This is a genomic window from Paenibacillus sp. DMB20, from assembly GCF_000987955.1.
Taxonomy (GTDB): Bacteria; Bacillota; Bacilli; order Paenibacillales; family Paenibacillaceae; genus Paenibacillus_AQ.
The window spans coordinates 1-461373 of sequence record NZ_LAZU01000037.1 but is presented as its reverse complement, the minus strand read 5'-3'; the positions used below and the strand labels follow the sequence as shown (position 1 = coordinate 461373).

428 protein-coding genes, 2 tRNA genes, 50 pseudogenes, 2 riboswitches and 1 other annotated feature are annotated in these 461373 nt (G+C 51.4%); of the genes and pseudogenes, 405 read left to right on the top strand and 75 right to left on the bottom strand.

Going from position 1 to position 461373, the window contains the following annotated elements:
* Nucleotides 1-626: 626 nt before the first annotated feature.
* The 10 genes and pseudogenes from XI25_RS22815 (at nucleotide 627) to XI25_RS22775 (ending at nucleotide 5532) form a co-directional block, all read left to right on the top strand.
* On the top strand, nucleotides 627-1037 hold the full coding sequence (locus XI25_RS22815; RefSeq protein WP_046680357.1) for a YjdF family protein: 411 nt from the start codon (nucleotides 627-629) through the stop codon (nucleotides 1035-1037).
* A gap of 390 nt (nucleotides 1038-1427) precedes the next feature.
* Nucleotides 1428-1631, top strand: coding sequence for a hypothetical protein (locus XI25_RS22810; RefSeq protein WP_046680460.1), 204 nt, complete (start codon nucleotides 1428-1430; stop codon nucleotides 1629-1631).
* The gene (locus tag XI25_RS22805; RefSeq protein ID WP_046680356.1) at nucleotides 1621-1914 is read left to right on the top strand and encodes a hypothetical protein; all 294 of its coding nucleotides are present in this window, start codon (nucleotides 1621-1623) and stop codon (nucleotides 1912-1914) included. The genes XI25_RS22810 and XI25_RS22805 overlap by 11 nt, the downstream gene beginning before the upstream one ends.
* Before the next feature lie 562 nt (nucleotides 1915-2476).
* A complete protein-coding gene (locus tag XI25_RS22800; RefSeq protein WP_235440083.1) occupies nucleotides 2477-2926 on the top strand; it encodes a hypothetical protein in 450 nt (149 codons plus the stop codon).
* Nucleotides 2916-3086 (top strand): hypothetical protein, encoded by a 171-nt coding sequence (locus XI25_RS35150; protein WP_235440082.1) that lies wholly within the window; start codon nucleotides 2916-2918, stop codon nucleotides 3084-3086. The genes XI25_RS22800 and XI25_RS35150 overlap by 11 nt, the downstream gene beginning before the upstream one ends.
* Nucleotides 3087-3339: 253 nt before the next feature.
* Nucleotides 3340-3657, top strand: a complete 318-nt coding sequence (locus XI25_RS22795; RefSeq protein ID WP_046680355.1) for a DMT family transporter — start codon at nucleotides 3340-3342, stop codon at nucleotides 3655-3657.
* Nucleotides 3658-3669: 12 nt separating this feature from the next.
* Nucleotides 3670-4018, top strand: a pseudogene (locus XI25_RS22790) (DMT family transporter).
* Between the two features lie 169 nt (nucleotides 4019-4187).
* Nucleotides 4188-4273, top strand: a tRNA-Leu gene (locus tag XI25_RS22785).
* 155 nt (nucleotides 4274-4428) lie between these two features.
* A complete protein-coding gene (gene ung, locus XI25_RS22780) occupies nucleotides 4429-5112 on the top strand; it encodes a uracil-DNA glycosylase (protein WP_046680354.1) in 684 nt (227 codons plus the stop codon).
* A 24-nt stretch (nucleotides 5113-5136) separates the two neighbouring features.
* Nucleotides 5137-5532, top strand: coding sequence for a hypothetical protein (locus XI25_RS22775; RefSeq protein ID WP_046680353.1), 396 nt, complete (start codon nucleotides 5137-5139; stop codon nucleotides 5530-5532).
* Between the two features lie 176 nt (nucleotides 5533-5708).
* On the opposite strand, the pseudogene XI25_RS22770 reads toward XI25_RS22775, so the two are convergent.
* Nucleotides 5709-6786 (bottom strand): annotated as a pseudogene (locus XI25_RS22770) (AI-2E family transporter).
* A 118-nt stretch (nucleotides 6787-6904) separates the two neighbouring features.
* A complete protein-coding gene (locus XI25_RS22765) occupies nucleotides 6905-7243 on the bottom strand; it encodes a L,D-transpeptidase (protein ID WP_046680352.1) in 339 nt (112 codons plus the stop codon).
* Nucleotides 7244-7428: 185 nt separating this feature from the next.
* Between XI25_RS22765 and XI25_RS33490 the strand changes: the two genes are divergently transcribed.
* From XI25_RS33490 to XI25_RS22685, 17 genes and pseudogenes are all read left to right on the top strand, one after another.
* Nucleotides 7429-7578, top strand: a complete 150-nt coding sequence (locus XI25_RS33490) for a hypothetical protein (RefSeq protein ID WP_160308947.1) — start codon at nucleotides 7429-7431, stop codon at nucleotides 7576-7578.
* A gap of 167 nt (nucleotides 7579-7745) precedes the next feature.
* Nucleotides 7746-9569: a cache domain-containing sensor histidine kinase gene (locus tag XI25_RS22760; protein ID WP_327204844.1), complete on the top strand. Its 1824-nt coding sequence runs from the start codon at nucleotides 7746-7748 to the stop codon at nucleotides 9567-9569.
* Complete coding sequence (locus XI25_RS22755; RefSeq protein ID WP_046680351.1) at nucleotides 9562-11073, top strand: response regulator transcription factor; 1512 nt, start codon at nucleotides 9562-9564, stop codon at nucleotides 11071-11073. Before XI25_RS22760 ends, XI25_RS22755 begins: the two co-directional genes overlap by 8 nt.
* A 134-nt stretch (nucleotides 11074-11207) precedes the next feature.
* Nucleotides 11208-12696 (top strand): annotated as a pseudogene (locus XI25_RS22750) (ABC transporter substrate-binding protein).
* 194 nt (nucleotides 12697-12890) lie between these two features.
* Nucleotides 12891-13820, top strand: a complete 930-nt coding sequence (locus XI25_RS22745; RefSeq protein WP_200901474.1) for an ABC transporter permease — start codon at nucleotides 12891-12893, stop codon at nucleotides 13818-13820.
* A 31-nt stretch (nucleotides 13821-13851) separates the two neighbouring features.
* Nucleotides 13852-14772, top strand: coding sequence for a carbohydrate ABC transporter permease (locus tag XI25_RS22740; RefSeq protein ID WP_046680350.1), 921 nt, complete (start codon nucleotides 13852-13854; stop codon nucleotides 14770-14772).
* Nucleotides 14773-14980: 208 nt separating this feature from the next.
* On the top strand, nucleotides 14981-17281 hold the full coding sequence (locus XI25_RS22735; RefSeq protein ID WP_046680349.1) for a glycoside hydrolase family 3 N-terminal domain-containing protein: 2301 nt from the start codon (nucleotides 14981-14983) through the stop codon (nucleotides 17279-17281).
* A gap of 5 nt (nucleotides 17282-17286) precedes the next feature.
* Nucleotides 17287-20394 carry an alpha-mannosidase gene (locus XI25_RS22730; protein WP_046680348.1) on the top strand — a complete coding sequence of 1036 codons (3108 nt, stop codon included), beginning with the start codon at nucleotides 17287-17289 and terminating at the stop codon, nucleotides 20392-20394.
* A 114-nt stretch (nucleotides 20395-20508) separates the two neighbouring features.
* A complete protein-coding gene (locus XI25_RS22725) occupies nucleotides 20509-21828 on the top strand; it encodes a glycoside hydrolase family 125 protein (RefSeq protein WP_046680347.1) in 1320 nt (439 codons plus the stop codon).
* 62 nt (nucleotides 21829-21890) lie between these two features.
* Nucleotides 21891-22878, top strand: a pseudogene (locus XI25_RS22720) (glycoside hydrolase family 130 protein).
* A 132-nt stretch (nucleotides 22879-23010) separates the two neighbouring features.
* A pseudogene (locus tag XI25_RS22715) lies at nucleotides 23011-25736 on the top strand (alpha-mannosidase).
* A 221-nt stretch (nucleotides 25737-25957) separates the two neighbouring features.
* Nucleotides 25958-27133 carry a Gfo/Idh/MocA family protein gene (locus tag XI25_RS22710; protein WP_046680346.1) on the top strand — a complete coding sequence of 392 codons (1176 nt, stop codon included), beginning with the start codon at nucleotides 25958-25960 and terminating at the stop codon, nucleotides 27131-27133.
* A 54-nt stretch (nucleotides 27134-27187) separates the two neighbouring features.
* Nucleotides 27188-28237 (top strand): SIS domain-containing protein, encoded by a 1050-nt coding sequence (locus tag XI25_RS22705; RefSeq protein WP_046680345.1) that lies wholly within the window; start codon nucleotides 27188-27190, stop codon nucleotides 28235-28237.
* Between the two features lie 85 nt (nucleotides 28238-28322).
* Nucleotides 28323-29114 carry a DeoR/GlpR family DNA-binding transcription regulator gene (locus tag XI25_RS22700; RefSeq protein ID WP_046680457.1) on the top strand — a complete coding sequence of 264 codons (792 nt, stop codon included), beginning with the start codon at nucleotides 28323-28325 and terminating at the stop codon, nucleotides 29112-29114.
* 11 nt (nucleotides 29115-29125) lie between these two features.
* Nucleotides 29126-30097 (top strand): ROK family protein, encoded by a 972-nt coding sequence (locus tag XI25_RS22695; protein ID WP_046680344.1) that lies wholly within the window; start codon nucleotides 29126-29128, stop codon nucleotides 30095-30097.
* Between the two features lie 19 nt (nucleotides 30098-30116).
* Entirely contained in the window at nucleotides 30117-30986 is an 870-nt protein-coding gene (locus XI25_RS22690) for a class II fructose-bisphosphate aldolase (RefSeq protein ID WP_046680343.1), read from the top strand.
* Nucleotides 30983-31963, top strand: a complete 981-nt coding sequence (locus tag XI25_RS22685; RefSeq protein WP_046680342.1) for a 1-phosphofructokinase family hexose kinase — start codon at nucleotides 30983-30985, stop codon at nucleotides 31961-31963. The genes XI25_RS22690 and XI25_RS22685 overlap by 4 nt, the downstream gene beginning before the upstream one ends.
* Nucleotides 31964-32301: 338 nt before the next feature.
* On the opposite strand, the gene XI25_RS22680 is transcribed toward XI25_RS22685, so the two are convergent.
* Both XI25_RS22680 and XI25_RS33790 read right to left on the bottom strand, forming a co-directional pair.
* Nucleotides 32302-32856: a L,D-transpeptidase gene (locus XI25_RS22680; protein WP_235440080.1), complete on the bottom strand. Its 555-nt coding sequence runs from the start codon at nucleotides 32854-32856 to the stop codon at nucleotides 32302-32304.
* A gap of 278 nt (nucleotides 32857-33134) precedes the next feature.
* Complete coding sequence (locus XI25_RS33790) at nucleotides 33135-33290, bottom strand: hypothetical protein (RefSeq protein ID WP_200901465.1); 156 nt, start codon at nucleotides 33288-33290, stop codon at nucleotides 33135-33137.
* Nucleotides 33291-33828: 538 nt separating this feature from the next.
* Here XI25_RS33790 and XI25_RS33485 point away from each other — a divergent pair.
* On the top strand, nucleotides 33829-33999 hold the full coding sequence (locus tag XI25_RS33485) for a hypothetical protein (RefSeq protein ID WP_160308946.1): 171 nt from the start codon (nucleotides 33829-33831) through the stop codon (nucleotides 33997-33999).
* A 250-nt stretch (nucleotides 34000-34249) separates the two neighbouring features.
* A complete protein-coding gene (locus tag XI25_RS22675; RefSeq protein ID WP_046680341.1) occupies nucleotides 34250-34957 on the top strand; it encodes a diphthine--ammonia ligase in 708 nt (235 codons plus the stop codon).
* Nucleotides 34958-35148: 191 nt separating this feature from the next.
* Here the strand turns inward: XI25_RS22675 and XI25_RS22670 are convergent, their stop codons facing one another.
* The gene (locus XI25_RS22670; RefSeq protein WP_046680340.1) at nucleotides 35149-35574 is read right to left on the bottom strand and encodes a VOC family protein; all 426 of its coding nucleotides are present in this window, start codon (nucleotides 35572-35574) and stop codon (nucleotides 35149-35151) included.
* 194 nt (nucleotides 35575-35768) lie between these two features.
* Here XI25_RS22670 and XI25_RS22665 point away from each other — a divergent pair, with 194 nt between their 5' ends.
* Entirely contained in the window at nucleotides 35769-36101 is a 333-nt protein-coding gene (locus XI25_RS22665) for a hypothetical protein (RefSeq protein ID WP_046680339.1), read from the top strand.
* Between the two features lie 69 nt (nucleotides 36102-36170).
* Here XI25_RS22665 and XI25_RS22660 read toward each other — a convergent pair.
* The 3 genes and pseudogenes from XI25_RS22660 to XI25_RS22655 form a co-directional block, all read right to left on the bottom strand.
* Nucleotides 36171-36933: pseudogene (locus XI25_RS22660) on the bottom strand (DUF2935 domain-containing protein).
* 278 nt (nucleotides 36934-37211) lie between these two features.
* Nucleotides 37212-37316, bottom strand: coding sequence for a sporulation protein YjcZ (locus XI25_RS32410; RefSeq protein WP_082112470.1), 105 nt, complete (start codon nucleotides 37314-37316; stop codon nucleotides 37212-37214).
* Nucleotides 37317-37844: 528 nt separating this feature from the next.
* Nucleotides 37845-37917 (bottom strand) — tRNA-Val (locus tag XI25_RS22655).
* 138 nt (nucleotides 37918-38055) lie between these two features.
* On the opposite strand from XI25_RS22655, the gene XI25_RS22650 reads away from it, so the two are divergent.
* A complete protein-coding gene (locus tag XI25_RS22650) occupies nucleotides 38056-38316 on the top strand; it encodes a hypothetical protein (protein ID WP_152669196.1) in 261 nt (86 codons plus the stop codon).
* Between the two features lie 332 nt (nucleotides 38317-38648).
* On the top strand, nucleotides 38649-39107 hold the full coding sequence (locus tag XI25_RS22645) for a GNAT family N-acetyltransferase (RefSeq protein ID WP_046680337.1): 459 nt from the start codon (nucleotides 38649-38651) through the stop codon (nucleotides 39105-39107).
* A gap of 216 nt (nucleotides 39108-39323) precedes the next feature.
* Here XI25_RS22645 and XI25_RS32405 read toward each other — a convergent pair.
* Nucleotides 39324-39564: pseudogene (locus tag XI25_RS32405) on the bottom strand (DUF3892 domain-containing protein).
* Between the two features lie 82 nt (nucleotides 39565-39646).
* A complete protein-coding gene (locus tag XI25_RS22635; protein WP_046680335.1) occupies nucleotides 39647-40384 on the bottom strand; it encodes an MBL fold metallo-hydrolase in 738 nt (245 codons plus the stop codon).
* Nucleotides 40385-40579: 195 nt separating this feature from the next.
* Between XI25_RS22635 and XI25_RS22630 the strand changes: the two genes are divergently transcribed.
* Complete coding sequence (locus XI25_RS22630; RefSeq protein ID WP_046680456.1) at nucleotides 40580-41137, top strand: copper amine oxidase; 558 nt, start codon at nucleotides 40580-40582, stop codon at nucleotides 41135-41137.
* Nucleotides 41138-41226: 89 nt separating this feature from the next.
* Nucleotides 41227-41544: a DUF1292 domain-containing protein gene (locus XI25_RS22625; RefSeq protein WP_046680334.1), complete on the top strand. Its 318-nt coding sequence runs from the start codon at nucleotides 41227-41229 to the stop codon at nucleotides 41542-41544.
* A gap of 58 nt (nucleotides 41545-41602) precedes the next feature.
* Here the strand turns inward: XI25_RS22625 and XI25_RS22620 are convergent, their stop codons facing one another.
* Nucleotides 41603-43078, bottom strand: coding sequence for an aminotransferase class I/II-fold pyridoxal phosphate-dependent enzyme (locus XI25_RS22620; RefSeq protein ID WP_046680333.1), 1476 nt, complete (start codon nucleotides 43076-43078; stop codon nucleotides 41603-41605).
* Nucleotides 43079-43355: 277 nt separating this feature from the next.
* Here XI25_RS22620 and XI25_RS22615 point away from each other — a divergent pair, with 277 nt between their 5' ends.
* Nucleotides 43356-44561 (top strand): MFS transporter, encoded by a 1206-nt coding sequence (locus tag XI25_RS22615; RefSeq protein WP_235440078.1) that lies wholly within the window; start codon nucleotides 43356-43358, stop codon nucleotides 44559-44561.
* A gap of 185 nt (nucleotides 44562-44746) precedes the next feature.
* Here XI25_RS22615 and XI25_RS22605 read toward each other — a convergent pair whose 3' ends face one another.
* A complete protein-coding gene (locus tag XI25_RS22605) occupies nucleotides 44747-45370 on the bottom strand; it encodes a DUF1054 domain-containing protein (RefSeq protein ID WP_046680331.1) in 624 nt (207 codons plus the stop codon).
* Between the two features lie 271 nt (nucleotides 45371-45641).
* On the opposite strand from XI25_RS22605, the gene XI25_RS22600 reads away from it, so the two are divergent.
* Both XI25_RS22600 and gndA read left to right on the top strand, forming a co-directional pair.
* On the top strand, nucleotides 45642-46238 hold the full coding sequence (locus XI25_RS22600; RefSeq protein ID WP_046680330.1) for a hypothetical protein: 597 nt from the start codon (nucleotides 45642-45644) through the stop codon (nucleotides 46236-46238).
* A 200-nt stretch (nucleotides 46239-46438) separates the two neighbouring features.
* Nucleotides 46439-47849, top strand: a pseudogene (gene gndA, locus XI25_RS22595) (NADP-dependent phosphogluconate dehydrogenase).
* A 96-nt stretch (nucleotides 47850-47945) separates the two neighbouring features.
* Here gndA and XI25_RS22590 read toward each other — a convergent pair.
* Nucleotides 47946-48140, bottom strand: a complete 195-nt coding sequence (locus XI25_RS22590) for a hypothetical protein (RefSeq protein ID WP_052759715.1) — start codon at nucleotides 48138-48140, stop codon at nucleotides 47946-47948.
* A 244-nt stretch (nucleotides 48141-48384) separates the two neighbouring features.
* Here XI25_RS22590 and XI25_RS22585 point away from each other — a divergent pair, with 244 nt between their 5' ends.
* Nucleotides 48385-48900: a shikimate kinase gene (locus XI25_RS22585; protein WP_046680329.1), complete on the top strand. Its 516-nt coding sequence runs from the start codon at nucleotides 48385-48387 to the stop codon at nucleotides 48898-48900.
* Nucleotides 48901-48991: 91 nt separating this feature from the next.
* On the opposite strand, the gene XI25_RS22580 is transcribed toward XI25_RS22585, so the two are convergent.
* Nucleotides 48992-49303, bottom strand: a complete 312-nt coding sequence (locus XI25_RS22580; RefSeq protein WP_046680328.1) for a rhodanese-like domain-containing protein — start codon at nucleotides 49301-49303, stop codon at nucleotides 48992-48994.
* Between the two features lie 167 nt (nucleotides 49304-49470).
* On the opposite strand from XI25_RS22580, the gene aroA reads away from it, so the two are divergent.
* The 4 genes and pseudogenes from aroA (at nucleotide 49471) to ptsP (ending at nucleotide 55008) form a co-directional block, all read left to right on the top strand.
* Entirely contained in the window at nucleotides 49471-50763 is a 1293-nt protein-coding gene (aroA, locus tag XI25_RS22575) for a 3-phosphoshikimate 1-carboxyvinyltransferase (protein ID WP_046680327.1), read from the top strand.
* A 53-nt stretch (nucleotides 50764-50816) separates the two neighbouring features.
* Entirely contained in the window at nucleotides 50817-51239 is a 423-nt protein-coding gene (locus XI25_RS22570; RefSeq protein WP_046680326.1) for a CoA-binding protein, read from the top strand.
* Nucleotides 51240-51362: 123 nt separating this feature from the next.
* Nucleotides 51363-53248: pseudogene (locus XI25_RS22565) on the top strand (glucose PTS transporter subunit IIA).
* Entirely contained in the window at nucleotides 53245-55008 is a 1764-nt protein-coding gene (gene ptsP / locus XI25_RS22560; protein ID WP_046680325.1) for a phosphoenolpyruvate--protein phosphotransferase, read from the top strand. Before XI25_RS22565 ends, ptsP begins: the two are co-directional and overlap by 4 nt.
* Nucleotides 55009-55129: 121 nt before the next feature.
* On the opposite strand, the gene XI25_RS22555 is transcribed toward ptsP, so the two are convergent.
* Nucleotides 55130-55654, bottom strand: a complete 525-nt coding sequence (locus tag XI25_RS22555) for a type 1 glutamine amidotransferase domain-containing protein (protein WP_046680324.1) — start codon at nucleotides 55652-55654, stop codon at nucleotides 55130-55132.
* Between the two features lie 395 nt (nucleotides 55655-56049).
* Between XI25_RS22555 and XI25_RS22550 the strand changes: the two genes are divergently transcribed.
* From XI25_RS22550 to XI25_RS22535, 4 genes are all read left to right on the top strand, one after another.
* Nucleotides 56050-56373 (top strand): hypothetical protein, encoded by a 324-nt coding sequence (locus XI25_RS22550; protein ID WP_235440073.1) that lies wholly within the window; start codon nucleotides 56050-56052, stop codon nucleotides 56371-56373.
* A 94-nt stretch (nucleotides 56374-56467) separates the two neighbouring features.
* Nucleotides 56468-56815, top strand: a complete 348-nt coding sequence (gene ytxJ, locus XI25_RS22545) for a bacillithiol system redox-active protein YtxJ (protein WP_046680322.1) — start codon at nucleotides 56468-56470, stop codon at nucleotides 56813-56815.
* Nucleotides 56816-56914: 99 nt separating this feature from the next.
* The gene (gene ccpA / locus XI25_RS22540; protein ID WP_046680321.1) at nucleotides 56915-57925 is read left to right on the top strand and encodes a catabolite control protein A; all 1011 of its coding nucleotides are present in this window, start codon (nucleotides 56915-56917) and stop codon (nucleotides 57923-57925) included.
* Nucleotides 57926-58083: 158 nt separating this feature from the next.
* Nucleotides 58084-58785, top strand: a complete 702-nt coding sequence (locus tag XI25_RS22535) for a 5'-methylthioadenosine/adenosylhomocysteine nucleosidase (protein WP_046680320.1) — start codon at nucleotides 58084-58086, stop codon at nucleotides 58783-58785.
* 169 nt (nucleotides 58786-58954) lie between these two features.
* On the opposite strand, the gene XI25_RS22530 is transcribed toward XI25_RS22535, so the two are convergent.
* Nucleotides 58955-59587 (bottom strand): GNAT family N-acetyltransferase, encoded by a 633-nt coding sequence (locus tag XI25_RS22530; RefSeq protein ID WP_046680319.1) that lies wholly within the window; start codon nucleotides 59585-59587, stop codon nucleotides 58955-58957.
* Nucleotides 59588-59872: 285 nt separating this feature from the next.
* Between XI25_RS22530 and acsA the strand changes: the two genes are divergently transcribed.
* Complete coding sequence (gene acsA, locus XI25_RS22525) at nucleotides 59873-61597, top strand: acetate--CoA ligase (RefSeq protein WP_046680318.1); 1725 nt, start codon at nucleotides 59873-59875, stop codon at nucleotides 61595-61597.
* Between the two features lie 155 nt (nucleotides 61598-61752).
* Here the strand turns inward: acsA and XI25_RS22520 are convergent.
* Nucleotides 61753-64836 (bottom strand): annotated as a pseudogene (locus tag XI25_RS22520) (transglycosylase domain-containing protein).
* A 387-nt stretch (nucleotides 64837-65223) separates the two neighbouring features.
* Nucleotides 65224-65824: pseudogene (gene rpsD, locus XI25_RS22510) on the bottom strand (30S ribosomal protein S4).
* A gap of 533 nt (nucleotides 65825-66357) precedes the next feature.
* Between rpsD and XI25_RS22505 the strand changes: the two are divergent.
* From XI25_RS22505 to XI25_RS22485, 5 genes and pseudogenes are all read left to right on the top strand, one after another.
* Nucleotides 66358-68337, top strand: a complete 1980-nt coding sequence (locus XI25_RS22505; protein WP_046680315.1) for a sensor domain-containing diguanylate cyclase — start codon at nucleotides 66358-66360, stop codon at nucleotides 68335-68337.
* Between the two features lie 157 nt (nucleotides 68338-68494).
* The gene (locus XI25_RS22500) at nucleotides 68495-69334 is read left to right on the top strand and encodes a hypothetical protein (protein WP_052759713.1); all 840 of its coding nucleotides are present in this window, start codon (nucleotides 68495-68497) and stop codon (nucleotides 69332-69334) included.
* A gap of 122 nt (nucleotides 69335-69456) precedes the next feature.
* Nucleotides 69457-70573, top strand: a pseudogene (locus XI25_RS22495) (aminopeptidase).
* 92 nt (nucleotides 70574-70665) lie between these two features.
* Nucleotides 70666-70911 carry an HPr family phosphocarrier protein gene (locus XI25_RS22490; protein ID WP_046680314.1) on the top strand — a complete coding sequence of 82 codons (246 nt, stop codon included), beginning with the start codon at nucleotides 70666-70668 and terminating at the stop codon, nucleotides 70909-70911.
* 156 nt (nucleotides 70912-71067) lie between these two features.
* The gene (locus tag XI25_RS22485; RefSeq protein WP_046680313.1) at nucleotides 71068-71355 is read left to right on the top strand and encodes a YlaN family protein; all 288 of its coding nucleotides are present in this window, start codon (nucleotides 71068-71070) and stop codon (nucleotides 71353-71355) included.
* A gap of 263 nt (nucleotides 71356-71618) precedes the next feature.
* On the opposite strand, the gene cax is transcribed toward XI25_RS22485, so the two are convergent.
* On the bottom strand, nucleotides 71619-72689 hold the full coding sequence (gene cax, locus XI25_RS22480) for a calcium/proton exchanger (protein WP_046680454.1): 1071 nt from the start codon (nucleotides 72687-72689) through the stop codon (nucleotides 71619-71621).
* Nucleotides 72690-72955: 266 nt separating this feature from the next.
* Between cax and XI25_RS22475 the strand changes: the two are divergent.
* A pseudogene (locus XI25_RS22475) lies at nucleotides 72956-73343 on the top strand (Asp23/Gls24 family envelope stress response protein).
* Nucleotides 73344-73511: 168 nt separating this feature from the next.
* Here XI25_RS22475 and ftsW read toward each other — a convergent pair.
* Both ftsW and XI25_RS22465 read right to left on the bottom strand, forming a co-directional pair.
* Nucleotides 73512-74729 carry a putative lipid II flippase FtsW gene (gene ftsW, locus XI25_RS22470; RefSeq protein ID WP_082112469.1) on the bottom strand — a complete coding sequence of 406 codons (1218 nt, stop codon included), beginning with the start codon at nucleotides 74727-74729 and terminating at the stop codon, nucleotides 73512-73514.
* A 9-nt stretch (nucleotides 74730-74738) separates the two neighbouring features.
* Nucleotides 74739-75087: pseudogene (locus tag XI25_RS22465) on the bottom strand (YugN family protein).
* A 283-nt stretch (nucleotides 75088-75370) separates the two neighbouring features.
* Here XI25_RS22465 and XI25_RS22460 point away from each other — a divergent pair.
* The 8 genes and pseudogenes from XI25_RS22460 to XI25_RS22425 all read left to right on the top strand — a co-directional run bounded on the left by XI25_RS22460 (nucleotide 75371) and on the right by XI25_RS22425 (nucleotide 83465).
* Nucleotides 75371-75871 carry an NUDIX hydrolase gene (locus XI25_RS22460; protein WP_046680312.1) on the top strand — a complete coding sequence of 167 codons (501 nt, stop codon included), beginning with the start codon at nucleotides 75371-75373 and terminating at the stop codon, nucleotides 75869-75871.
* Nucleotides 75872-75899: 28 nt separating this feature from the next.
* Nucleotides 75900-77081 carry a M20 family metallopeptidase gene (locus XI25_RS22455; protein ID WP_046680311.1) on the top strand — a complete coding sequence of 394 codons (1182 nt, stop codon included), beginning with the start codon at nucleotides 75900-75902 and terminating at the stop codon, nucleotides 77079-77081.
* Between the two features lie 153 nt (nucleotides 77082-77234).
* Complete coding sequence (locus tag XI25_RS22450) at nucleotides 77235-78983, top strand: DNA repair helicase XPB (RefSeq protein ID WP_046680310.1); 1749 nt, start codon at nucleotides 77235-77237, stop codon at nucleotides 78981-78983.
* A complete protein-coding gene (locus tag XI25_RS22445) occupies nucleotides 78980-80878 on the top strand; it encodes a helicase-associated domain-containing protein (protein WP_052759712.1) in 1899 nt (632 codons plus the stop codon). Before XI25_RS22450 ends, XI25_RS22445 begins: the two co-directional genes overlap by 4 nt.
* 186 nt (nucleotides 80879-81064) lie before the next feature.
* A complete protein-coding gene (locus tag XI25_RS22440) occupies nucleotides 81065-81502 on the top strand; it encodes a YlbF family regulator (RefSeq protein WP_046680309.1) in 438 nt (145 codons plus the stop codon).
* A 44-nt stretch (nucleotides 81503-81546) separates the two neighbouring features.
* Nucleotides 81547-81801, top strand: a pseudogene (locus XI25_RS35145) (YlbG family protein); the annotation flags it as partial.
* A 214-nt stretch (nucleotides 81802-82015) separates the two neighbouring features.
* Nucleotides 82016-82454 (top strand): annotated as a pseudogene (locus XI25_RS22430) (hypothetical protein).
* A gap of 123 nt (nucleotides 82455-82577) precedes the next feature.
* The gene (locus XI25_RS22425) at nucleotides 82578-83465 is read left to right on the top strand and encodes a PHP domain-containing protein (RefSeq protein WP_046680308.1); all 888 of its coding nucleotides are present in this window, start codon (nucleotides 82578-82580) and stop codon (nucleotides 83463-83465) included.
* A 199-nt stretch (nucleotides 83466-83664) separates the two neighbouring features.
* Here XI25_RS22425 and XI25_RS22415 read toward each other — a convergent pair whose 3' ends face one another.
* Entirely contained in the window at nucleotides 83665-85425 is a 1761-nt protein-coding gene (locus tag XI25_RS22415) for an Rqc2 family fibronectin-binding protein (RefSeq protein WP_046680306.1), read from the bottom strand.
* A gap of 178 nt (nucleotides 85426-85603) precedes the next feature.
* Here XI25_RS22415 and XI25_RS22410 point away from each other — a divergent pair.
* From XI25_RS22410 to spoVM, 19 genes and pseudogenes are all read left to right on the top strand, one after another.
* Nucleotides 85604-88397: pseudogene (locus tag XI25_RS22410) on the top strand (calcium-translocating P-type ATPase, SERCA-type).
* Between the two features lie 126 nt (nucleotides 88398-88523).
* Nucleotides 88524-89363, top strand: a complete 840-nt coding sequence (dapF, locus tag XI25_RS22405) for a diaminopimelate epimerase (protein ID WP_046680305.1) — start codon at nucleotides 88524-88526, stop codon at nucleotides 89361-89363.
* Between the two features lie 187 nt (nucleotides 89364-89550).
* Nucleotides 89551-91425 carry a bifunctional homocysteine S-methyltransferase/methylenetetrahydrofolate reductase gene (locus XI25_RS22400; RefSeq protein WP_046680304.1) on the top strand — a complete coding sequence of 625 codons (1875 nt, stop codon included), beginning with the start codon at nucleotides 89551-89553 and terminating at the stop codon, nucleotides 91423-91425.
* Nucleotides 91426-91463: 38 nt separating this feature from the next.
* Nucleotides 91464-92348 (top strand): YicC/YloC family endoribonuclease, encoded by an 885-nt coding sequence (locus tag XI25_RS22395; RefSeq protein ID WP_046680303.1) that lies wholly within the window; start codon nucleotides 91464-91466, stop codon nucleotides 92346-92348.
* 52 nt (nucleotides 92349-92400) lie between these two features.
* Nucleotides 92401-92661 (top strand): extracellular matrix/biofilm regulator RemA, encoded by a 261-nt coding sequence (gene remA, locus XI25_RS22390; RefSeq protein WP_006209218.1) that lies wholly within the window; start codon nucleotides 92401-92403, stop codon nucleotides 92659-92661.
* 14 nt (nucleotides 92662-92675) lie between these two features.
* On the top strand, nucleotides 92676-93251 hold the full coding sequence (gene gmk / locus XI25_RS22385; RefSeq protein ID WP_046680302.1) for a guanylate kinase: 576 nt from the start codon (nucleotides 92676-92678) through the stop codon (nucleotides 93249-93251).
* A gap of 62 nt (nucleotides 93252-93313) precedes the next feature.
* Nucleotides 93314-93514, top strand: a complete 201-nt coding sequence (rpoZ, locus tag XI25_RS22380) for a DNA-directed RNA polymerase subunit omega (RefSeq protein WP_046680301.1) — start codon at nucleotides 93314-93316, stop codon at nucleotides 93512-93514.
* Between the two features lie 239 nt (nucleotides 93515-93753).
* Complete coding sequence (gene coaBC / locus XI25_RS22375) at nucleotides 93754-94998, top strand: bifunctional phosphopantothenoylcysteine decarboxylase/phosphopantothenate--cysteine ligase CoaBC (RefSeq protein ID WP_046680300.1); 1245 nt, start codon at nucleotides 93754-93756, stop codon at nucleotides 94996-94998.
* Nucleotides 94998-97028, top strand: coding sequence for a replication restart helicase PriA (priA, locus tag XI25_RS22370; protein ID WP_442950426.1), 2031 nt, complete (start codon nucleotides 94998-95000; stop codon nucleotides 97026-97028). The genes coaBC and priA overlap by 1 nt, the downstream gene beginning before the upstream one ends.
* A gap of 5 nt (nucleotides 97029-97033) precedes the next feature.
* Nucleotides 97034-97528: a hypothetical protein gene (locus XI25_RS37005; RefSeq protein WP_442950425.1), complete on the top strand. Its 495-nt coding sequence runs from the start codon at nucleotides 97034-97036 to the stop codon at nucleotides 97526-97528.
* Nucleotides 97529-97570: 42 nt separating this feature from the next.
* Nucleotides 97571-98068, top strand: a complete 498-nt coding sequence (gene def, locus XI25_RS22365) for a peptide deformylase (RefSeq protein ID WP_046680299.1) — start codon at nucleotides 97571-97573, stop codon at nucleotides 98066-98068.
* Nucleotides 98065-99008: pseudogene (gene fmt, locus XI25_RS22360) on the top strand (methionyl-tRNA formyltransferase). Before def ends, fmt begins: the two are co-directional and overlap by 4 nt.
* Before the next feature lie 53 nt (nucleotides 99009-99061).
* Nucleotides 99062-100388, top strand: a pseudogene (gene rsmB / locus XI25_RS22355) (16S rRNA (cytosine(967)-C(5))-methyltransferase RsmB).
* A 138-nt stretch (nucleotides 100389-100526) separates the two neighbouring features.
* A complete protein-coding gene (gene rlmN, locus XI25_RS22350) occupies nucleotides 100527-101567 on the top strand; it encodes a 23S rRNA (adenine(2503)-C(2))-methyltransferase RlmN (protein ID WP_046680451.1) in 1041 nt (346 codons plus the stop codon).
* A 7-nt stretch (nucleotides 101568-101574) separates the two neighbouring features.
* The gene (locus XI25_RS22345; protein WP_046680298.1) at nucleotides 101575-102360 is read left to right on the top strand and encodes a Stp1/IreP family PP2C-type Ser/Thr phosphatase; all 786 of its coding nucleotides are present in this window, start codon (nucleotides 101575-101577) and stop codon (nucleotides 102358-102360) included.
* A pseudogene (gene pknB / locus XI25_RS22340) lies at nucleotides 102347-104561 on the top strand (Stk1 family PASTA domain-containing Ser/Thr kinase). Before XI25_RS22345 ends, pknB begins: the two are co-directional and overlap by 14 nt.
* 46 nt (nucleotides 104562-104607) lie before the next feature.
* Complete coding sequence (gene rsgA, locus XI25_RS22335; RefSeq protein ID WP_046680297.1) at nucleotides 104608-105516, top strand: ribosome small subunit-dependent GTPase A; 909 nt, start codon at nucleotides 104608-104610, stop codon at nucleotides 105514-105516.
* 4 nt (nucleotides 105517-105520) lie between these two features.
* Nucleotides 105521-106180 (top strand): ribulose-phosphate 3-epimerase, encoded by a 660-nt coding sequence (gene rpe, locus XI25_RS22330; protein WP_046680296.1) that lies wholly within the window; start codon nucleotides 105521-105523, stop codon nucleotides 106178-106180.
* A gap of 382 nt (nucleotides 106181-106562) precedes the next feature.
* A complete protein-coding gene (gene spoVM / locus XI25_RS22325) occupies nucleotides 106563-106643 on the top strand; it encodes a stage V sporulation protein SpoVM (RefSeq protein WP_046680295.1) in 81 nt (26 codons plus the stop codon).
* 419 nt (nucleotides 106644-107062) lie between these two features.
* On the opposite strand, the gene rpmB is transcribed toward spoVM, so the two are convergent.
* Entirely contained in the window at nucleotides 107063-107251 is a 189-nt protein-coding gene (gene rpmB, locus XI25_RS22320) for a 50S ribosomal protein L28 (RefSeq protein ID WP_046680294.1), read from the bottom strand.
* Nucleotides 107252-107714: 463 nt separating this feature from the next.
* Between rpmB and XI25_RS22315 the strand changes: the two are divergent.
* The 4 genes and pseudogenes from XI25_RS22315 (at nucleotide 107715) to XI25_RS22300 (ending at nucleotide 112861) form a co-directional block, all read left to right on the top strand.
* A pseudogene (locus tag XI25_RS22315) lies at nucleotides 107715-109497 on the top strand (DAK2 domain-containing protein).
* Between the two features lie 31 nt (nucleotides 109498-109528).
* Nucleotides 109529-110386 carry a DegV family protein gene (locus XI25_RS22310; protein WP_046680293.1) on the top strand — a complete coding sequence of 286 codons (858 nt, stop codon included), beginning with the start codon at nucleotides 109529-109531 and terminating at the stop codon, nucleotides 110384-110386.
* 13 nt (nucleotides 110387-110399) lie between these two features.
* Nucleotides 110400-112451: an ATP-dependent DNA helicase RecG gene (gene recG / locus XI25_RS22305; RefSeq protein ID WP_046680292.1), complete on the top strand. Its 2052-nt coding sequence runs from the start codon at nucleotides 110400-110402 to the stop codon at nucleotides 112449-112451.
* 122 nt (nucleotides 112452-112573) lie between these two features.
* On the top strand, nucleotides 112574-112861 hold the full coding sequence (locus XI25_RS22300) for a stage VI sporulation protein F (protein WP_046680450.1): 288 nt from the start codon (nucleotides 112574-112576) through the stop codon (nucleotides 112859-112861).
* 221 nt (nucleotides 112862-113082) lie between these two features.
* On the opposite strand, the gene XI25_RS22295 is transcribed toward XI25_RS22300, so the two are convergent.
* Complete coding sequence (locus XI25_RS22295) at nucleotides 113083-113766, bottom strand: SOS response-associated peptidase (RefSeq protein WP_046680291.1); 684 nt, start codon at nucleotides 113764-113766, stop codon at nucleotides 113083-113085.
* A 195-nt stretch (nucleotides 113767-113961) separates the two neighbouring features.
* Between XI25_RS22295 and XI25_RS22290 the strand changes: the two are divergent.
* Nucleotides 113962-115285 (top strand): annotated as a pseudogene (locus tag XI25_RS22290) (NCS2 family permease).
* Between the two features lie 195 nt (nucleotides 115286-115480).
* Here XI25_RS22290 and XI25_RS22285 read toward each other — a convergent pair.
* The 5 genes and pseudogenes from XI25_RS22285 to XI25_RS35140 all read right to left on the bottom strand — a co-directional run.
* Complete coding sequence (locus XI25_RS22285; protein WP_046680449.1) at nucleotides 115481-115660, bottom strand: hypothetical protein; 180 nt, start codon at nucleotides 115658-115660, stop codon at nucleotides 115481-115483.
* Between the two features lie 164 nt (nucleotides 115661-115824).
* Nucleotides 115825-116106, bottom strand: a complete 282-nt coding sequence (locus XI25_RS22280) for a YolD-like family protein (protein WP_235440072.1) — start codon at nucleotides 116104-116106, stop codon at nucleotides 115825-115827.
* A 48-nt stretch (nucleotides 116107-116154) separates the two neighbouring features.
* Nucleotides 116155-117420 carry a DNA polymerase IV gene (locus XI25_RS22275; protein ID WP_046680290.1) on the bottom strand — a complete coding sequence of 422 codons (1266 nt, stop codon included), beginning with the start codon at nucleotides 117418-117420 and terminating at the stop codon, nucleotides 116155-116157.
* A gap of 13 nt (nucleotides 117421-117433) precedes the next feature.
* Entirely contained in the window at nucleotides 117434-117796 is a 363-nt protein-coding gene (locus XI25_RS22270) for a hypothetical protein (protein WP_046680289.1), read from the bottom strand.
* A 278-nt stretch (nucleotides 117797-118074) separates the two neighbouring features.
* Nucleotides 118075-118621: pseudogene (locus XI25_RS35140) on the bottom strand (MFS transporter); the annotation flags it as partial.
* 187 nt (nucleotides 118622-118808) lie between these two features.
* Here XI25_RS35140 and XI25_RS22260 point away from each other — a divergent pair.
* The 17 genes and pseudogenes from XI25_RS22260 (at nucleotide 118809) to XI25_RS22180 (ending at nucleotide 136399) form a co-directional block, all read left to right on the top strand.
* Nucleotides 118809-119777, top strand: a complete 969-nt coding sequence (locus XI25_RS22260; protein WP_046680288.1) for a Gfo/Idh/MocA family protein — start codon at nucleotides 118809-118811, stop codon at nucleotides 119775-119777.
* A gap of 238 nt (nucleotides 119778-120015) precedes the next feature.
* Nucleotides 120016-123691 (top strand): annotated as a pseudogene (locus tag XI25_RS36470) (nitrate reductase subunit alpha).
* Nucleotides 123681-125213, top strand: coding sequence for a nitrate reductase subunit beta (gene narH / locus XI25_RS22250; RefSeq protein ID WP_046680287.1), 1533 nt, complete (start codon nucleotides 123681-123683; stop codon nucleotides 125211-125213). Before XI25_RS36470 ends, narH begins: the two are co-directional and overlap by 11 nt.
* Nucleotides 125206-125780, top strand: a pseudogene (gene narJ, locus XI25_RS22245) (nitrate reductase molybdenum cofactor assembly chaperone). The gene narH and the pseudogene narJ overlap by 8 nt, the downstream one beginning before the upstream one ends.
* Nucleotides 125767-126459, top strand: coding sequence for a respiratory nitrate reductase subunit gamma (gene narI, locus XI25_RS22240; protein ID WP_046680286.1), 693 nt, complete (start codon nucleotides 125767-125769; stop codon nucleotides 126457-126459). The pseudogene narJ and the gene narI overlap by 14 nt, the downstream one beginning before the upstream one ends.
* Nucleotides 126460-126558: 99 nt before the next feature.
* Nucleotides 126559-127023: a GAF domain-containing protein gene (locus tag XI25_RS22235; protein ID WP_046680285.1), complete on the top strand. Its 465-nt coding sequence runs from the start codon at nucleotides 126559-126561 to the stop codon at nucleotides 127021-127023.
* Entirely contained in the window at nucleotides 127020-128099 is a 1080-nt protein-coding gene (locus XI25_RS22230) for a sensor histidine kinase (protein ID WP_046680284.1), read from the top strand. The genes XI25_RS22235 and XI25_RS22230 overlap by 4 nt, the downstream gene beginning before the upstream one ends.
* Nucleotides 128096-128743 carry a response regulator transcription factor gene (locus XI25_RS22225; RefSeq protein ID WP_046680283.1) on the top strand — a complete coding sequence of 216 codons (648 nt, stop codon included), beginning with the start codon at nucleotides 128096-128098 and terminating at the stop codon, nucleotides 128741-128743. The genes XI25_RS22230 and XI25_RS22225 overlap by 4 nt, the downstream gene beginning before the upstream one ends.
* A 150-nt stretch (nucleotides 128744-128893) precedes the next feature.
* Nucleotides 128894-130387 carry an MFS transporter gene (locus XI25_RS22220; RefSeq protein ID WP_046680282.1) on the top strand — a complete coding sequence of 498 codons (1494 nt, stop codon included), beginning with the start codon at nucleotides 128894-128896 and terminating at the stop codon, nucleotides 130385-130387.
* Between the two features lie 75 nt (nucleotides 130388-130462).
* A complete protein-coding gene (locus XI25_RS22215) occupies nucleotides 130463-131482 on the top strand; it encodes a ThiF family adenylyltransferase (protein ID WP_046680448.1) in 1020 nt (339 codons plus the stop codon).
* A 28-nt stretch (nucleotides 131483-131510) separates the two neighbouring features.
* Nucleotides 131511-132766: pseudogene (locus tag XI25_RS22210) on the top strand (molybdopterin molybdotransferase MoeA).
* Nucleotides 132754-133269: a molybdopterin-guanine dinucleotide biosynthesis protein B gene (mobB, locus tag XI25_RS22205; protein WP_052759710.1), complete on the top strand. Its 516-nt coding sequence runs from the start codon at nucleotides 132754-132756 to the stop codon at nucleotides 133267-133269. The pseudogene XI25_RS22210 and the gene mobB overlap by 13 nt, the downstream one beginning before the upstream one ends.
* 1 nt (nucleotide 133270) lies before the next feature.
* On the top strand, nucleotides 133271-133717 hold the full coding sequence (locus XI25_RS22200; protein WP_046680281.1) for a molybdenum cofactor biosynthesis protein MoaE: 447 nt from the start codon (nucleotides 133271-133273) through the stop codon (nucleotides 133715-133717).
* A complete protein-coding gene (moaD, locus tag XI25_RS22195) occupies nucleotides 133714-133947 on the top strand; it encodes a molybdopterin converting factor subunit 1 (protein ID WP_046680280.1) in 234 nt (77 codons plus the stop codon). The genes XI25_RS22200 and moaD overlap by 4 nt, the downstream gene beginning before the upstream one ends.
* Nucleotides 133947-134504 (top strand): molybdenum cofactor guanylyltransferase, encoded by a 558-nt coding sequence (locus tag XI25_RS22190; RefSeq protein ID WP_046680279.1) that lies wholly within the window; start codon nucleotides 133947-133949, stop codon nucleotides 134502-134504. Before moaD ends, XI25_RS22190 begins: the two co-directional genes overlap by 1 nt.
* A gap of 24 nt (nucleotides 134505-134528) precedes the next feature.
* Nucleotides 134529-135545: a GTP 3',8-cyclase MoaA gene (gene moaA / locus XI25_RS22185; protein WP_046680278.1), complete on the top strand. Its 1017-nt coding sequence runs from the start codon at nucleotides 134529-134531 to the stop codon at nucleotides 135543-135545.
* 26 nt (nucleotides 135546-135571) lie between these two features.
* Nucleotides 135572-136399 (top strand): YwiC-like family protein, encoded by an 828-nt coding sequence (locus XI25_RS22180; protein ID WP_327204841.1) that lies wholly within the window; start codon nucleotides 135572-135574, stop codon nucleotides 136397-136399.
* An 8-nt stretch (nucleotides 136400-136407) separates the two neighbouring features.
* On the opposite strand, the gene XI25_RS22175 is transcribed toward XI25_RS22180, so the two are convergent.
* Genes XI25_RS22175 through XI25_RS22170 form a run of 3 tightly spaced genes read right to left on the bottom strand, consistent with a single transcriptional unit; the run spans nucleotide 136408 to nucleotide 137928 of the window.
* On the bottom strand, nucleotides 136408-136983 hold the full coding sequence (locus XI25_RS22175; protein WP_235440071.1) for a transglutaminase-like domain-containing protein: 576 nt from the start codon (nucleotides 136981-136983) through the stop codon (nucleotides 136408-136410).
* A gap of 4 nt (nucleotides 136984-136987) precedes the next feature.
* Nucleotides 136988-137110, bottom strand: a complete 123-nt coding sequence (locus XI25_RS35885) for a hypothetical protein (protein WP_268794553.1) — start codon at nucleotides 137108-137110, stop codon at nucleotides 136988-136990.
* Nucleotides 137111-137154: 44 nt separating this feature from the next.
* Complete coding sequence (locus tag XI25_RS22170) at nucleotides 137155-137928, bottom strand: helix-turn-helix domain-containing protein (protein WP_046680277.1); 774 nt, start codon at nucleotides 137926-137928, stop codon at nucleotides 137155-137157.
* Between the two features lie 425 nt (nucleotides 137929-138353).
* On the opposite strand from XI25_RS22170, the gene XI25_RS22165 reads away from it, so the two are divergent.
* The 6 genes and pseudogenes from XI25_RS22165 to XI25_RS22140 all read left to right on the top strand — a co-directional run bounded on the left by XI25_RS22165 (nucleotide 138354) and on the right by XI25_RS22140 (nucleotide 144078).
* The gene (locus XI25_RS22165; protein ID WP_046680276.1) at nucleotides 138354-138671 is read left to right on the top strand and encodes a heavy metal-binding domain-containing protein; all 318 of its coding nucleotides are present in this window, start codon (nucleotides 138354-138356) and stop codon (nucleotides 138669-138671) included.
* A gap of 369 nt (nucleotides 138672-139040) precedes the next feature.
* On the top strand, nucleotides 139041-140027 hold the full coding sequence (locus XI25_RS22160) for a Gfo/Idh/MocA family protein (protein ID WP_046680446.1): 987 nt from the start codon (nucleotides 139041-139043) through the stop codon (nucleotides 140025-140027).
* A gap of 5 nt (nucleotides 140028-140032) precedes the next feature.
* Entirely contained in the window at nucleotides 140033-140995 is a 963-nt protein-coding gene (locus XI25_RS22155; RefSeq protein ID WP_046680275.1) for an AraC family transcriptional regulator, read from the top strand.
* A pseudogene (locus XI25_RS22150) lies at nucleotides 140988-142077 on the top strand (Gfo/Idh/MocA family protein). Before XI25_RS22155 ends, XI25_RS22150 begins: the two are co-directional and overlap by 8 nt.
* Before the next feature lie 152 nt (nucleotides 142078-142229).
* Nucleotides 142230-143303: a Gfo/Idh/MocA family oxidoreductase gene (locus XI25_RS22145; protein WP_046680274.1), complete on the top strand. Its 1074-nt coding sequence runs from the start codon at nucleotides 142230-142232 to the stop codon at nucleotides 143301-143303.
* A 255-nt stretch (nucleotides 143304-143558) separates the two neighbouring features.
* Nucleotides 143559-144078, top strand: a pseudogene (locus tag XI25_RS22140) (GNAT family N-acetyltransferase).
* Nucleotides 144079-144134: 56 nt separating this feature from the next.
* Here XI25_RS22140 and XI25_RS22135 read toward each other — a convergent pair.
* Both XI25_RS22135 and XI25_RS22130 read right to left on the bottom strand, forming a co-directional pair.
* Nucleotides 144135-145163, bottom strand: a complete 1029-nt coding sequence (locus XI25_RS22135) for an aldo/keto reductase (RefSeq protein WP_082112466.1) — start codon at nucleotides 145161-145163, stop codon at nucleotides 144135-144137.
* A 25-nt stretch (nucleotides 145164-145188) separates the two neighbouring features.
* A pseudogene (locus XI25_RS22130) lies at nucleotides 145189-146182 on the bottom strand (Gfo/Idh/MocA family protein).
* Between the two features lie 123 nt (nucleotides 146183-146305).
* On the opposite strand from XI25_RS22130, the gene XI25_RS22125 reads away from it, so the two are divergent.
* Both XI25_RS22125 and XI25_RS31555 read left to right on the top strand, forming a co-directional pair.
* On the top strand, nucleotides 146306-147142 hold the full coding sequence (locus tag XI25_RS22125; RefSeq protein WP_046680273.1) for an AraC family transcriptional regulator: 837 nt from the start codon (nucleotides 146306-146308) through the stop codon (nucleotides 147140-147142).
* 135 nt (nucleotides 147143-147277) lie between these two features.
* A complete protein-coding gene (locus tag XI25_RS31555; protein ID WP_052759709.1) occupies nucleotides 147278-148732 on the top strand; it encodes a stalk domain-containing protein in 1455 nt (484 codons plus the stop codon).
* A gap of 104 nt (nucleotides 148733-148836) precedes the next feature.
* Here the strand turns inward: XI25_RS31555 and XI25_RS22115 are convergent, their stop codons facing one another.
* Complete coding sequence (locus tag XI25_RS22115) at nucleotides 148837-149388, bottom strand: recombinase family protein (RefSeq protein WP_046680272.1); 552 nt, start codon at nucleotides 149386-149388, stop codon at nucleotides 148837-148839.
* 172 nt (nucleotides 149389-149560) lie between these two features.
* On the opposite strand from XI25_RS22115, the gene XI25_RS22110 reads away from it, so the two are divergent.
* Nucleotides 149561-151018 (top strand): SulP family inorganic anion transporter, encoded by a 1458-nt coding sequence (locus XI25_RS22110; RefSeq protein ID WP_235440069.1) that lies wholly within the window; start codon nucleotides 149561-149563, stop codon nucleotides 151016-151018.
* 215 nt (nucleotides 151019-151233) lie between these two features.
* On the opposite strand, the gene XI25_RS22105 is transcribed toward XI25_RS22110, so the two are convergent.
* Nucleotides 151234-152106, bottom strand: a complete 873-nt coding sequence (locus tag XI25_RS22105; protein WP_046680271.1) for an AraC family transcriptional regulator — start codon at nucleotides 152104-152106, stop codon at nucleotides 151234-151236.
* A 207-nt stretch (nucleotides 152107-152313) separates the two neighbouring features.
* On the opposite strand from XI25_RS22105, the gene XI25_RS22100 reads away from it, so the two are divergent.
* Together XI25_RS22100 and XI25_RS22095 are read left to right on the top strand one after the other, a co-directional pair.
* Nucleotides 152314-154080: a glycoside hydrolase family 35 protein gene (locus tag XI25_RS22100; RefSeq protein ID WP_046680270.1), complete on the top strand. Its 1767-nt coding sequence runs from the start codon at nucleotides 152314-152316 to the stop codon at nucleotides 154078-154080.
* A 55-nt stretch (nucleotides 154081-154135) separates the two neighbouring features.
* On the top strand, nucleotides 154136-155389 hold the full coding sequence (locus tag XI25_RS22095) for an alpha-L-fucosidase (RefSeq protein ID WP_046680269.1): 1254 nt from the start codon (nucleotides 154136-154138) through the stop codon (nucleotides 155387-155389).
* A gap of 234 nt (nucleotides 155390-155623) precedes the next feature.
* Here the strand turns inward: XI25_RS22095 and XI25_RS22090 are convergent, their stop codons facing one another.
* Both XI25_RS22090 and XI25_RS22085 read right to left on the bottom strand, forming a co-directional pair.
* The gene (locus XI25_RS22090) at nucleotides 155624-155875 is read right to left on the bottom strand and encodes a hypothetical protein (protein ID WP_046680268.1); all 252 of its coding nucleotides are present in this window, start codon (nucleotides 155873-155875) and stop codon (nucleotides 155624-155626) included.
* A 20-nt stretch (nucleotides 155876-155895) separates the two neighbouring features.
* Entirely contained in the window at nucleotides 155896-156336 is a 441-nt protein-coding gene (locus XI25_RS22085; RefSeq protein ID WP_046680267.1) for a DMP19 family protein, read from the bottom strand.
* Nucleotides 156337-157121: 785 nt separating this feature from the next.
* Between XI25_RS22085 and XI25_RS37000 the strand changes: the two are divergent.
* The 6 genes and pseudogenes from XI25_RS37000 to XI25_RS22050 all read left to right on the top strand — a co-directional run bounded on the left by XI25_RS37000 (nucleotide 157122) and on the right by XI25_RS22050 (nucleotide 165264).
* Nucleotides 157122-159391: pseudogene (locus tag XI25_RS37000) on the top strand (hypothetical protein).
* A 17-nt stretch (nucleotides 159392-159408) separates the two neighbouring features.
* On the top strand, nucleotides 159409-160602 hold the full coding sequence (locus XI25_RS22070) for a HEAT repeat domain-containing protein (protein WP_046680265.1): 1194 nt from the start codon (nucleotides 159409-159411) through the stop codon (nucleotides 160600-160602).
* Between the two features lie 43 nt (nucleotides 160603-160645).
* Nucleotides 160646-162013 carry a glycosyltransferase family 2 protein gene (locus XI25_RS22065; protein ID WP_235440068.1) on the top strand — a complete coding sequence of 456 codons (1368 nt, stop codon included), beginning with the start codon at nucleotides 160646-160648 and terminating at the stop codon, nucleotides 162011-162013.
* Nucleotides 162014-162073: 60 nt separating this feature from the next.
* Nucleotides 162074-162868 carry a response regulator transcription factor gene (locus XI25_RS22060; RefSeq protein ID WP_046680264.1) on the top strand — a complete coding sequence of 265 codons (795 nt, stop codon included), beginning with the start codon at nucleotides 162074-162076 and terminating at the stop codon, nucleotides 162866-162868.
* A 122-nt stretch (nucleotides 162869-162990) separates the two neighbouring features.
* A complete protein-coding gene (locus XI25_RS22055; RefSeq protein WP_046680263.1) occupies nucleotides 162991-164352 on the top strand; it encodes a nucleotide sugar dehydrogenase in 1362 nt (453 codons plus the stop codon).
* A gap of 27 nt (nucleotides 164353-164379) precedes the next feature.
* Nucleotides 164380-165264 (top strand): hypothetical protein, encoded by an 885-nt coding sequence (locus XI25_RS22050; RefSeq protein WP_235440067.1) that lies wholly within the window; start codon nucleotides 164380-164382, stop codon nucleotides 165262-165264.
* Nucleotides 165265-165321: 57 nt separating this feature from the next.
* Here the strand turns inward: XI25_RS22050 and XI25_RS22045 are convergent, their stop codons facing one another.
* Together XI25_RS22045 and XI25_RS22040 are read right to left on the bottom strand one after the other, a co-directional pair.
* Complete coding sequence (locus tag XI25_RS22045) at nucleotides 165322-167472, bottom strand: YhgE/Pip domain-containing protein (protein ID WP_046680261.1); 2151 nt, start codon at nucleotides 167470-167472, stop codon at nucleotides 165322-165324.
* Between the two features lie 31 nt (nucleotides 167473-167503).
* Entirely contained in the window at nucleotides 167504-167887 is a 384-nt protein-coding gene (locus XI25_RS22040; protein WP_046680260.1) for a hypothetical protein, read from the bottom strand.
* 255 nt (nucleotides 167888-168142) lie between these two features.
* Between XI25_RS22040 and XI25_RS22035 the strand changes: the two genes are divergently transcribed.
* A complete protein-coding gene (locus XI25_RS22035; protein ID WP_046680441.1) occupies nucleotides 168143-168637 on the top strand; it encodes a Crp/Fnr family transcriptional regulator in 495 nt (164 codons plus the stop codon).
* Nucleotides 168638-168887: 250 nt separating this feature from the next.
* On the opposite strand, the pseudogene hmpA reads toward XI25_RS22035, so the two are convergent.
* Nucleotides 168888-170101: pseudogene (gene hmpA / locus XI25_RS22030) on the bottom strand (NO-inducible flavohemoprotein).
* A 549-nt stretch (nucleotides 170102-170650) separates the two neighbouring features.
* Here hmpA and XI25_RS22025 point away from each other — a divergent pair.
* Nucleotides 170651-171328, top strand: a complete 678-nt coding sequence (locus tag XI25_RS22025) for a YitT family protein (RefSeq protein WP_046680259.1) — start codon at nucleotides 170651-170653, stop codon at nucleotides 171326-171328.
* Between the two features lie 72 nt (nucleotides 171329-171400).
* Here the strand turns inward: XI25_RS22025 and XI25_RS33030 are convergent, their stop codons facing one another.
* From XI25_RS33030 to XI25_RS22010, 4 genes are all read right to left on the bottom strand, one after another.
* Nucleotides 171401-171595 carry a hypothetical protein gene (locus tag XI25_RS33030; protein ID WP_152669194.1) on the bottom strand — a complete coding sequence of 65 codons (195 nt, stop codon included), beginning with the start codon at nucleotides 171593-171595 and terminating at the stop codon, nucleotides 171401-171403.
* On the bottom strand, nucleotides 171582-171767 hold the full coding sequence (locus XI25_RS22020) for a hypothetical protein (RefSeq protein ID WP_046680258.1): 186 nt from the start codon (nucleotides 171765-171767) through the stop codon (nucleotides 171582-171584). Before XI25_RS22020 ends, XI25_RS33030 begins: the two co-directional genes overlap by 14 nt.
* A gap of 161 nt (nucleotides 171768-171928) precedes the next feature.
* On the bottom strand, nucleotides 171929-172891 hold the full coding sequence (gene msrA, locus XI25_RS22015) for a peptide-methionine (S)-S-oxide reductase MsrA (protein ID WP_046680257.1): 963 nt from the start codon (nucleotides 172889-172891) through the stop codon (nucleotides 171929-171931).
* Between the two features lie 76 nt (nucleotides 172892-172967).
* Nucleotides 172968-173582 carry a TVP38/TMEM64 family protein gene (locus XI25_RS22010; protein ID WP_046680256.1) on the bottom strand — a complete coding sequence of 205 codons (615 nt, stop codon included), beginning with the start codon at nucleotides 173580-173582 and terminating at the stop codon, nucleotides 172968-172970.
* Nucleotides 173583-173818: 236 nt separating this feature from the next.
* Between XI25_RS22010 and XI25_RS33480 the strand changes: the two genes are divergently transcribed.
* The 3 genes from XI25_RS33480 (at nucleotide 173819) to XI25_RS22000 (ending at nucleotide 175415) form a co-directional block, all read left to right on the top strand.
* Nucleotides 173819-173995, top strand: coding sequence for a hypothetical protein (locus XI25_RS33480; RefSeq protein ID WP_160308945.1), 177 nt, complete (start codon nucleotides 173819-173821; stop codon nucleotides 173993-173995).
* 290 nt (nucleotides 173996-174285) lie between these two features.
* A complete protein-coding gene (locus XI25_RS22005; RefSeq protein ID WP_046680255.1) occupies nucleotides 174286-174987 on the top strand; it encodes a TerC family protein in 702 nt (233 codons plus the stop codon).
* 101 nt (nucleotides 174988-175088) lie between these two features.
* Complete coding sequence (locus tag XI25_RS22000) at nucleotides 175089-175415, top strand: hypothetical protein (protein ID WP_046680254.1); 327 nt, start codon at nucleotides 175089-175091, stop codon at nucleotides 175413-175415.
* A 131-nt stretch (nucleotides 175416-175546) separates the two neighbouring features.
* Here the strand turns inward: XI25_RS22000 and XI25_RS21995 are convergent, their stop codons facing one another.
* Nucleotides 175547-176365, bottom strand: a complete 819-nt coding sequence (locus tag XI25_RS21995) for an AraC family transcriptional regulator (RefSeq protein WP_046680253.1) — start codon at nucleotides 176363-176365, stop codon at nucleotides 175547-175549.
* A gap of 140 nt (nucleotides 176366-176505) precedes the next feature.
* On the opposite strand from XI25_RS21995, the gene XI25_RS21990 reads away from it, so the two are divergent.
* The 10 genes and pseudogenes from XI25_RS21990 to XI25_RS21945 all read left to right on the top strand — a co-directional run bounded on the left by XI25_RS21990 (nucleotide 176506) and on the right by XI25_RS21945 (nucleotide 187278).
* On the top strand, nucleotides 176506-177642 hold the full coding sequence (locus XI25_RS21990) for a Gfo/Idh/MocA family protein (protein WP_082112464.1): 1137 nt from the start codon (nucleotides 176506-176508) through the stop codon (nucleotides 177640-177642).
* Nucleotides 177643-177679: 37 nt separating this feature from the next.
* On the top strand, nucleotides 177680-178768 hold the full coding sequence (locus XI25_RS21985; RefSeq protein WP_046680252.1) for a Gfo/Idh/MocA family protein: 1089 nt from the start codon (nucleotides 177680-177682) through the stop codon (nucleotides 178766-178768).
* A gap of 52 nt (nucleotides 178769-178820) precedes the next feature.
* Nucleotides 178821-179788, top strand: a pseudogene (locus tag XI25_RS21980) (sugar phosphate isomerase/epimerase family protein).
* A gap of 43 nt (nucleotides 179789-179831) precedes the next feature.
* Entirely contained in the window at nucleotides 179832-180560 is a 729-nt protein-coding gene (locus XI25_RS21975; protein ID WP_046680251.1) for a ThuA domain-containing protein, read from the top strand.
* A gap of 447 nt (nucleotides 180561-181007) precedes the next feature.
* Entirely contained in the window at nucleotides 181008-181337 is a 330-nt protein-coding gene (locus XI25_RS21970; protein ID WP_046680250.1) for a winged helix-turn-helix transcriptional regulator, read from the top strand.
* A 136-nt stretch (nucleotides 181338-181473) separates the two neighbouring features.
* Nucleotides 181474-182214, top strand: coding sequence for a hypothetical protein (locus XI25_RS21965; protein ID WP_046680249.1), 741 nt, complete (start codon nucleotides 181474-181476; stop codon nucleotides 182212-182214).
* Nucleotides 182215-182526: 312 nt separating this feature from the next.
* Nucleotides 182527-183357: a glycerophosphodiester phosphodiesterase family protein gene (locus tag XI25_RS21960; protein WP_082112463.1), complete on the top strand. Its 831-nt coding sequence runs from the start codon at nucleotides 182527-182529 to the stop codon at nucleotides 183355-183357.
* A gap of 314 nt (nucleotides 183358-183671) precedes the next feature.
* A pseudogene (nirB, locus tag XI25_RS21955) lies at nucleotides 183672-186106 on the top strand (nitrite reductase large subunit NirB).
* A gap of 25 nt (nucleotides 186107-186131) precedes the next feature.
* Nucleotides 186132-186452 (top strand): nitrite reductase small subunit NirD, encoded by a 321-nt coding sequence (nirD, locus tag XI25_RS21950; RefSeq protein WP_046680248.1) that lies wholly within the window; start codon nucleotides 186132-186134, stop codon nucleotides 186450-186452.
* Between the two features lie 37 nt (nucleotides 186453-186489).
* The gene (locus tag XI25_RS21945) at nucleotides 186490-187278 is read left to right on the top strand and encodes a formate/nitrite transporter family protein (RefSeq protein WP_046680247.1); all 789 of its coding nucleotides are present in this window, start codon (nucleotides 186490-186492) and stop codon (nucleotides 187276-187278) included.
* Nucleotides 187279-187437: 159 nt separating this feature from the next.
* Here the strand turns inward: XI25_RS21945 and XI25_RS21940 are convergent, their stop codons facing one another.
* Nucleotides 187438-187596, bottom strand: coding sequence for a hypothetical protein (locus XI25_RS21940; protein WP_046680246.1), 159 nt, complete (start codon nucleotides 187594-187596; stop codon nucleotides 187438-187440).
* Between the two features lie 211 nt (nucleotides 187597-187807).
* Nucleotides 187808-188527, bottom strand: a complete 720-nt coding sequence (locus XI25_RS21935) for a Crp/Fnr family transcriptional regulator (protein ID WP_046680245.1) — start codon at nucleotides 188525-188527, stop codon at nucleotides 187808-187810.
* Nucleotides 188528-188842: 315 nt separating this feature from the next.
* Here XI25_RS21935 and adhE point away from each other — a divergent pair, with 315 nt between their 5' ends.
* The 21 genes and pseudogenes from adhE (at nucleotide 188843) to XI25_RS21835 (ending at nucleotide 222262) form a co-directional block, all read left to right on the top strand.
* Nucleotides 188843-191458 carry a bifunctional acetaldehyde-CoA/alcohol dehydrogenase gene (adhE, locus tag XI25_RS21930; protein WP_046680244.1) on the top strand — a complete coding sequence of 872 codons (2616 nt, stop codon included), beginning with the start codon at nucleotides 188843-188845 and terminating at the stop codon, nucleotides 191456-191458.
* Nucleotides 191459-191811: 353 nt separating this feature from the next.
* Nucleotides 191812-191898: riboswitch (cyclic di-GMP riboswitch) on the top strand.
* 210 nt (nucleotides 191899-192108) lie between these two features.
* Nucleotides 192109-198945 (top strand): non-ribosomal peptide synthetase, encoded by a 6837-nt coding sequence (locus tag XI25_RS21925; RefSeq protein WP_235440064.1) that lies wholly within the window; start codon nucleotides 192109-192111, stop codon nucleotides 198943-198945.
* 146 nt (nucleotides 198946-199091) lie between these two features.
* Nucleotides 199092-199436, top strand: a complete 345-nt coding sequence (locus tag XI25_RS21920; RefSeq protein ID WP_046680243.1) for a hypothetical protein — start codon at nucleotides 199092-199094, stop codon at nucleotides 199434-199436.
* A 321-nt stretch (nucleotides 199437-199757) separates the two neighbouring features.
* The gene (locus XI25_RS21915) at nucleotides 199758-201062 is read left to right on the top strand and encodes a methyl-accepting chemotaxis protein (RefSeq protein WP_082112462.1); all 1305 of its coding nucleotides are present in this window, start codon (nucleotides 199758-199760) and stop codon (nucleotides 201060-201062) included.
* Nucleotides 201063-201349: 287 nt separating this feature from the next.
* Nucleotides 201350-203608 (top strand): formate C-acetyltransferase, encoded by a 2259-nt coding sequence (pflB, locus tag XI25_RS21910; RefSeq protein ID WP_046680241.1) that lies wholly within the window; start codon nucleotides 201350-201352, stop codon nucleotides 203606-203608.
* A 78-nt stretch (nucleotides 203609-203686) separates the two neighbouring features.
* Complete coding sequence (pflA, locus tag XI25_RS21905) at nucleotides 203687-204424, top strand: pyruvate formate-lyase-activating protein (RefSeq protein ID WP_046680240.1); 738 nt, start codon at nucleotides 203687-203689, stop codon at nucleotides 204422-204424.
* Nucleotides 204425-204609: 185 nt separating this feature from the next.
* The gene (locus XI25_RS21900) at nucleotides 204610-205971 is read left to right on the top strand and encodes an ABC transporter substrate-binding protein (RefSeq protein ID WP_046680239.1); all 1362 of its coding nucleotides are present in this window, start codon (nucleotides 204610-204612) and stop codon (nucleotides 205969-205971) included.
* A gap of 94 nt (nucleotides 205972-206065) precedes the next feature.
* Nucleotides 206066-206950, top strand: a complete 885-nt coding sequence (locus tag XI25_RS21895; RefSeq protein WP_046680238.1) for a carbohydrate ABC transporter permease — start codon at nucleotides 206066-206068, stop codon at nucleotides 206948-206950.
* On the top strand, nucleotides 206950-207777 hold the full coding sequence (locus XI25_RS21890) for a carbohydrate ABC transporter permease (protein ID WP_046680237.1): 828 nt from the start codon (nucleotides 206950-206952) through the stop codon (nucleotides 207775-207777). Before XI25_RS21895 ends, XI25_RS21890 begins: the two co-directional genes overlap by 1 nt.
* Nucleotides 207778-207802: 25 nt before the next feature.
* Nucleotides 207803-209620, top strand: coding sequence for a cache domain-containing sensor histidine kinase (locus XI25_RS21885; protein ID WP_046680236.1), 1818 nt, complete (start codon nucleotides 207803-207805; stop codon nucleotides 209618-209620).
* Between the two features lie 10 nt (nucleotides 209621-209630).
* Entirely contained in the window at nucleotides 209631-210419 is a 789-nt protein-coding gene (locus XI25_RS21880) for a response regulator transcription factor (RefSeq protein ID WP_046680235.1), read from the top strand.
* A 48-nt stretch (nucleotides 210420-210467) separates the two neighbouring features.
* Entirely contained in the window at nucleotides 210468-212087 is a 1620-nt protein-coding gene (gene nagZ, locus XI25_RS21875) for a beta-N-acetylhexosaminidase (protein WP_046680234.1), read from the top strand.
* A 269-nt stretch (nucleotides 212088-212356) separates the two neighbouring features.
* A pseudogene (locus XI25_RS35135) lies at nucleotides 212357-213982 on the top strand (stalk domain-containing protein); the annotation flags it as partial.
* A gap of 41 nt (nucleotides 213983-214023) precedes the next feature.
* Nucleotides 214024-215187 carry a hypothetical protein gene (locus tag XI25_RS35130; RefSeq protein WP_235440058.1) on the top strand — a complete coding sequence of 388 codons (1164 nt, stop codon included), beginning with the start codon at nucleotides 214024-214026 and terminating at the stop codon, nucleotides 215185-215187.
* Between the two features lie 196 nt (nucleotides 215188-215383).
* Nucleotides 215384-215869 carry a Fur family transcriptional regulator gene (locus tag XI25_RS21865; protein ID WP_046680233.1) on the top strand — a complete coding sequence of 162 codons (486 nt, stop codon included), beginning with the start codon at nucleotides 215384-215386 and terminating at the stop codon, nucleotides 215867-215869.
* Complete coding sequence (gene yidD / locus XI25_RS21860; RefSeq protein WP_046680232.1) at nucleotides 215866-216144, top strand: membrane protein insertion efficiency factor YidD; 279 nt, start codon at nucleotides 215866-215868, stop codon at nucleotides 216142-216144. The genes XI25_RS21865 and yidD overlap by 4 nt, the downstream gene beginning before the upstream one ends.
* Before the next feature lie 397 nt (nucleotides 216145-216541).
* Nucleotides 216542-218520: pseudogene (metG, locus tag XI25_RS21855) on the top strand (methionine--tRNA ligase).
* Between the two features lie 297 nt (nucleotides 218521-218817).
* Nucleotides 218818-219849 carry a metal ABC transporter substrate-binding protein gene (locus XI25_RS21850; RefSeq protein ID WP_046680231.1) on the top strand — a complete coding sequence of 344 codons (1032 nt, stop codon included), beginning with the start codon at nucleotides 218818-218820 and terminating at the stop codon, nucleotides 219847-219849.
* Nucleotides 219850-219931: 82 nt separating this feature from the next.
* Nucleotides 219932-220681, top strand: coding sequence for a metal ABC transporter ATP-binding protein (locus tag XI25_RS21845; protein WP_046680230.1), 750 nt, complete (start codon nucleotides 219932-219934; stop codon nucleotides 220679-220681).
* Between the two features lie 24 nt (nucleotides 220682-220705).
* Nucleotides 220706-221536, top strand: a complete 831-nt coding sequence (locus XI25_RS21840; protein ID WP_200901463.1) for a metal ABC transporter permease — start codon at nucleotides 220706-220708, stop codon at nucleotides 221534-221536.
* A 12-nt stretch (nucleotides 221537-221548) separates the two neighbouring features.
* Nucleotides 221549-222262 (top strand): cytochrome c biogenesis CcdA family protein, encoded by a 714-nt coding sequence (locus tag XI25_RS21835; RefSeq protein ID WP_046680228.1) that lies wholly within the window; start codon nucleotides 221549-221551, stop codon nucleotides 222260-222262.
* Here the strand turns inward: XI25_RS21835 and splB are convergent.
* Nucleotides 222259-223329 carry a spore photoproduct lyase gene (gene splB / locus XI25_RS21830; RefSeq protein ID WP_442950424.1) on the bottom strand — a complete coding sequence of 357 codons (1071 nt, stop codon included), beginning with the start codon at nucleotides 223327-223329 and terminating at the stop codon, nucleotides 222259-222261. The genes XI25_RS21835 and splB overlap by 4 nt on opposite strands.
* A gap of 180 nt (nucleotides 223330-223509) precedes the next feature.
* Between splB and mntR the strand changes: the two genes are divergently transcribed.
* The 3 genes from mntR to XI25_RS21815 all read left to right on the top strand — a co-directional run bounded on the left by mntR (nucleotide 223510) and on the right by XI25_RS21815 (nucleotide 226777).
* On the top strand, nucleotides 223510-223935 hold the full coding sequence (gene mntR / locus XI25_RS21825) for a transcriptional regulator MntR (RefSeq protein WP_046680227.1): 426 nt from the start codon (nucleotides 223510-223512) through the stop codon (nucleotides 223933-223935).
* A 176-nt stretch (nucleotides 223936-224111) separates the two neighbouring features.
* The gene (locus XI25_RS21820) at nucleotides 224112-225728 is read left to right on the top strand and encodes a family 10 glycosylhydrolase (RefSeq protein ID WP_046680226.1); all 1617 of its coding nucleotides are present in this window, start codon (nucleotides 224112-224114) and stop codon (nucleotides 225726-225728) included.
* Between the two features lie 125 nt (nucleotides 225729-225853).
* The gene (locus XI25_RS21815; protein WP_046680225.1) at nucleotides 225854-226777 is read left to right on the top strand and encodes a patatin-like phospholipase family protein; all 924 of its coding nucleotides are present in this window, start codon (nucleotides 225854-225856) and stop codon (nucleotides 226775-226777) included.
* A 79-nt stretch (nucleotides 226778-226856) separates the two neighbouring features.
* Here the strand turns inward: XI25_RS21815 and XI25_RS21810 are convergent, their stop codons facing one another.
* Both XI25_RS21810 and XI25_RS21805 read right to left on the bottom strand, forming a co-directional pair.
* A complete protein-coding gene (locus tag XI25_RS21810; protein ID WP_046680224.1) occupies nucleotides 226857-227189 on the bottom strand; it encodes a hypothetical protein in 333 nt (110 codons plus the stop codon).
* A gap of 7 nt (nucleotides 227190-227196) precedes the next feature.
* Nucleotides 227197-228189: a DUF1385 domain-containing protein gene (locus XI25_RS21805; RefSeq protein ID WP_046680223.1), complete on the bottom strand. Its 993-nt coding sequence runs from the start codon at nucleotides 228187-228189 to the stop codon at nucleotides 227197-227199.
* Between the two features lie 198 nt (nucleotides 228190-228387).
* Here XI25_RS21805 and XI25_RS21800 point away from each other — a divergent pair, with 198 nt between their 5' ends.
* From XI25_RS21800 to XI25_RS21640, 33 genes and pseudogenes are all read left to right on the top strand, one after another.
* Complete coding sequence (locus tag XI25_RS21800; RefSeq protein WP_046680222.1) at nucleotides 228388-228885, top strand: YqhR family membrane protein; 498 nt, start codon at nucleotides 228388-228390, stop codon at nucleotides 228883-228885.
* Nucleotides 228886-228963: 78 nt separating this feature from the next.
* Nucleotides 228964-229410 (top strand): type II 3-dehydroquinate dehydratase, encoded by a 447-nt coding sequence (aroQ, locus tag XI25_RS21795; RefSeq protein WP_046680221.1) that lies wholly within the window; start codon nucleotides 228964-228966, stop codon nucleotides 229408-229410.
* Between the two features lie 34 nt (nucleotides 229411-229444).
* The gene (locus XI25_RS21790; protein WP_046680220.1) at nucleotides 229445-230515 is read left to right on the top strand and encodes a M24 family metallopeptidase; all 1071 of its coding nucleotides are present in this window, start codon (nucleotides 229445-229447) and stop codon (nucleotides 230513-230515) included.
* Between the two features lie 34 nt (nucleotides 230516-230549).
* Nucleotides 230550-231107 (top strand): elongation factor P, encoded by a 558-nt coding sequence (gene efp, locus XI25_RS21785; RefSeq protein ID WP_046680219.1) that lies wholly within the window; start codon nucleotides 230550-230552, stop codon nucleotides 231105-231107.
* A gap of 207 nt (nucleotides 231108-231314) precedes the next feature.
* Nucleotides 231315-232568, top strand: coding sequence for an aspartate kinase (locus XI25_RS21780; protein ID WP_046680218.1), 1254 nt, complete (start codon nucleotides 231315-231317; stop codon nucleotides 232566-232568).
* 165 nt (nucleotides 232569-232733) lie between these two features.
* Entirely contained in the window at nucleotides 232734-233000 is a 267-nt protein-coding gene (locus XI25_RS21775) for a YqhV family protein (RefSeq protein WP_046680217.1), read from the top strand.
* Between the two features lie 86 nt (nucleotides 233001-233086).
* Nucleotides 233087-234081: pseudogene (spoIIIAA, locus tag XI25_RS21770) on the top strand (stage III sporulation protein AA).
* Nucleotides 234074-234592, top strand: coding sequence for a stage III sporulation protein SpoIIIAB (gene spoIIIAB, locus XI25_RS21765; protein ID WP_046680436.1), 519 nt, complete (start codon nucleotides 234074-234076; stop codon nucleotides 234590-234592). Before spoIIIAA ends, spoIIIAB begins: the two are co-directional and overlap by 8 nt.
* 14 nt (nucleotides 234593-234606) lie before the next feature.
* Nucleotides 234607-234810, top strand: a complete 204-nt coding sequence (gene spoIIIAC / locus XI25_RS21760) for a stage III sporulation protein AC (RefSeq protein ID WP_046680216.1) — start codon at nucleotides 234607-234609, stop codon at nucleotides 234808-234810.
* Between the two features lie 8 nt (nucleotides 234811-234818).
* Entirely contained in the window at nucleotides 234819-235208 is a 390-nt protein-coding gene (gene spoIIIAD / locus XI25_RS21755; RefSeq protein ID WP_046680215.1) for a stage III sporulation protein AD, read from the top strand.
* An 18-nt stretch (nucleotides 235209-235226) separates the two neighbouring features.
* Nucleotides 235227-236423, top strand: coding sequence for a stage III sporulation protein AE (spoIIIAE, locus tag XI25_RS21750; protein ID WP_046680214.1), 1197 nt, complete (start codon nucleotides 235227-235229; stop codon nucleotides 236421-236423).
* Nucleotides 236424-236448: 25 nt separating this feature from the next.
* Entirely contained in the window at nucleotides 236449-237165 is a 717-nt protein-coding gene (gene spoIIIAF / locus XI25_RS21745; RefSeq protein ID WP_046680213.1) for a stage III sporulation protein AF, read from the top strand.
* A gap of 16 nt (nucleotides 237166-237181) precedes the next feature.
* Nucleotides 237182-237820: a stage III sporulation protein AG gene (gene spoIIIAG / locus XI25_RS21740; protein ID WP_046680212.1), complete on the top strand. Its 639-nt coding sequence runs from the start codon at nucleotides 237182-237184 to the stop codon at nucleotides 237818-237820.
* 59 nt (nucleotides 237821-237879) lie between these two features.
* A complete protein-coding gene (locus XI25_RS21735; RefSeq protein ID WP_046680211.1) occupies nucleotides 237880-238719 on the top strand; it encodes a SpoIIIAH-like family protein in 840 nt (279 codons plus the stop codon).
* Between the two features lie 176 nt (nucleotides 238720-238895).
* Nucleotides 238896-239393 carry an acetyl-CoA carboxylase biotin carboxyl carrier protein gene (accB, locus tag XI25_RS21730; RefSeq protein WP_046680210.1) on the top strand — a complete coding sequence of 166 codons (498 nt, stop codon included), beginning with the start codon at nucleotides 238896-238898 and terminating at the stop codon, nucleotides 239391-239393.
* Nucleotides 239394-239437: 44 nt separating this feature from the next.
* A complete protein-coding gene (accC, locus tag XI25_RS21725) occupies nucleotides 239438-240781 on the top strand; it encodes an acetyl-CoA carboxylase biotin carboxylase subunit (protein WP_046680209.1) in 1344 nt (447 codons plus the stop codon).
* Nucleotides 240782-240901: 120 nt separating this feature from the next.
* On the top strand, nucleotides 240902-241312 hold the full coding sequence (locus XI25_RS21720) for an Asp23/Gls24 family envelope stress response protein (RefSeq protein ID WP_046680435.1): 411 nt from the start codon (nucleotides 240902-240904) through the stop codon (nucleotides 241310-241312).
* 67 nt (nucleotides 241313-241379) lie between these two features.
* Entirely contained in the window at nucleotides 241380-241919 is a 540-nt protein-coding gene (amaP, locus tag XI25_RS21715; protein ID WP_046680208.1) for an alkaline shock response membrane anchor protein AmaP, read from the top strand.
* Nucleotides 241920-241934: 15 nt separating this feature from the next.
* A complete protein-coding gene (locus XI25_RS21710; RefSeq protein WP_046680207.1) occupies nucleotides 241935-242168 on the top strand; it encodes a DUF2273 domain-containing protein in 234 nt (77 codons plus the stop codon).
* 245 nt (nucleotides 242169-242413) lie between these two features.
* Nucleotides 242414-242878 (top strand): transcription antitermination factor NusB, encoded by a 465-nt coding sequence (nusB, locus tag XI25_RS21705; protein ID WP_046680206.1) that lies wholly within the window; start codon nucleotides 242414-242416, stop codon nucleotides 242876-242878.
* A gap of 82 nt (nucleotides 242879-242960) precedes the next feature.
* Nucleotides 242961-243818: a bifunctional methylenetetrahydrofolate dehydrogenase/methenyltetrahydrofolate cyclohydrolase FolD gene (gene folD, locus XI25_RS21700; RefSeq protein ID WP_046680205.1), complete on the top strand. Its 858-nt coding sequence runs from the start codon at nucleotides 242961-242963 to the stop codon at nucleotides 243816-243818.
* 1 nt (nucleotide 243819) lies between these two features.
* Nucleotides 243820-245190: an exodeoxyribonuclease VII large subunit gene (xseA, locus tag XI25_RS21695; protein ID WP_046680204.1), complete on the top strand. Its 1371-nt coding sequence runs from the start codon at nucleotides 243820-243822 to the stop codon at nucleotides 245188-245190.
* Entirely contained in the window at nucleotides 245180-245437 is a 258-nt protein-coding gene (gene xseB, locus XI25_RS21690; RefSeq protein ID WP_046680203.1) for an exodeoxyribonuclease VII small subunit, read from the top strand. The genes xseA and xseB overlap by 11 nt, the downstream gene beginning before the upstream one ends.
* The gene (locus XI25_RS21685) at nucleotides 245430-246335 is read left to right on the top strand and encodes a polyprenyl synthetase family protein (RefSeq protein ID WP_046680202.1); all 906 of its coding nucleotides are present in this window, start codon (nucleotides 245430-245432) and stop codon (nucleotides 246333-246335) included. Before xseB ends, XI25_RS21685 begins: the two co-directional genes overlap by 8 nt.
* A gap of 122 nt (nucleotides 246336-246457) precedes the next feature.
* Nucleotides 246458-248365 (top strand): 1-deoxy-D-xylulose-5-phosphate synthase, encoded by a 1908-nt coding sequence (gene dxs / locus XI25_RS21680; RefSeq protein ID WP_046680201.1) that lies wholly within the window; start codon nucleotides 246458-246460, stop codon nucleotides 248363-248365.
* A 20-nt stretch (nucleotides 248366-248385) separates the two neighbouring features.
* Complete coding sequence (locus tag XI25_RS21675; protein ID WP_046680200.1) at nucleotides 248386-249255, top strand: TlyA family RNA methyltransferase; 870 nt, start codon at nucleotides 248386-248388, stop codon at nucleotides 249253-249255.
* Nucleotides 249256-249325: 70 nt separating this feature from the next.
* A complete protein-coding gene (locus XI25_RS21670) occupies nucleotides 249326-249808 on the top strand; it encodes a hypothetical protein (RefSeq protein ID WP_046680199.1) in 483 nt (160 codons plus the stop codon).
* A 31-nt stretch (nucleotides 249809-249839) separates the two neighbouring features.
* Nucleotides 249840-250289, top strand: a complete 450-nt coding sequence (gene ahrC, locus XI25_RS21665) for a transcriptional regulator AhrC/ArgR (RefSeq protein ID WP_046680198.1) — start codon at nucleotides 249840-249842, stop codon at nucleotides 250287-250289.
* A 40-nt stretch (nucleotides 250290-250329) separates the two neighbouring features.
* Nucleotides 250330-252066 carry a DNA repair protein RecN gene (recN, locus tag XI25_RS21660; protein ID WP_046680197.1) on the top strand — a complete coding sequence of 579 codons (1737 nt, stop codon included), beginning with the start codon at nucleotides 250330-250332 and terminating at the stop codon, nucleotides 252064-252066.
* A gap of 105 nt (nucleotides 252067-252171) precedes the next feature.
* Entirely contained in the window at nucleotides 252172-253506 is a 1335-nt protein-coding gene (spoIVB, locus tag XI25_RS21655; RefSeq protein ID WP_046680196.1) for a SpoIVB peptidase, read from the top strand.
* A 192-nt stretch (nucleotides 253507-253698) separates the two neighbouring features.
* On the top strand, nucleotides 253699-254502 hold the full coding sequence (gene spo0A / locus XI25_RS21650; RefSeq protein ID WP_046680195.1) for a sporulation transcription factor Spo0A: 804 nt from the start codon (nucleotides 253699-253701) through the stop codon (nucleotides 254500-254502).
* 219 nt (nucleotides 254503-254721) lie between these two features.
* Nucleotides 254722-255621, top strand: a complete 900-nt coding sequence (locus XI25_RS21645; protein ID WP_046680194.1) for an NAD-dependent epimerase/dehydratase family protein — start codon at nucleotides 254722-254724, stop codon at nucleotides 255619-255621.
* Nucleotides 255622-255642: 21 nt separating this feature from the next.
* Complete coding sequence (locus tag XI25_RS21640; protein ID WP_046680193.1) at nucleotides 255643-255852, top strand: hypothetical protein; 210 nt, start codon at nucleotides 255643-255645, stop codon at nucleotides 255850-255852.
* A gap of 133 nt (nucleotides 255853-255985) precedes the next feature.
* Here XI25_RS21640 and XI25_RS21635 read toward each other — a convergent pair whose 3' ends face one another.
* Complete coding sequence (locus XI25_RS21635; protein ID WP_046680434.1) at nucleotides 255986-256291, bottom strand: DUF2627 family protein; 306 nt, start codon at nucleotides 256289-256291, stop codon at nucleotides 255986-255988.
* Between the two features lie 153 nt (nucleotides 256292-256444).
* Here XI25_RS21635 and lpdA point away from each other — a divergent pair, with 153 nt between their 5' ends.
* The 5 genes and pseudogenes from lpdA (at nucleotide 256445) to lipB (ending at nucleotide 262245) form a co-directional block, all read left to right on the top strand.
* Nucleotides 256445-257866: a dihydrolipoyl dehydrogenase gene (gene lpdA / locus XI25_RS21630; protein WP_046680192.1), complete on the top strand. Its 1422-nt coding sequence runs from the start codon at nucleotides 256445-256447 to the stop codon at nucleotides 257864-257866.
* Between the two features lie 190 nt (nucleotides 257867-258056).
* Nucleotides 258057-259081, top strand: a pseudogene (locus XI25_RS21625) (thiamine pyrophosphate-dependent dehydrogenase E1 component subunit alpha).
* 2 nt (nucleotides 259082-259083) lie between these two features.
* Nucleotides 259084-260070 (top strand): alpha-ketoacid dehydrogenase subunit beta, encoded by a 987-nt coding sequence (locus XI25_RS21620; protein WP_046680191.1) that lies wholly within the window; start codon nucleotides 259084-259086, stop codon nucleotides 260068-260070.
* Between the two features lie 19 nt (nucleotides 260071-260089).
* Nucleotides 260090-261484 carry a dihydrolipoamide acetyltransferase family protein gene (locus XI25_RS21615; protein ID WP_046680190.1) on the top strand — a complete coding sequence of 465 codons (1395 nt, stop codon included), beginning with the start codon at nucleotides 260090-260092 and terminating at the stop codon, nucleotides 261482-261484.
* 74 nt (nucleotides 261485-261558) lie between these two features.
* Entirely contained in the window at nucleotides 261559-262245 is a 687-nt protein-coding gene (lipB, locus tag XI25_RS21610) for a lipoyl(octanoyl) transferase LipB (RefSeq protein ID WP_046680189.1), read from the top strand.
* A 21-nt stretch (nucleotides 262246-262266) separates the two neighbouring features.
* On the opposite strand, the gene prli42 is transcribed toward lipB, so the two are convergent.
* Nucleotides 262267-262368, bottom strand: coding sequence for a stressosome-associated protein Prli42 (gene prli42, locus XI25_RS33025; protein WP_152669193.1), 102 nt, complete (start codon nucleotides 262366-262368; stop codon nucleotides 262267-262269).
* A gap of 150 nt (nucleotides 262369-262518) precedes the next feature.
* Between prli42 and XI25_RS21605 the strand changes: the two genes are divergently transcribed.
* On the top strand, nucleotides 262519-263646 hold the full coding sequence (locus tag XI25_RS21605; RefSeq protein ID WP_046680188.1) for a tripeptidase T: 1128 nt from the start codon (nucleotides 262519-262521) through the stop codon (nucleotides 263644-263646).
* 122 nt (nucleotides 263647-263768) lie between these two features.
* Here XI25_RS21605 and XI25_RS21600 read toward each other — a convergent pair whose 3' ends face one another.
* Nucleotides 263769-264977, bottom strand: coding sequence for a hypothetical protein (locus XI25_RS21600; RefSeq protein ID WP_046680187.1), 1209 nt, complete (start codon nucleotides 264975-264977; stop codon nucleotides 263769-263771).
* Nucleotides 264978-265087: 110 nt separating this feature from the next.
* A complete protein-coding gene (gene mciZ, locus XI25_RS32395; RefSeq protein WP_082112460.1) occupies nucleotides 265088-265240 on the bottom strand; it encodes a Z-ring formation inhibitor MciZ in 153 nt (50 codons plus the stop codon).
* A 136-nt stretch (nucleotides 265241-265376) separates the two neighbouring features.
* Here mciZ and XI25_RS21595 point away from each other — a divergent pair, with 136 nt between their 5' ends.
* The 39 genes and pseudogenes from XI25_RS21595 (at nucleotide 265377) to XI25_RS21405 (ending at nucleotide 301878) form a co-directional block, all read left to right on the top strand.
* Nucleotides 265377-265955, top strand: a complete 579-nt coding sequence (locus XI25_RS21595; protein WP_046680186.1) for an NUDIX hydrolase — start codon at nucleotides 265377-265379, stop codon at nucleotides 265953-265955.
* 2 nt (nucleotides 265956-265957) lie between these two features.
* Nucleotides 265958-267171: pseudogene (locus XI25_RS21590) on the top strand (endonuclease Q family protein).
* A gap of 81 nt (nucleotides 267172-267252) precedes the next feature.
* Entirely contained in the window at nucleotides 267253-267888 is a 636-nt protein-coding gene (spoIIM, locus tag XI25_RS21585; RefSeq protein WP_046680185.1) for a stage II sporulation protein M, read from the top strand.
* Nucleotides 267889-267985: 97 nt separating this feature from the next.
* Complete coding sequence (gene fur / locus XI25_RS21580; protein WP_046680184.1) at nucleotides 267986-268450, top strand: ferric iron uptake transcriptional regulator; 465 nt, start codon at nucleotides 267986-267988, stop codon at nucleotides 268448-268450.
* 258 nt (nucleotides 268451-268708) lie between these two features.
* Entirely contained in the window at nucleotides 268709-268942 is a 234-nt protein-coding gene (locus XI25_RS21575; RefSeq protein ID WP_046680183.1) for a DUF4227 family protein, read from the top strand.
* Between the two features lie 44 nt (nucleotides 268943-268986).
* Nucleotides 268987-269880, top strand: a complete 894-nt coding sequence (gene xerD / locus XI25_RS21570; protein WP_046680182.1) for a site-specific tyrosine recombinase XerD — start codon at nucleotides 268987-268989, stop codon at nucleotides 269878-269880.
* 98 nt (nucleotides 269881-269978) lie between these two features.
* Nucleotides 269979-271171: pseudogene (deoB, locus tag XI25_RS21565) on the top strand (phosphopentomutase).
* A gap of 29 nt (nucleotides 271172-271200) precedes the next feature.
* The gene (locus XI25_RS21560) at nucleotides 271201-272025 is read left to right on the top strand and encodes a purine-nucleoside phosphorylase (protein WP_046680181.1); all 825 of its coding nucleotides are present in this window, start codon (nucleotides 271201-271203) and stop codon (nucleotides 272023-272025) included.
* Between the two features lie 298 nt (nucleotides 272026-272323).
* A pseudogene (locus XI25_RS21555) lies at nucleotides 272324-273501 on the top strand (D-alanyl-D-alanine carboxypeptidase family protein).
* Between the two features lie 91 nt (nucleotides 273502-273592).
* The gene (spoIIAA, locus tag XI25_RS21550) at nucleotides 273593-273946 is read left to right on the top strand and encodes an anti-sigma F factor antagonist (protein ID WP_046680180.1); all 354 of its coding nucleotides are present in this window, start codon (nucleotides 273593-273595) and stop codon (nucleotides 273944-273946) included.
* The gene (gene spoIIAB / locus XI25_RS21545; RefSeq protein WP_046680179.1) at nucleotides 273943-274401 is read left to right on the top strand and encodes an anti-sigma F factor; all 459 of its coding nucleotides are present in this window, start codon (nucleotides 273943-273945) and stop codon (nucleotides 274399-274401) included. Before spoIIAA ends, spoIIAB begins: the two co-directional genes overlap by 4 nt.
* A gap of 11 nt (nucleotides 274402-274412) precedes the next feature.
* The gene (gene sigF, locus XI25_RS21540; protein ID WP_046680178.1) at nucleotides 274413-275168 is read left to right on the top strand and encodes an RNA polymerase sporulation sigma factor SigF; all 756 of its coding nucleotides are present in this window, start codon (nucleotides 274413-274415) and stop codon (nucleotides 275166-275168) included.
* 146 nt (nucleotides 275169-275314) lie between these two features.
* Nucleotides 275315-275964 (top strand): annotated as a pseudogene (locus XI25_RS21535) (stage V sporulation protein AA).
* Entirely contained in the window at nucleotides 275964-276386 is a 423-nt protein-coding gene (locus tag XI25_RS21530) for a stage V sporulation protein AB (protein WP_046680177.1), read from the top strand. Before XI25_RS21535 ends, XI25_RS21530 begins: the two are co-directional and overlap by 1 nt.
* Nucleotides 276387-276414: 28 nt before the next feature.
* Nucleotides 276415-278040, top strand: coding sequence for a spore germination protein (locus tag XI25_RS21525; protein WP_046680176.1), 1626 nt, complete (start codon nucleotides 276415-276417; stop codon nucleotides 278038-278040).
* Nucleotides 278041-278167: 127 nt separating this feature from the next.
* A complete protein-coding gene (gene lysA, locus XI25_RS21520; protein ID WP_046680175.1) occupies nucleotides 278168-279499 on the top strand; it encodes a diaminopimelate decarboxylase in 1332 nt (443 codons plus the stop codon).
* 206 nt (nucleotides 279500-279705) lie between these two features.
* The gene (locus tag XI25_RS21515) at nucleotides 279706-280140 is read left to right on the top strand and encodes a peptidylprolyl isomerase (protein ID WP_046680174.1); all 435 of its coding nucleotides are present in this window, start codon (nucleotides 279706-279708) and stop codon (nucleotides 280138-280140) included.
* Nucleotides 280141-281098: 958 nt separating this feature from the next.
* Nucleotides 281099-281656: a papain-like cysteine protease family protein gene (locus XI25_RS21510; RefSeq protein ID WP_052759708.1), complete on the top strand. Its 558-nt coding sequence runs from the start codon at nucleotides 281099-281101 to the stop codon at nucleotides 281654-281656.
* Between the two features lie 13 nt (nucleotides 281657-281669).
* Entirely contained in the window at nucleotides 281670-282437 is a 768-nt protein-coding gene (locus XI25_RS21505) for a hypothetical protein (RefSeq protein ID WP_046680173.1), read from the top strand.
* A gap of 180 nt (nucleotides 282438-282617) precedes the next feature.
* A riboswitch (FMN riboswitch) is annotated at nucleotides 282618-282788 on the top strand.
* Between the two features lie 296 nt (nucleotides 282789-283084).
* Complete coding sequence (gene ribD, locus XI25_RS21500; RefSeq protein ID WP_046680172.1) at nucleotides 283085-284248, top strand: bifunctional diaminohydroxyphosphoribosylaminopyrimidine deaminase/5-amino-6-(5-phosphoribosylamino)uracil reductase RibD; 1164 nt, start codon at nucleotides 283085-283087, stop codon at nucleotides 284246-284248.
* Nucleotides 284249-284263: 15 nt separating this feature from the next.
* Nucleotides 284264-284929, top strand: coding sequence for a riboflavin synthase (gene ribE, locus XI25_RS21495; protein WP_046680171.1), 666 nt, complete (start codon nucleotides 284264-284266; stop codon nucleotides 284927-284929).
* A gap of 40 nt (nucleotides 284930-284969) precedes the next feature.
* The gene (locus tag XI25_RS21490) at nucleotides 284970-286211 is read left to right on the top strand and encodes a bifunctional 3,4-dihydroxy-2-butanone-4-phosphate synthase/GTP cyclohydrolase II (protein ID WP_046680170.1); all 1242 of its coding nucleotides are present in this window, start codon (nucleotides 284970-284972) and stop codon (nucleotides 286209-286211) included.
* A gap of 61 nt (nucleotides 286212-286272) precedes the next feature.
* On the top strand, nucleotides 286273-286740 hold the full coding sequence (gene ribH, locus XI25_RS21485) for a 6,7-dimethyl-8-ribityllumazine synthase (RefSeq protein WP_046680169.1): 468 nt from the start codon (nucleotides 286273-286275) through the stop codon (nucleotides 286738-286740).
* A 66-nt stretch (nucleotides 286741-286806) separates the two neighbouring features.
* The gene (locus XI25_RS21480) at nucleotides 286807-287598 is read left to right on the top strand and encodes a segregation and condensation protein A (protein WP_046680168.1); all 792 of its coding nucleotides are present in this window, start codon (nucleotides 286807-286809) and stop codon (nucleotides 287596-287598) included.
* Entirely contained in the window at nucleotides 287567-288169 is a 603-nt protein-coding gene (gene scpB / locus XI25_RS21475; protein WP_046680167.1) for an SMC-Scp complex subunit ScpB, read from the top strand. Before XI25_RS21480 ends, scpB begins: the two co-directional genes overlap by 32 nt.
* 161 nt (nucleotides 288170-288330) lie before the next feature.
* A complete protein-coding gene (locus XI25_RS21470) occupies nucleotides 288331-289026 on the top strand; it encodes a DUF2953 domain-containing protein (RefSeq protein WP_046680166.1) in 696 nt (231 codons plus the stop codon).
* Between the two features lie 169 nt (nucleotides 289027-289195).
* Nucleotides 289196-289753, top strand: a complete 558-nt coding sequence (locus XI25_RS21465; RefSeq protein ID WP_046680165.1) for an RNA polymerase sigma factor — start codon at nucleotides 289196-289198, stop codon at nucleotides 289751-289753.
* On the top strand, nucleotides 289710-291383 hold the full coding sequence (locus XI25_RS31550) for a DUF4179 domain-containing protein (RefSeq protein ID WP_052759707.1): 1674 nt from the start codon (nucleotides 289710-289712) through the stop codon (nucleotides 291381-291383). Before XI25_RS21465 ends, XI25_RS31550 begins: the two co-directional genes overlap by 44 nt.
* 242 nt (nucleotides 291384-291625) lie before the next feature.
* Nucleotides 291626-292117, top strand: coding sequence for a GerW family sporulation protein (gene ytfJ / locus XI25_RS21455; RefSeq protein WP_046680164.1), 492 nt, complete (start codon nucleotides 291626-291628; stop codon nucleotides 292115-292117).
* A gap of 290 nt (nucleotides 292118-292407) precedes the next feature.
* Complete coding sequence (locus tag XI25_RS21450; RefSeq protein ID WP_235440097.1) at nucleotides 292408-293490, top strand: D-alanyl-D-alanine carboxypeptidase family protein; 1083 nt, start codon at nucleotides 292408-292410, stop codon at nucleotides 293488-293490.
* Between the two features lie 60 nt (nucleotides 293491-293550).
* Nucleotides 293551-294201: a nucleoside recognition domain-containing protein gene (locus tag XI25_RS21445; RefSeq protein ID WP_046680163.1), complete on the top strand. Its 651-nt coding sequence runs from the start codon at nucleotides 293551-293553 to the stop codon at nucleotides 294199-294201.
* Entirely contained in the window at nucleotides 294195-294728 is a 534-nt protein-coding gene (locus XI25_RS21440; protein ID WP_046680162.1) for a spore maturation protein, read from the top strand. The genes XI25_RS21445 and XI25_RS21440 overlap by 7 nt, the downstream gene beginning before the upstream one ends.
* Nucleotides 294729-294915: 187 nt before the next feature.
* A complete protein-coding gene (locus XI25_RS21435) occupies nucleotides 294916-295257 on the top strand; it encodes a hypothetical protein (protein WP_046680161.1) in 342 nt (113 codons plus the stop codon).
* Between the two features lie 20 nt (nucleotides 295258-295277).
* The gene (locus XI25_RS21430) at nucleotides 295278-296033 is read left to right on the top strand and encodes a pseudouridine synthase (protein ID WP_046680160.1); all 756 of its coding nucleotides are present in this window, start codon (nucleotides 295278-295280) and stop codon (nucleotides 296031-296033) included.
* A 126-nt stretch (nucleotides 296034-296159) separates the two neighbouring features.
* Nucleotides 296160-296687 (top strand): redoxin domain-containing protein, encoded by a 528-nt coding sequence (locus XI25_RS21425; RefSeq protein WP_046680159.1) that lies wholly within the window; start codon nucleotides 296160-296162, stop codon nucleotides 296685-296687.
* Nucleotides 296684-298374: pseudogene (resB, locus tag XI25_RS21420) on the top strand (cytochrome c biogenesis protein ResB). Before XI25_RS21425 ends, resB begins: the two are co-directional and overlap by 4 nt.
* Nucleotides 298371-299624 (top strand): c-type cytochrome biogenesis protein CcsB, encoded by a 1254-nt coding sequence (gene ccsB / locus XI25_RS21415; protein ID WP_046680158.1) that lies wholly within the window; start codon nucleotides 298371-298373, stop codon nucleotides 299622-299624. The pseudogene resB and the gene ccsB overlap by 4 nt, the downstream one beginning before the upstream one ends.
* Before the next feature lie 106 nt (nucleotides 299625-299730).
* A complete protein-coding gene (locus tag XI25_RS21410) occupies nucleotides 299731-300447 on the top strand; it encodes a response regulator transcription factor (protein WP_046680157.1) in 717 nt (238 codons plus the stop codon).
* The gene (locus tag XI25_RS21405; RefSeq protein WP_046680156.1) at nucleotides 300448-301878 is read left to right on the top strand and encodes an ATP-binding protein; all 1431 of its coding nucleotides are present in this window, start codon (nucleotides 300448-300450) and stop codon (nucleotides 301876-301878) included.
* 184 nt (nucleotides 301879-302062) lie between these two features.
* On the opposite strand, the pseudogene serA reads toward XI25_RS21405, so the two are convergent.
* Nucleotides 302063-303654 (bottom strand): annotated as a pseudogene (serA, locus tag XI25_RS21400) (phosphoglycerate dehydrogenase).
* Between the two features lie 161 nt (nucleotides 303655-303815).
* Nucleotides 303816-304042, bottom strand: a binding site (T-box leader).
* A 242-nt stretch (nucleotides 304043-304284) separates the two neighbouring features.
* On the opposite strand from serA, the gene XI25_RS21395 reads away from it, so the two are divergent.
* The 3 genes from XI25_RS21395 to XI25_RS21385 are packed head-to-tail and all read left to right on the top strand — an operon-like array spanning nucleotide 304285 to nucleotide 306090.
* Nucleotides 304285-304884: a CPBP family intramembrane glutamic endopeptidase gene (locus tag XI25_RS21395; RefSeq protein WP_046680155.1), complete on the top strand. Its 600-nt coding sequence runs from the start codon at nucleotides 304285-304287 to the stop codon at nucleotides 304882-304884.
* A complete protein-coding gene (locus XI25_RS21390; RefSeq protein WP_046680154.1) occupies nucleotides 304871-305281 on the top strand; it encodes a hypothetical protein in 411 nt (136 codons plus the stop codon). Before XI25_RS21395 ends, XI25_RS21390 begins: the two co-directional genes overlap by 14 nt.
* Nucleotides 305281-306090, top strand: a complete 810-nt coding sequence (locus XI25_RS21385; RefSeq protein ID WP_052759706.1) for a metallophosphoesterase — start codon at nucleotides 305281-305283, stop codon at nucleotides 306088-306090. Before XI25_RS21390 ends, XI25_RS21385 begins: the two co-directional genes overlap by 1 nt.
* 50 nt (nucleotides 306091-306140) lie before the next feature.
* On the opposite strand, the gene XI25_RS21380 is transcribed toward XI25_RS21385, so the two are convergent.
* Complete coding sequence (locus XI25_RS21380; RefSeq protein WP_046680153.1) at nucleotides 306141-307097, bottom strand: polysaccharide deacetylase family protein; 957 nt, start codon at nucleotides 307095-307097, stop codon at nucleotides 306141-306143.
* Nucleotides 307098-307190: 93 nt separating this feature from the next.
* On the opposite strand from XI25_RS21380, the gene XI25_RS21375 reads away from it, so the two are divergent.
* The 43 genes and pseudogenes from XI25_RS21375 to XI25_RS21180 all read left to right on the top strand — a co-directional run bounded on the left by XI25_RS21375 (nucleotide 307191) and on the right by XI25_RS21180 (nucleotide 342297).
* Nucleotides 307191-307553: a hypothetical protein gene (locus XI25_RS21375; protein ID WP_046680152.1), complete on the top strand. Its 363-nt coding sequence runs from the start codon at nucleotides 307191-307193 to the stop codon at nucleotides 307551-307553.
* Between the two features lie 194 nt (nucleotides 307554-307747).
* Nucleotides 307748-308359, top strand: coding sequence for a genetic competence negative regulator (locus tag XI25_RS21370; RefSeq protein WP_046680151.1), 612 nt, complete (start codon nucleotides 307748-307750; stop codon nucleotides 308357-308359).
* A gap of 60 nt (nucleotides 308360-308419) precedes the next feature.
* Complete coding sequence (prsW, locus tag XI25_RS21365; RefSeq protein ID WP_046680150.1) at nucleotides 308420-309115, top strand: glutamic-type intramembrane protease PrsW; 696 nt, start codon at nucleotides 308420-308422, stop codon at nucleotides 309113-309115.
* A 73-nt stretch (nucleotides 309116-309188) separates the two neighbouring features.
* Nucleotides 309189-309338, top strand: coding sequence for a hypothetical protein (locus XI25_RS33470; RefSeq protein WP_160308943.1), 150 nt, complete (start codon nucleotides 309189-309191; stop codon nucleotides 309336-309338).
* Nucleotides 309339-309432: 94 nt separating this feature from the next.
* Nucleotides 309433-310786, top strand: a pseudogene (gene ypeB, locus XI25_RS21360) (germination protein YpeB).
* Nucleotides 310776-310973, top strand: a complete 198-nt coding sequence (locus XI25_RS33020) for a hypothetical protein (protein WP_152669191.1) — start codon at nucleotides 310776-310778, stop codon at nucleotides 310971-310973. The pseudogene ypeB and the gene XI25_RS33020 overlap by 11 nt, the downstream one beginning before the upstream one ends.
* A complete protein-coding gene (locus XI25_RS21355; RefSeq protein ID WP_200901461.1) occupies nucleotides 310954-311607 on the top strand; it encodes a flagellar brake protein in 654 nt (217 codons plus the stop codon). The genes XI25_RS33020 and XI25_RS21355 overlap by 20 nt, the downstream gene beginning before the upstream one ends.
* Nucleotides 311608-311662: 55 nt before the next feature.
* Nucleotides 311663-311941, top strand: a complete 279-nt coding sequence (locus tag XI25_RS21350; RefSeq protein WP_052759705.1) for a hypothetical protein — start codon at nucleotides 311663-311665, stop codon at nucleotides 311939-311941.
* 171 nt (nucleotides 311942-312112) lie between these two features.
* A complete protein-coding gene (gene cmk / locus XI25_RS21345; RefSeq protein WP_046680149.1) occupies nucleotides 312113-312814 on the top strand; it encodes a (d)CMP kinase in 702 nt (233 codons plus the stop codon).
* 3 nt (nucleotides 312815-312817) lie between these two features.
* Nucleotides 312818-313408, top strand: a complete 591-nt coding sequence (locus XI25_RS21340; RefSeq protein WP_046680148.1) for a lysophospholipid acyltransferase family protein — start codon at nucleotides 312818-312820, stop codon at nucleotides 313406-313408.
* Nucleotides 313409-313532: 124 nt separating this feature from the next.
* Nucleotides 313533-314750: a 30S ribosomal protein S1 gene (gene rpsA, locus XI25_RS21335; protein ID WP_046680147.1), complete on the top strand. Its 1218-nt coding sequence runs from the start codon at nucleotides 313533-313535 to the stop codon at nucleotides 314748-314750.
* Nucleotides 314751-315057: 307 nt separating this feature from the next.
* On the top strand, nucleotides 315058-316380 hold the full coding sequence (gene der / locus XI25_RS21330; protein ID WP_046680146.1) for a ribosome biogenesis GTPase Der: 1323 nt from the start codon (nucleotides 315058-315060) through the stop codon (nucleotides 316378-316380).
* Between the two features lie 11 nt (nucleotides 316381-316391).
* Nucleotides 316392-317015 carry a glycerol-3-phosphate 1-O-acyltransferase PlsY gene (gene plsY / locus XI25_RS21325; RefSeq protein WP_046680145.1) on the top strand — a complete coding sequence of 208 codons (624 nt, stop codon included), beginning with the start codon at nucleotides 316392-316394 and terminating at the stop codon, nucleotides 317013-317015.
* The gene (locus tag XI25_RS21320; protein WP_046680144.1) at nucleotides 317008-318048 is read left to right on the top strand and encodes an NAD(P)H-dependent glycerol-3-phosphate dehydrogenase; all 1041 of its coding nucleotides are present in this window, start codon (nucleotides 317008-317010) and stop codon (nucleotides 318046-318048) included. The genes plsY and XI25_RS21320 overlap by 8 nt, the downstream gene beginning before the upstream one ends.
* 64 nt (nucleotides 318049-318112) lie before the next feature.
* Nucleotides 318113-318388, top strand: coding sequence for a stage VI sporulation protein F (locus XI25_RS21315; RefSeq protein ID WP_046680143.1), 276 nt, complete (start codon nucleotides 318113-318115; stop codon nucleotides 318386-318388).
* Between the two features lie 259 nt (nucleotides 318389-318647).
* A complete protein-coding gene (locus XI25_RS21310; protein WP_046680142.1) occupies nucleotides 318648-318827 on the top strand; it encodes a DUF2768 family protein in 180 nt (59 codons plus the stop codon).
* A gap of 48 nt (nucleotides 318828-318875) precedes the next feature.
* Complete coding sequence (locus XI25_RS21305) at nucleotides 318876-319469, top strand: hypothetical protein (protein ID WP_046680141.1); 594 nt, start codon at nucleotides 318876-318878, stop codon at nucleotides 319467-319469.
* 30 nt (nucleotides 319470-319499) lie between these two features.
* Nucleotides 319500-319856 (top strand): 2Fe-2S iron-sulfur cluster-binding protein, encoded by a 357-nt coding sequence (locus XI25_RS21300; RefSeq protein WP_046680140.1) that lies wholly within the window; start codon nucleotides 319500-319502, stop codon nucleotides 319854-319856.
* A gap of 23 nt (nucleotides 319857-319879) precedes the next feature.
* Complete coding sequence (locus XI25_RS21295; RefSeq protein WP_327204838.1) at nucleotides 319880-320638, top strand: hypothetical protein; 759 nt, start codon at nucleotides 319880-319882, stop codon at nucleotides 320636-320638.
* Nucleotides 320639-321037: 399 nt separating this feature from the next.
* A pseudogene (gene spoIVA, locus XI25_RS21290) lies at nucleotides 321038-322514 on the top strand (stage IV sporulation protein A).
* A gap of 253 nt (nucleotides 322515-322767) precedes the next feature.
* The gene (locus XI25_RS21285) at nucleotides 322768-323040 is read left to right on the top strand and encodes an HU family DNA-binding protein (protein ID WP_046680139.1); all 273 of its coding nucleotides are present in this window, start codon (nucleotides 322768-322770) and stop codon (nucleotides 323038-323040) included.
* An 88-nt stretch (nucleotides 323041-323128) separates the two neighbouring features.
* On the top strand, nucleotides 323129-323359 hold the full coding sequence (gene mtrB, locus XI25_RS21280) for a trp RNA-binding attenuation protein MtrB (RefSeq protein WP_046680426.1): 231 nt from the start codon (nucleotides 323129-323131) through the stop codon (nucleotides 323357-323359).
* A 129-nt stretch (nucleotides 323360-323488) separates the two neighbouring features.
* A complete protein-coding gene (locus XI25_RS21275; protein ID WP_046680138.1) occupies nucleotides 323489-324034 on the top strand; it encodes a hypothetical protein in 546 nt (181 codons plus the stop codon).
* Between the two features lie 110 nt (nucleotides 324035-324144).
* Entirely contained in the window at nucleotides 324145-325014 is an 870-nt protein-coding gene (locus XI25_RS21270; RefSeq protein WP_046680137.1) for a heptaprenyl diphosphate synthase component 1, read from the top strand.
* A gap of 9 nt (nucleotides 325015-325023) precedes the next feature.
* Entirely contained in the window at nucleotides 325024-325779 is a 756-nt protein-coding gene (locus tag XI25_RS21265; protein ID WP_046680136.1) for a demethylmenaquinone methyltransferase, read from the top strand.
* A complete protein-coding gene (locus XI25_RS21260) occupies nucleotides 325772-326644 on the top strand; it encodes a UbiA-like polyprenyltransferase (RefSeq protein ID WP_046680135.1) in 873 nt (290 codons plus the stop codon). The genes XI25_RS21265 and XI25_RS21260 overlap by 8 nt, the downstream gene beginning before the upstream one ends.
* Entirely contained in the window at nucleotides 326644-327258 is a 615-nt protein-coding gene (locus tag XI25_RS21255; protein WP_046680134.1) for a UbiX family flavin prenyltransferase, read from the top strand. The genes XI25_RS21260 and XI25_RS21255 overlap by 1 nt, the downstream gene beginning before the upstream one ends.
* A complete protein-coding gene (locus tag XI25_RS21250) occupies nucleotides 327245-328108 on the top strand; it encodes a menaquinone biosynthesis protein (RefSeq protein WP_046680133.1) in 864 nt (287 codons plus the stop codon). The genes XI25_RS21255 and XI25_RS21250 overlap by 14 nt, the downstream gene beginning before the upstream one ends.
* Nucleotides 328105-329079 (top strand): polyprenyl synthetase family protein, encoded by a 975-nt coding sequence (locus tag XI25_RS21245; RefSeq protein WP_046680132.1) that lies wholly within the window; start codon nucleotides 328105-328107, stop codon nucleotides 329077-329079. Before XI25_RS21250 ends, XI25_RS21245 begins: the two co-directional genes overlap by 4 nt.
* Nucleotides 329080-329164: 85 nt before the next feature.
* A complete protein-coding gene (gene ndk / locus XI25_RS21240) occupies nucleotides 329165-329608 on the top strand; it encodes a nucleoside-diphosphate kinase (protein ID WP_046680131.1) in 444 nt (147 codons plus the stop codon).
* Nucleotides 329609-329635: 27 nt separating this feature from the next.
* Complete coding sequence (locus tag XI25_RS21235) at nucleotides 329636-330442, top strand: CheR family methyltransferase (RefSeq protein WP_046680130.1); 807 nt, start codon at nucleotides 329636-329638, stop codon at nucleotides 330440-330442.
* 74 nt (nucleotides 330443-330516) lie between these two features.
* Complete coding sequence (locus XI25_RS33785) at nucleotides 330517-330681, top strand: hypothetical protein (protein WP_200901460.1); 165 nt, start codon at nucleotides 330517-330519, stop codon at nucleotides 330679-330681.
* Between the two features lie 152 nt (nucleotides 330682-330833).
* Nucleotides 330834-332003 (top strand): chorismate synthase, encoded by a 1170-nt coding sequence (aroC, locus tag XI25_RS21230; RefSeq protein ID WP_046680129.1) that lies wholly within the window; start codon nucleotides 330834-330836, stop codon nucleotides 332001-332003.
* Nucleotides 332004-332005: 2 nt separating this feature from the next.
* Nucleotides 332006-333100 (top strand): 3-dehydroquinate synthase, encoded by a 1095-nt coding sequence (gene aroB / locus XI25_RS21225; RefSeq protein ID WP_046680128.1) that lies wholly within the window; start codon nucleotides 332006-332008, stop codon nucleotides 333098-333100.
* A gap of 3 nt (nucleotides 333101-333103) precedes the next feature.
* Nucleotides 333104-333478 carry a chorismate mutase gene (gene aroH / locus XI25_RS21220; RefSeq protein ID WP_046680127.1) on the top strand — a complete coding sequence of 125 codons (375 nt, stop codon included), beginning with the start codon at nucleotides 333104-333106 and terminating at the stop codon, nucleotides 333476-333478.
* Between the two features lie 433 nt (nucleotides 333479-333911).
* Nucleotides 333912-335464: pseudogene (gene trpE / locus XI25_RS21215) on the top strand (anthranilate synthase component I).
* 24 nt (nucleotides 335465-335488) lie between these two features.
* Nucleotides 335489-336529 carry an anthranilate phosphoribosyltransferase gene (gene trpD / locus XI25_RS21210; RefSeq protein WP_046680126.1) on the top strand — a complete coding sequence of 347 codons (1041 nt, stop codon included), beginning with the start codon at nucleotides 335489-335491 and terminating at the stop codon, nucleotides 336527-336529.
* On the top strand, nucleotides 336519-337346 hold the full coding sequence (gene trpC / locus XI25_RS21205; protein ID WP_046680125.1) for an indole-3-glycerol phosphate synthase TrpC: 828 nt from the start codon (nucleotides 336519-336521) through the stop codon (nucleotides 337344-337346). The genes trpD and trpC overlap by 11 nt, the downstream gene beginning before the upstream one ends.
* On the top strand, nucleotides 337343-338014 hold the full coding sequence (locus tag XI25_RS21200) for a phosphoribosylanthranilate isomerase (protein ID WP_046680124.1): 672 nt from the start codon (nucleotides 337343-337345) through the stop codon (nucleotides 338012-338014). The genes trpC and XI25_RS21200 overlap by 4 nt, the downstream gene beginning before the upstream one ends.
* Nucleotides 338011-339207, top strand: a complete 1197-nt coding sequence (gene trpB / locus XI25_RS21195; RefSeq protein ID WP_046680123.1) for a tryptophan synthase subunit beta — start codon at nucleotides 338011-338013, stop codon at nucleotides 339205-339207. The genes XI25_RS21200 and trpB overlap by 4 nt, the downstream gene beginning before the upstream one ends.
* Entirely contained in the window at nucleotides 339204-340028 is an 825-nt protein-coding gene (trpA, locus tag XI25_RS21190) for a tryptophan synthase subunit alpha (RefSeq protein ID WP_046680122.1), read from the top strand. The genes trpB and trpA overlap by 4 nt, the downstream gene beginning before the upstream one ends.
* A 10-nt stretch (nucleotides 340029-340038) precedes the next feature.
* Entirely contained in the window at nucleotides 340039-341136 is a 1098-nt protein-coding gene (hisC, locus tag XI25_RS21185; RefSeq protein WP_046680121.1) for a histidinol-phosphate transaminase, read from the top strand.
* 30 nt (nucleotides 341137-341166) lie between these two features.
* The gene (locus XI25_RS21180) at nucleotides 341167-342297 is read left to right on the top strand and encodes a prephenate dehydrogenase (RefSeq protein WP_046680120.1); all 1131 of its coding nucleotides are present in this window, start codon (nucleotides 341167-341169) and stop codon (nucleotides 342295-342297) included.
* A 278-nt stretch (nucleotides 342298-342575) separates the two neighbouring features.
* Here XI25_RS21180 and XI25_RS21175 read toward each other — a convergent pair whose 3' ends face one another.
* Both XI25_RS21175 and XI25_RS31545 read right to left on the bottom strand, forming a co-directional pair.
* Nucleotides 342576-344075, bottom strand: coding sequence for a recombinase family protein (locus XI25_RS21175; protein ID WP_046680119.1), 1500 nt, complete (start codon nucleotides 344073-344075; stop codon nucleotides 342576-342578).
* 64 nt (nucleotides 344076-344139) lie between these two features.
* Nucleotides 344140-344865: a helix-turn-helix domain-containing protein gene (locus XI25_RS31545; protein WP_052759704.1), complete on the bottom strand. Its 726-nt coding sequence runs from the start codon at nucleotides 344863-344865 to the stop codon at nucleotides 344140-344142.
* A gap of 157 nt (nucleotides 344866-345022) precedes the next feature.
* Between XI25_RS31545 and XI25_RS21165 the strand changes: the two genes are divergently transcribed.
* From XI25_RS21165 to XI25_RS33455, 51 genes are all read left to right on the top strand, one after another.
* Complete coding sequence (locus XI25_RS21165; protein ID WP_046680118.1) at nucleotides 345023-345301, top strand: helix-turn-helix domain-containing protein; 279 nt, start codon at nucleotides 345023-345025, stop codon at nucleotides 345299-345301.
* 11 nt (nucleotides 345302-345312) lie between these two features.
* On the top strand, nucleotides 345313-345480 hold the full coding sequence (locus XI25_RS33465) for a hypothetical protein (protein ID WP_160308942.1): 168 nt from the start codon (nucleotides 345313-345315) through the stop codon (nucleotides 345478-345480).
* Between the two features lie 141 nt (nucleotides 345481-345621).
* On the top strand, nucleotides 345622-345918 hold the full coding sequence (locus tag XI25_RS21155; RefSeq protein ID WP_046680116.1) for a hypothetical protein: 297 nt from the start codon (nucleotides 345622-345624) through the stop codon (nucleotides 345916-345918).
* Between the two features lie 12 nt (nucleotides 345919-345930).
* Nucleotides 345931-346203, top strand: coding sequence for a hypothetical protein (locus tag XI25_RS21150; protein ID WP_046680115.1), 273 nt, complete (start codon nucleotides 345931-345933; stop codon nucleotides 346201-346203).
* Nucleotides 346200-346457 (top strand): hypothetical protein, encoded by a 258-nt coding sequence (locus XI25_RS21145; protein WP_046680114.1) that lies wholly within the window; start codon nucleotides 346200-346202, stop codon nucleotides 346455-346457. Before XI25_RS21150 ends, XI25_RS21145 begins: the two co-directional genes overlap by 4 nt.
* Nucleotides 346458-346648: 191 nt before the next feature.
* The gene (locus tag XI25_RS21140) at nucleotides 346649-346837 is read left to right on the top strand and encodes a hypothetical protein (protein WP_046680113.1); all 189 of its coding nucleotides are present in this window, start codon (nucleotides 346649-346651) and stop codon (nucleotides 346835-346837) included.
* A gap of 5 nt (nucleotides 346838-346842) precedes the next feature.
* On the top strand, nucleotides 346843-347223 hold the full coding sequence (locus XI25_RS21135) for a hypothetical protein (protein WP_082112456.1): 381 nt from the start codon (nucleotides 346843-346845) through the stop codon (nucleotides 347221-347223).
* 32 nt (nucleotides 347224-347255) lie between these two features.
* A complete protein-coding gene (locus XI25_RS21130) occupies nucleotides 347256-347963 on the top strand; it encodes a hypothetical protein (protein WP_046680112.1) in 708 nt (235 codons plus the stop codon).
* 60 nt (nucleotides 347964-348023) lie between these two features.
* Entirely contained in the window at nucleotides 348024-348344 is a 321-nt protein-coding gene (locus XI25_RS21125; RefSeq protein ID WP_046680111.1) for a hypothetical protein, read from the top strand.
* A 10-nt stretch (nucleotides 348345-348354) separates the two neighbouring features.
* Nucleotides 348355-349887 carry a PcfJ domain-containing protein gene (locus XI25_RS21120; RefSeq protein ID WP_046680110.1) on the top strand — a complete coding sequence of 511 codons (1533 nt, stop codon included), beginning with the start codon at nucleotides 348355-348357 and terminating at the stop codon, nucleotides 349885-349887.
* Nucleotides 349884-350951: a DUF3102 domain-containing protein gene (locus XI25_RS31540; RefSeq protein ID WP_052759703.1), complete on the top strand. Its 1068-nt coding sequence runs from the start codon at nucleotides 349884-349886 to the stop codon at nucleotides 350949-350951. Before XI25_RS21120 ends, XI25_RS31540 begins: the two co-directional genes overlap by 4 nt.
* A 305-nt stretch (nucleotides 350952-351256) precedes the next feature.
* Nucleotides 351257-351688: an ASCH domain-containing protein gene (locus XI25_RS21105; protein ID WP_046680108.1), complete on the top strand. Its 432-nt coding sequence runs from the start codon at nucleotides 351257-351259 to the stop codon at nucleotides 351686-351688.
* Nucleotides 351685-351834: a hypothetical protein gene (locus tag XI25_RS33460; RefSeq protein ID WP_160308941.1), complete on the top strand. Its 150-nt coding sequence runs from the start codon at nucleotides 351685-351687 to the stop codon at nucleotides 351832-351834. The genes XI25_RS21105 and XI25_RS33460 overlap by 4 nt, the downstream gene beginning before the upstream one ends.
* A complete protein-coding gene (locus XI25_RS35125; protein WP_235440055.1) occupies nucleotides 351831-352544 on the top strand; it encodes a hypothetical protein in 714 nt (237 codons plus the stop codon). The genes XI25_RS33460 and XI25_RS35125 overlap by 4 nt, the downstream gene beginning before the upstream one ends.
* 475 nt (nucleotides 352545-353019) lie before the next feature.
* The gene (locus XI25_RS31535; RefSeq protein WP_052759702.1) at nucleotides 353020-353769 is read left to right on the top strand and encodes a DnaD domain protein; all 750 of its coding nucleotides are present in this window, start codon (nucleotides 353020-353022) and stop codon (nucleotides 353767-353769) included.
* Entirely contained in the window at nucleotides 353759-354097 is a 339-nt protein-coding gene (locus tag XI25_RS21085) for a hypothetical protein (RefSeq protein ID WP_046680106.1), read from the top strand. Before XI25_RS31535 ends, XI25_RS21085 begins: the two co-directional genes overlap by 11 nt.
* Complete coding sequence (dnaB, locus tag XI25_RS21080; RefSeq protein ID WP_152669190.1) at nucleotides 354081-355433, top strand: replicative DNA helicase; 1353 nt, start codon at nucleotides 354081-354083, stop codon at nucleotides 355431-355433. The genes XI25_RS21085 and dnaB overlap by 17 nt, the downstream gene beginning before the upstream one ends.
* A gap of 2 nt (nucleotides 355434-355435) precedes the next feature.
* Nucleotides 355436-355813 (top strand): hypothetical protein, encoded by a 378-nt coding sequence (locus XI25_RS21075; protein WP_052759701.1) that lies wholly within the window; start codon nucleotides 355436-355438, stop codon nucleotides 355811-355813.
* Nucleotides 355803-356306, top strand: coding sequence for a sigma factor-like helix-turn-helix DNA-binding protein (locus XI25_RS21070; RefSeq protein ID WP_152669189.1), 504 nt, complete (start codon nucleotides 355803-355805; stop codon nucleotides 356304-356306). The genes XI25_RS21075 and XI25_RS21070 overlap by 11 nt, the downstream gene beginning before the upstream one ends.
* Nucleotides 356307-356442: 136 nt before the next feature.
* On the top strand, nucleotides 356443-356988 hold the full coding sequence (locus tag XI25_RS21065; protein WP_046680105.1) for a hypothetical protein: 546 nt from the start codon (nucleotides 356443-356445) through the stop codon (nucleotides 356986-356988).
* A 427-nt stretch (nucleotides 356989-357415) separates the two neighbouring features.
* On the top strand, nucleotides 357416-357913 hold the full coding sequence (locus XI25_RS21060; protein WP_046680104.1) for a hypothetical protein: 498 nt from the start codon (nucleotides 357416-357418) through the stop codon (nucleotides 357911-357913).
* 57 nt (nucleotides 357914-357970) lie between these two features.
* Nucleotides 357971-358516, top strand: a complete 546-nt coding sequence (locus XI25_RS21055; protein ID WP_046680103.1) for a tyrosine-type recombinase/integrase — start codon at nucleotides 357971-357973, stop codon at nucleotides 358514-358516.
* Nucleotides 358517-358829: 313 nt separating this feature from the next.
* Nucleotides 358830-359357, top strand: coding sequence for a hypothetical protein (locus tag XI25_RS35120; protein ID WP_046680102.1), 528 nt, complete (start codon nucleotides 358830-358832; stop codon nucleotides 359355-359357).
* The gene (locus XI25_RS21045) at nucleotides 359341-361197 is read left to right on the top strand and encodes a phage terminase large subunit family protein (RefSeq protein ID WP_046680101.1); all 1857 of its coding nucleotides are present in this window, start codon (nucleotides 359341-359343) and stop codon (nucleotides 361195-361197) included. The genes XI25_RS35120 and XI25_RS21045 overlap by 17 nt, the downstream gene beginning before the upstream one ends.
* Nucleotides 361160-361384, top strand: coding sequence for a hypothetical protein (locus XI25_RS21040; protein ID WP_046680100.1), 225 nt, complete (start codon nucleotides 361160-361162; stop codon nucleotides 361382-361384). The genes XI25_RS21045 and XI25_RS21040 overlap by 38 nt, the downstream gene beginning before the upstream one ends.
* Nucleotides 361384-362301 carry a phage portal protein gene (locus tag XI25_RS35880; protein WP_052759700.1) on the top strand — a complete coding sequence of 306 codons (918 nt, stop codon included), beginning with the start codon at nucleotides 361384-361386 and terminating at the stop codon, nucleotides 362299-362301. The genes XI25_RS21040 and XI25_RS35880 overlap by 1 nt, the downstream gene beginning before the upstream one ends.
* A gap of 14 nt (nucleotides 362302-362315) precedes the next feature.
* Nucleotides 362316-362891, top strand: a complete 576-nt coding sequence (locus XI25_RS35875; protein WP_268794552.1) for a phage portal protein — start codon at nucleotides 362316-362318, stop codon at nucleotides 362889-362891.
* On the top strand, nucleotides 362842-364866 hold the full coding sequence (locus XI25_RS21030; RefSeq protein WP_046680099.1) for a prohead protease/major capsid protein fusion protein: 2025 nt from the start codon (nucleotides 362842-362844) through the stop codon (nucleotides 364864-364866). Before XI25_RS35875 ends, XI25_RS21030 begins: the two co-directional genes overlap by 50 nt.
* Before the next feature lie 17 nt (nucleotides 364867-364883).
* Nucleotides 364884-365276 (top strand): hypothetical protein, encoded by a 393-nt coding sequence (locus XI25_RS21025; protein WP_046680098.1) that lies wholly within the window; start codon nucleotides 364884-364886, stop codon nucleotides 365274-365276.
* A 17-nt stretch (nucleotides 365277-365293) separates the two neighbouring features.
* Nucleotides 365294-365599: a hypothetical protein gene (locus tag XI25_RS21020; protein WP_235440053.1), complete on the top strand. Its 306-nt coding sequence runs from the start codon at nucleotides 365294-365296 to the stop codon at nucleotides 365597-365599.
* Nucleotides 365596-366147, top strand: coding sequence for a phage tail protein (locus XI25_RS21015; RefSeq protein ID WP_046680096.1), 552 nt, complete (start codon nucleotides 365596-365598; stop codon nucleotides 366145-366147). Before XI25_RS21020 ends, XI25_RS21015 begins: the two co-directional genes overlap by 4 nt.
* Nucleotides 366147-366620 carry a hypothetical protein gene (locus XI25_RS21010; protein ID WP_046680095.1) on the top strand — a complete coding sequence of 158 codons (474 nt, stop codon included), beginning with the start codon at nucleotides 366147-366149 and terminating at the stop codon, nucleotides 366618-366620. The genes XI25_RS21015 and XI25_RS21010 overlap by 1 nt, the downstream gene beginning before the upstream one ends.
* Entirely contained in the window at nucleotides 366613-366957 is a 345-nt protein-coding gene (locus tag XI25_RS21005) for a hypothetical protein (RefSeq protein WP_046680094.1), read from the top strand. The genes XI25_RS21010 and XI25_RS21005 overlap by 8 nt, the downstream gene beginning before the upstream one ends.
* Before the next feature lie 3 nt (nucleotides 366958-366960).
* Entirely contained in the window at nucleotides 366961-368403 is a 1443-nt protein-coding gene (locus tag XI25_RS21000) for a phage tail sheath family protein (RefSeq protein WP_046680093.1), read from the top strand.
* 11 nt (nucleotides 368404-368414) lie between these two features.
* Nucleotides 368415-368939 carry a phage major tail tube protein gene (locus XI25_RS20995; protein WP_046680092.1) on the top strand — a complete coding sequence of 175 codons (525 nt, stop codon included), beginning with the start codon at nucleotides 368415-368417 and terminating at the stop codon, nucleotides 368937-368939.
* A gap of 18 nt (nucleotides 368940-368957) precedes the next feature.
* Complete coding sequence (locus tag XI25_RS20990) at nucleotides 368958-369287, top strand: phage tail assembly protein (protein ID WP_046680091.1); 330 nt, start codon at nucleotides 368958-368960, stop codon at nucleotides 369285-369287.
* 208 nt (nucleotides 369288-369495) lie between these two features.
* Entirely contained in the window at nucleotides 369496-370281 is a 786-nt protein-coding gene (locus tag XI25_RS20985) for a phage tail tape measure protein (protein ID WP_046680090.1), read from the top strand.
* A gap of 123 nt (nucleotides 370282-370404) precedes the next feature.
* Entirely contained in the window at nucleotides 370405-372132 is a 1728-nt protein-coding gene (locus XI25_RS20980) for a hypothetical protein (protein ID WP_046680089.1), read from the top strand.
* Nucleotides 372129-372335, top strand: a complete 207-nt coding sequence (locus XI25_RS20975) for a tail protein X (protein ID WP_046680088.1) — start codon at nucleotides 372129-372131, stop codon at nucleotides 372333-372335. The genes XI25_RS20980 and XI25_RS20975 overlap by 4 nt, the downstream gene beginning before the upstream one ends.
* A gap of 7 nt (nucleotides 372336-372342) precedes the next feature.
* Nucleotides 372343-373374: a phage late control D family protein gene (locus XI25_RS20970; RefSeq protein ID WP_046680087.1), complete on the top strand. Its 1032-nt coding sequence runs from the start codon at nucleotides 372343-372345 to the stop codon at nucleotides 373372-373374.
* Between the two features lie 2 nt (nucleotides 373375-373376).
* Entirely contained in the window at nucleotides 373377-373841 is a 465-nt protein-coding gene (locus tag XI25_RS20965; RefSeq protein ID WP_046680086.1) for a phage baseplate assembly protein V, read from the top strand.
* A complete protein-coding gene (locus XI25_RS20960; RefSeq protein WP_009594536.1) occupies nucleotides 373838-374236 on the top strand; it encodes a phage tail protein in 399 nt (132 codons plus the stop codon). The genes XI25_RS20965 and XI25_RS20960 overlap by 4 nt, the downstream gene beginning before the upstream one ends.
* Nucleotides 374233-374574 (top strand): lysozyme, encoded by a 342-nt coding sequence (locus XI25_RS20955; RefSeq protein ID WP_046680085.1) that lies wholly within the window; start codon nucleotides 374233-374235, stop codon nucleotides 374572-374574. The genes XI25_RS20960 and XI25_RS20955 overlap by 4 nt, the downstream gene beginning before the upstream one ends.
* Nucleotides 374571-375683 carry a baseplate assembly protein gene (locus XI25_RS20950; protein WP_046680084.1) on the top strand — a complete coding sequence of 371 codons (1113 nt, stop codon included), beginning with the start codon at nucleotides 374571-374573 and terminating at the stop codon, nucleotides 375681-375683. The genes XI25_RS20955 and XI25_RS20950 overlap by 4 nt, the downstream gene beginning before the upstream one ends.
* The gene (locus tag XI25_RS20945) at nucleotides 375676-376236 is read left to right on the top strand and encodes a phage tail protein I (RefSeq protein ID WP_046680083.1); all 561 of its coding nucleotides are present in this window, start codon (nucleotides 375676-375678) and stop codon (nucleotides 376234-376236) included. Before XI25_RS20950 ends, XI25_RS20945 begins: the two co-directional genes overlap by 8 nt.
* Before the next feature lies 1 nt (nucleotide 376237).
* On the top strand, nucleotides 376238-377878 hold the full coding sequence (locus tag XI25_RS35115) for a phage tail-collar fiber domain-containing protein (RefSeq protein WP_052759698.1): 1641 nt from the start codon (nucleotides 376238-376240) through the stop codon (nucleotides 377876-377878).
* A 15-nt stretch (nucleotides 377879-377893) separates the two neighbouring features.
* On the top strand, nucleotides 377894-378274 hold the full coding sequence (locus XI25_RS20930) for a hypothetical protein (protein ID WP_046680082.1): 381 nt from the start codon (nucleotides 377894-377896) through the stop codon (nucleotides 378272-378274).
* Nucleotides 378275-378295: 21 nt separating this feature from the next.
* A complete protein-coding gene (locus XI25_RS33780) occupies nucleotides 378296-378436 on the top strand; it encodes a hypothetical protein (RefSeq protein WP_200901459.1) in 141 nt (46 codons plus the stop codon).
* Between the two features lie 80 nt (nucleotides 378437-378516).
* Nucleotides 378517-378948: a phage holin family protein gene (locus XI25_RS20925; RefSeq protein WP_046680081.1), complete on the top strand. Its 432-nt coding sequence runs from the start codon at nucleotides 378517-378519 to the stop codon at nucleotides 378946-378948.
* Complete coding sequence (locus XI25_RS35110) at nucleotides 378945-379565, top strand: glycoside hydrolase family protein (protein ID WP_082112475.1); 621 nt, start codon at nucleotides 378945-378947, stop codon at nucleotides 379563-379565. The genes XI25_RS20925 and XI25_RS35110 overlap by 4 nt, the downstream gene beginning before the upstream one ends.
* A gap of 206 nt (nucleotides 379566-379771) precedes the next feature.
* A complete protein-coding gene (locus XI25_RS33455; RefSeq protein WP_160308940.1) occupies nucleotides 379772-379927 on the top strand; it encodes a hypothetical protein in 156 nt (51 codons plus the stop codon).
* A gap of 22 nt (nucleotides 379928-379949) precedes the next feature.
* On the opposite strand, the gene XI25_RS20915 is transcribed toward XI25_RS33455, so the two are convergent.
* Nucleotides 379950-380162 (bottom strand): hypothetical protein, encoded by a 213-nt coding sequence (locus XI25_RS20915; protein ID WP_046680080.1) that lies wholly within the window; start codon nucleotides 380160-380162, stop codon nucleotides 379950-379952.
* Between the two features lie 131 nt (nucleotides 380163-380293).
* On the opposite strand from XI25_RS20915, the gene XI25_RS20910 reads away from it, so the two are divergent.
* Complete coding sequence (locus tag XI25_RS20910; RefSeq protein ID WP_046680079.1) at nucleotides 380294-380515, top strand: helix-turn-helix domain-containing protein; 222 nt, start codon at nucleotides 380294-380296, stop codon at nucleotides 380513-380515.
* Between the two features lie 419 nt (nucleotides 380516-380934).
* Here the strand turns inward: XI25_RS20910 and XI25_RS20900 are convergent, their stop codons facing one another.
* Nucleotides 380935-381132 carry a YqaE/Pmp3 family membrane protein gene (locus XI25_RS20900; protein ID WP_046680077.1) on the bottom strand — a complete coding sequence of 66 codons (198 nt, stop codon included), beginning with the start codon at nucleotides 381130-381132 and terminating at the stop codon, nucleotides 380935-380937.
* 285 nt (nucleotides 381133-381417) lie between these two features.
* Nucleotides 381418-381717, bottom strand: coding sequence for a helix-turn-helix domain-containing protein (locus XI25_RS32380; RefSeq protein ID WP_235440048.1), 300 nt, complete (start codon nucleotides 381715-381717; stop codon nucleotides 381418-381420).
* Between the two features lie 20 nt (nucleotides 381718-381737).
* On the opposite strand from XI25_RS32380, the gene XI25_RS20895 reads away from it, so the two are divergent.
* The 13 genes from XI25_RS20895 (at nucleotide 381738) to XI25_RS20835 (ending at nucleotide 390977) form a co-directional block, all read left to right on the top strand.
* Nucleotides 381738-382001, top strand: coding sequence for a hypothetical protein (locus XI25_RS20895; protein ID WP_046680076.1), 264 nt, complete (start codon nucleotides 381738-381740; stop codon nucleotides 381999-382001).
* Between the two features lie 348 nt (nucleotides 382002-382349).
* Complete coding sequence (locus XI25_RS20890) at nucleotides 382350-382943, top strand: RNA polymerase sigma factor (protein WP_046680075.1); 594 nt, start codon at nucleotides 382350-382352, stop codon at nucleotides 382941-382943.
* A complete protein-coding gene (locus tag XI25_RS20885) occupies nucleotides 382940-383551 on the top strand; it encodes an anti-sigma factor (protein WP_046680074.1) in 612 nt (203 codons plus the stop codon). The genes XI25_RS20890 and XI25_RS20885 overlap by 4 nt, the downstream gene beginning before the upstream one ends.
* Before the next feature lie 125 nt (nucleotides 383552-383676).
* Nucleotides 383677-384267 (top strand): histidine phosphatase family protein, encoded by a 591-nt coding sequence (locus tag XI25_RS20880; RefSeq protein ID WP_046680414.1) that lies wholly within the window; start codon nucleotides 383677-383679, stop codon nucleotides 384265-384267.
* A gap of 314 nt (nucleotides 384268-384581) precedes the next feature.
* Nucleotides 384582-385712, top strand: coding sequence for a hypothetical protein (locus XI25_RS20875; protein WP_046680073.1), 1131 nt, complete (start codon nucleotides 384582-384584; stop codon nucleotides 385710-385712).
* Between the two features lie 57 nt (nucleotides 385713-385769).
* Complete coding sequence (locus XI25_RS20870; RefSeq protein ID WP_046680072.1) at nucleotides 385770-386276, top strand: gamma carbonic anhydrase family protein; 507 nt, start codon at nucleotides 385770-385772, stop codon at nucleotides 386274-386276.
* 25 nt (nucleotides 386277-386301) lie between these two features.
* A complete protein-coding gene (locus XI25_RS20865) occupies nucleotides 386302-386481 on the top strand; it encodes an IDEAL domain-containing protein (RefSeq protein WP_046680071.1) in 180 nt (59 codons plus the stop codon).
* 98 nt (nucleotides 386482-386579) lie between these two features.
* Nucleotides 386580-387011, top strand: coding sequence for a DUF2487 family protein (locus XI25_RS20860; protein ID WP_046680070.1), 432 nt, complete (start codon nucleotides 386580-386582; stop codon nucleotides 387009-387011).
* Nucleotides 387012-387185: 174 nt separating this feature from the next.
* A complete protein-coding gene (locus XI25_RS20855; protein WP_046680069.1) occupies nucleotides 387186-387731 on the top strand; it encodes a QcrA and Rieske domain-containing protein in 546 nt (181 codons plus the stop codon).
* A gap of 15 nt (nucleotides 387732-387746) precedes the next feature.
* Entirely contained in the window at nucleotides 387747-388418 is a 672-nt protein-coding gene (gene qcrB / locus XI25_RS20850) for a menaquinol-cytochrome c reductase cytochrome b subunit (protein ID WP_046680068.1), read from the top strand.
* Between the two features lie 19 nt (nucleotides 388419-388437).
* Nucleotides 388438-389316, top strand: a complete 879-nt coding sequence (locus tag XI25_RS20845) for a menaquinol-cytochrome c reductase cytochrome b/c subunit (protein ID WP_046680067.1) — start codon at nucleotides 388438-388440, stop codon at nucleotides 389314-389316.
* Nucleotides 389317-389424: 108 nt separating this feature from the next.
* Nucleotides 389425-390063, top strand: coding sequence for a DUF1405 domain-containing protein (locus XI25_RS20840; protein ID WP_046680066.1), 639 nt, complete (start codon nucleotides 389425-389427; stop codon nucleotides 390061-390063).
* Between the two features lie 56 nt (nucleotides 390064-390119).
* On the top strand, nucleotides 390120-390977 hold the full coding sequence (locus XI25_RS20835; protein ID WP_046680065.1) for a sporulation protein YpjB: 858 nt from the start codon (nucleotides 390120-390122) through the stop codon (nucleotides 390975-390977).
* Nucleotides 390978-391021: 44 nt separating this feature from the next.
* On the opposite strand, the gene XI25_RS20830 is transcribed toward XI25_RS20835, so the two are convergent.
* Nucleotides 391022-391891 (bottom strand): YitT family protein, encoded by an 870-nt coding sequence (locus XI25_RS20830; RefSeq protein ID WP_046680064.1) that lies wholly within the window; start codon nucleotides 391889-391891, stop codon nucleotides 391022-391024.
* A gap of 280 nt (nucleotides 391892-392171) precedes the next feature.
* On the opposite strand from XI25_RS20830, the gene XI25_RS20825 reads away from it, so the two are divergent.
* The 22 genes from XI25_RS20825 (at nucleotide 392172) to XI25_RS20720 (ending at nucleotide 414048) form a co-directional block, all read left to right on the top strand.
* Nucleotides 392172-392501 (top strand): nucleotide pyrophosphohydrolase, encoded by a 330-nt coding sequence (locus XI25_RS20825; protein WP_046680063.1) that lies wholly within the window; start codon nucleotides 392172-392174, stop codon nucleotides 392499-392501.
* A 150-nt stretch (nucleotides 392502-392651) separates the two neighbouring features.
* Nucleotides 392652-393182 carry a tetratricopeptide repeat protein gene (locus XI25_RS20820; RefSeq protein ID WP_046680062.1) on the top strand — a complete coding sequence of 177 codons (531 nt, stop codon included), beginning with the start codon at nucleotides 392652-392654 and terminating at the stop codon, nucleotides 393180-393182.
* Nucleotides 393183-393216: 34 nt separating this feature from the next.
* Nucleotides 393217-394020: a 4-hydroxy-tetrahydrodipicolinate reductase gene (gene dapB / locus XI25_RS20815; RefSeq protein WP_046680061.1), complete on the top strand. Its 804-nt coding sequence runs from the start codon at nucleotides 393217-393219 to the stop codon at nucleotides 394018-394020.
* Nucleotides 394021-394037: 17 nt separating this feature from the next.
* A complete protein-coding gene (gene mgsA, locus XI25_RS20810) occupies nucleotides 394038-394460 on the top strand; it encodes a methylglyoxal synthase (protein ID WP_200901458.1) in 423 nt (140 codons plus the stop codon).
* A gap of 2 nt (nucleotides 394461-394462) precedes the next feature.
* A complete protein-coding gene (bshB1, locus tag XI25_RS20805; RefSeq protein WP_046680412.1) occupies nucleotides 394463-395170 on the top strand; it encodes a bacillithiol biosynthesis deacetylase BshB1 in 708 nt (235 codons plus the stop codon).
* A 52-nt stretch (nucleotides 395171-395222) separates the two neighbouring features.
* Nucleotides 395223-396386, top strand: a complete 1164-nt coding sequence (gene bshA / locus XI25_RS20800; RefSeq protein WP_046680060.1) for an N-acetyl-alpha-D-glucosaminyl L-malate synthase BshA — start codon at nucleotides 395223-395225, stop codon at nucleotides 396384-396386.
* A 54-nt stretch (nucleotides 396387-396440) separates the two neighbouring features.
* Nucleotides 396441-397733, top strand: a complete 1293-nt coding sequence (locus XI25_RS20795; RefSeq protein WP_046680059.1) for a CCA tRNA nucleotidyltransferase — start codon at nucleotides 396441-396443, stop codon at nucleotides 397731-397733.
* Complete coding sequence (locus XI25_RS20790) at nucleotides 397720-398715, top strand: biotin--[acetyl-CoA-carboxylase] ligase (protein ID WP_046680058.1); 996 nt, start codon at nucleotides 397720-397722, stop codon at nucleotides 398713-398715. The genes XI25_RS20795 and XI25_RS20790 overlap by 14 nt, the downstream gene beginning before the upstream one ends.
* A gap of 269 nt (nucleotides 398716-398984) precedes the next feature.
* Nucleotides 398985-399869, top strand: coding sequence for a 3-methyl-2-oxobutanoate hydroxymethyltransferase (gene panB, locus XI25_RS20785; RefSeq protein WP_046680057.1), 885 nt, complete (start codon nucleotides 398985-398987; stop codon nucleotides 399867-399869).
* The gene (gene panC, locus XI25_RS20780) at nucleotides 399866-400756 is read left to right on the top strand and encodes a pantoate--beta-alanine ligase (RefSeq protein ID WP_046680056.1); all 891 of its coding nucleotides are present in this window, start codon (nucleotides 399866-399868) and stop codon (nucleotides 400754-400756) included. The genes panB and panC overlap by 4 nt, the downstream gene beginning before the upstream one ends.
* Nucleotides 400749-401132, top strand: coding sequence for an aspartate 1-decarboxylase (panD, locus tag XI25_RS20775; RefSeq protein WP_046680055.1), 384 nt, complete (start codon nucleotides 400749-400751; stop codon nucleotides 401130-401132). Before panC ends, panD begins: the two co-directional genes overlap by 8 nt.
* A gap of 120 nt (nucleotides 401133-401252) precedes the next feature.
* Nucleotides 401253-401882, top strand: a complete 630-nt coding sequence (locus XI25_RS20770) for a tetratricopeptide repeat protein (protein WP_046680054.1) — start codon at nucleotides 401253-401255, stop codon at nucleotides 401880-401882.
* A 181-nt stretch (nucleotides 401883-402063) separates the two neighbouring features.
* The gene (dinG, locus tag XI25_RS20765) at nucleotides 402064-404931 is read left to right on the top strand and encodes an ATP-dependent DNA helicase DinG (protein WP_046680053.1); all 2868 of its coding nucleotides are present in this window, start codon (nucleotides 402064-402066) and stop codon (nucleotides 404929-404931) included.
* Nucleotides 404932-404972: 41 nt separating this feature from the next.
* The gene (locus XI25_RS20760) at nucleotides 404973-405638 is read left to right on the top strand and encodes a redox-sensing transcriptional repressor Rex (RefSeq protein WP_046680052.1); all 666 of its coding nucleotides are present in this window, start codon (nucleotides 404973-404975) and stop codon (nucleotides 405636-405638) included.
* Nucleotides 405613-406914, top strand: coding sequence for an amidohydrolase (locus XI25_RS20755; RefSeq protein ID WP_046680051.1), 1302 nt, complete (start codon nucleotides 405613-405615; stop codon nucleotides 406912-406914). The genes XI25_RS20760 and XI25_RS20755 overlap by 26 nt, the downstream gene beginning before the upstream one ends.
* A 51-nt stretch (nucleotides 406915-406965) precedes the next feature.
* A complete protein-coding gene (locus XI25_RS20750) occupies nucleotides 406966-407457 on the top strand; it encodes a cell wall elongation regulator TseB-like domain-containing protein (protein ID WP_235440046.1) in 492 nt (163 codons plus the stop codon).
* A 248-nt stretch (nucleotides 407458-407705) separates the two neighbouring features.
* Complete coding sequence (locus XI25_RS20745; protein WP_046680049.1) at nucleotides 407706-408239, top strand: hypothetical protein; 534 nt, start codon at nucleotides 407706-407708, stop codon at nucleotides 408237-408239.
* Entirely contained in the window at nucleotides 408232-409734 is a 1503-nt protein-coding gene (locus tag XI25_RS20740) for an AAA family ATPase (RefSeq protein WP_046680048.1), read from the top strand. Before XI25_RS20745 ends, XI25_RS20740 begins: the two co-directional genes overlap by 8 nt.
* Nucleotides 409735-409805: 71 nt before the next feature.
* Nucleotides 409806-410744 carry a 3-hydroxyacyl-CoA dehydrogenase family protein gene (locus XI25_RS20735; RefSeq protein WP_327204836.1) on the top strand — a complete coding sequence of 313 codons (939 nt, stop codon included), beginning with the start codon at nucleotides 409806-409808 and terminating at the stop codon, nucleotides 410742-410744.
* The gene (locus tag XI25_RS20730) at nucleotides 410741-411955 is read left to right on the top strand and encodes an acetate/propionate family kinase (RefSeq protein ID WP_046680046.1); all 1215 of its coding nucleotides are present in this window, start codon (nucleotides 410741-410743) and stop codon (nucleotides 411953-411955) included. The genes XI25_RS20735 and XI25_RS20730 overlap by 4 nt, the downstream gene beginning before the upstream one ends.
* A 20-nt stretch (nucleotides 411956-411975) precedes the next feature.
* Nucleotides 411976-413271, top strand: coding sequence for an asparagine--tRNA ligase (asnS, locus tag XI25_RS20725; protein WP_046680045.1), 1296 nt, complete (start codon nucleotides 411976-411978; stop codon nucleotides 413269-413271).
* Nucleotides 413272-413286: 15 nt separating this feature from the next.
* The gene (locus tag XI25_RS20720) at nucleotides 413287-414048 is read left to right on the top strand and encodes a DnaD domain-containing protein (protein WP_046680044.1); all 762 of its coding nucleotides are present in this window, start codon (nucleotides 413287-413289) and stop codon (nucleotides 414046-414048) included.
* A gap of 106 nt (nucleotides 414049-414154) precedes the next feature.
* Here XI25_RS20720 and XI25_RS20715 read toward each other — a convergent pair whose 3' ends face one another.
* On the bottom strand, nucleotides 414155-414712 hold the full coding sequence (locus XI25_RS20715) for a GyrI-like domain-containing protein (protein ID WP_235440045.1): 558 nt from the start codon (nucleotides 414710-414712) through the stop codon (nucleotides 414155-414157).
* 14 nt (nucleotides 414713-414726) lie between these two features.
* Nucleotides 414727-414975, bottom strand: coding sequence for a MerR family transcriptional regulator (locus tag XI25_RS35105; protein WP_235440040.1), 249 nt, complete (start codon nucleotides 414973-414975; stop codon nucleotides 414727-414729).
* Between the two features lie 199 nt (nucleotides 414976-415174).
* On the opposite strand from XI25_RS35105, the gene XI25_RS20710 reads away from it, so the two are divergent.
* From XI25_RS20710 to XI25_RS20615, 22 genes and pseudogenes are all read left to right on the top strand, one after another.
* A complete protein-coding gene (locus XI25_RS20710) occupies nucleotides 415175-415954 on the top strand; it encodes a MerR family transcriptional regulator (protein ID WP_046680043.1) in 780 nt (259 codons plus the stop codon).
* Nucleotides 415951-416607, top strand: coding sequence for a GAP family protein (locus XI25_RS20705; RefSeq protein ID WP_082112453.1), 657 nt, complete (start codon nucleotides 415951-415953; stop codon nucleotides 416605-416607). The genes XI25_RS20710 and XI25_RS20705 overlap by 4 nt, the downstream gene beginning before the upstream one ends.
* A gap of 159 nt (nucleotides 416608-416766) precedes the next feature.
* Nucleotides 416767-417096, top strand: a complete 330-nt coding sequence (locus tag XI25_RS20700) for a hypothetical protein (protein ID WP_052759697.1) — start codon at nucleotides 416767-416769, stop codon at nucleotides 417094-417096.
* A gap of 141 nt (nucleotides 417097-417237) precedes the next feature.
* Nucleotides 417238-417852: a DUF4367 domain-containing protein gene (locus tag XI25_RS20695; protein WP_046680041.1), complete on the top strand. Its 615-nt coding sequence runs from the start codon at nucleotides 417238-417240 to the stop codon at nucleotides 417850-417852.
* 100 nt (nucleotides 417853-417952) lie between these two features.
* Nucleotides 417953-418662 (top strand): annotated as a pseudogene (locus tag XI25_RS20690) (response regulator transcription factor).
* Nucleotides 418659-420017: a sensor histidine kinase gene (locus XI25_RS20685; RefSeq protein WP_046680040.1), complete on the top strand. Its 1359-nt coding sequence runs from the start codon at nucleotides 418659-418661 to the stop codon at nucleotides 420015-420017. Before XI25_RS20690 ends, XI25_RS20685 begins: the two are co-directional and overlap by 4 nt.
* Nucleotides 420018-420085: 68 nt before the next feature.
* A complete protein-coding gene (locus XI25_RS31515; protein WP_052759696.1) occupies nucleotides 420086-420829 on the top strand; it encodes a PepSY domain-containing protein in 744 nt (247 codons plus the stop codon).
* A gap of 155 nt (nucleotides 420830-420984) precedes the next feature.
* A complete protein-coding gene (locus tag XI25_RS20675; RefSeq protein WP_046680039.1) occupies nucleotides 420985-421608 on the top strand; it encodes a PepSY domain-containing protein in 624 nt (207 codons plus the stop codon).
* Between the two features lie 201 nt (nucleotides 421609-421809).
* The gene (locus XI25_RS35870) at nucleotides 421810-422313 is read left to right on the top strand and encodes an HAD family hydrolase (RefSeq protein WP_268794548.1); all 504 of its coding nucleotides are present in this window, start codon (nucleotides 421810-421812) and stop codon (nucleotides 422311-422313) included.
* Complete coding sequence (locus XI25_RS35865; protein ID WP_268794547.1) at nucleotides 422280-422471, top strand: HAD family hydrolase; 192 nt, start codon at nucleotides 422280-422282, stop codon at nucleotides 422469-422471. Before XI25_RS35870 ends, XI25_RS35865 begins: the two co-directional genes overlap by 34 nt.
* Nucleotides 422472-422555: 84 nt before the next feature.
* Nucleotides 422556-423356, top strand: coding sequence for a CPBP family intramembrane glutamic endopeptidase (locus XI25_RS20665; RefSeq protein WP_052759695.1), 801 nt, complete (start codon nucleotides 422556-422558; stop codon nucleotides 423354-423356).
* An 86-nt stretch (nucleotides 423357-423442) separates the two neighbouring features.
* Complete coding sequence (gene cysK / locus XI25_RS20660; RefSeq protein WP_046680038.1) at nucleotides 423443-424378, top strand: cysteine synthase A; 936 nt, start codon at nucleotides 423443-423445, stop codon at nucleotides 424376-424378.
* 599 nt (nucleotides 424379-424977) lie between these two features.
* A complete protein-coding gene (locus XI25_RS31510; protein ID WP_052759694.1) occupies nucleotides 424978-425877 on the top strand; it encodes a GGDEF domain-containing protein in 900 nt (299 codons plus the stop codon).
* A gap of 17 nt (nucleotides 425878-425894) precedes the next feature.
* A complete protein-coding gene (locus XI25_RS20650; protein ID WP_052759693.1) occupies nucleotides 425895-426797 on the top strand; it encodes a response regulator in 903 nt (300 codons plus the stop codon).
* On the top strand, nucleotides 426794-427810 hold the full coding sequence (locus XI25_RS20645) for a HEAT repeat domain-containing protein (RefSeq protein ID WP_046680037.1): 1017 nt from the start codon (nucleotides 426794-426796) through the stop codon (nucleotides 427808-427810). Before XI25_RS20650 ends, XI25_RS20645 begins: the two co-directional genes overlap by 4 nt.
* Nucleotides 427807-429232 (top strand): annotated as a pseudogene (locus XI25_RS20640) (glycosyltransferase family 2 protein). Before XI25_RS20645 ends, XI25_RS20640 begins: the two are co-directional and overlap by 4 nt.
* On the top strand, nucleotides 429229-429654 hold the full coding sequence (locus XI25_RS35100) for a hypothetical protein (protein ID WP_235440039.1): 426 nt from the start codon (nucleotides 429229-429231) through the stop codon (nucleotides 429652-429654). Before XI25_RS20640 ends, XI25_RS35100 begins: the two are co-directional and overlap by 4 nt.
* Before the next feature lie 27 nt (nucleotides 429655-429681).
* Nucleotides 429682-432423: a hypothetical protein gene (locus XI25_RS20635; protein ID WP_235440037.1), complete on the top strand. Its 2742-nt coding sequence runs from the start codon at nucleotides 429682-429684 to the stop codon at nucleotides 432421-432423.
* Nucleotides 432424-433005: 582 nt separating this feature from the next.
* Entirely contained in the window at nucleotides 433006-433494 is a 489-nt protein-coding gene (locus XI25_RS20630) for an RNA polymerase sigma factor (protein ID WP_046680036.1), read from the top strand.
* Nucleotides 433491-433949 (top strand): hypothetical protein, encoded by a 459-nt coding sequence (locus XI25_RS20625; RefSeq protein ID WP_046680035.1) that lies wholly within the window; start codon nucleotides 433491-433493, stop codon nucleotides 433947-433949. The genes XI25_RS20630 and XI25_RS20625 overlap by 4 nt, the downstream gene beginning before the upstream one ends.
* A gap of 26 nt (nucleotides 433950-433975) precedes the next feature.
* Complete coding sequence (locus XI25_RS20620; RefSeq protein ID WP_046680034.1) at nucleotides 433976-435073, top strand: hypothetical protein; 1098 nt, start codon at nucleotides 433976-433978, stop codon at nucleotides 435071-435073.
* Nucleotides 435073-435774, top strand: a complete 702-nt coding sequence (locus XI25_RS20615) for a hypothetical protein (protein WP_052759692.1) — start codon at nucleotides 435073-435075, stop codon at nucleotides 435772-435774. The genes XI25_RS20620 and XI25_RS20615 overlap by 1 nt, the downstream gene beginning before the upstream one ends.
* A gap of 83 nt (nucleotides 435775-435857) precedes the next feature.
* On the opposite strand, the gene XI25_RS20610 is transcribed toward XI25_RS20615, so the two are convergent.
* The 8 genes and pseudogenes from XI25_RS20610 to XI25_RS20575 all read right to left on the bottom strand — a co-directional run bounded on the left by XI25_RS20610 (nucleotide 435858) and on the right by XI25_RS20575 (nucleotide 443544).
* A complete protein-coding gene (locus XI25_RS20610; RefSeq protein ID WP_046680033.1) occupies nucleotides 435858-436151 on the bottom strand; it encodes an SdpI family protein in 294 nt (97 codons plus the stop codon).
* 38 nt (nucleotides 436152-436189) lie between these two features.
* Nucleotides 436190-436861 carry a methylthioribulose 1-phosphate dehydratase gene (gene mtnB / locus XI25_RS20605; protein WP_046680032.1) on the bottom strand — a complete coding sequence of 224 codons (672 nt, stop codon included), beginning with the start codon at nucleotides 436859-436861 and terminating at the stop codon, nucleotides 436190-436192.
* Nucleotides 436862-437536 (bottom strand): 2-hydroxy-3-keto-5-methylthiopentenyl-1-phosphate phosphatase, encoded by a 675-nt coding sequence (locus XI25_RS20600; RefSeq protein ID WP_046680031.1) that lies wholly within the window; start codon nucleotides 437534-437536, stop codon nucleotides 436862-436864.
* Nucleotides 437533-438752 (bottom strand): annotated as a pseudogene (locus XI25_RS20595) (2,3-diketo-5-methylthiopentyl-1-phosphate enolase). The gene XI25_RS20600 and the pseudogene XI25_RS20595 overlap by 4 nt, the downstream one beginning before the upstream one ends.
* Nucleotides 438749-439618 carry a pyrroline-5-carboxylate reductase gene (proC, locus tag XI25_RS20590; RefSeq protein WP_046680030.1) on the bottom strand — a complete coding sequence of 290 codons (870 nt, stop codon included), beginning with the start codon at nucleotides 439616-439618 and terminating at the stop codon, nucleotides 438749-438751. The pseudogene XI25_RS20595 and the gene proC overlap by 4 nt, the downstream one beginning before the upstream one ends.
* 22 nt (nucleotides 439619-439640) lie before the next feature.
* Nucleotides 439641-440888 carry a glutamate-5-semialdehyde dehydrogenase gene (locus XI25_RS20585; protein WP_046680405.1) on the bottom strand — a complete coding sequence of 416 codons (1248 nt, stop codon included), beginning with the start codon at nucleotides 440886-440888 and terminating at the stop codon, nucleotides 439641-439643.
* A gap of 17 nt (nucleotides 440889-440905) precedes the next feature.
* A pseudogene (gene proB, locus XI25_RS20580) lies at nucleotides 440906-442008 on the bottom strand (glutamate 5-kinase).
* A 342-nt stretch (nucleotides 442009-442350) separates the two neighbouring features.
* Nucleotides 442351-443544: a pyridoxal phosphate-dependent aminotransferase gene (locus XI25_RS20575; protein ID WP_046680029.1), complete on the bottom strand. Its 1194-nt coding sequence runs from the start codon at nucleotides 443542-443544 to the stop codon at nucleotides 442351-442353.
* Nucleotides 443545-443725: 181 nt separating this feature from the next.
* Between XI25_RS20575 and XI25_RS20570 the strand changes: the two genes are divergently transcribed.
* On the top strand, nucleotides 443726-444541 hold the full coding sequence (locus tag XI25_RS20570; protein ID WP_046680028.1) for a carbon-nitrogen family hydrolase: 816 nt from the start codon (nucleotides 443726-443728) through the stop codon (nucleotides 444539-444541).
* An 80-nt stretch (nucleotides 444542-444621) separates the two neighbouring features.
* Entirely contained in the window at nucleotides 444622-444810 is a 189-nt protein-coding gene (locus tag XI25_RS20565; RefSeq protein WP_046680027.1) for a hypothetical protein, read from the top strand.
* Between the two features lie 249 nt (nucleotides 444811-445059).
* On the opposite strand, the gene XI25_RS20560 is transcribed toward XI25_RS20565, so the two are convergent.
* Nucleotides 445060-445629 (bottom strand): sugar O-acetyltransferase, encoded by a 570-nt coding sequence (locus tag XI25_RS20560; RefSeq protein ID WP_046680026.1) that lies wholly within the window; start codon nucleotides 445627-445629, stop codon nucleotides 445060-445062.
* A 49-nt stretch (nucleotides 445630-445678) separates the two neighbouring features.
* Complete coding sequence (locus XI25_RS20555; RefSeq protein ID WP_046680025.1) at nucleotides 445679-446614, bottom strand: LysR family transcriptional regulator; 936 nt, start codon at nucleotides 446612-446614, stop codon at nucleotides 445679-445681.
* A 172-nt stretch (nucleotides 446615-446786) separates the two neighbouring features.
* Between XI25_RS20555 and ant(6) the strand changes: the two genes are divergently transcribed.
* From ant(6) to XI25_RS20495, 12 genes are all read left to right on the top strand, one after another.
* Nucleotides 446787-447644 carry an aminoglycoside 6-adenylyltransferase gene (gene ant(6) / locus XI25_RS20550; RefSeq protein WP_152669188.1) on the top strand — a complete coding sequence of 286 codons (858 nt, stop codon included), beginning with the start codon at nucleotides 446787-446789 and terminating at the stop codon, nucleotides 447642-447644.
* Nucleotides 447645-447938: 294 nt separating this feature from the next.
* Nucleotides 447939-449363: a 3-isopropylmalate dehydratase large subunit gene (gene leuC / locus XI25_RS20545; RefSeq protein WP_046680023.1), complete on the top strand. Its 1425-nt coding sequence runs from the start codon at nucleotides 447939-447941 to the stop codon at nucleotides 449361-449363.
* A gap of 19 nt (nucleotides 449364-449382) precedes the next feature.
* Complete coding sequence (leuD, locus tag XI25_RS20540) at nucleotides 449383-449985, top strand: 3-isopropylmalate dehydratase small subunit (protein ID WP_046680022.1); 603 nt, start codon at nucleotides 449383-449385, stop codon at nucleotides 449983-449985.
* A gap of 511 nt (nucleotides 449986-450496) precedes the next feature.
* Nucleotides 450497-451969, top strand: a complete 1473-nt coding sequence (locus tag XI25_RS20535) for an N-acetylmuramoyl-L-alanine amidase family protein (RefSeq protein WP_046680021.1) — start codon at nucleotides 450497-450499, stop codon at nucleotides 451967-451969.
* Nucleotides 451970-451992: 23 nt separating this feature from the next.
* Nucleotides 451993-452679: a GerMN domain-containing protein gene (locus XI25_RS20530; protein WP_046680404.1), complete on the top strand. Its 687-nt coding sequence runs from the start codon at nucleotides 451993-451995 to the stop codon at nucleotides 452677-452679.
* Between the two features lie 219 nt (nucleotides 452680-452898).
* Nucleotides 452899-454284: an N-acetylmuramoyl-L-alanine amidase family protein gene (locus tag XI25_RS20525; protein WP_046680020.1), complete on the top strand. Its 1386-nt coding sequence runs from the start codon at nucleotides 452899-452901 to the stop codon at nucleotides 454282-454284.
* A 29-nt stretch (nucleotides 454285-454313) separates the two neighbouring features.
* On the top strand, nucleotides 454314-455000 hold the full coding sequence (locus XI25_RS20520) for a GerMN domain-containing protein (RefSeq protein WP_046680019.1): 687 nt from the start codon (nucleotides 454314-454316) through the stop codon (nucleotides 454998-455000).
* Between the two features lie 79 nt (nucleotides 455001-455079).
* Nucleotides 455080-457803, top strand: a complete 2724-nt coding sequence (locus tag XI25_RS20515) for an S-layer homology domain-containing protein (protein WP_046680018.1) — start codon at nucleotides 455080-455082, stop codon at nucleotides 457801-457803.
* An 84-nt stretch (nucleotides 457804-457887) separates the two neighbouring features.
* A complete protein-coding gene (gene nth / locus XI25_RS20510; protein WP_046680017.1) occupies nucleotides 457888-458574 on the top strand; it encodes an endonuclease III in 687 nt (228 codons plus the stop codon).
* 26 nt (nucleotides 458575-458600) lie between these two features.
* Nucleotides 458601-458879 (top strand): hypothetical protein, encoded by a 279-nt coding sequence (locus tag XI25_RS20505; protein ID WP_046680016.1) that lies wholly within the window; start codon nucleotides 458601-458603, stop codon nucleotides 458877-458879.
* Between the two features lie 150 nt (nucleotides 458880-459029).
* Nucleotides 459030-459572 (top strand): GrpB family protein, encoded by a 543-nt coding sequence (locus XI25_RS20500; protein ID WP_046680015.1) that lies wholly within the window; start codon nucleotides 459030-459032, stop codon nucleotides 459570-459572.
* A gap of 283 nt (nucleotides 459573-459855) precedes the next feature.
* A partial coding sequence (locus XI25_RS20495; RefSeq protein ID WP_200901457.1) for a dynamin family protein occupies nucleotides 459856-461373 on the top strand: 1518 nt, incomplete at its 3' end.

The window sequence follows — 461373 nt, the reverse complement described above, 5'->3', positions numbered from 1 at the left end:
GAATAGATCATTTTTTTACTTAGAAGCTTAATGCAGTAGCGACATTTTTAAACCTTATCAAACGACGAACCATCGCCCTCATCCTTTTCCTTTTTTGTTGGTGAGATTGTAACAAACGAATTATCTTTTCGTCAAACACGCAGTTCGAATACAGACTGAATTTTTTGATCCTTAAATGAGCACAATCAGACTGTAACTTAAACCATAGTTTTAGCACCAACTTGATTATTTTTCCTCTTTCTGGATCAACGAATATTTCTGTAACCCAACTGTAATTTTCCTATTTTTGTATGAATGCAACTTGTTGCTGTTTTTCTTTCTATGGCCATAATTGTTGTTCCTTAAGCATAGATTCACCCTCATGTAGTACTTTGTCGGTTATGTAATCCTTGTAAAACTGAACTGGTTATGTCAAAACTGGTGTTGCATCTGAGATATCGATGTTTGTATGCAAACTTGCAGTTACATGAAAAAGGTCAGTGTTGTATAATTGAAATTATGGAGCAAAAAAAACACAGTCTGGTTGGTAGTCCAGACGCATCGAGTCTTTTGTGAGGAATTCGATGCCAGTAACCTTCCCCCCTCGGGATGTCCATTGCTCCAAGGTAAGATTAGAGGGGGATTTTATGAAGCTAACCGTATATCATGATGGTCAATTTTGGGTGGGTATTGTTGAGGAAGTTTATGAAGGAAAATTGAAAGCGGGCAGGTTCCTATTTGGTTCAGAGCCAAATGATTCTGAAATTATTGAGTTCATAACGAGTCAAATATTTGACATGACAAGCAGGATGTCTCAGGAAGTCAAAATAAAAACTCCTTATAAACCGAAAATAAACCCAAAGCGTTTGGCAAGACAAGTATCTGCCGAAATGAAAAACAAAGGAATATCTTCTCATGCCCAAGAAGCAATAAAATTGGATTATGAGAAAAGAAAAAAAGAAAAGCAAACTTTTACTCGTCAACAAAGGGAAGAAATGAAAGAACGAAAGCGAGAAATAAAACATCAAAAAGCGAAAGATAAACATCGTGGAAGGTAGTTTAAAATTTTTTTGCACGTATTTGTTTTTGTTTTTTTTATTTTGAAAGTGGCATTGATAGTTCAAGATCGCCTTATCTGCTAAGGCGGTCTTGTTTTTGTCTAACAAACAAAATCAATATAAATTGCAGGAAATATCCCGAAGTGCTGGTTTGGCATCTCTATGCCGTGCAGTATTCCCTTACGCTCTTGAGTGGTAGCTTACAGAGATCCTTGCCTTTGAATTATATCGAAAATCACGTACGTCACCGGCGACATTTCATTCCGTTGCCGGAGCGCTGCCACAGAAACGAAGGTAAGTTATGGTGTTGAATTCAGGATGAAATTTACATTGATAAAAGAACTGATGTTCGCATATAATACAAACAAATGTTCCTGTTTGGAGGCGAACATGGTGGATAAATACATCGGCGATATCATCGAAATTATCTACATTGACGGGAAAGGCAATATCACACAAAGGAAGATTGAAGTGATCGGGGTAAAGGATGGACGTGTCCGTGCCCGCTGCCTGCAGTCAGGAGCACCGCGGGTGTTCCGGATTGAGAACATCCTCGCCATGCGTCCTGCTGGAGGTGGGCGCTATGCTTCCTGACTTAGAACGCAAGTTGCACCGAATCTTGATCAATTATCCAATGCACAGGCTGGGCCGTATGCCGGACATTAAGCTATTGGAACATATGATCGGACGCCAAAAGGAAGACATCATGCAGGCACTGCAAAGTTTGGAAGGCAAAGGGTACATCCAATGGCGGATTAAGCCGGATACGGCAAGCATTGTCGTGATCAAGGATGAAGAGGATTCTTCGCCATTTTCGACCATAAAACAGGGCAGCGGCAGCGATTATTGGACGTTTTTATTAGGTGCTTTGAGTTGAGTGATATTTTAAAAAATCATGAGGGTATATGGTTCTCTTGTATTTGAGGCGGAAAATGGATTGGTTTAGTTTAAAAGTTTCATGATCAAACGAGGGAGATAGTAAATAACATCCGATCCTAGAGTGGTGATGTTCGAAAAGCGCTCTAACTGGGCCCGTTTAAATCTAAATTTTTTCATAATGATGTACCTCCTTTCGGGAAAGAATGTCAAGAAGAGTCTCCCTCTTTACTTAAGGAGCAAATGGAAAATTCAGAAACACGTACCTGACAAAAAAAGAAAGATCCGATGAACAATAAAATCAATCCTACGAGTATCGAAATGATGACCTTTTCAAAACGACTAAATTTTTTTCATCGGCGCACCTCAATGGGATTTCCTGAATTATACAACATTAACTCGTTCGATCTCAAACGAAATGCTCTTACATGGTAATGGGAAAAGCCCGAGGAAATAGCTGTACGCAGGTTTGGGGAGACTTGTTGCGTTTTTTTTAAGCATTAAAGGTAACGCAAGCACAAAATAAGCATTTTGCCTATACAATATTGAAAAAGGAGTTACCCATGATGTGTGCTTATTCCCCGGTTTATTGGCATTATGGTTTTCGGCAGGCTAGTCATTGGGCGTTGACGCCGTCAGCCGTAGAGTTGAACAGGAAGTTCAGGACTCTATTGGAGCAGCATGTGTACTGGACCAGATTGACGGTAAACAGTATCGTTGGAGACCTCCCGGATGTAAAGGAAACCACGGAAAGGCTCCTCCGAAATCCCGACGATTTTGCGGCTGTTCTTGCCCTTTATTACGGTTCGGACATCGCGGCTAGGTTCGCGAACTTATTCCGGAGTCATCTTACGATAGCGGCCGAACTTGTTGGGGCGCTGAAGTCGGGCAACGCCCAAGCGGCGGCGGACGCTCAGATGCGGTGGTACGCCAATGCGGATGCGATTTGCTCTTTTTCTTGGCAGGATCAATCCCTATTGGTCCCAGGCGGAATGGCAGCGCATGCTGCGTGAGCATCTGAGACTTCTCAGCGAAGAGGTCACCGCTCGTATTGCAGGCGATCATTCGAAAAATATCGCTTTAAACGACCTGATCGAACCGCAGGCACTTGAGATGGCCGACATGATGACAAGCGGTATCATCCAACAGTTTCCGTCAAGCTTTCTCAGATAAGCAACCTGGAAAACACGATCGGCGCTGGCGACCTCGTTTTCCGAATCGCGCTTGCGCCAAGCTGAAGCATCCCCAAAGGAAATCTTCCCCAGGGATGCTTTTTAGTCTGCCGAACGAAATGGTATAATGAGGCTCGGAAGAACAGGCGGAGGATGCAAACATTTTTCAGCTTCGCGTGTTTGCGGCCGTTTCGGATCGGGCCGATACGGGCCGTGGACGTACAGTTTGCGTTTTGCGTTAAGGAGGGTAACGAGTGGTTTTCTATTTGTTTTTGGCAGGGGCCATCGTATTCGAAGTATTCGGCTCCACGATGCTGAAGCTTTCGCATGGATTTACTAGATTTGTTCCCGTCCTCGGGGTCGTGGCAGGTTATATTGCGGCCTTTTACATGTTGTCCAAAGCGCTTCAGGTACTCCCGCTGGGGTTGTCATATGCAACATGGAGCGGAGTGGGGACGATCCTGACCGTCATTATCGGGGTATATCTATTTAAAGAGAAGATCAACCGTCAGGGGTTGCTTGGCATTGCCATACTTACCATAGGCATCGTATTGCTGAATCTTGCGAAATAAGGGGGAAGGTCGTTGGGAGGCGCAGTGTACTTAGGTCTTGCCATTTTGTTTGAGTCCTTCGGGTCGACCATGCTGAAGATATCGGAGGGTTTCACGGAGCTTTGGCCGTCTATCGGGGTCGTGGCGGGTTTTGTGGGATCTTTTTATATTTCTTTCTTTTGCGTTAAAAAGCATTTCATTATCATCGGCCTATGCAACCTGGTCGGGAATCGGCACGGCTTTAACGGCAATCATCGGCGTTATCGCTTTTAACGAGCACATGTCGTTCATGAAAGCGGCAGCGCTGATCCTGGTTATTGCCGGAATTGTCCTGCTGAACAAGTCGAAAACCGGGTCCGAGGAATCCGGCCAGGCCGGATAGAACGTTTTAATTCCATATCAAAATATATGTGTTTGCAGCTTGAACCCCGACTATTATGAGGGCAATAAAATAACCTAAAAAAAAATGGTTGATCTTACGACCAATTATGGATATAATACTATTCATGACGCTTTAACTTGGTTATTTGCTTGTAAATAGCCCCTAATATGCCGGGGTGGCGGAATTGGCAGACGCACAGGACTTAAAATCCTGCGGTAGGTGACTACCGTACCGGTTCGAGCCCGGTCCTCGGCATACATGAATGTCAAGCGTGATAAAAAAATAAACCGTTCGCTATCTCTAAGATAGAAGGCGGTTTATTTTTTTTTGGAAAAGTTGTAATATTTTCTTAAGTTGTATCTATGAATCTATCAACTCGCAAGAGAGGCATCTGCCAGAAGGAGGCAGCCGTGTTTAACAACGATTGGGATCATCTTCTGCAAGAAGAGATGGAGAAGCCGTACTTTAACCAGCTGCGCTACAAGCTGGCCGTGGAGTACAAGGAGTTTAACGTTTACCCGCCGAAAGAGGATATTTTTCGGGCGTTAAAGCAAACGCCGTATCGGGACGTGAAGGTTGTCATTCTGGGTCAGGATCCGTATCATGGCCGCGGTCAGGCTGAGGGATTAAGTTTTTCCGTCAGACCGGGTGTGAGAATACCGCCGTCATTACATAATATTCATAAAGAGCTTGCAGCGGATCTCGGCGTGCCCATTCCGAATCACGGTTCGTTGATGCATTGGGCCAACCAGGGCGTCCTGCTTCTTAATGCAGTGCTTACGGTAAGGGAAGGTGAGCCGAATTCCCACAAGGGACTCGGTTGGGAGCATTTTACGGACGCGGTTATTTCTTTGCTGAATGATCGCGAAATCCCGATGGTATTTATTTTATGGGGGAGCCATGCCCAGAAAAAAGGCGCATTTATCGACCGCAAGCGCCACAAGGTGTTGGAATCGACCCATCCGAGCCCGTTTGCGGCACATAAAGGATTTTTGGGCAGCCGGCCTTTTTCGGCTTCAAACTCTTTTCTGACGGAGCATGGCATTAAGCCGGTAGATTGGAGCATTCCCGATCTGCCGGGCAGCGGAAGGTGAATAGACCGGGGAGGTGCAAGGGCGTTGAAGCATTGGATTGGACGTCGTGTGGTCGTTCAGCGCCGCGACGGCGGGAAAGTCACGATGGAAGGAACCCTGAAAGCCTGGGACGGTATACAGGAGAGGATTGTGCTCGCACCCGGTGACATTTCCGTCCCGTTTCAAGCAATTGCAAAAATTGAGCAGGCGAATCATTCACCCGCTCTAAACTCGATCGGTTACATGGTCAATCACTCGATCCAGTTCGACAATGCGGTTTATTTCCGGTCGAGCGTCATGGTATGGAGAGGCGACACCCTGGCAGCCTACCAGGCCGTACTTACCGCCCATGATGCGGAAACCGTGACCCTGTCGAACGGCATGCGCCTTCGCAAAGACGAGCATCGTTTTGTTGTCCGCTCGCTGCGCGGGCGCTCGTAGATCGAACGTGGATCGCATGCAGGTCGTGTCCCCAGAAGAAAGCGCCTTGGAGTAACCGTCTATTGAACGAGTCTTTTTCAGACGATGGACCCAAGGACGCTTTTTTTTGCTTCTTTTTTTGTTTGAAGTTCTTCCGCATAGGGGGTGAGCCGGATTTGGTGAAAAGGTACCGCGTTTTAAGCGTCCTCCACCTTTTCGGCAAGGAAGAGCTCGTACACGCGGATAAATATGATTTTTATGACCATATATGCCGGTATGGCCAAAAGCACGCCGAGGATACCGTAAAAATCTCCTCCGACGAGAAGCAAAATGACGGTAGTCAGAGGGTGGATGTCCAACTGCTTGCCGTAAATGACCGGGGTCAAAATATTGTCTTGAAATTGCTGTGCGACGACAATGACAACGACGGACCAGATGGCAATGCCCGGAGACTCGATGAATCCGACGATGACGACCGGTATGGCGGCCAAAAAGGCCCCGACATAAGGAATGAAATTCAGCACGAATGATATAAGCGTCAGCAACAGCGAGTATGGCAGGCCGATGATAAGGAAGCCGATGTACATGAGCGCGCTGAGCACCAGATTCAGAATAACCTTGCCGATAATGAAATTGCTAAGGGCGTTGTCGATATCGCTCAGCACTTCCTGACCGTCTCGCCGGTATTTTCGCGGTAAAATGCCGAGCAGCTTGGGCGGCAGTTTCCCGCTCTCCTTCAGCATGTAATAGAGAATGATCGGGACGGTGGCGATAATGATGACGATGTTGGAAACGACTGCAATGAGATTGCTGATCGAGGTGCTGATCCAGGACATGGCCCGGTTCGCGTATTCCATCAGCCGGGTATACAGCTCGGACTCCGAAGGCATGAAACGTGCCCAAAACGGATTTTTCTGGAGATGGTCCATTTGTTTCTGAAGATCGTCCACGAGGTTTGGCGCATTCATAATAAAGTTTTCGATTTGCTCTTTCAGCGTCGGCCATACCAAAAAAAACGAACATGGCAAACAGGCCGGCGAATGCAAAATAAATCATCAAAACACCCAACGAACGCTTGATTTTCCGCTGCTCGAGGTAATCCACGATCGGCCGCAGCAAATAATAGAAGAAACCGGCCATCGCCATTGGAAATAACAGCATGTTGAAGATGGAGACGAAAGGCCGGAACATAAAGCTGATCTTGGAGCCGAGATAGATAATTAACAGCAGCGCGATAATGCCGAGGCATGTCCGAAAGTATTTGCTCTGCATCATGGAACGATCCCTCCAAGGTATGTATTGTACTTTAAGTAGCTTCTAATAGTTCTCATTAACCAATTGCGGGCTCTTTGAATGAACGTGGAGCTTGTACGCCCGGAAGCGGCTAAGGGCTTCAAGGGCGGATGGTCACCTGCGTATGAATGGGAACGAGAGAGGCGAGCTGGTTAACGTCTTCGTTGTACATCCGGATGCAGCCGCGGGATACGGCTCTCCCGATGGAAGAAGGATCATTCGTACCATGGATTCCGTAATGGGGTTTGGACAAGCCGAGCCAGTAAGAGCCGTAGGGACCTCCGGGATTAGGCTGTTTGTTCACAATCGTGTAATTGCCCCGAGGAGTCTGGGTGGCCATCTTCCCGACGGCGATCGGATAGGTGCGGATCACCCGATCCCCATCCAGCAGATGAAGCCGGAAATCCGACAAATCAACAATAATCCGGTACTTTGGCATAATCATCACTCCTTTTCATCAGGTTATGCGCGGAAAGCGGATGATGTCCCTATCCGTAACGGAAAGGGCTTGTTTTTATTTGGGTACCATTATATTCCAACCCCTGAGCTGCATCGGGCCCGAGGGCCAAAAGGACGGCCGGAGCCGGAATCGGCAGCGAAGGAGAGCACGGGCTGGCCATCAGTTTGATCGAGCTGGGCATTCCCGAAGAGGATGCCGGGTCATATGAACGGCAGATAGAGGTGGGCCGTACGCTGCTGCTGCTGGAATGCAAGGAAATGCAGCGGGAGCGGGTAATTGAAATTTTCGCCAAAAACGGCGCTTTAAACGTTTAGCTTTGACGTTCTGTATCTTCGAAGGTCCGGGGACGATGGGGACCTTCTTTTTTTTGCTGCCCGTTATCCATGGAACATACATCAAATAAATTTACGCGGTTCATGTTATAGTAGAGAGACGGACTTTTGCGTCCGCTTGACCTATCAGGAAGGGGAGATGGAGAACCTTGTCTCCTGTTAACTTTTACCGTGCCAATATCAAAAACAATATGTTCACCAAAATGCTGCTCCTGTTCGTCCTGATCACGGTAGTGACGATTGTCTCTTTGTCGTATCTGATGTATCATTTTCTGTCTCAATCCGCCATCCGGAGCGAGCTTGATAAACAGCATGAAGCGGTGGAGCGAGTGGAGCGGTATTTGAATCAGAAATACGAAACCGTTCATTCCTACTTAAATGATATTTACCGGAGCGCTTCATTAAGCGAGGATATTTCGTTTTTCCTGATGAATAACTTCAATGAATACATGGCTAAAAGAATCGAGCGGTTCACCAGTTCCGCTACCTCCAACTCGGAGAGCGTCCTAGCCTATTTCAAGAAGTATCTCGAGGATGATCCGGATATCCAAAACATCATTCTATATAGTGCCGAAAAACAATATGTGTACGTTTATAAGCAGGGGAGCATGAACAAGCTTTATCAGGCCAATTCCATACGTTCATACATTCCGGATGCCATGGCGCTTGAAACGCAGAGCGTTACATTGCCCAATAAATGGGTGCGAAAGCTGACCGGCGACGAAGAATTGCCGCTGTATTCGATCCGCAGCCCGATCAACAACATGCGGACCTATAAAAACCTCGGCCAGCTGCTCGTCTTCTTCCGAACCGAAGGCTTGCGCCAGGTGCTGCAGAGTTACGCCCCAAATATGAAAGGCTACCTTCTTGTGCTTACCGCTGACGGTCAGGTACTCTACGACTCTTCCGGCAAGTATAACGGCAAGCGCTATCCCTATGCGGAGGAACTGCTTAATCCGAAGCAGACGGTTGAACTTGAGGAAGAATCCTATATTACCTCATTGCCGCATAATCAAGGCGGCTTTACGGTTGTCGGAATCGCGCCCAAGGCCCAGGTGGCCGCCTCCTATCAAGGCCTGCGGGATACGATCATTTTGGTGGCGACCATATGCGTGCTGATTGCGGTTATTCTGCCGTCCTTATTGATCGTGAACTATTCCAAAAGAACGAACAACATCATCCGCTTTATGAAGAAGGTGGAAACGGGGGACTTCGTGGCGAGAATACAGGATCCGAAAGAAGATCAACTCGGCCAGATTTCCCATAGCTTTAACGAAATGCTGAATGAGTTGACGAGATATATCGATAAGGTATATAAGGCCGAAATCAATCAGAAGAACGCGGAGTTATCCGCCCTTCAGGCGAGGATCAATCCCCATTTTCTGTACAATACGCTGGAAGTGATCCGCATGAGGGCATTATCTCAGGGTGCGCGGGATGTGGGTGACATGATTTACAGCTTGTCCGTGCTGTTTAAGAACATGGTCCAGACGAAGGAACGCTATACGCTGAAAGACGAGCTGGAGGCGTGCCGGCTATATTTGGAGCTGTTTCGGATCCGGTATAAGGACAAGTTTACGTATGAGATCCACTGCGAGCCGGAGCTAAGAAACATTTCCATGATCAAAATGTCGCTGCAGCCGCTGATTGAAAATTATATCGTACACGGCTTGAAAGCCGACCGGTACGATAACCGGATCGTCATTTCGGCGGTCCGCGTAGGGGAACGGGTCCGCGTAGTCGTAAGCGACAACGGCAAGGGAATGACGACGGAACGGCTGGCGGACATTCGCGAGCGTCTGCTTGCGGTAGAGGCGACCGGCGAATCCTTCGGGCTGCGGAGCGTAAAGGAGCGGTTAAAGCTGACGTACGGCAATGATTACGACATGGACATCGAGAGCGATCCGGAGCTTGGGACGACGGTGTCGATCGGGTTTCTGGAGAGGGATAAGGAGTTGAATGGCGATGTATAAGGTGTTTATCGTGGACGACGAGCCCTTTATTATCGAGGGCTTGTATGATGCAGTGGATTGGCCGGGATTCGGACTCGAAATCGTCGGTCATGCCGAGAACGGGAAAGAGGCCCTGGACAAGCTAAAGAACGTGCCGGCCGATATTCTGATTACGGATATTTCCATGCCGGTGATGACCGGTCTTGAACTGATTGCGGCCGCAAGGCAGGTCCGCCCCGAACTGAAGGTGATCATTCTGAGCGGATTCGACGATTTTGCCTATTTGAAAGAAGCCATGAGGCTGGGGATCGAAAACTACCTGCTCAAGCCGATCAATCTGCAGGAGCTTGAGGAGACTTTGTCCGGGACCATTGGCAAGCTGAACGCCAAACGAGCCCATTACCTGCTGGATGAATACGATATATCCATTTTGAGAAGTAATATCCTATACCGGTGGCTGACCGGGAAAATCCAGCAGGAGGAATTGGCCGAACGGGCCTCCTTGCTCGATCTCCGGCTGAATCAGCCGTACGTGATGGCATCGGTTCTCCGTTCCCCGTCGGTTAAGCTGGAAGAGGTGCTGAAACAGCTGACCGAGCGTGAGGAAAACGTCCTTTATCTGATCGACTACGACGGCGATTATGTGGTTATTTTTACGATGGATGATCCCGAAACGGACAAGCCGCGGGCGATCCGGCTGTTGCAGGAGGTCCGGGAACAGTGTTTTGGGGAGGAGATCACCATATCGCTCGGCAGCATTGAGGATCTTCAGACCCATAATACGGACAGTTACCGGCATGCCAAAGAGGCTCAGGAGTATTTTCTTGTTCTCCAGCAGCCGTCCTATGTCGATTATATGGACATCCAGGAGCGCAAGGATAAAACCTCGAACACGTTTTCCTGGCATTGGCCGGAATACGCCAAAGGGATAGCCGCCCGCGACAAGAACGCGCTTTTCCTTAAAATTGACAGCGATTTTGAGGAACTGCGGGGAATGCCGGGAATGGCTCCGGGAGTATTGCAGAGCGCCGCCGTTGAACTGATTATCCGGTTCAAAATGGAACTGAGCGACATCCAGTACGGAGCCGCTCCGGATTTCGTGAAAAACACGCTGGAACGCATCATGGAATCCGTCTCGATCGAAGATCTGATTGCCGCCGTCAAAGACGGGATCGGCGGTCTGGTCGATGCCTTGAACAGCGACATCAAAAGCCCGGTCATCCAGCAAATGCTCCACCATATCCACCAGTCTTATGATGAAGACCTTTCCTTGAAGGCGCTCGGGGCGCAGTACCATATCCATCCGGTATATTTGGGCCATTTGTTCCACAAAGAGACCGGGGAGAGCTTCACGGAATATATCAACCGATACCGAATCGAAAAAGCGAAAGAGCTGCTGCGAACGACGCCGATGAAAGTACAGGATATTTCCAGAAAAGTAGGTTATTGGGAAACTGGATATTTTTATAAACAATTCAAAAAGTATGTCGGTCTTTCTCCCAGGGACTTTAGAGGACTGCTCTGATTTCAAAAATCGGAGCAGTTATTTCTTTATTTTCACCATAATAACTTTAATTTTTCGCCTATGTGAAAATGCTTTCATCCGGTAACCTTAAATGTGTAGAAAGCAAACCAGAGAAACAAAAGGGAGGACAAACAATGAGTAAGTCTAAAAAGAAATGGCTGGTGCCGCTGACGCTGCTGCTGTCCGCATCCATGCTCCTGTCTGCTTGCGGTGGCAAAAAAGATGAGGCAAATGAAAGCGCAAGCAACGGAGGAAGCGCCGCTAAACCGGTGGAGTTGATCTGGTATACGGTAGGTCCGCCGCAGAAGGACCTTGATAAGGTCGAAGCTGAAATCAATAAGTACACGGCCGAAAAAAATCGGCGTAACCGTGGACATGAAAATGATCGACTTCGGTGACTACTCTCAAAAAATGCAGGTTATGGCCGCTTCCGGCGAGCCGATGGATATCCTGTTCACAAGCTCCTGGGCGTTCGATTACGTGCAGAATGCCAGAAAAGGCGCATTCATGCAACTGGACGAGCTGATCGAGAAGCATGGACAAGGCATCAAGGAAGCCATTGACCCTGCATTCCTGGAAGGCTCCAAGGTGGACGGACATAACTACGCCATTCCAGCCAACAAAGAGCTCCCTGCTCAAGAAGCATGGCGTTTCAACAAAAACCTGCTCGATAAGTACAACCTGGACATTTCCAACGTAAGATCGCTGGAAAGCCTCGAACCGCTGCTCAAGACGATCAAGGAAAAAGAGCCGAATGTTGTCCCGCTCGCAATCAACAAAGACTTCGGCCCGCTGCTTCCGTTTGATTACGTGATCGAGAAGATGCCGATGGCTGTCCACTTGGACGATAAGGACGAGCTTAAAGTCGTGAACTTCCTGGAAGCCCCTGAAACCATGGAAGCGCTGAAAACGATGAACAAATTCTATAAAGCGGGATATATCTCCCCAGAGGCTGCTACAACAACCTCGACGCAAGACTTGTTCACATCGGGCAACTGGTTTTCAGACCGCGCCGCTACACAGCCTTTCGCAGACAACTCGTGGAGCGAGAGTTATGGCTATCCTGTAGTTTCCACGCCTGCCGGCGACCCAACGATCTTTAACTGGTCCGTAATGGGCTCGATGCAAGCGATCTCCGCGAACTCGGATCACCCTGAGGAAGCGATGAAATTCCTGAACCTGCTCAACACCGACAAATATCTCCGCAACCTGGTGGATTCCGGTATTGAAGGCGAACACTACAAAAAGGTTAGCGAAAATGTGATGGAGAACCTGCCTGCTTCCAAGAACTACGATATGCCTACGTTCTCGCTGGGTAACGTGATGCTTACTTACCTGACACCTAAAGATCCGGAGAACAAGTGGGAAGAGTTCAAGAAGTTCAACGAGTCCGGTAAACCGGCTCCGCTGCTTGGATTCAACTTCGACCCAACCAATGTTTCTTCCGAACTTGCAGCAGTCACCAACGTGAAGGAAGAATTCTGGGCTCCGTTGATGACCGGTACGGTCGATCCGGAACAATTCCTGCCTAAAGCGATTGAGAAATTGAACGCTGCCGGCCTGGACAAGATTATCGCGGAAGCGCAGAAACAGGTTGACGCTTGGAAGGCAAGCAACAAGTAATCTGAGGTACGGCATTAAATAGGAGGGGCGGCGGGTTACCACCGCCCTTCTTTATTCAGATATAAGAAAAGTATAGGAGTTTTTCATGCTTGGGCTTATATTTTCTCGGGAGAAGCGCCTTCGTCCTTTGCTTTTAAGAGGATGCGAAGCCGTTTTTGCTTGATTCATCAAGAGGAGGGATAGTAGTGAGAGCAATCGGACAATTTTTCAAGAACATCATGACCAACAAAGCCATGCTTCTCATGGTACTGCCGGGAGCCATTTGGTTTCTCTTTTTCTCATATTTGCCGATGCTGGGAACCGTTATCGCATTTAAGGAATACCGCTTCAGCAAAGAAGGGTTTCTGGCCAGCATCATCAACAGTGAATGGGTTGGACTGAAAAACTTTAAATTTTTGTTCAGTACCAACGATGCGTATATCATTACGAGAAACACGGTGTTGTATAATTTCGCCTTTATTATCCTGGGCCTGATCCTGTCTGTCGCCCTGGCCATTGTCTTGTCCGAAATCGCAAACAAACGACTGGCGAAAGTGTACCAGACCGGCATGTTTCTGCCCTATTTCTTGTCTTGGGTCATTGTCGGTTATTTCACGTTCAGCTTCCTGAGCATGGACAAAGGGATGTTGAACCAGATTCTCGGTTGGTTCGGAGCAGATCCGATACAGTGGTACTCGGAGACGAAATACTGGCCCTACATTCTGATTCTGGTCAGTCTGTGGAAGATTATCGGCTATAACAGCGTTGTGTATCTTGCAGCCATCATGGGTATCGATAAATCGCTGTATGAAGCGGCGATGATTGACGGTGCCAACAAATGGCAGCAGATCAAGGCAATTACGATACCGATGCTGAAGCCGCTGATGACCATTTTGACGCTGCTTGCGATCGGCAGAATTTTTTATGCAGACTTTGGCCTCTTCTATCAGGTGCCAAGAAACTCCGGAACTCTGTACTCCGTGACAAACGTTATCGATACGTATGTATACCGCGGGCTTAAGACGACCGGCGAAATCGGCATGAGTACGGCTGCAGGTTTGTATCAATCCGTTGTCGGCTTCATCCTGGTCATGACATCCAACTACATTGTGCGCAAATACGATAAGGACAACGCCTTGTTCTAAGCCGTGAATAACTTCAAAGGGGGTACGTGCCGTGACTAATAGCAAAACCAAATCGAAAGATTTTCATCGGCTCTCGACGGGCTGGAATATCGTGGCCAATCTGATTGCCGGGTTATTGTCTTTTATCTGCGTTTTTCCGTTCCTGTTTGTCATGATCATTTCTTTCACGGATGAAAAAACCTTGGCAACGAACGGCTATCGCATCATTCCGGAAAAATGGAGCCTTGAGGCTTATAAATACGTATTCGGTGAAACCGGGGAAATGCTTCTCCGCTCTTATGGGGTTACTATCTTCGTAACCGTGGTCGGGACCATCATCAGCTTGGTCGTCATCTCGCTGTATGCCTACGCCATTTCAAGAAAAAGTTTCAAATACCGCAATTTCTTTTCGTTCTTCGCTTTCTTTACGATGCTCTTCAACGGCGGATTGGTGCCGACTTATATCGTGGCTACCCAGCTGCTCGGGCTGAAAGATTCCATCTGGGCGCTCATTTGGCCGCTTGCGATGAATGCGTTCTACATTATGATCCTTCGTACGTTTTATAAAACAAGCGTGCCGGATGCGATCATCGAGTCGGGCAAGATCGACGGCGCGAGCGAATTCAAAATCTTTTATAAACTGGTGCTGCCGCTATCCCTTCCGGGCCTGGCTACCATCGGTTTGTTCAGTACCTTGGGTTACTGGAACGACTGGTTTAATGCGCTGCTGTATATCGAGGATCCCAACCTTGTTCCTCTCCAGTCCATGCTGATGCGGATCGAGACGAGCTTCCAATTTATTTTGCAAAACGCGCAGAACTCTTCGCTCAGCATGAGCGCGCTTCAATCCCTGCCGCAGGATACGTCCCGCATGGCCATGGTCGTGCTGGCGACGGGACCGATCATTCTGGCCTACCCGTTCTTCCAGCGTTACTTTATCCAAGGCCTGACCATCGGTGCGGTGAAAGAATAAGTCGGGTTTTGAACGAAAGACGACAGGAATCGAATCGACATCGACTCTATGAAATCGGCTATGATGTTTCATGCGGAAGCATCTGAAGCATTCGCGAAGGTTTTGTCCGGGCACCGCTCGTCAGGTCCCGGCTCGCCAACCTTCATGGTGCTGAAAACCCGATTAGGTTGAATGCGTATTTTATGTAACGATCGGAGGATGCGATAAAGTGAGCTATAAGGATCCGAGCAAATCGGTTACGGAACGGGTGGAGCATCTTTTAAGTCTGATGACGCTGGAAGAGAAGATCGGACAGCTGATTCAGCCGTTCGGCTGGAAAACCTACGAGTACAAGGATGGTCAGGTTCATCTGGCCGAAGACTTTAAGCATCAAGTTGAAAATGGCGGCGTCGGTTCGCTGTACGGCGTGCTGCGGGCGGATCCATGGACCGGCGTCACCCTGGAAACCGGCCTCTCGCCCGAGGAGGGGGCCCGCACGGTCAACGAGATCCAAAAATACGCGATCGAGCACTCCCGGCTCGGGATTCCGGTGCTGATCGGTGAAGAATGCTCGCATGGGCATATGGCGATCGGCGGCACGGTGTTCCCGGTGCCGATCTCGATCGGCAGCACATGGAATGTGGATTTGTACAAGGAGATGTGCAAAGCCGTCGCGCTGGAGACGCGCAGCCAAGGCGGCGCCGCCACTTATTCGCCGGTGCTGGACGTCGTCAGGGATCCCCGATGGGGACGGACCGAGGAATGCTTCGGAGAAGATCCTTACCTGATCAGCAAGCTGGCCGTAGCCTCGGTCGAGGGGCTGCAAGGAGAGTCGCTGAACGGGAGCGACAGCGTGGTCGCGACTTTAAAGCATTTCGTCGGCTACGGAAGCTCGGAAGGCGGCCGAAATGCCGGCCCAGTGCATATGGGACTCCGCGAGCTGCTGGAGGTCGATCTTCTGCCGTTCCGGAAAGCGGTGGAAGCCGGAGCGCAATCCATCATGCCCGCATACAACGAAATCGACGGCGTGCCTTGCACGGTCAATTCCGAGCTGCTTGACGATATTCTCCGCAAGGAATGGGGCTTTGACGGGATGGTCATCACGGACTGCGGGGCCATCAATATGCTGGCATCCGGACATGATACGGCGGAAGACGGGATGGATGCGGCCGTTCAGGCGATCCGTGCCGGCATTGATATGGAGATGTCCGGCGAGATGTTTGCCAAGTATCTGCTGGAGGCCGTACGGCTCGGGAAGCTTGAGACCGAGGTTCTCGACCGGGCAGCCCGCCGGGTGCTGAGCTTGAAATTCAAACTCGGATTATTCGACAAGCCTTATGTCGATCCCGAGCTTGCAGGGAAAGTCATAGGGAGCGGCGAACATATAGCTCTAGCCCGTCAGCTTGCCGCTGAGGGCATTGTTCTTTTGAAAAACGAGGAGGGAATGCTCCCGTTATCCAAAGAGTCCGCCGGCACCATTGCCGTGATCGGACCGAATGCGGACCATGGCTATAATCAGTTGGGCGATTACACTTCGCCGCAGCCCCCGGAACGCGTCGTTACCGTTTTGAAGGGAATCCGCCACAAACTGAAGGATGAGCCGCAGCGTGTGCTGTACGCGCCGGGATGCCGGATCAAGGATGACTCCAAAGAAGGTTTTGAGTTGGCGCTGTCCTGCGCAGAGCAGGCGGATACGGTCGTGATGGTGCTTGGCGGTTCCAGCGCCCGCGATTTCGGGGAAGGAACGATAGACCTTAGAACCGGGGCATCCAAGGTTACGGATAACGCATTGAGCGATATGGACTGCGGGGAAGGCATTGACCGCATGACCCTTCAGCTGTCGGGCGTCCAGCTTGAGCTTGCCCAAGAGATCCGCAAGCTTGGGAAGCGGCTTATCGTGGTATACATGAACGGGCGTCCGATTGCCGAACCTTGGATTGACGAGAACGCATCGGCGATTCTGGAGGCTTGGTATCCGGGTCAGGAAGGCGGACATGCCATTGCGGATATCCTGTTCGGCGACGTGAATCCGTCCGGCCGCCTGACCATTTCCATTCCGAAGCATGTCGGACAGCTTCCCGTGTACTATAACGGAAAACGTTCACGCGGCAAGCGGTATCTTGAAGAGGATTCCCAACCTCGCTATCCGTTCGGCTTCGGTCTAAGTTATACCGAATTCAGCTACAGCGACCTGAAGGTCTTGCCCGAGGTGATCGGGGCGGATCAACAGGCAACCGTCACGGTTAACGTAACCAATACCGGGCAGCGTTCCGGGGACGAAGTCGTCCAGCTGTACATTTCGGACGTGGCCAGCCGATATACGAGACCGGCGAAAGAGCTGAAAGGTTTCCAAAAGATCAGCCTGAAGCCGGGCGAAACCCGGAAGGTGGAATTCACCGTCGGCAAGGAAGAATTGCAGTATATCGGAAAAGATTATAAACCTGTCGTAGAGCCCGGCCTGTTCCGGATTATGGCCGGAAGACACGTTAACGACACGCTCAGCGCCGATTTAACGGTACGGGAGGATTGACGCACATGGAGAGAATTAGGCGATTCATCCGGGAACTGTCCGACCGCCAATGGTTGGAACAGTTAGGGCTGCGGGATTGGGACATCACCCGCAGCACCTACAAGCTCCCGGGACAGTATGAGGATACGGCGCCCTATCCCGAGGGCAAAGAGTTGGACCGGTTTCCGAGCCGGCAGGGTACGACGTATTTTTTCCGAAAAACCCTTGAGTTTCCCGCCGGATGGCTGGATGACCGGATCGGGTTATGGTTCGAATCGGGAGGAGAAGGGCTGCTGCGGATAAACGGCCGTTCTTATCAAGGCCTCGACCGGAACCACAAATTCGTCACCTTGGATCCCGAAATTACGGGAACGAAGATGGAGCTTGAAATCGAGCTCTTCGACCCGGTGCCCGAACCGGTTGACCCGTTAAACCGGCAGGCGGTGATCCAGCCGCCGATTACGGCGGTCCGGAGCATGCTCGTCCGCGTTAATCGTCCTGTCGAAAGCCTGATGTACACGGTTGTGATCATACGCGATTCCTTGATCCTGCTTCCCGAGCAAGACTTCCGCCGCGTACGGCTTATGGAGGCGCTTTACCGGGCGATGGACCGATTCGTTTCGCTGGATGAGCAGGCGATTCGCCTGGGAACGGCCGTCACGCGTCTGGAGCAGGAACTGGTCCGCGAGATCAAGGAGATCGGCGGAAACGCGGAAGGCACGGAGCATATGGTGGGGCAATCGCATATCGACATCGCCTGGCTGTGGCCGGTTCGCGAGACGGTTCGCAAAACCAGCCGGACCTTCTCGACGGTGGATGCTTTGATGAACGAATACCCCGACTACAAATACGCGCAAAGCCAACCCCTGCTGTTTCAGTTTCTCAAGGATAACGACCCCGAGCTATTCGAACGCGTGAAGCAAAGAATAGCGGAGGGACGTTGGGAGCTGGTCGGCGGGATGTGGGTGGAGCCCGATCTGAACATCCCGAGCGGAGAATCGCTCATGCGTCAGATGCTGTACGGTCAGCGCTTCTATAAGGAAGAGTTCGGGAAAACCTCGGATATCGAGTGGCTGCCCGATACATTCGGCTATTGCGCTTCCCTGCCGCAAATTTTGAAACATGGCGGAATCCGTTATTTCATGACGACGAAGCTGGGCTGGAACGATACCAATGTGTTTCCTTACGATTTATTTCACTGGATCGGCATTGACGGCACGCCGATATTGTCTTACCTTAACCATGGAGTGAATGAAAATACGCTACCGAAGGATGTGTCCGAGCATTGGCAGTCCTACCGGCAAAAGGATGTTCATAACGAGCAAATGCTGCTGTACGGCCATGGCGACGGAGGCGGCGGGGTAACCCGCGAAATGCTGGAATACATCGACCGTTCCGGGCTCATGGTGGGCCAGCCGGCCAGCCGCTACAGTACGGCTGCGGATTTCTTCGAGGGGATCCGGGAGCGGAGCCCGAAGCTTCCTGAATGGAGGGGGGACCTTTATCTGGAGCTGCATCGCGGCACGTACACGACGCACGGCCGCAACAAGCGCCATAACCGGAAAGCGGAAATCTTGTACCGCGAAGCAGAGGTTTGGAACACGCTGGCGGCTCCGGGCATGTCCGAAGCAGCGCAGCGCGAAGTCCGCGAAGGGTTGCATGACGGCTGGAAGCTGATTTTGCTGAATCAGTTCCACGACATTATCCCGGGATCGGCCATAACCGAATCGTACGTGACCTCGGAGAAAGAGTACGGCGAGGTTTTTGCAAAAGGTTCCGCCTCGCTTGGCATCGGCCTGAAAGCGCTGGCTTCCCGCATCCTTACGCAAGGGGAAGGCGAGCCTTACCTCGTCTTCAACAGCCTCGGCTGGGCAAGGGACGCCGTCATCCGCATACCGAAGAAACCAGGCGAGGGACGATGGGCGGCGCATGACGCGGACGGCAGCCTCTTGTCCTGTGATGTCGGCCAAGGCGAAACGGCAGGGGAGACGGTTTTGACGGTCCGGGTGCCTAACGTTCCGGCATTCGGGTATAAGACGATTTGGATCCGTACCGTTCCGGACGCCGGTCCGTCCTCCGAGCCGGTTCGAGCCTTGGGCGATGAATGGGAAACGGCGTATTACAAGATTCGTTTCAATCATCGCGGCGAAATCGTCAGCCTGTTCGATAAAGAGAACGGCCGTGAAGTGGTGAAGCCGGGGGAACGCGCGAATCGATTCCATTTCTTCCATGACCGTCCGGTGCTTTGGGATGCGTGGGATATCGATACGCGTTATGAGGAGCAGCCTGCCGGAGAAGCCGAACTGCTCGAGAAACAGGTCATTTTGGCCGGCAAGGTGATGGACGTGCTTCGTTTCCGCTGGCGGCTCAGTCAGTCCGAAATTACGCAGGACCTGATTCTGTACCACCTGGACCGCAGGATCGACTTTAAAACGTCAGTCCGCTGGAACGAATCCCACAAGCTGCTGAAGGTCGGATTCCCCGTGGACGTCGTAACCGAGAAAGCCACGTATGAAATACCGTTCGGGGCCATTGAGCGTCCGACGCACCGCAACACGAGCTGGGAGCAGGCGCAATATGAAGTATGCGGGCACCGTTTTGCGGACGTTTCGGAACGCGGCTACGGCGTCAGCCTCCTGAATGACTGCAAGTACGGCTACGACGTTCAGGGCAGCACGATCCGGCTGTCGCTGCTTAGAGCGCCGAAATGGCCGGACGCAACCGCCGACCTGGGCGAGCACGAATTTACGTATTCGCTGTATCCGCATGCCGGAAATTGGCCGTCGGCGCATACGGTACGCGCGGCGGCGGAGCTGAACCATGATCCCGCGGTGATCAGGACGGAAGCCCGCCAAGGCTCGCTGCCTCCGGTGCATTCGCTGATCGGCTTCACGGGCGAGCATGTGATGCTCGATACGGTTAAACCGGCTGAAGACGGCAGCGGCGTGATTGTGCGCCTCTATGAATCCTCCGGCGGCCGGGAACGCGTGGAGCTGAACTGGGGCGGGCCATGCAGCCAAACGTTCCTGTCCAATGCCTTGGAGCAGGAGCTGGAGCCGGTGAATGCCAAGGCGGGCCGGATCGAGTTGCATTTTGCCCCTTATGAGATCAAAACGTTGAAAATCATTAGCTAAAGTGCGCAGCGAGGGCGGCCCGCAACCCGCGGGTTGTCCGCCATCCCGTTATCTGGGTCATCCGCATTTTCATAACTACTCTATAACTGTACAGCTAAAGGAGCGACCGATCATATGGAACAATTTAGACTCCCTAAAATACCGATGCCGAAGCTAGAGCTTCCGAAGGCCGTGAAGGACGTGCTGGCCGAAGCCGAAACGAAGCTTGCCCACCGCCCCAAATTGCTGCAGCTGTTCAAGAACTGTTTTCCGAACACGCTGGAAACGACGACAAAGCTGATGGATGACGGCACGACCTTCGTCATTACCGGCGACATTCCGGCCTCCTGGCTGCGGGATTCGGTGGAGCAGGTGATTCATTACGTACCGCTTGCCAAACATGATGCCGACCTGCAGCGGATCATTAGCGGCTTGATCAAACGACATATTCAATACATTCATATCGATCCGTACGCCAACGCGTTTAATGAATCGGCCAATGACTGGCACTGGAATACGACGGACGTGACGGAGATGTCCCCATGGGTATGGGAGCGCAAGTTCGAAATCGATTCGTTGTGCTTCGTTATCCGTCTGGCGTATATGTACTGGAAAGAAACCGAGCAGACCGACATTTTCGATGCCGGCTTCAAATCGGCGATGCGGCGCATTTACGAGCTATTCAAAACCGAGCAGCATCACTTCGAGCAATCGCCTTACCGCTTTACGCGCAACAATGGGATTCCCGAAGACTCGCTGCGCAACGGCGGTCTCGGCATGCCGGTCAATTACACCGGGATGATCTGGTCGGGCTTCCGCTCCAGCGACGATGCATGCGACTTCCATTACAACATTCCGGGCAACATGTTCGCCGTCGTGGCGCTTCGCCAAATGCAGGAGTTTGCCGAGTGGGTATTCCGCGATCTTGACTTCCTGGCCGAGCTGAAAGAGCTGGAATTCGAGGTCGATCACGGCATTAAGCTGTACGGCATATACCGCCATCCGGAATTCGGTCCGATTTACGCTTATGAGACCGACGGCTTCGGCAATTACTGCCTGATGGACGATGCGGGAACGCCAGGGCTGATGTCCATTCCGTATCTCGGTTACGTGAGCGCGGATGACCCGATTTATCAAAATACGAGACGGTTTGCGCTAAGCAAGGAAAATCCGTTCTACTTTGAAGGCAAAGCGGCCAAAGGCATCGGCAGTCCGCACACGCCGAAGGATTACGTTTGGCATATGGCCTTGTCGATGCAGGGCATTACGGCGCAAACCAAAGAAGAGAAGCTGGAAATGATCGCGATGCTGGAAGCGACGGATGCGGATACCGGTTATATGCATGAAGGTTTCCATGTCGATGACCCGGCCATCTTCACGCGGAAATGGTTCGCCTGGTCGAACAGCCTTTTCTCGCAGCTCGTTTACCGGGCCATGAAAGAAGGCATTCTGTAAGTTTTTCGCTGCATCTTTAGCGTATACACGATAAACGTTCTTATAAAAAAGGAGACATGACAATGACCAGAATTATTGGCGAATCCCTGAAAAACATTCCTTGGCAGGACAAGCCGGAAGGCTACAATATGCCGGTTTGGCGCTATTCCGCCAACCCGATCATCGAGCGCCACGCCATCCCGAATTCCAACAGCGTATTCAACTCCGCCGTCGTACCGTTTGAAGGCGGATTCGCCGGCGTGTTCCGCTGCGACTCCAGATCCGTCAGCATGGATATTTTCGCCGGTTTCAGCGACGACGGCGTGAACTGGAACATCAATCACGATCCGATCGTGTTCGAAGGCGACGAGGAAATCACCAAACGGGAATACCGCTATGATCCGCGGGTCTGCAAAATCGGGGACCGTTATTACATCACCTGGTGCAACGGCTATCATGGCCCAACCATCGGGATTGCCTATACGACCGATTTCAAAACGTTCCACCAGCTGGAGAACGCGTTTCTGCCTTATAACCGCAACGGTGTGCTGTTCCCGCGCAAAATCGGGGATTATTACGCCATGGTCAGCCGTCCGAGCGATACGGGCCACACGCCGTTCGGGGATATTTTCTACAGCGTAAGCCCTGACCTTACCTTCTGGGGCAAGCACCGTTACGTGATGGGAACAATCGGCGGGGACGCTTCGGCTTGGCAGTCCAAAAAAAATCGGACCGGGACCTGTGCCGATCGAAACCGACCAAGGCTGGCTGCTGATTTATCATGGCGTCATCAATACCTGCAACGGGTTCGTATACCGCATGGGCGTCGCCCTGCTGGACATCGACGAGCCGTGGAAGGTGAAAGCCCGTTCCCGCAACTATATTTTGGGACCGGAAATGCCGTATGAATTAACGGGCGACGTGCCGAACGTTACTTTCCCATGCGCGGCATTGACGGATGCCGATACCGGCCGGATCGCCATTTACTACGGCTGTGCCGATACGGTGACGGGACTCGCGTTCACGACGGTAGATGAGCTGCTTAAGTACATGGAGGAGTATCCTCTGTAAGACAAAGCGTTGTCGTTAAAATCCGAGAACTGCCATTAGGGCAGGCATTCGCGTGAAACGGTCGGTTTGAGCGTCCGTTTCACGCGGCCGTCTTGCCCATCAATTTTTTTTATACAGCAGGAGGTTAAGGCAATGGGCAAGCAAAGAAAGGCGCATATCATTTCCCACACGCACTGGGACCGGGAATGGTATTTGCCGTATGAGAAGCACCATGTCCGGCTGATCGAGCTGATGGATACATTGCTTGAAACGATGGAAAAGGAACCGGAATACAAATACTTTTTCCTCGACGGACAGACGATCATCCTGGAAGATTACTTGCAGGTTCGTCCGGAGAAAAAGGAGCAGCTTGACGCGCTCATCCATGAAGGCCGGATCCGCATCGGCCCTTGGTATATTTTGCAGGACGCGTTCCTGACCAGCAGCGAAGCGAACGTGCGCAACATGCAGATCGGCCATCAGGACGCCGAGAAATACGGAACGGTATCGAAAATCGGCTATTTCCCCGATACCTTCGGCTTGGCGGGCCAAACGCCGCAGCTTATGGTCCAATCCGGGATCGACAATGCGTTCTTCGGGCGCGGCGTCAAGCGACGGGTTTTAACAACACCGTCTCGGATGGCGACTTCGAGTCCTCCTTCTCGGAGCTGACGTGGGAAGGACCGGACGGCTCAAAAGTGCTCGGCATCCTGTTTGCGAACTGGTACAGTAACGGCAACGAAGTACCGGCCGGCGAGGAAGAGGCGAAAGCTTACTGGGAAAGAAAGCTGGCCGACGCCGAGAAATACGCTTCCACCGGGGAACTGCTCTACATGAACGGCTGCGACCATCAGCCGATTCAGCGCGATCTGCCGGAAGCGATCCGGACCGCGAAAAAGCTCTATCCGGACACCGAATTCGTGCACTCGACCTTTACGGACTATTTGGACGATCTGAAAAAAAGCATGAAGCAGGACCTGTCCAAGGTGCAGGGCGAGCTTCGCAGCCAGCGGACGGACGGATGGGGAACTCTCGTTAATACGGCTTCCGCGCGCGTATACCTGAAACAGATGAACCAGACCGGGCAGAGCCTGCTGGAAAAAGTGGCCGAGCCTCTGGCTTCGCTGGCCAGCCTGGTCGGGAAGGAATACCCGCATCACCTGTTCACATACGCTTGGAAAACGCTGATGCAGAACCACCCGCATGACAGCATTTGCGGCTGCAGCGTGGACGAGGTGCACCGCGAGATGGTGACCCGGTTCGATAAGAGCCGCCATGTTGCCGAAAACATCGTGGAAGACAGCAAAAAGGCGATTGCCGAAGCGGTAGACACATCCGCTTTTGCCCGCTTTGGCGAGAGCGCCGTACCGTTCGTCGTGTTCAATACGACGGGCTGGAATCGCAGCGGCACGGTAACCGTGGAGTTGGACGCGGAGCGCCTGTATTTCCGCGACGGCTATTCCCTTGAGGAAACCAGCCGGCGGATGAAGGAAGCGGATATTTCCGAACGAATCGTGGTCGATTCCGAAGGAAATGCCGTAGCGTTTACGATGGAGGATTTGGGGCTGCAGTTCGGGTACGATCTGCCGGATGACCGGTTCCGCCAGCCGTACATGTGCCGGAGAGTGAAGGTTACCTTTGAAGCGAAGGACATTGAGGCCCTGGGTCTCCAAACGTTTGCCCTGGTGAAGTCGGATGCCTTGCCGAAGACGGCTGGCTCGCTGCTTGACGGAAATCGGATCTTGGAGAACGGAAACCTGAAGGTTCAGCTGGCTTCCGACGGTTCGTTTACGCTCACCGACAAGAAAAACGGGAAGGTCTACCGCGACCTTGGCGTGTATGAAAATACCGGCGATATCGGCAATGAGTACATGTACAAGCAGCCGGAGGGCGAGACAACCCTCACCACGAAAGGTCTGGAAGCCAAAATTTCCGTCGTGGAAGATACGCCTTACCGAGCAGCGGTCGAAGTGCTCCACGAGTGGGAAATTCCGGCGTCCGCAGGCAGCAAGCTGGATGAGGAGCAGCATGAGCTGATCTACTATCCGAACCGCAAAGCGCAGCGTTCCGAGGAAACGGTCACCCTTTCGATCCGCACGCTGATCTCCCTTGACCGCGAAGGCAAAGGCGTGAAGCTTACGGCAACCTTCAACAACCGGGCTAAGGATCACCGCCTCCGGGCGTTGTTCCCGACGGATCTGGACACGGCGGTTCACCGCGCCGACTCCATGTTTGAAATCGTGGAGCGGAACAACGTTCCGGCGAAAGAGTGGGAGAACCCTAGCAATACCGCCCACCAGCAGGCTTTTGTGGATGTAAGCGCCGAGGGTGCAGGCTTGACGGTCGCCAATCTTGGGCTTAACGAATACGAAGTGCTGCGCGACGGACGCAACACGATAGCGGTAACGATGCTGCGCGCCGTGGGCGAGCTCGGCGACTGGGGCTATTTCCCGACGCCGGAAGCGCAGTGCCTTGGCGAGCATACCGTGTTTATGGAAGTCATTCCGCATGACGGCAACGGCATGACCTCCGGCGCTTATGCGGAAGCTTACCAGTTCCAGGTGCCGTGGACGGTATGCCAGACCGGCATTCATCAAGGCTCGATCGCGCCTGCGCAATCGATGTTCGGTTGGAATCATCCGGAGCTTGCGTTCTCGTCGCTGAAAGTGAGCCATAAATCGGGCGATTTGATGCTGCGATGGTTCAACATGGGAGCTTCGTCCACGGAGCTGTCCTTGCAGACGAGCCTTCCGAATGCCCAGGCCTACAAAACGACGATCCTGGAAGAGGAGGGGACTTCCGAGCGCTTCAACGAGGAAGGCGAGTTCACCCTCACGGTGAAGCCGTATGAGATCGTTACCCTGGGAGTAAAGGCTTAACCCCGTTCAAACCGCATAAAATGAAATGAAACCTGCTATAAACTAAGATGGATAGCGAAAAGTCCGGCCGGATGGCCGGGCTTTTTTTTGCATTCACAAAAAATTTCAAAATATATGATATAAAACGTCAATAATACGATTGAAAAAATCATAATAATGATTTAAACTGTCATCATACATCAAGTTCATGATTACGAATACTCAAAATGAGGTGATGGAAAATGAAACAGGTTAGGATGGGCGTAATCGGTGCCGGCAACCGGAGCATGATTGCGGAATACTGGCATCAGCCTGGCGGAAATTCCGTGGTAACGGGCGTGGCGGACATTTCGATGGAAGCCCTTACAGACTTCAAACAGAGGGTGAATCCGGAGGCGTTTGCCACGACGGATTACCGGGAGCTTCTCGCCAGAGAAGACATTGACGCGGTTGCGATTCTTACGCCGGATCATCTTCATGAGGAGCACGCCATTGCCGCTTTCCGTGCAGGCAAGCACGTTTATTGCGAAAAACCGCTGGCGATAACGCCGGAAGGATGCGACCGCATTCTGGATGAATGGAAACAATCGGGCAAACACCTGATGATCGGTTTTAATATGCGTTACATGGCCATGTACCAGACGATGAAGGAAATCATCGACTCGGGCGTGATCGGCGAGGTCAAGGCCGTTTGGGTAAGGCATTTCGTAGGACTCGGCGGATATTATTACTATCATGACTGGCATGGCACGAGAGACAATACGACCTCGCTGCTTCTGCAGAAAGCGTCGCATGACATCGATATCATTCACTGGCTTACAGGCCGTTACGCGGAGAAGGTATCCGCTTTCGGCAGCCTGGATTATTACGGCGGGGATATGCCGAACGATCTCCACTGTCCGGAATGCGAGCTGCAGAACACTTGTCCGGAAGCAAGCTTTGAACGGATGACTCAATGCGCCTTCCGCGAAGAAATCGATGTGGAAGATAACAGCATGGTCATCATGCAGCTTGAAGGCGGCATCAAGGCATCGTACCTGCAGTGCCATTTCAGTCCCGATTATTCCCGCAATTATACCTTTATCGGCACCAAGGGCCGGCTTGAGAATGACGACGTGAACGACAAGATTTATGTAAAAACCAGAAAGTCCGGCTCCTGGCACGAGATGAGCGATAGGGTCTATGAAATGAAACAAATGCCGGGTACCCACGGCGGAGCCGATCCGCGGATTTGCCAGGATTTCATCAACCTTGTTCTGTTCGATAAAATGCCGCTGACGACGCCTTTTGCGGGGCGCATGAGCGTGGCGGTGGGTTGCGCAGCAACGGAGTCCATTCGTGCTGGCGGAAAGGTCGTTCAAGTCGATCAAGGCCGGCATCGTCCTGCCGTGCAGAACGACGTGCCGGTTCACGGCTGAGCGGCTGATCGGCCTACGGAAAGAACAAATAATGATGAGGGGGAGACTTCTTTAATGATAAAGGGACAGTTGACATACCCGGAGATTGCCCAGCAGGGGGATGCCATCGCTGCCGCTTGGGAGCAGTTATCCAAGCAGCAGGATTGGGTGCAGAAATATATCGGCAACGGCGTTTATGACGAGGTTGTATTCATAGGCTCGGGTTCATCCTATTACCAGGCTCAAACGATGGCCGCGACCTTCCGATATTGGCTCGGCCGGCCCGCAAGCGCATTTCCTTCTTCGGAAATCTTTTTGTTCCGGGATCAGTCCGCCGCCATAGGCAGGAAGAAGCTTCTTGTCGGGGTCTCCCGTTCCGGGGAATCCACCGAGGTAATTCTGGCCATCGATTCGGTCAAAGGGCTGGAAGAATGGGATACATGCGGCATCACTTGTTATGAGGACAGCGGCATGGCTCAGCGCACGGAATGTCTTGTATCTCCGTATGGCAAAGAGAAGAGCACCGTAATGACGAAGTCCTTTGTCAGCATGACGTATATGATGCAGGCCGCCATCGCATTGGCTGCGGGAGAACGTTACACGGGCGAGATGAAAGCCGTAATGGAGCAGTCCGGCGCCAAAATAACGCAGGCCGACGATTTTGCCAAACAGCTGATCGATAACAACCATTTCAATAAAACCATTTACCTGGGCATGGGAAGTTACTTCGGGATTGCGCAAGAGGCTTGCCTCAAACTGAAGGAAATGTCTTATACTTGGACTGAAAGCTACGGCACCCTGGAATTCAGGCACGGTCCCAAATCCATTATCGAGCCCGGATCGCTCGTTGTATTGCTGCTGTCGGAGACGGCAAGGCCATATGAGCTGAAAGTGGCGGAAGAGATGAAAGCATACGGCGCTTATGTGCTTGTGCTGACGGCCCGCAAGGGCGAGGATACCGCTTTTGCGGACGCCGTGTTTGAAATCGGGGGAGCGGAGGTAAGCGACGAGGCTCGCGCCGTTATGTATTTGCCGCTGCTTCAATATGTGGGCTTTTGGACAGCCGTGAACAGAGGGGTCGACCCCGATGAACCGCGGAACCTGACTCAGGTGGTTAAAATCTGAAGAACGAAAACGGCAACGTGAATGTCCCAAAGCAGCATCTTGAAGCGGCGCTTCGGTAATGACCAGCGAGGAGGATATGAAAGATATGGCACGTATTGGAATGAAAGCGGAACGGCAAAACCGGATCCTTAGTGCGCTGGCGGTTAAGGGCGAAATGTCACTTCAAGAGCTGATGACGGCATTCAACTGCTCGGAAGCTACGGCCAGGAGGGATTTGGAGGAGCTGGAGCAGAGCGGAAGCGTCATCCGGCGCGTCGGCGGCGGAGCGATGTACGTGAAGCCGGCTTCGGTTTACGAGGTTCCTTTTGCCGAGAAGCAGCAGGTTTTGTATATGGAAAAAATGAATATCGCCCGGAAGGCCGCCTCTTTGGTTCAAGAAGGGGATGTGATCGGGCTGACCGGAGGAACGACGACGTTCCTGATTTCCCAGCAGTTAAAGCACAGAAAGAATATTACGGTCGTGACCAACGCCGTTAATATTGCGATGGAGCTGTCGGAGAACAGCGACCTTCAGGTGGTGCTGACGGGCGGAGTGCTGCGAAACAAGAGCTTCGAGCTTTGCGGGCCGCTGGCGGAGCAGACCGTCAATGCCGTCAACATCAACACGATGTTTATGGGCATTGACGGCTTTACGGCCGCGGGGGTGAGCACTTATTCGGAGCTTGAAGCGAATATTGCCCGAATGCTGATGCGGCGCGCGGATAAGACGATCGCGGTCTTCGATCATACGAAGATCGGCCGGGCTTCCCTGTTTACGGTAGCCCTTTTGGAGGATCTGCACGGATGCATTACGGATGAACAGCCGCCCGAGGTTTTGTCGGGGGCACTGAAGGAAGCGGGAACCTCTCTGTATATAGCCGAAAACGAAAATCCTTAGGGGGAGAAACGATGAGTTTCTGGATCGGCATGGATGTTGGGGGAACCAACATCGTCTGCGGCATCGTGAACGAGAAGGGCGAGGTGCTGAATTCGCTGAAAAAGCCTACCGAGGCACATCTCGGCACCTCTGCCGTGTTGGACAAAATGGCACAAATGGCTCTGGAACTGACGGAAGGCGCAGGACTTGCCGGCCGGGTGGCCGGCATGGGCGTCGGCATACCGGGATTGGCGGATCCATGGACGGGAAGCTCGGTGTACTCCGCCAACCTGAATTGGCGGGATGTACCCTTAAGCGCGGAACTGTCCAAGCGTACTTCCTTGCCGGTTTATATCGACAATGACGTGCGGATGTACGTTTACGGAGAAGCGATGTTTGGCGCGGGGCGCGGCGTCGATTATGTTTTGGGCCTGACGGTGGGTACCGGGATTGCCTCGGCCATGGTGAGCCGGGGGCAGCTTCATTACGGCTACCGCAACCTGGCCGGCGAAATCGGGCATGGCATGATGGACGGCGAAACGGCGCCGTGCGGATGCGGCTTTGAAGGATGCTTGGAAGCATCGGCCTCCGCCTCGGGTATGGTCCGCGAAGCGAAGCGCCGTTTAAGCGAGGGGGCGCCGTCCATATTATCGCAATGGTTTCCGGGAGACGATCTCGCGCAGTTGTCGGCAGCCGATCTGTCGAGAGCGGTGGATGCCGGGGATTCCCTGGCTTCCGAAATCATGAACCATGCGGGCGAACTGTTGGGGAAAGCGCTTGTGCCTGCCGTCCATATTTTGAGCCCGCAGGTGATCGTTCTGGGCGGAGGCGGAGCCTTGGCCGGGGAAAGGCTATTGGCGCCGCTGCGCCGGATTCTGTTCACAAGGCTGCTGCCCGATTTCAGGCAGGATCTTGAGATCCGAACGGCATCTCTGGGAGATGGCGCGGGCGTCATCGGCAGTGCCATGCAGGCCAAGCAGCGTCATGACATGAATCACTCATAATGAATGGGAGGCTTACACAATGACCTTAATATCATCTACGCCTTTATTGGAGACTGCACGCGGCGGGGGATACTGCGTCGGCGCGTTTAACGTGCATACGCTTGAAATGCTGCAGGCTGTCGTTGAGGCAGCGGAAGAAACGCAGTCGCCGCTAATCATTCAATCCACGGTCGGGACCGTAAAGCATCTAGGACCGGACTATATTGCAAAAGCTGCAATGGTCGCTTCCGAAAGATCAAGCGTACCGATTGCGCTGCACCTGGACCACTGTTCCGATTTCAATATCATCATGCAGTGCATCCGGGCCGGTTATACCTCCGTCATGATTGACGCCTCTCATGAAGCCTTTGACGTGAACGTGGATATGACCCGAAAAGTCGTGGAAGCCGCAAATGCCGTAGGAATCAATGTGGAGGCCGAGCTCGGACGCGTCGGCGGGGTGGAGGACGATATCGTCGTGGACGATCAGCATGCCATGCTGGCAGACCCGGACGAGTGCCAACGCTTCGTGGAGTTAACCGGCGTGCATACGCTCGCGCCTGCCATAGGAACGGCCCATGGCATTTACAAAGGAGAACCGAACATCGATTTTGAACGGATCCGCAAAATAGCGGCCAAAGTGTCGGTGCCGCTTGTTCTCCACGGCGGATCCGGCATTCCGGATGAACAGGTCAGACGCTGCGTGGCGGAGGGCATGTCCAAAATGAACGTGGCGACAGAGCTCCGCATTGTCTTCTCCAACGCGATCAAAGACGTATTCGATCATAATCCGGAAGAAAACGATCCGCGCAAATACATGGTTCCTGCCAAACAAGCCTTAAAAGCGGCAGCGATCGAGAAAATGCGGCTGTGCGGCTCCTTCGGCAAGGCCAGGGATTATCTGCAATGAACCCAAGGATTGTCACCGTAACGTTAAATGCAGCCATTGATAAAACTTACTATATGAACGGTTGGACGGCGGGGACCGTAATGCGCGTAGAACAGGTTCATGCTATTGCCGGAGGTAAGGGCCTTAACGTTTCAAGGGTTTTGCATCAATTGGGGCACCGTGAAATTACCGCTACGGGTTTTACCGCCGGTTATAACGGGCAGTTTATCGCCCGTGCGGCAGAAGATGAAGGAATTCATACCGATTTTGTAAATATACAAGGCGAATCGAGAATCTGTCTTAGCATTATAGACGAATTGAACCATACCTTTACGGAGGCTTTGGAGCCGGGTCCGCCGGTGACGCCGAAGGATGAGGCAGCAATCAAAGCAAAAGTCGGGGAGCTTGCCGGGAAAGCAGGTCTGGTCATTATTTCGGGAAGCCTGCCGAAGGGATGCCGGCCGGAGCTTTACGCCGAGTTGATTGAAATAGCTTCCTCCTGCGGCGCGGAGGTATTCCTGGACAGCAGCGGACCCGCGCTGGAAGCGGGGATGAAAGGAAAACCAGGCTTCATCAAGCCGAACGAGGACGAAATCAAACCGTGGCTGAGCAGTGCCGGGGACAACGATCCTCGCTTGGATGCGGCTGGAGAGGGCAACCTTCACGCCTATGGAGCCGCCATCCGGAAGCTTGCGGAGGATACGGGCATTCCGAGAGTCATTGTCACTTTGGGTGCGATGGGCGCATTGGCATGCATTGGCGGCCTGATCTATCGAATCCGGATTCCGGAAATCAAAGCGGTAAATCCGGTAGGCAGCGGAGACTCTTTCGTGGCAGGGTATGCTTTTGCCCATGTTCGCGAACTGCCGGCGGAAGAATGCCTGCGTTATGCCGCCGCGGCCGGAAGCGCCAACGCGCTGAAACCGACCGCAGGCTGCGTGGTTCCGGAGGATCACCAGAGGCTGCTTGAACTTATACAAGTGGACGTATGGGAATGAATTGACGATCGCCGTCAACGGAAATGAACGCAGATATAGCAACGTCTGCCGCATCCATCAGACCGCGAAAGCGCACATATAACGAACGAAGGGATTGGCCCGCGATCGGAGTCATGCAAAAGCTCATCGAACAATGATGGGCTTTTTTGTTGTCCCTAAACCGGTACGAAACCGGGGCCGCTGCTCTTTTCCTCTGTCAAGCGAACGATAACGGGGCATATTTGAGGATGTTCAAACGGGAAAAGCGCCGTTTCAATCCAAACAGACAGCATTTAGCGGAAGTTTTTCTTGCGATATAAGGAAGCCGCGTCTTTCGAAGCTTATACTTTTCTTATATCTTAAAAAAACCGGGCCCTTTTGCAGGGCTCCGGCTTAAGGTATCCTATTATTTTTGAATAAGTACGGGGGTGCTCATCTTCACCTTGTCGAACAGCCAGCGGACATCCTTGTTGTACATCCGGATGCAGCCGTCGGATACGTATTTTCCGATGGAAGCGGGATTGTTGTTGCCGTGGATGGCGTAAGCATAACTCGTTCTTCCATTGATTTTTACGTTGATGCCGAGCCATCGGTCCCCCAGGGGATTTCTCGGATCTCCGCCTTTGATTTTCTTTTTTATAATAAGGCCTGTTTTTCGTTTTCTCGTGGATTTTAAACAGACCCTCGGGCGTGTAGGAAGGTTTCTTTCCCGTGGCTACAAGGAAGGTTTTGACGACCTTGCCTTTTTCATAGTAGGTAAGCTTGTTGCTGGATTTGTCGATCACGATGAACTGCTTGTGTTTGGCGTATTTGGAGTCCAGCTTTTGACTAGCGGCGTCAGCCTCATGAACGACGGGGAAAGCGAACAGCAGCAGCAAGGCAAAGACCAGCGTGCGGTATAAAGCCTTCTTCAAAATGGGTATCACCTCTTTTCGACTCTCCAATGTATGCAAAAGAGACGCAATGTTGCCTGTACGGTTGAAGGAATCTCAGCCCCTTTTTTTTCGTTTTTTTGTATGAAGGTGGTGTAACAGGATGATATGTATGGGCCAGGTATTGGGGATTTTAGGTATTTTCCTGCGACATAATATATACGATTCAAATGTCGAAAAAGGTGCAGGTTTTCTGAAATTTTTCGCAAAAAAATACCCTTCCTGGCATGGAAGGGATCGATAAGCTATTGCCCCAAGGGCTACCGCTTCGTTTTATCTGTTTTTTCGTAGGCAATGAGCGTAACCTCTTTACCCGTTATTTCGGCTATTTCCGCTTCGGCTGCCTTGATGGCGTTTAAGGTCTGGTCGTTTCCGTTAAGCGGAGCAATTCGGTAATCGTCGGTTTTGATGTTCAATCCGGTTTCACCTCCTGTTCTTGGCGGCTATATTGGTTAGAGTTCCCTCATTCGGTTTATTGAATTCACGTAAAACGAAATCCTATGGCAGGAAGGCTTGGGGGAGCTACTCCGGATCGATAGCGGTTCGCCGGATCATGCCGGTTGCGTCCAGCTATACGCCGTTGCAGAAAAAAAACATCTCCTCGAGTGTTTCACCCATTGCTGCCGTGGTTAAATAGAACATGAGTGGGAAGTGGTAGTCATCCTTCAACAGACGGAAAACAGTCGGACGGCAGTTTTCGAAAGGTTGTGGATTAACCATGAACACACTGAAATGGAAAAGGAAAAAACGGTCGAAGTTTCGGCGGTTTTTTAAAGGCAAAGCTCCCTAGCAATTGGAAAATTGCTTAGCGTTTTATATCGCTTCCCACGACAGAAGACCCTGTGGAGGATCCGCGGGGTCTTCGCTTGTATAAAAATACCAATAAATAAAATGTAACTTTTGTTTATATATGGCGTTATCTATTAAGAGGGACATAAACAACCGGAGGATACCATGAACAATAAACATAAATTAATGGAGCTTGAAGGCAGAATTCATGAACTGGAACAGGCAGAAACTTCGAAAAGCCAGACGGTCATGAACGTTCTCGGGCTTGCCTTGGGTTACATGGGGGCTATCCTTGTTATGCTGCTTGTGGGTGTTGCAATAAGTTATTTGTCATAAAACCTCAGATGGATATCGTTAGGCCGAGAGTTCATCCTCTCGGTTTTTTTGCCTGAAAAATTTGGAGGCGATAAAAAGACAAATCCGATGACCGGTAAAACGACGCCTAGTTTTGACGATTAACCGAATCCTTCCGCCTTGTCATGCTTGGCGGGCTTATAAATATTTGATGATTTCACTCCACGAGGCTTAATATATAAACATGGGTTACAGGTCACCAAGCATAGAGCAAACAAAGGGGAAGAATAGGATGACAGATCAGGATTGGAAAAATGGTGCTCACGGACATAAGTTCGTTGCTTCCTTCAGTGGGGGAAAAGACAGCACGTTGGCTTTATATAAAGCCATGAAGGTTGGGGAAGCCGTAGGGCTGATCGTGATGTTGGAGGAAGAAGGGCAGCGATCCCGGTCGCACGGAATGCCTCCGGAACTGATAAACGCCCAAGCGGAATCCATCGGTTTGCCTGTTTATACCGGAGCTGCGAGTTGGGAAGATTATGAAGCCGTCTACATGGAATTGTTAGAAAAAGCGAAGGAACAAGGTGCAGAAGTACTGGTAACCGGCGACTTGGATGTCCCTGCCCATGGTTGTTGGCACGACAAGGTTACGACAAACGCCGGTTTGAAGCTGGGTATGCCTCTGTGGGAAATGGATCACCTTGAAACGGTTCAGGAGTTCATCAATCTGGGATTTGTCACGATCGTGGTAACCGTAAATTTATCACTGGGGATGAGTGAAGACGATTTGGGGCGGATTTTAACCCATGAATATGTGAAGGAGCTTGAAGCTCGCGGCATAGACCCTTGCGGAGAAGGCGGGGAGTTTCATACTACCGTAATAGACGGACCTATTTTCAGACGTCCCGTTCCTGTCCGTAGATGCCAGATAGTTAAGGACGGAACCTATGCCTTTTTGCCTTTGGAGCTGGATAAAAGAGAGACCGTTGCCTCAATATAGGCTTCGGCATTCCAACACCGACATTCGCCTGAGGGGCGAGATTAAAACAGCCGGGCAAGCATTTGCTTGCTCGGCTGTTTTAACGTTAAATTTATAGACGTTCCAACTCCTGTAATAGCCCTCTATTTAAGGAACTATGGACTGGGTTACACTAACGTCAAGCTTCAAAAAAGAGTTAATGCGATCCGTTCTTATGAGGTCGGATTCTCTTCATAGTTGAACTGCCATTCGATCCCGAATTTGTCAGTCACTTGACCGTAGCACTTGCTCCAGAACGTTTCCTGCAGCTCCATGCCTACCTTTCCGCCCTCCTTCAGCTTGTTGAACCATGTCTCAACTTCATCGCGACTATTCGTTACAATCGCAAGGGTGATATTATTGCCTACCACGAAAGGCATGCCCGGAAACGTGTCCGAGAACATGACATTGCTGTCGCTAATCGTTAAACGGGCATGCATGACAAGGTTCTTCGCTTCTTCCGGAAGCTGGTATTCCGGGTTTGGCGGATTATCGCCGAAGGTCATAATTTGCGGCTTTTCCGTTCCGAATACATCTGCATAGAACTCAACGGCCTCGCGACAGTTTCCATTAAAAACCAAATAAGCATTGACAGACATTACTTGTTCTCCTTTCATAATAGGAAATAGGTCTTGTCCCGTGCCTCCAATCCGCTTTGAACGGCATGGGTCTCCATCATACTTCATGCGACGGTCTCTGTACAAGTATACGGATAATCTGATTTTTCAAACCGTCTACGTCTGATAAGGCTGTCCGCAAAGTCGGGCAGGCACTAGGGGAATCGAAAGGGCGATTGCTCTTCAGGCCTCTCCCACAGCCTCTGTGGGGGTCATACGGGGAACGGTTCAAGAATCTAACGGCACGCCGGTTCCGCTCGCTGCTGTTTGGCAAAAAGACGTTGAAGCAATTTTACAACGATGTTGCTGCTGACCTTAAGCAGGCCCCGCAGCAGGCTTCTACACCTAATTTCGTACCGCTGCCGGTGGGAACCGCCCAGGCATTGATTGATAATTACGTGTCTCCGCTGTGGTTTGCCAAGTACAAGGAAGGCGATGAGGTGGGGAAGACCCATGCTCACAATTTGGCGAATTACCTTCGGCGAGCTGCGGGAATTCCAGAACAATGAGAAATGGCCCGCTGGCTAGATGCTGGCGGGGGATTTTTTGGAACAACATCTGAAAGTATTTAAGGATAGTTAAAACAGTATTTCTTTCTTGTTTACTTTGACCCCTGATAAAGATTGCTCAAACATATCGAGAATAAACAGAAACCGTTCCGCTTCCCGGAATACATGATCGGCCAATAAGGGATGAATGATGCTTTTGATTCGGCATTCTTCAATTAAATCGCGAGCTGTTTTTTTTGAAATCCCGGAGGGATTTAACGGAGACTCGATTCTCATCAACAAATTGACTTAATAAAGGAATGGTTTGGGATTGAGGCCGCATAGAGCTCAGATCCACTGCTTGCCACAAGAGGGTATCAAATTCTTGGCTAAATTCCCTCGCTTGTTTCACTAGCTTCCGTTCAGACGGGTCAAGGAGGTGGCTTATAAATTTTGCGTGATCCGCCATAATTTTTAGAAAGAAAACATTTTCATCTATGATCGCATCGTGTAGGGGCTCAAGTCTTCCGAGATTAAGTTCTTCCAACCGATTCCTAAAATAATTAGCCTCTCTGCTTACATGATCAACGAGCAAGGGGAAATTGTTTTGACCTGGGAGTTTACATCGTAGGATAAGACCCAAAACTTTCCTTTTGAATGCCCAAATATGTGCTGCGGCATTATGTACTTCAGTATTAAACTCCCTAATCATTTGTGGATCGGCATCTGCTGTAAATGCGTAGGCTCTTCTTTCTATATCATCAAACACAGCTTGAAATTGATTCGCCTCATTGATCAATTGCGTGTCTTCACACCTAAAACCTAATCGAAGGAATAGTGAATGTTCTTTCATTATTCGTGACCAAAAGCGGATTTCGTCTAATGACCGAACCACAAACGGATCAGACAAATTAACCCCTCCATTACGTTGATTTCAGAGCAGACATTTTAGCCGAAGGTCAAATCGTTAACTAAATATATGGTGCTGGCTTGTTCCAATATGCACAAGATTATTTGTCAAATTTTTTTTTTATAGTACTCATACTAAAATCCCGAATGCCTGAAATCTGAAGACCCTGCCGGCTATGTGCTGGCAGGGTCTTTCTTTAGCTTTGAGGATACTAGATCTTATTATACGAATGCAGCTAAGACGATAACCAGCAAGATGAACAATACAAGAACTATTCCTACTTTGCTGCCGTATCCACCGCCGTATCCACCTACTGCTTCACCCATGAATGATTCCTCCTTTGTTTGTTTTAAACTACACCTTATCTTATGATGTATTACATGAACGGCCAGGGCGCATAGGCAAAGAAAAATAGAAGTGATTGGTGGAACCGATTATTGGACTTTACCATACCGATTATGTGCTAGCATGGTCTTTTTTACGATTTAATGGTATTAGCCGACTTACGTGCTGTATATCTTCAAGAGGTATGTAAACCAGGCCTTGATTATTTTTGACCTTTCTTTGCTGGCATAAAAATGACCCCCTAGAAATTCATCGGTTAACCCTAGGGGGGTTCCAATGTCTAATCTAAGGGGTGCACTTCACCAGTGTTGAGCCGTTTTTTTTATATCAGTCAAATTAAAAATCATATAGGGTGATTTATAGAAATGAGACCAAATAGGACTATAAAACAGACGTACAAACAGGTTTTGTCCCCATTTTGTCCCCACTCACAATTATCTAACGGAATATGGAGAAAGTGAAAAAAAAGAAAAACCCCTGCGGCTTAATGCCACAAGGGTTCTCGGCGATGATCTGTAGTGGGCTCGAACCACTGACCCCCACCCTGTCAAGATGGTGCTCTCCCAGCTGAGCTAACAGATCATGATAAATAAGTTTCGAAAGACAATTTATATATTATCAGCTGATGGTTAACGTGTCAATTATTTTCTTCGTTATAAAATGCCTCGTTCCGGTTCAGACTAGGGGGAGTTTGATTTTTCCAATTAGGGGGACGACTGCGTGTCAAATGGAAAGTGTTACATAATGAAGGGAAAGCGGTCGTTTGCGTTACTCCTGCTGTTTCCGCTTTTAAGCGGCTGCAGCATATCGGGCAGAACGTCCGTCGATATGGACCCGCTCCAATCCCCGGTTTCGCCTGTATTAAAGGATGTTTATGACCGTTCGGTTGAAAAAGACGTATATGCGCCGGGAGGCAGGGGAGAAAGGCTTTTTCCCGATCCGGTACTCGAGCCGGAAAGCATGCTTAAAGATAAGCTGTAGCGATGCTACCGGAAGGAAGACCTGGACCCAAACCAAGAAAATAACCGCCGGCCGCAAGGGGTGGCGGTTTATCGTCCATCCGGGTCCTGTTCTTCATCCCATTTACGGGAATAACCTTTATTTATGGTATAAAACATAGGGTAAATCAGAATAATCGAAATGATGACAGCCCAAAAAATCGTGCCGCCGATTCCCATATTTGCTCTCCGGCTCCTTTCCGTATGATGCATTTTCCTCTACTATACAGGAAAATAAATATTTTGTATAATAATTCATCTATATATCCGGCGAACTGTTTCGGAAGTGATTTGAGATATCGAGAGGTGTTGGAAATGGCAGCGGAAATCATTAATGTCACCACGGAAGATCAGCTGAAAGAGGCGCTGAACATTCGGAAAGAAGTATTCGTTGAGGAGCAGCAGGTTCCAATCGATCTGGAAATCGACGATTACGACAGCCTGGATGCCGACGCGCACCATGTTTTGATTAAATATGACGGCGAGTACGCGGCAACAGGCCGAGTAATTTACTACGATAAAGAATCGGCCAAAATGCAGCGTATCGCCGTACGCAAACCTTACCGTTCCAAGGGTCTCGGCCGTGTTCTCCTCATGGCCATGGAAACGCAGGCCAGGGAGCTCAGGCTTGTTTATTCCATCCTTGACGCCCAGTGCCAGGCCGAGGGCTTTTACAACAAGCTCGGTTATGTGACCATATCGGACGAGCCATTTGACGACGCCGGAATCCCTCATGTCCGCATGAAAAAAAGAGCTGAATTAAAAATAATTTAAAACCTCAAACACCACTTTAAGTCGACAATAGCCAGAAAGTCCGTTTAAGCTAAAATTTGGAAATCTGTATATAAAAAAAACTCTGACCGTTCATGTATGGACGGTTTTTTTCTTGTACGTTTGCCAGGAATCAAAGGAATTCAGCCGGTTGTAGCCGAGATATGTATAGGTTCAGGAAAGCAAAAAGCCGGCCTTTCGGACCGGCACAGAGATATATTAAAATCCCGGCAGATTATCCAGGTTATTGCTCGGGTCGCCGTCGGCATTGGAACGCAGATGAAGCTCGTCGTCCCGTCCGCGGAACACGTTCAGGTTCCTGATTTCTTTGTTTTGAACCATTTGCTGAGCGGTTTTGTAATCTACGACCTGTCCGTTGTCCAGCTTAAGCTGAACGATATCACCGTCGCCATTTTTTTCGTACGGCTACAACTTCGGCTTGTTGTCCATCGTTATTCATAATTATCGCCTCCCGTTGTTAGTATCCCCTTAGCCCGAAGGATTCTATTCGCGGATCTAACGGGAGGCTTCAAACCGAGCTTCTAGAGTTCATAGATCCGGTGCTGTTCCAGGAAACGCATAGGTCCCGTTCGCCCCTCGAAGCTGCTCATATTGTCGCCGTAATGCATCAGGTAGATCCGTTTTTGGATATCTTCCGGCAGGCTTAGAAGCTCATCGAGCGTGGTATGCACCTGGCCGGGGCCCTCCAGCTGGCATTCGTGAAGAATGACCTCGCAGCCGCGCTCTTGAACAAGCTTGAGAAGCAGCGCGGGATCGAAGGTCATGTCCGCACTGAAAAAAACACGTTCATTCAAATAAAGCGAATAGCTGTCTTTTCCGGGAATGTGTCTGGTTTGGATCAGCTCTGCGCGTATTCCGGGGGATATGTCCGCCGCTTCTCCCGGAGTAAGAGGAAATACTTTGAAGACGTCGTCAAGAGAGGTGATGGAACCTTCCTGATAAAGTCCGCCTTTCAGCGTGTTTTCCCAAAGCGTCGTGACGAGGGAATCGGCTATGTATAACGGAATTTTGCGCTTGTACTGCATTTTCATTTTGAAGGCCAGCTCTTCCAGTCCTCCGACATGATCGGCATGGGTGTGCGTGACAAGAACGGCATCCACGTATTCGAAGGAACGGCCGAGACGGTGAAGCGCCATCGGCGCGGTCACCCCGCAGTCCACGAGCAGCGTAAAATCCTCGTCGAAAACGAGGGCGTTGTTGTTGAAGTAAGATTTGGCGAAAGCGCCGCCAGTACCGAGCATTTGCAGTTTTAACGTCAATGAACTCAACCTCCAGCACCAATAAAATTTGTAGTAAAAAGCAGCTTTCCTTTCCATTCTAGCGAATTTATGCCAAACAACCAACGAAAATAAATAAAACGCGAAAAATTATCAAAAGCGCGCAACTTTTATTTTTTCATTTGTAGTATACACATATAACAACCAGAAACTAAACGGAGGGGTGCATTAATGAAGGTGAACTGGAAAAAGGTTATGGCGGCAACGCTCGTTATTTCTTTAATGGGTGGGGGAACCATGCTGTTTGCCGACTCTTTTTATGAACAAGTAAAAGTGCTGATGAACGGGAAGGAGCTGAAGGACGGGGGCTACCTGATCGACAACAAAATATATGTCCCGGTCCGGGACATGAACGGCGCCGTACAATGGGATAAGAAAAGCGGAAAAGTCCAGGTAATCAAGCCGAACGTGCATATTTTCCTGTTCAAGGGGGATACTGCATTCGGGAACGTCAACCGGGGGAAGTTGAAGTTTAACGTTTTCAGCCAGGTGGATACTTTATACGATAACGTGCATGCGGTAAAAGTAGCCATCGAAGATCCTTCGGGTAATGTTAAAGATATACAGTCCCAGAATATCGACAATCAGAACAAGGATAACTTCTGGTTCCGCACCAATGATTTCACTTATGACTTCGACAGGGTCGGCAAGTATTCGGTAGGGTTTTACATCAAGTATTCGGCAGACTCGGGATACGAAAAAGTGGCGGAAAAAGTAATTACGGTTTTGAATTAGGTAGAAGCTCTCTGGTAAAATTGACCTGATCATTCTTCCATGGTACCATACGGAAGTATGATAATTTAACCGAAGTGAGGTTTTTTTCAATGAGCGATCACACACATGGTCATGGAGATGCCTGTGGCTGCGGTCATGATCATGACCACGATCACGAACATGAAGAGTTTGTGCTGACATTGACGGACGAACAGGGCAAAGAAGTGGAAATGGTTCTCGTGGAGACGTTTGATGTCGGCGAAAAACTATATGCCCTTCTTATCGAGCGTAATAACCCGGAAGCTGACGGCGTTATTCTGCGTATGGAAGAAGAGAACGAGGAAATGGTTCTTTATAATATCGAGGACGAAGATGAGTGGAATGCGGTGGAAGAGGCTTATAACGAGCTGGTAGCCGCCCAAGAGTAGGTTTTTGTCCCAACACGAAACCCCAGTGCGGATGCACTGGGGTTTTTATAAGAATATCTTAGAAAATCGGATCCGCTTCGACGATAACCTTGACGTTCCGGATGTACCGATCCTCGGGGCCTTTGACGGGAAGCCCGACGTCCACATGATCGGTGATGTAATCGATGTTGTCCTGCGAAATGACCTCGCCCGGAAGAAGGATCGGAATACCCGGCGGGTAGACGTAAATAAATTCCGCGATGATCCGGCCTGCGGATTCCTTAAACGGAATCACTTCCGTATCTCCGTAAAAAGCATCCCTTGGGATGAGGGAAAGCTGAGGAATCTCAGGAATTTTCACGACCAGCTCGTTGATCTCGTTCTTGTTGTGATGTTTTTTGGACAGCTCGCGCAGGGCGGTCAGCAAAGTTTCAACCGTATCCAGGGTGTCGCCCGGCGTGATCAAGCACAAAATATTGTACATATCGCTGAGCTCGACCTCAATGTTATAATGCTCCCGGAGCCAATTCTCCGTTTCGTATCCGGTAATACCGAGATGGCGCACATGGATGGTCACTTTGGTCGGATCCAAACTGTAGGTTGCCTCGCCGCCAAGGATTTCATCGCCAAAACAGTACAAGCCGTCAATCTCGTTGATGGAGCGGCGGGCGTACTGCGCCATTTCGATTGCTCTCGCTGCCATCTCGCGTCCTTTAAGGGCCAGATTGCGGCGGGACGTGTCGAGGGAAGCAAGCAGAATATACGAGGTTGACGTCGTCGTCAACATGCTGATGATCGTCTGAACCCGGAACGGATTGATATACCCGTTCTTGGTATTCAGGTTGAGAACGGAGCTTTGCGTCATGGAGCCTCCAAGCTTGTGTACACTCGTAGCCGCCATATCGGCACCGGCTTCCATCGCGGACATCGGCAGGTCTTCATGGAAGTGAATGAGAACGCCGTGTGCCTCATCGACCAGCACAGGCACATGATAGCTGTGCGCCAGATCCACGATTTCCTTCAGGTTGGCGCTTACGCCAAAATAGGTCGGATTTATGACAAGTACCGCTTTGGCGTCCGGATGGCGCTTTAGCGCTTTACGCACGGAGCTGATGGTAATGCCGTGGTCAATGCCGACGTTGCCGTCCTGGGCCGGCGATACGAAAACCGGTTTGGCCCCGGTAAAAATGATGGCGGACAAAACGGATTTGTGTACGTTGCGCGGAACGATAATTTTGTCGCCGGGAGAGCATACGGACATAATCATCGTCATGATGGCGCCGCTGGTCCCCTGAACGCTGAAGAAGGTGTAATCCGCCCCGAAGGCGTCTGCCGCAAGCTTCTGGGCTTCTTCGATCACCCCGGTCGGCTGGTGAAGGTCATCCAGCGGAGCGATGTTGATCAAATCTATGGAGAGGGCGTTATCCCCTATAAATTCCCGGAATTCGGTATCGGTACCGAGACCTTTCTTATGGCCGGGAATGTGAAACTGCACCGGGTTTTTGGCCGCGTGTTCTTTCAGTGCGGTGAAGAGCGGTGTACGGCTATGGTCCATGGACCCTGTCACAACCTTTCTGTAGGTGAAATTGTTTATGATTGTCGATTTGTGTTTCATATAAACAAAATTGAGTATAGCAAAATAGGGGGGGAATGCAAGCAAAGGTTATGAGGGCATTTCTTCCCGAGAACAGGCAAGACTATAGAGAGTGCTGTATCAGTATGAACGATAGGATGTGGAAATATGTCTCAAATCGTCTCAACCTCAGAAAAACGCAGGCTGCTGTCTCCATTTTTCTTTGAACTGCTTGTAATTCTTTTTTTTGGTGGAATTTGTGAAGGGTTCATTGCTCGTGGCCATTCTTCCGGTTTACATGAAAAATATTCTGGGCGTGTCGGGGACGGTCATCGGAGTGGCCTTTGCGCTTCAATATCTGGGAGACAACCTGTTCCGGAGCCCGGCCGGTTGGATTTCGGAGCGGCTTGGCTTTCGCGGCACGATGTCCATTGCGCTCGCCATGGTGGTCATCTCGCTGCTGATCATTTCATTTACGGACGGGCCGATCTGGCTGTCGCTGGCTTGCCTGATCCTGGGGACCGGAACGGCACCTCTATGGCCTTGCGCGATGACCGGGGCAACGGAAATATCGGGACCTAACAACAGCAACGGAACCGCAATGGGAGCGCTGGAAACGGCTGCGCTTGCCGGTACTGGCATAGGTCCCATTACGATGAACTTTATCATGGAACACACCTCGAAAAACTACCAGACGGCTTTTTTGATCTTGATCGGGGCGGGCATTATTTTAGTCATCACGGCGCTGCTCCTTCCGGGCAGGAAGAAGATTCCTGTCAAGCCGGGGGCGTCTTCCCATCCGGCAGTCAAAGGAAAAGGGCTGAAGCAGACCTTGACGAAGCTTCGCAAGAGCGTCAAGGCCACGCTTCGCGAGATAAAAACGACGCTGAACGTAAGCTGGCTCGTGTATCCCGCGCTTTTCCTGCAGTCGTCCGTCATCGGCCTTCTCAGCCCGGTTCTGACGCTGTATGTGGCCAATGACTTGGGCTTGTCCCCAAACCAATACAGTTTGCTCCTCGTTATCGGCGGGGGGATTACCGTATTGGCGCTCATACCGGCGGGCAGGCTGATCGACCGCTTCGGGACCAGGCGCTTCCTGAACATCGGCTTTCTGTTATGCGCGGTAACGTTGGGCATTTTCACCATGTTCAAGTCGCTTCCTGCCGTCTTTGTGCTGGTCTGCGTGGTAGGGATCGCGTATGCCATGATCCTGCCTGGCTGGAATACGTTTGTCGCCAGCTTAGTCCCCAAAGGGGAGAGAGGGACCGTATGGGGATTCTTTCTGACGCTGCAGGGCTCGGGAATGGTGTTCGGCCCCGTAATCTCAGGGTGGCTCTGGGACCGGGTCGGCCACGGCGCCCCTTTCGTGGCGAGCGGAATCGTGATGTGTGCCATGTTTTTCATCCATTTGTTCCTGTCCCGCCGCCATGGGGCTCCTGCTCAACCGAGCCGGGCAAAGGCTTGATTTTTCGGACGGAGCAGCCAAAACAGCCAGACCCATTCATTGCGGGTTTGGCTGTTCTTGCGGAGCGCCTGTCTCGCTATATGAAAAAGGATGCAGGAACCCGATTCGAGAGCATCGGTCCGGCATCCTTTTTTCAATTCCTCGGGTTTCTCAATCACTCGTATCAAAGGGGTCCGGAAATCCGGTCAAAACGCCATCCGGTACAGCGGCAAAAGTGTTTCAAACGTTTCCTGAACCGTCCGGATCAGCTCTCCCCCGTCCATCGTCGAGGCTTTCTCCCGCGGAATGCTCAGCCCGCACATAACTTCGGCTTTTTTCACCTGTTTCAGCTTGGTGATGAGGGCGGAGAAGCTTTCCTTATCCATGTCGGCATGAGAGATGCCATTCGGATTCATATGGTCGGTCGACCAGTAATAGTCTTTGGGCAGCTTGGACCGAACCGAGGACAGCTTTTTCTCCAGTTTGCCGGCGAATATGCTTTTATTCGGGCTTTCGTAAATGATCGCAAATATGATGAACAGATGCGATTCAAACATTCCCACCTCAAAATGGGGAAGGGCTTTGTAGCCTCTTTTGTTCGCCGCCCAGGCGACCCAGGTATCGATCGGCGGGTTGACCTTGCGGCGGGCGTGCTTGGCCACGTGTACGAACATCTCCTCGCCGCATATGGCGGAGACGTATGGAGCGAGCTCGGCTCCGAGAGCCTCCAGCTTCGGGCGCACCCGTTCGATCAGCGCGCCCATGCGGGCTTCCAGGCCGGGTACGGCAAACACATCGAAATCTTCAGCGGCAAATCCGGTGAAACCCATATATCAACAGCCTTTCTTATTCGTATATTCATAACGTGCGCTTCTTGGACGAATATTCTTACCCTTATCGAACAACGACGCTGAAGGGGACGGTTATCTTGAACCGCAAGGTTTGGGCCCTTTTGGCATGGGGTAAAAATAGTCAATAAACCAAGTTACCGTTACATAAGATGAAGTATAAGATATAGATAAGACAACGTCAAAGCAAGCGACGGGGAATCGTCTTAGCCAAAGAAGCGGATAGGAGCAGGAGTACCAAGGAGGGAGTGCCGTGAATAAGAGCGAGGAAGTGGAGTATTGCAATCTGGAGCTCCGGTTTGACCGCCGGCATATCCAGGACCTGATCAAGGAATTGATCCAGGAAGGGTATTCGCTTTACTGGAGTGAGAACGACGTGCAGTTCGTCATTTCGATCCGGACCGGGCGAAAGCTTGTCAAGCTGCGGTTCCAGCGTACCGGGAGCGGCTTTAAGCTGGTCGGGGATTACATGATACGGGATCCGAAACTTGCGGTTTGGATGGAGAAGCTGATTGAGAACACCCGCGGCCACGCCGTTGTCAAGAGGTTTAAGGATCGGCAAATCCTGATTGAAAATATTTTGTTCGGCGAGGTCATTCGTCTGGTCGAGATTTCGGGGTACCGGCAGCGCGTGCTGTACCAGAAAGGAAACCCCATGACCGAACAGGAAATGGTCCGGCTGCTTGAATCGAAAGAAGGCGAGCGCCGCCTGCTGCTCTGCAGGCTGGAAACAGACGATGAGCTGGAGAAGCTGTACGAGGCCATGCAAGCGGGGGACGAGAAGGCCGCTGCGGAGAGCAAGAAGAGGCTGCAGGAGCTTTCGCTCGAATTGTTCCGCCTTGAATGGTAATGCGAATGCTGCACAAACTAAATAAAGCACGATGAACACCTCCGGAACGTCAGGGGTGTTTTCGCGCGGCCGGTTTTCGGCGGGAGGGGTTCACTTCTCCGCGGAAAAACGTTAATATAAGTGTATTGTAAAACATTCCGAAATGGTGACATCAGGGATGGATTACCTACAAATAAATGGAGCAAAGGATGGAGAACCAGATGGCAAAACAACAGATTGGTGTGATTGGCCTTGCTGTAATGGGTAAAAATTTGGCTCTTAACATCGAGAGCAAAGGCTTCACCGTTTCCGTATATAACCGCTCCCCGCAAAAAAACGGAGGACCTGCTGAAGGAAGCGGAAGGCAAAAACTTGACGGGAACATTTTCGATCGAGGAGTTCGTGGAGTCGCTTGAGACCCCTCGCAGAATCCTGATCATGGTTCAGGCCGGACAAGCTACCGACGCTACAATCGAGCAGTTGCTGCCTCACCTGGATCAAGGCGACATCATTATCGACGGGGGCAACGCTTATTTCCCGGATACCGTACGCCGCAACAAAGATCTTGAAGCCAAAGGCTTCCGCTATATCGGAGCCGGGGTTTCGGGCGGCGAAGAAGGCGCGCTCAAAGGGCCTTCCATCATGCCGGGCGGACAAAAGAGCGCCTACGAACTGGTTGAACCGATCCTGACCGCCATTTCCGCCAAAGTGAACGGGGAGCCTTGCTGTACATATATCGGACCGGACGGTGCCGGACACTATGTGAAAATGGTCCACAACGGCATCGAATACGGTGACATGCAGCTGATCTGCGAAGCCTACCAGCTCCTGAAGGACGTTCTTGGCATGGATGCCAAAGAACTTCATGAAATCTTCACGGAATGGAATCAAGGCGAGCTGGACAGCTACCTGATCGAAATTACCGCCGATATCTTCTCTAAATACGACGAGGAAACCGGCAAGCCTATGGTAGACCTCATCCTTGACACGGCGGGCCAAAAAGGAACAGGCAAATGGACAAGCCAAAGCTCGCTGGATCTCGGCGTTCCGTTGTCCATGATCACCGAATCGGTATTTTCCCGCTTCCTGTCCGCTATGAAGGAAGAGCGCGTGGAAGCCAGCAAAATCCTGAACGGACCGAAAACCGAAGGCTTCAGCGGAGACAAAGCGGAATTCGTGGAAAATGTCCGCAAAGCGCTGTTCGCTTCCAAAATCGTATCCTATGCCCAAGGCTTCGCGCAGCTTCGCGTAGCTTCCGACGAATACAACTGGGATCTGAAATACGGCGAGCTGGCCAAAATCTGGCGCGGCGGCTGCATCATCCGTTCCCGCTTCCTGCAAAACATTACCGATGCTTACAGCAACAATCCGGAGCTGAAAAATCTGCTGCTGGATCCGTTCTTTAAGGAGATCATCGAAAATTATCAGGATGCATGGCGCAAAGTCGTTTCTTCCGCCGTATCCCTGGGCATTCCGGTACCGGGCTTTTCCAGCGCGCTGGCATATTATGACAGCTACCGCACGGCGAACCTGCCCGCGAACTTGCTTCAGGCGCAGCGCGACTATTTCGGCGCCCATACGTTTAAACGCGTGGACAAAGAGGGCGTATTCCACTTTAACTGGATGGACTAATCCTTTAGTCCGTTCAGCAGATCGGCCAGGCAGGCGCGAATGCCGTCATTGTCGATATGGACGTGTGTCTTGCTGCCGAGGAGCAGCATAGCGGCCTCACTGTACCTGGCGAAGGTTTGCAATAATCGTGGCTTTGAGAGATCCAGCAGCGCCGGGTCTTTCGAGGCCACTTTTTTTTTGCACGTAATGCAGCACCCAGATGATGTCCTCCCTGCAGAGCGGACGCGAAGAATCCAGAATTAGGCTGATCCGCTTTGGCGGTTCAGTTCGGGTCTGTTGTTCGTCAGACATGGTTTCGATATCACTCCTACGACATAATCGTTAATCACCGGGCAATATTATTTATATGACAAGCCGGCTAAAGATAGACTTCGAGAATATAAAAATATGAAAACGGACGATGGAAGGCCGTATAAAGCCCGGTTGCCGGATTGTCCAATCTTTTGGCCCTGTGGTATGATATGAAAAAGTTTAGTAGGATGTTCAAAAAAAGTCGCTATTTTCAATAGGCTAAAACCACAAATGGGGTGAGAATATGGATCAGCGTGACCGCAATATCATCCTGATCGGGATGATGGGAACCGGAAAGAGCACCGCCGGCCATTTGATCGCGCAACAGCTGGGCTATACGCTTTTGGACCTGGACCGTGAAATCGAGAAGGCGGTCGGCAAGTCCATACCGGCGATGTTTGAGAGCGAGGGCGAGGCCTTTTTTCGAAATGCCGAATCCGCAGTCCTGGACAGAGTTCTCGGACGGCGGCGCCTGGTCATTGCGACCGGCGGAGGAGCCGTGCTCCGGAAAGAAAATTGCGAGCTGATGAGTCAAAAAGGTTGGGTTGCCGCGTTGACGGCGGACGAGACCTCCATTATCGACCGGGTCCGCGGCGACTCGGGGCGCCCGCTTTTGGCCGGAGATAATCTGGAGGAAAGAGTGCGGCAGCTCATGGAGGAGCGAAGGGACTGTTACCGGTTTGCGCATGTCACCGTGGATACGACAGGGCGGTCCGCCCATGAAGTGGCTCTTGAGGTTTTAGCGCATTACCGCGGTTAAGCCGGCCGAGGTCCTGTGTACGAGTACAAAAAAAGGGACGGGAAGAAGCTCTCCCGGTCCTTATGATGAATTCAACCTGCAGCTGGCCGGTTCACTCTTCCTCCCCGGCATACCACTCCAGCATGCCGCCCTGCATGTTTACGACGTTGCCGAGACCCTGCCGGCTTAAAAATTCGCATACCCGCTGGCTGCGCCCGCCGCTTCGGCATATGAAGATAACCTCGGTATCCCGGGGGATTTCGTCGAGTCTGGCGGGGATATCGCCCATGGGAATATGCTTGGCGCCGTAAATCATGCCCTGGGCCACCTCATCGTCTTCGCGGACATCGATCATGTAAATGTTCTCTCCGCTTTGAAGCCGGCTTTTCAATTCGGAAGGATCAATTTGCGGAATATCTTTCATAAAGCGACCTCTTTTCTGTAAGTTTTATCGTTCCCGTAGCCTTGTCCTTAATGATACCTAAGCGTAGATTTACCTGTCAATTTCCATTTATGGCGAAGCCAGTCCTATTACGGGTTCAACCTTTTGAAGAAAAAAAATCGATATGTTTGAAGGAGAGATTACATACAATGGACGTTATTGTCAGACCGACACCGGTATTAAAGGGCGAAATCGGAGCGTTGTCCTCGAAAAATTACACGACCCGTTATTTGCTTGCGGCCGCTCTTGCCGAAGGGGAAAGCACGATTTACTACCCTGCCCACAGCGAGGACAGCGACGCCATGAGACGCTGCATCCAGGATCTTGGCGCCACTTTGACGGAGGACGACGAAAAAGCGGTCATCACCGGATTCGGAAAAACCCCCCGCAGCGTCAAAGAATTGAACGTCGGCAACGCGGGGGCCGTGCTCCGGTTCCTGATGGGAATCGCTTCGTTGTCCGAAGAGGTTGCGTTTGTGAATACTTATCCGGATTCCCTCGGCAAGCGCCCGCATGACGACCTGATCGACGCCCTCGGCCAGCTTGGGGTCCAGGTGGAGCACAGCAACGGGCGTCTTCCGATTACGATCCGCGGCGGCCGGCCAAAAGGCGGAAGCATTACCGTTTCGGGCTCCGTCAGCTCCCAGTACTTGAGCGCGCTGCTGTTCCTGACGCCGTTGCTCGAGGAGGACAGCGAGATCACCGTTACCGGAGATCTGAAATCGAAGGTCGTGATCGGGCAGACGCTGGAGGTGCTGGAGCAGGCGGGAATCGTCGTTTATGCCGATGAGGAATACATGTTTTTCCGCGTACCCGGAAGGCAGAGCTATCAGGCGAAGACGTACACCGTGCAGGGGGACTATCCGGGATCGGCTGCGGTATTGGCCGCTGCCGCGGTAACGCGTTCGGACGTGACCATCCGGAATTTGTCCGAGGACAGCAAGCAAGGAGAACGCGCGATCGTTGACGTTCTGAGAATGATGCAGGTTCCGCTTGTCCACGAGAACGGCAACGTGCGGGTTCAGGGCAACGGAACGCTGAAAGCGCTGGAGTTTGACGGGGACACGGCGACGGACGCGGTTCTGGCCATGGTGGCCGCCGCGGTGTTCGCCGAAGGAACCTCCCGTTTCTATAATGTAGAGAACCTACGTTACAAGGAATGCGACCGGATTACCGATTATTTGGCCGAGTTGCGCAAAGCCGGTGCGAGGGTGGAAGAGCGTCAGGCCGAAATCATCGTGCACGGCCGTCCCGAAGGCGTTGAAGGCGGCGTGGAAATCAATGCCCACTACGACCATCGCGTCATCATGGCGCTCACGGTTGTCGGGCTGCGTGCCGGTAAACCGCTTCGGATCAAGGATGCCCACCATGTGGCCAAATCGTACCCTCAATATTTTGACCACCTGAAGGCGCTTGGGGCCGACGTGGAATGGGTAAACTAGGGGAAACAGAACTTAGCTCCTTCAACAGGGAGCGGAAAGGCAGGGGAAATGCAATGGCTTTTGAAAATCCAACGCGAGAGCAAATTGCCGACATTTTAAGGAATGCCGGAAACATCGCGGTCGTCGGCTTGTCGGAGAAAACGGACCGGACTTCCTACATGGTGGCCCAAGCCATGCAAAAACGGGGTTACCGGATCATTCCGGTGAATCCGAACGCGGACGAAATTTTAGGCGAGAAGTGCTACCCTTCCCTGAAAAGCATCCCGGAGCCGGTCGGGATCGTCAACGTGTTTCGGCGCAGCGAATACTGTGCCGACGTGGCACGGGAAGCGGCTGAGATCGGTGCCAAAGTGCTATGGCTGCAGCAGGGCATCATAAGCGAAGAAGCGGCTTCCATTGCGGAGCGGCATGGGATGACGGCGATTATGGACCGCTGCATCAAGGTGGAAGATTCCATCGCTTTGGGAGGCAAATAGCTCTCTACGGGAAAAGAAACGAACAGGCCTGAGTAAAGGGCCTGTTTGTTTTCTTTTCCGGCCTTTTCTTTTTGACAAAAAGCGGCTCAGCGCGTACCATCTAGAATAGAAAGGAGGCTCGCCTTGAATTGGTTGGGATCTTTACAGCAATTGGGCAGAGCGGTCATGCTCCCTACGATGGCGCTTCCTGCGGCAGCTCTCCTGCTCAGCGTCGGAAGTTTGCCTTGGGCGGCATGGGGGATGGAGTCCCTTGGCGAGGTTGCAAAGGCTGCCGGCCACGGTGTTTTTTTATTATATGCCCTATCTGTTCGCGATCGGCGTGGCCTGGGGATTGTCCAATCAGGGAGGTCCCGCGGGATTGGCCGCGCTGGCCGGCATGTTCATCTATGATCAGGTTACGGGTGCGATCGGGAACGGAAGCGTCCATCCCTCGACTTTGATCGGGATCGTATTCGGAATCATTTCCAGCATGGTCTACAATCGTTTTAAACATATAAAGCTGCCCGAAGCGATACAATTTTTTGGAGGGTCCCGATTTGTCCTTCTCATCATGGGGTTGTTCTCGGCCCTGTTTGCCTGGGGAATGACGGGGATTGCGCCCGTTCTTCAGGACGGCCTTGAATCTTTTTATGTCTTGACCGTACATATGGGCGGGTTCGGCCTGTTTTTATACGGCATTCTGTACCGCGTTCTGACGGCCTTCGGGCTTCATCATCTTCTGAACAACGTATACTGGTTCCAGCTCGGAACTTATGAAACGGCGGACGGCGTCACCGTTCAGGGCGACCTGCCGCGTTTTTTTTGCGGGAGACCCGACGGCAGGGGATTTCATGGCGGGCCTGTTCCCGATCATGATGTTTGCTCTCCCGGCCATTGCCTTCGCCATTATCCAGGAGGCCCGGGAGGACCTGAAGCCGAAGGTCCGGAAGACCTTTATGCGCTCCGCGCTGGTATGCTTCCTGACCGGAGTCTCCGAGCAGATTGAGTTCGCCTTTTTGTTCGCATCGCCTTATTTGTATGTGCTTCATGCCCTAATGGCCGGTTTTGCCATGGTGCTGACCTACACCTTTAACATACATCACGGTTTTTCTTACTCAGCAGGATTTATCGATTACGTGATCAATTTCCACTTGTCCCAGAACGCGTGGATGCTCATTCCGATCGGACTCGCTTACGGCCTGGTCTATTATTTTCTGTTCAGGTGGGCGATCCGAAGGTTCGGCATTCCGACCCCGGGCCGGGAAGAAGGCTCCGCGCTGGAAGGCTGGGCCGGGAATATTCCTTACCAGGCTCCGCTTATACTTGAGGCGCTGGGGGGCAAGGAAAACATCGTTCAAGTAGAGTCCTGCATGACGCGGCTTCGCTTGACGGTCCATAATGACCGCCAGATCGATACGAATGCGCTTAAGCTGCTGGGCTCCGCCGGCATTATCAAGCTTGGCGGGGGAAATGTGCAGGTTGTGTTCGGTACTTATTCCGAGCTGATCCGCGAGGAAATCAACAAGCTGATGCAGCGGGATCTGCCGCGGGTATTGTTCAGCGCTCCGGTCCAGGGTCGAATGCTTCCGATCGAGGAAGTCCCTGACGATATTTTCGCGGCGAAGCTTGTCGGCAGCGGGGTGGCTTTTATTCCGGAAAAGGGAGAACTGGTCTCTCCCGTTTACGGAACGGTCATGCACGTGTATCCGACCATGCACGCCATCGGCATTTCCACGCCGGAAGGCCTTGAAGTGCTGATCCACATCGGCATAGATACTTCGCAGCTGAAGGGGCCGTTTACGGCCGTCGTCAGCGAAGGCGACGCGGTGGAGCCGGGTCAGCTTCTTGTCAAATTCGATCTTGGCTATCTGAAGACGCATGCGGCATCGCTGGCGACGCCGATGGTCATTACGAATCCGGATAAAGTAAGGTCCTGGAGCTTCGCTCCGTTTAAAACCGTTAAAAAAGGACAGTCATCGGTGATGTCGGTTGTTTTAAATGAAAGTAACGCTGGGGGTAGAGAATCATGATAAAAGGCATTGGCGCAGCAGCGGGCGTTGCGCTCGGAAAAGCGTTCGTGCTTCCGCATTGGGAGCTTGATCTGCCGGATTCCGAAATCGACGCCGTAGATTTGGCCAAAGAGTTCGAGCGCCTTTATGAAGGCATCCGAACCTCCAAAGATGAAATCGAATATATCAAGAACGAGTTCAAAGAAATGGTGGGAGACGAGGAGTCCCATATTTTTGACGCGCATCTCGCCATTTTGGAGGACCCTGTGTTCATGAATGAAATCCAGGGGCTGATCGAACGTCAGTACAAGGCCGCCGAGGTTGCGGTAAAGGAAGCCATTGATCATTTCGTCTCGATGTTCGACCTCCTGGACGATGAATACATGAAAGAGCGGGCGATGGACATCAAGGATGTCGGAAACCGCCTCCTGAAGCATTTGCTAGGGGCTCCGGAGGTCACTTTGCCTTCGGATACGCAGCCGTATATCCTCGTGGCCAAGGAGCTCTCTCCGTCACAGCTTGCCCACCTTAATCCTTCGCACGTCCTGGGGATCGTCACGATGTCGGGCGGCAAGACGTCCCATTCGGCCATTATGGCCCGGGCGATCGGCATTCCGCTGGTATCCGGCATTGAAAGCGGGTTGGAGAAGCCTATCCAGACAGGAGAGTTCCTGGTTGTTGACGGTGACGAGGGCTACCTCTACATTAACCCTGATCAGGTAGTGATTGACCGGTATACGGGCATCCGGAGTCAGCAACTGAAGAAAAAGGAGCAGCTCCAGCTGCTTTCTTCCGTGGAAGCCGTGACGAAGGACGGCACGTATTTCCGGCTCGCGGCCAACATAAACTCCTTGAAAGAGTTGGATACGGCCTTGCGGAACGGCGCGGAGGGCGTCGGCCTGTTCCGTACGGAGTTTCTCTATATGGATCGGAATACGTTTCCGACGGAAAACGAGCAGTTTGAAGTATACCGGCAGGTTGCGGAGAAGGCGGGGGATTCATCCGTCGTCATTCGTACGCTGGATATCGGCGGTGACAAGCAGTTGGACTATTTCGCTTTGCCGGAAGAGGAAAATCCGGTGCTCGGATTCCGTGCAATCCGAATAAGCCTGGACCGCAAGGAGTTGTTCCAGACGCAGCTGACGGCCATCCTGCGGGCCAGTTGCCATGGAAAAGTGAAAATTATGTACCCCATGATTTCGTCCGTTGACGAAGTAAGGCAGGCCAATGAAGTGTTAAAGCTCGCTATGGCCGATCTTGACCAAAGAGGGCTTTCCTATGATCCCGACATTCAGGTGGGGGCCATGATCGAAGTCCCGGCGGCTGTCATGATTGCCGATTTGCTGGCCGAGGAATGCGACTTTTTCAGCATTGGGACCAACGACCTTGTCCAGTATGTGCTGGCAGTTGACCGCATGAACGAACAGATTGCCCATATGTACCATCCGTTCCATCCTGCCGTGCTCCGCATGCTTCGGACTACGGTGGAAGCTGCCAAGCAGGCCGGTATTCCGGTCAGTGTTTGCGGAGAGCTTGCCGGGGATGAGCGTGCCATTCCGCTGTGGCTGAAGCTGGGGGTAGAAGATTTGAGCATGTCGCCGCTGTCCTTGCTGAACGTGAAGCACCGTATATTGAATACGGATGCAAAAGAGGCCGAGCGGGAGGCGGAGGCCTGTTTCAAGCTCCGCAGCAGTGCCATGGTCGAAGAGCGGCTTACTCTTTTTGCGGAGAGAAACAGCTCCATGTCCAAAAACGGCAATCCCGGAAGCTCGGCTTCATAACCCGACTGCAAGCGCCAGGGATTTTGTTTACGTTGTTCGCTGAATCGCCAATTATTTTTTTGAGGGACAAGCCGCCCCTTCGGAAATATTTCCGAAAGGACGGCTTGTCTGCATTTGTATGTTAACGCTCGGCCAGTGCGTCGCAGAATGCTTTTCCGTAAGGAGGGAGATCCGGAGGGCGCCTTGCCGAAATGATATGTCCATCGGTGACGACCGCCTCATCCTTCCACACAGCCCCGGCGTTCTCCATGTCGTCCCGGATTCCGGGCGTGGAGGTGACGGTAACCCCGTTTAAAATTTTGGCGGATATAAGCACCCATCCGGCATGGCAAATTTGGCCGATCGGTTTTTTGTCGGCATCCATTTCGCGTACCAGCCGCAGTACTTTATCGTAACGCCGAAGCTTGTCCGGCGCCCATCCGCCCGGCACGAGAATGCCGTCATAATCTTTGCTGTCCAGCTCCTCAAAAGAGTATTCGGCCTTGGCGGGAACGCCGTATTTGCCGATGTAAGTTTTTCCTTTTTCGAATCCGGCCAGATGAACCTCGGCGCCTTCTTCCCGGACGCGATAGACGGGATAACACAATTCCAAATCCTCGAACTCTTCGTCAACGAGAGCTATTACTTTTTTACCTGCAAGCCGCATAGGTACAAAGCTCCTTTCATGATAGGGATCACGGTCCTTGCTGGAACGATTCCTTCGGGATCCGCAGCATACTTTCACCTTATTGTAACAAATAGCCTGTAAATTTTCATGTTTCCCGCTCCGAAAAAACTAATAAATACATAACTGGCAAAAAAAAGCATTATCACAAATTTGCAGGAATCTTTGATATGATAGTCGAATAGTACCATTCATATAAATAGACTCATTGGTACCAGACATCATGTGATAGGATTAGAGGTGGACCATTTTTGTTTAGGAAGTGCAATTGCGGACTGTACATGGAAATGGAACTAAGAAGGCTGGTATACGCTCGGAAGGCATGCATTTGCCATGTCCCCGTTTATACTTGTCGGGTTTGCTCGACATATGAACTTATGCCTCTTGTAAAACCCGATCTCATTGCGTTTATAAAATCTCTTGGCGAGGTTAATACCGGAGTTCAAGTTTCGTTTGCCGACATCAATGAACCTGCTTCCGTGCTGCGGGAGGTGCTGTCGACGCCCCACGGATCTCTGCAGGAATTCCAGCAGCGCTGCGAGGGCGCTTTTGAAGACCGGATTAATATGCTGTTGGACCTTTACCGATTTGCCAAGTCCCAGAACGATCCGGCATGGGTGGCGGATATCGAAAACCGTCTGGAGAAGGTGATCGCTTTTTCAAAGTTGAAAAAGGAGATTTTGGACATTTGCGCGAGATAATTGCCGTATTTTGTCGAGTTTGTTGGATTTTTCACGAACATTTTGTTAGGATATAGGATAGGAACTTCAATTCTATGAAGGGAATGTATATCCGATGGCGACTATGACGAAAATGACTACAAGCGAACAATTGCGTACCGCCCTGGAATCAACGGACCGAAAAGCACTGCTTATTTTCAAGCACAGCACACGCTGCCCCATCAGCTCCGGGGCTTACGAGCAAGTGACGTCTTATTTGAATAATCAGCCGAATGAACAGGTGGATTACGCATTAATTGACGTGATTGAACACCGACCGGTTTCCAATGAAGCCGCGGAAGCTTTAGGAGTCAAGCATGAATCGCCGCAAGTTATTCTTGTAAGACAAGGAGAGCAGGTTTGGCATACATCCCATTCCCAAATTACGGCTGAAACGCTGAGGGGCAAATTGAACGGCCTGTAGGGCCTTCGTGATTGCACAAAGCATTAATTTGTCGTATCATAAATTTAATTGGCTTTTGAACGTATGATTGAAAATTTATTGGCAATGGAGAGAAGGAATTTGACGGTAACCATTTACGATGTGGCGCGTGAAGCAGGCGTATCGATGGCCACGGTATCGCGGGTAGTTAACAACAACCCCAACGTGAAGCCTCAGACCCGAAAAAAAGTTTATGAAGCGATAGAGCGTTTGGGATATCGTCCGAATGCGGTGGCCAGAGGTCTGGCCAGCAAGAAGACGACAACAGTCGGCGTTGTCATCCCTGACATTTCAAACTCCATTTTCGCTGAAATTGCCCGGGGGATTGAAGATATCGCCAACATGTACCACTACAATATCATTTTGTGTAATGCCGACAAGCGGAAGGAAAAGGAAATTCGTGTCATCAATACCCTGCTCGAGAAGCAGGTGGACGGGCTGCTGTTTATGGGCGGAACCGTGACGGACGAGCATATTCAGGCATTTCAGACTTCTGCCGTGCCGATCGTCTTGTGCGCAACCCGCGACGAGAAAGGCTCGTATCCTTCGGTCGACATCGATCATGAACAGGCTGCATTTGATGCGGTTAACACCCTGATTCGGCATGGCCACCGCGAGATCGCAATGATCAGCGGCACGCTGCAGGATCCGGCTAACGGTTATGCGCGTTTCCAGGGTTACAAGAAGGCGCTTGAGGCTGCCGGCATCGAATACCAGGAAGATCTTGTGCGCATAGGCAACTACCGCTATGAATCCGGAGTGGAAGCCATGAAGTACTTCCTTGGCCTCAAGAAGAAGCCGACGGCTATTTTTGCCGCAACGGATGAAATGGCTATTGGAGCGATCCACAGCATTCAGGATGAAGGCTATAAGGTTCCGGACGACTTCTCGATTATCAGCGTGGACAATATCCGTATGGCGTCCATGGTTCGTCCTCAGTTGACCACCGTGGCCCAGCCGATGTACGACCTGGGGGCGGTCGCGATGCGTCTGCTCACCAAGCTGATGAAGAAGGAAAATGTGGACAACCCTCGCGTCATTTTGCCGCATGAGACGATTCTTCGTCTTTCCGTAAGCCATGTGAACGAGTAGCCGTTTGCGATGAACCGATGAAGCGGGGAATCGCGACACCATATTTACTGAAAAAGCTCCTTTATGGGGCTTTTTTTTCTGGCTTATCCGTAGATTTAACAATGTGGGCAGGTATTATGGAGCAGCGGTATCTGCAACCAAGGAGGGAAATTCGCATCATGACAACTACTGTAATCGGTCTGATTGGAGCGATGGACGAAGAGATTGAACTGCTTTTGGCTCAGATGGAGCATGGGGAAAAAGTAATAAAAGCCGGCATAACGTACGTGAAAGGCACCTGGCAGGGAAAAGATGTCGTCGTATGCAAATCGGGGGTAGGCAAAGTAAATGCAGCCGTGACGACCCAAATCCTGATTGATCATTTTGGCGTTTCCAAAGTGGTGTTTACCGGGGTTGCGGGGGCGCTGGATCCCGGACTGGATATCGGGGATATCGTGATCTCCTCGTCCTGCATGCAGCATGATATGGATGTCTCGCCACTTGGTTATGAACGCGGGGTGATTCCATACCAGAGCGTTTCCGATTTTCCGGCGGATGCGCAGTTGATCCGGCTGGCCCAGGAGGCCTGTAAGGCGCTTGGAGACGGGAACTACCTTATCGGGAAGGTGTTGTCGGGGGATCAGTTCATTGCCAGCAGAGAGACGGTACAGACGCTGTATGAGCATCTACACGGAGCCTGTGCGGAAATGGAAGGCTCGGCGGTGGCCCAGACGTGCCATATGAATGGGGTGCCTTACGTGGTTATACGTTCCATGTCGGACAAAGCCGATGGCTCGGCTCATGTCAATTTTGCCGAGTTCACGGTCAAAGCTTCCCACCGTTCCCATCGTATCGTCAGCCGCATGTTGGACCTGCTATAAACGTTTTTTTTCATATTGGATTTCTAAAGAATCCCCGTTCCGGCTTCCAATGAAGCATGGGAAACGGGGATTCTTTTTTAAATTAAAGAATTTATAAATTTCACGAAAACGGATTCATTCTTTACCCCGAAGAAACTGCGTTTAGCCGCATGTTGGACTTTGGCTCGGTTCAATACATAAAGCGCTGCTGGAAACGGATGCGGTCAAACTGTTCCTGCGAGGATAAAGGGACCTTCTTGCCGATCCGTACCATCAGGCAGTTCGCGGGATGGGAGCAAATTTCCGGATCATCGGTCGCGTACCACTCCATATCGACGACTTTCATAAGCCGTTCCATCATTTTTCGGTAATCCCATACGTTTAATCCGCTTCCTTTGAGATCCCAATGCCAGTAATATTCGGTCGTAAACACGATATACGCTTCCATCTGCCCGTCTTCAAAAGCGGTTTTGATCATTCGCTGGCCAAGCCCCAGGGAACGGTAATCGTCAGCCACTTCAATGGCTCCAAGCTCAATCAAATCCTCCATATTTCCTTGGGACCAGCGTTCTTGCTCGTCTGGATAGTGAAAGGTGACATAACCGACAATGGTTTCGCCGTCCCGGGTCACGATAATCCTTCCTTCAGGCAGTCCTGTGATTTCCACCAGCGCCTCGTGCTGCTCCGCCGGACGGCGGAATGCGTTCAAATCAGGGTGCATCGACAGCTCGGCGAGCCGTTCCGGCGGAACGGGGCCCTCAACAATCAGGCGGCGGTCTTCCGGAAACAAAAGGTGAGACTTGTACAGCTTGAAGTGCTCCATCAGGTACGCTCCTTTCAAGTACATACCCTACTTATAGCAAAAAAAATAAAAAAAATGAAAAGCAATGACAGGAAAACGCCAATTATGATATAATCACTTCGACATAAAACCTTCACAATTATACTTATTGACTTCCGAGATTCCTTGGGAATCATCAGGTCAGTGCACGACGACCCGAAGCTGCATGATGACCAGCCGTTTGTGTATTCTAATGTTTCATTCATATCATTTGTAAGCGCTGTCCACAAGTAGGAGAACGATTTAAAAATGAGGAGGATGCAATCAATGAATCAAACGCATAGTGAAGTACTGCCAAGTGAAGTATCAAAATCCAATTTAAGCAATTATGAGGAAGCGGTCGCCCGATTTTCTTGGGATGAAATCGAGAGCCATTTCACCTGGTACGATACGGGAAAAGTCAACATGGCTTATGAAGCGATCGACCGGCACGTAGCTGAAGGGCGGGGGGACAAGACAGCCCTGCTGTACAGCGACGCCGCCCGGGATGAAAAAATCACGTTCGCGCAGTTGAAGGAGCAGTCCGACAAGTTTGGTAACGTGCTTCGAAAATACGGCATCGGTAAAGGGGACCGCGTATTTATTTTCATGCCGCGCAGTCCGGAGCTGTATGCCAGCTTGCTTGGCATTTTGAAGGTGGGAGCGGTCGTAGGGCCCTTGTTTGAAGCGTTTATGGAAACGGCGGTAAAGGACCGTCTGGAGGATAGCGGTGCCGTGGCGCTCGTTACGACGCCTGCATTGCTGCCGAGGGTTAAACGCGATGAGCTGCCGGAATTGAAGCACATCTTTGTCGTTGGCGAAAACACGCCTTCGGAAGAAGGAATTTTGAATTATTTCAGCGAGATGGAAGCAGCTTCCCCGGATCTGGAAATAGAGTGGTTGGATCGGGAAGACGGCCTGATCATGCATTATACATCCGGTTCGACTGGCAAGCCTAAAGGCGTCTATCATGTGCAAAATGCCATGATCCAGCATTATTACACCGGCAAGGTTGTTCTCGACCTGCGGGAGGATGATATTTATTGGTGCACGGCGGACCCGGGATGGGTTACCGGTACGTCCTACGGGATATTTGCCCCGTGGCTGAACGGAGCGACCAATGTCATCCGCGGCGGGCGCTTCAGCCCGCAGGATTGGTACGGCACTCTTGAAAAATATAAGGTAACCGTCTGGTACAGTGCGCCAACGGCGTTCCGCATGCTGATGGGAGCCGGCTCCGACTTGATCGACCAATATGACTTGAGCAGCCTTCGTCATGTCATGTCGGTCGGTGAACCGCTGAACCCCGAAGTTGTGCGTTGGGGCTACAAAGCCTATAAGCACCGGATTCACGACACATGGTGGATGACGGAAACCGGAGCCCAGCTGATCTGCAACTATCCGAGCATGGCGATTAAGCCGGGGTCCATGGGACGTCCGCTGCCGGGCATAACAGCCGCTATCCTTGATGACCAGGGGCGTGAGGTTCCGCCATATACCATGGGGAATCTCGCGATTAAGACGCCGTGGCCTTCGATGATGAGAAAGATCTGGAACAACCCGGCGAAGTATGAGGAGTACTTCCGGATCCCGGGCTGGTATATATCCGGCGACTCCGCTTATATGGACGAAGAGGGATACTTCTGGTTCCAGGGGCGGATCGACGATGTCATCAACTCTTCGGGTGAGCGGATCGGGCCTTTCGAAGTTGAAAGCAAGCTTGTGGAACATCCGGCTGTCGCGGAAGCGGGGGTTATCGGTAAACCGGACGTTACCAGAGGAGAAATCATTAAAGCGTTCATCTCTCTGCGAGAAGGCTACGAGCCGTCCCAGGAACTTAAAGACGATATTTATCGTTTTGTTAAGGAGGGACTGTCAGCGCATGCCGCTCCGCGTGAAATTGAGTTTAAGGATAAGTTGCCGAAAACACGTTCCGGCAAAATTATGCGCCGCGTGCTGAAGGCATGGGAATTGGATCTGCCGACGGGCGATCTATCAACGATTGAGGATTAAATTTAAAAGGGTGCCTCCAAGGTCTACGCGACCAGGGAAGGCACCCTTTCTGCGTTGCGGCACACTGCAACATGTTTATTCTTCTTAGCAAAAAAAGCCGTCTCTTACAGCGATTGCTGGCGAGACGGCTTTTCTTGCCGTTAAACGGTATGCAATTATTCTTTCTCAAAGAATACCGTCGGTGAAGGCGACGATTCACCGAGCCCATTGACAGCGGTAATCCTGAAGGTTCCGCTAATGGGACCGTTGGCTTTAAAGTAATACTCTTGGCTTTGGCTGGAGCCGATCATTTGAAAAGCGTCGTCATTGTTGGGACTGAAGTAGACGTTGTACTGCGTGATTTGATCCTGCGGCGGATTGGCATTCCACGACGCCTTAAAGCCGTCGGGAGTTGCTTGGAATGTCGGCTGTCCCGGCTGCTGCGGAATGGATGCGGGCCCCTGCGAGGTATCAGGCGTTTCTTCCGCTGTTTGATCATCCGGCACGACAGTGCCGTCTACTTCGCTTTTCTTGTCAGGCACGGGATCCGGATCGGGTACAAACCCTGCGCCGACGATGGCGCTTGGCTCCGAAGTTTTACCTGCAACGTCCACCGCTACAACGTAATAAGATACGCTTGAACCCGAGCTTGTCACGAATTGCTTGGTATCATCGGCCATAACGACCCCACCTTCACGGACAAACGGGCCGCCGCTGATGGAGCGGTACAGTCGATATCCTACGACATCGGGAGAGCCGCTCGGGGCAAAGCTGATGACGGCTTTGCCGTTCTGGCGCGAATAATGCATGTTTTTCGGCGGGGTCGGGGCTCTGCCGTCGTCTACCCGCGGATCGATCTTCGTTGGCATACCTTTATTGGCATCCTCCGGAATGTAGAATTGCAATGGTTCATGATTTCCGCGCATGACGGCAAAGGCAGCTTCAAGTTCTTTGATTAATTCGTCGATCGGTTTTTCGCGTTTGATGACGACCCGCTCTTTCAGCATATCTGAAGGCGTTCCATCCCTTGGGATGTAGTTCGCGCCTCTGTACGTAATATATTTGGCTTTGGTCAGACTGTCGTCCACTTCCGTCGGCACGAACTTCGCGTTAAACAGGTCCGTCACGAACCTGTCGGTCAACGCCGACGGAAGCTTTCCGCTATAAGCCGATACCGTTTTGGAGACGATGCCCTCCGGTTTTTTGAACTCATGCGTCTTGAACAGATTCGGCTTCAGATGGATCGCTTCGTTCATGATTTTCGACCAAATTTGTTGGGCGTGTATTCGTTGCGGTTTATCCAAGGTGTTTACGGAATGCTTGTAGCCGACCCATACCCCAACCGTAACATCCGGGGAGAGGCCCATAAACCAGCTGTCTCCATAGCTTTGGCTGGAACCGGTTTTGCCGACGATCGGTACTTTATTGAAATGCTTGTAGTTGTCGCGAACCGTGTTGCCGGAGCCGTTGGTAATAACCGTGCGCATCATGTCGGCCATAAGATAAGCCGTCTGCTCGGAATAGACCTGCACGGGCTTGGCTTCGTGTTTATAAACGATTTTGCCGTTCGAGTCCACGATTTTTTCGATCATATAAGCGTCGACGAACTTGCCTTTGTTGCCGATGGAGGTATAGGCGTTCGTCAACTCCTCTACGGATACGCCGTAAGTGAGCCCGCCTATTCCGCCGGTCCCTGAAGAATAGTCCTCTTTTACGAGCGTGGTGATGCCGAGCTTTTTGGCAAACTCCCATGCGTTCTCAATGCCGATGGAATTATTGAACAGTTTAAGAGCAACGGTGTTCGTCGAGTTGTTCAATGCCTCTCTCGCGGTCATAAGGCCTTTATAACGCCAGTTTACGTTTTTAGGAATATGGTAACTGCTACCGTTCTTCAGTATGATCGGCGAGTCATCCACGATGCTTCCTGGCTGTACTTTACCCGAATCCAGCGCAGGCAAAAAGGCGGCGATCGGCTTCATGGCCGATCCGGGCTGCCGGACCATTTGGGTGGCATAGTTCATTTCCTCGGTTTTGAAGTCGCGCCCTTCGATCATGCCTAGGATGGCGCCGGTTTTGTTATCGATCATCATGGCCGCGGTCTGCTCTTTCCCTTTCGTTTTGCTGTCAGGGAAGAAGTTGCTGTCGTCCTCGGCTATTTTGCGCATGGCTCCGTATAAGGTCCGGTCGATCGTCGTATAAATCCGGTATCCTCCGGTACTGAGCTGCGTGCGTGCTTCATCCATCAGCTCGCCGTTTTCCTTCGTCTGTTCCTTATCGACGTCAGGATGGTTAAGCTCCAATAATATTTTTGAGGCCTGCCGCTCCACTTCCATCATGAGGTAAGGGTAGGTCACGTAAGCCTTCTGCGTTCGCGGCGCAAGCGATTTCTTAATGTCGAATGCTTTCGCTTTTTTTATACTGGGCAGGAGTGATTTTTCCTTCCTCCAGCATACGGTCAAGCACCAGAACTTGGCGTTTCAAGGCTCGCTTGAATGATTTTGCATCGAATTCGCCGACCCCGTTAAAAGCCGAATAGGCTGACGGGAGCTGTGGGAGACCTGCCAGATAGGCTGCCTGGGCGAGATTGAGCTTCTTCAGGTCGCTGATGTTAAAAATTCCTTTGGCGGCAGCTTTAATGCCGAATACGTTATAGCCGTTCGAACCGTTTCCGTAAGGACCTTATTCAAATAGGCGGTCATGATTTGTTCCTTGGTCAGGAAACGCTCCAAGCGAAAGGCCAGCAAAATTTCTTTGACTTTGCGGTCGCTTGTCTTGTCCCGGCTCAGAAACACTTGTCTTGCCAGCTGTTGGGTCAGCGTGCTTCCCCCGGTCTGGACCGGTTCATTTAAAAGACGCTGCTTAACGGCCCGGGCGGTTCCCATGAAATCGACGCCATCATGGGTATAAAAACGATTATCTTCAATGGATACAACCGCGTCAATGACGATCTGAGGTATCTCCGAATACTCCACGGGCCGCCGGTCTTCCTCTGTGCGAAGCTGCCCGATCGGAGAGCCGTCGCCAAAGTAGGCGAAGCCGGTAACGGCGTTATCGTTCATTTTCTGTTCGATAAGAGCTCTGGTTCTTACAGGCTCATCTTTGACAATAGAGGTTATGTAGCCGAAGACGGCTCCTCCCACGAACAGGGTACCCATGAGTCCAATCACGAAGAGCCAGCCGATGACCGATCCTATCTTTCGTCCAATGGATCGTTTAGGAGGGCGCTCGTTTTCAGGCTCCTGTTTTTTCTCCTCAACCATGAATGTTTACTCCTCCTTTTAACGCACCTATTATAGCATAAAACGAAGCTTTTGAATCATCGGATCGGATCCTGCCGCTCCCATTTATCGGAAAGTTGATTTTTTGATAGTCCCGGTAGCGGAATGATTTCCGTTGAGGCAATGAAGGGAAATCCCGTATTTAGCTGCAGGTTTCAATTCGAGGAGGGAACGAGGAAGCATATCATTCAGGATGAAAAAAGGAAATTTTCCTTGTCGGAGTGGCATGTTTGTAAATTATTATTTCATTTTTATGCAAAACGGATGTACCGGAGAAGATCTTTTTTGACAAAGAATCTGCTGGCGCATCCGTTTTGAAAAAGACGAAAAAACCCGGAAGCATAAAGCTCCGGGTTTTCGACCTTAATATTAACGGTTGTAGAATTCGACGATTTGCTTCTCGTCGATATCTTGAGACAATTCGGAACGCTCAGGCAGGCGGATGTACTTGCCTTCCATAGCCGTTTCGTCGAACTCAAGGTAAGCCGGAAGATGTACGCGGTTAGCCAAAGCATCTTTGATAGCGGACAGGCCGCGGCTTCTTTCACGAAGACCGATAACATCACCAGGCGTAACTGCGTAGGATGCGATATCCACTTTTTTGCCGTTTACGGTTACGTGGCCATGGGCAACCAACTGGCGAGCACCCGCACGGGAGTTGCTGAGCCCAAGACGGTAAACGAGGTTATCCAGGCGGCTCTCAAGCAGGAACATGAAGTTCTCGCCCGCGATACCTTTCATACCTGTTGCTTTATCGAACAGGGTGCGGAATTGCTTCTCACCCAGACCGTACATATGACGCAGTTTTTTGTTTTTCTTGAAGCTGCATTCCGTAGTTGCTCATTTTTCTCCGTTGGTTAGGACCATGCTGTCCCGGAGGGAAAGGACGCTTCAATTCTTTTCCAGTACCGCTGAGGGAAATACCCACGCGACGGCTCAATTTAAATTTAGGACCGGTGTAACGTGCCATTTAATATAGACTCCTTTGTAATTAAAGTTTCATTAGGGCTCTATTTGCGCCGTATTTGTTTACTACTGTCCGAAAACCCGGAAGATCTGACGGGAAAGTTCAGCCGCTGTCCTGTCAGCAACAAATATCGTGAGGGTGACACAACGTTCCGCCCAAATTCAAGGAATGCATTTGCATTCTTTTTCAACAATAAATATTATATGAAAGGATGCTATAAAGTCAAGATTAACATGAAGTTTAACTTTGTCTAATTTTGTCGATAGGACCAAGGACCTAAAAAAATATGAGCGAATTACCGAAAAACTGATGCAAAACCGGGTAGAAAAGAGTAAGATAGGGGTAATGCTAAATCGTTCTTTTTATCTGAATAAATATTGAATTTTTAAGGCTGCACCGCTGAACAGCGATGCGATTGCAGCTTTTAACAAGATGCGGATACCGCGAAGCCTGGACAAGGGGGATTTACGCATTCAACCGGGGGGGACTGGGTCTTTAGTCAGGTTTTTATAATGGTGCAAAGGAGCGCCCTTTTTATGTCAGAAGAACAACGGAAGGTTTCTGCAAGCTCTCCCGGTTCTACGGCCTTGTATTATGGTTCCGGGCGAGACCCAAAACAAGAATTCCATAAGTGGCCTCAGAATCTTGATATTACCCTTTCGGATTTGCCATATCTTCAGCCATTGCTTGAGGAAAGCTTTTGGGAGTGGAAGAAGGAGAGCGGCGGACTGGAATTCGTACTGAAAAGCGACTGGTGCATCGTGTGCCGGGAAGGAAATTGGCTTGCCGGGGATCCTGTCTTGCAGCCCTACTTTTCCGCGGGCGATGACGGCACGCTCCGAAGTGCTTTGGAGAATAGAGCAGCGGCAGCAGGCTTCAGTGAAGAACGCTTGGGGGGAAAGAACGTATGCGCAGTCCCCTTGTTTACCAGAAATCGCAATGAATTGTTTGCCGTTTTAGTCAGCGTTTCGCCGGCAGGAACAGCCATAGAGAAAGCCCGGATGATGACGGAATCGGCGGCGCTTTTGCTGAAGTCCTGCTTTTACCGCAGGTTTGAGCATATATTCGTTTCCGATCTGGAAAAGGTGTATGACCAGGCGGCAAAGGAAGCGCGCAGGCGTTCAATCCTGTTCCAATACGTCAAGCGGATGCATGCCCAGATCGATGTGGACGGGGTGCTCACGGAAGTGTTGGACAGCGTCCTCGACCTTTATCCGAATGCGGGAGTACGGCTGTTTATGTCCCAGGATCATCATAGCAGCCATCCTCTGGTCCGCCCGCTGCTTCTGCATCATTGGCAGGAGGAAGTCTATGTCCGCACTTTTATGGAAGGGACTTTAACGGTAAACCGGAGGGCTGAAGAGGGCAGGGTTGAAATCGGCGTGCCCGTAGGAGGCAAACAGGGGGTTTACGGCGTTCTTCATGTGGACGTCGACTCCGTTTTAATGGAAGAGATGGATCTGGAGCTGCTAGGAATGATGGCCGACGCTGCCGGAACAGCCTTTGAAAATGCCAAATTGTACGAGCAATCCAACCTGATGATCCATGAGTTGAGGATCATTAACGAACTGACCCAGCGATTGAACAAAAGCCTGAAGCTGACCGACATTTATCAATTTGCCAATCAGGAGCTGCGCAAATTACTTGAGGCGGAATACTGCTGCATTATGAGCCACAATGAGGAGCTGGGCGGACTTGAAGTCGTATCGTGCAATGCATCGTGGCTGACGAAAGAAGTGTTCGAAAAAGATTACGGACTGGCCGGAATCGTGTACCATTCCAAGGAGCCGCTGATCCTGTCGAATTACATGGAAGAGCGGCCCGCCGAATCGAGGCTGATGGAAACGACGGGCTCAAGCTCCATGATTGCCACGCCGCTTACGGTGAACGGAGAAGTGCGGGGAGTCATACTCCTGACCCATAGAAAAAAGCATTACTTCTCCTACGACAATTACCGTCTGCTTCAGGCTTTGACAAGCCACATCGGACTGGCTGTCGGGAATGCATCCCTTCATGCCGAAGTCAGGCGGATGGCCAATCGGGATATGCTGACCGAGCTGTATGCCCGCCACTATTTGGATGAGGCGATACATGAGTGCCAAAGCCGGGATTTTTGCGGTTCGCTTATCGTGGTGGATATCGACCAGTTTAAGCAGGTTAACGATACGTTCGGCCATCAGCGCGGCGATAAAATACTAAAGCAGGTCAGCGGCATCATAAAAACGTCCATCCGGCAAAGCGACATTCCAGCCAGATGGGGCGGCGAAGAGCTTGCCGTTTACCTGCCCGGACTCGGAATCGAGCAGACGCAGCAGGTCGCGGAACGCATTCGCCGGAGGGTCGCCGAGGAGACAGATCCGAAGGTTACCGTGTCCTGCGGGATTTCGGAGTGGAATTGGACGCATGACCGGATCAGCGTGGAATCATTGTTCTACCGTGCGGACATGGCGCTTTACGAGGCGAAAAACAGCGGTCGGAACCGGATCGTCGTGGAGAAAGCGGAGGAATCCGGGTGACGGGCGACAACAAAAAAACACTAGGCCTTGCGGCAAATCCGCAAGGCCTTTTTTGGCCGCCGCCAATGAAGAAGAAAGACGAAGTCGTTTTATTCTTGTATAAATGGGAACCGGGCGGTTAGCCTAAGATCATCAATCAGCGGAGGAATGATCATAGATGACGGCTGGAAGATTTCAATTTATATCACGGCAAATGTGGCTTTTCGTAAGTTTGGTTATGATTGTACAGGGCTGCCAGACGGAACGCATGACGGCGGAGGAACATTTTAACCGAGCTTTGGCCGGGCTGGCCGGCGTTGACGATTTAGCGTTCAAGGGAGAAACAGCCGTACGCAATGATGACAGCGGAATCTACAAACAGGCGGTCGTCTTCCAGGGCCAACTGCAAAATCATAGGCTGCTTACGCTGACGACTTCCCATCCAACCGGCAAGATTCCTAAAACGGCAGCCTATTCGGCCGGAGGGATGAATATGGATGGACTGAAGGGGAAAATGAAGTACGAAAACGGCAAATGGATGGCCTTGACCGCCGGTTTTTCGAATACGGATTGGATGGCACGCTTGAATCCGCTGGAACAGCTTGAATATATCGGAAAATCGGATAAAACCGTTACAGAGGAATACGGCGCGGCCCGGGGCACAAGGGTGCTGCGAATCCAATTGACTCCGGAGGCCTCCCGCCGTATGACGGCAGAGGTGCTGAAAGCTCAGATGGAGAAGCTTCGAAGCCGGATCTTCGAGAAGGGAGATATCCTGTACACACCGAACGGAAAGGCACGGAAAAGGCTGCTTGCCGTATGGGAACGGGAAAACCGTGAGATGAACCGGATGCTGGAACAGAGCCAGGCCGCAGCGGTATACCACTTGACGGTGGATAAAACCTCCCGCTTGCCTAGGAAGCTGACCTCGGAGCGGGTGCTGGAGTTTGCCGATCCGTCGGGGCGACAGCGCATGGAGACGCTGGTAACCGAAATTCATTTTTCGGGTTACAAATAAAACCCTTGCCCACCCCCGGCTGACGCGAACGATCTGCCGTGCTACAATATAGGAATGAAATTTAACCGCTGTTCAATTGTTTGGGCATAGGGCAGCGGATCAGCTCAAGGAGGGAACAACCCATGCGTGATCCAAGAATTCAGAAGCTGGCCGAGAATCTGGTCGGTTATTCGGTAGATATGCAGCCGGGCGAAAATGTACTGATCGAAATGATCGGTTCCGAGCGCGACCTGCTTAATGCCATCATTGAAGAAGTAGGCAAGAAGGGCGGGCATGCTTTTGTCCAGCTGACAGACAGAACGGTGCAACGCGCCATGCTGAAAAATGCAACGAAGGAACAGCTTTCTTTATGGGCCGAGCTGGATTTGGAACGGATGAAGAAGATGGACTGCTATATCGGCATCCGTGCCGGCGAGAATGTAAACGACCTGTCAGACGTTCCGGAAGAAAATATGAAGCTTTACAACTCGATCTATCAGCATTCCGTACATAGCGAGGAACGCGTTAAGCGCACCAAATGGGTCGTGCTGCGCTATCCAAACGCAAGCATGGCACAGCTTGCAAACACGAGCACGGAGGCTTTTGAGGACTTTTACTTTGACGTGTGCAACCTGGATTACTCCAAAATGGACCGTGCCCAAGACCCGCTGGCCGAATTGATGAGAAAGACCGATAAAGTCCGCATCATCGGTCCGGGAACCGACCTCAGCTTCTCGATCAAGGGCATCGGCGCGGAGAAATGCTCCGGACAAAAAAAATATTCCGGACGGCGAAGTTTACACCGCACCGGTACGGGATTCCGTTAACGGCACGATCTCATACAACACGCCGACCCTGTATAACGGGGTGACGTTTGAAAACATCAAATTCCGCTTCGAGAACGGAAAAATCGTAGAAGCTACCGGCAGCGATACCGCCCGTCTTAACGAAATTCTCGATTCCGATGAAGGCGCGCGCTATATCGGCGAGTTTGCGATCGGATTCAACCCGTACATTCTGTCTCCGATGAAGGACATTCTGTTTGACGAGAAAATCGCGGGCAGCCTTCACTTCACGCCAGGTCAAGCTTATGACGTAACGGACAACGGCAATCGCTCATCCATTCACTGGGATCTTGTCCTGATCCAACGTCCGGAATATGGCGGCGGGGAAATATACTTTGACGACGTTTTGATCCGCAAGGACGGCCTGTTTGTCGTTCCCGAGCTCGAAGGGCTAAACCCGGAAAATTTAAAATAAGACAAAATAGGTTGCATGGGAAAACGGATTCAATGTATCATGAAGGAGCAATGAAGCAATGGTTTTTATTTTTATGATACGGAGGGATTCGTATGTCGAATAACAATGCAGCGGTCGTGGAAATCGCCCAAACCGCAGGCCAGTTTACTTCCTCGATCGTTTTGCAGGCCGAAAACAAGTACATCGACGTTAAAAGCATTCTCGGTTTGTTCACTACGCTGGTTAGCCATCAGAGCTATGAACTGCATGTTCACGGGCCGGATGCCGATGAAGCGAAAAAAGCGATGATCGACGTATTTAACAAGCACGGCTTGAATGTAAACGTAGTAGCCGAGTAGTTTCCGAAAAAACATCTTTCCTTTTTCAGGAAAGGTGTTTTTTAATGATCAGGCGCATTAACGGGTACTTTAGAACTGGTCCTTGTATTGACTTGCGATTTCGTCTAATATTAGAGGTAGTAACCGTGCTGTGATATTGACATAGGGGGGAAGATCATGACTTCATCTGATTTGCAGGAACAGCTGAATCTTAAAGCGATCAGTCTTCTACATGAAGATGCAGATAAAATTCAAAAGCTCATTGAAGTGCAGATGGAGAATCTGGCAACCCGTTACTGCCCTCTCTATGAGGAAGTGCTGGATACCCAAATGTACGGGTTTTCGAGAGAGGTCGACTTTGCGGTACGTGCCGGACTTCTTCCTGAAGCTGCAGGGAAACAGCTGTTAAGCAAGCTGGAACGCAACCTGGCTCTGTTGTATGAAGCCATGAATCAAGCAGAGTAGCCTGTCCTAGACAGGCGATACATAGAAACGCATGCGTAGGGAAGGATGGCATGCGTTTTTTTGAAGAGATAAGAAAGTACAAACTTCAGAGGTTTGCCATCCTTATATCGCAAGAAAAACTTCCGCTATATGCGGTCTGGCTTCCCCTTGAAAATGTGCGTCGATAGACGTTTTTCTTAAGAGATAAGAAAGTATAAACGCAAAAAAAAAAGCGTCCGGCGGATTTTCTGTTCGCCGGACGCTTTTTGCGCGCCTAGTCTGCCTTACACCAAATAGAAGGAAAAGCCCAGAATGACATAGACGGCCAGAAGCATCAGCCCTTCATACCAGTTGGTTGAACCATCCTGGGTAATCGACTTGGCAATAAAGACGGCTACGCCGATCGCCACGAGCTCGATGGTGGTAAAGACGATATCCATCGTGTTGCCCATGAAAAAGCTGATAAACACCAATACAGGGGCCACGAACAACGCGATCTGGAGACTGCTGCCCACGGCAATCTCGACGGCGGCTCCGATCTTGTTTTTCATGGCCAGCATAATTGCCGCGCTGTGCTCGGCGGCGTTGCCGACAATCGCGACCAGAAACGCGCCGACGAACAGCTCGCTGAGACCGTACTCGTGGCTGACGGGCTCCAGGACGCCGACAAGCCATTCGCTGACAAAAGCAACCATCACCGTCGCAACAATGAGGTACAGGACGGAGCGGCCTTTGGACCAGGTAGGGGCATGCTCGTGAGGAAGTTCCTGCGCACTTTCGTCGCTGACGTCAGCCAGGTAGTTTTTGTGCGTGATCATGGAGAAGAAGAGCCAGGCAAGATAGGAGACAATGAGAATGCCGGCTACAACCAAGCTCAAAAACTTCGTGTCCGACTCGGTGATGGAGTGGGTGTTCATGAACACCGCGGGAATGAAAAGGGCGATAATGCCCAAAATCATCAGCGACCCGTTCAGTCCGGCCAGGGTAACGTTATACTTTTGGATTTTAAATTTGAGGCCGCCTGCGAACAGGCTCAAACCGAGAACGAGGAGCAGGTTCCCGATAATGGAGCCGGTGATGCTGGCCTTTACCATATCGTATAATCCCTGTTTCACAAGCAGGATGGCGATGATCAGCTCCGCTGCATTGCCGAAGGTCGCGTTCAGGAAGCCGCCGAGCCGCTGGCCGGCATAATGGGCGACGCTTTCTGTCGCTTTTCCGAGAAAGCCCGCGACGAAAATAACCGAGATGGCTGACAGAATAAACTGCAGCGTAAAGTTCCAACCTAAGAAGTGCCCTGCCGCACTCAGCAGGAAGGTGATAATCAATAATGCGGGACTAAGCCATTTCTTCAAGGAATACACCAGCCTTTTAATAAGATGTAAGAGAGTAAATTCGGAGCTATCGCCTCCTTGCATCGCAAGAAAAACTACCCTTAAAGCGGTCTGCCTTCTTCTTTTAGTTTGCGTCGACAGATGTTTTTCTTATGTAAATAATGAATTACCCTTTAACACTATACCCAAAAATTTCGAGGAAATAAACGCTAAAATAAACACGGATTTGCTTTTTATACCGGTTAGGATTTACAATACGGATAATGAGGGTGAAGGAGGATTTTGGCATGGCGGAACAACTTCAACTGGATAACGGTTTAATTCGGATATCGGATGATGTCGTCTCGAAAATTGCAGGAATGGCGGCCTTGGAAACCCCCGGGATCGCCGCGATGTCCGGAGGATTGTCCGAAGGCTGGGCTAAACGTCTCAGCGGCAAAAACGTGCAAAAAAGGCGTAACGGTGGAAGTAGGCCAGTTGGAAGCTGCGATTGACCTGCGCATTATCGTACTGTACGAGACACCCATACATGAAGTTTGCCGCATGCTCCAACAGAACGTCCGCGAAGCGGTAGAGAGCATGACGGGGCTCCGGGTCGTTGAGGTTAACGTTAAAGTCGAAGGCGTTTCCTTTAAGGATGACGAAATTGAGGACATCTCAAGCCGGGCTAAATAAGCGGGCATGGCCCGCCAGTTCGACAAAAAAAATAACCAAGAAAAAAGACTACCGGACACCCGGTAGTCTTTTTTAAAGGACGAGGGAGCTGAAACAACGCAAACTCCCCTAACGACCTTGCCTAAATAAATTTCGCATCATGCGGATTATGATCTTCTGCCCGGCACGTTATAGGACGTTTTTTCGCACCACGGACTTCACCTTTTCCTCCTGTACGGGCCGATTGCTCTCCCTAGAGATGCTCAGCATGATTCCCATGGCAAGCATCATCACGAGCAGCGAGGAGCCACCGTAACTGATGAAGGGAAGGGTTACGCCCGTAATCGGAATGGTGTTGGTCACGCCCCCGATGTTGATAAACGCCTGGATCGCGATCAAGCCCATGATGCCGATGCCCGTCAACGTTCCGAAGGGATCGGGGCAGCGCAGCGAAACGATGATGCCCCTCCATATGAAGTACAGGTAGAGCAGCAAAAAGATCGTCGTGCCGATAAAACCGAATTCCTCGCCGATGACGGAAAAAATAAAGTCGTTGTACGGGTTCGGCAGGTAATGCAGCTTCTGCACGCTTTCGCCGTAGCCCGCGCCCGTAATTCCGCCCTGCCCAATGGCAATGAGGGATTGAACAAGGTTGTAGCCGGTGCCCGACTGATCCTTGAACGGATCGAGATACGCCTCGATTCGGCCCATTTTGTAGTTGCTGCCATCGGCCTGCTGGGTCCCGCCGCCCGATACGGCGTCGAACAGGGAGCCTACGCCGATCGTCAGCGCCAATCCGAGGGCAACGAGCGAAATACAGGCGGTGATATGCTTGATGCTTGCGCCGCCGGCATAGATGACCAGCCCGCTTGTCGCCACCAGAATGAAGGTGGATCCCAGATCGGGCTGCAGCATGATCAGGCCGGCCACGACGCCGACGATAATCAGCACCGGGAAGAATCCGCCCTTCCACTGGCGGATCCGCTCCCCTTTTTTCGTGATCAGGGCCGACAGGTAAACAATGGTTGCGATTTTGGCGAGCTCGGTCGGCTGGATGCCAAGCTTGCCGAGGTTAAACCAGCTGGCGGCGCCATTCGTAGCCTTGCCGATCAGACGACGAGAATGAGCAATATCAAAGTTATGAAAAAAACGGGAAAAAAGAGCTTTTTTATATTTCTTGTAATTGATGTTCATGGCGACCAGCATCACAAACGTGCCGATAACGGCGAAGATGAGCTGCCGCTTGGTAAAATACAGCGGGTCATAGCCGAATTTCTCGCTAATGACAGTCAAGCTTGAGCTGGAACTGAACACCATGATCAATCCAAATCCCACCAACAGCAAGGTAAGGATCAACAGCTGAAAATCCGGCGTCCCTCTCTTCGGCTGTGGTTTAGTATTACTCATAAGCCGGCTCTACGCTTCAAGAAGCGTTTTCAGCTCCTGCAGCTTTTTGGTTGCGATATTCAGCACCGGTTGCGGGGCAGGGGATTCGTACTCCAGCCCGTGAGGGAACGTCGCTCTGCCGAGGTAAACGGCTTCAATTTGAAGCACGGCATCGGGCTTTTCGAGCTTTCCTTCCACGGCGCGGGTGTTGATCCGCAGGTAGTAGTTCTCATCGCTTTTTTTTGTCCTCGATCTTCAAATCGTATGTAGCGCGGTAGTATTCCCATTGCCAGCGGATAAAGCCCACCTTTTCGGCAGTTTCATCCAGAAATGCCAAATCACTTTTTAATCCGTCCAAGCCAGTATTTTCAAAAATCATGGCGTTATTAACCCCCTTAATATGTCCCTACAAAGTTCTTTAAATATGATAGTATGTTTCCTGGACTTGTGCAAGCCCGCGGGGCTTGCGAAACGGAGGCCGGGCATGGACGGAACAAGGGGGAACCGGAGGGCCGGGAAGTTCGGAATTCGACCATTTTGAAGTATTAGAGCCGCCGTTTTTCTGATACAATGGGGTCGATGGATAAGAAGCGGCGTCGGCGGTTGACTCCGAAAGGTTTATATAATCTTATGAACAGCTCATAAGAAAAGGAGAAACCGCCATGAACCGAATCATTTATGAAACGGAATATTATGCCGTTGAAGAGACGAAGACGAATGAAATCGTTGTGTTTGACCTGATCCCGGAATCCGCTTCCGTCGTGGTCATCCACAATGGGTGCATCATGCTGGTGTCCCAGTACCGCGAGGCTGTAGGGGAACATACCCTGGAGCTGCCCGGCGGAACGGTTGGACCGGGAGAGGATAGGACTCTTGCCGTTCAGAGGGAGCTTGAGGAAGAAACCGGCGTGCTGTGCGGGGAGATTACATATTTGGGAAGCGCTTACCCCATGGCGTCGCTTGCCAACAGGAAAGTGTTTTTCTATTTTACGGAAGACGTGAAAAAGGTTGCGGAGCTGCGGCAGGCCAACGACGAGGATGTGCCCGTTTGGGTGCCTCTGAGAGAGGTTTACCGGAATTTAAGGGACGGCGGTTGCCATGACGCCGCCCTGGGACACGCGCTGCTGTTGTGCACGCTCCGCGGTTTGCTGGAGAGAGATTGAGCCGCTTAAGTGGGAAGGATGGATCGAAATGAATGAAGACGTTTGTTTGGAACAGCTGTTTCCGAAGATGGTGGAGTGGCGCCGTTATTTGCATCAACACCCCGAGGTTTCCTTTCATGAGGAAAAAACGTCCGCTTATGTTGAAGCGCGCCTAAAGGAAATGGGATACGAGGTCAAGACGGGCATGGGGGGACATGGCGTCATGGCGGTTCTCAGAGGCGGGCTTCCGGGCAAGACGGTTGTCCTGCGCGCGGATATGGATGCCCTGCCGATCCAGGACGAGAAGACCTGCGAATACAAATCGACGGTAAGCGGGGCCATGCATGCTTGCGGCCATGACGGACACACGTCCATTTTGCTGGCGGCTGCGTCTTACTTTAAAGCGATGGAAGAAAAGGTCCGCGGCGAGATCCGCTTCATGTTCCAGCCGGCGGAGGAGGTGTGTCCCGGCGGCGCGCTGGGAATGATCGAGGCCGGGGCGCTGGATGGGGCGGACGTCGTTTACGGTCTGCACCTGTGGACCCCGTTCCCGATCGGGACGGCGGCCAGTGCGGCGGGGCCGGTCATGGCGGCGGCGGATGAGTTTTTTATCGATATCACCGGCCGCGGGGGACACGGAGGCATGCCGCATGTGACGGCCGATGCCGTTGTGGCCGGATCTGCGCTTGTCATGCAGATGCAGAGCATTGTCAGCCGGTCGGTCGATCCGCTTCAGCCGGCGGTCGTCACCGTCGGGACGATCCAGGGAGGCTCCGCCCAAAACGTGGTTGCGGACCGCTGCCGAATTACCGGAACGGTCCGAACGTTCGATGAAGAGACGCGAAAGCTGATCGGGGCCCGGATCGAAAGAATCGCCCGGAACACGGCGGAGGCTTATGGAACGGAGATGTCGATGGAGTATTTGACGGGATATCCTGCGGTCGTGAATGACGAAGCCGAGGCTGAACGCTTTTTCCGGACGGCTCCGGAAGTCTTCGGGAAGGAACATGTTCTGCTGGCGCCCAAAATCATGCCCGCCGAGGATTTTGCTTATTATTTGCAAAAGATCCCCGGATGCTTCATGTTTGTGGGTGCCGGAAATGAAGCGAAAAATGCCGTTTATCCGCATCATCACCCGAAGTTTGATTTTGACGAGGATGCCATGCTGCACGGCCTGAAGCTGATGGTTCATATGGTGGAAGCTTATCAGAATGAGCCGGAGCAGTCGTAGGGGCAAGGATTTGTTCCGATGCATGGAATCGGGATATATTGGGAACAGTAAGCTTGGGGAAGTTCATATCCGTTCACGCGGGTAGGGACTTCTTTTTTTTGAAACATTTTTCTGCTTGCGAACGACGCTATGGAATATCAAGGGGGAATGGGAATGACGAAAGAAAGGCCTTGCATTGTTCAGCGCGATCGGACCATTTTGCTGGAGGTAAACCATGCCGGCTTTGAAGAAGCCAGGGAACAGATTTCGCAGTATGCCGATCTGGTCAAAAGTCCTCCGTCCTTTCATACATACCGGATTACTCCTTTATCTTTATGGAATGCGGCGTCGGCGGGGTGGTCGGCCGGACGGATCCGGGAAAGCCTTCAGTCGCTGTCCCGCTGGAATGTCCCCGCCGCCCTGCTGGAAGATATAAACCGCCTGATCGAAAGATACGGCCAGCTGTCTCTCTTAAAGCATCCGGGAAAACCGGGGGGCCTGATTCTCCGCGCATGCAGTTCGAAAACGATGGAGGAAGTAAAACGGAAGCTTTTGCTTGACGCGGCTCGTTTACGCTATGTATCGGATACCGAAGCGGAAGTCCCTGCCGGGCTAAGAGGCATGCTGAAGCAGGAATTGACCCGTCTCGGTTATCCGGTGCTGGATTATGCGGGCTACCAGGACGGCCAGTTTTTGCATATCCGTTGGCGGGGAGAGGAAGGAGGAGCGGGCCAAGCGGAACGGTTTTCCCTTCGGGACTACCAGCAGGAGGCGGCCGGGACGTTTCGGGACAGCGGAGGGCTGGGCGGAAGCGGCGTGCTGGTCCTTCCCTGCGGTGCCGGAAAAACGATCGTCGGGATGGCGGCCATGCGGGAGCTGCAGTGCGAAACGCTGATTTTGACCTCGAATACAACCTCGGTCCGCCAGTGGATGGCCGAGCTTGAGGACAAGACGACCCTAACTTCAGCCGAAATCGGCGAATATACGGGGAGCAGCAAACAGGTAAAGCCGGTTACGGTGGCGACCTATCAAATATTGACCCACCGGCACGGCAAGGAGGACGAGCTGCGCCATATGAAGCTGTTCAACGAACGCAGCTGGGGGTTGATCATTTATGACGAAGTCCATTTGCTGCCCGCTCCGGTCTTCCGGGCGACGGCGGATATTCAAGCGACGAGGCGGCTGGGCCTCACCGCTACGCTGGTGCGGGAGGACGGAAGGGAGCATGACGTGTTTTCCCTGATCGGTCCCAAGCGTTACGAAATGCCCTGGAAGACGCTGGAGGAAAAAGGGTGGATCGCCTCCGTGGAATGCGTGGAGATGAAAATTCCGCTCCCGGATCAAGTCAGGGAGAAATGCCTCTGCGCGGGAACCCGCGAACAATACAGGCTGGCATCGGAAAATCCGGCCAAGCTGGATGCCGTAAAGCGGCTTATGGAGCGCCACGGCGAGGCCCAGACGCTGATTATCGGCCAATATCTCGATCAGCTGAAGGACATTTCCGCAAGTCTGGACCTTCCGCTTATATCCGGCCAAATGCCGCAGCCAAGGCGACAAGAGCTTTACGCAGCTTTCCGCAGAGGGGATATCCGCGCGCTCGTCGTCTCGAAGGTGGCTAACTTTGCCGTGGATTTGCCCGACGCTTCCGTCGCCATTGAGGTTTCCGGAAGCTTCGGCTCCCGGCAGGAGGAGGCGCAAAGGCTGGGGCGCATTCTGCGGCCGAAAAGCGGGGATAACCGGGCTTATTTTTATGCTCTTGTGTCACAGGACAGCCGGGAGGAGGCATTTGCGCTTCGGCGCCAGCTTTTTCTCATTGAACAGGGCTACCAATACCGGACGGAGACGATGTCTTCGATCGGCAGCCGTCTTCCGGCAGAGAGGGTTTTATTCGGATCCCGTAAGGAGGCGGCTGAAACAACATGAGCTTTATTCAGGCGAAGGATGTGCCCGGTCTTTCCGGGGCGAACGAGAAAGTGCTGAGCCGAATCTGGCGTGCTTTCGCGGGCCAGCCCTTTGATGACGATAAACTTAAGAAACTGGACGTTCCGCCCCTATGCGGGGCCGAGGTGCTGGTTTCCTTTGCGGAGCTTCGGGAAGAAGGCTGGATCAAGGCGGTTAAAAAAGCTTGGGGAGAGCGGCTGTACTTTATTCCCGAAGACAGGCTGCCTTTTCTGCAGGAAATCTTCTTCACGATTCCGGAGGGCACGGTTGATGTTTCTGCAGACGCGACGGAGCAAGAGGCCAAGGCCGGATTGGCGCTGGATCTCTTTAATGCCCTGGTTTACGTCTCCAGGAATGAAGGCCTTCCGCTTACGTCAAAGGGCACCGTGCATAAAAAGCATGTTTCGAAGCTGGAAGACACGGACAGCGGAATCACCGGAACAGAGATTTCCCGAATCGGTTTGAGATACGCCCATGAGGAGGCCTACCCTCCCCGGGCTGCCGTTCTGCTCGACCTCATGCTGAATCTCGGACTGGTCGTTAATGAAAGCCATTCATTGACCCTGCAGGAGGATGCTTTGAAGGAATGGCTGGAGCTGCCGGAGGAGGAGATGAACAGGCAACTTTTTCAAAACATGATGGGACGGTACGGCGGCAACCAACCGGAAAGCCAGCATTTCAGGCGGCTGCTGTGCCTTGAAAGCTTGAAGGCGGATGCGTGGCACGACGTCGACAGGCTTCTGGAAGGGATGGAAGCGGCCGGCATGGTCAGGGCAGAACGCCTTCCGTCTTTGAAGGAAGAGGCCCGAGGATGGGTGCGGTTTCTGGCAGGAGCGGGATTTGCCGATTCCGGAGTGTCCCCGGGCGGGAGCCTGCTGATCCGCTGGAAGCTTTCGGGACGCAGCCTGCTGAAGGCGGAAGAGAGAGCCTTGGATGCGGTCAATGGGATCGAGGGATTTCTTTTTGTCCAGCCGGATTACGAGGTGCTTGTACCGCCCGGCACCCCGTTTACCGTGCGATGGCAACTGGCGTTATGCGCCGAGCGGGTATCCGATGACCATATGTCGGTTTACCGGCTTACCAAAAGCTCGGTAACCTCCGCTGCCGACCTTGGCATGAGCCCGGGGGAGGTCATGCGGTTTATCGAGCGGCAATCGGCGTCCGGCGTTCCCGAAAATGTCGCGAACGCCCTGGAGCAATGGGGGCGGGAAGTAGGCAGAACCGCCTTTGCGGAGATCACGGTCCTGCAATGCGAGACGGCGGAGGAAGCGGAGCGGATAGCTCGCCACCCCAAGATTGCCGGACGGATTCACCGGCTGGGACCGCTGTTTTTTGCCGTTCAGCCGGATCAGCTTCCGGAAATCCGCAAGCTTTTGACATCTTTCGGCCTTCCGCCCAAACGCGGAGTTGGCGGTTTCGGCCAAATTTCCGGCTTGCCGGAGTCGGGGCTGTTTGCCATGGATAACGGGAAGAATAACCCGAACCGTTACATGAATGGCGGATATGACCCGATTTCTGCTGCGGGCATCGTATACAGCGGGCGTACAGTACATTTCTACGAGCCGGATCAGGAAATTCCGGACAAGCTGTCGCTGTTCCCGGGCATAACCAAAATTCCGCTCATGTGGACCCGGGATTGGCGCAGCTATCACAGTTCGACCGCCAGGGAAATCATGGAGCTTGCCCTTGATTGGAGGGCTGCCGTTGAACTAGGCTTCGAGAGCGGTAAGAAGAAATTCATCCCGAAAAGCATGCTGCGCAATCCATGGAGGGTGTTGGGCGAACTGTATGAACCGGAGTCGTCAACTTCCTCCCCTGCCGAGCTTTCGGAAGAAGACTGGCAGGAAATGAAATTGCAACTTCCGATTGCTCCTTGATGCGATCCCGAAAATGCGAAATCAGGGAATACGTTTCAACGGAGCTCTCGCGGCGAAAGCATTCTATCGACTTAAGTGCCGTCTGTCCGGTTTTCCCTCTTCTTATGATCAACTTCATATGCTATGATAAAAGAGGCCTATCCTTAACGGGTATGCCTAAACTATATACAGAAGCGGGATGAGTTCATGAGCGTATCGGAAATAAACACGGTCGATATGGCCGAGGTGCTCACCTATGCCTATGAATTGGGCGATATGATCAATGCGTCCGTCGAGGTGGCGGATTACCTATATTGGAAGCAGGCGGTCGAGAACAACCCGGAGATTCAAGCTCTGGTGAAAAAACTCGAAGCCCAAAAGGTCCTTTTTGAGGAAACCGAAAGGTTCGGCCATTTTCACCCGAATTATCATGAGGCCAAAGAAAAGGTCATGGCGGTGGAGGCCGAGCTGGAAGCTTTTGAAGAGGTTGCGCGCTTCAAGCTTGCGGAAAAAAACCTGGATGACATGCTGTTAAACATGTCGGAGAAAATCGCGTTTTCCGTATCGGATACCATCAAGGTACCAAGCAACAATCCGCTTCCCAAGAAAGGATGCGGAAGCGGCGGGGGCTGCCAGTGCGGATGACCGGCGGAAGGAAAAGATAGAGGGGAAAGCGAGGCGGGACCAGAATGTTGGCGGAACGAACCGGTTTTATTATTTGGGTGAGTGATGTGAAAGCTGCGAGAAACCTTGAGAAATACGGCAGCGTGCATTACATCTCACGTCGCATGCAGTATGTCGTCATGTACGTCAACGCTGATCGTGCCGACGATACCATGAAAAATATTCGAAGGCTTTCCTATGTCCGGAAAATTGAGCGCTCGTACAGGAACGAAATAAAAACCGAGTACAGCAGCAATGTTCCCGACAAGACCCGTTTTTTTTGGATTGTAGACCTCTCCGGGGTTCGACCGTTCGGATTGCCTATTGGATACATGCGTAAATCTGGCGGCCGCAAGGCCGCTTTTCTTTATTGGATATTCAAGAACTATTCACATCCAAAAAAAGTTTCTGCCTTGTGCATATTTGAGGAATGATGTAATATGTTGGGTATATATACATAGATATAAAGACCCATTTGGTGGAGAGTGATTATCCATGCGCGACAAAGGGACAGAGCGGTGGAGCACCTACGAGCCGTTTTACATTACATTAAACGACAAAAAAAATAGCGGATATCGTCATAACCAACCATGCCAAGAGCCGGTATAACGACCGGATTAACGGAAATGATACGCCGCACGAAGAGATCGGGGCATGGATGTGGGAATGCCTGAAGCAGAACCGGATCGTTCCGTATTACCGGAATGAGCAGGATGTGTATCTCATAGACGAGGACCTGGTGGTCGTCGCGGAATTTTCCGAGCTGGAGCATGAACGCGATCTGATCGGGAATCCGCTGCACCGGATGATTATCGTCACTTTCCTGGGCCGGATGTCCGAGACGATCGAACTCCGCGATTTGAAATCCTATTACTCTTGGCTGCGCCATTCCCGGCGCATGACGTTGATTAAAAACAGCCGCAAACGGAAATAAAGCATACGTGCGATTATAGCGCGGGTGCTTTTTTTTGTATAGCGGTGAAGCTGAACTCGCGCCAGTCGGTGCAAGTCCGTTACAATAAGAAAAAGCACAATCGAAGGAAGGGGCTAAGAAATCATGCAAAGCGATCATGCGGCAGCTGATGTTAACGCTAATAAGGAATGCGATCTTCACACGCATACGAGGGCTTCGGACGGAGTGAACGAGCCGGCGGAAAATGTGCGCCTCGCGTCGGAGAAGGGCCTTGCCGCGCTGGCGATTACCGATCACGATACGGTCGCCGGGGTACGGGAAGCGCTGGAGGCGGGGATCCGGTACGGCGTGACGGTCGTTCCCGGCGTGGAAATCAGCACCATGGCCGGCGGCAAGGACATTCACGTTCTCGGGTACTATATCGATCCGGAAGACGGCCTATTTCTTGAACGGTTGGCTCGTTTGAGGAACACGAGGGCCGAGCGCAACCAAAAAATCATAGCCAACCTGCATGAGCTCGGCATGGATATTACGATGGAGGAAGTCATCGCCGGCCTTGGCCGCGAGCTGAAACCGGATGAAAGCATCGGAAGACCTCATATTGCGGACGCGCTGGTACGAAGAGGCTTCGCTTCGGACATGCGCGAGGCGTTCGACCGTTATCTCGCTCAAGGCAAGCCGGCCTATGCGGCTCAGCCCCGCATTTCGCCGCAGGAGGCCTGCGGCTGGATCCGAGAGGCCGGGGGGACGCCGGTGCTGGCCCATCCCGGTTTATACGGGGATGATGAGCTGGTTAGGGAGATCCTGCGGGAAGCGCGTCCGGCGGGAATCGAGGTGTACCATTCCGATCACGGACGCGGAGAGGAGTCGCGTTATGCGAAGATCGCGGAAGAATTCGGCTTGATCGTAACGGCGGGTTCCGACTATCACGGCGAACGGCAGGGAGTCGTTTTTCACGGGGACATCGGCGGACGGCGCGTGTCCGCTTCCGTGCTGGAGGAACTGCAGGCGGCCCGCGGGATGCAGCTATAACCGGTTTGGATATTCATGACGCGATAACGCGCAAAAAGAGCCTAAAAGCATGGAATGATCATGCTTTTAGGCTCTTTTTTGTTAGATATAGAATTTATAAGTTATCAGCGGAGCTGATGGAATTCTATATCGTAAGAAAAACATCCGCTAAAAGCGGTCTGTCTTCTGTGAAGTACGATGACGTTTTTCATACTGCGGTTTAGCTCCGCTGATTTTTGATGGCATTCGGCAGGCTTTTGACAAACTGTTCGTCCGGCGTGACAAACAGGGTTTTTTGATGGTCGTAGATAACAAACCCCGGTTTCGAGCCGCTGGGCTTGCGAACATGCCGGATCAGCGTGTAGTCCACCGGCACGCTGCTGGATTCTTTGGCTTGGCTGTGATAAGCGGCCAGCTGGGCGGCTTCCTGCAGCGTTTCCTCCCCAAAGCTGTCGCTCCGGATGACGACGTGGGAGCCGGGAATATCCTTGGTATGGAGCCAAGTGTCGTTCGGCGATGCCAACCGGTTCGTCACGTATTCGTTTTGCAGGTTGTTTTTGCCGACGTACATCTCGATTCCTTCCGACGAAGTGTATACATGAAGCGTCGGCTTGTCGTTCTTTTTCTTCTTCCTCGTCTTGCGGCTGCGGTCTCGCAAATATCCCTGCTGCACGAGCTCCTCCCGGATTTCGTCGATATCGTTCATCGAGGCGTGCGACAGCTGCTGGAGCAGGTTGTCGAGGTAGTCTATTTCCTGGCGGGTCTTTATCAGCTGCTCGTCAATGACGGCGAGGCTGTTTTTGTACTTGTTGTATTTCTTGAAGTAACGCTGCGCGTTATCGGAAGGCGACAAAAGGGGATCGAGCTGGATGGTGACCGGCTTCTGCTCCTCGTCGTAGAAGTTCACCAGCTCTACTTGCTTGTCGCCTTTTTGAATTTGGTGAATCGAAGCGAACAACAGTTCACCGGAGATCCGGTACCGGTCCGCGTCGCCAGCCTCCTCCAGATCCTCCTGAAGCTTGTCGAGCTTTTTCAGGTTTTTCGCCCGCTCGTTTTGAAGAAAACGCAGAAGGTCGCTTACTTTTTGCTTGACCGTGTCGCGCTCGGCTTTCTCTCCGTAGTAAGCCTCGAGACATGCGCCCACCGAATCGTAATGCTGGAGCTCCCCGGTCAGCATGGTCAGCGGAACGACGGAAAAAACGGCTTTTCCCTTGGCGTTCTCGCCCGTGACGGGGTCATACCGGTTATCTCTTACAAGGTCCATGATGCCGGTAAAAGCGCTCCATAATGCCCCGCAGTCTTTGTCCGTCTCACCGCTTTCGCCCCCGGCGGCACAGCCGGCCCGGTACGCGATTTCTTGGGATATCAGCGGGCTTAATCCGCTGAACGTGTTAACGAGCCAGGCGGCCGGTTGATCCGGACTAAGCATGCAGGATTCCCTGAATTCCTCCTGCCCGACCTCCAGCGGGTTCAGCTTATGCTGCTGAGGCGGCTCGCTGTAGGCAAAGCCCGGCATAACGACCCGGTAGCTGCTGATGGCCGGCGTGACGTGATGGATTCCGTCAAGAATCGTGCCGCTGGCAGGGTCGATCAGGATGATGTTGCTGTGGCGGCCCATAAGCTCGATAACGATTTTTTTGGAGGAGACGTCCCCCAGCTCATCCCGCTGCCTGATGCTGATGTGGATGATGCGTTCCATACCGACTTGGGTGATATCCTCGATAATTCCGCTTTCGCAGTGCTTGCGCATCAGCATGCAGAACATCGGCGCTTCGGTCGGATTCAAAAAGCTTTCCTCTGTCAGATGAACTCTCGGATAGGTGGGATTCGCCGAGAGCAGCAGCTTGGCATTCCCTTTCTGCGTGCGGATATGCAGTACGATATCCCTGTCGTTCGGCTGATATATTTTGCTGATCCGGGCACCCCGGCAGGCCTGAAGCTCATGCGTGATCGCCCGTGTTACGATTCCGTCCAATGCCATAGTCATTTCTCCTATTCTAACGCTTCCCAGATTGCTTTCTACTCTATGATGCCATACTTCGGGCAAAAACTTAAGAGCCGTTCCTGTGATATTTGCGAACCTGTCCGAATACATTTACGTTGAGAGGTGGAAAAGCTGTCCGCCGGAACTGGAGAAACAACCGGGAGGGAAAGGGAGCATGGAACAAAAGTTATGGCACCAGATGGATGTCGACGAATTGCAGCAGGTGATGCAAGTCCATCCGCAACAGGGCCTCACGGAAGAGGAAGCGGGGGAAAGGCGCAAAACCAGCGGGTGGAACGAGCTGTCCGAAGGAAAGAAAATATCGCCGTTCACGCTGTTTTTGAATCAATTTAAGGACTTCATGGTACTTGTGCTTCTCGGCGCCACCTTGGTATCCGGGCTGCTGGGCGAGTACCTGGACGCCGTGACGATTATCGCGATCATTCTGATCAACGGCGTGCTGGGCTTTATGCAGGAGTTCCGGGCAGAACGCTCCCTGCGGGCGCTCAAGCAGCTGTCGGCGCCGGGGGCGAAGGTGCTTCGGGACGGCCAAGTCATTCATATCGGCGCCCGGGGGCTTGTACCGGGGGGACATCATCCTGGTGGAGAGCGGGGACCGGATTCCCGCCGACGTCCGTTGGCTCGAAACGAGCAGCTGCAGCGTGGAGGAGTCTGCGCTTACGGGAGAATCGCTGCCGGTGAACAAGCATGCCGGCCCGATTGCCGAACAGGATGTGCCGCTTGGCGACCGGAAAAATATCGGGTATATGGGTACGATGGTGACGAGAGGCACGGCCAAAGGCGTGGTCATCCGTACCGGGATGGATACCGAAATGGGAAAAATCGCCGACCTCATTCAGAGTACCGAGTCTCAGGAAACGCCGCTTCAGCATCGGCTTGAGCAGCTTGGCAAAATCCTGATCGGCGTGTCTCTTGGGCTTACGGTCATGGTGGTCGTAGCGGGAATTCTGCACGGCCAGCCCGCTGCGGGGATGTTCCTTGCCGGCGTCAGTCTGGCCGTGGCCGCGATTCCCGAAGGGCTGCCCGCGATCGTGACCATCGCGCTGGCGCTTGGCGTACAGCGGATGATCAAGCGGAAGGCGATTGTCCGGAAGCTTCCGTCCGTCGAGACGCTTGGCTGCGCTTCGGTCATCTGCTCGGACAAAACCGGCACGCTGACCCAAAATAAAATGACCGTTACCCGGGTTTGGACCGGAGGAAGGGTGCTGGAGGTCACCGGCCAAGGCTATGAGCCGTCAGGCCAGATCCTGCAGGGCGGAAAACCCGTGGAGCTGCGCAACGACCAGGCGCTGCGGAGGCTGCTGCAGATCGGCGGATTATGCAACAATGCGGAGATATACGAAAACCTTCAGGAAGAGGCAAGAAGCAAGAAAAAGTCGAAGGAAACGGCGCCGCCCAGCGCGGTCTGGGAACTGAAAGGGGATCCGACGGAAGGGGCGCTGCTTACGCTTGCCGCCAAAATGGGCTTGCCCAAATCCAGCCTGACGTCTTCCTACCAGCGGGACAAGGAATTTCCGTTCGATTCCGAACGGAAGCTGATGACCGTGATCGTCAGCCATCAAGGTGGACGCCTGCTGTGCACGAAGGGAGCTCCGGACGTCTTGCTGGATGCCTGTTCCTATATATTATGGGAAGGCAATGTCGTGCCGTTAACGGGAACCCTGCGGCAAAAGGTTCTGGCCGCGAATGAAGCGATGGCCTCGGATGCACTTCGCGTGCTTGGCCTGGCTTACCGGGATCTCAGGCCTTACGACAAGCCGGAGAACGAAAAAGAAGCTGAATGCCAACTCGTCTTTGCGGGCCTGGCCGGCATGATCGATCCGCCGCGGCGCGAGGTGCGGGATGCGATTGCCATCTGCCGCCGCGCCGGAATCAAAACCGTCATGATCACCGGCGATCACCGTACGACGGCGGAAGCCATTGCTTCCCAGCTCGGCATCATGCCGCGTGGAGGACTTTCCATGACAGGGCAGGAGTTGTCGCGGCTGGATGATAAGCAGCTGGATGCCAAAGTGGACCAGACTTACGTATATGCCCGGGTGTCGCCCGAGCATAAGCTCCGAATCGTGAAGTCGCTGCAGCGGAAAGGGCATGTGGTGGCCATGACGGGAGACGGGGTGAACGATGCACCTGCCATCAAAGCCGCCGATATCGGAATCTCCATGGGCATTACCGGTACGGACGTGACCAAAGAGGCTTCCGCGCTTGTGCTCAGCGACGACAATTTCTCAACGATCGTTGCGGCGATTGAAGAAGGGCGGAGCATCTACGAGAATATCCGCAAGTTTATCCGCTATCTTCTCGCTTCCAATGTGGGCGAAATCCTGACCATGTTCTTTGCCATGATGATGGGACTGCCGCTCCCGCTCGCACCCATCCAGATTCTATGGGTGAACCTTGTGACGGATGGACTTCCTGCGATGGCGCTCGGCGTCGATCAGCCCGAAAAGGATCTGATGGAGCACAAGCCGCGCGGCGCCAAGGAGAACATTTTCGCAAGACGCCTGGGCTGGAAAATCATAAGCCGCGGCGTCCTGATCGGCTTCTGCACATTGGGAGCGTTCTGGCTTACGCTGCGGACAGCACCGGATCAGGCCGGCCAGTTGGCCAAAGCGCAGTCGGTTGCTTTTGCGACCCTTGTCATGGCACAGCTCATCCATGTGTTCGACTGCCGCAGCTCGCGTTCGGTCTTCCACCGGAATCCGCTTCAGAACAAGTACCTTGTGCTTGCCGTTCTGTCCTCGGTCCTGCTTATGCTTGGCGTGATGTACATTGAAGCGCTGCAGCCGATTTTCAAAACCGTTCCGCTCGGCTTCAGGGAGTGGGCCATTACGCTTGTCGCAGGAGGAATCCCGACCTTCCTCATGGGAGCGGGAAGCGTGTGGGGCGGACGCCGCCATCGGAATAGACGCGGCATGATGACAAAAAGTGCAAACCTTTCAGCATAAAGTAAATTTGAAAACCCGTCCTTCTGCGGTAAACTTTTTCTCACACTAGCAAAACGCCATTACCCTTAAACAAGGGCGATAAGGCCGCTGTTTTGCTTGTCAGGAGCCGCAGAGGAGATGGGTTTTATGCAATTTTCGAAAATGCATGGATTGGGAAATGACTTTATTATCATATACGGCGAGAAGGGCCTGCCGGAAAATGCGGCGGATTTGGCTGTAAAATTATGCAACCGTTATTTTGGCTTCGGTGCTGACGGGCTTGTCTATATCCTTCCTTCGGGTCGGGCGGATTTCAGCATGCGCATCATCAATTCGGACGGAACGGAGGCTGAGCAGTGCGGCAATGCCATCCGCTGCGTGGCTAAATACGTCTACGATAAAGGTTATGCGCGGAAGGAACGGCTTACCGTCGAAACGCTGGGGGCAGGCGTTCAGGATCTGAGTCTTGATATTGAAGACGGCCGCGTACAAACGGTGAGGGTGGATATGGGCGAGCCGGTGCTGGAAGGCTTGGAGGTACCTACGGTGCTGGACCAAAATCCGGTACTAAACCATCCGGTCGAGGTTGAAGGGAGGGAATTTCGATTCACCGCCGTATCCATGGGCAATCCGCACTGCGTTATTTATGTCGACGATGCCGTTTCCTTCGACCTTATGGCTTGGGGTCCCAAGCTGGAAGGACATCCCCTGTTCCCGAAAAAAATCAACGTGGAGTTTGCCACCGTCCGCGACCGTGGGCACGTTGATATGCGGGTGTGGGAGCGAGGAGCCGGTCCGACGTTGGCTTGCGGAACGGGCGCCTGTGCGACATTGGTCGCTTCGGTACTGAACGGTTTCACGGACAGGTCCTCCGTGGTTTCCCTGAAAGGCGGAGAGTTGTTTATCGAATGGAACGAGAAGGATAACCATGTCTATATGACCGGGCCGGCCGAGTTTGTTTATGAGGGGACCGCCCAGGATTTTTAAAGGGCCTTGAAAATTTTTCTGTAAGCAGATTTGTGCTGCGGTATCGGTTTAATGAGGGTTAGAGCTGCCGTTAAAGCTTGAAAACCTGCCAAGAGGAGGCCCCAAAAGGTCTCCTCTTTGTCTCTTTATCTTTCAGAGAGATTTATGATACATTAAGATGAAACAAAAGTCAGGCGGGGGGAGTACGATGAAACCGGATCTGCGGCAAGCATGGGAAAACAGAGTACTGATCGGTGACGGAGCGATGGGTACTTTCTTATATCAAAAAGGATTTCCGGTAGGGATATCCTATGAAGAGCTGAATTTGACTTCACCCGAAGTGATAGGGGACGTGCATCGCCAATATATGGAATCCGGTGCCCAGGTGCTTGAAAGCAATACGTTTTCGGCAAACTATGACAAGCTTTCCAAATACGGATTGGAATCCAAGGTGGAAGAGATTAACCGTGCCGGCGTGCGGATCGCGCGCGAGGCTGCCGGCAATAACGGCTATGTCGTCGGCGCGATCGGCTCCATCCGGGGAGGAAAGCGGAACAATATCTCCTCCGCGGAGCTGAAGTCTCACTTCGCGCAGCAGATTCATGCGCTGCTGACCGAAGGCGTGGACGGAATTTTGCTGGAAACCTTTTATGACGTGGAAGAAATGCTGCTGGCCCTGTCTCAGGTCCGGCAGGTGAGCGACGTGCCGGTCATATCCCAGTTTGCGGTAGAGGACATCGCGCGTACGCTTGATGGATACACCATGAAAGATGCCCTCCGGATCGTGCGCCAGGAGGGAGCCGATGTGTTCGGCTTCAACTGCCGGACGGGGCCTAACGGCATGATGCGCGCACTGGAAACGCTGGAAAACGCCAAGTCCCTACCGGCCTCCGTATTTCCCAATGCGGGTATTGCCGATTACGTGGACGGAGAGTACCGCTTTGGGGCGAGTCCGGAGTATTTCGGCAAAATGGCGGTGAAGTTTGCCGACATGGGCGCGCGGATCATCGGCGGATGCTGCGGTACGACGCCGGAGCATATTGCCGAAATTTCAGCCTCGCTGTCCGGTTATGTGCCCGTCACCTTGCCGGAACCGATCGAAGGGGAAATCGAGCGCATCGTGATTCATGAGCATTTGGAACAGGTGCCGGTCCAAGAAAGACGTGGGGAGCCGACCCTGGTCGATCTGGTGAAGGAACGGCATACGGTTATCGTGGAGCTTGATCCGCCCCGGGATTTGGACATTACCAAATTCATGAAGGGGGCCGAAGCGCTGAAAAGGGCCGGAGCGGACGCCTTAACCCTGGCAGACAATTCTCTGGCGGTCACCCGCATGAGCAATATGGCGCTGGGCCACCTCGTCCAGAACCGGATCGGTCTTAGGCCGCTTATTCATATCGCCTGCCGGGACCGGAATTTAATCGGCACCCAGTCGCATATGATGGGCTTTGACGCGCTTGGCATCGATCATGTTTTGGCCGTAACGGGCGACCCTGCAAAGTTCGGCGATCTGCCGGGATCCAGCTCCGTTTATGATTTGACTTCTTTCGAAATTATCCGGATGATCAAACAGCTGAACGAGGGCATCGCGTTTTCCGGCAAGCCGCTCAAGCAAAAAGCGAAATTCGTGGTGGGCGCAGCGTTTAACCCGAACGTCCGGCATCTTGATAAGGCGGTTCAAAGACTCGAGAAGAAAATCGCGAGCGGAGCGGACTACGTTATGACCCAACCGGTATATGACCCTGAGTTAATCGTAAGGATGAGAGAGGCTACCAAGCATTTGGACATTCCGATTTTCGTTGGAATCATGCCTTTGGCGAGCGGACGCAATGCGGAGTATCTTCATAACGAGGTGCCGGGCATACAGCTCTCTGACGAAGTTCGCAGCCGCATGGCCGGACTTGAGGGCGAGGAAGGCCGCGCTATGGGGGTCCAGATCGGGAAGGAACTGCTGGATGTCGCAGCGGAGCATTTTAAGGGCATTTACCTGATGACTCCGTTCATGTTTTACGACATGAGCGTCTCTCTGACGGAATATGTTTGGGAGATATCGGGTCGCCGATTGTCCCACTTGTTTCATTAATAAATATCAATTACAATAGTACAATGGATGTGATTCCGATGTCATTAAGCATGACCGGATTTGGTCAATCCGCCATCAAGTTCGCAGGGTACACGGTTACTTTTGAGGTTAAATCCGTCAATCACCGTTACTGTGAAGTATTGTTCCGAATGCCCCGGGAATGGGCTTCATTTGAGGACTCTTTAAAAAGGAGAATACAATCTCGGATCGGACGCGGGCGGATTGATGTGTACATTAATAAGGAAAGCGACGGCGAGAATGTCTCGGCGGCGCTTAATCATGCCATGGTCAAGGCTTATTTGCAGGCCGCGGATGAACTTCGGCGCCTTGGCGTTGAAGGGATGCCTACCGTGAGCGATATTCTTTCACTGCCTGATGTTCTGATCAGCCGCAATGAGAAGCCGGACGAAGGGGTGCAGGAGCAGTGGGCCGACGCCTTATGCGGCGGCCTGGATCAAGCTTTGGACGGGCTGATGCACATGCGAACGGTCGAAGGCTCTCATCTGGCAAAGGACATTGAGCAGCGGATCGACCGTCTTCAGCTGATGCATGCCGAAATGGCCGGCCTGGCCCCTACCGTGACGGAGGAGTACCGTGCCCGGCTGCGTCAGCGGCTGGAGTCTTTGAACGACGGTTCATTGACTTTCGATGAGCATATGTTTGGAATGGAGGTCGCCTTGTTTGCGGAACGCTCGAATATCGACGAAGAGCTGACCCGCCTGAAAAGCCATCTGGATCAGTGCAGGCGGCTTTTATATCAGGAGGGCCCGGCCGGCCGCAAGCTCGATTTTCTGATCCAGGAAATGAACAGAGAGGTCAATACGATTGGATCGAAAGCCAATCATCTGACTCTGGTGAACCGTGTTGTCGAAATGAAAGCGGAACTGGAGAAGATTCGTGAACAAGCCGCAAATGTTGAATGAACGGGCTTATTCGGCAAAATAGAGTCAAATGTATAGGGGGAGCAACCGCAATATGGCAATCAAACTCATTAATATCGGCTTCGGGAACATCGTATCGGCCAATCGGATCATTTCGATCGTGAGTCCGGAATCGGCTCCGATCAAGCGGATTATCCAGGAAGCAAGGGATCGTCACATGCTGATTGACGCTACATACGGCCGCCGCACAAGGGCTGTAATTATTACGGACAGTGATCATGTCATCTTGTCGGCGGTGCAGCCCGAAACGGTTGCTCACCGTCTATCCAGCAAAGATGATGACAACGACGAATAAAGATGGGGAGTATTATGTCTACAAAGGGATTATTGATTGTATTATCCGGTCCATCCGGGGTAGGTAAAGGGACGGTATGCAGCGCGCTGCGGACTCGTGTTCCGGATCTGGTGTATTCGGTCTCGGCCACAACCCGTTCGCCCCGCCTCGGCGAAGTGGACGGGATCAACTATTTTTTCAAAAACCGCGAAGAGTTCCATGCCATGATCGAGAACGACCAGCTCTTGGAGTATGCGGAATACGTGGGCAATTATTACGGAACTCCCCGCGACTTTGTTGAGGAGACGATTGCCGGCGGCAAGGATATTGTTCTGGAGATCGAAGTGCAGGGCGCGTTGAAGGTGAAGGAGAAGTTTCCCGACGGCATTTTCATTTTCCTGACGCCTCCTTCTCTGGACGAACTAAAGGACCGGATCGTTGGACGCGGGACGGAAAGCCAGGCCACGATCGATCACCGGATGTCCGTTGCGGTTGACGAAATGGAGCTGATCAAGCATTATGATTACGCGGTCGTCAATGATGAAATCAATCTGGCTTGCAAACGAATAGAATCTATTATTATTGCCGAACACTGTAAAGTGAAAAAGTAAGCTTCGTCGGCTTTCCGATAAGCGGCTGACGATAAGTAAATAAAAAGAGGTGCTTAGAATCCATGTTATACCCTTCCATCGATGAAATGATGAATAAAGTGGACAGCAAATACTCGCTCGTTGTTGCGGCTTCCCGCCGGGCCCGCCAGCTTCGCGAAGGCGAGTCTTCCGAATTGAAAAACCCGAAATCCCATAAGTTCGTCGGGGTTGCCCTTGAGGAAATCTACGGCGATTATATCCGGATTGAACGGGAAGAAGCGTAAGCTTCCCCGGACAATTTCATAGGGCGTTCCCAAAAAAATGTGACAACCGAAAGGTTGTTATTTTTTTGAAGTAGAAGATAGCATAAGTTTTTATTATCCTTGGCTTATCCTTCTCTCGGAAACGCTATCGTCCATCATATTTTTATCTTATAGCAGCGAAGCAGCTTTACGGCGTAAAGTTTTGCTTCTTTGTTGTTTTATCAGTCCTACCTTTAATACAGAAAGCGGGGGAAGCAGTCATGTTGAACGGTAAAGTGATTGTGCTTGGAGTTACGGGCGGCATAGCGGCTTACAAAGCCGCGGCATTGTGCAGCAAGCTTACCCAAAAAGGGGCGGACGTTCATGTCATTATGACGGCCTCGGCCAAGCAGTTTATTACCGAACTCACATTGCAGTCGCTGACAAAAAATCCGGTATATAGCGATACCTTTGATGAACGGGAGCCCTCCGTCGTGTCCCACATCCATCTGGCCGATATGGCCGATCTGGTGCTCGTGGCACCCGCCACTGCGAATATCATCGCCAAAATGGCCCATGGCCTGGCGGACGACATGCTGACAACGACGCTGCTTGCAACCACGGCCCCTGTCATGATCTCTCCGGCGATGAATGTGCATATGTATACGCATCCGGCGGTCGTTACCAACATGGAGACCCTCGTGTCCCGCGGGGTGGGCATGATCGAACCCGGCGAAGGACTTCTGGCCTGCGGTTATGTCGGCAAAGGCCGGATGGAGGAACCCGAGACCATTATCGAGGTCGTGGAACGCTTTTTTCAGCAGCAGGAGGCCGAACGGGCCCTTGACATGGAAGCTGCTCCGGTAGGGCCGCTCGCCGGAAAAAAGGTTGTTGTGACCGCGGGAGGAACCATCGAGCGCATCGATCCGGTGCGTTACATTACCAACGACTCGTCGGGCAAAATGGGATTCGCCATTGCCAAAGCGGCCAAGGAGATGGGGGCGGACGTACATTTGATAGCGGCCCATACGGATATGGCTCCCCCGGAAGGGATCCGGACGGAGAAGGTCGAGTCTGCCCAAGATATGCATGACGCGGTTATGCGCGTATTCGATGACAGCGATATTGTAGTTAAAGCGGCGGCGGTAGCGGATTACCGGCCCGTGAAGGCGGCTGCCTCCAAGCTGAAGAAGCTAGGCGAGACGATGACGCTGGAGCTTGTGAAAACGACGGACATTCTGGAAACGCTGGGGAAACGCAAAACCTCGCAGTTCCTCATCGGCTTTGCGGCGGAAACGGATCAAGTCGAGGCCTACGCCACCGATAAGCTGCGGCGGAAAAACTGCGACCTGATCGTGGCGAACGACGTAACCAAGGCCGGCGCCGGTTTCGGGACCGATACAAACACCGTTCAAATCTTTGACGCTGGGGGGCTGGTCCTCGAGCTGCCGCTCATGACCAAGGAGGATGTGGCCCGGCGGCTGCTGACGCTTGCAGCCGAGCGGATGCCGAAGGAGGGAATCTGATGGAAATGGCCAGAGTGATTGTGGACGTACCGTCCAAAGACACCGACCGGCCGTTCGATTACTTGATTCCCGAAAGGCTTCGGCCCTGGGTGCAGGTCGGCAGCCGTGTCGGCGTGCCGTTCGGTCACCGGACGCTGCAGGGGTTCGTCGTATCCCTCCACCCCCGTCCCGAAATGGATTCGGCCAAAATGAAGCCGATCCAGGAGGTGCTCGATTTTGCGCCGCCGCTTTCGCCGGAGTTGATCGAGCTGAGCGAGTGGATGAAAGAGCGTTACGCCTGCCGTCAAATTACGGCGCTTCAATCGATGCTTCCGACCGCGCTGAAAGGCAAGGCGGAAAGGTATGTTACGCTGGGGAACCCGTTGGAGGACGAAGGGGAACAGGAAGGCGTTTTGTTTGCCGTCCAGCCTGAGACCGAAGCGGAGCAAGCGGTGCTTGCGTTCGTGAAGAGAAGCGGAGAGGTTTCGCTCGAGCAGCTGAACCGGGCGTTTCCGGAAGAAGCGGACAGCGTAAAGGCTCTCCTCTCACGTGGGCTGCTGCGGGAGTATCAGCAAATCAAGGATAAGCTCCAGAAGAAAACGCTAAAAGCGGTGGAGCTTGCGGTTAGCATGGATGAAGCCCGGCAGGCGTTGGAATCGTTTCCGGCCAAAGCCCAGCGGCAGAAGGACGTGCTGTCCTTCATCGTGGAAATGGAGCCTTTCTTGCCCATTTCCCTGAAGGAAGTGCTGTCGAGCCTCGGCGTAACCGCCGGAACGGTCAAAGCGCTTGCGGATAAAGGCTATATCGCCATCGAGGAAATGGAAGTGTTCCGCGATCCTTACAAAGGGCGGAATTTTAAACCGAGCGAGCCGCTTGCGCTTACCCAGGAGCAGCAGCATGCCTACAGCCGGATCGTTCATAAGCTGGATCAGCGGCGGCACGGCGTGTTTCTGCTGCACGGGGTAACCGGCAGCGGCAAGACCGAAATCTACCTTCAAACGATCCAGCGCTGTCTGGAGCAAGAACGCCAGGCCGTTGTCCTGGTTCCCGAGATTTCGCTTACCCCGCAGATGGTGGAACGGTTTAAAGGCCGTTTCGGCGACCGGGTTGCCGTCATGCACAGCCGGCTTTCGGACGGAGAACGCTATGACGAGTGGCGCAAGATCCATGAAGGCCGCGCATCGGTCGTGGTCGGCGCGCGTTCGGCCGTGTTCGCGCCGTTCGGCTCCCTCGGGCTGATCATTATGGACGAGGAGCATGAAACCTCGTACAAGCAGGAGGAGACGCCTAAATACCATGCAAGGGACGTGGCGATCCGGCGGGCCTCCCGGGCTGGAGCCGTCGTGATTTTGGGCTCGGCCACCCCTTCGCTGGAGAGTTATCATGCCGCAAGATCGCAGTCGAACGACGACTTCGCGCCCGAGCTGCTTGAAATGCCGAGCCGGGCGCTCGGCAACAGGCTGCCGGAGGTTGCGATTGTCGATATGCGGGAAGAGCTGAAAGAGGGCAACCGCTCCATGTTCAGCCGTCCGCTTCACGAAGCCATCGCCGCCCGGCTAGAGCGGGGGGAGCAGACGGTGCTGCTGCTGAACCGGCGCGGCTACTCCACCTTTGTGATGTGCCGCAGCTGCGGCTACGTGGCAGGCTGTCCGGAGTGCGACATATCGCTGACGTACCACCAGAAGTCGAACAATCTCCGCTGTCATTACTGCGGCTATGCCGCACAGGCTCCGGAGGTGTGTCCGGACTGCGGCAGCGAGCATATCCGCTATTTCGGAACGGGAACGCAGCGGGTCGAGGAAGAGCTGGCCAAGCTGTTTCCCGGCATCCGGGTCATCCGGATGGATGTGGACACGACGACCGAGAAAGGCTCGCACGAAAAGCTGCTGAAGCAGTTCCGGGATAAAAAAAGCGGATATCCTGCTCGGCACGCAAATGGTTGCCAAAGGCTTGGACTTTCCCGACGTTACGCTCGTGGGGGTCATTACGGCCGACTCGGCTTTGAATTTGCCGGATTTCAGGGCCGCGGAAAAAAACGTTCCAGCTGTTGACCCAGGTGGCGGGGCGTGCCGGCAGGCACCAGCTGCCCGGGGAGGTTGTGATCCAGTCTTATACGCCCGACCATTATTCGATCATTCATGCAAGCGGCCATGATTACCTTTCTTTCGTCAAGGATGAGCTGAAGCACCGCAAGGCCCTTCATTATCCGCCGTATTGCAGGCTGATTCTCGTCACGCTGTCGCATGAACAGCTGCCGCTTCTCGTCCGGCTTGCGGAAAATTACGCGTCGGATTTGAAAGCCAGGGCGGACCGCAAAGGCTGGTTTGGCAGCCTTGACCGTTTTGCCGCCGATGCCCTGGACGTACTGGGACCGGTCGCATCGCCTATTCCAAGGCTTAAAAATAGATACAGATTCCAATGTATGATAAAATGGCGGGGAACGATGGATGCCGTTTCGCTCGCTCGGCTCGTGGCCGAGGAGCTTCAGGATTCCGCGCGAGACACGAAGCTGCAAATCAGCATTGACGTGGACCCGCAAATGCTAATGTAATCGAACATATATTGAATGAAAAGCATGAGGATGGTGTCATTGATGGCAATTCGCATTATTGTTAAAGAACCCGATGAGGTGCTGCATAAACGGGCAAAGGAAGTGACGAAGGTGACGCCGAACGTCCAAAAGCTTTTGGACGACATGGCCGATACGATGTATGACGCCGATGGCGTGGGTCTTGCCGCGCCCCAGGTCGGCATTTTGAAGAGGTTGATCGTGGTGGATGCCGGCGACGAGCACGGCTTGATCAAAATGATCAACCCCGAAATCCTTGAGCGGGAAGGCGAACAATTCGGCCCTGAAGGCTGCCTGAGCATCCCCGGATGGAACGGCGATGTCCGCCGCGCCGAGAAGGTCAAGGTAAAGGGACTCGACCGTGAAGGAAACGAGCTGGTGGTAACCGCTACCGGACTTCTGTCCCGCGCATTTCAGCATGAGATCGATCATCTGAACGGGGTGCTGTTTACCGACATCGCGGAACGGGTGTACGAATATGATCCGAACCGGCCTCCGCGGGAGGAGCTGGAAAACCGATGAACATCGTATTTATGGGTACCCCCGCGTTCGCCGTGCCCAGTCTCGATATGCTGGTGGCCGAAGGCTACAACGTCGTAGCGGTGGTGACGCAGCCGGACCGTCCGCAGGGACGAAAAAAAAGTGCTTACCCCGACGCCGGTGAAGGAAGCTGCGCTGCGCCACGGGATTCCCGTGATGCAGCCGCAGCGTCTGCGTCATCCGGAATCGGTGGCCGAGCTGGCGAACTATAAGCCGGATATGATCGTTACGGCCGCATACGGGCAGATCCTCCCGAAATCGGTGCTGGATATGCCCGCTCTCGGCTGCCTGAACGTTCACGGCTCGCTGCTTCCGAAGTACCGGGGCGGAGCGCCGATCCAGCGCTCCATCATGAACGGCGAGAAGGTCACGGGCATTACGCTGATGTACATGGCGGAAGGGCTGGACACCGGCGATATGATCGCCAAGGCGGAAGTGCCGATCGGCGATGACGATACGGCGGGCACCATGTTCGAGAAGCTGAGCCGTGCGGGTGCATCCCTGCTCAAGGAGCAGCTGCCGCACTTGATGAACGGCAAAGTCCAGGCCGAGCCTCAGAAGGACGAAGAGGCGACTTACGCGCCGAATCTGAACCGCGAGGACGAGAAAATCGACTGGAACCGGACTTCCAGGGAAATATTTAATCAGATCCGCGGCCTTGTGCCGTTCTCCGGCGCATTCACGCTGTGGAACGGGGACGTGTTCAAGGTATGGTCGGCCGAGGCTCCGCAAAGCGGCGGCACGGGCAGCGGCGAAGCGGTTCCGGGAACCGTGCTGGCGGTAACCGAAAAAGGCATCGCGGTAAAGACGGGAGACGGGATTCTTAATCTGTTGACGGTTCAGCCGAGCGGCAAAAAAAGCGATGGATGTTTCGCAGTTTGTCCGCGGGACGAGTTTGACGGCCGGGACGGTGCTGTCGTGAGCGGACGCGGCCATGGTCCAGTAAAACGGGCGGCGAGTGCCAGAGAGCTGGCCATGGATGTGCTGACCCAGGTGGAGCAGGAGGGAGCCTACAGCAATTTGCTGCTCAACGCGGCGCTTCAGAAGGCATCGCTGGCGAAAGGGGATGCCGGACTTGCCACGGAGCTTGTCTACGGTACGATCGCAAGGCTGAACACCCTGGATTACTTTTTGGACCGTTTTGTCAAAAAGGGAACGGCGAAGCTGCAGCCCTGGGTCCGGGCGCTGCTCCGGCTCAGCCTGTACCAGATCATGTATCTGGACCGGATCCCGGAGCATGCCGTCGTCAGCGAGGCCGTCAACCTGGCCAAGCGGCGCGGTCACCAAGGCATATCCGGCATGGTGAACGGCGTGCTGAGGAACGTGCTCCGGCAAAAGGACGAGCTTGTTATTCCGGATGACCTCCCCCCCGGCGGACCGGATTTCACTCAAGCATTCCCATCCGAAATGGCTTGTGGAGCGCTGGATCGAGCAATACGGCGAGGAGACCGCCGAGGCGATCTGCCGGGCCAATAACGAACCCCCTGCCGTCAGCGTTCGGGTCAACACGACGATGATCAGCCGGGACCGGATGCTGGAGGAAATGGAATCCGCCGGGTTCGATGCCGTCCCTTCGGAGCTCAGCCCTTACGGTATCATCGTAAGAGGCGGCGGAAACATGGCTTTAACCGACTGGTATCGGGAAGGAATGATCTCCATTCAGGATGAAAGCTCCATGCTTGTGGCCGAAGCCGTGGGCCCGGAGCCGGGCATGCGCGTGCTGGACTGCTGTGCCGCTCCGGGAGGCAAGACCGCCCACATGGGAGAACTGATGAAGGACGACGGCCTGATCATCGCCAATGATCTCCACTCCCATAAGCAAAGGCTGATTGCGGAGCAAGCGGAGCGGCTCGGACTGGAGAGCATCACCTCCGTCACGGGCGATGCGCTGGATCTGGCGAGCCGGTATGAGCCCTCGTCTTTCGACAGGGTGCTGCTGGACGCGCCATGCTCCGGGCTGGGCGTCATCCGCCGCAAGCCGGACTTGAAATGGGCGAAGACGCCGGATGATGTCGGCGAAATCGCCGCGCTTCAGCGGGAACTGCTGGATACCGCGTCCGGTCTCGTCCGCCCGGGGGGCGTGCTCGTGTACAGCACGTGCACGATCGAGCCCAAGGAAAATGAAGAGACGATAGAATCATTTTTGAGCAGACATCCGGATTTCGTTATGGATGACGATGATGCCCGATTCCCGGAAAAGGTGCGGAAACATGCGTTGTTCCGCGGCGGCGGAGTGCAGATTCTTCCTCAGCATTTCCACAGTGACGGTTTCTACATTGCAAGGCTCCGGCGACTCCCTTGATCGGGGCAAGCAAGATACGACTATAGTCATGGCCCGCCGTGCTGGCGGGTTTTCTCTTTTACCGTCTCTTTTATTTGTGTTAAAATAGGAAGAATGAAAAGAGAGATGCATATGAATGAAAAAGACAGGTGTGGTGAGATGAAGCCTTTTATATATGATTTTTCTTTGGAGGAGCTCCAGGCGTGGGCCCAGGAAATCGGCGAGCCGGCATTCCGCGGCACCCAAATTTACGAATGGCTGTACGTAAAGCGCGTGGACTCTTTCGAAGAGATGACAAATCTGTCAAAGGATTTGCGGCGTAAGCTGGAGGAACAATTCAGCTTCGTAACCTTGACCGAAATTACCAAATTCGAGTCCAAGGACGGCACGGTGAAGTTTTTGTTCGGTCTGCATGACGATCATGCGATCGAGACGGTCATCATGAAACACAACTACGGGAACAGCATCTGCGTCACAACCCAGGTGGGATGCCGGATCGGCTGCACGTTTTGCGCGTCGACGCTGGGCGGTTTGAAGCGTAACCTGACGCCGGGGGAGATCGTGGCCCAGGTCGTGCAGGCGCAGAAAATCCTCGACAAAAAAGGAGAGCGCGTCAGCAGCATCGTCATTATGGGCTCCGGCGAACCGTTTGAGAATTATGACGCCACGATGAAGTTCCTGCGCACGATGATCCATGAGAAGGGGCTGAATATCGGCCAGCGCCACATTACGGTATCGACCAGCGGCATCGTGCCGAACATCTACAAGTTCGCGGAGGAGAACACCCAGATCAACCTGGCGATTTCGATTCACGCGCCGAACGACAAGCTCCGTTCCAAGCTGATGCCGGTGAACCGGCGCTTCCCGTTCGATGATGTCATCGAAGCTCTTCGGTATTACCAGGCTAAGACGGGCCGCCGCATTACGTTCGAATATGCTTTGATCGGCGGGGTCAACGACCAGGCTGAGCATGCGGAAGAGCTGGCAGACGTCATTAAGGACATGAACTGCTACGTGAACCTGATCCCGGTTAACCACGTGCCGGAACGCAAATACGTCCGCACGTCGCGAAACGACATTTTCAAATTTCAACGCACCTTGGCGGATAAAGGCGTGAACGTAACGATCCGCCGCGAACAAGGCCATGATATCGCAGCAGCCTGCGGCCAGCTGCGGGCCAAGCATATGGAGTTGGGGTGAGAATAATTTGATCAACACGGTTCATGTCAGCCATGTCGGGCGGGTTCGTCAGGTGAACGAAGATTCGGTCCTGATCCGTCAACTGGAGCATGGCTATACACTCGGCATTGTTGCCGACGGAATGGGCGGTCACCTTGCGGGGGATACCGCCAGCAGACTGGCGGTTCAGACCGTAGCCGAAGACTTGTCCTCCCTGGAGCCCGAAATCTCCATGGACGGCTTGCGGTCGGTGCTGGGCGACGCCATTCTGCATGCCAATGAAGTGATTTACCGTGAGGCATCCACGGACGAACGGCTGCACAATATGGGCACCACGATCGTGGCGGTGCTGCTTCGGGACTGCGAAGGCTATATCGGCCATATCGGAGACAGCCGCGCCTATAAAGTGTCCGCGGGTCAGGTGACCCGGCTTACGGATGATCACACGCTGGTCAATGAATTGTTTAAAAGCGGTCAAATCACAGAAGAGGAACTGGAGTCCCATCCGCGCAAAAACGTGCTGATCCGGGCACTCGGAACCGACGTTGACGTATCGGTTGAGCTTAGTCCGGTAGCGCTTGCCGCCGGCGAGGTGCTGCTGCTGTGCAGCGACGGGCTCAGCAATCCCGTAAGCCGGGAGCTGATCGGCCAAATCGTCGGCTCGCCAGACCTCCCTCTGGAGGATAAGGCAGACCGCCTGCTTCAACTGGCTCTTCTCGCCGGAGGCGACGACAACATCACGGTCGCCCTGTTTGAGCATCAAGAAGAAGCTGCCGGCAACGTACAAAGGGGTGGAATTCATGATCGGACATGAATTGGCTGGTCGTTACAAGATCATAGAGCGAATCGGCGGCGGTGGAATGGCGCTGGTCTACAAGGCACAGGATATTTTACTGAACCGAAACGTAGCGATCAAAGTGCTGCGGCAGCAGTTTGTGCACGATGAGGAATTTATCCGCCGTTTCCGGCGCGAAGCGCAATCTGCAGCATCATTGTCACATCCGAATGTGGTCAGCATTTACGATGTGGGCCAAGAGGACGATGTGCATTACATCGTTATGGAATATATCGAGGGAAACAATCTTAACGAAATCATCAAAGAACGGGCTCCGCTCCAAGTGGACGAGGCGGTCCGGATCGCTTCGCAGATTTGCGACGCGTTGGACCATGCCCACCATAATCAGATCATTCACCGCGACATCAAGCCGCACAATATCCTGATCGGCCGCAACGGCCGGGTCAAGGTGACGGATTTCGGCATCGCGAGAGCCGTCACCTCGACGACGATCACCCAAACGGGGTCCGTTGTCGGTTCGGTGCATTATTTTTCTCCGGAGCATGCCAAAGGCGTGGCTACGGGGGAAAAATCGGATTTATACTCTTTGGGCATCGTATTGTATCAAATGCTGACGGCCCGCCTTCCTTTTCTGGGAGAGAGCCCGATCAGCGTCGCGCTCAAGCATCTGCAGGAAGAGTTCGACGAGCCGCGCGAGGTCAATCCTCTGATTCCCCAGAGCGTGGAGAACGTCATTTTGAAGTCGATGCGAAAAAAATCCGCAGGAACGCTACCAGTCCGCGGAAGAGATGATGCAGGATCTGGAAACCTGCCTGCTGCCGAACCGACGCAATGAGACAAAGGTTGAATTCGAGGACGACGAGGATCAGACGAGAGTCATGCCTGCCCTCAAGACGATGCAGCAGAGCAGCGGTTATGCATCAGCGGCACCCGTATCCGATCCGGAGGATGAAGAACCGGAAGCGGAGATCGTGAAAGGCGGAACCCCGAAGAAAAAATGGAAAAAGCCGGCGCTTATCATCGGTTTAGTCCTCCTGTTTCTGGGTATCCTTGCTGGTGTAGTTATTTATGTGAACAAGATGCTGGTCGTACCGGACGTAACCGTTCCGAAAGTCATCGGCATGACCGAGGAGCAAGCGGTCCAGGAGCTCGAGAAAGTCGGGCTTGTTGTGGATAACGAGGTCATCCGGGAATACAAGCAGGGCATAGATACAGGCACCGTGTTCGACCAGAGCAAGGAAGAAGGCGCCGTCGTGAAGGAAGGCTCCATTATCCAGTTGTCGGTCGGAGACGAAAAACCTCTAAGCAAAATGCCTAGTGTAACAGGAAGAACATTGCCAGAGGCACTGCAGCTCCTTAAGGAAAACAAGGTGAAGGAAGAACAGGTAACGACCACGGAAGAGAACAACGACAGCGTTCCTGCCGGTCAGGTCATTTCCCAATCTCCGTCCGAAGGGGAAGACTTCGATCCGGATAATGTCAGCGTGCAGCTCGTTATCAGCAAAGGCAAGAAGAATGTAACGATGCCGGACCTGATCAATAAAACGCGCAGCGAGGCGGAAAATCAGATCAAATCGCTCGGGCTGAACGTCGGCACCGTGAAAGAAGAGCCGAGCTATACGGTGGAAAGAGGGCTGGTTATGGCCCAATGGCCGTATGAGCCGAACTCCCTTGCGACGCCGGGAACGGATCAGAACATTACGGTAAGCTCCGGGTTGCCTGCCGATGCTTTGAACTATACCTTCAGGGTGCCGGTAGCCCCGAACCGTGAAGGCGAGAAGAGCAAGATCCGGATCGTATTCTCGGATGCCCGCGGCGACAATCAGGAAGGCGAAACCCGCCGTATCACCACCACCGAGATTATTCCGGTGAACCTGCTGCTGGGTCCGGGCAAAGACGGCACGGTTGACATTTACCGCGACGGACGCAGGCTGGATACGTATTCCGTTTCCTATACGGATGCGAAGAACGGCACGGTGCCCGAGCCGGTGATCGAACAACCGGAGCTGGATGTTCCGGCAACTACGGATCCGCCGCCAGGCGAAGGCCAAGTGGACGGAGAGGATCCTGCAGGCGGGGATGGCTCCGCCACCGATCCCGGCCAGAACAATGGCAACGGCAACGGCCATGGTAACGGCAACGGCAACGGCAACGGCAAGGAAAATGGAAACCCCGATGACGAGGAAATCCCGACCGAAGATGTTGAAGGCGCAGGTTGAAGCAGATAACTAATACAACATCTATTACAGAAAGTGAGGCTGGCTAATGCAGGAAGGACTGATCGTAAAGGCACTGAGCGGATATTACTATGTCAAACCACTCCGGGAAGGCCAGGTTGTATCCGGCGAGGACCCTTCGGTTCAATGCAGAGCTCGCGGAATTTTCAAAAAAAGAGGCGTGTCCCCGCTGGTCGGGGACCGCGTCGTATACTCTTTAACCGAGAACGGGGAGGGGACCGTGGATGAGATTCTTCCACGGTCTTCCCAATTAATCCGTCCTCCGGTAGCCAACGTTCAGCTGGCCGTTCTTTTGTTCTCCGTAAAGGAACCGGATCTGAATCTTCTGCTGCTGGACAAGTTCCTAGTACATATCGAGCATTCCGGATTGGATACGCTGATTCTGTTGACCAAACAGGATCTTGCGGAAGACTCGGATCATACCGCGGGACGCGTTAAAAAGCTGTACGAGTCGATTGGCTATGAGGTTATGATCACCAGTTCCCTTCTTGGAACGGGAACGAAAGAAGTAAAGGATAGGCTGGCCGGTGCCATCAGCGTTTTCTCCGGGCAATCCGGCGTGGGAAAATCGTCCCTGCTCAATGCCCTTATGCCCGGGCTGTCGCTGGAAACCAGCGAAATCAGCATGCGTCTTGGACGCGGCCGCCATACGACGAGACATGTGGAGCTGATTGAACTGGACAATGGCGGGTTCGTGGCCGATACGCCCGGCTTCAGCCAGCTTGATTTCCTGGAGCTCGGCGTGGAGGAGCTCTCCGATTGTTTCCGCGAGTTTGCGCCATATGCCGAAAACTGCAAATTTCGGGGATGCAGCCATACCCACGAGCCGGGCTGCCGGGTGATCGAGGCCAAGGAGAACGGCGACATTGCGGAGAGCCGTTACGAGCATTACTTAGAATTTTTTACGGAAATGAAAGAAAAGAAGCGGAGGTATTAACCTTATGATCAAAATAGCGCCATCCATACTGTCGGCCGACTTTGCCAAGCTGGGAGACGAAATTGCCGAAGTTCAGGCAGGGGGAGCGGACTGGATCCATGTGGACGTCATGGACGGCCACTTCGTTCCTAACATTACCCTGGGGCCTCCGATCGTCCGGGCGATCCGTCCCCGGACGACGCTGCCGCTCGACGTTCACTTGATGATCGAGCAGCCGGAGCGGTATATCTCGGATTTTGCCAAGGCGGGTGCCGATTATATTACCGTGCATGCCGAAACCTGTCCTCATCTCCATCGGGTGATTCATCTGATCAAAGAGCACGGGGTAAAGGCGGGAGCCGCGATTAATCCGGGGACCCCCGCGGATGTTTTGAAAGAGGTGCTCCCGGATCTGGATCTGGTGCTGGTCATGACGGTAAATCCGGGGTTCGGGGGGCAGAAGTTCATTGAGCGGACCGTGGGCAAAATCGAACGGCTCCGCGAGTGGATCTCAAAAGGACCCAATCCTCATACGCACATTGAGGTAGACGGCGGCATTACCGCCGATACGGCGCGGGTGGTCGCCAAGGCAGGGGCGGATGTGCTTGTGGCGGGAAGCGCGGTGTTCGGCATGCCGGACAGGACTGCAGCCATCGATGAGATCCGGAAGAGCGGACAAGTCTAGCAGCGCTTAGGCTTTCCGGTAAAAATGCATAGGGCGAGGCCTCGCCGCATAAGTATGGTTACATGAGCTGGGTTCTCATGTAACCTTTTTTTGTGAATATAAGAAGGTATAAATTTTTTTTATGCTTGGCTTATATTTCTCCCGGAAGGGCTCCTTTGTCCTTGGAGGAGGACGGCGAGGTCTTTTTTTCAGGATGAAAGAATCCATAAGTTTTCAGCGAAGCTGAACAACTCTTCGATCGCAAGAAAAAAAAACATGTAAAACGCGGTCCGCCTTCGTTGAATGTGCGTCGATGGACGTTTTTCTTACTTGTCGTGTTCACATCCATGGGCTTGGTGCATAAAATAACGGGAAGGTATGAGAATGATGGGGAGGGTGAGACATGAAATTTTATACGTTCAAGCTGCCGAAGTTTCTGGGGGGGGTTGTTAAAGCCATTTTAAACACGTTTCACAAAGGCTGACAGCTTGTCCCGGCGTCCACAAAACCTCCGCCCGGGACGGCAGCCCTGGCTGTGAGAGGGAAAAGGACATGAGAACTGAACAGCTAAGGTTCGCCGTTACTCTTGGCCGTGAGCATCGCACTGTTGAAGTTTTTCTTGCGGGACCAGGCTGCTTGTCACTGAAGTCCATTCTATCTTTATATCTCAAAAAGAAAAAAGCACCTTCTGCGGTCAAGGTGCTTTTTGTTTAGTCATATGCATCTAAACGTAAGAAAAACTTCCTTCTCCCGGGCAGCCCTTAGCAGGCTGGAGAGATTAAGAAGTTTTTCTTAAATATAAGAAAGTATAAGATTTCATTTATACTCGGCTTATATTTTGACAGAAACGCCATCGTCTTTCCAATGGACGACGCAGTCGTTTCTACTGTATGGCAAAGATAATTATACGCGAGTCACTTTACCGGATTTCAGAGCACGAGTGCTGACGTATACACGTTTTGGCTTACCGTCCACGAGAATGCGAACCTTTTGAACGTTTACACCCCAAGAACGTTTGTTGTGGTTGTTGGCGTGGGAAACGTGGTTGCCGCTGCTTGGTTTCTTGCCTGTTACATAACATTTGCGAGACATGAATTACACCTCCTTGTTTCATAACCCTGTATAAAACAATACTTAAATATAATATCACAGTAAAAAATTGCTCCGTCAACTATCCTAAAAACATTTATTTCTCATTCTTCTTATAGTACAATGTTGTTTAGTCCATAATATTTCCGAAGAAATACGGTGGGCTGATCGGTGGAGCCCGCTTTTTTAGGATATAGGAAGCATAAAACGTTTTGGGCCGCTTCCCTATATCGCATGAAAAACGTTCGCGAAACGCGGCACGTCTTATGGGGCGTGCGATAACGTTTTCTAGATGCAGGGTATGCTTCCGAGGCTGACGAAGGTCGGCCCATACCGGCGTGACTACTTTATTCCATCATAGCATGTCTATTATTTCATGGGCGATCATCGGCTGTAAGGTCTAAAAATAGAACGAATTTAACAATTGAAACGTTTTTTTGTATTATGCCAGGAAGGGGAATTCTCATTGAGTAAGCGTTCTTTGAATGGAACAGAATTTACCGCGATGGTCCTTGCCGGAGCGGAGCAGCTGCAGCTGCATGCGGAACACGTCAATTCCCTGAACGTTTTTCCCGGTGCCGGATGGCGACACGGGGACGAACATGAATTTGACGATGACCGCCGGCGTGGCGGAACTGAAAAGCAAATTTTCGGAATCTATAGGACATAGCGCGGGGGTGCTGTCAAAAGGACTGCTGATGGGGGCCCGGGGGAACTCGGGGGTTATTTTATCCCAGTTGTTCCGAGGCTTCAGCCGATATGCCGCACCTTACGCCGAGCTGAACTCCCATCAATTTGCCGCAGCGCTGCAAACGGGCGTGGAGGCTGCATACAAAGCGGTCGTTAAGCCTGTTGAAGGAACGATTCTGACGGTAGCCAAAGAAGCGGCCAAACATGCCGTGTATTTTTCCCGCAGAAGCGGCGATATCGTCGAACTGATGGAACAGGTGCTTGCCAAAGCGAAGGAAACGCTGTCCCAGACTCCCGAAATGCTGCCGGTTCTTAAGCAGGTTGGCGTTGTCGACTCCGGAGGCCAGGGTCTCGTATACATTTATGAAGGCTTTCTCAGATCGCTGAAAAATGGTGTGGTTGAGGAGACGGCTCCTGCCGCCGCGGGACAGGCCGTCATGCAGAGCACGGCTGCAGCCGGTGTGGTTACCCATCCGGATTTGGCAGTGGTGCAGCAGCCGTCTTCGGCCCAGTCCAAAATTTCGACCGAAGATATCGAGTTTTTATATGATATGGAATTTTTTATCAACCGTCAGCTGGGGGGGGCCCAGCATGCCGAGTTTGATGAAGACAAATTCAGAAAAGCGCTTGCCGTTAACGGGGATTCCATTATCGTCATTGCCGATGACGAGACCATTAAGGTGCATGTGCACTCCAAAGCTCCGGGCGAAGTGCTGAATTTGGCCCTGCTTTACGGCGAAATCACTCAAATTCATATATTGAACATGCGCGAGCAGCATCGTGATCTGTTGACGACGGGCATGGATATTGCTCCGATGCCTGAACTGTTCGCGGATATTCCGGCGGAAGAGAAGACCCCGGAAGCTCCGGCTGTACCGCCTGCGGACGAGTTGGCTCCTTATGGCTTCATCGCGGTATCCTCGGGCGAAGGCATTTCAAGTATTTTCAAAAGCCTCGGCGTGGATGTGGTGCTGGCCGGCGGCCAAACGATGAATCCGAGCACGGAGGATTTCGTCAATGCGATTTCGTCTATTTCCGCGCAGCAGATTTTCATTCTGCCGAACAACTCCAACATTGTGCTTGCGGCACAGCAGGCAAGGGAGCTGTTGGAAGGCGAGCGCAACGTGACCGTGATCCCAAGCAAAACGATCCCTCAGGGCATTGCGGCCGCATTCGAATTCCAGGAGGACGAAAGCGTCGAGACCAATACGGAGAACATGCTTGAAGCCGTTTCCCGCATTCAATCGGGACAGGTAACCTATGCGGTTCGGGATACGAATATCGATGAACTGCAGATTAAAGCCGGGGAGTACATCGGCATCCAGAACTCCAAAATCGTTGCGGCAGCCGCCGACTTGCAGACCGCGTGCCAGGAGCTGCTTGGAAAAATGCTGGAGTCCGGCGATGAAATCGTTACCCTGCTGACCGGCGAGGACGCTACGGAGGAAGTTACAACCGGACTCACGACATGGCTTGAAGAAAACTACCCGAACGCCGAAGTGGAAGTGCATTATGGGGGGCAGCCGATTTACGCATATCTGTTCTCTGTGGAAGCTTAATATTTGAAGGCCATTCAGAGGAGGGGACCCGGTGAAAAAAACCGTTATTGTCACCGACAGCACGGCGGACATTCCGGCAGACCTGGTAAAGAAGTACGACATTCGCATTGTTCCGCTGCGCGTGATGTTCGGCCATGATTCGTACCTCGACGGGATTGAAATTACCCCCGGCGATTTCTATAAGCGGCTTGTTGCATCTTCGCAGATGCCTACCACTTCCCAGCCCTCCCCTGCGGATTTTGCGGCAGCTTATGAGGCGGTTCTCAAAGAATCCCCCGGCTGTTCCATTTTGTCGATTCACCTGTCTTCAGGGATGAGCGGCACCTATCAGTCGGCGCTGCTTGCAACCTCGATGCTGGAGGAAGAGACGGACATTACGGTTTGGGATTCCAAGTCGGCATCGTACGGATTCGGGCTGTTCGTTGTCCATGCCGCCAAGCTGGCTGAGGAAGGCGCATCGGTTGAGGAGATTGTCTCCGCAGTGGAGGAGCTTCGGAGCCAGCGGAAACTGTATTTCCTGGTGGATACGCTGGAATATTTGCAAAAGGGCGGACGGATCGGCAAGGCTTCTGCGATCCTCGGAACGCTGTTAAACATCAAACCGATCCTTTCGATTGATCAGGAAGGAATCATATACGCGGTTGAAAAGGTAAGAGGACGCAAGAAGGCAACCTCTCGGATCATTGAGTTGTTTCAAAAAGAACTGCCAGGGATCACGAATATTCATGTAGGAGTGGGCCACACGGCGGACCCGGCTTCGGTGGAGGAATTCCTGGAGCAGTTGTCCACGGTGTTTACGGTGAAGGAAGTCGTGCTGTCCGAGATTGGCGCCGTCATCGGCACCCACGTCGGACCCGGCACGATTGCCGCGTATATCTGGCCCGCTTGATTGGGGGAGGAATATGAGTCTCAATCTGGATCAAATATCCGTAAGGCAGATCAACGGCGTGAGCGCCCTGAAGGAAGGGGAGCTTCACGCCTTTGGCGTCTCTACGGTAAAAGATTTGCTGGAATATTACCCGTTCCGGTACGAGGATTACCGGCTTCGCTCTTTGAGCGAGGTGAAGGACGGAGATAAAATAACGATACAAGCGAAAATCGCCGGGGTTCCCGTACTTCAGCGATATGGGCGAAAATCCCGCCTGTCCTGCAAAATGCTGGCCGAAAACTGGATGTTCACGGCAACCTGGTTCAACCGCCATTTTTTGAAGGATCAGTTGACGGCAGGCCGGGAAATCGTGCTGACGGGAAAATGGGACCAGCGGCGTCTGCAGCTTACGGTCTCGGAATCGGAATTTCCCGACAAAGGCGCTTTTCGCAGCGGAACGCTGCAGCCGGTGTATTCCATCGGCGGGAAGATCACGCAATCCTGGATCCGAAAAACGATGGTGCAGGCGCTTCGGCAGTATGGCGAAATGATTCCCGAAATTCTGCCTCAGGATCTTCTGCAAAAGTATGATCTGATGCCCCGGAAGCAGGCGATTGCCACGATTCATCAGCCTACGGATTCCAGGGAGGGCCAGGAGGCGCGGCGAAGAATGGTGTATGAAGAGCTGTTCATGTTTCAGCTCAAAATGCAGGCATTCCGCGCCTTAAACCGCGGACGCATGGACGGGGTGGTACATACCGCGGACAATTCGACCATCCGGGAATTTGTCCGGAGCCTGCCGTTTGAGTTGACGGATGCGCAGAAGAAGGTGGAGCTGGAAATTTTGCATGATATGCGTTCTCCGTACTGCATGAACCGTTTGCTTCAGGGCGACGTGGGCTCCGGCAAAACGGTGGTGGCCGCCATTGCGTTATATACGACGGTCCGGTCCGGTTTCCAAGGGGCGCTGATGGTTCCGACGGAAATTCTGGCGGAGCAGCATATGCGATCCCTGCAAAAGCTGTTTGAGCCCTTCGGGGTGAGCGTAGGGCTGCTGACCGGCAGCGTGACCGGAAAAAAACGAAAGGATCTGCTGGCTTCGCTGCAGATGGGACTGACCGACATCGTCGTCGGCACCCATGCCCTGATTCAGGAGGACGTTTACTTCCGCCAGCTGGGACTCGTCGTCACGGACGAGCAGCACCGCTTCGGCGTAAACCAGCGCAGCATCCTCCGGCGCAAAGGGTATAACCCGGATGTCCTGACGATGACGGCCACGCCGATTCCCCGGACGATGGCCATTACCGCGTTCGGGGATATGGATGTATCCACCCTGTCGGAAAGACCGAAGGGGCGAATCCCGATCACGACCTATTGGGTCAAGCACGATCTGATGGAGCGGGTGCTTGGCTTTATCCGCAGGGAAGTGGACCAGGGGCGCCAGGCCTATCTGATCTGCCCGCTCATCGAGGAATCGGAAAAGCTGGACGTGCAGAACGCGATTGATTTGCACGTGCAGATGCAGCAGGCTTTTCCTAATTACCGGGTCGGCCTGCTTCATGGACGGATGACGCCGGGGGAAAAGGACGAAGTGATGCGCGCTTTCTACAATAACGAGCTGCAGCTGCTCATTTCGACGACGGTCGTGGAGGTTGGCGTCGACGTACCCAATGCTACGTTGATGGTCATTATGGACGCCGACCGGTTCGGCCTGTCGCAGCTTCATCAGCTGCGCGGCCGGGTAGGCCGGGGTGCCCATGCATCCTACTGCATTCTCGTGGCCGATCCCAAAACGGAGGTCGGCCGGGAGCGGATGGAGGTTATGACCGAAACCGACGACGGTTTTGAGGTTGCCCGCCGGGACCTGGACCTGCGGGGACCGGGAGATTTTTTCGGCACGAAGCAGAGCGGCCTGCCGGAATTCCGGCTTGCGGATATGGTGGCCGACTTCGAGGTGGTCGAGAAGGCTAGAGACGATGCCGCGGCTCTAGTCGAAGACGCCGCCTTCTGGACTTCGCCGGCGTACGCCTCCCTTCGTGATTTCCTCCAGCAGGAGCAGATCTTTCAGGGAGACCTTATTGATTAATCCTGGCCGTTACCGGACAATCGCCGCCCTGGTAACGGCCAGGTTTCATTTTGTTGGCACTATGGACCGGCTGTCGTCATATACTCACCATGACAGGAGATATGACGGGAGGTGCCGAGAATTTGAGCTACCAACAATATGGAATCAGCCCCCAGCTCGTGGAGCGAATCAAGCTGAAGATGAAAAATCCTGCCATCAAGGAACGAATCAAGGGCCTGGTGCAAGGTTTGTCCCGCCAGGATCTGCAGAACAGCGCCAAGGTGCATCACCTGGTTCGGACCTCTGCCGGGATATTAAACGAGAAGTTGAGTCCCGCTCAGGAACAGCAGATCGTTCAGTTCGTAATCGCGCAGCGGATTGATCCGAACAATACGTTTCATCTGATCCGGCTTTGGGGAATGTTCCGTTAATATGACTTCCAACTGAAAAACAGGCATGCGAAAAGCCCCTGACCGATATAAACCGTGCAGGGGCTTGATGTTTGAGTTTATGCATGCGTCCGGAAATGAAAGAATGCGATAGAGTCCGTTTTCCGTAACCTCAAGAAAAAGCTCCGTAAAAGCGGCTCCGTATCTTTGGAGGCATCTTGGCACGTTACTTTTTTGGTGAGGGACGATAAAGTCGTTTCTCTCTACAGTCCATCATCGGTGATGGAGCGGATGCATTCGGGAGCGTCGTTTTTCACCGAGTTGACGAGCGTGCCTACCCTTACGGCCTTCATCCCGTCCTCCGGATAGGGGAGCAGGAGCTGCCGGAGCGTCTCCCGGCCGGTGCTGCGGCTCAGCCAAGCTTCTTCGTTCTCCGGACTCAAAATGACGGGCATCCGGTCATGAATCTCTTCCATCAGCCGGTTAGGGCGGGTCGTAATGACCGTGCAGGTGCTCAATCTGCTGCCGTCCGGTGCGGTCCAGATGTCATAGAGACCGGCCATGCTGAAGACCTTTCCGTCCTTCCTGCCGATCCGGTAAGGGATTTTGACTTTGTCCGCGCGCTTCCATTCGTAGAAGCCATCCGCCGGAATAAGGCATCTTTTGCGCAGGAAAGGCGTTTTGTAGGCCGGCTTCTCTTCCAGCGTCTCGCTTCGGGCATTCATCATTTTGGCGGCTCCGGAAGCGTCGCGGGCCCAGGAAGGGACAAGCCCCCAGCGCAGCTGCCCGATCCGGCGGCGGGCGCCGTCATGAATGACGGCAGCAACCATCTGGGTGGGCGCGATATTGTAACGCGGCACATGAAAGGGAGAGAGGGATTCCGGATCGATAAGGAACCGGTTCATCAGCTCTTCCCATGTGACGGTAAGCGTAAAACGCCCGCACATGAAAATCGCCTCCTTTTGGGAATAATGGGTAGAAAGATTATGATTTTTTTCTGAACATGAAGGCATACGTAAAGTATACACGTATTTTGCATTGGCGAAAAATGATGCGCTCACCTATAATGGTTAGGTATGTGCCGCCGTCCTTGGAGAAAGGGCAACGGATTCGTTTCGCTTGGCGGCAGCGTGATTTTCAACATGAGAAATGGGGGCAGTTCAGTGTTTGATTTAAAAACCAACGGGACTTCGGTCAAAACCGAAGTCGTGGCCGGAGCAACGACTTTTTTTTACCATGGCCTATATTATGGTCGTCAATCCGCTGATTCTTTCGGGCGCCGGAGTTCCTTTCGAGCAGAGTTTTACCGCTACAATCATCGCGGCCGTCATCGGCACGCTGCTGATGGGCCTGGTGGCCCGTTATCCGATCGCGGTTGCGCCGGGTATGGGATTAAATGCGTATTTTACATATTCGGTCGTTCAGGGACACGAGGGCCTGTCTTACATCGAGGCGTTCTCGGCCGTTTTCGTTGCGGGTATACTGTTCCTTCTGCTGTCGATGACAACCCTGCGCAGCAGGCTGATCGAAATGATTCCGCCGAACCTGAAGCATGCGATTACGGCGGGAATCGGTTTGTTTATCGCTTTTATCGGTCTGCGGATGAGCGGCATTATTACGGCTCACCCGGACAATCTGGTCGCTTTGGGCGACCTGCATAAGCCTTCGGCCGTTCTGGCTTTGGTCGGGCTTGCGGTGACGCTCATCCTGCTGTCCCGGAACGTCAAGGGGGCGTTGTTTATCGGGATGATCCTTACCGGCATCATCGCTTATTTTGCGGACATGCTGTCCTTCTCGAACGGCATCATGTCCGTCCCGTCGCTGCCGGAGGGAATTCTGGTGTGGAATCCGGTCACGGCGGTAGGCGATGTATTCTCCCACAGCCTGTATGCGGTCGTGTTCTCGTTTCTCTTGGTGACCTTGTTCGATACGACCGGGACGGTGGTCGGCGTGGCGGAGCAGGCGGGGCTGATGAAGGATAACAAGCTGCCGCGCTCGGAGCGGGCGATGCTCTCCGACTCGATCGCCACGGTTGCCGGTTCCATGGTCGGCACAAGCCCGACAACCGCTTATATTGAATCGGCGGCCGGGGTTGGAGCCGGAGGGCGGACGGGACTAACGGCGGTCGTGGTGGCGGCGCTGTTTGCGATTGCGGCTTTCTTCGGTCCGCTGGTGGGCGCGGTCTCCGGTTTGTCGGCGATTACCGCGCCTTCCCTCATCGTGGTCGGGTGCCTGATGCTGAGCAATGTGCGCAGCATCAAATGGGATGACTTCGACGAAGCCTTCCCGGCATTTCTTGTCATTCTGACGATGCCGCTGACTTCCAGCATCGCTACGGGCATTGCGCTCGGCTTTATCTCCTATCCGCTGATGAAGGTCGTCAAAGGCAAATTCCGCGAGGTTCATCCGCTCATGTATATTTTTGCGGTGCTGTTTGTTCTGCAGCTTGTTTTTGTCCCGCATTGATTCTTTGGCCGAAGCATTTGAAAAGCCGGGCATTCTCCCTGCTAGGCAGGCGAGGAGCTCCGGTTTTTTTGTGCTTTGGAAGAGAACTAACATGTCGGTTGTGCTTCGCTGCGGGCTGTGTCGGAACACGGGCGTATCCGAGGAGAGGGGCATGGGCGGACCGTAAAAACAAGGCGGCAGTCATCTGCTTAGCGATTACTCCGATGGTTGGCCGAGCAGGGCCTCCAGCTTGCGTTCGATTTCCCGGAGCCGCCGGTTGTAGTGACGGTACGTAACGTATCCGATGATGGCTTTCATCGCAAAAAACAGAACGGCGGCCGCAGCAATGAGAGTATAGCTGCGGCTCGCTTGGCGAAGCCAGTATTCCACGTTCATCGGAACGCTCCTCCGTTTCGTTTTGGATTGAAAGCCGTTTTTGCTCCGTGCTTGAATGCTGCTATCCATATTATGCCGAGCCGATAAAGATTTTATGATGAATGCCATGACTGCCGAGCAAAAGCCGCAAGCCGCAAGCCGTAAGCCGCAAGTCGCGTCAGCGGTCAAACCGGGAATTCTCCGTCCCCCGCCTCCAAAATATCCCCAAGCGGGATCCAGGCGTCCTGGATATGCACCCGCTGCCGAAGCGAATCGATGCGGGATATCATGCCGGTTACGCTGTAATCCCCATACTCCCCGAATACCCTCAGCTGTACCTCCTGTTTATCGTGGTAGGCGATGGACAGTTTTTCCGCGATCCTTTCCGCCTCCTGCTCATCAAGTAGGGGATGCTCCTGCCTGTGTTTTTTTTTCCTGTTTGGCCAAAATGGCGTCCCGATGCTCAAACAGCATCATGCGGCTGGATTCCCACAGTCCGTTACCCGTCAGTTTCTTCATTTGTAGTGTCCTCCGATCTTCGCGTTAAGAAACTTCAGCTGGCTGGTGTGCTTCAAGGATGAACCGAAGTAGACCGAAGACGGCCCGAACATGCCGCGGATCTCGTCCATGGTATGCTCCAGGTGCATAAGCCTCTCCCGGTCCCCGAACAGGGAAAGCTGGTATACGTCATCGTTCTGCAGCTCGCCGAGGGAGAGCCAGATTTTCCGTACCGGCCCGCCGTCCCAGTGGGTATCGAACAGCTTTTTCGCCGCCGCGTATACCTCCCTTGAGATTTGGGTCGGCTCCGGAAGTTTCATCTGGCGCGAGAAGCCCACGGGCCGGTCGAAGTCGGCGCCCTGCGCCCCGGCCTGGACCACGCTTCCCATATAGCCCTTGGCCCGGGCCCGTTCGCAGATCAGCATGGACAATTCGTTCAGCACCACGTCAATATCCTCCCGGACGTTGTAATCGACGGGCAGCGTCGTCTGCCGGCCGATCCCCTTCTGTCCGTCAAACGCATCGGGGGTGACGGGGGAATCGTCGCAGCCGTTGGCTGTCCGCCACAGCACCTCGCTCCAGATGTCGCAGTTTTTTCTCATGTACCGCTTCATTTTCTGTTTCAGCTCCCCGAGCGGGGTATGCGCCAGCTCTCCGATCGTATGGATGCCGAGCCTGGCCAGATGGCGCATCGTCCTGGAACCGACGCCGAACATTTTGTTGACCGGGCAGGACCAGAGGGCATCCATATTGTGCTCGTTCAGTTCGTAGATGCCGTCTTTGTTCTTTTTGGCGAAGTTGTCGCAGGCCATTTTTGCGAGAATTTTATTGCGTCCGATGCCGATGCGGGTGCGAATGCCGGTTTCCTTCTCTATTCGCATCTGGATGTGGCCCGCCAGCTCCACGGGCGAACAGCCGAAATGGGAGAGGCTGGCGGTAACATCGATGAACTGTTCGTCGATGCTGAACGGCTCCACCAGATCCGAGTACGACTCCAGGATGCTCATAATCTGCAGAGACACCCGGATATAAGCGCTCATGCGAGGCTTCATCACGATCAGCCCGGGACATTTCTGCTGCGCCTGCCAGAGGGCTTCCGCGGTGGTGATGCCGCTCTCCTTGGCCAGGGGACAGGCGGCCAGAATGATCCCGCTGCGCCGGGAAGGGTCGCCGGATACGACAAGCGGCTTGTTTTTGTAGGCGGGGTGGGACGCTTTTTCAACAGAGGCATAAAAGGATTGGCAGTCTGCCAGGAAGATGACCCGTTGGTGTCGTTTATGCATGCCGATGCTCCCCTTATTCAAGACTGATGTGAAGCGCCTCGGCCAGCCGCTGCTCGATGTCCGCTCTCACGAAATCCCACTGCAGCTCCATGTGGTGCCGGTAGCCCCGGCACTGGTAGCGAAGCAGCAGGGAGTACTCTTTCCGGCGGGTTTCCATAATGATGATGCTTCGGGCGCGGCAGTCTTTTTTGAGCTGGCTTAATCTGGCCATCGCGGACTTCTGGATTGCCCTCAGGCGCTGAACGTAAAGTTCGGTCAGGCCGGATGCCTCCATGCTCCGGATATCTTTTTCAAGAACATCAAGCAGGATGGGCAGGATCGCGCTCTCTTTTACCATCTGGAGCTCCTCCCCGGTCTGCAGCGGAGATGCGGACATAACTGTTTCGGCCTCCTGTCGGTTCTTCATACACTCTTCATCATTATATACCGAACACATGTTCTTTATTCAAGTGGTAAATACCGCTTGCGATGTCAGTAAAATCAATGATTGTGTGGAGTCAGGATGATTTCCAAAATTTATGAGGGAAAGACGAAAGGGACGGAGCAATATATTCCATTTGATTTGCGACTTCGGTTGGGCGGGCATTTGGAACAAACCAATTAAGCACGGAAAGCCAGCGGGCACATAATGCTGCGCCCGGCTGGCTTCCGGATTCATGAAGGAACGTATTTTATTTTGAGCAAAATCGAAGCCAGGGCAAGGATGGCAAACACGATTCCGCTCCAGATCAGCTGATGGATACCCGCCTCGGCTATCAACCAGCCCCCTGCCGTGGTGCCCAGCGTAATCCCCAGGTTGGAAAACGATACAAACAAGCTGTTGCCAAACTCCGGTGCATCTTCCGTCACCGTCGTCAGCCATGTTTGGCTGACGATTAATCCTCCGGAATGGATCATCCCCCATAGAAACACGACGATCATGGCCGGAATTCCGTATGGCCACAGGCTATACAGCAGTAGGTACACAGCGATATACAGCACAGGGAACATCATCACTGTCCACCGGTATGTTTTTTTGCAGCAGGGCGCCAAATGCGAAGTTGCCGAAAATCATGATGATTCCAAAACCCATCAGCATCACACTGATCACCGATCCGTGCATAGGTGTGACCTGGCCGAGGTATTCCGCAAAATAGCTGTATACCGAAAACATCGCCGCAAAAATAAAAATGACCGAAGTTATATTTAACCACAATGCGGGTCAGCCATTCCATGATTTGACAACGGGTCTCATTGGATAACGCTATATACTTTTTTCAAAACTTTATACAAGCTGTTCATTCCTTCGACAGCTTTCAGTGAGCCCAAAATCGTGGTATGGTGAAACCGGAACAAAACGCTGTTCGAGAGAACCGTACATAATCATCCACTGAGGAGATGGGGCTGCGATGGCTGTAAACGTAGGCATTATTGGTACCGGTTGGTTTAGCGGAGTTCATGGAGATATTTTATCCCAGATGGACGGAGTGGCCGTCAAGGCGTTTGTCGGCACGAGTCAGGACAAGGCGGAACAAGCCGCCCGGAAGTATGCGTCAGCAGCGGCTTATGCCAATGTTGAGCAAATGCTGGATGAAACCAAGCCGGATGCGGTTTATATTTGCGTTCCGCCGTTTGCGCATGGAGAGATTGAAGCACGGCTTGTGGAGAGAGGTATTCCTTTTCTGGTCGAAAAGCCGCTCGGCACCCGGCTGGACATCCCGCAAAAGATTGCCCAAGCGGTAAAAAGGGCCGGTTTAATCACATCTGCCGGCTACCATTTTCGTTATACGGATGCGGTTAAACGGGCAACGGAGGTTATCCGCGATCGGAAGGCCGGCATGGCTCTGGGCTATTGGATGGGCGACATGCCGCAAGTATATTGGTGGAGAAAGCAGGAAGGCTCGGGAGGGCAGTTCATGGAGCAGACGACCCATATCGTGGATTTGCTGCGCTGCTTGCTGGGCGAGGCGGATGAAGTATATGCCGCCTTTGCGCATCGGGCGATGCAGGACAAGCATGAAGGCGTTACGGTGCATGATGTGGGAACGGTGACCCTGAAATTAAAAAGCGGTGCCATCGCTACGATTTCCAATACGTGCATCCTTCCGGAAGAGGAACAGGTAGGCCTGGCCATTTATACCGAGCAGGGAAGCCTGGATATTAAACCGGATAAGCTCATCGTCAGGGAAAAAGGAAGGATCACCGAATACCGGAATGCGACTAACCCCTATCAACGCGAGAACGAAGCTTTTATTCACGCCGTGCGCACCGGAGATGCTTCGGGGATTTTGTCGCCCTACGGGGATGCCGTCAAAACGATGGAAATTACCTGTGCCGCTTTGCGTTCCGCCGAGACGGGAAAACCCGTGGAGCTATGATCCATAAGTCGAAATGAAACGCGCCTGACTTCGACCCGCCTAGACGTCGAAGCAGGCGCTTTTTTTTGTAAAGAAGAATCGCCCCTTTCATCAAGAAAAAGGGAATTCCCGAAAGGATTATAGGAACTTTCCCTAATAGGAAACGGGAAGCCCCCCTCCCATAATGTAGGTATAAGAATAGACAAATCTTTGATTCCCGTCATATTTGTCATTCTGCAGAAGGGGTGGTTGTGTCCCAATGAAGAAAAAATTCGGGCTAAAGTTCTTTAAGCCGACGGAAAGCTATTCCGGGAACTGGTCGATTCTCGAGGAGAAGGACCGTACCTGGGAAAACATGTATCGCGGGCGCTGGTCGCACGACAAGGTCGTGCGCACGACGCACGGCGTCAACTGCACGGGCTCCTGCAGCTGGAAAGTGTTTGTGAAAAACGGCATTATCACATGGGAGAATCAACAAATAGATTATCCGTCCTGCGGTCCGGACATGCCGGAATTCGAACCGCGGGGCTGCCCGCGCGGCGCCTCCTTTTCGTGGTACGAATACAGTCCGCTGCGGGTGAAATATCCTTATATGCGCGGCCGGTTATGGCGCATGTGGAAGCAGGCCTTGGCGGAAGCGGCCGATCCGGTCGCGGCCTGGGCGAGCATCGTGGAGGACCCGGGAAAAGCGGAAGCTTATAAGAAAATGCGCGGCAAGGGCGGCCACGTCCGCGTGACTTGGGAGGATGCGACCCGGTTGATTTCGGCGCAGCTGATCTACACGATCCGCAAGTACGGGCCGGACCGCATTGCCGGGTTTACGCCGATTCCGGCGATGTCGATGATCAGCTATGCTTCGGGCGCACGGTTTATCTCGCTGCTCGGCGGCGAAATGCTGAGCTTCTATGACTGGTACGCCGACCTTCCGCCCGCTTCGCCGCAAATATGGGGCGAGCAGACGGATGTGCCGGAATCCAGCGACTGGTACAACTCGGGCTACCTGATCATGTGGGGCTCGAACGTGCCGCTGACGCGCACTCCGGACGCGCATTTTATGACCGAGGTTCGCTATAAAGGAACCAAGGTGGTATCCGTGGCGCCCGATTATGCGGAAAACGTGAAATTCGCGGATAACTGGCTCGCGCCGAATCCGGGAACGGACGCGGCCATCGCGCAAGCGATGACGCATGTCATCCTGAATGAATTTTATCGGGAGCGGCGGGAGCCGATGTTCCTGGATTACGCAAAGCAATATACCGACATGCCGTTCCTGATCCTGCTGGATGAATTTGAAGGCAGTTATAAGGCGGGGCGCTTTCTGCGGGCGAGCGACCTTGGGGACGCTTCGCAGCATGCCGAGTGGAAGCCGGTCATTCTGGATGAAGCCACGAACGAGATTCTGGTTCCGAACGGGACGATGGGCCAGCGGTGGGAGAAGGATAAGAAATGGAATCTGATCCTCGAGCGCGAAGACGGCATGAAGATCGAGCCGGCTCTTTCGGTTGAAGCCCATGGTGCCGAATGGCAGGAGATTGCGTTTCCGTTCTTTGACAACGAGGGCAACGGAGTCTTCAAGCGGCCGATCCCGGCCCGGAAAATCCGGCTTGCCGACGGAACGGAGCGGCTCGCCGCGACCGTGTACGATTTGATGATGAGCCAGTACGGCGTTCGGCGCCTCGGCAGCGAATATGAGGCAAAAGGCTATGACGATGCCGCATCCCGTTATACGCCTGCCTGGCAGGAATCGGTGACGGGCGTCAAGCCGTCGGTCGTCATCCAGATTGCCCGCGAGTTTGCCCAAAATTCGCTGGATACCGGGGGGACGCTCCATGATCATAATGGGTGCCGGGATTAACCATTGGTTTAACAGCGACACCATCTACCGCGCGATTCTGAACCTGGTCATTCTGACCGCTTCGCAGGGCGTGAACGGAGGCGGCTGGGCGCACTATGTCGGGCAGGAGAAGTGCCGTCCGATCGAAGGCTGGTCCACCGTGGCTTTCGCGAAGGATTGGCAGGGGCCGCCCCGGCTGCAGAATGCGACCTCCTTTTTCTATTTTGCGACAGACCAGTGGAAATACGAGGAGACGGGTGCAGAATCGCTGAAATCGCCGACCGGCGGGGAGATCCGGTATCGGCATCCGGCAGATTACAATGTGCTGGCGGCCCGCCTCGGGTGGCTGCCTTCCTACCCTCAGTTTAACAAGAGCAGTTTGGCGTTTGCCGAGGAAGCGGCCCGGCAGGGCGCAACGAAGAATGAGGATATCATCCGGCACACGCTCGATCAGATTATTACCGGAGAGACAAGGTTCGCCGTAGAGGATCCGGATGCGCCGGAGAATTTCCCCCGTTCTTTATTCGTCTGGCGGTCCAATCTGATCTCCAGCTCTGCTAAGGGGCAGGAGTATTTTATGAAGCATCTGCTCGGCACGCATGACGGGCTGCTGTCCACGCCGAACGAGGAGGAAAAGCCGGAGGAGATCGTCTGGCGGGATGAGGTGGAAGGAAAGCTTGACCTGCTGGTCGCTCTGGATTTCCGCATGACCTCGACGCCGATGTACGCCGATATTGTTCTGCCGGCGGCAACCTGGTACGAGAAAACGGATCTGTCCTCGACGGATATGCATCCGTTCGTGCACCCGTTTAACCCGGCGGTCGATCCGCTGTGGGAATCCCGGTCGGACTGGGACATCTACCGGACGCTTGCGAAAGAGTTCTCGGCTATGGCCGAAGAACATTTGCCGGGCGTGTATAAGGACGTTGTATCCTCGCCGCTGGCGCATGATTCGGTAAACGAAATTGCCCAGCCGTACGGGTTGATCAAGGATTGGCGCAAGGGCGAGGCTGCCCCGGTTCCGGGCCGAACGATGCCGAACCTGGCCGTCGTCGAGCGGGATTACACGAAGATCTACGATAAATATGTCAGCCTGGGGCCGAATCTGGCCACGGGCAAGGTGGGCGCTCACGGCGTCAGCTTCTCCGTAGCCGAGGAATACGAGGAATTAAAGCGCATCAACGGGGCTTATTACGATGACACGATAAAGAACGGCCTGCCGAAGCTCGAAACGGCGCGCCATGCCGCGGACGCGATCCTGAATTTATCGTCGGCGACGAACGGCAGGGTGTCCCAGCGCGCCTGGGAATCGGCCGAGCAGGATACGGGCGTTGCCCTCAAGGATATATCCGCCGACCGCGCGGCGGAGCGGATTACGTTCCAGAGCATTACGATCCAGCCGCGGGAGGTCATTCCAACGCCGGTGTTCACCGGATCGAACAAGATGGGCAGACGGTACTCGCCGTTCACGACCAATATCGAGCGCCTCGTTCCGTTCCGGACGCTTACGGGAAGACAGCATTTCTATATCGATCACGAGCTCTTCCTGCAGTTTGGCGAAGCGCTGCCGATATATAAGCCGACTCTGCCGCCCATGGTTTTCGGACCGCGGGATAAACAGATTGCGGGAGGAAAGGACGCCTTGGTCCTCCGTTACCTGACGCCGCACGGCAAATGGAACATCCACAGCATGTATCAGGATAACCTGCACATGCTGACCTTGTTCCGCGGAGGCCCGACCGTATGGCTGAACGACGAGGATGCGGAGACGCACGGGATCCGGGATAACGACTGGCTTGAGGTGTACAACCGAAACGGCGTCGTCACCGCCCGCGCCGTCGTCAGCCATCGGATGCCGAAGGGCACGATGTTCATGTATCACGCGCAGGATAAGCATATCAACGTGCCGGGCTCGGAAATTACGAAGGAGCGCGGCGGCAGCCACAATGCGCCGACGAGGATTCACGTCAAGCCGACCCAAATGGTTGGCGGTTACGCTCAACTGAGCTATGGCTTTAACTATTACGGCCCGATCGGAAACCAGCGGGATGTCTATGTCGCGGTCCGCAAAATGAAGGAGGTCGACTGGCTTGAAGATTAAAGCGCAAATTGCCATGGTCATGAATCTGGACAAGTGCATCGGATGCCATACCTGCAGCGTGACCTGCAAGAGCACATGGACCAACCGCCCCGGCGCCGAATACATGTGGTTCAACAATGTAGAGACGAAGCCCGGCATTGGATATCCGAAACGCTGGGAGGATCAGGAACAGTACAAGGGCGGTTGGACGCTGAGGAACGGCAAGCTTGAATTGAAATCGGGAAACAAGCTATCCAAAATCGCCCTGGGCAAAATCTTTTATAACCCGGATATGCCGGAGATGAAGGACTACTATGAACCATGGACATACAATTATGAACACTTGACAAGTGCCGGAGAAAAAAAGCATCAGCCCGTTGCGCGTCCGAAATCGGCGGTAACCGGCGATCCCATGGACCTGGATTGGGGTCCGAACTGGGAAGACGATCTGGCCGGCGCTCATGTAACGGGTCCGCAGGACCCGAACATCGAGAAAATCGAGGAGGAAATCAAGTTTAACTTCGAGCAGGCGTTCATGATGTATCTGCCGCGCCTCTGCGAGCATTGCCTGAATCCGAGCTGCGTTGCGTCCTGCCCCTCCGGCGCCATGTACAAGCGGGACGAGGACGGCATCGTTCTCGTGGACCAGGAGGCTTGCCGCGGCTGGCGCTACTGCATGACAGGCTGTCCTTACAAAAAGGTGTATTTCAACTGGCAGACGAACAAAGCGGAAAAATGCACCTTCTGCTTCCCGCGGATCGAGGCGGGGCTTCCGACGGTATGCTCGGAGACGTGCACGGGGCGCATTCGTTACCTCGGCGTGCTGCTATACGACGCCGACCGGGTGCAGGAAGCGGCTTCCATGCCGGATGAGAAGGATCTGTACCAAGCACAGTGCGACTTGTTCCTGGATCCGAACGATCCGGCGGTCATCGCCCAGGCCCGGAAGGACGGCATCACCGAGGAGTGGATCGAAGCCGCTCAGCATTCGCCGGTATACAAGCTGGCCATCGAATACAAGCTGGCCTTCCCGCTGCATCCGGAATACCGGACGCTGCCGATGGTGTGGTACGTGCCGCCGCTCAGCCCGATCATGAACTATTTTGAAGGCAAGGATTCGATTCAAAACCCGGATTTGATCTTCCCGGCCATCGAAGAAATGCGGATGCCGATTCAATATTTGGCGAACATGCTCACGGCAGGCGACCCGGAACCGGTGAAGGAGTCGCTGCAGCGGATGGCGATGATGCGTTCCTACATGCGCTCCTTATCGACCGGGAAACCTTTCGAGGAGCAGCGGCTGAACCGATTGGGCCTGACGGCGCACCAGACGGAACAAATCTATCGTTTGCTCGCGATCGCCAAGTACGAGGACCGGTTCGTCATCCCGACATCGCACAGGGAAACTTACTTGGATACGTACCATGCGCAGGGTTCCGAAGGCTTCGGGATGAACTGCGGCGGCTGCGGCGTTTCGGGTTCATCGGCAGACAAGAACGCTAAAGATTCGGAGTATTTCTATGGGGGAATATGGCGTGATTAATCTTGAGAAGCTGTACGCGTATAAGCATTTGTTCGGTTTTTTCGCCCATCAGCTCACCTACCCGGAAAAACTGGATTTTCACCCGTCCGTCATGGACGGCTTGGCGGAGCCGGCAGATCCGGCGTATGAGCACATCGAAAGGTTCTGGGAGCTCATGCACGGTTACAGCATGGAAGAAATTGAAGAAATGTACGTGCAGACCTTCGACTTTCAGAAGGATTCGACCCTGTACATGACCTACTTTAAATTCGAGGATTCGAAAGAGCGTGGGCAAATGCTGGCCAAGCTGAAAATATTGTACCAGATGTTCGGCCTGGATATGCCGGACCGGGAGCTGTCGGATTACCTGCCTTGATGTGCGAGTTCATATACGCCGCCAAATGGGACAGATATCCGCAGGCCGAGAAGGATTTCAGCGTCTTGGCAAGCGTGATCGAGGACGGCACGTATCATCTGTTGAAATCGCTCGAGAAGAGCGGAAGCCCGTATTATCATCTCGTCAAAGCTTTGCGGGAAACGCTGAAAGCTTGTATCCGACAGGAGGCTTCAGACCATGAGCTTGCTTGATCAATTTCTGTGGGTCATTTTCCCGTATGTTTGTTTGGTTACATTTGTTGTGGGGCATATCTTTCGTTACCGGCATGATCAATTCAACTGGACGGCCAAGTCCAGCGAGTTCATCGAGAAAAAGCATCTCAAGCTCGGCAGCCTGATGTTCCATCTCGGCATTATCCCCGTGATTGGCGGCCATATTGCAGGCTTGGGCATTCCCAAGGAATGGATGGAGGCCCTCGGCGTCAGCGATCATCTGTACCACATCGGCGCGGTGTATATCGGGAGCCTGTTCGGCTTCCTCACGCTGGGCGGCATGCTGCTGCTGACGGCCCGCAGACTCACGATCCGGAATGTCCGCAAATTAAGTTCCGCGTCGGATATCATCGTGAACCTGCTGCTGCTGTTCATCGTGATCATGGGCATGTACAGCACGATCGTGACGAATGCGACCCAGCCCGGTTTCGATTACCGGACGACCGTCTCGGTGTGGTTCCGCAATCTTTTCATCCTGCGTCCCGATGCCGGATTAATGGCCAATGTGCCGGTTTCTTTTCAGATTCACATCCTGGCGGGTTTCCTTATTTTCGCGCTGTGGCCGTTCACAAGGCTGGTTCATGTCTGGAGCGTTCCGTTGAATTATGTGGGCAGAAGTTATATCCTATATAGGAAGAACCGCAAACATGGAATGTAGGAGAGAAGGCTTCGGCCTTCTTTCTTTTCAAGATCGAAGTTATTTTCTGAAAAGTCTTCGACTGAATTTTTTTTTTAATAGGCAAGGGAGTAGTTAAGAATGAAGGATGAACCGGTCTTTGACTTTCAGCAGGGAATCGATGCCCTTCGGGAACGATTTCATTTTGACTTGGTTTCGATCGCTCTGGTGCAATCGGCAGCCGATCAATTTGTGTTAACATGGCAGTATGCCTCAGGCAACTTAAACGAGCGTTATAAACGGATCGTCCTGCATTCAGGCAAAGGAGTGGCCGGCAGAGTGTTCAAAACGGGAAAACCGGTGCTCATCCAAAACGTGGCGGAGGAACTGGATCCAAGCGATCTGTTCAATTATCCGATCATCGCGGCGGAGCAGCTCCTTAGCGTTGGGGCGGTGCCTTTGTGGAAGGACAGCCGCGTTGCGGGCGTATTGTTGGCCGGTTATCGTCAGGAGAACCGGATAACCGCTCCTCTGCTGCAAGCATTCAAGCAGGAAATAGAGCCATCCTTTGGTCCATTTTTAACCAGGGAGCTCAGGGAGCCATGATCCGGTTGAATGAAAACGATATGTCCGGTCTGCTGACGAAAATGTACAGGAACAGCACGGAGGCCATTTTCTTTATCAATGCGGAGGGAGAGATCCTGGGCATGAATCCCGCCGCGGAGAACATCCTCGACCTTGACGTGAGCGAGGGCATCCGCAAGGGAGATCAGGTGTCAATCTGCCGCTCCTGCGCGGGGTATACGAACGAGGAAGCGATGATGTCGTGTTTCAATTGTTTTCTGGGGAATACGAAGGAGGATTTCTCCTCCTTTCAAGTCTACCTGAATACCCGGGGGCAGGGGATCGTGCCTTATGCGGCCAGCTTCCACACCATCGATGAGGCGAGGGGCATACGGGTCTTCATGCTGCTCAACTTAACGAAGCAGTACCGGACTCAGGAAAAGCTGTATCAGACCAATATGACGAAATACGTGATCAAAGCGCAGGAGGACGAGCGCAAGCGGATCTCCCGCGAATTGCATGACAGCGTAGCGCAGGAACTGCTGAGCTCCCTCGTCGACCTGCGCGTCTTAAAATATATCAACGCCGATGAAGCGGTTTTGAAAAAGCTTCAGCAAACTGAAGCTTCCTTAACCCGGCTGCTGGATGACATTCGCCACATGGCCGTCGAATTGCGTCCGGCGTCTTTGGACGACTTCGGGCTGGAAGCGGCGTTTCGCTCCCATTTTAAATGGATCGAGAAAAATTATGGGCTGCTTGTGGATTTCAAAACGGAGCTTTCCGCCGCCCGCTACAGCAATGAAATCGAGACCGTCGTCTACCGGATTTGCCAGGAAGCGGTGCTCAACGCCCTCAAATATGCAAATACGGATGAAATCCTCGTCCGGCTGTTTGAGGATGAAGGCGATCTACAGCTTATCGTACAGGATGAAGGCTCCGGCTTTCAGTTGAATACCAGGGATCCCAAAGGAACCGGGCTCGGTTTGTTCGGCATGCGGGAACGGGCCGAGCTCGTACATGGCCAATTGATGATTATGTCAGAGGTGGGGACGGGAACGACGATTCATCTGCGCATTCCCCTGCCGCTGATTCATACGGAGGAGGGCGGGGAGGAATGAAAATCGTCATTGCCGACGATCATGCCGTTGTGCGGAGCGGGTTCTCCATGATCTTGAACTACCAGCCGGATATGGAGGTTGTGGCTACGGCGGCGGACGGGATCGAAGCCTATCAGATGGTAGCCAAACATAACCCTGACGTCTTATTGATGGATTTGAGCATGCCTCCGGGCGAGAGCGGCCTGATTGCGACGGGTAAGATCAGCAGCGATTACCCGAATACGAAGATATTGATCCTCACGATGTACGATGATGAAGAATATCTGTTCCATGTTCTGAAGAACGGGGCGGCGGGGTACGTGTTGAAAAATGCGCCCGACGAGGAGCTGTTGTCCGCCATCCGAACCGTTCATCAGGGGGGGACGTATATACACTCCAAGATGACGACTTCCCTTGTAAGAGAGTTTATTAAGAAAGATCAGGAAGCGGGCGATTCCGACCCTTTCAAGCTTTTGACCAAGCGGGAGATCGAAATCCTGCCGCTGGTTGCGAAGGGTTACGGGAACAAGGAGATCGCCGAGAAATTATTCATCTCCGTAAAGACGGTGGAAGTGCACAAGGCGAAAATCATGGAGAAGCTGAACTTGAAAAGCCGGCCGGAGCTGGTCGAGTATGCCCTCAAAAAGAAGCTGCTCGATATTTGAGAGGCCGTTTGGTTGATGTAGGGAAATCCCCTGACGAATCGGGGGATTTCCCTATTATTTATTTAACGCGGCACCATTTACAATAGACATGGGAATCAAGAATTTGTCATTCATGACTTTGTGAATAAGGTGATGTGATGATGAAAAAAAATGCAACTGCCTTTGCAAACGCTGAATTTAACGCTCGGCTTTATGGTGTGGGTCATTATTTCCGCACTGCTGCCCTTTATTAAGGAGGACATCTCCATTCCGGCCGAGCGGTTGGCGCTGCTGACGGCCATTCCGGTCGTTTTGGGATCGGTTCTCAGAATCCCGTTCGGCTATTATGCCAACGTGCTCGGAGCCCGCATTGTTTTTCTGGCCAGTTTTATCCTGCTGCTTTTTCCGGTATTCTATATTAGCGCGGCTTCATCTTATACGGATTTGATCATTGGCGGTTTGTTCCTCGGCATCGGGGGCGCCGTGTTTTCGGTCGGCGTGACGTCGCTGCCGAAGTATTATCCGAAGGGAAAGCACGGGCTCGTTAACGGAATATACGGGCTCGGAAATCTGGGGACGGCGATCACGACCTTTGCCGCACCCGTTATCGCGGCACAGGCGGGGTGGTCCCTTACGATCAAGATGTTCATCGTATTGCTGATGATTTTCATAGCGTTGAACTTTATATTCGGGGACCGGAAAGAGTCGAAAGTCAAGACGCCGATCATGGAAGAAATCAAGGGTGTCTACAAGAACGACAAACTGTGGCTGTTCTCCCTGTTTTACTTCATTACGTTCGGTTCGTTCGTCGCGTTTACCGTGTACCTGCCGAACTTCCTGGTATCTCACTTTGAACTGGAAAAGGTGGATGCGGGCATGCGCACGGCCGGATTCATCACCCTGGCCACGTTCACGCGTCCCCTGGGCGGATGGCTCGGGGATAAGTTCAAGGCGTTGTTTTTGCTGATGGGCGTTTTCTCGGGCCTTACGCTATCGGCCATTCTGCTTGCGTTCTCGCCGTCCATCGGCCTGTACACCGCAGGTTGCCTCACGATCGCGGTATGTGCCGGAATCGGCAACGGGGTTATATTCAAGCTGGTTCCCCAATACTTTAACAAGCAGGCGGGGACGGTGAACGGAATTGTATCGATGATGGGCGGCTTAGGCGGTTTTTTCCCTCCGCTCATGCTATCGGCCATCTATTCGGTTACGGGGCAATACTCGATCGGTTTTATGGCTTTGTCCCAGATCGCGCTCGCCAGCTTGATCCTTGTGGTATGGATGTATTACCAGGACCGGCTTGCCTTATCGGACGAAGTGTTCCGTTCCACGGGCCAAGGAATTCTAGTCACGGATCCGTCGGGAATCATCAGGGCCGTCAACCCGGCTTTTACCCGGCTCACGGGTTATTCGGAGCAGGAGGTCGTCGGTCATAAGCCGAGCGTCTTGAAATCGGGAAGGCAGTCCGGCGCATTTTACGCAGAAATGTGGAAAACCATTACCGAGACCGGCCAGTGGCAAGGTGAAATCTGGAACCGGCGAAAGAACGGAGAGGAATACCTGGAGCTCCTGACCATCAATGCGGTTCGAAACGAAACGGGCGAGGTCGTCCGCTATGTTGGATCGTTCAGCGACATTACGACACCGGACCGTCTTATCGGGTAATGGGTCTATGGCCGAAAAGCCCGAATGTTATACAATAGAGAAAGAGCCATCATGAAGGACGGGGAGGAGATCCGCTTGGAGCAACGTTATTCCAGACAAATATTGTTCAAGCCTATCGGAGAAGAGGGGCAAAAGCAGCTGTCCGAAGCGTCGGTGGCGATCATCGGCTGCGGGGCGCTGGGTACGGCATCTGCCGAAATGCTTGTACGGGCCGGAATCGGGACGCTCCATATTGCGGATCGGGATGTTGTCGAGTATTCCAATCTGCAGCGGCAACAGCTTTTCACGGAAGCGGATGCCGCCGCGATGATGCCGAAGGTGCTGGCCGCCAAGCAGAGGCTGACCGCGGTTCGGCCGGATGTGAGGCTGCATACTTATTTTGAGCATGTCGACGCGGTCCTGATGGAGGATCTGGCGGGCAAGGCGGACTTGATTATCGATGCGACGGATAATTTTGAAACCCGTCTCCTGATTAACGACGCCGCCCATAAATATGCGATCCCTTGGATCTATGGCGCCTGCGTGGGAAGCGCCGGCACGGTGTTTGCCTTCGTGCCGGGAGAAGCAGCCTGCTTCCGCTGCCTGCTGCCGGTGCTGCCGACCATGAACGAAACATGCGACACCGTGGGCATCATTGCGCCCGCGGTGCAAATGACGGCCTCCTGCCAATGTGCGGAAGCGCTGAAGTGGCTGACCGGCAACCGGGAAGCGCTGCGGAAGAAGGTGTACAGCTTCGATCTCTGGCACCCCATGCAGCTCGAAGCGGGGGTTTCGCGCATTCGGAACGAGTTCTGCGAAACCTGCGGAAGCCAGCCGACGTTTCCGTCGCTAGCCCGGCATGAGCGGGGGAGATACGCCGTCTTATGCGGCCGCGATGCCGTTCAGATTTTGGCCGACGGAGAACGCGGCTTTAGCCTGGAGGATGCGGAGCTGCTTGCCGAAAAGCTTGGCTCTCCATGCAGGCGGACGCCTTACTTTGTGGAAATGCAAGCGGAGGGACACCGCATGGTTTTATTCAATACGGGCCGGCTTATCATTTACGGGCTGCGTGACGTCAATGCCGGACGAAGCCTGTACCACAGGCTGTTCGGTTAAAGCCGGCTGTTCGAGGAGGAGACATGCTATGAATGAAATAAGAACGCCGATTCCCGTCTCCCGGGCCATGGAACTCGTGCTGGAGCAAATGGGTTTGTCCCGTCATGAGACGGTGCCGCTTGACGCTGCCTACGGCCGCATCCTGGCGGAACCGGTTGTCGCGAAACAGGATGTGCCGCATTTCAACCGTTCGGCCTATGACGGGTTTGCGATCCGGTCCGTGGATTCGATCGGCGCTTCGGGCTCCAACCGCATATCTTTTCGCGTGGTTGATCATATCGGGGCGGGGCATGTATCCAAAGCTTCGCTAGGCGAAGGGGAAGCGGTCCGACTGATGACCGGGGCGGCGATGCCGGCTAACGGCGATGCGTGGTCATGCTGGAGCAGGCCGTCATGACGGAGCAAGGATTTACGATCCGCAAGCCGTTCCAGGCGAACGAGAATCTGTCGCTTCAGGGAGAGGACGCCCGGAAAGGGGAGGAACTGATCCCGGCAGGCGCCTTCATTCAGCCGGGCACGGTGGCGCTGCTGGCTACGTTCGGCTATGATCAGGTGCGCGTCGCCCGAAGACCCGTCGTAGGCATTCTCGCAACGGGAACCGAGCTGCTGGAGGTCGGGGACGAACTCGTTCCCGGCAAGATTCGCAACAGCAACGGCCCCATGATCGCGGCGCAGCTCGCCCGCATGGGAATCGAGAGCAGGTCCTACGGAATGCTCGCGGATGATGAGGAAGCTTGTTACAACACGGTTGACAAGGCCATGAAGGAGACGGATTGCCTTATTACGACAGGCGGCGTTTCGGTCGGGGATTTCGACTACCTGCCGGCTATTTACGAACGTCTGGGAGCTAGGGTCTTGTTCAATAAAGTGATGATGCGACCGGGGAGCGTAACGACGGCCGCGGTTGCCCAAGGTCGGCTGTTGTTCGGCCTGTCGGGCAATCCATCGGCTTGCTTTACCGGATTCGAGCTGTTCGTCCGTCCGGCTCTGCTCAAGATGATGGGAAGCCTGAAGCCGTATCTGCCATACGCCAAGGCTGTCTTGACCGAGGATGTACGGCAGGCCAATCCTTTTATGCGGTTTATCCGGGCCGTATATAAGGTTACTCCGCAGGGAGCTGCCGTGACGCCGGCCGGGTTCAACAAATCCAACGCCGTCTCCTCGATTGCGCGGGGCAATGCCCTGATCGTGCTTCCCGGCGGAACCGCAGGGTATGCGGCAGGGCAGGAAGTGGACGTGCTGATGCTTGGGGTCGAGGAAGGAGCCGCGGAGTGGGCGCTGTGATCATTTTGCAGGTCACGGGCTTTAAAAATTGCGGAAAAACGACGGTGATCGAGAAATGGACCCGGCTTCTTCAAGCCCGGCAGCTGCAGGTTGCGGTCATTAAGCATCACGGGCATGGCGGGCCGCTCTCCATGCCGTCGCCGGAAACCGACAGCATGCGGTTATTGGCAGCGGGCGCCGTGAATTCGATGGCTGTCGGCGACGGCATGGTGCAGATGCACATGCGGGGGGAGCCGGCGCTGGAGGAACTGGTCATGTTGGCCGGACTAGCGAAGCCGGACGTCGTTTTAATTGAGGGATACAAGGACGCAACGTATCCGAAAGCGGTCTTGGTTCGCACGAAAGAGGAATGGCTCCGTCTCCGGCATTCATCGAATATCCGGCTTGTATTGGCATACGAGGATGCCGGGGCGGACTTCGGGGAAGAGATGACGGTGCTGGATGTCGGGGACGATGACCGAATCAATCAATGGATGTTAGATTATATAGAGGGTGATCGTTAAAATGAAGCCATACGAAATTGTCGACGAACCTTTGCGCGTTCAGGATTATATCGATTACGTGCTTCATCCGGGCGCAGGGGCCGTAACCACGTTTACGGGCCATGTGCGCGAATGGACGCATGGGGTCAGAACGCTGTACCTGGCTTATGAGGCTTACGTGCCGATGGCGGAGAAAAAGCTGGCGCAGATCGGTTCCGAGATCGAGGCGAAATGGCCCGGCGCGCGCGTTGCGATCGCCCACCGGATCGGGGAGCTGCATATTTCGGATATCGCCGTCGTGATCGCGGTATCGTCGCCGCACCGGAAGGCGGCTTATGAAGCGAATGAATACGCGATTGAACGGATTAAGGAAATGGTGCCGATCTGGAAGAAGGAAATATGGGAAGACGGCGAGGAATGGATAGGAGACCAGAAGAAGAAGCCTAGTCAGGGGGGCGGTGCGGAATGATACGAATCTATTATTTTGCGGGTCTGCGCGATGCTGCCGGAAAGTCCGAGGACACGATTGACCGGCCGCAGTGGACGGTGCAGGAGCTTCTGGATTGGGCGGAAGCGGCGTATCCCGCGTTTAGCGGCAAGTCGATCCTGGTCGCGGTGAACGAGGAATACGCGAAACGGGAAGACGTTATTCGGGACGGCGACACCGTGGCGTTAATCCCTCCGGTCAGCGGCGGGTGATGGATACCGTCGGAATCGTCTTGGCGGGGGGACTGTCGAGACGCTTCGGATCTCCCAAGGCATTTGCCCAATGGAACGGCAAGGCCTATTACCAAATAGCGGTGGATGCCCTCACATGCATTAGTTCCCGCGTCGTCGTCGTGGGGCGCCCGGAGCACCGGGAATGTTTCGATCCGAAAACGACGCTCATCTACGACGTTGAAGCTTTCGCGGGATGCGGGCCGCTTGCCGGCATCTATTCGGCCATGGCGGCCTGTCCCGCTCCGCGTTATGCGGTGCTGCCCTGCGATATGCCCTATATGCGCCCTGAAGTCATGGAATCCCTTGCGAAAGGTTATGCAGGCGAAGATGCGATTGCGGTCAAAGCGGACGGCGTTCGTCATCCGCTTGTCGCCTTGTTGGATCAACGGATGAAGGATGTCATCCGGCAATCATTGGAGCGCGGGGAATACAGCGTGATGAAGTTGTTGGAGCAGGTGCAGTCAAGATGGGTTCAAGGAAGCGAATTAACCGCGAACCCTGGCCACGTGTTTCTGAATAAAAATACGCCGGAGTAGCATGAAGAGAGAGGAAGTGGATATATGACAGCCATACCGATGCGCGACCAGCTGCAGCGGCCGATCCGCGATCTGCGCATTTCCGTTACCGATCGCTGCAATTTCCGCTGTACCTACTGCATGCCAAAGGAAATATTCGGCGACGACTTTCCGTTCCTGCCGAAGCAGGAGCTGCTGTCCTTTGAAGAAATCCGCCGTGCGGCACGGTTGTTCGCGGGGTTGGGCGTAAGAAAGCTCCGTTTAACCGGCGGCGAACCGTTATTGCGACGGGATTTGCCGGAGTTGGTGGGAATGCTTGCAGAGGTCGAAGGGATTGAAGATATCGGGTTGACGACCAACGGGCTTCTATTAAAACAGTATGCCGGGCCGTTATATGACAAGGGCTTGCGCCGTTTGAACATTAGTCTGGACGCCCTGGATCCGGAGCTGTTTGGGCGAATTAACGGCCGCGGGATCAAACCGGAGATTATTCTGGACAATATATCGCATGCGCGCGAAGTCGGCTTCCGGATCAAAGTGAACATGGTCGTGCAAAAAGGCTTGAACGATCAGGAAATATTGCCCATGGCGGCCTACTTCAAGGAACGGGGAATTACGTTATGCTTTATCGAATTCATGGATGTGGGCAATGATAACGGCTGGAGCTTTGAGCGTGTCGTCACGAAGAAGGAAATCTATGAACGGTTGTCCGCTTTATATGAATTGGAGCCGCTGGAGCAGCATTATTACGGGGAAGTTGCGAAGCGCTACCGGTATAAGGACAACGGGGCCGAGGTCGGGTTTATCACCTCCGTCTCGGAATCCTTCTGTTCTTCATGCACGCGTGCGCGTTTGTCATCGGACGGAAAGCTGTATACCTGCCTGTTCGCTTCGCAGGGGTACGATCTGCGTGAACTGGTGCGGGGCGGCGCGACGGACGAACAGATTACGGCTGCCATTCGCAGCGTATGGGAAAACCGGCATGATCGATACTCCGATGAACGCACCGAGCAGGCCGCGATCCGTCGCAAAAAAATAAACATGTCCTATATCGGCGGATAAACAAGCAAGGCAGAGGGGAGTCATGGATGGTGAAGAAACAGGGGATGGTTATTCCCCATGAACATGGGGGCTGGGCGATGGTCAGCGTGCCGTTTGCGATCGGCATGCTGACCGGAAAGCCGCAGTGGATGCACGTGTTCCTGTTTTTGGCGTGGTTGTTTCTTTATTTGGCGTCGTATCCGTTTCTGCAATCGATGAAGAGGCGTTCGGACCGGGGGCGTTTGGTCAAGTGGGGGACGATTTACGGGGTGATAGCCGTCCTGTCTCTAATCCCGCCGCTTTTGAATCGGCCGCAGTTATTTTTGTTCGGACCGATCCTGCTTGGGCTGCTTGCGGTCAACATATGGAACGTGAAGCGAAAGACGGAGCGTGCGCTGTTTAACGACTTGTGCGCCATTCTGATCTTCTCGCTCGGCGGGGCCGCTGCCTATTTGCTCGGCGGAGGGGGTTGGGACGCCACGATGATCCTGATCGTTGCGTTCAATCTGCTTTATTTTATGGGCAGCGTCTTTTTTTGTAAAGTCGGTATTTCGCGAGCGGAAAAACAAACGGTGGATAACATATGCCTACTTCTATCATGCGGCATTGCTGATCGTGCCCTGGATGCTGGGAAACCCCTGGATGGTGGTCGCCTACATTTTTTCGGCGCTTCGTACCTTCATCTATGCGGGACAAGCGATACGTCCGATGAAAGTAGGGATCATCGAAATTATAGGCTCCGTTCAATTTTTAGTATTGGCGATTCTATGGATGTAGACAGCATGATTCATAAGAATGCCGTGATCCGTGCGGGAACAAAAAGCCTGCCGCGTCAGATGATGCGGCAGGCTTTTTTTGTTTGCAGCCATCGTTGAATGGCCGATTATCTCTCGCCGGCTCGAATGCGCTGCAATCTTGCATTGATTTTATGCCGGAGCCGGTTGAACATCCTGCTTTTGATGAAGCCTGTCATGTTGTTGTGCCGGGCAAAAAAATCGTCGGGGTTGTCGTAATACCCCATGTCGTCGGTTATGGAGAAGCTTTGAACGTACGTGCTGGCTCCTTGCCAGCACAGGTTGATTTCGTTTCGGTCGGGAACCGCGATCCCATATCCGATATATCCGCCGTTCACGCTGCATAAACTGGGGGTGACTTGATGCAAGTAAGCATCATCGATGATGACTCCCTCCAGCGCCTGCCATTCCCCGTTAAACCTGACTTCTGTCCAGGCATGGACGATTTTCCTTGGAGCGAACAAGTAGGCGATGCCGGTAAGCGCTCCTTTTTGCATTTTTTTATCGATATAGAAGCCGTGAATCCGGCATGGAATGCCGCTTCCCCGCAACAAGGCCATTAACAGTATGCTCTTCGTGTTGCATTGTCCGTACCCGTCCTTCAATACTTCGGAAGCCGGAATATCGTCGGCGCGGTTGTAACCGAATGTGATGTTGTTGCGCACATACTCATATATCTGGCGTATTTTTTTCGTAGTCGGTCAGATGTCGCCAGTTCCGGTCCGCAATGATGGCTTGAATGGAAGGATGATGGTAGTCCACCAGTTCGGTTGCTTGTAAATATCGCTGCATTATAATCGCCCTCCTCTGTCTTTACTATAGACGCGGGGAGCATATTATACTTGCATATATCTGCTATTTTGCACGATGGATCGCGGTGCCATTCCCAGTTTATCGCGAACGGTACGGGTAAAGTGGGAAGAACTGCTGAACCCTGCTTCCAGAGCGGCCGCCGTGATGGAAGAGCCGTTAAAAACAGCATGGAAAGCCGCTTCAAATTTACGGTGAACCAAGTAGCTGCCCAGGGTAATGCCGACCTCCTGCTTGAAGAGGTGGGACAATCTGCTCTCGGATAAATAGAGAAGCCGGCTGAGTGCTCCGACGGTCAACTCCGGTAACGGATGTTCGTCGATGTAATGAAGCGTTTCCCGAATGCGGTCATCCAGGACAAGCTCCGTATCCGCGTCGAACAGACCAAGGGTTTGCTGGCAGCGTTTCATGACCTGTTCGTATGTTGTCGGATCGATCGGATCCAGCAATTGATGTGCCAACCGGAGCATAGACGAAACCTGATGCTCGTTTAGGAGGCAGATTTTGAGATTCGGCCCCAGCCGCTGCATCCAGCTCTCGCCGAAGGCCGATTCCGGATTAATCAAGATATACCACTGCCACTTTTGGAAGCCGCGCAATTGATGGGGCACATGGGATGGGATCACGATTCCTCTGGCACGGAATGTCTCACCCTCGGCCCGAAGCCGAACGTCTTCCTCCAGGCCGATCGTGCATTGGATGTAGTGATGCCGGTGAAGGTCGGCATCGACCTTGTTGGTCAGAAAAGAAATATGATCCTTGGCAGAGTACAGGATGAGTTCGTACTGCGAATGAATCATGGAAATGACTCTCCTTTTCGTGTCATTTTGGATCATGGATGACTCATTTTTGAAGTTTTTATTGTACCATAATGATGGAACGCCGAGCAAAGACATGACTGGGTAGGTTTGAACCGCTGCTGGTATCGGAGTACGAGGTCTGCGAAGAATCGGCCGGTTATTTCATGTCAAGATAGGGGATCAACATGTGATGAAAAACGCCGCTTGATGTTGACGGCCCTTTTAGCAAAATACGGGATCAAGCAGCCGCTACAGTCCCGAACTCCGTTATTGTGCCGAAAACCAGGGTGCGCATTTTTTCTCGAATTGGATATATCCGGGGAAAAAAAGTATACTGTTTTCAAGGGAAACCCTCCCGGTTTCTTAGGTCAGCTCTCAGAAAGCATAACGATAGCAGACAATTAAACGATTAGGAGAGTGCGGCAATGATCGTAACAACAACTTCCGTTATTCAAGGCAAAGAAATTATCGAGTATATCGACATCGTTACCGGTGAAGCCATCATGGGCGCAAATATCGTCCGCGATTTGTTTGCTTCGGTTCGTGATGTGGTCGGCGGCCGTTCCGGTGCGTATGAGGATAAATTGAAAGAAGCGCGTGAAATTGCCATGGAAGAAATGAAAAATCTGGCGAGACAAAAAGGCGCAAACGCGATTGTAGGCATTGACGTCGACTACGAGGTTGTTCGCGAAGGAATGTTGATGGTTGCCGTAAGCGGTACCGCTGTACGTGTAAGCATATAAGAAAAAACGTCTATCGACGTACTTTCTAGGAAGACAGACCGAATATTAGCGGAAATTTTTCTTGCGAGATAAGGATGGCAACCCTCTGAAGTTTGTACTTTCTTATCTCTTGAAAAATGTAATCTCTCAAGCACCTCATTGTGAAAATGGGGTGCTTTATTTTTTGTGGAATAAAGGAAGCCATGAAAACGGGCGATTTCTTCGCATTCTCGCGAAACTTGGCTTTTGAGAAGGATGATGATGTCGTAATTTTATATATGCTTTGTCGCATAGTTCTACTAAAAAAAATGCTGGTGAATGTGATACCTTATAGGTGAATGTCAGGATATTATATATCAGGAGGTAAGGCCATTGAGCATCAAAGTCGGCATGATCAGCTATTGGCATGTGCATGCATGGGATTACACGAAGCAGGCCCAGGAGCACGGGGACACGGAAATCGCAGCGGTCTGGGACGAGGATCCGGTTCGCGGCAAAGAGGCAGCCGAGCAGCTTCAGGTTCCGTTTTACGAAAATCTGAATGAGATGCTCGCCCTTAAGGACCTGGATGGCGTGATTGTGGATGCCCCTACGAATTTGCACCGGGATGTCATGATCGCAGCAGCCAAGGCGGGTAAGCATATTTTCACGGAGAAGGTGATTGCCCCGACGCTTAAGGAAGCCAATGAAATCGTGGCGGAGATTTCCAAACAAGGAATCAAGCTGACCGTTTCCCTGCCCCGGCTGAATGACGGTTACACCCTGGCCGTGCAGGAAGTTCTGAACCAGGGACTGCTTGGGAAAGTTACATACGTCAGAGTCCGCCTGTCCCATAACGGCGCGATTGCGGGTTGGCTACCCGAGCATTTTTACAATCTGGAGCAATGCCTTGGCGGAGCCCTGATTGATCTCGGCTGCCATCCAATGTATTTGACTCGGCTTTTCTTGGGAGAACCGGTAGTCGGGGTGAGCGCCTGCTTCGGGTATGTCACGGGCAAAGAGGTGGAGGACAATGCGGCGGCGACCTTGTATACGGAGTCGGGTGCGATCGGCGTGGTCGAAGCGGGCTTCGTGAACAGCCACTCTCCGTTTGCCATCGAGGTTCACGGTACCGAAGGAACCCTGCTCTATGGAACGCCCGAGGAAAAGCTGCTGCTTAAAACCAACCGCTCCGGAGAGGAGAATCCGGTCTGGACGGAAGTGCCCGTGCAATACAATCGCGAAAGCGCGTTCCACCAGTGGGTGGGCCATATTCAAAACGGGACGGTTGCGGACGGCAATATCGAAACGGCCATCGAGCTTACTCGCCTGATGGAAGCCGCCAATGCTTCGGCCAAAGAGAGACGCGTGGTTCGTCTGGATGAGCTGGAATCGTAAATGCTATGGATGATTTAAAGCGGAGTTCCTCATTTCCGTACGGGGTGATGTTCGAGAAGGAGGATATGCTCGAAAGGCTCGATATCCGGATTTCCTGGGGCCGTTACGAGATACATGTGCTGAGATTCCACTTAACCACGTTTGCACCGGGCCGAATCATCGATTTCCATAATCATGCCGAATTCGAGTTTCATTTTATTCCGAGGGGAAAGGGCAAGGTGATTCTGGATGACCAGTCCTACTCCTTATCGGAGGGAATGTTCTATTTAACGGGCCCCGGCGTGATGCACTATCAGGAAGCGGATGCCCTTGAAGCGATGGATGAGTTGTGCCTGCATGTCGACATCGCGGAGAATCCGGGCAGAGAGGCGGATCCGTGGGAAGCGGCCGAGGCGGACGAATGCATCGCCAAGCTGAGAGAACTCCCTTTAATACCGGCCTATGATTCGCATAAAGCAATGAAATGTTTTCTCGAGGCCTACCAGGTTTGCGACGGCAAATTCACCGGATATTACACCTCGATCAAACATCTCGTGATCAGCATATTAGTCAAAGCCGTCCGGGCTTACGATGCCGACAGCATCCTGACCGAGGCACCGGTCCGGGATATGCTTTCCCACAGGTATCAATATGCCATTCATTATATGGAGGCGAATTCTTCGGCAAGCTTGACGCTGGAGAACGTGGCGGAGAAGTTGAATATCAGCCCGAGGCAGCTGCAGCGGGTATTCAAACAGATGAACCCGAAAAGCTCCTTCAGCAAGGTACTGGAGGACATTCGGCTGGAGGCGGTGTGCCGGCGGCTGAAAGAGGACTCGCTGCCGATTGAGAGAATCGCCGAGCTTGAAGGGTTCGCGAACGCGACCTATCTGCATGCGGTGTTCCGCAAGCGGCTCGGGATGACTCCCGGGGCTTACCGCAGATCAAAAACAAAAATAATGAAAAGCGAAGGTGACGAAAATGAGTAAAGTATATCGTGTAGGCATTATCGGATGCGGCGGAATAGCGAACGGCAAGCATTTGCCGAGTTTGAGCAAGCTGGACAACGTGGAAATGGTTGCTTTTTGCGATATTGTTCACAGCCGGGCGGAAGACGCAGCGTTAAAGTATGGAGGCGAAGAAGCGAAGGTTTATACGAATTATAAAGAGCTGCTTCAGGACGGTACGATCGATATCATTCACGTTCTGACGCCCAACGAATCCCATGCGGAGATCTCCATTGCTTCCTTGGAAGCGGGCAAACACGTCATGTGCGAGAAACCGATGGCCAAGACCGCGGCGGAGGCAAGACGGATGGTAGAAGCGGCCAAGCGGACGGGCAAGAAGCTGACGATCGGATACAACAACCGTTTCAGAGCAGACAGCCTGTATTTGAAAGAGGTGTGCGACGCCGGGGATCTGGGCCATATTTATTATGCCAAAGCGCATGCGATCCGCAGAAGAGCGGTGCCGACGTGGGGCGTATTTTTGGATGAAGAGAAGCAGGGCGGTGGTCCGCTGATCGATATCGGTACCCATGCTCTTGATTTAACCCTGTGGATGATGAATAATTATAAACCAAAGGTGGTTTTGGGCACCAAGTACCATGAACTGGCGAAAAAAAGAAAATGCCGCGAACGCATGGGGACCATGGGATCCGGAAAAGTTTACGGTAGAGGATTCCGCCTTCGGCATGATCGTGATGGAAAACGGGGCGACCGTCATGCTGGAGTCCAGCTGGGCGCTTAACTCCCTTGAGGTGGATGAGGCGAAATGCAGTCTGAGCGGCACGGAAGCCGGCGCGGATATGAAAGGGGGACTGCGAATAAACGGAGAGAAATTCAGCCGGTTGTATACGAACGAAATTGATTTGACATCGGGCGGCGTGGCATTTTATGAAGGAAATGCGGAAAACGCGGCCGATGTCGAAATGAGAAAATGGATTGAAGCGATTGACCGGGATCTGGAACCGGTGGTGACGCCGGAGCAGGCTTGCGTCGTTTCTGAAATATTGGAAGCGTTGTACGAATCGGCCCGCACCGGGAAAGCCGTTTATTTGAACCAGAATTAGCAAGAGGGGAAATGGCATCCGCACCTCCTATTTTAATCATACGTGGATCAAGAGTAATGCGGTCTTCCATTAAAAAAAAGGACGCCGGAGCCGGTTCTGCCTAAAGCCATGCCATTATAAACATGCGGATAAACAAAAGGAGCTGTGAAATCATGACTGCCAAACGCGCTGTCGTTATCGTAGGATACGGAGGTATGGGCAGCTACCATGCCAAACTGATTAAAGACAATCAATATCTCGAGGTTACGGGCACGTATGATATTTTGGAGGACCGGCGGAAGGAATCCGTCAAAGCGGGTTATCCTGCTTATGAAAGCTATGAAGAAGTGCTGAGCGACAGCTCGGTTGACGTCGTTCTCATTGCCACTCCGAACGATGTGCACAAGGATTTGGCGGTTCAAGCCTTTAAGGCCGGCAAACACGTCATCTGCGAAAAACCGGTCACCCTTTCCGTGAGCGACTTTAAGGAAATGACGGCGGCGGCGGAGCAGGCGGGACGCGTGTTGATGGTTCACCAGAACCGGCGCTGGGATGAGGATTTCCTGATCATCAAGCAAATGTACAACGAGAAAACGATCGGGGACCTGTTCCGCATCGAATCCCGGGTTCACGGGGCGAACGGCATTCCGGGAGACTGGCGTCACCTTGAGCAATACGGCGGCGGCATGCTGCTGGACTGGGGCGTACATTTGCTCGACCAGATCCTCTTTATGGTGGACAGCCGGATTACCAGCCTGAGCGGCCGTTTGAGCTTTATTTTGGGCGACGAAGTCGATGACGGCTTCGAGGCGACGCTGCAATTCGAAAACGGCGTATCTGCCATAATCGAGGTCGGAACCACCAACTTCATTACGCTTCCCCGCTGGTACGTGAAAGGTACGGAGGGAACGGGCGTGATTGAGGACTGGTCGTTAAACGGCCGGATCGTAACGAGAAACCAGGATGCCGTTAAGGTGGAGCCTACACCGATCCAAGCCGGCGTGGGACTGACCAAAACGATGGCGCCTCCTTCGGAGGAAGCAACCATTACGGGCGCGCTTCCGGACGCGTTCCGCCACTCCAGCAGCTTTTTCGATAACTTTGCGGCCGTCATCGACGGAAAAGCGGAGCCGATCGTCAAGAACGAGGAAGTGCTGCGCGTGTTGAACCTGATCGAAGCGGTGTTTAAGGCAGGTCGGACTGGAGAAACCTTGAAGGACTTTGATATTTATCCGGCCAAGGCGTAAATACGAAGCGGAAGACTCCTGCACGGTAAGGATATCCTTGCCCGCAGGAGTCTTTGTTTTTCGCAGGAGGGGAAAAGAAGGATGCGCTCCAAAATGGGGTTGCCATATTTTCCCGGTTTAAGATTAAAAGTGCCGCCGCTTTCGGCAAAGCCGCAAAATATGCTAGAATTGTTGCATGTGATAAGATTTTTCCAGAACTTACTATGGAAAATTGGAAGAAGAGCCATGTGCAAATTGACTTAAAGGAGAAAAGCAATGTTTGTAAAAACCGAAAGATTGTTCATACGCGATTTCGAAACCGCCGATTGGCAGGCTGTCCATGAGTATACATCGGATATTCATGTGATGAAATACATACCCGAAGGCGTTTTTTTCGGAAGAGGATGCCAAAGATTTCGTACATAAAAACATGGGCGAGGACGCGGAGAACTTTCCTGTTATATTAACGGATGGAAATGTCCTGATCGGCCATATTGTTTTTCATAAATATTTTGGCGAGCATACTTACGAAATCGGTTGGGTATTCAATCCCAAATATTATAATCAAGGATATGCTTCCGAAGCAGCGAAAGCTACGTTGAAATATGGTTTTGAGGAAATGAAATTGCATAGAATCATAGCTACGTGCCAGCCGCAGAATCCCCCATCGTATCGGGTGATGGAGAAAATCGGGATGAGAAGGGAAGGATATTTCAAAAAGTGCATCCCCCATGGCAATGAATGGTGGGACGAATATTATTACGCAATCTTGGAAGAAGAGTGGAACAACTTGTGATTTTTCGGGGTAAATCCGGTTTCTGCTTCTTCAACTAAGGGTGCGTTTAGATACAATTAACAAAAGGACGGTATCCATTGCAGATGGCAATAGACCGTCCTTTTATGAAGATATAAGAAAGTATAAGCTTCGGAGACGCGGCTTCCATATCTCGCAAGAAAAACTTCCGCTAAATGCGGTCTGTTTTCTGAGAAAGTGCGTCGATAGACGTTTTTTCTTATGAAACGCAGCTCTTCCGCGTTCTGGGCTCCGATCAGGGCGCAGGCCGGAAACGGCTGGCTCAGAACATAGGCGAGCGCAATCTGGATCGGCGTAACGTTTTTAGCTTCAGCCAGCTGTTTCGCGCGGGCGTACCGCTCCCAATTCGCATCGCTGTAGAATACCCGGACCAGGTCGGCATTGTCGCGGATGTCGGGCGAGAACCGCCCGGTGAAAAAGCCTCTGGCCTGGGAGGACCAGGAGAGCAGCGGAAACTGCTCCGCTTCATGCCAGGCGCAGGTTTCGGCGTCCGCGGATACGCAGCCCGCCCAGAATGGTTCGTTCGGTTTCGCGAGGCTTAAGTTGGGACTGCTGAACGAGAAGCCGACCAGCCCGTTGGCGGAGGCATAATCGTTCGCGGCCTGAATCCGCTGCCAGGTCCAGTTGGATACGCCGATGGCGCCGACCGTTCCGGATGACACATACTCATTCAAGGTTTCCACAATTTCATCGACGGGGACGGCAGGGTCATCGCGATGCAGCGCGTACAGGTCGATAAAGTCGGTTTGGAGTCTTTTCAGGCTATCCGAGATGTCGTTCCGGATATCTCTTGCGTTTACGCGCGGCCCGTTGTGGTCAGGATGGGCGCCTTTCGTTAAAATGACCCACTGGTCCCGGGTCCCTCTCTCCCGCATGTACCGGCCGATGACTTCCTCGCTTTGGCCTCCGCTGTAAAGATGGGCCGTATCAATGGAATTGCCCCCGATGGCAAAGTAGGCATCCAGGTTGGATGCGGCCTTGTCGTAGTTCTCATGGTAAAAGTAATCCGATCCTTTCATCAGGACGGATACCGGTTTGTGAAGTCCCTCGATAGAGATGGTTTTCATTTCTTCGTTGCCTCCTTTAACACGGTTATAGATGAACTCTGATCCGCTCGCGGGCGGAGAGCAGGCATGCATCGACGACTTTCATGTTGCGGATGGCATCGGCGGCGTCATAACGCAGCGGCCTGCCGTTGAACGCCGCCTCCGCGAAATGGTCCCCCTGTTCGCTGTAGGCGTTCGCGTCCGGCACTTCCATTTCCCGCCGTTCTCCATTTGCGTTCAAGAAGAAACCGGCTTTTCCTGCAGGTATGCTGTAGGCATGAGGCACTTCGATGATCCCTTCGGTCCCGATGACCTCAAGCGGGTTCCGGTACGCCGCCCACATGCCGCAGTCGAACGTAAGGGAGACGGAGCCGCCGAATTCGATCAGGCCGGAGGCCATCATATCGACATGATCATGCTCGGGGGAGAAGAACGCCTGAACCGTTACGGCTTCAGCTCCCGGCCGAGCAAAAGGCGTGCCGCGTTAATCGGATAGCAGCCGATATCATAGATCGAGCCGCCTCCCCAGTCCCGGCGGAATCGGACGTTTCCGGCATCGCCCGAGTTATTGAATGTGAAAGAGCTGTGGATGGCGCGGATTTCCCCGATGCTTCCCGACGCGATCAGGTCCTTGATGATGTCATAACGAGGATGATGACGGTACATAAACGCTTCAGACAGCAGGACACCGGCTTTTGCCGCCGCTTCGGCCATATCGGAGGCCTCGGCTTCCGTCAAGGCCATCGGCTTTTCGCACAGGATGTGCTTTCCTGCCTCAGCGGCCCGAATCGTCCACTCCTTGTGGAGATGGTTGGGGAGCGGTATGTAAACGGCTTCAATGGAAGGGTCCTCCAATAGCTCTTCATAACTGCCGTATGCCGCAGGAATATGCAGCTCTTCCGCAACCGATTTGGCTTTGTCGATATGACGGCTGGCGATAGCGGCTACTTCGTTAAGGCGGGATTCCTTCAGGCCCGGAATAACGGCCCATTTGGCGATGCCGGCGCAGCCAGAATGCCCCATTTCAGTTTTCGGCTCATGCTTAAATCATCAGCTCCTTGTTTGGATTAGTATTATATTGCGATTATATTAGAGAGAAATTAAAATTAATATAATATTATTTTGCGATTCGATATAACAATATTGTTATGGAGTGATGCAGGATGAAAAGGCAAATCCATTTGCTGACCCTCCCGCAAATGCCGTTTCTTTGCTTTCCGGAATCGGTTGGCATTTACCGGGACGAGCCGGACCATCGCGTGTTTCGCAAAGCGGGGGCGCTGAACAATTTCAACATTCACTATGTCGCGTCGGGTAAGGGTTATGTCGAGGCGGACAATCAAGTATATGAGCTTGGACCGGGGGAAGCCGTGCTTTATTTTCCGATGCAAACCCAGTGTTATTACAGCAGCGAGGAGGACCCTTGGGATGTCCGATGGGTGCATTTCTACGGCAGCGGGCTGCAAAATTATTTCGTCGAGCGGGAATTTCACAAAAGCCAATTATGGAGTTTGCGTCAGCCGGCGGCCTTTGAACGGGCCCATGAAGCGCTGCTTGGCGAAGCGGAAACCCATCGCATGCTGGATCTGCCGCATTTGTCCACGCTGACCTACGCTTTGCTTGCGGTTTTTGTGGATCAGGCGACTCCTTTATCGGGCGGTAGGCCGAACACGTCGGGGAACCGCATTTTGGAACTGCTGCCGATGATGCAGCAGGAGGCCGCGCAGCCGTTCGTTTTGGAGGAATGGGCGGAGCGGCTGGGAGTAAGCACGCACTATTTTTGCAAGCTGTTTCGGAACGTGATGGAAATGACGCCGATGGAATTCATCACGCGCTGCCGCCTGCAGATGGCCAAGCAGTGGCTGCTGGAGCGGAGGGAGATGGCGATCGGCCAAATTGCCATCGATGCCGGGTATCCGAGCGTCAGCTATTTCAACAAACGGTTTATGGAGCATGAGGGGATGACCCCGTCCAGGTACAGGGAGTTATACGGGGGGTAGAGGCATGGGCGGAGAAGTCGAGCGGACGGCGATAGGCCATGGGCAAGATTTCTGCCACGAGCAACTTTTCCCTCTTTTCCGCGTCTAACTAAAAAGTCAGGGCAATCCTGGGAAAAATTTCGCGGAGGACGCTGCATGAAAAATCATAAACGTTTTTCTCTTGCCGTCATGGCAGGAATGATGTCGCTGATGCTGACAGGACCCCAGGCCGTTCGGGCGGTTTCGGCTGAGGATGCTCGTCTTGCCGATTCTGCCGGGTCGTCCAAATGGCTGTCCGGCGTGGTTTCCATCAAGGCCGGAGAGCGTGCGGTTTATGCATTGAAGGAAGACGGCACCGTATGGGCCTGGGGCGGGGAGCTCGAATACGGTCTAACGGGCAACGGATCTGCCGTTCCGGTCGAGGCGCCCGTTCGAATGCGTATTGACGGGGTTCAAGGCATGGCAAGCGGGTCCCGCCATACCCTCCTGTTGAAAAAGGATGGGACCGTTTGGGCGACCGGAGCCAACCGGGAAGGACAGCTCGGAATCGGCGATGCCCCTCCCGCCGGTGTTCTTGAGCCTGTACAGGTCAAGGGATTAAGCGATATTACAGCCGTTGCGGCCGCCGGCAATCACAGCCTTGCTTTGCAAAAGGACGGTACGGTATGGCAGTGGGGGCAGGTAGACCGCATTCATTCACCTTCAGCAGTCCCCGTTAAAGCGACAGGTCTGCCGCAGGCCAAGGCGATTGCCGCAGGATCTTTATCGTCGCTGATCCAGGATTTCCAAGGGAGAGTATGGGTATGGGGCACGAAGCTGACGGACACGAACCCGGATAAATTGTGGAAACCGACGCAGGTAAACGGATTATCGGATGTGAAGGGAATCGCAGCTTCAGTTCAAAAGGCGGCAGCTTTACAGTCGGATGGAACCGTGGCGGTATGGAAAAACAACAAAACCTATCCTACGGCGGGCGAACTTCTTAAGCCGGTTCAAGTACAGGATCTGGCAGATGCCGTTCATGTCGAAGGAGGGGCGGGCTGGTCGTTCAGCGCCGTTACCAGAGACGGATCGGTATGGACGTGGGACGGTTATTGGGATCGGCCTTCCTATACAGCCGTGCGCGTTGAGGGAGTCAAGGATGCCGTGGATTTGGCAAACACCGGAGATTACCGGCAGTATGCGCTGCTTAAAGACGGAACGATCATGGAATGGGTAGCTATGCCGAATAACAGGCCGACGGAGCCGAAGCGAGTCGAGAGGGCCGTTCAAGTTGTCGTGAACGGAGCAGAGGTTGATTTGCTCGTTCCGCCGATGATCGTCCACGATACGACCTATGTTCCGCTTCGAGGCGTGTTCGAACACGTCGGCGCATCCGTAAAGTGGCAGTATCCGTCTAAAGTAACGATTTCGAGGAACGGCAGAAACGCGGAGATCGTTGCCATGGACTGGAAAAAAGCGCTGAACGTCAAAGAATCAATGAACGCGCCAAAAGCGTTCATGAAAAACTATACGACGATGGTTCCGCTCCGTTTTATCGCGGAGACGCTGGGAGCCAAGGTGAGATGGGATCCGGTGCGAAACATCGTTAGGATTGACATGCCGCAATAGAATCAATTGCCCTAAAAGAAACGTTCACCGGGATATTTTTCCCGGGACAAAAACACCCGTAAGCAAAGGCAGGCTTCCATGCCTTCGCTTACGGGTGTTTGTCGTCAGGTTGATTCATTTTCGAGATAGCGGTACAAGGTGGACTTGCTTATGCCGGTCTGTTCTTTGATTTCGGCCAAGCTGTATTTTTTGCTTTGGTACATCAAGATAGCCCGCCGTACATTTTCATCCGGTTTGCGGGGACGTCCCGGCAGGCTTCCTTTTTGCTTCGCCTCATAGAGCCCTTTTCTCGTCTTCTCGCTGATCACGTCGCTTTGAAATTCCACAAGATAATGAACGATCTTGTCAAAAGGATATCCTTCTTGCCGACATGTATCGATTCCTTCCGCCAAGGAGTGCAGGAAGCCCCCCCGTTGGCTGAGCATGTCCAGCAGCTCGACAAGGTGGCGGCTGGAGTCGGCCCAGGCGAACAGCCTGGCGACGACGACCTGATCTCCCGGCTGAAGCCGGCCCATCATCTCATTCAGCTTCGTTCTTCGTTTGGCAGAGGAATGCTCTTCCTCTACGATCAAATCACATTCAGCCTCCGACAGTTTGATTTTCTGGCTTTCGCAGTCCGGATCGTCCTGATAGGGTCTCATATATCCAATAAGCATATCCGCGCTCCTTAGGTTTCCATGCATTTTTATTATCATATCATAAAAAAGAGGACCAAAAAGGTTCTATTTAGGGATCATCGGTGATACACTGTTTCTATTCGAAATGAGCGGTCTTGACTTTTATGAGACTTACAACCGAAAAAATAAACAAAGAGGTGTGGAGGAGAACGTGTTAGATCAAGGAGAATGGTTTTGCAATGTGAGGGGAGACATACTCTCCGGCATCGTCGTGGCCTTGGCGCTTATTCCCGAGGCGATTGCCTTTTCCATCATTGCGGGCGTCGATCCCATGGTGGGACTATACGCTTCCTTCTGCATTGCCGTCATGATTTCCTTTGTCGGAGGGCGACCGGGCATGATATCCGCCGCAACCGGAGCCATGGCGCTGGTTATGGCTCCGTTGGTTAAGGAGCACGGGCTTCAGTATTTGCTGGCGGCTACCATTCTTACGGGATTGATTCAGCTGCTGTTCGGCGTGCTGAAGATCGCCAAACTGATGAAATTCATCCCCAGAGCGGTCATGATCGGGTTTGTCAACGCGCTGGCCATTTTGATTTTCATGGCACAGGTGCCCCATTTCTGGGGTATCTCCGGGATGACCTACGTGTTTGTAGCCGTCACCCTGGCGATTGTGTACATTTTGCCCCGGTTTATTAAATCGGTCCCGGCCCCGCTTATTGCCATTATCGTTTTAACGTCGGTGTCGATATTCTCGGGACTGGGCCTGCGGACCGTAGGGGACTTGGGCAACATTACCCAATCCCTTCCGTCCTTTTTGATACCGGCGGTTCCGTTTAACTTCGAAACGCTGGGCATTATTTTTCCGTATTCCCTGGCTTTGGCTGTCGTAGGTTTGCTGGAGTCGCTGCTGACCGCGTCGATCGTGGATGATATGACGGATACGGACAGCGATAAAAACCGCGAAGCCCGCGGACAGGGAATCGCCAATATCGTCAACGGATTTTTCGGCGGAATGGCCGGGTGCGCGATGATCGGCCAGTCCGTGATTAACGTGAAGTCCGGCGGACGCGGAAGATTATCGACCTTCGTGGCGGGGATGTTCCTCATGTTTCTCATTCTCGTGCTCGGGGATCTGGTCGTGCAAATTCCGATGCCGGTGCTCGTCGGCATTATGATTATGGTCTCCGTCGGTACGTTCGATTGGTCCTCGTTCACCTACTTGCGGAAAGCCCCCAAGGGGGATGCGGTCGTTATGCTGACAACGGTCATGATCGTGGTGTTTACTCACGATCTGTCCAAGGGCGTGCTGGCGGGAGTTGTTTTAAGTGCCATTTTCTTTGTGGCCAAAATTTCCAAGCTTGAGGTATTTGAACGCAGAGAGCATGATATGGCTGTTTTCGAAGTCAGAGGTCCGTTGTTTTTTGCTTCCGTTGAAGGCTTTGTGGAGGCGTTTGACTTCTCGTCGGAAAATACCCGGATTCTCATCGATTTTTCCGGTTCCCACGTATGGGATGATTCCGCCGTGGGCGCCATTGACAAAGTGGTTCTGAAATACCGCGAGAACCATAACGAGGTGACGATCAAGGGACTGAACTCCCCGAGCCAAAAAATCGTCGACCGTGTGGCCGTCTATCCCCGCGCTAACGCCAAACTGAGTTCTCATTAATTTCATGTATTGTCCCGTCCTCGTTGTGAAATAATATCGGATTATTTTATCATTCGAAGAACTTCCCGATATGCGGAAACAACCCGGCACATCCCAGGTGCCGGGTTGTTTTAGTAGACGAAGCATAGAGCAGGAGTGCTTATGGTCCGCAAAAATAATGGTTGCAAGGCGCATAAATATTCTCCCGCTGCCCGATGTGCATTAATTGCCGCATATTACTGCTTGGGCTTATATTCAGTCGGCGATTGCCCGGTCCAGCGGCGGAACTGTCTGGAAAAATGGCTGGCCGAGCGGAATCCCAGCCTCTCCGCAATATCGGTGATCGGCAGGTTGGTGTTGGTGAGCAGTTCTTTGGCCGAGTTCAGCTTCTGCCGGCTTATATACTGGCGGGGAGAGAGGCCGTACACCTTGGAGAAAAGCTTGCTGCACTGGCTTCGGCTTAAATTAAACTCTTTTGCCACGCCGGAAACCGAAGCCTGCTCATCCATTGCCCGGGATAATCTTTCCTCGATGGCATGGGCCACGTCGGTTGCGGGGAGAGAGCCCTGGCGGCTTGAAACGGGATCGAAGCGGGCAGGGGCTTCACGAAGGAGGCCAAGCACTTGATGTATGATCAGCAGGGTGCAGGACTGAAGAAGGAGTTTGTCTTCGAAGCGAAGCTCCTGGGCCTTATCAGCGCCCTGACCTGTTTGGTTTCTCTCCGCAATGGATTCCAGTTCGCGGATGCAGTCCGGCAGTTTGGTACGCTCCGCCTGCCTTGAGGAAATATGACGGTAGGGCGCGGAAGCCAGCATGCTGCGGATCTCCGGGTCATCCAGATCAAAGTGGATATTAAAATATCCGTAGGGGACCTCCGAGGCATTGAAAGACTGATGCCTGACACCCGATCGGATCAGAAGCCACTCGCCCGGGCGCAGAATGATCGTTTCCCGGCTTATTTCCTGCACAACCTCGCCCTCAAGACAAAACAAAAGTTCAAACAGCTGATGGTGATGTCTCGGATAATGCCAGCCGGGCGGCTTGATGTCGAAATGGCAGCCCGTCACCTGAAGGGTATGGATTAGATGGGGAAACTCATAACAGTACACAAATCTGCAAACCTCCTTACCATATCGGCGGCCAAGATGAAACTCCGTCCGCAATGCAATACCTTTATTATAACATGTCCCTATTTGAAAACGGATGCAAAATAGCGTACAAATGGTATAGAAAAGACTCCATTTGGTGATTGAGGAGCGGCTCTTTTTCAGGGATGATACAGGTAGAAAGGGAAATAAACGCAGGAGGGATACCCATTGGCCGAATTGAAAACAGCAAATGGAACGTTTGAATGGGAAGGCAAGCCGTTTCGCATTTTATCCGGGGCTGTCCACTATTTCCGGGTCGTGCCGGAATATTGGGAGGATCGTCTCCTGAAGCTGAAAGCTTGCGGTTTGAACACGGTAGAAACGTATCTTCCGTGGAATTTGCATGAGCCCGAGGAAGGCCGGTTCTGTTTTGACGGACTGGCGGATGTGGAGAGGTTCGTCCGGCTTGCCGGCAGCCTTGGCCTCCATGTGATTTTGAGGCCGAGCCCTTATATTTGCGCGGAATGGGAATTTGGCGGACTCCCCGCATGGCTTCTTGGTTATTCCGACATTCGTCTGCGCTGCATGGACGCCGCGTACCTGGAAAAGGTGGACAAATACTACGACGAGCTCATTCCCCGTCTGGTTCCGCTCCTCAGCACGAAAGGAGGACCCGTCATTGCGGTCCAGATCGAAAACGAGTACGGAAGCTACGGCAATGACCAGGCGTATTTAAACTACCTGAAGGAGGGACTGATCCGCCGGGGCGTCGATGTTTTGTTGTTCACTTCGGATGGCCCGGAAGACGGAATGCTTCAGGGCGGAACCGTACCGGGCGTGACGGCAACCGTAAATTTCGGCTCCAGGCCGCTGGAGGCTTTTCAAAAGTTCAGGGCCTATCGGCCGGATGATCCGCTGATGTGCATGGAGTACTGGAACGGATGGTTCGACCACTGGAAGGAGGAGCATCATACGCGTTCCGCGGAGGATGCGGCGGGCGTCCTCGAAGAGATGCTGGAGGCGGGGGCATCCGTCAATTTTTACATGTTCCACGGGGGAACGAATTTCGGATTCTATAACGGGGCCAACCATCATGAGTCCTATGAGCCTACCGTTACGAGTTATGATTATGATGCTCCGCTGTCGGAATGGGGCGGGATCACGGAGAAGTATGAGGCGTTCCGCCGCGTCATCGGCCGGTTCCGGGAAGCGGATGCCCCGGTTTTGCCTGAGCTGCCTGCCCCCATGCCAAGAAAAAGTTACGGAACGGTAAGCATGACGCACGAATCGGATCTCCTGGACCACTTGGACGTTCTGACCGACCCCGTGCAGCGCGTTTGCCCGGTCCCGCTGGAAGCGCTCGGACAGGATTACGGCTTTATCGTGTATTCCACCCATGTATCCGGGCCCCGAAGGGAGAGCCTGCATCTGCAGGAGGTTCATGACCGGGCCCAGATTTTTGTGAACGGCGTATACCGGGATACCATCGAACGTTGGAATCCGCGTTCCCTGGAACTTGATATTCCTGAAGGCGGCGCAAGGCTCGATATCGTGGTCGAAAATATGGGACGCATCAATTACGGGCCGAAACTGAAGGATTTCAAGGGAATCACCGAGGGGGTCAGGCTGAACAACCAGTTTTTGTTCGACTGGACCATATATCCGCTGCCGCTCAAACGCATCGACTCCATACCGTTCAAGGAGCTCCGGGAAGCCGGGGAAGGATCGGAGCGAAGCTCACGACCGCGCTTTTATAAAGGGGAGTTTACGGTAGAAGAAGCTGCCGACACGTTTGTCCGTTTGGACGGCTGGCATAAAGGCTCGGTATGGATCAACGGCTTCAACCTGGGCCGCTACTGGAAGGAAGGGCCGCAGCAAACGCTTTATCTACCCGGACCGCTGCTCCGGAAAGGGCGGAACGAGCTGGTCGTCCTGGAGCTGCATCACGCGGAGAAGGCACAAATCGAATTGCTGGATAAGCCGGACCTGGGCTGATTCAAGCTCTTATATGCATATGCAAAAACAAACAACAGCAAGGGAGTAGGACAATATGGATACGTCAATTTTGGCAAGACCGACCAAACAGCAGATGTCGTGGCAGGACATGGAGATGGGGATGTTCTGCCATTTCGGGATCAACACGTTTTGCGATCAGGAATGGGGAGAAGGGACGGATTCGCCCTCGCTTTTCAATCCGGCGCGTTTGGACGCGGGACAATGGGTGCGGACGGCGAAGGAAGCGGGCTTCAACTATTTCATTCTTACCGCCAAGCATCATGACGGCTTTTGTCTGTGGCCGACCAAGACAACGGATTATTCCGTCAAGTCGAGTCCGTGGAAGGAAGGGAAGGGAGACGTTGTTCGGGAGTGTGCGGACGCCTGCCGCGAACAGGGTATCGGCTTCGGGATTTATGTATCTCCCTGGGACCGGCACGAGCCGTGCTACCCGGAACAGGAAGCCTACGATCACTTTTACGCCGAACAGCTGACCGAACTGTTGACCGGATACGGACCGCTCGTGGAGGTATGGTTCGATGGTGCCGGTTCGGAGGGCCGTCAGTACGATTGGCCCCGTATTATCGGCCTGGTCCGGGAGCATCAGCCGGATGCCATGATATTCAATATGGGGGCGCCGACAATCCGCTGGGTTGGCAACGAAGACGGCGTGGCTCCGTATCCTTGCTGGAACACGGCCGAAAGCGCACGCGTCAGCATGTTTTCGGAGGAATCGCTGTCCTGGCTGCCCGATACGCCCCGGTGGGTACCGGCGGAATGCGACGTTCCGATCCGCAAGGAGCGCTGGTTCTGGCACCCGAACGATGAACACACCCTCCATACCCTTGATGAATTGATCGATATCTACTATCGTTCGGTGGGGCACGGCTGCAATTTGCTGCTTAATCTGTCCCCGGATGAAACCGGCCTGCTGCCGGAGGCCGATGTGGAGCGCGTGCTAGAGTTCGGGCGGGAGGTAAAGAGAAGGCTTGCTACCCCGCTTGCCGAGACGTCCGGCACGGGCGATTTCGTGGAGTTGGTGCTGGAGGGGGAGACAGAGTTCAACCATGCCATCCTGATGGAGGATATTTCGTTCGGGGAGCGGGTTCGGGAATACGTGCTGGAGGCCTGGTCCGGAGAAAAATGGACTGAACTCGTACGCGGAAGCGCCATCGGGCATAAAAAGATCGACCATTTTGAAGCGGTTCGGTGCAGTCGTCTCCGCTTAAGGGTGCTAAGCCGGGAAGGGGAGCCTCGTATCCGCTCCATGCAAATATTTAACGTTCAACCACATGGAACTTCATCTTGAGCAATAAGCAAGCCCGCCGGACATTCCGGCGGGCTTGCTTCATAAGATAAACTTCACAGGCGGAGCATGGCCATGGTTGGCGTCTGATGCGTCAACGCGCTCTATTTCTCGATGATCTCCCAATGGAGGTCAACATTGGCGTCCACCAGCAATTGCGAGAGTGCCGACTCCACCGTTTCCAGGCCGAGGGCATAACATCGGGGATATTCGCATGCCTGGCCTCCCACCGTAATATCAACGAAGTCGTCCTCGTCCGGATGCGAGCCAAGAAGGTTCCTGATGGCGGCTTGTCTCGATCGTCACCACGAACGCCTCGTCGCCGCCCCCAATGATAATCATTAGATCATTCTCTTTAATGCTGACTAAACTGCGATTCGCGCCGTTCATCCGGCGGACGGCCTTCAGGCATTCTTCCGGCGAAACGTCAGGAAACTCTACGATACGGGCAGTCGGTCCCTCTCTGAATTCTTCGTAAATAGTCCTCATACAAACCTCCCCTAATGCGGTCAAGTTCCGTATTTTGCGCTGTAATAGTCGTAAGCCTTCATGGCGACCTGATCCTCATCCTGCCAGAATTGCTTATCCAGCTCGTCCAATCTTAAGTCCTCCGCCTCCGTGAGATGTTTTGGAATATCCCACAGCTGCTGCAAGCGCGGATCATTCTCGAAGCGCCCCAGAACCGCGTAGGATGCGGTTACGATCCCAAGCGCGGCGGTCGCCCCGATCCTGTCCAGTGCCCGAATGGCGTGCAAATATGCGTCGTATCCCCAATTACAGAAAAATTGCAGAAATCCTCCGTTGTACATGTCGGCTTCAAGCGTCCATAAGGCGGCGATCTCCTGTTCGGTTTCGCTGATCCCGTTCCATTTCAAATCGTTACGGTTTTTCTTGTCTACGATTCGGGTTGCAAAGTCGTACCACTGGTCGTTAACGTCCGTTTCTTTCATGCAAAGCCTCCTTGGAGAGAGCATTCTTTCAAGATCATCGTTTCATGACTTTCATTTCCAATGATATAGAGCGCATGGAGAAGTTGCAATATTGGTCTGGATTGCAAAGGGCACGGAGGAGGAACAGGAAAATGAAGGAGCAGATGGCTCGATTGAAGTTTTAACGCGCTTTATGAATCACTAAAGAAGTAACAAAAAAGTAGGTGTTACATCCTATATTGACTGTTATGGAAAATATTATTGTAAAAAGGGGGTCCTATTGCGGGACTCTCTTCTTATTTTTGTTGAAATCCTGAAATTAACAAATGCCGTACTGACGGCCTTTTTGGTAAAATCTTTGTCGTACTTTGGTATCATTTTTGTAATAACTATGGATAAGAATGTAAAAATGACCGTAACTTTAGCAATTTTTCGACGTCTAATTAATAAACTAACGAAAATTTTCTGAAAATGCTTGACACCATCTCCAGTGATTCATTGCCGGAACCTGTCTGGTTTTCCTTTAGCACGGCGGGTTTGAACGTTTCCGGCGAACAGAGGGGAAAGAGGGTGAAGCCGTGAGTATCTCCTTTCAAAAGAGGAGGAGATGCTGGTCCTTCAAATTAGAATCGGCCATCATTCGACGTTCTTGTATGGACATTATACCTATCAGAAAAGTTGGTAAATCTGGTGCATGGCGTTTTGGGCCGAACCGGATATAGAATGGCCTGTGTACCTTTGCTGCGGCAACGCGGGAGTTACGGGCAAGATCAAAAAGGAGGAGAAGGTAAGTTTTGAAAACGGCCATGAGCAAAAGAAAGCAGTGGATGCTGGCGGGCGTTCTGACCCTCTTGCTGATCTGTGGTGCCGCCGCCATTTTCGGATTTTCTCGACCGTCCTTTAAAAGCTTTGCCGATGAGGACGGCATGCAGATGAAGTTCAAAACCGAGGGAACGAGGTTTCTTCAATACGGAGAGAACGGGCAATGGAATGAGATGTTTGTCAAAGGCGTCAATTTGGGAGCGACGGTTCCGGGGCATTTTCCGGGAGCGCTGCCGGCAACCGAAGAGGACTATCTCCGGTGGTTTAAACAGATTGATGAAATGGGAGCGAACGTGATTCGTGTTTATACGGTTCATAATCCCGTTTTTTATTCGGCTCTCGTTAAATACAACCGGGATCGCGAAGACGATCCGCTTTATTTCATGCAGGGCATCTGGTCTCCGGAGGAACAGCTGATCGAGCAGAAAGATGCTTATGCGGAAAATATCCTTCAGGCCTTTAAAGACGAGATCCAAAAAGCCGTTGCCGCCGTTTACGGCGATGTCACGGTGACGGCGAAACATGGGGCCTCGAGCGGCGAGTACAAGACGAATGCAGGGAAGTATTTGATGGCCTGGCATGTTGGAACCGAGTGGGATCCATCCATGGTCAAGAATACGAACGGGAAACATAAGGATGCGGCTCGGTACGAGGGTACCTATTTCTCGGCCGCTGAAAAGGCGAGTCCGTTCGAAAGCTGGCTCGCGGGTCTGCTCGACTATACGGCGGCGCAGGAGCAAAAATATGGCTGGCAGCATCCGGTCACATTCACGAACTGGGTGACGACCGATATTCTGGAGCATCCGGGAGAGCCGCTCTATGAAGAGGATATGGTCTCCGTGGATGCGCGCCATATCAAGCCGGTGAACTGGAAGGCGGGTTATTTTGCGGCATACCATGTTTACCCGTATTACCCCGATTTCTTCCGGACGGACAAAAGCCTGAGGACGATTTCCGACGGAAAGGGCGGATACAACACCTACAAGGCTTATCTGCGAAAGCTGAAGGCGGAGTTCACGGACATGCCGGTCATGGTCACGGAGTATGGCGTCCCGTCTTCCATGGGGATTTCCCATCACGGACCGGGCGGTCGGGACCAGGGAGGCCATGACGAAGAGGAGCAGGGACAGATTAACGTATCCCTCACCAAAGACATTTACGACGAAGGTTACTCAGGCGCCATTCTTTTCATGTGGCAGGACGAATGGTTCAAGAAAACCTGGAACACGATGCCGTTCGAGATTCCGGCCGATCGCCGGGCTTACTGGCTGAACGTGCTGACCAACGAGAAAATGTTCGGTGTGCTTGCGATGCAGCCGGGCAAAGCAAACAGGCTCGTTATCGACGGAAGCTTGTCCGATTGGGACAAGCTCCCCGAAGGGGAGGCCAAGCCTTGGGTAGGCAAGCGCCCGGCATCAGGAGCATGCGGATAACCCATGACGAGGCGTATTTGTACCTCGGGATGGAGCTGGAGCGGAATTTTGACCCGAAAAGCTCCAAGCTTTACATCGGCGGGGATACGATCCCGGGAGGCGATCAGCCGGTGAAGGAGCTAGCGGGGAGAACGCTGGACGGAGGGGGGCTCGAAACACTCATCGAGCTTGGCAAGGACAGCGAATCCCAGGTGAAAATCGCGCCTTCCTATGATTTTCATCAGCGCCTGTACGGCAAGGAAGGCTACTGGATGCTTCCCGATGAAGACGGGGAGGGCAAGAAGGACAAAAGCCCGGCTTCGTTCCATCCATGGAAGCTCGGGATCAGTCTGCTGATGACGCCGCCGGATACGCGGCATGCCCATCCGTTTATGGACGAGAAGGTCGGATACCTTAAGCGGGGATCGGGCAGTCCGGAGAGCGAAGACTTCAATTCGCTGACGGCCTGGCAATACAACGGAAATGTGGTAGAGATGCGGATTCCGTGGATGCTTCTCGGTTTTGCGGATCCGAGCTCCCTGCAGGTTATCGATTACAGCCCGCTGGAAGACCGAAGAACATTCAAAACCGCGAAGGCTAACGGCATCACGCTCGTGCCGTGGATAGCGGAGCGGGAAGGGAAGCAAGCGGGGGCCGGCGGCGGATCGGCACAAGCGGCCGAATCCGAAGCTCAAGCGATCCATCTGCATGACATTGTCCCGTATACGTGGGAGCCGTGGGAAACGGTCCAATACACCGAGCGGCCGAAAAAGAGTTATTACGCCATGAAGGAATTCTTTACCGGCGTGCCCGACACCCGGAACGGCGAACAGTCGAAATAAAGGAGGAACTATCGGATATGTTTTCAAATATAGCCTTGGCTTATGTGTTCATTTATGTATGTTTGGGCATGATTGCGGCCGGCATCATCCTGTTGTTCCAAATGAAAATAAGGCACAATGCCGAACAAAATCAGGCGGAGCGGTATAAGGAGAAACATCGGGATTACTTTGTTTACGTACAGTCTCACCTGCACGACGATGTAGAGCTTGAGCTTCCTCCCGGAAAGCTCAAGCATCTGGAACGCAGGGTCATTCAAGACAGGTTTATGGAATGGATCGAGCAGTTCAAAGGCGAAGCCCGGGCAAAGCTGCTCGGCCTATGCAGGAAAGCGGGATTTGTGGAGCAGGACATCAAGGCCCTGTCCAGTTTCCGGTACGGACGACGAATCGAAGCGGCTTACCGCTTGGGCGGAATGCGGGCCGAAGAGGCGGTTCCGGCTTTGGAGGAGTTGATGAACCGGACGCCGTACAGCCCGCAGACGATTATTATTGCCCGGGCGATTGCCAAGAGCGCAGACCGTCCGGACCAGATCCGGGCCATGCTGTCCAAGCTGTTGTCCTACGAGAAACCGATTCACCACCTGGCCGCCGATATTTTGCTGGAAACCCGGCTGGATGCAGCGGGCCTGGTCCGAAAGCTGCTGGATGATCCGAATCCGAATCTCGTGAAAGTAGGGCTTGTCGCGATGTGGGGTCAAGCGGTACCCGCCGTCGTCCCCGCATTGGACCGCCTGGTCGGTTCCGATCAGAAGGATGTGCGGGCCGAGGCGGTCAAGTTATACCTCAGCTCCAACCCCGTTCTCAAGGATGAGACGATTGCCCAGCTTATGAACGACAAGGAATGGGAAGTGCGGGCCGCAGCGGCCAAAGCGCTCGGCCGGCTTCACGCCGCGGGCAGCATACCGCTCCTGGCCGCTGCGCTGCAGGATGAAAGCTGGCATGTCCGGCATAACAGCGCCGAGAGTCTTGCGCTTCTTGGCGAGCAGGGTTTCGAGGTGCTGTGCCGGGCGGCTTCGGCCGGAACGGGAGCGGCGAGGGATACCGCCCTTTCGCGGATCGAACAGATCATGGCGAAGGAGAGCAGTCCTGAAGCCGTGGAACAGATGGTTGCTTTCAACAAAAAAAAGCTGCTGTACGAAAGTTATTTCGGGATTCAGCCGAACAAACGGAACGTACAGATGGCCCGGGTAGGGGGAGATTACACTGCTTAGAGATATCCTGCTCACCTATGGCATGGTGGCGATCTATTATGTCATGTTTGTCAACGTGCTCTATTTTGCAATATTGCTGTTTTCTTTCAGAAATATCGGAAATATTTTCAGGCGTGCGGCGTTTTCCAAATACAATACGTTATCCGGCTCGGAGCTGGTTCCGTCCGTATCGCTGCTTGTGCCTTCCTACAACGAGGAATTGACGATTATTGAAAATGTCCGCTGTCTAATGACGCTGAATTATCCGACTTATGAGGTCATCGTCATCAATGACGGTTCTTCCGATGAGACGCTGAAAGTGCTGATCGACGAATATGAGCTTGAGCTGCTTCCGAACCCGGAGGTCCGGGGTTCGATCAGTACCCAAAAGGTACGCGGCGTGTACCATAACGAGAAATACCCGCATCTGTTCGTCATCGACAAGGAAAACGGCGGGAAAGCCGACTCGCTTAACGCGGGAATCAATATGTCGAAATATCCGCTGATTTCCTCGATCGACGCCGATTCGCTGCTGGAAAAGGATGCTTTGATCCGCATGGCGCGGATGTACATGGAAAATCCGGAAGAAACGGTTGCCATCGGCGGCGACGTCCGGATTGCCAACGGCTGCGTGATCGAGAACGGCGCCGTCAAGGATGTTTCTCTGCCGCGCCGGATGTGGCCGATGTTCCAGTCGATCGAATATTTGAAGGCCTTCCTTGGAGGACGGATCGGATGGAGCCATATCAACGGCCTCATTATTGTCTCGGGGGCCTTCGGCCTGTTCCGGAAAGATTACGTAATCGCCGTCGGCGGCTACCGCGGCGGGTATCCCGGAGAAGACATGAACATCATCATCAAGCTTCACCGTTATATGCTGGAGAACAAAATCCGGTACCGGATTGCCTTCTGTCCCGAGGCCGTCTGCTGGACGCAGGCGCCGGACAGCTATCATATCCTGTCCAACCAGCGCAAGCGCTGGGGACGAGGCAACCTGAAGAACATGATCGAAAACCGGGACATGGTCTTCAATCCCAAATATAAAGTGATGGGCCTTTTAACGATGCCGTACAACGTTATTTTCGAAGCTTTAAACCCTTATTTCAGAATCACGGGCCTGCTGGCTCTGCTAGGATATGCTTTATTGGATATGACAAATTGGCAAATATTGGTCGTTTTCGGGTTGGTGAACTTCTTGAGCGGATACCTGCTAAGCGTAGGTGCTCTCATTTTGGAGGAAATCGCCTTCCGGCGATATACCAAACTGTCCGATCTCGCCAAAATGCTGCTCTTCTCGGCGCTCAAGTTCGTCGGTTATCACCAGTTGGGCGTGCTGTGGAGAGTGCAGGGACATATTCAATACCTTCAGAATAACAATTCTTGGGGGACGATGACCCGGCAGAGCTGGAAAGACAAGAATCAGGCGGCCTGACACCCGGGCCCGGATGATTATTAACATCATTTTAGCAAGAAGAGAAAGGTGGAATTGATCGTGTCTCAAACCGCAACACTGCAACGAGAGTTACATTCGGATCTCTACAGCCAGCTGGAGCAAGAGATTCGGAACAATCCAAAAGGGACCGGCGCGCTTTTGTTTCTGTACTGCGCCGGGGAGTCCCCCGGCCTTGAGAAGCAGGTAAGGGACTTTTTCGACCCCTTGTCCGTCGTGATCGGCGAGGTCCTGAAAGACCCCGTAACGAAGACGCTGGCGGTCATTCTCCCTGAACTTACGCTGGATGCCGCCCATTACCAAGCTCTGCTGCTGAAGCAGCATCTGATCTGCATGAATGAAAACGCGGATACGCGGATCACGCTCTCGTCCATGTCGAACGTAACCTCATCCCAGGCTCTCAAACAGATGGCCGAATCGGCCAGACTCAGCACAACCTCGGAAATTCACATCTTTACGGAGGAAGCGGACGATACCAACCGCATTCTCATTGTGGATAACGATGCGACCGTCCGGGAGTTTTTGCAAATCCGGCTTGCCATGCAGGGATATGAAACGCTGGAGGCGGTGGATGGACTTGAAGCGCTGGAACTTATCCCGAAATGGGAGCCCGATCTCGTCCTGACGGAGCTGAATCTGTACGGCATCGACGGCCTTCCGTTCATCCACCATATCCAGCAGTTGGATATGAAGGAGCCGCCGAAAATCGTCGTTCTTACGGAGAAGCGTGTTGAGCAGACGATCAGCCAGTGCTTTCAGAGCGGAGTGGATGACTATGTCACGAAGCCGTTCTCGCCGGTGGAGCTGGATGCCCGCATCCGCCGCTGCTTGCACTAACTAACGGTTTTCTACTGCTCAAATAACGAGGCGTTCCCGCCTCAAACCATGCTGTTTGCTAAACCTAGAGGTTTGCGATTTTCAAGCTTCTTAAGACAATACACCGATGGAGGTAGATGCTAGTGAACGAGGAATATGAAACTTTGCTAAGCGCGATCGAAAACAAAAAAGCGGTGCTGGGGGTTGTGGGGCTCGGTTATGTCGGGCTGCCGCTGGCCGTGGAAATGGTCAAGCAGGGCTTTACGGTCGTGGGAATCGATCTGGATGCCGACAAAATCGAGCGGATTTACCGCGGCGATTCGTACATCACCGACATTACCGATGAGGAGCTTGCCGCCTGCATGCAGACCGGACGCTTCAAGCCGACAACCGATTACAGCATGATTGCGGTCATTGATGCGGTCAGCATCTGCGTACCGACGCCGCTTAGCGAGAATCAGGATCCGGACACGTCTTATATTACAAGGGTCGTGGATGAGATCAAGCGTTTTATGAAGCCCCGTCTGCTGATAACGCTGGAGAGCACGACTTATCCGGGCACGACCGAGGAATTGATCCAGTCCGAGATCGAAAGTTTGGGCTATACGGCCGGGAAGGATTTTTTCCTGTGCTTCTCGCCGGAGCGCGTCGATCCTTCCAACAGCCGCTTCAACACGCGCAATACGCCGAAGGTCATCGGCGGTACCACGGAGGCATGCCTGAATCTCGGCGTAGCCTTGTACAAGCAGTACGTGGAAACGGTTGTGCCTGTCAGCTCGCCGAAGGTGGCCGAAATGTCCAAGCTGCTTGAAAATACGTTCCGCAGCGTCAACATCGCTTTCGTCAACGAGATGGCGATGATGTGCGACCGGATGGGAATCGACGTTTGGGAAGTCATTGATGCGGCCGCGACCAAGCCGTTCGGCTTCATGCCGTTCTACCCGGGACCGGGCATCGGCGGACACTGCATCCCTTTGGATCCGATGTATTTGTCCTGGAAAGCGAAAGGCTTCCGATTCTACAGCAAATTTATCGAGCTGGCGCAATCCACCAACGACAACATGCCTTATTATGTCATTAATAAAACCGCTACGATTTTGAACGAGTACGCCAAATCCATCAAACGCTCCAACATTTTGCTGCTCGGCATGGCGTATAAGCCGGACATCAGCGACCTGCGCGAATCTCCAGGGCTTGAGGTGTACGAGCTGTTTAAGGAAAACGGGGCGAACGTCGATTACTACGACCCGTACGCGCACAGCTTCAAGGACAAGCAGGGCGATACGGTTCACAGTGTCGAGTATGACCTGAATAAATTCCGCCGGTACGACTGCATGGTGCTGATCACAAACCATAGCAGCCTCGATTACGCATTGCTCGCTTCCATGGGCGTCCCGGTGCTGGACACTCGAAATGCATTCAGAGCCTATTCCCGGCCTCACATTTACAAAATCGGCCACTCGGTTCATCACGCTCCGGAACCGGGCGAAGCCGTCCTGGTGTAAATCAAATTGCTAAAAAGGATCGGGCGATTGCCGGCGAAAGCCAAGGTGGCCATCGCCGCAGCCGTTGTCGTTTGTCTCTTGCTGCTCTTTGTTCTGCCTTCCAAACCGATGAAGCAGGATAAGGCGACCTGGCTTTGGGATGCCGCCATCATTCGCAGCGAAGCGGAGGATATCCTGGAATTCAGCAGGAAAGAAGGGATTACCGCAATTTTTCTGCAGATCCAGGCCGAAGTGCCCCAGGAGGATTACCGCAGGTTTATCCGTTCGGCCCGCGGCAGCGGCATTGTCGTTCATGCCCTGGACGGGCAGCCCGACTGGGCTTACGGGGACAACCGGGAAAAAGGCGATAAACTACTCTCCTGGATTGAAGAATACAATATATCCGCAAAGCCCGAAGAGCGGTTTCAAGGCGTACAGTTCGATGTGGAGCCGTATGTGCTGGAACGCTGGGAAAGGGAGCAGGAACAGGTTGTCCGGGAGTGGGGCGGCAATATGGAAGCATGGACGAGGGAGGCCGGGAGACAAGGGCTGAGCATGAGCGCAGCGGTCCCTTTTTGGCTGGATTCCATTCCGGCCCCCGAGGGATCGGGCCATTTCAGCCGATGGATTCAGGAAAGAACCGACGCGATCGCCGTCATGTCTTACCGGGACGACGGCAAAAAAATGTATGAGCTAGCCCGCGAAGAGTTAGAGGAGGCGGACAAGCTCGGAACATCCGTCTGGATCGGCATGGAGCTGGCGGACACGGACGAAGGAGCGCATTTGACGTTTCACGGAAAAAGTGAAAAAGAAGTGGAAGAAGAGGCGCGCCGGGCCGCAGTCCTGGGCACGGAGCATCCTTCGTTTGCCGGTCTTGCCGTGCATCATTACCAGGCATGGCACCGCAAAGCGACGGCGATGAATGGCAAGTAACGCTTACGGAACATAACAAAACAGCAGTGCCCGATCCGGGGGCGCTGCTGTTTTGCGTTAATGAATGAGATCCGATTGCCTGGCTTTCCGGACCATGCCGCCTCCCGCTCGGTTGATGGGGCCCTTGAGCCCGATTCCGATGGCGAGTGCCGCGGCCGTGAATACCGCGAGTTTCAGCAGATCGCGGTATACGACATCCCACAGGATCCCGCCGACCGCTTCGCGCATCATGCTGATCGCATAGGTGAACGGAAGATAGGGATGGATCGTCTGGAATATGGCCGGCGTCATCTGTACCGGGAAGGTGCCTCCCGCCCCGGCCAGCTGAAGAACGAGCAGCACGATCGCCATCGCTTTGCCCACATTGCCGAAAACCGAAACGAGCGTATAAACAATCAGCATGAAGACTCCGCTGACGATAACGGCAAATAGCACGAACCATCCCCGGTTCACGACATAGGTGCCGAGCAGGAACAGGTCGCCCAGCGTGACGAACAGCGCCTGGCAGACGGCGATCGTCAGAAAAGTGAGGAAGCGGCCGAAGTATACTTCCCGGCTGCGGTAAGGGATTTCTTCATCGTGAACTTCGATACTCAGGAGAGAGACGAGAAGCAGCGCGCCTACCCAGAGCGACAGCGTCGTAAAAAAAGGCGACATGGCCGATCCGTAATTCGGAATCGGATACAGCCTGTTTTCCTTTAACACGACAGGCTCGGCGAAAAACTGGCTCTCCTGCTCGAAATTGTTTTTCAGCAGATCGATGATTTCCGTGAGTTCGCCGCTTTGCTCAAGCTTTCGGAACCGGTCCGCCAGAGCCGAAATCTGCCGTTCCGCTTCAGGCAGCCGGTTCTGTATCCTGGCCGCTTCGGTTTGGCCTACGGCAAGGCCCTGATTGGCATCCTGCAATAGTTGCCGTACATCGGGCAGCGCATTCAGGGCCTGGTTCAGCTCGCTCTGAACGGTCAGAGCGGTCTTTTCTCCCCGGCTGAGCGCGGCGGAAATCGCCGGACCGATACGGGTATCATAACGGTCCAGCAGCCCGCCGGTCAGCTTGACCGTATCGTCCGCAAGCTGCTTTAAGCCTGCCTGCTGTTTTGCGTCCAAGGGGCCGTCAGGCCCGGTGGCCGTGACCGCGGCCTCGAGGCCTTTTTGAAGCGAAGCGAGGCGCTCGCTCACCCGATCCAGGTCCGAGGAGGCCGTTCCCGCCCCCGTTCCGGGGAGAGCCTGATCCAGCCGTCCGAAGAGGTCTGCCAGCCTGTCCGCCACGGCTGCCGCCACCCCGGACCGGTCTCCGGCTTCCTTCAGGCGAGTCCGGATTTCCTCGGGCGACAGGCCGGTCTGCTCCGTAAAATCCAGCGCCTGCCGAACGGCGGAAGCCGCTTCGTTCAGAACCGCCAGATCCTGCTTCAGGCGGGGCTCGAGCGATACGGACGCTTCGGAGGCCCGCTTGGAAAAATCGGCCATCGCTCCGGCCGCTTCTTGACCGCGGCGTGCAATGTCCTCAAGCACCGGCAGCGTTTTTCGGAATTGGGAGACGAGCCTGTCCGCCGTCTGCATGTCCTTCATGGCGATCGTCATCGCACGGTTCAGCTCCGGAAATCGGCTTTCGATGCGGAATACGAGATTTTCCACCCTATGGATCGTCGGAAGCTGGTTTTCCAGCTCGATGCCAAGCTCATTGAAAATCTGAAAAATCGCCCCGTTGGCCGTTTGGATAAAATTTTTGCTTACCTCTTCCACGATGCCGGAAGCTCCTTTGGCCGTTACCTTCGGTGCGACGGCATTGAGCTTTTCATTAATATAATAGAGAATCTCCGCTTTGGAAGGCTCGTCGGTCAGGACGGTACCGATGCGCGCCGAGAAATCCTCCGGGATGATGATGGCGGCGTAATCATCGCCGCGTCGAACCCCATGGAGGGCGGAATCCCTGTCGGTAAAACGCCAACCCAGACTGCGGTTGTTTTTAAGCGAGCTTATGATCTCCTGTCCCGCATTAATCGCCGTTCCCCGAAGCGTCGTACCGGCATCCTGGTTGGCTACGGCGATGGAGAGGCCGGAAGTATGGCTGTACGGGTCCCACGAAGCCGCGATATTGAACCATGCGTACAGAGAGGGAAGGATGGCAAGGCCCGCAATCACAACGGCCGCCGCCCAGTTGGTCGTGATTTTCTTTAGATCGTTGAGGTAGATGCGGAAAATGTTCCGGATGGCCCATCCCTCGCTTTCAAGTCCGTTTTGGCTAGTATGCCGCCAAATCGGAGCCGGAATACCGGTAAAGCCTGTTCATGGATTCCCTGCGGAGTTCTTCCCAAGGGATAAATAAGGCCCGGTCATATCCTCGGCACTTATAAGATGACTCGATCCCTCCGTCTGTTCGGGTCTGCTGCAGCATGCGAATGCCGTGAATACGCAGTTCCCGGCGGGCGGCCCAAAGACGGTCGGAGGTTTCCTTTTGGATGAGAAGGAGGCTACGGACGTACAGATCGGACATTTTGAGGGGGATTTCGCGCAGAATATCGATGTCGCGTTTCAGCATGCTCAGCATCATGCCGTGCACGACGCAAGAGCGGATCAACTGCTCATCCTCTTCGGTCGGGGGCGGAGGAACGAGGCGCGTGCTCATATTGTCACTTCCTTACATAATGGAAACGCATGTTCTTATTTTTACTCATGTTAAACGACTTTAATGCCGATTGGCAAGTCGAAAAATTTGGGCGAGGCAGAGGTGAGCCATTTCTTTAATTCGGAAGAAAAACAGCATGCAAAAGCGGTCTGTTCTACATTGAATGTACTTCGATGTTATAATAAGCAAAGATGCTGCATCATATGTTCGATTTTGACGATTTATGCCAAGGAAAAGCAGAAGGGAGAAGCGGATTTGATATTGCATAAAGGGGAGATTTTGTTCCGCCAAGGCGACAGCGGGCAATTTTTATATCATATTAAAAGCGGATTGTTTAAGGTGACCAGGCTGCATGAAAACGGAAATGTCGTGCTGTTTAATATTTTGTATCCCGGCGAAACCGTGCCGCATCATTCATTGATTAGTCCAAAAGAAACCCATGGAACGGCGATGGCCGTCATCCGCAGCGAGGTGGAGATCATTCCGGCCGCCGAATGGTACCGGGAGCTCAAGGAGGATCCGGATAAACCGCTGGAGATTGCGCGGCTTTTGCAGGAAAAGGTTCGTTTTATGCAGCAGCGGCTGGATCATCTGACGGTGGGAACGCCGGCCGAGCGGCTGGAGCTGCTGGTCCGGTGGCTGGATGATTATTCCCAGGGCATGCACCTGACCGAACTGCTAACGCAGGAAGAGATCGGCCAGCTGATCGGCGTGCGCCGCGAAACCGTAAACAGGCTGCTAAGAGGCTAACAATAGAAGGGGCTGGCATGCTGAAGGATGACCGGCATCATTTTACGATAGAGGCCGTCTCCGGCAACAAGTGGACGACATGAAGGATATGAAAAAAGGGATACCGGTCCTTTGCAGGACAGGTATCCCTATTCGTGCGGGCCGGGTCCCTACGCGGTGTTCTTCGAGGAACCCGACCGGATCAAAGTGAGCTTGCGGCACCGGACATCATAAGTTGGAAGCTGATGATTGGCGATGCCATCGGCAAAGCTTAAATTGCTTGCGATTCAAGCGACCCTGCCGGGCCGAAAAATTCGTAGTGAAGACGTTCAGAGGGTACGCCCAGCACTTTTAGATCGCGATTCACGGAAGCCATGAACGGCTGAGGGCCGCAGAAGTAGAAATCGGATTGCGGATCGACCTTATCCCGCAGGAAGGGAAGGTCGATATACCCGTCTTTATGGCAGACCTCTCCATCCCGCGGGCATTCATACACGACATAAGATGTCAGCTGCGGGTGGGATGCCGCCAGTTGCTCAATGTGTTCCTTCATCGCATGGTGGGATCCGTCAATGGCGGCATGAATAAAGGTTACGGAGCGCTGCGGCTGACGGCTGAGCACCGTTTCCAGCATGCTGACCATGGGCGTCAGACCTACGCCGCCGCTGATCAGGGCCAGCGGCCGGTCTGTCGTTTGATCTAGGGTAAAGGATCCTGCCGGCGCGCTTACTTCAAGCACGGTACCGACCTGGGCTTCGCGGTGAAGCCAAGTGGAGACGATGCCGGCCGGTTTGTCTTCGCCGGCGTCTTCGCGCTTGACGCTAATCCGGTAATGGTCTCCGCCGGGCGCCTCGGACAAACTGTAATGGCGGATGTGCGTGTACATTTCGCCTTCCGGTTTAATCCGTACCGTAATATATTGTCCCGGTTCATAAGAAGAAATCGGCATTCCGTCCTCCGGCTTCAGATAAAAAGAGGTGATGACCTCGCTTTCTTTGACTTTGCGGTCCACCACAAAGCGGCGGAAGCCTCTCCAACCGCCCGGCTTGCCTTCCGCGGCATCATACATTTCGGCTTCGACGCCGATAAACACATCGGCGATTACTCCGTAAGCCTGCGCCCACGCATCCATGATTTCCGGCGTCGCGGCATCGCCGAGCACTTCCTTGATGGCTCCCAAAAGGTTTTCGCCCACAATCGGATAATGCTCGGGCAGGATGTTTAACGCCCGGTGCTTTTCGCCGATCTGTTTAACGACAGGCAGAATGGTCTCCAGGCGGTCGATGTTGGCCGCGGCTGCGTATACGGCGTTGGCCAAGGCGTCGGCTGTTTGCCCTGGCGCTGGTTGGCATGATTGAAGATGTTCAGAAGCTCGGGGTGATGATGGAACATGTTTCGGTAAAAGACGGTCGTAATGTTTCTTCCGTGAACCTCCAGAACGGGAACCGTGGATTTAATGATTTCAATTGTACGCTCGTCTAACATAATGATCATATCCCTCTTTTCCAAAAGTGATCAGATACCTTGCATATTAAGTATAGACAGGAGAAAAAGACCGGTTTAGTGATCTTCGTCACAGGGCATATTTCAGAATCGTGAACATATACATGATTTTTATAATCCCGCAATGATATAGCTCATAACTAACAAATCAGGAATTTCCATTTTATTCAAGAAGCTGTTTAGTTAACAAGGCAAATGTGTTATACTATGTGTAGTACAGATTGAATTGAAGTTCTAAACATCACCGGTGAGACTTCGGTTTATTCTGCTCGATAACTTTTTGAATTAAACAAGAAAGGATCAGGATACCATGTGTCCCCGAAGGACGAATCCCCAAAGGACGATTTGGAAACGTTATGATCTCTCATACACATAGCTTCCTTCGTAGAGCGAAGTCGGATGTCTGATGACATAGGACAGTCTCTATCGAAAGGAAGGAAGCTTTGATGCGAAGGATGAACTCCTCAAGGTTAACCCTTCGTGGAGATTGGACTGTGTCAGACCAATCTACTACGACTAGAGGGAGCCTGTATGAGGACAAAAAAAGACATCATTTCCATGATGCACACGATGTTGGCCTTGCTGTTCGGCACGTTTTTACTCGCGTTCACGTATTATCACATTAATTTTCAGAACCATTTATCGGAAGGCGGATTTGTAGGGCTGGCCCTGCTGGGCAAATACATCCTGGATATTCCGCCGGCACTGAGCATGATCCTGATGGACATTCCCGTGCTGATTATCGCCCTGTTCGTAAAAGGCCGCAGGTTCATCATCAATACGATGGCGGCTGCCGGCATGTTTTCATTCTTTTATGCGATGATGGAGCAATACTCGCCCCTGGTGATTGATTTAAACCACAATCTGTTTGCCGCGGCGGTGCTTTCGGGCCTGCTGACCGGATTCGGAGCCGGGATTGTTCTCCGTTACGGCGGAGCAACGGGAGGGGACGATGCGATATCGGTATTGATCAGCGAATGGAGCGGAATGAAGGTAGGTACGGTATTTTTCCTGATGGACGCCGTTGTCCTCCTGCTGTCTTTATTCTATCTGCCGCTGGTTGAGACCCTGTATACGATTCTTGCGGTGTCCATTGCCGGACAGACGATCACAATTACGGCCACTTACGGCATTCCCAAGAAACCGGTTCCCGTTCTGCGGAACCAGGTGCCAAGAAGCGCAGGGCATTCCGTGGGAAGCCGGACTTAAAGAAAAGGCCGGAATGCATAAACGATTCGCTAAAGCGATCCGTTTGCTGAAAGGGAAAAGGACAGACCTTATTCATATTACGAGAAGCTCGCCCGGATCAGGGCGAGCTTCTTTAATGAAAGGATAAATTTTCAGCCAACCAGAACCATTCTTCGCCGATAAGAAAAAACGCTTAAACGCGGTCTGTCTTTTCTTATGCAGGAGGATATAAAAACCAAGGCGGCCACCTTTACCACAAGAGGAGTCTGTAGCGTTATTGTTCTTCATGCTCCGGGTGATTCTCGTTCCATTCCTCGGCTTTGGCGGTAGCGATGGCGATGGCGCGTCCTTCCTCGCTTCCTTCTTCCAGTAGGGCGTTGGCAATTTCCACGGCTTTATTCCGTACCCGCGGCTCCAGATTTTTCATGGACGGCGGGTAATCTCCTTTTGACCAAGGCATGACAATCCCTCCAAATCATGATTCGAAAATGTATTAATTATTACCCGCTGCTTCCGTTGCTAATCGGAAAACAGGCAGACAAACATCCCGAATGAAATTCTTAAATTTCTAAATTGGAAAAAGCTCTCCGGCGGGAGAGCTTTGAATGTAACGTTACGTTTTTATTCAAACAGTTCCAAATACGGACCGTAGCCTTCTTTTTCCATATCCTCTTTCGGAATGAAGCGGAGAGCCGCGGAGTTGATGCAGTACCGCAGGCCTTCAGGTCCCGGTCCGTCGTCAAACACGTGGCCAAGATGGGAATCTCCGTGCTTGCTGCGGACTTCCGTGCGGACCATCATATGGGAGAGGTCAACCTTCTCTTTAATATGATACTCCCGGATCGGACGGGTGAAGCTGGGCCATCCGCACCCCGAATCGTATTTGTCGCGGGAACTGAACAGCGGTTCGCCGGAGACGATGTCCACATAGATGCCCTCGCCGTGATGGTCCCAGAACTCATTGCGGAACGGAGGCTCCGTCGCGTTATTTTGGGTTACTTCATATTGAAGGGGAGTCAGCCGTTTTTTCAGCTCTTCCTTGTCCGCTTTCGAGGACCAGTGTGTCTCGATAAAATCCTCGCGGCCGGACGCCTTGCGGTAACGCTTGTAATGGCCCGGATTTTTCTTGTAATACCCCTGATGATATTCCTCGGCCTCGTAAAATTCGCTGGCGGGGATGATCGGGGTTACGATGGGTTTTTCAAAACGGCCGCTTGCTTGCAGCGCCTGCTTGGACGATTCGGCCTTTTGGCGCTGTTCTTCGGTATGATAGAAAATCGCCGTGCGGTAAGAAGTGCCCCTGTCATGGAATTGCCCGCCCGCATCGGTCGGGTCGATCTGCTGCCAGAACAGCTCCAGCAGCTTCTCATAAGGGAAAACCCGGGGGTTAAAGGTGATTTGAACAGCCTCGTAATGGCCGGTCTTATCCGAGCAAACCTCTTCATAAGTCGGATTTTGAGTTTGTCCGCCGGTGTAGCCGGAGACAACCTTCTTGATGCCTGGCATTTCGTCAAAAGGAGAGACCATGCACCAGAAGCATCCTCCTGCAAACGTGGCCAGCTCTGTTGTTTGTGGTTGAGTCATGTTATCCCTCCATATTCAGGGTAAAGTAACTGCAATTTTAATTATAATTCATTTTACCCCGGTGTCCAAAAAAGCATCAGGTGCCTTTGCGGCGAAGATATCGCGTTAAGCCCAGAACACCGGCCAGGGATGCAGCCAAAACCGCCGCCGTTAGGATGGCAAAACGTACGGGACTGTGGGCGAAACCGTTCCCAAGGTATGCGTACAGCAGGAGAACGGGGATTTTACCCAGACCGGAAGCGGCGGTATAGGTCCAAAATGGAATGGAGGCGACGCCGGCATAGATGTTCACCGCCATCTGCGGCACGACCGGAACCATGCGGACCAGCAGGATGGCGGTGAACGGATGCTTTTCGAGCTTGGCCGTAAAGGAATCCAGCAAGCTGTACCGTTTCAAAAAACGTCTGCCCGGCTCCCGATAGAGGGCTGCAGATACCACGTAAACAATGACGGCGGCGGCTGTTGTTCCGATCCAGGCGGCTGCCGCGCCCCAGAAGGTTCCGTATGCATATCCCAACACGGCAATCACCGCCTTGTAAGGCAGAATCGGGAATAGGGCAAGCAGCATGCAGAGCAATAACACCGGGAACGGGGAGTAGGCCGATTTAAGCCAAATCCATATTTCGTTTCTATATGTATAAGAAAAAACCAGGGCAAGGATATAAACCGCCGGGGTCAGCCATTTTTTCATGAACGATTCCTTTCCGTTATGCTCTTCATAAAGACATCATAGCAAAAAAACGGAACATGCGCTTGCAGGGAAAAAAACCATATCGGCCAGCAACCGCAGATGAGCAGCCGATCAAAAAATCGGTCCGTTCGCAATGAAGAAAATGGAACGAAGATTAACTTGCAACGTATATAGTCACGTATAGTCGGAACTTCAAGCCGGCAACATGCTGAAATCCAAAAATATCGGAGGTTTAAATGAACAGGAAAGGCGTAATCGTCGGAAGCGCGGTTCTGGTTTTTCTGATCGCGGCCGCAACGGTGGTGTCGGCTGACAACGGCCAAAGCTTAGACAGGGCTTTTCACACGATGAAGAGCAAGCTGGATGCGCCTCGGCGCGAGAATCGAACTCAACCGCTTGAAAATAAGAGTTAGCCAAGCGGGATAACCTTATGATATAATGTGTCCAACCGAATAGTTCCCAAAGGGGAGTAGCTATAGCGCAGTAAAGTCGTCATTACGGGATATCATCCGATCCCCGGCTTTATTGGCAACGTTCGAAGTTGTTAGCGAGACCTTTGCCTAATTCTTAAATGAGGTAAAGGTGTCTTTATGCGCCCAAAAAGCGCCGTTACCTTGTTTAAGGTGACGGTGCTTTTTTCATGGATGGAGGACGTCGGGAAAAGGAAACATACCTAATAAAACAAAAGAAAGGTGGAGAGAGCATGGATATTATGTCAGTTGAATTCTGGACCGCCCTGCTGTCCATTATTGTAATTGACCTTGTCCTTGCGGGCGATAACGCCATTGTTATCGGCTTGGCTGCCCGCAACGTGCAAAAGGAAGACCAGAAAAAGGTTATCCTTTGGGGTACGGTCGGAGCCATTTTAATCCGCGTCATCGCCACGCTTCTGGTCGTGAAGCTTCTGATGATTCCGGGCTTGAGACTGATCGGAGGCCTGGCATTGCTGTGGATTGCCTATAAATTGCTGGTGGAGGAGAAAAATCACGAAATCTCCGCAGGCAGCCAAATGTGGGCTGCAATCCGGACCATCATTATCGCCGACGCCATGATGGGGCTGGACAACGTGCTCGCGGTAGCCGGCGCGGCAGGCGAGGATTTCTTGCTCGTGGTTATCGGCCTGGCGATTTCCGTTCCGATCATGGTCTGGGGAAGTACGATCATTCTGAAGCTGACGGACCGTTACCCGATCGTAATTACGTTCGGTGCGGCTGTTCTTGCTTGGACGGCTTCCAAAATGCTTGTGGATGAGCCGATGATTCATGGCTGGTTTGCCAATTCGTTCGTAAAATACGGGTTTGAAATTTTGATCGTTGTCATTATCGTGGGCCTTGGCACATGGATGAAGAAAAAGAACGAAGAGAAAGCGAAGCGCAACCCCGTTCAAATCAAAATGACGGAGTAGTCCTTATTTTTAAATTTTGCCTGAAACCGGTATAATGGCTTCATGAACGGGAAGGACGACGGAAGAAACAGGTCCTCTTCCGGCATGAGGAGGAGAAAGGTATGGAAGCTGCGGACAAAACCGTAGAAGAGCGGATTGTGGAGAGCTACAAGCGGGACGAAGACATGATGATCCTGGTATTTGCCCAGTGGTGCGTGAATCACGGGCTTGATCCGGCCGGGCTGTATCAGGAGGCCTACCCGGGTCAGGCCGCGAACGATCGTTTGGCACGGGTGTTGGAGCTGACGGTGCCGAAGGAAGAGGCGGGCGACATTCCGGACGCAACGGTTCTCGGGGTGCTTTCCTTATATGGCAATGATGATTTGGCTGCCGTGGTGGCGGATGCCATCGTCCGGCGGGATGAAGCCGGACGTATGGACAACGCTTAAAACGGCGCTTTCAGGATGAAGCATCGAACGGACAAAGAGAATCCGTGGGGCATATTGCCTGTCGAACAAAGGGGTCTTCCCCAAGGTCTTTTAAACCTTGGGGAAGACCCTTTTTTTGTTCAAACCGGGTTTTAAGTGGGTGTCCGGCTTTCCAAACGGAATTGTTTTGGAGAAACTCCGAATCGGGAACGGAAAACCCGGTGAAAATACGTATAGTTCGCGAAGCCGGAGGTTTCCGCCACATCCTCCAGCGACATCGGGCTGAAAATGATCCGTTCCCTGGCCATGTCGAGTCTGACGTCCAGCGTATACTGCATGATCGTTGTTCCAAAAGCTTCCTTAAACAGATGCACCGCCCGCGACACGCTGATCCCGACATGAGAGGCGACATCCTCAAGCTTGAAAATGGAGGAGGCGTTCTCTTCAATATAATTTTTCATGCGGTGAGCCAGATATGTCTTCGGCGTAGTCGCGGGCTGTTCGCTAAGCAGCCGGTCTACCTCCAGGCACAATATCCGCAGCGTGTAATCCGATATTTCGGGATACGGATTCGACAAGCGGCGTTGTTCCAGCACAAGCTGGCGGAACAGGCCAAGATAACGTTCATCGAGCGGAATGCGGATTCTGGTCGGGCGCTTTTGCGATTTCCACCAGGTGTCCGCCCATGGGCCCTGAAAAAAAATGTGGTAATCCCCGCTTTCAACGGTCCATTCTCCCTGCGGGTTCACCTCGTCGTCGATTTTCAGTTCATAGGGCTGACCCGGGCTGAAGATCAAAAGATCGCCGGGTTCTATGAGCGACAGCTTGCCGTCGATTCGGGCACGGCAGCGGCCGTCGGTCTGGAGCCGCATTAAATAAGTATCAAAGCCGTTTGATTTGGTCATTTCAAAAGGCTTTCGGTGAAATGAAAAGTTGGCTGCCATCACGTGGCTTGAAAAGTCTGCTTGCATTATGAGTCCCCTTTGTGAAAATAAAAAATAATGACCAAATAGTTCATGTTTTAATCATATAATTCATTTTAAATGATAACGTTTCGGAATACCATGGTACTAGATTGCCCGAGCATATTCGCACTCGAGGAGTGACACCGATGCATAAGATGAAGACAGGCATAATCGGATGTGGGAATATCAGCGGCATCTACTTTAAAAATTTGAAGGAAAGTCCTTTGGTTGAAGTGGTTGCATGTACCGATCTCGTTCCTGACCGGGCACAGGCGCGCGCCGAAGAGTTCGATATCGCAAACGTCTACGCGGTTGAAGAAATGCTCGCACGACCGGAGATTGAACTGATCATAAACCCGACGGTCCCCGCCAGCCACGCGAATGTGGATATCGCCGCTTTGGAGGCCGGCAAGCACGTGTACAGCGAAAAACCGCTGGCTGTCACCCTCGAAGAAGGGGAACGGGTGCTTGAGCTTGCGGAACGGAAGGGACTCCGCTGCGGCTGTGCACCGGATACGTTCCTGGGATCCGGCGTCCAAACGGCAAAACGCGCCATCGAGTCGGGGCTGATCGGTCGTCCGATTGCCGCGACGGCCTTTAACATGGGCCTCGGGCCTGAGGCATGGCACCGGAATCCGGAGTTTTTTTATGCTCCGGGCGGAGGCCCGATGATGGACATGGGGCCGTATTTTCTTGCCGCAATGGTTGAGCTGCTGGGACCTGCAAGCCGGGTCAGCGCATCCGCGAACATTCAGGTACCCGACCGGACCGTCGGCTCCGGACCAAACTGCGGAAAGCCGATTACGGTACAGACGCCAACGCATCTTGCCGGGACCGTCGATTTTGAAAACGGCGCCATCCTGACGATGATCGCGAGTTTCGATATCTTCGGAGGCTCGGCTCTGCCCTGTATGGAGATCTACGGTACGAAAGGCACGCTGAGCCTGGATGACCCGAATTATTTTAACGGGGGCGTCAAGATTCGCCGCATCGGGTCCGAAAGCTGGGAAATGCTGGAACCGGTTTTTGAATGCGGAAGGAACGAACGCGGACTCGGCATAAACGACATGGTTAAGGCCATCGCCGAACGCCGTGACCATCGTGCCAATGCCCGAATGGGTTATCACGTCCTGGAGATCATGCAGTCATTTGAGCAGTCCTCTTTGGAAGGACGGCATGTCGTGCTGAAAAGCACTTACCGTTACGGCAAGCCTCCTTCTTTCGCAGCAGGCAGAGACAACCAATGGGATGTACCGATAATTGCAGCATCGACACAGTCATAAGAATAGCTGACGAACGCTCTTAAAGGAGGAATAGCAAGTGTCAAAAACATTGAAAATCGGAATTATCGGGTGTGGAGGCATCGCAAACGGCAAACATATGCCAAGCCTTAAAAAACAGGAGCAGGCTCAGATGGTCGCTTTCTGCGATATCGTTAAGGAGCGTGCCGAGCAAGCGGCGGCGGAATACGGCGCGGAAGGAGCAAAAGTTTACACCGACTTCCGGGAGCTGCTTAAGGATAACACTCTGGACGTGATCCATGTATGTACCCCGAACGATTCGCATGCCGAGATCACGGTAGCTTCCCTAGAGGCCGGCAAACATGTCATGTGCGAAAAGCCGATGGCCAAAACCGTGGCCCAGGCCAAGGACATGCTGGATGCCGCACGGCGAACCGGCAAAAAGCTGTCCATCGGTTACCAAAACCGTTACCGTGACGACAGCCTGTACTTAAAAGAAATGTGTGAAAACGGCGAGCTTGGCGACATATACTACGGTAAGGCGCTGGCTGTCCGCCGCCGGGCCGTTCCGACCTGGGGCGTATTCCTCGACGAGGAGAAGCAGGGCGGCGGGCCGTTGATCGATATCGGCACGCACGCGCTTGACCTGACCCTGTGGCTGATGGACAATTATAAGCCGAAGAGCGTTATGGGCTCAACCTTCCATAAGCTGGGGCAGCGCGAAAACGCCGCCAACGCGTTTGGTCCATGGGATCCAAAGGAATTCAAGGTCGAGGACTCCGCATTTGGCTTCATTACCATGGAAAACGGGGCAACGATCGTTCTGGAATCGAGCTGGGCGCTTAACGTCATAGAAACCGGCGAAGCCAAAACGGTTTTGGCGGGCACCGAAGGCGGGGCTGACATGAAGGATGGCCTTCGCATTAACGGCGAGAAGATGAGCAGACTTTACGAAACCAAGGTGGATCTTGGGACGGGCGGCGTCGCTTTCTACAGCGGCAGTGCCGAGACGGATTCCGACCGCGAGGCCAGAATGTGGATCGAAGCCATCCTTGAAGACAAAGAGCCGCTCGTAAAACCGGAGCAGGCCTTCGTCGTGACCCAGATCCTTGAAGCCATTTACGAGTCGGCCAAAACGGGAAAAGCCGTTTACTTCGATAACAATTAAGTTTTATTCGTCACAGCCATCGTACTAAATAACGAATCAGGAGGATTTACAGATGAAACTGGGAGTATTTATGGTGCTGCTGAGCGGCCGTAAACTGGAGGATGCCCTCGATTACGTCGTATCCAAAGGACTGAAAGCCGTAGAGATCGGTACCGGAGGGTTTCCTGGGAATGCCCACTGCAATCCGGCGGAGCTTCTGGAAAATGAGACCGCGCTCAAAAACTTCAAACATGCCGTGGAATCCCGGGGCCTCATCATCAGCGCGTTGAGCTGCCACGCAACCCGCTGCACCCGCAGAAGCAGATTGCCAAGGACTACCATGACGTTTATGTCAAAACCGTAGAGCTGGCTCAAAAGCTGGAGGTACCGGTTGTCAATACGTTTTCCGGCTGCCCGGGAGACCATGAAGACGCCAAATATCCAAACTGGCCGGTTGCGCCATGGCCGAACGATTACCAGGAGATATTGGCATGGCAGTGGGAGAACAAGGTCATTCCTTACTGGACGGAGTGGGGCAAATTTGCCGCAGACCGCGGCGTGAAAATCGGACTTGAGCTCCACGGCGGATTTTCCGTTCACACGCCGGCAACGCTACTGCGTCTGCGTGAAGCCGCAGGCGAGGTGATCGGGGCAAACCTTGATCCAAGCCATATGTGGTGGCAGGGCATTGACCCGGTACAGGCGATTCATATATTGGGACGCGCAGGTGCGATTCATCACTTCCATGCGAAGGATACCGTGATCGATCCGGTAAACGTGAATAAATACGGCGTTACCGATATGCAGTCCTATGCGAACATGCTGGATCGCGCATGGCAGTTCCGCAGCGTCGGTTTCGGCCATGATTTGAAGGAATGGGCGGACATGATGAGCGCCCTGCGTCTTGTCGGTTATGACTATGTCGTGAGCATTGAACATGAAGACGGGCTGATGTCTGTCGAAGAGGGCTTCTCCAAAGCCGTCAGCAACCTTCAGCAGGTGCTGATCGAAGAGCCGCTCGGCGAGATGTGGTGGGTCTAACCGCTTGATCGCGGATTTGTAACAACTAGGGGGAAACAGCAACATGCTTAATGTAACCATTTGGAACGAGTTCGTTCACGAGAAAATACATGATGAGGTTAAAGCGGTGTATCCGGAAGGCCTGCATATGGCTTTGGCGGAAGGACTGAAAAATCCGGAGTTTCATATCCGGACGGCTACGCTGGATGAACCGGAGCACGGGCTGACAGAAGAGGTGCTGAACTCGACCGATGTGCTGCTGTGGTGGGGGCATATGGCTCATGACCGTGTGGAAGACGCGATTGTAGGCAAGGTCGTAAAACGGGTGCTGGATGGCATGGGTTTGATCGTACTGCATTCCGGACATTTTTCGAAGCCCTTTAAAGCGCTGCTCGGAACAAGCTGTGACTTGAAGTGGCGGGAAGCGGGCGAGCAGGAGATTCTCTGGTCCGTGAATCCCTCTCATCCGATCGCTTCCGGGGTGAACAGCCAGATTATCCTGGAGCATGAGGAAATGTACGGTGAATTTTTTGATATCCCTACCCCGGATGAGCTGATCTTTGTCAGCAATTTCGCGGGCGGCGAAGTATTCCGGAGCGGCTGCACCTTCAAGCGCGGGCAGGGTAACATTTTCTACTTCCGTCCAGGTCATGAAACGTATCCGACATACTACAACCCCGAAATTTTAAAGGTGATTTCCAACGGAATCCGTTGGGCGGCGGCTAATGCCTATGCATTCAAGCCTGTATTTGGAAACAGTAAACCCGTCCGTACATTAGGGGTTCTCGTGTAACGGAAATCCGTCATCAAAAACGGCTGCCCATTCGGCAGCCGTTTTTCTTCTGCATTTCCGCCGACTGCGAAAATGGCCTTCTTTCGGTCATGCGCGAATAAGAAGAGGTAGAAGTCGGAAAAATTAGGGTATTCATGTAGTGGGCATGAAAGATGAAGGCAAGGAAGGGGGAACTGCCGTGAAAACGCAAAACGCTCCCGTGGATCCGGCCGTTATCGCGATGTGCAGAGCACGCATGGAGCATTTTCCTATGGAAGGTTTTCTCCTTGGAAGAGGCAGGTGCACGGCGAACTGATCCGAATGCTTCGGAAACGTAACTCATTTTCGCAAAAAAGGGCCGAATGGTTTTCAGTTTGATAAAAATATGATAGAATGAAATGTACTAACTAATCGTAAGTTTTTAGGTAGATCGAATGCAGGTGTGACTCTGTAAAGAGGTGAAAGGATATGGAAGCTACAAATTGCAGTTTGTGTCCCCGGTTTGAATCCGCGTTTGCTTTCTTGGGAAAGCGGTGGAACGGACTCATCATTCAGACGCTGATGAGCGGGCCGAAGCGTTTTAAGGATATCTCGAATCTGATTCCGTCGATGAGTGATAAAATGCTGTCCGAACGAATGAAGGATCTGGAGAGCGAAGGAATCCTGATTCGACACGTTTACCCGGAAACGCCGGTTCGGATCGAGTACGAACTGACCGACAAAGGGAGAGCATTACGCCCCGTAATGGAGCAGGTATCGGCTTGGGCCGAGCAGTGGGTGGAAGTGAACACGAAATAAAACAGCCATTTTCGGCAGCCCTGGTTTGACTACGCCAGGGCTTTTTGCTGTATCCTAAAAGCAGACATGCACTACAGCCATCGATCTATAGTATAATTGGAAAAAATGTTTTGAGTTCTCAAGGAGGCGAGCCTTTATGAACAGATCGGTAAGACTGCCGCACATTCAGTACGGACAAGAGGAAGCCGCTGAACTACAAAGGGCTTCCTTGAGCGTGCAGCATATTTTTAACAAGACGCAAAAATTGGTTGACCGTTACATGCCAGACTCCTTATGGACCTCTTGGACAGGGCTTAAGAAGGGTTCCGGCCAATCGGCCCGCTTGAACGAAGCTATCGAGAGCGGGATATTTCAGAAATGGATTAAAAGCCCGAAGGGGTGGAAATGCATCGGCTGCGAGCATTACGGCTTGTCCGGCGGCGAACCGAAAGCCGCGATATCCGGAGACATGCTATCCTTCGGGGAAGGGGCCGACGATAAGGCGGCGGATCCCGGTTATGGGGGCAGGGCGCTCCAAATGATGATTTGGTCACAGTTCGAGAAAATTACGCTGCTGCGGCCGTTTCTTGGAAGCGATCCCTTTTTTACGGATGAGGAACTGGATGTGATCTCCAGGTATTTTGTTCCGACTTATTTGAGTCCCATGCCTTTACAGGAGAGGGGAAAGGAGTTTAAGATCAAGAACCTACGGTCGGGAATTCCTCTCTATCAGGAAAAAATTACGGCGCCTTCCCTCGAGATGAGGACAGGAGGAACCGTACTGCATGGCAGTTGGATGACCGGAGTGGATTTAAGCTCTCAGGGGTTTGCGGGGCTCCGTCCCTATTTAAAAGTACCCGAAGGCGGACGAACCTATATGAAGGCGCTGATTGTTTAACGTTTTGCAAATAATTGCCGCGAACAGTCAAGAGCTGGATGGCCCGCAGCTGGTAAAAGGCATCTCGGAACAAAAAAGCCGAAGGGACGTCGTTTATCCGGCGTCGGCAACGAGTCCGGGAGTAATAGGGATAAAGCCCCTTGATTTTACGTACCGTTAAAGCAAGGGAGTTCCTTTGGCTCGAAGCGATAAGACAATAGTTGCAAAAACACCGAATATGATCCAAAAACCTTAATGTTTATTTTTCATTTTCGTGCATTTGCATTGACGAAACCACTCTATACTTGGTTTGACAACACACAAAAGGAGTGGATGATTTTGAGGAAGCTTAAGGTGTCTCTTGCTCTGTTGGCCATGGTCTGGTTTGCCGTACCTCTGACGGAAACGTATGCCGATTCCCGTTACAAACTGTTGACGGTGGCCCATCGGGGCGCATCGGGGTATGCTCCGGAAAACACCATCGCCGCCTTCGACAAAGCTGTGGAAATGAAAGCCGATTTCTATGAGCTGGATGTGCAGATGAGCAAGGATGGCGAATTGGTCCTGATCCATGACACGACGGTCGACCGCACGACGGACGGCAGCGGTGCCGTCGGGGACTTGACGTTCGAAGAGCTGCGCGCCCTGGATGCCGGAAGCTCGTTCTCGCCCGAATATGCCGGGGAACAAATTCCGACGCTTGGAGAAGCGCTCGATCGCTATCGCGGCAAAATCGGCGTTCTGATCGAAATCAAAGCGCCTTGGCTGTACCCTGGCATCGAGCAGAAAGTGGCCGATGAGCTCATGAAGCGCAACATGGATAAACCGGAAAACGGAAAAGTGATCATCCAGTCCTTCGATCATGCGTCCGTTCAGCGATTCCATAATATCCTGCCGAGCGTTCAAGTCGGCGTCCTGACCTATCAGGCGCAGGATCTTACGGCAGAGAAACTGCAGGAATTTGCGGGTTACGCCGATTTTGTGAATCCGAGCCTGAACCTTGTGACGGAACAACTGGTCGACCAAATCCACTCGCTCGGCATGAAAATCCACACATGGACGGTGCGGGACCATTCCTTGGTCGATCCGCTGATACAAGCGGGCGTGGACGGCATCATCACCGATTATCCCGATTATGTCCCTAGAAATTCACATATTCAGTAAAAATTTCGAAATCACATTATAGGCTCCGGCTTTTGCCGGAGTCTCTTTCGTTGGTCCCATTCGGAGCAGGGATGGATAAAAGGCAATGAGAAAAAAGGGCAAATACAAAATAAATTATGACAATTAAATGTGAATCAATTCACAAAAGATGTGAACTAAATCACTATATGCATCAAATTTAAAATGTATAATGTCTCTGTAAAGACAATTCCAAGGTTAGTTTCATGGCTTACATTCGAAATAAAACAGTGAGGGCTGTTTACGCTTACGAAAAAGAGGAAGCGGATAGGGGTGCCCTCAAGGAGGAACCGAACATGACAAGCAGCAAACAAAAATTGGTCGTTATTGGCAATGGCATGGCGGGAATCAGCACGGTGGAGCAGATCATTAAATTGGGCGGAGCCTATGATATTACGGTATTCGGCAGCGAGCCTCACCCGAATTATAACCGTATCATGCTGTCATACGTTCTTGAGGGCAGTAAAACCGTAGACGATATAGTTTTAAACGACTGGGACTGGTACAAGGAAAACGGAATCACCCTTCATACGGGAACAACCGTCACGAAAATTGACAGTGAACGCAAAATGGTAATTGCTGAAAACGGCATGGCCGTTCCTTATGACCGGATTATTATCGCAACGGGTTCGAACCCGTTTATCCTGCCGGTACCCGGGGCCGATAAGGAAGGCGTGGTCGGTTTTCGGGATATTGCCGACTGCAGCCAAATGATTGAAGCTTCCAAAACGTACAAGAAAGCCGCAGTGATCGGCGGCGGGCTTTTGGGGCTGAGACTGCCAAGGGTCTGGTCAATCTGGGGATGGATGTAACGGTCGTTCATCTGATGGACGACATCATGGAGCGTCAGCTGGACCATAATGCGTCGGCGATGCTGCAGGCGGAACTGGAGCGCCAGAGCATTAAATTCGCGATGGGCAAACAAACCACGGAACTGCTCGGGAACGAACGCGTGACGGGACTTCGCTTCAGCGACGGAACGGTGCTTGAGGCCGACTTTGTAGTTATGGCCGTCGGCATCAAACCGAATGTGACTGTTGCCAAAGCAAGCGGAATCGAGGTAAACCGCGGGATTGTAGTCAACGATTATATGCAGACCTCGATGGAAAATGTTTATGCCGTAGGTGAGTGCGACGAACACCGGGGCGTGTGCTACGGTCTTGTGGCGCCATTGTTTGAACAAGGGATGGTTCTGGCCAAACATCTGTGCGGGGTGGAGACGAAGCCGTACGAAGGCTCGGTCGTTTCGACCAAACTCAAGATCAGCGGGGTGGACGTGTTCTCCGCCGGAGAATTCATCGAAGGTCCGGAGCATACCGTCATTGCCGCGAAGGACGACTGGAAGAGAACCTACAAGAAAATATTGCTTAAAAACAATGTCATCGTCGGTGCCGTGCTGTTCGGTGATGTGACAGAATCGGCCAACCTGCAAAAGCTCATTAAGCAAGAGACCGAAATGACGGATGAAATATACGGATCGATCATGGGAACCGGCTGCTGCGGCGGAGGCGCCAAAAAAGGCGCGTCGGTTGAAGCCATGGCCGACGAAGAAATCGTATGCGGCTGCAACGGAGTAACCAAGAAAACGATCGTTGACGCGATTACGGTTGACGGTCTGACGACCGTGGATGAGATCAAAGCGTGCACGGGCGCAACTCGTTCGTGCGGCGGCTGTAAGCCGGTTGTGGAGCAAATTCTGCAATACGTGCTTGGCGACGGCTTTAAAACGGCAGCCAAGCAGGGAATCTGCGGATGTACGACACTCAGCCGCGACGAAGTGGTGGCCGAAATTCGGGAGAAAGGGCTTCAAACCGTTAGGGAAGTCATGAACGTCTTGGGCTGGAGCAATCCGGAGGGCTGCTCGAAGTGCCGTCCGGCGATCAACTACTATCTCGGCATGATTTATCCGGAAACCCATGAGGACGAGAAAGCTTCGAGATTCGTGAACGAGCGCATGAATGCCAACATCCAGAAGGACGGGACCTATACGGTCGTGCCGCGGATGTACGGGGGCGTAACCACGCCGGAAGATCTGAAGAAAATCGCCGACGTGTCGTTGAAATACGATGTGAAGGTGGTAAAGGTAACCGGCGGTCAGCGATTGGACCTGATCGGCGTGAAAAAAGAAGACCTTCCAAAGGTTTGGGAGGAACTGGATATGCCTTCGGGATATGCTTACGCCAAATCGCTCCGGACGGTAAAAACCTGCGTGGGATCGCAGTTCTGCCGTTTTGGTACCCAAGACTCGATGGGCATGGGCGCACAACTTGAGAAAAAATTCGAACGACTGGATATGCCGGCGAAATTCAAGATGGCCGTCAACGGCTGCCCGCGCAACTGCGCCGAATCGTGCACGAAGGACATCGGCATTGTCGGCAACGACGGCGGCTGGGAAATTTTCATCGGGGGCAACGGCGGTATCAAAGCCCGCATTGCGGATTCCTTCTGCAAAGTGAAAAATGATGAAGAGCTGCTGGAGATCTGCGCGGCGGTGATCCAGTATTACCGCGAAACCGGCCAATACCTGGAGAGAACATCGGAGTGGGTGGAACGGATCGGCCTGGAGCAAATCAAGAAGGTCATCCTTGAAAACGAAACTGAACGAAAAGCCCTGGTGGAACGTATTGAACTTGCCCTCCGGCAGGTTGAAGATCCTTGGAAAAGAGTGCTCCGCGACGACAAGGAACGCAAGGCCCTGTATCAGGATGCGCGACCTGCCGGCGTAGAATAAACAAAACGAGCAAGGAGATGGGAACATGATCAAGGACGGTAAATATACAGCTGTTGGCAAGGTGGACGAATTCTTGATGCGGATCGGACGCGTGGTCTGGATCGAAGGAGAAGAGGTTGCGGTTTTCCGCACCTCCGACGGCCGGCTGTTCGCGCTGGAAAACAAAAGCCCGCACCCTAAAGGGGGGCCGCTCGCGGAAGGGATCGTATCCGGACATTACCTGTACGATCCGCTGTATGATTGGAGAATCGACCTGGAGACCGGGCTGGTGCAGGACCCGGATCATGGACAGGTTCGCACTTATCCCGTTCGTGTAGAGGGAGACGACGTGGAGATTGCGGTTTAAGAGCATAGATAACAGTCAATTTACAGGAGGGACCGCTATGTTCACGCAGGGAGTGGAAACGATCGTTGAGGCGGCAGTGAAGAAGAAAGAGCAGATGAACGCCAATCTGATCCGTTACGTGATTTCAACTTTGCTGGCCGGCGCTTACGTCGGAATAGGCATCGTACTGATCTTCAAGCTGGGAGCGCCGTTTGCTGCGGCCGGCTCGCCGTCCCAGTCGCTGGTGATGGGGGCTTCCTTCGGGATTGCCCTGACGCTGGTCGTATTCGCGGGCTCCGAGCTGTTCACCGGCAATAATATGTTTTTTACCATGAGTACCCTAGCCGGACGCACAACGGCTGGCGATACGCTCAAAAACTGGGTGATCGTCTTTCTGGGCAATTTGGGCGGGGCTTTGCTGCTCAGCCTGTTGGTATGGGGCTCCGGCTTGTTCAAAGGCTTGCCGCCCGAGCATCTTTTGTATACGGTGGCCGCAAACAAAATGAATGCCCCGTTCATGGAGCTCTTTTTCCGGGGGATTCTGTGCAACTGGCTTGTCTGCTTGGCGCTCTGGATGAGCAGCCGGGCCAAGGAGGAAATCGCCAAACTGGTTCTGATCTGGTGGTGTTTATTCGCCTTCATCGCGACAGGCTATGAGCACAGCGTGGCCAATATGACGCTGTTGTCCCTGGCCACCATGCTTCCCGGGCATCCTGAAACGGTATCCGTGGCCGGCTGGCTTCACAACATGATCCCGGTAACGCTGGGCAACATTTTGGGCGGAGGCGTATTCGTGGGAATGGCTTACTGGTTTATGTCGCCGGTAAAAGGGAAGAAGCAGGCATAAGAGACTACGGAATTCGCATGATCACACATAAAGCGGGGAAATCTTCTTTCGGTTCGGCCGAAGGGGATTTTCCCGTTTTTTTGGGGAAGTGCATAAAAAAGGAGCGCCGAACAACCGCGTAAAACGGGCCGTGTCGCTCCTTGCCGTCCTCCAAAGCATTTACCGTTGCTGGACAAGGTCTATCGCACCAAGCACGATATGGGCGAGTCCGAAGCCTAAGACGCCGGTCGCGGCAAGTTTATACTTGCTGCCCAGCAGAGCCGCACCAGAAGCAGAGACCACAGTTCCAAGAACAGCAGGAATCAAACCTTCACGCATGCTGAACACTCCCTTTGAATGGTTTGGATAGACAAGTATATTGTGATCAGATGCACCGGTTTTATGCGCGGCAGCAAGCAGAAACGCATTCGTCGTCCTTTTTGCAAGATTGGGTCGCTTTTCGCAAGGAAAAATATTTGCTTGCTTAAATACAAAAAAAGACGCCCGATTCTCATCGTTCGTCTAATTCATCTGTCTTTATGATCTTTCACTAGATTCTGCAAATTTCAAGCGGGCACAGCTCGCAGTGGCAGATTTCTTGAAGTGCGGCCAGATCCTTGATCACAATCATTCCGCTTGTATACTCGACGATTTCCTTTTTACGGAGATCGCTCAGCATCCGGTTGACGCTTTCGCGAGTGGCGCCAATCATGTTCGACAGATCGGTGTGGGTGATTTTTTTGTTGATCAGGATCGAACCGTCGGCATGCGTTTCCCCATACGTATTGCCAAGGCGGATCAGCGTCGAGCTGAGCGCTCCCGGCTTGCCGTACATCATCAGGTCCCTGAATTTCGTCTGCGTGATCCGGTGATGGATGCCCATCCACTTCATGAAGTCGATGGCAAAATCACAGTGCTGGCATATCAGAATTTCAAGGTCTTTGTGCTCGATGACGCCCACTTCGCTTTCCTCCAGCACTTCTGCCGAGAAGCTGTGCTTGGTGCTAAAGAACGGATCGGCCTGGCCGACCATGTCGCCGGCTTGATACATATATAGAATGAGCTCCTTGCCCTCGTCGGTCGATTTGGTCAGTTTAATGCGTCCGCGTTTAATATAGTAAAGTTTGTCGGAAAAGTCACCTTCCCAGAACAGATGCGATCCCTCCGGGATAACTCGATCTTTCATGGTGACAAGCAAACGGTTCAGGTTTTGTTCCGAAAAACAGCTGGTGTTCCCTTGGGCTTCGATGACATTATCCAAAGTTTTCATGTCTGCATCCCCTAACTCCTTAATATTTTCTGTTAAATTTAAATTAATTATAACGTGAATTCATTCACTTTTGGGGGAGAAAAGCGGGTCAAAAATGGCGAAATTTCAAACAATGTGATAATTTTCACGTTATATGATTTTTATCAGTGCATCATAACACAGACAAGGGGAAACGGAAAGGGGTGAAAAAGAAGCTGAAATAATTTCAGAAAAAAGTATAACATTGTGAAAAAATTCACTATCTTTTGAGCGGTGCCTGTGATATGATCAGGTCGTAGAGAGAAACAAACATTTACCTTTAGGAGGATGAGGGAGATGGCCATTAAGAATGAAGCCGCTCAAACCAAGCAGCAAACCGCAGGGGATTACATTCAAGGCTTGATCAACAAAGCAAACAAGGCGAGAGAACAGTTTGTGCCGTTGAACCAGGAGCAAATCGACGAAATCGTCCGAGCTATGGCTCTGGCCGGGCTCGACAAACACATGCATCTGGCTAAAATGGCTGTTCAGGAAACCGGCCGCGGCGTTTACGAAGACAAGATCATCAAGAATATGTTTGCTACCGAATATATTCACAACAGCATCAAGTACAATAAAACCGTTGGCGTCATCGAAGACAATCCTTATGACAGCTTCCAAAAAATCGCCGAGCCTGTCGGTATCATCATGGGGATTACGCCGGTAACCAACCCGACGTCCACGACGATTTTCAAAGCGCTGATTGCCATCAAGACAAAGAACCCGATCATCTTCGGTTTCCACCCATCCGCCCAAGCGTGCAGCCGGGAAGCGGCAAAAATTTTGCTTGAAGCCGCTGTGAAGCATGGCGCACCGGAAAATTGCATTCAATGGATCGAAGATCCGTCCATGGATAGAACGAATGCCCTGATGAACCATCCTGACGTTGCCTGCATTTTGGCAACCGGCGGTTCGGCCATGGTAAAAGCGGCGTACAGCTGCGGCAAACCCGCTTTGGGCGTAGGTCCCGGCAACGTTCCTTGCTTTATTGAAAGAACAGCCGATCTGGAACAGGCAGTCAATGATCTCATTCTCTCCAAAACGTTTGACAACGGCATGATCTGTGCATCCGAACAGGCCGTTATTATAGAAGAAGCCATCTTTGAGCAAGTGAAAAAGAAAATGATTGCGAACGGCTGCTACTTCGTGAATAAAGAAGAAGCCGCGAAACTGACGGCAGGAGCCATCGTTGCCGAGAAATGCGCGGTGAACCCGGCTATCGTCGGCCAGCCGGCCGTGAAAATTGCGGAAGCCTGCGGCATTGAAGTTCCGGAAGGAACCAAAATCCTGGTTGCCGAAATCGAAGGCGTAGGTCCGAAATATCCGCTCTCGGCCGAAAAACTCAGCCCGGTACTGGCCTGTTACAAAGTGAAAACGGCAGAGCAAGGCATCGAGCGCGCGGCTGAAGTCGTGGCATTCGGAGGCATGGGCCACTCTTCGGTTATCCACTCGAACAACGAAGAAATCATTCAGAAGTTCTCGGACCGGATGCAAACTTGCCGCATTCTCGTCAACCAACCGTCTTCGCAAGGCGGAATCGGGGATATTTACAATACGAACCTGCCTTCGCTGACACTGGGCTGCGGTTCGTACGGCCGGAACGCGACTTCGTCGAACGTCACCGCCGTCAACCTGATCAACGTGAAAAGGGTGAATCGTCGTACCGTGAATATGCAGTGGTTCAAAGTGCCGAACAAAATCTATTTTGAAAAAGGATCGACCCAGTACCTTGCCAAAATGCCGGACATTACCCGCGTGGCAATCATTACGGACCCTATGATGGTTAAACTGGGCTACGTGGAAAGAGTGGAGCATTACCTCCGCCAGCGTCAGGTGCCGGTTGCGATTGAAGTGTTCTCCGAGGTAGAGCCGGATCCGTCGACCGCTACGGTTGACCGCGGTACGGAAATGATGAAGAGATTCCAGCCTGACTGCATTATCGCCCTGGGCGGCGGTTCGCCGATGGACGCTGCCAAAGCGATGTGGCTGTTCTACGAATATCCTGACACGGACTTTAACAATCTGAAGCAGAAGTTCATGGATATCCGCAAACGGATCTACAAGTATCCTAGACTCGGCCAAAAAGCGAAATTCGTGGCGATCCCTACAACTTCGGGTACCGGTTCGGAAGTGACTTCGTTCGCGGTTATTACCGACAAAGTGCTCGGCAACACGAAATACCCGCTCGCGGACTATGAGCTGACGCCTGACGTGGCAATCATCGATCCGGAGTTTGTATACAGCCTGCCTAAAACCGCCGTTGCGGATACCGGCATGGACGTTCTGACTCACGCAATCGAAGCTTATGTATCGGTGATGGCTAACGATTACACGGACGGCCTGGCCATTAAAGCGATCCAACTCGTGTTCCAGTACCTTGAAAAATCGGCTTTGACCGGCGACAAGCTTGCCCGCGAGAAAATGCATAATGCATCGACTCTGGCCGGCATGGCCTTCGCGAATGCCTTCCTGGGCATCAACCACAGCTTGGCTCACAAATGGGGCGGCCAGTATCATACCGCTCACGGACGTACGAACGCCATCTTGATGCCGCACGTCATCCGCTACAATGCGAAAAAACCGACGAAATTTGCGGCTTGGCCTAAATACACCCACTTTGTGGCTGACGAAAGATATGCCGAGATCGCCCGTATCCTCGGCCTGCCTGCCCGTACGACCGAAGAAGGGGTGAACAGCCTCATTCAGGCGATCCGCGATCTTAACAAAAAACTCGGCATCGAAGAATCGTTCCAGCAGCTCGGCATCGATCCTGCCGATTTTGAAAGCCGCGTGGATTACCTGGCGGACCGCGCATTTGAAGACCAATGTACAACAGCGAATCCGAAACTGCCGCTCGTAACGGAGCTTGCCGAGGTATACCGGAACGCTTTCTACGGACGTTTTGACCGCTAAGATACGCAGGGCAGCATTGAAAGGTACGAACAATTGGACTCGTTCTAATCGTTCGAAAAAAGCGAGCAGTCCCCCTTTGGGGGTGGCTGCTCCTTTTCATTTCTTCCTGTATGCGAATTCGTCCGGACGCAAAAGGAAGTGAAAATCAATCGCCGCTTCGAATCGAAAATAGGGTCGTAAGAACTATATTATGAAAACGAATGTAATTGGAATGAGGTAAAATGTTACATAATGTCGAACTTTTTTCATGGATTTGGTAAATATCTGTACTTATATACGCATTTTGTGGTATAAATTAGTAGTGCGGTCACTGATTCATATTGCAATAGAACCAGGACAATGGCTCTATGAAATTAAAAATCGGGCATATCTGCCGAAAGGCAGTGACGCAAAGCTACAGGGGCTAAAGTGAATTTTCGCTATGCCAGCCAGTTGCCGAGTGAAGTGAATTTCACTGAAGAGAACAAAAGTAACTCTGCTTCCGGCAAAGGCAGGGTTGCTTTTTTTTAATGTCAAAAAGTGTAAGATTCATTTATACTTGGCTTATATATGACGCAGGAACGCTACTATCCATGAGAAGGATGTCGTAGTCGTTTCTACTTGAATAATGGCATGTAGCTACGTACAACAACATAAAAGGATCGATGGACATGCAACTAGTAAAAAATCAAAAGGCAAGTGTAAAAGATTGGAAGTCATATGTAAACCAATTAAGCGAGAGCACCTTTTTAAAAGGGAATGCCGAAAAAAGGGGAGTCTCCCTTCATCAAGAGTTCATCTTTCCTTTACCCGAAAACCTGGAGAGAAAGGTTCAAGAAGCGTGCAGGATCAGAGGCATTGAGGTTCATGCTCTTCTGTATTCTGCCTGGGGCATATTGATTGCCAGATACTTGCGTTCAGAAGAGGCCGCACTCGCAATCATCAACGCTTCCGACAGTACATACCCGTTAATCGTACGGTGCGAAGGGAAGACCGCGCTGAATGCGGTTGTACAGAAGATGAACGACGAGGCATCCCAAAACGAGCTTGAAGCCATTCGTTTAGAAGAACTCTCAAGTTTGCTCAATCTTGAAGGCGAGGCCCCCGTATGCAATATCGCATTTCTCAAAGGAGATGCTGTAACGAAGGAAAATCTGCAAAACAGATTCGATATTATGGCGGCTTATCAAGAGCGGCATTTGAAATTCACCTATAAGGACGGCCTCTTTTCGACCGGATTTATCCGTCGGATGGCGCAACACCTAACCCATATCGTGAACGAGTGGCTGGTCGATCCGCAGCAGCCGGTAGAAACCATCTGTCTTCTCTCCGAAGAAGAACGGCAGCAGCTTGAAGAATGGAATCGAACCGACGCCACGTTTGATTCCGAACGAACGATTCACGAACTGGTGGAAGAACAAGCACGGAAGAGACCGGACCGTACAGCTATCGTATATCAAAATGAATCGCTAAGTTACCGGGAACTGAACGATAAAGCCAGCCTCCTGGCGGCCGAATTGATCCGAAAAGGCGCTGGTCCGGAACAAATTGTCGGTATCATCGCTCCACCCTCACTGGAAATGATTGTTGGCCTGCTGGCGATCCTGAAGACGGGAGCGGCTTACTTGCCGATCGATCCGGCTTATCCGGCCGAGCGCATTTCTTACATGCTTAAAGACAGCGATTCGAGGCTGTGCTTACTCGTACCGGGTGTCGAACTGGATCGTCGGGTTCAATATGCCGGTGAATTCGTCAATGCCTCCGTTGCGGCAACCCATGAATGGAGTAACGAAACTTCTCTTGGCTTTTCCCATGCAGGGTCCGATAATTTAGCTTATGTCATTTATACTTCCGGATCTACGGGCAGGCCGAAAGGCGTTATGGTCGAGCATCGTTCGCTCGTTAACCTGTGTACCTGGCATATCCATGAATTTGGCGTAACCGAGAAGGACAAAGCGATTAAATATGCGGGCTTCGGATTTGACGCTTCCGTATGGGAAATATTCCCGTACTTGATGGCTGGCGCGGAAATTCATGTAATACCGGATACATTGCGGCTCGACGCGAATCAACTGCAACGCCATTTTAAGGAAAACGGCATCACGATCGGGTTCCTGCCGACGCAGTTCTGCGAGCAGTTTATGTCCTGGGACAATCCGACATTGCGTATTTTGCTCACAGGCGGGGATAAACTCAAATCATACCGGAAGCAAAATTACACATTGTACAATTGCTACGGGCCGACGGAAAACACGGTGGTAACGACAGTCTATCCCGTCACGGAACTGTCGGAGAACATCCCGATCGGGTACCCTATAGCCAACTCCCGGATTTACATCGTTGACGCTTACGGGCATCCGCAGCCGATAGGCATACCCGGCGAGCTATGCGTGGCCGGCGCAGGACTTGCAAGGGGGTATTTAAACCAGCCCGAGCTGACCCGTGAAAAATTTGCAGCCAGCCCGCTCGCCGGGGGTGAACGAATGTACCGGACAGGCGATTTGGCGAGGTGGACGGAGCAAGGGACCATCGAGTTTTTGGGGCGAATCGACCACCAAGTGAAAATCAGGGGCTTTCGAATCGAAATCGGAGAGATCGAACACCGATTAATGCAGATTGAAGGAGTTTCCGATACCATAGTCATCGATTTGGAAGATGCTTCCGGATCGAAATATTTATGCGGATACTTCGTGGCGGATCGGGAGATTCCATACGACGATGTTGCGGCTTTTTTAGCCGAACGGTTACCGGATTACATGGTACCGGCTAAGCTTGTGCAATTGAACGAAATGCCTTTAACCTCTAACGGGAAAATAGATCGCAGGGCTCTGCCGTTACCGTCCGTTCATCAGGGCCGGGAAGAGAATTACGTCGCCCCCGAAGGGGAAACCGAAGAGGCTGTCGCTGCATTCTGGCAGGAGGTGCTTGGGACAGAACGGGTCGGCGCTTGCGAATCGTTTTTCATGACGGGGGGAGATTCCCTGAAAGCCGCTGTTCTTCAGGTCAAATTGGAACGCCGCTTTGGCGTGCGGATTCCGGTCCCGGTCCTGTTTGAACGGCCAACCGTCCGCGAGCAGGCAGAGTGGATTCTTCAAGGCAAGAAGAATAATTCAGAGGATGAAAATGAAGCGGTCCCGGTTCAAGCAACCCTTCCTCCCATCCAAAAAGCCAAACGAGACGGCGTATACCCGCTATCCTCGGCACAGCGCCGCCTCTACTTTATTGAGCAGATGGAGCAGGTGGGAACCGCTTATAATGCGCCTTTCACGATGCGGATCGAAGGAAATGTGAATACGGAACGGCTTGAGCGGGCATTCCGGGAAATGATTGCCAGGCATGATGCGTTTCGAACTTCATTCCATTGGGATAAAGACAAGGTTGTACAGCGTGTCCGCAGCGCTGACGCTGTATCGTTCCAACTGCATAAAAGGGCGGTTTCTGAAAGTCGTATCAACGAAGAAATAGGCTCCCTGATCCAACCCTTTGATTTAACCAAGGCGCCTTTGATGCGGGCGTATCTTGTCGAGTGCGAGTCGGACGGCCGTACCGTGCTTTTGGTTGATTTTCACCATATCGTTGTGGACGGAGTCTCTGCAAATATTTTCTTTGAGGAATTATCGAAGCTTTATCACGGCGAGGCACTCCCGGAGCTGCCTGTCGGATTTGCGGATTTCGCTGTTTGGCAGAATGAAACCGGCAGCCGTATGCGTTTTGGGGAGCCGGAACAGTACTGGAAACAAACGCTTGCGGGAGAATTGCCGGTCCTGCAGCTTCCGATATCGAAGGTTCGACCGCCGAAGCAAAGTTATGATGGCGATACCGTGACTTTAGAGCTTGACGCCTTATTGACGGGCAGGCTTAAGCGATTTGCGGCAAACACGGGAACAACGACATACATGGTGCTCTTCGCCGCTTATCATGCCCTTCTTTTCCGGTACACGAACCAGGAAGACATGATCACGGGGGTTCCGCTTGCAGGAAGAATGCGGGAAGAGATACAGGCTTCCATCGGCATGTTCGTGAACACGATGCCGGTGCGCTGCTATCCGGAGAAGAGCAAGACGTTCGCTTCGTTTTTACAAGAAGTCAAAACGGTTTTGTTCAACACCTTCGAGTATCAGGATTATGACTTGGAAGAACTGGTTCGCTCGCTCAATATCCCGCGCGACCCGAGCCGCAATTTATTGTTCGACACGCTGTTCGTCATGCAAAATACGGGGAAACTGGAGTTGAAGCTCGAGGGCTCGAAAGTGGATTTGTTCCCTTATATCCACCCGATATCGAAATACGATTTGATGGTTGACATCACGGAAGAAGAGTCGGCCGTTCGCATCCACTTGCAATATTGCACCGAATTATTTGACAGGGCGGATATTGAAGTTTTCGGGGAACGTTTCGTTCGGCTGCTTTCCGATGCAACCGGCAACCCGGACAAATCGATCAGCGAGCTTTCCATGATGAGCGAGAGCGATTTTGACCATGTCGTTAACCGACTGAACCAGACGGAATCATCATACCGGATGGACATGACGATCCATGGCCTCTTCGAAGAACAGGTCGAGCGGACGCCGGACAAGGATGCCCTCGTGTTCGGAGAGAGGTCCATGACCTATCGCGAGCTCAACGAACGGGCTAACCGATTGGCTCATACGCTCCGAAGCAAAGGCGTAACCTCGGACCAGGTGGTCGGGCTCATGGCCGGGCGCTCTTTCGAGATGATTATCGGGCTGCTGGCCATTCTGAAAGCTGGCGGAGCCTATGTCCCGATTGACCCGGAATATCCGGAGGAACGTATCGTTTATATGCTGGAAAACAGCAATACCAAACTGCTTCTTACCCAAGGCGAGCAATCCGGGAAAGTTGCATTTTCCGGCGAAACGCTGCTGATTGACCGGGATGAGGCATACAGCGAACGCTCTTCGAATTTGCCAAACGCGAACAAACCGGAAGACCTTCTTTATGTGATTTACACGTCAGGGACAACGGGTAAGCCGAAGGGTGTCATGATCGAGCATCGGAATATCGTCAACCTGCTCCATCACGTGTATAACCATACAAACGTTGATTACGGCGGTAATGTGCTTCAATTCACGACGATCAGTTTCGATGTTTGCTCGCAAGAGATATGGTCGACGCTTGCTTCCGGCGGAACCCTGCATCTCATCACGAACGAACTTCGGATGAGCGTGGGGGATCTTCTTTCCTTTATCGAGGAACGAAACATCGAGATCTTATTCATGCCGGTGTCATTCCTCAAGTTCATTTTGAACGAAAAAGAGTACGCCGACCGATTCCCTTCTTCGGTGAAGCATGTGATTACAGCCGGCGAGCAGCTGATCGTTCCGGAGAAGTTCAGGACTCATCTTCAGCGCTACGGCGTCTTTTTGCATAATCATTACGGCCCGTCGGAAACTCATGTCGTCACGGCCCATACCATCGATCCGAACGGTATAATTCCTGAGCTGCCGCCGATCGGAAAACCGATTGCCAATACGCAAATTTACATTTTGAACGATTCTTTGCACCCGCAGCCGGCCGGCGTTGCCGGAGAACTCCACATTGCGGGGCATAATGTCGGTCGGGGGTATTACAACAATGAGGAGATGACGAGGGAACGCTACTTGCCGAATCCGTTTGCCCCGGGTGAACGAATGTATAAAACGGGAGATTTGGCGAGGTGGACTCCCGAGGGAACGATAGAGTTTCTGGGCCGGTTAGACCATCAAGTAAAAATTCGCGGTTTTCGGATTGAGCTTGGAGAGGTCGAAAACTGTCTCCTGAACCATCCGAACGTGACGGAAACGATTGTTATCGCCAAGGATGACGACAAGGGCGGCAAATATTTGTGTTCTTATTTCGTGGCCGAAAGGGAACTGACGGTCAGCGAGCTGCGGGAACATATCGGAAGGGAATTGCCTGACTATATGATTCCGTCCTATTTCGTGCAATTGGCGAACATGCCTCTTACGCCCAATGGAAAAATCGACAGAAAGGCACTGCCGGAACCGGATAGGGTTGAAAGCCGGAGCGTATCGTTCGTTGCCCCGTCCACGGATAATGAGCTGGCCGTCGCTGAAGTCTGGCAAGAAGTTCTTCAACTCGACCGGGTTGGGGTCCATGACAATTTCTTTGAGGTTGGAGGCCATTCCCTAAAGGCGACCATAGTCGTAGCAAGGCTTCAGAAACAGTTCGAGATTCGGATGAACGATATTTTCGCATACCAGACTCTCGGAGACTTGGCGGCGCACATCAGGCCGAGGTCCAATCACCTGAAAACGCTGCTGGAGAAGGTCAAGCAGTCTCGGCAATTGTCGGAGCATATCGATTTTTCAGCGGAAAAAGATGAGTACATGAAGCGTTTGGGCGATTACGAGGAGACGGATTTCAAGGCGATCAACGGTTACGGCGAAGTGTTGTTGACGGGAGCAACGGGTTATTTGGGCGCTCATTTACTGTCCGAAGCCATGACGCTGAAGGATTGGAACGTGCACGCCATCGTTAGGGCTGGATCCGACGGCTCGGCATACGAAAGACTCCGCGGGAAGTGTGAATTCTATTTTGGATCCGATTGGTTTGAGCGGCATAAAAATCGAATTTTCGTTTATGCCGGCGATCTGACCCAGGAGAATCTCGGCTTGTCGGATGCCTGCTATCAAGAGCTTGCCGACAAGACGGATGCCGTCTTCCACGCAGCTGCAAACGTCAAGCATTATGGCAGTTACGAGGATTTCGAACTTCAGAACGTAACCGCTACGGCTTATCTTCTCGATTTTGCGGCATCAGGCAAAAAGAAGGATATGCACCACATGTCCACGCTCGGCGTCGCGACGGGGGTTGTTGAAGGGAAAGGGCAAGTTTGCTTTACCGAATATGATCTTGATGTCGGACAGCAGTTCGAAAACTATTATGCCAAGACCAAGTTCGAGGCGGAGCGGCTCGTGATGGACGCGCGAGTAAAAGGAATCGCCACGAATATTTATCGGCTGGGCAATATCGTGTTCCATTCGGAAACGGGCCGCTTTCAGGAGAACATTGCCGACAATGCTTTCTATACAACGATAAAGTCATTCCTGGAGCTGGGTACGGCACCCATAGACGATCAGGCCATCGATTTTTCATTTGTGGATTATATCAGCAGGGCGGCGATATTGCTTGCGGATTGCCGGGCATTGAGAAACGAGGTTTTCCACCTGGCGAATCCTCACGATACGGTTGTGGGGAAAGTTTTGCAGGACAATTCGCTGGATCTTCCGGTTCGATTGGTACCTTTCGAGGAATTTGTAGACTATCTTTATCTGCACTATGAAGATGACTTTTTGAAAGAAGCCATTCAAAACATCATGCTGCATTACGGGTGGATGGAAGAAACTGCCCTGTCGACCATGTTCGACATTCACTCATCGAAGACCGACTTTGTCCTATCGAAACTCGGTTTCGAGTGGCCCAAGTTAGACCGGGTAAAAATAGAGAGAATGTTTGAATTTTGCAAGGAAGTCGGATATTTATAATTTTTGAACAAATTTAAAATTCGACATTATAATTCAAATTCGACATAATTCTTCAAATTATGACAAATAATTCTTTACAAAACCCGCAATTTTGTTTACTCTTTTCTATAGAGACTATCAATCTACCAAACAACGGAGGTTAAGACATGTATACGATCAATTATGATGCGTCAATGAATCGAATCATCGTCAAGGTAAACGAAATCACAAAGGAGAACGTGCAGCAATACATCGACGATTACACCAAAGTACTCGAAAAGGTGAAACCCGGATTTACCGGCCTGACCGATTTGAGCGAAGGGAAATTGTTCACTCCGGATGTTGCGGCAGACTTAGGCCCGCTCGGTGAGCTTTCCGTACAGAAGGGCTTATCGAAATGGGCATACTACACCGGTTCGGCCATTTCCAAACTCCAGATGAGACGGATGTTCGGCGAGGTAGTTGAATCTTTCGAAAAAATGGAAGAGGCGGAATCATACCTTAGAGGTTAATCCCATCAAAACGCGCCCGTTGTACTTGCATCGGGCGCATTTCTGTAAATCAGTCCCGTTCCGATCATAAGGCGGAAGCGGTTCTCTTAAAGTGCGTGTTCAAAAAGTCGAGTTTGAGCACCGAGAAGGTTGGATGAAGCTAGGGAGTGAGGAAGGGAGCGTAGGCAGAACCTACGCGAGCATGCTTACGATGTATGTTTCCCGCGGAAACATTTGAGCTGAATTCAAGATTCGGTGTCGATTCCATTTCCTGCTTCACTTCGTGATCAAAAGTTGACTTTTTGAACTACCTCTAAAAAGGCAGGTGTAGAAATAACCTCGATGAATTACTACAACGAGAACAAACAGTTACCATACAAATCGATTGGACTAAGAAGCGCCGCGATGTTTACCGGGGCGGTCGCCATCATCAATCTGCTTTGCTTTTTGATCGGCCTTCCGGTATGGGCCGGTTTCGTCATCAGTCTTGCGTTGGCCGTACTTTCCGGGTATTTTATCTCATTTTGGCTTTTAAAAAGGATTGCCGATCAGTCTGAAAAAGACTTGCACCAATTGGCATCCTACATTAAACGGGCTGTAAGCGGCGATTTGCAAGAGGATGAAATACAGCTGTCCGGCGACGGAGTTCTGAAGGACATGTTCCAGAGCTTTCAACAAATTTCCGTACAGTACAAGGAACTTTCCGATCAGGTAGATAAGCATATCGATCATCTTTTGGAAACCGGCGATACGGTTAAAATGAGCGCGGACATGGGTTATTACGTGAGCGACATGATAAAAGAGTCCACCCTTGGCGTATCGGCGGAATCCGAACAACAGGCGGAAATGATTCGGATAAGCTCGCGAACGCTTGAAGACGTAACCAATGCCATTCAACATATAGCGGAAAGTGCCGATGAAGCAGCGACCGCAGCCAACGAATCCTCATCGAAAACGGCCGATGGGCAGCATGCCATCCGGAGCGCGATGGAGCGGATGGATTCCATAAGCGAAACCGTCGGTTCCCTGGTGAAGAAAATCAACAATCTTCGGGAAAGCTCGAAGGAGATTCGCTCCTTTATTACGATTATTACGGAAATTGCCGAGCAAACCCATTTGCTTGCACTGAATGCAGCGATCGAAGCTTCGCGCGTAGGCGATGAAGGTAAAGGATTTTCCGTGATTGCCGGCGAAGTTCGGAAATTGGCGGAACAGTCTGCCGAATCCGCGAAACAGGTGGCTCGCGTCATCTCGGTCATTCAGATAGAAACCGAAGAGACGGTAGCATCTTCCGAACAGGTTGCCCGGGAAGTAGCCGGAGGACTTAAAGCCGTGAATGATGCCGGCAACTCGTTCGAATTCATTCAGCTTTCCATCGGAGAAGTGGCAGGGCAAATGCAGGATGTTTCCTCCGCGGTCGAAGAGATTGCGGCCAGCTCCGAGCAGCTGACCGACGGAATGCGAAAAACAGAGGACATCGCCGACAAGACCCTGAAGGAAATGAAAAACGTGACCCAAGCGGTCGAGGAGCATCATTCAACGATGAAACAAATCATGGATGCATCGGAATTGCTGAGCAATCTTTCGAGTGAACTTAGGAGCGTCATGGAGCGTTTCAATGATCTTCGCGATGATCATCCTGCATAATTTCTTCATTAAATATCCGCTCAATTTGAAGAATCAGCACGTGACAAATATCACATAGAAGTGATGTTTGTCACAGCTGTTTTCAGAAAAAGGAACTACAATAAATATGTAAAAACAATCTCAGATAATAATTCTTACAGCTTCACCAGCGAGAGCCACAGCTGGAGGTAAGCACACCAAAGATTGTGAAATGTGTCACATTTATTGATCTGGGATGGCGGACATGAACACCGGAAGACACCGGGTTCGTGCCTCAGCAACAGAACAAAAATGGAGGGATCAAAGAGATGTCGGTGATTGAAAAAGAAATGAACAAACAATCGGGTTGGAGAGGCTTTAAAACAGGGAAATGGGCTAGAGCCGTAGACGTCAATGATTTTATCGCTTTGAATATTGATCCGTATTACGGTTCGGATGACTTTTTGGCCGGTCCTACCGCTAATACGAAAGCTTTGTGGGATATCGTATCCGATCTGACCAAGAAAGAACGCGAAGCTGGCGGCGTGCTGGACGTGGACGTTAACACACCATCAACCATCGTTTCCCACAAACCGGGATACCTGGATAAAGAGAAGGAGCAAGTCGTCGGCGTACAAACCGATGAACCGTTCAAGCGTTCCATTCAGCCGTTTGGCGGCATCCGGATGATGATCGATGCTTGCAACGCTTACGGATTTGAGCTTCCTCAAGGTATCGTTGACATGTTTACCCACATTCGCAAAACACATAACCAGGGTGTTTTCGACGCTTATACCTCCGAGATGAGAGCAGCCCGCCGGGCAGGCATCATCACCGGTTTGCCTGATGCTTACGGCCGCGGCCGCATCATCGGCGATTACCGCCGGGTATCCTTGTACGGCATCGATTTCCTGATTAAAGATAAAATGAAAGAGCTCGACAGCCTGGAAGTGGACGTAATCGACGAAGACGTAATCCGTCTGCGCGAAGAGCTGTCGGAACAAATCCGCGCACTCAAGGAACTGAAACAAATGGCGGAAATGCATGGCTTTGATATCTCGAAGCCTGCTGCAACGGCGAAAGAAGCATTCCAGTGGCTGTATTTCGGTTACCTGGCTGCCATTAAAGAACAGAACGGTGCCGCTATGTCCCTGGGCCGCGTATCTTCTTTCCTCGACATCTACATTCAGCGCGATTTGGAGGAAGGAACGCTGACGGAAGAAACGGCACAGGAACTGGTCGACCATTTCGTCATGAAGCTTCGGATCGTGAAATTCCTCCGGACGCCGGACTACAACGAATTGTTCAGCGGAGACCCTACCTGGGTAACGGAGTCGATCGGCGGCATGTCGAACAACGGGGAAACCCGCGTAACGAAAAACAGTTTCCGCTTCCTGCATACCTTGTACAACCTGGGACCTGCACCGGAGCCAAACCTGACTGTATTGTGGTCGGAAAAGCTGCCTGAAGGCTTTAAGAAATTCTGCGCAAAAGTATCGATCGAAACAAGCTCCATCCAGTATGAAAACGATGATCTGATGCGTCCGATCTATGGCGACGACTATGGTATCGCCTGCTGCGTATCGGCCATGAGAATCGGTAAGCAAATGCAGTTCTTCGGAGCGCGTGCGAACCTGGCCAAAGCTCTTCTGTATGCGATCAACGGCGGACGCGACGAAAAATCGGGCGCTCAGGTTGGACCTGAATATCCTGCGATCACAGCGGAAACTTTGGAATACGACGAAGTGATGAAACGCTTCAAGCCGATGATGGAGTGGTTGGCTAAGCTTTACATGAACACACTCAATGTGATTCACTATATGCATGACAAATATTCTTACGAACGGATCGAAATGGCGCTTCATGACCGCGACATCCTGCGCACCATGGCTTGCGGCATCGCCGGTTTGTCGGTAGCGGCGGACTCCCTGAGCGCGATCAAGTACGCCAAAGTCAAACCGATCCGCAACGAGGAAGGCATCGCCGTTGATTTTGAGATCGAGGGAGAATTCCCTTGCTACGGCAACAACGATGACCGCGTCGACAGCATTGCGGTTGAACTGGTTGAAACGTTCATGAGCATGATCCGCAAGCATAAAGCATACCGCAACGCTTTGCCTACCCAATCGATTCTGACCATTACCTCAAACGTGGTATACGGTAAGAAAACGGGTACGACTCCGGACGGACGCAAAGCGGGCGAACCGTTTGCCCCAGGTGCGAACCCAATGCACGGCCGCGACAAAAAAGGCGCGCTGGCATCCCTGAGTTCGGTAGCGAAACTGCCTTACGAGGACAGCTTGGACGGCATCTCGAACACATTCTCGATCGTGCCTAAGGCGCTCGGCAAAGAGAAGGATATCCGTGAAAACAACCTGGTATCGATGATGGACGGATATTTCGGCAGCAAGGCCCATCACCTGAACGTCAACGTATTTGACCGCGAGCAATTGATGGACGCCATGGAGCATCCGGAAAACTATCCGCAGCTTACGATCCGCGTATCCGGATATGCCGTCAACTTCATCAAATTGACCCGCGAGCAGCAGCTTGATGTCATCAACCGCACATTCCACGGTTCGATGTAATCAGCTAGGGTAATGGATCTTAATAACAACGTCCGGCTTTCGACTGAAACAAAGCGGATACGGAAAGGATGACATCATATGATTAAAGGCCATGTACATTCGCTTGAAACGTTTGGTACGGTGGACGGTCCGGGTATCCGCTTTGTCCTCTTCATGCAAGGATGCTTGTTGAAGTGCCAGTATTGCCACAACCCGGATACCTGGGGACTGAACGAGGGGCAGGAGATGACGGTGGCGGAGGTTCTGGCTGAAATCGAGCCTTATCTTCCCTACTATCGTTCCTCCGGCGGCGGCCTGACCGTTTCGGGAGGAGAACCGACGCTGCAGTTTCCGTTCGTGACCCAAGTATTCCAGGAAGCCAAGCGGCGCTGGAACCTTCATACCACGCTCGACAGCAACGGCTACAACGAGCCGGATAAAATCCGGGAGCTCCTGGAAAACACCGATTTGGTGCTGCTTGACCTGAAGCATATCAACGACGAGAAGCATATCAAACTGACAGGGAAATCCAATGAGCGCACGCTGAAAATGGCACGCTGGCTGTCCGACAATGGACGAAAAATGTGGATCCGTCACGTGTATGTCCCCGGCATTCACGAAGAAGAGGAAGACCTGCTCAATCTGGGCCGCTTCATCGGCACCTTGAGTGGAGTGGAGAAGTTCGAAATTCTTCCTTACCACCAGATGGGCGTATATAAATGGGAGGCTTTGGGCAAAACCTATCCTTTGGAAGGGGTTCCTTCCCCGACCGAGGCTGAAGTGGAGCGTGCCTACCGTTTGATCGAGGAAGGAAGACGACAAGCCCAGACGGTTTGATGCGATAAAACGAAACATCATATGAAAAGTATTTTAACAACAACCTTGCCTGATATGGCAGGGTTGTTTATTTTTATTAGAGGATTTTATCCCTAGCCAAGAAAATTGTCGGTCTTACCGAAATTGAAATCGCTTTCTATAATGAAAATATAACACCAATAAATATTGGGAGGGTCAAAAATAACATGAAGAAGAAAAGCCTTGCCTTGTTAATGTCATTGCTTTTTGTCACCTCGGCCATCATGTCCGGCTGCGGGGGAGGGAAGACGGCCGAAAAGCCCGAGACCGGAACGCCGGAGACTCCGGCTGCCAAGAACGAGCCTTTTGAAATGACGATCCGTCATACGCAGGTCGGGGACGCCAAGAAATTCAGACTTGCCCTGTTGGAAGACGTCGTGAAGAAGACCGAAGCCGCCGTACCGGGGCTTAAGCTCAATCTGGATGCCGTAGACTCCGAAGTGAACCGCAAGGAGAAGCTGAGAGGCGAGATGGCTTCAGGAAAGCCGCCGGAAATCTTCGACGTGTTCGGCAGCCCCGATGCCGGAGTTTATGCCAAAGAAGGCCTAATGCTGGACTTGACCCCCATCATTGAAGAGCTCGGCATAAAAGATAAATTTACGCTGCTTGATCCGTTCACCCATGACGGCAAAGTTTACGGCCTGCCGATCGGCGGTTCCATCGAGGGTATTTTCTACAATAAAGAATACTTCAAGCAAAAAGGACTGGAAATTCCAAAAACGATTGCAGACCTGGAGAAAGTGGCTGAAGCGATCAAGGCCGACGGCAAAATCCCGTTTGCCCAATCCTCCAAGGACGCCTGGATACCGCTGATGACGACAAACAACCTGTGGTCGTATTATGCAGGGCCTGAATTTACGTACGGTTTCAAAACCGGGGAAAGCAAATGGACCGACCCCAAAGTGGTGGAAGGCGTGAAGAAACACCAGGAATGGGTCGAAAAAGGCTACTACAAAAAAGGGGAGCTCGGCTTCGAGTATGCGGACATGAGAAACCAGATCATTTCCGGCGAAGCGATCATGATGATGGACGGTTCCTGGGCCAACACGGTGTTCAGGGATCCTGAACAAGCCGGAGACATGGTAGGAAAAATCGGATTCTTCAACCTTCCACCGGTGAATGAAGGAGATCCTGTCGTAGTGATGCAGGATGCGAACAACGGTTACGGCTTCTCCGCTTCCATCAAGGACGATCCCCGCAAGATGGAGGCGGTGAAGGAGTTTATCAAGAACATGTGGACCGACGAAATGCAGCTTCGCGGCTTGAAAGAAGACGGCGTACTTCCGTCCATGAAGATGGACGTGAACACGATGAACTCCACGTCCGACGAGCCGATCATGCAGGACATCTTTAAAGCCGTCAGCGAGATCGACAAACCGTATCCGGCATTCGACGCTCTGGTGCAGGCCCAGGTCAACACGGCGCTGAGCCTTGGCATCCAGCAGGTCATCGGCGGGGAAATCGATGCGGCGAAGATGCTTGAGAACGTGCAGAACGTGCAAGAGGCGGCAAACGCGGAAGAAAAGTAAACAGATAGAAGTTTAGATGAGGAGGGCGCCACCCGCTTGGAACATGGGGGTGCCCTTTCGTCTAGGCGATAGGACACATACTACGGAGGTTACCATGAACAAAGCGCTGAGAAACCCGCTCACCTACATCCTGTTTGTTCTGCCGGCCTTGATCCTTTTCCTGGCTTTCTTTATATATCCCATTTACACCGCGATTGATAACAGTTTTACGAGCTGGAACGGGATATCCAAGGACGTGGAGTATATCGGTTTCGATAACTACGCAAAGGCCGTACAGGATGCTGCCTTTTGGAAATCGGTACGCAACAATTTGTATTTCATTTTGTTTTCCTGTTTCATTCAGGTTCCGATCATCGTATTGTTCTCTCTTCTGATCGCTAACGTCAAGAAATTGAAGGGACTGTACAAGACGGCGGTATTTGCCCCGTCCATCATGTCCACGGCCGTTATCGGCATATTGTGGGGGTTTATCTATAATCCCGATTTTGGATTGATGAATCAAATCCTTGGCCTGTTCGGGGTTGAACCGATTTATTGGTTGTCCGATAAAAAATGGGCGATGATTTCAATTTTGATAACAAACGCTTGGCAGTGGACCGGGTTTTACATCGTCATGGTCCTGGCCGCGATTATTTCCATACCGAAGGAACTGGACGAAGCGGCCGCGATCGACGGCGCAACCGGATTCCAGCGGGCCCGGAAAATTACGATGCCGCTCATCATGCCCGTCGTTTCCGTGGTCATTATGCTCTCGATTGCGGGTGCCATGAAAGCGGCGGATATCGTGCTGGTCATGACCAAGGGCGGGCCGGCCGGTTCTACGGACGTGATGGCAACGTACATGATCCGTTATGCGATCACCAGCTTCCAGCACGGCTTCGGCAACTCCATCGCCGTTTTGATTTTTGTCTTCACGATGGTTGTGACCGTCGCTTACCAATTTTTGATCGCGAGACGAAACGAAAGGATTGAATACTGATGAGAGCAGTCAAGAAGTTGATTCCGCATATTTTTCTGATGGCCTACTTGCTCGTCATTTTATATCCGTTTCTGTTCGTCTTGTTCTCTTCCGTCAAAACGGACAACAAGGCCATAGCTACCAATCCGTTCGGGCTGCCCGACACTTTCGTGTTCGATAATTACGTAAATGCATGGGTCAACGCCAAAATCAGCACCTATTTTTTCAACAGCCTGTATATCGGTATTTTGGCTGCGTGCCTGTCCATACTGCTTGCGTCCATGCTGGCTTTCGCGGTTACGCGGATGAGATACAAGCGCATCAGCGCCATTCTTTTCCAACTGATTCTGATCGGGATGCTCATCCCGAACAACTCGCTGCTGCTCCCCATTTACGGCATGATGAAAAAAATGGACATTCTGAACACGCATATCGCACTTATTCTGCCTTATGTGGCCAATGCCATACCGTTCTCCGTCATCATTCTCGCCGCCTTTATGAGATCCCTGCCGGGGGAAATCGAGGAAGCGGCCGTCATGGACGGATTGAGGTCGGGGGGCTTGTTTGCTAGAATTATCTTACCTTTAATGGTTCCGGCTATCGTCACGGTGTTTATCGTAAACTTTTTGGGCAACTGGAACGAATTCCTGCTCGCGAACTATTTCTTGTCCAATGATGAACTAAGAACGCTTCCCGTCGGCATGGTCGGCTTCAGGGACGCTTACAATACGAACTATGCGCAGATGTCGGCGGGGATCGTATTCAGCGTCTTGCCGGTGCTGATCATTTACGCCATTCTTCAGGAGAAGATCATTGAAGGCGTGACGGCGGGCAGCGTTAAAGGATAACTTCGATGGAAACGGGAGAATGTCTATGAACCTTAGAAACAAGTTATTTACGGCCTTTTTGGGACTGATCATTATTCCGTTGCTTGTACTGGGTTTGTTCACATTCTTTGTCACGTATAACTCGATCGAAAAAAAATACAGCCAGCAGGCCGAATATTCGTTAAAGGCCATCAGCTACAGCATTCTTAACGTGTTTCAGGAAATGGAAAACGTGACGGATACAGGCATTGCTTCATCGGTTTTCACCACGGCGCTGAAAGCCGATGATCCCGATTCGCAGGATCTGGCTGACGGCAAGCAACTGAAGCTTAACGAAAGCCAGCGGAATTTTCGGAATTTATTATACAACCACCCGGCGATCAGCTACGCTTTTTTATACAACATGAACAAGAAATCGCCCCCGGTTCCCATCTTCACGAAGGAAGACTTCGGGGCATTGCCTTACAGCAAATTCAAGGAAAGCCATCTTTATCAGGAAGTGATTGAGCTGAACGGGGTGCCGAAATGGATTGCCCCTCACGAATATCCCGAATTAACGGGCATGGAACCCGTTTTTACGCAAATCCGTCTGGTGAAAAACATCGAGTCGCTGCGCAAAGAGGGGATCCTCGTCGTTCAGATCAAACGGCTGGAATTCGAGCGGATATTCCGCAACCTGACCCTGCCGAACAATTTGCAGGATACGTCATTTTTGCTCGTGAACGATGAAGGCCTGATCCTGTTCGATCCAAAGGATCAAAGCGACGGGAAAAACATGAGCGCTTTTATGGACCGGCAAATCGATTACGGATCGGATTATCAAAGCTTTAAATCGAAGTTTGACGGCGTGGAGAGCGTCGTATCCATCCATAAGCTGGAAGGCTATCCTTGGAGCATTATTTCCGTTACCAAGTGGCATTCCCTATCGCAAGAGGTTACGGCGTTCGCCAAATGGTTTATCGTTATTCTCGGCCTTTGCCTGGTGACTGCCGTTGCGTTCAATAAATTTTTTATGAACCGAATCACGGGTACGATCGGCGTCATCGTCCGTTTCATGCGCCGCGTCGAGGACGGCGACCTGAGCGCGAGAGTCGAAGAGAAGGGCGAGGACGAGCTGCTTTTATTGTCCAGAGGGTTTAACGACCTGATGGATCGCATCAACCGGCTGTTCGATCAAATACGGATGGAGCAGCGCCAAAAAACGGAAGCCCATATGCGGCTGCTGCAGGCCCAGATCAAACCGCATTTTCTGTTTAACACGCTGGAATCCATCAACGTGCTGGCCGTCCAGAACGAAGGCCGGAAGGTCAGCGAAATGGTCTACAGGCTTGCGAGCATTCTGCGGATCAGCATTCAGGAAAAGGAAGAAATCACGCTGGAAGAAGAAATCAAATATTTAAAAAGTTATCTTGAAATCCAAAAATTCCGGTTCGAAGACCTGTTCGATTACGAGATTGACGTTCCGAAGGAACTGCTGACCTGCCGGATTCTGAAGCTGACCCTGCAGCCTCTTGTCGAGAACAGCATTCAGCATGGGTTCGAAGGGATCGATTACAAGGGCATGCTGCGGATCAAGGCATGGAGCGAGCGCGGAAATCTGATCGTGCATGTGGAGGATAACGGTCATGGGATGAGCCCGGAGCAATTGTCGCTATTTGAATATATGGTTCCCGAGGAGAAGGAAGCGCGGCGGCCCGGCGAAGAAAACCTGAAGGTTAACCATGAACGGAGGGGACTCGGACTCCGCAGCGTCGCGGACCGGATACGGATTCAATACGGAGATTATTACGGCTTGTTCATATGCTCCAACCAGCCTGGCGGTACCGTTATTCATTGCGTCATACCCAATCACGAAAGGGAGTGAAGGACAGAAAATGCTTAAGGTATTGTTAGTTGATGATGAAGCCCCTATTCTCAATAACTTGAACAAAGTCATTCCCTGGGAGAAGCTCGGGATGAGAGTTGTCGGGCTGGCCCGCAGCGGGACGGAGGCGCTTAAAATATCGGAAGAACATGATCCCGATCTGGTTCTTTGCGACATTCGCATGCCGGTCATGGACGGATTGACGTTTATTACCCGATTGAGAGAGAATGGAAGCGATGCCGAAATTTTTTTGCTTACCGGTTACCAGGAATTTGAATACGCTCGGGAAGCCATCAAGCTGCGTGTAAAGGACTACATCAGCAAACCGATACATTATGGGGAACTGGAAGAGCGGATTCTGGAGATTGGCGAGGAAATTCGGAAGAAACGGGTAAAGGATAAGTATTTCAGCACGGTCTCCTTGATTGAAAGCGACCCTGACCCGGAATCGGTAAAAAAGGCCCCGGATCAGCTGATGACCTCCGCCCTGGATTACATCAACACCCACCTGGGGTCCGATCTTGGCATCGAACAGCTTTCGGATTACCTTGGCATCAGCTCCAGCTATTTTTGCCTGCTGTTCAAAAACCATGTCGGCATCACCTTTGTCGAGTATTTGACCAAACAGCGGATGGAAGCGGCCAAATTCCTTCTCCTACACAGCGACAAAAATATTGCGCAGATCGGCGCTTTTGTCGGTTATCACGAACGCCGTTATTTTACCAAGGTGTTTCAAAAGGCGACGGGAATGACGCCTTCCGAGTTTCGAGAGGCTTGCGGCAGTACTGCGGCGCAATAAGCCGCTTTCATTTATAGTCTACTAATAACAAGAAGGTAGGTTTTCATTATGGAATGGAAGGTATCCGGTTTAACGCTTCAGCAAAAGGTCGGGCAAATGTTCATTTGCGGATTCGACGCCTTGACTCCCAATGATCATGCCAGAACCTTGATCGAGGAACATAAGGTTGGCGGCATCGTGTATTTCCGCCGTAATGTTCAGCAGCTGTCCCAGCTCGCCGAGCTTTCCGCTTCGCTGCAGGCTATGGCCGCTTCGGGCGGCCAGCTTCCACTGATTATTTCCATAGACCAGGAAGGCGGGATGGTAGCCCGAATCGATCATGAAGGCATAAGCCGAATTCCCGGCAATATGGCGCTGGGTGCGACCGGGAGCGAGGAATACAGCTATCAGGTCGCCAGAATTGGCGGGCAAGAGCTTCGTGCGCTCGGGATCAACATGAACTTTGCCCCTTGCCTCGATGTCAACAATAATCCGCTGAACCCCGTGATCGGCGTTCGCTCTTTCGGGGAAGATCCGAAGGCGGTAGCGGGGCTTGGTTCGGCCGCGATCAAGGGGTATCAGGAAGAAGGCGTCTCGGCAACCGCAAAGCATTTTCCGGGACACGGGGATACGAGCGTCGATTCCCACCTCGGCTTGGCCTCCGTACCGCATGACCGAGCGCGCTTGGAGCAGGTTGAGCTGTACCCGTTCAAGCGGGCCATCGAAAGCGGTGTGGATGCCATTATGACGGCCCACATCGCCTTCCCGGCTTTTGAACCGGGCGGAATTCCGGCAACGTTATCCCATGCGGTGCTTACCGGCTTGCTGCGTGAGGAAATGGGCTTCGAAGGGCTGATCGTAACCGATTGCCTGGAGATGCATGCCATCGCCAAGGAGTACGGTATCCCAGAGGGTGCCGTGCGGTCGATCGAAGCCGGAGCCGACTGCGTTCTGGTTAGCCATACGCTGTCCGATCAGCAAGCGGCCATTTCGGCCGTTATTGAGGCGGTTACAAGCGGACGGATCCCGGAGGAACGCATTGACGCTTCCGTTGAACGCATTCTGGCTCTGAAGAAGCGGAACGCGGACAAGGTGGGAACGCTGGAACAAGTGGATTTGGATCTGCTGAACGGAAGGGTTAAAGATTATCTGAAGGAAATTGCCGGCAAGGGCGTTACCCTGGTCCGTGACAATAACCAGCTTCCACTCGCCGAAGGCGAGCCCGTTCTGGTTTACTGGCCGGAACTGCTGCGTGCGACCCAAGTGGACGAAGCCTGGAGCCGTTCGTATACCTTGGGAGACGCTCTGACCAAAAGGGGAAGCAATGTCACCGAGATTCGGATCGGCACCGATTTGTCGGATGAAGAAGTGGAACAGGCTTTAAAGAATGCAGGGGATTACAGCCAAATCGTCGTAGCGACCTATACTTCGGAGAGCCGCCTTCCCGAAGGACAGCGGAAGCTTGTGGAGGGACTGCTGTCGCTTGGGCAAGGGAAGCTGATTGTGGCATCCACGCGGAACCCCTATGACTTGAATGATTTGCCCAACATACCGGCTTACCTGTGCTGCTATGAAAATACGCCGAACTATATGGACGCCCTGGCCGATGTCCTGTTTGGAAAAGTCAAACCGGAAGGCCGCCTGCCCGTGAGCTTGAATGATTCTCATCCCATCATTTCCAGAGCATAATTTTACGGCTTAGGACTCTGTTCAATCGAACAACCGGGAAACCCATGATATCAGGGACTCCCGGTTGTTTTGTTTTAACTATCATAGAGCATTTGAAGCCTGGTTAATATTTCGGGCATAAACGAAATTGCCTTCCATGAAGGACGGCGGAGCCGCTTCTGCTTGTTTCGTACATATAGGCAGCAACTTTTCCAGAAAAAAAGCGTCTAATACATTGTCTGTTTAAAATTAGATAGATATAAAATCACACAGGAGTGAAGGAGCAGAGAATGAATTTCAAGAAAATGTCGATTGTCACTGTACTGGCCGTGGCGCAGGTGTCCACCATCGTCCCCGTCAGTGCGCAGTCTTCTGCTGCCCTCGAACCGGGCTCGGCCCAGGTTCAGCCGGGAGAAAACAGCGGAACATCGGAACTGCAGCAGCCTCTGGATACGCAAACGGTTGATAATACGGGTTCCTCCATCGGGACTAATTCTGCATTGACGCAGGAGGATGCCGGAGTACCGGTTGAAGCGCCGGGAAATGGACAGAATGGCGCTTCTTCAGCCGAAGATCCGTCCTCAGGTCAGCAGTCGAATAGCGTTGAAAGCAGTAAAACCACTGAAAGCGGGCCAACCTCTGAAGAGTCCGTCGCACCAAATGATCAAGCGGGGGGAAATGAAGAAAATACCGGAGAAAATGCCAAGGCCGAAGGGGAGTCGGAGTCTGTCTCTACCGAACCGGCAGGAGATTCTGACGAAGCCGCAACATCCAATTCCAATGTGTTGGTACTGATGATGAACAGCGCCAATATGTATCATAACGGCGAGCATTTTAAAGCCGCACAGCCGATGGCTGTCAAGAATGGCGTATCCTATGTATCGATCCGGGCCATGGTGGAACGTGCCGGATTGAAGCTTACTTATGATTTCAAGACCAAAGAAACGATTATTCACAAGGGCGAGAACGAGCTGCGTTTCAAAACGGACAGCAACAAATATAAGGTGAATGGCGAATCCCGGACCATGAAGGGACCGGCTTATCAATATAAAAATACGTTCATGGTTCCTTTGACCTCGATTACCCAGGCGCTGGGTATCCCGTATCAGGTGAACCAGGCCGAGAAAAAGGTGATTCTGGACCTTTCCGGTCTTGAGAGCGACGGCGGCAGTACTTCCGCCGGCGGAACAAACGGCTCGGACTCCGGCGGAACAGGTTCGGTGCAGCCGCCAGCCAGCAATGAACCCGGACTGGTTCTCATCATGAACAGCGCCAAAATGTACCATAACGGAAAACTGTATACAGCCGCACAGCCGATGGCCGTTAAAAACGGCGTATCGTATGTCGCCATCCGCTCCCTTGTGAACAGGGTCGGCCTGAAGCTGACTTACGACAGCCGGACAAAGGAAACGGTGATCCAACGCGGCGGCGATGAGCTGCGTTTTAAAACGGACAGTAAAATCTACACGGTAAACGGCGTCAAAACCGCAATGAAGGGACCGGCATACCAGTATAAAGACACGTTTATGGTACCGCTGACGTCGCTGACGCAGGCGCTGAAAATCCCCTATCGGGTGGACCAGGCGAACAAGCGGATCATACTGCAGCTAAGCACGAAACCGATAGCAAGTTTCAGGGTCGTGAACAAAGAGATTTTTGCCGGGCAAACGACGGTAACCTATAAGACGAGTGCTTATTCACCGGCTGGATTGCCGATCGTAGACGAGCGCTGGGAAGGCCGGGAGGATGTGTTCCATGACCCGGGAACCCACACCGTCACTTATTACGTGCAGGATTCCAGCGGTGAGTGGAGCGATCCTTATTCGGTAAACGTTGAGGTGCTGACTCCGAACGAACCTCCGGTTGCCATGTTTTCGACGGATAAGGAAGAGTACAAGATGGGGGAAAAAATCACCTACATCGATCAAAGCTCCGATGACGAAAACGCCATTGTCGATTGGGACTGGGACAACAATGCCATGCTTTCTTTACGCCGGGACCCGCCACGATCCGCTTGACCGTAACGGACAAGCACGGAGCGACGAGTTATTATGAGAAAACGATCATAATTACCAACGAAACGCTCTATACGCGCGAAGAATTTAATCAACTGTTCGCCGAAATCGGCGAAAAATACATGTTTACCGGCTCGTCGGTACCGTCCATGCCTTTGGTGAAGTATGCAAGAACCTCCGAGCCTCGCATGCTGATCCGGAGCAACAGTCCGGAAACGGTTTACAGGGAAGGAATCGTGTACAGGGAGACCGGAAACGGTCCTGCGCGGTTTATGATCCACCATCTTAACGCCACCGGAAGAAACGTGAAAATGTACGTGGTGGCAACCAACATTAACGACACCACGGCTTCGCTGACGACGGAATACGTCGGTTTCGGCGGTCCGAGCATCTACCCGAACGCTACGGGCAAGGTTTCCGTCGAAAAGTATTTTGAATCCATGCAGAGCAGCAAAGATTATAAGACCGTTTATCTTCAACCTGGCGAAAGCCGGGTGATCCTGACGGAATTGAGCGCGCTGCCGATGAAGGAACAGCAGGTGATTTCCATGTTTGCGGATGTGAAAACCGATTCTTCGGTCCGTTATGACGTGGTCATGGTGGAGGAGAACAAGAATCCGATACAAAAGCTGCCGTTCTTACAATTTTTGGCAAGTGACGGAATCCACAACCGGGGAACCTATAACGATTCGACACGGTTGATTGAATCGGACGAGCTGGTAGGGATTACGCCTTCCCGGATTGCCCTCGGCGACAAGACCAGCGATCCGAATTTGACCGGTCATGACGGAATCACCGGATATGAAACCTCCAACGCCGGCAACTTCGGCGTAGTCTACCGGATCAAGTTGAACCGCGTGGCTCCTAATACGCTCATTACGTTAAACCCTCGCGGTGGCAAATACATGGGGTCTGTGATGGTGAACGGCAACATTGTCGGGGCTCCTAATTCCGGCGGGGTGTCAGCGCCAAACGAGGCAAGCGTGCTTTACCGCACGGGCGAATACGAGCGGTCGGTCGAAATCTTGTTCACGGCTGCTCCGGGGAGCAGCTTGCCGGTTAACATCTTGTTCACGCCGCTGCCTAAATTGAAGACGAATGAATAGATTCATGCACTCATACCCTGTTTTATGATTTAGCGGGAATCCCCCGGCCTTTCATTCGAAAGGTCCGGGGGATTTTGCTCGTTACGGGTGCCTGTTAGGCGGACCTTGGTTCAATCGCTTCATTTGACGGGGTTCTTTTTTTGATGCATTATTAGAAGAGAGATTTTCATTTGAGCAAATCAGGAGGCTGCTGCGTATGCTGACGACGGAACAGATCATAGACGCCATGTCCGGACACGGGCTTCGCATCACCGATCAGCGCAAAACGCTCGCCAAATTGTTTGGAGAACATCCGGGGTATTTAACCCCTAAAGACGTATATGAATATATGGGGAAGAAATACAGCGGGCTGAGCTTTGATACGGTTTATCGGAATCTGCGGGTGCTGTATGATCTAGGCGTGCTGGAGCAGGTGGTCTTTGAGGAAGGCATCAAATTCAGGGCTCGATGCAGCGCGGATCATCATCATCACCACATGATCTGCCTGCAATGCCAGAAAACGTATCCCATTACGTTCTGCCCGATGCAGCTGACCGATGCCCCCGAGGATTTTCAGGTGGTGCAGCATAAATTCGAGGTATTCGGATATTGTAAGGATTGCGGGAAGGACCATGAGGCCAAATCGGCCGAAGGGGAATCGCATGCCGTATGCCATACCGGAAAGAAGGGCAGCGGGTCATGAGAAAAGGCTTGGCCAGCCGGGTAGTTAAAGCGCCGATTCACTTTTATCGTAAGGTGATTTCGCCCTTGAAACCGGCTACGTGCCGTTTTTATCCGACCTGCTCGGCATATGCGCTTGAGGCCGTTGAAGTTCACGGTGCCTTGAAGGGCTCCTGGCTGGCTGCCAAGAGAATCGCAAGATGCCATCCCTTTAATCCGGGAGGGATCGATCCCGTTCCGCCGCGAAAGGATGCCGGGAGTCTCGGGAATCAGGGTGCGGAGGACGCCATGCCTTGACACCTGGCGTGTTCGTTATTATATTTGGATTATATAAACGTATTGGCTTGTGGAATAACCATAGAAGTATTTCCGAGGAAGAGATAAGTACGAAGATGCAGCCTTGAACAGAGAGCCGGGGGAGCTGGAAACCGGTCAGGGACGGCTTCGGAAAATGGTCTTGGAGGAACCGCTTTTGAGCGAAAACGGCGTTCTGCCGGCGTAAAGGAGCGGCGTGATCCAGCGTTAATGGACGGCCTGCGTCAAGCAGCGCCGGCGAGCCTGCGATCCGAAAGGGTCCGGGGAAATTGGGTGGTAACGCGTGAGATAACTCTCGTCCCATAGGGACGGGGGTTTTTTGTTGTTTTCTGCCGATATCAACACCATAAAATAAAAAAAGGATGGATGGAAGTTATGGCTGATCAAAAAAACGTTTTATATTACGACCCCGATTTATTATCCGAGCGACAAGCTGCATATCGGTCATGCCTACACGACGGTTGCGGGCGACGCGCTGGCGCGTTACAAACGCCTGCGCGGTTACGATGTCCGTTATTTGACGGGAGCCGACGAGCATGGCCAGAAAATCGAGCGCAAGGCCGCTGAGGCGGGAAAAACGCCGCAGCAGTTCGTTGACGACATCGTGGCGGGCATTAAAGAGCTCTGGAAAAAGCTCGATATTTCGAACGAGGATTTCATCCGTACGACGGAGAAACGCCATACCCGGGTGGTACAGGACGTTTTTGAGCGTCTGCTTGAAAAGGGCGATATCTATAAGGGCGATTATGAGGCTGGTACTGCACGCCTTGCGAATCGTTTTTCCTGGAGCGGCAGCTGGTGGACGGTAAATGCCCGGATTGCGGGCGTCCGGTTGAACTCGTGAAGGAAGAGAGCTATTTCTTCCGGATGAGCAAATACGTGGATCGCCTCCTCCAATTTTATGAGGAAAATCCGGACTTCATACAGCCGGTATCCCGCAAAAACGAAATGATCAACAACTTTATTAAACCCGGACTTGAGGATTTGGCGGTATCCCGCACAACTTATGACTGGGGCGTAAAAGTCAAAAGCGATCCGAAACACGTGATCTACGTGTGGATCGACGCTTTGCTTAACTATGTGACGGCTCTCGGTTACGGGACGGAAGACAGCTCGTTGTACGATAAGTACTGGCCGGCCGACGTGCATCTCATGAGCAAGGAGATCGTCCGCTTCCATACGATTTATTGGCCGATTATTTTGATGGCGCTGGATATGCCGCTGCCCAAAAAAGTGTTTGCCCACGGCTGGCTGCTGATGAAGGACGGGAAAATGTCCAAATCGAAAGGCAATGTCGTTGATCCGGTAACGATGATCGACCGTTACGGACTGGATGCGCTGCGTTATTACCTCCTGCGCGAGGTCCCTTTCGGCGCCGACGGCACGTTTACCCCGGAGAGCTTCGTCGAACGCGTCAATTCCGATCTGGCCAACGATCTCGGCAATCTGCTCAACCGTACGGTAGCGATGGTCGATAAATACTTCGGCGGCGAGGTGCCGGCATTTACGCGGGGAGTGACAGCCTTCGATCAAGCACTTGAGGAAGCGGCCGAAACGGTATACGACAAGGTTGAGGAAGCCATGGAGCAAATGGAGTTCTCGGTGGCGCTGACGGCGATCGGGCAGTTCGTCAGCCGCAGCAACAAGTATATCGACGAAACCCAGCCTTGGACGCTCGCCAAGGATGAGAGCAAGCGCGATGAACTGGCTTCCGTCATGAGCCATCTCGTGGAATCGCTGCGGATCGCATCCATACTGCTGCAGCCGTTTTTAACCCGGACGCCGAAGAAGATTTGGGAGCAGCTCGGGATTCAAGAAGGGGAACTGACTACCTGGGACAGCGGACGCAGCCTGGGCAGCATTCCGGCAGGGACCAAGCTTGTCAAAGGCGATCCGATCTTCCCGCGGCTGGACGCGGAACAAGAGGTAGCCTATATCGCGCAGGCGATGACGGGAGGCGTGAAGCCGGCCGAGGAAGGAACGGCCTCACAGGCCGCTCCTACTGCCGGAAGCGAGGAGCCGATCGAGCATAAGGAAGAAATCGGAATTGAGGACTTTGCCAAAGTCGAGCTTCGTGTGGCTCAAGTGATCGCGGCCGAGCCTGTCAAAAAAGCGGATAAGCTGTTGAAGCTTCAGCTCGACCTGGGGTACGAGCAGCGTCAGGTCGTTTCGGGGATCGCCAAGTTTTACAAGCCGGAAGACCTTGTCGGCAAAAAAGTAATCTGCGTCACGAATTTGAAGCCGGTCAAGCTGAGGGGAGAGCTGTCCCAAGGGATGATTCTTGCCGCATCCCAAGGCGATCAGCTTACGCTTGCAACCGTACCGGATGCCATGCCGAATGGCGCGATTGTCAAGTAAATCAAAGGATTATGATGTGAAAGGCAGGCCGCTTAGCAGTCAGCGGCCTGCCTTTTTTGCGTTTTCTTTAAGAGGCTGCTGCGCTAGTTATTGATATTCGAAAGTACTTTTTGGAAATAATAGGACATTAATCTACAGCTGTATCGATCCATCATTGACGAATGCTTGGGTAAGGCGTTGTCCTGATTTGCTGATTAATAGTAAATATTACGATTTGGTTGACAAAATCTTTGGTATGCTCTTATAATCTTGTTAGTAATAATTACGATTAATGAACTGAAACGGAGTGGAGAGGGAATGAAGATAAACAAGGCCGGCTACGGTGTACTGTTATTGTCACTGCTTTTGGCTGTAACGGGCTGCGGCAGCAAATCCGGAGGAATCGTGGAAAATAAAATCAATGTCGTCACAACGATATACCCGATCTATGAATTCGCCAAAGAGATCGGAGGGGATGAGGTCAACGTCATCAGCCTTCTTCCCGCAGGCGTGGAGCCGCATGATTGGACGCCGAAAAGCCAGGACATCGTCAATACGTCCAAGGCTCAGCTATTTCTATATAACGGAGCTGGACTGGAAGGCTGGGCGCCCGATTTCCTGAATGGGCTGGATAAAGATTCAAAGGTAAAACCGGTGGAGGTCAGCAAAGGGATCAAGCTGATCGATTCCGAAGGCGATGACGGACATGGACATGGTACAGCGGAGGATGAGCATGAGGGGCATGACCATGAAGGGGAAAAAGCGGAAAACGGCGGAGACTCCGCACAAGGAGAGAAAAGCAACGAAGCATCATCCGGGCATGACCACCATGTGGATCCCCATACTTGGGTGAGCCCGAAATCGGCTCTAATCATGGCGGATAACATCCGTCAAAGCCTCGTTGATGCCGACCCGGAACACAAAGCGGGGTATGAGGAGCGCTACGAGGCTCTGAAAGCGAAGCTTGAGAAGCTTGATGAATCGTTTGAAAACAGCCTCGCAGGTCTGCAAAACCGCGAAATCGTCGTATCCCACCAAGCCTTCGGCTACTTGTCGAGAGATTACAATCTCGAGCAGCATGCCATCATGGGCTTGTCCCCGGATGCCGAGCCGCGGGCTCAGGATTTGGTCAAGTTGAGCAAGACGGTAAAAGAAAACAATATTCGCTATATTTTCTTCGAGGAGCTCGTCTCTGATAAGCTTGCCAAAACGCTGGCTTCGGAGACCGGCGTCGAAACCCTTGTCCTGAACCCGGTCGAGGGGCTCACGAAAGAGCAGGAGAAGAAGGGCGAGAACTACTTTACGCTGATGGAGAAAAATTTGCAAAATCTCCTTAAGGCTTTACAATAGTAAGATGAGTTTTAAGATTCAATGTAAAGTCAGCTTTTGAACAACCTCTTCAATGGAATTTACGAGAAAGGCGGCCCAGGGTATGATACCGGCAGCACAGGATTGCCATCAATCGATTATACAACTGAAAGATATTTCTTTTTCCTACCGTGAGCAGCAGGTCATCCGCAACCTGAATTTTGCCGTCAAGGAACGCGACTTCGTGGGTATTGTCGGCTCCAACGGGGCCGGCAAAACGACTCTGCTCCGCATGATCGTCGGACTGCTTCCGGCAGCGGAAGGCCGTATCGAGCTGTTCGGACAGCCGATCCGCAAATTCCGCGACTGGGAGCGCATCGGCTATGTTCCGCAGAAGAATGCGTTCAATCCGCTTTTTCCGGCAACCGTTCGCGAGGTGATCATGTCCGGTCTCTACAATCGGAAAAACATGTTCCGCCGCGTGACCCGGCAGCATCAGCAGAAATGCGATGACGCCCTTGAGGTGATGAGGATCCAGGATATCGCGCACAAGCGGATCGGACAGCTATCTGGAGGACAGCAGCAGCGGGTGTTTCTGGCGCGGGCACTCATCAACCGTCCGGATTTGCTCATACTGGATGAGCCGACGATCGGCATCGATGCCGAAACGCAGGCCAGCTTTTTCGAATTGATCACCCACATGCACGCTCATCACGACATGGCCTTCGTAATGGTAACCCACGATCTGGATATGGTGAAGGATTACCTGGGCGAAGCCCCTGTCCAGCAGAACGGTAAAATCCAGTTTTTTGTCCGTCACTCCCATGACGTTCAGGATTGCTCCGAGCAGGATTTGCAGCATACGCTCGTTTGATTGGTTTTATTTTTTTAGGTAAAGATGCACGTGAAGGAGACGTTATTATTGCTTGATATATTGTTAAGTGACTTTTTTCAGCGGGCACTCCTTGGAGGCATTCTGATCGGCGTCACGGCGCCGCTTATCGGGATTTTTCTCGTGCTTCGGCGGTTGTCCATGATCGGGGATACCTTATCCCACGTTACCATTGCCGGGGTTGCCCTCGGTTTTTTAATTGAAGTGTATCCGCTCGCGGCCGGACTGGTGTTTGCCGTGCTGGCCTCGTTCGCGATCGAAAAGCTGCGGAAGGCCTACAAAACCTATGCCGAGCTTTCGATCGCCATTATCATGTCCGGCGGGGTAGCGCTCGCCTCGCTGTTTTTTACTTTGGGCATGGGTTATAATACCGATGTGATGAGTTACTTGTTCGGAAGCATATATACCTTGGACACGACGGATCTTTACATGGTGGGGGCCGTTACTCTGGTTGTCATTACGGTGATCGGGCTGTTTTTCAAGGAAATGTTCCTGCTCAGCTTTGAGGAGGATGCTGCCAGCGTCAGCGGGCTGCCGGTGAAAATGATGAATATGCTCATTACCGTGCTGACCGCCCTGGTGGTAAGCACGGCCATTAAAATCGTCGGGGCGTTGCTTGTTTCCGCCTTGTTGACCATTCCGGTAGCGATCAGTCTGCTATTGGCCCGCAGTTTCAAATCATCGATCATTTTATCGGTCATCATATCCGAAATTGCGGTGATCGCGGGGCTTATGCTTGCAGGGGTGTTCAATCTCGCTCCGGGTGCAACGATTGTCCTTCTGCTGATCGCGTTCCTTGCGGTAACGCTGGTCGGCAAAAAAGGGTTTACGACTTAAGGGGGATTTGATATGTCTGATGTGAACGTCGGCATAGCCTTCGCCGCCGGTTTGGCGTCTTTTATCTCACCGTGCTGCTTGCCTTTGTATCCGTCCTACCTGTCGATCATTACGGGGATGTCGGTAAACGAGCTGAAGACGGAGCAGAACCGCAAGGATGTCCGGATGCGTACGATGACCCACACGCTCGCATTTATCCTCGGGTTCTCCGCCGTCTACTATTCGCTCGGCTGGGGTGCCGGGGTATTTGGAGAATTGTTTATCGAGTACCAGGATATGATCAGGCAATTATCGGCTCTGCTAATTATTTTAATGGGATTGATGCTCGTCGGCATTTTCCAGCCGAAATTTTTGATGAAAGACCGGAAGTTTGATTTTAAGTCCAAGCCGACGGGATACATAGGAACTTTTTTATTCGGCATCGGTTTTGCCGCGGGATGGTCTCCTTGCGTAGGTCCGATCCTGATGGCGATCATCGCGCTGGCCGCGACGGATCCGGGAACCTGGTTTCCGCTGATCACTTCTTATTCCCTTGGTTTTGCGGTGCCTTTTTTCGTGCTGGCGTTTTTCATCGGCTCAACCCGGTGGATTCTTAAATACTCGGGGATTCTGATGAAGGTCGGCGGCGTTCTCATGCTTCTCATGGGAATCCTTCTCTTTACGAACCAGATGTACAAAATTACGATCTGGCTGCAATCGCTGACACCGGACTGGTTAAAATTTTAAGTGAAGTAATCGATGGATGCCTCGGGAAAATGTTCGAATATCCGCTCTGCGATGAACTGTCGCAGGGCGGTTTGCTGTTCATCGGGATACACGTATTTATACTGTCCCCAGCGCCCCCATTTTTGCTTGCGTTTTTCGATGTCCATCTCCAGCTTCGTTTTGGGGTATCTTTTTTCAATGACGTTTTTCGCGGTCTTGGTGAATCGGTGCTGAATCATTTCAAAAGTAAGCCCTTGGGCTGCCCTTTCCGGAAGGGCTGCGGCCAGACGCTCCAGAAGCTCCGCGTAGCCCTTTTGCCATCCGTCATACCAAATGATCGGGGCGATGATGAAACCGAGCGGGTAACCGGCGTGAGCGATCCTGGCGGCTGCTTCAATCCGTTCCTCGAAACGGGAGGTGGCCGGCTCGAATTGGCGGATGACATCATCGGAATTGATGCTGAACCGGATGCGCGTATGGTTGTTATGCTTGATGTCGAGCAGCGGGCCGACATGATGGAATTTGGTGACAAACCTCAGCCGTCCGAATTCCTCCTCGGCCATAAAGCGGATCAGCTCGCCAAGCGATCCGGTAATATGCTCCAGGCCGACCGGATCCGAGGTGCAGGCGGCTTCGAACGTCGTGATTTGCGGGGCCCTTTCCTCGATATAATCCTTGGCCGCCCGGAGAATGTCCACTGTGTTGACGTAGACGCGGATATAAGGTTTGGCGCCGAGGGTGGTCTGCAAATAGCAATAATGGCAGTGGCCCATACAGCCGGTGGATATCGGAATCGCATAATCCGCGGAGGGTTTGGACTGGTCAAAGGTTAACGTTTTTCGGACGCCGACGACGAGCGTTCTTTTGGCGATCCGGTATTTTTCCTGTTCGGTTTCGCCGGGCAGATTCGTAATCCGGTTATGCGATGTGGTCATCCGGTAATCGATGTTTCTGTTTTTTACAAAATCCATAATTTGTTTGCCTTTGGGGTATTCTAAAGCTCCCGGCTCGAAGTAAACCAGATCCGGAATGAACGGCTTGGTGCTTTTCGGGGTTCGGGCAGGAGCAGTCAGGGTAGTTTGCGTCAATGCGGCACCATCCTTTCGATAAAGATGTTTTATTTTGCCCCCGTAAAGGCGCGCGGACACGTGGCAATATAACGCAGGCGAAAGGACCAGGACTTGCCAAGTGCTCTCCGAAACATGTATCATTACAGATGCAGGTAGAGTAACACAGAGTCACGTAATTTTTAGAAAAGAGGGAATAAGATGCCGACACCCAGCATGGAGGATTATTTGGAGCGCATCTACAAGTTGATTGACGAGAAGGGATATGCGCGCGTTTCGGATATTGCCGAAGGCTTGGAGGTTCACCCCTCTTCCGTCACGAAAATGATTCAGAAGCTTGACAAGGATGAATATCTGATTTACGAAAAATACCGCGGCCTGGTGTTGACGACCAAGGGTAAAAAAATGGGCAAACGCCTAATGGCCCGTCATCAGCTGCTGGAAGAGTTCCTGGGCATGATTGGCGTTCAGGAAGAAAACATTTATAAAGACGTGGAAGGAATCGAGCATCATTTAAGCTGGGATTCCATAACTTGTATCGAGACGCTTGTTGAATTTTTCAAGCGCGACGACAAACGCCTTAAGGAATTGCGTGACATTCATAACGAATTGGTCAGCGAATCGTAACAGGGCATCTGTCCGCTGGTGACAGATGCCCTTTCACTTGAAATATAAGAAAGCATAAGATTTTTCCTTGTATGCTTGCTTATATTTCCCGTGGAGGCTATGGCGTCCTTCCGGGAAGGGCCATGGGCCGTTAATCGAATTACCTGCAAATCTATCAATACCGGAGGATTTAAGGAATGAAATTTCGAAGATGTTTGCTCGTGCTGTTTCTGTCATTATTGCTTCTTCCGTCGATTGTTCCCGCCGCTCAGGCACAAAGCCAGGACATCAGCATTTTTCTGGATGGCCAAAGGTTAAACAGCGACACTTCGCCATACATACTGCCGAGAGCGAACGTAACGATGGTCCCGACCCGTATCATCAGCGAGGGTCTGGGAGCCTCGGTGGACTGGAATCAGTCGGCCAAAACCGTAAACGTGAAACTGAACGGGAACGAGATGTCCCTGACCTCGGGAAAAAGCACGGCGCTTGTGAACGGATTGCCGGTTCCGCTTGACGCTTCGGTGCAGATCAAAATCGGACGGGTCATGGTCCCGCTCCGGTTCATCAGCGAAAATCTCGGATTGAACGTAAAATGGAGCCAGGCGTCGAAGGAAATCTTCTTAACCAGCGAAGGGGTGGTTCAACCTCAGCCCCAACCCCAACCTCAGCCTCCAACCAAGCCGGATATTCCTGTGGATATTCCTGCTCCCGTTGGAAATGAAGTAAGAGGTGCCTGGATCTCGACCGTGTTTAACCTCGATTGGCCGACATCGAAGAACCATATCGAGAAACAAAAAGCCGAGTTCGTTTCGCTGCTTGACACGTTGCAGGCCGCGGGCATGAACACCGTTTATGTCCAGCTCCGTCCGGCAGGGGACGCGCTTTACCCATCCGCGCTGGTTCCCTGGTCGAAAGTGCTGACCGGGACGCAAGGAAAGGATCCGGGATACGACCCGGTAGCTTTCATGGTGGATGAGACGCACCGCCGGGGAATGGAATTCCATGCCTGGTTTAATCCGTTCCGTGCCAACACGGAACTGTCGACGACGTCGCTTTCGCCGATGCACGTAGCCGTAAGCCATCCCGATTGGATACTTAAAGTCAACCAGCAGCTAATGATCAACCCCGGCATTCCGGAAGCACGGCAGCATATCATCGATACGATCATGGAGGTTGTAAACCGGTACGATGTGGACGGAATCCACCTGGATGATTATTTCTATCCGTCGAATACCACGATAAATGACGGCGACGCCTTCAATAGATACAATAACGGAAACTTCAGCAATATCGGCGATTGGCGCAGGGACAACATCAATGCCTTTGTCCGGTCGCTCGGGGAAAGCATCAATAGAGCCAAGCCATCGGTAGAGTATGGAATCAGTCCATTCGGCGTTTGGCGCAATAAATCCTCCGACAAGACGGGCTCGGATACGCAGGCGGGAGTGACGGCATATGACAGCATGTACGCCGACGTCCGGACCTGGATCAAAAACGGTTGGATCGATTATATCGCGCCCCAGATCTACTGGAGCATGAACTTCACGGCTGCCGATTACGACAAGCTTACCGACTGGTGGGTTCAAGAGGTCAAAGGAACCGGCGTTAATCTGCTCATCGGCCACGCTGCCTATAAGGTGGGCGACCTGACTCAGGAAAAGAGCTGGCATACCGCAACCGAAATCATCAATCAGCTTCAATACAATAAGCAATACAGCGAAATCGGCGGAAGCATTTTTTTCAGAGCCAAAAATTTAATAAGCAATCCAATGGGCCTGCTTGATCAATTGAAATTATTTTATCAATCCTAAACGAATACCAAACCTGCATGCCCGAAAGTTCGTAAAGCGATGAATTTGAACAACCCCTATAGGCATAAAATAATCCCCCGCTCTCATACATAGTCAGTAGACCATGTGAGGCGGGGGATTTGCTTATGCATATCAATGCCGTGTTTGAAGGCGGAGGGGTTAAGGGGATTTCGCTTGCCGGCGCCGTAAAGGCCGCCGAGTTGGCCGGCATCAAGTTCAAGAGAGTGGCGGGCACCTCATCCGGCTCGATTGTGGCCGCGGTTCTGGCAGCCGGTTATACGGCCGACGAGATGAAAACCATTATAGAAACGACGCCGTTCGATTCTCTGCTTACAAGAGCTCCCATCTTCAATACAAAAATTATCGGGCCGGCCCTAAGAATTTTAATCAAGAAAGGCCTCTATTCGGGAGAGGCGCTGGAGCAATGGATCCGTCGGCTCCTCCTCAAAAAAGGAATATTTACGTTTTCCGATATCCCGGCCGGCAAATTGTATATCGTAGCTTCTGACATCACGAACGGAAAGCTGCTGGTGCTTCCGGACGACCTTCGGCATTACGGCATAAATCCTTCCGCTTTTCCGGTTGCAAAAGCGGTGCGGATGAGCTGCAGCATTCCTTATTTTTTCGACCCGGTTATACTGAGACTGACCGGAAGGGCGGCAAAAGGCAAATCATTCAGGGAGCAGTTCGTTTATGTAGTCGACGGCGGTCTGCTCAGCAATTTCCCGCTCTGGCTGTTTGACCGGGAAAAAAATGAAGGAACCAAGCAGCCGCCCGTCATCGGTTTTCAGATGGTCGGAAAAAACAACTGCGAGCCTCACAAAATCGATGGTCCTTTCAGTATGTTGACCGCCATGTTTGAAACCATGCTCTCTGCTCATGATGAACGTTATATCGAGAAGGAAAACCGGCACCGGACAATCAAAATCCCGACGCTCGGCGTGAGTACGACGCATTTTGAACTCACCGAGGAGGAGAGCCGCGGTTTATACGAATCCGGTTTGGCGGCAGGACAAAAGTTTTTTTCGACATGGCGACCCGATAAGTGACCGCTGCAGGAATATGGCTGCGATCTTTAAATCATTAAAAAAAACGTCCAGGATACCTCACGGCATCCTGGACGTTTTTTTAATGATATTTTGGAAGGTCATCGTCTTGATCGTGCTTGCCCTTCTGGCCGTCAATGACCTGAAAAGGATACTGCTTTCTCTTTGGAGAAGAGCTGCCGGTTTTTCGAACCGAACTGCTCTTTCGTTTCATTTTCTCAGCGGTGCTTCGGGACGGCTTTACCTTCGGATGCCGGTTAAACCGGCGAGGCGGAAATTTGTAAAGCAGGAATACCGCAGCAACGATAATCAATGGAATAAACACTTTCGGGTCTAACAGGTTTATAACGATACCAAATGCGGCAAGAGCAATCGCTGTCCAAAAAATAATTCGATGGGTGGTCAGCTTATTCATGGATTACTCATCCTTTCGCTGGATCCAGAACGCTTCCTGCCAGAGGCTGCTGAACCGCAACTTTGTCGTATTGTGCATCCAGTTCGCGCATCCGGTTGAAAGAGGCAATGGATACTTCGACTTGCTCGTCGGTCGGTTCTTTTGTCGTGAGAAGCTGAAGCCAGAGTCCGGGATAACCGAGAAAACGGAGGACAGGAACTTCCCTTAAGGAGTTCGTGAGCTTCAAGAACTCAAAAGAAACGCCCAGTACGACCGGCAGGAGCGCTATGCGCTGGATGACCCGCTGGGTCATCGTATCCCAAGGTACTACGGAATATACGACGACGCCCAATACGATCGTCAGCATCATAAAGCTGCTGCCGCACCGGTAATGAAGACGGGTGTACTTTTGTACGTTTTTGACGGTTAGCTCTTCACCGGCTTCGAAAGCGCTGATCACTTTATGCTCGGCGCCATGGTACTGAAAAAGTCTTTTGATCACGGGTGTCTGGGATATGCCCCACAGATAGGCGAGCAGAAGAATCAGCTTGATGACGCCTTCAATCAGGTTATGAATTATATAATGGTCAAATGAATTGCCGAAGAGGTAATCTTCCACAAACACGGGGACCAGCGTAAACAGCAGCTTGCCGAAAATGAATGACAGCACGCTGACCGCGGCAACGCCGATAATCATGCTGAGACTCCAGCCTGAATCCTCTTTTTCTTTCTGCTTTTCGCGTTCCTCGGGTTCGAGGGTATCGTCCGCATAGGCGTCGGCCGAAAAATTAAGATGCTTGGAACCTTTGATGCTCGAATCTATAAGACTGATAATGCCGCGAAGAAGCGGTACTTTACGCAGCTTAAGAATCCAGGTTTTATCTTCGCGGGGCACTTCCAAAAACTTGATTTCGTTGTTTTTTCTCCGCACGGCTGTGACGTTAACATGCTTGCCGCCGAACATGACACCTTCAATGACGGCTTGGCCGCCGTAGCTGACCGGAGCTGACTTTTGAGACAACCATTTCACCTTCCTGTCTTAAATTGCGTTCTTTTAAGAAACTGTTCAAAAATGTTTTGAACACAATCTTAATACTATTGTAGCGAATTTTTGAAGTAATTTCTAGTTGGATTAGGCGTACGGGAAAGGAGCATAATAAATCCGGTAACAAGAGGCGCCATTAGTGAAACAGACATCGAAGAGAAGGAGCCGTAATTCATGAACCCTTTTGTCGAACGTTCGGAAAAAAACCATACCAACCTTTTTTTGTTCGCCCTGGAATTAGGCTTTTACGCCGGCTTTATATGGGGAGGCCTTAGGTGGATCTCTTACGCGCTGCATTTCACCCGGGTTCTGCCAGGCTTCCTGTTTGAGCCGTTTTTCAAACATTCCTTTCTCTTAAGCACCGCGGGGCAGCTTGCCGGTTGGCTTTCGTTTATCGCTTTGTCCATACTGTCTTCCCTGGTTTATGTTTTTCTTTTCCGAAAAGCAAGAGGTCCTTGGCCCGGGATCGCATACGGCATTGTATGGTGGGCTGTGCTGTTCATCGCATTGAACCCGTTTCTGCATTTCTCCCTTCCCGTAAAAAGGCTTAACTGGGACACGAATATTACCGAGTTCTGCCTGTTCTTGCTGTGGGGCCTGTTTATCGGTTATACGACAGCCGAAGAGTATACGGACGAAAAACGGAGGGAACCCGAAGGCGTCTTGGGCTGACGCAATAAAAACTTCTCAAGGGCATGCCGCCTATGTTAAAATAGCAGTTGGTTATTTGACGAAAAGGTGGGAAACCCTATGAAATCCATATGGGTAATTAACGGACCGAATTTGAACCTGCTCGGGATCCGTGAACCGGGAATTTACGGTTCGCTGAGCCTGCAGACGATCGAGGATAGTTTGCGTAACCAGGCGGATGACGCCGGGATCGATATTACCTTCTATCAATCGAACCACGAAGGTGCCATTATTGACCGGATTCATGAGGCGATGGGACAGGCCGACGGGATATTGTTGAATCCCGGCGCATTGACGCATTACAGTTATGCGGTGCGTGACGCGGTCAGCTCCGTCAAAATTCCAACCGTGGAAGTGCATTTATCCAACATCCATGCGAGGGAAACGTTCCGGCATACCTCGGTTATCGCGCCCGTTTGCGCGGGACAGATATCCGGCTTCGGGGCGGATAGTTATAAGCTGGGCCTTAACGCTCTTTTGGGTGTCCTGGATAACCGCAATTCGTAAAGTAATGAGAAGTACGGGAGAGGAGACTTATAAAATGGCGAATCCTAGAGTTGCAAAGCTGCGGGAGAAAATGCAGGCTAAGGGGCTTCACGCGATGCTTGTCGCCAGCCCGGTTAATCGCCGTTATCTGACCGGCTTTACCGGATCGGCTGGTTATGTGCTTATCACTCAAGCCCAATCCTATCTGCTGACGGATTTCCGGTACATGACCCAGGCTCCTCAACAAGCAGCCGGTTATAAAGTTGTCGAGCATGCCGCTAAAGTTACGGATACCGTGAAGGAACTTCTCGCGTCCGAAGGGATCACGGCGCTCGGATTTGAACAGGAACATGTTACATACGCTGTCTTCTCCGCCTATACAGAGCAATTGAAGCCCGTAAGCCTCGTTCCGGTATCCGGCATGATCGAAGAGCTCCGCATATTCAAGGACGGCGAGGAGCTTAAAGCAATGCAGCGGGCCGCAGATTTGGCCGATGCAACGTTTAGTCATGTATTAAGCATCGTGGAAACGGGAAAAACGGAACGGGAAATCGATTTGGAGATGGAAATGTTCATGCGCAAGGGCGGGGCGACTTGCTCTTCCTTCGACACGATCGTGGCTTCCGGCGAGCGTTCGGCATTGCCGCACGGGGTAGCCAGCGATCGGGTCATTCAAGGGAACGAATTCATCACCTTCGATTTCGGGGCGCTTCTGGACGGTTATTGCTCGGACTTGACGCGCACGATTGCGCTTGGGACGCCCGATCCCAAGCTTAAAGAGATTTATGATATTGTCCTGGAGGCCCAGCTTCACGCGCTGGATGGTATCAAGCCGGGCATGACGGGCCGCGAAGCGGATGCACTTGCCCGCGATGTCATAACGAAGTACGGATACGGGGAGTATTTCGGCCACAGCACGGGCCATGGCCTGGGCATGGAAGTGCACGAGTCGCCGCGTCTGTCCAAGCTTAGCGACGATGTTCTGAAGCCGGGTATGGTCGTTACCGTGGAGCCGGGCATATATCTGCCGGGTCTTGGCGGCGTCCGTATCGAGGATGATATTGTGATCACCGAAACGGGTATTCATATTTTAACGAGCTCCAGTAAAGAGTACACCGTTTTATAAGAGACTGTTTAAACTACCTTAGGAGGAATTCCGAATGATTTCAGTAAACGATTTTAAAACAGGATTAACCGTCGAAGTAGACGGAGATATTTTTACGGTCCTTGAGTTTCAGCACGTTAAACCGGGGAAAGGCGCGGCTTTTGTCCGCTCCAAGCTGAAAAACCTCCGCAACGGGAACACCGTTGAAAAAACATTCCGCGCCGGCGAAACGATCGGCCGGGCGATGATCGAAAACCGCGGCGTGCAGTACCTGTATGCAAGCGGTCAAGAACATGTGTTCATGGACAACGAAACATACGATCAATTCAGCCTGACCAGCGAGCAACTGGAATGGGAACTGAATTTCCTCAAAGAGAACATGAACGTGAACATCGTCAGCTACCAGGGCGAAATTCTCGGCATCAACTTGCCGAACAGCGTTGAGCTGAAAGTCGTGGAAACCGAGCCTGGCATCAAAGGCAACACGGCTACGGGGGCTACCAAAAACGCGAAGGTCGAGACCGGCCTTAACGTACAGGTTCCGCTCTTTATCAATGAAGATGATGTGCTTCTGATCGATACCCGCGAAGGCAAGTACATTTCCCGCGCATAAATTTTACACCGCATAAATGGCAGGCCAAGGAAATCCCTTGGCCTGCCATTTTCTATAAGGCTGCCGCTTTTTAAAAGAAACTGTCGAAATTTCTGAAACTTCTTCTGAAAATTCTTGACGCAACCGATGACTTTCGTATTATACTGATTTAAAGCGAGAAACCAACTGATATAAGATGATGAGAAAAAGTGGGGAGTGAAGGAAGCGTTGTCACTGTACGTCATGAAATTCGGAGGAAGTTCCGTAGGGGATACGGAACGGATGCAGCGCGTCGCCCGAAGAATCGTTGAGAAGCAAGATGAAGGTCACCAATGCGTGGTTGTCGTATCCGCTATGGGGGACACGACGGATGAACTAATCGATCAATCCAAACTGCTGAATGAAAATCCTCCCGCGCGGGAGATGGATATGCTGATGACAACGGGCGAACAGATTTCCATGTCCCTGCTGTCCATGGCCATTCATCGTCTTGGCCGCGAGGCGGTATCCTATACGGGGTGGCAGGCCGGTTTCCGGACCGAGCCGATTCACGGCAAAGCGAGAATAACGGATATCACGCCGAACCGTGTCAATAAAGCGCTCGAGGAAGGCAAAATTGTTATTGTCGCAGGTTTTCAGGGCATGACCGACGACGGCGAAATCACGACGCTTGGCCGCGGGGGATCGGATACGACAGCCGTAGCGCTGGCGGCCGCCATTCATGCCGACGTATGCGAGATTTACACGGACGTGGACGGGATCTACTCAACCGACCCGCGTGTCGTTAATAACGCACGTAAGCTCAAAGAAATCTCCTACGATGAAATGCTGGAACTCGCGAATCTAGGAGCGGCCGTATTGCATCCGCGCGCCGTGGAATATGCGAAGCATAACCGGGTGAAGCTTGTGGTCAGATCCAGCTTTAATTATAACGAGGGAACGGTTGTTAAGGAGGAAGCTAGCATGGAGCAAGGTGTAGTGGTAAGCGGGATCGCCTACGACAAAAACGTGGCGAGAATCAGTATTTTGGGTGTTGCCGACTATCCGGGCGTTCTTGCCCAAGTGTTCGGAGCTCTGGCCCAGGAAGGCATCGACGTTGATATTATCGTTCAGAGCGGCGTACAGAACGGCGAAGCGGACTTTTCCTTTACGGTTTCTCTCAGCGACAGCGAACGTGCTCTGGGAGTGATCAAGGGCATCCGCGGAGAACTTCCGTTCCGTGAAGTCACTTCCGAGGACAATCTTGTTAAGGTGTCCATCGTCGGTGCCGGCATGGTCAGCCATCCAGGCGTAGCCGCCCAGATGTTTGATGTTATTTCGAAACAGGGCGTAAGCATAAAGATGGTCAGCACCTCCGAAATCAAGGTGTCCTGCGTTATTGACGGCTCGAATCTGCAGGATGTCGTTCGGGCGCTTCATACGGCGTATGGCCTCGATACCAATCAGCAGGCTTCCGTCGGAGGCCCGCAGGTTCGCAGATAATCAGGCATATCAATAAATTGTTGGAGAGAGGGTATTCCCCGGTTTTAACCCGAGGGAATACCCTCTTTCTTTTATTTTGCTTTTTCTATGAGTCTTCGAAAAAATAGAGATAAACCGAGAGAGCCTAGCATATTTTATCTCATCAAGCTAAAAGGAGGATTCAGCATGCTGGACAAGTTTGTGGCCGGTATGGCCACATTGCGTATTTTTTCCGGCAGTTTGGAAATTTTGGCCGCCCTGATCATGCTGCGGCTGAACCAGGTGGATAAAGCGCTGGCCGTCAATTCGGCATTGGCATTCGTAGGCCCGATGGTTTTGATTGTGACGACCACCATCGGTCTCGTGGGAATGGCCGATAAGCTGTCATGGGGGAAAATCGGGTGGATCATGTGCGGGGTGGCTTTTCTTTTATACGGAATTTTAAAAAAATGATAGATTTGCTGCATAAAAACGGAGTACAGGCATACACATGGGATTAAGTAATACTTCAAGAAAAGGACAGCTTGGGGGAAACCGATATGACAATGAGTTGGTTGGAGCTGTTTCCGGAAAACGTTAAGTCTCTCTTGCTGAAGTTGCCGCGTGAAGTTCTGGAAGGCTTGGAAGAGGTCCGGATTCGGGAAGGGCGCCCGCTGGAGGTTAATAACGGAGGGGAATTCCAATTTGTCACATCGTCCGGAAGGCTTACCAGGCTGCCGAAGATGCGTACAAGCCGGGGAGGGAGGACGGTCACCGACTGCTCGACCTGATCAGCAATCACTCCCTCTATACGATGGAGGAAGAGCTGCGGAAAGGATTCATCACCATCCCCGGAGGGCACCGTATCGGATTGTCCGGACGGACCGTTTTAAACGCGGGAAGGGTGGAGCATATTCGGGATATCACCGGGTTCAACGTGCGGATCGCCAAAGAAATCAAGGGAGCGGCCGACGGGATTCTGCCGTATTTGCTGGACACAAAACGAAAAAGGGTGAAGCACACGCTCATCATGTCTCCTCCGCAGCATGGAAAAACAACCATTCTCCGGGACCTGGCGCGTCAAATCAGCTGCGGCAGCTGGGGAAGCTCGGGCATAACCTGGCCCGGGATGAAGGTGGGCATCGTGGACGAGCGTTCGGAAATCGCCGGCTGCATGCGGGGAGTCCCCGGATTTGACGTCGGCCCGAGAACGGACGTGTTGGATGGCTGCCCTAAAGCCGAAGGGATGATGATGATGATCCGCTCCATGTCCCCGGACGTTCTGATTGTGGACGAGATTGGCCGTCCGGAAGATGCCGAAGCCGTTTCGGAGGCTTTGCATGCGGGGATTACCATTATCGCTACGGCGCATGGAGCAACGGTGCAGGACATGAGAGGTCGTCCCGGCCTGGCGGAACTTGTGGACAACCGGATGTTTGAGATGTATGCGGCTTTGAACCGGTCACAAGGCGGACGATCCTTCAGGCTGCAGGACAGCGGTCAACGGACCCTTCAGACTGCGGGGGCATGCCGGGGCGGTGATGGATTTGCTTAAACTCCTCGGGGCAGTCATTGTGCTGGTTGCGGGTGCATTGGCAGGTTTTTATCAGGCGCAGCAATTTGCATCAAGACCGAGACAGATCCGCGAGCTTATTCTGGCCTTGCAACGTTTGGAGACGGAGATCAGCTATGGCTATACTCCGCTTCCCCAGGCGCTCGATCGAATCGGGAAGAGTTTGAGGGACCCGCTCAGAACGCTATTTACGGATGCTGCCCGCCATATGAGTCCACGGTACGGTCTGTCAGCCCAGGAAAGCATCTTGAAAGCGCTGAACGGACACTGGAAACAGACAAGCATGAAGGCCTCTGAGCGGGAAGTGATGGAACAGCTAAGCGGTGTGCTTGGCACCAGCGACAGGCAGGACCAGATGAAGCATATTGCACTCGCTGCCGGACAACTTAGGCATGAGGAAGCGGCGGCTAGAGAGGACCAAGCAAAGTACGAGAAAATGAGCAAAAGCTTGGGACTGCTTGTTGGAGCATTGATCGTCATTTTGATCTTTTAGCGAGGTGCCAGGGAATGAACATAGAAGTGAATGCCATTTTCCAAATTGCGGGTATCGGGATCATCATTGCCATGATTCACACCGTGCTGAAGCAGATGGGAAAAGAGGATATGGCCCATTGGGTGACGCTTATCGGATTTGTTGTCGTCCTGTTTATGGTTGTTCGGCTGCTGGACGATCTGCTTCAGGAAATCAAAACCATATTCCTCTTCCAATAGGTGAGATTATGGAAATCATCCAAGTGGTCGGCGTCGGATTGATCGCCACCATACTCATTCTTGTCGTAAAGGAACAAAAGCCGATTTTTGCTTTTCTGCTTGCGGTCACAACCAGCATCATGATTTTCCTCTTTCTGATCGGCAAAATCGGGAACGTTATCCGGATGCTTGAAGATCTCGCGAAAAACTCGGGCGTTCAATTGATTTATCTGAAGACGGTCCTCAAGATTATCGGAATCGCTTATATCGCCGAGATGGGCGCTCAGGTCGTAAGAGACGCAGGTCAGGAATCGATCGCATCGAAAATCGAAATGGCCGGGAAGGTGCTGATCTTGGTCCTGGCGGTTCCCATTATCGGAATCATCATCGAGACGGTTTTAAAGCTGCTGCCGGCCTGAGAAAGCGGGGGATACGTTATGCGGCGACAGCCGGACTTCTTCATATCGCTGATAAGGCTGTTGATGCTTCTTCTTCCGCTATTGGCTGTGTACGGTACGACGGCGGTTTATGCCGAATCACCGTCGGACAAATGGGTTGAGGAGCAGACGAAGGAACTGCCTACGGAACAGGTTGAAGTTTACTGGAATTCGCTGATGAAGGAATACGGGGGCTTTTTCCCGGATGGCAGGACACCGTCCCTGATGGATATGCTGCTTCCGGGAGGTGATGGGCTAACCCTGAAGGGAGTACTGTCCGGGATCGGAAGCTACCTGTGGCATGAAGTGCTTTACAACGGAAAACTGCTGGCTACGATTGTCATGCTGAGCATCCTGAGTTTGATTCTGGAAAATTTCCAAACGGCCTTCGAGAACAGCACCGTAAGCAAAGTGGCCTATACGATTTGCTATATGGTCGTGCTGGTTATAGCGGTTAACAGCTTTAATGTAGCCATCGGTTATGCAAGGGAAGCTATCGACAGAATGATTGAATTCATGATGGCCATGCTTCCGCTGCTGTTCGCGCTGCTGGCCTCCATGGGCAATGTAGTGACCGTGTCGGTCGCGCATCCCCTGGTCATTTTCATGGTACATACCGTCGGCACCTTGATCAGCACCATCGTGTTTCCGCTTCTTTTCTTTTCGGCGCTGCTGCATCTTGTAAGCTCGTTATCCGACAAGTACAAGCTCACCCAGCTGGGAAATCTGCTCAGAGGCATTGGAATGGGAGTTCTCGGCGTGCTGTTGACGGTTTTTCTCGGCGTCATTTCGGTCCAGGGCATTACGAGTTCCATTACGGACGGGGTGGCGATTCGCACAGCAAAGTATGTGACGGGAAATTTCGTTCCCGTCGTCGGCAAAATGTTTGCGGATGCGACGGATACGGTCATTTCCGCATCGCTGCTGGTGAAAAACTCGATCGGGCTCGCGGGCGTCATCATCATCCTGTTTTTATGCGCCTTTCCGGCCATCAAGATTTTGATTCTGGCCTTGATTTACAACGTCGCGGGGGCGGTCATGCAGCCGCTTGGGGATTCGCCCATCGTAACTTGCCTGCAGACCATCGGGAAAACCATGCTGTTCGTGTTTGCGGCTCTGGCAGCGGTCAGTTTGATGTTTTTTCTGGCCATCACCATCATATTATCCGCAGCGAACATCACGGTCATGATGAGATGATACCCGAACGTGGGAGGTTGATACGGTGGACTGGCTGAGCGGTTGGCTGAAAAGCGTCATCATCGTCGTCATGTTTGCGGCATTTGTGGATTTGATCTTGCCCGGCAAAACAATGCAGCGTTACGCGAGGCTGGTGCTGAGCATGCTGATTCTGCTGGCGCTGCTTAGACCGGTGGTCAATCTGTTGACCGAACCGCCGGAGAACAAGTTGGCGCTTGAACTGGATGCTTTGGAAAAGGGGCGAAGCGTACCGGAGGAAGCAAGCCTGGAACGCATTTTGGCTCAGGCGGAGAAGCTCAAGGACGCCCAGAGGCAGCAAAGCCTGCAGTGGGCGGCCGAAGAGGTAGCAAAAAAAATGAAGGAAGAAATAACGGAAGAAACGGGAGAGCCGGTCGGAGCGGTAGAGGTCGTGTTGAAAGCGGCGGGGGATAAAGGAACCATAGGAGCGGTCATCGCATCCGTAGACGTTCGACTGCTGGAACCCGAAGCGCAGGAAGACGGCTCGAAGGCAGCAGGGAAGTCCGGATCGATCAAGCCGATTGATCCCGTCCGGGTGAACGTCGATATTTCGGTACCAGAATCCGGCACCAATCCGTCCCAGCCGGAGGATTACGCGGAGGCGGAAGCACGGCTGCAAGCCCGGGCGGTTCCGATTCGGAAGCTGCTGAGCAGCCGGTGGAATATGAAGGATGATCAAATATCGGTGACTTCAAGCGAAGCAAATGATCATACCAAGCTGTGAACAGAGGTGAAAAAAGATGGGGAAGTGGCTGAAAAAAGTAGAGCAGTGGCTGGGCGGGGGCCCGGGGGGAGCCAAGAGAATGCAAACCTTCCGATGGCTGATCATACTCGCTCTGCTGGGCGTGGCCATCATGCTGTTCAACTCCTTCGTCAACGTCAAGAAGCTGGACAATGAAAACATCGGCCGCGAACCGCCCGACGAGGCAGCATCCACTTCGGCAACAACCGCCGCTGAAAACGGAAGCAGCGAGTTCGGCAGCATAGAAAAGGAATTCGAAGCCAGGACGAAGGTCATGCTGGAACAGATCGTCGGCGTGGGGGCCGTGGATGTCATGGTGACGGTCGAATCGACGGAGGAAATCATCGTGCAGCGGAATGTCAAGGACACCCAGGAGCTTTCCGAGGAAAACGATGCGAATGGAGGCAAAAGACATGTGACCAGCTATACCCGTGACGGAGAGATCGTCACCTACGAATCCTCGGGTGAACAGACCCCGATCATTACGAAAAGGATCAAGCCTCATGTCCGAGGCGTCCTGGTCGTCGCGAAAGGCGTCGAAAACGAGGTGGTCCGAAGCTTGATCGTTGATGCCGTGCAAAGGGGATTGAATGTTCCAAGCTATAAAATTTCGGTTGTGCCGCGCAAAAGGGAGTAACAGTTCGGCAGCGATCCGATCATTGCCAAAGCCGTCAATTAAAGGAGGAAGTTTTAGGTATGAATAACAAACGACAAACAATCTGGTTGGTCTCGATGTTAAGCCTCATGGTCATTCTCTCGGCGTATTATCTCTTTACGGATGATTCCGGCCCTGCGGCGCCTCCGGTAGCGGAAAGCACGCAGACGACCGGACAGAAGCTGGAAGCGGGAACGACGGCCAAAACGGACGAAATCGTGGTTACGGAAGTGGGACAGGACGGCACGGATGGCGATTCCGGTGCCATGGAAGGCGGCGGATCCGCAAATGACGCCGCTAAGGAGCCGGCCGCGGATGATAAAGCTGCAGGAACCGAGGGCCAAGCTTCCGGTAAAGAAACCGAGGCTAAAGACGGAGAGGCTAAAGCGGGTGAAACTTCGGGAAAAGAACCGGTCGGAGCGAAAGAACCAGCTAAAGACAATACGGCAGATCAAACGGCCGGAACGAAAGAAACGACAAAATCCGAGGAGGATATCCTGAACGAGGTAGCTGCGACGCAGGCGGGTTCCGCTTCCGGAAAACTGGATTCTTATATGCTGGAACGGGCGAACAAGAACACGAAATTATTTGAAGAGTTAATGGCCAAACTTGATAATCAAAAGACAACGCCGGAAGAAACCGCCAAGTTGACCGAGCAGATGAAAACACTTGAGGAAAAAGAATTCATTCTGCAAGGAATCGAGGAACAGCTTCAGCAGCAGTTTGAAAACGCGGTTGTAAAAGAGGAAAACGACCGGTATAACGTCGTGGTGCTCAGCGAACAGATGGATGCCAAGCGCGCCGCCGGCATCGTCGATCTGGTGATGAAGGAGTTAAAAGTTTCCCAGGATAAAGTCAGCGTCCAATATATCGCGCCATAATGAGGCTCTCGGCCGATAAGCCGCGAGCAGCCTCGATCAACCGAAAACCGCGAAAGAGTCCGGGGGAATCTCTTGGACTCTTTCCATTTCTTTGGTTTGTGATATAATACTTTAAGCTATTGACTGACTGTCCGAAACAGGGCTTCCGAAGAAAGCGAAGGAGTGAAAAGTCGAGAATGTTTAAATTAAGCGAGATAAAAGAATTGATCGAGCTTGTGGATCAAACCTCCGTACAGGAATTGGAAATCGAGAACGAAGGCACGCGCCTGTCCATTAAAAAACCGAGCGCGCCCGAAGTGGTACAGCTGCAGGCCCCGCCTCAGGCATACATCCCAGCGCCTCAGGTGCTTCCGCAGGCGGTTCAACCGAACGCGGCGGCAAGCCAACCGGCCCAAACAGCCGAAGCGCCGGCACCGTCGGGAGCGGCAAGCTCGCTGCATCAGATCGTTTCGCCAATGGTGGGTACTTTTTACAGATCGCCTTCTCCTGAAGCTGCACCGTTCGTCAGTGTCGGTGACAAGGTTGACGAGAAGACCACCGTCTGCATTATCGAAGCGATGAAGCTTATGAACGAGCTGGATGCCGATGTTAAAGGGGAAATCGTTGAAGTGCTGGCCCAAAACGGACAGCTGGTGGAATTCGGGCAGCCTCTGTTTCTGGTGAGACCGGAGTGAACACGATACTCGCCGAGAACTTGAGTCCGAAGGAGGTTACCCGCATGACATTTCAAAAAGTGCTGATTGCGAACCGCGGCGAAATCGCCGTTCGCATTATCCGGGCCTGCCGGGAGCTGGGCATTTCGACGGTTGCGGTTTATTCGCAGCCCGACCAGGATTCCCTTCATGTTCGCTTGGCGGACGAAGCTTACTGTATCGGCCCGACGTTATCCAAAGACAGTTATCTGAACTTTACGAATATTATGAGCGTTGCTTCGCTGACCGAATGCGATGCCATTCACCCCGGTTACGGATTTTTGGCCGAAAACGCCGATTTCGCCGAAATCTGCGAGTCATGCAATATCGCTTTTATAGGCCCTTCAGCCGATGCCATCAATCGCATGGGAGACAAGGCCGTCGCCAAACAAACGATGAAGGATGCCGGCGTGCCGGTCATTCCCGGCTCGGACGGATTGGTCGAGGATTTGGACGAAGCGGTGATGCTGGCCAGGGATATCGGTTATCCGGTCATCATTAAAGCTACCGCAGGCGGCGGAGGCAAGGGGATCCGCATTGCGGAGGATGAGGAAGCGCTCATCAAGCAGATTTCAACGGCCCAGCAGGAAGCCCAGAAAGCTTTCGGCAACGCCGGCGTGTATCTCGAGAAGTATTTGACCGGAATGAAACACGTGGAAATCCAAATTATCGCCGACAAGCACGGCAATGCCGTTCATCTGGGCGAGCGGGATTGCTCCGTCCAGCGCCGCCGCCAGAAGCTGGTCGAGGAGGCCCCTTGTCCGGTACTGTCGGAAGAAGTCCGTGAGCGCATGGGTGCCGCAGCCGTTCGTGCGGCTAAAGCGGTAAACTATAGCGGAGCGGGGACGCTCGAATTTTTGCTCGGCCAGGACGGTCAGTTTTATTTCATGGAAATGAACACCCGGATCCAGGTGGAACACCCCGTTACCGAAATGATTACGGGCGTGGATTTGATCAAGGAAATGATTTCGGTGGCCGAAGGGCATCCGCTTTCCTTCGCTCAGGAAGATGTCGTTATCAACGGATGGTCCATTGAATGCCGAATCAACGCGGAAAATCCGGACAAGGGCTTCATGCCATCGCCGGGAACCATCCAATTTTATCTTCCTCCGGGAGGACCGGGCGTGCGGGTGGATAGTGCCGCTTACCCGGGGTACACCATATCGCCTTATTACGATTCCATGATCGCCAAGCTGATCGTTTGGGCACCGACCCGTGAAGAGGCGATTGCAAAAATGAAGAGAGCGCTCATGGAATTCGAAATTGAAGGCATCTCCACGACGATTCCATTCCACCAGAAGCTGATGAAGCATCCTGTATTCTTGAAGGGCGATTTCGACATCAAGTTTTTGGAGGAGCATGAGGTTTAGTCACTCTCTTGTCGTTTGTCATTAATTGGGGCAAATGATATAGTATGAGTAACAAAGAGCGCATGTCTTGATTAGTACTGAGCATCCGCAAACTTATTTTGAAAGGTGTGTTTACACATGGTGGATACTTTGCCGACGGAATTTGAACGTACGGAAATCGGCCAAATTCAGATTGCACCCGAAGTTATTGAAGTCATTGCCGGACTTGCAACGGTCGAAGTGAACGGCGTAGCGGGAATGAGCGGAGGGTTTGCAGGAGGCATTGCCGAGCTTCTCGGAATGAAAAACCTGTCCAAAGGCGTGAAGGTCGAAGTGGGACAACGCGAGGCGGCTGTGGACGTGTCCGTAATCGTGGAATACGGCCAGCGTCTGCCGGAGGTCGCAAGCGAAATTCAGCGGAACGTCAAGCGTTCGATCGAGAATATGACGGGACTGACGGTCGTGGAAGTCAACGTTCATATCCATGACGTGCATTTCGCGAAAGCATCCGACAAGACGGAGGATCTGGATCAGGTTCAGCGAGTGAAATAAAGCAAGCACTTGAACCCCCGACAGCGATGTCGAGGGTTTAATCTAATTTAAGGAGGCTGTGCTGTTCGTGGCCAAAATAGTGGACAGACTTATGCTGTTTATATACAGTTTGAGTATCGGCGTGATTTCAGTAGTTGCCATCCTCCTCTTGAGCGGCGCTATTCCGTACGACCTTACCTATGATTGGGAGCAGCGGCTCATTTGGGCTGGCATTATCGCTGCGGCGGTTTTGTTCCTGATGAGCATCCGTTTCTTCTACATTTCGGTGCGCCGGGATCGGACCGTGACCCATTCGATAGACCAGCGTACCGAGTTCGGCGATATCCAGATTTCGGTTGAAACCATCGAAAACCTGTGTTTAAAAGCAGCTTCCCGCGTGCGGGGGGTTCGTGATTTGAAATCCCGCATCAAGGTCTCGCAGTCCGGATTGGATATTGCGATCCGGGCGGTCGTGGATGGAGAGGAATCCATTCCGGGCCTTACGACGGAAGTGCAGAAGCAGGTTCATGATTTTGTGGAGGATACGACAGGAATTCCGGTTTCGAGCGTATCCGTCTATATAGCAAACGTGGTTCAGGCACCAAGCTTCAAGAGCCGCGTGGAATAGAGGTGAGCTTCCCAAATGCCTTGGAAACAAATATGGGAGAGTCACGGTGGGCGTATATTCGGTGTAACTAGCGGCGCGATATGCGGCCTGATTTATTTATTATCCGGTTTTTGGGATATGCTGTTCTTTGCATTAGTGGTATTTATCGGCTATACCTTCGGTAAACGAAAGGATTTGCAGCAGGGCTCCCTGTTTCACTGGCAGGAGTGGGGGCGCTCGCTGTTTGAGCGTTGGCGGCCGTTTAAATGAACCCTGTGATATGCTTTCTCCGGAAAAAGCCGAGACATGCTGTATCTCGCCCGTTTTGCGGAGAGAGCCGCTCACAGGTTTTTTTTTTGGATTTTTCGGTGCAGCCGAGCCCATCTTAAACCGCAAGAATAACAACGTTTAAATGATAGACGTTTTTCTAATGTTATATGGACATGATGAGAATAATGGAATCAAGCCAATAAATCATAAAACTGAATTCAACGGGTTCAACCGGGAGGAACAAAATGAAAAGACGTGTTATCAGAGAAATCGCCGTTCAAAGTCTGTATCAGATGGAAATGAATGAAGTAAACAGCAAGGAAGCCGTAATGATGCTGCTTTTCGAGGCGGCCGAGGAGAACGAAACCGACAGGGTCATCGGTGATGAGGTGAAGGTGGCAGAGATCGTGCTTGAACTTGTGGATGGATGCTGGGCGGTTCGGGAACAGATTGATGCCGTACTGGCCCATTACCTGAAAGGTTGGCAGGTCAGCCGCCTGTCCCGGGTAGACCGTCAAATCCTGCGGCTGGCCGCTTATGAACTGGCATTTCGCGAAGACGTTCCGGGAAAGGTGGCCGTGAATGAAGCCATCGAGCTCGCCAAGCATTTTGGAACCGAGGAATCCGGAAAATTCGTCAACGGCGTATTAGGTCGCATGCTTCAGGAACTCGACAAGGTAAAATCCCAGCTGACTCAATCGGCAAATTAACGCCTAGGAGGGCTAGGTTCCCATCGGCTTTACACCGCAGGCGTTAGAATCCACTTTTTTTAAAGTAAGGGGAGAGAAAATCATGAGTGCAAGCATCATAAGCGGAAAACAAGTATCGGAACAAATTCGGGAAAGCATCGCCAAGGAAGTCCAAATTCTGACCGAAAAAGGTCATCGTCCCGGTCTGGCCGTGGTCCTGGTCGGAGAGGATCCCGCTTCTCAGGTATATGTGCGGAATAAAGAGAAAGCTTGCCATGAGCTCGGCTTCTATTCCGAGGTGCACCGCCTGTCCCCTGCCACCAGCCAGGAGGAACTCCTGGCTCTCGTGGACAAGCTTAACCGTCAGGAGAACATTCACGGCATTCTGGTTCAATTGCCTTTACCGAAGCAAATCAATGAAAAATCGGTGATCGATGCGATTGCGCCCGAAAAGGACGTCGACGGTTTTCATCCGGTGAATGTAGGCAATCTGATGATTGGAGACGACAGCCTCCTTCCTTGCACGCCCGCCGGAGTTATTGAGTTGATCAAACGGACGGGCGTTTCGATCGAAGGCAAACATGCCGTGGTGATCGGAAGATCCAATATCGTAGGAAAGCCCGTATCGCTTCTTCTTCAGCGGGAAAACGCTACCGTGACCATGTGCCATTCCCGTACGGCCAACATGGCTGAAATCGCCCGCCAGGGAGATATCCTGGTCGTTGCCATCGGCCGCGCCAATATGATTGACGGCAGCTATGTCAAACCGGGTGCTGTTGTGATCGACGTGGGAATGAACCGCTTGGACAACGGCAAGCTTGCCGGAGATGTCGATTATGAAAGCGCCAAGGAATTCGCGGGATTCATTACGCCGGTTCCCGGCGGCGTAGGACCGATGACGATCACCATGCTGATGCAGAACACGCTGCTGGCATCCAAACGGCTGAACGGGTTGGCTTAACATGAAACCTGTGGATCAGCAGCGGGTGTTGTCCGTCAAGGATCTGAACCGCTACATCCGTATGAAAATGGAAGGCGATTCCCGGCTTGCGGATGTATGGATCCGGGGAGAAATATCCAACTTTACCCATCATTCAAGCGGGCATATGTATTTTACCTTGAAGGATGAAGGGAGCCGCATCAGGGCCATTATGTTTGCGGCCCACAACCAGAAGCTTCCTTTTATCCCGAAGGAAGGCTCGCGGGTGATCGCGCGCGGGAACGTTTCGGTTTATGAACGGGACGGGCAGTATCAGTTTTATGCTTCTCACATGCAGCCGGACGGGATCGGAAGTTTGTACCTTGCATACGAGCAGTTGAAGAAGAAGCTGGAGCAGGAAGGCCTGTTTGCGGCCGAGCGGAAAAGGCCGCTTCCCGTGTACCCGCGCACGGTGGGGGTGATAACATCTCCTACGGGGGCAGCGGTACGGGATATCATGATTACGATCCGCCGCCGTTATCCGCAGGTGAAAGTCGTGCTGTACCCTGTATTGGTTCAGGGGAAGAGCGCGGCCCCTTCCATCGTCAAAGCGATCCGCAATATGAACCGTATGGCGGAAGCCGACGTTCTCATCGTCGGCCGGGGCGGCGGATCCCTGGAGGAGCTGTGGGCCTTCAACGAAGAAGTTGTTGCCAGAGCCATTTACGAATCGGCCATTCCCGTCATTTCGGCGGTTGGGCATGAAACGGATTTTACGATATCGGACTTTGCGGCGGATCTTCGGGCAGCAACCCCGACGGCAGCTGCCGAGCTGGCCGTTCCCAACGCCGCTGAGATCAAGTCCAGGCTTCGGCAGCGGGAGCGGCAGCTGCAGCAGGGACTTCAGCAGCGCCTTACCCGTAGCAGGGAGCGGCTGGCCGCTCTCCAGCGTTCTCCTGTACTGGTCCATCCGCGCAGGTATATGCTTCAGCATGCCGAGCGGCTAGATATGCTGAAGCTTCGCCTGCAGGGGACGCTGCAGGCGAAAGCAAGGCTGAGCCGGGAACGTCTCGGCTCATTAAAACAGGGACTTATACGTTTTAATCCGAAGGTTCAAGCAGAGTTGGCCCGTCGCCGGAGAGATACGGCCCATCGGCAGCTCACTTCGGCGATGCAGACGATTATGCGATCCAAGCTTCTGCATCTTCAATCCGAGATGAGGCATTTGGACGCCTTAAGTCCGCTGAAGATTATGTCGCGCGGGTACAGTCTGGTATATGACGAGCAGGAGCGAAAACTGGTTAAATCGTTAAATGACGTTCAGCTTGGGGATTTGGTCCATGTGAAGGTCAGTGACGGAAGCCTTCAGTGTCAAGTGTGGGGAATGAAGGAGGAGAACAATCGTGGCGAATGAAACGGAACTGAGTTTTGAGGAAGCGATGGCACAGCTGGAAACGATCGTGAGCCAGCTGGAAGACGGGGACGTGCCGCTGGAAAAGGCCATCGATCTTTTTCAGAAGGGGATGCGGCTTTCCCAAATGTGCAGCCAAAAGCTGGAGCAGGTAGAACAAAAAATCGAGATGATCGTTGAAGAAGGCGGAGAGCTGAATCGCCGCCCATTCGGCGGCATGCTCGAGGAAACGGGTGAAGATCGTGAATAACCGGCTGCCGCTGGATAAATACATGAAAGATTTTAACGATCGTCTTGCGGGGGAGCTGTCATCGCTTTTTCCTGACGGTTGGACAGTGCCTGAAAGTTTGCGGAAGTCGATGCTGTATTCTCTGACTGCGGGCGGAAAACGCCTTCGTCCGCTGCTCGTTATCGCAGCCTGCGAAGCCGGAGGAGGGGATTTCGAAGCCGCGCTGCCCGTTGCCTGCGCCGTTGAGATGGTACATACGTACTCGCTTGTTCATGATGATTTGCCCGCCATGGACAATGACGATTTCCGGCGGGGCAAGCCGACGAATCACAAGGTGTTCGGTGAAGCGGCAGCCATTTTGGCCGGGGATGCCTTGTTGACCCATGCCTTTTACAGCGTGGTTCAGTCCTCGCGCAAACATGGAGTGCCGGCGGATCGCGTGCTTGCGATCGTTGAGGATCTGGCGGAATTCGCAGGCCCCCGGGGAATGGTGGGCGGACAGGTTGCCGACATGGAGGGCGAGCAGGGCCTGACCAGCTTGGAGCAGCTGGAGTACATTCATGTTCACAAAACAAGCGACCTCATCATGTTTTCCCTTATCGCGGGAGGGCGTATCGCAGGCGTTAGCGATTCTCAGTTGGAAGCCCTTCGGACCTTCGGTCATCATTTGGGCCTGGCTTTTCAAATCCAGGACGATATTTTGGATTTGGTAGGCGATGAAACGAAGCTCGGGAAAAAGACCCAAAGCGATGTCAAACAGCAAAAAGTAACGTATCCGTATTTCATCGGTTTGGAGGCATCCAAACAGCGTGTGGCCCGTTTGACGGACGATGCCAAAGCGGTCATTGAAAACGCGGGTTTTGCCGATCCGAAACGGCTGATTGAAATCGCGGATTATCTGATGGCGAGGGATCATTAACCCCGATTACTTGCAAGCGGTTTTTTTGTGATATAATGTCTAATGTCCAACAATGAGCCCGTGCGTATGGGCAAACATATCATGGTATTCAAACTTAACTCAGGAAAGCGGGGAGATTCTTCATGCTGCTTCCAAACATAAAACATCCAGAACAATTGAAAAATCTGTCGGTTGACGCATTGGCCGATTTGGCCGGGGAAATCCGTCAGTTTTTAATAGAAAAGCTATCGGTTACCGGCGGGCACCTTGCATCGAATTTGGGAGTGGTAGAACTCACGCTGGCCCTGCATTTCTGTTTCGACAGCCCAAGGGACAAAATGATATTCGACGTGGGACATCAGGCTTATGTTCATAAAATTTTGACCGGCCGCATGGACCAGTTCGATACCCTGCGCAAGCACAAGGGACTGTGTGGCTTTGTAAAGCGAGCCGAAAGCGAGCACGACGTATGGGAAGCCGGACACAGCAGCACCTCTTTATCGGCTGCCATGGGGATGGCGCTCGCCCGGGATTTGAAAGGCGAGGACAACCGGATCATCGCCATGATCGGCGACGGCGCGCTAACGGGCGGGATGGCTTTTGAAGCGCTCAATCATATCGGTCACGAGAAGAAAAAAATGATCGTCATTTTAAACGACAACGAAATGTCGATTGCGCCGAACGTTGGCGCCATGCACAATTATTTGAGCAAAATCCGTTCCGACCGTTATTATTTGAGGGCAAAAGACGAGGTTGAAAGCCTTCTGAAAAAAATCCCGGCCATCGGCGGCAAGTTGGCCAAGACGGCGGAGAAAATGAAGGACAGCCTTAAGTACATGATGGTGCCCGGGATTTTGTTCGAGGAGTTGGGGTTCACGTATCTGGGGCCTGTGGACGGACATGATCTGAACAAACTGATCGATACGTTAAAGCAGGCTGACAATGTGGACGGACCCGTTCTGATTCATGCTGTGACGACCAAGGGCAAGGGATACCGTCCCGCAGAATCGGATTCCCATAAGTGGCACGGCATTTCACCGTATAAGATCGAATCCGGACAGGTTCTGAAAGCGGTCGGCAATCCGATGTATACGGAAGTATTCGGACAAACCTTGATCGAGTTGGGTGAGCAAGACGAGCGAATCGTTGCAGTCACGCCAGCGATGCCGGGCGGCTCAGGATTGATTCCGTTCAGCAAAAAATTCCCGGACCGGATGATCGATGTGGGAATTGCCGAGCAGCACGCGGCAACATTGTGCGCGGCATTGGCAATGGAAGGCATGAAGCCTGTATTTGCGGTATATTCCACATTCATGCAGCGTGCTTACGATCAAATCGTCCATGATATTTGCCGCCATAACGCCAACGTCATGATAGCCGTCGACCGAGCGGGTTTTGTCGGTGCGGACGGGGAAACCCATCAAGGCGTTTATGACATTGCTTTTATGCGCCATATCCCGAATATCGTGTTGATGATGCCTAAAGACGAGAATGAATTGCGCCATATGATGAAGACGGCGCTTGAATATAACGACGGTCCGATCGCTTACCGATACCCGCGCATCAACGGTACGGGCGTCGAATTGGATAAAGAACTGACCAGCATCCCGATCGGGAAGTGGGAGATGGTTCGCTCTGGAGAAGGCTGCGCGATTCTCGCGGCCGGCCCGATGGTTCAGCTGGCCGAGGAAGCGGCCGACATGCTCAAGCGTGAAGGCATGCAGGTTCAAATCATAAATGCCCGTTTCCTGAAGCCGCTGGATGGGGAGATGCTCAGCGGATTGGCATTGACCGGAACGGCGATGGTTGTATTGGAAGAAGCCTCCCAAGCCGGAAGTCTCGGGAGTGCGGTGCTGGAGTATTTTGCCGAACAGGGCATGCATGATGCCGTCGTTTCCTTAATGGGGATCGAAGACCGGTTTATCGAGCATGGAAGCATCAAGGAGCAACGGGCTGAGGTCGGTCTGACCGCAGAAAATGTCTGTGCCCGCATCCGCGGCTTGGTAGCCCCGAATTCCGGCGCTTTGGCAAAAAGAAGCTTTTCGTCATAGTGACAGATCAGGAGATCAGAATGAATTCATCGCAAAAAGAACGCATCGATGTCCTGCTCGTGGAGCAGGGCTTCTACGAAAGCCGGGAAAAAGCAAAGGCTGCCGTCATGGCCGGGATTGTTTACGCCGGCACGGAACGGATCGAAAAGGCGGGAATGAAAATTCCCCGCGATACGGAAATCCGGGTGAAAGGATCGGTTCATCCATACGTCAGCCGCGGAGGGTTGAAGCTGGAAAAAGCGCTAAAAAACTTCGGGATTGACATGACCGGGAGAACGATGCTTGATATCGGGTCTTCCACCGGCGGTTTTACCGACTGTGCCCTTCAGCATGGGGCGCGGTATGTCTATGCGATCGACGTCGGCTACAATCAGCTCGATTGGTCTCTCCGTAACGACGACCGCGTTAACGTAATGGAGCGAACGAACTTCCGCTACATGACACCGGAAGATATGAAAGGGCCGCGGCCTGATTTTGCCAGCATCGACGTCTCTTTTATTTCCTTGCGGATTATTCTTCCGCCGTTAAAAGCTCTGCTTGATAAACCTGGGGACGTGGCGGCTTTGATCAAGCCTCAGTTTGAGGCTGGACGCGAAAAAGTCGGGAAATCCGGAGTGGTGCGCGATCCGAAGGTGCACCGGGAAGTGTTGACGGAAGTGCTTGCTTTTGCCCACGGTCTCGGATTCGAGCTGAAGGGCCTAACCTTCTCCCCGATTACCGGAGGCGAGGGAAATATTGAATTTCTGGCCCACTGGCGCGTTCCGCCGGAGGGAGAGGTCCTGACGGAAGAACCGGGGAGCATTGAGCAGACACCCGATTTTCTGGGCCAATGGATCGACGACACCGTGCAGCAAGCGGCTCATACATTTACGGGAAACTCATCGAAATGATGAGTTTCTTTTGCTGAAAAAAAGGAGTTGCCCCCTGCATCCTCGAATACAAAATCCGAGGTGAGCGTGCTTGAGCGAACGTATGGACGGACTTCTGATGGTGCTGATCGGCATATTTGCGGTGATCGTGCTGGGGTGGCGGCTAAACCGCTGGCTTATGTCTCCGCCTGCGGCGCAGCTGCCCGGTATGCCCATCAATGAACGCATTCAGGATCATCCCGCGATTGAATTATTGGAGCGGGAAGGGTATGAAGTGATAGGGGGAAAAGTCAAAATAAACTTATCCTTTGACACGGAGGAAGGATCGGTGCACAGCCGCCTGTTTATCGACTATGTCGCATCGGATGACGGCGGGGAACTTTATCTTGTAAAACTGTCGCGGGACCGATTGCCCGTGGATTGGACAGGTTCCGGCATAAGGGATCGGCTGATGCCGCTCCTGCTGCTGTATCCGGAATGTGCGGGTTTGCTGTACATCGACCAAAATGAAAGTGCCGTCCGGCGGTTGACGATGGATTGGTCGGACGAGGAATGGATCGGAAACGACGATTAAATCAGCTGAATATCAGGAGGCTTCTTTAAACATGAAAGGACAACGCCACATTAAAATCCGGGATATTATAACCCACCGGGAAATCGAAACACAGGATGAATTGGTTGAAGCGCTGAGAAACGAAGGTTTTCAGGTAACGCAGGCAACCGTATCCCGCGACATCAAAGAGCTGTTGCTCATTAAAGTGCCGATGGACGACGGGCGTTACAAGTATTCCATGCCGACGGATCAACGTTACAACCCGGTACAAAAACTGAAGCGGGCTTTGGTCGATAATTTTGTCCACATTGACAGGACAGGGAATTTGGTTGTGATGAAATGCTTGCCGGGTACGGCGAATTCCGTAGCGGTGCTGCTGGATAACATGGAATGGTCGCAAATTATGGGAACGATATGCGGTGACGATACCATTCTGCTCATTTGCCGGACGGAAGAGGACAGCGAGCATGTGGTGAAGCAAATCATGGGGTATATATCGTAGGCGGAACATGGATTGAGTAAAAGGGTCGGAGGTGCATGGCATGCTAGTAACGTTATCTATTCGAAACCTGGCCGTGGTGGAAGCGGTGGACGTTCAATTTTTTCCGGGGTTCCATGTATTGACCGGGGAAACGGGAGCGGGGAAGTCGATCATCATTGATGCACTCGGGCTAATCGCGGGAGGCCGGGGATCGGCGGACCTGATCCGCTACGGCTGCGACAAGTCGGAGATCGAGGCTTTGTTTGACCTGCCGGCCGGCCATCCGGTTTGGATGACGCTGGAGCGCTTAGGGATTGAGGGAAACCGCGATGAACATCTGCTAATTCGCAGGGAGCTGACATCCCAGGGAAAAAGCACGGCTCGCATCAATGGGCAATTGGTAAACCTGAGCATGCTGCGGGAAATTGGCGAGCAGCTCATTAACATTCACGGCCAGCATGAACATCAAAGCCTTCTTCGTCCGGACCGGCACCTGGGTCTGCTGGATACGTACGGCGATCATGCAATCGGTCCGATTAAAAGAAAGTACCAGGATCGGTACGGGTTATTCATGAAAGTGGAAAAAGAGCTTAACGAACTGCTGGAATCGAGCCAGAAGGCTTACCAGATGCTCGATATGTACCGGTTCCAGCTGGAAGAAATCGCTGCGGCCCAGCTAAAGGAAGGGGAGGACGAGTGGCTTGCCGAAGAGCGGGTAAAGCTGTCCCACAGCGAAAAAATGATGGATTCCGTGAGCGGCGCTTACGAACTTCTATACGGTTCGCAGGGATTGGAATCGATAAGCAGGGCACTTTCCCGCCTTGAAGATGTCTCGGCTTATGACGAGAAAGGATTGAAGCCGCTCGTGGAACAGCTTCAGTCCGCCTATTATCAGCTGGAGGACGCCGTGTTTCAACTGCGCGATTACCGCGATGGCATCGAATTCAATCCGGAGAGACTGGACGAGATTGAACAGCGCTTGAACATGATTTCCGGTTTGCGAAGAAAATATGGGGATAATGTAGAGCAAATCCTGGCATACTACAAACGCATTGGGCAGGAAACCGAGCTTTTGGAAAATAAGGACGAGCATATCGAAGGGCTGCAGAAGCGAAGAAACAAGCTGCTTGCCGAACTTGTGGAAACGGCCGAAGAATTGAGTTATGCCCGAAAACAATGCGCCAAGGAGCTGGCTTCCCAGGTTGAGGATGAGCTGAAGGACCTGCAGATGGAACGGACGAAGCTTGAGGTACGGCTGGATCAGCTGGACGACCCGAACGGTTATGAATTTGAAGGCCGACGTTTTCGCCTGGGCAAGCAGGGAATGGACACGGCCGAATTCCTCATCTCGCCGAATCCGGGAGAGCCGTTAAGGCCTCTGGCTAAAATCGCTTCCGGCGGAGAGCTGTCCCGGATGATGCTGGCGATGAAAAGCATTTTTGCCCGTCACGACGAAATTCCCGTCCTTATCTTTGATGAAGTGGACACCGGCGTCAGCGGCCGAGCGGCACAGTCCATAGCCGAGAAACTCTACATATTGGCTAAAAGCTGCCAAGTCTTTTCCATTACGCACCTTCCGCAAGTGGCCTGCATGGCAGATCACCAGTACCTGATCGAGAAAAAGCTTGATGACGGCAGAACGATGACCCAGGTCGATCCGCTTGGCGAGGAAGGACGGGTCAAGGAACTGGCACGAATGCTGGGCGGCGTGGAAATCACGGAGAAAACGCTGCATCACGCCCAGGAAATGCTCAATTTGGCGGAGGCCCAAAAGGCTCAGCGTAGGGCATCGGGTTAATGATTGACAGTTATAAAAGGCTGGGGGCAAGGTTAACTTATAGGTACGCAATTGGCGACCAACCTTTTCGTCAAGCGAAAGAAGAAAAAGGGAGCGTGACAGCCATTGAACCCCAACCTCAAGAGAAAACTGCTCGGTTTTATTCTTGCCTTCTTTCTTTGTTTCGTTGCAACTGCAGAACCCGTACAGTCCTTAGCCGCCCTGCCTGACCAATTAAGGCTGTTCGCGGGCCAACAGGCAAACCTGAACTTGGCCATGCCCGTTCAGGCGATTGCTTCGGTTGACCGCCCTGATGTATTACAGTTGAACGGTTCCTCCCGTTCAGCGCTCCAGGTTTCACTGAGACAGCCGCTGCAGCTCAATCCCCGGCAAAGCGGCAAAGCGGAAGTAACCTTGAAATTATTCGGTAAGATTCCTCTAAAGACCGTTCATGTGGATGTAATGCCGGAACTGAAAGTTTACCCTGGCGGGCAAACCATCGGCGTAAAAGTGAAATCCGCCGGAATCCTTGTCGTCGGCCATCATCTGGTACAGTCAGAGAACGGCGGGAAGTCTTCCCCGGGCGAAACGGCAGGCTTGAAGCTGGGGGATCTGCTCACGAAAATGGATGGCATATCCCTTGATGACGTGACCAAGGTCCCTGGCATCGTGGAGAAAGCGGGTTTGTCCAAGAAACCGCTGGACATTACCTTCAAGAGGAACGGCAAACCGTTTACAACGAAGCTCACGCCCGTCTTCGATAAAGAGGATCAATCCTGGCGTTTGGGCTTGTACATCCGGGATTCGGCCGCGGGCGTCGGAACGCTGACTTTTTATGCCCCGCATCAGAAAGTGTACGGTGCCTTGGGACATGTCATAACGGACATGAATACCCAGACCCCCATTGAGGTGGGAAGCGGGCAAATCCTGCAGTCCAACGTTACGTCCATCTCCCGCAGCGAAGAGGGGGAGCCGGGCGAGAAGCGTGCCCATTTCATGAAAGACGGCCGCATACTCGGCAGCGTCGAGCGAAACACGCATTTCGGCATCTTTGGCAAAATGAGCGAAAAACCCAGTCACAGCTTATATCCTGAACCGATTCCGGTAGCTTTGGCGAATGAAGTCAAAGCAGGTCCCGCTGAAATTTTGACGGTTGTGGAAGGACAGAAGGTTGAGCGCTTTTCCGTCGAAATCATCCATGTCTCGCACCAAGCTGAACCGGCCACAAAAGGATTGGTCATACGAATCACGGATCCAAGGCTAATCAAGAAAACCGGCGGCATCGTTCAAGGGATGAGCGGAAGTCCCATTGTCCAAAACGGAAAGCTGATCGGAGCAGTGACCCATGTGTTCGTCAATGACCCCAAATCCGGATACGGATGTTTTATTGAATGGATGCTGCAGGATTCCGGCGTCCTGCCAACCACCCATCATAAACCCCAAAATCTTAAGGCAGGTTGATGCCTTAAGATTTTTTTGTCGTATAAAGCCGAAAATAGAATGAATTTGACAAAATATATCATTATAAAACAACTCAAAAAAAAAATAAAGAAAAATAATTTTCGACAGAAGGAATTTAAATGAGTATGTCGAAAACTTTAACTACAAGAAAATTAACTAAAACACTGATCAGAGATAAAGGAGGAGCACGAATTGCAAAAAATCGAGGTATTATTGGCAGACGACAACCGTGAGTTTACCAACCTGCTTGGAGAATACATTACGGACCAGCCGGATATGGTGGTTACCGGAATCGCCTATAATGGTGAAGAAGTCCTCAATATGATTGGGGAATCCGGAAAAGTTCCGGACGTCTTGATTCTTGATATTATTATGCCTCATTTGGATGGCCTCGGTGTTCTTGAGCGTTTGCGGGATATGAATTTGTCCCCTCAGCCGAAAATCATCATGCTCACGGCTTTCGGTCAAGAGAACATCACGCAGCGGGCTGTGCAATTAGGTGCTTCCTATTACATCTTGAAACCATTTGACATGGAAGTGCTGGCCAGCCGGATCCGTCAGCTCGTCGGCGTTCCTACCGGCATGTCTGCCGGAACCGCATTCACGGTATCGAAGTCCAATGTCGTGCCGATGGGCAAAGGAAAGAACCTGGACGCAAATATTACGTCGATCATTCATGAAATCGGCGTTCCTGCACACATTAAAGGATATCAATATCTGAGAGAAGCCATTACGATGGTATACAACAACATCGAAATTCTGGGCGCCATCACGAAAACGCTTTACCCGGCCATCGCCGAAAAATTCAAAACAACCCCTTCGCGTGTGGAGCGTGCCATCCGCCATGCGATCGAAGTGGCGTGGACCCGCGGTAACATCGATTCCATCAGCCATCTGTTCGGCTACACGATCAATATCAGCAAGTCCAAGCCGACGAACTCCGAATTCATCGCCATGGTGGCCGACAAGCTCCGGATTGAGCACAAAGTGTCTTGAAAGGGTTAGGAGCCTTGCGTATTCCTTAAAGCCCGTGACAATGCGTCACTTCTTTAACTGATGATCACGTGTCATCATTTCTAAAGAAGTGACGTATTTCTTTTCAGTCCATCTCCGGATTGAAATGAAGGGAAACGGGGCCCCTGTGCAGAAGAAGAATGGGGAAGAAAGCGCATGAAGCAGGATCATTTACGCTGAATGTAAATCAGGAGGTTTAAAATGGCTAGAAAAATATTGGTTCTTGGAGGCACTCGGTTTTTCGGTAAGAGATTGGTGGAAGACCTGATCGCGAGCGGAGAAGAGGTTACCATTCTGACCAGAGGCCGAAGTGCGGATCATTTCGGGAATCAAGTGCAGCGGATCACGGTAGACCGTAAGGATTCGGATGCATTTAAGCAGGCGGTTTACGAAACTGACTATGATGTGGTTTATGATAATATTTGTTATACGCCCGAAGAAGCGGCTTACGCGGCACGCCTGTTTGCCGGGCATGCCGGACATTACGTGCTGACGTCCACCCTATCCGTTTACGACTTTGCCGATCACCCTCTCAGAGAGGAAGATTTTGACCCGTACCGTTATCCCGTTTTAACGAATGATAACGGAGAGTACAGCTATAAGGAAGGTAAACGGCAAGCCGAAGCCGTGTTGTTTAACAGGCATGATTTGAATGTCGTCGCCGTCCGTTTTCCGATCGTACTGGGAATCGACGATTATACGAAGAGGCTTTGGTTTCATGTGGAGCATGCTTTAAAGGGCGAACCGATCGGCGTTCCCGCGCCGGATGCCTCCATTTCCTTCATCCATGCGGGGGAAGCCGCGGCATTTTTAAAATGGGCCGGAGACGTTAGGTTTGAGGGGCCGGTGAACGCCTGCTCGAACGGAGCGGTGTCCGTAACCGAAGTGATGGAGATGATCCGTCAGGAAACCGGCCATGCCGCGCCATTGCTTCCGTCCGCCGGACCGGAACGCATGTCGCCTTTCGGCATCCCCGGCGATTGGACTATGGATAACGGCAGGGCGGAGACGGCCGGATTTTCGTTTTGGGATGTGCGGGAGTGGATGCCGCGGCTCATCGCTGAAATATCAAACGAACTCAAGAAGCAAACAAGCAGTTAAGAAACAGGAAGGAAGATCATCATGAACGACACCGCAGCGGAATTAGCGGCTCAGGCAAAAAATTTGGAGGAACGAGGCCTTCTTAGCGGAGAAGCGGCTGAACTTGTTGCCGGATTGCTGGCGGAAGTGGAAACGCTCCGGCGCCAGAACGGAAATCTTCGGCGCGCAGCATTAAAGTCATCGAAACACGATCGAATGTCCACGAAATTAAAGGAAGCCCTTTACGAATAAGTGTAATGCCGGACGATTCGGCAAACAATTTTCGCTTTCGTTTTAGAATCCGTTCCGTAGTTTTCTTTTGGATCATAAGGCAAGAATAAAACACCGGTGCGGATTTCCCCCCGGTGTTTCTCGTTTCAAAAAACTATGAATTTGTACGGACGGGTCCGTCCGGTTTCGGGCGTTTCTTTTTGAATCGGGGACCTACATAATTGCGCTTGCGGTCGCGGAACAAGATCCAGCCTCCCAGGAAACCGATGCCCAGCAGGAAGAGAAAGAGTCCTCCTCCGAAAGAAAGCCATTGAAAAGTCGGATTTGTTACCCGTTCGTCGCCGTGCACGGAAATATATAGAAATACGGCATCTTTCATCATTAAAAAGCCTTTCATCGCCATAAGGCCAGGGATGACCAAAATAATAATGGCGGCAAATCGGGAAATAAGCAATCGCATATGGTTACCTGCCTTAATTTTGTTAATTGAAATTTTCAGTTCTATCATACCTTTTTCCCTTTGCCGTGTCTATTTAAGAAAGGGCCGAATTTGTAATACGGTCAAAAGAGAGTACAATTAATATGAATCATACATAATGCGGAGGTGCCGTCTGTGGCAATAACATGTGATGTGGCAATACTCGGCGGCGGAACCGGCGGCTATGTGGCTGCCATCCGCGCCGCCCAGCTCGGGAAGGATGTTGTCATTATAGAGCAGGACAAGCTTGGAGGAACGTGTCTTCACCGCGGCTGCATTCCGAGCAAGTCGTTTCTGAGAAGCGCCGAGGTCTACGCCGAAATGAAGGAAAGCGAGAGTTATGGGATTGAGGCGGAAGGCGTTCGGCTGTCGTTTCGCAAAGTCCAGAAGCGCAAGGATGAAATCGTCGATAAGCTTCATCAAGGCGTCCAGTATTTAATGCGCAAAAATAAAATCCGTGTGGTCCAGGGCGCAGGACGGGTGATCGGCCCATCCATCTTCTCGCCGCGAAGCGGAGCCGTAGCGGTAGAACTGCCGGACGGGGAGATGGAAACGGTCGTTCCGTCCCATCTGATCATCGCAACGGGATCGCGTCCGCGCCATCTTCCGGGATTGGAGCCCGACGGCGTTCATGTGTTGACGAGCGATCATGCACTTCTTATGGAAGAGCTGCCATCCTCTATGGTAATCGTCGGGGGTGGCGTTATCGGCGTGGAATGGGCCTCGATGCTGAATGATTTTGGCGTGAGGGTTACCGTGGTGGAAGCCTCTGACCGGCTCCTTCCGGCTGAGGATGAGGATATCGGCAAAGAGATGTTGAAGCTCCTGACGAACAGGGGAGTCACCGTAATGACGGGAGCCGAGCTATTGACGGATTCCTTCAAGGCGGAAGAGGAGCAGGTTCATATCCAGGTTCGACACAAAGGAACGGAGCATACATTGAAAGCGGACAAGATGCTGTTGTCTGTCGGCCGGGTGGGGAATGCCGATGATATCGGACTTGAAAATACGGACGTTCGTGTGGACAAGGGGCTTATCGTCGTCAATGAGTTCATGCAGACGACCGAACAGCATATTTATGCGATCGGGGATGTGATCGGCGGGCTCCAGCTTGCCCATGCGGCGAGTCATGAAGGCATAACGGCAGCGAATCATTTGGCGGGAGCGCATGTTACACCGTACCGTAGCGAATGGATTCCCCGCTGCGTTTATACGCGCCCGGAAGCGGCAAGCGTAGGGTTGACCGAAAAACAGGCCAAAGATCGGGGACACGAGATCAAAATCGGCAAATTTCCGTTCCAGGCTATCGGCAAAGCGCTGGTTCAGGGCGCTTCCGAAGGATTCGTCAAAGTGATTGCCGACAGATCCACCAACGATATCCTGGGCGTTCACATGATCGGTCCTCACGTGACGGAGCTGATCGGAGAGGCGGCACTCGCCCAGGTGTTGGACGCGACGCCTTGGGAGGTAGGCACTGCGGTTCATGCCCATCCGACTTTATCCGAGATTATGGGCGAAGCGATGCTTGCCGTTAACGGCATGGCCACCGGTATTTAAGAGGGTGCTTTTAAGCCCAGTGAGCAATCCCTCATTTCCTTTTGCGAAAAAAGGGATTATAATAACATTAAGCCAAGTCTTAGTACCAGGTTTTAATACTAGATCTGGGGACTGGTAAAAGCTATCCGTTATCCGTGGAAATATTGCGATTTCGGGCGTGCCTTGGCTTGATGATAAAGGAGGGACCTCCATGAATGACCAAGAAACAGTAACTGAACAGAACAGGCATAAGCAGCTTGGGTTGACGGACGGACAAGTGCTGGACATGTACAAATATATGATGCTTGCCCGGAAATTTGATGAACGGAATCTGCTCCTGCAGCGTGCGGGCAAAATCAATTTCCACGTATCCGGGATCGGGCAGGAGGCATGCCAGGCGGCTGCCGCATTTGCCCTTGACCGGGAAAAGGATTACTTTCTCCCGTATTACAGGGATTATGCTTTTGTCCTTGCGGTAGGGATGACTCCGAGAGAATTGATGCTTTCCGCATTTGCCAAGGCCGAGGATCCTAACAGCGGCGGCCGCCAGATGCCGGGCCATTTTGGAAGCAAGCGGCTCCGGATCGTGACGGGCTCAAGTCCGGTTACCACCCAGGTGCCTCATGCAGTCGGATTTGCGCTTGCGGCCAAGATGCAAAAAAAGGATTTTGTATCCTTCGTAACCTTCGGTGAGGGCTCCAGCAACCAGGGGGATTTCCATGAGGGCTGCAACTTTGCCGGAGTTAACAAACTGCCCGTTATCTTTATGTGTGAAAATAATCAGTATGCGATATCGGTTCCCGCGCATAAGCAGCTTGGCGGCAAAGTCAGCGATCGTGCCCTTGGCTACGGCTTCCCGGGAATCCGCGTGGACGGCAACGATGCCCTGGAGGTCTATGCCGCCGTCAAGGAAGCCCGGGAGCGGGCGGTTCGCGGCGAAGGACCTACCCTGATCGAATCGATGATGTACCGGCTCTCTCCCCACTCCACCTCGGACAATGATCTGGCGTACCGGACCAAAGAGGAAGTGGAGGAGAACTGGAAGAAGGACGGCGTAGCCGCTTTAAGCAATACTTGGTGAGCTGCGGTTTGTGGGACGAGAAACGGGATGAAGACCTGATAGCGCAATTGAACCTGGAAATCAAAGAAGCGACGGAGTATGCGGACAGGGCTCCTTTTCCGAAGCCGGAGGATACACTGCTGCATGTGTATGCCGAGAATGAAGGAGGGGTCTGACGATGGCCGTTATGGAATATATCGATGCGATTCGGCTGGCGATGAAGGAAGAAATGGAAAGGGACGAATCCGTATTCGTGCTTGGCGAGGACGTCGGCGTCAAAGGCGGGGTTTTTACCACGACCAAGGGTTTGATAGACCAGTTTGGGGAGATGCGCGTCCTTGACACGCCGCTTGCCGAGTCGGCGATTGCCGGCGTTGCCATTGGGGCGGCGATGTACGGGATGAAGCCCATTGCCGAGATGCAGTATTCGGACTTTATGCTCCCTGCCACCAATCAAATCATAAGCGAAGCGGCAAAGATCCGTTACCGTACCAACAACGACTGGAGCTGTCCCGTCGTCATCCGGGCTCCGATCGGCGGCGGCATTTTCGGGGGCTTGTACCACTCCCAGTGTCCCGAATCCATTTTTTTCGGCACGCCCGGTCTTAAAATCGTCGCTCCGTTTACGGCTTATGACGCGAAAGGCTTGCTAAAAGCAGCGGTCAGGGATCCCGATCCGGTTCTGTTCTTCGAGAACAAGAAATGCTACAAGCTCATTAAGGGCGATGTGCCGGAAGAGGATTACACGGTACCGATCGGAAAAGCCAATCTGCTCCGGGAAGGAGCGGACATCACCGTCATCGGTTACAGCCAGCCGCTGCATTTTGTGCTGCAGGCTGCAGAAGAGTTGGAGCGGGAAGAAGGAATAACCGCACATGTCTTGGACCTGCGAACACTCCAGCCGCTGGACCGTGATAGCATCATTGAAGCCGTCCGGGTTACCGGGAAAGTCATGATCGTGCATGAAGATAATAAAACCGGGGGCGTCGGCGCCGAGGTTGCGGCTCTTATTTCGGAGAACTGCCTCTATGATTTGGATGCCCCAATCACGCGGTTATGCGCTCCGGACGTTCCGGCGATGCCGATCAGCCCCCCGATGGAAAAGTTCTATATGTTAAACAAGGACAAAGTGAAGGAATCGATGCGTCAGCTGGCGCTTTACTAAGATACAGGGAGTTGTGAGCATGTCTGATAACGGGAAAATGACGGATGTGGCAATGCCGCAGCTGGCGGAATCATTGGTGTCCGCTACGATTGCCAAATGGCTGAAAAAACCGGGAGACCGGATCGAGCAGTATGAACCGATCTGCGAAGTCATGACCGATAAGGTTAACGCTGAAATTCCTTCCACCATGGACGGCATCATGGGGGAGATACTGGCTGAGGAAGGACGTACCGTAAGTGTCGGCGAGATCATCTGCCGAATACGGGCTGAAGCGTCGGTGGCCCCCGAAACGGCTGCTCCCGTGCAATCCCGGCCGGTTTCTAGTCAAGTGCCTGCGGCTGTCGGCGAGTTGATGCGGGCTCGATATTCGCCTGCGGTTCAAAGCTTGGCAGCCGAGCACGGCATCGATCTGAGCCGGGTAACGGGTACCGGTATGGGCGGGCGGATTACCCGTAAAGATGTGCTTATGTTTATTGAGCAGGGAGGAACTCAAACAACGTTTGCGGCGCCTTCTGCCCCCGCTTCAAGTTCCGTGCCGGCCCAGCCGGGGGCTTCCGTATCCTCGGCCTCCCCGTTTGCCGGTACCGTAACGCCGCAGCGGGTGGAGCCGACTCCTCCGCTGGGAACGGCCATCCCGGATGTCCGGCACTCGGGTCTGCATTTGACGGAGCTTCCCAAGATCCCCACGATCGAGGTTGAGGGGGAAGGGACCGGGAGAACGGAGCATTATATCGACGTCACGCCGATCCGCAGCGCGATTGCCAGAAACATGCGGCAGAGCGTTTCCGAAATTCCGCATGCCTGGACGATGATTGAGGTCGACGTCACGAATCTTGTGCTGCTGCGAAACAAGCTGAAGGATGAGTTCAAACGCAAGGAAGGCGTAAATCTGACTTATCTGGCATTTCTGCTCAAGGCCGTGGTTAACGCGATCAAGGATTACCCGATCATGAATTCCTTCTGGGCGGTGGATAAAATCGTCGTTAAACGGGACATCAACCTTTCGCTGGCGGTAGGAACCGAGGATTCGGTTTTGACGCCGGTGATTAAACGGGCCGACCAGAAAAATATCGCCGGTTTGGCCCGAGAAGTCGAGGAACTTGCCCGGAAGACGCGCGAAGGCAAGCTGACGCTGGATGACATGCAGGGCGGAACGTTCACGGTAAATAATACGGGCTCGTTCGGGTCCATTTTGTCCTATCCGATTATCAATTATCCGCAGGCGGCCATCCTGACATTCGAGTCCATTGTGAAAAAGCCTGTCGTCATCAACGATATGATTGCCGTACGATCCATGGCCAACCTTTGTCTGTCCCTGGATCACCGGATTCTGGACGGCGTGATATGCGGCCGGTTCCTGCAGCGGGTCAAGGACAATCTTGAAGGATTTACGATGGATACCAAGCTTTACTGATGATCCGCAGGGCATGATTAGCATAGGTAGAGAACAATTTATGGGGTATCCTAAGAAAGAAGGGGCAGACCGCGATGAAAAAAAGACTTGACGTTTCTTACACGCCGCTGATTGATTATGATACTGCCTGGGATATTCAAAAGGAACGGGTAAAGGGGATCGATCTGGGGGAGCTTAACGAGTGCCTTATGCTCCTTCAGCACCCGCCGACTTATACCATGGGCTCCCAGCGCCATCCCGAACACTTGCTGTTAAGCCGGGAAGAGCTTGAAGCCCGTGGCATTTCTTTGTTTGAGATCGACCGCGGCGGGGACATTACATATCATGGTCCGGGACAGTTGGTCGGTTACCCTCTCTTGCTGCTTGACGGAGGCAAAAATTTGGATTTGCACGGTTATTTGCGGAATGTGGAGCAGGTGATCATCGATTATCTCGCAGGCTTTGGCATTGAAGGCGGGCGTAAGCCCGAGTATACCGGCGTATGGGTAGGCGACCGTAAAATTTGCGCAATCGGTGTCAAATTCAATAAATGCCGCAATCATCGCGGATTCGTTACGAGTCATGGTTTTGCACTGAACGTAAAGGCAGGGATTGAGAAGGAAGGCTTTTCCGGAATTATTCCCTGCGGTATTCAGGAATACGGCGTTACCTCATTGGAGGAATGTACGGGAAGAGCCGTCGAGGTGGAGGAAGTTGCCCGGGAGATCGTTCCTTACTTCACCCGGGTCTTTCCATATGAGGTTCAGATGAAGGATCAGTAATATGATTTAGACGCCTCGGGATCAGCGAAGCAGAAAAGGCTCCAGGACGATAAAGAGCGTCGAGCCGACCATCGCCGCGAGCATAAGGTAGATAACGATACGAAACCATTTTTTTTGCTGCATTGTGTTACTCCTTTGGATTTAGTTTAAATGATGAGCATAAGGTTTAATTCATTAAATGCGAAGTCCACGGCGGATTTTGCAAAAACAGCCGCTTGCACAGTACATCGTACAAAAACATTGTAACCTATCTAGGAAAGAGAGGGAAGTCCAGTGATCTCACAGGAACGGTTGGTTCGCGAGTTTATGGAACTCGTCCGTATTGACAGCGAAACAAAGCATGAAGAGCAAATCGCCGTCGCGTTGAAGGAAAAATTCGGCAGCCTGGGACTTCAGGTGGTTGAGGATGATACGAAAGAGAAAACGGGTCACGGCGCCGGCAACCTGATTATTACCTGGGAAGCCGAGCACGGCGGCAGCGGGCCCAAACTTCTGTTTACCTGTCACATGGATACCGTAACGCCAGGCAAGGGGATCAAGCCTGAGCTTGGTGAAGACGGGTACATCCGCAGCGACGGAACGACCATTCTCGGCTCGGATGACAAAGCGGGAATATCGGCCCTGCTTGAAGTCATACGAGTCATCAAGGACAATCAAATCCCGCACGGACAAATTCAATTTGTCATAACCGCGGGGGAAGAGTCGGGTCTGATGGGTGCTCGTTCGCTGGATCCGAAGCACCTGGATGCCGAAATGGGATATGCGCTCGATTCGAACGGCGAAGTCGGGGCTATTGCAGTCGCAGCGCCGACACAAGCCCGGGTTACGATGATCATTAAGGGGAAGTCGGCACATGCCGGCGTAAATCCGGAAGACGGGATCAGCGCTATCCAGGTTGCCGCGAAATCGATAGCCAAAATGAATCTGGGCCGCATCGATAACGAAACGACGGCCAATATCGGCAAATTCCAAGGCGGCGGCCCGACAAACATCGTATGCGACTTCGTCCAGATCGATGCCGAAGCGAGAAGCATCGTTCAGGAAAAAGTAGAAAAGCAAATCGATCAGATGCGCGAAGCGCTCGAAACCACCGTAAGGGAATACGGAGCGCAGTGCGAATTCCGCAGCGAAATCGTTTATCCCGCTTTCAGCTACAACGAAAACGACGATGTGGTTCAGCTGGCGAAGCGCGCCATCGGCGGACTCGGACTGTCAGGCCGCACGTTCCATTCCGGGGGCGGCAGCGATGCCAACATATTCAATGGCCTCGGCATCCCTACGGTCAATCTGGCCGTCGGCTATGAAGAGATTCATACAACCAACGAACGCATCAAAGCATCCGATCTGGTTAAAGCCGCGGAAGTCGTCCTTGCAATCATTAAGGAAGCGGCTAAAGGATAGTTGATTGAATAAGGCATCGTTGATATAACTTAGCCCGCACCGGAGCTTAAATCCCGGAGCGGGCTTTTTTTGTTGGACGGGGCGATCGGCCTTCGTTGAACATGCGATGGGAGGCGGCAGGATCAATTCAACAGCATGGCATGGCAACTTCCGGATTCGCGCCGCAGCTGGGCGGGAGTCCATGAAGTATGCCATTGCGTGCTTTCTACGATATGAAGCGCGGCATGAATGCTTTTCATATATTCCAAAGCCTGTTGTTTGACGGCTTCCGTGCAGTCAAGCCTTTCGATGCGGGCCGAGAGAGACAGAAGGGCAGATTGCAAATAGCAGGCGGCTTCCCCAAAACGGGATGCGGTATCGTCAGGCTTGGATTGACGAAGGTCCTGAAACAGGGCTGACGCCCGTTCATACTGTCCCCGGTCATAAAGACGCTCAGCGGCAATAAACTGCAGCCGGGCGCCATAAGGGACGGATAGATCGATAGGAAGATCCTCCATACGGCTTAATCTTTCCTCAGCCTTGCAAAGATATCCTTCGGCATAAAGCAGGTGGATGAGAATATATTCCCCGCTCGTACCCTCTTGCGAAAGGATTATTTCCGCTTCAGGGATCATCCCCAGCGAAACGGCGGTTTCGGCTAATTTCAATCGGTCTTCCATGCATGTCGGAAGAAAAGGCAAATGGCCTTCAATCTTCCATTTGCACAGGAAATGGGCAAGGCTGATAAAAGACTGCTCCTCATTCCAGGACCAGTTCCGGGGAGCAAACTCATGTTTTAGTTCGGCTATTAGGTTGATGGCTTCGTCTAAACGGCTGTTCGCCACCAGGCAGCAAACATGAAGCATTCCGGATTGCATATCATCATAATTCGTCATGGTAAAGCATAGCGCAGCTTCCGTATAAGCACCAATTTCATACAGGGCGGATCCAAGGCATTTCGCAGGGATGCCGTGTGCGGATGCCTCGGCTGAGAGCCGATTAAAAATATCGCGGTCACTCCATCCTTTTCGGTGCATCAAAGAGGCCCATTCCCTAAGGGAGGCGGCGGCATAATTCAAACCAAAACGCAATGCGTGACCGAATGCTTTATCGGCTTCCGCGTATTTATTTAACCGTGCGCTCAATCGGCCGTATTCGATCCAACTTTGGGCCGAATGTCCGGGATCATTGGACTCCCTGCTAGGCAAAGAAGTTTCAATGGCCGCTTGCTTGAAGCAGGATAAGGCTTCGTCAAAACGGCCGCGTTTTTCATGCCATTTTCCAAGTTCCAACGGCTGCGTCGGCGGTACTTCGTTATATTGTTCAGGTTCTGAATTAAATACATATCTCATGTCGAAACCTCCCACTAATAGAACACATGGACAGGGGTGTTAGTCATGGCTTAATAACGAAAAAAACAGAAAAAAAGTCGAAAAATGAGTCTTTGTACCTAAAAAAACGTTTACCTTTCGTATTTGTCGGCATCGTTTTTCCGAAGCAGCTCCGAGATCGTGACCTCGGGGCCCCATTGACGCTGCCACTGCTTCAGTAACGCCCGGATCTGCCAAGCCTGTCCGACGAGATGAACCGATTTTGACCCTTGGTAGCTTTTCACGTCATGTTCCTTCTTTCTTTTAGAGGTAGTTCAAAACGGTCGACTTTTTGAACATACACTTATAGAGTTTGATATAATACACCTTATGCATCAGCTTTGGCTGTCATGCCGCTTTTAAACCAAGGAGGTCATATAAATGAGCGATCTCGGAAAAAGAAACCGCTTGAACAACGAAATATTGGAAGAAAGCACCGTATCTTCCGAGCCCATATTTGAAGGAAAGATTATCTCCCTGCAGGTGGACACGGTCATGCTTCCCGACGGAAAGCTCGCTACCCGCGAAGTCGTCCGTCATCCCGGCGCGGTAGCGGTCCTGGCCATTCATGACGATAAAATGCTCGTCGTGGATCAGTACAGGCAGCCCCTTGGCCGCTGCGAGGTCGAAATCCCTGCCGGCAAGCTGGAGCGGGGGGAAGATCCCCTTGAAGCCGCCAAGCGTGAACTGCAGGAGGAAACGGGGTATTCTTGCGGATCGATACGCAAGCTGCGTTCCTTCTATACTTCTCCCGGTTTTGCGGACGAAATCATCCACTTGTTCCTGGCGGAGGATCTTACCGGAGGAGACATGAAGCCCGATGAGGATGAATTCCTGGAGATGTCCGAAATCACCTTGGAGGAGGCCTACCGTTTGATCGACGAAGAACGCATCAGCGACGCCAAAACGATATTGGCGGTGTATGCGTGGCACAAATACAAGCTGACGGGCGAGATTTAACGATGCCAGAAAACATTCGATCCAAGACCGAATCCCTTCTGGGCGAGTACTACTGCGACATGCATATCCACATCGGCCGGACAGAAAGCGGACAGGCCGTCAAAATCAGCGGAAGCCGGAATCTGACGTTTGAGAACATCTCGGAAGAAGCGGCCGTTCGCAAAGGAATTGAAATGATCGGCATCATTGATTGCCACTCTCCTTCCGTACAGGAAGATATTCTTTCCTGTTTGGACAGCGGACGGATGAAGGAGATAAAAGGAGGGGGCATTGCTTACAAAAATACGGTGATCCTGCTTGGAAGCGAAATTGAGATCAAGGTGCAGGGAGGCGGGGCAGCGCATGTGTTGGCTTATTTCCGAACCTTGCCGGAGATGCAGGATTTCACGAAATGGATGTCTCGGCACATGAAAAACGTCCAGCTCAGCTCCCAGCGGATTTATGTGGAACCCGCGGAGTTGCAGCGGGAAGTCGTTCGGCGGGGAGGCCTGTTTATTCCTGCCCACATATTTACTCCGCATAAGGGACTGTACGGCAGCATGACAGACTGCATCGGCAAAGTGCTCGACCCCAATAGCATCGTCGCCGTTGAACTCGGCTTAAGTGCCGACACAACCATGGCAAGCCATGTATCCGAGCTGGACGACTATTCTTTTTTAACGAACTCGGACGCGCATTCTCTCGGCAAAATCGGCAGAGAGTACAACCGGATCGCCATGGCTTCGCTTCGTACGACGAGTTTGCGATGGCGCTCCGGCAGGCGGACGGAAGAAAAATAACGGCGAATTACGGGCTGAATCCCCGGCTTGGCAAGTATCATAGGACATACTGTTCCAGCTGCAGCAGCATTTTGGATGAGGAGGCCATTGTGTCCTCCTCGGAACGTTGTCCGTACTGCGGCAGCCTGAAGACCGTTCAAGGCGTCTTTGACCGGATCATGAGTTTTGCCGACCGGAAGGAACCGATCGTTTCGGAAGGCAGGCCGCCTTATTACTATCAGGTTCCGCTCGAATTTATCCCGGGACTCGGAAAAGCGGCAATGACCAGACTGCTTGAAGCCTTTGGCACGGAAATGGCCATTCTGCATCGGGCTTCCGAAAGCGAGCTGGCAGCCGTAGCCGGAGAGGCTTTGGCCCGAAGCATCGCGTCGGCCAGAAACGGCAGCCTCGAACTCTCATCCGGCGGCGGAGGAACGTACGGCAAGGTTGTCCGCTGAAATCTATCAATCCGAAGGAAGTCATAGAAGGCGGCACACGCACATAGAGTAGGATAGGGACAGGAAAGGAGACTCTATTCCATGCAATCATTCCGCCAGAGTTTGAAGGATCAGATGCCTCTCTATGTGTTTGTTGCCGTTTTGTTTTTAGTTGGCGTATTGTTCGGGGCGTTGATGGTCAATGCGCTGTCTCTTGAGCAGCAGCAGGATCTTGCCGGATATTTGGACCATTTTTTTCTGACGCTGCATGAAGACGCCGAAAACGAAAGCGGCGCATCCTTCGGGAGCATCGCAGCTCTTCATTTGAAATGGGTTGGCTTGATCTGGATACTGGGTCTGTCGGTCATCGGCCTGCCCGGCATCCTTATCCTTGATTTTTTAAAGGGAGTTCTGATCGGCTTTACGGTTGGATACCTTGTCGGCCAGTATTCCTGGAAAGGGCTGCTGTTTGCGCTTGTGTCGGTTGCCCCGCAAAATTTGCTGGTCATCCCGGTGCTTCTGATGTGCAGCGTGGCGGCAATCACCTTTTCACTATATATCATCAAAAATCGTCTTCTCATGCAGCGGAGCGGAGGGGTAGCCAAGCCGTTTACGTCGTACGCCGTCATGACCTTCGTCATGGCCCTCCTGCTTCTGGGCATTTCGTCTTTTGAAGCCTGGGTGACGCCAGGAATGATGCGGTGGGTAGCACCGATGCTTCTCCCTGCAAGCAGTTAAGAGGTGTATCAAAACCGTTTGACTTTGTTTGCAAAATCCCCCTATAATGAAGGAAGCGAACAATTACGTGCAGTGATTTCCAAGGGGGAGGGAAACGATGGAAGCACGGATCGACAAAATTAAGCAGCAGTTACAATCCCAAGGCTACAAATTAACGCCCCAAAGGGAAGCCACGGTCAGCGTATTGTTGGAGAATGAGGAAGACCACCTCAGCGCAGAGGACGTGTTCATGCTTGTCAAAGAAAAAGCTCCCGAGATCGGTCTGGCAACCGTATACCGAACCCTCGAGCTTTTAAGCGAGCTGCATGTGGTGGAAAAAATCAACTTTGGCGATGGTGTGGCCCGATATGACCTGCGGACGGATACGTCCAAACACCATCATCACCATCTGATTTGTATCCAATGCGGAAGCATGGATGAAATACGCGAGGATTGGCTGGGACCTTTGGAAGAGCGGCTAGAAAAGGAATTTAATTTTACCGTTCATGATCACCGCCTTGATTTCCACGGCATCTGTTACCGGTGTAAGGAAAAGGGCAAACATGACAGCAGCGATTCTTAATTCGATAGCAGTTTACTGCAGTGACGAAGCCTTAATCGTCATACAGTGAGCCCTCTTACGGAGATGGACGTTTCCGGGAGGGCTTTTTTTGAAGATATAAGAAAGTATAATTGCGTTTACTGATTCGTAAGGGATTCATAGCCGGATAAAGTTGTATAAGGGAAAAATGATCGAGACGCCCTTCCCGTCATAATTCGTCCTAAAAGCTCATAGGCTTGTTTGACAGGAGTCTATCGGATGAAAGGCGGGCTGTGAATCATGATCATTTCCGTTCGCAAAATCGGTTCCTTTCTGCGGTTTGTTTTTTTATTTGCCGCGCTTACGTTATTTTTTTACTACGTGCTGGGCCTGGCAAGCCGCTGGGTGGCGCCGCCCGACCCGTACCGCGTACCGGCCGGACATGCCGTCAAGGCTTTTCAGCCGGAAGGTTCGCCGGATAAGCGCGTGTCGCCGCGTGACAGACTTCGTCTCTATTATTGGTATGGAGAATAACGGGTCTGACCCGTATGATAGCAGTGATAAGGAGCAGAATAATCATGAAGCAGTATTTGGACACCTATATCTCCTTCCTGGCGGAGGAAAAAGGGCTGTCGCACAGCACCATAGAATCATACCGCAACGACATTGCAGGCTTTATCGCCTTTGCGAATGAGCGGGGCGTGCATGAACCGACGGAAGTGAACCGGACACTGCTTGGTTTGTACATGGGACGTTTAAAGCAATTGGGCAGGGCGCCGTCCACGATGATGCGCTGCACGGTATCGCTCCGCTCTTTTTTTCAATACCTGGTCCGCCATTCCGTTATAGCGCAGGATCCTTCTTTAATGCTCGAATCGCCAAAACCTGAACGCAAAAGCCCCAAAGCCCTGTCGGTCGAACAGGTTGACAGGCTTCTGGAGGCCCCGGACGTGGCCGCTCCCCAGGGGGCCAGGGACAAGGCCATGCTGGAGCTTTTGTACGCGGCGGGAATCCGCGTGTCGGAGCTTGTTACCCTTGCCGTGGAAGACGTAAACACGGAAATGCGGTATGTGCGGTGCACCGGCAACTCGGGGAAAGAGAGGATTCTTCCGATCAGCCCCATTGCCGCCCGAAGCGTAGCTCTCTACTTAAGAGACATGCGAAGCAAGCTCCTTAAGGAAAACTCCGGGGAGACAGGGCTGTTTCTAAACACGCAGGGATCCAGGCTGACCCGTCAGGGCTTTTGGAAAATCATTAAAAAGTATGGGAGGGAAGCCGGCATCGAGGAGGAAATCACCCCCCATACGCTGCGGCATTCTTTTGCCATCCATCTGCTTGACAACGGTGCGGATATCCGTTCCGTACAGGAGTTGCTGGGGCATTCCGACATCTCAACCACCCAGATTTATCAGCCGGCCAAAAGAAACATGAAGGAAGTATACGAAAGCTTTCATCCGCGTGCAGGAAGCTGATATCCTTTTACCGAAATTAATATATGCAGTAAAAAAGGATTCGACGAGTTTACGGCACTTTCCATCTCAGCCTACCCATACTTGAGGAGTGATCGAGGATGACAGACAGCAGCAAATATCGTTTTCGTCGGATTTGCTTTATCGTGCTTGACAGCGTAGGGATCGGAGAAGCACCCGATGCGGTGAAATTCGGAGATACGGGAGCTCATACGCTCGGCCATATTTTGGAGAGCAACCCGGATCTGAAACTGCCGAATCTGCAAAAGCTCGGGCTTGGGAACATTGCGCCCTTGCCGCATCTGGAACCGGTGGATTCACCCCTGGCTTATTACGGGAAAATGCGGGAGGTATCCGCCGGGAAGGACACGATGACGGGTCACTGGGAGCTAATGGGGCTCAAAGTGGAAACGCCGTTCAACACGTATGCCCAAGGATTCCCCTCGGCGTTGATCGCACAGTTCGAACAAGCCACGGGGCGGAGAGTGATCGGAAACAAACCGGCCTCCGGTACGGACATTATCGAGGAGTTCGGCGAGGAACAGATGAAAACGGGCGCCTGGATCGTATATACCTCGGCCGACAGCGTATTCCAAATTGCCGCGCACGAGGAAGTTATCCCGCTGGACGAGCTCTATAAGGGGTGCGAAATCGCTCGACGGCTTACGTTGCAGCCCGAATTTTCGGTCGGCAGGGTCATCGCCCGTCCGTATGTGGGTCAGCCCGGACGTTTCGTCCGTACGTCCAACCGTCATGATTACGCGGTGAAACCGCCGGAACCGACCGTCATGAACGCACTGGAGCATCAGGCTTGGACGTGATCGCCGTCGGAAAGATCAACGATATTTTCACGGGTGAAGGCGTAACCCGCTCCTACCCGACAAAGAGCAACGAGCACGGCACCCAAGTGACGATGGACATGCTTGGCCAAGATTTTACCGGGCTTCTGTTCACGAACCTGGTTGACTTCGACTCGTTGTACGGACACCGCCGAGATCCCCAAGGCTATGGGCAGGCGCTTGAGGCCTTCGACCGCGCGCTCCCGGATATCATGGGACGGCTCCGGGAGGATGATCTGCTGATCATATCAGCGGACCACGGCAATGATCCGGTTCATCCGGGTACGGACCATACACGCGAGTACGTGCCGCTGTTGGTTTACGGTCCGGGATTGAAATCGCCCGGCAGCCTTGGATTGCGCGAAACTTTTTCCGATGTGGGTGCAACCATTGCGGGCAATTTCGGGGCCAAGCCGCAAGAGCATGGAAAAAGCTTTCTGTCACAGTTAAAATAAAGATAACTCGATATGGGAGAGGTGCAGGGATGACGACATTAAACCAAGGAATTATTGAAGAAGCCGCAGCATTCATACGCGGGAAAGGCGGAGTACAGCCCGAAGTGGGACTGATCTTGGGTTCCGGACTGGGTGTATTGGCGGATTTGATCGAGGATGCGGTATCGATTCCGTATACCGACATTCCTCATTTTCCGGTATCCACCGTGGAAGGCCATGAAGGGGAACTGCTCCTGGGCACCATTCAAGGACGGCCGGTTGTTCTGATGAAAGGCCGGTTTCATATGTATGAAGGCTACGGTCCGGAGCTGACCGCATTTCCGGTACGCGTCATGAAACAGCTCGGCGTAAAAAGCCTGTTGGTCACGAACGCCGCGGGGGGCGTCAACACTTCTTACGAGCCGGGCGATCTCATGCTCATCACGGACCATCTCAACATGACGGGACGAAATCCGCTGATCGGACCGAATGATCCGCTGCTTGGCGTCCGTTTCCCGGACATGTCCGAGGCCTACAGCCGCCGGCTGCGCAAGTTGGCATTGGAGACGGCCGAAGGCCAAGGCGTCGCTCTGCAGCAGGGCGTATATGCAGGCCTGCTCGGTCCGACCTATGAGACGCCTGCGGAAATCGTTATGCTACGTACGCTCGGAGCCGATGCCGTGGGGATGTCAACCGTATCGGAGGTTATCGTGGCACGCCATGCGGGGCTGGAGGTACTCGGCATTTCTTGCATCACCAACATGGCTGCAGGCATACTGGATCAACCTTTGTCCCATGACGAGGTCATGGAAACCGCCGAGAAGGTAAGGGAGAAATTTCTTGATCTCGTAACGGCGGTCATTCCGAAAATGTAATATGTTTAATCAAAGGGCTGTCTCCAAGGTGGATTTTTTCTGCCAGGAGCGGCTCTTTTTTTGGTTCATGCCAGCCTATCTTCGCAACTTATGGACAAGGTGCGGCCATCCGGCATCTACAGACTTCACGGACTTACGATCCGTTATTCCTGCCTTTTGGGCTTCCGTTAGCCTAAAGCCCGGGTATCATAACTTTTTCAGAGTAAATTTGGAATAATTTAGTTCCATCCTGACGACAATGGAAACAGACCCGTTATCGAACGGGGGAGGCCATTACGAATGTCAGGAGGGGACGGATTTGAAAAAAGCGTTTATAGCCGGTATGCTGTCACTCTGTATGATGCTGGTTCCGGCGGCAGGTTATGCCGACGAGAAAAAAGCGGGCGGGGCGACAGACAGCGAACTTGCACCAAGTGCAAGATCCGCCATTTTGCTGGATGCGGACACCGGAACCATCATTTATGAGAAAAACAGCCATGATAAGCTGCCTCCGGCCAGCATTACCAAAATCATGACCATGCTGCTTACCATGGAGGCCATTGAAGACGGAAGGCTTAAATGGACCGACAAAGTCAGAACCAGCGAAAATGCCGCTTCCATGGGCGGCTCGCAAATTTTCCTGGAGGCGGGCGAAGAGATGACCGTTGACGAGATGCTGAAAGGCATTGCCATGCATCCGGGAACGACGCATCCGTCGCCATTGCCGAAAAGATTGCCGGTTCGGAAGAAGAATTTGTCAAAATGATGAATGAAAAAGCGGCTGAGCTAGGCATGAAGGACACCCATTTTTCCAACAGCAACGGCCTTCCGGTCGAGAATCATTACAGCTCCGCGCATGACATCGCGGTGATGAGCCGCGAGCTGCTAAAGTACGAGCAGATCACGAAGTACACCGGTGCTTATCAGGATTATTTACGTAAGGATACCCCGAAGCCCTTCTGGCTTGTGAATACGAACAAGCTGGTGCGTTTTTACACCGGAGCCGACGGATTAAAGACAGGCTACACCTCGGAAGCCAAGTTTTGTTTGTCGGCGACCGCCAAACGGGACGGGCTGCGTGCCGTAGCCGTCGTCCTTGGGGCACCTGACACGAAGAGCCGCAATAATGAGGTTTCCCGAATGTTCGATTACGCGTTCTCCCAATACAGCATGCACTCGATTTATAAAAAGGGAGAAACGCTCGGCAGCGTGAAAATCTCAAAAGGAGAGGTACCCGAGCTTCAACTGCAAGCGGATCAGGATTATCGCGTGCTCGTGAAAAAAGGCGGGAAAACCTCCGAGCTGCGCCATGAGGTTACGCTTCCCCCAAATATCAAGGCGCCTGTCAAAGCGGGACAGGTAGTCGGGAAGTTATCGGTCTATCAGGGCAATCTGCTGGTGAAGGAGTTTGAGCTGAAAGCGCCTGCGGAGATCAAGAAGGCCGGCTGGTGGAAGCTTTTCAAGCGGACGACAGGAAGGTTGTTTCATGTAGATTGATAGGGGTTTTCTTCTAGTTTTGTCGGGGGGCAGGAAAGTTAAATTCCCGCGTAGAAATCCTTGTTCATGTCAGGGAGGAGAGTGAGCAAACATGAATCTGCATGTTGAAATGGAGCACCATCGGCATGTGCTGATCGTCAGACTGTCAGGGGAATTGGATCATCATACCGCCGATCATGTCCGGATGCAGTTGGATGAGGCAATCCAGCGGCGTCAGACGGAGCATCTGGTTTTAAGCCTCAAGGATTTGGAGTTTATGGACAGCTCCGGACTTGGAGTCCTTCTGGGACGGTATAAAATCATTAAGCAAAAAGGCGGAAAAATGGCCGTATGCGATGTGAACCCGCCGGTATACCGGCTGCTGGAGATGTCGGGGTTGTTTAAAATCATGCCCATTTACGAGAACGAGGGGACCGCACTCTCGGGTTTGGAGGTTGTGTCATGAGTGAAGGAAAAACGCAGCACAATTTCATGACTCTGGAGTTTGCCGCAAAATCGGAAAACGAATCCTTTGCCCGGGTGGCCGTCGCTGCGTTTATATCCCAGCTTGATCCGACGATGGACGAGCTGAGCGATTTGAAGACGGTTGTCTCCGAGGCCGTGACGAACTGCATCATTCACGGCTACGACAGCGATCCATCCGGGGTCGTTAAAATCGAGGCTGCCATCGACGGCGATGTGATCACGCTTGTTATTGAGGATAAAGGACATGGTATTGAAGATCTTGAGATGGCCAAACAGCCGCTTTACACCTCCAAGCCGGAGCTTGAGCGTTCCGGAATGGGTTTTACGATCATGGAGAACTTTATGGACGAGTTTGATGTCATCAGCGAGCCGGGAACCGGCACATCGATCAGAATGAAAAAAAGGATCGAATCCAAGAAAGCTTTATATAATTAGGGGTTGGACAAATGGATGCCGATGTGAAGAAAGCTTCGCAGACTTATTTGGACGACGCGGAGGTTAAACGCCTGATTGCGCTTAGCCAAAGCGGAGACGCAGTTGCCCGGGATACGCTCGTAAACTGTAATATTCGTCTTGTCTGGTCGGTGGTGCAGCGGTTCATGAACCGGGGGTACGAGCCGGAGGATTTATTTCAGATCGGCTGTATCGGTCTTTTGAAATCCGTGGACAAATTCGACCTCAGCTATGACGTAAAGTTCTCGACGTATGCCGTACCGATGATTATCGGTGAAATTCAACGTTTTTTGCGCGATGACGGAACATTGAAAGTGAGCCGATCCCTGAAGGAAATGGCCAATAAAGTCCGGAAGAAAAGGGATGAGCTATCCAAGCGGCTCGACCGGCTGCCTACCATAAAGGAAGTGGCCGAGGAGCTTGGAGTGACGCCGGAGGAAGTGGTCTTCGCCCAGGAGGCGAACAAGCCTCCGACATCCATACATGAAACGGTGTTTGAGAACGACGGCGATCCGATTACGCTGATGGACCAGATTGCGGATGAATCGCAGGAGCGTTGGTTCGAGAAGCTGGCCTTGAACGAAGCGATCGGAGGCTTGTCGGAGAGGGAAAGGCTAATCGTTTATTTAAGGTATTTCCGGGATCAAACCCAGTCCGAAGTGGCGACAAGGCTTGGCATCTCACAGGTCCAAGTCTCCAGGCTGGAGAAAAAAATATTGCAGAACATCCGCGACCAGATCGCCCAATAGCGTGAACGGGTCCCGGATTGAAAACAAGCGCCGTTCCATGTGGACGGCGCTTGTTCGTTCTGCCTGCATATGGCAGGGAAGTTCCGAGTAGAACAAGCTTTATTCTCCCATACTAACGGTAATTTAGCAGTAAAGGAGGGTTTCGGATGGAAACAAGTCCCACTCCGACGGTTTTCCTGCAGCTGCGGAGCCGAATCTCTCTGCCACGGGACGAGACCGTCAAACTCGGGGATATCGCGTTTATCGTTTGCGATCCCATATGGGAGGAACCGCTTCGAAGCCTGCCGCTCGCCCGGCCGAAGGATCGGGACGGCAACCGGCTGGTGATCGATCTGATCCATATCATTCCGAAGATCCGCCAGCTTATACCTGGCGTTCTTATCGAACCGATGGGCCATAACCACACGTTAGTGGAGCTTGTCGTCACTTCGACGAAGCCTTCGCGTTTATGGTTTCCGATTGTTTGGCTGCTGCTGTTTTTCGGTTCCGCCCTGACGATCATGAATTTTCATGCCGATGTAAATATGCTGGAGGTTCAGATCCGGATCGTGGAGATGGTTACGGGAAAGCGCGATGAGCATCCTCTTTTGTTTCAGGTTCCTACTCGCTGGGAATCGGATTCGGCATGACGGTCTTTTTTAACCATTTATTCAAAAAGAAGTGGAATGAGGAGCCTACGCCCCTCGAGGTAGAGATGTTTCTATACCAGGAAAATCTGGACCAATACGTCGTAGCCGAAGAGTACCGTAAACGAAAAATGATGGTGGAGTCCCGCGAAACCAAGAGGGCGCCATGATGATTCTGCTTCAGCAGATGTTATCCGTCATCTTGGGAGCGGCAGGAGGGATTGCCGTCGGCGGAGGCGTCATCGCATTGATTATCGTGCTTGACATCGTACCGAGGCTCGCCCAGCTCACCCATACCTATAACCGTGTCCACTGGTATGAAGGGGCACTGATCACGGGATCGCTGACGGGAACGCTTGCCGATTTCTGGATGTGGAAGATTCCCTTGGGCTATGCGGCCAGTGCCTTGATCGGATTGTTTTGCGGCGTGTTTATCGGCATGCTGGCCGCAGCCTTGACCGAGGTCCTGAACGTCCTGCCGATATTGGCGAAAAGGCTGAAACTTACAGGTTACTTGTTCGGCCTGCTCATGGCGATGGTGGCGGGAAAGGTAGCCGGTTCCTTATTCGACTGGTTTGTTTATAGACAGTAAATCGCTTGGGATACGAGGGGGTTATCAAATGGATGACAAAACGATGTTTACAGGCTCCGGCGACGAGCAAATCCCGGTAGTTCCGCCATCCGAGATAGAGGAGCTTGAGGAAGAAGAACTTCTCAGGAAACGCAACGAGGAGTCCTCGGACAATACGTATGAATCCGTTCTTTACTGGCAGGAGTCCGATCATATTCCAACCAGGATCAAGGAATTGAAGGCAACGCTTAAAGAGGTGATGGGCCTCGGGGTATCTTTTGACGTCGTTCTTCGGGAAATGGTCATCGGAGGGCGCGAAACCGGACTCCTGTTTATCAACGGCTTCACGAACGACGTGGTGCTGACGGATATTCTGCACCGGCTTACCTACTTAACGCCGGAGGATTTGGGGACAAATGCCGTCTCGGCTATCGTGAACCGCTACATTCCTTTTGTCCAGGTAGAGGTAACCGCTGAGCTCAGTGAGACGGTGGATAAAGTACTTGTAGGGCAGTGCGCGATTTTTATCGAGGGCGAGAGTTCCGCTATTATCCTCGATACCCGGAAGTACCCGGTAAGAAGCCCGGAAGAGCCTCAGGTCGAACAGGTTGTTCGGGGGTCCAGAGACGGTTTTACCGAAACGCTTGTCAGCAACATAAACCTGGTTCGGAGACGGGTCCGCGACCCGGGCCTTCACTGCGAAGGGCTGAAGGTGGGACGCAGAACGCAGACCGATGTATGCCTCATGTTTATCGATGATATCGTTGACCGAAACCAGGTAGAGGCGATTCGGGACAAAATCGAAAAGCTGGATTTGGAAGGACTGCCGCTGGGCGACAAACAGCTGGAGGAAGCCATCGTCAACAAAGGCTGGCATCCGTATCCGCTTGTCCGCTACTCGGAACGGCCCGATGTGGTAGCCTCCCATCTGCTGGAAGGCAGAATCGTTGTCATGGTGGATACGTCGCCGAGCGTGATGATCATGCCTACCACCTTTTTCGACCTTTGCCAGCATGCAGAGGAAAACAGGCAGACTCCGTTTATCGGGACCTATCTGCGCTGGATCCGCTTTGGCGGAATTTTTGCTTCGTTGTTTTTGCTGCCCCTATGGATGCTGCTGGTGGTACACCCTGAACTTAAGCCGCCCAATCTCGAAATATTGGGTCCCATGAAAAATGCAAATGTTCCGATTATCGCCCAATTTCTGATCGTCGAGTTCGGCGTGGATTTGATGCGGCTGGCTGCCGTACACACGCCGACCCCGATTGCTTCGGCCATGGTTCTCGTCGCTGCGATTCTGCTTGGCGATATCGCCGTAAAGAGCGGCTTGTTTGTCAATGAGGTGGTTTTATACATGGCTGTGGCGGCCGTCGGAATGTTTGCAACGCCAAGCTACGAGCTGGGGCTCGCCAATCGGATCGTTCGTTTGTTTCTTCTGGCTGCCACTGCCCTGTTCGGCGTAAAGGGATTTGTCATAGGGACAACCTTGATGATACTTATGCTGACGACCCACCGGTCCTATAACTCGTCTTATCTATGGCCGTTTATACCGTTTAGTGCAAAAGCGATGGGAGAGGTTTTGTTTCGCAAACCGCTTCTTTACTCAAGAAGTCGCCCGACTTTGAACAAGACGAGAGACAGCAGCAAGATGGGAGAAGAAATGAGTCCGCGGTGAAAGCATTAAAAAATAACACAAAGGTTGTGTCGAAAAATCCATTTTATTTACGATTCGATGTCTGCTATACTGTGAACAATTATTCGATTACCCTATTTTTTAAATATTGATCGGAGGAATTGTGGGCATGTTTTTACACGGTACAAGCAGAATTAACGAACGGGGACATCTTGAAATCGGCGGATGCGACACAGCGGATCTCAAAGCCCAATACGGTACCCCTCTGTATATTGTTGACGAGCAGGCGGTCCGGGACCGCTGCCGCGAGTACATCGAAGCTTTTAAGGCGTCCGGATTGAAATTTCAGGTTGCCTATGCAAGCAAAGCTTTTTGCGTAATGGCGATGTGCCGCCTGGCCGAAGAGGAAGGAATGTCGCTTGACGTCGTGTCGGACGGGGAACTTTATACGGCCCTTCAGGCAGGCTTCCCGGCCGAGCGGATTCATTTCCATGGCAACAACAAAACGCCGGATGAAATCGAAATGGCCCTGAATGCCAATATCGGCTGTTTTGTGGTTGATAATACGGTAGAGCTTCATTTGCTTCAGTCTATTGCCGCCGAAAAGCAGCGCATGGTGAAAATCCTTCTTCGGGTTACTCCCGGGGTTGAGGCACATACGCATGAGTATATTTCGACGGGGCAAACCGATTCCAAGTTTGGCTTCGACATCGGTAACGGATCCGCTTACGAAGCCGTTAAATTGGCCGCACAACAGCCGAATATTCAATTGTTGGGCTTGCATTCCCATATCGGCTCGCAGATTTTTGAGGTCGAAGGCTTCCAGATGGCCGTTCAGCGCGTCGCAGAGTTTGCTTCTACCGTGAAAAAGGAACTGGGGGTTACGTTTACGGTAGTCAACCTTGGCGGCGGCTTCGGCATCCGTTATGTGGAGGGGGATACGCCTCTGCACGTGTCCCAATATGTCAAAGCCATTACGGATGCGGTTAAAAATCATTTTGCCGGAATCAATGAAGAAATGCCCGAGATTTGGGTTGAACCGGGCCGCAGCATTGTGGGCGATGCGGGCACTACCTTGTATACCGTAGGAACGAGCAAGGACATCCCCGGTGTCCGTAAATACGTAGCCGTCGACGGTGGCATGACGGATAACCCGCGCCCTGCTCTTTACGAATCGCGGTATGAGGCGCTTCTGGCCAACCGTGCAAACGATAAAGCCGAAGAGACGGTATCCATTGCAGGCAAATGCTGCGAAAGCGGGGACATGCTGATCTGGGATGTGGAGCTTCCCAAAGTGAACGCCGGCGATCTTCTTGCCGTATCCTGCACTGGAGCCTATAACTATTCCATGGCAAGCAATTATAACCGTATCCGCAAACCGGCCGTCGTATTTGTCAAGGACGGAAGCAGCGAACTCGTTGTGCGCCGCGAAAGCTTGGGCGATATCGTGCGGCTTGACGTCGTACCTGAACGCGTCGGCAAAGAAACCGTTCAAAGCTAAGATCAGGATGAACCGCAGGCCGCTTAGGGCTCGATCCCAAGGCGGTCTGCTTCGTTTTTTTTTGAGACTCGTCACTGATTTCCCGTTCTTGTTTGCAACGGGCGTCAAAAATAAGATACAATGAAAAACGTGATCAAGCTGAATGCTTGGAATAGATCAAGGTACTTTCGTGAAACCAACATAATATGTCAAGGGAAGTGACTGTATTGAAAAAAGGAACCATCGAGCTGGAAAACGGCGGCATCGTGGAAATTGAATTCTTGCCCGAAGAGGCGCCGAACACGGTAGCCAACTTTGAAAAATTGGCAAACAGCGGTTTTTATAACGGTTTAAGCTTTCACCGCGTGATCCCGGGCTTCGTAGCCCAAGGCGGATGCCCGGTCGGCAACGGCACTGGAGGTCCTGGCTATACCATCGACTGCGAAACGGCCACGAACACGACGAAACACGAGGCCGGCGTGCTGTCGATGGCACATGCAGGACGCAACACAGGCGGAAGCCAGTTCTTCATCTGCTATGGCCCGCAGCCGCATCTGGATGGCGTACACACCGTATTCGGCAAAGTCATCAAAGGCATGGAACATGTGAATAATGTTAGACCTGGCGACAAAATGAAAGAAGTTAAGGTTTGGGATGAATAGATTCACACAACGATGAAGAAACCCATTTTAAGAAAATTTGAACTGTGACCCGAATTGTGGATAAAGATAAAAAACAGCCTTTAGCTTAACCCGCCAGAAGATGACCTCTGAATTCATTCAGGGGTCATCTTATTTAATGTCAACTGGTACCGATCAGAATTGTAGTTAAGTGATATAATCGGTATCGCGCTTCACTTCGCCGAGTGTCTGACAGTCCCTGAAATCAACTCATCTTTATAATAACCGCTTGGCCTTTCTCCCGAGCTAATTTTTCCTCAGCAGACAGTTCGCCTGCTGGTCCCCTCCCCGTACTTCCCTTGCCTCTAACGTTCTTCCACTAACCCAGATTCTCCATGTTTAGCAAACGTGTCACGCCAACGCTTCAAACTATCCTTCGGCTTTTTGTGACCAATAACATCCAGATCGAAAGGTTTATTTAAACTAAATAATAAGAACGACTTTCAAATTGTTCTGTAAGTTTTATTTGTAAAAAATAAGAAAAAAGTCTCGGCTAAAGGTACTTAGTGTTGAAATAATCATTTACATATTATTCAAGTTAATATATTATTTAGGCGTATAAAAGTAATTTGTAACAAAATAGGATTTTACTTATTTTAATGGGATATATATACATAAAATATAGGTTTTGTAGCAGTAGTATCCCAATATTAAGTACTTAGTATTTTTTTAATATAAATCTTGTTATGGAATTATAGGCTCATCTAAACTTTTTCCAGACTGTGGAATTGATTGCAATTCTGCGCTAACCCGTAATATTTATAGATCTAGAAAATAGAATCTAAAATATTTTTAGAGAAAGAAGGTGTTGCCTATAGAATAATTAGTGTGTTTTAAGCATGATCACTGTCGTTGAAGGAACAATTAAGCGTGAGAATGGTAGCTATAATCTTCAGGGGAGTATGCCAAAATTCAACGAATTATGGGAGGAGATACTACAATGAACACAGTGAAGAAAATAAGTGCTGTTTTTACTATGACAGTTATAATGCTAGTGGCTTTTAGCACCCAAGCTTCTGCCTATGTTTCATACAAAACATTAAGTGTTACTGCATATAAACAAGAAGAAACAAATTGGTGTTGGGCTGCAACTAGTAAAACGATTATCGAATATCTAGGAAAAGGTTCGCCAACTCAATCACAGATCGTCAAAGGAGTAAAAGGTTCTGTAGTTAACGAAGGTGCTACAACTTCCGAAGATAAAGAATCATTGACTGACTGGGATGTAGATACAACAGTAACGCAAGATAGTGTCCCGTTTGGAACCATCGTGAATGATATCGAAAATTACAGACCTCTAAAAGCTGGGATCATGTGGAAAAATGGAAACGGAGGTCATGACTTTGTCATTTATGGTTATTATCAAGACTCTGATAACTCAAAATATGATGTTTATTACTCAGATCCAATTGATGGGTCAAAAAGCATAAAATCATATAGTTCTTTTGATGATAATACCTCATTCTCATGGTATGACTCCTATTACAATAATCATTAAGGAGGTAGTGCAAATGAAAAAAACAATTATTTTATTCTTTACATTAGCTATTGCTCTTTTTTCTTTAACTTCGATTGTCTCTGCTGTTAGTAACGAAGTGCCGGAAGATGTGAAAAAACAAGTAGAGGCAGATTTTGAAAATTATAAAGTTTCATTAAATAATGACAGAGAAAATTTCGGCCTATCAGTAGAGGATGATGCTTTGAGTTCTGTTTTGGGAGAAGGACAGCCATATTATGTTGTTTCAAAAGACTTCCTTGACGGAAATAATGCACAATTGTTTACATTTTCAGGATATATTTTCCCTATAAATGTAGGATCAAAATCAGCTGGGATCGTTTTTGCAGTGCAACAAGATGGCGAATGGAAAGTTGATAGTATTAAAAATGACATCACATTGGGTCAAGATATTCAGAACAATATAAGTAGTTTTGGAAAGTCAAATCATTTTTTGGTATATGATCAATCTTTTCGTCTAGTTGCCCTCACTGATGGTGCGGAAAGTTTTATGTCCCTTAAAAATAATAACATGATGGGTATAAACAAGAATGATGCAATTGGTATAAAGGAAATTGGAGAACAAATTAAAGCTGCTTATGAGATCAACAAACAACATACTGAAACAAAGTCGGGGACAGGTGGACCTTCCATCGCTTCTGAAAATCCAAAACAAACTAGTTCTCCTATTCAGCAATTAACTTATATTATTATTATTGGCTGTGCTGCTGGAGTACTTATTTTATTTGCTCTTATAATCCAAAAAAACAGAAAACGTGAATAGCTCTAAAAGGATGCCTTCAAGCTGAGAAAGTTAAGTTAAAATTATGAAAAAGTTACTTTCCAATGTAAGGCCGCTTGCTTTTTTTGTGTATGAGTGTTAATTTTAAAATCATCGGATATTTATCAAAAGTTAGGCGGTATTACAAGCAACATGTTCTAAGAGAGACCACAACTGAATACGCGAATCCTTCGGGGCAGGGTGAAATTCCCTACCGGCGGTGATGGACGCGGTTGGACGCCTGACGGCGCGACTGCGGACTTAGTCCGTGACCCGGATGTACCTTGCGGTATATGCGGTGGACCTGGTGAAAATCCGGGACCGACAGTATAGTCTGGATGGGAGAAGGAGAGAAGGCATGAATCTATGATTATTGGATTTTTGCCGGACAGAGCAATCGGCTGCGATATGTGTTGTTTTTCACAAAGTTTCTGGCGGGCCTGTGTATTTGCGTATGCACAGTTCATCTGCTTTTCTTTGGGTTAGGCATCATGAATCTTGTTTGCCTCTGTCCATGTATATTGACTCCCGTCAACGATGAAACCCTGTTTGGATTTATTGGAAATCCGAACAGGGCTTTTTGCTTTTCTTAGGGGTTATTCGGCCGATAGGGAAAGATGAAAGGAAGACGATGGACAGGAGGCGAAAACTTGGAAAACATCAATGATGACTTCTATATGTCGCTGGCATTGGACTTGGCCGAACGTGCTCAGGGGCAAACGGGGATTAATCCCGTTGTCGGCTGCGTCGTCGTGAAAGACGGGAGGCTGGTCGGCGTAGGCACGCATCTCGAACGGGGGACGCCCCATGCCGAGGTACACGCGCTGAACATGGCGGGCGGGAATGCCGCCGGCAGCACGGTGTATGTCACGCTCGAACCCTGCAGCCATTATGGAAGAACGCCGCCTTGCAGCGAGCGGATAATTTCCGAGGGCGTCAAACGGGTGGTGGTGGCCGCGGAGGACCCGAATCCCCTGGTTGCCGGGAAAGGGATTGCCATGCTGCGGGCTGCCGGAATCCAGGTCGATTCGGGGGTACTGGGCGAGCGCTCAAGAAAATTGAACGAACCGTTCATGAAGTACATCACGACAGGCAAACCATACGTCACCCTTAAGTCAGCGACCACGTTGGACGGCAAAATCGCCACGAAAACCGGAGACAGCAAATGGATATCCAACGAAGCGGCAAGGGAGAGGGTCCATACGCTTCGCCATCGGCATCAGGCGATCATGGTGGGCGTGTCCACGGTGATCGCCGACGATCCGCAGCTGACCACGCGTTTGCCGGTGGAGGGTCTGAACCCGATTCGCATCGTCGTCGATTCCAAATTGAGAATTCCGCTGAAGAGCAGACTGCTTCGAGATGGGGCCGCTCCCACGATCATTTTGACGACGGAGCAAGGGGACCGCGATAAATTGAAAGCTTTGGAAAGCCTCGGGGTTGAAGTTTTATGCTGCGGCAAGGGACCGCGTGTTGATCTTCAGGAGGCGATGGCCCTGCTTGGACAAAAGGAGATTGCCTCGATCCTGCTGGAGGGAGGAGGTACGCTGAACGGCTCGATGTTGGAAGAAAAGCTGGTGGACCGGATCATTCTCTTTATGGCCCCCAAGATCGTAGGGGGATTAGGCTCGCCCGCGAGTTTTGCCTTTGCCGGGGTTGAGCGAATGAGCGAAGCCATCGTGCTGGAAGATCTAAACATCGAGACATTGGACGATAATATATGTATTTCCGGCGTTCCCGTATGGAAAAGCGACGTTCCCCGGTCCGATGGATATGACAGTAAACCGAAAAATCATTCATATAAACTGCTGTAAAGGAGGAAACGACAAATGTTTACGGGACTAGTGGAAGAGATCGGCGAAATGCGCCAAGTCAGCCGGAAAGGGGAGGCCATGGTTCTTGCGATTTCCGCCTCGCGCATTATGGATGATCTTCAGCTGGGAGACAGCGTTGCCGTTAACGGCGTATGTTTGACCGCTACCTCGATCGTAAACGGATTGTTCACCGTTGACGTGATGCCGGAAACGTTCCGCAGCACGAATCTGAGGGAGCTTCGGGCCGGCAGCAAGGTCAATCTGGAGCGGGCCATGGCTGCCGGAGGACGATTCGGCGGCCATATCGTGCAGGGCCATGTCGACGGAACGGGAACGATTCGCAGCATTCGCCCTTATCAGAATGCCGTCGTTTACGAAATAATGCCTGCGGATCCGGACATGTTCAAATACATCATCCCGAAAGGCTCCGTAACGCTGGACGGCATCAGTCTTACGGTAGTGGACACAAGCGAGACCGCGTTTACGGTTTCCATTATCCCGCATACTCTGGCGGAGACGGTGCTAGCCTTCAAGTCGCCGGGAGATACGGTAAACATTGAAAACGACATTTTGGGCAAATATGTGGACCATTTGCTTCGCTACGATTCCCAAGGGGCTGGCAGCAGGGCAGCGGGCAAAACCATTAGCAAAGAATACCTGGCGGAACACGGTTTTGCGTGAAGCTCTTAATCCGGGCACAGGTTAAAGGAGGAAGTTATTGATGGATGACCGATTTGCATTCAGTACCATAGACGAAGCAATACACGATTTGAAACTCGGCAAGGTAGTCATCGTCGTTGACGATGAGGACAGGGAGAACGAAGGAGACTTTGTAGCCCTCGCCGAAAAAGCGACCCCTGAAGTTATCAACTTCATGATCACGGAAGGAAGAGGATTGGTATGTCTGCCGATGACGCAGGCAAGAGCACAGGAACTGGACCTGAAGCCGATGGTTGCCCAAAATACCGATTATCACGGAACGGCCTTCACGGTATCCATCGACCATAAAGATACGACCACTGGCATTTCCGCTTATGAACGGTCTTTGACGGTACAAGGGATCATGGACCCCGAATCCCGGCCTTCCGATTTCCGGAGACCGGGGCATATGTTTCCGCTCATCGCCAAAGAGGGCGGCGTGCTGCGCCGGGCAGGGCATACGGAAGCGGCCGTGGATCTCGCCCGCATGTGCGGCTCCTATCCGGCCGGCGTCATCTGCGAAGTCATTAAAGAAGACGGCACCATGGCCCGCCTGCCCGATCTCGTCGAGATCGCCCGGAGGTTCGACCTTAAGCTGATCAGCATCAAGGATATGATCCATTACCGGAACGAGAAGGAAAAGCTCGTCAACCGGGAAGTATCCGTCCGGATGCCGACGGATTTCGGCGTATTCCAGGCGGTGGCTTACACCAACGATGTGGACAACAAAGAGCATGTCGCCCTGGTGAAGGGTGATATTAACGGGGATGAGCCGGTGCTGGTCCGGGTGCATTCCGAATGTCTCACCGGCGATGTGTTTCATTCCCACCGCTGCGACTGCGGCCCGCAGTTTGAAGCGGCTCTACGTCAGATTCATGAGGCCGGAAACGGCGTCCTGCTGTACATGCGACAGGAAGGGCGGGGCATCGGCCTGATTAACAAGCTCAAAGCCTATAAACTTCAGGAAGAGGGACTGGATACGGTGGATGCCAACCTGAAGCTCGGATTCCCGGCCGATCTTCGCGATTACGGGATTGGCGCGCAAATCTTGAAGGACCTCGGGATCCGCAAAATCCGTCTCTTGACAAACAACCCGCGCAAAATCAAGGGCCTTGAAGGTTACGGGCTGGAAGTGGTCGAGCGGGTGCCGATCCAGATGCCTGAAAATGAAGACAATACCAGTTATCTGCACACCAAGCAGGCAAAGCTTGGCCATATGCTGACGTTCGACGACATCGAGCAGAATGAAGAACAAAACCGCTAAATTCAGGCAAAACCCATGAATTGAATAAACCCTATCCCAATTTGAAAGGCTGATGACCATTATGGCAAATTATTTTGAAGGCAATCTCGTTTCCGAAGGATTAAAATACGGGGTCGTTGTAGGACGCTTTAATGAATTTATCACAAGCAAGCTGCTGGGAGGCACGCTGGACGCGTTGAAGCGACACGGGGCCAAGGACGAGGAGGTCGATGTGGCCTGGGTTCCCGGGGCTTTCGAAATCCCGCTGATCGCCCAAAAAATGGCCGAAAGCGGCAAATACGACGCGATCATTACGCTCGGAACCGTCATCCGCGGATCCACGACCCATTACGACTATGTATGCAACGAGGTGGCTAAAGGCGTGGCGGCGATTAACCTGAAAACCGGAGTGCCTACGATTTTTGGCGTCGTCACCACCGAGAACATCGAGCAGGCGATTGAAAGGGCCGGAACGAAAGCCGGGAACAAAGGCTGGGATGCCGCCATGGCTGCGATTGAAATGGCAAACTTGACGAAACAGATAAAATAGTGCTTATTTAATGTAGTGCCCTTTTTTAGGGTACTGCATTTTATTTTTGTGGCGGGAGGATTTACCGTGAGCGTATTGTACAAGCTGGAGACGTTTGAAGGACCGCTGGATCTGCTGCTGCATCTGATCGATAAAGCGGAAATCGACATCCAGGACATCCCCGTCAGTGAGATTACCGAACAGTATATGGCTTATTTACAGAGCATGCAGGAGCTGGAGCTGGAAATCACAAGCGAATTTCTCGTGATGGCGGCCACCCTGCTTTCTATTAAAAGTAAACTTTTGCTGCCTAAACCTCCGGTTATCGAGATGGACGAATTTGATTTTTACGAAGAGGACGATGTCGATCCGAGAGCGGAACTCATTCAAAGGCTAATTGAATACCGCAAATATAAGGGAATCGCCCAGCATCTTCATGAAAAGGAATGGGAGCGAAGCCTGATTTATTCCAAGGAACCGGAGGACCTGTCTCCCTTTATGCCTGTGGTGGAGGAGAACCCGGTACAGGGGCTTCATGCCTCCGATTTGATCGCCGCTTTTCAGAGAGCGCTCAGCAAAGCGGTGAAACGCACTTCGTATGCCCGGATTCAGCGGGATGAGATATCGGTCAAGGACCGGATACGCGAAGTCGTGAATACGCTCGAAAGCATCGGGCCGGGAGGCAGGGTGCTGTTCTCCAAACTGCTGCATGAAGAAATGGTAAGGCATGAGATTGTCGTTACCTTTTTGGCGATCTTGGAATTGATGAAAATGAAACAAATCTGGTGTTTTCAAGAGAAACTTTTTGACGACATCGTTATGGAGTGGAGAGGGGAAGAAAGGTTTGATGGATTTTCCGAAGTTGAAATCGATTATTGAGGGCCTGCTGTTTTTATCGGGCGAGGAAGGGTTGACGGTCAAACAGTTAACGGAAATTACCGAGCAGCCCGGGGACCTGATCGCGGATGCGCTTGAGGAAATGAAAAGGGATTGCGAACAGGAGCACAGGGGGATTCAAATCGTTCAAATCGCCGGCAGCTACAAGCTGGCGACGCTGGCGGAGCATGCGCCTTACTTCGAAAGGCTGGCCTACTCACCATCCCGTTCCTCGTTGTCTCAGGCAGCGCTCGAAACCCTTGCCATCGTGGCTTACCGGCAGCCGATCACCCGCGTGGAAATCGAGGAAATCCGGGGCGTAAAAGCCGAACGGGCGATTCAAACGCTGACCAATAAAGGCTTGATTGAAGAAGTGGGACGGGCCGAAGCGATCGGCAGGCCGATATTATACGGTACGACGAAATCATTTTTGGATTATTTCGGCTTGGCCACGATTAAGGATTTGCCGGAACCCTCCCAGTTTGAGGGGGATATGGACAGCCTGGAAGAAGAAACGCAGCTGTTGTTCGACAAGCTGGACGGCCAGCAGCTTACTTTTGACGATGTAGAATAGTTTTTCATCAAGAACCGGGGGAAATCCCCGGTTTTAATTGTGTCCTCTTTAGGCGGACAAGGAATGGTTTTGGTTTGTTTCGTCAATTGTGTCGAATCATTTATCGGAATATTTGCCATACTAAGCCAGAAGGTTGTTAAACATGTTCTGGGGGTTACCGTATGAGGCTTTGGCTTGTTCTTGGAATACTTGTGCTCCTTCTGATCGTTCTTTTGCTAATCCTTGTGATGGCATCATCGATCACCGTCCGGATGAATCTCGTGCTGCGGAGCCGGGAACATCATGCCATGGTACATATCCGGCTATTGTATGGGCTGATCGATAGACGCTATGAGTTTCCGTCCCGCATGGAAGAGACCGGGATGGAAAAAGAAGAGGATGGCACGACCATGGGTTCACATGGGAATGCGAATATTGAGGACGGAACCGAACAGAAAAAAAAGGACCGGCAAAAGCTTGGTTTCAAGGACTTTAAACTTCTGGTCCGGGCGACGGACGGACTTAAAGATTGGCTGATCGACACGATGTCCAAGGTGAAATTATCCGGCATCCTGTGGTCTTCGGATGTAGCCTTGGATAATGCAGCCGAAACCGCCGTTGCGGCGGGGGCGTTATGGGGCGTCAAGCATACGGTGCTGGGATGGCTTTCCTACCATTTAAAAATGAAATCCGTTCCCGAGCTATACGTCAATCCCGATTTTAACGGCCCGCCGCAGTTTTCCACTACGTTTCACTGCACCGCCAAAGTGTCCGTAGCCAAAATGATGATGGCCGGCTTGGGGCTTTTGATTCGAGTCCTGAAGGTAAAGGGCGGGATCAGGATATGGAGAAATACGCTCAGCAGGGAGCTCTCCTAGCAGGGTTTTCCGATACCGCAGCGAATAACATAGCTAGAAAAGCACATAAAGAGCGAACACATGAATTCGCTCTTTTTTGTCGTGCTTTTTGGATTCCATAAAATCTACGGAACCTTTTTAGGCCGTGAGTGATCATACAGGTGAAAACACGAAGAGAGGGGGAGGGAAGTTGAATGACAGGGAATGGTTTGAAACGTTTTGGCCGCAGGTATACCGAATGTGCCGCTACATGTTGAAAGAGGCGTCAGAAGCCGAAGATGCCTGCCAAGAGGTATTCGTGAAAGCACTGACAGCAGACAGAACGCAAATCCAAGACATGAAGCCGTGGCTCATGCGGATCGCGGTCAACGAATGCAATAAGCGTTTGAAGCGAAGAAGCATCGGCCGCAGCAAGGAAATGCTTCACTACGTATTATCTAGGCCCCTGCCCAGCCAATCCACGGAAGATATCGTGGAGCGGAAGGAAACCGCCGAAACGTTTGCGCATTTGTTATCCAGGCTGCCTGCAAAACTTCGTATGGTCATTGTCTTGAGGTTTTCGGCAGATATGACGCTGCAGGATATTGCGGGAACGCTTAACGTTCCGGTTGGAACCGTAAAATCAAGATTGAACCGAGCAATAAGCATGCTGCGGAAATTGGCGGATCAGGACGGCGTTTTATTTTGGAAGGAGGATGAAAAGCATGGGGCGAATCGATCAAAGCGAATTGAAAAAAATATTCGATAAGAAGTTTGAGGACGAACCATCGACGCAAAAGATGTGGCAGCGCATCGAATCTAAACTAGGCGACAAGAAAACAAGCATCATTTTATCCGATGATGGAAAGCGCAAGGGCGTAGCTAGAAAGAAATGGGTCCCGGCTTTCGCTGTCAGCTGCTGCCTGGTTTTAACGACGGTTCCCGTGTTGGCTTCCGTCAATCTGGATTGGGGCCAGCTTTTCGGAGGTGGGCGGGCTGCATCCGCGATTGAAGAAGGATTCGGCCAGCAATACAACCTGGTCGAACAAAGAGACGGAGCTTCGATGACCCTGCACGGCGTGGTGACGGACAGCTCGAACATGAAAGCACTGCTATCCATGGATGTGCCGGGTATGCCGGATTACGATGTGGTTGATTTGAAATCGGTCATTCTCGAAGATCACGCGGGCGATTCCCAACCAATGAACGGATATCTGACAAAAGACAAAACAAGCGGACAATTGCTTGGCATTTACCAACTGAAGGACGAACTGCAAAACAAACAAAAGACCTATACGCTCAAAGCCGAAGATTTGACTTTTTACAAATATAAAAACCTGCCTATTGAGTGGGATGGACAGACTTTAAATGAAAACATAGAATTGGGTTCCAGTTTGTATCCCTCCATTCGGATCAAGTCCGTAACGTATCATAAGGACAAAGCGGCAATTCGTTATGCGGTTTCTTCTTCCCTTCCATCTGCGTCCGAAAATCTCGATCCGAGCTTGCAATTATCGCTTGATGGAAAAGTGGTGAAACCCGTGAACAACACGATGCTACCGCCGGAAAACGATGATCTTTTGTTCGAAAAGGTATATAACCTCACGAAAGATCAGCTGCAAAAAGCAAAATTCTCTTTCTCTTTCCTCGAGGAAAACGAACGGATTAAACAAACGTGGTCATTCAAATTCGAAGCGGATGGAAAAAAGGCCAGCCAAGCGATCTATACAAAAATACAGACGGCTAATGAAGAATTGTTGGACAAAGCGGCAATTACCCTAAAACAGTTGAACATAACCCCGCTCTCCATCGAAATTCCTTTTGCCCAGGAACAAAAAATCGAAGAAAACGTAAGTTACCGCGATATTAAGCTAAAAGCCGGAGACCATACCATTGACGGAGGATTTTCTTTCAGGCAAAAGAAAGGGGAGTATGACACGAAGGCCCCCATGTTCCTTTTCGAATCCCCGAAATGGTTTGCGGACTGGTCGGGTGTACCCATGAAACTGATGCTGAGCGATGCCGAAGTTACGCGGCGGGATCTATCCCGCAACTGGACGCCGCTTCCCGAGCCGTCCAAAGATAAAAAACAGGCCGTGCTCCGCATGGATGAAGGCTTTGACATTACTTACACCTATTACAGGGACGGCAACGATTTGATTATAGAGTCGGAATCGGCATCCGAAATTTTTAAAGGAATCAGCCAGTCCACCTTGCGAATCGGCGGTTCGGACAAACCGATTTATCCGGAAATGAATCCCGGGGGACCGGAACTGTTCGGCAAGAGAATCGAAAGATACAAAGATATCCCGAGCGATGCCAAAGTGTCCATCAATCCAGGATTTTACGTGTATAAAGATAAGAGCAGGAATGTCGAGGTTGAATTAAACAAGAAGTAAAAACGGTTAGAGACGCAAAAGACGCCCTTTGGGGCGTCTTTTTTGCAACGTTGGGGCAACGGCGTCTTATGCGCTCACCTTCCTCACGACGCCATCCGTTTTCACGTCATCCTTGGGCTTTTTGGATTCAATGGATGAATTTGAAAATGGGTTAACCCCCAGGTTCGCACATAGTCCTTTTTATTTCGGGGATGATAAAGGAAGATAGGACTTAGCTTAATTCAGAAATGGGAGGAATAATCATGTCAGATCACCCGATTCAGGGCTTAATGCAGACGGCCATGGAAAACATCAAAGCCATGGTCGACGTGAACACCATCGTGGGAGATCCGGTCAATACGCCGGACGGCAGCGTCATTCTGCCGATCAGTAAAGTAGCCTTCGGTTTTGCCGCTGGCGGAAGCGACTATAATACGAATGTTGACCAAGGCGGCGGCGGCCGAATGGGCGGCGGTGCGGACGGGCAACAAGGGCATCAAGGGAATCAGCAGTCCCTTCCTTTCGGCGGCGGCAGCGGCGGCGGCGTTTCCATAAGACCGATCGCTTTTCTGGTCGTCGGCAGCGAAGGCGTGCATATCGTGCCGCTGGATAACCAGACCCACCTGTTTGAACGCCTGATCGACGCAACGCCTTATCTGCTCGAACAAATCCAAAGCATGTTTCAAACCGGGAACAATGCGCAAGGCTCATCCCAATCCCAGCAATCGCAACCCCAGCAATCGCAATCCCATTAACTAGGCACGAAAGATCCCTTCCGCTTCAGACGGGAGGGATCTTTGTCTTTTCGGAAGTTCCTCATTTTGGCCGCCTCGGGATTTCGGTTTTTTAGGTCGGACATACCCTGAAGCATGTCTGCATATACTTGTACAAGATTTCAGATTTCGGAGGACAAAAAACCATGAAACAAATGAACAATCGACCCGGGTGGTTTTTTATATGGTTAACGGTATCGGTGCTTCTTTTCGGCATTGGGACGCCCGTCTCCGCGGTGGAAACCGATCCCGCAAACAGGCCGGTCCTGCCGATGCCACCGGAGAATCATGCCCAGGCAGCCGCATTGATCGATGTTACCTCGGGCCGTCTGCTTTACAGCAAACAAGGCGATGAACGAATGAGGATCGCGAGTCTCACGAAGGTGATGACCGCCATTGTGGCCATTGAACACGGCAATCTCAAAGACCAGGTGGAAATCGGAAAAAATGCTTTTGCCAAAGAGGGGTCTTCTTTATTCCTGAAGCTTGGGGAAGAGATGTCCCTGGAAAATCTGCTGTACGGCTTAATGCTCCGGTCCGGGAATGATGCCGCCTCCGCCATTGCCGAGCATGTCGGAGGTTCCGAGGAGGGCTTCGTTTTAATGATGAACGAAAAAGCGGCTATGCTTGGTTTAAGCCGTACCCATTTTATGAATCCGCACGGCCTGGATCACGACGATCACTACTCCTCCGCCAACGATTTGGCGAAACTGACGGCTTACGCGCTGAAGAATCCGACTTTCCGGGAAATCGTGAAAACGCCTGTGAAAAACGCTCCGAACCCCAATGAAAAATGGGATTACAAATGGAACAACAAAAATAAAATGCTTCGTTTTTACGAAGGAGCCGATGGGGTCAAAACGGGTTATACCAAAAAAGCCTTTCGCTGTCTGATCAGCTCCGCCACACGGAACGGTCAGCAGCTTGCCGCGGTTACCCTGAATGACGGGAATGACTGGGATGATCATGCCAAAATGCTGGATTACGGGTTTGCCCACTTTCCATTAAAGCAACTCTGGGAAAAAGGCCAAAAAATTCAAGGATATTCGTTAGTCACCGGAAAGGCTTTTTCGTATGCCTTGGCCGAAGGGGAAGAGGAACGGCTTGTAAAAAAGCTCATTTTGAACAAGCCGGCCGTTCCGGACTTGAGTTTTGGACACAGGGGTTATCTTGAAATCGCGCTGGACGGAAACGCGATCGCCAAGGTGCCGGTATTCGAGGAAGGAAGCCGCCTGCCGGAAGAGTACCCATTCGGTACGGCCGATAAGCAGTCTTCGGCTGCGGGGTATGAAAGGCTGACATTTTGGCAGGCGGCAGGGCGGATTTTTAAAATGATGCTCGAAGGAGGAAGCTGAATATCTTGGATGATCTCTGGGCTGTAAAGAGCCTTGGATCGAGGGAACGGGGGAGAAGATATGATCAATGTAATATGGATGGGGATGATCCTGGTCGGTTTTTTGTTTGCCGCAGCAAACGGGAATATAGACGCTGTGACGAAAGCGGCTTTCGACGGGGCGCAGACCGGTGTAACCGTCTCTTTCGGATTAATCAGCATACTTGTCTTCTGGCTTGGGATGATGCGGCTGGCCGAGGATTCGGGGCTGCTGGCTAAGGTCGCAAAATCGATGGGGCCGGTTGTCCGTTTTCTTTTTCCGGATGTGCCCAAGAACCATCCCGCCATGGGGTACATATTGTCCAACATGAGCGCGAACCTGTTCGGACTTGGCAATGCCGCCACCCCGATGGGGATCAAAGCCATGCAGGAACTTCAAAAGCTGAACCCCGACAAGGAAACGGCCACGCCGGCCATGTGTACGCTGCTTGCGCTGAATACGGCAAGCATTACGATTATTCCGACGACCCTAATTGCGATCCGGATGAACTATCAATCCGCAAATCCGGCGGAAATCGTCGGAACAACGCTTATGGCGACCGCGGTTGCCACCCTGGCGGCCATAGCTGCCGACCGCTGGTACCGAGCGGTGACCATTCGCAGGACCAAGCCGCCGGGTGCCGGAAGCGGACTCGCGGCCCATGCCTCCGGGAAGGGTGAGGCCGGGTGCTGAGCTGGATAAATACCATTTCTGCATGGTCGATCCCCGTCATCATCGCTTTTATACCGTTGTTCGCGTACACAAGGAAAGTTCCGGTTTATGAATCCTTTGTGGATGGGGCGAAGGATGGTTTTTCCACGGCGATATCGATCATTCCGCACTTGGTCGGCATGATGGTGGCCATCAGCGTTTTTCGGGCATCGGGTGCGTTGGAATTTATGGTGGGCTGGACGGCACCGTTCCTGCAATGGCTGGGCGTGCCAAGCGAGATTTTGCCGCTGGGGCTGCTTCGGCCGCTGACGGGAACCGGATCCTTGGCATACACGACGGAGTTGATCCGCGCCCACGGGCCCGACTCGATGATCGGGAGGATCGCCTCAACCATTCAAGGAAGCACGGATACCACGTTATATGTATTGACCGTTTATTTCGGTGCGGTAGGAATCCGCAATGGACGCTACGCTTTAAAGGTCGGTTTGTTTTCGGACGTGGTCGGTTTTGTGGCGGCCATCGCGGTATGCCTGTTTGTCTTCGGATAATCTCTTTTTCCTGAAAACTTGGTATGCTAAGATTGCATTTATGCTTGCTTCACCTTCTCGGTAAACTCCGTTGTCCGCCTCAAAGGACGATGGAGTTTTTGCTTTTGTACCTGTTGCAAATGCCCATACCATCCTGAACCTCCGGCATAAATTGTTGCATTCATAACTTCTTTAAAGGGGTGGGGATATGGAGTTCGAAGGGTTTGTTATACACCATACCGCCTGCAGCAAAGAGGGGGAGGAGCAGTGGGACTTCACGGTTTGCAAGGACAGCTCGGTAAAAGCCTCGTCCACGCTGAAACACCCGGAATATATTCACATTTGCCTTGAAGGGGACTTTAACCGGGATTACGACATTTTGACGCCCGGCCAGAAAGAACAGCTTTTTACCGCCAGCAAAATCATCGTTGAAATGTCCCGTCTTTATTCCATTTCCCCGCTTCTTCTGTTCCCGCACGCCGATTCTTGCCCGGGAATTCATTTTCCCTGGAATGCGCTTGTGATTTATCCTGTCGATGGGTATCATTAAGATGAGGTGACCTAACGAACATGGAGAGATTGCAAAAAATTATGGCACAGGCCGGAATAGCATCCCGCCGCAAGTGCGAGGAACTGATTCTGGAAGGCAAGGTGCAGGTAAACGGGGAAACCGTGACCGCGCTTGGAACGAAGGCGGACCCCGATGAAGATATCATTACGGTGAACGGCAAACCGATCAAGAACGAGAAAAAGGTTTATGTCATGCTGAACAAACCGAAAGGCGTCATCACGAGCGCTTCCGATCCCGAAGGCCGCAAAATCGTATCGGATTACCTGAAAGGAATAAAGGAACGGGTATATCCGATCGGCCGGCTGGACTACGATACGGAAGGCCTTTTGCTGCTTACGAACGATGGCGAGTTTGCCAATCTATTGAGCCATCCGAAGTACCACGTCCCCAAGACCTACCTGGCGACCGTCAAGGGGGTTCCGCATGGTACGGAACTGGACAAACTCCGGGCCGGGATCATGCTGGAGGACGGGATGACTTCCCCTGCCGAAGTGGAATACAAGGACGTCGATCCGGACAACAAGCAGTCCGTTATTTCGATTACGATTCACGAGGGACGGAACCGTCAGGTCCGGCGGATGTTCGAAGCGATATCCCATCCGGTTATCCGGCTGAAGCGGATTTCATTCGGCGATTTGCTGCTGCAAAACCTGAAACGCGGGGTTTACCGCCATCTGACCCCGGATGAGATCAATACGCTCCGGCAGATGGCCCAGTCGGCAAAACCGGCGGGGGAACAACGGAAGAAACGTTAAAAGCTGACACATAATATTCAAATTGGCCTGCGGCGTTTATGACAAATTTCGTTATAATTGTTCATAGGATGTTCACACCTGTTGCTAACGATATGATGAATGTCATAGAAAGGATGCTGCTTCGTAATGGGCAAATCGAAAAAAACGGTACAAATCATCATACTGCTGATCGTTGTTTTACTCGGCGCTTATGCTGTGGTGACCGTGGCGATGGGGAAGGACGGGGTGCCTAAGGTCGGAGACCAGGCCCCTGATTTTCAGCTGCTTGGCATGGACGGCAAGGTTCACAGCCTGAAGGAGTATGACGGTAAGGCCAAGGTCATTAATTTTTGGGGAACCTACTGTCCGCCATGCGTAAGGGAAATGCCCGCGCTCCAAAACCAACGGGAAAAGTGGGAGAGCCAGGGAGTGGAAGTGATCGGCGTCAATGTCGGGGAAGACAAAATGACGGTGGAGAACTTTGTTGCTCAGACCGGCGTGAAGTTCCCAATACTGATGGACCCGGATCGGGATGCGGTAAGCCGCTATAAGGTGGGGGCGATGCCGGCAACCTATTTTGTGTCGTCCAAAGGCGAAATCGTTAACATTAAGATCGGAGAGCTGGATTTAAACACCCTTGACAATCAAATCGAACAGTTGGTGAATGCCAAATGAGTCAAGGATCCCAGCCGTTAATTCAGAATACGAAATGCGAATGCGGGCATCAGAATCCCGTCGGTACCGTACTCTGCGAGGCTTGCGGCAAACCGCTGACGGAAGAGGCCGCTTCACAGCAGATTCTCGAAATGCGCTATGACGGCGTGGCAAGGCGTTCGCAAAAAGCGGACCCGGGCGTATAGACCGGGTTTGGAATTTTTTCTCCTCCGTCAAGGTGGCTATCTATTTAATTGTATTTACGCTGATCGGCTCCATGCTGGGCACCATTTACCCGCAGGAAAGCACGTTTCTGAACATTGACCCGTCCGTCTATTATAAACAGGAATATGGACAGCTGGGACATATCTATTATTTGCTCGGACTCTCCCATACATATTCTTCGTGGTGGTTCGTGCTGCTGCTTGTCATGATCGGCGCATCCCTCGTCATCTGCAGTTTGGACCGGGTGCTGCCGCTGTATAAAGCCCTGAGCAGACAGCGCATTCCCAAACACATGTCCTTCCTGACGCGCCAGCGCGTGACGTATCAGGCGGAAATCGAAGGCGACGGAGCGGATTGGGTCGAGCGCGTTAAACCGTTGATCCGCAAAAAAGGATACCGTGTCCGTACCGATGGCGGTACCCTGCTGGCGGAAAAGCAGCGTTTCAGCCGCTGGGGGCCGTACGTGCTTCATATCGGCCTGATCGTCTTTCTTCTCGCCGTGCTGGCAAGGGGACTGCCGGGACTTCATATGGATGTTCATCTCGGTTTTCCGGAAGGGGAAGCGAAGAAAATCCCGGATACGAGTTTTTACCTGAAAAATGACGGATTCACCGCGGAGTTTTACACGGAAGAGGACATGCCCGACGAGTTTAAAGGCAAGGGCAAGGTCCTTGCCAAAAAATTCGAAACCAAAGCCATTCTTTACATGTGCGAGGAAAACTGCGGATTGGGGCAGGAACCGAAGCTGAAAGAAGTGGCCCGCCATAATATTCAGGTCAATGATCCGCTGAACTACGAAGGCCTAAAAGTTTATCAGTTCGATTACGATTTGACGCCCACCATTCGTTCCGTGTCTCCCGTATTGGTTAATGCGGAGACAGGGGAAGAGTACGGAAAGTTCAAATTGAACATCAGGGACCCGCAGCGAGAATATAAAGTCGGTCCTTATGAGCTGACGCTAACCTCCAAGTATTCCGATTTTGGCTTGGACGAAAACGGGAAGCCTGCCAATATGTCCTCCAGTCAAAACGCGCCCGCATTTTTGTTCCAGATTCATGGTCCGAACCTGCCGGAAAGCGGCGTGAAGTATTTTTATTTTCCGAAGCAAATCGATAAGGAGCGCTTCCAGCAGGATGAGTTGAACAAGCAGCTTGCCGGCGGAACCATGCTGTTGAACCTTAACGTGAAAAGCATGGATGACGTCGATTTATCGGAATCCACCACCTTCCTGAACGTACGTGTCGATAAGGCTATGCCATTTATTTGGGTAGGCGCGGCCATTGGAATGTTGGGACTGATTATGGGATTTTACTTCCAGCACCGCCGGATATGGCTTCGCATCGATAACGGCATGCTTACGCTCGGAGCGCACACCAACAAGAACTGGTTCGCTCTGCGCCGGGAAATATCGGCTGTGCTCAAGCAGATGAACATCGAAGTGGACGAGAAGTCACTGGAAAATAACAGGGGGATCAAACCATGAAGCTTGTGGAATTCAGCAGCGACGCCTTTATCGTTGCCTTTTTTCTGTATTGTTTGGCGTTTACCTTTTACGGCGTCGCCGTCATGGGGAAGCGGTTTAGAAAACGCGAGCCGGAGGCCCATGTGGCCAAGTGGGGCAGGATCGCCTTTTTTACCGCTGCAATTGGCCTGATCGGGCATTTGGTTTACTTCTTTACCCGCTGGGCCGGATCCGGTCACGTTCCGGTAAGCAACATGTACGAGTTCATGACGTTTCTGTCCATGGCTATCATGATTGCATTCGTCGTTCTTTATTATCTTTATAAAAAGTCTTTGCTGGGATTGTTCGCTTTGCCGCTTGTTATCCTGATCATGGCGTATGCCGCCGTCTTTCCGCAAGAGGTTCAGCCGCTCATCCCGTCGCTGCAATCTTACTGGCTCGGCATTCACGTAACGCTGGCCGCGCTGGGCGACGCTTTTTTTGCCGTAGGTTTTGTGGCGGGCATCATGCATCTGCTGCGTACCGTCAACTTCGGCGGTTCCGATAAAACTTCGCGCCGCGAACAGCGCTGGCTGGAGTTCTGCATGTTCATGGTCGTCGTCCTGATCGGGTTCATTGTCTCGGTATACGGCTTCCGCTCCGGAGGTTACCATGCTGAATTTACCCAGACTAATATTGACCCTTCTACAGAAAATAGTAAAATAGTTAAAGTGGAATATGACATGCCGCCGCTCGTCGCTCCCTACAATAGCGAAACCGTCAGCATGCAGCCGTTCCTCGGCATGAAGTCTCCGTTGTTTGAAGCGCCTGCATGGATGCACGGCGTCAATGCGGGCCGCAAATTCAACACGGTCGTCTGGTCGGTCCTGAGCGGCGTGATCCTGTACGGATTGCTCCGGCTTGTCATCCGCAGGCCGCTGGCCAAGGTTATCCAGCCCGCTTTGAATCGATTGGATCCCGACGATCTTGACGAGATCAGCTACCGAGCCATCGCCATCGGTTTTCCGATCTTTACGCTTGGCGGTTTGATCTTTGCGATGATCTGGGCAGAGGTTGCCTGGGGACGGTTCTGGGGCTGGGACCCGAAAGAGGTATGGGCTTTGATTACCTGGTTGTTCTACAGCGTATACCTTCATCTGCGGCTTTCACGCGGATGGCAGGGCAAAAAGTCTTCCTGGCTTACCGTGATCGGATTTATTGTCGTCATGTTTACGCTGGTAGGCGTTAACCTGATTATTGCGGGGCTCCATTCCTATGCCGGAACGGACTAATCTTAATAAATTGCAGAACAGATGATTGATAAATCAGAAGGGTCCTCTTTGTTGCAATTGGGGACCGCTTTTGGTTTTCCCTACGACGATGAAGGAGTTGTTACCGATGTCAGAGCAAGGAAATCGCATCCTGGTAGTTGATGATGAAGAGCGTATTAGGCGTTTGCTAAAAATGTATCTCGAAAAGGAAGGGTATGAAATCGATGAGGCGGAGGACGGCGAAACTGCCCTTCGCAAAGCCACTTCCGAGGATTATGGCCTAATTCTTCTGGATGTAATGCTTCCCGGAATCGACGGTGTGGAGGTATGTTCGCGCCTGCGCCAAATGAAATCGACCCCGATTCTGATGCTGACGGCCAAAGGCGAGGAAATCAACCGCGTGCAGGGCTTTGAAGTGGGTGCCGACGATTATGTGGTGAAGCCTTTCAGCCCGCGCGAGGTCATATACCGGGTCAAAGCGATTTTGCGCCGTTCTTCGGCGACCGCCTATTTGTCCAAGGAAACGAATTCGAGCAACAGTATCGTATTTCCGCACCTGGTCATCGAGCATGATGCCCACCGGGTGACGGCGGGAGGACAGGAGATCAATCTGACGCCCAAAGAATATGAGCTTTTGCATTATTTGGCCTCGTCGCCGGATAAGGTTTTTTCACGGGAAGAGTTGTTGAAAGATGTTTGGAATTATGAATTTTTCGGAGATCTCCGCACCGTGGATACTCACGTAAAGCGTCTTCGTGAAAAACTGAACAAAGTATCGGCAGAAGCGGCCGCCATGATCACGACCGTTTGGGGCGTCGGTTACAAGCTGGAGGTTCCCAAGTAAGTGAACTTCTTGAGATCGCTCGTCGGCAAGCTGTGGATTACCATTACATGCCTGGTTGCTTGCGTCCTGCTGACGCTCGGACTGTTCTTACTGCCGTATATCGATACCGTATTCGCGAATTCCGGCGACATTAAGAGGCTGTTCACCTATGTGGCCATCATCGGTTTCTCGATGACGACCTTTTTCGGTTTGTTTCTGTTGACCAAAATTACCCAACCGATGCAAAAGCTGATCCAAGCGGCAAACGATATTCGTAAAGGCAGATATGACATTCGCCTTAATCTCGTGACAAGCGACGAGATTGGGGAATTGGCCAACACCTTCAATCATATGGCTGCCGAACTCGAAAAAACGATCCGCAGCCTCAATGATGAAAAGGAGCATTTGTCGAGCGTGCTGCGAAGCATGAGCGATGCGGTTATAACATTCGACAATAACGGGGATGTCATACTGGTCAACCCTCCCGGTCAGGAGGTTATGGAAACCTGGCAGGGCCTTAAATGGGATGAGGATGTAGAAGGCGGCGGATGGGCTGCCGAAGTCATGCCGGAACCGCTGATCGCTTTATTTTATAAAACCATGAATGAAGGAAAAGACCAGAGTGCCGACCTGCATGTCAAACAGGATGTTTGGGAGGCCTCTATGGCGCCGCTTTATTCCGGCAACGTCATCCGCGGAGCGGTTGTTGTGCTCCGGAACATCACGGAACAGGTGAAGCTGGAGAAGATGCGGACGGATTTTATCGCGAACGTATCCCATGAAATCCGGACGCCGCTCTCCATGATGCAGGGATACAGCGAGGCCCTGCTTGACGGGATGGCAGCTTCTCCGGAAGAAAGCCAGGAGCTCATTCAGGTCATCCACGAGGAATCGCTTCGAATGGGCAGACTGGTGAAGGATCTGCTGGATCTCACCCGAATGGAGGCCGGACACGCGGAGCTGATGCTTCGCGGAATGGATGCGGGAGAACTGTGCGAACGGGTTTACCGAAAATTTGCGGTGCGTGCCAAGGAGCAAAACATCGAGCTGCAGTTGCAGCGCCTCGCTTCTAACCTTACCCTGGAGCTGGCTGACGAAGATAAACTGGAACAGGTGCTGACCAATTTGTTGGATAACGCTTTCAGGCATACCCCATCCGGGAAAAAGATCAGCATTACGGTCGACCGCATTAAGCTTCAATCCGGCGCTGCCGTGAAATTTGTCGTGTCGGACCAAGGAGCGGGAATCCCTCCGGAAGACGTGCCTTTTGTGTTTGACCGTTTCTATAAGGCCGACAAAGCACGGGTTCGCGGGGAATCGGTTGGGACGGGGATCGGCCTGGCTATCGTTAAGAACATCGTGGAGTCCCACAAAGGGTCGATTACCGTGGACAGCAATGTAGGCGAGGGTACCGAGTTTACCTTTGTCATTCCGGCTGAATCGGTAAAATAACTTCAAATATTTACAAAATGCCAAAAAACACTTCCTGCTTGGGGGGTGTTTTTTGTTGAACGGTAAACTTTAATCTTGTTCTACGTGGAACATATTTACCAGCAGGGACGGATATAAGTAGAAGAACCCCCATGCCGTAATGGTTCTTAAAACGGCAGGGGGTTCTTGGGAAAAAATACGGGGATTAGGACAGAACGATTTCTTGGGCCGTATTCACGTCGCTCAAGCCCGCCAATTTGATCAGTACATCCTTCGGCACATCTTTATCGACGGTGAGGAACATGATGCTTCGCCGCCGATGACTTTGCGTCCGACCTGCATGGAGGCGATGTTCACGTTGTTTTCGCCAAGGAGCGTACCCACGCGGCCGATGATGCCCGGTTTATCGTTATGGGAAATGAGAATCTGGTTCCCCTCAGGAGCGATGTCCACAGGGAACTTGTCAAGGCGAACGATCCGTTCTCCGTAACCGTGCAGCAGAGTGCCGGCTACAAGGCGTTCACCGCCGTTCTGCGTTTTGAGCGTGACGGTGACCAGATTCGTGAAACCTTTTGTTTTCGGCGCCTGGGAAACGGCAACATGCAGATCCCGGTTCTTTGCCAGATGCATGGCGTTGACGATGTTTACCTCATTGCCCAAATGACGTTCCAGAACGCCTTTTACAATATAGCGCGTCAGCGCTTGCGTATCCACTTCCGCAAGTTCGCCGGCATAATCCACATGGATTTCATTCACCGCTTGAGCCGTAATTTGGGCCGCGGCGCTGCCCAGCTTTTCACCCAGCGGGAAGTAAGGCTGGAGCTTGTTCATCACGTTGGCCGCTACCAGCGGGAAGTTCACGGCATTTTTGAACGGCTCGTTCCGGAGGATATGGAGGACCTGCTCGGAGACGTCGATAGCCACGTTTTCCTGTGCTTCTACCGTTGATGCCCCCAGGTGAGGGGTCACGATGACTTTCGGATGTGACAGGAACGGATGATCCGCAGCCGGAGGCTCGTGTTCAAATACGTCAAAGGCCGCTCCGGCAACGATGCCTTCATCGATGGCCTCGACAAGCGCATTCTCGTCAATGATGCCGCCGCGGGCGCAGTTAACGATGCGCATGCCTTTCTTCATCACTTCGAATTGCGGTCTGGCGATCATATGGCGGGTTTCCGGTGTCAATGGCGTATGAACCGTAATGAAATCCGCATTTCGGATGATCGTGTCGACGGAAGCGAGTTTGACTTCCAATTTGCCGGCACGCTCTTCGGTCAAAAACGGATCGTACGCAAGGATGTTCATGCCGAAAGCTTTGGCGCGTTTGGCAACTTCGCTTCCGATCCGTCCCATCCCCATAACGCCGAGCGTCTTGTTGCGAAGTTCGACGCCGAGGAAGGACTTGCGGTCCCATGTGCCGGATACCGTTTTGGCATAGGCTTGCGGGATATGGCGGGCCAGGGCAATCATCATGGCAAAGGTATGCTCTGCGGTCGTGATCGTATTGCCGTCCGGCGCATTGATGACAACGATGCCCCGTTTCGTAGCGGCTTCCAGGTCGATATTGTCGACTCCGACGCCTGCGCGGCCAACGACCTTCAGGTTCGTCCCGGCGTTCATAATTTTTTCAGTGACGCGGGTCTGGCTTCTCACCAGAAGCGCATCGTAATTGCCGATGATGGCAGTGAGCTCGTCTTCGCTAAGCCCTGTGTTTTTGTCTACCTGCACGTCGGCGGCATCCATCAGCTGTTGAATGCCCAAGTCGCTGATCGGATCCGATACCAAAACTTTAAACATGGTTTCTCTTCCTCCTCATTAACGCTTAACTTTATGTTCTTGCAAATAGAATAAGGATTGCGCCGTTAGCGCATTCCGTTATACCCCTGAAAAGGCGCCGCGGTAAAGCGGCAAAGGGAAAAGCCTACAAAAAAACTCCCGATCCGCATACTACTTCCGTAGTAAGGGACGAGAGTCATTCGTGGTGCCACCCTTATTCGCTGCCACAGCCGGCAGCCTCAAATGGCCTGATCAGGCCATGATTGGTAACGGATATCATCCGACTACGCCTACTGATTTCAGCGCAATATCTCAGGATCGCTCAAGGTTGCTTATCGCCGCCGATTTTCACCAACCATCGGCTCTCTGGGGGACGTTGGAAGCATCTTGTTTCCTTCATCGGTTTTTGTCGATTAATTTTTTCATAATGTACCACGCACGTTTCATCGTGTCAATAGGTTTTTGTTACGGCTTAAAGGCCGATTGAGGTGCAAGGTAGATGCCCGCGCCTTGTAATACGGGGGTTTTATTTGCTATGATGCATATGCCACCTTATTTTCGACTGCCGGAGCAAGCCTTTTCATTTTCATACCAAACTTATGGGGATTATTAATAATTACGTTATACAACATTGAAGACAGGCAGGCCTACATGAAAAAATTCAAAATCAAGATTAAAAAAATTGAACCGCATCAACTAACCGACCGGCTGCTGCTGATCAATCTGTACCTGACCCAGGCAATTACGCTCGTTGTCGCTTTGGTGTGGATTTTGTTCCAGCAGCGAAATCCCATAAAGTTGCTGGCGCTGCCGCAGGACGGCAACTTTGCGTTATGGGGACTCGGCCTGGCTATGACGATGCTCGTCATCGATCTGATTCTGTCCCGGGTCGTGCCTGAAAACAGCATGGACGACGGCGGTATCAACGAGATGCTGTTCAGGAACAGGCCGGTATGGCACATCGTCCTTATTGCATTCATCGTTTCCGTATGTGAGGAGCTTTTGTTTCGGGGAGCCATTCAGCATGCGTTCGGACCCTATTGGACTAGTATTTTGTTTGCGGTTATCCATGTGCGCTATTTAAGGCACTGGATACCGACAGGATGGGTCTTTTTAAGCAGTTACGGCCTAGGTTATATCTATTTGGAGTCCGGCACGCTGTGGGCCCCGATTATGTGTCATTTTCTGATTGATTTGATATCGGGCATGGTGATTCGTTTTCGGAGGAAGGAAGACAATGAGCGAGCTTAGCAGAATGGAGAAACATCGGAGCCAACAAAAAGGCCGGAAAAAACAGAAAAAAGCGGCGGCAGGCAGTAGGGCGGCGGGTCATCAAGCATCAACGGCGCCAAGAGGCCGATCCGGTACCGGAAACCCGGCAGTTTCGCGGTCGGGAAGAAGCGTTAAAAGCCCTTCGGCAAGGTCCCCCCGCGACGGGGACCGTCCCGTTCGGTCGAGATCTGTCCAATCCGGAAAAAATGCTTCGAAAGAACAGTCCACGCCCTTAAGATCAAAAACGTACACGTCGCAGCGGGTTAGAATGAGCAAATGGTTCGTGAACTCGTTGATCATTCTTTTTATCTTGTTGATGGCCGGCTTGCTCGTTTGGGGGCTGATCGGTGCACCGCCATTGGAGGAAATCATTTGATGGAATGGATGGGGGCAGGAGCGGCTATCATCATGCTCGGAATTCTGGGCCGGATGATTTTCGAGGCTGCCGGATACCGCGTCAGGCAAGAAATCGTTGAATCGGGCAAGATCCCGGCTGCTTTTGATGGGTGCAAAATCCTGTTTATAACCGACATTCACCGGCGTAAACTGTCCGAGCGGAAGTTGAGGGCAGCCGTGCCCCAAGCCGACCTTGTGCTGGTGGGCGGTGATTTGACGGAGAAGGGCGTCCCTGAATCGCGGGTACGCAGCAACATGGGGGTGCTTGGCCGCCTGGGACCGGTTTATGCCGTACTGGGAAACCACGACCTTAAAGCAGGGGCGCGCAGGGTTGAAAGGATTTTGGAGCAGAGCGGAGCTTTACTGTTAAAAGACAAAAGCGTGGTTTTAACGAGGAACGGCGAGTCCTTGGTCATCAGCGGTCTGATGCAGCCGTTGTCGCGCAATCATTCGTATAGTTCTTTTACGGGCCGTGCAAGGAAAGAACAGTTTCACATCATGCTTGTCCACGATCCCATATGGATCCGGGGCAAAAAGAAATGGAAGGCGGATTTGATTCTTGCCGGCCATACGCATGGGGGCCAAATCATTTTACCGCTTCTGGGGCCCGTCCGGCTGGAGGGCTTTTATCAAACCTATGGGGCGGGGTGGTTTACCCTTGAAAGGAACAAGAAACCGGAGGAACAGGTGCGGCTGCTAATCAGCCGGGGGTTTGGAACTTCGCACATTCCGCTTCGTTTCGGGTGCCCTTCCGAGCTTCACCTTATCACGCTGAACAAAACGCCTTAATCCATGTTTACCGCTGCAAGCGGAACGGGATTAAGGCGTTTTTGCTATCCTTATCTCATCGAAGGCTCGATATTGCGGGGGTCGACAAAACGGTAGCCTTTCTTCTCCATTTTGGTCAGTAGTTTATCCAGCGCCTCCACCGTCCAGGGCAGCTCGTGCATCAGGATGTTGCTGCCCGGGTGAAGCTGCTCCATCACGTTATTAATAACGGCTTCCGGATTATTTCTGCTCTTTCTCTCCCAATCCAGGGAGCCGTTTGACCAGGTCATAAACAAAAGATCGTTGTCATTGGCTATTTTCTTCACCGTGTCTCCCCCGGACCCGAACGGCGGACGGAAAAACTTAGGCTTCTCCCCGATGGTGTCCAGAACGATTTTTTGAACGTCTTCAATTTGTTTTTTGGCCTTGGCCGGGCTTTGCTGTTTCAGATCGATATGATCCCAGCTGTGATTGCCGATGATCTGTCCGCGATCGTGGATCAGCTTCAGCAAATCGGGATTCTGCTTGACACGGTAGCCGTTAACAAAAAAGATGGCTTTGGCCTTATGTTTGTCCAACGTGTCGATAAGTCCGTTGATCATTTTTTTATCTTTCGGGCCGTCATCAAACGTGAGCAGCACGACTTTTTCCTCGATGCCGTCATCGTTCGGAACGATATTGTAAACCTTGTTCATATGGTATTGCGGTTCGGCCGCGGTTTTCTTTCCGTCTTTCCGACCGCCTTGGGAAGCGGCCGGCTTATCGCGCTTGTCCCCGCTTTGCCCGGCGTTTACGCCGGATGTTTTCGATTCCATACCGTCGTTTCCCGCTTTGCCTCCCGAGCTTCCCGCCGTTTCTTTGCCGGTTTCGTTAATGGGCGCCTTTTCCTGTCCTGCAGGTTTGTTGTCGCCGGCCGCCGCTTGGGAAGATTCCCGGGATGAAGGCTGTTCCTTCACGGTTTCTTTCTGCCCGCAGGCTCCAAGCAAAAGGCTGGCTGCGAGAAGCAGCGCTGTTGTTTTTTTAACCATGATTCCATCTCACTTTCCTGTATTTATGCCGCATGAGTTTGCGATCGCCCGAGAACACTAGTCATGAGTTTAACATAGAAGGAGGTATTATTTGTGAAGACTTCGTCATTTATATACGGGGCGATCGTGGGAGCCGCTGTATATCGCATGATGGCCAAAAGACGCGGGATGTCATTGGTATCGATGGTCCGGAATGCCGACTTGGGACAGCTGGCGAACACGGCAATGCAAAATTTTACGGGCGCAAGCAATCAGGGGGGCAGTCGCCGTAATGGCGGAAATTCCGGTTCGGGTACCCGTTCCGCAAACAATCAAACCGGAGTTCAGAAAACAACATCCGATTCGAAGGCTGCCAACCTGAAGCAGCTTAAAGATTTCATTCGGAGCAACCCCGAGGTGAAAAGTGAGGTCGAGCAAATCTTAAAAGAAACCCATACGGTCATACCGGGTTTGTAAACCGCCTAATCCATTCCGAATCATTCTAAGGGATAAATGTCCCAATGAATGATTCTTTTTTTCGACAGGTACATATTTACGTGCATTTACGGGTATTAAATGATAAAATCAATATATAAAACCATTTTTATCATCGCCATGAATCCGACATCATAACTTGTTATAACTTTTGGTTTATAGAGGAGGGTCCTGTCATGAAAATAGAACGCTTAAGTCAAGATAAGATACGGATTTTCCTCACGTTTGACGATTTGAGCGAGCGGGGCATCCAGAAAGAAGAGATGTGGCAGGAAATACCGAAGGTATACGACCTGTTCACCGAAATGATGGATCAGGCCTACAGCGAGCTTGGATTTGATGCCACAGGTCCGTTGGCGGTGGAAGTATTCGCTCTGCCGGCTCAAGGTATGGTGGTTATTGTAACGAGAGGAAAATACGATCACCATTTCGGCGGCTTGTCGGAAGATGAAATGCCGGACGAGATTTATGAAATGGAAGTTACCCTGGAGCAGAACGGCAGCATCGTTTACGCATTTGACGATTTCGAAGTGCTTATTGAAGCTGCTCATATGTTGAAGGATTTAGCGGACGGGGCCGGTACGCTCTATCGCTATATGGATAAATGGTTTTTATGGATGGATCCGGATCAGTTAAGCGAAAGCAAACAGGGAGCGGTAACCGCCCTCTTGGCTGAATTCGGCAGCTCGTCGACGGTCACGGAGGCTGTGCTCGAGGAATACGGAAGCAAAGTCATGCCGGAGCGGGCCGTGGAACAAATATGCAATCATTTTGAGCGCAGCAAGTAAAGCGGTGTGGGCGTGCGAGAAGACCGAACTACGAGCCTGCAGCGATAGAGGGGGAATTCGGTGCTTGTGTTCTCGATTATAGCGTCTGCATTGGCGCCGGGTCTCGCGCTGCTTACCTATTTTTATTTGAAAGACAGGTACGATCAGGAGCCGCTGCATGTCATTGCGAAGGTTTTTGTGCTGGGCGTGTTGATTGTATTTCCCGTCATGATCCTTCAAAGGGGAATGCTGCTATGGCTTGGCGACAACCCGGTGGTCCACTCCTTGCTTATTTCGGCAGGCGTGGAAGAAACGTTGAAATGGTTTGTTCTTTATCATCTTATCTACAACCATACCGAATTTGACGAACCCTATGACGGCATTCTGTATGCAACCGCCATTTCGCTCGGTTTCGCTACGGTGGAGAACATTCTGTACGCCTGGTACAGCCATGCGGCCTTTGGGCCCATGCTGGTCCGGGCGCTGCTGCCGGTATCCGGCCATGCGATGTTCGGCGTAATCATGGGTTATTATTTCGGCCGTGCCAAATTTACGGATCATAAGCCGGAGAGAAGCTATCTCATCCTTTCGCTGCTCCTGCCGTTGTTATGGCACGGGCTGTACGACTTTATCCTCAGCACGATGACGCACTACTGGCTCTGGTTTATTATTCCTTTGATGGTTTTGTTATGGTACGGGGGAATGGGTAAGATTTCAAGGGCCAATAATCGCTCTCCCTTTCGTATGATAAAGCGTGAGGAAGAGGTTAAAACCTAACGAATAAGGGCACACTTCGTCGTAAGGCCCCCTATGCAGACTGCAAGGGAGTAAACGATGGAGGTGTCCTTTTTTGTTGAGAGTAAAAGTGAAAATTCGCTGCAAAGAATGCGGGGAAAGGTATGTGCTTCGCGGAAAGAAAGAACACGGACGCATCGAAACGGGGTTTAAGCAGTGCCTTTGCGATAACCGGAACCATTTTGAGATTGAGGAAGACTTGTAAACCGGGCTCCCCAATGTTTCTCTGGAAGATGCATAAGACTTCTTTCTTCTTGTCAAACTAACGGCAGTGATTAGAAGAAAGGAGACTTAGCCACATGTATAAACGTATCAGTGCTGTTCTGTTCCCTGTGGTCACCATCCTGCTGATCGGATCGTTAGTATGGGGGAATCAGGTGAAGGAAGAAAGAAACGCCGTTTCAATTAACGCGGAAAACCAATATCAACGGGCTTTCCACGACCTGTCCTATCATATGGATCGGATTCATTCGGAAATCGGAAATACGCTCGCCGTCAGCGCGACTTCACAAGGGATGCATCGCAAAGGTTTGATGAATGTTTGGCGTCTTACGAGCGAAGCGCAGAATGAGATCAACCAGCTCCCTCTGGCCAGGCTTCCTTTCAACAAAACCGAGGAATTTCTTTCCCGGATCGCCAACTTTTCATATAAAACAGGCGTACGCGACCTGACCAAGGAGCCGCTGAGCGACAACGAAATCAAAACACTAAAGGCGCTTTATGCCAATTCCGGCGAGATCACCAAAGATCTGGCGAAGGTACGGGAGTCCGTCATCGCCAAAAAACTTCGGTGGCTTGATGTGGACATGGCCATGGCTAACCGCGAAGAACCAGCCGACAATACAATTATCGACGGTTTTTCAACCGTCAACAAACGCGTGGAGACTTATCCCGAGCTGGATTGGGGGCCTTCCGTAAGCAGCATGTACGAAAGACGTTCGGTAAAGATGCTGTCCGGCATGCCTGTAAGCAAAGAGGATGTTACGAGAAAAGCGCTGAAATTTGCCGATGCCGGTTCAAATGCCAAATGTCAGGTTACGGCTAACGGGCAGGGCACCGATTGGGAGTCCTATACGGCACAAGTACAAAGACCCAACGGAAAACCCGTGAGCATGGATTTTACGCGCAAAGGGGGATTGCTCATTTCCTACGCGGATGAGCGCGATCTCGGCCCGAAAAACGTGACGGTTCAACAAGCCATGGAGAAAGCGGGGCAGTTTTTGGAGAAAAAGGGCTATCGCAACATGACGGCCGTCTCTGCAGACCCTTATGATAACCTGGTAAACTTTACATTCGTACGCGAGCAGGACGGGGTTTTGATTTATCCTGAAAAAATGACGATCCGATCCGCCCTGGATAACGGGGATGTCATCGGTTTCCAAGCCAATGATTATGTATACGAGCACCGGGATAACCGGGAAATTCCGAAGGCCAAGCTGAGTCTCGCGCAAGCGCGAAAAACATTGAATTCCGACTTTAAGGAGTTATACAGCCGAAAGGCGATCATAAAAAAACGACCGTCAGGAAGATACGCTGTGCTACGAAATCGGCGGCCGGATCAACGGATCCCAGTACCGGCTTTACATTAATGCCGACACGGGGCTCGAAGAGACCGTGGAGGTTGTCAAAGACGCTCAGGCTAATGTCAGCTAAGAATCATCCAATCAAGCCCTATCAAGGGGGCTTGATTTTTTTAACCTCATCATTAGGGGAGGGGATCAAATCCGCTTCTGCCGGTTTAACAAATTTATCCCCATCTCCTGCAAAAGAGCGTGCTATAATGTGTCTTGATGATAAATTGCGGGCAGAAGGTGAATGGATTGTTTCCAAAAATCAATGATGTTTTGTTTATTCAAGTCGATACCGGTGACGACAAGGAAGCAAAAACGGTATATAAATCAAGAATTGCAGAAATGGACGACGAATCCATTTACATGGAAGTGCCGCTGCACGAAGGTACGGGCCGCCTGAAGAAACTGCATTTGGGGGACGAGCTGTCGGCCTATTTTTTGACCGAAGGCGGCATGAAAAACTATTTCAATACCTATGTTCTCGGATTTCACGAGGACGTCATCCGGCAGGTCCGTATCCGAAAGCCTGATCCCGAGGCCATCACCAAAATTCAGCGGCGGAGCTTTTTGCGCGTCCAGGCTGAAATGGAGATCGCCGTGAGCCATAAGGACGGAAGGCATTTCGTGACCAAAACCGATGATGTCGGCGGCGGGGGCGTTTCGTTTTACGCGGAAAACGATCAGATTGGGGTGGAAGGAGATCTGTTGTCCTGCTGGCTGCTTATCCCCTACAAAAACGGCTCTGTGGAGCATGTCCCTTTTGAAGGCGAGGTGGTAAGGATCAAAAGCCTTGCCCCCAATCGGAGCCTCGTGATGCTCAAGTTCAGCAGCATCATCGACATGGAGCGCCAAAAGCTGATCCGGTACTGCTTTGAGCGCCAGTTTGATTTCCGTAACCGTTAGGAATAAAAAGAATCGTATCGCGGCATCCTACCTGGAAACCTAAGGAGGTGCTGAAATGGATACGAAACGAAAAGATATATTAAATCGGCCGGAATCAACGGATGATTGCATATCCCGTCTTGTGAAGCATGCCGACAGAGCAGGGCGGCTGGCATTAAAATCGCTTTTTTGGATGACCCTTTTCCTGCTGGCCTTTCAACTGCTGCTGCGGATCGGTGCCCTAAGACCTTTCATTTCGCCGGTGTATCGCATGGAAGGCATACCGGTCGATGCCTATCATGTAAAGGATTGGAAGGAGAAAACAAAGCCTTCTTTTTTGCATCACTCTAGTTAGTGTGGTATAATTTTCACGTCGCAGGCAGTGCCTGCTTTTTTCTTGAAATATAAGAAGCATAAAATTACCTTTATTCTTGGCTTATATTTCGCGAAGAAACGCCTAATGTTCTTGAGAAGGACAAACGGAGCCGTTTCTACTTGAGGTTTATGTTTGAGGAGGAATGCCCCGTTGGTTATGCAGGGGACTGGTGAAAAAGACAGAATTAACATTGCCATCGACGGACCTGCAGGGGCGGGCAAAAGCACGGTAGCCCGCAAGGTGGCGAACAGGCTTCATTACATTTACGTAGACACCGGAGCCATGTACCGGGCAGTGACTTGGTTTATGCTGAATGAAGGGATTTCTTCGGAAAATTCCGAAAAAGTGCTTCAAATGGCACAAAACATGGTGATTGAATTAAAACCGCATGAAAATGGGCAGATGGTATGGCTTAACGGAGAGGACGTTACTCCTTATATCCGGTCGCATCAGGTCAGCTCAGAGGTGTCGCGTTATGCGCAAATCGAGGGTCTTCGGACTCAATTGGTCCATCTGCAGCGTCAAATGGCCGAGCGCAAAGGCGTCGTTATGGACGGCCGCGATATCGGAACCACGGTTTTACCGGATGCCGAAGTAAAAATTTTCATGACGGCCAGCGTCAAGGAACGCGCTCTCCGCCGGTTCAATGAGTTGAATGGAGCAGAGGAAATCACACTGGAGCAGCTTGAAATCGATATCGCTAAGCGTGACCGCCTGGACCAGGAACGGGAAGTGTCCCCGCTCAAATGCGCTGAGGATGCCATCGTCTTGGATACGACGGACATGGGTATCGATCAGGTTGTGGAAGTGATTGTTTCACACTGCATATCTCATATGGATGGGGAGAAATAGGACATGATTTACGTGTTTTGCAGAGCGGTAGTTCGCGGTTTGTTCGCCGTCCTGTACAGGTTTGAATCCGTCGGCGTACATAACATTCCGTCAGAGGGCGGAGTACTGATCTGTGCCAATCATACCAGCCTCAGGGATCCTATATCCGTTGGAATCCATGTGAAACGCCAGGTTAAATTCATGGCCAAGGCCGAATTGTTCAAAATACCGGGGTTTGGCTGGCTGGTTACCCAATTGGGCGCTTTTCCCGTAAAACGGGGCGGAGTCAGCAAGGATTCCATCAAAAATGCCCTGAAAATACTACGCGGCGGCGAAGTGATGGGGATTTTCCCTGAAGGTACCCGGAATTCAGATGCCGAGGCGGCCAAGCGCGGTGCAGCGAGTTTTGCGCTCCGAAGCGATGCGACGGTCATTCCGGCGGCCATCGTTGGAGGTTACAAGCTTTTCCGGAAAACCAAAATCATATACGGCGCACCGATCGACATGACGCCTTACAAAGACAGCAAGTCGCCCGAGACGCTGGATGAAGTGACCGCACTGATCATGAGCCGCATCCATGAAATGCAGGCTACCGGAGAGCCCACCTTGAATTAAGGTTTTGCCCGGTTCCATGTATAAATTTCATGGTTTATATGGAAAGATACTACAGCAATTATGTTTTGAACTTCGCGAAAAGCGGGTTTAAATAAATGGGGTTTGAATTGAGGAGGTTATTGACATGTCGGAAGAAACAAGAAATCAAGAGGCTGCTGAAACTCAGGATCAGCTGGACCAAATCGTATCCTTGAAAAAAGGGGACACCGTGAAAGGGACGATCGTCAAACTGGAGGATAACCAAGCTTATGTAAGCATTGGATATAAATATGACGGTGTAATTCCTGTTCGCGAACTGTCTTCCGTACAATTGGACAGCGCCGCCGATGCGGTTCAGGTTGGCCAGGAAGTGGAATGCAAGGTCGTCAGCATCAACGACGACAAGGAGAGCCTCGTGCTTTCCAAACGCGCAATCGACGCGGAAAAATCGTGGGATGAGCTTGAAAAGCATTTTGCCGATCAGGATACGTTCGAAATTACGGTTGCCGATGTTGTCAAAGGCGGTCTTGTGGCTGACGTGGGAGCGCGCGGCTTTATCCCGGCTTCCATGGTTGAACGTCATTTCGTAGAAGACTTCAGCGACTATAAAGGGCGCACCCTTCGCGTAAAAGTGAAAGAGCTGGACCGCGAGAACAACAAAGTGATCCTTTCCCAGAAGGACGTTCTGGAAGAAGAGTTTGAAGCCAACAAGCAAAAAGTGATGGCAGAGCTTCAAGAAGGCCAAGTACTGGAAGGCACGGTTCAGCGTCTGACCCAATTCGGCGCATTCGTGGACGTAGGCGGCGTGGACGGACTTGTTCACGTATCCGAGATCGCGTGGAACCATGTTGATAAGCCGTCCGACGTGCTTTCCGAAGGAGAGCAGGTTCGTGTGAAAGTTCTGAAGGTCGATCCTGAAAAAGGAAAAATCAGCCTCAGTATCAAAGCGGCTCAGCCGGGTCCTTGGGAAACGGCTGCCGACAAGTTCAATACAGGCGATGTGGTAACGGGTGAAGTGAAGCGTCTCGTAAGCTTCGGCGCATTCGTTGAGCTGGCTCCGGGCGTTGAGGGCCTGGTGCACATTTCTCAAATCTCCCACAAGCACATCGGAACGCCTCAAGAGGTTCTGAAGGAAGGCCAGGAAGTTCAGGTTAAAATTCTGGACATCAATGTGGACGAGAAACGTGTCAGCCTCAGCATTAAAGAAACGGAAGAAGCTCCGGCACCTTCCCCGAAAGCCGAGAAGCCTTCCAAAGGCCCTAAAATCGACCTGAAAGACAACCCGAACGTTTCTTTGAACAATCAAGGCATGAGCGTTACGCTCGGGGAGCGTTTTGGTGACAAGCTGAGCAAATTTAAGTAAGGAACGACCTCGTCATCCTTCTTAAAGGACTCTAGGCGTTTCGTGCGGAATATAAGCCAAGTGTATAAATGAAATCTATGCTTTCTTGTATTTCAGCAAGTCGGGAAACGGCTGTCCGGTTAGAATGACCTGTCATATCATCGTCGGCGGACCCAATACGGGTTCGCCGTTTTGTTTTTTGTATGCCGTTCGTTGCGGATGTATGCTGGAAAGAATGAGCATAATATAAACCGGATCATGAAAGGTTAGCCAATTGTAACGTTTTTTGCTATGATGTTTATCGTAAGCATTGACAGGAGGAGTGAATATGGCAAGACCCGTAGTGGCGATTGTCGGGAGGCCGAACGTTGGTAAATCGACTATATTTAATCGGCTGATCGGCGACCGGCTGGCCATCGTTGAAGATAAACCGGGCGTAACCCGGGACCGGATTTACGGCGGAGCCGAATGGAACGGCAAGCTGTTCAGCGTGATTGATACCGGCGGTATCGAAATAGATGGCGACGACATGATTTTGAAATCGATCCGGATGCAGGCCGAGCTGGCCATCGAGGAAGCGGATGTCATCGTATTTATGTGTGATGCGAAGACGGGGGTTACCCAATCCGACGAGGAAGTTGCACAAATATTGTTCCGCTCGGGGAAGCCGGTAATTCTGGCAGTCAATAAAGTGGACAATATGAAGAGACAGGAAGACATTTATGAGTTTTATAGCCTGGGTTTCGGCGATCCTGTAGGAATCTCGGGCAGCCATGGAACCGGTATCGGCGACCTGCTGGATGCAGTCGTGGAAAACCTCCCGGACATGGCCGATGACGAGTATGACGAGGACGTTATCAAGGTTGCGCTGATCGGAAGACCGAATGTCGGCAAATCTTCGCTCGTGAATGCGATCCTCGGGGAAGAACGCGTTATCGTCAGCGACATTGCAGGCACGACCCGGGACGCGATCGATACGCCGTTCGAAAAGGACGGTCAGCGGTACGTGCTCATTGATACGGCCGGTATGCGGAAACGGGGCAAAGTGTACGAGACGACGGAAAAGTACAGCGTCATGCGGGCCATGCGCGCCATTGAACGCGCGGATGTCGTCCTGGTGCTCATTAACGGCGAGGAAGGCATTATCGAGCAGGACAAACATATTGCGGGATACGCGTTCGAGGCGGGGAAAGCGTCCGTTTTTGTTGTCAACAAATGGGATGTCGTTGAAAAAGACGACAAAACCATGCAGCAATTCGAAAACAAAATCCGGGATCATTTTTTGTTCATGACCTATGCGCCCGTTGTCTTTTTGTCGGCTAAAACGAAACAGCGCCTTCAAAAGCTGCTGCCTGTGGTCAAGCATGTTGCGGAACAGCATTCGCTTCGCGTGCAGACGCATCTTCTGAATGACGTCATATCGGATGCGGTGGCCATCAATCCTCCGCCAACCGATAAAGGACGGAGACTTCGGATCAACTACGCTACGCAAGTTGCGGTCAAACCGCCGACCATGGTTGTATTCGTCAATGATCCCGAGCTTATGCATTTTTCGTATGAACGGTATTTGGAGAATAAAATCCGTGCCGCTTTTGATTTTGAGGGGACACCTATTCGTATATTCACACGGCGAAAGTCCGATGAGAGTTAGGAGAGAGCAGTTTGATTCTGAATATCGTTGCGATTGTTGTATGTTACCTTTTAGGCTCGGTAAGCTTCAGCGTTCTGCTGGCAAAGCTTTTAAAAGGCATTGATATCCGTCAGCATGGCAGCGGAAACGCGGGTGCAACGAATACCCTTCGGGTGCTTGGAACCGGTCCGGCTATTCTCGTTCTGGCGCTGGACGTGCTGAAGGGGATTGCGGCGGTGTGGATCGGACGGTGGCTTGGAGGCGACAATGAATGGATGCCCGGGCTTTGCGGCATTGCCGCGATAGCCGGTCATAACTGGCCTGTTTATTTCCGCTTCCGGGGCGGAAAGGGGATAGCGACTGCCATCGGAGTGCAGGCTTCCCTTTGCTTTCTGCCTGCGCTTTATGCAGGCATTATCGCAATTCTTTCTATTGTATTTACTAGGTATGTTTCGCTTGGATCGCTCATCTTTGTCCTTCTTACACCGCTATTTTTAATTGCCATGAATTATCCATGGCCCGTGTTCTGGACCAGTACGATTATTTGTGTCTTTGCATTCTGGCGACACCGCAGCAATATCGTAAAAATTGTCCAGGGCCGGGAAAACAAGCTGGGCTCCGGCGGCAAAGGAAAGGGAGGGAAGCGCGTTGTCTGACAAGGTGGCTGTATTGGTCGCTGGCAGTTGGGGAACCGCCCTGGCCAGCGTGCTGGCCTTCAATGAATTGGATGTTGTCGTATGGACGAGAAACGCGGAGCAGGCAAAAGAGATTAATGAGAAGCACACCAACGAACGGTATCTTCCGGATATGAAGCTGTCATCCCGTCTGCGGGCGACCACGGATATGAAGGAAGCCGTCACGGACGCCGTCGCCGTTCTTATCGTGGCTCCGTCATCCGCCATGCGCGAAGTGTCCGGCCAGCTCAAGAACTACTGGAAAGAGGGCATGCTGATCGTTCATGCGACCAAAGGGTTTGAAACCGAAACGTTAAAGCGCATGTCCACCGTTATTTCCGAGGAATTGGGCTGCGATGAAGGCCAAATTGTTGTTCTCTCCGGTCCCAGTCATGCCGAGGAAGTGATCCGAAAGTCCCCCACGACCGTGGTTGTCGCATCGAAGGACAACAAGGCTGCTACGGCTATCCAAGATTTGTTCATGAATTCGTACTTCAGGGTCTATACCAACCGTGATATGCTCGGCGTAGAGCTTGCCGGAGCACTGAAGAACATTATTGCGCTTGGTGCCGGGATGTCTGACGGTCTCGGCTTTGGAGATAACGCGAAAGCGGCACTATTGACACGGGGGCTTGCCGAAATCACCCGCATCGGCGTCGAAATGGGAGCCAACCCGCTTACGTTTGCCGGCTTGGCGGGGATCGGTGACCTTGTCGTAACGGCGACGAGCCGGCACAGCCGGAACTGGCGCGCCGGCTCTTTGCTCGGCCAGGGAAAGCCGCTGGATGAGGTTTTAAGCTCCATGGGCATGGTGGTGGAAGGTATCCGCACCACGAAGGCGGCCCGTGCAATATCGGAACAATACGGCGTTCAAATGCCGATCGCGGATCAACTGTATCATGTGCTCTTTTTGAACAGGGACCCGCGCGTTGCCGTCGAGGCTCTTATGGGACGTGATCCCAAGACGGAAATGGAAGTCATGCCGCTCGAAACTTGGGAGCAGTGGCATACATAGCTTATTCACCATTCCCCTTGCGATCTCATATATTGATATGAGGATTGCCGGAGGAGGGGTGGAAATGAGCAAGAACTTTCCGAAAGACGTGTTGAACGCGATCAATAAAAAAAGCGGCAAACAAATATCATCAGGGGCTGTCAAGAAGCTGGCTGGAACGGTTAAACCGTCCACGATGCAGAATGAAGCCCAGCTCCGCCAGTTGATTAAACAGGTATCCGCCATGGCCAATGTGCCTGTGAGCGAGGAGACTGTCAAGGAGATTGTCGCGGCCGTCAAGAAAAGCGGCATGAACCCAAGCAATATGGAAGCGCTGATGAAAATGATGATGAATAAGTAAGTCGCAGACTGTTCTTCATTTCGGACAAAAGACCGTTAATCTTCGGATATACGGTCTTTTGTCTTTTTCTTTGGATGATGAAATACATTATTTTTCAGCAAATCCGAACCCAATTCGAATCGTTAGAATAACGGCATTTCAATACGCTCTGTATTTGTTGAATGTACGCCAATCGTCGTTTTTCTGGGTGAGGCCAGGGCGAAATCGTGATATAATAGGTTGAAAATTTTGTTGACGACAGATAGGAGCGGAGTGCCGAATGGATCCGATGCAAAAAATGTGGCTTTCCATGATAGCTTTGCTGATTATGGGATTGTCCGTTGTTCTGGTAACCTTTGCCCGAAGCAAAACGAAGGGCGCCTTGCGAATGGGACTGTCGTTCGTAGCGTTTATGATGATGCTTGTCGGGTTTATTGCCGGACTAGCCTCCATTACATAACGTACGATAAGCTTGTTCGCTGCAGGGCCATAAAAGACGAGGTGGAATATGACGCTAAATAACATGCCGGAGCTAAGGAAGCCGTTAACATCGGCAGCCGTGTCATTAAACCGGGCGAAACCGCCATGGCTGGTTGGCGGCAGCTGCGGGCTGATGCTGCAGGGCGTTAGATTAAATAGAGCTCCGAGGGATATCGATATATATGCGGACGGGGAAGATATTTGGGATCTTCACCGGCAGCTTCAGCCTTGGGCTGACGGCGATCCCGTCCTGGATAAAGAAGGTATTTACGAATCCATTATGGGCCGCTATGAAATTGACGGGTACAACGTCGAGCTCGTAGGCGGATTCGTAGTGTCCTCGGGACGGTCCGTATACCGGGTCGAGGTAGGAGAATTGCTGTATCCTGCGGCTCCGAAGGTTGAATGTTCTTCAACAGCATTCGGGCTCATGCCCTTATCGCACGAGCTGGTGTTTAATGTGCTCCGGGAACGGCCGGACCGATATGAGGCTATTGCCGAAGCGATCAGAAAGAAGCCAGAGCTTCATTTCGAGCTATTGGACTGCATCGTGCGGAGGAACGAATGGGACAGGCAGCATTTATCCCTGATCGGGTCCTTGACGGGTCTAAAGCTGCCATAAGGCCGTTTAACATGAAAGGGGGCGGTATGATTGGAGTATGAAATTACGTTTCTGCCGGACGGCAAAAAGGTTAAAGTCCGGGAGGGCACCCATGTACTTGATGCCGCTCGGCGTGCTGGGGTGAAAATACCGACCCGATGCGGCGGAAAAATGGGATGCCTGATGTGCAAGGTGCATATTGGACAGGATGAGCGCATCCATTGTTTTCCTCCCAAGGAAGCAGAGCTGCGCAAGCTCGGCTCCCTCGCGGATGAGGGGACCAGGTTTTCCTGCCAGACGGTAATCAAGGGCAACTTGACCGTTCACGTGCCGGAGGACCCGCTGAAGGCGGCGGTACGCAAGCAGCTGGAAGCGGCCAGAAATCGGGAAAATGATCATCTCATTTAAATGTGGAAAAAGGATGATGGAAGTTGAAACGGAATATGCGGAAAGATCGGACGGCGGCATGGCCGAAGCACTATTCGGTGGCGGCCCTGCTTGTGATGTTCTCGATGCTGATGAGCGGATGCCTCTATCCCAAAGAGAATGAGCAAGCCGAGCAAGTTTCCTATAGGGAAAGCGTAAAGCGGATTCAGTCGGCGGTGGATGATTTTTTTAAGGAACAGTCGATACTCCCGATTCTGACGGCCGGTGAAGAGGTTCCGCGATATGAAAAATTCAGAGTGGACCTTGATAAGCTCCATAACATGGGATATATCGACGAGATTCCCAAGACGGCTTTTGAAAAAGGCGGAAGCGGCTATTTTTTGATCATCAACGAAGATCAAGACCCGACGGTTAAGGTCATGGATTTGCATACCGCGCAGAAGGTAAATGACGTGCAGATGTCGGTGAACCGGTATATGACGGCAAATGAAGGACAGCTGCCGGCGGAGGGCGAGCTATACCCCGGATTCAAAAGCGTGGATATCGCGAAAACCGATATGAAAAAGCTTCAGTTGAAAAGCGTTTACTCCGGGCAGGATGCCACCTTGATGATGGACGAAAAAGGCAAGGTGTATATCGATTATGCCTTTGACATCATGCAGGCGATCCAGAAAGATGGAACCGAACCTCAAACGGACATGGACCTCAGGGCTTATCTGGAAAAAGAGTCTTATTTCGTCCCCGTTAAATCGGTACCTTATGTATGGAAAAACCAACAGCCCGTACCTCGAATGGAAAAATAAACGATGCGAGCCCGCTTCTAAAGCGGGTTTTTTGCTTTTCTCAACCCTTTTCCCAAACGTCATGTCATAACATGCGGTCTCACGGCATATCCATTATCGGAAGCGCAGTTCGGGTCTGAAGCTGGCGTTCCCGGCATAACTTTACAAAAAAACAGGACGGACATATCCGGGCAACCGTCATAATTTGATTCCCGGTACATATGATGTTACTAGTCCAAATGCATGTACGAGTTACGCCGCTTTGCCGTTTCCCATGTCTCATTCGGATACCGGCGGCGGACTGCTGGCGGCAGGTAAAGGCTGCTCAAATGTTGCAATGGCTTTGGCTGTGAGATGGAACACGAAGCGGATGCTCTTAAAGCATTTTTCCTTCGGAGTAATTTGAGGAGGGGATCTCTTTTGGAAAAAGTGGACATTTTTAAGGACATTGCCGAACGAACCGGAGGGGACATATACTTGGGTGTCGTCGGTGCTGTCCGGACGGGAAAATCAACCTTCATCAAGCGGTTCATGGAAACGGTCGTGCTTCCGAACATTACGAACGAAGCCGACCGCGTAAGGGCGGTCGACGAACTGCCGCAGAGCGCCGCCGGAAAGACGATTATGACGACGGAACCTAAATTCGTACCGAACAACGCGGTGCAAATCAAGGTTACGGAAGGCTTGGAAGTAAACGTGAGGCTGGTGGATTGCGTCGGCTATGCCGTCGAAGGAGCCAAGGGCTACGAAGACGAGAACGGGCCGCGGATGATTTCCACGCCATGGTTTGAAGAGCCGATTCCTTTCCAGGAAGCGGCGGAAATCGGTACGCGCAAGGTTATTCAGGAGCATTCCACGCTCGGCGTGGTCGTAACGACAGACGGCACGATCGCGGAAATTCCAAGAAGCTCTTATGTGGAAGCGGAAGAGCGGGTGATCGCCGAGTTAAAAGAGGTCGGCAAACCGTTTGTCGTGGTCATCAACTCCACGCGTCCGAAGAGCGATGAAGCCCTGCAGCTTCGCAGCGAGCTGGCAGCCAAGTATGATATCCCGGTAATGACGCTCAGTGCGGCCAGCATGACGGAAGACGACGTCACGGGCGTGCTCCGTGAAGTATTGTACGAATTCCCTGTTCATGAAGTGAATGTTAACCTTCCGAGCTGGGTTATGGTATTAAACGAGAATCACTGGCTCCGCAGCAATTACGAAAACTCCGTACGCGATACGGTGAAGGATATCCGCAGGCTTCGCGATGTGGATCGCGTGGTCAGCCAGTTTATGGAATACGACTTTATCGACCGCGCCGGCCTTAGCGGAATGAACATGGGGCAGGGCGTGGCGGAAATCGATCTCTTCGCTCCGGATGAACTGTACGACCGGATCCTGATGGAAGTGGTCGGGGTGGAAATTCGCGGGAAGGACCATCTGCTGCAATTGATGCAGGAGTTCGCTCATGCGAAACGGGAGTACGATCGTTTTGCGGAGGCGCTTGAGATGGTCAAGACGACCGGATACGGAATTGCCGCGCCGTCCCTAGCCGAGATGGCGCTGGATGAACCTGAGCTCATCCGTCAAGGCACAAGGTTCGGCGTTCGGTTGAAAGCTACGGCTCCATCGATCCACATGATCCGGGTCGACGTGGAATCCGAGTTCTCCCCGATCATCGGGACCGAGAAGCAGAGCGAGGAACTGGTAAGGTATCTCATGCAGGATTTCGAAAACGATCCGATCAAGATATGGGAATCCGATATATTCGGACGCTCGCTTCACTCCATCGTAAGGGAGGGCATTCAGGGCAAAATCGCCATGATGCCGGACAACGCCCGCTACAAGTTACAGGAAACACTTGGCCGTATCATCAACGAAGGGTCGGGCGCTCATCGCCATTATTCTTTAGTGATAACTGACGGGTGCAAAAATAAACAACCGAAACCGGCAACCCAAAGCCGGTTTCGGTTGTTTTTTCCTGTTTTGGCGTCTTTCCGCAGGTAAAACGCTTGAAATTATGATTGGGCTGTATTACTATAAATTTGTTCCGCGTCATGCATCAGAATGCTGTAAGGGGCATTAAATGCCCGGTGTACGTATATTTTGCGGTAAAACGGAAACAGTGAATATCAAGGAACACCCATTTTCAGGGAGGTGAAAGAATGAATAAATCGGATCTGATTGCTCAGGTAGCTGAATCCACAGAGCTTTCCAAGAAGGACGCGACAAAAGCGGTTGACGCCGTTTTTGAGGCCATTTCCGAAGCTTTGCAAAACGGAGACAAAGTCCAACTGGTTGGTTTTGGAAATTTCGAGGTTCGCGAGCGTTCCGCACGCAAAGGCCGCAACCCTCAAACAGGTGAAGAAATCGAAATCCCTGCGAGCAAAATTCCTGCATTTAAACCTGGTAAAGCGCTCAAAGACGGAATCAAATAAAGATTTCTACATATTACCTAAAAGGCAGAGGCCCGTGAATCCGTTCACGGCCTTTTCTTTTCAGACGGGGAGGCAGCGGTTATGGGTGATGTTCAAAATGGCGACTTTTTTTGTCGTGAAGGCTCTGGAAAACGGCGTGCAGGTAATCGGTTTGACCCGCGGTCAGGACACGCGTTTCCATCACACCGAAAAGCTTGATAAGGGCGAGATCATCATCGCCCAGTTTACGGATCATACGTCCGCAGTTAAAATCCGCGGCAGGGCCGAAGTGATGACAAAGCATGGCAATATCGAATCGGGTGTGGAAAAGCAGGCATAGCCTGCTTTTTTTATTTGTAAAATAAGGTATGGAGAACGGCCAGGCTGGATGAAACTATTAGAGATAATGCAAAGAGGTCGACTTTTGAAAAATCCGCCTTTTTGCATTATAAATTAGGGGGCTGAACTTATGAGGCGTTTCAAATCGTTATGGGGTTTGGGAATTCCCGCTGCGGCAACCGTTATTTTAATGGCATTGATCTCCAGCCTGTACTACAACAACGGTTCGTTAAGGAAAAGCTCGGTTGCGGCGTTCAACCCCGCTGATGAAACCGTGCTGTCGGACTCGAGTCTGGTGGATGATCTGAGCGGACTGCCTTTAAAGCTTCATATCAGCCAGGCTGACTGGGACGACGGCACGTTATCCGTCGATTTAAAAGTTACGGAGGAACCCGTAACCGTCCAAACCGTGTACAAGGATCTTGCCGAGATGCTGACCTTCAGCTTTGTGGATAAAGCGAACGTGGATCAGCTGTATTTGAGATTCATGGCCGTGGATCAGTGGACGGGTGCACGCTACCTTCTTCTGGCCGCAAATGTCAGCCGCGGGGAATGGGACCCCGGACTGCTGGAGGAGTTGAGGGGAATGAAAGATGAGCCGTTCCCGGAGCGTATGGTCCAGGCATACCGTCTCACGCAGACAAATCTATGGCTGAAGCAGTTCAGCCGCGAATGAATGGGGTAAAATACTTACACACAGGCATGTACGTGCTTAAATGATGTGTTATAATAAATTGGATTATGAGCACAACCGAACATAGAACATCAAGTGCACGGAGGCTGAGAATGAAACCGTATCGCGTTCCCGAGATAGCTCGAAAGTATTTTCAATACGACATGATTCAAAACCATACGCAACTTCCGGAATTTCCGGATGCCCGCGTTCATTTGTTATACATATTTTTACAAAACTCCGGGCGGAGTGTATCGGAACGTGATGAACTTTATGCGCTGGTAACTTCATTGGTTCAGGTTGGACTCGATACGCATGAAAGTATAGACACCTCAGCCGGCAACCAGGGGGAGACGCAGATGCGTTCCCGACAACTGAAGGTGCTCGCCGGCGATTATTTCAGCAGCCGATTTTATTATCTGCTGGCCCAGAATGGCGATATTGAAGGGATTTCGCTGCTGAGCAAGGCGGTCAGTGACGTAAATGTGCTGAAAATGAATCTGTACGGCAAGATGAAGAACATGGTCCTTTCGGCAGAAGAATATTTACGCCACACGGTACAGCTGAATATGCAGCTGTTCCTTTCTTTTACTCCGATGATCGAGTCGTCGGTACGGGAAACATGGAAGACGCTGCTGCGCGAGTTCACCCAGTGCGAGACGGTTGTTCGGGAGGCGCACCGTTCAGGGTGTCCGGAAGAGGTCCGAAACGGCTACAGCTACTGGTATATGCTGGAACGAGGCTCGGAAGAAGAGAAAAGAATGCTGACGGCAAAGAAAATCGACCCGAAAGATTTGAAGAAGCTGATGCTGAAACATAAGGCTGTCGATAGCCTGATGGACAAGCTCCGCCAGTCCGTAGGGAGCATTCAGACGCTGCTGCCGGTTTTTAACGGAGAGGTGACGGCTGCCCAGATGGGGCAACTGCTTGATCCTTTCATTCATCGGCTCAGCTCATGCCGGTCGGCCGTAAGAGAAGGGTAGGGGACATAGATGGAAAACAATGCGGCAAAAACGGCAGCCGGCAACGGGGCGAGCCAGCCGAAAGAACAGCACGTGCATTCCGTATTTGAGAGCATCGCGGTCAAATACGACATGATGAACGACCTCCTTAGCTTCAGACAACATAAGGGATGGCGCAAGTTTACGATGAAAAAAATGAATATGAAGCCCGGGGATACCGCGGTCGATCTGTGCTGCGGCACATGCGACTGGACCATCAGCATGGCGCGTGCAAGCGAGACCGGCCGCATTACCGGCCTTGATTTTAGCGAAGGCATGCTGAACGTCGGCAAGCAGAAGGTTCTCAAGGAGGGGCTGGATGCGCAAATCGAACTGGTTCAGGGCAATGCGATGAGCCTGCCCTTTGAGGATAACAGCTTTGATTATGCGACGATCGGCTTTGGACTTCGGAATGTGCCCGACTATGTCCAGGTTTTAAAAGAGATGAAACGGGTGGTTAAACCCGGCGGCATGGTTGTTTGCCTGGAGCTGTCCAAGCCGACCTGGCAGCCCTTCAAGGGAATATATTATTTTTACTTTCAACAATTGCTGCCTCTGATGGCCAAGCTGGTAGCCAAGCGTTACGAGCAGTACAAATGGCTGCCGGAGTCCCTTAAGCTGTTTCCTGGCAGGAAAGAGCTGGAGGATGTTTTTCGTAACATTGGGCTTGCCCGAGTGGAAGCCTTCCCCTTGACCGGCGGCATCGCAGCCTTGCATATTGGGATCAAGGAGAAGACGGATGTTTAAGAAAATAGGTATTTATTTAGAAATGATTAAAGTGGAGCACACGCTGTTTGCTCTGCCTTTCGCTTTTATGGGCGCGATTTTGGGATCGGCCGTCGTTTTTGACTCGCTTCCCTCTTGGTGGGATATCGGCTGGATCTTCCTGGCCATGTTCGGAGCCCGGAGCGCGGCCTTCGGCCTCAATCGCCTGGCCGACCAGTACATAGACGCCAAAAACCCGCGTACGGCAGGGCGGGCGATTCCCGCAGGTCTATTAAAGCCGATGGAAGTCATTATTTTTATTATCGTATCCTTTGCCGTATTTTTCTGGGCTACTGCCGAGTTGGATCCGTTTGCTTTCCGGCTCCTGCCGATCGCCATTTTCCTTTTGGTTATTTATTCCTATACCAAGCGTTTTACGTGGCTGTGCCATGTCGTGCTGGGATTGACGGTCGCCCTCGCTCCTTTAGGCGGCTGGGTAGCCGTTACCGGACAGGTGGACTGGAAAGCGCTGGTGTTTTATGTCGCTCTTGCGTTTTGGACCGCAGGCTTCGATATCGTTTATGCATGCCAGGACCAGGAGTTTGACAGCAAGGAAGGGCTGTACTCCATTCCCGCACGTTTCGGGTTGAAGAAAGCACTCTGGTTCGCGCGAGCTTTTCATGTCGTTACGGCATCCGGATTTATCATTCTATTCTTCGTAACGCCGCTTGGCTGGTGGTATCTCGCGGGCATGCTGATCGCCTGCGGCATCCTGTTCTATCAGCATTTCATATTGTCGCCGAATGATATGAGCCGTCTGCAAACCGCCTTTTTTACGATGAACAGCACGCTCAGCATTATCCTGTTCGTGTTTACGCTGATTGATCGGGTGGTGAGCTACCTCTGATGGAGAATCGCAAAAAAAGCTGGGTTGTCGGGATAACGGGCGCAAGCGGCTGCATTTACGGGGTCCGGCTGACGGAAACGCTGCTCTCCATCGGCTACGACGTGCATCTGGTTATTTCGAACGCCGGGTGGCGCGTGCTGAAGGAGGAGCTGGGCTGGCAGGCGGCCAACCGGGAAGAGACCCTGAAGGAAAAGTTCGGCGGCAGATCGGGCCGCGTGTTTTATCACCCCATCGGGGATATCGGCGCCAGCATAGCCAGCGGTTCCTACCTGGTGGAGGGCATGATTATCATGCCTTGTTCCATGGGAACCTTATCCTCCGTTGCCCACGGCTCATCGGACAATCTGATGGCAAGGGCCGCGGATGTCATGCTGAAGGAAGGTCGTCCGCTCGTGCTCGTTCCGAGGGAAACGCCGCTGCACGCCATTCATCTGGAGAATATGCTTGCCCTGTCCAAGCTGGGAGTGAAAATCATCCCGGCGATGCCCGCATTTTATTATCATCCTCAAAATCTGGACGATATCGTCAACTTTCTTGTCGGAAAAGTGCTGGACAGCCTGCGTATCGAACACCGACTTTTTAAAAGATGGGGTGACGAACATGCCGAACAATGACCGGAAGACCGTGATCGGCAAAATCAGTTATACCAATGCATGGCCCTTGTTTTATTACGTCGACCCGGGAAAACTTGATTTTCCCGCTGAAATGGTCACGGAAGTCCCGGCGGTTTTAAATGAGGGCATGAAAAAAGGGAACATCCAAATCGGCGCCATTTCATCGTTTTCTTATGCCGAGGCGGCGGACAGACTATTGCTGCTGCCTGATCTATCCGTGAGCGCCGACGGCGAGGTCAAGTCGATACTGCTGTTCTCCCGGGGGCCGGTGGAGACGCTGGCGGGCGGAACGATCGCTCTGACGAATACCTCGGCGACATCCGTAAACCTGTTGAAAATTTTGATGCAAAAAGCGCTTGGAGGCTCTCCGGCATACATAACGATGGAGCCGGATCTCGAGGCGATGATGGAATCGGCCGATGCTGCTCTCCTCATTGGCGACAACGCCATTCGTGCCTCCTGGCACAACCGGGATTATCATGTGACTGACCTGTCCAAGTGGTGGAAGGAATGGACGGGCTACAGCATGACGTTTGCCGTATGGGCGGTTAACCGAGGGGCGGCTGCGGAACGCCCGGGGGATATGGCGGATATCGCCGCCCTGTTTGAGGACAGCAAGCGGCGGAGTCTCTCCGATCTTCGTCCGATCGTAAATGCTGCGGTATCGACCATCGGGGGAACCGAACCCTATTGGAAAGGGTACTTTACAAACCTTTGTTATGATTTTGATGACCGTAAACGGGAAGGGCTTCGGTTGTATTTTAAATATGCTTACGAGCTCGGACTGCTATCCCAGGATGTGGTCCCGGAGTTATGGAGTGACACTATTCGGATGCAGGTGAAGGAATGAAACGACTCGACATTTTCGGAGCGCTCAAAAAAGACATGGATATCATAGAAAGAGAACTTTACCGGAGCATAGAGGGGGATGACCCGCAGCTGACCGAAACCTCGCTTCATCTCCTGAAGGCCGGGGGCAAGCGCCTGCGTCCGGTCTTTGTGCTCATGGGCGGGAAGTTCGGAGACTATGACGTTCACAAGCTCAAGTACGTGGCCGTTCCGCTGGAGCTGATTCACAGCGCCTCGCTCGTTCATGATGACGTCATCGACGATGCCGATACGAGAAGGGGCAAGCCCACGGTGAAATCGAAGTGGGATAACCGCGTGGCCATGTATACCGGCGATTATATCTATGGCAAGGCCCTGATGCTCACGACGAATCTGGAAAATCCGGAAATTCACCGGATCCTGGCCAAATCGATGGTGGAGATGTCGATCGGGGAAATGGAGCAAATCCGTGATTTTTTCAATACGGATCAGGATGTTAGACGCTATCTGCTTCGAATCCGGCGCAAGACCTCGCTGCTTATCGCGGTCAGCTGTCAACTGGGCGCGCTGGCGGCGAACGCGGAAAGGAACATTGCAAACAGCATGTACCGCTTCGGATACAATGTCGGGATGGCTTTTCAGATTCAGGACGATTTGCTTGATTTGTGCGGAACCGAGAAGCAGATCGGCAAACCTCCCGGCAGCGATATGCGGCAAGGGAACATCACCCTGCCCGTCATCTATGCGCTTCAGGATCACAAAATCAGGAAGCCGCTATTGGAGGAAATCGAACGGATCCATTCCTTGAACGGACAGTGCGATGTCGGCAAAGCGGTCTCCTTGATAAAGGAAAGTTCCGGAATCGCTCAATCCGAAGCGCTGGCAGACCGATATATATCTAAGGCACTGGATGCTCTGGAGACCCTCCCGGACATCAAAACCAAGAAACAATTGAAAGATATTGCACATTTTGTTACAAAGCGTTCATATTAGACTTTAATCTGGAAGAACCTTTCTGGTAAACTACGTTTGAAGAATGTAACATCACATGGATCAAAAATGGAGAGTGATGAAGCCAATGGAACGTACTTTTTTAATGGTTAAACCGGATGGTGTCCAGCGTGGATTGATCGGAAGGATCGTAAGCCGGCTGGAGGACAAGGGTTTTAAATTGGTTGCGGGCAAATTTCTTCAAGTTTCGGACGAGCAGGCCAAGCGTCACTATGCCGAGCACGACGGAAAGGATTTTTTCGGTAGTCTGGTAAGCTTTATTACGTCAGGGCCGGTCTTTGCCATGGTATGGGAAGGGGACGACATTATTGCGCTATCCCGTCAGGTGATCGGCAAAACGAATGTAAAGGAAGCGCTTCCCGGTACGATCCGCGGGGATTTCGCGGCGCATACGCCCCATAACCTGATTCACGGTTCGGATTCGCCGGAAAGCGCGGAACGCGAAATTTTCAACTTCTTCAGCGAGGACGAGCTGGTCCGGTACGAGAAGAGCATTACTCCTTGGATTTAACTAATCTTTTCATAACAGGATGGTACAATGACGGAACATGAATTATTAGGACGGGATAAGGATTATATCGGGTTTGTTCGAAGCGTGGAGGCCAGCACGGGGATTAACCTTGCCGATTATAAGGAAACCCAGATGAAGCGCAGGCTGACGACATTGCGCCTGAAATACGGATATTCGACCTTTTCGTCTTTTTATGAGGGCATGATGAAGGACAAGGGGTTGTTTCAGGAATTTTTGGACCGCATGACGATTAACGTGTCCGAGTTTTGGCGCAATCCTAACCGCTGGGATGTGTTGAAGGACCGGGTGCTTCCGGAGCTTGTCGGGAATGGCAGTGCCAGGCTGAAGTTTTGGAGCGCCGCCTGCTCCACCGGAGAAGAGCCGTATACGCTCGCCATGATTTTGGCGGAAAAGAAACTCCTTGGGTCCAGCACCATTTTGGCAACGGATATAGACGAAGGTGCCTTGGCCAAGGCGAAGCAGGGATTGTATTTGGAACGGTCGCTAAAGGACGTACCCAAGGACGTGGCGGCGCGCTATTTTACGGAAGAGGGCATGATGTACCGTTTTAGCGAACCGTTGAAAAAAGAGATCCGGTTTCAGAAGCAGAATCTGCTTACCGACCGTTTTGAAACCGGTTTTGATCTCATTGTTTGCCGCAACGTCATGATTTACTTTACGGAAGAGGCCAAACATAAGCTTTATCATAAATTTGCGGGAAGCCTTCGTCCCGGCGGCGTGCTTTTTGTCGGAAGCACGGAACAAATCTTTAATCCTGCCCAATACGGCTTGGAAACGGCGGAAACTTTCTTTTACCGAAAGTTAAGAAGCTGATCCTCTGCATATTACGGCGTCTGGAAACCGATAATAGAATCGGTACGGTCCAGCACTTAAGTGGAGGTCAGCCAATGGATAAACGTAAGGTCATCGAGGCCTATCGGAGAGGGCTGTTCAGCGTTCAGGAATGCGGTCAGCTTCTCGGACTCGAAAGCCTGCAGCTGCGAATTCTGCTCTCTAAAGAGCCGCACAGCGGAAGCAGCCACTGGAACCGTCCGGTGCGGCACATCAAATAGCGTTTAGCTCAGCGCTCCCCATGCAGACCAGGGGGGCGCTTTCTCATGCGTTCTCCTTTCTTGTCAAAGAGGGTGAGCTATACTATAATGATCAGAAGATAAATGCGGATTTTAGCGATTTACAGTCCTAAATTTTAAAGGGGGAGCGTTTGATGAGTTTACGTTTTTTGACTGCGGGGGAGACACACGGTCCTCAGCTTACGGCGATTATTGAAGGACTGCCAAGCAATCTGAAACTGGATTTCGAAGCACTTAATTTCCAGCTGCACCGGAGACAAAAGGGTTATGGCCGCGGCCGCCGGATGCAGATCGAGAAGGATACCGCTCAAATTGTCGGCGGCGTGCGCCACGGTTACACAACGGGTGCTCCGGTTGCCCTTGTGGTGGAGAACAAGGATTGGACCCACTGGCGCAATATCATGAACGTGGAGCCGATTGAAGGCTCGGATGAAGAGAAGCGCCGGGTACACCGTCCGCGTCCGGGCCATGCGGATTTGAACGGCGGTTTAAAATATAACCTGAAAGACCTTCGCAACGTGCTTGAACGCTCGAGCGCGCGCGAAACGACCGTTCGTGTCGCCTGCGGGGCGATCGCCCGCCAATTTCTCGAACAGTTCGGAGTCAAAATCGCCGGACAGGTAAGACGGATCGGCGAGATTGAGGCTCCTCCGCATCAGCTGTCGGTCGATGAGCTAATCGAGCTTACCGAGCAATCTTCGGTTCGGGTCGTCGATAAAGAGACCGAAAAGAAGATGGAAGCGTACATAGACTTGATCAAGAAAGAAGGAGATTCCATCGGCGGAGTCGTGGAGTGCATCGTCGAAGGGCTTCCTGTCGGACTTGGCAGCCATGTTCAATACGACCGCAAGCTGGATGGCAGAATTGCGCAGGGGGTCATGTCGATCAATGCCTTTAAAGGCGTTGAGGTCGGCATCGGTTTTGAAGCGGGCGAACTCAGAGGTTCGCAGGTCCATGATGAGATTATGCACAGCGAGGAACGCGGATATTACCGGGCGTCCAACCGGCTCGGCGGATTTGAAGGCGGTATGACCAATGGCATGCCGATTGTCGTACGGGGGGTAATGAAGCCGATTCCTACGCTGTACAAGCCGCTGCAAAGCGTGGATATCGATACGAAAGAAGCATTTACGGCCCAAGTGGAACGTTCCGATGCTTGCGCTGTTCCGGCAGCAAGCGTAGTTATGGAGCATGTCGTGGCCTGGGAGGTTGCGAAAGCTTTCCTTGAAAAGTTCGGCGGAGATTCCATGGAAGAGATTCGGGCGAACTACAATAACTATCTTGCGCAATTGGAGAATTACTGATCATGAGAACGCTGCAGGTTGAACTAGGCGAACGTTCCTACCCCATATATATCGGCCCCGGGCTGCTTTCCCGCCTCGGCGAGCTGAGTTCCCGGCATGGCATCAGCGTAAAAAGTCCCCATCTCATCGTGACGGATGACCGGGTTGCCCCGCATTACCTGGAGAGGGTCGAGCGCCGTTTGGCGGAAGCAGGTTATGCGACCGTTTCCCATATCGTCCCTTCGGGAGAGTCATCCAAGTCGCTTGCCGTCTACGAGGACGTAATGACAACCGCCATCCGGGGGAAACTGGACCGCAGCTCGGCCGTCTTGGCTCTGGGAGGCGGCGTGGTGGGGGATTTGGCAGGTTTTGTGGCAGCAACTTATATGAGAGGGATCTCGTTCGTACAGATTCCGACGACCATCCTTGCGCACGACAGCAGCGTCGGCGGCAAGGTGGCTGTGAACCATCCGCTCGCCAAAAATATGATCGGGGCCTTCCATCAGCCGGTGATGGTGCTGTACGACGTGGATACCTTGGCCACGCTGCCGCCGCGCGAGGTGTCTGCCGGTCTGTCCGAAATGGTGAAGCACGGTCTTATTTTGGATAAAGATTTTGCCTATTGGTGCCGCGATCATGCGGCAGAGCTTCTTGCTCTTGACTCCGACAAGCTAACTTACGGACTTGAACGGGGATGCGCCATTAAAGCCGAGGTTGTGTCACAGGATGAACGGGAAGGCGGTCTCAGAGCCATCCTAAACCTGGGTCATACGATCGGGCATGCCGTGGAGGCGGTCGGCGGCTATGGGCGTTTCCTGCACGGCGAAGCGATTGCGATCGGAATGGCAGGCTCGGCGCTGCTCGCCGAATCGTTAGGCAGAAAAAACGGCTTGTACAAGGAAACGACGGAAATGATGAAAGCCCTGCATCTTCCCATCCGCCTGCCTTCCGACGTATCTGTAGACGACGTGATGGATGCCATGCAGCATGACAAAAAATTTAGCGAAGGACGTATGGTATTTATCGTGCCCGACGAAATCGGCAAAGTGAGCATCGTCAAGGATGTGCCGGTCGATGCCGTACGTGCCGTCGTCGAACGTTTAAAGGAGGAGGAGTAGCCGGTGATGAATCGCGGCATTCGCGGCGCTACAACCGTAACGCGTAATGATGAACAGGAAATTTTGCAGGAAACCGTTATTCTGTTGGAAGAAATCGTGAACCGGAATGATGTTAAACCGGAAGATATCTGCAGCGTATGGATTACCATGACGCATGACCTGGATGCGACATTCCCGGCAAGGGCCATTCGCGGCCTTGAGGGCTGGGATCTGGTACCCCTCATGTGTTCCGTTGAAATTCCGGTACAGGGGAGTCTCCCGAAATGTATCCGTTTAATGGTCCAAGTCAATACCGAGAAGAGCCAGAAGGAGATCCGTCACGTCTATTTGAATGAGGCCCAGCGTTTGCGTCCGGATCTGTCGGCATCTTCATCGTGATGAAATTTGGGGGTTGCGCTTGATAAGGGTGATCCTGTATAGTGGTATCAGAATAGCCGAGTAGAGTTTAGATGAGTATAGCCAGAGCAGAGAAGAGCAGAGCGAGAAATCATAGATTCAACATCATAACGGTTAGAGAATATGCGAGGACCCGTTTACCTTATCGTGTCCGGACCGGTGCAATTCCATTGCGATTTACCGGTACCTATCATGGCGGTAGGCTAAAAGTCCGTAGCGTTTTGTATTCTTGTCCGTGCTCTCTTTCTTATAAAGCATGTTCAAAAAGTCGGGTTTTCAGCATTTTTGAATCACTTCGTGATCAAAAGTTGACTTTTTGAACTACCTCTTATACTTATCAAAATGAAGATCTCTACTTAGGTAGGGGTCTTTTTTGCATTCAATACTTAAATTACACGAGAAGGAGGAATGGCAAATGGCAAATCCGTCCGTTGAACAGGTGTTATCCTTGGCCGGCCAGTACAATTTGATTCCGGTAGCCGTTCGTTTGCTGGCCGATATGGAAACGCCGATCCGTCTGTTTCAAAGATACGCCGAGCGGTCTAGAGCATTTTTATTGGAAAGTGTAGAGGGCGGCGTGCAGTGGGCACGATATTCCTTCATCGGAACCGATCCATTCCTCATGATCTCGGGCAAACAAGGCTGCATTGAGGTGGAGGTCGAAGGCCGGCGCAGGGAATTGACCGGAAAACCCGTGGAGGAGCTCAAGGCGCTTCTTCGGACGTACCGCAGCCCGCAGCTGGAAGAAATGCCTCCGTTTACGGGCGGGGCTATCGGATTTTTCGGATACGATTTGCTTCAGTATTACGAAAAGCTTCCGGCCCACGCGCTGGACGATCTGAAAATGGATGATATCCGGTTTATGTTCTGCGATCAGGTTATCGTCTTTGATCACGTAAAACAGCAAATTCTTCTGATAGGCAACGTTCATGTCAGGGAAGGGGATACGGATGAGGATGTCCGGCGTGCCTATGACTCGGTATGCCGCAAGCTTGAGAAAACGGCAGAACAGCTTCAAGATCAGGGGCCTCGGGAAAACGTGAATTCCAGAGGAATTCCTTCCGATCTGGGGCCGGGCGACATCAAGTCCAATATGACCAAAGAAAAATATATGTCCAATGTGGAGCGCGCCAAAGAATACATCCGGGCGGGAGACATTTTTCAGGTGGTTCTTTCCCAAAGATTCCATGTGGATACCGAGGTTTCCCCGCTGCATGTTTACCGGGTGCTCAGAACGATGAACCCGTCGCCTTATATGTACTACCTGAAAATGGATGAAGAGATCATCGTCGGCACCTCTCCGGAAGCGCTGGTCAAGGTGGACGGACGGAGAGTGGAAACCAGACCGATCGCCGGTACGCGCCCCCGGGGAGTTGACGAGGAGGCCGACAAAGCGCTGGCGGAGGACCTGCTGCAGGATGAGAAAGAACGGGCGGAGCATCTGATGCTGGTTGACCTCGGACGGAATGACCTCGGACGCGTCAGTGAGTTCGGAAGCGTGAAATGCGATTCCTACATGGAAATTGAACGGTATTCCCATGTCATGCACATGGTATCGAGCGTTTCCGGAAAGCTGAGGGAGGATAAGGACTTTTTCGATGCGTTTCTATCCTGTCTGCCTGCCGGAACCGTATCGGGCGCCCCGAAGCTGCGAGCGATGGAAATCATTGCCGAGCTGGAACGGGAAGCAAGGGGAGCTTACGCGGGAGCGATCGGTTATCTCGCTTTGCCGGCAATATGGATTCCTGCATTACCATCCGGACGATTATTTTTCGGAAAGGGAAAGCCTACGTCCAAGCCGGCGCCGGAATCGTATGGGACTCCGTCCCGGAAAAGGAATACGAGGAAACGGTAAATAAGGCAATGGGCATGCTGAAGGCTATCCGGGTTGCCGAGGCCATGTTTCCCTCGAAAGAGAAAAACGAAAGCATGATCAATCAGGATTACTTGTACGAATATACGCCTTGACGATGGAAGAAGGAGGAGAGTTGCATGAATGTGATGGAACCTGTTGTCGGCAGCCTTTCGAAGCTGATCGAGGGACGCGATCTGGAAAGAAATGAAGCCAGAGAAGTCATGAAAACCATAATGGAGGGGAAAGCGACCCACTCCCAGATCGGGGCTCTTCTGACCGCGCTTCGGATCAAGGGAGAAACCGTGGAGGAAATCACCGGCTTTGCGGAAGCGATGAGAGGCTCGGGCGGCCGCCTGGTTACGGAGCGCAGCAGGCTGCTGGATACATGCGGAACAGGCGGTTCCGGAATACACAAGTTTAACATATCCACCGCATCCGCGATCATTTCTTCATCGGTTTCGGTTCGGGTTGCCAAACACGGAAACCGCTCGGCTTCGGGTCGGGCCGGAAGCGCGGATGTGCTGGAAGCCCTTGGCGTCAACATTCATTTAACGGCCGAGCAGGCCAAGCGCTGTCTGGACGAAATCGGAATATGCTTTTTGTTCGCGCAAATATACCATCCTTCGATGAAACACGCGGCAGCGCCCCGTAAAGAGCTTGGTGTCCGCACCGTGTTCAATATGCTGGGTCCTTTGACCAATCCGGCCGGAGCGGACCGGCAACTGCTCGGCATTTACGATATGAATAAAACGGAGACGATCGCCGAAGTGCTGAAGGAACTTGGTCTGAAACGCGCCATGGTCGTAACCAGCCACGATGGACTGGACGAAATCAGCATTTCCGCGCCGACCCGCGTATCGGAACTTCGTGGAGGCGTGATCCGCACCTACGATATCCATCCGCACGATCTCGGACTGTCGGTACACCCGATGCAGTCCATTCTCGGGGGAGACGCCGCAGAAAATGCGTCCATCATTAACGGTGTTCTGCAAGGGGAAAGAAACGCTTATCGCGATATCGTCCTTGCGAATGCGGGAGCTTGCATCTACGTTTCGGGATTGGCGGAAAGTCTGGCGGAGGGCGTCGGCAAAGCCGCGCAGGCGATTGATTCGGGAGCGGCGCAGGCTAAACTGGAGCAGTTAATTCATATGACGGAGGAACTAAACTATGTATCTTGACCGGATTGTCGATACGAAACGAGAAGAAGTAGCCGAACTGAAGCGAACCTTTTCAATGGCTGGGGCATTGGAGCGTATCGCCGCACTACCCTCCACGCGTGGGTTTGCCGAAACATTGTCCGCTCGGCGCAAGCGGTCTATGGGGCTGATTGCCGAGGTCAAAAAGGCATCTCCCTCCAAAGGCCTGATCCGGCCGGATTTTGATCCGGTGGCGATTGCTTTGGCTTATGAAGCCGCAGGAGCGGATTGTCTATCGGTCCTGACCGACGTCCATTATTTCCAGGGCAGCGGAGAGTACTTGCGCAAGGTAAGAGAAGCGGTGAATCTTCCCTTGCTGCGTAAGGACTTTATCATTGACGAGACCCAAATTTATGAGGCGCGCCTGCTCGGAGCGGATGCCGTTCTGCTGATCGCGGCCATTCTTGAACCCCGGGTCATCCAACATTTTATGTCTGTTGCATCCTCCATCGGCCTGGACTGCCTGATCGAGGTTCATGGCCGCCAGGAGTTGGAGGCAGTGCTGAAGCTGGAGGGCGTCAAGCTTGTCGGAGTCAATAACCGTAACCTCCGTACTTTTGAGACGGCGCTGAGCACGACAAGTGAGCTCGGCAGATTTGTTCCGGAAGGGATCACGTTCATCAGCGAAAGCGGAATATCCGCTCCCGAGGATATCTCTTATCTGGCATCCGCCGGAGCCCACGGCGTTCTCGTTGGAGAACATTTCATGCGTGAGCGGGATGTGGCCCGGGCGGTTACCGACCTGATGGGACCGGCATTCGCTGATCGGGCGAATGATAAAGGAGCGGTATTGGGATGACGGATACCGCGGTAAAAATATGTGGACTTCAAAGCGTTGAAGTGCTAAAATCGATGATAAACTTACCTGTCGATTATATCGGATTCGTGTTTGCCGCAAGCCGCCGCCGAGTAAGCCCCGAGCAGGCTTCGGAGCTTGCCGGCGTGCTCAAGCAGTGGAAGAACGGAGTCAGACCGTCCGCTGCAGGCGTGTTCGTGAACCCCGGCTTGGGGGAACTTCGGGAAGTTCTCCAGAGTGTTGAACTGGACGTAGTGCAGCTGCACGGCCAAGAATCGCCGCGATTTTGCCGGGAAGTGAAAGAGAACTTCCCGGTTTCCGTTTTTAAGGCCGTATCGGTCAATAGCGGAACACCGGAATTGCATGTTGCGGAACTTGATCGTTACGCCGGATCGATCGATGCTCTTTTGCTGGATACCCATGACCCGGTGTACGGGGGAGGATCGGGACGAACCTTTGCCTGGGAGACCATACCGGCCTATAAAGTTTGGACGGAGCGTCAAGGCATACCATTGTTCGTGGCGGGCGGGCTTAACCCGTCCAACCTGAAAGAACTGATAAGCAAGTACAGCCCGGACGGCGTGGACGTTTCCAGCGGAGTCGAGAGCGCGCCGGGCGTTAAGGATATAGCTATGGTTACAGCATTCGTGGAAAGGGTGAAACATAGATGATACAGCTTCCGGATCTAAACGGGCGTTTCGGTGCATTTGGGGGACGGTTCGTGCCAGAGACGCTGATGAACGCGCTGATTGAGCTTGAACAGGAGTACAAACGCTATGCGGAGGACCCTGCTTTTAAAGAGGAAATCGCTTATTTGCTGAAACAATATTCGGGTAGAGAGACGCCGCTTTATTATGCGGAGCGTTTGAGCAAGCATCTTGGCAAGGCAAAGATCTATTTGAAGCGGGAAGACCTGAACCATACGGGGGCTCACAAAATCAACAATGCCATCGCTCAGGGCGTACTTGCCAAGCGGATGGGCAAGCATAAGGTCATTGCGGAAACGGGAGCGGGCCAGCACGGCGTCGCAACGGCAACCGTAGCGGCGCTGCTTGGACTGGAATGCAAGGTGTTTATGGGCGAAGAAGACACCAAGCGGCAGCAGTTGAACGTGTTCCGCATGAAAATGCTGGGAGCCGAAGTCGTTCCCGTCACCTCCGGCAGCCGGACTTTGAAGGATGCGGGAAACGAGGCTTTGCGTTACTGGGTCAGCAATGTAGAGGATACGTTTTACGTGCTCGGATCCGCGGTGGGGCCGCATCCGTATCCGATGATGGTACGGAATTTCCAGCGCATTATAGGCGACGAAACGCGCCGGCAGATTTTGGAAAGCGAGGGTCGGCTGCCGAACACCATCTTTGCGCCGATTGGCGGGGGAAGCAATGCGATCGGCATGTTCTATCCGTTCTTGGAGGATAAGGAAGTGGCGCTGGTTGGCGTGGAGGCCGCCGGCAAGGGCGTGGATACGGAGTATCATGCCGCAACGATGACCAAAGGGACGAGAGGGGTATTTCAAGGCTCTATGAGTTATCTGCTTCAGGACGACTTCGGGCAGGTAAAGGAAGCCCATTCGATTTCGGCCGGGCTGGATTATCCGGGGGTCGGTCCCGAACATTCCTATCTGAAGGATATCGAGCGCGTTCGCTATGTTCCGATTACGGATCGCGAAGCACTGGAGGCGCTGCAGCTTCTATGCCGGACGGAAGGAATTATCCCGGCGTTGGAATCCGCCCATGCCGTAGCGCAGGTCATCAAAATGGCTCCGCAATGGAACGAGGAGGATATCGTCGTCGTTTGTCTTTCCGGCAGGGGGGATAAGGACGTGGAGTCCATCATGGCATACACGGGAGGGGAAACGCTATGAACCGGATAGATGCGGTATTCAAACGCTTGAAAGAAGAAAACGAGACTGCGCTGATCCCTTTTCTGACCGTAGGCGATCCGAATGTCGATGCGACGCTGGACATTATCAGGGAAGTGGAGGCGGCGGGAGCGGATATCGTGGAACTTGGGGTTCCCTATTCCGATCCGTTGGCGGACGGCCCGGTTATTCAGCGGGCATCCCAGCGGGCCCTTAAAGATAATGTAACGATACGCACCTGCATGGATACAGCTTTAAAGGCTAGGAAAGCCGGGAGCGAACTTCCGTTCATATTGTTCACCTATTATAATCCGGTACTCCAAATGGGGCTGGATCGCTTTTTTGAAGAGGTCGTCGCCCATGATATCAGCGGTCTCATTATTCCGGATCTCCCAATCGAGGAGTCGGGTGAAATCCGTGAGCGTGCGTCGGAGGCGGGTGTGCATCTTATTCCTCTCGTCGCTCCGACTTCCCATGAACGGATATTAACAATTACCCGGGATGCCAGCGGTTTTATATACTGCGTGTCTTCTCTGGGCGTTACCGGGGAGCGCTCGGATTTCTACAGCGGCGTCGAGTCGTTTATCGAGACGGTCAAACAGTACAGCAGCGTTCCGGTAGCGATCGGTTTCGGCATTTCCAGCCGGGAGCAGGTCGCGCGCTTCTCACGGATATGCGACGGGGTGGTTGTGGGCAGCGCCATCGTGCGCCAGATTGAATCCGTGATTCCCCTGCTGGAACAGGAAGAGTCAAAAGCCGAAGGGCTTTTGCAAATCCGTCAATTTGTGTCACAATTAAAAGGAAATAAAGTTTACGAAAGGTGAGTTGATGGCGATGAAGCCAAAAGCGAATATTGTAAACCTGCCTGTATACCAGCCAGGTAAACCGGTTGAAGAAGTAAAACGCGAACTTGGATTAAGCGAGGTCATTAAACTGGCTTCCAACGAAAATCCTTATGGCTGCTCACCTAAAGCAAAAGAAGCGATTGTAGCGGAGCTCGGCAATCTCAGCGTATATCCCGATGGCAGCGCGGCTGACCTGACGGCCGCTGTTGCTTCTCATCTGGGTGTGGACAAGAAGGAAATCATATTCGGATGCGGTTCGGATGAGGTCATTGCGCTCATTACGCGGGCGTTTCTATTGCCGGGAGACGAGACGGTGATGGCTGACCAGACATTCTCGGTGTACAAAACGAATGCGGACATCGAAGGTGCCATCAGCATCGAAGTGCCGCTTGTCGACGGCAAGCATGATCTAGACGCGATGCTGGCGGCGGTCAACGATAAAACCAAAATCGTTTGGGTGTGCAATCCGAACAACCCTACCGGTACCATCGTCGGCGAAGAGGAACTGGTGCGGTTTCTGGACGCGGTTCCTTCCCATGTCATGGTCGTTCTGGACGAAGCTTATAACGAGTTTGTTACGGATGCCTCCTATCCGCAAAGCATGAAGCTAATGGATCGTTATAAAAACCTGGTTATCCTGCGAACCTTTTCCAAAATATACGGGCTCGCCGCGCTTCGGATCGGTTACGGAGTCGCTCAGGCCGAGGTTATTGGCCTGATCAACCGCGTTCGCGAACCGTTTAATACCGGACGCCCGGCCCAAGCGGCTGCGGCTGCCGCTTTGCGGGATCAGGCCTTCGTTAATGAGTGCCGCAGGCTGAATGCCGAGGGAATTTCTTATCTGCAAAAGGAATTTGACAGGCTCGGATTGAACTATTTCCCGGCCCACGGCAACTTCATTTTGGTAGATGTCCGGACGTCCGGCAAAGAGGTGTTCCAGCACCTGCTGTATAAGGGGATTATCGTACGTCCCGGATTCGAGCGATATCCGAATTACATCCGGGTAAGCGTAGGGACTCCTGAACAAAATCAAGCGTTTATCGGAGTGTTGGAGCAGGTTTTGCGTAATGTGAAAACACCGGTCTAAAGCGCAATCTTGAAGCGAGTGAGAGAGAACATGACAAACGTGATAGAAAAAAATATAGATGACAATACATTAACTAAAATCGCCATCTTTGGCGTTGGGCTGATCGGCGGCTCGCTGGCGCTCTGCTTCAAAGGCAAACCGGGCATAAACGTAACGGGTTATGCCCATCTTCAAGAATACGCGGATCAAGTGGCCGCTCGCGACGTGGTCGATTATGTAACCCTATCGGCTGAAGAAGCGGCGGCAGACGCCGATTTTATTTTTTTATGCGTGCCTGTCGGAAGTTTGGAGTCGTACATAACCCTGCTGAGCGGTATGCCGTTAAAACCGGGCTGCATTATCACGGATGTTGGCAGCACCAAGGCCAGCATTGCGGAGTGCGCGGACAGGCTCGCTTTGAAGGACGTATGTTTTATCGGTGGGCACCCGATGGCCGGCTCCGAGCGGTCCGGCGTGGGGGCGGCATCTTCGCTGCTGTTCGAGAACGCCTATTATGTGCTGACCCCGTCTGAAGGGGTAGGTACGGACAAAGTAAAGGCTCTGGAAGCTATACTGGCCCACACCCGTGCACATGTCGTGACCGTCGATCCTCTGCTTCATGACGAGATCGTCGGTGCGATCAGCCACCTGCCGCATGTGATTGCGGTCGCCCTGGTTAACCAGATCTGCGCCTATACTGAAGCCAATCCGTTATATCAAACGCTAGCCGCAGGAGGCTTCCGGGATATCACCCGGATCGCGGCCAGCGATCCCATCGTTTGGCGGGATATTCTGCTGAACAACCGGAAGGTGATGATGCCTCTTCTTCGGGATTGGAACGATAACATCCAACAATTCATGGAAATGCTGGAGAACGGGGACGGCCCTGCGATTGAGGATGCCTTCCGCCGAGCCGGCGCTTTCCGGAACGAGCTGCCTGAGAGAAGAAAAGGCGTCATCGCATCCCAATTCAATATTTACATTGATGTGCCGGATCACCCGGGGATTATCGGCCGCATAACGACTGAACTGGGCCAAAACAGCATCAACCTGAGCAATATTCAAATTATTGAAAGCCGGGAAGACGTTCCCGGAATCATGAAACTGTCTTTCCGGAACGAAAAGGATCAGGAGCGGGCCAAGGACGTGTTGCAGTCGCTTGGTTATACGGTTTATCATTAGGCATGGTCTTTTTGGATTAAGCATGCATTAATGTTCAGCAAAAGCCGAACCCATTTCTTGAATCGCAAGAAAAGCAAGCAGCATCTATAGGCGGTCTGTCTTCATTTACAGGCACGTCGATAGATGTTTTTCTTGTTTTAAGAAAATTTTTGTATTTGTGTTGACAAAATGAAAACGTATACATATAATAAAAGTACAGTATGGTTTCTCTCCACTCCTATCCAAAAACTGTGTTGCTCCAAAATGGGCGACAGGCCGCGACTTTCGCGGTCTTTTTTTTAATAAATTATCAATTTGGACTTGTATTTCTTTGTTTCTGTGGGTACAATTTCTTTAACCTCGCCCCACTTAAAATGTACCAGCGTTGGCTCGCCCGGTACAATTTTCTCGACTAGAAGCTCGACAGATCTTCTTTTATCATCTTCTTCGAGAACTTCAATAGCTTCTGCAAAATCCTTAAGTACATCGTCATAGTCTCCAAAGGATTTTGACACCGGCAATGGGATCTTATCCAGCAATTGATGTATTTCATGTTTTCGCTTTTCGTATCGTCTTATTATGCTGTTGTACTGTTCTTCATTAATCTTTTGATGGAGGTAGTAGTCGTCGAAAACTTGTTGTTCTGCACGTTCGATATTTTGCAGTTCATCCTGAAGTTTACGAATGGAATTTAGACTTTTGTCTTCAGTTCCTGCGAGTTCAGGCAAAATATGAGCCGGTTCGAATTTTTCTTCGGCAACCCTGCCTAAAAGGCTAATGACAGCAGCATTCAGTGAGGCTTGATCAAGGTTCGGACTTTTACAATTACCTGTTTCGATTTTACGGCTGCATACATATTTTCGATTGTTTTTGTGGTTAAAATATCTTGAGTGCATTCTTGATCCGCAAACTGGGCAAATCAGAATAGAAGAGAGCAATTGCCGTTGTTTTCCTTTCCAGACATTACTCTCACCAAACAATGTTGATTGAATGTAGCAGAAGTCATCCCACGAAACAAACTCAGGACATTCTAGCAATGGATAGTATTTATCTTTCCATTTTTGCATAGCAGCGTAGGTCGGATTTTGTAGCATATACCGTACCCGCCTAGGCGCCCATTCTCTCCCAGTCTTTGTTTTGAATCCTTGGCTATTCAACCATTTTGAAATTAGGTAAGTTCCCTTTCCATCCTTCGCCATTTGAAAGGCTTTTCTGATGTAGTAACTTACTTCAAAATCTTCAATAAATCCATAACCATCTTTTTTCTTGAGCATACCATATGGAGCCGGTCCACCGTTCCAACGTCCTTTTTCGGCGTTGGTTTTTTTAGTTTCATTCATTGTATCGCTTAAGCTATCACTATAATACTCGTTCATGTCTACTAAGATACCAGCTACGAAGCGACCATTCGCAGTACTAAAATCTACGGCTTCTGATGCAGAACAGATATCGATATTTAACGTCTTTAAAGTTTCGTGGATAGCCTGGAAATCCTTTCTTAAACGAGTAAGTCGGGATAGGTTAAAGAAAACAAATTTCTTAACTGCGGGCCTATTTTCAACGTACTTCAATGCATCCATCAGTCCAGGGCGCTTAGTGTATTTTATACGGAATCCTGAATAGTCGATATCTTTAAATACTTTGACTAATTTAAATCCGTTAAATTCACAAAACGCTTCAATTTTTCTTAACTGAGTTTGCTCCGAAATATCCTCTTTGTCCTGTCGCTCATCACTTTGGCGGATATATCCAACAGCTTCAATTACAGTAGACTCTACTTTCTTATTAGCCACTACCATTTTTTAATTTCACCCCCTTTCCAGAAGATGCTGACATTGTGTTCCTAACACGTTTCTGCTCAGATTAGAATCTTCTTCGTAACTCAACGACCTTCCCAATTATCTCTACCTTAGACGAATCAACAATTGTTGGCTGCAATCTCGGGTTTGAAGGCATGAGAATACAGATGTTGCCTTCGCATTTTATTCTCTTAACTGTGGCTGTTTCACCTTCTATAGCAACAACAGCTATATCAGTGGAAGAGACTTCTTTCTGTCTTACACAAACCACAATATCCCCCTCAGAAATATTGTCTCCAATCATGCTATCTCCTTTGACGCGTAAACAAAAAGCTTCCTGGCCTCTTACAACAGATTTATTTATGTATTCGATATCTTCAATTAATTCAATCCGATCTATTGGTTGCCCAGCTGCGATCGAACCGAGCAGAGGGACCTTGATTAAATTGTCTGCAATATATTGAGCTGGTGTTTCTTCAATGATCAAGGCTTTATTGAGATCTCGTTTAAGTTCTTTTAAATAGTTGAGCTTAGATATTTTCTCTTTAATCTCTTTCGGAGCTTTTTCAATAAGTGCAGCTGTGAGCAATTCTTCAACATCCCCACCAGTAACTGCGGCGAGTGCTCTATTCAATTCCTCGGTTGCTGGATTCTCCGTTTTGCCATTTTGTAATTGACTAATATAGCCCTTACTAACCTTATATCCATACTGTTCTAGCTTCTCGGATATCACGGAAAGAGATAACCCTGAATTCTTTATATAGCTCCTCAGCAACTCATAGTAATTCAATCGAGACACTCCTTTCATTTGATATTAATTGTATTTTCGTTTCAGTAAAAAGTCAACAAAATAATTCAGTTTTTAGTATTGACTGGAACGATATTACCGTTTACTATTTACTTAACGACATCGTTCACTGAATACTAAACGGTTGGAGGTGATAATCATGAAATACGCCGAGATTCTACATTTAGCTATAAGAGAAAGCGGATGGTCTTATTCCCAAATTGCTGAACGATGCAAGGTTCATAAAAGAAATGTCTCTCCGTCTTACTTAAGTAAAATTTCCAGAGGGTTCATGCCACCGCCTTCGGATGAGGTCAATAGAGCACTTGCTTCTGCGCTTTCACCTGTCACTTCATTGACTTATGAAAAGTTAGCGTTAGCAAAGTACAAAGAAATCATTCCGGAGGATGTGCTTGAGGCTTTAGCATCTGGACAATGAAGGAGGCCAACATGAATAGCCTTGCTGATATCATCGACCGTTTGAATCGAATGGGAATTGATCCATCTGATTTAAATTCGGAAATCGAGCAATTGGAGAATGAAATTAACATTTTCTTGAAAGGGGAGGGATTGAAATGTCAGCCCGAACGCTCGAACCTTATGAACGCGAATTTCTGAAGATACTTGCCAAAGGAATAAAGATACGCAGGGAGCAACAAAGAGAAGGAGTCATTAAAAAATGATGAATGCTCTTGTCATACCAACGGTGTGCGAGCATCTATAGATCGCACACCTGAACATCTTGAAAGGAGCTTAAGCATGATCCCAAAAGAATTATTGCAAGATCGCTATTGGAAGGGTTTGTTGCACATATTTTCTCAGAATCAAAAGCTTAATCAATTCATTACATCGCACATTGATTTCGATGAACTATCCATTAATGCAACTGGACTTATTAAATTATCATCACCGTGGAGCCCTTCAGAAAAATTCATGCTGAATCTGGCGCTTCATCTTTACAACGAAAACTACACTTTCAATCTATCCGATATGGATCGCCTTGATCCAATCAACAAAAAAATTGCATTCAAAGCTATTCAGATGCGATTTGCATAGGGGGATAAGGAATTGAAACGAGAGGTAATGGTGGAACAAGCGAAGGCAGCTGGACAAGCAGCCGAACATAACCTGATGGTTATTGCTCGGAACCCAGAAGTAATGAATACTCCGAAAAAGTTCTTGGACGGGGTTATGTATCTCAACAAAATGATTTCTTTCGCAGAGATGGAAATGAAAAATGCCCACCGGCCAGGGTGGACATCATTTAAAACGTACTTTTTAAAACACCTGTCGTTAATTTTAAATGCTGTTCGACAGAAAAGCAAGGGGGCAACGTTATGACAGACGCCTTGAAACTTGGACAAGCCTATGTAAAAGCATCAGTTGAGCTTCGTTCCAATACAGATCAGCTTGAAGAAATGCTTGAAAACGGAAAAGTGGATTCACCTGAATTTACTGAACTATGGCTGAAGCGAGATGAAGCGTACACGGCTTGGAATAATGCCGCCCTTCTCTTACGAGAACTGCCTGTTGAGGGAATGTCAATAGTAGTAACTGAGATTTTCAAGATGCAAACCAGATTGGCCTGCATCTAATGGACAGAGCTTCGGCCCTGTCTGCCACCGTCGCAAGGTTTTTATAACCTTTCTCCTTTCGGCGGTGGCAGATGCGGCCGACGCATCAAAAAAGAGATCCTCCGGGTTAGGAGCCGGAAGATCTCGGGCATTACAAATATTTCACGACTATTGTAACACATCTTTTTCGCCCAGGTAAGGGGGGAGGGGAAATGAGCGTTTTAAAGGGCGATATCGTTCGGACGAACAGCGGAGAAACAGGTGAGGTAACGGATGTTTGGGGTCTCGCCAGTACCTTCTTGCGCTTAAAAAAGGAAGATGGGAAAACCAAGCCTATTTTTGAGTCGGATGTTATTGAGATCATCAAGCGTCCTAAATCACCATCCCGTGGAAGGAGGTGATAACTATGAACGTGGATATCGCAAAGCTTGCTGGTGGAGCCATGCAAGAACGGATTAATCGTGAGCTGAAGAAGGTCGCCGAAAACATACTCGATCCAAACACAAAGGCGGATGCAGTCCGAACAGTGACAATTAGCATCAAGATCAAGCCGAACGAAGCTCGGCAGATGGCTTCTAGTGACATTGAAGTCAAATCTTCACTAGCTCCGGCTAAAGGAGTACCAACGGCTTTCATATTCGATTATGACAAAGAAGGCAAAGCAGTTATTAAAGAGCTTAGTACCGGACAAGATCGGGACCAACTGGCAATGAATGATGCTGGTGAGATCGTGGATGGTGTTGGAGAAACACCATCTCCAAAAGTCGTAAACGGAAGATTCCGTTGATCTTTGAAAAATGAATAATGGAGGAATTATCAATGATTAAAGAGGCTATCGAGAAAATACTGAGCCTGGCGGCTATTAACACGACGACTATCGGCAATCAGGTTTACACAAACAGTGAACTTCGAAGAGTGAGTGAAGCTGTTACGGACACTCTGAAGGTTCGCAACCTGCAAGGCATCGTGGATTACTTGAAGAACAACTTTGACGAGAAGTTGCCAGTCATCGTTCATGTGATTTCACCAACTCAGGTCCATGTCGTTACGGAATTCAATCGTGATCTCAGCCGGAGTACCTTGATTGAGGCTACCGCGTTGTTGCCGGAAATTAACTTTGGCCGTTTTCATGATGTCGAGAACTTCAACATCTTGCTGCAATCGTGCTTCGTAGATACAGAATTCAAACACCGTGTACTCGCCATTGTCGGAAACGTGGTTGACGAGAAGGTTGTAACCGTCGGCGACAACGGCATTAGCCAGCAAGTGACTGCAAAGGCAGGCATTGCAACGGTCGAACCAGTTGTTCTGCCGAATCCTGTTTGGCTAAAACCTTACCGCACTTTTGTGGAGATCGAGCAGCCAGAAAGTGCCTTTGTCTTCCGGATGAAAGATGGACCTTCAGCTGCCTTGTTTGAAGCTGATGGCGGCGCTTGGAAGCTCGATGCAATCGAGCGAATCAAGCTTTATTTCAATCAAGAGTTGGAGCAATTGATTACAGATGGTCAGGTTATCATTGTCGGTTAGTTGATACTTATAAATTCGGGAGGGGAATACCCTCCCGATCCATTAGAAGGAGGGTTCAACGTGTTGCAGCAGGCCTTGCAAAAGCTTCAGAAGGAAGTCGGAGAAAAGCATGATAAAAAATACGTTCAGCATGTGGGGGCTTTCCTGATTAGTTATGTACGTCAACATCCTGAACATGCAGCTTTTATCCTTACCGAAGGAAAAACCATATCTGCCAGCATCGGCATGATGAGATCGGAAGCTATGAAAAGTGATGGAGTACTGACGGATGAGGAAGGTTTTAATGTTGCCCTAAAGTACTTTGGGATACCTATCAAAAATGAACAGCAGGCTGTTGAGATACCTGAGTTAAACGTATCGTCCATTGACGACTTGTTATAGGAGGATTGGCATGAGCAAATTCAATGAACACAAGGCTCATTTTGGTCCGATCAGTGAAGACGTTATGGATTACGTCACTAATGAAGTTTTGCTCAGAAGTCGTTATTTGTTTACTCAAACTTCAGCAAGAATTCAGTTCGCCTATTGCACACATTGCAATCAAAGACATAAGCCTGAAATTCCGTTGAAACACAATAGTAAAGCTGTATGCCCTAAATGTAATTCGACCTGCACCGTGAAAAAGAGCCATGTCGGAAGGAAGTACATGGTGGACAAGGCATTTGTGGTTTATTATCAAAAATCCATTTTAGACCCAGCAATCATGACGGCTATAGGGCTCTACGTACAAAGAGATTATCGCGGTGATTTCAAAAAGGTCGAAACATTATATCGACCTTCATGTAGTTATGTTTTTCAAATGGGGAATAGCTCGATGTTTTATACGGGCTATTACAACCAAAAAAATTGGTATGAAAATAAGAACATTACTTCCGAGTACAGTCTCTACAAAAACGGTACGCCTTGTTACTATTCCCGCGAAAGTATACGGAAGGCGATTGAAGGTACTCCCTTTAAATATAGTACATGGGATGAATACGACGAACAGGATATGACCAAGTTCTTTGGTCTCTATTCTAAGTATCCTTGCATCGAGTATCTAACCAAAATGGGCTATAGGTATTTTGTACACGCCAAGTTATACGGCACTAAAACTTATGGAGCTATTAAATGGTCAGGAAAAACGGTTGAACAGATTTTAAAGCTGAACAAGCAGGATCTTCACGAGATTAGACAACACGATGATATTGACGCTCTTACTCTTCGGCTTTACCAAATAACCAGAAAAGACAACAATCGGCCTTCCCTGAAGGAGATTAAAAGCTTCGTTAAGCGCACTGGGGACTGTTTCGAGGAATTAAAGCCGATGTTGAAATTCCAGAATTTCAGACGGTGTGTGGCTTACATGGACAAGCAAATTAAAAAGAATCCAAGGTCATTCCGAAGGGCCACTGATGTCCTGACCATGTGGAAAGATTACATTTCAGATTGTAAAAATCTTGGATTAGATCTTAAACGCTCTAATATTGTGTTTCCTTCCAATTTGCATGAAGCACATCAAGACACAATCAAACAAGTTGAAATCAAAGTATCTATAGAAGCTGAACGGAAGATAAAAGAGCGATCAGAGATACTTGAGAAATTGAAATTCTCATATAACGGATTCGTTGTTCGAGCTGCTAAATCTGCAAAGGAAATAATTGATGAAGGTAAAGCCCTTAGTCATTGCGTAGGGAGCTATGCCTCAGATCATGCAGACGGTAAGACGAATATCTTAATGATTCGTAAGGTAGCTGATCCTGAGACTCCATTCTATACCATGGAGGTTAAAGACGGCAGAGTTGTCCAGACGTATGGATACGATAATTTCTTACCTACTGGTGACGTGCTGGAACTTATAGATAGGTTCAAGCTTGAAAAGCTAGCAAAGGCAAGAAAAAGAACACCTCAAAATAGAGCCAAAGAGACGGAGGCGGCAGTATGACCACGGAAAAGAAAAGCACAGCCACTAAGAAATCACAAACAGCAACCAAAACAAAGGAAAAGGCCACAAAACCAGCTCCTGCTAAAACGGAACTAGCAACCGTAAATGTGGAAGAAACAGCCTTAGCCAATAGAACTCCAGATGTTATTGCAACGGAGATCCGTGATATTGATCAGAAAGCACGTCAGCATGCGATCCGTTCCGCAATAGAGATCGGGGAGAAATTGATTGAAGCAAAGGCACTTGTTAAACATGGAGATTGGGCCAATTGGCTGAATGAGAACGTTAATTATAGCCAGTCTACAGCCAACAACTTTATGCGTGTGGCGACGGAATACAAAGAGTTAAATTCCCAAATGCTTGCGAATTTGAGCTATTCCCAAGCGGTGGCCTTGCTTTCCGTAAAGGCTGAAGAACGAGAAGCCTTTGTTGAAGAAAACAACGCTGCTGAAATGTCCGCCCGAGAGCTCCAGGCAGCGATTAAGGAGAAGCAAGAACTTGAACGCCTGCTTCAAGAGGAACGCGAACGGATCAAAGCCGAGCAAATGGCTCTTGAGGAAGAGAGACAACAACGTGAAGAATTGCAACGGGATTATGAATATGAAACGGAACTTCGAAAAAAGTTTCAGGATGATCTCATTAAGGCCCAGGAAGCAGCTGCAAAGGTACCGACACAGGGAACAGCAGAAAGCAAAGCCAAAGCGGTTGATCTTCGGAAGGCCGAGAAGGCTCTGTCCGAATCACAGCAGCGTATAGCCGCACTTGAGGCAGATATGAAGGCAAAGGAAGAAGAACTGAACGCGAAGGTCGAAGCAGCCGTCAAGGAACGCGAAAAAGAAATGGCTGAGCAAGTACGAAAGCGCGAAGAGGAAGCTGCCCAGCAGGTGGCCGAGCTCCAGGAACAACTCCGAAAGAACAACAATACAGCGGCGATTAAAGCGAAGTTACACTTCGATGCATTGGTTGGCGATTTTAAAGAACTCATCGGGCTGTCGCCTTGCTGGAGAACGAAGAACAGAAGAAAGCAATCTCGGAGCGGCTTGCCGCATTGTGTGACGATATGAAAGCAAAGCTGTGATGACTCGATGTTCTTCTTTTTCGAGCAGTTCATGAGTGGACAAGTCTGCGAGATCATCAAGAATGATCCTCGCCATGGTACAATGCCCAAACTGTTTCCGGATCGCATAGGGGAACGAATTGTTATCGCTAAAATAGTCGGTGACTATGCCTGGTGCCATGACGACAAGCCTGTTAAGTACAGGATTAATAAAAACGGTAAGAGAGTTGTTGAATTTGATCCTCGATGCGTGACGTCGCCGTATCCTCTTGATCAGTTAAAGGCAATCAAATGAAAAGTAGGAGGTAAGGCATGAAAGCCATAACCATAATCCAACCATGGGCGACCCTGATCGCCCTTGGTGAAAAGCAGTTCGAAACGCGAAGCTGGTCTACGAAGCACCGTGGCGAGTTGGCGATCCATGCTGGCAAGAAGATCGACCGGGAAGCGTGCCAAACGGAGCCGATTCGGTCCACGCTGGCAAAGCACGGATATACGGCGGACAATCTGCCAACCGGGGCTGTTGTGGCAATAGCGAATATGAAAGACTGCTTACAGTCAGTAGATACTTGGACAGATGGATATGTTCTCGAAAATGGTTCTTTTGTTTATACCCCAGAATATGAGTTTGGTGATTTCACGCCTGGCCGGTATGGATGGCAGATGTCAAATGTTCAGCAGCTGAGAGAGCCGATCCCGGCTAAGGGGCAACAAGGGCTGTGGAATTGGGAGAAGACTTCATGAAACATGCTGAATGGAAATTAGAAACCGTTTGGGTGGCGCGCGATGAACAAGGGAATATCATCCGCGCTTCGGACTACTCTCCAGGCGAGCTCTTACAACAGGCCGAGGAACTGCGCCAAAAGGCGAAAGGGGAATATGTGAGATGAGGAAGCTTCTCATTGATGAAGGAAAACAAGTATTAAAGAGTTTGAAGGCTGAACATTTGCACCATGAGGCAGAAATTGTTGCTTCGATGGTTCAGGAAATTGAGGATGAATACCGTAAAAGTTCGGCTCGATCAAATCTGAAAAAAGGCGATGCTGTTGTTATGCATACCTGCATGGAAGCAAGTCTTCCTAAATATTCTGGACGGATATGGACTTGTAGAACGGACGCCTTCCGATCCAAGGGACATGATTACGATACTGTTTTTCTGGAAGGGTTCAGCGGAAGCTTCTCAGCCGAATTTCTTCAAAAGGTCGATGTATCAGCAATAATTGAACCTTTCATTGATTCAACTGCCGGTGAACTCGCTGCTGCGGAACGTAACTGGAGGGAAAAAGGAGAAGAGAACAGAAGACTTCGATTCGTTCTAGACGAAACCCGGAGTATTCTTGGCAATGCTTATGAGTTGGGGGACCTCCATACGCCATTTGAAGGAGCTATTGAGAGTATTCTAGACCGGATCGAGCGAGCCCTTGCAGGTCGTTGGCTAAAGGTCGGGGATACAGTGTCTATCCTTTCATCCGGAATAACGGGGGTTTTAGCGGATATTCAATATGAACATGATCGTTATCAATTCAAACATATAAGCGGCTGGATGTATGGCATTTCAGATCTGGTTGGTAAAGAAGGTGAAGCGGCATGCCAAGAATGACAACTCAAGCTGAGATCCGACAAAGCATCCTAGATCTCCGAAGAATCTATAGTAATCTGTCCGACCAGAAGTTTTCCGTATGGTACAGCAAAAAATACAAGGTTAAAGCAAATGAAGTATATAACATCATCCAGCAGGAGGGGAGAGCTAATGCCTAACGATGCAGGCAGGTATTCGAAGGAAGAAGTTATTGCCTCGGGGTTGCCCTACTACATCCCAAAAAGCAAACGCTGGACTCAGACGCCGTATCCTTTCGCGATTCTAATCTCAAAATCCCGGTGCGAACGTTTCGGGATGCCGATCTTAGGCAGTGGTCGAGAGAGGCCTTCAGCGTTTCTCTACTCAGCTAGTGCAGGCACAGGGACGGAGGATCGAAAGCATAGATACATTCCATTGTACGACCGCACAGATGCCCTGTCGGGGGATGAGTCCATCAGGCTCTATCCCCACGAAATCATGAAACCGGGTGATTAACATGAACTACATCGCAGAACTGAACGCCTTCATCGATTGGCTCGAAATAAATCCGTTGGAGCCAACCACACAAACTTTGTGGATGCATTTAATGGCCATCGCAAATAAGAGTGGTTGTCCAGAGTGGTTTACAGTAGCCAATCCCCTGTTACAGGCAAAGGTAGGCGTCACAGAAAACACCTTGATCAAACATCGAAATTATCTGGTTCAAAAAGGCCGGATTGAATATAAGTCGCAAGGGAAACAAAAGGCCGGAAGGTATAAAATTATCCACTTTACCTCAGATATTGCGGTAAACCATGAGGTAAAAGGTGAGGCAAACCATGAGGTAAACCGTGCGGCAAAAGGTTCAGCGTTATTAAAAGATCTTAATTCTTCTTCTGCTTCTTCATCTTCATACGAATCGTATTATGCGGCACACAACCGAGTCTTCGGATTCGATTGTAATCCACACCAAAGCAAGCTGCTGGGAAGTTACATTGACCAAGATGGTATGGAAGAGGCGGTTGTGATACGGGCGATTGAACGGGCTGGCGCGGCGTCAACGGGATACAACTTTAATCTAATAATCCGTATCCTTGACGATTATTTTCATTCCGGTGCTATCAAATTGGAGCAGGCTGTTGCACTAGATCGTCAATTCGATCAGAGAAAACGAAACGAAAGAGCTCCGGCATCTACACCGGCTAGAAAAGCCAAGATTCACAGTTTTGCAGATCTAGCGAAAGGAGCAGCCGTCCATGACGCTTGAAGAGATCGGAAAGCTTTTTGATACCATCGTGGATTATTATCCATCCTTCAACGGGGATCTAAAGAAAATGCAGAACTGGCTAACCACGTTGAAGAATGTTTCCCTGGAGGTGGCTATCAGGAACCTCCATGAGTACGCGAGCGACCCAGACAATAAATACCCTCCACATCCCGGTGCACTGGCAAGCAAACGAACAGAGGCCGACCGTTACCACGAAATGATGCGCCAGAACGGAGCACAAACCGTCAAGAGCTACAGCCAATTACGCGAAGGTGTCACTCCACCAACCGAAGAACAACGCAGAAAGGTGCGTGAATTACTTGGATAAATCACTTTTACCAAACAGCATGGTTTCCGAGCAAGCTACGCTCGGGGCAATCATGGTCGATCCCAAAGGCTTCATCCATGTATCAGATTTACTTCTTCCGGATTACTTCTTTTCGGATCAGCACCGAATGATTTATGAATCCATGCTGGAACTCGACGACGAAGGAAAGGGAACGGATCTCGTCAATGTGGTGGGTCGCCTACAGGAGAAAAAGCAAATCGAGGATGTGGGGGGCGTTAGCTATTTATCTAAGCTGTCACGAGCGGTGCCGACTTCTTCATCTGCTGAGATCGGCAACTATGCGGAGGTTATTAAAGACCGATATTTGCAGCGACGAACCATCATTGAGTTGGAACATCAGCTCGCTGCTGCATGGGAGGCCGATACCGGTCAACAAGCTATAGCTTACTTCCAAGCAGCTGCCAGCGTGTTGTCAGATAAAGCAGCGAAGCCGAAGGAATTCCGCACGATGCGTGAGGTTGCGATGGCGGCTTTCGATCTTTTGGAATACCGATATGTGAATTCAGGGAATGAAGTAACGGGTATACCTTCAGGATATCCGGATTTGGATCGCATGACTTCAGGATTTCAAAACTCAGATTTAATCATTGTTGCTGCGCGTCCATCAGTTGGTAAAACGGCATTCGCCTTGAATATTGCTCAAAATGCAGCTGTACAAGCTGGAAAAAAGGTCGCGTTGTTCAGCCTGGAGATGTCAGTTGAACAATTAGCCCTTCGGATGATGAGCGCCGAACAGCATATAGACGCCAATCGCATGAGAACCGGCTTTATGCGACCAGAGGATTGGGAAAGGGCTACCCAAGCTGTTGTAACGTTAGGGAATTCGAATTTATTCCTGGACGACTCTTCTTCATTGACAGTAATGGAGATTATAAATAAATGTCGGAGGCTCAAAGAAAAATTCGGACTGGATATGATCGTCATTGATTACCTTCAGCTGATTTCAGGCAACGGACGCACTGAGAACCGTCAGCAAGAAGTGTCCGAAATATCTCGGAAATTGAAGCAGCTGGCCCGAGAACTGAATGTGCCGGTCATTGCTTTGTCCCAGCTAAGCCGAGCAGTTGAACAACGAGCAGACAAACGGCCGATGTTATCCGATCTTCGGGAATCCGGATCGATTGAGCAGGACGCGGACATAGTGGCCTTCCTGTACCGGGATGACTACTACGACAAGGAATCCGAGAAGAAGAATATCATCGAAATCATTATAGCTAAACAGCGGAACGGACCGGTTGGTACGGTCGAGCTAGTGTTCCAAAAGGAATACAACAAGTTTCTTAATCTTGAGCGTCGGCATGAAAGGGCAGGGTAACTATGGACACCAGAATTATTGTTAAGTCGGTCATCCCTCATATTGGAACCGTACAGATGGTTAAAGCTATGAAGCAAGTGTTTGACCAATATGACGTGTGTAAGAGGACACCAGGTAATCCAGAACGAGAAGATTATGTGAGAGAAATCGAGGATGCTGTGAACCGACTGTCGGATAAAGAGAAAGAGGTCATTAAAGAGCGATACATGGTTGACTCATACCGCATGGATTATCAGGTCTATAACTTTCATTTAACAAAGCCAATATCGAAAGATACTTTTACCAAGATTCGAAATAATGCATTTGCGAAATTGTACATCTCATTAAGTGACAAAGGGATACTGAAGATACAGGGGGGAGGACGGGACAGTGATACATGACTTGGGAGCAGCAAGTTTACAGAACTATAAGATGTCGTTGAGAATCGCAGAACGAGCATATCGACTAGCTCATAAACGGGCAGATGCCGACGATAAGAAAGTAATCTCCGGCATGATCAGCGATTGCGAATATATCATTGAATGGCTTGAAACCGGACGGCGACCAGGAAATAAACGAGGCATTGAACGTCGGGCGGCATACCAACGCGAAAAGCTGGTTGATCCGTTAAGAATGCAGGCATATGTAAGAAACACTAAAGCCGGTGGTCCGAGCAACCTCAGTGATTGGGAGAGATTTCAGATTGAGGATGCATTATCGAGGCTTTCTGAACGTGAACGTGATTGCTATACGATGGCGCACGGTGAATGTTTTTCATTTCAAGAAATCGCTGACTTCTTGGGGATATCGAAAGGGACTGTTGAAGAATACATTGAACGAGCACAACGAAAAATTTCAGAGGATCTTCAATCAAGCCTATTCCTTATCGGATAGGCTCTTTTTTTGTCTTACGAAAGCCACCTATAGATGAAAGCTATAAATGATTGAACACTTATAGTTTTCAATTTTCTTCATAACCTTTTGCCGCTCTCTTATGAGGGCGGTCCTTTTTAAGAGAGGGGAAATTAAATTGACTTGTATTGTTGGTCTTGAAGATGACGGAAAAGTATTTATTGGTGGAGATAGCGCCGGGGTGGCTGGATTGAGTCTTATGATTCGAGCAGACGAGAAAGTATTTACTAAAGGGGAATTCCTCTTTGGGTTTACTTCTTCTTTCCGTATGGGGCAGTTGCTTCGATATAAGCTAGAGATTCCTTATCACAAACCTGAAATGGGCAATTACGAATATATGGTAAGCGAATTTGTAGAGGCCGTCAGAAAATGTTTGAAAGCCGGAGGATATGCTCAGGTTGTCAATTCCGAAGAATTTGGTGGGAAATTTCTTGTTGGCTATCGAGGGGAGCTGTTTGTAATCGAGGGAGATTACCAAGTTGGTCGTCCAGAATGCGGTTATCATGCAGTAGGTTGCGGCGATGATATCGCGAATGGCAGTCTCTTCACCAGCGGCCGCAATTTCGATATGAGTCCGAGTGAAAGGGTTCGAGAGGCTTTGAAAGCAGCTGAACAGTTCAGTGCAGGCGTACGAGGTCCATTTCGAGTGGTGAATACGTCGTGAAAATTGGCAAAGTGATTTCTTTTAGACGGAGGCAACCGAAACAATGCAAAGGTTGTATCTGGGGAGAATGGACGGGAACAAAACAGTTTTGCGGCAGAGTAATATGCCAACGTACTGAAAATCAAGGAAAGGAATTGGTGACAGATGAACAATCAATCAGAGTCATTCGTTGAGAGTGTTCGAATAATCGTTCAAAAGCTCGTGCAAAAAATCAGAGAGTTTTTTTCGGAAGTCATGGATCTTGTAAGGCGAAGCCCAATCTTTAAATCACTCATGAATGTTTGTATCATTCGTCACCGAAAAAAGCTTTTTAGAGATTTCTTTCAAGAGGTTCCGTCAGTGAAGGTGTATCGAAGTCAGATTTACTTACGGCCAATTCCGGCCAGAGCTCGAAGTCGTTGTTAATTCGATCAAGGAGGGTTTGATTATGAATGAGTCGCTGAACAAGAGTGGTCTTGAATCTGGAGGAATTGCAAAGGGCGAAACACTATCTATCGATGCACCAGAGATGACGATTCCCATTACGAAGGAGGGGGCTGAAAGACTATCACGAGCGCGATTGGCAAGTGTTCTTTCACCTGCGCCAACCATTGAACAGAGACTTATGGCCGCATTGGGTGACGAGTATTCGTACCAGGTCGTTTATTACAACCGGAGTGAAGGGGCGACAAGCGCCATTCAAAAGATCGTAAAAGCACAGACATCGATCATCGTGGCTGGAGTTCATGGAAATAAAGATAACTATCGTAGGGCAGGAATTCCGTACAAGGATTATCGAGAATTGTTTGCTCGTTTAAGCACTCCATTATATTTAAGAAATGCTGAAGCTGTCATTCTCGATATTGTCCCTGAAAGTGAGCTAAGGAAAATAAGAGCAGCCGTCTTACCATTTGTAAGGAAACTGATTGTTTTAAAAAGCATCTGAATAAAAGGTATCTAAACGAGATATTCCCAAACGCTTGGGAATTTGTGAGGTGGTGATATGAAATATGTTCAACCGATAAGGGACAAGGAGATTATTGAAGATATCAAGAGACGGCTCCTGTTGAATGAAGATAAACGAAACTACATGTTATTTGTTATCGGTATCAATGTAGGGTTTAGGATATCGGATATCTTACCATTACGAGTAAGGGATTTGAAAAGGCCGTTACTTTACATTACGGAGAAGAAGACCAGGAAACAAAAAGCGTTTGAAATGAACCCAACAATCAGACGTGAACTGCTAGCATTGGTAAAGGATCGCCCAGACGATGAGTTTCTGATTAAGAGTCGTGAGGGAGTTAATAAACCATTAAGCCGATCCATGACCTATAAGATCATGAGAGCAATCACAGAGGAATATAAGCTCGAAGGCATTGGGAACCACACGCTCAGAAAAACTTACGGGTACCATTTCTACAAAGAAACCAAAGACATAGCCATGCTTCAGAAGATATTCAATCATGCAACGCCTGATATTACATTGAGATATATCGGAATTGCTCAGGACACAATCAACCTCGCAACGAAGCGCTTTAAGTTGTGAGTTATCCATAAATTGCACATGACGAACTGGTAAAGGTGAAGTATCACAAAGCCTTGATAAACAAGGGGTTTAGGCCACTCTATGAGTTCTCCAGAATATAAGATAAGGATAACTCAGAGGGTTAAAACAGGTGCGGCATAGGTTTAATGATATAGAAGAAGCTGAGAGCCCTTTTGTGGCGCGGCCTCACGGATTTTTGAGTCACGGGTCCTTCCCAGGGGGTGGGTGCCTATGCGGGTACGAGTGAGCCCGGCATTCCACCGAATTTTATAAAAATTGCACACTATGCATTGTGCAAAAAGGAGGGGGTTATATGGGTGGAAAAGTGAGAGCGAAAATGATCGACGGAGCCTTATGTATCGCGACTTCTGAGCTTTGCGAAGTGTTCAATGTTCACCGCAATACGATTGCACAATGGGAGCGAAACGGAATGCCCAAAAAGGCCCGAGGATGGTACTCGTTAAAAGACACCATCAAATGGGTGACGGATAACCGGGGCGTGAAGAAGAATCCCGACGACGAAGAAGGTATGACACTATCCCAACAAAAGCTGAAATATGAAGCGCAGCTGAAAGAGCAGCAGGCCGAAGCGGCAACTTTAAAAAATGCTATCTCCAAAGGTGAATACATTAGACGAGAAGACGTTGTGAGTGAGCTCCAGCGTTTTTTTATTTCCCTTCGACGATCTATGGGAGGATTCAGCCGCAAGCTTGCAATGGAGATTTCGCCGTATCTGGAACCTGAACAAGTTCGCTTAATCGAGCAGAACATTGCTGATACCACAAACGCCGCATTGCTTCAGCTGTCTGTCCGAGGTGTGTACGATGCCAAAAAGGACTGATGAGCAATGGCCGGAATGGTTGTACGCTGGCCTTGACGTATTGCGGCCACCAGAAAAGCTAACAGTTTCAGAGTGGGCTGATCGCAATCGAATTCTTGATGAGAGATCCGCCGAGCCTGGCCCGTGGAGAACGGACCGAACGCCGTATCTTCGCGGTATCATGGATGCATTTACCGATCCACGGATTGAGGAAATCATTTTTGTGAAACCGACTCAGGTCGGCGGTACCGAAAGCCTCAACAACATGTTCGGGTACACCATTGCGCAAGATCCAAGCCCGGCTCTTATCGTTTATCCGATGCTCGATTTGGCCGAGTTCACTTCCAAGAACCGGCTTCAACCGATGATCAGACTAAGCCCAGCTCTGAATGAGCGATTTAAAGAAGAGGACAGCAAACTGCTGGAGCTTCAGTTCAACGGGATGTATGCCGTTATCGCAGGCGCGAACAGTCCAGCGTCACTTTCTAGCCGGGCTATTCGATATTTGTTCATGGATGAGGTGGACAAGTACCCGAAAAATTCAGGGAAAGAGGCTGATCCGAGGGCGTTGGCACGGGAGCGGACCAAAACTTTCCCGTTTAACAAAAAGATCATGCAGACTTCCACGCCGACGCTGAAAGGCGGGCCGATTTGGCAAGCTTGGTTGACGGCGGATGTTCGTATGCATTATTACGTTCCTTGCCCGCATTGTGGTCATTTCCAGACCTTCAAGTATAAGCAGATTATTTATAACAAGAGTTTGGACCGCGAGAAAATCAAGGAAACAGCCCATTACCAGTGTGAACATTGCGAGCAAATCATTCGGGACGCACATAAACCTTCCATGCTGCGCGGCGGTGAGTGGCGAGCAGAAGACGGCTCCACAGTTCCAGGGATTAAAACGGGCTTTCATTTAAATGCGATCTATAGCCCTTGGCTTCGATTTGGTGAAGTAGCGTATGAATTTGTATCTTCGAAAAATTCGCCAGAAGAGTTTATGAATTTTATTAACTCTTGGCTGGCGGAACCTTGGGAAAATACGCAAGTCAAACTGAGTAGCAGCAAGGTGCTCAGTAAGGTTAGCGGCTATGAAGAGGGTGTTGTTCCTGATCGAACAATTCTATTAACTGGCGGGGTTGACGTGCAGAAGGACCGGTTTTATTACACGATCCGGGCCTGGGGTGAAAAAATGGAGAGCTCAAATATTCGCCATGGTGTCGTTGAAACTTGGGCGGAGATTGAAGATGCAATGAACATCTCCTATTTCACCAAAGACGGGACCGAATACTTTGTGAATCTTTGTGCCGTGGACTCCGGATACAACGCCGATGATACCTATGATTTTTGCGCTCAGAATCCGGAATGGGCTGTTGCAATCAAGGGTTCGAATACGCCTTTGCGAACAAAGTATACCCTGACAAAGATTGACCGGGCGGAGCGTGGCGTTTTTGGCCTGTCTCTTTATCTCGTAGATGGCAGTTACTATAAAGACTTTATAGCAGGCCGGTTAAATCGAGAAGAGGACGGCCCTGGTGGCTGGTATGTATATATCGATTGCGATGAGGATTACGCGGAGCAAATCACGGCTGAAGAAAAGGTAACTGAAAAGCATGGAAAGCGGGAAATCGAAGTATGGCGCAAGAAAACAGCCCATGCGGATAATCACTACCTCGACTGTGAAGTATATGCCGCATTCGCGGCGGATTGTTTGGGTATCCGGTATATGCGGTATGAACAGCCGCCTGAGAAGAAAGCGGCAGGAAGTGAAAATGTCCCGGCAAAGCCTGCGAATAACAATTGGGTAGGGGGTGGAGGTTCATGCTATGACGCCACTGGAAAGATTGGAACAATTGAATATTGAATTGGCCGAGGTACGCGCAGCCATTAGCGCAGTACTGCGAGGGGCGCAAGAATACCGAATCGGGAGCAAATCATTCCGCCGTGCGGACCTTGGCTTGTTATACGAGGAACGGACACGTCTCGAAAGAGAAATCGCCGATATCGAAAACGGCGGGATGTTCCGAGCAGTTTACTTTGAAGGGAGGTGATGAATCTGAATTGGCTAGAACGGTCCATTGCCACGGTCAGTCCGCAATGGGCATATAAACGAATGGCTTGGCGGTCGGCGGTGTCTGCTGCCTTTGATAGTGGAAACACTGGTCGATTAAATCGCAACTGGAATCCAGGCACGGAAGGCTTTGATAATATTACCCAAGGGGAACGTACGCGAATACGTTACCGAGCGCAAGACTTGGAGCGAAACAGCGACATAGCAGGGGCTATCTTATCCGCATTAGAGCGAAATGTGGTTGGTGGAGGCATGATGCTTCAGGCTAAAATTCCACATTCCAAGCCTGGAAATCAAAATGGCGAGATGAACCAAAAAATCGAAGACCTTTGGGAAGAGTTTTGCAAAGCGGAGAATATCGACATTACTGGTACGCAGTCTTTGGATGAAATTGAAGAAACCTTACTCCGACGTTACTATGTGGATGGCGGGATCTTGGTCGTTAAAGTTTACACGAAGGACGATAAATTTCCTTTTAAAATCCAAGTTCGGTCAGTAGATGATCTGAACACCTTGAATACGATTGTTCCGGGAGAGAACGGGAATCGGATTGTGGAAGGTATTGAGATAGACCAGTACAACAAACCTATCGCCTATCATTTCAAGAAATTAGACGGCCAATCGCTACTACCTGGAGAAAGTGTCCAGATCGAGGCGAAGGACGTCATTTTTTTATTCAAAAAAAATTCCCCGAAGCAGGTTAGAGAAATTTCGCAACTCGCGACAGCCTTGCCACGGATTAAGGATGCTAACCAGTTTATTGAAGCGGTATCCATTAAGGAACGGGTGTTGGCATGCTTGTCGGTCTTTATTAAGAGGGATACTCCTTCAAGTGGTGGCCCTGGTCGTGGAATGGGACAAGTCGCAGCGGTGATCGCAAGGATTACAGTGGAATGACACTAGCACCAGGCATGATTGGCGAGCTAAATCCGGGGGATGATGTGCAAACAGTCATACCGGCAGGGCAAGCATCCAATACCCGAGAGTTTATTACAACGCTGGTCCGTTTAGCATCGGCGGGTATTGGGCTAAGTTATGAAGCTGTTTCCCGTGACTTATCACAAGTCAATTACTCTTCTGCCCGACAAGGGCTGATCGAGGACCGTAAGCTGTACCGAAAGCTTCAGAAAATGTTGATTAAAAAAGTTTTGACCCCGATCTATCAAGAATTTTTGGATGTAATGCATCTGACGGGCCAGCTGGATTTTCCGGATTACTTCAAAAATCGGAAAGAGTATGGTACTCATGTTTGGATACCGCCCGGTTATAACTGGATCGATCCAGGGAAAGAAGCTAACGCCAACAAAACGGCGCTGGAAAGCAATCAGGACACGCTTGCGCGAATTTGTGCGGAACGGGGTGAGGATTGGCGTGACGTTTTGAAACAGCGGGCAGCAGAACGAAAATATGAAAAAGAATTGTTAAAGGAGGATGAAGGTGAAGGACAATCAGAAGATGCCGACGATCTTGACGAGGACGAGAACTAAAGAGCCGTCAACGTTAACGCGCACCTTAACCTTTCAGCGTGACACGGTTAACGAATCGGATCGCACCGTAGAGCTCTCGTTTTCGAGCGAAGCGCCATATGAGCGTTATTTTGGCTCCGAGATTTTAAGCCATGATCCGGAAGCGATTGACCTGACTCGACTTGAGGAAGTCGGCGTTTTGCTGTTTTCTCATGGCCGGGATGCGAAATACGGACGGATGCCAATCGGCAGCGTTGAAAAGGTCTGGTTAGATAGCTCGCAGCGGAAGGCTCGGGCGCTTGTCAAATTCGATGATGATGAAGATAGCGACCGGGTATTTCAAAAGGTACTCAAAGGGATTATTAAGGGCGTCTCCGTTGGATATTCCGTTAGCAGCTGGGAAGAGGTGAAAGCGGGTAAATCATCGGCCAATGGACGTTTTACAGGCCCGGCCTATGTGGCTTTGAAGTGGCAACCATTTGAAATCAGTGTTGAGCCAACGCCAGCTGATCCATCGGTCGGCGTAGGAAGAAGTCATAATGATGAAAGCGAGGATGAAGGAATGAAGGGATTAAAAATGCTGGCGTTGGCCGCACAAGGATTGATGCATGCACCAGACACAGGAGCGGGAGCGGGTGGAGGAAGTTCGGCACCTGAAGGCGGTGAACGCGCTGGGGCTCCGGCAAACACACCTCCTGGAATCGATGCAGAGGCATTGAAACGCCAGGCTATGGAGGCAGAGCGTTCCAGAGTTTCAGATATTTCGCAACTGTGCCGGGATTTTGGCTTGGATGCGGACAAGTTCATTCGGGATGGTAGCACTTTGGAAGCGGTCAAAGATGCGATTTTGACCAAGCAACGGGAGAGCCATGCGCCGCATCCATCCGGCATTGAATTCGGGGCAGAAGATCAAGACAAATTCCGGGCCGCTGCTACTGATGGATTGTTGATGCGTGCCGGTCGTTCGGTAGTGAAGCCAGCAGCGGGCGCGCCCGAGCTCCGGTCCATGCGTATGCGGGATTTGGCTGTGGAGTGCTTGCAACGTGCAGGTATTCAAGGAGCACACCGGATGAGTGACGAGGAATTGTTGAAGCGGGCTTTGTCTCCGGATACGACATTCCAGTCGATTCTATCCAATGCAGCAAATAAAACACTTTCTCAGGCTTATCAGGAAGCACCGACCACCTTCCAATATTGGACGGGCAAGGGTTCGAACTCCGACTTTAAAGCAGCTGAACACTATCGGATTTCAGAAGCGGGCGAATTGCAACATACACCACAAAATGGCCTCATACCATATGATTCGCCAATGAAGGACGAAAAAGTGACAAAAGCAGTGCTGACATACTCCGAGAGATGGGGCTTTACTCGTGAAGCGTTTATTAATGACGATTTGAGTGTCTTGAATCGAGTCCCAGCTGCTTATGTCATTGCAGCCAAGCGCGGCATTAACAAACTGGTGTATAAAATGTTAGCCACAAATCCACTCATTTTTGATGGCAAAAATTTGTTCAGTACAGACCATAACAATCTAGGTACCGCTGGTGCTATCGGGACAACTACCATGAGCGAAGGACGCAAAAAGATGCGTACACAGAAAGGAATTCGGAATGAAGCAACTTTGAATATTGCTCCGAAGTACTTGATCGTTCCGGCTGAGCAGGAAACGGCAGCACTTCAATACAACAGAAGTGAATCTGATCCAGAAGGCAAACACAGCGGTGTAACAAACGTGTTCCGTAACTCCATGGATATCATCGTGGATGCGGAGCTGGATCAATATTCCGAGTTTGCTTGGTATTTGGCTGCTGATCCGAATATTGCGGATACCGTTGAAGTCACTTACCTGCGCGGCCAGGAAGAACCGACGCTCGAAACGGATATTCCGTTTGATCGTTTGGGCATGGATTTCCGAATCTACTTTGATTATGGTGTCACGATCTTGGACAGCCGTGGACTCTTCAAAAATCCTGGGGAAACCCCAACTGCTCCATAAGAAGGAGGAAACACACAATGAAATTAAGAGAACCTTTAAATTTTGCGGGTCGGCTGTATGATGCGGGGGAGAGTGTGAAAGGCCAGCTCCCCCTCGACATGATCGAGGCTTTGCGAAATAATAACAAATTGGATGAAGGAGCAGATGAGACGGAGGCGGAAGCCATTGATCAAACCCAAGGTGATATCAATCCGGACAATAACGGAGGACTTGCCGACCTTGGCAACCTCCCGATTGTTGGCAATACAATCATTTCTCCTGAAGACTTCAAAGAGTTGTCTGCTCCTGATCAAAAAGATCGCCTCAAGGCTTTGGAGATCGAGCCAGCCAGCAAGGCAGAGGACCGTCTTGAGCAATATGAAACTTGGTATTTTGAACAGGTCGCCAACGCCGACCCGAATGCCCAATGAGTTTCTTTCAGGAGCAATTGGAGCGGGATGCACGAAACGTCTTTCTGAATCCGGAAGAGTTCGGCACGCCGCATATCGTGAATGGCCGTGAAATGATCATTGTCATCGATGAAGATCAATTGCAGCACCGAAAATCCAGCGCTTCAAATCCAACAGATGGGGTTTATAACGCTACTCTTCTCTTTTACGCCTTGAAATCAGACTTCGAAAAGCGGCCCGTTACGGATTCGTCCATACGTATAGATGACCGAATCTTCAGGGTTTCGGATGTACAGGAGGATGAAGTCATGTATACCATTACACTCAAGCGTGCTGGATCATGATTACGATAGATGCCGACAAGCTGAAAGAGGTTGAGAAGCGATTAAGCCAGTATCCGAAGCAAGCACCAGTCGTCCTATCCAGGGCGCTAAATCGGACGGCAACCAACGTAAAATCCAATGCCTCAAAGAAGGCACGCGAAATCTATAGAATCAAAGCCCAGGACGTAAACAAATCCTTCAAGATCAACCGGGCATCGCGAAACAATTTAGGGGCTTCGGTGGTTTCGACTGGCGGGAGCATCGGGCTTGAGAAATTTAAAACCAACGCTCGGGAACCATCCGCGAAGAAACCACGGGCTTTTAAAGCTGCTGTCAAAAAACAGGGTAGTCTGAGAACGATTCTACGGGGGTTTGTCGCCAATATCAGTGGCGTTAAGGTGTTCCAGCGTACAAGCAAGAAAAGACTTCCTATACAGCGCCTATTCGGCCCTCCGGTGCCTCAAATGGTAGATAACCCGGAAGTACGTCGATTTATCGATGAACAGGCCATGGAAACCTTCGAAAAACGTTTGGATCATGAGATTAAAAGAGTCATGGAGGGGAACTGATGGCTACTCCCTATCTACTGCAAAAAGCCTTGGTCGAAGAGATCAAGGTTCTTTTTGCTGGTTATGAAACCGAGAACGCGGCCGGGAAACTGGTCCCGTTAAATGTTTATCCTCAATCGCTGCCAGAAAAGACGGATGAAGAGGATTCGGCGCATTTTCCCTATGTAGTGGTGCGAATCGTGGATGGAGGCATCCCGAGTGAGGAAGTAGCGGCATCCTGCCGAATGGTAATCGTGATGGGGATCTATGATGACAATCCGGATTATCAGGGAAATAAGACGGTTCTGAATATCTTGCAGCGGATTCAAACGCATTTGTTGGCTAAACGAATCATTGACGGGAAGTACGCAATTCAGTATCCGTACAACTGGCAAATTTATGATGACGAAGACCTGCATCCGTATTATTTCGGCGGAGCAGAAACCAATTGGACCCTGCCAGCGGTTCAACAGGAGGTAGATGACGATGAATGAAATCCAAGAAGAAGCATTGAATCCGAAAGTCGATAAGCCGCCACGGAAGAAGAAAGAAAACCCGGAATCGGACAAATCGCCAAACGCTTGGGAATATGAGACGGCCGTTATCTATGTTGGCCCTACCATTCCGAAGCTGGCGAGATATACAACTTTCCGAGCAGGATTTCCCCGCCCCATTCAAAAGTTGATGGAGCGAATTCCTGAGCTCAAAGGTTTATTTGTTCCCGTTCCGGAGTTTCACAAAGTACGGTTACAAACAGAAACGGTAGGCACGCCGTTACATGCGGCCTATCAAGCGGTATTGTCCGCTCAGACGCAGAAAGGAAGTGTTTAACGTATGGCAGAACGTCATGGTGTTTATATCACAGAGGTTCCAGCATCGGTTCTAACGCCTGTGTCGCCACTTGCAACAGTGCCAGTCGTGTTTGGTACAGCCCCGATTCATTTATCAAAACTGGCATCCCCACCGGTGAATGTGCCTTATTTGGCTGAGACGTGGGATCAGTATAAAGATGCGCTTGGGTATTTGGACGATTGGAAAAGCTATACCCTCTGTGAATTTGCGTATTCTCATTTTCAGTTGTACAAGCAGTCCCCGGTTGTTTTTGTTAATACGCTGGACCCTGAGAAGCACAAGGAATCAGTTTCGCCTTCGCCTGTATCGTTGACAAGTGGTATTGGAACGATCAAAGAATCAGGCATTCTGGCAAACACGGTCAAAGTAACATCTACCGGGCAGACGCCAACGGATTACGCACTTGGAACCGATTATACCCTGACGTATAACGCATCCGGGCATCTGATCCTAACGGCTAAGTCAGGAGGGGCGATGGCTGGTGCCAGTTCGGTCAACGTCGGATATGACAAGCTCATGCCGGGGAATGTGGATACTGCTGATATCGTCGGCGGAACAGATGGAGTTACCGGAACTGTGACTGGCCTTGAAGTATTGAAGCAGGTGTTTCCTCGTTTGGGAGTAGTTCCCGGCCTAGTTTTATCACCGGGCTTTTCTCATGATCCGGTTGTAGGTTCGGTCATGACCGCAAAAGCACGCAAGATTAATGGAAACTTCAACGCTCAAGCGATCACGGATCTTCCAGCGGACCAAACAGCAGCCCAGGTTGAGAAATGGAAAGAAGACAACCTGTACACGGATAAACGTCAGTTTAATACCTGGCCGAAAGTAACCAAATCCGGACGCACGTACTGGCTATCGACGCATCTGGCAGGCCTTATCTGCCAATTGGACGCCGAGAGCGATGGCGTGCCATTCCGATCCCCGTCGAATAAGTCGCTTCAGATTGACGGTATTGTGCTCGAAAATGGAACCGTCGTGGCCCTTGGTCCCGATGAGGCCGAGCTGATTAACGCGGAGGGTATTGTCACAGCCTTGAATTTCATTGGAGGTTTCCGTTCTTGGGGGAATCGGACCGGGGCATTCCCGGAAGCATTTGATCCTCAGAGCTCCTTTATTCCGGTAAGGCGCATGTTTGACTGGTGGAATAACACTGTTATCTTAACCCAATGGATGTATGTCGATGAACCGGCAAATAAACGCTTGGTTGAAGCAATCGTTGACTCGCTAAATATCCGATTGAACGGGTTACAAGCATCCGGTTACATTCTGGGTGGCCGGGTCGAGTTCAATAAAGAGGACAATCCAAAAGAGTCCACAATGAACGGTAAATTGAAATTCCGGACGTATTTAACACCGCCATCTCCAGCGCAAGAGTTGGAGTTTTTGGTGGAATATGATGCAGAATACTTGTCTGCAATTTAGGAGGGATACCCTTGGCTGGGAAACAAATACCTGAAAAATTAAATAACTTCACTGGATATCGAAATGGTACTGAGTATATGGGCGTCGCGGATGTGGATCTTCCAGATTTGGAGTCATTGTCCGAAACGGTTAGTGGTGCTGGCATTGCGGGTGAAGTGGAGAGTCCGACGATTGGACAATTTGGGTCAATGACAGCGACTATTAATTGGCGTGTGCTGGAGCGCTTGAATTTCAAGTTAGCCCGGCAGGAAGCTCAGCATATTGATTTCCGCGGGTCTATTCAAACTTTTGACTCTGCGACGGGAACCTATCAACAGGTTCCCCTGAAAGTGACCATCCGAGGGCTCCCGAAAACGACACCTTTGGGAAGCCTCACGGTTGGTGGAACGATGGATAATTCAAACGAGTTGGAAGTTATTTATATCAAGATCATCTATAACGGTGAAACCGTAGTCGAAATCGATAAGTTTAACTTCATTTGCATTATTGACGGTGTGGATTATCTAGCTCAGGTTCGCGAGAATCTAGGGCTTTAAAAGGAGGAACAACGAATTATGGCAGAAAAAAAGACTGAAAGCCAACCGGTGAACAACGATAACGTTTACCAATTGACTCGACCAATCACCTTTGAAGGTGAGGAAATTAAAACCTTGAATCTGGATTTCGACACCTTGGGCGGGCACGAACTTATGAATTGTGCAAAATTAGCCCAAAGTATGAATCCAGAAGAGGTTCCAGTGTATCGAGCGCTGTCGATTAATTATCAGGTTGCGGTAGCAGCGAGAGCAGCGGGCGTTGCTCCTGATGTGATTTTGAACTTGAAGGCAAAAGACTTTACCCAAGTGACTCAAAGGGCTGCCAATTTTTTAATCAGGGAGGAATAAGCGGGGATATTGTTCAGGATCTACGAGAAACGGCAATCATCCTTTGTTCGCTTATTCCAGGTTCAACCTTAACGTTCTGGCTCAGCCAGCCGCTCAAAGATCTTGAGGGCTGGCTCGCAGCCTGTGAGAACGTCGAAAAACGAAAGAAGAATCAAAAACCGAGCCCAAATACCAGCCGTAAGGTGAAAGCAAGGAGGCGGGGCTAGGGATGGCTAGAACGTATGAAACGATATTTGCCTTGGGCGGACAAATTAGCCCGACGTTCAAAAAAACGTTCAAATCCGCCGGAGATGCAACAAGAGATGTAGAGCATGGTTTGCAATCGGTGAACCAAGAGGCGAAAGAAGCCCGAGGGGTATTTGGTAAGCTGGGCAAGGTAACAGGTGATTTCGGAAAGGCTCTTTACCGTGTTACACAGTATTCAGGTGCTTTTGCCCTTGTCCAAGGTGCGGCCGGATCTATCGGGGATCTAGCTAGTTCGATTACGGATTACCAAGACAGCATGAACCAACTTCAAGCCTCGACAGGGGCAAGCAAACAAGAGATGGCTGCTCTGTCTGGTTCGGTAAAGAATCTGTACAATCAAAACATCGGGGAAAACTGGACCGACTTGGCCGATGCGTTAAGTAAGGCGAAACAAGTCACGAAGGAAGAGGGCAAGGAGCTCGAAATGACTGCCCGAAATGCGATTGTTTTTCGGGATGTGTTCGGGGAAGAAATTCCGGAGTCGGTCAAAGCCTCAGATACGATGGTTAAAAACTTCGGGATTACGAGCGATCAAGCTTTTAACCTGATGGCTCAAGGTGCTCAAAAGGGTTTAGATAAATCTGGAGAGCTGCTTGACTCTTCAAATGAATACGCACCGCACTTTGCATCGCTGGGATTTTCCGCCGATCAAATGTTTGATACCTTCAGCGCTGGACTTGAGTCCGGCGCTTTTAATTTGGATAAAGTCGGTAAAGCTCAGCATTGCCGACTTAAAATCGCGGCATAAAGCAAGAAGGGTGAGATTCCTGACTTGAACCGAAGGCTGTCATGATGGCAGTCAGGGGCAGAGCATAGAGGGTGAAAAGATATAATCCCTCCACGAGACCGCGACACCGCAAGGTGAAAACATATGCCGAACTTGCAGGAAATCAACTGTAAGAGCCAAGGGATAAAAAGCCTTTGGGATAACAAAAAGGATGCGGTAAAAGAGTTTAATATCCGATCTAAGGATATGTCCAAAACTTCAGTCGAATCGTATCAGGCGCTTGGTTTAAATGCTGAAAAGATGTCCCAAACCTTTGCAAAAGGCGGGCCAGAGGCGCAAGCGGCTTTCAAACAGATTGTTAAATCCATTTCATCTATTGAAGATCCTGTGAAGAAGAACACAGTGGGTGTTGGACTCTTTGGGACCCAATTCGAGGATCTTGAAAAAGATGTGGTTGCGGCCATGGGTACCGCCCGTAGTCAGTTTGACATGACCAAGGATACCATGGGCGAAATCACGGAAATTAAATATGATTCCGTGAAGTATGCCTTTCGGGGAATCGGTCGTCAGCTCATGACGACGTTCATCATGCCAATTGGCGATAAAGTGCTTCCGTTGCTTAATGATTTTAGTAATTGGTTTCAAGGAGCGATGCCCGGCATTCAAAGCTTTTTCGGGAAAATCGGTGGATCTATCGATAAGGTTTTTGGAGGTATTGGAAAAACCATTGGCCCGATCTTCGAGAGCTTATTCAGCGGTGATATCGGCGGGGCTGGGTTCAACTACGCAAAAATGCTTGGAATGTCCGATGGAGATGCAGCGGCGATTGGCAAAGGCTTTTCAGGTGTCTTCTCCGAAATCATGTCCTTGAAAGATCAGTTCCTTAAAGGCTGGGACAATGTAATGCCTCATATCAAGAGCATTATGGATTCCGGGAAGAAGATTTTTCAACAATTCGCTCCAGTCGTGGCGAAGGTCGCTATTGGGGTGTACCAGGCAGGTACGAAAATTGTTCGAGCCTTGTTACCCGTTGGTCAATATATCGGAGCCAAGCTTTGGCCGATAGCTTCCAAGGTGTTTGGATTCCTTGCTAATGATGTGGCTCCAGCTATCTCCCGTGCATTTTCCAGTATGGTACCGGTCTTTACTTCGGTGGCCGGAAAAATCGGCCAAACGATTTCCGCTGTGTTTACGGTAGTTAAACCGATCATTGACGGACTGGTTGGCGCGTTTAACTTTGCCTTCCCTGTGATTAAAGCCGTCGTCGTCGGAGCCATCGATACAGTGTCAGGTGTGTTCAATGGCTTAATGACGACACTTGGCGGGATCTTGGATTTTGTGAGTGGTGTGTTTACCGGAGATTGGTCGCTTGCATGGTCGGGTATTGTAGACACGTTTGGCGGGATATGGGCCGGGCTGAAAGCATTGGTCGCTGCACCGATCAATGCGGTTATACGCCTGGTGAACAAAGCAATCGAAGGTATCAATAATGTCAGCGTCGATATTCCGGATTGGCTAGGCGGCGGTACCCTTGGGTTTAACGTTGGCTTGATTCCGGAACTTGAAGGATTCGCCAAAGGCGGTATTGCAACCAAGCCTTCCATATTTGGTGAGGCTGGCCCCGAAATGGCGATTCCGCTGAACAACAAACCGCGTTCACATGCTTTGCTGGATAAGGCCAATCAGATTATGGGCGGACCTTCAGCAGCTGCGAGTTCCAACCCGATCTACATTACGTATGCGCCGAAAAACTATTGGAGTGGAGACGTCTCGAAGGAGAAGGCCCAAGAGATTACACGCATTCAGCATGATGACTTCGAGCAGCGTATGAAGAAATACACGAAACAAAAGCAAAGGGTGAGTTTTGCATGACGATGTACACAACCATACAGGGGGATACCTGGGACAGCATTTCCTTCAAGGTTTATGGTGAGGAAGAGCATGTTACCTATCTCATGCAAGCTAATCCGGAGTATATGCGTACAACCGTGTTTTCAGGTGGAATCACATTGATGATTCCACCTTACCCGGTTGGGCAATCCAGCAGTTTGCCACCGTGGAAAAGGGAGGGATAGAGCAGGGATGAAGACCATCGAGGCTAGACGTGCCGAGCTTATTTTGTCGTATAACGGATATGATCTTTCCTTAGATATCGCTAAGGACTTGCTTGATTTCACGTACACGGATGCCCCTCCGGGGGAGCTGGATGACCTTCAGATTAATTTGCAGGATCGAAACAATCTTTGGCAAAGTCCGGATCGGATGCCCTTACCTGGTGACAGTTTAAAGGCTGAAATCCGCACGCATCATTGGGAAAAAGAAGGGGAGGTAAAGAAGCTGCCGCTTGGTGAGTTTGAGGTTGATTCATTTCAATTAACCGGCGCACCGGACACGGTATCCATCAAAGGAGTTAGCCTGGGCGTAGGTTCAAGTATTCGGCAGGAGAAGCGCACCAAAGCATGGGAAAAAGCCACGCTAAAAACGATTGCAGGTGAGATTGCAAAACGGGCGGGTCTGAAGCTGAGCTATAACGCTCCTGTAAATCCAACGTATGACAGGCTGGATCAAACGGAGGTTTCCGATCTGGCGTTTTTATTTGAACAAGCTAAAGCTGAAGGGCTGTCCGTCAAAATATCGGGAAAGCAACTCGTGCTTTTCGATGATTTTGAATTCGAAAAATTGCCGGTGGTGGCTACATTCAAGCGTGGGAGAGATCGAATTCTATCCTATGATTTTAATTGGAGCTCGTCGTATGCATCCTATGTCGCTTGCGAAATTAGTTATTCCAAGGCTAAATCGAAGAAGACGATTAAAGTGAAGTATACGCCGCCAGGCGCTCCCAAAATCGGCCCTGTTCTCAAAATCAACGAACAAGTAGACAGCGAAGCGGAAGCACTCCGAAAGGCGAGGAATGCGCTCCGTGAGAAGAACCGGGAAATGGGCGAAGCCAGTTTGAGTGTGGTTGGCGATATTCGTATCGCTGCCGGGGTGACCATCCAGGTCGAGGGCTTTGGTACGTTTGACGGCAAATATTTAGTAGTGAATGTAAGTCACGGAATAGGAAGTTCAGGCTATGTCACGAATATGACGATACGGCCAGTATTGGGGTGGTAAGCATGAGCGTCATTGAAAATCTAATCCGCATTGGCCTGGTTTCCTCTGTCGATGCGAAAAAGCATACCGTTAGGGTGGTTTTTAAGGACAAAGATAATCTGGTTTCGGGCGATCTTCCTGTTATTGTCCCTTACAGCACCAAGGCGAAAGCGTACCGATTACCTGAAGTATCAGAGAGCGCATTATGTGTTTTTCTCGGGAACGGCATACAGAAGGGATTTTGCCTGGGTAGTTACTATACAGACGAGGACGTGCCTCCTGTCTCAAACAAAGATCAGATAGGGACTTGGTTTGAGGATGGAAGTTATGTCTTCTATGATCAGGCTTCAGGCAGTTTACATGTTAAAGCTGCCGGTAATGTTCGGATCGAAGGAGATCTAACCGTGACGGGCTCAATAACATCAGAATCGCTCAAGACGAAATCAATCACAACCGACTCGATCACACGGGCAGGTGAAGCGCTGTGAACAAAATCGGATACTTGGGAGACGTCGTTTTCGTCGTTTCAGAAAAAACGATACGTACATTCAACGAATTCACGCGAAGTAGCTCGTCACGTTGGGCAAAGCATGAGGTGCTTGGCAAGAAACCAATATCACAGTGGATTGGGCCTGGCTTGGATACGGTATCCTTCACGATGCGTTTCGATGCGCGATATCGTATGAATCCACGTAAAGAATTAGATCGGTTGACAGCCTTGGATCGCAAAGGGAAGGCATTACCTTTAGTCATTGGAGGAAAGGGAGTCGGCGTTGGGTTATTTGTGATTACGTCATTGGAACAAACGTGGTCGAATATTGATCACCTCGGAAACATCTTGGCCGCAACGGTGAATATCTCATTGGAGGAATATGTGAAATGAGCGAATACATCGTAGATATGACAAGGCCAGCGATAATGAACTTCCGTCCGGCTACCTTGGCCGAAGAACTCGCGCAAAACATCCGGACGATTCTGACAACACCGTACGGATCAGCGCCATTTGCCCGATCTATCGGTTTGGATTATGAAATGGTCGATGAACCATTGCCAATCCTGAAGGCAAGATTGAGCGGTGTAATCACGATGGCCATTATGGAACAAGAGCCCAGGGCTGAAATTACAGAGATCCAATTTCACATGAATGAACAAGACAAGATGAATGGTCGTTTGCTGCCCATTATCAAGTTTAGAATTGCCGAAGGAGGGGATTCCGGGTGAGCGAGATCAAGTTCATTGACGATGACCCACAGGTAACCATCGATAACATATTCAAAATGCACGAGGCGATAACTGGCCGTCAGCTGTACCCAGCTGATCCGGAACGCCTTTTTATTTTGTCGCTATGTGAGATCATTGTTCAGCAAAAGGTATTGATCAATGAGGCGGCCAAGCAAAGTCTTCTACGATATGCAACCGGGGAAGTGTTAGAAGCAAAGGGCGAAATGTATGATACAGCTCGCCTGCAAGCAGAGCCAGCCAGGACAACAGTTCAGTTTCTGTTATCTATGCCATTAACATCGGCGGTTATCATTCCAGCAGGAACGAGAGTTGGTCCACAAGGCGGTGGAGGGGAGCTGTTCTTCATTACCGTTAACGTCCTGGAGATTAAGCCTGGAGAGGTATCCGGAAAAGTACCTGCCGAGTGTTCGATTCCTGGAATAGATGGAAATGGGTTTTTACCGGGACAATTGACGGAATTGATCGACCCTATTCCTTTTGTGCAAAGTGTAACGAATATTTCCGAAAGTTCTGGAGGCGCGGCCCTCGAATCCGATAACGCCTATCGTGAACGTATTCGAACAGCTCCGGAATCGTTCAGCGTAGCCGGACCGGATGGCGCATACGAGTATTGGGCTAAGACGGCGAGTTCGGCCATCATCGATGTGGGGGTTGAATCACCTTCACCTGTTGAAGTGGTATTGATTCCTTTGTTGGTTGGCGGCGAGCTGCCGACTCAGGATGTCATGGACGCGGTATCTGCTGTTGTGAGCGACCGCAAGGTAAGGCCATTAACGGACCGTGTGACTGTACAACCTCCAGAGCCAGTGGATTACAATATCAAGCTGACCTATTGGATCAGCCGGGAAAAGGCAGCAGATTCCACATTGATTCAACGTGGCGTTGAAGATGCTATTACAGAATATCGTCTATGGCAAAAATCCAAGCTCGGGCGGGACATCAATCCCTCGGAGCTTATAAAGCGTGTTATGGCCGCTGGAGCACTGCGCGTTAGTGTTATGGAGCCTTCATTTATTGATTTAACCAGGCTTCAAGTTGCGAGAGAAATTCAAGTCACTTTTGATTTTGGGGGGCTTGCGGATGATTGAGATCTCGAATGTTAGTATGCTCGATCTATTGCCCCCGAATCTTCGAAGAGATCCAGCGCTTATGGCAGCTGCCAAATCGCTTGATGATGAGCTCAAAAGCATTACAACGGCGATATCGAAGCTCTCACGATATGACCGACTGGATGAATTAACCGATGCTGAAGCTGATGAGCTGGCTTGGGAGCTGCATGTTGATTTTTATGATACTAGCCTTCCGATAGTTCAAAAACGGGAGCTCGTGAAAAATGCAATTCGATTTCACCGACGGAAAGGCACTCCGGCGGCGGTGGAGGAATTGGTGACCATCCTTTTTGGCGAGGGCAAAGTGGAAGAATGGTTCGAGTATGGGGGGGAACGGGGTTACTTTCAGGTCATGACAAATAACCCCGAAGTAACCCAGGAGAAGGCACAGGAGTTTTATCGGGCGGTCGAATCAGTGAAGAGGTTAAGCGCTCATCTGGAGCGAGTTATTCTGTCACAATCGGAACCGATTAACCTCTATTTTGCCGGAGTGCTCCGGATGGGCGAGAAAATGACAGTAAGGATGGTGTAAAATGGGCGCTTTTGGCGGATTTATTCAAACTAACAAAGGCAGGAACTTACAAGCGAAAGCAGAGGCAGGCACATTACTTAAATTTACGCGGATGGGGGTCGGTGACGGCCAGCTTGGAGGCCAGTCGATCCCCTCATTAAACAAATTAATTCACGAAACAATGTCCCTCCCGATTACTCGGCTGAAGCCGCAGCTTCCGGCCCAGGCGATAGTGGGGGCTGTTTTATCCAATCAGGACGTAACAACAGGATTTTACTTTCGGGAGCTCGGCATATTTGCTCAAGATCCGGACGAAGGAGAAATCCTCTATGCATATGGAAATTCAGGTAGTGGAGCCGAGTATATCCCCCCAGCAGGCACGGCGGACATCATTGAGAAAACAATCGACATGATCGTCACGTTTGGTCAGGCGCAGAATGTATCGGCTGTGATAAACAGTTCACTGATCTTTGCCACTCCAGATGATGTAGCAGAGGCCCTGACAGAGTCAAAAAAATATACTGATCAAAAGGTTTTAGCGGCAGAGACTCCATCAGGTCAGGCAACAGGCACCGTGGTTAATGGAAACACCGTATACACGGCTGCATTATCACCGGCGCTCACAACGTTGAAGGCGTTCCAAAGGGTTGTCGTCAAGTCGAATGTTGCCAGCACGGGATCACCAACATTTAACTTTGATGGTTTGGGGGCTAAAGCAGCGCTTAAGGCAAATGGCAGTGCAGCGAGCTTCAAAGCAAACGGGGTTTATACGTTGGTTTATGACGGAACGGCTTTTATCTTACAGGGTGAAGGGGGGGAATATGGAACCGCACAGGCTTGGCATGTCCTAGAGGGTTACACTATCGGTACAGAAAACGGAGTAGTGCCGGGAGAGATACCCATCCAAGAAGGTGGGCAGGATGCACCTTACACATCACAACTCGGGAAGATAATCGTACAAGTGCCGACGGGCTATTGGGGCCCTACGAGAACGGCGTATGCATCCGATCCGTATTTCGTACCAAGTTCAATCAGAGGCGACCGAACGCTGTTCGGAATGAAGGGCGATGCTAATGTTGTTGATACACGAATAACCCTATCGCCAGCGGCGCCCGCCGATATTGTCAAAGGAAAAACGGCGTATGTGAATGGTCAGTTTTTGACTGGCCAGATGCCGAACCGTAGCGCCGAAAACGAACATATGCCTGGACTTGACTCAACGGTTTGGGCCGGGGATCGGTTCTTCATCCGACCGCCAAACGGTTATTTTAACGGGTCAACTTGGGTGACGGCGGCTGTACCCGGACTGACTGCGAATAACCTACGAGCCGGGGTTAATGTTGCAGGATTGATCGGGACACTGATCGAGGGGAAAAAGTATGCAACCGGAAGCATAGGCTCGTTATGGCGTAATACTAGCGCATCCTTCGATTGTGGTTTTGCTCCTGCTGTGGTATTGGTTTTCGGGACCTACTCTGGAAGTGGTCAAAGGGCTTCTATCGCAGCATTAAACACACCACAGGGAGGCGGTGGAACACTTTCATCGAATGCCCCCGATCTGTCATTTGGAGCAGGAGCTTCGGCAGCTCAAAACATGACCATTTCAAATTACGCACAATACACCGATCTACAAAATGTCAAATGGGAAGCATGGGGATATTAAGGAGGGGCAGTTCATATGGAATTGTATGTTTTTGGTCGCTGGATTTACTTCGACAAGATAAACGGCGAAGTCTTACACGATACAGGGGAGGTACACCATCCTGACCCAGAATATGAAAAAAACCGTAATCCTTTCAACTATGTTGTAAAGCTGATGGAACGTGATCCTGAAAGTGTCGGAATTATTAAGCTTGAACCTGGACAGTACGCCCAGGATTTTAACGAAGGATCATTAGCACGTGTTAATCCGGAAAGTCTTAAATTGGAGTTTATCTACACCGACCCAAACAGCCCACAAGATCCGCCGCCAACACCGCAGCCGCCATTAACTGAAAAGGTGAAGCAATTAGAGCAGGCTGTTTTGGAACTTACGATGATGATGGCCGCACCACAATGATAATGAAGGGAGGTGATATCCATGACATTTACTAAGGACAGCGGACTCGTAAAAATTTGGTATGGTGCCGTTTTGACTGGTCAATATACACTTGAGCAGGTCCCACGGCTCTCCAATCTGAAAGAAGTTGTAACTGAATTGGTCAATGGTGTAACAGCATAACCGACACGTCACAAAATGTGAACGTGTCTTTTTTATGCCCCTGGGTGGTCCGGGGGCTATTTTTATAACCATTAGGGGGAATGAGAGTGGAAAGATTCGATTTAGTTATTAAATGGCTTGGAGCTGTTTGTACGAGTGCAGCAACCTTTTTTTACGGTGGATGGTCCGGGGTTCTGGCTGTGTTGTTGGTATTTGTTGTTATCGATTTTGTGTCAGGTTGTGCGGCTGCAGCTGCTTCAGGAGAACTGAAAAGCAAGGTTGGTATGGTCGGAATCGCTCGAAAGGTCTTTATCTTTGCTATGGTCGCGGTCGGCCACTTAGTGGATGGTGTGCTGGGTGACAGTCATTTATTCCGGGATACTGTGGCTTATTTCTATATCGCCAATGAACTGTTATCCATAATCGAAAACGGCGGCAAGTTGGGAGCACCTATTCCACCAGTAATCCAGCAAGCGGTTGAAGTTCTAAAGGGTAAGGGCGGCAATAACGATAAAGGAGTTGGTAAGGAATGAACCGTAAAATATCGCAAGCAGGACTCAAGCTTATCAAAAATTTTGAAGGTTGCCGGTTAACCGCGTACAAGCCTGTCCCTACGGAAATCTACTGGACCATAGGGTGGGGGCATCATGGCCCTGATGTTAAACAGGGGATGACCATCACACAGGCAGAAGCGGACTCTATGCTGATTAAGGACTTGGCTAAGTATGAAGCGTATGTAAACAATCCTACATATGTGCCAGTCACATCACAACTCAATCAGAATCAGTTTGATGCATTGGTAAGCTTTTGTTATAACTGTGGAGCTGGCAACCTTAAAAAGTTGTGCGCCAACCGGACAATCGTACAAATAGCCGAAAATATCACGAAATATAACAAGGCAGGCGGCAAGGTGCTGACCGGATTGGTGCGGCGCCGGGAGGCAGAGTTGGCATTATTCAACAAGCAGGATATTAAGAAGGAAGGCCCAGCAGAAAAAGTGAATGTCACTGTGAACGGGAAAAAGATCAAGGATGGTAAACTGGAGAACGGAGTAACATATGTACCTCTCCGGGAAGTAGGTGAGGCGCTTGGTGCAAAGATTGGATGGGATAAGGGGACCAAGACAGCCACACTCGAAACGAAGGTATAAATCATTGTTGAACGGCTATACTCATATTGAGTGATGTTTCCCCAAAACACATTCACTCTCCCTCTATATATGTCACGTTGGATTAAGAGCAAAGGACCTCACTGGCTTAGGCTAGTGGGGTCCTTTTTTGTTTATCCGAAAGTTTATTTATGTCACCAGTTGATATATAATAATGGAAACTGATCCTGAGCAAGGAGGGAAATCTGGTGTCTAAGAAAATCCAGTATCTCGACTACGCCGTACAGGACAACGTTTTGATACCTCTGGTCTATCTTACTTCTGAACAGTTTGACCAGTTGATAAATGATTATGATTCGTTTAATTTAAAACAAGTACGGCGGCGTAAAAAAAGAGGGGCCTGATCTCGGCCCCTCTCCCTGAAACTTATCCGCGACGCTTATGCTGCGTCATGCGGTGGTGCAGGTCATACGCCCGCTGTTCTGCATCCGTGAGGTCATACCGTCCAAGTATCTGTTCCTCACGACTTTTGAACTCCTCCTTGGTGATCCGTCCCAGTCCCATCTGGTCGCGGGTCACTCTTAGGAGGTGTTCTCGTTTTTGGAGCTTTTCAAAAGCTTCCAGTAACACTTTATCCATCTTGCTCACCTCCTTTCTGATTTAATTATACAACGTTTAATGTTAATAGTCAACACAAAACGTTGAATTAATTAATATTAAGAGTTGAATATAAACGTTAAGTGTTGTATTATGGGTGTGAGGTGATTGAAATGTTACGGCTAAAGCTAAGAGAAGTGATGTTCGAGAAACGCTGGAATCCCAAGCAGCTCAGCGAGGCAACGGGAATCCGATGGAATAGTATTGATGATATGATGGAGAACCGGTCCAAACGTTGGACCGTTGAGAATTTAGAGAAGATTATGGAAGTCTTGGATTTGAAAGACGTGTCTGAACTAATAGAGTATGTGGACCAAGGAACTGCCGAGGTGTAATGCCAGGCAGTTTTTTAACGTTGATAAAAGAACGTATGTTCGCATATAATGGAAATGGATGTCCATTCTATTAATTACGAGGGGGTTATACATATGTTACCGGATCGCGAACGTAAATTGCTCCGAATCCTAATCAATTACCCCAGTCCAATTCATAGCGCTCGCGCACCTGATTTTAAACTGTTGGAGACCATGACAGGGCGCAGAAAGTCGGAAATACAGGGGAGCCTAGAATACCTAGAGCAACACGGATATATTGAGTGGCCGGATAAGGGGACAACAGAGGGGATCGAGATCATCAAAAATGAGGTTCTAGAGAAGTCACCGCCAAAGCGGAATAATATAAAGTATTGGACGGAGTATTAATAATCCCAAACGTTTGGAAATTTAAAAGCCTGCCGGTTCGGCAGGCCCATCATTTATTGTTTGCTGTTTTGGATTGCTTGGATTAATTTTTCATTCCGCTTGTCAGCTTTATAGTTATTTACGACGAGGATGGCGTGAATAACCCCTGGAACATAAGCGCAAAGAGTAAGGATAATGTTTAATAGAAATTGTCCAGGCTTTCCACAGGACAGGATGGCAAGTGGGGGGATAAGGCAAAGAAGATACCGCATAGTGATTTTCTCCTTTATTGATTGTTTGAGATTAGTCTAACAGAACTAGGAATAATTTTCTATAAATAAGTACGATTACTTCGTAAGTAAGTTACCAACTTGTGATTAAGGAATCATCTTTTTATGAAATTAAAGATAATAAATGTAACAAATGTAATTAAAATCAATAAATTACCAAAGCGAACATGACAAAAATCGACAGACTTCATCATCATCCAATAGTACAATCAAGGCATAAATTTCCTTTTTAGAACAAAATGTTCTAATCTCATCAGAGGGCGCGGATTAATCCGCATCTTGCTCTATCCACTCGTAGAGATCTTCCATTCTGCAATTCAGTATTCTTGATGCAGTATACATATCTTCAGGCAGCATTACTCTTTCGTTGTTGCAGAAATGTGAAATCATGCGCTGGGATCGTCCAGACCTCAATGCATACTCAGACTGATTGATTCCTCTAGCTGCGAGTAGATAAGAAAGCAAGCATCTCCCCCTGGAGACGCGTTTCAAATGGTTTTCTCCTTTCAAAAGGACAGTGTTACATCGGTAAATTGTACCATGATGAAAATTATCAGTAAACAACACAGATGATCAGGAGGGGTAACATGTTGATTGAATGGATAGAACCCGCTAAAGAAAAAAGGGTTTGGGAAGTTGTTAGAATTTGTGAGGACGAGAACAAGGAATTTTATGATCAGTTTTATGAGGCCCTTAATAAACTAAGAAAGCATGTTCCTTATCATGTAATGGAGGATTTGAATAAACTAGAGGATGTGTTTCTTCAAAAAAACTCTTCATTATATACTGCTTACAATTATGGGTTCAAAGATGCCCTGAAATTAAGCAAAGAGATAAGGGATTTAACATAAAAAAACACACTTTAAGGATAGGAGTCTCCACTCCTATCCAAATACATTGCACATTTGTGCGGCCGTCTTCCAAGAGGAAGGCGGTTTTTTTTATTTGTATGCCCTTACAAATCGATGCGGAATATCCGATAAATCTATCAAACCTGAACTTTTCACCAAAATATGCTACAATGATAGGAAACTAGTGTAGAAGATTTGGGGAAATTGCCAAATACATAGAATAGTCAGACAATTTGCAGCGTAAGATATATGGTTTTACGGCAGCTTTGTGAATCCTTGTTCGTTAAAAACAAACAGAGATGCAAACAAGGAAGTCCACACGGATGGCGAGGGAGGAACACAAAACTTATGACCGATTCCCAGTTAATTTATGAAATCAAGCAAGGAAACGTGGAGTTGTACTCCGAACTGATGCGGAGGTACCAACGAAAAATATTAGCTTTTGTCTACCATATGTTAAAAAGTTCCAATATGGAGTTGCTTGCGGAGGATCTATGCTCGGAAACCTTTTACAAAGCCTTTCGCAGCCTGCATTCGTTTCGGGAGGTCGATGCTTCGTTTTCGACATGGCTATATACCATTGCCCGCAATACGGTATTGAGCGAACTTCGTAAACAGCGCAGCGGTACCCTTCCGCTGGAGGAAAGCGGCATCGTTCCTGTCGCGCCCCCGGAAATAGTTCCGGAGCAGGCGATCCTGAGAAGCGAACGGGTGAGCTTGGTCAGGGATGCGATCAACAATTTACCGGAAAAACAACGCTCGGCCCTTATTTTACGCGAATATGATCAGCTCGATTATCAGGAAATCGCGGATATCTTGGGACAAACCGTGAGTTCTGTGAAGTCTCTTTTGTTTCGTGCGCGCTCCAGTGTAAAAATTCAGCTTGAACCCTACTTTTCAGAGCCGGTCTACTCGAATATTGAAGGGATGAGCACCAGATGAACTGCGAGGAAGCCCAAGAGCTGATGGAACGTGTATGGAATCTCCCGGACAATGATCCGAAGCACGTAAGCTTGAAACAACATATCGAGACATGCCCTTCTTGCGCAATGGAGTATGAAATGTGGGAAGACAGCATGAATATGGTTCATGAGCTGCGGGTCGATCCTCCGGATGTCCGCGCCGAAGCGATTAACCGGAATGTGATGGACCGCATTTACCGCGACTTTCCCTGGCTCGTTGAAGAAAACGAGAAGGGCCGGGCGGTTGGCCGAATGTTTCGCAAACGGTTGATTTTGTGGATATCCGGATTTGCCGCCTTATTTGGCAGCAGCTTCTTATATTTCGCAGTGAGAGGCAATACTAAAGGAACACAGCCTGAAGCTCCCGCTACAGGTATATTGCCTACCGGTGTGGCTGGAAACGGACAGGCGGCAACCGACGGGCTGCATTACAACATTCCCCAGCCCGGCAGCGGCATTATCGATCCGTTGGTCGTTGGGATGGATCCGAGCCAGCCCCAATATTGGATGGTTCTCTCCGTTCTCGGAGTGGGACTGGCACTCTTATTCCTGATGAGACTGAATAAAGCTTCCAGGCGGTTTAAATGAATTTTCAGGAGAGCTGAGCCATTCTTAATCAATCGCAGGAAAATTACATTTAGATGCGTTCTGTCTGCGTAAAATATACTTCGAAAGACGTTTTTCATATCTTCATTATAAAGGGGGCGGGAATTTTGCTGATCGGTTTCGTGCGTCATGGGTTGACGGATTGGAATGCTGTAGGGAAGATTCAGGGTCAGACCGATATTCCGCTGAATGACGAAGGAAGGCTTCAGGCCAAAATGCTTGGAGAGCGGCTGAAAAATGAACCTTACCGCTGGGACTATATAATCACCAGCGGATTGTCCAGAGCCGAGGAGACGGGCTCGATCCTGGCTTCCATCCTAAACATCCCCATGTTGGAGCCCGATATCCGCCTGCGTGAACGTGCTTACGGCTTAGTGGAAGGATTGACTGCGGATGAGCGGGAAACCCGGTATGGGAAGGATTGGAAGCAGCTGGACCTGGGTCAGGAAAAGGACCTGGATCTGCAGGTAAGAGGAATGGCTTTTATGGAAGAAATGTGGTTCAAATATCCGGACAAGAATATGCTTGTCGTGAGCCATGGAGGGTTCTTGGCCCAGCTTTACGGTTCTTTATATAAAGATCAAGTGGTTGAACGAATCGGGAACTTGTCTCTGACGATATTGGAGAAAAAGGATATCGATTGGATTCCGCTGTTGTTTAACTGTACGAGACATCTAATGGAAGAAAAACAGCATTGACAGAAGAATCCGTTTTTGTTTTGAAAGGATATACAAGGTTTAAGGAAAGGCCCCGGAGGGCCTTTTTCTATTTCTATGCGAGAAACATATCATTTCAGCTTAATCGGCTTACTGCCGGCTCAACCGTTTGCTATCTTAACTATTAAATTTGAGGGAATTCGTCTCTACGATTAAGTTTGCGAAAAAAAGTTTGGCCGGTTATGTTTAGCGGGGCCCATTTCCGTTAAAAATGTGGACAACATCACGATTGACGCATGTATTAAACCGATGGAACGTTCCCATAATGGAAGTAAAACGGTAAGGACGATGCAAGTATGAATCTAGCGGATATGCTAACATATGCGGACATTGGGCAGCTGAGCAACATCGCCAGCCACTATCAATGCGACTGCAAGCGAAACTCAAAGCACGAATTGATCCAAAGCATCCTTGTCAAAATGGGCCGAAGGGATTTTTTCGAGGAGCAAGTAGGGCAGCTGACTGCGGGGGATCTCCGGTTTTTGAACAGTCTTGCATTCGATACCCGCAGGGGATACAGCCTGGAGGATTTGACGGCAGTCATCCGGCATTCTTTCGGGGATGAGGGGACAGAGAAGGCGGATTTAACCGAACTTCGGGAAAATCCAAGGGAAGCCGTGGCAAGGTATCGCAGGAGCGGGTGGTTGTTCAACGGCTTTACCCAGTCTACAAAATATACCTTTCACGTTCCCGCGGATCTGAAGGATCGGTTCCGTAACGTGCTGAGGACCAAGCTTTCGGCAAACGTACAGCGTGCAGTCGAGCCGGAGGTTTACAGGGACGAGCAAGGGCTCGCCGCAGAGGATATGCTTGTTTTGCTGAAATTCGTACAAGGTCATGATATCGAGCTGAATCCGGAAGGGTTTATGTACCGCCGTTACCAACAGCAGCTGATCGGTTCGCTTTATGTCTCTGAACCCTTGATTAGCAAAGGAACCTGGAGATTTGGCTATGGCCGTTCCTGTGCGGAATATCCTGACCGATTCGCTCTCCTGTACGATTATGCATATGCCCGCCAATGGCTCAAGGAAAGCGGCAACCGGCTCGTTCTGACTGAACGCGGAGAGGAATTTCTTGCAGAAGGAAATCAAGTTAGCGTGATACAGATATTCCGCTTTTGGTTAAGACTTTATAAAGGAGCCGTTCCTAACTTGTCCTCCCTCGTTTACTGGATCGGTCAGTGTGCGAAGGACTGGGTGACGATGGCTTCCCTTCAGGAATCGCTGGGCTGGTTGATTCGTCCGTTTTATTACGACACTCCTCAAATGATTTTGGAGCAGCGGGTCATCCGGATGCTGATGCACTTCGGAATGCTGCGAATCGGGGAAAGCGGGGAGTCCGGTACCGTGGTCCGCATGACGGCGCTCGGACAGAAAACCGCCGAAACGTGTCTACATATCAGCGATTCCGACCCTTCGACGGATTGACAGAACAAGGCATAAGTTGCTACAATCACTCCCACAAATTGAAGGGGTGATCCGCAGATGAATTTTGAGTACAAGGGTATTTGGCCGTCCGTTCATCCGTCCGTATTTGTTGCCGACGGAGCCAAGATCATTGGGGATGTGACCGTCGGAATGAATTCGACCGTTTGGTTTAACACGGTGCTGAGAGGTGATCTGGCCCCGATCGTCATTGGGGAGAGATGCAGCATACAGGACGGAGTCGTCGGCCACGTCAACACGGACCAACCTTTAATCGTGGAGGATGAAGTGTCTGTCGGCCATTCGGCCATCATTCACGGCTGCACGATCGGCAAGGGCTCTCTGATCGGCATGGGCGCCATCGTCCTGAACGGTGCGAGTATTGGTGAATACGCTTTAATCGGCGCGGGATCGATTGTAACGGAGAACAAGGTGGTTCCGCCCTACACGCTTTCTCTCGGCACACCCGCCAAAGTCATTCGCGAATTGACGGAAGAGGACCTGCTTCGGATGAAGCGAACGATGGAGAGTTACGTGGAGAAAGGAAAAGAATACAGGCAATTTTAAAATTTTCGTTTGGAGGTGCATCCTAATGGATAAGATGAAGGTTACTTACGAAGTGATGTTGAGTCTGGCAGCAGAAATGGTATGGGACGAGGCTTTGCGAAAGCATCGGAGCGAGGAGCTTTACAAGGAGATCGACGAGGCCCTGGCATCGGGCGACGAGGTGGCTTTCCGAAACCTGACGGATGAACTGAGAACATTAAATTGAAGAAATGCTCCGGCATTTCTTCTTTTTTTGCCTAATTCGGGTGACTGATCGTATAATGTAGAAATTGTGAGATTGTTAACATAGAAAGGATGTAAAGCATGAAATTCAGTGAAGTGGATGAAAAGACTTGGCCTGAACTTCAGCCGTACTTCGATACGTGCCTGATCCCGTATACGGGAATGACCGGAGCCGAAACGCCTTGGGAAGCGACGATGGCGCTTGAACGGCTTCGCGATTTTTTGGATTATGTAGAAATACCTTTCAAAGGCCGGGTGGTCACGTATCCGGCTATGCAGTATGGAGGACAAGCTTCCGTCCGGCTTTTAAACGAAATTTGTCACAAAGTCAAATCTACGGGGTTTGCTTATGCCATCGTCATGACGGCCGATTGCAAGCTTACGGGAGAGGATGTTCCTGAAAGCGCATTAGTCCTTTCCCTGCCTGAGATTGCGGCTTCCGGGACCGAGTCCGTGAAAGAGGCTGTGGCAGGATTGATCGGGAATTTATGGAATAAAAAACCAGGGTCCTAATTGTGACGAAAAACCGACAATTTCATGTTGGTTTGCTGGAAGCGCAGCCAAATATGGGTTCGATATTCTTGACGGTCCGGGGTGCCTAATATATTATAATTATGTCCTAGTAAGTCGTGTGATTTTAATCATTGAAAACACTTAGAACGGTTGACAAAGGGGGTTGAACACAGAATGAGCCACAACCACAATGACGAGCATGAAGAGTCGCACAAACCACCCCGGCGCAAAGAGATGTCCCGCAGACAGTTTCTAACTTACACGTTGGGCGGTGCCACAGCTTATATGGCGGGTGGTGTAGTCATACCGATGCTCCGGTTTGCCGTTGATCCAATCCTTCAAAAGAAAGATGAAGGTGCTTTTGTAAAGGTAGCCGAAGTAAGTAAGATTACAAATGAACCGCAAGAGTTCCATTTTGAGCTGAAACAGCAGGACGGCTGGTATAACAGCACAGCTTCTCTTACGGCCTGGATCCGTAAAACGGATGAAGGGAAAATTCTTGCGCTTTCTCCGATCTGCAAGCACTTGGGCTGCCTGGTCGGCTGGAATAACAACAAGAACTATCCGGACGAGTACCATTGTCCATGTCACGGAGCGCGTTATACGCCGGACGGCAAAAACCTTGCCGTAGCGCCTAAACCTCTCGACATGTACACCATTAAAGAGGAGAACGGCTGGATTTACCTCGGCGAAATCGTGCCGAATAACGTAGCGAAATAGGAGGCGTAGATTCGGATGTTGAAGAATGTCTACAACTGGATTGACGAGCGTCTCGATATCACGCCGATCTGGAGAGACGTTGCGGACCACGAGGTTCCGGAGCACGTTAACCCCGCGCACCATTTCTCCGCGTTTGTGTATTGTTTCGGCGGCTTGACGTTTTTTATAACTGTAATCCAGATCTTGTCGGGCATGTTCCTGACTATGTATTATGTACCGGATATTATAAACGCTTACGCCAGTGTGGAATATTTGCAGACCAAAGTGGCTTTTGGCCAAATCGTCCGCGGTATGCACCACTGGGGAGCAAGCTTGGTCATCGTTATGATGTTCCTACATACGATGCGTGTGTTCTTCACGGGGTCATACAAGGCTCCTCGCGAAATGAACTGGGTCGTGGGAATGCTTATTTTCTTTGTCATGCTGGGTCTTGGCCTGACGGGCTACCTGCTTCCATGGGATAACAAGGCATACTTCGCGACAAAGGTTACACTGGAGATTGCAAACTCCGTGCCTTGGCTCGGACCGATCATCAAGGAACTGCTTCAGGGCGGTACCATCGTAGGTGCCGAAACGTTAACCCGTTTCTTTGCCATTCACGTGTTCTTCCTTCCGGCAGTGCTGCTCACCCTCCTGGTAGGGCACTTTATCATGATCCGTAAACAGGGTATTTCCGGACCACTATAAGAAGAAGGGAGGCATATTCATGGCACACGGTCACAAATCTGATGAAAAAGTAGTTTACGTCGGGGATTCCCGCATCAAAAAAGGCGAAGGTTTCGTCACTCCTCCCGACGTTACAGCCTATCCGGGCAAGTCGGAGGCGTTTATCCCGTACTTCCTTTTGAAGGAATGGATGGTAGGGGTCGTCGTACTGGTAGGATTCCTTGTATTGACCATCTCGGAACCCGCGCCGCTTGGCTATCCTGCCGATCCGGGCGCATCCGTAATTCCGATGCCGGACTGGTACTTCCTGTTTCTGTACGAGTACTTGAAGCTTCCATATGCTTCCGGAGATTATGTCGTACTCGGCACGATCGGTGTTACCGGTATCGCATTCGGTGCGCTGCTCTTGGCTCCATTCCTGGATACGGGGAAAGAAAGACGATTCTATAAGCGTCCGATCGCATCTTCGCTTATGTTCCTTTCTCTTCTCGCGATTATTTACCTGACCAATTCGGCTTGGACGCATTACCAGCATGAATTGAAAGCCTCGGGACAGAAGCCGGAGCATATCCAGCGCGAAGAGGAAGCTGCAGAGAAGCATGCGCAAGGGCTGCCGACTTCCAATGCCAAGCAGCCTGAGTCCGAAGAGGTCGCGATTGTGGACAAAGACAATCCAGCCATGGAAACCTACAAAAAGGCAACTTGCATTTCCTGCCATGCGGCAGATATGAAAGGGCAGGGTGCGCCTTCGTTGCGTGGCGTAGGCGACAAACTGGATAAAGCTGCCATTGCGGATATTATCGCTAACGGCAGAGGCGGCATGCCGCCGATGAAAGATCCGGCAATTGCCGCGGGCGTCACGGAGAAAGAACTCGATCAATTGGCGGAATGGCTTGCCAGCCAGAAAACTGCAGAGTAAAATAATGAAGAACCTGATCGTTTTCTACGGTCAGGTTTTTTTCAGGATTATTGAAAGAAGTAATGTCTGTATCTTGGATGAATGCGCAGATGGACAGGAGGATACGGGTTGTCAGTTACATATTTATGGAGCCGTGAGTTTTTAAGCAAGCGTTTTGTCCTGTGGTTTTTGCTGATCAGCAATGCTTTGGGAACCGTTTACGGTTATATCTGGTACGGCGATCAACTGCAGTTTACCGCGGAACGAAATCCCTGGTGGCAGCTGCCTTTTGTGCCGGACAGTCCTACGGCAAGCTTGTTTTTTACGATAGCGCTGTTTATGCTGCTGTTCCCCCCGAAACGGTTGGGCGGGATGTTCTTTCAGCAGTTTATCGAAGCCATGGCGGTCGTAACGTCGGTGAAATACGGGATATGGGCGTGCGCCATGATTTTCGCGGGGGCGTGGCAAGGCAGCGAAATGATCTGGCAGGATTGGATGCTCGTTGCGTCCCATACGGCCATGGCGGTGGAAGCTTTGATCTATGTGAAGCTTTTTCACATTCGCTGGACGGCGCTAACCTCGGCGGCCGCATGGACCTTGCTGAACGATACGGTTGACTATACCTTCGGCGTATTTCCATGGCTGCCGTCACAGCTTGATGACGATCTTCCTGCGGTAGAGGCCTTTACTTACGGGCTGACGCTGTTCAGCTGGCTGGCGGCCTGGATAGCCGTAAAACGAAGCTCTCCGCCTAAAAGCGGCATTTAGTCAAGCGGTTCTAGGCACGTCCCTTCCGCCATACAATAGGGTAGGAGGGATGTCCCATGTTACGGAGACTATTTAAACTATTGGCCGGCTTTTCCGCTTTCTTGCTGATATTCGGAATTTGCGATACAAAGACGGCCTGGGGATATTCGGATCAAGGCAAGAAGGGGGCTTCCCCTGCGGCTGAAATTCAGGCAAAAGCTTTGAACCGCGAAGCGGAGTCCTTATACCGGTTCGTGGAGGAAGGAAACACGCAGGCGGCCAACGAATCGCTCAGAAGGATAGAGCGTTTATTTGAAACATCTTCGTTTCAAGGCTTAACGGGCGTGGAAGGAGTTCATGCTCTGGCCGAAAGTATCATCGAAATGAAAGAAGCAGCGGCAAGAATGCAATTGGATCCGAAACCGTGGATGATCGCCGCTGGCAAGCTTCGACTTGCTGCGGACAGCTTGGCGCACCCCAAAGACGGCATATGGCTGCAGTATTACAAAGTAGTCCGGGAGGATATCCAGTTGTTGGACCAGAGTGCGGCCAAACAGGATCGGGCGGGGATGGAAAAGGCGTTTTCCGGCCTCCAGGAGCACTATGAGCTGATTCGACCATCGCTGATCATTGTACGCAAGCCCGAAGAGGTGACGATGATCGAATCTTGGCTGTCATACGCCGGCGGGGCAGTATCCAGGAACGAGCCCGCCGAGATACGGAGGATAACGCCGCAGGGTGAGACAATCGTCAATCTGCTGTTCGGAAAAAAGAAAGATGAACCCGCGTTGGCTCCCCTGGGCGAGGTTCGCGGACCGTGGATGTGGCAGCTTCTGTTCGCTGCATTTATCCTCTCGGCGCTAACCTTTGTCGGCTATCGTAAATACCAGGGTCATAAAAACCGGTTCGATCCGCTTTTTCCGAAGCGTTTATAAGGGGATGAGAGGGGAAAAAGAAGACTAGTCCGTCATTTGACGGACTAGTCTTCTTTAAATCCTTCGCCGTGGACATCGGTAACGTCGTTGATGATAATAAAAGCTCTTGGATCTACCGACTTGGCAATCTCGTTCAACCGGCGGATCTCTTGCCTCGAAACGACGCAGTAGGCCATATGCTTGGCCTGCTTGGAATAAACGCCGATTGCGGGGATCAGGGTGACCCCACGATCCATCTCGACGTTGATCCGGTCCGCGATTTCGGGCGCAAAGTCGCTGATGATCGTAAAAGCTTTAGCCGCATAGGCGCCTTCCTGAATGAAATCGATCACTTTGGACGCAATAAATACGGTTACGAGCGTATAAAGGATTTTTTCAAGCGGGATGTACAGCAAGGATAAACCGATGATGATAATGTCCAATGCCAAAATGACCTGGCCCATGCTGTATCCGAATTTGCGGTTGAATATCCGGGCGATGATGTCGGAACCGCCGGTGGTTCCCCCAAAGCGGAACACTACGCCGAGTCCTGCCCCAAGCGTGACGCCCGCATAAAGCGAGGCCAGAATATAATCATGTTCCGTTTTAAATGGCAGGATCCATCCCAGAGCGATCATTTTTTCGAATAACCATAAAAATAAGGTCAAAGAGCCGATCCCGATTCCCGTATAAATCGATTGCCTTCCGCCCAATACCTTCAATCCGAGCAAGAACAGCGGAATATTCAACAGTAAGGTAGATAGGGAGGGCGGAATGGAGAAAGCGTAATTCAGCAGCACGGTAACGCCGGTTACCCCGCCTTCCATCAGCTCGTTCGGAATAATGAAATAGAGGAGGCCGAACGCATAGATGGCCGTGCCAATCATAATGGGTATTACGATTTTCAGCTGATTCACGAGTTTGGATGTTTTCAATCAAATCCCCCGCATTATTCAAAATAAAGATATAGTTATGTATGCTTGTTCCAATTCCCTTACTAGTATATACCTTTTTTTCAAATATAAAAAAGCACCATTTTTAACTTGGCTTGCATTTATTCCGAAAACGCCGGCGTCCTGCGGGAAAGGACGATGGCGCGTTTCCTTTTGGCTAATAAAAAATATTTGTTTTCAAATCGGCTTTACGATAACATAGGTTTAAAACGTTTCGGGTTATTCGAAAGTCGTTTCAACTTGCACGAAAGGGGTGACGGTCTTGGGAAAATCCATGGCAGATATGCAGAAGGAAGTCGACCGATATATATCGCAGTTTAAAGAAGGCTATTTCAGCCCTTTGTCCATGATGGCACGGATGTCGGAGGAAGTTGGCGAGTTGGCCCGGGAAGTAAACCACAGGTTCGGCGAAAAACCGAAAAAACCGGATGAGGCGGACAATTCCATTGAATTGGAACTTGGCGATATTCTGTTCATAACGATTTGTTTTGCCAATTCCCTGGGGATCGATCTGGCGGAAGCCCATGACAAGGTGATGCATAAATTCAATACTCGTGATGCCGACCGCTGGACGAAATTGAATGCCGATTAGAGGTGCGTTGGTTTTGCCTGCGCACCGCTTTTGCCGTCCCTAGCTTCATCCCATCTTCTCGGTGCTGAAAATCGGACTTATTAAACACGCACTTTAAGGCCATGAATACATATGCTGTACCAAAACCCGTCTGCGGGGGAGGGACAGCCAGTGAAACGGGATCACAATATTCAAAACGCATACCGTTGTATTTTGCAAAATGATTTTGAGGAAGCGCTCCGTTGGTTTGAGGCCGCCATAAAAGCCAACCCGGGCGATGCCGAGGTTCATTACCGCTGCTCCATCACCTATGGCCGCAGCGGTAAATTGGATCAGGCCATTCTCCATGCCAAGGAAGCCATCGCGCTCCAGCCCGATAAGCCGGAGTATCAACTTCATCTTCAGCATTTGAAATCGCTGGAGCTCGTCCAACAAGCGAAAAAGCTGGTGGAGAGCAAAAATCCCGCTTTACGGGCGGAATTGTACCAGGCGGCAGGACTGTTGAAATCGGCCATTGCCATGGATCCGCTGTATTCGGAAGCCTATGTTTGGCTTGCGCTGGTATACAGTGAATTGAATGAACATCCGCTCGCCATATCAACCCTGAAGGAAGTCATAGGGCTGTATCCTCAGGAGAGCGGTCTGCAGCATTTAATGGAAGAACTCAAGAGACGTTTGAAATCATATATTCTGGATTCATAAAAACAGATTAAACGATAAACACGGAGGGATTCCTATGGCAAAACCTATACGGATTGCGGTCGTTGGAGCAGGCGGCCGAATGGGTAAAGAAGTTGTAAAGCTGGTGCTCCAAGATGCGGATCTGGAGCTGGTCTCTGCGGTTGGCCTGAGCGACAGCGGAACGGATGCCGGAACGCTGGTTGCTCTGCCGCCCTGCGGCATTCCGGTTACATCCGATCTGGAAATGGCGCTCGTGGAAAGCAAACCGGACGTAATGGTTGATTTTACGAATCCCCAGTCGGCTTATGGCAATACGACTCTGGCGGTAAAATACGGGGTTCGTCCGGTTATCGGCACGACGGGCTTCACCCCGGAACAAATCGAAGATTTGGACAAGCAGTGCAAAAGCCGTGGCATCGGCGGCCTGATTGCTCCCAACTTTTCCATCGGCGCGATATTGATGATGAAATTTGCGGCTCAGGCCGCGAAATACCTGCCTCACGTCGAAATCATCGAGACTCACGGGGACCAGAAGCTGGATGCCCCTTCCGGGACGTCCATCAAGACGGCGGAAATGATTGCGGCGAACAGGGAAGAGCTGCGGCAGGGAAATCCGAAGGAAGAAGAGATCATTGAGGGAGCGCGGGGCGCGTATTACAACGGTTTCCGGATTCACAGCGTGCGTCTTCCGGGAGTTTTTGCCCAGCAGGAAGTGATTTTCGGAGGTTACGGTCAAAGCCTGAAAATCAGGCATGATTCCTATGAGCGTGCGGGTTACATGCCGGGCGTCAAGATGGCCATTGAAAAAGTAATGGGTTACACGGGCATGATTTACGGCTTCGATCATTTCATCGAATAGAGAAAGAGGGAAAGACCATGATGAATATTGCATTTATAGCACATGACCGCAAAAAAGAGGAAATGGTCAACTTTGTAATCGCCTATGAAAAAGTTTTTGAAGGACATCAGCTTTACTCTACGGGAACAACGGGCATGCGGATTATGGAGCAGACGGATTTGAAAATCCACCGTTTTATGTCCGGCCCGCTTGGCGGTGATCAGCAAATCGGCGCGCTGGTGGCGAAAAACGAGATGGATCTGATCATTTTCCTGCGGGACCCGCTCATGGCGCAGCCCCATGAACCGGATATCAACGCGCTGCTGCGTCTCTGCGACGTTCAGGGGATTCCCCTTGCGACGAATGTGGCTACAGCCGAGATTCTGGTTAAGGCGCTGGACCGGGGGGACCTTGCATGGAGAGAACTGGTGGACAAGTATAAGCCGGGGATTGATCAGTGAGCATGGGCAATAAACTGGATATCCTCATTTTCGGAGCCCATGCGGATGATGCGGAAATCGGCATGGCCGGTACGATCCTGAAACATACGGCCGCAGGACTTTCCGTGGGGATCTGCGATTTGACGGAAGCGGAAATGTCCTCCAACGGGACCGTTGAGCTAAGAAAGCGGGAGGCAGAGGAGGCCGCACGGGTTATGGGATTGGCCGTCAGGAGCAATCTGGGCCTGCCAGACCGAGGATTATTCGCAACACCCGGGAATATTGAAACCGTAACGGCAGAAATCCGAAAATATTCGCCATCCGTCGTGTTCGCTCCATATTGGGAGGACCGCCATCCGGACCACGTAGCCTGCAGCAGGCTGGTGGAGGAGGCGGTATTTAATGCCAAACTGCGTCGTTACATGCCCGCTTTGCCCCCGGTTAGGGTGGACGAGCTGTATTTTTATTTTATTAATGATCTGGCCAAAGCGGATGTCATCGTTGACGTGTCTCCTTACTATGATAAAAAGGTGGAGGCGCTCTCCTGCTACAGGTCGCAATTTGAAAAAACGGATAAAGATTCCGTCGTGACGCCTCTTACGGAAGGTTATATCGAACGCGTACGCGCCAGGGACGCCCTGTTGGGACAGCGCCAATTCATCCCTTACGCCGAAGGTTTTGCATCCAAAACCCCGTATGTCGTTCATCTATTCGGAACGAATGAGGCATAATATGTCATCAGACTTGGAATATCCTCACACAGAGAAACGAAGGAGGCCTCCTATGAATGAACAGCCGTTAAAAATCGGCATAACCTGCTATCCTTCTCTCGGAGGTTCGGGCGTGGTCGCCACGGAGCTCGGAAAGCTGCTTGCGGAACAGGGCCATCAGGTTCACTTTATTGCGCACAGCATTCCGTTCCGGCTGGGTACTTTCCATAAAAACATCTACTACCATGAAGTGGAAGTCAATGATTATTACGTATTCCGTTATCCGCCGTACGACTTGTCGCTTGCCACAAAGATGGCCCAGGTCGCCAACATGCAGCAGCTTGACGTTCTGCACGTGCATTATGCGGTTCCCCATGCGGTGTGCGCTTTTTTGGCCAAGCAGATGGTCGGGGATCAGCTCAAAGTGGTTACGACGCTTCATGGAACCGACATCACGGTACTCGCCCAGGACGAGTCCCTGAAGGACTTGATCCGCCTCGCCATCAATGAAAGCGATGCGGTCACGGCCGTATCGGAGGATCTGATCCGGGAAACCCGGGAGGTTCTGGATATTAGCCGCGATATTGACCTAACCTATAATTTCGTGGACCACCGGGTATATTACCCGCGCGATTCCGCTGCTTTACGGCGGGACTTCGCTGAACCGGGGGAACGGGTCCTTATGCATATTTCCAATTTCCGCCCGGTGAAACGGGTCGGGGACGTGGTTGATATTTTTGCTCGGGTGAACGCGGAGGTGCCTTCGAAACTCCTTCTGGTGGGCGAAGGCCCGGATCTTCCCAAAATCCAATGCCGGATCCGGGAACTTGGATTGAGTGACCGGGTTCATTTTCTCGGAAAACAGGATGAAATCGCCCATGTCATCTCCATGGCGGACGTGCTTTTGCTTCCTTCCGAAAAGGAAAGCTTCGGTCTGGTCGCTCTGGAAGCCATGGCTTGCGGCGTTCCAACCGTAGGATCCATAGCCGGCGGAATTCCCGAGCTGATTACCCATGGAGAAACCGGATTCTTGGCACCGATCGGAAACAGTGCGAAAATGGCGGAGTACGTTATTGATATTTTGAAAGATGAGAAACTTAGCGGCAGACTCAGGGAAGCCTGTCTGCACAGGTCCAGAACCTTGTTTTGCAACGAAAGAATACGCAGCAAGTACGAACAAATTTATTACCGAGTATTGGGGCGGGAAGCGAAGGAGCCGAATCCGTTGCACAAATAGGATTCCGGCACGGCTTCTCGCCGTTTTTTCGGACAGGAGGAACGAAAGACCAAAATGGCGGAACATCGACAGGATATCAAATGGAAATACGCTGACCCTGCCATGGCGGCAGGAAGCGCGGAAGTCATCCGAATTCTGCTGGAAAACGGGTACGAGGCCTACTGGGTGGGCGGCTGCGTCCGTGATGAGTACATGGGCAGAAACGTCAGTGACATGGACATTACCACCTCCGCTCTTCCTGAAGCGACCTCCTCTATTTTCGAACGGGTGATCCCGACCGGAATAAAGCATGGAACCGTGACGGTCATGATGAACGGCCAGCCTTTCGAGGTGACCACCTATCGGGTGGAAGAAGGATACGAGGATCACCGCCGGCCGAGCCGGGTTACCTTTGTACGGGAGATTGAAGAGGATTTGCGGCGGCGCGATTTTACGATGAATGCCATGGCGCTCGGAATCGACGGAACATGGGTTGATCCGTTCGACGGGAGAAAAGATATCGATCTCCGGCTGATTCGTTGCGTGGGGGAAGCGAGACTCCGTTTTCGGGAAGACGCCCTCCGGATGGTCCGGTGTATCCGGTTTGCATCCGTGTTTGGTTTTTCGATCGCAAAAGCTACCTGGACGGGTATGCTGGAGGAACGGGATACGTTGTCATGGGTCGCCATGGAGCGTATCCGGAGCGAACTGGACAAGATGATGTCCGGCCCGGATCCGCTCCGGGGGCTGGAGCTTCTGAAAGGGAGCGGCCTGCACTCCCGGATGAAGATACCTTTTCCGTACAAGGGGCATGAACAGGCAATCATGCAAGCCATTCCCGAGGTGCCGTCCGAACGATTAGACATCCGGTGGGCCCTCCTGCTGTTCGGGTGCGGGATCAAGGCCGCGGAAGCCGATATGCTCCTGAGGGAGTGGACGTTTTCAAATCGCCGCAGAGAGCTGATTTTGGGACTTCTCGCATTTCAGGAAACCTGGTTTGGCGAAGAACGGGGACGCGATCCGGAAGCCGACCGGCTGGCATGGGTAAGGCTGGTTATTGAGCGAGGAGCCGACGCTGCCGAGAATTGGCTGCTGATGCAGGAGGCGATTTCGCCGGTAGACAGTCCAGCGCAGACGTTTCAGGTCGATGAGGCCCGGAAATGGCTTCGGGAGATGGAGGTCAGGGAATTGAAGGATCTCGGCGTGTCCGGCAATGAGCTGCTGAAAGTCATGGACCGGCGCGGAGGACCCTGGGTTGGCGAAGTCCTGAATCATCTTCTCTTACAGTGCGCTGCCGGTTTTTTGGTTAACGACAAACAGGTTTTGATCGAAGAAGCAAAGCGGGTGATGAATAATGAAGTCAGGTAAGAATTATGCGTTGCTGGATATGTTCCTGGAGCAGCCGGGAAAATTTTTGTCCGGCGAAGAAATCAGCAAGAGATTATCCATCAGCCGGACCGCCGTATGGAAGCAGATCAACAAGCTGCGCGGGGCCGGTTATGAATTTGAAGCCCTTCCGAGGCTCGGCTACCGCATGACGGAGCAGCCTGCCCCCATCGATCCCGCTAAGCTGGCTGAAGGTATCCAAGGAGGGTATTTCGGCCGGCAGATTAAGGTCTTGCATTCGACGGTCTCCACCCAGGAGGATGCACGGCTTTTGGCTGAACAGGGTGCGCCTGAGGGGACCGTGGTATTGGCCGAAGAGCAGACCGGGGGCCGGGGACGAATGGGAAAAGCTTTTTTTTCTCCCTACGGCAAAGGCATATGGATGAGCCTGATCCTAAGGCCCAAACAGCCTGTGCATTTAGCTCAGCAGCTTACGCTTCTTGCCGGCGTGGCCATTCGGAGGGCGATTCTGAAAACGACCGGCATTGAAGCCGGCATTAAATGGCCGAATGACCTTTTGGTGGACGGGAAGAAAGTGTGCGGCATCCTGCTGGAATCCGCCACGGAAGACGACATGGTCCGGTACTGCATCGCGGGAATCGGAATCAGCGTCAATCTGAAGGATGAGGATTATCCGGACGAGCTCAGACCCATTGCCACTTCGCTGAAGACAGCCCTTGGCTCTTCCGTGAACAGGAATGATTTGATTATTTCCATACTGCATGAAATGGAGTCCTTGTACGGACTATATAACGAAGAAGGCTTCCAGCTGATCGCTTCGCTGTGGGAAACCTCATCGATAACGATGAACCGGGCGGTAAGCGTCCATTCTGCCGGAGGCGTGCTGAGCGGAACCGCTGAGGGGCTTCATCCATCGGGCGCGCTGCTCGTCAGAACCGACGCGGGAGAGCTTGTTCCCGTCTTCTCGGGCGATATCCGCCTGAAACCGGCCAATGAAAAATAGTGAAAAAAACATCCGGATTTGTTATACTGTTTCTGAAGAGGCGGTATCCCTTAAGCGGAACTGCACTCTTGCGAACAGGATCAATGCTTTAAGGGACACCTTCATAACTGCTATTGCCGGTTACGTTGGATTCTGCTCTGAGCCGAAAGGACCGAGACAGAAGGGACGATCGCAAGTGACTCTTTTTTGCCTTTCGGACCTTTTTAGCGCCTAAATGCTAAAAGGTTTTTTTGTTGTGTTTACACTAACTTGAAAGGGGCTTGTGTCACATGGCAGGCAAACAGCCGCTAAACATTGTGAAAATGAAACGAATGAAAAAGGACGGGGAACCGATCAGCATGGTTACCGCCTATGATTATCCCTCCGCCCGGCTTGCCGAGGAAGCGGGAGTGGATATGATTCTCGTTGGGGACTCCCTGGGAAACGTCGTTTTGGGATACGATTCGACCATTCCCGTTACGATTGAAGATATGGTTTATCACACAAGAGCCGTTGCCCGCGGAGCGGAGCAGACGTTCATCGTGGCGGATCTGCCGTTTATGACTTATCATGGCAGTCTGGATGAAACCTTCAGAAGCGTGCGCCGTTTGATGCAGGAGGGCCATGCCCATGCCGTGAAAATGGAGGGTGGTGCCGAAATCGCGGATACGGTTAAAGGGATTGTACAGGCCGGGGTGCCCGTTCTGGGACATATCGGCTTGACGCCTCAATCCGTGAATCAGATCGGGGGCTATCGGGTGCAGGGCAAGGATGCCCAAGACGCCAAGCGACTCATGGATGACGCCAAAGCCCTTGAAGCGGCCGGTGCGTTCGCGATTGTTCTGGAGCTTGTCACGGAAGAGGCTGCTTCCGAAATCAGCAAAGCCTTGAGTATCCCGACCATCGGGATTGGAGCCGGGCGCCACTGTGACGGCCAGGTACTTGTGTACCACGATGTCCTGAAATATACCTCCTCCTACAGGGAGAAAAAATTCGTCAAAACTTACGCCGATATTGGAACGGTCATTCGCGATGGGATCACGCAATACGTTAAAGAAGTAAAAGAACGCTCTTTCCCGGCCGAACAGCATGTTTTTTCGACATCGGCCTCTAACAAGGAACGCCAGCCGGCTTCCTTGTACGGCGACGGGAAGGATAAGGTGGGGCTGAAATGAAAGTGATTCGTACGATTCGGGAACTGCGCGAAGAGCTTGCAAGCCGCCGCGCCTTAGGCCAGGGTCCGGTGGGATTCGTCCCGACGATGGGTTATTTGCACGAGGGCCACGGCAGTCTCATGAAGCGGGCACGGGAACAATCGGGAACGGTTGTTTTGAGTATTTTCGTTAATCCGATTCAGTTCGGGCCGGGAGAGGATTTCGAGACCTATCCCCGGGATGAGGCAAGGGATTTGGCTTTTGCCGAATCCCAAGGCGTGGATATCGCGTTTTTGCCGGATGTGGCTGAAATGTATCCCCAGCCGACGAAAACCAAAGTTGCGGTGTCCGAGCTGACATCGCTGCTGTGCGGAGCTTCAAGACCGGGTCATTTTGACGGAGTCACCACCGTGGTCAATAAGCTGTTCAACATCGTAAAACCGGACTTTGCTTTCTTCGGAATGAAGGACGCCCAGCAGGTTGCCGTTATAGAACAAATGGTCCGTGACCTGAATATGGATGTCCGGATCGTACCTTGTCCCATCGTACGCGAAGGCGATGGACTGGCTTTGAGCTCGCGCAATGTCTATTTGAAGCCGGAGGAACGCGAGCAGGCTTTGGTGCTTTCCCGCTCCCTGAAAACCGCTTCGGAACTTCTGGGGAACGGAAGCTTGAGAACGGCGGGCGACGCACGCCAGCTTCTCCGCGAGATCATTTCCGAAGCACCCATGGCTGATATCGACTACGCCGACGTGCTTACTTTTCCGGAGCTTACCGTTCTTGCGGATGATGCTGAAATCACCGGCGTCGACAGCATGGTTATCATGGCCCTTGCGGTCCGCTTTGGCAAGACGCGACTGATCGATAATGCCCTATTCCAACCGAAAGAAGGTATTTCTCATGTTTAGAACGATGATGAAATCCAAGATTCACCGTGCTACGGTGACCGAGGCCAACCTTAACTATGTCGGCAGCATCACCATAGACGAGAACCTGATGGATGCGGCGGATTTGCTCGAGAATGAAAGGGTACAAATCGTAAACAATAATAACGGAGCGCGCCTGGAGACCTATGTTATCAAGGGCGAGCGCGGCAGCGGCGTCATTTGCCTGAACGGCGCGGCGGCTCGCCTGGTTCAGCCTGGAGACAATGTCATTATTATTTCCTATGCCATGATGTCCAAAGAGGAATATGAAAATTACAAGCCTACGGTGGTGATCGTTGACGGCGACAACAAGCCGGTCATTACCGAATACCGCGAAATTCATGCAACCATCGTTTAAACCTTTCGCCTCCAAAATGTAACGATGATTTTCGGAATGAAATCGGGGCCTTTAACAAAAAATGAACACAGGTCGACGCACTGATGATCTCATTTTTATGCCAAGGGTGGGATGCAGTCCATGTTTCAGCATGTATTCGCCGAAATGAACAACATGTTAGATGAAATCGTGAAGCATTACCCTTCCGCACACGGACCCAGAAAACAGGCGCTGATTCATAACTGGAATATGCTGAAAAGAATGAGCGAGGGCATCATCGACGAATGGCTCCGCTTCGAAGAGAGAATGGCGGTATTCCGTGAAAGCGTCGCTTCGCCGCCGGTGTTCCCGCCGACCGAATCGCCGGAAATGCAGCTGGATGCGTTTATTCGCGGTCAAGGCTATTACAAATTGCTGATGTTCAGGCCGGCGATCTCCCAGTTCGAAGCCGCGGCAGCCGTTTATCCGGACAGCCTTCTGATCCGGCTTTATATGGCCATGGCGCACCTTCATTTGGGGGAAACCTCAGAGGCCTCGGGTTATTTGCAATCGATCCTGCCGCTGGCCGACGAGAAGAAGCTGAAGGCGATGATTTACAACGCCTTGGGCTGCATACAGGCTTTAAACGGAGTCACGGACAAAGCGTCGGAATATTTTACGCTTGCGATACAGAGCGATCCGACGCTTCCCGATCCGTTGATCAACCTGGAGGTCTGCCACAAGAAACGCGGCGATCTGCAGTATGGAAGTCCTTTGATCTCTCTGCTATGAATATTTTTCTTGAAGCGATGCCCGCTCGATGAGCCGAGTCTGTGGCATCGTCTTTTTTCTGTTCAGAGATAAGGAAATAATCGAGGCTTCATGCTGAGCGGTTTCTGCTTGCCGGAATGTTCAAACGCCGCAACTTCTGTTATGCTGTTATTTAGACTGGAAGAAAGGGATTTATACGAAGATGAAATATGCCGTATTGGATTTTGAAACCACGGGCAACCAGTCAGCCGATGAAATTATACAAGTGGGGCTGGCTATCATCGAAGAGGATCGAACCATTTCCCGGGTGTACGGCTCATATGTCAATCCGGGCATTCCGATTCCGGAGTTTATCACGGGTCTGACCGGTATTTCCGACAGCGATGTGGCGGATGCGCCTTCCCTTGAGGAAATGATGATGGAGCTGGTTCCCATGCTCGACGATGTGGTATTGGTTGGTCATAACGTGGCGTTTGATTTCAACTTTCTGCAAAACGCTCTGGACCGCTGCGGTTATCTCCCGTTCAGCGGGCGGATTCTTGATACGATACATTTTTTGAAAATATGCTTTCCATCCCTCACAACCTACCAGCTGGGGATGGTATCCTCCCATTTCGGCCTGGAGCATGACCGTCCGCATCAGGCGGACAGCGATGCCCTTGCTACAGCCCTTGTGCTGCTGAAATGCCTGGAGGAGCTTGATCAGCTTCCACTGTTGACCATTCAACGTTTAAGCGATCTGTTTGCCGATGAAGACAGCGACCTGGGGTGGTTTTTTGACGGGCTCCGGGCCGAGAAGGAGAACAACCCCGTCGACGACCGCGATGGCCAAATTTTTTACCGGCAATTCGCGCTTGCGGTTGACGATTGGACGAATATGGCCCCGGCCCGTGACGATTCGGAAAAAAATCCGCTGGAGAACGTTTCGTTTGAGGAATATATGTCGCAGGTGCGCGATCAATTAAAACAGGTTCTTCCGCAGTATGAAAGCCGGGAAGCCCAGGATATGATGTTCGACGAGGTGATGAAGGCCCTTGATGAGAACAAGCATCTTCTCATCGAAGCGGGAACGGGGACCGGCAAGTCCCTGGGCTATCTTCTGCCGTCCATCTACCAAAGCGTAAAGGATGAGCAGAAGGTCATGGTCAGCACCCACACGATCAACCTTCAGGAACAGCTTCGCGAACGGGACATCCCGCTTCTGACAAGGGTTGTTCCATTCCCCTTCAAAGCCGCCGTCTTCAAGGGAAGACAGCATTATTTGTGTTTGAGAAAATTTGAACATAAAATAAACAGGAGAGACTTCAGTACACCTAAGGAAGATATCATAACCGCAGCTCAAATGATCGTTTGGCTGACGCTGACGGAAACCGGGGACGACGAGGAGCTGAACCTTGGCGGCCGAAGCGGGGACTTCTGGGAGACGGTATCCAGCGATTCGGACTCCTGCTTGGGGAGAGCTTGTCCCTGGTTTCGGAAATGCTTCTATCATCGGGCGAAACACGAGGCGGGGATTGCCGACGTCGTCATTACCAACCACTCCAAGCTGTTTACGGACGTGAAAGCGAATCATCAGCTTTTGCCTTCTTATGAGCGCCTTATTATCGACGAGGCCCATCAGCTGGAAGAGGTGGCGGGCAAGCATTTGGGGCTAAGCATGAAGTATTTCACCATCGTGCATACATTAATGCGCCTATACAAAGACAGCCGCAGCGGGCAGCTGCCTTCCCTGCGCCTACTGCTTCAGACCTCGGCGCATGAACGCGCCGCGGAGTGGACCTCTGTCATCGACCGGATGGTTCCGGATCTGATGACCGTGAAAGAGAGCTGGGACCGTCTCTGCGATCTTTTGTTCGGCCTTCTTCCGGAACGCGGGGATGCTTCGCCTGCCGATGCGGGTCAGTTCACGCTTCGCCTGTCGCCGACGAAGAAACCCAAAGATTGGGGAACGCTGGAAGAACTCGAAAATCAGATTCATGTGACGCTTGGCGACGTTTCCCGCAAGGGGGATAAGCTGATGGCCGAAATCCGAGAAGAGCTTGATGATTACAGTGCGGACAGCCTGATAACGGATCTTAACGGCTTGTTTAAAGACTTGGCGTCACACCGTGAAAATCTGCGCTTGTTCATGAAGCTGGATCATGAAAAGACGGTGTACTGGATGGAGGCAAACGGAAATTTCCGCAGCAAGTCGCTGCAATTGTTTGCCGTTCCCGTCGATGTCAGCACCCAGCTGAAAGAACTGTTTTTTGACAAAAAGCGCAGTGTCATCCTAACGTCCGCAACCTTGTCGGTCGATAAATCGTTCCAATACATGATCGACAATCTGGGGCTTCAGGAAGCGGCCGAGCAAGGGCAATTGAATACGGTCCAGCTGCCGTCGCCGTTTAATTACCGTGATCAGGCGCTGCTCGTGATACCGCGGGATTTTCCAAGCGTAAAAGGTACCGTGGGGGATCCGCTGTTCGTGAATACGCTGGTCCAATCCCTTGCCGACGCGGCAGCGGCCACGCACGGGCGGATGCTTGTGCTGTTTACTTCATACCGCATGCTGCGCCAGGTATATGAACCGCTGAAGGATGCGCTGCAGACGAGCGACATCGCCGTGCTTGGCCAGGGTATGGACGGATCCAGCCGCACGAAACTGATCCGGCGCTTCCAGGACAGCAGCGCATCGGTACTGCTGGGCACTAGTTCTTTTTGGGAAGGGGTGGACATTCCCGGAGAGGCGCTGACATGCCTGGCCATCGTAAGGCTGCCGTTCCAGCCGCCCAATCATCCGCTTGTGGAAGCGAAGAGCGAGCTGCTTCAGCAGCAAAAGAAAAATCCGTTCATGAAGCTATCGGTGCCTCAGGCCGTTATCCGTTTTAAACAGGGCTTCGGACGGCTTGTGCGGACGGCACAGGACCGGGGCATCGTCATCGTATACGATACTCGCGTCATCGAATCGTATTACGGCAAATACTTCTTGTATTCGCTGCCTGGTCCGAAAATGGAGCATATGACGACAGACCAAATGGTTTCCCGGATTTCGGAATGGCTTCATGACGGCGACACGTCCGTATCATAAATTTTTAATATTTTATAGTTTATCTATTAGGGGGAGCACGCATGAAATCGGATAAAATATCGGAGGCCGTGGTTCGTAGACTGCCCGTGTATTTGCGCTACTTGAACGAGCTTCACAACCGTGAAGTCTCTACGGTCTCCTCCCAAGAGCTTGGTCAAAGGCTTGATCTGAACCCGGCACAGATCCGTAAAGATCTTGCCTACTTCGGGGATTTCGGACGTAAAGGAATCGGATACGACGTCTCCTATTTGATCGAAAAAATTCGCCATATCCTAAAGCTTGACCAAAAGATCAACGTTGTTCTCGTGGGTGCCGGTAATCTGGGACATGCCTTGTCCAATTACAATGCCTTTCTGAAGGACAACATGAAAATCGTGGCTGTCTTCGATGCACATGCTCCCAAGATCGGAACGAAAATCAACAACCTTGTCGTGCAGCCGATGGAGGAACTGACGGATACGATTAAAAAGAACGGCATTCGGATCGGCATCATTACCGTACCCGATGTCGAGGCTCAAAACGTAGCCGACAGCCTTATATCCGCAGGCATCGAAGCGATTCTGAACTTTGCGCCGACGATTTTAAAAGCACCGCCAAATATACGGATTCATACCGCAGATTTTACGACGGATCTGCAAAGCCTTGCCTATTATTTGGAAGACGGAAAGGAGGAGGACGGGAATGAAGAAACGCAAAATGATCATTAAAAACGGAACCTTCGCGGTTATGCAAAACCAAAAAAACGTCCTGCGCGGATATATGGTCGTGGAGGACGATCTCATTACGTATATCGGCGAACAGGAGCCGCAGGTTGAGGAAGGGACGGAGGTTATTGACGGAACGCATCTGTTTTTCCTTCCGGGCCTGATCAATACGCATGGACACACGGCCATGTCTCTTCTAAGAGGCTACGGGGACGATCTGGTGCTCCAGGTATGGCTGCAGGAAAAAATGTGGCCGATGGAAGGCAAATTTACCGCTGACGACGTGTATTGGGGGACTTCACTCTCCGTTGTGGAAATGCTTAAAGGCGGAACGACGACGTTCCTCGATATGTATGACCACATGGACCAGGTTGCGTCCGTTACGGAGCAATCGGGAATCCGAGGCGTTCTTACGCGGGGCGTAATCGGACTTTGCCCGCCGGATGTGCAGAGACACAAGCTTGAGGAAGCCACGGCGTTTGCCAAGAACTGGCATGGTAAAGCGAACGGACGGATTACCACCATGATCTCTCCGCACGCACCGTACACCTGCCCGCCGGATTATATCGAAAAATTCGTGCAGATTGCGCATGAGCTGGACCTGCCGCTGCATACGCATATGTCCGAAACGGCAGCCGAGGTGGAGCAAAACGTCAAGGATTACGGTGAGCGTCCTGTAGCTCATCTGCTAAGGCTGGGCGTGTTCTCGCGTCCTGCGCTTGTGGCTCACGGAGTGCATTTGACGGATGAGGAAATCGAAATTCTGGCTGCCCACAATGTGGCCGTATCCCATAATCCAGGAAGCAACCTCAAGCTGGCCAGCGGTGTTGCCAGGGTACCGGAACTGTTAAAAGCAGGGGTAACCGTCTCCCTGGGAACGGACGGACCGGCGAGCAACAACAATTTGGATATGTTCGAGGAAATGAGACTGGCCGCCCTGATACATAAAGGGGTAAGCGGAGATCCTACGGCCATCCCTGCCGCCGAAGCGCTGCGGATGGGTACCGAGTATGGGGCTAAGTCTCTCTTCCTTGAAGGCGTAGGAACGCTGGCTGCTGGGATGAAAGCGGACTTTATCGCACTGAACACCGATCAGGCCCACTTCTTGCCGCACACGGACTTCATTTCGCATGCGGTATACTCGGCCAGCGCCAAGGACGTGGAGCATGTGTGGGTTGACGGCAAGCAGCTCGTGAAAAACGGAGCTTGTCTCACCCTGGATGAAGAGAAAATCCGCCGTGAAGCCCAGGGTGCTTTTGAGCGCCTGCTGACCCGTTAGGCTGTCAGGGAGCGAGGGAAGCGGATTGAAGAAAAAACGAAGTGGATTCTTTTGAGCATATCCGGGTTTCTGCTTCTGCTGCTGGTTGCCCAGATTTACTACTCCTACGTGATGTCGGATACTTGGACCGAGGAAAAGGCGGCGGTAGAAGCCGCCAGACAGTTCGGCGGTCTGAACGCGGTGGATAAAACGTACCGGTCCGTGTGGGACAAGGACAGCATCTACTGGGTGGTCGCGGGCAAGGACGCAGAGCAGAAGGACCTCATGGTATGGGTTAAATTTACGGAGCAAAAGGTGCCCGCAGGGGGCAAGGAGACGGTGCATGCGGTCCCGATCGACAGCGGACGCTCGGAATCCCAGATGCTTGCGCAGATCCGGCAGGATCTGCCCGGCGCGGAGATCCACCGTTTGCTGCCCGGAATGTATGAGGGCGAGTATGTCTGGCAGCTGCATTACGAGCTTGATCATCAAACAAAATACCGTTTTTACCGGTTTAGCGACGGCACGCCGATCGGGGATGACATTGTTCTTCCCAATCAGTAAAAGTCACGACGGTCCCAATATTTGAAAAAATTAACACTCCATCGATTCTGATGGAGTGTTAATCGTTCATAAATATGAAAACGCTTACGATTAATTTTAGTATCATAGTTTTAAATATTTTCACAGCTGCAAATGAAAAAGTATATAAAATATGATATACTCTTTTTTGTATCAAAATAGCATACTTGTCGGAATGCAAATGAGATATACAAATTATATATATTTATGGAATAGAAGGAGGAACTTCATTGAAGCAGCGTTTTGTTCCTATCGTTCTGTCGGTCGTAATCTCGGCATCGGTGTTGTTCGGCGGATGGTTCCTGTATCGGCAAATGGCCGTACAAACCCCGTTGAACCAAGTGGTGTCGCAATACGAGGGTGTCAAAAGCTCTCAAATTGATATTAAACAGGATACCGTCTCGTTGAAACTTGATCTTGAACCGGAAACGGATTTGCGTGGTCTGGTTGAACATATAAACAAAGAAGGAAAGAGCGTCATAGGCAAGCGTCAATTGAAAATTGAGGTTGTGGACCATTCTTCGGAAACTTTGAACAAATGGTGGGAGGATGCCATGCTGTCCGTGGCGGAAGCGATGGACAACAGACAGTATACGGATATTCTATCGTCTCTTGAGCGATTGGCGAAAGATTCGCCCGGATTGAAAGCCAGTGCCCAAATCGATGATCAGAACGTTTACGTAAGTCTTTCCGACGGAAAGACGGGCAAATTTATAATCCTGCCGCGTCAGCCCGGCAAAGTGGAGGTGTGGAACCATGCCTAAGTGGACCAAAGAAGTAGTCATCGGGTTCATTCCCGTTTTGTTCGTGTTTCTTGCCTTCATCGGTTTCAATGTGGTTCCCATTCTGATCGCAGCCATGCTTGTGGGGGCCCTGCTTTTCATCGTAAAAATGAAGGGCGGCATCGCCGTCGGTGCCGGGGGCGAGCGCAAGCGCAACAAGAGCGGGCCGGCAAAATTGACATTCGAAGAAATCGGCGGACAGGATAATGCGAAGCAGGAGCTGCGCGAAGCACTCGATTTTCTGATCCGTCACGAAGAGATCAAAAAATTCGGCATTCGTCCGCTGAAAGGAATTTTGCTCACGGGGCCTCCGGGAACGGGCAAAACCCTGATGGCCAAAGCGGCGGCCCACTATACCAACTCCGTATTCGTCGCCGCGTCCGGCAGCGAATTCGTGGAGATGTACGTCGGCGTCGGGGCCGGCCGCATCCGCGAACTGTTCAAAGAAGCGCGCACCCGTGCGGCTAAAGAGAACAAGCAAAGCGCGATTATTTTCATAGACGAGATCGACGTCATCGGAGGCAAACGCGAGGGCGGTCAGCAGCGGGAATACGATCAGACGCTGAACCAGCTGTTAACGGAGATGGATGGAATTTACTCTGCCGATGCTCCCCGGCTTTTGGTTATTGCCGCAACCAACCGCAAGGAAATGCTGGACGGCGCACTGCTCCGTCCGGGTCGGTTTGACCGCCATATTCAGGTGGACCTCCCGGATAAAAAGGGACGTCTCCACATTTTGAATTTGCATGCCGCGAACAAACCTCTTCATCCGGACGTGGACTTGGAGAAAATCGCGGAAGAGGCTTACGGCTTCTCCGGGGCCCAGCTCGAAAGCATGATGAACGAAGCTGCGATTTATACGATGCGCGAGAACGAGGAATCGATTCATCAGCGCCATCTTTCCTTGGCGATCGATAAAGTGATGATGGGCGAACGCTCTGACCGCGAATCCAATCTGGAAGAGAAAAAGAGGGTCGCCATTCACGAACTCGGCCATGCGATTATGGCTGAGCTGGTACGCCCGGGCAGCGTAAAGCAGGTTGCTCTGAGCCCGCGCGGCAAGGCACTCGGTTATGTCCGCCACAATCCCCAGCAGGAGCAGTACCTGTACACGAAATCGTTCCTCGAAGAACAGATCATGATCGCACTCGGCGGGGCGGCAGCGGAAGAGATGTACTACGGCGGCCGCAGCACGGGTTCAAGCAACGACTTCGAGCAGTCGCTGAGCATCGTGGAGACCATGATGAAGTCCGGGCTTACCTCTCTCGGCATCATCAACATGAATATGGTAACCACCGAAGAGCTGATGAAAGAGAACAATCAGATTTTGGAAGACTTGATGAACCGGACAAAGCATATGCTTGAACAAAATCGGCCAATTTTCGACAATTCTCTCGATATCCTGATGAGGGAAGAAATATTGTCGGGCGAGCAATTCCGATGTCAATTTCGTGAAAATGCCCTTTTACCAGCATAAATTGTTATGCTGGTTATTTTTTTTTACTTTTTTCTCATGCTAAGATATTATTATATCTTGTGCCTGTATAAATGTATTTTTCGACAAAGAAGGGTACAATAGAGTATAGAGATCAGGAAAGGGTGGAACGAAAAACCATGAACTTCAAAAAAATCGGCGTGATCGGCGGAGGAACCATGGGGCAAGGCATTGCCGAAATGCTGGCTGCCAAAGGTCTTGACGTGATGCTGGTAGAGAAAACCCCCGAAAAGCTTGAATATTCGTATGGAATGATTGAAACGAGCCTCGACAAACAGCTTGAAAAATGGGGGATTACGCTTGCTGAGAAAAAGCTGATTCTGAGCCGGATCCAAAAAGTAACTCACTTTGCGGAACTCAGCGCCTGCGATATGGTCATCGAGACGATCACGGAGGATCTGGAAGCGAAAAAGCAAGTGTTTGCACAGCTCGACCAGGTATGCCCAAGCAATATTATACTCGCCAGCAACACCTCCTCGCTTAGCTTGACCGAGCTTGCAAGCTCGACCATGTATCCGGAGCGGGTTATTGGCATGCACTTCATACATCCCGTATCGAAAGTAGATTTGGTAGAAATCATCCGCGGTCTGAAAACCTCTGAAAACACGTTCGCGGAAACGAAACGTTTTGTGGAAGAGGTTGTGGAGAAAAAAGGCATCATGGTGTATGAATCGCCAGGCTTTGTCTCGAGCCGCATGATTTGCCTTCTCATAAACGAAGCGCTGCATCTGCTTCAGGAAGGGGTGGCTTCCGCCGAGGATATCGATGACGCGATGAGAATCGGATACAGCTTTCAGTACGGACCGCTTGAAATGGCCGACCGCTTCGGTTTGGATTCCGTATTGGCCGCGCTGGAGCGGATGTTCCGCGAATTCGGCGAGCTGAAGTACCGTCCGTCCATCGTGATCAAAAAAATGGTCCGCGCGGGACATCTCGGCGTGAAAACCGGAGAAGGCTTTTTCAAGTACGACAAGGATGGTGACCGGATATGAAAATTCTCGTAATTAACGCAGGGAGCTCCTCGCTGAAATACCAGCTGTACGATATGACGGATGAGTCGGTTCTGGCGAAAGGACTGGTGGAACGGATCGGCATGGATTCCTCGATCCTGACCCATAAACCGACCGGCAAGCAGGACGTGACGGAGGTTAGCGAGATCTTGGAGCATACCACGGCAATCCGTAAAGTACTCGGCATGCTGATCCATGAAGAGCACGGCGTGATCTCTTCCATCGACGAGATTCAGGCCGTGGGACACCGCGTCGTTCACGGGGGCGAATACTTCAAGGAGTCGGCTCTGGTCGACGGACCGGCCAAAGCGGAAATCCGCCGTCTGTTCGACTTGGCGCCGCTGCATAACCCTGCTTCCATGATGGGGATCAAAGCGGCGGAGACGAATATGCCCGGCGTTCCGCAGGTCGTGGTATTCGATACGGCCTTCCATCAGACCATGCCGGAAAAATCATATCTGTACGCTATTCCAAGAGTTCTTTATAATAAATATAAAGTCCGCCGTTACGGCGCTCACGGGACGTCCCATGAGTATGTGAGCGAAACGGCTGCCGAATTCCTGAACCGTCCGATCGAGGACCTGAAGATCATTACCTGCCATATCGGCAACGGAGCGTCGATTACGGCCGTCCAAGGCGGCAAGTCGATCGACACCTCCATGGGCATGACTCCGCTGGAAGGCCTGATGATGGGCACGCGGAGCGGCGATCTCGATCCTGCCATCGTTCCTTACGTGATGAACAAGGAAGAATTGACGGTCAACGAAGTGAACTCGATGCTGAACAAGCACAGCGGTCTGCTCGCCATCTCGGGCATCAGCAGCGACATGCGGGAAATTACGGAGGGCATGGAAAAGGGAGAACCTAATTCCACGCTTGCTTTCGAAATGTACGAATACCGTTTGCGCAAATATATCGGGTCCTACGCAGCGGCCATGAACGGTGTGGACGTTATTGTATTTACCGCCGGTGTCGGTGAGAACTCCGTTGTTCTGCGTCAAAAAGTATTGGAGCAGCTGACCTACCTCGGCGTTGAACTGGATGAGGAGTTGAACAAAGTGCGTTCCGGAGATCCGCGCCGCATTTCTTCCGCCAACTCCAAAGTGGAAGTGCTTGTCATCCCAACCAACGAGGAACTGGTTATCGCAAGGGATACGCACCGCATCGTGCAAACGGCAAACAGTAAAGAGTAGTTAAAGGGAGAGATTAATGCATGGCCACGAAAAGTGTCATTCGTCAAGTCAGCCGGCACGTTGGGGAGACCGTGACGATCGGCGCCTGGATTAACAACAAGCGTTCCAGCGGGAAAATTCAATTTCTTCAGCTCCGGGACGGGACCGGGTATATCCAGGGCGTTGTAGTGAAAAACGAGGTTTCGGAGCAGGTCTGGAACGATGCGAAGAGCCTGACCCAGGAAAGCTCCTTGTATGTTACAGGCGTAATCCGGGAGGAGCCGCGCAGCCAATCAGGCTATGAGCTGACCGTTACCGGCATCGAGATCATCCATTTGACCGAGAATTATCCGATTACGCCGAAGGAGCATGGCGTGGATTATTTGATGGATCACCGTCATTTGTGGCTCCGTACGCAGAAGCAGCGCGCAATCATGGTTATTCGTGCCGAAATTATCCGTGCGATTCAGGAATTCTTTGATACGAACGGCTTTACGCTCGTGGATCCGCCGATCCTGACGCCGACCTCCGCGGAAGGAACGACAAACCTGTTCCACACGAAATATTTCGACGAGGACGCTTATCTTACGCAAAGCGGACAGCTTTACATGGAAGCGGCTGCCATGGCGCTGGGAAAAGTATACTCCTTCGGACCGACGTTCCGTGCCGAAAAATCCAAAACCCGCCGTCACCTGATCGAGTTCTGGATGATCGAGCCGGAAATGGCGTTTACGGATCACGAGGAAAGCCTCCGCGTTCAGGAAAACTTCATCAGCCATGTGGTGCAATCGGTCGTGAAAAACTGCCGGCAGGAGCTGGAAGCCGTAGGACGCGACATATCCAAGCTGGAAGCCATCCAGGCTCCATTCCCTCGCATCACCTACGACGAGGCTATCGAATTCCTGCAGTCGGAAGGCCATGAAATATCCTGGGGCGAGGATTTTGGCGCGCCGCATGAAACGGCAATCGCGGAGAAATACGAGAAGCCCGTGTTCATTACGCATTACCCTGCAAGCATCAAGGCTTTCTATATGAAGCCGGATCCGAATCGTCCGGAAGTCGTTCTCTGCGCCGATATGATCGCGCCGGAAGGCTATGGCGAGATTATCGGAGGCTCGCAGCGCATCGACGATCCGAAACTTCTGGAAGAGCGGTTTAAAGAGCATCATCTGTCCATGGAAACCTACCAGTGGTACATGGACCTCAGAACATACGGAACCGTTCCGCATGCCGGCTTCGGTCTCGGACTGGAGCGGACCGTTGCGTGGATCTGCGGCCTGGATCACGTGCGTGAAACCATTCCATTCCCTCGCACCCTGTACCGGCTGTATCCGTAAGTGGAGGACAGAAGTTTGAACCGGCCCAATGCCGGCGACGAAGTTAAAGCCTGGGCAGCCGGTGCCGCAGCCGGAATGAATCAGGGTACTGCCCTGATTCCGTATGCCTTGCTCCGCTATTACCGGACGCTCGGGTTAAGCGGGAACGACTGCATGCTGCTCATTCATTTGATCGGGTTTCAACAGGTGGAGTTCAAGGCTTTTCCCTCGTTGGAAGAGCTGCAGCATGTTACCGGAGCCTCGGCAGAATCGATTGCAATGGCTTTGCAGAGACTGATGAAAAAAGGCCTGCTCGGGATAGACGAACATGTGGATCACGAACGCGGGATCCAATTTGAACGATATAACTTGAGCGGGGTATATGAAGAGCTGGGACGCTGCTTGGCCGAAGACAGCCGCAGCGGAAACAGCGAAAGCGCCGGAACGCCGGGCGAGCGGAGCACGCTGGTCCCTTCGGCCCCTTCGCACCGCAGCTTTACGCCGGCATCGAACGTGTCGTCGCCGGTTCAAGAGGAACGGAATCTCTTTTCCATATTCGAGAAAGAATTCGGCCGTCCGCTGTCTCCCATGGAGCTGGAGACGATCTCCGGCTGGGTGGATCAGGACCGGTATCCCGACGAACTGATCCTGCTTGCTCTGAAAGAAGCGGTGTTTGCCGGAAAAGTGCATTTCCGGTACATCGACCGGATCTTGCTGGAATGGAGCCGGAACCGAGTGCGCACGGCTCAGGATGCCAAGGCATATACCCAAAAGTTCAGAAACATAGGCAGATCATGAAAAGCACGTCCTTGAGTGGACGTGCTTTTTTTTCTGGGAAGCCTGATATTCATCATCGGGTGAACGGCTTGCTTCTTCTTAGCATGTCGATACGCGGCTTAAACTCTCACGATTTCTTTTTTACCGGATAACACAACTCCGTTACCCATAGATCCGGATTCGGTTCAGTCCCCGGACCGACATGATAAATGTTAAACATAGGGCCGTTTATTTCATATTGATTGCCCGAGATCCATGCCGCAATCACTTCATTCGCAGCTCCCAATTGTTCGTAGCTTCCTTCAATCATGGTGGATGTCACCAGCTGCTCAGGAACTTGCTTGAAACGGACATGCTCCGTGTCCTGGTAAGGGCCGATAACAGAAATCTGTATCTCAACGTCCACATCCGCTTCTTTATAGCCTTCATCATGAAATACCGCGAGGCTCATTCGAGGTTCTGCAAGTTGAAGCCGATACCCTCTTGTTTCTTCCATGAGCTGGTTCCACAACAGCCCCTCTTGATTATACGTTGGAATGATTTTGCGAAGGCTCGCTACATATCTTGAACTAATTTCTTTAAGGGTAACATTGTATTTCATAGGTAAACCATCCTTTCCGAGTTGTTGGATCGCTGTCTGAATGATCGACAACCTGCCCTTTAATAATTGTTCTTGTTCCTTCATTTGCGCTTGTTGAATCAAAAGATGTTTTCGAAGACTCTCGCATCGCCGTATTCCTTCAAAATCGACCCGATCAACGCAAGGCTAAAGCCCATATCCTTTAATGAACGGATTCGGTTCGCGAGCACGAGCTGTCCTGCCTTGTAATAACGATATCCTGTCATTTCATCCACGTATTCGGGTACAAGCAAACCCATTTCATCGTAGTGTCGGAGCATCCGTATACTGACCCTCGACAGTTTGGAGAAATCACCTATTCGAAACATGCACGATCTTCCTTCCACCGCGGTATTTTGCCTGAGCTCATCTTGAGTATGATGTATACCATTATGGTAGAGTCAATAACGCTAATCATTTTTTTAAAAAAAATTTTCGCTCTGGTATTTCTTTTTTACATGAAAAGGGGTTGAAAATGACGTTGCGTCACCTTGTATAATCGGCTTATACGATAAGAGTAGGAAGCAGGTGTTTGAATCGATTCCCATTCAAGAAATAACAAAACAGACGGGCATAACCGTCAGAACGCTGCGTTACTATGATCAGATCGGTTTACTGATCCCTTCAGCGAGGACACAGGGGAAACACCGGATGTATAGCGATGAAGATCTGAAGAAGCTGCAGCAGATTCAATTTTTAAAAAGCTTAGGCTTCAGTCTCCAGGAAATTTCGGACATGCTCAAGAACCGGGAATGGAATTGGTCAACCAGTTTGAAAAATCAATTAGACTATGTTCTAAATGAACAAAAAAGGTTGAGGCAAATAGAGTCTGCTTTGCGGGAGCTGCTTCATAGTATCGCGTTGGAAGGAGAAACGAGTTGGACGGTTATTCAAAAACTTATCCAGCTGTCCGGAAGCGAACCGGCGTTGAGGCAAGCGTTCCGTAATCAGATGTTTGAAGACCGCGAAAAGGAATTGCTGAGTCTGCTTCCTAACATGAACAGCGATGATCCCGACTCTCTGGAATGGATCGCTTTGCTGGGACAACTCAAAAGGCATATGAAAGACGGACCGAAATCGTCCGAGGTTCAACGAATCGTAGGACGAATGGACGAAAAACGATTGGAAACCTTTAAGGATGAAGACACTTTTATCGAAAAGTTATGGGATATCAGAAATTCGCCGGATCTATCCGAGCAAATGGGTCTATATCCGATTGAACAGGAGCTTCTTGAATTGATGGGGCAAGCATTCGATATTTATACGGCTCGCAAGGAACAACAGCCTGAACAGGAGGAAGGATCTTGACCATAGAACTGCTTCTCTCCGTTGGGGCATTATCGCTGTTAGATACGCTTAGTCCAGCCACGCTAGGAGTAACCGTATATTTACTAATCTCTGAGAGGGACCGGCTTGTCCCACGTTTATTAGTTTATTTGATAACGGTGGCGGGATTTTACTTCTTCGTTGGCGTTTCGCTGATGCTGGGTTTAGATGTCGTTTTTGAATCGGTATCTAACGTTCTTCAGAATCGGACGGTAAGCTGGCTCATGGCTATAGTTGGAGGAGCCTTATTTATCGGCAGTTTTTATGTCACTACGGAGAAAACAACCGAACCGCGCCGTCCAAAATCAAAAAGCATCGGTGCGATGATCGGGCTCGGACTTACCACTTCATTGATTGAAGTGGCGACGGCACTGCCTTATTTTGCGGCGATTGGGCTTATGACCGCTGCGCAATTGCCGATCGTTCAGTGGGCACCCATTTTGGTTGCGTATAATTTCATTATGATTCTACCGCCGTTGTTGCTGTTTGGACTTCATCTCGTATTTGGCCGCAAGATGCAGAGACCTTTGGAGAAGTTTCGAATAAAAATCGCCAAAAGCTCCGGCTCGGCACTTTCCTGGATTATGTGCATTGCCGGGCTTATCCTGCTGCTAAACAGCATCGATAATTTGTAACTTTTTAGCGAGAATCTTGGAGCGATCGTTAAAATGAATGCTCATCATAGGAAACGATAAATACCGAGAGGCAGTGGTATGCTAATTATAGAAAACAGGATTCACGTATAAAGCTTAAGATAACGAAAGATGACTAAAAGACAGGTAAGGAGAATTTTGATGATCCAATGGAAAGAAGAGACGATCATTGAGGCCAATATTGAGACCTATATTGTAGTAGATCTCGAATACGAAAATACACCTGACAAAAAACATAACAAAATCGGGTTTACTTTAGCGAGAATATTTGAGATTGAAGCATCCTTTACTCTCATTAAAGTGGATGACAGACATACCCGATTCATATATAGCGGTCAGAACAAAGGGGTTAACTGGCTGGGCAAAATCATGGTGAAGCTGATGGGAACCAAAAATAATCGGAAGGTTGTGTTTGATTTTATGGAGCGTGTTCGGGGCGAAGCCATAAAAGATCAGGACAGCATCGCATGAATTCCTGCTTCATTTCTTGACCGCATGCGGTTGTTTGCTGACTATTTTCAGAACTAGTTAAGAAAACGTTGTCCCTTTTCTAGAAAACCATGTGTTATACCTAATGACTTTTACCATATCCATGATAAGGAAATTAACGACTTGAAGAGAGAGATCTACGGAAAGGATACACTGCTGAACTTTTCTTCAGGTACTCTTTCTCTGGGAACACTTTCTACGTTTCAGGCAGAAGCCCGAAAGCAAGGGATGCCCAATACCGATTATCCATTTCGTCTCCTGAAAGACTATTCCTTTAAAGAGGGGAACTTGTCCAATATGGGTCTTTCGGGATTGTTTAATGATCATGGGCCTTCAGCAACCTATTATAAAATTCAAAATGAGCTGATCCGGCAGGCTGAAGTTTCAACGAATCATAAGAAAGTGTTTATTAAAAAGCTGGAATCTTCAAGATGGAAGCAGGTTAGCCTCCATTATGTCAAAGGCCGGGACCAGGAAGATTATATAACGGTAAATGCGGTAATGCGCGGCGGAATTACGGAAAAACAAGAGTTGAAGTATACAGATGAGGATCACGTCGAAAAGCTTACCCTAAAGGGACAGGATATGATCTACATTCGCTACGGGAATAGCCATACTAAGCAAGGGCTAAGTTGGGTTGACGAGAAAAACAATCTCCAATACTTCATATCAAACAGCATCAAAAGCAATTTAACAAAAGAAGAGTTGCTGAGGATAGCGGAAGCTTTCATCCGCTAAATATAATTCTCATGCCAGCAACCATCACAACCCGGCACCGGAAATGGTGCCGGGTTTTATTGTATACTGGGGAATAGATATGAGTCAGGGGGAATAACCGATGAACGAAGCGATTCTCGTCATAGAAGATGAAGATAAAATTGCTCGGCTGCTGCAGATCGAGCTGGAATATGAGGGATACCGGGTAGGAAAGGCGAGCACGGGAACGGAGGGCCTTGAAGCTTACCGTTCCGGCAGTTGGGACCTCATTCTATTGGACGTCATGCTGCCGAAATTGAGCGGGATCGAGGTGCTTCGGCGCATACGCCAGCAGAATGCCCGGGTTCCGGTTATTTTGCTCACGGCGAAGGACTCGGTGGAGGACAAGGTGTCCGGCCTTGATCTCGGCGCGAATGATTACGTCACGAAGCCGTTTCAAATCGAGGAGCTGCTGGCCCGGATTCGTGCGGCATTGCGTTTGAGCAGCACCGCAACCTTTGATCAACCGCCAGCCGCCGCCATGGAGGAAGGGTGGTTAAGCGCGGCAGCCTGCGGCTTAACGAGCAAACCCGGGAGATCGTTCGCGACGGCGACAGCGTGGAGCTAACGCCGCGGGAATTCGATCTGCTGAGGTTTTTGCTTAGGCATCAGCGCCAGGTGCTGACCCGGGAACAGATATTGCAGGCGGTGTGGGGATATGATTATTACGGGGATACCAACGTTGTGGACGTATATATCCGCTATATTCGCAAAAAGATCGACCATGGCCGGTCTTCGGAACTGATCCATACGGTTCGCGGGGTCGGATACGTCCTGAAGGAGCAGGCATGAAGCTGAGGAGCAAAATACATTTATATTCCTCCGTTCTGTTCGCGGTTCTGCTCGTCGCCGTGAACCTTTCGGTTTATATCCTTTTTGACCGTATGTCCTTCGGCAACGAGGTGAAACGGGCCGAAGCGGAGGCGGAGTCGATCGTCCAAGGAGTTCAGCGATCCGCCGGTTCCATACCGCCGGATGATCTGCTCCGGGCGTACGCTCCGCTGGACGGAATGCTGCGTATCGTGAAACCGGACGGAACCAGCTCGCCCCCGGTAACCACATCTGAGGAATCGAAGCTGAGCGAACTGAAATACGCCTATGTAACGGAACGCATGACCGACCGCCTTAGCGTGGAAGGGATCGGTTATGCCTGGGTTTCCATTCCGGTGATTTGGCCCGATGGCGAAGTCGTTAACGTTCAGCTCACGGAAAGCATGGCCGAAACCGAGAGCCGCCTCGGGGTCCTGCGCACGGTGCTGATCGGGGTAACCTTGATCGCGCTTATTCCTGCCGTTCTTTCGAGCCGCATGCTCGCGGACCGGGTGGCGAGGCCGATTGCTTCCATGACCGGAACGATGAAGGATATCCTGCGCAGCGGCCGCTTCAAACGCCTCAGCCTTGCCGGGCCGTCCAAAGACGAGCTGAAGGAAATGGGAGAGACGTTCAACCGGATGATGGATATGCTGGAGTCCAGCTTCGAGCGGCAGGAGCGCTTTGTGTCGGATGCTTCGCACGAGCTCAAAACACCGCTCACGATCATCGAAAGCTATGCAAGCCTGCTGCAGCGCCGGGGACGGGAACGGCCGGAGATTTTCGACGAGGCTGTGGAGGCCATTTTGTCGGAAGCCGTCCGGATGCGCGGGATGACGGAAACGCTGCTGATGCTGGCCCGAAAGCCCGAACAGTGGAACGTAACCAAGGAAGAGGTGGATATGGTCCAGCTTGCGGAAGAATCGGTTCGTGCATTTCAAAACGCATACCACCGGAAGATCACGCTGATCGCAGACAAGCCCTGCGGCCGAAATACAGATTCCGGCAAGCTTAAGCAGCTGCTGTTTATTTTGCTGGACAATGCCCGTAAATACAGCGAGGCTGACATAACGGTTGAAGTCGGGGAAAACGGCAGGGAGCAGTGGATTACCGTATACGATCAAGGGATCGGAATACCGAAGGACGAGTTGGACAAAGTCTTTGACCGTTTTTACCGGGTCGATCCGGCCCGGACGCGGGGAACCGGTGCCGGAGGTTCAGGGCTGGGGCTTTCTCTCGCAAAAGATATCGCCGGCGCTCTCGGGGCCCGGCTTAGACTGGACAGCCGGGAGGGCGAAGGAACGACCGCTTCCATCATTTTTTCGATGGAGCAATAAAATCTCAGCGATTTCTAATTTTCATTAGCTATGCTGGATGAAGAAACGAACATAATGAGGTGGCGTCAATGAATTCACGAAGGAAACGCTGGACCTGGTTAGGCATTTCCATAATAGCTGCAGCAGCTTTACTGTTCATCATATGGCAGTCATCAACGGCCGGGGACCCGATGCTGTCGGCACGGGAGGCTGAGTTGGAAGTGCTGAAGCAGTACCCCGGAAACATCGAACAAACCAAGCTTGAGAACGGGCAATACAAGCTGCAGCTTCGCTCCCGGACGGGTCTGTACCAGGTTGTCCTCGACGCCCGTTCGGGCTCGGTAAAGTCCATCCGGCAGGTTGAGAAGACGGAAAATACGAAGCAGAAAACGCTGAAAAGCCGGGAGGAGATAAAAACAGAACTCCGGCAGCGCATCGATGGACAAGTAGATAAGCTGGAGCTAATCCGAAAAGACGGCAAGCAGGTATATGAGGCCATTATTACGAACAAGGACAAGAGCAGACGGGAGATCATCCTGGACCCGCACACCGGGGACACGATATCGACCCGCAAAATGTCCGGCCCTTCCAAGGAAGGCGACGAAACCGCCCGGCTGCTCACGGAGAAGGAAGCATCCAAGCTAGCCCTTGCCAGAATTCCCGGCGAGGTGGACGATGTGGAGCTTCGAGGCACCAAGGACGGCGTTCCTTATTATCTGATCGAAATCGAATTGGCCGATGGCCGGGAAGCCACCGTTGAGGTGAATGCGATATCGGGGGCGGTCCGCACGGTAACCTGGGATTCGGATAACGCCGAAGATGACGGATCGTAATTGCCCGTTATAGAGTAGTTTTCGTATATTCTGTGAAAGAGAACTCCATTTTCTCATCAAATTTTAATGTTTCTCTTTCCGGCCTCTCATGACCGCCGGGTATTCTAAATATGAAGGCAATCATGAGATATCTAATTCGAAGGAGGAAACCACGAATGAATCGAAAAATGTGGATTGGAACTTTGTCGGCAGCGCTGCTGTTTGGAGGGACTGCGGTTACAGCAGGTCAAGTAAACGGAGATAGCGCGGACAGCAAGGCAGGAATGAACAACATAACGCAAGCCGGACAGAAATACATTACCGTCGAGCAGGCGAAGACCGCTGCATTAAAAGCAGTCAAGGGCCATGTCGAGGATGTGGACCTGGAACGCAAGCAGGGTAAAGTATATTACGAAGTTGAGGTGGAACAAGCCGGCGGTCATGATAAAGATGTGCATGTTGATGCCGTGAGCGGCAAAGTTCTGGCTGTATTGGATAGAGATATGGATGATGAAGACGACCGGGACCGCCACTATGAATCGAAGAACCCGTCCACCAAGGTAAAAATTACTTCCAAGCAGGCTTCGGACATTGCCGCCAAGACGGTAAGCGGCGGCAAGGTTATCAAAGTCAAGCTGGATGAGGACGACAACCGGTACATTTATGAGGTGAAACTTAGAACTTCTAAGGGGAAAGCTGAAGTAGATATCGATGCGGTCACGGGCAAAGTGCTCTCCGTCGATCATGATTATAACGATGATCATGACCATGATGATCACGATGATCATGATGAAGATTGATAACTTGTTTTTGAAAGCTAGTTGAAAATCTTGCAATCTAAGGTTTCTAAAAGCATGAAGACCATTGGGCGATGATCCCTTTTGAAAGGGAGACATGGCCTGATGGTCTTTTTTTAGGGATCGATTTTTAATGGAATCTGCATTTTTCTGTAGAGCGTTCTCTATCTGTTAGGTTATGATTTGTAAAGGAAGGGAGAGGGGATGTTGGACAAATATAAAGCGGTTATTTTTGATCTGGACAACACGCTGCTTGACTACGACCTGAGCGAGCGAAGCTGCATGAAGCAGGCGCTTGGGAATCATCTGCACCATGAACAACTGGAATGGGACGAGTTTTGGGCGGTGTTTGGGCCGATCAATCTCAAGTACTGGATGGATAGAATCCATAACAATCACAGCATCGATCAAGTGTTGGGGCACTCCTTTACGGACACGTTCCGGCAGTTGAAGAGGGAAGCGGCCAACCCGCGCGAATTGACGGAAACGTATTGGAATCTGTTTTGCGGCACCTGTCATCTGGAACCTAATGCAGATATATTGATAAATTCGCTTCATGGAAAATACTCGCTTGGCATTTTGTCCAATGGCATTGGATCGGCGCAGCGCAAGCGGCTGGAGACCGGTGGCTTGATCCATCATTTCGATGCTCTGGTCATCTCGGATGAAGTCCGTTGCTGGAACCTGACCGGCAAATCTTTGAGCTGATGCTGAAGGAGCTTAAGGTTCGTCCGGAGGAAGCTTTGTATATCGGCGATTCTTTAAGAGACGACTACGAGGGAGCCAGAGGGGCGGGGATCGATTTCTGTCTTTACCGCGGCCGCGATCAGGTGTTGGAGGCGCACCAAAAGCGACGTATATTATAGAGGATTTGCTTGAGCTGGCCAAGGTGCTGAGTGCATAAGGGAAAATACGATAAGACCTGGTGGTAGGGCAGAGGAGAATAGCAGTTGTCCGAACGGAAAGAGAAACGTTTGTTTTGGTTTGCATTTATCATTTTTACGGCAACGGTTATCGGAGGCCAGATCCTGCCGCTGTCCGGCGCATTCATAGGAGGGTTTCTGCTTGCAGGTGTCATGTGCACGCCTGTTTCTCCCGATGCCAAAAAGGCTGCCGGACTTTGTGCGGCCTTGCTGACCGGATATGGGCTTTATGCCCTGACCGGCCCCGTTCTGAAAGCTCCGTTGGAGGAGTACGGGGAATGGTCGATCATTGCATCACGAATGGCTCTAACGGCTTGGATCATGCCATTTTTCGTTTTGGGGCGTTTTTTGAACACCGAAGTTACATATCTGACCCCGGGCGGCTGGAGCCATAAGATTTATTTTCCCTTGATACTAAAAGGGCCCGTGCAGGACCCGATATGGCGTTTTCTTATCATCTTTGCAGCCGTAGCCGTATTTTCGTTCTCATGGATGATCGACTGGAACCAGCCTGACATCGTTCAACTCCTGGTTTATGCCTTTGGTTTTTCCGCCGTTAACGCGATCCTGGAAGAGATCTTGTGGCGGGGGTACATTTTAAGCGGTTTTGCCGGGTTATTCGGGGAAGTGAAAGGGATATTCATTGCGGGTACCGGTTTCGGGTTCTATCATCTTCATCTCGGTTTTTCATGGTGGGTGTGCCTGTTGTTTGCAGTGTTCGGGTGGATGATGTCGGCGGTCGCGGTTCGGTCGCAAGGTCTTTTGCCTGTCATTGCAATGCACTTTATGATGAATATGCTATTTGTCCTGAGCGGAATGATTTTTTGAAGATCCGGTTATGGCAGGTTTTTGTTTTTTAATGCCGGGAGTGGTAAAGTGAAGCTTGGAGAACAAATAGATGGAGGTAACATCCTATGCCAGGAATCGCGAAAAATCTAACGGAGCTGATCGGAAACACGCCGCTGTTGGAATTATCAAACTTTAACCGGAAGCATCAGCTGCAGGGCAAGGTCATTGCCAAGCTGGAATACTTTAACCCCGCGAGCAGCGTGAAGGACCGGATTGGATATGCCATGATCAAGGATGCCGAGGAAAAAGGGCTGCTCAAACCGGGTTCGGTCATTGTGGAGCCGACCAGCGGAAATACCGGAGTCGGGCTGGCGTTTGCCGCTGCCGCACTGGGATATAAACTGATTATTACGCTGCCGGAAAGTTTCAGCGTGGAGCGCAGAAAGCTGCTCGCCGCGCTTGGCGCCGAACTGGTGTTGACGCCGTCGAACGAAGGCATGGCCGGCGCCATCAAACGCGCGGAGGAGATAGCGGCATCGACGCCGGGGGCGTTCCTTCCGCAGCAGTTCGAAAATCCGGCCAACCCGGCGGTTCACAAAAAAACGACCGCGGAAGAAATTTGGCGCGACACGAATGGGGAAGTGGATATTTTTGTGGCCGGCGTCGGCACCGGCGGCACCATATCGGGTGTAGGCGAGGTGCTGAAGCAGAAAAAGAACGATGTCAGGATTGTTGCCGTCGAACCGGCTGATTCCCCGGTACTATCCGGCGGTGAACGGGGAGCGCACCAGATCCAGGGGATCGGGGCCGGCTTTGTACCCGGCAATTTCAATCGGGAAATCGTCGACGAGATTTTGACGGTCAGCAACCAGGACGCCATTGACACGTCGCGCGAGCTGGCCAAATCCGAAGGTTTGCTCGTGGGCATTTCTTCGGGCGCTGCCGCATATGCCGCCATGCAGTTGGCCGCCCGCCCGGAGTATACCGGGAAAAATATCGTCGTTCTTCTGCCTGACAGCGGCGAGCGGTACCTGTCCACCAATTTGTTCGAGGATATTTAAGAACGACCCGGACAAATGAATGAAGGATTACGCTTCAAATCGAATACGTTTCAACCGGACCTGGCAAGGATTAACTTTGCCAGGTTCTTTTTTTTTAGATATAAAAGAATAAGCTTCAGAGACACGCCTTCCTTATATCGCAAGAAAAACTTCCGCTAAAATGCGGTCTGTCTTCAGAGAAAGTACGTCGAAAGACGTTTTTTTTTAAGATATAAGAAAGTATAAGCTTCAGAGACACGGCTTCCTTATATCGCAAGAAAAACTTCCGCTAAAAGCGGTCTGTCTTCAGAGAAAGTACGTCGAAAGACGTTTTTTCTTATATTTATAATGGCTTTTCGTCTTACCTTTCGACAAAAAATTCAAAATGAATTCAAACGGCTGGTTTATACTATAATCGGCCGTTTTTTTATGCAGCGAGCCCAGCCAATCCTGACGCAATCCGCCGGGGAGAGACCGGTTCAGGCAAAGACCCCTTCAAGAAAGCAGACAATCTTGGATGGACCAATGTCCGGCGGTTTAAAGTAAGAAGTATGATTTTTGCGGTTGACAAAGAGAGAAAAGGAGAATTGGGATAGAAAAGGAGATGGAGAGAGAAAGTTATGAAAACTTATTCGGAGAATATGTCGAATTCCATCGATCATTTGACGGTTCAGGACATGTCTGCGATTTCTTCCTCACTTTTACAGGAGTCAATGCTGGCGATAGTTAGCTTAGAAGGGGATATTGTAAAAGTTAGTAAACGTTTTGAGGCGATGTTTTATGATGATGGTGCCGGCAAGGATTCAGGTCCGTTACATTTGAACGGGCTGATCGACAAAAAGGGCCCAAGGAATTTTTTTAGTGATTTGAAGGAAGAAATGAAGACGGCGAACTTATGGACCGGTCAGATCCGGTTGAAAAATAATCGAAACCAATCGTTTCATGCCTTTATGCAGATAAGCCAAGATAAGAAACTATCAAGCTATATCTTACAGGTGTTCCCGCTTGGGCAAGTGAATGAATATGAACGGCTTCGCTCATTGGCATATACCGACGAATTGACGGGAATTCAGAATTTCAGGAATTTTCGCGAACGCATGTACGAGAAGCTTGGACGCGGGGCCAAGGGAGGCAAGTTCGGCCTTCTTTTTATCGATATCGATCATTTTAAAAAGGTCAATGATGTCTATGGCCATGTCGTGGGGGACAAGGTGCTGAAGGCTTGCGCAAGCCGGTTGGTCAAGTATGCTTTCCCATGGGGCCAAGTCTATCGGAAGAGCGGCGATGAATTTGTCATGATCGTGGATGAACTGAACCATATAGACAAAATGATCCGGCAAATCCTCAAAGAGTTCGAGCGACCTTTTTTCATTGAAGGTCGGAACATGCTGATCCGTATCAGCATCGGTTCCAGCCGTTATCCGGAACAGGGGATCGAAATGGAGCCCTTGATCAGAATGGCGGACGAGTCGATGTATCTGGCGAAAAAGCATAAAAAGTATAAAGTAATCCATGGTTGAGCAAAGGTGAAAACAGAATGAAAATTTATCAAACAAACGATATTCCTATTCTTTATGATGAGCAATCGATACTGAGTACATATCATTTTCTAAAAGCTAACGTCGTTCGCAGCAGAACTCCGTTTTCCGTCGTTTTGCTATCGATCCGGTATCCGGAACGGTATGAGGAGGAGCAGCAAAGCCGAACGGCTGAACAAATTCTGAAGCTTCTGCGGACGAGACTTCGGCAAACGGATGTGCTGTTCACGCTACATTCATCGCTTGAGTGGGGGATTATCCTATCCCAAAGCGGGGAGGAAGAAGCAGCGGCATTCCTGCAGCGGCTATATGAGGAAGTGAATACGGCAGTTCCGGCTTATGATGGAACCGTTCGTTCCCTAGTCGCGAGCGTTACCGAAGTCAGAAACAGCGATGTTCCATGGGATGACCTGCTCACGGAAGCCCGCCAGGCGTTAAGACAGGCGATGAAAAGTAATGCCGGGCAGATCGAGTTTGTTCCCGTCGCCAAGCAAATAACGGTCGAGCGGGTAAAGGTCAGCATATTGGAGGATCGGGATATATTCAGAGATGTTCTTCAGGCATCCCTGAGCAACGTAACGATGGACAACGTACAGCTGGTGACCCGCGCCTTTGAGGATGGACTAGAGTTTCTGGAATCGGACTGGTACTACTCAAGCCACACGCACATCATCATCATGAATGATATCCTCCCTCGAAAAAACGGGTTGGAAGTACTGCACACGCTGCGAAAAATGCCAAACAACGGCAAGTTTATCGTATTTATGATGACCAAACGAAATTCCGAAGAGGACATGATCTACGCGTATGAAAACGGCGTTGACCAATATGTGGTTAAACCCTTTAATCTGCGCTTATTCGAAGCCCAAATCAAACGGGTACTGGCGAGGTTATGGTCATGATTGCCGTAACGATAGAAGTGGTTCTCTGGATTATGGTTCTGCTCGTTGTGCTGCTCTTCGGGTTCAGCCTGTATTTATTCGGGGCACGATCCAAAGAAGTTCGCAGCAATATCCAGGTGAATGAATATATCGATGACTATGGAAGACGCTGGTACTCTTATTTTCGTGACCTCGAACCATTTTCTGACGAACTTATTCCCAAGAATAAACATGAGATGGATGCCGTGGAGGAACTGTTCCTAACCTATCTGCAAAACCTGTCCGATCGAGGGATTCTTTATAAAATCAAGCGTTTTGCCAATGAGCATTTAAGCGCCCATTACCGCCAAATGCTTCAATCCCGCAACTGGAGCCGGCGAATGAACGCCCTCTACCGAATTGCGGATTTTCAACTGGATCAGCTATTGGAAACATGCGAGAGCTTAAAGCAAAAGAAGATAACCGAGGAAGAACACTACCAGCTGCTAAAAATCAAATTGCTGCTGCAGGAAGACAAGTTTATGGATTCCTTCATCTCCATGACAACCGAGATATCGGATTTTCAATACAAACAGCTGTTTTTCAGTCTGAAACCCGCGATGTTCGCCCAGCTGCTGTTCCATTTCGGGAAGCTGCATCCGGTGTGCCAATACGCCTTGATCGATTCGCTGGGCATCAAGAAGGATATCGACGGTCTCTCCTTTCTGGAACAGCGGCTGGACAGCGAGGACGCCGAAATCCGAATCCGTTCGCTAAAAGCGATCAACGAGCTTGGCGTTCGTATCGATATTGACCGCTACAAGCCTTTCGTTACCTCCCCCGTCTGGGAGGAACGGCTTATGGCGGCTCAACTGCTCCAGCGGCTGCCGTTTGAAGAGACGGCATCTTTTTTTGAAAGAATGAAAGACGATCCCTCTTGGTACGTTCGCGAGGAAGCGAAGAAAGCCATAGCCGAATACGGTCAATACGCGAATGATCCGGTTTCCAGGCCGGCTAAGGAGGAGAGCTATCCATTGGAAAGGATTGAACCATGAATACCATCCTAGAGAACATCTTGTTGTTTTTTGGAGGACTCATCATTGTTTATATGGCATTCGTCATACTCATTTACAGCACTATGCTGTTTCTTGCGCTCTTGGAGCTAAGAAAACAATACAAACTGGATAAACGCGAATTGGATGAAAGCACGATAGATGCCGTTTATTCGAAACCTGTCTCCATGATTGTTCCCGTGTATAATGAAGAGTCGGGGGTAATCGACAGTATCCATTCCTTGCTAAACCTGAGGTATCCCCAGACGGAGCTGCTGGTTGTCAATGACGGGTCCACGGACCGAACCTTGGAAATCGTCATCGAACAGTTTCAAATGAGAAAAGTGGAAAAGCCGAAACAAGGGGATTTGGAAACGAGCCCTGTTCATCAACTATACCAATCGGCGATCAATCCTCAGCTGTGGCTCATCGATAAAGAAAACGGCGGCAAGGCGGATGCCTTAAATGTTGGAATCAACTACTCGAGATATCCGTATTTTTGTTCCATTGACGGCGACTCCATCCTGGATGAAAAATCATTGCTTCGGGTCATGAAACCGATCATTATGTCAAACGGCCAGGTCATCGCCGTCGGCGGCAATATCCGCATCGTCAACGGTCTTGATGTTCAATATGGTGCGGTTTACCATAATACCCTGTCCAATAGAGCCCTTGTCGTAATGCAGGTGATTGAGTATTTGCGGGCCTTCTTGATGGGGCGAATGGCTTTGAGCAAGTTGAATATGATCCTTATCATATCGGGCGCTTTTAGCGTATTTTCCAAAAGGCATGTCATTGAAGCCGGCGGCTACAGTGTGGATACGATCGGTGAGGATATGGAATTGGTCGTGAAGCTTCAGCGGCTCGTCAAGGAAAAGGAGCTGGACCACCGGATCGAATTCGTACCGGATCCTGTGTGCTGGACGGAAGCTCCGCAAACGATGGGCGTGTTGAGGAACCAGCGGCGCCGGTGGCACCAAGGCTTGATTGAAAGCTTGTGGGCGCATAAACGCCTGATCTTTAATCCCAAGTACGGAAAAATCGGATTGATCTCGGTTCCTTACTTTTGGCTGGTCGAATGCCTGGGGCCTATCATAGAATTAGGCGGGTACGCCTATGTAATCATCACTTTTTTTTCTGGGGGGCATCTATTATGAATATGCTCTGCTTCTGGGTTTGCTTTTTATTTTGTACGGTACGATTTTCTCGATTGCATCGATCCTGCTTGAAGCATGGAGCATGAACACTTACCCCAAACGAAGAGACGTGCTTCGGATGATGATGCTTGCTTTGACGGAGGTCGTATGGTACAAGCCGCTGACTCTGATCTGGAGATTGGAGGGCTTGATTCATTTTGTGCTCCGGAGAAAATCCTGGGGGAAAATGAAGAGGGTCGGTTTTTCTAAGAAAGGAATTGCAAAATGAAACGATTTTATATCATTGGCTTTATTGTGGTGCTTGCTATCCTGCTTCCCATCATTCTTTGGCATACCGAGGACGAGAAAAAGCTCAACATTGCGATTATCGACAAAACGGTTCCGGACGAGACGTACCGGGAACATCTTGGGGTATCATGGCTGTTAAACCATCTGAAATATAAAACGGATGACGGCCGCCCTTACGAAGCCGCCGCCGATTATACGGGATTCGTGCCCAAGGATAAAGTAAAAGGTTATGACATTCGAACGCTTCCCGCCCAATACGACAACTATGACGTGATCTACTTGGCCGACACCTACGGTGTCTATGAGGAGGATCTGCCCTGGTTAAAAAAAAAACGCGAGAGGGCTCCCGCTCAACCAAAATTTACGGCGGTTTGGAAGAAAAGGAATGGCATCATATCGTAAGCCGGCTAAGCCAAAAAAAAGAAGAGCTTGCTCGTTGCGGAATTCAATACCTTTGCGTCTCCGACCGCTCCGGGCGTCCGCAAAGGCGTGACGGATTACCTGGGGGTCGACTGGAACGGATGGACAGGCCGTTATTTCGATGAGCTCGACCCGCAAAAAAACAAGGAAATCCCGCAGTGGATCATCGATGAATTTGGCGATAAGTGGACTTATCATGGAGCGGGATTCCTGCTCGTCAATGACCTGACCGACGAAGTGACCGTCTTGGAATTAGACAAGCACGTCACCGAAGAGGGCATACGGCTTTCATTCACGGAAGATGGGGCCGAACGGTTCGGGATGAAAGAAAGTCCGAACTATGAATACTGGTTTGATATGGTCACGCCGAAGGCGGGAACGACCGTGCTGGCGAACTACGACTGGGGCTTAACCGATGCGGGGAAAAAGCTTCTGAAGGAGAAAGGGATTCCTGCTGAGTTTGCCGCTGTCGTGACCAAATCCCAAAAAGCGTCAACCAGCTACTATTTTGCAGGGGACTATAACGATGTGCGAGACGTTCCCCGATTCTATCAAATGAAAGGACTGCCCGACGTTTATCGTCTGGCTCAAAAATATTCGGACCAGGCTTTTTACTGGTCGACGTATTATCCCATGATGAAATCCATATTAAAGCAGTTTGAAGATGCCACTGAACCTGGACCTGAACCGGACGCGAAGGAGGATTCCGGCGATATGAAAATGTCCGCAAGGGTCCATGAGAATTCGTTTGAAGTCATGAAAGACGGCAAGTGGACACCCGTGACGATCAAAGGCGTCAATATCGGGATGGGGAAGCCGGGCGTCTTTCCCGGAGAAGCGGGGATCACGGAAGAAGAGTATTACCGATGGTTTGAGCATATCGGCGAGATGAATGCGAATACCGTTCGCGTGTACACGCTCCATCCGCCGGGCTTTTATAATGCCTTGAAGCGGTATAATGACAGCCACGACCAGCCGATTTACGTCATGCATGGAGTCTGGATCAATGAAGAGAAGCTGGAAGAATCCCTGGATGCTTTTGAAAAGGAGAATCTGGGACAATTCCAGAACGAAATGAAGACCATCGTGGATGTCATTCATGGAAACAAGGTCGTCGAACCCAAGCCCGGACATGCATCGGGCGTATATCAAGCGGATATTTCGGAATATGTCATCGGTTGGATCCTCGGCATCGAATGGTATCCGCATATGGTGAACAATACCAACAAAGTCCATGCGGACATCGGGGAATATGACGGTACGTATTTTGAGACGAAAGGCGCCAAGCCTTTCGAGCACTGGCTTGCGCAGCAGATGGATCTCATTGTGCAATATGAAGTGAAGCATTATCGGTTCATCCGGCCCATGAGCTTCACCAATTGGGTGACGACGGATATTTTGACGCATCCTTCGGATTCCACGGGGGAAGAGGACCTGGTCAGCGTCGATCCGAACGTGGTCTATACGAAAGGCCAGATGAAGCTGGCCGATCAGTTTGCATCTTATCATATTTACCCGTATTATCCTGATTTTCTGAATTATAATGCGCATTACCGAACATACGTCGACCATCGGGGCGAGCTTAACAACTATGCCGCCTATCTCAACGAACTTCATGCGGCACACCGGCTGCCCATCCTGGTTGCCGAGTTCGGGGTGCCCGGTTCGCGGGGATTAACCCATAAGAATCCGTTTGGGATGAACCAAGGCTTTTTATCCGAGAAGGAGCAGGGGGATATTGTCCAGCGATTGTTTGAAGACATCATGGAGGAAAAGCTGTTGGGAGGACTTGTTTTTACCTGGCAGGACGAGTGGTTCAAACGGACATGGAATACGATGGACTATGACAATCCGGAACGCCGGCCGTTCTGGTCAAACGCCCAAACGAACGAGCAGCAATTTGGCCTGCTCAGCTTTGACCGGCATAAAATTCAAGTGGACGGCGATGTTTCCGACTGGACCGTTAAACCGCTGTACGAGAACCGGAAGGGCGTGCTCCGAAAGCTGTTTGTCGATCATGACGAGCGTTATCTCTACCTGAGACTGGATTACGATGATTCCGTGAAAGGCAATCCCATGTTTATGCTTGACGTTGTGCCGGGACAAGGAAACACGTTTTTGAAGGAGCACAAGGAGGTCCGCTTTTCGAACGGCGTTGATTTTCTGGTAGATCTGAAGGGCGAGGAATCCCGGATAACCGTTGACGCGTATTATGATTATTACAATTATCTATACGGTCATACCCTTAAATTTATCGACGCCAAGGCAACTTCGAAGAACAGCGGGGAATTCACTAAAATTTTATATGCGCTGAACAAGGAATACTATTTGCCGCAGGAGGACCGTACCCTTCCATTCAGCGCCTATGAGACAGGAAAGCTCAGGCAGGGGAATGGCAATCCTCGTTCCAAGGACTACGACTCGCTGACGGATTTCTCGATAAGCAAAGACGGAACCGTTGAGCTGAGAATTCCATGGCTGCTTATTCAGGCTAAAGACCCGAGCCAAAAAGAATTTATGGGGGACCTTTACGTCAATGGGGCGGAAGCCAGCGTATTCATCGATCAAATCCGGCTCGGGGCCATGTTCATGGACGAAAAAGGGAAAGTCAAGGACTCATTCCCGGGCCTCAACAAGGGCGTTGTCGCCGACATGAAAGGTTATACATGGGATAACTGGAATATGCCGCAGTATGAGGAACGTTTAAAGCAATCGTATTTTATAGTTAAAGACGTATTTTCCAAATATTGATTGTCAGCCGATGGGGCTGTCCATAAAGCAGATATTTTCTGCTGCGGGACCGCCCCCTTTTCTTTTTTTTAATTCATGTTTGATCAAAGCAATAGAACTTTTTCGCTCTGCTAATCGTTATAATCTCGTAACTATTGGACGGGCCCTGTCAGATTAGTCATTATTTTAAGAGATAAGAAAGTATAAACTACAGAGGTTTGCCATCCTTATCTCTCAAGAAAAACTTCCGTTAAATGCGGTCTGTCTTCTGAGAAAGTACGTCGATAGACGTTTTTTGTTAAGAGATAAGAAAGTATAAACTTCAGAGGATTGCCATCCTTATCTCGCAAGAAAAACTTCCGTTAAATGCGGTCTGTCTTCTGAGAAAGTACGTCGATAGACGTTTTTCTTATGTAAATGTATACCTTTGGCGGGAACGTCTAGCAGGACGTTCTTTTTTATTTTTGAAGTTTTTTTGCAAAACTTGCAGGGGCGGAATACAGTACAAACGTCTATGAATACGGGAAGGAGGGGAGAGCAATTGAGACAGAACGGTTAATCACGCGCATTCTGCAGGGCGAGCAGGAAGCCTTTCGGGAGCTGGTGAATCTTTACGGCCAGCACGTGTTCCACACGGCATTTTCCGTCCTGCGGAATGCCAAGGAAGCGGAAGACGCCTCACAGGAAGTATTTATCCAGGTATACAAAGCTCTCCCCCAATATCGTTCCGAAGGATTCAAAACCTGGATCACGCGCATAACGCTTAATAAATCGATCGACATCAAACGCAAACTGGCACGACGTGCCGAAGGTCACCAAGACATGGACGGCGAATCGCTGGAACGGATTCCTTCCCGGGATGAAGATACGCTAGTTCAAATTATCCGCAAGGAAAAAAAAGACGAACTTGAACGGAAGGTGAACAGTCTTCCCGATAATCACCGGCAAGTCATCACGGCTTTTTACCTGGAGGAAAAAAATTACGAGCAGATTGCCGCAGATCTTGGGGTTACGGTTAAAACCGTGGAATCCAAGCTCTATCGGGCAAGACACTGGATTCGCAGCCAATGGAAGGAGGATGAATGGACATGAATGCACCGCAATCCGAGTGGAAGAGACTGGCGTCCCACTACATACAAGGCGGATGCACCGCCGAAGAGGCAGCGTATTGGGAGCATTTAATGTTGTCTGACGATGAAGCCCTGCGTATTTACATGCAGGCGATGGCGGAGATGGACGGCGAGCTGCCTTCCTTGCCTGATCCGGAAGATTTCGCCCGGAAGGTTTTGGAGCGTCAAGATTTCGTCCCTTACCGAAGAAGAAACGAATCCGTATCTTCCGCCCGCCCGCGCCGTTGGTACGAACGGCCGATCTTTCATTATACCGTTGCCGCATCGATTACGCTGGTGTTCGTGTTCTCGGGCGCTTTTGACCGGATGTTTCCGGAGGATGGGCACCGGAACCGGGCTGCAACCCAGGCTCCATCCTACAGCGAACAATTAATGGAGAAAACGACGGGCTGGCTGGACCGGCTGAAACCGAGATAAAGATCAATGTGAAAGGATGATGACTTGTGCAACCGCAACGCAATAAAGGCCTGGCTTTTATCATCAACGTGATACCGGGGCTCGGCCATTACTATTGGGGGAGAAGAGGAAGGGCGCTTTTGTATCCCCTGCTGTTTTTTGGGATTATCATGGCGGGGATTGCTTTGGGGATTGTTACCAACGATGACGCCCCATTCATATTTTCCATTCTCGCCGCATTGTTCATTTGGGGGATCAACATGCTCGATTTGCTGATTGCCCTGCTGAGATATACGCCGATGATGGTGGTTTACGACGAGTATGGGCGTCCGATGCAGATACCTCACGAAAAAGGCGAGGATTCAGAGCGCTTTTACACGATTTTACTGTCCTTCATCCCGGGTTTGGGCCATTTTCAGCTGGGGCTGATGCAGCGCGGATTGTCGTTCCTCATTTCGTTTTTCGGCCTGGCGACGATCCTGATGTTTCTTGCCGGCTTAACTCATGAGGATGTGTTCCTGCTGTTTCTGGGCATGCTGCCGATCATTTGGCTTTACTGCATGTTTGACGTCGTTCAGCTTGTGCACCGCAAGCAGGCGGGGGAATTGCTGTTTGACCGGACGCTGTTTGAGGAGCTTGAATCCGGCCGGGACGGCGGGCGCCGCAGCAAAGTGTTTGCCACGATGCTTTCCGCATTTCCGGGGGCGGGGCAAATGTATCTCGGCTTGCAAAAGCGCGGATTGCAAATGATGCTGTTGTTTTTGGGAAGCATATACGTGCTGGATGTGCTGAGGCTTTCCGTGTTTTTGTTTTTGATCCCCGTAATCTGGTTCTACTGTTTCTTTGACGGGCTTCAGCAGGTAAGCCGTTACGGAAGGGAGCCGCTGCGGGACATACCGCTGATTGAAGGATTTGCCCGCCATCAGCGGTGGGTCGGTTTGGGACTGGTATTCTTAGGGCTGTATTTTGTTTTTACGAGTGTCGTTATGCCTTTTCTGGAAACCTTGTTTCCCGACGCCTACATCAGCTACCAAATCCGCAATTATATTAAGACGGGGCTCGTGGCGATCGTGCTGATCGGCGGAGGAATCAAACTGCTGACGGGATCGAAGAAAGAACCGGACGGAGGGGAGCGGTTTTTTTGATGAATCCGACCGATAATGACTTGGGATATGACAGGGTTCCCGCGAATGCCGTACGGCAGTGGAGAGTCGGTTCGCTGTCCATGGGGGTATCGCTGCTCCTGCTTGGCGTTCTGGTATTAACCTCGCAATGGAAAGGGACGGCGGTGTTTGATTCCGCTATGAAATGGTGGCCGGTCGTCTTCATCTTGCTCGGCGCCGAGGTTGTGGGTTATACGCTTTTCTTTAGAAAAGCGTATAACGTAAAGTATGACGTGTTCAGCATTTTGCTGATCGGATTTTTGACACTATGCTGCGTCGGCCTGGCCGCGCTCAGCACGACCGGCCTGCTCGATCAGATCCGGCGGGAGACCGTTGCCGTGCAAAAAACGGTTCCGATTCCGGAGATCAGGACGGGTGTCCCTGACGGCGTCAACAAAATCATCGTGCAGGGCAGCTATGTATACCAAATCAAGAAAGACTCCAGCAGCTCGAAGGAGTTGTTAGTATTCGGCAGCGTGAGAACAGCCGATGAGGAACTGCTCAAGGGAGACGGACTATCGTCGCTTATTCAAATGAAACAAGCCGGAAACGTCCTGTACGTCAACCTGCTGGAGCCTCCGCGTTTTGGCTTGAACGGCGGCTCTTCCAATCTGGAGGTGACCGTATCCGCACCCGCGGACATGAAGGTAACGGTCCGGGATCCCCATGGAAACACGCGTTAGTAGGTTGACACCCCCTGCGGAATAGAGGGGCGCCATAGGACACGGATGCAACAAAAAAATGTAAACCGGGCAAGAACTCCGGTTTACATTTTTTTCAATTTATTTTCGATGATAACGAAAATCAGAACGATCGATACCAGCGTGCATATGGCCGTAACCGCAAAATGGCCGGTCAGTGCCGCAACCAGAAGCAGCAATGCGCCAAAGATCATTAGCAGCTGGCTGCAGTAACGGTTGGCAGCGGTCCAGTTCCACTCGTTTTTCATGGACGAGGTCGTCCGGTAACCGTAAAACCCGTTGATTTCCTTCGGCGGGAACAGGAACAGCATTACGCCCGCAATGATGAACACGGTCCCCAAGGCAAGGTTCATGAGCATGCTTTCAACACCTTTCCTTAAACGAAGCCAAGGTTTTTCTATGCCCGTGAATCCGCGGCAGGATAGGCAGCGTTCAAAAGGAGCCGGCGGTACGTATATTGAAAAATAAATTCGAACGCCTCCAAATGCCGCTTCGCTTCGAATGCATTCTGTCCCCAGGCGTAGATGCCGTGATTTCGCAGCAAAATGCCGGGAACCGCCGGATCGAGAGCATCCGGTACCAGCTTCGCAATGCGCGGGATCTCGGCATAGTTTGGCAGCACCGGAATGCGGATGGCCGCATCTTCTTCCCAGATGTTAAACGCTTTGATCAGTTCAATGCCCTGTGCCGGAACATATCCCTGTTCACCATACCACTCGCTGATCAGGTTATTGTCAATGGTGTGCACGTGGAAAATGGCGCCGCAGCCGGTTTTGCGGTAGATTTCGCAGTGAATCAGCGTCTCCGCGCTCGGCTTCAGGCCGGTCGTTTCGCACGGCTTGCCGTTTTGGTCAACAAACAGATAATCCTCCGGCGTATGTACGGATTTGTCTTTTCCGCTTGCCGTGACAGCGAAATAAAACTGCTCGGGATCGAATTCGCCGACCCGGACCGACAGATTGCCGCTTGTTCCGGGAAACCAGCCTCGGGAAGCAAACAACTCCTTGACGGAGCGAAGCTCATCGAGCGCTGCCTGTTTTTGCTCCAGCCGAATATCGGTAAATTTCATTTACAGCACCCCCTGGTTTTTCTTGAGCTTCATATCTTCCTGAATTTCGGTAAACGTGTGGAACGGCACATGATTCACGCCCAGTTTTCGGCACTGCTCGGTCAGCGTCGAACGGGAATAGACGAGATCTGCCTGTTTGGCACCTTCAAAATCGGTAATGCTGTCCCCGATCAGAATCCGCGTGTATTGCTCCGGCGGGAATTCCTTCATAACGGTCACTTTGCACATGCCGCAATCGTTTTTGCAAGGCTCTTGGCAAGGATGGGGCCAGGTAATCTCAATCCGTTCGCCTTCAAAATCGGCACTGTTGCAGAATATTCGTCCTTCAGGTATGCCGAACGGCTTCAGAAGAGGGTCCACAAAGAAATCGATGCCCCCGCTGGTGACGTAAAACGGAATGCCCTCCGATTTCAAGTATTCCAAAAACTCGACGAAGCCTTCCCGGATCACGGCCTGTTGAATCACGAAAGATACGATTTGCTCGCGCATGGAGGAAGGGAACAGCGCAAACATGCGCCCGACCCCTTCCCGGATGGAAATGCTCCGCTTAAGGGTTGCCTCCATGACGGCTTCATAACCCTCGGGTTTGAAATGCTTCATAATGGCCACGATGTTGTCATTGTCGGTAATGGTTCCGTCAAAATCGCAAAATACGATCGGTTGCTTGCCTGTCATGCTTCTCCTCCCCAGATGTCCAGAGCCGCTTTAAGCTCAGGGTGTGATTCAGCCTTCTCGGATAGCGAAATCCCGTTCATGGCTGCCTCAATGGCTTGTACGAAAGCGCGGCCGCCCGCTTCGGTGCCCATCGGGTGGCCGTGAATGCCTCCCCCGGCGTAACGACGACGTCGGTCCCGAAGTCTCTCGTGATTTTCGGAACGAGGCCCGGATGGATGCCTGCGGATGGGACCGGCAAACTCCGTTTCATGCCGAGCTCGGCACGGTGAAGCTCATTCCGGATGGACAGATTTTCTTCCCGCGGCATCGTTACCGATCCGTACGGGGAAGGGAAAAGCACGAGATCCGCGCCGGCAATCCGCATTAGCTGTCCCAATAGAACCGGAGCGGCGATGCCGTAGTACGGGGACGGATAAATTGCCCCGGCCAAGGCAGGATGGGCGGCGATCGGCACGGTGATTTCCGGATCCGAGCTCAGCTCCTGCAGCACGTCGTAACCATATGATAGAACGTTGAACAGCAGCGCGTTCGCTCCGGCGTCAATCGCGCGCAGCGCCTGATCGCGCAAGCCGGAGGTGCGTCCCGTCAGATTGGCGGCATACAGAAGCTTTTTGCCGGTCTCCCGCTCGGTTTCGGCCGCAGCCTGCATGCACAGCTTGACCCGGGTCGCAATCGGCGTCAGCTCGTTTTCGAACAGGATTTCATCGTCTTTAATCAGGTCCACGCCGCCCCGAGCCTGGCGGATAAACTGTTCTGTCAGCTCGTCCGCATTCAGTCCGATCACGGATTTAAAGATGCTCATCAAGAGCGGACGGTCATACGCGCCAAGCAGCTGGCGGATCCCGTCAATGCCGAATTTCGGGCCCGGGAACGCAGACAGGAAGCTGTCGGACAGATCCAGCGCAGTCAGTTTAATCCTTCCGTCCATCGAAATTTTGCCGAAAACGGTCACCAGAAGCGCCGGAATGTCGCGGCTGAAATTGATGTCCGGATAGGCGATGCTCACGTCAGCATACCGGCTGCCGGGCGAACCGTCAGGGGATTCAAACACTTCAACGGCATGAACCTCGCCCAGATGTTTCTGGAGCGATTGACGCTTCGCCTGCGGAAGCTCCGTCCAGCTGCCTACGGTCATGCCGACGGCAATCGATTCGGCTTTTTTGCGGAAGTCGGCGTGATCGTCATGGATACGGTAAGTCGCTATGCACCGGCTCATGAGATTTGTCCTTTCAGCACGGTTCCCATTTCACGCGAGCGCTCCGCGCAGCGGTTTACGGCGGCGATGACGGTTTCGAAGAAGTCGCCTTGGTCCAGCCGTTCGAGCGCCGCCTGGGTGGAGCCGTTCGGCGAGGTGATTTTGGCCCGGAGGGCAGAGGGCTGTTCCCCGGTCACCTGGACCATCCGAGCCGCGCCCATAATGGTCTGCAGCGTGAGCTCGCGGCTTTGGTCGGCCGTCAGTCCGCCCCGGATCCCGGCTGCGGTCATCGCTTCCATCATATAATAGAAGTAAGCCGGGCCGCTCCCGGAGATGCCGGTCAGAATGTCCATTTTATCCTCCTCGATGACGGTGACGTTCCCCACCGCTTCGAACAGGGTCATCACCAGCTGGCGCATGGGTTCGTTCATTTCCTTCGAGAAGGAGACGCCCGTAGAGCCAAGCCCGATGGAGCAGGAGGTGTTCGGCATCGTACGCGCTATCGGCTGCTTATGTCCGAGAAGCGACTGTGCCGTTTGGATGGACAGCCCCGCAATGAAAGAGATAATAAGCTGATCCCCGGTCAAAAGGGGGCCGAGCTCTTTCAGCGCTTTGGCGGCTTCCTTCGGTTTCATGGCCAGCACGATGACCGGACTGTTTTTCAGGATCTCGCCTTTTTGCTCCGGGTCATTGCTGGTTTGGACATCATAACGTTCCAGAAGCTCCTGAAGACGCTGGGTATTGCTGCGGTTCAGCATCGTAATGTCTTCCGGACGCATCACGGAGCGGCTGATCAGGCCGCGTACGATCGCTTCAGCCATGGAGCCGGCGCCGTAGAAGGTGATGGCCTTTTCAATCAAAGGCCGATTCTGGGGAGATTGGCACATAAGTTATTCCTCCTTCGGGATATTAATGACGGATCTGGCCGTTTCCGGTAACGATATACTTGGTGGACGTCAAAGCCGGCAGGCCCATGGGTCCGCGAGCGTGAAGCTTTTGCGTGCTGATTCCGATTTCTGCGCCGAAGCCGAATTCGAATCCGTCCGTAAACCGGGTCGAAGCATTGTGGTATACCGCTGCGGCATCCACTTCCTGCAAAAAGCGTTCGGCATTCTCCTGCGATGCCGTAACGATGCATTCGGAATGCTTCGTTCCGTAGGCAGCGATATGCTTTATGGCTTCCGACAGGTTGTTCACAACCTTTATGTTCAAAATGTAGTCGTTGTACTCGGTAGCATAGTCGGAGGATTCCGCCGGTTTAGCCCAAGGCGAAAGGCGCAGCGTCTCTTCATCGCCGCGAAGCTCCACGCCGGCTTTACGGAAGGAATCCGCCAAGGCGCTTAAGTGGGCTGCGGCAAAATCTTTGTGAACCAAGAGGGTTTCCATCGCGTTGCAGACGGATGGGCGCTGAACCTTGGCGTTGATGGCGATGTTCTCGGCCATGGCAGGATCCGCCGATTCATCGATAAAGGTATGGCAAATGCCCGCTCCCGTCTCGATGACAGGCACGGTGGCGTTCATGACGACGTTTTGAATGAGCGAGCTGCCTCCGCGAGGAATGATGACATCCAGCAGCCCGTTCAGCTTGAGCATTTCGTCGACGGAGGCGCGGTTTGGATCCTCGATCAGCTGCAGGGCATCTTTTGGCATGGCTGTGCGTTCCATGGCCTCGTGGAGCACCTCCACGATTTTGCGGTTCGAGGAAAGGGCGGACGACCCGCCTCGAAGCACGACCGCATTACCGCTCTTTAGGCACAGTCCGGCTGCATCCACGGTCACATTGGGACGGGCTTCATAGATAATGCCGATAACGCCGATCGGTACGCGGACTTTACGGATAAACAGCCCGTTAGGACGCTCGATGGTTTCCAGGGTGTCGCCCACGGGATCCGGCAGTTTCGCAATCTGGCGCAGTCCTTCCGCAATCGCTTCGATCCGGGACGCGTTAAGGGCCAGGCGGTCCAGCAGGGAAGCGGAAATGCCTTGTTCTTCTCCGCGCTTCAAATCCTCCTCGTTCGCAACCATAATGTCGGCCGAACGCTGGATGAGCGCATCCGCCATGGCGAGAAGGGCTTCGTTTTTCTGCGTCGTGTTCAGTTTATTGAGAACCGTCGTAACATTTTTGGCAAGTCCGGCTTTATTTCTAACTTCACTCATGATTTCTTCCTCCTTCATTATTTCAGCGTAATCCACTCGTCGCGGTGAATAACCTCCAGTCGGTGAACTTCTCCGATGGCGGAGATCACTTCGCCGCTTGACAGTCCGCGGATAAGCCGCAGCTGATCCCCGTCATAATTGACAATGCCCCGGCCGAGGCGTTCGTTCCGGGCGTCACAACTTCAACCACATCCCCGGCATGGAAGCTGCCTTCCACGCGCTTGACGCCGACCGGGAGCAGGCTGTGCCCGCCGTGGACGAGCGCTTCTTCGGCGCCGTCATCGACCACAATGACGCCGATCGGCGAGGACATAAAGCCGAGCCACTGTTTTTTCATCGGCAGGGAGGAGAGATGGGTGGCAAAATAAGTTCCTTTGCCTTTCCCCTCGAGCGTCGCCAGCATGTCGCCGGCTCCGTTCGCTTTGCCGATAAAGACGGGAACGCCGCCGCGGGTGGCGATTTTGGCGGCGTCGATCTTCGAACGCATCCCGCCCGTTCCGACGCTGGACCCCGCTCCCCCGGCAATCGCATAGATCTCTTCGGTGATTTCCTCCACCTCTTCAAAGCGAACCGCCTCCGGCGATTTGCGCGGATCCGCGGTGTATAGGCCGTCGGTATCGGTCAGGATAATCAGCTGCCTCGCCCGGACGAGGTTGGCGACGAGCGCCGAAAGGGTATCGTTATCGCCGAATTTGAGCTCGTCGATGGAAACCGAATCGTTTTCGTTAATAACGGGGACGACTCCTTGCTTGAGCAGCTCGTCGATGGTCATGCTGGCATTATTCATGCGCTTGCGACTCGCAAAGTCGGTGCGCGTCAGCAGAATTTGGGCTGCAATCAGCCCATGGGCGGCGAATGCGTTCTGGTAAGAGCGCATCAGGAGCGCTTGGCCCACCGCGGCGGCGGCCTGCTTTTCATGGAGCAGACGTGGCCTGATCGGGTAACCGATCTTGCGAAATCCGGCAGCCACGGCTCCCGAGGTTACAAGGAGAACTTCATGTCCCGCTTGGCGAAGGGCGGCAAGTTCACCGGCATAGAATTGAATGGCTTCCGAGTTCAGCCCGCCTTCGACCGTGGTCAGCGAGCTGCTTCCGATTTTTACGACGATGCGCGAATGCATCGCAATCACTTCCTCTGGCATGATGTTAAGATTCTTTCTGAAAATAAAAAAGCTTTCATCCTTCATTACAAAGGACGAAAGCTTGAACTTCCGCGGTACCACCTTTATTGATGAGAATCTCATCCGGCTTGGGGCCTTGTAACAGAAGGCACTGTCCTGCGATTAGGCAGGCCGCTCGGGGTTAGGATTCGGAAAGGGGCTATCGGCGAATTCTTTCAGCCAGGGAATTCGCTCTCTAAACGCGCCGTTCGCTTTCGTACTGGTCCCGTCATTGCGTTTTAATCACTTTCATACTCTACTTGCAAGAATACCACAAGGGGCTTTTGATTTCAAAGAAAATGGTTATCGAAAAAGCCCCAGGCTGCCGATCCGCGCTGCAGCTTCACGAAGCCGCTCCTCACTGCTGAGAAGGCCTACCCGCACATACCCTTCTCCATGCGTCCCGAACCCGATGCCCGGAGCGACGGCCACATGCGCCTGCTCCAGCAGCATGTCGGCAAAGGAAACGGAGGTGAAGCCCTTGGGTACCGGCAGCCAGCTGAAAAAGGAACCGGCAGGCTTATCGGCTTCCCAGCCGATCCCGTGAATGGCGCCAAAGAAAGCGTCCCGCCGGGATGCATAGGTGGAAACAAGCTCTTCCACGCACTGCTGGGGGGCGGTCAACGCTTCTGCCGCAGCCGCCTGAATGCCTCCGAACAGGCTGACGTAGATATGATCCTGCAGCTGGTTGATCAGCGAAATCAGCTTGGCGTTTCCCAGCGCAAAGCCTACGCGCCATCCCGCCATATTGTAGGTTTTCGAAAGGGTATAAAATTCAAGCCCGACTTCCTTGGCTCCTTCCGCTTGAAGGAAGCTGACCGGACGCCGTCCGTCAAAACCGATCGCTCCGTATGCAAAGTCGCTGGCGACCACAATGCCGTGGTTTGCCGCAAAGGATACCGTGTCTTCATAAAAGGAAAGGGGCGCGGCGGCGGCGGTCGGATTGTTCGGGTAATTTAAAAACATCAATTTGGCATTTTCGCGGTCCGCCTTGGATATCGCTTCATAATCGGGCAAAAACCGGTTCTCCGCACGCAGCGGCATGAAGCTCATTTTTGCCTGGGCGAGCGCTACGCCGGACCAGTAATCCGGATAACCCGGATCAGGAACGAGACAAAGATCGCCGGGATTGAGAAGGATCTGCGGGAGCTGAACCAATCCGGTTTTGCCTCCGAATAAAATGGCCACTTCCGTTTCCGGATCCAAATCCACGTCATAGTCTTCTTTGTAGCGCTTCGCGATCGCTTCCTTTAGAAAGGAATAGCCGGTGAACGGAGAATATTTGTGATAAAGCGGGTTCTCTGCGGCCTCCTTCAGCTTGGACACGATGTGGGAAGGCGTCGGAAGATCGGGATTCCCTTGTCCGAGGTTTATGACATCATGGCCGAGGGCCGTTTGCCGGTTTACCTTGGATACCAGGGTGGCAAAAAATTGGGTCGGAAGCTGGGACATGATGGAGGCAGGCTGTATTTGAAACGGCTTTGTTATTTTGGCCATAATAAAAATCACTCCGGTTTAGATTTAAGAAATAATTTAACATGATTTATCCGGGGTGTATAGAGGGTTTTCATTTGATCTATTGAATTTCGGCCTATACCGGGCTATGATGGACTACAATCATTCAGAACCGCAGGTCAAAAAAGTACATCATTGTACAAACACGCAGGTTTGAACGTCTATGAAAGGAGATAAGCTGACCATGAATATAGCTTTGATTCAAGCTTATATCGAGTTGGGAGATACGGAAGCCAACTATGACCACATCCTTGAGATGATGACGCGGGCCGTGATGGCAGAGGCGAAGCCTGATGTGATCGTCCTCCCGGAAATGTGGAATACCGGCTATGCGCTGGACAGAATCAAGGAGCTGGCCGATCCCGGCGGTCGGGCAACCCGGGAAGTGTTGGGCGCATTTGCCAAAAAACACGGCGTGTTTGTCGTCGGAGGGTCCGTGGCGGAAAATATCGGGGGCGAGATTTACAACACCATGCATATCTTCAACCGCGAGGGCGAACAGATCGCGAAGTACTCCAAAATGCATCTGTTCCGGCTTATGGATGAAGAAAAATTTCTCGAGGCCGGCAATCAGGCCGTGACCTTCCCATTGGAGGGAGGACTGATTGCAGGGGCCTCGATTTGCTACGATATCCGGTTTCCCGAGCTGTCCCGGACGCTTGCCCTTGCCGGAGCCAAGGTTCTGTTTGTGCCAGCCGAATGGCCGCATCCCCGCTTGCACCATTGGAAGACGCTCCTTACGGCACGGGCGATCGAGAATCAAATGTACGTGGTCGCCTGCAACCGGACAGGTACCAGCGGGGATACCTCCTTTTTCGGCCATTCGATGATTATCGATCCGTGGGGCGAGACGGTGGCATCGGGAGGAGAAGAGGAAGCCATCATTACGGGTGTGCTGGATCCCTCGCTCACGGATGCCGTGCGCGGCCGCATTCCCGTGTTTGAAGACCGCAGACCCCGGATGTACGATATCGGATAGATTGAATTTTTCGCATCTTCGTTTCATCTCCGAAAGGGAGGGTATACTAATTTTAATCCCCCCAAAGGAGGCAAAAGCGCATGGCGAATGAAAACGATAAGGTTAACCATGACAGCCAGGAAAATGTCGTAGAGCAAAAGAACCAGTTCCGTAACTTCGTAGAGGGCGTAAACGGCGGATTCAGCGGCAACGACGGCGTGACCGAGGATAAGGGCCATATTCCGGACGATCAGAACCGGTTGATTGACAAACATAATTTGCGGAAGTGATAAATTAGGCACAACCGTTTGCGAAGGCCTAAACGACAGCCTAAGAAGGCTGGGGTGCAGGGCAAATCGAAATTAAAGGATAAGAAAAACGTCTATCGACGTACTTTCTCAGAAGACAGACCGCATTTAGCAGAAGTTTTTCTTGCGATATAGAATTCCATCAGCTCCGCTGATCACTTATCAATTCTATATCTAAAAAAAAGAGTCCGGGATGAGCGTCGTATCCCCGGGCTCTTTTATTTTGTCAGTCTATTTGTCCGTTTCGGCGATTTTTCGATGGACCCGGCAGGGATTTCCCATGGCGATCACGCCGGAAGGAATGTCCTTGGTAACCACGCTGCCCGCACCGATGACGGTATCGTCCCCAATCGTGACGCCCGGAAGAACCGTGACGCCGCCCCCGATCCAGACGTTGTTTCCAATGGTGATGGGATAAGCATATTCCAATCCTTGATTGCGCTGCAAGGCATCAAGCGGATGGCCGGCGGTGTAGAACCCGCAATTCGGAGCTATAAACACATTATCGCCAAAGGTAATCTTGGCGCCGTCCAACATCACGCAATTATGATTGGCATAAAAATTTTCTCCAATTTCAATGTTGTACCCGTAATCGCAGGCAAAAGGCTGCTCGATCAGAAATGTCTCCCCTGTTTTTCCAAACAGCTTCTTCAGGATGGCCGCCCGTTCTTCCGTCTTTTCAGGATGGAGCTGATTGTATTCGTGGCATAATCCTTTCGCATAAGCGCGCTCTTTGATAAGCGTCGCGTCATAATTGGCATCGTAGAGCAGACCCTGCCGTGCTTTTTCTTTTTCCGTCATGTCCATAACTCCTTTTAAATGTAAGCGTTCGTGTTAAGTCCGATATCCACTATACCTTATTTTTGGCTCCTTCGGCCGCAAGGCGGTCCATAACCTGTTTGAAGGTATCGATGAAGGCCTCGGCCGCTTTCGACAAATATCTGCCGTTCCGGTAGGCGATGACCAGCGTACGGCTTGGAACGGGCTCGGCCAGCGGCAGAAATACGGGAATGAATTCGCTACGTTTCGCCCGGGCGATGAATCTTGGAACCAGCGTTACTCCCATGCCGGTGGCTACCAGGGACTGAACGGTTTCGATGTTGTTGCTTTCAAATACGACATTCGGTTCAAAGCCGGCCTCCCGACAAAGATCAAACGTCAATTTGCGGAAGCCCTGGCCCTTTTTGAGGACGATGAACGCTTCATCTTTCAGATCCTTTAGGAAGACGGCTTCATCCGGATGGCTTTGCGCCCTGACGGCAAGAGGGTGCTGAGGCGGAACGGCCAGATCAATCCGCTCTTCGCCGATGGGAACCCAGGACAGCGACGGTTCGGCAAGCGGCAGGGAAAGCAGGCTCAAATCCGTTTTTCCGCTGGCGGTCAGTTTTTCGAGGTTCATTGAAGAGTCTTCCAGCAGGGTGATTTCGATATCGGGATATTCCTTTTTGAATGTCGGAAGTACCCATGGGAGCAGATGGGAACCGGTGATCGGCATGCTGCCGATCACGACCTTGCCCTTGCGCAGTTGGGAGATGTCGGACATTTCCTGACGAAGCTGTTCGACGGCGTCCATGATTTTTTGCGCGTGCTCCACAAAGCTTGCTCCCGCGTGAGTGAGCTCCACGGTGCTTGTATTACGCTGAAACAGCATGACGCCAAGCTCTTTTTCCAGTTTGGACAGCTGCTGGCTGAGCGATGGCTGGGCAATATGGAGTTTCTCCGCTGCACGGGAAAAATTTTTATCAGCGGCGATTTGCAGGGTGTACTGAAGCTGTCTTAATTCCAAGGTGATCCCTCCGTCTATAGGTAATACCTATTGTTTAAGACCTATTATATAGGTATTATCATATCTGTAAAAGGTTGCGCGATGATATGCGAGATGAAGATGAAATCGGAACGGAGGAATTTCATAGGGCGCAAGCTTAAATATAGCGAAGCCGTAACGAGGGAGGATGGCAATGAGAACGGAGCAGGAAATGATGAATTTGTTTGTCGATTTTGCAGCCAATGAGGAGAGAATTCGATTGGTAACCCTGGAAGGGTCGCGCACCAACCCGAACATTCCGCGGGATTCATTTCAGGATTTCGACATATCATATTTCGTAACGGACATGGATTCCTTCAAAGGACATGATGATTGGCTGAACGGTTTCGGGAGCCGTATCATGATGCAAAAGCCTGAGGACATGGAACTTTTTCCGTCGGAATTAGGCAACTGGTTTTCGTACATCATTATTTTTGAAGACGGCAACAAATTAGACCTTACGCTTATTCCGGTAAGCGAAACGGAAGATTATTTTGCGCAGAGCGACGGTTTAGTAGAAGTCCTGCTGGATAAAGATTCCCTCGTCAAGAATGAAGGCATCGCGAGCGATCGTGAGTATTGGATTCAAAAGCCGACGGCCAGAAAATTTGATGACTGCTGCAATGAGTTTTGGATGACCTCCACATATGTTGTGAAAGGGCTGGCCAGAAAAGAAATTCTTTTTGCAATCGACCATTTAAACGAGATTGTACGGCCTAATTTGTTGAGAATGATGTCATGGCGAATCGGTTCCGAGCAGGGTTATGATTTCAGTTTGGGAAAAAACCATAAATTTATGGACCGCCACCTTCCAAAAGAAGACTGGGAAGCTTTGCTGTCAACCTATGCCGAGAACGGATTTCAGAACATGTGGCAGTCTTTATTCGCTTGCTGCGAGTTGTTTAGAAAACATTCCAAAGCGGTGGCCGAACATCTTGGATATACATACCCGGACTATGATGAAGCGATCACCCGGTATACTCTAAGAATTTATGATTCTTTGAACTCATAAAACCATACGTTAAGGGAATCCGGGTGCAAGAGACTCAACTTGCGATCCTAGACGCCAGCCGAAAAGTAACGCCATGATAGCCGTGTTCGGTTCCGGGCCGCCCAAGGGGCCAAGCCGTTCAATTTCACGGATCATGGCGTTTTTTTCTCCACCTACTCTATAGCCGAAACCTATAACTTTTATAGATTTTATATCTTGGAACAATCACTCGGGAAATGATATAGTACTATCAACCGAAAGGAATGGTTTTGGATTTCCTTTCATATTGACCGAATGAATAATGGGGTGAAAATGATGAGTAAAAAGACGATGTTCGAAAAAATTTGGGATAACCACGTCATTCATCAGGAAGAAGGCAAGCCCGGCATTTTGTACATCGACCTGCACTTGGTTCACGAGGTAACCTCCCCGCAGGCTTTCGAGGGTCTTAGGCTGAGCGGCCGCAAGGTGCGCCGTCCTGAATTGACTTTTGCGACGATGGACCATAACGTGCCGACAAAGGACCGTTTCAACATTACGGATCCGATTTCCAAACAGCAAATCGATACGCTGACGCAAAACTGCCGCGATTTCGGCGTAACGCTTTATGATTTGGAGACGATCGATCAAGGCGTGGTGCACGTCATGGGACCGGAGCTCGGTTTGACGCATCCGGGCAAAACGATCGTGTGCGGCGACAGCCACACCTCCACGCACGGCGCGTTCGGCGCTTTGGCCTTCGGGATCGGAACGAGCGAGGTCGAGCATGTCCTTGCTACCCAATGCCTGCAGCAGGCCAAAGCCAAAACCATGGAGGTTCGCTTCATCGGCAAGCGTAATCCGGGCGTAACGGCGAAGGACATGATCCTGGGCGTCATCGCGAAATACGGAACCGACTTTGCAACGGGTTACGTTATCGAGTATACCGGCGAAGCGATCCGCGAGCTGTCGATGGAAGAGCGCATGACCGTATGCAACATGTCCATCGAGGGCGGCGCAAGAGCAGGCATGATCGCTCCGGACGAAACGACCTTCGAATATCTCCGCGGACGTCAGCACGTGCCTCAGGGCGAAGATTTTGACCGTGCCGTTGAAACTTGGAAAGAGCTCGTAACGGATGAGGGAGCGCAGTTCGACACGGTCGTGGAGTTCGACGTGGAATCGTTGATTCCTCAGGTAACCTGGGGCACCAGCCCGGGGATGGGTACCGATATTTCGTCTTCCGTGCCGAATCCGGCCGACTTTACGACGGACAATGAACGCAAGGCTGCCGAAAAGGCGCTTGAGTATATGGGACTTACGCCAGGCACGCCGATGTCCGAAATCCCGATCGACTACGTCTTCATCGGTTCATGCACGAACGGTCGGATCGAGGACCTCCGCGCTGCCGCCGCCGTGGCCAAAGGATACAAAGTATCGGATCGCGTAACGGCGATCGTGGTGCCGGGTTCCGGCCGCGTCAAGATCCAGGCGGAGAAGGAAGGGCTTGACAAAATTTTTACGGAAGCCGGTTTTGAGTGGCGCGAAGCGGGATGCAGCATGTGCCTTGCCATGAACCCCGACGTATTGCAGCCGGGACAGCGCTGCGCTTCCACGTCCAACCGCAACTTTGAAGGCCGGCAGGGACGGGGCGGCAGAACGCATCTCGTATCGCCTGCCATGGCTGCGGCTGCGGCTGTCAAGGGACGTTTTGTCGATGTGCGCGACTGGAATTTCGTGGGCGAAAAGGCCGTAATCTAATAAGGGACGGGGAGATACTATGCAAGCATTCACTAAATTGACCGGGATTGTGGCACCCGTTGACCGGGTGAACGTAGATACCGATGCGATTATTCCTAAACAATTTTTGAAAAGAATCGAGCGTACAGGGTTCGGACAGTTTCTGTTTTACGAATGGCGTTTCGATGAGCAGGGCGAAGCGATTGACAGCTTCCCGCTGAACCAGCCGCGTTACAAGGGATCGTCGGTACTGATTTCGAGAGCGAACTTTGGCTGCGGATCCTCCCGGGAACATGCGCCTTGGGCGATTATGGATTATGGTTTCCGAGTGGTTATCGCGCCTTCTTTTGCCGACATTTTCTACAATAACTGCTTTAAGAACGGCATTTTGCCGATCAAGCTTTCCGAGGAGCAGGTAGAGGATTTGTTCCAGCGCACGACTGCCCGGGAAGGATACGAGTTGACCGTGGATCTCGAGAACAAAACGATTGCCGACGACCAAGGCCTGCGCATCGACTTCGATCTGGATGAGCACCGCCGCCAGTTCCTGCTGCAAGGCTTGGACGATATCGGCTTGACTCTTCAGCATGAGAGCGCAATCGACGTATACGAGAAGAAACACGCGGACCGCTTGTTTGCGTAAACCGGCTTTACATGGTGCGACACCGATAACCCGGATGCGACACCGGCAACCCGACCCAATAAAGATATACATCCGCGGGGATTCATCCTACCATATCCTACCATGAGGTACGAAGATACGCGGGTTTCCATCAAAAGGTTACAAATATTAAACTTCCATTTCCGGTGTGGGAAATGGAAGTTTTTTCTGTTAAAATGATAGAAAGAGAAAAATCCGGTACATAGCAGCAAGACATGACAAGAAAACCGGGTCGAATCGTCGGGAGTAATTCGGTTAATGCTGTCCGTTTGGGCTTGATACATAAGAGGTTCATGAAAATTGCCCGTATATCCCTCGGAAAGGACATCGTTCTTTTCGCGACAAGGCGATTGATTTTTTTGCCTGTTATGACATGCCTGAGCAGCTTTTTGCCGGTCGGAAATCCGTTGGTGTCGGAAGATGTCCGCAGCGTCCTTTACGGCACGTGAAAATTGAAAAAAAAACGAAATCATGGGATGGTAGAGGTGGATTCATGAAAAGGCTAGGATTGTTAACGTTTTTGTTGCTCTTTCTGTTTGCGTTTCCAAAAGTTGGAGAGGCGGCCAGTGCGGACGGCGCGAAGATATTTTTGGACGGGGAACAGCTGAATTTGTCGTCTGGCGTGAAGGTGGCCAATGTTAAAAACAATATTCTGATCCCGATTCGCGTCGTATCCGAAAATTTGGGGTATAAAGTGAAATGGGACAAGGCCAGCAAGAGCATAGCGGTGCTGAACGACAGCAAGACCGTCAAGATGGTGGTTGGAAGCCCAACCGCCGAAATCGACGGCAATCCGGTCAGCATGGGGATGACTCCAATGCTGAACGGCAGCACGACGCTTGTTCCGCTTCGTTTTGTAAGCACGGAAATGGGCATGGACGTGAAATGGGACAACCTGGAAAAAGCCGTGTACCTGTCTTCGGAAGGCAGTCAGAACGATCCTGGGGCACAGCCGGCAAATCCGGTTACGGGCAACGATATCCCGGCCAACCCGGTTACGACGGTACCTCCGCTTTCCGGAGACCCGAGTGCTTTGGCAACGATTGACGGAATCAGTTTTAGCGACAATCGACTGATGGTAGCCGTAACGGGGAATTCCGTCGCCCCTAAAGTATTTACGATGACCAATCCGGATCGGATTGTTATTGATTTGCCCAACACCGAGTTTTCCGGCAATTTTATAAACAACAATATGCTGGATTCGGGGAACAAAGGGACGTTGAGCGTTACGGGTTATCCGGACGTGCAGGAGATCCGGTACTCCCTGTTCAGCAATTCTCCATCCACGATCCGGGTCGTTATCGCATTAACGGGAGCGAAAAATTATGCCGTCACCAACATGAATGACGGAATGATCGTTGTGGATTTGAACGCGACATCGACCGATCCGGGGACGGTCCCTGTGCCTCCAATCGGTTCGAGCGGCAAAAAGATCGTGGTCATTGATGCGGGTCATGGCGGCAGTGCGCCCGGAAAAATAGGCTACTCCAATACCCAGGAAAAAGATTTTACGCTTGCGATGGCCCTAAAGGTAGGCGCCCTGCTTGAGAAACAGCAAAACATCCAGTTGGTGCAGACCCGCACCGAGGATAAGTCGGTGGGATTAAGCGAACGGGCTAAGTTGGCCAATGACGTGAATGCAACGATTTTTGTGTCGATTCACGGCAACGGCTTCCATACGAGCACGCCGAACGGAACCGAAACCCTCTACACCAGGGATTCCAGCCGTCAGCTTGCTGACATCGTTCATAAACACCTGATCAAGGCGACAGGACTGAAAGACCGCAAAGTCAAGTATCAGAATGTTGCAGTGACCAGAGAAACCAAGATGCCGGCGATTCTTTTGGAAATCGGATTTTTGAGCAATCAAGCCGAAGAAGCTTTGATGCTCGACGAAGAATTCCAGTACCGCGTTGCCCAGGGCATCGTTGACGGAATCATGGAATATATTAATTTGCAAGGATAAAGAACGGAGGGGGACATGCCATGATGAACAAAAAGTATTGGGCGGCCGGGCTCCTGACGATCGTACTGGCGTTGGCTGCGGGATGCGGGCAAAAGCCGGCAGCGGCTCCGAGCGAACCGCCTCAAAATACCGCGGGACAGGTTCAAACGCCTGGGACCGATCAAGCCGAACCAACACCGGAGGAGAAGGAGACGGATACGGTGGCAAATACGAATCCAACTGAACCGGATACAAATGTGAACGCGGAAAAGGCAGGCACGGAAACCCAGGTTGCGGCGACGGATCCGAAACCGCCGGAAAAATCGACGGAGCCTCAGCCGAAGAAAGCCCATATTAAGATGTACTACACCGATCCCGAATTGATGGAACTGAAAGAAGCCGACGGCGAAATTACTTATACGGATGACAAAGATAAGTATGCGAAGTCGTTTCAGGCTCTTCAGAAAAGCAGCAACGAACAGCTGCAGCCGCTGTGGATGGACAGCATCAAATTAAATTCCGTGAAATTTGAGAACGGAGCTTTGACGCTGGATATCACGAAACCGCAAGAAGCCAACCTGGGGTCAGGGGGCGAGATGTTTGCCATTGAGGCTTTACGCAACATGTTCTTTCAATATGATGAAGTGAAATCCATTGAGCTTTTGGTGGACGGCAAGCAGGTCGAGAGTCTCATGGGGCACGTGGACCTGGAACATCCGATGACCCGCTAATCCATCGTTGATGGCCAAAAAGAACTATATGATTTTTTCATAAAAAACAAAGACAAAACTCCTATTTCTTTTTTAGAAATAGGAGTTTTTCTGGTAAAAAGGGAATAATTTCGCAACTTTCATGCTTATGCAGCGTCTAAAGTGTGTCAGGTAATGTCGGACAGGCCGAGTGCAGAAACGCCAATCTATGGCAAAATAATAGGATGGTAGGGGTGAAGGATGAAGAAGTTCGGTTTTTTGATGTTTCTGATTGTCATCATGGTGGCGTTTCCTAGGATGGCGGATGCAAGTTCCTACAGTGCCAAGATTTATCTGGACGGCAGCGAGTTGAACTTGACCTCCGATGTTAAGGTGGAAAATATCAGTGGAACGGTGATGGTGCCGATCCGAGTTATTTCCGAGAATTTGGGCTATAGCGCGGATTGGGACAAGTCGACCAAAACGGTAACCGTTCTAGGGAACGGGACGACGGTGGAGATGGTTATTGGCAGCGAATACGCCAAGATCGACGGCCAACGTCTTAAGATGAATAAAGCTCCGCTGCTTCGCGGCGGCACAACGATGGTGCCCCTCCGTTTTGTGAGTGAACAAATGGGCTTGAATGTCGCATGGGATAACCAGAAAAAAGCGGTATATCTTATTACCCCGGAAATCAGCGAGCCAAACCCGGGTCCGGGAGAAAATGAAGGGTTGTCCGCGATCGACGGCATCAGCTTCAGCGATAATCGCCTGATGGTAGCCGTAAGCGGAAGCGTCAAGCCGAAGGTCATGAAGCTGACAAGCCCTGACCGGATCGTGGTGGACGTGGAAAATGCCAAATTTTCCGATTCGTTCAGCAGCAACAATCAGATTGATGCCAAGATGAACGGTCAGCTGCCCGTATACGGCTACCCCGACGTCAAGGGGGTAAGATATTCGCTGTATAACAGCAACCCTTCGACAGTCCGGATCGTGATTGATCTTAATTACGCCAAAGATTACACGCTCCACGGGACGGAGGACGGTTCAAGCCTGTTTATCGTGGATCTTAATACGACGTCCGTGCCGGCGCCTCCTCCGGGATCGGGAGGCAAAAAACTTATCGTCATTGATGCCGGCCATGGCGATCATGATCCGGGGGCAATCAGCGTTTCTAAAAAGAGGGAAAAAGATTTCACCCTTGCTGTAGCCTTGAAAGTAGGAAAGCTCCTGGAGAAGGAGAAGAACTTTGACGTTGTCATGACACGCAGCGACGATACCTTCCTGGAGTTAAAAGACCGGGTGAAAATCGCCAATAATCTAAAAGCGGATGCTTTTGTATCGATTCATGCCAATAGCGGACCCTCGGCCGCAACGGGCACGGAGACCTACTATAAACGCGACTCCAGCAAAGCCCTGGCCAATGTTATTCACAAACATCTTGTCCAGGCCACGGGTTTGAAGGATCGCGGCGTAAGATACGGGAATTTTCATGTTATTCGCGAAACGAACATGCCGGCCATTCTGCTCGAGGTCGGTTTCCTCAGCAACCAGAATGACGAAAGCAAGCTGTTCGACGCGGCGGTTCAAGACCGCGTAGCCCAATCGGTTATTGACGGGCTGAAGGAATACTTTAAAGTAAATTAATCGAGTAAGGCATCTCAGGAGGTGGGCATATGAACAAAAAAATATGGTCCGCGGCACTGCTTGCGGCGGTAATGCTGCTGGGAGCGGGCTGCGGGCAAAAGCCGGGTGCGGCCCCGGGAAATGCGCCGGAACAAAACATCCCGGAACAAAATACCCCGGATCAAAACGCCCCGGATCAGAACAGCGGAACGGACACGCCCTCGCCTGGAACCGATTCGGACGCAAAGCAGCCTGATCAGGGCACCGCGCAGCCGGGAGGCACGAACGGCGCCGGCGGAGGAAGCGGCCAGACACCGGATACGCCGGACAGCAATGCCCAGGACGATCTGAAGTCGGAAACCATCACGGTTTATTATACCGACCCCGATCTCATGGAGCTGAAAAAAGGAACTTCCGAAATTAAGTTCAAGGACGACAAGGAAAAATATACGGCGGCGTTTAAAGCCCTGCAATCCAGCGGAAACGAACAATTGGTGCCGCTTTGGGAAAAAGCGGAACTGAAGTCCGTGGAATTCGGCGACGGAAAGCTCACGATCGACATGCATCTTCCGGATGAAGCGCGCTTTGGTTCAAGCGGCGAAGCTTTTGCCGTAGACGCCTTGAAACAAACCTTTTTTCAGTTCAAAGAAGTTCAATCTCTTCAAATGCTGGTCGACGGTAAGCAGGTAGAAAGCTTGATGGGACATGTAACTTTAGAAAATCCTGAAACTCGGTGACGGCGGTTTGAAGGAGATCACGTTCTGCTGTCGAATTAAGGAATATTGAGGAAGCAGCAGTTTAGAGAGGGGAAACGAAATGGTATCCAGACAAAACAAGCAATATCATTCCAAAAAAGTGGTCTCCGCCGTCATGGCCGGACTTATGGTGCTGGGAGCCGGCGCTACTTCTGCCGCAGCGGATCAGGCGGCAACAAGCGTTTCGGCAACGGCAACGGCATCAAATCTCTTTAGCGACGTGAATACAGGCTATTGGGGAGAAAAGTACATCTATCAGCTGGCATCTCAAGGGATCGTCATGGGGAACAACGGAAAATTCCGCCCGAACGACCCTGTAACCCAGCAGGAAGCCGTTACGATGGCGATTCGTTTCTTGAATTTACAGGTAACTGACAGCACAGGCGCGTCTACGGCATTACCGACAAATATCAAAGTGAACAACTACTTTGTTCCGTACGTGAAATTGGCGCTTCAGCAAAACCTGCTCGACAAGACAAAAGAATCCGGCTATGCGGACACCAAAGTGACCTGGGGGGGCAAAAACGCTACCCGCGAATGGATTACGGAAGTTTTGGTCCGCTCCATGGGTCGCACCGCCGACGCCAGTGCGGCTATGAACAAAGCGACAGGCTTTGCGGATAACGCCAAAATATCCGCCGACCGATTGGGTTACGTGAATGTAGCGATCGACCTTGGCATCGCCAAGGGAGTGAACGGCAACAAATTCGACCCTCAGGGAGCGGTAACGCGGGCACAGCTGGCAACGTTCTTCAGCCGGGCCCAGGCTTATATCGACGCAAAATACGACAACCAGTTCGAAGGGTATGTTTCCTCCGTTGGAAACGGCAAGCTTGAATTGTATGCGGACGGGAAAAACAACTCGTTTACGATTGACGGTTCGACCGCATACTTTGAGAAGGCATCGGAAAAAAGACTTTCCGTTTCCGACATTAAGCCTTACACCAAAGTGACCGTTATCGGTAAAAACGGAACGGCCTCCTATGTTGAAATTACGGATCCGGAACCAAAACTGGAGTCGTTTGAACGAAAATACGCCAGATTGTCGCCGAATAACGTGATCTGGTTCGATTCGAACAACACGTTTGAAGAGTTGAAATACGATAGCGAGACGATTTTCCTCGACCAGAACGGCACGAAAATCGATCCGCAATCGCTGGCCTCCGGCAGCATCGTCACGGTTGAGCGCGAAACCTTCAGTCCGCAGAAACGCATTGTCGCGATTCGCGTCAAAAACGGACTGGTCAACAAAACGGCCTCCGGCATCGTGCAATCCGTTGACACGACAAACAAAACGATAACGATTAAAGACGCGTCCGGAAATACCGTAGATACCTTCAAATGGGATGACAGCACGCTGATCAAGTATCAGAACCAGCTTATGAACGTGTCCGAACTGAAGGCCGGTTCCGTTGTTACCTATACGGTGGAAAACAACATTCTGCATAAGATTGAAATCAGCCAAAGCGTGGACCGTACCATTACGGCCATGCTGTATTCCATGGAAAGCAATGGCAGCACGCTGACCTACAAGCGCAGCGGCAGCACGCAGCTGGAAACGAAATTCCTGGTCGAGAAGCCGGAGCTTACGATCAACGGCATTGATCAGCCGCTGTTAAGCGACCTGCTAGCGGATGCTACGGCAGGCGATCAGGTGGAGCTTACCGTTAACGGGGAAGAAAAAATTACGAAAATCAAGGTTCTCGGCCGGCAGATGGAGCATTTAAACGAGGTATCGGTTGTATCCTATGTTCCGTCCAAACGCTGGCTCACGGTCAGCGACAACAAAAGCCAGCCGAAAGTCATCGTGCTGGACGATAAGACCAAGCTGGACTCCGCGGGCGGCACCAATTTACCTACAATTGAAGCCCTGCTTGTACCGGGCCGGAAAGTGAATATCAATCACATCGGAAACCGCGCATTGTCCCTTGAGGTCATCTATAAGTACGACGGAAAAGTAACGGCCATCAACGCCACAAACAAAATACTGACGCTGCTTACAGAAGGCGGACAGACGATTAACGTCCCTTATAACTGGCCGCGCGTGGAATTGTACGATAAGCCGAACGCTACCCTTTCCGACATCAAGGTAGGGGATGAGGTTTCCGCTCAATTGTCGAATGATCAGACCAGTCTGATCAGCATTAAGGCCGTGTCGTTAAAGCAATTTGAAATCGTCTCAACCGAGCCTTCGTATGACCGCGTTCGCGTGAAGAACGATGGGGTCACATCGCAAATCTATACGGATAAGGCTAAGATTAGCGATGAAAACGGCAAGGATATCCGTATTTCGGACCTTCGTTCGGGTTCTCTGATTAATGTTAAGTTTGCGGGTACGACCCCAAGCGCCGTTGCCGTGGTAAAAAATACGATGGGCCAAGTCATGAGCGTGGATCCTGCCAATTCCGTACTGGCCATTAAAACATTCAACGGCGCAGGCGAGACGATCCAAGCCACCGGAGGCGTGAAGGTCGTTCGCGGGACGGACGTTTCTACGAATATCGCATCGATTTCGGTCAATGACCGGGTAGAGGTCCGTAAGAATATTGACGGTACAACCAACATTAAAGTGCTTGATTCGGTGACCCGGAATTTCTGGCGCTATGAGAACGGCGATGTTTACGTTAAACGCATCTACACCAGCGACAACAACCGTTTCCCGGTTGCAGCAAATCTGTATGTTCACCAAGGAGATCAGAATTTGTCCGTGCAATCCCTGAAGGAAAATGATAATATTGTTCTGTATTTCAACAACGGCATCGTTGTGGAGATCGTGAAACAATAGTTGTCACTTCGGGAATACACGAGAAACACCGTCTTGATGCGGGATTTTTCGCATCAAGACTTTTTTTTGCGGGAGGGACCTGATATGAACTCGGCTACGGTACGACATATTCTGGATACGATCGGAAATATGTTTCCCGATGCACATTGTGAACTGAACCATGGCAATGCTTTCGAGCTGACGATCGCGGTTTTGCTGTCAGCCCAATGTACGGATGAAACGGTTAACAAAGTGACGAAAGATTTATTCAGGAAGTATAAAACGCCGCAGGATTATGTTGCGGTTCCGATTGAGGAACTGGAGCAGGATATCCGCCGCATCGGACTGTTTCGAAACAAAGCGAAGCATATTCAGAACCTGTGCCGCATTCTGATTGAGCAGTACGGCAGCGAAGTGCCCGAAGCCCATGACGAGCTGGTAAAGCTGCCGGGCGTCGGGCGCAAGACCGCCAACGTTGTCGTATCCAACGCCTTTGGCGTTCCGGCCATCGCCGTGGATACCCATGTGGAGAGAGTGTCCAAGCGGCTGGGGCTGGCAGGCTGGGATGACAGTGTCCTTGAGGTGGAGAAGAAACTGATGAAGCGGGTGCCTCGCGAGGAATGGACGCTGACGCATCACAGGCTCATCTTTTTCGGACGATATCACTGCAAAGCCCAGAATCCGATGTGCCAGGTATGCCCGCTGCTTGACGTCTGCCGGGAGGGCAAGAAACGTATGAAAACGTCCAAGGTCAGGAAGAATAAGGAACAGGCCGGAAACAGAAAGAAATAGACAAGAATAAGAGGATGGGATTAGACATGAAATGCATCTCGGTGTACACGGATAATTTTGAATTGTTCTCCGATATTTTCGAACAAGTGGTGGAGAGCCAGCTGGAAGAAAACGAAGAAAAAGAAGTGGAAGGCGTTACGATCAGCCATTCGGGCGAAGCCCCTGATCACTACCTGGAGCGCATGTCCCAAAAACCGGAGGTTGTCGTCATGCGTGACAAGTCCCGCGGACTGACGATTTTGCAGCACGGAAACGTATTTGAAATACTGATTCCGGAAGCGGAAGGCGCTGCAGCCTTGCAATAAGCCCGCTCATATGCTTGAGCAAGAGCGCCCCCCATTTTCTTTTTTGGGCAAAAAAGGGACTGTCCGCAAAGTAGGTATTTTCTACATGCGGACCGTTCCTTTTTTTCATTTTAAAAACGTTACATTTTTTTTGGAGGGAGGTCGGTTGTCATGAAAGAAGCAATCAAGGTTGTGGCGTATAATCCGAATTGGGCAGTAGATTTTGAACATGAAAAAATGAGTTTATCCTCGATGCTTGGTCTTGAAGCTATCGCCATAGAGCATGTTGGAAGCACATCTGTTCCAGGTCAAGAAGCAAAGCCAATCATCGATATTTTTGTTGGAGTTTCACCTTTTAAAGAGTTAACATACTATCGGTCCATATTGGATTCGGAGGTATATCAATACATCCATACGGGGATGAGCAACAGATTTTTATTTAACAGATACACCAACGGAATCTGGACTCATAACATCCATATCCTTCCTTATAACCATGAATTCGATACAAGAAATGAGTTGTTATTTAGAGATTATCTGAGAAAGCATCCTGAACTGGTTCAAGAATATGGGGAAGTTAAAAAAAATTCATCGCAAAATTGCGGCGGTGAATTAGAGGATTACACCCGTTCCAAAACTGAATTCATACAAAAAGTAGTCGATGCCGCAAGAAGCGAAAGAGGGTTACCTTTGCAAAACGTATGGGAAGATTAGTCGTACCGTACGAATGCAAGAGGTAAAGCAGCACGGGGAAAGTCTTTGGTATTCGACGACATGCGTCAGCTCAACAGGAAACAAGGCAGAGGTCCTCATATTTAGCGGGCCTCTTTTATTATTCAAATTACCAACAAACCGAAGCAGGATTACCGAAAGTTCCACCTTTTCGGGACAGCCGTTTTTTGACCGGATTGGAGTTTCTTTACTCACGGAGCAATGTTAAAATAAAATGATATGAGAAAGGTCACTTATGTTTAGATCATTTGGACAGGAGCGAAGGATGACAGTGAAGGTAGCGACAGAACATGAAACCGGATACAGCACCGGCGTTTTGCAGGCTGTTCAGGAACGTTTTGCGGAATGGAATGACGAGTCGTCAGCGGCATTGACCGGCGATCTTAAGCGCAAGTTGGCTTCGGGCGAGCTGACGCTCGCGTTTTGCGGCCATTTTTCGGCGGGAAAGTCAAGCATGATCAACGCCCTGTGCGGCAAAAGCGTGCTGCCGTCCGGTCCGGTACCGACCAGCGCCAATGTGGTGACCATCCGTTCCGGCGCGCCGAGAGCCGTGATTCACCGGCCCGACGGCGGGCTTGGGGAAACGCTGAGCGTCAGCACCGAGGAGCTGGCGGCCTACTGCAAGGAAGGCGGGGAGTATTCCGCGATTGAGGTTTGGGACGACGTGCCGATTCTAGGCGAGCACGGCGTATTGATGGATACGCCGGGAGTCGATTCCACCGACGACGGACACCGCCAGGCGACCCATTCGGCGCTGCATATGGCGGATGCGGTGTTTTATGTGATGGACTATAACCACGTTCAGTCCGAGAGCAATCTGACGTTTGCCAAAAGCTTGTCCGATTGGGGAAAGCCGCTGTATTTAATCGTAAACCAGATCGATAAACACCGGGACGAGGAGCTTAGCCTTACATCCTACTTAAAGGATGTCAAAAAGGCTTTTGCCCAGTGGAAGGTGCAGTACAACGGCTTGATGTGCATCTCGCTTAAAGCGAAGGATCATCCGTACAATCAGTGGAATGAGCTTACGTCCCTGATCGGCAAGCTGCTGGATCACCGGAAAGCCCTTCTTGATTACAGCGTGGCTTGCTCCGTCAATCATGTGGCGGAGCGTCATGCCGAAGCTTTTGTCCGCAGCCATCAGGAGGAGAAGGAAGAGCTGCTCGCCGAAATGGGCGGGGAGGAAGCTGCGGCGGCTCTGAATGTCCGCCTGGAGGAGATGGAGCGGGAAGCGGCGAAGATACAAGGTCTCCCGGATGCGGTAGGCTCCGAGCTTCGGCGCGAAGGGGACGCTTTGCTGGCTAACGCGAATTTGACGCCTGCGGACGTGCGGGATTTGGCCCTGTCTTTCCTGGAGAGCCGGCGCAGCGGGTTCAAGGTCGGTTTCTTGTTCGCCGGAGGCAAGACGGAGGAGGAGAAGCGGCGGAGACTGGAGTCGTTCGTTAAGCGTCTGTCCGAGCAGACGGTCTCCCAAGTGGATTGGCACCTGAGAAATTTGTTCCGTCCGATGGTCGAGCGTTTTGAGCCTTGGAGCGCGGACTGGGAGGCGCTGGCGGATTCGCAACTGCCGGCCGTCTCCGAAGAAATGGTCACAGGCACGGTGAACCCCCAGGCGGTGCTCTCGGGCGAATACGTGCTGAACTATTGCCGGCAGCTGGCCGAGGAAATCAAGGCCGGCTACCGCCGCGCCGTGTCGGCGTTCGCCGACCGGCTGCAGGCTCTGGCGGCGGACGCTTCCGCCGTCCGCCTGGAGGCCCTGGAGCGCCAGCGCGCCGAGCTGCTG

Coding starts and splice junctions, on each gene's coding strand:
- XI25_RS22815 (WP_046680357.1), top strand. CDS start 627: ATGAAGCTAACCGTATATCATGATGGTCAATTTTGGGTGGGTATTGTT.
- XI25_RS22810 (WP_046680460.1), top strand. CDS start 1,428: ATGGTGGATAAATACATCGGCGATATCATCGAAATTATCTACATTGAC.
- XI25_RS22805 (WP_046680356.1), top strand. CDS start 1,621: ATGCTTCCTGACTTAGAACGCAAGTTGCACCGAATCTTGATCAATTAT.
- XI25_RS22800 (WP_235440083.1), top strand. CDS start 2,477: ATGATGTGTGCTTATTCCCCGGTTTATTGGCATTATGGTTTTCGGCAG.
- XI25_RS35150 (WP_235440082.1), top strand. CDS start 2,916: ATGCTGCGTGAGCATCTGAGACTTCTCAGCGAAGAGGTCACCGCTCGT.
- XI25_RS22765 (WP_046680352.1), bottom strand. CDS start 7,243: ATGCCAAAGTACCGGATTATTGTTGATTTGTCGGATTTCCGGCTTCAT.
- XI25_RS22755 (WP_046680351.1), top strand. CDS start 9,562: ATGTATAAGGTGTTTATCGTGGACGACGAGCCCTTTATTATCGAGGGC.
- XI25_RS22730 (WP_046680348.1), top strand. CDS start 17,287: ATGGAGAGAATTAGGCGATTCATCCGGGAACTGTCCGACCGCCAATGG.
- XI25_RS22725 (WP_046680347.1), top strand. CDS start 20,509: ATGGAACAATTTAGACTCCCTAAAATACCGATGCCGAAGCTAGAGCTT.
- XI25_RS22710 (WP_046680346.1), top strand. CDS start 25,958: ATGAAACAGGTTAGGATGGGCGTAATCGGTGCCGGCAACCGGAGCATG.
- XI25_RS22705 (WP_046680345.1), top strand. CDS start 27,188: ATGATAAAGGGACAGTTGACATACCCGGAGATTGCCCAGCAGGGGGAT.
- XI25_RS22700 (WP_046680457.1), top strand. CDS start 28,323: ATGGCACGTATTGGAATGAAAGCGGAACGGCAAAACCGGATCCTTAGT.
- XI25_RS22695 (WP_046680344.1), top strand. CDS start 29,126: ATGAGTTTCTGGATCGGCATGGATGTTGGGGGAACCAACATCGTCTGC.
- XI25_RS22690 (WP_046680343.1), top strand. CDS start 30,117: ATGACCTTAATATCATCTACGCCTTTATTGGAGACTGCACGCGGCGGG.
- XI25_RS22685 (WP_046680342.1), top strand. CDS start 30,983: ATGAACCCAAGGATTGTCACCGTAACGTTAAATGCAGCCATTGATAAA.
- XI25_RS33485 (WP_160308946.1), top strand. CDS start 33,829: ATGAACAATAAACATAAATTAATGGAGCTTGAAGGCAGAATTCATGAA.
- XI25_RS22675 (WP_046680341.1), top strand. CDS start 34,250: ATGACAGATCAGGATTGGAAAAATGGTGCTCACGGACATAAGTTCGTT.
- XI25_RS22670 (WP_046680340.1), bottom strand. CDS start 35,574: ATGTCTGTCAATGCTTATTTGGTTTTTAATGGAAACTGTCGCGAGGCC.
- XI25_RS32410 (WP_082112470.1), bottom strand. CDS start 37,316: ATGGGTGAAGCAGTAGGTGGATACGGCGGTGGATACGGCAGCAAAGTA.
- XI25_RS22645 (WP_046680337.1), top strand. CDS start 38,649: ATGGCAGCGGAAATCATTAATGTCACCACGGAAGATCAGCTGAAAGAG.
- XI25_RS22625 (WP_046680334.1), top strand. CDS start 41,227: ATGAGCGATCACACACATGGTCATGGAGATGCCTGTGGCTGCGGTCAT.
- XI25_RS22620 (WP_046680333.1), bottom strand. CDS start 43,078: ATGGACCATAGCCGTACACCGCTCTTCACCGCACTGAAAGAACACGCG.
- XI25_RS22605 (WP_046680331.1), bottom strand. CDS start 45,370: ATGGGTTTCACCGGATTTGCCGCTGAAGATTTCGATGTGTTTGCCGTA.
- XI25_RS22590 (WP_052759715.1), bottom strand. CDS start 48,140: ATGTCTGACGAACAACAGACCCGAACTGAACCGCCAAAGCGGATCAGC.
- XI25_RS22585 (WP_046680329.1), top strand. CDS start 48,385: ATGGATCAGCGTGACCGCAATATCATCCTGATCGGGATGATGGGAACC.
- XI25_RS22580 (WP_046680328.1), bottom strand. CDS start 49,303: ATGAAAGATATTCCGCAAATTGATCCTTCCGAATTGAAAAGCCGGCTT.
- aroA (WP_046680327.1), top strand. CDS start 49,471: ATGGACGTTATTGTCAGACCGACACCGGTATTAAAGGGCGAAATCGGA.
- XI25_RS22570 (WP_046680326.1), top strand. CDS start 50,817: ATGGCTTTTGAAAATCCAACGCGAGAGCAAATTGCCGACATTTTAAGG.
- ptsP (WP_046680325.1), top strand. CDS start 53,245: ATGATAAAAGGCATTGGCGCAGCAGCGGGCGTTGCGCTCGGAAAAGCG.
- XI25_RS22555 (WP_046680324.1), bottom strand. CDS start 55,654: ATGCGGCTTGCAGGTAAAAAAGTAATAGCTCTCGTTGACGAAGAGTTC.
- XI25_RS22550 (WP_235440073.1), top strand. CDS start 56,050: ATGCCTCTTGTAAAACCCGATCTCATTGCGTTTATAAAATCTCTTGGC.
- ytxJ (WP_046680322.1), top strand. CDS start 56,468: ATGGCGACTATGACGAAAATGACTACAAGCGAACAATTGCGTACCGCC.
- XI25_RS22535 (WP_046680320.1), top strand. CDS start 58,084: ATGACAACTACTGTAATCGGTCTGATTGGAGCGATGGACGAAGAGATT.
- XI25_RS22530 (WP_046680319.1), bottom strand. CDS start 59,587: ATGGAGCACTTCAAGCTGTACAAGTCTCACCTTTTGTTTCCGGAAGAC.
- acsA (WP_046680318.1), top strand. CDS start 59,873: ATGAATCAAACGCATAGTGAAGTACTGCCAAGTGAAGTATCAAAATCC.
- XI25_RS22505 (WP_046680315.1), top strand. CDS start 66,358: ATGTCAGAAGAACAACGGAAGGTTTCTGCAAGCTCTCCCGGTTCTACG.
- XI25_RS22500 (WP_052759713.1), top strand. CDS start 68,495: ATGACGGCTGGAAGATTTCAATTTATATCACGGCAAATGTGGCTTTTC.
- XI25_RS22490 (WP_046680314.1), top strand. CDS start 70,666: ATGTCGAATAACAATGCAGCGGTCGTGGAAATCGCCCAAACCGCAGGC.
- XI25_RS22485 (WP_046680313.1), top strand. CDS start 71,068: ATGACTTCATCTGATTTGCAGGAACAGCTGAATCTTAAAGCGATCAGT.
- ftsW (WP_082112469.1), bottom strand. CDS start 74,729: ATGAGTAATACTAAACCACAGCCGAAGAGAGGGACGCCGGATTTTCAG.
- XI25_RS22460 (WP_046680312.1), top strand. CDS start 75,371: ATGAACCGAATCATTTATGAAACGGAATATTATGCCGTTGAAGAGACG.
- XI25_RS22455 (WP_046680311.1), top strand. CDS start 75,900: ATGAATGAAGACGTTTGTTTGGAACAGCTGTTTCCGAAGATGGTGGAG.
- XI25_RS22450 (WP_046680310.1), top strand. CDS start 77,235: ATGACGAAAGAAAGGCCTTGCATTGTTCAGCGCGATCGGACCATTTTG.
- XI25_RS22445 (WP_052759712.1), top strand. CDS start 78,980: ATGAGCTTTATTCAGGCGAAGGATGTGCCCGGTCTTTCCGGGGCGAAC.
- XI25_RS22440 (WP_046680309.1), top strand. CDS start 81,065: ATGAGCGTATCGGAAATAAACACGGTCGATATGGCCGAGGTGCTCACC.
- XI25_RS22425 (WP_046680308.1), top strand. CDS start 82,578: ATGCAAAGCGATCATGCGGCAGCTGATGTTAACGCTAATAAGGAATGC.
- XI25_RS22415 (WP_046680306.1), bottom strand. CDS start 85,425: ATGGCATTGGACGGAATCGTAACACGGGCGATCACGCATGAGCTTCAG.
- dapF (WP_046680305.1), top strand. CDS start 88,524: ATGCAATTTTCGAAAATGCATGGATTGGGAAATGACTTTATTATCATA.
- XI25_RS22400 (WP_046680304.1), top strand. CDS start 89,551: ATGAAACCGGATCTGCGGCAAGCATGGGAAAACAGAGTACTGATCGGT.
- XI25_RS22395 (WP_046680303.1), top strand. CDS start 91,464: ATGTCATTAAGCATGACCGGATTTGGTCAATCCGCCATCAAGTTCGCA.
- remA (WP_006209218.1), top strand. CDS start 92,401: ATGGCAATCAAACTCATTAATATCGGCTTCGGGAACATCGTATCGGCC.
- gmk (WP_046680302.1), top strand. CDS start 92,676: ATGTCTACAAAGGGATTATTGATTGTATTATCCGGTCCATCCGGGGTA.
- rpoZ (WP_046680301.1), top strand. CDS start 93,314: ATGTTATACCCTTCCATCGATGAAATGATGAATAAAGTGGACAGCAAA.
- coaBC (WP_046680300.1), top strand. CDS start 93,754: ATGTTGAACGGTAAAGTGATTGTGCTTGGAGTTACGGGCGGCATAGCG.
- priA (WP_442950426.1), top strand. CDS start 94,998: ATGGAAATGGCCAGAGTGATTGTGGACGTACCGTCCAAAGACACCGAC.
- def (WP_046680299.1), top strand. CDS start 97,571: ATGGCAATTCGCATTATTGTTAAAGAACCCGATGAGGTGCTGCATAAA.
- rlmN (WP_046680451.1), top strand. CDS start 100,527: ATGAAGCCTTTTATATATGATTTTTCTTTGGAGGAGCTCCAGGCGTGG.
- rsgA (WP_046680297.1), top strand. CDS start 104,608: ATGCAGGAAGGACTGATCGTAAAGGCACTGAGCGGATATTACTATGTC.
- rpe (WP_046680296.1), top strand. CDS start 105,521: ATGATCAAAATAGCGCCATCCATACTGTCGGCCGACTTTGCCAAGCTG.
- spoVM (WP_046680295.1), top strand. CDS start 106,563: ATGAAATTTTATACGTTCAAGCTGCCGAAGTTTCTGGGGGGGGTTGTT.
- rpmB (WP_046680294.1), bottom strand. CDS start 107,251: ATGTCTCGCAAATGTTATGTAACAGGCAAGAAACCAAGCAGCGGCAAC.
- recG (WP_046680292.1), top strand. CDS start 110,400: ATGAGTCTCAATCTGGATCAAATATCCGTAAGGCAGATCAACGGCGTG.
- XI25_RS22295 (WP_046680291.1), bottom strand. CDS start 113,766: ATGTGCGGGCGTTTTACGCTTACCGTCACATGGGAAGAGCTGATGAAC.
- XI25_RS22285 (WP_046680449.1), bottom strand. CDS start 115,660: ATGAACGTGGAATACTGGCTTCGCCAAGCGAGCCGCAGCTATACTCTC.
- XI25_RS22275 (WP_046680290.1), bottom strand. CDS start 117,420: ATGCATAAACGACACCAACGGGTCATCTTCCTGGCAGACTGCCAATCC.
- XI25_RS22270 (WP_046680289.1), bottom strand. CDS start 117,796: ATGTCCGCATCTCCGCTGCAGACCGGGGAGGAGCTCCAGATGGTAAAA.
- XI25_RS22260 (WP_046680288.1), top strand. CDS start 118,809: ATGGCTGTAAACGTAGGCATTATTGGTACCGGTTGGTTTAGCGGAGTT.
- narI (WP_046680286.1), top strand. CDS start 125,767: ATGAGCTTGCTTGATCAATTTCTGTGGGTCATTTTCCCGTATGTTTGT.
- XI25_RS22235 (WP_046680285.1), top strand. CDS start 126,559: ATGAAGGATGAACCGGTCTTTGACTTTCAGCAGGGAATCGATGCCCTT.
- XI25_RS22230 (WP_046680284.1), top strand. CDS start 127,020: ATGATCCGGTTGAATGAAAACGATATGTCCGGTCTGCTGACGAAAATG.
- XI25_RS22225 (WP_046680283.1), top strand. CDS start 128,096: ATGAAAATCGTCATTGCCGACGATCATGCCGTTGTGCGGAGCGGGTTC.
- XI25_RS22220 (WP_046680282.1), top strand. CDS start 128,894: ATGCAACTGCCTTTGCAAACGCTGAATTTAACGCTCGGCTTTATGGTG.
- XI25_RS22200 (WP_046680281.1), top strand. CDS start 133,271: ATGAAGCCATACGAAATTGTCGACGAACCTTTGCGCGTTCAGGATTAT.
- moaD (WP_046680280.1), top strand. CDS start 133,714: ATGATACGAATCTATTATTTTGCGGGTCTGCGCGATGCTGCCGGAAAG.
- XI25_RS22190 (WP_046680279.1), top strand. CDS start 133,947: ATGGATACCGTCGGAATCGTCTTGGCGGGGGGACTGTCGAGACGCTTC.
- moaA (WP_046680278.1), top strand. CDS start 134,529: ATGACAGCCATACCGATGCGCGACCAGCTGCAGCGGCCGATCCGCGAT.
- XI25_RS22180 (WP_327204841.1), top strand. CDS start 135,572: ATGGTGAAGAAACAGGGGATGGTTATTCCCCATGAACATGGGGGCTGG.
- XI25_RS35885 (WP_268794553.1), bottom strand. CDS start 137,110: ATGCAGCGATATTTACAAGCAACCGAACTGGTGGACTACCATCATCCT.
- XI25_RS22170 (WP_046680277.1), bottom strand. CDS start 137,928: ATGATTCATTCGCAGTACGAACTCATCCTGTACTCTGCCAAGGATCAT.
- XI25_RS22165 (WP_046680276.1), top strand. CDS start 138,354: ATGATCGTAACAACAACTTCCGTTATTCAAGGCAAAGAAATTATCGAG.
- XI25_RS22160 (WP_046680446.1), top strand. CDS start 139,041: ATGATCAGCTATTGGCATGTGCATGCATGGGATTACACGAAGCAGGCC.
- XI25_RS22155 (WP_046680275.1), top strand. CDS start 140,033: ATGGATGATTTAAAGCGGAGTTCCTCATTTCCGTACGGGGTGATGTTC.
- XI25_RS22145 (WP_046680274.1), top strand. CDS start 142,230: ATGACTGCCAAACGCGCTGTCGTTATCGTAGGATACGGAGGTATGGGC.
- XI25_RS22135 (WP_082112466.1), bottom strand. CDS start 145,163: ATGAAAACCATCTCTATCGAGGGACTTCACAAACCGGTATCCGTCCTG.
- XI25_RS22125 (WP_046680273.1), top strand. CDS start 146,306: ATGAAAAGGCAAATCCATTTGCTGACCCTCCCGCAAATGCCGTTTCTT.
- XI25_RS31555 (WP_052759709.1), top strand. CDS start 147,278: ATGAAAAATCATAAACGTTTTTCTCTTGCCGTCATGGCAGGAATGATG.
- XI25_RS22115 (WP_046680272.1), bottom strand. CDS start 149,388: ATGCTTATTGGATATATGAGACCCTATCAGGACGATCCGGACTGCGAA.
- XI25_RS22095 (WP_046680269.1), top strand. CDS start 154,136: ATGGATACGTCAATTTTGGCAAGACCGACCAAACAGCAGATGTCGTGG.
- XI25_RS22090 (WP_046680268.1), bottom strand. CDS start 155,875: ATGAGGACTATTTACGAAGAATTCAGAGAGGGACCGACTGCCCGTATC.
- XI25_RS22085 (WP_046680267.1), bottom strand. CDS start 156,336: ATGAAAGAAACGGACGTTAACGACCAGTGGTACGACTTTGCAACCCGA.
- XI25_RS22070 (WP_046680265.1), top strand. CDS start 159,409: ATGTTTTCAAATATAGCCTTGGCTTATGTGTTCATTTATGTATGTTTG.
- XI25_RS22065 (WP_235440068.1), top strand. CDS start 160,646: ATGTTTGTCAACGTGCTCTATTTTGCAATATTGCTGTTTTCTTTCAGA.
- XI25_RS22040 (WP_046680260.1), bottom strand. CDS start 167,887: ATGAGCACGCGCCTCGTTCCTCCGCCCCCGACCGAAGAGGATGAGCAG.
- XI25_RS22025 (WP_046680259.1), top strand. CDS start 170,651: ATGAGGACAAAAAAAGACATCATTTCCATGATGCACACGATGTTGGCC.
- XI25_RS33030 (WP_152669194.1), bottom strand. CDS start 171,595: ATGAAGAACAATAACGCTACAGACTCCTCTTGTGGTAAAGGTGGCCGC.
- XI25_RS22020 (WP_046680258.1), bottom strand. CDS start 171,767: ATGCCTTGGTCAAAAGGAGATTACCCGCCGTCCATGAAAAATCTGGAG.
- msrA (WP_046680257.1), bottom strand. CDS start 172,891: ATGACTCAACCACAAACAACAGAGCTGGCCACGTTTGCAGGAGGATGC.
- XI25_RS22010 (WP_046680256.1), bottom strand. CDS start 173,582: ATGAAAAAATGGCTGACCCCGGCGGTTTATATCCTTGCCCTGGTTTTT.
- XI25_RS33480 (WP_160308945.1), top strand. CDS start 173,819: ATGAACAGGAAAGGCGTAATCGTCGGAAGCGCGGTTCTGGTTTTTCTG.
- XI25_RS22005 (WP_046680255.1), top strand. CDS start 174,286: ATGGATATTATGTCAGTTGAATTCTGGACCGCCCTGCTGTCCATTATT.
- XI25_RS22000 (WP_046680254.1), top strand. CDS start 175,089: ATGGAAGCTGCGGACAAAACCGTAGAAGAGCGGATTGTGGAGAGCTAC.
- XI25_RS21995 (WP_046680253.1), bottom strand. CDS start 176,365: ATGCAAGCAGACTTTTCAAGCCACGTGATGGCAGCCAACTTTTCATTT.
- XI25_RS21990 (WP_082112464.1), top strand. CDS start 176,506: ATGCATAAGATGAAGACAGGCATAATCGGATGTGGGAATATCAGCGGC.
- XI25_RS21975 (WP_046680251.1), top strand. CDS start 179,832: ATGCTTAATGTAACCATTTGGAACGAGTTCGTTCACGAGAAAATACAT.
- XI25_RS21970 (WP_046680250.1), top strand. CDS start 181,008: ATGGAAGCTACAAATTGCAGTTTGTGTCCCCGGTTTGAATCCGCGTTT.
- XI25_RS21965 (WP_046680249.1), top strand. CDS start 181,474: ATGAACAGATCGGTAAGACTGCCGCACATTCAGTACGGACAAGAGGAA.
- XI25_RS21960 (WP_082112463.1), top strand. CDS start 182,527: ATGATTTTGAGGAAGCTTAAGGTGTCTCTTGCTCTGTTGGCCATGGTC.
- nirD (WP_046680248.1), top strand. CDS start 186,132: ATGATCAAGGACGGTAAATATACAGCTGTTGGCAAGGTGGACGAATTC.
- XI25_RS21945 (WP_046680247.1), top strand. CDS start 186,490: ATGTTCACGCAGGGAGTGGAAACGATCGTTGAGGCGGCAGTGAAGAAG.
- XI25_RS21940 (WP_046680246.1), bottom strand. CDS start 187,596: ATGCGTGAAGGTTTGATTCCTGCTGTTCTTGGAACTGTGGTCTCTGCT.
- XI25_RS21935 (WP_046680245.1), bottom strand. CDS start 188,527: ATGAAAACTTTGGATAATGTCATCGAAGCCCAAGGGAACACCAGCTGT.
- adhE (WP_046680244.1), top strand. CDS start 188,843: ATGGCCATTAAGAATGAAGCCGCTCAAACCAAGCAGCAAACCGCAGGG.
- XI25_RS21925 (WP_235440064.1), top strand. CDS start 192,109: ATGCAACTAGTAAAAAATCAAAAGGCAAGTGTAAAAGATTGGAAGTCA.
- XI25_RS21920 (WP_046680243.1), top strand. CDS start 199,092: ATGTATACGATCAATTATGATGCGTCAATGAATCGAATCATCGTCAAG.
- XI25_RS21915 (WP_082112462.1), top strand. CDS start 199,758: ATGAATTACTACAACGAGAACAAACAGTTACCATACAAATCGATTGGA.
- pflB (WP_046680241.1), top strand. CDS start 201,350: ATGTCGGTGATTGAAAAAGAAATGAACAAACAATCGGGTTGGAGAGGC.
- pflA (WP_046680240.1), top strand. CDS start 203,687: ATGATTAAAGGCCATGTACATTCGCTTGAAACGTTTGGTACGGTGGAC.
- XI25_RS21900 (WP_046680239.1), top strand. CDS start 204,610: ATGAAGAAGAAAAGCCTTGCCTTGTTAATGTCATTGCTTTTTGTCACC.
- XI25_RS21895 (WP_046680238.1), top strand. CDS start 206,066: ATGAACAAAGCGCTGAGAAACCCGCTCACCTACATCCTGTTTGTTCTG.
- XI25_RS21890 (WP_046680237.1), top strand. CDS start 206,950: ATGAGAGCAGTCAAGAAGTTGATTCCGCATATTTTTCTGATGGCCTAC.
- XI25_RS21885 (WP_046680236.1), top strand. CDS start 207,803: ATGAACCTTAGAAACAAGTTATTTACGGCCTTTTTGGGACTGATCATT.
- XI25_RS21880 (WP_046680235.1), top strand. CDS start 209,631: ATGCTTAAGGTATTGTTAGTTGATGATGAAGCCCCTATTCTCAATAAC.
- nagZ (WP_046680234.1), top strand. CDS start 210,468: ATGGAATGGAAGGTATCCGGTTTAACGCTTCAGCAAAAGGTCGGGCAA.
- XI25_RS21865 (WP_046680233.1), top strand. CDS start 215,384: ATGCTGACGACGGAACAGATCATAGACGCCATGTCCGGACACGGGCTT.
- yidD (WP_046680232.1), top strand. CDS start 215,866: ATGAGAAAAGGCTTGGCCAGCCGGGTAGTTAAAGCGCCGATTCACTTT.
- XI25_RS21850 (WP_046680231.1), top strand. CDS start 218,818: ATGAAGATAAACAAGGCCGGCTACGGTGTACTGTTATTGTCACTGCTT.
- XI25_RS21845 (WP_046680230.1), top strand. CDS start 219,932: ATGATACCGGCAGCACAGGATTGCCATCAATCGATTATACAACTGAAA.
- XI25_RS21840 (WP_200901463.1), top strand. CDS start 220,706: ATGCACGTGAAGGAGACGTTATTATTGCTTGATATATTGTTAAGTGAC.
- XI25_RS21835 (WP_046680228.1), top strand. CDS start 221,549: ATGTCTGATGTGAACGTCGGCATAGCCTTCGCCGCCGGTTTGGCGTCT.
- mntR (WP_046680227.1), top strand. CDS start 223,510: ATGCCGACACCCAGCATGGAGGATTATTTGGAGCGCATCTACAAGTTG.
- XI25_RS21820 (WP_046680226.1), top strand. CDS start 224,112: ATGAAATTTCGAAGATGTTTGCTCGTGCTGTTTCTGTCATTATTGCTT.
- XI25_RS21815 (WP_046680225.1), top strand. CDS start 225,854: ATGCATATCAATGCCGTGTTTGAAGGCGGAGGGGTTAAGGGGATTTCG.
- XI25_RS21810 (WP_046680224.1), bottom strand. CDS start 227,189: ATGAATAAGCTGACCACCCATCGAATTATTTTTTGGACAGCGATTGCT.
- XI25_RS21800 (WP_046680222.1), top strand. CDS start 228,388: ATGAACCCTTTTGTCGAACGTTCGGAAAAAAACCATACCAACCTTTTT.
- aroQ (WP_046680221.1), top strand. CDS start 228,964: ATGAAATCCATATGGGTAATTAACGGACCGAATTTGAACCTGCTCGGG.
- XI25_RS21790 (WP_046680220.1), top strand. CDS start 229,445: ATGGCGAATCCTAGAGTTGCAAAGCTGCGGGAGAAAATGCAGGCTAAG.
- efp (WP_046680219.1), top strand. CDS start 230,550: ATGATTTCAGTAAACGATTTTAAAACAGGATTAACCGTCGAAGTAGAC.
- XI25_RS21775 (WP_046680217.1), top strand. CDS start 232,734: ATGCTGGACAAGTTTGTGGCCGGTATGGCCACATTGCGTATTTTTTCC.
- spoIIIAC (WP_046680216.1), top strand. CDS start 234,607: ATGAACATAGAAGTGAATGCCATTTTCCAAATTGCGGGTATCGGGATC.
- spoIIIAD (WP_046680215.1), top strand. CDS start 234,819: ATGGAAATCATCCAAGTGGTCGGCGTCGGATTGATCGCCACCATACTC.
- spoIIIAE (WP_046680214.1), top strand. CDS start 235,227: ATGCGGCGACAGCCGGACTTCTTCATATCGCTGATAAGGCTGTTGATG.
- spoIIIAG (WP_046680212.1), top strand. CDS start 237,182: ATGGGGAAGTGGCTGAAAAAAGTAGAGCAGTGGCTGGGCGGGGGCCCG.
- XI25_RS21735 (WP_046680211.1), top strand. CDS start 237,880: ATGAATAACAAACGACAAACAATCTGGTTGGTCTCGATGTTAAGCCTC.
- accB (WP_046680210.1), top strand. CDS start 238,896: ATGTTTAAATTAAGCGAGATAAAAGAATTGATCGAGCTTGTGGATCAA.
- accC (WP_046680209.1), top strand. CDS start 239,438: ATGACATTTCAAAAAGTGCTGATTGCGAACCGCGGCGAAATCGCCGTT.
- XI25_RS21710 (WP_046680207.1), top strand. CDS start 241,935: ATGCCTTGGAAACAAATATGGGAGAGTCACGGTGGGCGTATATTCGGT.
- nusB (WP_046680206.1), top strand. CDS start 242,414: ATGAAAAGACGTGTTATCAGAGAAATCGCCGTTCAAAGTCTGTATCAG.
- folD (WP_046680205.1), top strand. CDS start 242,961: ATGAGTGCAAGCATCATAAGCGGAAAACAAGTATCGGAACAAATTCGG.
- xseA (WP_046680204.1), top strand. CDS start 243,820: ATGAAACCTGTGGATCAGCAGCGGGTGTTGTCCGTCAAGGATCTGAAC.
- dxs (WP_046680201.1), top strand. CDS start 246,458: ATGCTGCTTCCAAACATAAAACATCCAGAACAATTGAAAAATCTGTCG.
- XI25_RS21675 (WP_046680200.1), top strand. CDS start 248,386: ATGAATTCATCGCAAAAAGAACGCATCGATGTCCTGCTCGTGGAGCAG.
- ahrC (WP_046680198.1), top strand. CDS start 249,840: ATGAAAGGACAACGCCACATTAAAATCCGGGATATTATAACCCACCGG.
- recN (WP_046680197.1), top strand. CDS start 250,330: ATGCTAGTAACGTTATCTATTCGAAACCTGGCCGTGGTGGAAGCGGTG.
- XI25_RS21645 (WP_046680194.1), top strand. CDS start 254,722: ATGGCTAGAAAAATATTGGTTCTTGGAGGCACTCGGTTTTTCGGTAAG.
- XI25_RS21640 (WP_046680193.1), top strand. CDS start 255,643: ATGAACGACACCGCAGCGGAATTAGCGGCTCAGGCAAAAAATTTGGAG.
- XI25_RS21635 (WP_046680434.1), bottom strand. CDS start 256,291: ATGCGATTGCTTATTTCCCGATTTGCCGCCATTATTATTTTGGTCATC.
- XI25_RS21620 (WP_046680191.1), top strand. CDS start 259,084: ATGGCCGTTATGGAATATATCGATGCGATTCGGCTGGCGATGAAGGAA.
- XI25_RS21615 (WP_046680190.1), top strand. CDS start 260,090: ATGTCTGATAACGGGAAAATGACGGATGTGGCAATGCCGCAGCTGGCG.
- lipB (WP_046680189.1), top strand. CDS start 261,559: ATGAAAAAAAGACTTGACGTTTCTTACACGCCGCTGATTGATTATGAT.
- prli42 (WP_152669193.1), bottom strand. CDS start 262,368: ATGCAGCAAAAAAAATGGTTTCGTATCGTTATCTACCTTATGCTCGCG.
- XI25_RS21600 (WP_046680187.1), bottom strand. CDS start 264,977: ATGAGATATGTATTTAATTCAGAACCTGAACAATATAACGAAGTACCG.
- XI25_RS21595 (WP_046680186.1), top strand. CDS start 265,377: ATGAGCGATCTCGGAAAAAGAAACCGCTTGAACAACGAAATATTGGAA.
- spoIIM (WP_046680185.1), top strand. CDS start 267,253: ATGCAATCATTCCGCCAGAGTTTGAAGGATCAGATGCCTCTCTATGTG.
- fur (WP_046680184.1), top strand. CDS start 267,986: ATGGAAGCACGGATCGACAAAATTAAGCAGCAGTTACAATCCCAAGGC.
- XI25_RS21575 (WP_046680183.1), top strand. CDS start 268,709: ATGATCATTTCCGTTCGCAAAATCGGTTCCTTTCTGCGGTTTGTTTTT.
- xerD (WP_046680182.1), top strand. CDS start 268,987: ATGAAGCAGTATTTGGACACCTATATCTCCTTCCTGGCGGAGGAAAAA.
- XI25_RS21560 (WP_046680181.1), top strand. CDS start 271,201: ATGACGACATTAAACCAAGGAATTATTGAAGAAGCCGCAGCATTCATA.
- spoIIAA (WP_046680180.1), top strand. CDS start 273,593: ATGAATCTGCATGTTGAAATGGAGCACCATCGGCATGTGCTGATCGTC.
- spoIIAB (WP_046680179.1), top strand. CDS start 273,943: ATGAGTGAAGGAAAAACGCAGCACAATTTCATGACTCTGGAGTTTGCC.
- sigF (WP_046680178.1), top strand. CDS start 274,413: ATGGATGCCGATGTGAAGAAAGCTTCGCAGACTTATTTGGACGACGCG.
- XI25_RS21530 (WP_046680177.1), top strand. CDS start 275,964: ATGATTCTGCTTCAGCAGATGTTATCCGTCATCTTGGGAGCGGCAGGA.
- XI25_RS21525 (WP_046680176.1), top strand. CDS start 276,415: ATGGATGACAAAACGATGTTTACAGGCTCCGGCGACGAGCAAATCCCG.
- lysA (WP_046680175.1), top strand. CDS start 278,168: ATGTTTTTACACGGTACAAGCAGAATTAACGAACGGGGACATCTTGAA.
- XI25_RS21510 (WP_052759708.1), top strand. CDS start 281,099: ATGAACACAGTGAAGAAAATAAGTGCTGTTTTTACTATGACAGTTATA.
- XI25_RS21505 (WP_046680173.1), top strand. CDS start 281,670: ATGAAAAAAACAATTATTTTATTCTTTACATTAGCTATTGCTCTTTTT.
- ribE (WP_046680171.1), top strand. CDS start 284,264: ATGTTTACGGGACTAGTGGAAGAGATCGGCGAAATGCGCCAAGTCAGC.
- XI25_RS21490 (WP_046680170.1), top strand. CDS start 284,970: ATGGATGACCGATTTGCATTCAGTACCATAGACGAAGCAATACACGAT.
- ribH (WP_046680169.1), top strand. CDS start 286,273: ATGGCAAATTATTTTGAAGGCAATCTCGTTTCCGAAGGATTAAAATAC.
- scpB (WP_046680167.1), top strand. CDS start 287,567: ATGGATTTTCCGAAGTTGAAATCGATTATTGAGGGCCTGCTGTTTTTA.
- XI25_RS21470 (WP_046680166.1), top strand. CDS start 288,331: ATGAGGCTTTGGCTTGTTCTTGGAATACTTGTGCTCCTTCTGATCGTT.
- XI25_RS31550 (WP_052759707.1), top strand. CDS start 289,710: ATGGGGCGAATCGATCAAAGCGAATTGAAAAAAATATTCGATAAGAAG.
- ytfJ (WP_046680164.1), top strand. CDS start 291,626: ATGTCAGATCACCCGATTCAGGGCTTAATGCAGACGGCCATGGAAAAC.
- XI25_RS21450 (WP_235440097.1), top strand. CDS start 292,408: ATGCCACCGGAGAATCATGCCCAGGCAGCCGCATTGATCGATGTTACC.
- XI25_RS21445 (WP_046680163.1), top strand. CDS start 293,551: ATGATCAATGTAATATGGATGGGGATGATCCTGGTCGGTTTTTTGTTT.
- XI25_RS21435 (WP_046680161.1), top strand. CDS start 294,916: ATGGAGTTCGAAGGGTTTGTTATACACCATACCGCCTGCAGCAAAGAG.
- XI25_RS21430 (WP_046680160.1), top strand. CDS start 295,278: ATGGAGAGATTGCAAAAAATTATGGCACAGGCCGGAATAGCATCCCGC.
- XI25_RS21425 (WP_046680159.1), top strand. CDS start 296,160: ATGGGCAAATCGAAAAAAACGGTACAAATCATCATACTGCTGATCGTT.
- ccsB (WP_046680158.1), top strand. CDS start 298,371: ATGAAGCTTGTGGAATTCAGCAGCGACGCCTTTATCGTTGCCTTTTTT.
- XI25_RS21410 (WP_046680157.1), top strand. CDS start 299,731: ATGTCAGAGCAAGGAAATCGCATCCTGGTAGTTGATGATGAAGAGCGT.
- XI25_RS21395 (WP_046680155.1), top strand. CDS start 304,285: ATGAAAAAATTCAAAATCAAGATTAAAAAAATTGAACCGCATCAACTA.
- XI25_RS21390 (WP_046680154.1), top strand. CDS start 304,871: ATGAGCGAGCTTAGCAGAATGGAGAAACATCGGAGCCAACAAAAAGGC.
- XI25_RS21385 (WP_052759706.1), top strand. CDS start 305,281: ATGGAATGGATGGGGGCAGGAGCGGCTATCATCATGCTCGGAATTCTG.
- XI25_RS21380 (WP_046680153.1), bottom strand. CDS start 307,097: ATGGTTAAAAAAACAACAGCGCTGCTTCTCGCAGCCAGCCTTTTGCTT.
- XI25_RS21370 (WP_046680151.1), top strand. CDS start 307,748: ATGAAAATAGAACGCTTAAGTCAAGATAAGATACGGATTTTCCTCACG.
- XI25_RS33020 (WP_152669191.1), top strand. CDS start 310,776: ATGTCAGCTAAGAATCATCCAATCAAGCCCTATCAAGGGGGCTTGATT.
- XI25_RS21350 (WP_052759705.1), top strand. CDS start 311,663: ATGGATACGAAACGAAAAGATATATTAAATCGGCCGGAATCAACGGAT.
- XI25_RS21340 (WP_046680148.1), top strand. CDS start 312,818: ATGATTTACGTGTTTTGCAGAGCGGTAGTTCGCGGTTTGTTCGCCGTC.
- rpsA (WP_046680147.1), top strand. CDS start 313,533: ATGTCGGAAGAAACAAGAAATCAAGAGGCTGCTGAAACTCAGGATCAG.
- der (WP_046680146.1), top strand. CDS start 315,058: ATGGCAAGACCCGTAGTGGCGATTGTCGGGAGGCCGAACGTTGGTAAA.
- XI25_RS21315 (WP_046680143.1), top strand. CDS start 318,113: ATGAGCAAGAACTTTCCGAAAGACGTGTTGAACGCGATCAATAAAAAA.
- XI25_RS21310 (WP_046680142.1), top strand. CDS start 318,648: ATGGATCCGATGCAAAAAATGTGGCTTTCCATGATAGCTTTGCTGATT.
- XI25_RS21305 (WP_046680141.1), top strand. CDS start 318,876: ATGACGCTAAATAACATGCCGGAGCTAAGGAAGCCGTTAACATCGGCA.
- XI25_RS21285 (WP_046680139.1), top strand. CDS start 322,768: ATGAATAAATCGGATCTGATTGCTCAGGTAGCTGAATCCACAGAGCTT.
- mtrB (WP_046680426.1), top strand. CDS start 323,129: ATGTTCAAAATGGCGACTTTTTTTGTCGTGAAGGCTCTGGAAAACGGC.
- XI25_RS21275 (WP_046680138.1), top strand. CDS start 323,489: ATGAGGCGTTTCAAATCGTTATGGGGTTTGGGAATTCCCGCTGCGGCA.
- XI25_RS21270 (WP_046680137.1), top strand. CDS start 324,145: ATGAAACCGTATCGCGTTCCCGAGATAGCTCGAAAGTATTTTCAATAC.
- XI25_RS21265 (WP_046680136.1), top strand. CDS start 325,024: ATGGAAAACAATGCGGCAAAAACGGCAGCCGGCAACGGGGCGAGCCAG.
- XI25_RS21260 (WP_046680135.1), top strand. CDS start 325,772: ATGTTTAAGAAAATAGGTATTTATTTAGAAATGATTAAAGTGGAGCAC.
- XI25_RS21255 (WP_046680134.1), top strand. CDS start 326,644: ATGGAGAATCGCAAAAAAAGCTGGGTTGTCGGGATAACGGGCGCAAGC.
- XI25_RS21250 (WP_046680133.1), top strand. CDS start 327,245: ATGCCGAACAATGACCGGAAGACCGTGATCGGCAAAATCAGTTATACC.
- XI25_RS21245 (WP_046680132.1), top strand. CDS start 328,105: ATGAAACGACTCGACATTTTCGGAGCGCTCAAAAAAGACATGGATATC.
- ndk (WP_046680131.1), top strand. CDS start 329,165: ATGGAACGTACTTTTTTAATGGTTAAACCGGATGGTGTCCAGCGTGGA.
- XI25_RS21235 (WP_046680130.1), top strand. CDS start 329,636: ATGACGGAACATGAATTATTAGGACGGGATAAGGATTATATCGGGTTT.
- XI25_RS33785 (WP_200901460.1), top strand. CDS start 330,517: ATGGATAAACGTAAGGTCATCGAGGCCTATCGGAGAGGGCTGTTCAGC.
- aroC (WP_046680129.1), top strand. CDS start 330,834: ATGAGTTTACGTTTTTTGACTGCGGGGGAGACACACGGTCCTCAGCTT.
- aroB (WP_046680128.1), top strand. CDS start 332,006: ATGAGAACGCTGCAGGTTGAACTAGGCGAACGTTCCTACCCCATATAT.
- trpD (WP_046680126.1), top strand. CDS start 335,489: ATGAATGTGATGGAACCTGTTGTCGGCAGCCTTTCGAAGCTGATCGAG.
- trpC (WP_046680125.1), top strand. CDS start 336,519: ATGTATCTTGACCGGATTGTCGATACGAAACGAGAAGAAGTAGCCGAA.
- XI25_RS21200 (WP_046680124.1), top strand. CDS start 337,343: ATGACGGATACCGCGGTAAAAATATGTGGACTTCAAAGCGTTGAAGTG.
- trpB (WP_046680123.1), top strand. CDS start 338,011: ATGATACAGCTTCCGGATCTAAACGGGCGTTTCGGTGCATTTGGGGGA.
- trpA (WP_046680122.1), top strand. CDS start 339,204: ATGAACCGGATAGATGCGGTATTCAAACGCTTGAAAGAAGAAAACGAG.
- hisC (WP_046680121.1), top strand. CDS start 340,039: ATGAAGCCAAAAGCGAATATTGTAAACCTGCCTGTATACCAGCCAGGT.
- XI25_RS21180 (WP_046680120.1), top strand. CDS start 341,167: ATGACAAACGTGATAGAAAAAAATATAGATGACAATACATTAACTAAA.
- XI25_RS21175 (WP_046680119.1), bottom strand. CDS start 344,075: ATGGTAGTGGCTAATAAGAAAGTAGAGTCTACTGTAATTGAAGCTGTT.
- XI25_RS21165 (WP_046680118.1), top strand. CDS start 345,023: ATGAAATACGCCGAGATTCTACATTTAGCTATAAGAGAAAGCGGATGG.
- XI25_RS33465 (WP_160308942.1), top strand. CDS start 345,313: ATGAATAGCCTTGCTGATATCATCGACCGTTTGAATCGAATGGGAATT.
- XI25_RS21155 (WP_046680116.1), top strand. CDS start 345,622: ATGATCCCAAAAGAATTATTGCAAGATCGCTATTGGAAGGGTTTGTTG.
- XI25_RS21145 (WP_046680114.1), top strand. CDS start 346,200: ATGACAGACGCCTTGAAACTTGGACAAGCCTATGTAAAAGCATCAGTT.
- XI25_RS21140 (WP_046680113.1), top strand. CDS start 346,649: ATGAGCGTTTTAAAGGGCGATATCGTTCGGACGAACAGCGGAGAAACA.
- XI25_RS21135 (WP_082112456.1), top strand. CDS start 346,843: ATGAACGTGGATATCGCAAAGCTTGCTGGTGGAGCCATGCAAGAACGG.
- XI25_RS21130 (WP_046680112.1), top strand. CDS start 347,256: ATGATTAAAGAGGCTATCGAGAAAATACTGAGCCTGGCGGCTATTAAC.
- XI25_RS21120 (WP_046680110.1), top strand. CDS start 348,355: ATGAGCAAATTCAATGAACACAAGGCTCATTTTGGTCCGATCAGTGAA.
- XI25_RS31540 (WP_052759703.1), top strand. CDS start 349,884: ATGACCACGGAAAAGAAAAGCACAGCCACTAAGAAATCACAAACAGCA.
- XI25_RS21105 (WP_046680108.1), top strand. CDS start 351,257: ATGAAAGCCATAACCATAATCCAACCATGGGCGACCCTGATCGCCCTT.
- XI25_RS33460 (WP_160308941.1), top strand. CDS start 351,685: ATGAAACATGCTGAATGGAAATTAGAAACCGTTTGGGTGGCGCGCGAT.
- XI25_RS35125 (WP_235440055.1), top strand. CDS start 351,831: ATGAGGAAGCTTCTCATTGATGAAGGAAAACAAGTATTAAAGAGTTTG.
- XI25_RS31535 (WP_052759702.1), top strand. CDS start 353,020: ATGAACTACATCGCAGAACTGAACGCCTTCATCGATTGGCTCGAAATA.
- XI25_RS21085 (WP_046680106.1), top strand. CDS start 353,759: ATGACGCTTGAAGAGATCGGAAAGCTTTTTGATACCATCGTGGATTAT.
- XI25_RS21075 (WP_052759701.1), top strand. CDS start 355,436: ATGGACACCAGAATTATTGTTAAGTCGGTCATCCCTCATATTGGAACC.
- XI25_RS21060 (WP_046680104.1), top strand. CDS start 357,416: ATGAATGAGTCGCTGAACAAGAGTGGTCTTGAATCTGGAGGAATTGCA.
- XI25_RS21055 (WP_046680103.1), top strand. CDS start 357,971: ATGAAATATGTTCAACCGATAAGGGACAAGGAGATTATTGAAGATATC.
- XI25_RS35120 (WP_046680102.1), top strand. CDS start 358,830: ATGGGTGGAAAAGTGAGAGCGAAAATGATCGACGGAGCCTTATGTATC.
- XI25_RS21045 (WP_046680101.1), top strand. CDS start 359,341: ATGCCAAAAAGGACTGATGAGCAATGGCCGGAATGGTTGTACGCTGGC.
- XI25_RS21040 (WP_046680100.1), top strand. CDS start 361,160: ATGACGCCACTGGAAAGATTGGAACAATTGAATATTGAATTGGCCGAG.
- XI25_RS35880 (WP_052759700.1), top strand. CDS start 361,384: ATGAATCTGAATTGGCTAGAACGGTCCATTGCCACGGTCAGTCCGCAA.
- XI25_RS35875 (WP_268794552.1), top strand. CDS start 362,316: ATGATTGGCGAGCTAAATCCGGGGGATGATGTGCAAACAGTCATACCG.
- XI25_RS21025 (WP_046680098.1), top strand. CDS start 364,884: ATGAAATTAAGAGAACCTTTAAATTTTGCGGGTCGGCTGTATGATGCG.
- XI25_RS21015 (WP_046680096.1), top strand. CDS start 365,596: ATGATTACGATAGATGCCGACAAGCTGAAAGAGGTTGAGAAGCGATTA.
- XI25_RS21010 (WP_046680095.1), top strand. CDS start 366,147: ATGGCTACTCCCTATCTACTGCAAAAAGCCTTGGTCGAAGAGATCAAG.
- XI25_RS21005 (WP_046680094.1), top strand. CDS start 366,613: ATGAATGAAATCCAAGAAGAAGCATTGAATCCGAAAGTCGATAAGCCG.
- XI25_RS21000 (WP_046680093.1), top strand. CDS start 366,961: ATGGCAGAACGTCATGGTGTTTATATCACAGAGGTTCCAGCATCGGTT.
- XI25_RS20990 (WP_046680091.1), top strand. CDS start 368,958: ATGGCAGAAAAAAAGACTGAAAGCCAACCGGTGAACAACGATAACGTT.
- XI25_RS20985 (WP_046680090.1), top strand. CDS start 369,496: ATGGCTAGAACGTATGAAACGATATTTGCCTTGGGCGGACAAATTAGC.
- XI25_RS20980 (WP_046680089.1), top strand. CDS start 370,405: ATGCCGAACTTGCAGGAAATCAACTGTAAGAGCCAAGGGATAAAAAGC.
- XI25_RS20975 (WP_046680088.1), top strand. CDS start 372,129: ATGACGATGTACACAACCATACAGGGGGATACCTGGGACAGCATTTCC.
- XI25_RS20970 (WP_046680087.1), top strand. CDS start 372,343: ATGAAGACCATCGAGGCTAGACGTGCCGAGCTTATTTTGTCGTATAAC.
- XI25_RS20965 (WP_046680086.1), top strand. CDS start 373,377: ATGAGCGTCATTGAAAATCTAATCCGCATTGGCCTGGTTTCCTCTGTC.
- XI25_RS20955 (WP_046680085.1), top strand. CDS start 374,233: ATGAGCGAATACATCGTAGATATGACAAGGCCAGCGATAATGAACTTC.
- XI25_RS20945 (WP_046680083.1), top strand. CDS start 375,676: ATGATTGAGATCTCGAATGTTAGTATGCTCGATCTATTGCCCCCGAAT.
- XI25_RS35115 (WP_052759698.1), top strand. CDS start 376,238: ATGGGCGCTTTTGGCGGATTTATTCAAACTAACAAAGGCAGGAACTTA.
- XI25_RS20930 (WP_046680082.1), top strand. CDS start 377,894: ATGGAATTGTATGTTTTTGGTCGCTGGATTTACTTCGACAAGATAAAC.
- XI25_RS33780 (WP_200901459.1), top strand. CDS start 378,296: ATGACATTTACTAAGGACAGCGGACTCGTAAAAATTTGGTATGGTGCC.
- XI25_RS20925 (WP_046680081.1), top strand. CDS start 378,517: ATGAGAGTGGAAAGATTCGATTTAGTTATTAAATGGCTTGGAGCTGTT.
- XI25_RS35110 (WP_082112475.1), top strand. CDS start 378,945: ATGAACCGTAAAATATCGCAAGCAGGACTCAAGCTTATCAAAAATTTT.
- XI25_RS20915 (WP_046680080.1), bottom strand. CDS start 380,162: ATGGATAAAGTGTTACTGGAAGCTTTTGAAAAGCTCCAAAAACGAGAA.
- XI25_RS20910 (WP_046680079.1), top strand. CDS start 380,294: ATGTTACGGCTAAAGCTAAGAGAAGTGATGTTCGAGAAACGCTGGAAT.
- XI25_RS20900 (WP_046680077.1), bottom strand. CDS start 381,132: ATGCGGTATCTTCTTTGCCTTATCCCCCCACTTGCCATCCTGTCCTGT.
- XI25_RS20895 (WP_046680076.1), top strand. CDS start 381,738: ATGTTGATTGAATGGATAGAACCCGCTAAAGAAAAAAGGGTTTGGGAA.
- XI25_RS20890 (WP_046680075.1), top strand. CDS start 382,350: ATGACCGATTCCCAGTTAATTTATGAAATCAAGCAAGGAAACGTGGAG.
- XI25_RS20885 (WP_046680074.1), top strand. CDS start 382,940: ATGAACTGCGAGGAAGCCCAAGAGCTGATGGAACGTGTATGGAATCTC.
- XI25_RS20875 (WP_046680073.1), top strand. CDS start 384,582: ATGAATCTAGCGGATATGCTAACATATGCGGACATTGGGCAGCTGAGC.
- XI25_RS20870 (WP_046680072.1), top strand. CDS start 385,770: ATGAATTTTGAGTACAAGGGTATTTGGCCGTCCGTTCATCCGTCCGTA.
- XI25_RS20865 (WP_046680071.1), top strand. CDS start 386,302: ATGGATAAGATGAAGGTTACTTACGAAGTGATGTTGAGTCTGGCAGCA.
- XI25_RS20860 (WP_046680070.1), top strand. CDS start 386,580: ATGAAATTCAGTGAAGTGGATGAAAAGACTTGGCCTGAACTTCAGCCG.
- XI25_RS20855 (WP_046680069.1), top strand. CDS start 387,186: ATGAGCCACAACCACAATGACGAGCATGAAGAGTCGCACAAACCACCC.
- qcrB (WP_046680068.1), top strand. CDS start 387,747: ATGTTGAAGAATGTCTACAACTGGATTGACGAGCGTCTCGATATCACG.
- XI25_RS20845 (WP_046680067.1), top strand. CDS start 388,438: ATGGCACACGGTCACAAATCTGATGAAAAAGTAGTTTACGTCGGGGAT.
- XI25_RS20835 (WP_046680065.1), top strand. CDS start 390,120: ATGTTACGGAGACTATTTAAACTATTGGCCGGCTTTTCCGCTTTCTTG.
- dapB (WP_046680061.1), top strand. CDS start 393,217: ATGGCAAAACCTATACGGATTGCGGTCGTTGGAGCAGGCGGCCGAATG.
- mgsA (WP_200901458.1), top strand. CDS start 394,038: ATGATGAATATTGCATTTATAGCACATGACCGCAAAAAAGAGGAAATG.
- bshB1 (WP_046680412.1), top strand. CDS start 394,463: ATGGGCAATAAACTGGATATCCTCATTTTCGGAGCCCATGCGGATGAT.
- bshA (WP_046680060.1), top strand. CDS start 395,223: ATGAATGAACAGCCGTTAAAAATCGGCATAACCTGCTATCCTTCTCTC.
- XI25_RS20795 (WP_046680059.1), top strand. CDS start 396,441: ATGGCGGAACATCGACAGGATATCAAATGGAAATACGCTGACCCTGCC.
- XI25_RS20790 (WP_046680058.1), top strand. CDS start 397,720: ATGAAGTCAGGTAAGAATTATGCGTTGCTGGATATGTTCCTGGAGCAG.
- panB (WP_046680057.1), top strand. CDS start 398,985: ATGGCAGGCAAACAGCCGCTAAACATTGTGAAAATGAAACGAATGAAA.
- panC (WP_046680056.1), top strand. CDS start 399,866: ATGAAAGTGATTCGTACGATTCGGGAACTGCGCGAAGAGCTTGCAAGC.
- panD (WP_046680055.1), top strand. CDS start 400,749: ATGTTTAGAACGATGATGAAATCCAAGATTCACCGTGCTACGGTGACC.
- XI25_RS20770 (WP_046680054.1), top strand. CDS start 401,253: ATGTTTCAGCATGTATTCGCCGAAATGAACAACATGTTAGATGAAATC.
- dinG (WP_046680053.1), top strand. CDS start 402,064: ATGAAATATGCCGTATTGGATTTTGAAACCACGGGCAACCAGTCAGCC.
- XI25_RS20760 (WP_046680052.1), top strand. CDS start 404,973: ATGAAATCGGATAAAATATCGGAGGCCGTGGTTCGTAGACTGCCCGTG.
- XI25_RS20755 (WP_046680051.1), top strand. CDS start 405,613: ATGAAGAAACGCAAAATGATCATTAAAAACGGAACCTTCGCGGTTATG.
- XI25_RS20740 (WP_046680048.1), top strand. CDS start 408,232: ATGCCTAAGTGGACCAAAGAAGTAGTCATCGGGTTCATTCCCGTTTTG.
- XI25_RS20735 (WP_327204836.1), top strand. CDS start 409,806: ATGTATTTTTCGACAAAGAAGGGTACAATAGAGTATAGAGATCAGGAA.
- XI25_RS20730 (WP_046680046.1), top strand. CDS start 410,741: ATGAAAATTCTCGTAATTAACGCAGGGAGCTCCTCGCTGAAATACCAG.
- asnS (WP_046680045.1), top strand. CDS start 411,976: ATGGCCACGAAAAGTGTCATTCGTCAAGTCAGCCGGCACGTTGGGGAG.
- XI25_RS20715 (WP_235440045.1), bottom strand. CDS start 414,712: ATGAAGGAACAAGAACAATTATTAAAGGGCAGGTTGTCGATCATTCAG.
- XI25_RS35105 (WP_235440040.1), bottom strand. CDS start 414,975: ATGTTTCGAATAGGTGATTTCTCCAAACTGTCGAGGGTCAGTATACGG.
- XI25_RS20700 (WP_052759697.1), top strand. CDS start 416,767: ATGATCCAATGGAAAGAAGAGACGATCATTGAGGCCAATATTGAGACC.
- XI25_RS20685 (WP_046680040.1), top strand. CDS start 418,659: ATGAAGCTGAGGAGCAAAATACATTTATATTCCTCCGTTCTGTTCGCG.
- XI25_RS31515 (WP_052759696.1), top strand. CDS start 420,086: ATGAATTCACGAAGGAAACGCTGGACCTGGTTAGGCATTTCCATAATA.
- XI25_RS20675 (WP_046680039.1), top strand. CDS start 420,985: ATGAATCGAAAAATGTGGATTGGAACTTTGTCGGCAGCGCTGCTGTTT.
- XI25_RS35870 (WP_268794548.1), top strand. CDS start 421,810: ATGTTGGACAAATATAAAGCGGTTATTTTTGATCTGGACAACACGCTG.
- cysK (WP_046680038.1), top strand. CDS start 423,443: ATGCCAGGAATCGCGAAAAATCTAACGGAGCTGATCGGAAACACGCCG.
- XI25_RS31510 (WP_052759694.1), top strand. CDS start 424,978: ATGAAAACTTATTCGGAGAATATGTCGAATTCCATCGATCATTTGACG.
- XI25_RS20650 (WP_052759693.1), top strand. CDS start 425,895: ATGAAAATTTATCAAACAAACGATATTCCTATTCTTTATGATGAGCAA.
- XI25_RS20645 (WP_046680037.1), top strand. CDS start 426,794: ATGATTGCCGTAACGATAGAAGTGGTTCTCTGGATTATGGTTCTGCTC.
- XI25_RS35100 (WP_235440039.1), top strand. CDS start 429,229: ATGAAACGATTTTATATCATTGGCTTTATTGTGGTGCTTGCTATCCTG.
- XI25_RS20625 (WP_046680035.1), top strand. CDS start 433,491: ATGAATGCACCGCAATCCGAGTGGAAGAGACTGGCGTCCCACTACATA.
- XI25_RS20615 (WP_052759692.1), top strand. CDS start 435,073: ATGAATCCGACCGATAATGACTTGGGATATGACAGGGTTCCCGCGAAT.
- XI25_RS20610 (WP_046680033.1), bottom strand. CDS start 436,151: ATGCTCATGAACCTTGCCTTGGGGACCGTGTTCATCATTGCGGGCGTA.
- mtnB (WP_046680032.1), bottom strand. CDS start 436,861: ATGAAATTTACCGATATTCGGCTGGAGCAAAAACAGGCAGCGCTCGAT.
- XI25_RS20600 (WP_046680031.1), bottom strand. CDS start 437,536: ATGACAGGCAAGCAACCGATCGTATTTTGCGATTTTGACGGAACCATT.
- proC (WP_046680030.1), bottom strand. CDS start 439,618: ATGTGCCAATCTCCCCAGAATCGGCCTTTGATTGAAAAGGCCATCACC.
- XI25_RS20585 (WP_046680405.1), bottom strand. CDS start 440,888: ATGAGTGAAGTTAGAAATAAAGCCGGACTTGCCAAAAATGTTACGACG.
- XI25_RS20575 (WP_046680029.1), bottom strand. CDS start 443,544: ATGGCCAAAATAACAAAGCCGTTTCAAATACAGCCTGCCTCCATCATG.
- XI25_RS20570 (WP_046680028.1), top strand. CDS start 443,726: ATGAAAGGAGATAAGCTGACCATGAATATAGCTTTGATTCAAGCTTAT.
- XI25_RS20565 (WP_046680027.1), top strand. CDS start 444,622: ATGGCGAATGAAAACGATAAGGTTAACCATGACAGCCAGGAAAATGTC.
- XI25_RS20560 (WP_046680026.1), bottom strand. CDS start 445,629: ATGACGGAAAAAGAAAAAGCACGGCAGGGTCTGCTCTACGATGCCAAT.
- leuC (WP_046680023.1), top strand. CDS start 447,939: ATGAGTAAAAAGACGATGTTCGAAAAAATTTGGGATAACCACGTCATT.
- leuD (WP_046680022.1), top strand. CDS start 449,383: ATGCAAGCATTCACTAAATTGACCGGGATTGTGGCACCCGTTGACCGG.
- XI25_RS20535 (WP_046680021.1), top strand. CDS start 450,497: ATGAAAAGGCTAGGATTGTTAACGTTTTTGTTGCTCTTTCTGTTTGCG.
- XI25_RS20530 (WP_046680404.1), top strand. CDS start 451,993: ATGAACAAAAAGTATTGGGCGGCCGGGCTCCTGACGATCGTACTGGCG.
- XI25_RS20525 (WP_046680020.1), top strand. CDS start 452,899: ATGAAGAAGTTCGGTTTTTTGATGTTTCTGATTGTCATCATGGTGGCG.
- XI25_RS20520 (WP_046680019.1), top strand. CDS start 454,314: ATGAACAAAAAAATATGGTCCGCGGCACTGCTTGCGGCGGTAATGCTG.
- XI25_RS20515 (WP_046680018.1), top strand. CDS start 455,080: ATGGTATCCAGACAAAACAAGCAATATCATTCCAAAAAAGTGGTCTCC.
- nth (WP_046680017.1), top strand. CDS start 457,888: ATGAACTCGGCTACGGTACGACATATTCTGGATACGATCGGAAATATG.
- XI25_RS20505 (WP_046680016.1), top strand. CDS start 458,601: ATGAAATGCATCTCGGTGTACACGGATAATTTTGAATTGTTCTCCGAT.
- XI25_RS20500 (WP_046680015.1), top strand. CDS start 459,030: ATGAAAGAAGCAATCAAGGTTGTGGCGTATAATCCGAATTGGGCAGTA.